The sequence below is a fragment of the Curtobacterium sp. BNK-1 genome (assembly GCF_048685235.1).
GTDB lineage: Bacteria > Pseudomonadota > Gammaproteobacteria > Enterobacterales > Enterobacteriaceae > Pantoea > Pantoea agglomerans.
The window spans coordinates 3,321,084-3,777,911 of the sequence record NZ_JBLQTJ010000001.1 but is presented as its reverse complement, the minus strand read 5'-3'; the positions used below and the strand labels follow the sequence as shown (position 1 = coordinate 3,777,911).

Here is a 456,828-nt window from a genome sequence, read left to right as displayed (position 1 = left end):
GCGCCCGCGGTATTCGCGGACTTCTTCGACAGTGGGCCAGTCATAGTGGCTGTCGTTGAGATCGTCCCAGCTCATCTCATCCACACCAATCGCCATCATCGCTTCGATACGATCGTCCAGACGCGCGTCGATAAGGCGTCCGGCCATCAGCTTATTAATGTAGAAGGTAGCGGTGTGGCCAAAATAGAAGATTAAAGGATGGCGCAGCGGAATGGCTTTGGTAAACCAGGCCTGGGAATCGGCCAGACAGGTAAACAGACTTTCATACTGTTCCCAGGTCTGGTGGAAATAGGCCAGCAATTCGGCACGTTTTTGTTCAATGTTATGGCCGGAGAGCAGTAGCGTTCGCGTCGGCGCAGGCAGATCGCGATGAGGTTGAGCAAGCGTCACAGGAAGCTCCAGATTGCTGAGTAAGTGAAACGGTAATTTACTATAGCAAATATGCATTTCTGCCCGATGACTTAACGCCGCCAGTGACGCAGCAGACGGCTTTTCATGCCGGTATCGAAACGCCAGATATGGTCGAAGATGCGCAGAATGCCTGGTTTCCCGTGGGCCGACATAGCCACGGCGTGAAAACGTTGCTGATTATTTCGCTGACGCGTTTTAATGGTCCCGATCACCTCTTCCGGCAGACGCTGGGCAATAAAATCGGAGACGATCACCGCATCGGCTTCCTGCCACAGGACGCCTTCCATTCGGGTCACAACGGAAGAGAGGCAGGCTGCCAGATCGGTGCCGCCGCGAAAGCGCTGACTGAGAAAGCGAATCGCCTGTTCCAGCCCGTCATCACCGGTCAGTTCATAGCCGATCACCTCATGCGCAAACAGCATGATGTAGCAGCGACGGCGATCGGCCAGCGCGACTTTCAGCAGCGCCAGACAAAACGCTTTGGCGCAGCGCTCATTGAAGCCACCCATCGAACCCGAGGTATCGACGCAGACGATGAAAGGCCCGCGTGGCTGCTCTTCATGCTGCTGGTGGCTGGCCGGACGCATCGTGACCTTTTCATGCCAGGCATCGCCCTGCAGCTTGTAGGTCAGCAGCCGTTTCTCTACCAGCCGCCGGTAAAACTCCAGCTCCAGTTCACTGATACTCAGCGCAGCTAACTCCGGCGGCAGCAGACGCAGCACGTCATCGCTCTGGTGAATGCCGCTGACCTCCTCCGGCACGGCCGCAGGTTCCTGCACCATATGGTGAAAGGCCTCCATAGGGGCATCCTGCGACGGCACCGATTTTGCCTCGCGGCTGCGACCCAGCTGCTGGGCCAGTTTCAGCAGCTCCGGCTGCTGCGCCAGAAAGTCGCCATATTGCAGCATCAGCTGATAGTCGCCAGGCTGCAGTGACGCTTTGCTCATGTCCCACAGCCGGCCAGCGGCGGCTTCGTCATCGTCGCCGAGAATCGGTGCCAGCTGACCGCTCAGCGCCATACGCTGCTGCAGTTCCGCCAGCAGGCGTTCGCGCTGCTGCTCCAGCAACGTCTGATTCAGCGTCAGGGTCTGTAAGGTCAGGCTCAGCCGCCAGCGCTGTAGAAAAAGCTGGTGCTGCGCGCTGCTGAGATGGCTGATATCGGTGTGCTGCAGCAGCCGGTTGGCTTCATCCAGAAAAGGGGAAGGCAGGCTTTCAAGCGCCTGAAGCGTGGCATTCAGCTGGTGGCTGAATTCACGATCGCTGAGGAGTTGTACCCGCTGGAACAGCTGAAACTCTTCGGCCAGCGTGGCCGGAACCGGCGTGGCTTTGAGCTCAGCGTTGATCTCCGCTCGCCAGCGTGGCACATCGCGTAACAGTGCTTTTTTCAGCCCGGGAAACTTTTCAAAAAACAGCGCCAGCTGTGGAGACGCCAGCAGGGCAATAATCAGCTCTTCAATCAGTTCGGTTTCACCCACGGAGAGCAGTGTGCTGAGCGTCTCCAGTGGGATCATTTACGCGCCTGTTTCAACTGTTCCGCCACATCCTGCAGGCTGGTTTCAACCCGCGCCAGCCAGTCATCACTGATAAACAGGCAGCGCTGATGCTGGCTGAACAGATGACGCTGCAACCGCAGTTCACTCTCCAGTGCATCCAGCGCTTCGGTGATCTCACCGGGCAGCGGCTCGCTGTTGCTGACGCCAGGCAGTGTCAGACGCGACGATTGCAGGCTGACATCACGGATAGCCAGGCAGTGCTGCGCATCCACCTGTAAATCCAGACTCTGCGCAAAGCCAATTCCATTGAGCTTGCCGCGAACCTCGCCCCCTTTCTGCAGCCACTGATTCAGTGCATCACGCGCGATAACCAGATGTGTCACCTGCATATCATGCAGCATCAGCGGCTTTTGCAGCATCAGCGTCAGTTGCTCATCAGTGAAGCTTTCCGGCAGATCGTAATGGGGTTTGCGACTGAACATGCCGCTGTGTTTTTCCAGGGTGATCGCCTGTGCGATGCTCTGTTGCTGCTGCAGAGCCATGCGACGCGCTTTTATCTGATGCAGTTTCAGCAGCATCGGCTGCTGCTGCCAGGCGTGCTGTGTCATCAGCTGATCGATTTCGCGCTCCAGCAGCTGCATGGACGCGACGTCGTGCCAGAGGCAATCTTTCAGCAGGATCAGGTCTATCGGCGCAATGGCGCTGCGGCCACTGTAAAAGGCGCTGGCCTGCAGCAGATGAATAGCTTTTTTCCAGCGACGATCGGAAATATAGGGCGCAGCGGGCTGGCTTTCCAGTTGCTGGCGCAGCTGATAAATCAGCTCGAACACCGCATCCGGGAGGCTGACCTGACTGATGCCGAGCTGCCACTGCGCATACTCCTCATCACTGATGCGCAGGGATTCCGCGACCGGATTGGTGTGCTCATCCTGCTGATGGGTCAGCATGCTGCGAAAGTTCTGCTTCTCATGCACATTATCCAGCCACAGGCGGATTAGCATCCGGTCATAGAGCGCTTCAAGGCCGCTGTCCGCTTCCGGCATTTCATTAGAGGCGGTGACCAGCAGACGCATCGGAATGGCCTCTTCGCTGTCGCCATTGCGGAAGCGGCGTTCGTTGATAGCGGTCAGCAGGGTATTCAGAATCGCCGGGCCGGCTTTCCAGATCTCATCCAGAAAAACAATCTCCGCGTCGGGCAGATAACCTTTAGTAAGGCGCTGATAGCGCCCTTCATCCTTCAGTGCCTGAATAGATAGCGGGCCAAACACCTCTTCCGGTGTGGAGAAACGGGTCATCAGATATTCAAAGGCGCGGGCGTGCTGAAAGGCATATTTCAGGCGGCGGGCAATCAGGCTCTTGGCGATGCCGGGCGGTCCCAGCAGGAATACGCTTTCACCGCTCAGCGCTGCCAGCAGGCAAAGGCGGATGGCATGATGTCGCTCATACAATCCTTTTTCTAACGCATTGCTAAGGCGAGAAATTCTTTCTGCCAAAAGATGGGGTTGAGCCATAATCACTTCAATGTCCTTACGATCGTCGGGCCGCCGCGCTTCAGCAAGCGCCTTACTCTATAGATCATCATGCGTGAAAGCGTTGATAGCTGTCAGCTTTTTTGTTTCATAAGGTTTGCCTGCTTTGAAAGCGGCGCTGATTAACGCTTTAATGCCTGAAACCACCCCGTTACCCTGGCAGACAGGCGAAGCGGGTATAGGAATTTTCGGCAAACCGTGCATACTGTGCGCTTTTTGATGGCCTGAGCGAGGGGTTGTTGCGCCTCTTAGACTCCAACAAAAGATAACTCTATGAGCTCGGATAATAAGCAGTCACTTCGCGGGTTAACGCTGGCCGCTATTGGTGTTGTTTACGGGGATATCGGCACCAGTCCGCTGTATACCTTGCGTGAATGTCTCTCCGGACAGTTCGGCTTCGGCGTTGAGCGGGAAGCGGTGTTTGGCTTTTTGTCGCTGATTTTCTGGCTGCTGGTGCTGGTGGTATCACTGAAGTACATCAGTTATGTGATGCGCGCCGACAATGCCGGTGAAGGCGGTATTCTGACACTGATGTCGCTGGCGGGCCGCCATACGGGTGCACGCGCCACGGCAGTGCTGGTGATCATGGGCCTGATTGGCGGCAGCTTCTTCTATGGGGAAGTGGTCATCACGCCGGCCATTTCGGTGATGTCAGCCATTGAAGGCCTGGAGATTGCCGCGCCGTCGCTGGATCCCTTTATTGTGCCGATGTCGATTGCGGTGCTGACGCTGCTGTTTGCGATTCAGAAACATGGTACCGGCATGGTGGGCAAACTCTTCGCGCCAGTGATGCTGGTGTGGTTCCTGGTGCTGGCGATCCTTGGGGTCAACGGCATCATGAAAAACCCGGAAGTGCTGCATGCGCTGAATCCCGCCTATGCGGTCGAGTTCTTCCTGCACTATAAATCTGTCTCATTCTTCGCGCTTGGCGCGGTGGTACTGGCGATTACCGGGGTTGAAGCGCTGTATGCCGATATGGGTCACTTCGGTAAAGTGCCGATCCGACTGGCCTGGTTCTCGGTGGTGCTGCCGTCGCTGGTCCTGAACTACTTTGGTCAGGGCGCGCTGTTACTCAGCGATCCCAAAGCGATTAAAAACCCTTTCTTCCTGCTGGCGCCGGACTGGGCGCTGATCCCGATGCTGATTCTGGCGACGCTGGCCACGGTGATTGCCTCGCAGGCGGTGATCTCCGGCGTCTTCTCGCTGACGCGTCAGGCGGTGCGACTGGGTTATCTGCCGGGGATGCGTATCATCCACACCTCTGAGCGCGAATCGGGCCAGATCTATATTCCGGTGATTAACTGGGTACTCTACTTCGCCGTGCTGATTGTGATTATCAGCTTTGAGCATTCAAGTAATCTGGCTGCGGCCTACGGTATCGCCGTCACCGGCACCATGGTGCTGACCGCGATGCTCTCCTGTACCGTGGCGGTTAAAAACTGGCACTGGAATAAGCTGGCGGTTGCCGTCATCCTGGTACTGATGCTCTGTATCGATGTGCCGCTGTTTACCGCCAACCTGGTGAAAATCTTCTCCGGTGGCTGGCTGCCGCTCTGTCTCGGCCTGGTGATGTTTATCATTATGACGACGTGGAAAAGCGAACGTTTCCGCCTGCTGCGCCGCATGCACGAGCATGGCAACTCTCTGGAGGCGATGATCGCGTCACTGGAGAAATCGCCGCCGGTTCGCGTGCCGGGCACCGCGGTCTATATGTCGCGTGCGCTGAATGTGATTCCGTTTGCCATGCTGCATAACCTTAAGCACAACAAAGTGTTGCATGAGCGGGTGGTGCTGCTGACGTTGCGGACGGAAGATGCGCCTTACGTGCATAACGTGCGTCGCGTGACGATTGAGCAGCTGTCGCCCACCTTCTGGCGGGTGGTGGCCAGCTACGGCTGGCGCGAAACGCCAAACGTCGAGGAGATTTTCCACCGCTGCGGGCTTGAAGGGCTCAACTGCCGCATGATGGAGACATCGTTCTTCATGTCGCATGAGTCGCTGATTATCGGCAAACGACCGTGGTATCTGCGCCTGCGTGGCAAACTCTTCCTGGCGCTGCAGCGCAATGCGCTCCGTGCGCCAGACCAGTTTGAGATCCCGCCAAACCGGGTGATTGAGCTGGGCACCCAGGTCGAGATTTAATCTGCAGCGCCCGCCTTACGGGGCGGGCGCTGACCAGCGCAGCATAACGCATAATCCGCCGCCCGAGCGCTGGCTGAAGCTGACCTGCATCCCGTGCAACTGGGCGATATTGCGGACTATCGATAATCCCAGTCCGCTTCCGCTTTTCTCCTGACCTGGCGGTCGCCAGAAACGTTCACCAAGCCGTTGCAGATCGGCTGCACTCAGACCTTCGCCGTTATCTTCTACCGACAGGCTATTCGCCTGAAGCCGCACATCAACTTCGCTGCCCGCTGGCGTATAGCGAATGGCATTATCCAGCAGATTACGCACCAGCAGTGACAGTAACAGCGGATGCCCCTGAATCTGCGGATCGGCGTCAGCATGCAGCCGCAGCGTGACACCCGTTTTATCCGCCAGCGGCAGCTGTGCAGCCAGCGTCTCCTGGACCGTGCGTTTCAGCGCCACCGTTTCGAAGGCGCTGCGTGCATCATCAGCTTCAACCCGTGAGAGCGTCAGCAGCTGATCCACCAGCCGGGTTGCGCGGATAATGCCGGCATCCAGCTGCTGCAGCGCATGGGTTCGCATCACTTCATCATCCGCAGTCAGCTGGATCACCTCGCTTTGCACCTGCAGCGCCGCCAGCGGACTGCGCAGCTCATGTGCGGCATCAGAGGTAAAGCGCCGTTCACGCTGCATCATTGCGCTGATGCGGCTGAACAGACCGTTGAGCGCGACCATCAGCGGTTGCACCTCTTTCGGCACGCGGTCTGCCTGCAGCGGCGTATCATCATCGGGCGCGCGCTGCGCCAGCTGCTGTGCCAGCGTCTTCAGTGGGCGCAGTTCAGACCAGACCAGACCGATCAGCAGCAGCAACATAAAGGGCAGCGCGATCAGCCAGGGCAGCATGCTGGCTTTCATCAGATCCCGCGTCATGTCGTCACGGTATTCGGACTCCTGACCCACCACCACCCGGAACTGCTGGTCGGGCGTAGTCAGCCAGACAAACCGCCAGCGATCGTCATCATTGGTGAGCTGGCCCTCATGAAATCCCTGATACTCCGCCTCAAACGGCAGGTAGCGGCCATTGTCACCATCATTCATCACCTGCCGGCCGTCACGCGTGAAGACGGCAAAGGCCAGGGCGTCGTCATCCTGATCGCCGCGATGGTGGCGCAGTATCTCTTTGGTTTTAGGCAGAGTGGCGTTGTCCAGCGAGGAGAAATCCAGCGTCAGCAGACGCTTGGCCAGCAGCATCTGCTGGGTATCGAAGAGCTCATCAAGGGTTTCACGTGTCTGATGCCAGGCACTCAGGCTGGCGCTGGCCCAGCAGATCCCGAGCAGCAGCACAAAACCGATACCCAGCCGCAGAAACAGGCTCATTGATCGCATGCAGCCGCTCCCAGGGTATAACCGACGCCGTGCAGCGTGCGGATAAACTGGCTGCCCAGTTTTTTACGCAGATGATGAATGTGAACCTCTACCGCATTGCTGGAGACATCGGCGTCCCAGTTGTAGAGCTTCTCTTCCAGCTGGCTGCGTGTCAGCACCCGGCCCGGGTTTCGCATAAACAGTTCCAGCAGCGCCAGTTCACGGCTTTTCAGCGCAATCGCCTCACCTTCGCGCATCACACTATGGCTGCCGGGGATCAGCACCACATTACCGTGCCGGAGTTCGGGCTGCAGCTGGCCATGACGGCGACGGATCAGCGCCTGTAAGCGAGCAGCCACTTCGGTTAAGGCAAAGGGTTTACACAGATAGTCGTCGGCTCCCAGCTGCAGGCCTTCGACCCGCTGATCGAGCGCATCGCGTGCGGTCAGTATCAGTACCGGTACATCTTTCCCCTGCTGTCGCCACTGCCGCAGAATATCGAGCCCATCCCGCTCGGGCAGTGAGAGATCCAGGATCACCGCATCCCAGGGCGCGGCCTCCAGCGCGTTAAACCCCGCCTCACCAGAGGTAAACCAGTCAACGCTGAAGCCCAGTTTACTCAGCCCCGCCTTGATACCGTCGCCAATTAAACGATCATCTTCAATCAGTAAAATACGCATCACGTCTCCCTGTTCCGATAGCGCTTTATACGAAGCAACTTCCTGCTTGTACAGCTGATTTCGGCGAAAATAGCTTATTTTTGCCTCTTAAGAAGCTGTTAAGAACTTTATGGTCAACTAAGCTCAACAAGACGAACCACATCATGGAAAAGAGGTGACAAAATGAAAAAGCACGCTGCAATTCTGGCCGTCGTTATGCTGGCTTCCGCCCCGGTTTTCGCTGCACAGCAGGGTGGATTTGTTGATCCCAGTGCGCCAGCCGCACAGACGCAGGCAGCAGCCGGTCAGGGTGGTTTCAGTGCCGATCACACCAGTGTGGTGACCGTAAAGCAGGCTGAAGAGATGAAAGATGACAGCTGGGTCACCGTGCGCGGTAAGCTGGAGAAACAGATCGGTAACGAAGATTATCTGTTCCGCGACCAGACCGGCACCATGAAAGTCGAAATCGACCACAAGCACTGGAACGGCCAGACTATCTCACCTAAAGACAACGTCGAGCTGACAGGTGAACTGGATAAAGATTTCAACAGCATTGAGATGGACGTTAAGCAGGTTAAGAAACTGCCTTAATCCTCTCCTCCGGGGCCGCGTTCGCGGCCCTTTTTCTGCCCCTCCCCCGACTTAATACAAATTTCTCCCCGCGTGAGCGAAACGTTTCGATAGCGATCACAGATTTCTTCTTTGCCGGTTGAGTTGATGGCGGCTTTTCATACACTCCTGACAGCGAAACGTTTCGCTGTGGAGTGAAAAGATGAAAAAAGGTCGCTTGTTAAACGCTGAACTCTCTCATGTGATTGCCCGCCTGGGACACACGGATACGCTGACGATTGCCGATGCAGGCTTGCCGATTCCGGCCGGACCGCAGCGCATCGATTTAGCGCTCACGCCGGGTACGCCCGATTTTATGCAGGTGGTTAATGCTGTCGCACTGGAGATGCAGGTAGAGAGCGCCCTGATCGCGGAAGAGATTAAGCAGCATAATCCGCAACTTCATAGCGCGCTTGTCGCCGTGCTCGAAGCCTTGCAACAGCACCAGGGGAATATCATCACCATCAGCTACACCAGTCATGAACAATTCAAACAACAAACGCAGCGTAGTCAGGCGGTCATTCGCAGCGGAGAGTGCTCTCCGTTTGCGAATGTCATCCTCAGCGCCGGTGTGACCTTCTGAGGCCGCTATGCAACTTTTACTGCAACTCGACGGCATTGAAAAATCCTTTCCGGGTGTGAAAGCCCTCAAGGGGGCGTCGCTGAATGTCCGGGCAGGACGCGTGATGGCGCTGGTGGGCGAGAACGGCGCAGGCAAGTCCACCATGATGAAAGTTCTGACCGGCATCTATCAATATGATGCCGGTACGCTGCGCTGGCTGGGCAAAGAGACCCGTTTCAGCGGGCCGAAAGCGTCTCAGGAAGCGGGTATTGGCATCATTCATCAGGAACTGAACCTGATCCCTCAATTAACCGTGGCGGAGAATATTTTTCTCGGCCGCGAATATGTCAGCCGTTTTGGCCGTATCCAGTGGCCGCGTATGTATGCCGAAGCTGATGCGCTGCTTAAACGGCTTAATCTGCGCTTCAGCAGCCACAAGCTGGTGGGGGATTTGTCGATTGGCGATCAGCAGATGGTCGAAATCGCCAAAGTCCTGAGCTTTGAGTCGCAGGTGATCATCATGGATGAGCCGACCGATGCGCTGACTGATACCGAAACGCTGTCGCTGTTCCGGGTGATCAACGAACTGAAAGCGCAGGGCTGCGGCATCGTCTATATCTCGCATCGCATGAAAGAGATCTTTGAGATCTGCGATGACGTCACGGTGTTCCGCGACGGTCAGTTTATTGCTGAACGCCCGGTCAGCGAGCTGACTGAAGAGAGCCTGATCGAGATGATGGTCGGCCGTAAGCTGGAAGATCAATATCCCCATATTGATCAGGCACCAGGCGACGTGCGGCTGAAAGTGGAAAACGTCAGCGGACCGGGCGTGGATAACGTCAGTTTCAGCCTGCGCAAAGGTGAAATCCTCGGCGTGTCTGGCTTGATGGGCGCGGGCCGTACCGAACTGATGAAGGTGCTTTACGGCGCCCTGCCGCGTCGCGAAGGCACACTGTGGCTCAATGGTCGGGAAGTGGTGACGCGCTCACCGCAGGATGGGCTGGCTAACGGCATCGTCTATATCTCCGAAGATCGTAAGCGCGATGGCCTGGTGCTGGGCATGTCAGTAAAAGAGAACATGTCGCTGACAGCGTTAGGCTATTTCAGTCACGGCAGCGGCACGCTGAAACATGCGGCAGAGCAGCTGGCCGTGGGCGACTTTATCCGGCTGTTTAACGTTAAAACGCCTTCAATGGAGCAGCCCATTGGTCTGCTTTCGGGCGGCAACCAGCAGAAAGTGGCGATTGCCCGCGGGCTGATGACCCGGCCTAACGTACTGATTCTGGATGAACCGACACGCGGTGTGGATGTCGGCGCGAAGAAAGAGATCTATCAACTGATTAACCAGTTTAAAGCCGAAGGGCTGAGCATCATTCTGGTCTCCTCGGAAATGCCGGAAGTGCTGGGCATGAGCGATCGGATTCTGGTGATGCATGAAGGCCGTATCAGCGGCGAATTTACCCGAGAAGAAGCCACTCAGGAGAGCCTGATGGCAGCCGCCGTAGGCAAGCAACACAGCGAGGATTTAGTGGTATGACGACCCAAACTTTACCTGCCAGCCGTCGCTGGTTTAGCAAAAGCTGGCTACTGGAACAGAAGTCGCTGATTGCGCTGATGGTGCTGATCGCTGTGGTGGCCAGCCAGAGCCCGAACTTCTTTACCGTGGCGAACCTGTTCAACATTCTGCAGCAGACCTCGGTTAACGCCATTATGGCGGTCGGGATGACGCTGGTGATCCTGACTTCTGGTATCGACCTCTCTGTAGGATCGCTGCTGGCCCTGACGGGCGCGGTGGGTGCATCGCTGGTGGGTATGGAGGTCAATGCCCTGGTCGCGGTGGCGGCGTCGCTGGCGCTGGGAGCGGCAATCGGTGCCCTGACCGGCACCATTGTGGCGCGCGGCAAAGTGCAGGCGTTTATCGCCACGCTGGTCATGATGCTGCTGCTGCGTGGTGTCACCATGGTCTACACCGATGGCAGTCCGGTAAACACGGGTTTTAATGCCAATGCCGATCTGCTGGGCTGGTTTGGTATTGGTCGTCCGCTGGGTATCCCTGCGCCGGTCTGGCTGATGGCGCTGGTCTTTATTGCTGCCTGGTACATGCTGCAGCACACCCGTCTGGGTCGCTATATCTATGCGCTTGGCGGTAATGAAGCGGCAACGCGTCTCTCCGGCATCAATGTGAATCGCGTCAAAATCATCGTCTATTCACTGAGTGGCATGCTGGCAGCGCTGGCAGGCACCATTGAAGTGGCGCGCCTTTCTTCGGCACAGCCGACAGCGGGTACCGGCTATGAGCTGGATGCGATTGCTGCGGTCGTGCTGGGCGGAACCAGCCTGGCAGGCGGTAAGGGCCGTATTTTCGGCACCCTGATTGGCGCGCTGATCCTCGGCTTCCTGAATAACGGCCTGAACCTGATGGGCGTCTCTTCGTACTACCAGATGATCGTTAAGGCGGTAGTAATCCTGCTGGCGGTGCTGGTAGATAATAAAAGCAGTAAATAACTCTGACCTTACACAGGATGACATGATGAAAAAGTTAACCGCACTGGCCGTGATCCTTGGCGCAACGCTCAGTACCAGCGCTATGGCCAAAGATACTATCGCGCTGGTGGTTTCAACCCTGAATAACCCGTTCTTTGTTTCGCTGAAAGAGGGCGCGCAGAAAGAAGCGGACAAGCTGGGCTACAACCTGGTGGTGCTGGATTCACAGAACAACCCGGCGAAAGAGCTGGCTAACGTGCAGGATCTGACGGTTCGCGGCACCAAACTGCTGCTGATCAACCCAACCGACTCTGATGCTGTGGGCAATGCGGTGAAGATGGCTAACCAGGCGAACATCCCGGTTATCACGCTGGATCGCGTTGCGGCACAGGGCACCGTTGTCAGCCACGTCGCCTCCGATAACCGTTTCGGCGGTAAAATGGCCGGCGACTTCATCGCCAAAAAAGTCGGCGAAAGCGCCAAAATTATTGAACTGCAGGGCATTGCCGGGACTTCTGCCGCCCGTGAGCGTGGCGAAGGCTTCAAACAGGCCGCTGATGCGCATAAATTCCAGATCCTCGCCAGCCAGCCTGCCGATTTTGACCGTACCAAAGGTCTGAACGTCATGCAGAACCTGCTTCAGGCACACCCGGACGTTCAGGCCGTATTCGCTCAGAACGACGAAATGGCACTGGGTGCACTGCGTGCGCTGCAGACCGCCGGTAAAACTGGTGTGATCGTCGTTGGTTTTGACGGTACTGCTGATGGCGTTAAAGCGGTAGAAGGTGGCAAACTGTCCGCGACCGTGGCACAGATGCCAGACAAAATTGGCATGATCGGCGTAGATACCGCTGATAAAGTGCTGAAGGGTGAAAAAGTGAAGGCGATCAATCCGGTCGACCTGAAGCTGGTCACTCAATAACTCAAAGAAAAGCAGGGCACTGCGCCACCCTCCTGGTGGCGCACTTATTCCGGACTCCCCTAATGAGCAAAAACGCAAAACTGGCCGTTCTTGGCAGCATTAACGCTGACCACATCCTTAATCTGGCGCACTTTCCTCGTCCCGGTGAAACGGTGATCGGGCAGAATTATCAGATTGCGTTTGGCGGTAAGGGTGCGAATCAGGCTGTCGCCGCCGGTCGTGCTGGTGCCGATATCGCATTTATCGCCTGTGTGGGCGCTGACGACATTGGTGAACGTGTTCGTCAGCAACTGGCCCAGGACAATATTGATACCACGCCGGTCGAAGTGGTCGAGGGTGAGTCAACCGGCGTGGCGATGATTTTCGTCAATGGTGACGGTGAGAACAACATCGGCATCTACTCCGGTGCAAACGCGGCGTTAACACCCGCCTGCGTGACGCGCCATCAGCAGATTATCGCCGACGCCGATGCACTATTAATGCAGCTGGAATCACCGCTGGAAAGTGTGCTGGCCGCCGCGACGCTTGCCCGACAGCATCAGACGCAGGTTATTCTCAATCCTGCACCCGCCACCCAGCTCTCAGATGAACTGCTGGCGTTGATCGACATTATTACCCCGAATGAAACCGAAGCCGAGAGTCTGACCGGCATTGCGGTCAGCAACGATGAAGATGCCGCCCGCGCTGCGGCAGTACTGCATGCGAAAGGTATCGGCACGGTTCTGATTACTCTGGGTCGCCGCGGTGTCTGGCTGAGCGAGCAGGGAGAAGGTCAGCGTATTGCTGGCTTCAGTGTTAAAGCTATCGACACCATCGCGGCGGGCGACACCTTTAATGGCGCTTTTATCACCGCGCGACTGGAGCAGAAAACGATGTATGACGCGGTGCGGTTTGCCCATGCCGCCGCTGCTATCGCCGTTACCCGCTCGGGTGCGCAGCCCTCCGTGCCGTGGCGCGCGGAGATCGATGAATTTTTGCAGCAGCAGGGCTAAGCATTTGAGCACCATGAAAGATGTCGCTCGCCTGGCGGGCGTCTCTACCTCCACTGTCTCGCACGTTATCAATAACAATCGCTTTGTTAGTGAAGGCGTGCGCGAAAAAGTTGAGCAGGCCATCCGCCATCTGAATTACGCCCCCTCTGCGCTGGCGCGCAGTCTGAAAATCAATCAGACGCACACGATCGGTATGCTTCTGACCACCAGTAGTAACCCATTTTATGCCGAAGTGGTGCGGGGTGTGGAGGAGAGCTGCTATCAGCGTGGCTACAGCCTGATTCTCTGTAACACGGCAGGTGATGAAGAGCGGATGAACCGCAGCCTGGAAACGCTGATGCAGAAGCGCGTCGACGGTTTATTGATTATGTGTACAGAAAGTCACCTGCCCTCGGCCGACATTCTGAACCGTTATCCCTCTATACCTGCCGTCATGATGGACTGGGCGCCGTTTGAAGGCCGTGGTGACATTATTCAGGATAACGCGCTGCTGGGCGGGGAGCTGGCGACTCAGCATCTTATCGACAGTGGTTATACCCGCATCGCCTGTATCGCCGGTCCACAGGATAAAACCCCGGCTCGTATGCGCCTGGAAGGTTATCGCAACGCCATGACAAAGAGTGGCCTGACGATTCTGCCCGGCTATGTGGTGAATGGTGACTTTGAATTCCAGGGAGGCTACAACGGGATGGTCGAACTGCTGGCGCTGGAAACGCCGCCGGAAGCGGTTTTCACCAGCAACGATGCCATGGCGGTGGGCGTTTATCACGCACTCTATCAGGCCGGCATGCAGGTTCCGCAGCAGATGGCGGTAATGGGATATGACGATATCGAACTGGCGCGCTATCTCACTCCGCCACTGAGTACCATTCATCAACCGAAAGATGCGCTGGGTGAACTGGCGATAGACACCCTGCTCCATCGTCTCAGCAATCCCGACGCCAGTCAGCAAACGCTGGTGCTGACGCCGGAACTGGTGGTGCGTGGATCGGTTTAGCGCTTTTTCTTTTTGTCGCGATTACTGATCAGATTACGGCCATCGCCGTTTTTCAGCAGCATAAAGGTCAGCGCCGACAGTACTGTTACCACGCCCATGGTCATAAACGTGGCGTGGAACTGTGAAATGGTGCTGGTTTCAAACTCCTGGTAGAAGCGCAGCACCGCGGCGCTGACGGCCACACCAAAACTGATCGCTAGCTGCTGAGTCACGGCCAGCACGCTGTTACCGCCGCTGGCGTTATCATCATTCAGATCGGCCAGGGTGATGGTATTCATGGCGGTAAACTGCGTAGACATGGCCATGCCGAGAATAAACAGCGGAAGTAAGAGCACAATGATGCTTTCAGCGGGCGACTGCAGAGAGAAGCTGGCGATCAGAATGCCAATAATGGCGGTAATGCCAACCAGCAGGCGGCGGTAACCCAGCCAGCGCAGCAGTTGCGTCACCGTCGACTTCGCCAGTATTGAACCAATGGCGATGGGTGCCATCATGCAGCCCGCGATAATCGCTGAATAGCCAAAGCCGACCTGCAACATGAGCGGCATCAAAAAGGGCACACAGCCGGTGCCAAGACGTGACGCGATGTTGCCACCGATGCCCACTGAGAACGTCCGGGTTTTAAACATCGGCAGATTGATCAGTGGCGAAGGGTGATTTCGGGCATGCACTATATAAAGAAGCAAAAGCACAATCCCGCTGAGTAATATCCCGCCCGCCAGCCAGGCGGAAACAATTCGTTCGCCAAACAGCTCAATCCCAATCGAGATCATCACCAGTCCGGCCCCGAACAATAAGAAGCCGAAAAAGTCGAAGCGGCGCTTAGGCGTGGTGAAGTCCGGCATATATTTGCGTGCGTAGATAATGCCGAGAATGCCAATCGGGATATTAATCAGGAAAATCCAGTGCCAGGTCGCGTAGGTCACCAGCACGCCGCCCAGCATTGGCCCCAGTATCGGGCCAACTAATCCCGGCATGGTGACAAAGTTGAGCACCGGCAACAGCTCACTGCGCGGATAGGCGCGTAACAGCGCCAGTCGCGCGACCGGCATCATCATTGCGCCACCGACGCCCTGTATGATGCGCGAGATGACCAGTACCTGGAGTGTGGGAGAAAGTGCACAAGCCAGCGAGCCCAGGGTGAACAGCGAAACGGCAACGATAAATACCTTGCGCGTGCCGTAGCGATCGGCGAGCCAGCCGCTGACCGGAATCAACATAGCGACAGTCAGGGTGTAACTGATGACGGCGGATTGCATGGCCAGAGGAGAACGGTCGAGGCTGGTGGCGATAGCGGGCAGGGCAGTATTCAGTATGGTGGCGTCGAGTGACTGCATGAAAAAGGCCATGGCAGCTATCCATGGCAAACCAGCCATGCTGCGCGCGGATTTTATCATTGAGTATCCTTCCTGGGGTTATCCTGCGAGAAGAAGCAAAATAATAGCACCCGCATTAAGCAACGGCAGGTCTCTTTACAACGTTTAATGGCGATTTTTGTGCGTTATTCCGTCATGAAACGTCTCTTTTTAAGCCGTTCGTTTAAAAAAGATGCGCTCAGCAAATTAATTCAAAGAAACGCTTGTCAGCCCGCGGAAACTCCCTATAATGCGCCTCCATCGACACGGAACACCGGCAACGGAAAACGGGTTGAGAGGCACAGGAGACTGCGCCGCCGGAGAAAAACTTCTGAAATAGAGGTTGACTCTGCAGGAGGAAAGCGTAATATACGCCACCTCGCGACAGGACGCTAACGCACTGTTCGCACTGCTCTTTAACAATTTATCAGACAATCTGTGTGGGCACTCGCAGGATTGATATCAGCGTCTCCGGACGTAAAAAATATCAAGCCTCACGAGTGAACACATAATGAAATTCATTATGACGTTTTACAGATGAGCACCGCTTAACTTGTTTAAGCAAATCAAACTTAAATTGAAGAGTTTGATCATGGCTCAGATTGAACGCTGGCGGCAGGCCTAACACATGCAAGTCGGACGGTAGCACAGAGGAGCTTGCTCCTTGGGTGACGAGTGGCGGACGGGTGAGTAATGTCTGGGGATCTGCCCGATAGAGGGGGATAACCACTGGAAACGGTGGCTAATACCGCATAACGTCGCAAGACCAAAGAGGGGGACCTTCGGGCCTCTCACTATCGGATGAACCCAGATGGGATTAGCTAGTAGGCGGGGTAATGGCCCACCTAGGCGACGATCCCTAGCTGGTCTGAGAGGATGACCAGCCACACTGGAACTGAGACACGGTCCAGACTCCTACGGGAGGCAGCAGTGGGGAATATTGCACAATGGGCGCAAGCCTGATGCAGCCATGCCGCGTGTATGAAGAAGGCCTTCGGGTTGTAAAGTACTTTCAGCGGGGAGGAAGGCGACGGGGTTAATAACCCTGTCGATTGACGTTACCCGCAGAAGAAGCACCGGCTAACTCCGTGCCAGCAGCCGCGGTAATACGGAGGGTGCAAGCGTTAATCGGAATTACTGGGCGTAAAGCGCACGCAGGCGGTCTGTTAAGTCAGATGTGAAATCCCCGGGCTTAACCTGGGAACTGCATTTGAAACTGGCAGGCTTGAGTCTTGTAGAGGGGGGTAGAATTCCAGGTGTAGCGGTGAAATGCGTAGAGATCTGGAGGAATACCGGTGGCGAAGGCGGCCCCCTGGACAAAGACTGACGCTCAGGTGCGAAAGCGTGGGGAGCAAACAGGATTAGATACCCTGGTAGTCCACGCCGTAAACGATGTCGACTTGGAGGTTGTTCCCTTGAGGAGTGGCTTCCGGAGCTAACGCGTTAAGTCGACCGCCTGGGGAGTACGGCCGCAAGGTTAAAACTCAAATGAATTGACGGGGGCCCGCACAAGCGGTGGAGCATGTGGTTTAATTCGATGCAACGCGAAGAACCTTACCTACTCTTGACATCCAGCGAACTTAGCAGAGATGCTTTGGTGCCTTCGGGAACGCTGAGACAGGTGCTGCATGGCTGTCGTCAGCTCGTGTTGTGAAATGTTGGGTTAAGTCCCGCAACGAGCGCAACCCTTATCCTTTGTTGCCAGCGATTCGGTCGGGAACTCAAAGGAGACTGCCGGTGATAAACCGGAGGAAGGTGGGGATGACGTCAAGTCATCATGGCCCTTACGAGTAGGGCTACACACGTGCTACAATGGCGCATACAAAGAGAAGCGACCTCGCGAGAGCAAGCGGACCTCACAAAGTGCGTCGTAGTCCGGATCGGAGTCTGCAACTCGACTCCGTGAAGTCGGAATCGCTAGTAATCGTGGATCAGAATGCCACGGTGAATACGTTCCCGGGCCTTGTACACACCGCCCGTCACACCATGGGAGTGGGTTGCAAAAGAAGTAGGTAGCTTAACCTTCGGGAGGGCGCTTACCACTTTGTGATTCATGACTGGGGTGAAGTCGTAACAAGGTAACCGTAGGGGAACCTGCGGTTGGATCACCTCCTTACCTGAAGATACCTTCCCGCGCAGTGTCCACACAGATTGTCTGATAAAAAAGTAATGAGCAGGACGGCTGCGAAGTCGTGACACCTTTGTGTCCCCTTCGTCTAGCGGTTAGGACTCCGCCCTTTCACGGCGGCAACAGGGGTTCGAATCCCCTAGGGGACGCCACCTGCTTGGTGACAGGTGAAAGGTGTCTCCATACAGTATCTCAAAACCGATTTGGTTGCGTAAGCAGCCGGGCCGCGTTTGAGATATTTGCTCTTTAACAATCCGGAACAAGCTGAAAATTGAAACGACGCAGCGCGTCATTCCTCCGTAATAAGGAATGACTTGGCGATGTGTTCGAGTCTCTCAAATGCTTGCAGCACGCAGCGTTGTAAAACGCCTGTGGGTTGTGAGGTTAAGCGACTAAGCGTACACGGTGGATGCCCAGGCAGTCAGAGGCGATGAAGGACGTGCTAATCTGCGTAAAGCGACGGTAAGGTGATATGAACCGCTACAGCCGTCGATGTCCGAATGGGGAAACCCGGTGCACTCTGTGCATCATTGCAGCATGAATACATAGTGCTGCAAGGCGAACCGGGGGAACTGAAACATCTAAGTACCCCGAGGAAAAGAAATCAACCGAGATTCCCCCAGTAGCGGCGAGCGAACGGGGAGCAGCCCAGAGCCTGAATCAGTTTGTGTGTTAGTGGAAGCGTCTGGAAAGTCGCAGGGTACAGGGTGATACTCCCGTACACAAAAACACACATGCTGTGAGCTCGATGAGTAAGGCGGGACACGTGGTATCCTGTCTGAATATGGGGGGACCATCCTCCAAGGCTAAATACTCCTGACTGACCGATAGTGAACCAGTACCGTGAGGGAAAGGCGAAAAGAACCCCGGCGAGGGGAGTGAAACAGAACCTGAAACCGTGTACGTACAAGCAGTGGGAGCCTTCTTTATGGGGGTGACTGCGTACCTTTTGTATAATGGGTCAGCGACTTATATTCTGTAGCAAGGTTAACCGTATAGGGGAGCCGCAGGGAAACCGAGTCTTAACTGGGCGTTAAGTTGCAGGGTATAGACCCGAAACCCGGTGATCTAGCCATGGGCAGGTTGAAGGTTGGGTAACACTAACTGGAGGACCGAACCGACTAATGTTGAAAAATTAGCGGATGACCTGTGGCTGGGGGTGAAAGGCCAATCAAACCGGGAGATAGCTGGTTCTCCCCGAAAGCTATTTAGGTAGCGCCTCGTGAACTCATCTTCGGGGGTAGAGCACTGTTTCGGCTAGGGGGCCATCCCGGCTTACCAACCCGATGCAAACTGCGAATACCGAAGAATGTTATCACGGGAGACACACGGCGGGTGCTAACGTCCGTCGTGAAGAGGGAAACAACCCAGACCGCCAGCTAAGGTCCCAAAGTCATGGTTAAGTGGGAAACGATGTGGGAAGGCACAGACAGCCAGGATGTTGGCTTAGAAGCAGCCATCATTTAAAGAAAGCGTAATAGCTCACTGGTCGAGTCGGCCTGCGCGGAAGATGTAACGGGGCTAAACCATGCACCGAAGCTGCGGCAGCGACGCTTAGGCGTTGTTGGGTAGGGGAGCGTTCTGTAAGCCGTCGAAGGTGTGCTGTGAGGCATGCTGGAGGTATCAGAAGTGCGAATGCTGACATAAGTAACGATAAAGCGGGTGAAAAGCCCGCTCGCCGGAAGACCAAGGGTTCCTGTTCAACGTTAATCGGAGCAGGGTGAGTCGACCCCTAAGGCGAGGCCGAAAGGCGTAGTCGATGGGAAACAGGTTAATATTCCTGTACTCGGTGTTACTGCGAAGGGGGGACGGAGAAGGCTATATCGGCCGGGCGACGGTTGTCCCGGTTTAAGCGTGTAGGCGGAGGGTCCAGGTAAATCCGGTCCCTTATTAACGCTGAGGCGTGACGACGAGGCACTACGGTGCTGAAGTGATAAATGCCCAGCTTCCAGGAAAAGCCTCTAAGCATCAGGTAACACAGAATCGTACCCCAAACCGACACAGGTGGTCAGGTAGAGAATACCAAGGCGCTTGAGAGAACTCGGGTGAAGGAACTAGGCAAAATGGTGCCGTAACTTCGGGAGAAGGCACGCTGGCGCGTAGGTGGAGGGACCTGCTCCCCGAGCCGAAGCCAGTCGAAGATACCAGCTGGCTGCAACTGTTTATTAAAAACACAGCACTGTGCAAACACGAAAGTGGACGTATACGGTGTGACGCCTGCCCGGTGCCGGAAGGTTAATTGATGGGGTTATCCGCAAGGAGAAGCTCTTGATCGAAGCCCCGGTAAACGGCGGCCGTAACTATAACGGTCCTAAGGTAGCGAAATTCCTTGTCGGGTAAGTTCCGACCTGCACGAATGGCGTAATGATGGCCAGGCTGTCTCCACCCGAGACTCAGTGAAATTGAACTCGCTGTGAAGATGCAGTGTACCCGCGGCAAGACGGAAAGACCCCGTGAACCTTTACTACAGCTTGACACTGAACATTGAGCCTTGATGTGTAGGATAGGTGGGAGGCTTTGAAGCGCGGACGCCAGTCTGCGTGGAGCCAACCTTGAAATACCACCCTTTAATGTTTGATGTTCTAACGTAGGCCCGTAATCCGGGCTGCGGACAGTGTCTGGTGGGTAGTTTGACTGGGGCGGTCTCCTCCTAAAGAGTAACGGAGGAGCACGAAGGTCAGCTAATCACGGTCGGACATCGTGAGGTTAGTGCAATGGCATAAGCTGGCTTGACTGCGAGAGTGACGGCTCGAGCAGGTGCGAAAGCAGGTCATAGTGATCCGGTGGTTCTGAATGGAAGGGCCATCGCTCAACGGATAAAAGGTACTCCGGGGATAACAGGCTGATACCGCCCAAGAGTTCATATCGACGGCGGTGTTTGGCACCTCGATGTCGGCTCATCACATCCTGGGGCTGAAGTAGGTCCCAAGGGTACGGCTGTTCGCCGTTTAAAGTGGTACGCGAGCTGGGTTTAGAACGTCGTGAGACAGTTCGGTCCCTATCTGCCGTGGGCGCTGGAGAATTGAGGGGGGTTGCTCCTAGTACGAGAGGACCGGAGTGAACGCACCACTGGTGTTCGGGTTGTCATGCCAATGGCATTGCCCGGTAGCTAAGTGCGGAAAAGATAAGTGCTGAAAGCATCTAAGCACGAAACTTGCCCCGAGATGAGTTCTCCCTGACTCCTTGAGAGTCCTGAAGGGACGTTGAAGACTACGACGTTGATAGGCCGGGTGTGTAAGCGCAGCGATGCGTTGAGCTAACCGGTACTAATGACCCGTGAGGCTTAACCTTACAACGCCAGAGGCGTTTTTGAGAGACAGGTTTTCAGCTTGTTAACCGGATACAGTTGTGTCCTGCGGACTGAAGTCCGAAGGATTTTGCGCTGAGGCAAGGCGGCAACCGGGCGATACGAAGGAGCATACTGAAGTATGTGACGGAGTAGCGCGAGGGCGGCCAACGCAGCATCAGCACAAAAGACACAGGACAGAGCACAAAGAATTTGCCTGGCGGCTTTAGCGCGGTGGTCCCACCTGACCCCATGCCGAACTCAGAAGTGAAACGCCGTAGCGCCGATGGTAGTGTGGGGTCTCCCCATGCGAGAGTAGGGAACTGCCAGGCATTAAATAAGTGAAGAAGCCCCGCACGAAAGTGCGGGGCTTTTTTACGTCTGCACTTTGCCACGTTAAGCTGAAAACTTGACCTGTAAGCCTGCTCCGGTAGCCTCCAGGTTCCTCCATTTCCTTTTTGAATTACCAGTAGCCTGATAAACACCGGAAACTATAATAATCATTAGATCAAAATATAAAATAAAGACTAGCAGATACAAAGTTTTTGAAATTTATAGCTTAATAAGTTACCAACTTATTAAGCTAATATGATAATAAATCTGCTAACAGGACTAACGCATAGCATTTAGAATGAATGGATTTTATTCTATTTACATTTTTTAGTGCTTGATTGAAACTAATTTCGACATTTAATTAAATGTCTCCGATGGATTTCTATTGAGCATTAACTAATTTAAGGAAGATTAAAATGAAAGAACTGACTGTTGCTGAAACAGAATTAGTATCAGGTGCCGCCTCTACTGGGATCTTAGACAGCATCGGTGGTGCAGTTATCGGAATGTTTGCTGGCGGAATGGGCGTTGCATGGGCGGGCTGGAACATCTCTGCTAATACTAATGGCGTAACCAGTGGAATCCTGGCTCCAGCACAGGGTGTTTTAGGCGGCCTGTTTGGTGGCATTTGGGGCGTTGTTTTTGGTCTGGTAGTCGGTGCTGCGGAAGGTACTGCTGATTCAATGGCACGCGCAGATTCAGTCTGGACAAATATTTTGAACGCTGGCTGATAATGCTCTGATCGTCCGGGGCATCACCTGCCATTTTAAATATCAGGCGTGCTGCCCCTTTTTTCTCTATCCCTGTCTGAAGCTATTTTACTGGTAATCAGTCATCCGATGTTGCAATGGCTGAGAATGCTCAGCGACTCTTATTCCACGAATAACTGTAGCCATCGTCATCCAGAGATAAAAAAGCTCTTTTTTTTGCAAAAATAAGGACGTCCCGTTAATTGTTACTATCGGGCTGGATCTTCTGCTACTAGACTTTACATTATGCTGGCTGACGACCATTTCCGTCCGGCATATTGCCGGCAGGATAGTCCCTAAGGTCATCAGGCGTATTCACATTCAGGAATAGCGATTCATCATCATCCAGCAGCACCGCATGTCCACCCTGATCGCGCAGGAACTGCATCAGGCGACGCTCACCAGCCTGCAGGTATTCACCGAGTGGCGTACGGAGATCGCGATGAATAAGCGCCAGAGTAGGATGATCCCGGGTTTGTGAGCGCACCCACACTGCGGGGGCATCGCCTCGTTGTTGCATCAGCCGCTCCACGAAGTTGAGCGGGATAGCGGGGGTGTCGCAGGCGCTGAATACCGCCCATTCCCCTTCAATCTCACGCAACCCACTGTAGATCCCGGCCAGCGGACCGGGATAATCCTCAAAGACGTCCTGCACCACGCGACATCCGCTTAACTGATAGCGATCAATATTACGATTCGCATTAATCATGACAATGTCGACTTGTGGCCTGAGCCGTTCAAGGACATGCTGATAAAGCGGCCTGCCATCCAGCTGTACTAGCCCTTTGTCCTGACCACCCATACGGCGGCCCTGACCACCGGCCAGAATGATACCGGTTAATATTGTCATGACTGTGCCCTCGCTGATGACGCACTGTGAAAGGAGAAATCTGAATGAAATGCCATCGTTTAAACGAGTTAATCGAGTTGCTGCAACCCGCCTGGCAAAAAGAGCCTGATCTTAATCTGGTCACATTTTTGCAGAAACTGGCTCAGGAATCTGGTTTCCGTGGCCCGTTAAGTGAATTAACCGATGATGTATTAATTTACCATCTCAAGATGCGTGACTCAGCCAGCGATGATGAGATCCCAGGCCTGAAAAAAGATTATGAAGTTGATTTCAAAACAGCACTGCTCCGCGCACGGGGTGTCATTAAACAGGACGAGTAGTGTTATCCTTGGCTGCTATTTGCAAGGGCAACTACAGGTAACATGATGAGCGACGCTGCTTTTAACTTCCAGACATTGAATCCCGACGTGTTGCTTGATGCGCTCTGGGAAACAGGAATTCGCGTCGAATCGGGTCTGACAGCCCTGAACAGCTACGAGAACAGGGTTTATCAATTCAGCGACGACGAAAAACGCCGCTATGTTGCGAAGTTTTATCGCCCACAGCGCTGGCGTGCCGAACAGATTGCTGAAGAACATCAGTACGCACTTGATCTGCTGGCTGACGAAGTGCCCATCGCGGCGCCACTGCGGTTAAAGGGTGAGACACTGCACAGTCACGCTGGCTTCTTCTTTGCCGTATTCCCCAGCCTGGGCGGACGGCAATATGAGACAGACAACGAAGATCAGATGGAGTGGGTAGGCCGCTTCCTGGGCCGCATTCATCAGACCGGGCGTAAAGCGCTGTTCAGGCATCGGCCTGCCATCGGTCTGGATGAATATCTGCATGAACCCCGGCAGGTGCTGGAGCACTCTCTGTTAGTGCCTGCATCGCTTAAAGTCGCACTGCTACAGGCTATCGATAAGCTGGGAAACACGCTGCAACAACAGTGGCACACCACGTGGCAGCCGCTACGATTACATGGCGACTGCCATCCGGGTAATATCCTGTGGCGTGACGGACCGCTGTTTGTCGATCTGGATGATGCCCGTAATGGCCCGGCCGTGCAGGATCTCTGGATGCTGATCAGCGGCGATCGTCAGGAACAGCGTATTCAATGGGATATACTGCTGGAGGCGTACAGTGAGTTCAGTGATTTTGATATTAATGAATTGTCACTGATTGAACCTTTACGCGCCATGCGCATGGTTTATTATCTGGCCTGGGTTGTCCGACGCTGGCAGGATCCCGCTTTTCCGCGTGCTTTCCCCTGGATGACAGATGAAGATTTCTGGCGCAGGCAAATTTCACTCTTTACCGAGCAGGAGAAGCTGTTGCAGGAACCTCCTCTGCAGCTGACACCGCAATATTAATGACGTAGTCAGGAGAATTTTTCACGATGAAAAAAATTTGGTTTGCACTGATGGGTTTAGTGCTGGCATTCAGCGCATCTGCTGCCCAGTTCACTGAAGGTAAACAATATGTGAGTCTGCCTAAACCTGTGGCCGGCGAACCTCAGGTGATGGAGTTCTTCTCCTTCTTCTGCCCGCACTGCTATCAGTTTGAACGTATTTATCACGTCAATGACGCGGTGAAAAAGAATCTGCCTGCTGACACTAAGATGGTGAAATACCACGTCGATTTTCTCGGTGGAGAGCTGGGGCCGGTCGTGACCCAGGCCTGGGCTGTCGCGATGGCGCTGGGCGTTGAAGATAAAGTGACAGCACCGATCTTCGATGGCATTCAGAAAACGCAGACCATCACCGATCCTGCCAGTCTGAAAGAGACCTTTGTCAAAGCGGCCGGTATCTCTGCGGCGGACTATGATGCAGCCTGGAACAGCTTCGCCGTAAAAGCGCTGGTTGCGCAGCAGCAAAAAGCCGCTGCTGATGTTGATCTGCGTGGTGTGCCTGCTATTTTCGTGAATGGCAAATACATGGTTAACAACGGCGGTCTTGATACCAGCTCTATGGATAATTTCGTCGCAGACTATGCGAACGTGGTTAAATTCCTGGTAAGCCAGAAGTAATCAGCCTCACACCCCCGTTAAACGCCAGCTCTGCTGGCGTTTTTTTTATGCCTTTGAACAACGGGCCAATTTTTGTCCATCTCCAGGGCATAAATTTAATATCCACACAAGGGATCGCGCTATTAAAAATAGCGATCGGGTCACGGAAATTAAATAAGCCAATGAAATTTATGGTTTTTATTCAAGTGTCGATTATTTATTTTCCTGAAAAACAGCGCGTTATAATTTTTACGCACAAAGTTATCCACAGAACGATCGTTGCGATCCTGTCCCCAAAAGCGTGAAAAACTCCAGACGTGGCACGCCTTAGTTCACCATTTCTGCCTGGTTGTGGCATCCTTATAGCCCAACTCATAGCAACGAAGACTACACAGACTTATGGCGCAAATAGCAGAAAATCCCCTGATTCTGGTCGATGGCTCATCCTATCTTTATCGCGCGTATCACGCGTTTCCGCCGCTGACCAACAGTGCAGGTGAACCCACTGGTGCCATGTACGGCGTGCTCAACATGCTGAAAAGCCTGCTGGCGCAATACAATCCGAGTCACGTTGCTGTGGTATTCGATGCCAAAGGCAAAACCTTCAGGGACGAGCTGTTTGAGCATTACAAATCTCACCGTCCCCCGATGCCTGACGAGCTCCGTGCACAAATTGAGCCGCTGCATGAGATGGTGCGGGCGATGGGGCTGCCGTTGCTGGCTGTGAGCGGCGTCGAGGCTGATGATGTCATCGGTACGCTGGCGCTGGAAGCGGAGAAAAAGGGTCTCTCAGTACTGATCAGCACCGGCGACAAAGATATGGCGCAGCTGGTCACGCCCGCCATCACGCTGATTAACACTATGAGCAACACCATTCTGGGACCAGAAGAGGTTGAGCAGAAATATGGTGTTCCACCCGCATTGATCATCGATTTCCTTGCCATGATGGGTGATAGCTCCGATAACATTCCTGGCGTGCCAGGCGTCGGTGAGAAAACGGCACAGGCGTTGCTGCAGGGGCTGGGCAGCATGCAGACGATCTATGACAATCTGGACAAAGTGGCCGATCTCGGCTTTCGTGGTGCCAAAACCATGGCGACCAAACTTGAGCAGAATCGTGATGTGGCGTTTCTCTCTTATCAGCTGGCGACCATTAAGACAGACGTTGAGCTGGCGCTGCCCTGTGAAGAGCTCACAGTCACTGAACCCGATACAGAGGCATTGCAGGCCCTGTTCAGTCGTTACGAGTTCAAACGCTGGCTGAGTGACCTGCAAGACGGTAAATGGCTGCAGGGTAAAAAGAGCACTACGCAGGCGCAAAAAGCGCAGGCCGATGAACCGGCCCCGGTGGCTGAAACCAGCAGCGTGTTACCGACCGAGGGTTATGTCACCATTCTGGATCAGGATCTCTTTGATAGCTGGCTGGAGAAGCTGAAAAACAGCGAAGTCTTTGCGTTTGATCTGGAGACCGACGCGCTGGATACCCTGAGCGCTAACATCGTCGGCATCAGCTTCGCGGTGGCGCCCGGTGAAGCCGCCTATCTGCCGGTTGCCCATGACTATCTTGATGCGCCTGATCAACTGGATCGCGCTACCGTTCTGGCACAGCTCAAGCCCTTGCTGGAAGATGAGAGCGCATGGAAAGTTGGCCAGAACCTGAAATACGATCGCGGCGTGCTGAAAAACTACGACATTGAACTGGCCGGTATCAAATTCGACACCATGCTTGAGTCCTATATCCTCAACAGCGTGGTGGGCAAACATGACATGGATAGCCTGGCCGCTCGCTGGCTTAACCATAAAACCGTGACCTTCCAGGAGATCGCCGGTAAAGGCAAAAATCAGCTGACGTTCAATCAAATCGCATTAGAGCAGGCATCCCATTACGCTGCAGAAGATGCAGATGTGACCCTGCAGCTGCATCTGAAGATGTGGCCAGAGCTGGAGAAAGAAGCGGGTCCGAAAAAAGTCTTCGAACAGATTGAGATGCCGTTACTGACGGTGATTTCGCGCATAGAGCGCAACGGTGTGCTGATCGATCAGTCTATTCTGGCGCAGCATTCGAAAGAGCTGACGGCCCGACTGGCTGAGCTTGAGTTGAAAGCGCATGAGCTGGCGGGGGAACCCTTCAACCTCTCATCCACCAAGCAGCTTCAGGTGATCCTGTTTGAAAAACAGGGCATCAAGCCCACAAAGAAAACACCAGGCGGCGCGCCGTCAACCAGCGAAGAGGTGTTAGCCGAGCTGGCACTTGATTATCCGTTACCCAAAGTGATTCTGGAGCATCGCGGCTTATCCAAACTTAAGTCTACTTATACGGATAAATTACCGCTGATGATCAATCCGATCAGTGGCAGGGTACATACCTCTTATCATCAGGCCGTCACCGCAACCGGACGCTTATCCTCTGCCGATCCGAATCTGCAAAACATTCCGGTGCGTAATGATGAAGGACGCCGAATCCGTCAGGCATTTGTTGCGGCCAAAGGCCATCGCATTGTGGCGGCAGACTATTCACAAATCGAACTGCGTATCATGGCGCATCTCTCTCAGGACAAAGGATTACTGGACGCTTTTGCCCAGGGCGAAGATATCCACCGCGCGACGGCATCCGAAGTGTTTGGCGTGGCGCTGGATAAGGTCAGCGGCGAACAGCGTCGCAGCGCCAAAGCGATCAACTTTGGTCTGATTTATGGCATGAGCGCCTTTGGCCTGTCGCGTCAGCTGAATATCGGTGCGGGTGAAGCGAAAAAGTATATGGATCTCTACTTTGAACGCTATCCGGGCGTCCTGCGCTATATGGAGAACACACGCCAGCTGGCGGCGAGTAAAGGCTATGTCGAAACGCTGGAAGGCCGTCGGCTGTGGCTGCCCGATATTAAATCCGGTAACGCCATTCGCCGGAAAGCCGCTGAACGTGCCGCGATCAATGCGCCGATGCAGGGAACGGCAGCGGATATCATCAAGCGGGCAATGATTGCCGTGGATAACTGGCTGGAACAGCAAAACGACAATGCCGTCAGAATGATCATGCAGGTTCACGATGAACTGGTGTTCGAAGTCAAAGCCGAGGCGGTTGAAGAGGCGAGCCAGAAAATCCGTGCGTTGATGGAAGGTAGCGTACAGCTCGACGTACCTTTACTGGTTGAAGTCGGTGTGGGTGACAACTGGGATGAAGCCCACTGATTCGATGCGTGTGGTCGGTTCTGAAGAACAGAACCGGCCCTGAATCAGGTATAAGAAAATCGTTTAGTTGACCGGTTTAGCGTGGTCAACGCTGGCACTGAGAGAAAACGCTTTTCTAACTGCTTATGGTCTAAACATTTTTTTCGTCATTAAACTACATCGCAACGCTATTTTTGTGACGTGCATGGTAAAAAAAGTCCTGTTTCATGTAAGTAAGCAACAAAAAAGCCTTTGTCACGCACAGAAAATCAGGTAAAGTTCGTCGCGTAGGGTACAGAGGTAAGATGTTCTATCTTTCAGACCTTTTACTTCACGTAATCGGATTTGGCTGAATTTAGCCGCCCCAGTCATTCTGTGACTGGGGCGTTTTTTATTGGGCTTTTTGTACCGTCAGCATCACCGGCACAAGGTTGCCACTCACTCTTCCGCGTCCTGATCTTCAACCGCAGGTTCAAGCGTATTAAACCAGCTGTCCAGCTTCTGACGAACCTTATCCACGCCGATTTTCTTCAGCGATGAGAAGAGCTCTACCTGCACATCACCAACAAATTCGAGTGCGGCTTCACGCACGACATTGAGCTGCGCTTTACGGGCACCTGAGGCCAGTTTGTCTGCTTTAGTGAGAAGCAACAGCACCGGAATGCCACTTTCCACTGACCACTGAATCATCTGCCGGTCGAGATCTTTCAGCGGATGACGGATATCCATCAGGATAACCAGTCCTTTCAGCGCCTGACGTTTTTGCAGATATTCACCTAACGCGCGCTGCCACTTCAGCTTCATCTCTTCCGGGACTTCGGCATAACCGTAACCGGGCAGGTCGACCAGACGCTTACCTTCTTTCACTTCAAACAGGTTAATCAGCTGCGTACGTCCCGGCGTTTTACTGGTACGCGCCAGACCCTTCTGATTGGTTAACGTATTCAGCGCACTCGATTTTCCCGCGTTCGAGCGGCCAGCGAAAGCCACCTCAATTCCGGTATCGGCAGGCAGATGGCGGATATCCGGCGCGCTCATGACAAAGTGGGTAACGTGGTAATTCAATTCAGACAAGGTGACACTCCAGAAAACGCATTAAGGCAATGCGGGCGATTATACGCGTTATGACGCGAAAGTGCTCAATCGCATCTCGGTAACAAACTTTGTAAGAGATTTGCCATTCACGGTGCGGGTTATTTCGCTTTTTACTTTAATTACTAAAAATAAAAAAATATGTAATTCAAACCCTTATCTTAAAACGTTCTTTTTTTGAACTAACTATTTTTGACACTGACTTGAGGCTTTTACCAGTTGGTCTACATTAGTGTGCAGTGCACGGCAGCACACATCAGGATGATGCGCTCAGGGATACCAGGAGGGTTATGAGCGATGGAATGGAACAGGGTCAGGGATGCGGCCAGACAGGGATAAGGAATAGCTCAGGAGTTGAGCAGGCGCGGGATTAACCGGGATGTTACGAGCCGAAAAGGATTTAAAACATGATTCCTTCTTATGAAGGTATGAAATAAGGCGACAGCTTGAGCTGTCGCCTTTTTTCTTTGTCTACTTTCTGCTAGATTTCGCCGCAATTCTATACTGAATAAAAAAAGCCGGGACCGAATACTATGAAGCAACCTGCACGAGCTGCTAACGGCAAACCTGCCGTCAAAGCCAAACGCAAATCGCGTGACGATATCAACCATGAAGCACGCGATCGCAAACGTGATAAAAAGCATCGCGGACATGCATCTGGCAGCCGTGCTAATCCGGCTGCGTCCGAAAACAATGGCGGACGTCAGGCGGACAGCGTGAAAGATCCGCGCATCGGGAGTAAAAAACCGGTGGCCCTGATCGCTGAAGGAAAAACCGCCGCCGTTAAACCAAAGAAAAGCGCAGAAAAACCGGCAGCAGAGAAGAAAGTGCGTCTGACACCAGAAGAAGAGCTGGCGAAGCTGGAAAATGACGAACGTCTGGATGCGCTGCTGGATCGGCTGGAAAATGGCGAAACGCTGTCGGCTGAAGATCAGGGCTGGCTGGATGCCTCGCTGGATCGTATCGACGAACTGATGGAGCAGTTAGGCATTGTGATGGATGATGCCGAAGATGAGCAGGCTGAAGAAGATATGTACCGTCTGCTGAAAGGCAACTAAGCAAATTTGATCGGCATGCGTTACCCGCATGCCGCGCTTAACAGGTAAACGACAATGTTTTGGCCTGGATCAATTTTCGCGCTGCTGGCGACATGTTATCTGCTGTGGTTATTGTTTAAACTACGACGCCTGTCGCGTCTGAAGCAACGTTTACGTCGGGTCTCATCCCGCTCACCTTTTATCTCCTCTTCTTCGCGACCTTCTCTCAGACGACGTCACCGGAAGGAGTGAGCATGCCATCGCAGCAGATTGAGTGGGATCAGGCGTTAATTGAAAAGTACAATTATGCCGGCCCGCGTTACACCTCCTATCCCACTGCGCTGGAGTTCAGCGAGCAGTACGCGGAAAACGACTTCCAGCGTGCCGTGGCGCGTTACCCCGATCGTCCGCTGTCGCTCTATGTCCATATTCCCTTCTGCCATCGTCTCTGCTACTTCTGCGGCTGCAATAAGATAGTGACGCGTCAGCGCCACAAAGCGGACCGCTATCTGGATGTGCTCGAACAGGAGATTATTCAGCGTGCGCCGCTGTTTCGTCAGCGTCAGGTCACGCAGCTTCACTGGGGCGGCGGCACGCCAACCTTCCTCGACAATGCGCAGATTTCCCGGCTGGTGGGTTTACTGAAGCAGCATTTCAGTGTGGCCGATGATGCCGAAATGTCGATTGAAGTGGATCCCCGGGAAATTGCGCTGGATGTGATTGATCACCTGCGATCGCTGGGATTTAATCGTCTGAGCATGGGGGTGCAGGACTTCAACAAATCGGTGCAGGAGCGGGTTAACCGGGTACAGGATGAAGAGATGATTTTCGGGCTGATGGCGCGTGCCCGTGAACAGGGGTTCAGCTCGACCAGCATTGACCTGATCTATGGTTTACCCCTGCAGACGCCCGCCAGCTTCGCCTGGACGCTGGAGCGGGTACTGGCGCTGAGCCCGGATCGTCTTAGCGTCTTTAACTATGCGCATTTGCCGGCGATGTTCGCGGCACAGCGTAAAATCAAAGAGGGTGAACTGCCATCGGCTCAGCAAAAGCTGGATATTTTACAGCAGACCATCGCAACTCTGACTCAGCAGGGCTACCAGTTCATTGGAATGGATCACTTTGCGAAGCCGCAGGATGAACTGGCTATCTCGCAGCGCAAAGGCCAGCTGCATCGCAATTTCCAGGGATACACGACGCAGGGCGACAGCGATTTGCTGGGGCTTGGCGTCTCTGCCATCAGCATGATTGGCGACAGTTATGCGCAGAACCAGAAAGACCTTAATACCTGGTACAATTGTGTGGAACAGCAGGGAAATGGCCTGTGGCGTGGCATCGCCTTAACCGACGATGATTGCCTGCGTCGGGACGTGATAAAAACGCTGATTTGTAACTTCTCGCTGAATTTTGCCGCGACAGAAGCGCAATGGGGCATTCGCTTCAGCGACTATTTTGCTGAGGACCTGGCGCTGCTGAAGCCGTTGATAGCCGATGGGCTGGTGGAACAAACCGCTACGGGGCTGGAGGTGACGGGAATTGGCCGGTTACTGATCCGCAATATTTGCATGTGCTTTGATCGCTATCTGCGTCAGAAAGCGCGTCAGCAGCAGTTCTCCCGCGTTATCTGAAGAAACGGGCTGGCAGACTACACCAGCCCGTACTGAACCGCTTATTCCATGCCCAGCTCTTTGAGCTTGCGCGTCAGCGTGTTTCGTCCCCAGCCCAGCAAACGTGCCGCTTCCTGTTTGTGGCCCTGCGTATGACGCAGCGCAGTGGTGAGCAGCGTGCGCTCCATCTCTGGCTGGGCTTCTGACAGCAGATTCTGATGACCGGAACGCAGAGCGCGATCGGCCCACTGTGCCAGCAGCGTTGCCCAGCTGTCAGGCAGCGACTGTACCGGATTCTCCGGCGTACTGGATTCAAACAGTTCTCCGGGCAGGTCCTGAATCAGGACTTCCTGACCCGCAGCCATCACGGTCAGCCAGCGACAGGTGTTCTCCAGCTGACGCACGTTACCTGACCAGTGCAGTCGGGTTAACGCTGTCTCGGTTTCCGGATGCAGAATCTTCGCTTCCACACCCAGCTCACGCGCCGCCACCTGCAGGAAATAACGCGCCAGACGCGGGATATCCTCACGACGCTCACGCAGCGGTGGCAGATGCACACGAATCACGTTCAGGCGGTGAAACAGATCCTCACGGAACTTGCCTTCCTGTACGCGTAATTCCAGATTCTGGTGGGTCGCCGCGATAATACGCACATCCACTTTGACCGGCGCATAGCCACCAACGCGATAGAACTGGCCATCGGCCAGCACGCGCAGCAGACGGGTCTGCACATCCAGCGGCATATCACCGATCTCATCCAGAAACAGCGTGCCGCCATCCGCCTGCTCAAAACGGCCCTGACGGATCTGGTTCGCCCCGGTAAAGGCGCCTTTTTCGTGACCAAACAGTTCTGATTCAATTAAATCTTTGGGGATCGCCGCCATGTTGAGCGCGATAAAGGGCGCTTTGGTGCGCGGGCTGTGGCGATGCAGCGCATGGGCCACCAGCTCTTTACCGGTACCGGACTCGCCGTTGATCAACACACTGATCGACGAGCGCGATAATCGTCCGATGATGCGGAACACATCCTGCATCGCGGGCGCTTCACCGATGATATCGGTGGTGGGTCCGCTGACCGGCTGATTACGTGGCTGCTGCTGCTCCTGATAGTGGCTGATAGCACGCTCGACCAGCGCAACCGCTTCATCGATATCGAACGGCTTAGGCAGGTAATCAAAGGCACCCTGCTGATAGGCGCTGACGGCAGCGTCCAGATCTGAATGCGCCGTCATTATGATGACCGGAAGCATCGGATGACGCTGTTTAATCTGTTTCAGCAGCGCCAGGCCATCCATACCGGGCATGCGAATGTCTGACAGTAAAACGTCCGGGGTCTTGGTTGAGAGGGCATCCAGCACCTCGCTTGCGCTGTCAAAAGTCGCACAGCTCAAACCGGCTCCAGTGAGCGCGCGTTCAAGCACCCAGCGGATGGAGCTATCGTCATCGACGATCCAGACTATCCCTCGTTGCATAGAAACCTCACTGGCGAATAGGCAGGTAAACCGAGAATTCGGTGTGTCCCGGCCAACTGTTAAATTCTATTTTTCCTGAATGTTGATCAATCAGGCTACGGGCGATGGAGAGGCCTAAACCGGTACCGCCTTCGCGTCCGCTGACCATCGGATAAAACAGCGTATCCTGCAGCTGGGCCGGAATGCCGGGGCCATCATCTTCAATATCAATACGTGCCACCAGCCGATAACGCGTGCCGTGCAGCGTCAGCTGGAAAGCCGTGCGGGTGCGGATAATAATGGTGCCGCCATCGTCGCCCAGCGCCTGAAGCGCATTGCGCACCACGTTAAGCAGCACCTGTTCAATCTGATCGGGATCGTGCGGCAGTTCCGGCAGGCTGGGATCATAATCCCGTACCAGCGAGACATTCTCCGGCAGCTCCATCGACACCAGATTAACCACCCGTTCGGCCACCTGATGAATGCTCTGCGTGATGTGCATGCCCGGCTGCTGCGGCCCCAGCAGACGATCAACCAGATTCCGCAACCGGTCGGCCTGTTCAATAATCACTTTGGTATATTCATTCAGCGAGGGATCGGGCAGGGCGCGGGATAAAAGCTGTGCCGCGCCGCGCAATCCTCCCAGCGGATTTTTAATCTCATGGGCCAGGCCGCGAACCAGATCGCGAGCGGCCACCTGCTGGGCGTGCTGTAACTGCTCCTGACTGAGACGACGCTGATTATCCATCGGCGCCATTTCCATCAGGATTAAGCCATCGGGTAACCGCTGGGCGGTCAGCGACATAATGTGCGCGCGACCATCTACCACCAGCGTAACCTCACTGTCAGTAAATCCCTGGCCAGCCTCAAGACTCTCGCGCATCACCTCGATATTCAGCGAAAAGTAGCCGGTTAATTCCGGTAACGGCGTGCCGAACAATTTGCGTGAGCTTTGCGCCAGTAATTGCTGCGCCGCCGGGTTGGCGTAATGAATAACCAGATCGTTATCCACCAACAAAATACTGTTGATTAACGCGTTGAGAATCTGCCCTGCATCGGGCAGAGAGCCAGTTGCCATACAACGTTCCTCTGCACTAAAGAGGTGCATTTTAGTCTTTAAGCCGAAAAGAGGGCGAATGAACGGTGAATTCGCGGAGAAAAAAGCCCATCCGAAGATGGGCTAAAAGTTTCCACGGCAACAAAAAACGTCTGACCAGTTAAACGCTGTAGTAGAGCTCGAACTCAACCGGGTGTGGCGTCATGCGAACGCGATCCATCTCTGCTTTACGCAGTTCGATGTAAGCATCGATCGATTCGTCAGTGAATACACCGCCGCGGGTCAGGAACTCGCGATCTTCGTTCAGTGCATTCAGCGCTTCTTCCAGAGAGCCTGCAACTTTTGGAATCTCAGCTTCTTCTTCCGGTGGCAGGTCATACAGGTTCTTGTCCATCGCATCGCCAGGATGGATTTTGTTGATGATGCCATCCAGGCCAGCCATCAGCAGTGCGGTGAACGCCAGGTATGGGTTAGCCGCTGGATCCGGGAAGCGCGCTTCGATACGACGCGCTTTCGGGCTGGCAACAACCGGGATACGGATTGAGGCTGAACGGTTACGGGCAGAGTAAGCCAGCATAACCGGTGCTTCGTAACCCGGGACCAGACGCTTGTAAGAGTTGGTGGTCGGGTTCGCCAGGGCGTTGATCGCTTTAGCGTGCTTGATGATACCGCCGATGTAGAACAGCGCCATTTCAGACAGGCCGCCGTACTTATCGCCGGCAAACAGGTTCTGGCCACCTTTGGAGAGTGACATATGGCAGTGCATGCCTGAACCGTTGTCGCCAAACATAGGCTTCGGCATAAAGGTCGCGGTTTTGCCGTAAGCGTGCGCAACGTTGTGAACCACATATTTGTAAATCTGAATTTCGTCCGCTTTTTTGGTCATGGTATTGAAGCGGGTTGCCACTTCGTTCTGACCCGCGGTCGCCACTTCGTGGTGATGCGCTTCAACAACCAGGCCCATCTGCTCCATGGTCAGACACATGGCAGAACGAATGTCCTGTGATGAGTCAACCGGTGGAACCGGGAAGTAGCCGCCTTTCAGACCTGGACGGTGACCTTTGTTACCGCCTTCGTACTCTTTACCGGTGTTCCATGCCGCTTCGATATCGTCGATAGCAACGTGTGAACCGGACGTCGATGAGCCGAAACGGATGTCATCGAACAGGAAGAATTCTGGTTCTGGTCCAAACAGTACGGTATCAGCGATGCCGGAAGAGCGCAGGAAATCTTCAGCGCGCTTAGCGATAGAGCGTGGATCGCGGTCGTAGCCCTGCATGGTGCCTGGCTCGAGGATGTCACAACGGATGATCAGCGTAGAATCTTCGAAGAAAGGATCCATGACCGCCGTGGTGGCGTCAGGCATCAGCACCATGTCTGATTCGTTAATGCCTTTCCAGCCGCCGATAGACGAACCATCGAACATTTTGCCTTCTTCGAAGAAGTCAGCGTTAACCTGGTGAGCAGGGATCGTAACGTGCTGTTCTTTACCTTTGGTATCGGTAAAACGCAGGTCAACAAACTTAACTTCATGCTCGTTCATCATCGAGAGAACGTGTTCAGCGGACATACTCAACTCTCCTGGAAATGGTCTTTCATTATCTACATGGCGAGGAAACGTCGTTTCCGGAATACGTTGCGGGAAAACAACTCCCTGACCAACCTCTTCCGGCACGCTCTTCAACCGACATCTGTCTGGCGTTTACGCTTGATTTAGATAAAGCGAATTCTGTGCCAACTTTTTTGATGATGCTTAAATCGCCTTGTGGTGCACCTTTTTGTCATAAAGCGGCTGCACCACGATCGTTTTATTGCACCACTGTGGTGCTTAACGGCCATCTGATGGCACTATTTTGGTGCATCAGACCAACTTAGTGCATTTTCTGCACCGGTAACAGGGCAAATTGGCCTCCATGCAATAAACTTTCAGTGAAAAGTGTGATCGTGTTCAGTCTTCCGCTTAATCAGTGTACAATAACGCGCTATTTCTAATGCCTGAGGCAAAGCTGTGATCGAAAATTTGCGTAACATCGCCATCATCGCGCACGTTGACCATGGAAAGACCACCCTGGTTGACAAACTGCTGCAACAATCCGGTACTTTTGATGCCCGTACCGAAGCAACAGAGCGCGTGATGGACTCCAATGATTTGGAGAAAGAGCGTGGGATTACCATCCTCGCAAAAAACACCGCCATTAAGTGGAATGACTACCGTATCAACATCGTTGATACCCCGGGACACGCCGACTTCGGTGGTGAAGTTGAGCGCGTCATGTCCATGGTGGACTCGGTGCTGCTGGTTGTAGATGCGATGGATGGCCCTATGCCGCAAACCCGCTTCGTGACCAAAAAAGCGTTCGCGCATGGTCTGAAGCCGATTGTGGTTATCAACAAAGTAGACCGCCCTGGTGCGCGTCCGGATTGGGTTGTTGATCAGGTCTTTGACCTGTTCGTTAACCTGGATGCTACTGATGAGCAGCTCGACTTCCCTATCATTTTCGCCTCTGCGCTGAATGGTATTGCTGGTCTTGAGCACACCGACATGGCTGACGATATGACCCCGCTGTATCAGGCGATCGTCGACCACGTTGCGCCTCCGCAGGTTGAGGCTGACGCCCCACTGCAGATGCAAATCTCTCAGCTGGACTACAACAACTACCTGGGCGTGATCGGCATTGGCCGTATCAAGCGCGGTAAAGTTAAGCCTAACCAGCAAGTCACTATCATCGATAGCGAAGGCAAAACCCGTAACGGTAAAGTCGGTAAAGTCCTGACTCACCTGGGTCTTGAGCGTATCGACAGCGACCTGGCAGAAGCGGGCGATATCATTGCTATCACCGGTCTGGGCGAGCTGAACATCTCTGACACCATCTGTGATCCACAGAACGTGCAGGCGCTGCCAGCACTGAGCGTCGATGAGCCAACAGTTACCATGTTCTTCAACGTCAACACCTCACCGTTCTGCGGTAAAGAAGGTAAGTACGTGACGTCACGTCAGATCCTTGAGCGTCTGAACAAAGAACTGGTTCACAACGTGGCACTGCGCGTTGAAGAAACCGAAGATGCTGACGCGTTCCGCGTATCAGGTCGTGGTGAGCTTCACCTGTCAGTTCTGATCGAAAACATGCGTCGTGAAGGTTTCGAACTGGCGGTATCCCGTCCGAAAGTTATCTTCCGCGAAATCGATGGCCGTAAACAGGAGCCATTCGAGAACGTTACGCTGGATATCGAAGAGAACAACCAGGGTTCAGTCATGCAAGCCATGGGTGAGCGTAAGGGCGATCTGAAAAACATGGATCCGGATGGCAAAGGCCGCGTACGTCTCGACTACGTGATCCCAAGCCGTGGCCTGATCGGCTTCCGTAACGAATTCATGACCATGACTTCCGGTACCGGTCTGCTCTACTCTACCTTCAGCCACTACGATGACATTCGTGCGGGCGAAGTGGGCCAGCGTCAGAACGGCGTACTGATCTCCAACGGTCAGGGTAAAGCAGTTGCGTTTGCACTGTTCAGCCTGCAGGACCGCGGTAAGCTGTTCCTGGGTCACGGTGCAGAAGTCTATGAAGGCCAGATCATCGGTATTCACAGCCGTTCTAACGACCTGACAGTTAACTGCCTGACCGGTAAGAAACTGACCAACATGCGTGCTTCAGGTACTGATGAAGCCACGACGCTGGTTCCGCCAATCAAGATGACCCTTGAGCAGGCGATCGAGTTCATCGATGATGACGAACTGGTAGAAGTTACACCACAGTCAGTGCGTATCCGTAAACGTCACCTGACTGAAAATGACCGTAAACGTGCATCACGTGGTCCTAAAGACGCATAATTGCGCCTTTAACTGATAAAGAGCCCCGCCTGCGGGGCTTTTTTTTTGCCTGAAATTCCTGCCTCTTCAGCCGGGCCAGCGATTATTTGTGGGATAGGTCGCGCTTTTTACCTGCCCGCTGCCGTTTACGCTTTTCTCTCCGCGAGTGCCTGTTCAGCCTGCCCTTTTGCCGCTAGAGTGAATACTCCAGGGAACAGAAGGAGACACACCATGCTGTATATCTTTGATTTGGGCAATGTGATTATCGATATCGACTTTAACCGCGTGCTGGGTGTCTGGAGTGACCTTAGTCGTGTGCCGCTGGCCTCGCTGCAAAGCCATTTCCAGATGGATGAGGCGTTTGAACAACACGAACGTGGCGAGATCAGCGATGAAGATTTCGCGCTGGCGCTATGTGAAAAGCTGGAAATCGCGCTGAGCTATGAACAGTTTGCCGCTGGCTGGCAGGCGGTATTCGTTGACGTGCGTCCGGAAATCCTGGCGCTGATGAACCGGCTGCGGCTGGAGGGCCATCGGGTGGTGATCCTCTCTAACACCAACAAACTGCATTGCGAATTCTGGCCAACACAGTATCCGGACGTGCAGCAGGCAGCCGACAAGCTCTATCTCTCCCAGGAGCTGGGCATGCGTAAACCGGAAGCCCGGATTTATCAGCATGTGCTGGACGCAGAAGGTGTGGCTGCCGATCAGGCGGTATTTTTTGACGATAATCCACAGAATATTGAGGCGGCCCGCGCCCTGGGTATTGAAAGTGTACTGGTTACTGACAGTAAAACGGTACCCAACTGGTTTGCAGGTCAACAGTAATTCATGATGTCACGTAAATTTCGTCCCGGGCTGCATGCGTTCTGGTTGTGGCTCAAACTGTTGTGGAAACGCATTGATGAGGATGGCATGACGACCCAGGCCGGTAATCTGGCTTATGTCTCATTGCTGGCGCTGGTGCCGCTGATTGCGGTGGTGTTTGCCCTGTTTGCGGCGTTTCCGGTCTTCTCTGATATCAGTGTGCAGTTGAAGCACTTTGTCTTTACCAATCTGATGCCGGCTGCAGGTAACACGCTGCAACGCTATCTTGAGCAGTTTGTGGCTAACGTAAACCGGATGACGGCGGTCGGAGCGGTCGGCCTGATTGTTACCGCCTTACTGCTGATGCATTCCGTCGATACCGCGTTAAACACCATCTGGCGCAGCAACAAGAAGCGGCCGATGGTCTATTCCTTTGCGGTCTACTGGATGATCCTGACACTAGGCCCGTTACTGGCCGGTGCCAGTCTGGCGATCAGCTCCTATCTGTTGTCGCTGCGCTGGATTAACGCGACAGGCGTCACCAGCCTGGTCGATCAGATGCTGCGTATTTTCCCGCTCCTGCTGTCGTGGCTCGCCTTCTGGTTGCTCTACAGCATCGTTCCTACCCAGCGAGTGCCGCCGCGCGATGCGCTGATTGGCGCGCTGGTTGCCGGTGCGCTGTTTGAGCTGGGCAAAAAGGGCTTTGCGCTCTATGTTACTATGTTCCCCTCTTATCAGCTGATCTACGGCGTACTGGCCGTGATCCCCATTCTGTTTCTCTGGGTCTACTGGACCTGGTGTATTGTGTTGTTAGGCGCTGAAATCACCGTTGCGTTAGCCGATTATCGGCAGTTAAAGCAGCAACACAAAGAGGAGCAACGCGAGGAAACATGATTGCATTGATTCAACGCGTACAGCGCGCCAGCGTCAGCGTCAATCAGGAAGTGGTCGGTGAAATCGATGCCGGTTTACTGGTTTTGCTGGGCGTGGAAAAGGGCGATGACAACGCGCGTGCGGAACGTCTCGCAGAACGCGTATTGGGCTATCGCATCTTTAGTGATGAGCAGGGCAAAATGAACCTGAGTGTTCGCCAGGCGGGCGGAAGCGTGCTGGTGGTGTCACAGTTTACGCTGGCCGCAGATACCCAAAAAGGGATGCGTCCCTCCTTTTCGGGTGGCGCCGAGCCCGCTGAAGCCGAGCGGCTGTATGAATATTTCAGCGACTGCTGTCGCAAGCAGGGCATCACCACGGCTAATGGCCGTTTTGCTGCGGATATGCAGGTCTCGCTGGTGAATGATGGTCCTGTGACGTTCTGGTTACAGGTGTGAGAACGTCAGCTGAGCGGCAGGGAACTGGCCACACATCCGAGCGGGAGAAACATTACATGTATCACCTTCGTGTGCCACAGACGGCGGAAGAGCTGGATATCTATTATCAGTTCCGCTGGGAGATGTTGCGTAAACCTCTGCGTCAGCCGCAGGGGTCGGAACGTGACGCCTGGGATGCGCTGGCGCATCATCAGATGGTGGTTGATGAGCAGGGAAATCCGGTCGCCATCGGCCGTCTCTATATTAATGCCGACAACGAGGCCGCTATCCGCTTCATGGCCGTTCATCCTTCGGTTCAGGGCAAGGGACTGGGTACTCTGGTGGCGATGACGCTGGAATCCGTGGCGCGTCAGGAAGGGGCTAAGCGGGTAACCTGCAGCGCCCGCGAAGATGCTGTCGCTTTCTTCGCTAAACTCGGCTACATCAATCAGGGCGAGATTACCGCGCCGCAGACGACGCCGGTTCGTCACTTTTTGATGATTAAACCGGTCGTCACGCTCGACGATATCCTGCATCGCGCCGACTGGTGCGGTCAGCTGCAACAGGCCTGGTATGATCATATCCCGCTCAGCGAAAAGATGGGCGTCCGTATTCTGCAGTTTACCGGGCAAAAATTTATCACCACCATGCCTGAAGCGGGCAACCAGAATCCACACCAGACGCTGTTCGCTGGCAGCCTGTTTTCGCTGGCAACGCTGACCGGCTGGGGGTTGATCTGGTTGCTGCTGCGCGAGCGTCATCTGGGTGGCACCATTATTCTGGCGGATGCGCACATTCGCTATAGCCACCCCATCAGCGGACGGCCTGGCGCGATTGCCGATCTGGGCTCATTAAGCGGCGATCTCGACCGCCTGGCGCGCGGGCGTAAAGCGCGTGTGCAGCTCGAAGTTGAGCTTTTTGGCAATGATGAGTGTGGCGCGGTGTTTGAAGGGGTCTATATCGTCCTGCCCGCCGATCCTGACGGGCCGCTGGAAGAGGGGGGGTCCGGCGCGCGTATCAACTAATCATCAGGGCCGCTTCAGCGGCCCTGATCTGTTGTTAACGTACCTCGCCAGCCTGCATGGTCTGCTGCAGTTGCTGACTGTCGGTTGTCACCGACAAACTGCCATTAACCGTCGGGCGCAGCGGCTGATTTGCTGTTAATGCACCGTTCAGCTGCAGCTGCATATTACTGTCACCGGTTAACGGCAACGCGGGCCATCCCCAGTTCTGCAACACATTCACCGGTACAGCACGACCTGTCAGTTGCAGCGTCAGCGGACGGGCTGGCTGCTGGCCTACGGTGGCCGTCCCTTCGAGCAGACCCTTATTACTGAACGCACTCAGCTCCGTAACCTGAATCTGCTGCTGGTCAGCGCTCAGCGCAATCGACGGATGACGCAGGTCGGTGCGATTAAAGGTTGATTCTGCCGCGTTCAGGCTGAGTTTACCCGACCAGATCCCCCACTGATGCTGCTGCGCCAGCAGCAGGTTTTCACCGGATCCATCCAGTGAGGTCAGCTGGAAGGGAAAAGCCGGATTGATGTCGATTATCAGGTTTCGGTTAGAGGTGAAGCGAGTCACCTCTACGCTATCCAGCCACGCTGGCAGTGTCGCCTGCCAGCGATCGCGCCAGTCCTGCGGCAGAGTGTATTCCAGTCCCGCCACCGCCAGGTTTTTCAGTGTCAGGCGTTTATCGCTACGCGACCAGTCACCGTCAGCCCGAATCACCCCATTCGCCCAGCGTGAACTGAACTGCGTCAGCGCCACGCCCTGCGGTGAGAAGTCCAGGTTAACGATGGGGTCATTTAGTTCGAATCCACCGTTGATAAAATTGCTGGCATTCAGCGCCAGCGAACCATCGTTACTCTGCCAGTCATCACCCTGCCAGTTAACGTTTCTCAGCGTCAGATCCAGATCCGTTACCGCCCAGTCAGGCCCCTGCAGGCGGGCATCGGTCATGTCGAGCCGCGTAATGGCGATCGAGGGGACAACCTGCAGGCTATGCAGGAAATCTTTCAGGCTACTGGTGGTCTGCAGACGGATGTCGTTCAGTCGCAGCTGATTAATTTTCCAGTTGCCCTGGGCATCGCGCTCACCGTTGCCGGTCATAGAGCCACGCGCCAGGTCGGCACCAATATTGTCAAAGCGCATCCGACCCTGGGCAACACTGCCCTGGATCAGTACGTTTTCACCCGGCACATTATTCAGTGTCATGCTGCCTGCGCTCATCTGGAAGCGGGCATCGCGACCCAGCATATCAAGGGCAGTGGGTTTCCACGGCAAAATGCCGCCATTAACCTGCTGAGCAAACAGCGGTAACGCGCTGTTGGGGCTGTCGATACGCATATTGTTGAGTTGCAGGCGATCGGCCTGAATCGGTAGCGCGCTGCCTGGCGCCAGATTGGCCAGATTCACTTCTCCGTCGCGCAGCTCAAGGCTGCTGAAATGCAGCGGATCGCTGAACTGAATCAGTGCCAGACCGAGATCGACCCGTTTCGCCACCAGAACTGCAGGCTGTCCATCGTGACCAAAGCTGAAGTCATCCAGAATGATGTGAGAGGGAGAGGAGAAATTGTGTTCAATTTTACTCAGGGAGAGATGCCATTCGGTTTTGTCACTCACCCAACGGCTAAACCAGCCTGCACCCCACTGTGTCTGCAACAGAACATAGATCACAACCAGGGTGAAAAGCAGCAGCAAAAGTAAGGTGAGGAAAAACTTTCCAATAAATTTCATAGCATCCTTCCCGAGTTAAATCCGGTGAGAGGTTGTTATGCCTGAATTACCGTTACAGCTCAACAGCCTGGATGTAAATCCGAATAATTAGCAGGCAGGCCGAAGCCTGCCTCTGGCCTTACTTCTCTGGCGGAAAAATCAGGTTGAGTACGATAGCGGTAATGCCGCCCGCCGCAATACCGGAAGAGAGCAGGGTTTTCAGCCAGTCAGGCGCAAACTGCAGGATCAGCGGCTGCTGGGAAACGCCCAGGCCCACCGCCAGCGACAGCGCAATAATCATGATGGCGCGGCGGTTAAGCGGCTCGCGTGACACAATGCGGACACCCGAAGCGGCGATGGTGCCGAACATCACAATGGTGGCGCCGCCGAGTACCTGTTCAGGGATCATCTGCACCAGTCCGCTGACCGCCGGGAACAGCCCCAGCACAATCAGCATCAGCGCGACAACAAAGCCGACGTAGCGGCTGGCAACACCGGTCAACTGGATCACGCCATTGTTCTGACCGAAGCAGGAGTTCGGGAAAGTATTAAACAGCGCGGAGACAAAGGAGTTGAGGCCATTCGCCAGCACGCCGCCTTTCAGGCGTTTCATATAGAGGGGCCCGCTGACCGGCTGCTCTGACACATCCGAGGTGGCGGTGATATCGCCGATAGTCTCCAGAGAGGTCACCATAAACACCAGCATCAGCGGGATGAGCAGATTCCAGTCGAAGCCCAGCCCGTAATAGAGCGGGGTCGGCACCACGATCAGCGGCTGATCGGTGGGGATGCCGGCGGCAGGCAGCATGCCCATCGCCCAGGCCAGCAGATAGCCCACCGCCATGGCAATGACCAGGGAGGCAACGCGCAGGTAGGGGTTCTTCTGCCGGTTAAGTAGCACGATCACCAGCAGCACAGCCCCTGCCAGCATCAGATTTTTCGGCGCACCAAAAGTATGGTCGTTAATCGCGCTGAAACCGCCGCCAATGGAGGTCAGCCCCACCTGAATCAGCGACAGGCCGATAATCATCACCACGATACCGGAAACCAGCGGCGTGATGATCCGGCGCGCCAGGTGCAATACGCGTGACAGCACCATTTCGGTACAGGAGGCGACCATCAGCGTACCAAACAGCGCCGCCATCATGGTGGGCACGTCAGCGCCGCCATTTTTTAGCGCCATGCCGCCCATAATCAAGGGCGTAACGAAGTTGAAGCTGGTGCCCTGAATCGACAGCAGGCCCGAACCCACCGGCCCCCATGTTTTGATTTGCAGCAGTGATGCCACACCCGATGCAAACAGCGACATGCTGATCACGTGCCGGGTATCCTCTGCGGGCAGCCCTAACGCCTGACAAATCAGAATCGCGGGGGTAATGACCGCGACAAACATCGCCAGCAGATGCTGACCGGCGGCAAACAGCGTTTGTGGCAGGGGAGGACGATCTTCAAGACGATAAATCAGTTCGCTTTGCGTGGCGGAAGGCTGTTCTGGCTGCGGATTAGTGGACATCTTCTGTTCTTCCCAAAAAATAATGTGGCGATTGTAATCATCCGCAGGCTAAAAGCAATCGTTTGCCCGACAGGGATAAAAAAGCCGAATCAGATGGGGATCATTCAGACGTTGGTATAACGGGTGTTCTCTGGCAGCCAGCGTTCAATCAATGCGCTGGCCTGTTCGGGATAGTGCTGGTGGATGTGGCGCGCCACACGCTGAACTTCGGGCACCATCGCCGCATCGCGCAGCAGGTCGGCCACTTTAAATTCGGCATTGCCGGTCTGACGCGTGCCCAGCAGTTCACCCGGCCCGCGAATCTCCAGATCGAACTGGGCAATGACGAAGCCGTCATTGCTGTCGCGTAGCACCTGTAAACGCTTCTGCGCCGTCTTGCTCAGCGGCGCTTTGTAGAGCAGTACACAGTGTGATGCCACGGCACCACGGCCCACACGGCCCCGCAGCTGATGCAGCTGCGCCAGCCCTAACCGCTCCGGGTTTTCGATGATCATCAGGCTGGCATTCGGCACGTCCACGCCGACCTCAATCACAGTCGTCGCCACCAGCAGCTGCAGTTCATTCGCTTTAAACGCCTGCATCACCGCCTGTTTTTCCGCAGGCTTCATCCGGCCATGCACCAGCCCGATGTTTAAGTCGGGCAGCGCCGTTTTCAGGGATTCCCAGCTGGCTTCTGCCGCCTGTGCTTCCAGCAATTCTGACTCTTCAATCAGGGTGCAGACCCAGTAGGCCTGACGCCCTTCGCGGCAGGCATGCTCAACCCGCGCCACAATCTCATCGCGTCGGGTATCGGGGATAGCCACGGTGGTCACCGGTGTACGTCCCGGCGGCAGCTCATCAATGGTGGAGGTATCGAGATCGGCATAAGCGGTCATCGCCAGGGTGCGCGGAATCGGTGTGGCGGTCATGATCAGCTGATGCGGATGGAAGCCCTGCTCCTCACCTTTCTCCCACAGCGCCAGTCGCTGGTGGACGCCGAACCGGTGCTGCTCATCAATAATGACCAGTGCCAGACCGTTGAACTGCACCTGCTCCTGAAACAGAGCATGTGTGCCCACCACCATCGCCACCTGACCGCTGGCTATCGCTTCCTGCTGTGCATGGCGGGCTTTGCCTTTCTGTTTTCCGGCCAGCCAGCCCACTTCAATGCCCAGCGGCGCAAACCACTGGCGGAAGTTACTGGCGTGCTGTTCAGCCAGCAGTTCGGTCGGCGCCATCAGAGCAACCTGCTTACCATGTGCGATCACGTTCAGCGCAGAGAGGGCGGCGACCAGTGTCTTACCCGAGCCGACGTCACCCTGCACCAGCCGCATCATCGGAAAGTCATTTGCCAGATCTTTCTCTATCTCCGCCACCACGCGTTTCTGCGCATTGGTCGGTGAAAAGGGCAGCGCAGCCAGCAGCTGGTCACTAAGGTTGTGCCGGGGAAGCATCGGTAAAGCGTAATAGCGCTGAGCACCGGCGCGTACCGCCAGCATGCTGAGGTTGTGTGCCAGCAGCTCTTCCAGAATCAATCTGCGTTGTGCCGGATGACGACCACTCTCCAGCTCGCTGAGTTTTAGATCGGGTGGGGGACGATGCAGCGTGCGGAGCGCATCTGGCAGGCTGATTAAACCGCCGCTCAGTTCCTGCGGCAGCAGTTCGGCAATCGGGCAGCTCTCCAGCAGCGTCAGTGCCTGATCGGTGAGATTACGCAGCGTGGCCTGCCGAATACCTTCGGTGGTGGGATAAACCGGCGTTAAGGTCTCTTCCAGCGTCACATTGCTCTGTTCGCCCTGGATCCGGTATTCGGGATGGATAATCTCAGCGCCACGCTGACCGCGTTTAATTTCACCATACGCGGTGACGCGCCGGCCCGGCGACAGGTTGTTCTTCATCCCGGCATTGAAATTAAAGAAGCGCATCGTCAGTACGCCGCTGCCATCGCTAATCTGGCACACCATCATCCGGCGGCGACCAAAGGTGATATCTGTGTGCAGCACTTCGCCTTCTACTGTGGCCCAGATACCGGGCAGCAGATCATCAATGGCATAGAGTTGGGTGCGATCTTCGTAGCGTAGCGGGAGATGAAGCAGGAGATCCTGAATGGTATGCAGGTCAATTTTGGCCAGCTTTGCCGCCTGGCTGGCACCGACGCCGGTCAGGGTACTGAGCGGGATGGCATCCAGCAGACGGCCTTTCATCTTCTTTTACCAGTCGATTGCATGGTTGCCCACCAGCTGGGATCGGCGTCGACTTCGCCCTGCGCATTGATGCGCGGATAGGGTAAACCTTTCTGTTTTGCGACCCGCGCCAGCACCGGGAATCCGCCTTCGAACAACAGACGTTGCTGCTCATCTTCGTCCAGCAGGCTGTAGTCGCGCAGGTACAGACCCGCGTTCTGCCGCTGCCGCTGTGCTTCATACAGGATCAGCGCGCAGGCGACCGAGACATTCAGCGACTGCACCATACCCACCATCGGAATCACAATCTGCCGATCGGCCAGCGCCAGCGCTTCTTCGGTGATGCCGGTTTTTTCCTGGCCCATCAGGATGCAGGTCGGAAGGGTATAATCGATCTCACGGAAATCCACGGCATCGGCAGAGAGATGGGTCGCTAAAACCTGCATCTTCTGTTGTTTGAGCTTTTTTACAGCATCGCCGATGGTGGGATGGGTGACCACTTTCACCCAACTGTTGCTTCCGGCAGATGCGGAAGCCTGAGTGCGCATCCGCTGGCTCGGCCAGACGGCGTGCACTTCGTGGATGCCGACGGCGTCCGCCGTGCGGATCACTGCGGAAACATTGTGCGGCTTATGCACCTGCTCCATACAGACCGTGAGATCGTGCTGGCGTAGTGCCAGCATCGCCTGAATCCGGGCAAATCGTTGATCGTTCATGCCTAATTACGGTTACGATGGACTTTGATCACATCCGGCATCACGCGAATTTTACGCATGATATTCGCCAGATGTACGCGATCACGTGCGGTCAGGCGGATAAAGGCGCTGTAAACGCGGCCATCACGCTCTTCGGTATTCAGGCTCTGAATATTGGAACCGGCCGTGTTGATTGCCGCCGTCAGGTTAGCCAGTGCGCCCTGATGGTTAAACATGTCGACTTTGATTTCCGCCACGAACTCCTGCTCGGTGACTTTATCCCACTCGACCGGCATGAATTTTTCGGGCTCTTTCTGGTAGCCGCGAATATTTCGACAGGATTCATGATGCACCACCAGCCCTTTGCCGGGACTGACATGGGCAACAATCGGGTCACCGGGAATCGGACGGCAGCATTTGGCGAAGGTAATCAACACGCCATCTGCACCTTTGATCGGCAGCTTACCGCGCTTGCTGTTGCTGCTGATGGCGTTGCTGTCAGCCTGCAACAGGTTCTTCGCCACCACCACGCTCATCGCATTGCCCAGACCGATTTCTGCCAGCAGATCGTCAAGCGAGGTCAGCTTCATACGATCCAGCTCCTGCCTGATATTCTCAGGCGGGATCTCAGCCAGTTTACGGCTGCCGCCCAGCGCATGGCTGAGCAGGCGGCGACCCAGATTGACGGAGTCTTCGCGCTTGAGGTTTTTCAGCAGCTGACGAATTTTTGCGCGGGCTTTGGAGCTGACGACAAAGTTGAGCCAGGCGGCGTTAGGACGGGCGCCTGGCGCGGTGATGATTTCAATCGTCTGACCGCTGGTCAGGGTTTGCGACAGCGGATAAGGCTGGCGGTCAACGCGTGCGCCAACGCAGGCATGGCCGATATCGGTGTGGACCGCATAAGCGAAATCCACCGGCGTCGCACCGGTTGGCAGCTCAACAATGCGGCCTTCAGGTGTAAAGACGTAGATCTCATCGGGAAAGAGATCGGACTTCACGCTTTCAATAAATTCAAACGAACTGCCCGCACTCTGTTGCAGCTCCAGCAGGCTTTGCAGCCAGCGCTGAGCGCGAATCTGTGCGGTGGTGCCACTTTCGCCCGCCTGTTTATAAGCCCAGTGCGCAGCGACCCCCATTTCCGCCATCTGATCCATATCCTCGGTGCGAATCTGTACTTCGACCGGCACGCCGTGCGGACCAATCATTGAGGTATGGAGCGATTGATAGCCGTTCGCTTTGGGGATGGCGATGTAATCTTTGACGCGGCCCGGACGCGGTTTATACAAACTGTGCATCTGGCCCAGAACGCGATAGCAGGTATCCAGATCTTTCACGATGACGCGAAAGGCATAGATATCCATGATCGAGTGAAAACGCTGCTCTTTCAGCGTCATTTTGCGGTAAATCGAGTAAAGATGCTTTTCACGCCCGCTGACGCGGCAGGGAATGCCCGCTTCCTGCAAACGGCCGTCGATCTCAGAAAGAATCTTCTGGATCATCTCTTTACGATTACCGCGCGCGGCTTTCACCACCTCTTTAATGACCCGATAACGGTTCGGATAGAGGGCCTCAAAACCGAGCTCTTCCAGCTCTGTTTTAAGATGATGAATACCCAGGCGGTGCGCCAGCGGACTGTAAATCTCTAACGTTTCCAGCGCGATGCGGCGACGTTTGTCCGGGCGTAATGCGCCGAGAGTACGCATATTGTGGGTGCGGTCAGCCAGCTTGATGAGAATGACGCGGATATCCTGCACCATCGCCATAATCATCTTGCGGAAGTTCTCTGCCTGCGCTTCTTTCTTGTCGCGGAATTTCAGCTTATCCAGCTTGGAAACGCCTTCGACCAGTTCCGCCACGCTTTTACCGAACAGTTGTTCCATGTCCTGGTAAGTGGCAGGCGTATCTTCGATCACGTCATGCAGCAGCGCGGCCATGAGAGTTTCATGGTCGAGCTTCATTTCCGCCAGAATACAGGCCACGGCAACCGGATGGGTGATATAAGGCTCACCGCTGGAGCGTGTCTGTCCCTCGTGGGCATCACGTGCGACAAGGTAGGCTTGCTGGAGGCGCTTGATCTGCTCCTCTGGCAAGTATTTTTCAATCAGTTGATTGAGACTTTCAAACAGATACAAGGGCGACCTGCAGGTGGCTGTTAACGACGACCTTCAGCGATAGCGGTAACGGCCTGTAACTCAGCGGCTTCCTGCTCTTGCTGTTCCTGACGATCACGCACATCTAAAATCTGATTGGTGACCAAACCTTCTTCGATTTCGCGCAGGGCGATAACGGTAGGTTTATCGTTCTCTTCCGGAACCAGTGGATCTTTGCCGCCTACCTGCATCTGACGTGCACGACGTGCAGCGACCAACACCAGGTCAAAACGATTACCAACTTTTTCTACTGCGTCCTGAACGGTTACGCGTGCCATAGGTGTGCTACTCCACAGATGAAGAAATGACTGCGCATCATACTGAAACTGTATTCAGACTGCCAACAGTTTGCTGATTAAAGCATCGTGACGCGCCTTCTGACGCGCCATACGCAGACGTTCTGCGCGAATAATGGTTTTCAGATCGGACAGCGCCAGATCGAAATCATCATTCACAATTAAATAGTCATACTCGGCGTAGTGGCTCATTTCCGCTACCGCCTGAGCCATGCGACGCGTGATCACCTCTTCGCTGTCCTGGCCACGACCGCGCAGACGGCGATCGAGCTCTTCTTTCGAAGGCGGTAAAACAAAGATGCTGCGTGCGCCAGGCATTTTGGTGCGAATTTGCTGCGCACCCTGCCAGTCGATGTCGAGAAACACGTCAACGCCGGTTGCCAGCACCTGCTCAATAGCATGGCGCGAGGTACCGTAATAGTTGTCGAAAACTTTGGCATGTTCGAGGAAAGCCTCTTCCGCGATCATCTGCTCAAATTCATGCTTCTCAACAAAAAAGTAATGTTCGCCATGGGTTTCACCCGGACGCATACCGCGCGTCGTGTGCGAAACAGAGACCTGCGTATCATACAACGGCTGGGTCTTTAACAGCGCCTGAATCAGGCTGGATTTACCTGCGCCGCTGGGAGCAGAAACAATATAGAGCGTGCCTTGAGCCATGGTTTTCTTGAATTGATTAAAAGCGGAGTCGATTTCCTGCACAGTATACACAGCTTCCCGCCGCCACGCAGCGTTTGCGCAGCGGCAACACCCAACTTTTGCGCATCTTCGCGCAAATCTCTGTCGGACGACTGTAATTATCCCCTGATTGCGACGGCATTCCTTCCATAGCTGAACATCACCTCTGGCTGACGCTGAAGCACTGGTATTGAATGCTGCAAAACGTCAGGAGAGAGATCATGAAAGGATTCGGCTGGCCGCTGTTTGCGGCTGCTCTGTGGATCGTCCTATGGCCTGCGCATAGCGCCCTTTGTCCGGTCTGGACTCCCACCCGGGCGACAGAAGAGATCCGTCGTCTGCAACAGCAGCTGCAGCACTGGGATGATGCTTACTATCGTCAGGGGCAGAGTCCGGTGGCTGATGCAGATTATGACAGTCTGCAGCAGCGACTGAATCACTGGCAGCACTGCTTTAACCCTCCGCAGCCCGCTTACGCACCGCAACTGCCGGGTGAGGGTGAGCACCTGCATCCGGTCGCCCACACGGGCGTAAAAAAGATGCGCGACAAGCTGGCCCTGGCTTACTGGATGCAGGGGCGGCACGATCTCTGGGTGCAGCCGAAAGTGGATGGCATTGCCGTTTCCCTGGTTTATCGCCACGGCAGACTGGTTTCACTGTTGAGTCGTGGTGATGGATTACGCGGTGAAGAGTGGCTGGCTAAAGCCGCCTGGATCCCTGCGATTCCGCTGCAGATCGAGACCGGACTTGAAGAGGTTGTGCTGCAGGGTGAGCTGTTTCTCTCGATGACCGGTCATCAGCAGGCAGTTGATGGCGGCAGGAATGCGCGCTCACAGGTCGCTGGCGCCATGATGAGCAAGCAGCGGGTTCCTCTGCTGGACTCGCTCGATATTTTTATCTGGGCCTGGCCAGATGGCCCCGCCACGATGAGGGAACGCCTTCAGCAACTCAGCCGATGGGGACTGGGCGTTGCCGCAAAATGGAGCCACAGCGTTAAAGACGAAGAGGAGGTTGCAGCGTGGCGGAAGCGCTGGTTTCATGCTGAGCTGCCCTTTGTCACTGACGGTGTCGTCGTTCATCAGAGCCTGCGACCTGCGGGCAAAAACTGGCTGCCTGGAGATGGAACATGGGCCGTTGCCTGGAAATATCAGCCTCCGGAAGTCAGCGCTGAAGTGCTCTCCGTCGATTTTCCAGTCGGCCGAACCGGGAAGATAGCCGCGGTACTTAATCTGCAGCCGGTACAGCTGGATGATAAGACGGTCAGGCGGGTCAATGTTGGATCGCTGCGTCGCTGGCAGGAGAGCGATATCGTGGCGGGAGATGTCATCACACTGAGTCTGGCAGGCCAGGGCATTCCCCGGCTGGAGCGGGTGATCTGGCGCGTGGCAGAGCGGCACTATCCTCAGCCTCCCGACGCGTCGCGCTACACGCCGCTGAGTTGTTACACCTTCAGCGCTGAATGCCAGAAGCAGCTACTGGCAAAATTACGCTGGCTCAGTCAGAAAACGGTACTGAATATTCCTGGCGTTGAGCGCAGCACCTGGCTGCACTTACTGGAAACCGGCAGTATGACGCACCTGTTCGGCTGGCTGACGTTAACACCGGAACAGATCGCCGCCGCAACGGGCCTCTCTCGGGAGCGGGCGGGTCAGCTCTGGCACCGTTTTAATCTCACCCGTCAGCAGCCGCTTCGTCGCTGGGTGGATGCCTTAGGTGTTTCACTGCCGCGGAAGGCCCTCAATGCGCTGCCCGATCAGCAGTGGGAGAGCTTAACGCAGCGGGATGTCAGGGACTGGCAAGCTTTACCGGGTGTCGGGGCGGCGCTGGCAAAGCGCCTGGTTACGCAGTTCCATGATGCCCGCCTGCAGACGCTGATCGCTTTTCTGAGACAGCAGGGAATTCCCGCATCCTCAATGCTCGGGATGGGGATAGTTGAAAATCGGCAAACCAAGACGGAAGCGCAGCGCCAGTAAACGGGCGAAGAATCCGAACAGCAGGGTAATGATAATCACCGCTTCATGCGCCAGTGTGGTTTTCAGCAGCAGGATATACATCCAGCCAGAGGCGAAAGCGATACCGGCGTAGAGTTCCTTCTGAAACACCAGCGGAATGCGATTACAGAACATGTCACGCAGTACGCCGCCAAAGACGCCGGTAATGACCGCACTTATCGCGGCAATAATCATGGCGTGTCCTGAATCGAGCGCAACCTGCGCGCCGATAATAGAAAAGACCACCAGTCCTAACGCATCGAGCACCAGAAACACTTTGCGCAGATGCGTCATCAGGGGTGCCAGGAAAGTGGTCACTACCGCCGCCGCTGCAACAATCATGATGTATTCGGGATGTTTCACCCAGCCCAGCGGATAGTGACCCAGCAGGATGTCGCGCACCGAACCGCCACCAATGGCGGTCACGGACGCGATAATGATGACACCGAACAGATCCATTTTGCGACGCCCCGCCGCCAGCGCACCCGTCATGGCTTCAGCAGTAATACCAATAATGTAGAGAACGGTCAGTAACATAGCAGACTCCAGTAAGACGGCGGCAAGACTACGGCATTGCTTGAGAGACGGCGCCGAAGATTTTCTGGCGATCGGCGTCCGGGATGAGCGCAGTTTATACCAGCCAGCGCTGGCGTCATCATAGAAAGACTTTTTTGCGAAGGGACTGCGGCAGGTGATTGAAAAAGTTGAGAGGAAACAACGTACAGAGGGTTTGCGCGTTCCGGCGTGGGGTTTTCCCACTCAGGGCGGGCGGTGAACTGACGACGATCGCCAGATAGCCGCTGGTCGAAAACCAGTTTATACAGGAGATAAAAAAGGGCTGGATGCTGCGGGAAAAGAATCGATCAGGTAAATATTGCGACAGACTAAATAAAAAGAAAAGGCGTGCTGGTTAACAGCACGCCAACGCATCGTTTCGGATGCTCAGAGCCCACCATACAGACTTATTTTATTATTTGTTTCTTGCACGAATTTTAGAAAATGCATTCAGGCTAAAACGGTATTCCGGCTGGAACCATGAACGACCGTAGTAGCAGTAAATCAGCATACGAATGGATGCCATCGCCAGGTAACCCCAGATCGCACACAATACTGAAGGGGTCAGCCAGACGGTAAATAAGGTGACGGCAAGTCCGGCTAATACCGAGGAGGTTTCAGCAAAAGCGATACGGGTATATTGTTTTTCGCGCTGTAATATCGCACGGTAATGCTGACCCTGTGGGATGATAATAAACACCACTGAGACCATCTGCAGCATTAATGCCAGTTCAGGCTGATCAAAAAGGCTGGTCAGCAGATGGCTGCCAGTAAATAACAGACCAAACACCGCGACCCCCATCAACATATTACCCCAGTAGATCGTGGAGAGGTCATTGATAGAGAGAATCGAGCGGCGGATCAGCGTATTTGAGAAGCCCCGATCGGCCAGAGTATCGATAGCCAGTAAAGCTATCACGGCGATCGCCAGCAGATTGAGCTCATTCGCCTGCAGAATCTGCGCCAGCAACGAGAGTTGTAATACGCCGATGCCAATAATTTTGATTGAAGAGAGCAGAGACCATTTTGCGCCATTCAGACTGCTTTCACGTATTGCCATAATATACTCGTTAGAGTCCATCGACTCTGTGAGAATTAAATAGTTGTGTAACGGCAAGGAGAGGTTGCTGTAACACCGTTAGTTAGTGCAATTTTTCCGGCCGAAGTCCTGAAAACGCTTTACAGGCTTGCCATGTTATTATGGATTCAATCAAATGATGCCTGGATAAAAAAGATATCCCTGGTAAAATCGCTGTTTCGTGTCATGGCGGAATTCCCTTCAGCGAATAAGAATTCCGCCAGATCACGAATAAATCCTGTTGTAGTTTTATATTCTCCTGCCAGCATCCTTGCGGCAATCTCAACGCATTCTTTTTCTGATAACAAAGGATACGTTGAGCGGTCCATGAATTTTTTCCTGCTTTATCATTATGGGTATTGCTGTGTGTGGAATGATTTATACATTGTTTTATTTAATTTAACACCATAAGAAAAGTCTGATTACGCGACCGCAGAAATAAATGGTTTCACTTTATGCATGATAAATATTAAATCCCCAGCAGATTGCTAATAAACGATTGTTAATGATTAATGTATGGGTCAGTCAGAAATTGTTTGTGCGGCAAACAAGGAGGCCCGAAATCAGAGGGGGGCGCCTGCCTTTCAGAGGATTTTGCCAGGATTTTTCCTGGCAGCGATGCTTAAGCAGGGTTGGTGATAAATGCGTAAGGATGATGAGTAATCAGATAAGCGCTTTATGATTTATCGTCGAAAGTTTTTCTATTTTTTTTCATTAACGGCCAGTGATAAATGCAGAGAAAAAGGCGCGCTAAGTCATTGATTTATTGTGTAAGAAGCTGGTTGAGTTTCTCAAGATCGTTGCTAACCCATTCAATATCCTGCTTAAATTTCTCATCTGAAGTAAATGGCTGGCGATAAACCGTTACCATCACCTCGGCGCCCTGTTCGTTTGCTATCACGCGCATCGGTACGTAGATCTCCTTTCCCGAGCCGCTATCAATCCAGTGATCCATTACCCCAAACGGATTATGTGGCGAGAACCGGATCTTCACATTGCCCAGGGGGCCTTTAGCACGCCAGCGATTGCCATCGGGTTCTAACGCACTGTGCGTCAGCCCGGAAGCCCACTTTGGGAAAAACTCTGGCTTCCAGATGGTTTCATAAAGATCTAACCAGTGACGTGGAATCGTCAGGCTCAGAGTGCGAGAGGAGAGCATGTAACCTCCGGTGAATAAGCTAAAAAGGCATTAAAGCATGGGGTCAGGCTTGTTAAAACGTTGTAACAGCAGAAGTGTGGTGTTGAAAGGGTTTCGTACAAATGGCAGACAACGGATGATGCTGTCTGCCACTGACTCAGATGAAATTGCCGCGCGCAGAAACCACATGATCTTCGCTATGGCCGTTAGCGTGCCGCAGAACAAAGCCGTCCGACTGCGCCATCACGGCACAACTGTGATTAGGGAAAATACGCAGCAGCGTGCCGACTTCAGGGCGGCGATCCTGATAAAGCAGAAAACCGTGCTCCTCAGATAATTTTGTCACTTCATAAGTCTGACCCGCTTCGTCGGCTGCCACACCAAAGCCGCTGGCATTGGTGCCGTGTGGCCCTTTATCCGAACTCAGCATTTTTGACCCGGCATCCACAATCGCGAAATGATCGTTCACCGCCACGACACGGGTAATGACGCTCATTGCCAGCTGATCGACGTGACTTAATCCGAGACGGCAGGCGGTAAGGTCCAGTAGTGCATAGTTTCCGGGCCGGATTTCATGAATGCAGGGTGCAACCTCTGCTGCCAGCGCCGTAGGCGTTGAACCTACAGAGAGAGGGCAGTCGGTAAAACCAGCCGCCTGCAGTTTTGCCTGTACTCGCTGCATCAATGCCGTTTCCTGCCGGGCGACATCCGCAATGGCCGTGGCATTCCCGGCACCATAAGCGTGGCCGGCATGTGATACTAATCCGGCAAAGCGTAACCCTTTGTCCTGCAGCGCCTGAGCAATCAGCACCGCTTCATCTGTATCAGGATTGACACCTATCCGATGTAATCCAACATCAACCTTAATCGCTACCGCCAGGTCGCATTCCGGTTGCTGCTGGCAGGCATCAGCAATAGCCGCCACGCCCTGCAGTCTGTCCGCAATCAGGGTGAGCTTTGCCTGATGAAGCACAGCGTGGCGCAGCAATTCAGCCACGCTTTGCGGTTGCACAATCGGGTAGGCTAATAGCAGATCACGAACACCGCCCTGAATAAAGCTGATGCCTTCGCTGGGCTTAGAGACGGTCACACCCTGTGCACCGGACGCGATCTGACGCTGCGCAATCCAGACGCTTTTATGCGTTTTGATATGGGGTCGCAACGCGACGCCTGCCGCACTGGCTTTGCGCTGCATATGCTGCAGGTTCTGCTCCAGGCGCTCTGCATCCACTTCAATATAGGGCGTAAGGCGATCATCAATCAGCGGACGCTGCCACTGCTGTGTATCGTTGATATCCATAAGATTGTCCGGCATTGACGAGGTAAGAGGATTCATCATTCCTTAATTATCTCTTTGATACCAGCCTGCCGGACGCAGACAGGTGTGCTGAACAGCAGAAACTGTAGAGGTAGCTATAACGGCAGAGGCAGTATAAGAGCATAGCAAACGAGAATGAGAGAGTGGACGTAAAGCAGATGTCGTTCAGCAGATTAAAACAACAAAGCAGGCACGAGGCCTGCTTTATCAGTTAACTCAGACGTAGAGCGACTTTTCACCCGGTGGCCGGGTTTTGAAGCGACGATGCAGCCAAAGGTACTGTTCGGGTGCGCGAAGGATCTGATTTTCGATCACTTTGTTCATATAAGCTGCAGCAGCAGCCTCGTCCGTATGAGGATAATTTTCCAGCATCGGTTCGATGATCAAATGGTAGCCATCATTTCCTGGATTACGAATCAGCATAATCGGCACCATCGCTGGCTTCGCCAGACGCGACAAAACAAAAGTCCCGTTAGTCGTGGCGGCTTTTTCCACCGCAAACAGCGGCGCAAAGGTGCTGCCTTTAGGGCCGTAATCCTGGTCAGGCGCAAACCAGACCGATTCACCCTGTTTCAGGGCATTAACCATACCGCGTAGATCACGACGGTCGATCATCGCTTTATTTGAGCGCATCCGCCCTTTGGTCTGCACATACTCCATCGCCTGGTTATTGTGTGGGCGATACATCGCCATCATTGGCTGACAGAGTCCGCTGATGCGGCCGCCCAGCTCCAGTGACATGAAATGCACACCAATCAGCATCACGCCTCGCTTTTCTTTCTGCGCGGCATGCAGGTTTTCCATTCCCGACACTTTAAACAGACGTCTTACCGCACGGTCAGACCAGAACCAGGCAACACCGGTTTCAGCCAGCGCCATCCCGAGCGACGCAAAATTGCCGGCAATCATATGTTCTGTTTTTTCTTCGCTGATGCCCGGAAAGCAGAGTTCGATGTTACGACGGGTAATACGCTCGCGGCGCTGCAGGAAATGGCGAGAGATTTTGCCGGCACCGGCACCGAGACGCATAAGAACAGGATAGGGGAGCTGGACCAGCAGCCAGAGTACGCCAAGGCCAAACCAGGTAAACCAATAACGCGGATGCAGCAGCGAACTGCTAAATTTTCCGGTGTTTTTCATTAACAACCTTCATGGGATAGAGGGATGCATCGCACAAAGAGCACTTCCATGAGTCTTAAGGCGGTACAGCTGTACTGATTTCGACCAACATTTTATCAAAAAGTGCCTTCAAAGAAAGGGAAACTCCGGCATCTACAGGATTGACCTGTTTCATGGAGAGGAGTTAATACCGGCTATAAAAGTACATTAATCATATAAAATCATTATTTTTCAACTGTTTAATCTAAGTCTGAAAGCAGCTTTAATTGTAAGTGAGGCCGTTTCAGGAACAGTCTGGAAATGATTATTTATTTATCTTTACCTGATTCTGATGCTGGCCGCGCTGAAAAAGCGATCAATTCGCGGAAGGAGCTAACTCTTTAAGTGCTGACAGCGCCTGAAAGGGGAACAAAGCGCCGCTGCGAGCGCTTTGTTGAGTGGATATTACTCGATCTTCTGGATATGAATGATGATTTTGAGTAAATCTTATAAAAATCAGCTTCTTATTTTGGTTTTTTATGACGATTTACTATTCTACTCATCAATCCAGTTTCCGATGAGCACAGCTACAAGCTCATCAGCTTACTGGCTTGATGGTTGTCGTAAATCTTTCACCTTTGACCAGTTCACCGGATGGTTTTCGATAGTAAGACTTTCCATCAAGACGGTAGTAAGTGTAACCATCCTTTGTCTTAGTGATTTCCATGATCCAGGTTGACTTGTCTATACAATTTTCTTCTGTTTTCATGTCGTCGAAGCATAATAAGTAATCAGTATCATGGTCTGGAAAAGCCCCTGAGTTCCTGGGAGCGAGCTTTTGATACTTCCCATCAAACTTCCAGATTGAAACATTGTAAGTTTCAGGGGAAGAGATGGTTTTAACTCCATTATTATCCCACCATTCGATTTTATCGCTATCAGTGAAAGGCATATTTTTAACTAATAATTCTTTATTAGCTTCAGGACCATGAATTGCAAGCACCTTTGGAGAACTAAAGAAGCTCACGTAAAACAATAGTAATATTGCCAATGCCACAATAAAAATAATAATCTTTTTAATTCGCATTAGTTTCTCCTGCTATTTATTTCAAACTCAGCTTTCATATTGGTTAAAAAAGGCTTAAAAGCAAAGTGTTCCCATCTTTGAAGGATAAACCATATACGAAAGGCTCTGATAAAATGAAATTTAGGATTCTGGATGTCAGTTTTATCGAGACCGAAATGATCCTGCCCTGTAAAAGTTATTTTTGCGATATAACCATTGTCAGTTATATCGAGCTGGTTTATCAGTATGTTTGTAGCATGAATATCATGTATCGACATACCTAATCCATTGAAACTGTCAGCCCAACGGTTAAACTTAGGAAGTATAGAATTGCCTATAGCTTGTGTTATTAAATCTTTATCTGTAAATGATAAGCTTTTTGTCCATCAACAATAATTTTATCTAATGAAGATTTGATTACTGTAAGTGGTGAGAGTGGCGATGTTTGACCACCTAATATTAGCGTCTTATATGCACTATCAAGAAAGGGACTGGAATAGCTTTTTCCGTTACCGTGATAAAGATGCTTTACGAGATTGTTGAATATTTGATGTTGCCCAGGGTAATATGCAGGCATAGAAAGACGAAGAAACTCATTGAAAAGAAGTTCAGCCATTTTCGTTCTGGATTTTCGACGGGTATCCTGAAAGGCGTTAAATATTGATACTTCCTTTCCAGTCCAGGGATTGACGACATTTGAAACATCATCCAGGTCTAAATCACTTCTTAGCTGTTTTTCAGTGAGATCTCCACACTTCATATCATCAGTGCTGTAATCGTTAAACTTGTGCTTCGTTTGAAAAATGGTGGCAGGAAACTTCAATGCTGGCATGATGACTTCCTTGTGATATTAATGTTTCATCCTGAAAAATAATGTAATTAATCGAATGCTAAATTATTTTAATATCGACATATCTGTAAAATCCAATGCTTCTTTGCTACAGCCCTGTTCATATAACTACCAGCCGCAGGTATTAAGCAGACTGATGTAATACTAAACGGCATGGTCGGAAAAGTGAAGGCGTGTAAGTCCCACCTTTCATTATGACCAATGTCTATCCCTGACCTCACAGGAAAAAATGTTACCCATATAACTGACCTGTTAAACCAGACTCAGGACTACACCATTCTGACTATTCATTTATAGCTGGTTAAGCAGACGAGTTCCCCACTTTACTCCCAAAATCATTGAACTTTGACAGTGGAATATGGGCATCATGGAAAAGTAAAAAAGCCCATTTAACATGGGCTTGTGGGATGTACTGTGCAGGTGTGGAAATTACTCGATGTTCTGAATCTGCTCGCGCATCTGCTCAATCAGCACCTTCAGTTCAATAGCTGACGTGGTGATTTCAGCGTTGATCGACTTCGAAGCCAGAGTGTTCGACTCACGATTGAACTCCTGCATCATAAAGTCGAGACGGCGGCCAACTGCTTCTTTCTTTTTCAGGATGTTGTAAGTCTCTTTAACGTGCGCATCCAGACGATCCAGCTCTTCAGAAACGTCAACACGCTGCGCCATCATCACCAGTTCCTGCTCAAGGCGATTATTTTCCAGCTGGACTTCAGCATCTTCCAGTTTGGCGACCAGCCGCTCACGCTGCCATTTGATCACCTCAGGCATCTGCGCGCGCACTTTGCTGACTTCCTGCGAGACGCCTTCCAGACGCTGCTCAATCATCGCTTTCAGGGCGGTACCTTCGCTTTCACGTGCCGCAATAAAGTCATCAAGCGCACCATCCAGTGCCTGCAACAACTGGGTGTTGATGGCATCCAGATCCTGTTCCTGCGCAGACATCACACCCGGCCAGCGCAGGATATCCAGCGGATTAATCGCGCCTTCGTCGCTCTGCATTTTTACCCAGTTGGCAGCCTGCACCAGCTGTTTCGCCAGCGTTTCGTTGAGCATCAGTTCGCCCTGTGCGCTGGGATCGGCATCATAACGGAGGTTGCACTCAATTTTACCGCGCGTCAGACGCTGGCGAATGCGCTCGCGGATAACCGGCTCCAGCCCACGAAACTGTTCCGGCAGGCGGATGTAGGTTTCCAGATAACGCTGGTTCACGGAACGCAGCTCCCAGGCGGCGCTGCCCCATTCGCCTTTGGCTTCGCTGCGGGCATAAGCGGTCATACTGCGGATCATAAGCGGTACTCATTTGCGGAAAGATGGGTGAAGTATAGCGAGGCGAGTCACGGCATAACAGGCATAAGCGTCGCACAGGAAAATAACGAACCATTTCCGCTTTCAGCGACAGCCACTTATGATGGCCGTTGACCCTTTGTGAGGATGACTGATCTATGTCTCGCGTTATTGCCCTTCCTGTTGTGATGGCTCTGCTGCTGGCAGGTTGCCAGGCACGCCACTCGCCGCCCACTAAACCGCAACCCATCTGTGCGGGTGGCGACATGATGATGCAGACCACGTTGTGGTTTGGACTGAGCAAGCCTGATGGCGGCAGGGTGAGTTCACTCGACTGGATGAACTTCGTGGATAATGAGGTCACGCCACGGTTTAAAGCGGGCCTGTCGGTCTATGATGCCAAAGGGCAATGGCTGGGCGAGAACGGTCAGCTGGCACGGGAGAACAGTAAGGCGTTGATGCTGATCCACGGGATCGACCCCGCCACCAACGTTGATATTGAGGCGTTACGTAGCCTCTATAAAAAACGGTTTGGTCAGGAGTCGGTTATGCGGGTGGATGCACCCGTCTGCGTCGGATTCTAAGGCGAAAGCGGGCGGCAGAATTGCCGCCCGTTGAATAATCAGATAAACAGACCGGCAAAGGCTGCGGAGAGCAGACTGACCAGCGTGGAGCCATAGACCAGCTTCCAGCCAAAACGGGAAACCACATTTCCCTGTTTCTCATTCAGGCCTTTTATTGCGCCCGCCACAATGCCGATAGAGGCAAAGTTAGCGAACGAGACCAGGAACACCGACAGAATACCCAGTCCACGCGCACTCATGCCTGCCGCGACTTTCTGCAGTTCAATCATCGCCACAAACTCATTCGCCACCAGTTTGGTTGCCATGATGCTGGCCGCCTGCAGGGCATCGGCTTTGGGAATGCCAATCAGCCAGGCCAGAGGATAGAACAGGTAGCCGAGCAGTTGCTGGAAGCTGTAGCCGAACACCGCCGCAAACAGCGCGTTGACGGCAGCAATCAGCGCAATAAAGCCAATCAGCATGGCCAGAATAATCATCGCGACTTTGAAGCCTGCCAGGATGTATTCGCCCAGCATCTCAAAGAAGCTCTGCTCTTCATGCAGTTTATCCAGCGCGATAGGCTGCTCATCCTGGCTTTTCATCGGGTTGATGATCGACAGGATAATAAAGGTGCTGAACATGTTAAGCAGCAGTGCCGCAACCACATACTTCGGTTCGATCATCGACATATAAGCACCGACAATCGACAGCGAAACGGTAGACATCGCGGTCGCCGCCATGGTGTAGAGCCGGCGTGGCGGGATATCACCCAGAATCCCTTTATAAGCGATGAAGTTTTCCGACTGCCCAAGAATCAGCGTGCTGACGGCGTTGAACGACTCCAGCTTGCCCATGCCGTTAATCTTCGACAGCAGCGTCCCGAAAATACGGATCAGCAGCGGCAGGATGCGCCAGTGCTGCAATATGCCGATCAGTGCCGAAATAAAGACAATCGGGCAGAGCACGCCAAGGAAGATAAATGCCAGCCCCTGTTTGCTCATTCCGCCAAACACGAACTCCGTGCCCTGTGCGGCAAAACCCAGCAGCGTTTCAAAGAAACCGGCGAACGAACCGACCAGCGCCAGACCCCCGGCAGAGTGAAGGAAGAACCAACCCAGCGCGGCTTCCACCACAATCAGTTGAACAATAAAGCGCAGACGAATCTGTTTACGGTCATGACTGACCAGCAGCGCAAGGGCAAAAATCACCACCAGCGCCAGCAGGAAATGAAGAATGGCGGCCATATGTCTTTTTTATCAGAGAGAAAGGAACGCGCATTTAGCCACAGCTGGCGGGGAATTTCATCTGATGCCTGCGTCAGACCAGCGTAAGAGACAGCGGACAAGGAAGTCCGTATAATGCGCAGCCAATCATTAGCAAGCCGGAGAATACCCATGCGTCCAGCAGGCCGTAGCGCACAACAGGTGCGTCCAGTCACATTGACCCGCAATTACACCAAACACGCAGAGGGTTCCGTTCTGGTGGAATTCGGCGAAACGAAAGTGCTTTGCACTGCCTCGGTAGACGAAGGGGTTCCGCGTTTCCTCAAAGGCCAGGGCCAGGGTTGGGTAACGGCCGAATATGGCATGCTGCCGCGTTCGACCCACAGCCGTATGGCGCGTGAAGCTGCAAAAGGCAAGCAGGGCGGACGTACGCTGGAGATTCAGCGTCTGATCGCCCGTTCACTGCGCGCCGCGGTTGATCTTAAAGCGCTGGGTGAATTTACCATTACGCTCGACTGTGACGTAATTCAGGCCGATGGCGGCACTCGCACCGCATCAATCACCGGAGCCTGTGTGGCGCTGGCTGATGCGCTGAACAAGCTGGTGGCCAGCGGCAAACTGAAAGCGAACCCGATGAAGGGCATGGTCGCGGCGATTTCAGTGGGCATCGTCAAAGGCGAAGCGCTGTGCGATCTGGAGTATGTTGAAGACTCAGCCGCAGAAACCGACATGAACGTCGTGATGCTGGAAGATGGCCGCATGATCGAGGTGCAGGGCACTGCCGAAGGCGAACCGTTCAGCCATGAAGAGTTGTTAACGCTACTGGCGCTGGCTCGGGGCGGAATTGAGGAATTAATTCAGGCGCAGAAAGCAGCGCTGGAAAATTGATGTAACAGGCGACCTCAGAGTCGCCTTTTCTTTATTTGAGGAGTGAGAAATGAAAGCCTGGCAGCGTCAGTTTATTGAATTTGCCCTGAACAAGCAGGTGCTGAAGTTCGGTGAGTTCACTTTGAAGTCCGGGCGTAAAAGCCCCTATTTCTTTAATGCTGGTCTGTTTAACAGCGGACGGGATTTAGCGCTGCTGGGACGCTTCTACGCGCAGGCGCTGGTAGATGGCGCTGTTGATTTTGATCTGCTGTTCGGCCCGGCCTATAAAGGCATTCCGATTGCCACCACCACGGCGGTGGCGCTGGCGGATCATCATGACCGCGATGTGCCTTACTGCTTTAACCGTAAAGAAGCGAAAGATCACGGCGAAGGTGGCCTGCTGGTTGGCAGTCCGCTGCAGGGCAAAGTGATGCTGGTGGACGATGTGATCACCGCAGGCACCGCGATTCGTGAGTCGATGGATATTATCGGTGCGCACAACGCCACTCTGGCAGGCGTGCTGGTCTCGCTTGATCGTCAGGAGCGTGGACGCGGAGAAATGTCGGCGATTCAGGAAGTGGAACGTGATTACGGCTGCAAAGTGACCGCGATTATAACGCTGGCAGACCTGATTGCCTGGCTGGAAGAGAAGCCTGAGATGGCCGATCATCTGGCCCAGGTACGTGCCTATCAGAAAGCGTACGGGATTTAACAGAGGCGGGCGCAATGCCCGCCTTCTTTTACGCTTTACGCCAGCTGGGCGGCAATCAGCGGCCAGCGAGCCTCAAAGTCTGCGGTAGGACTGAAACGAAACTCAGAACGGACATACCGTGACAGTAAACCCTCACAGAATGCCAGCAACTGACTTGCCAGCAGCGCCTCATCAGCCTGAAAGGCTTCGCCCTCGCGCATTTTCCGTTCCCGCATCACCTGTCGCAGCTGCACTTCAATCCGCTCAAACAGCTGATTGATGCGTCCCTGCAGTCGGTCCTGCTCAAACATCAATGCATGGCCGGTCAGAATGCGCGTCAGTCCCGGATTACGCTCACCAAATCCCAGAATCAGTTGCACGATCAGACGCAGACGCGTCATGGTCTCTTTTTCATCCTTGAGGATCAGATTGATGCGGGTAATCAGACTGTCTTCGATAAACTCAATCAGGCTATCGAACATTCGTGTTTTACTCGGGAAGTGACGATACAGCGCCGCTTCGGAAACGCCCACCGTGGCTGCCAGTTTGGCTGTGGTAATGCGCTGGCTGCCATCACCCGACTCCAGCATCTGCGCCAGCGCCTGCAAAATCTCTTCGCGACGATTCCGCTTCGCGACTTTTTTTTCTGCCATGACCTTAAAGACCCCTGAAATTCACCTAAAAACAGGCAACACCTACGCATCTGCCACAGGAACGCGTCCTGTGGCGATGAGGAAAAAATAACGGGCGTAAGTGAAAGTCGGTAATGCGGGTTACTGGCGACCGGAGTGGCCGAAGCCGCCTTCGCCGCGCAGGCTGGCGTCGAAATCTTCGACCAGGTTAAATTCCGCCTGCACCACTGGTACAAAGACCAGTTGTGCCATGCGATCGCCGGGCTGCAGCGAGAAGCTTTCCTGGCCGCGATTCCAGACCGAGACCATCAGCTGTCCCTGATAGTCGGAGTCAATCAGACCCACCAGGTTGCCCAGCACGATGCCATGTTTATGGCCAAGGCCTGAGCGCGGCAGGATCACCGCGGCCAGATCGGGGTCGGCAATATGAATTGCCAGGCCGGTCGGAACAAGCGTTGTGGTGCCTGGTGCGATGTCGAGAACATCATCAATGCAGGCGCGTAAATCTAACCCAGCGGAACCTGAAGTCGCGTAGGTCGGCAGTGGAAACTCTTTGCCGACGCGCGGATCCAGGATTTTAACGTCTATTTTTTTCATCATAACGGCTGACAATCTCGTCTATTAATTGTTGGCCAAGGAGTGACTTATCGCTGAGCGGTAAGCGTTTTTCTCCATCCTGCCAAAAAAGGTGAAGAGCATTGGTGTCGCTATTAAACCCCTGTCCGGCTTTAGCGACGTCGTTAGCGCAGATCAGATCCAGATTCTTGCGCACCCGTTTTTGCCGGGCGTATTCTTCCACATTCTGTGTTTCAGCAGCAAATCCAACGACGAATGGCCGGTTTTCCTGAAGTGCAGCGACGCCGGCAACAATATCGGGATTCTTTACCAGGTTCAGCGTGACGTTATCATCGCCGCCCTGTTTCTTGATTTTATCGGCCGCAATATCGGCTGCCCGGTAGTCTGCCACGGCTGCGCTTGCAATGAAAATATGTTGTTTATCTATCTCACTCATGACGGCGGCCTGCATCTCCAGCGCGCTGGTCACATCAATTCGCCGCACACCCGCTGGCGCAGACAGGGTGACCGGGCCGCTGACCAGCGTGACCTGTGCACCGCGTCTGGCGGCGGCGTCGGCAATGGCAAAGCCCATTTTGCCGGAGCTGTGGTTAGTGATGTAGCGCACCGGGTCCAGCGCCTCACGGGTAGGGCCGGCAGTAATCATAATGTTGAGATGTTGCAGATCGTTGACGGGCGAGGCCCACTGCACCGCATGGTCAACAATCACCAGCGGGTCGAGCATCCGGCCCGGCCCGACATCGCCGCAGGCCTGGCTGCCGCTGTCCGGTCCCCAAATCAGCACGCCACGCGCCTGCAGGCTCTGCAGGTTATGCTGGGTCACCGCCGCACGATACATCTGCTGATTCATAGCGGGCACCACTGCCACGGGTGAGGCCGTCGCTAACACGGCGGTCGTCACCAGATCGTTTGCCATACCGGCAGTAATACGGGCAATCAGGTCAGCAGTGGCCGGTGCCAGCACAATAAGATCGGCCCATTTTGCCAGTTCAATATGACCCATCGCCGCCTCCGCTGCCGGATCAAGCAGATCGTCAAATACCGGATAGCCGGAGACAGCCTGCAGGCTGAGCGGAGTAATAAATGCTTTCGCACCCTCTGTCATCATCACGCGGACATCAGCACCGCGATCGCGCAGGCGGCGCACCAGCTCAGGTGCTTTATAAGCAGCAATACCGCCGCTCACGCCAAGAAGAATTTTTTTGCCGGCTAATCCCATCATGATGTTGGCCTCACTAAGCTCTCTGCCGCTCGCGGCGGCGAATGCACGGACTTTATCACAAAAGCGCGGATGCGCCTTTTCACTGACTGCGTTTGCGAGCCGTCTCGTAGATTGCAGCTTCACTGATAGCTGCACTCTTCATGATGGGCCATGCTAAGGCTCATCTCAGGGAGAGCGGATATGAAAATAAAGGGACCACGGGAAAAACTCCGGAAGCTGGGTGCGCATGCCCTCAGCGATACCGAACTACTGGCCATTTTTCTCCGTACCGGATCGCCTGGACAGAACGTCCTGGAGCTGGCCGGACAGATGCTGGACGGTTTTGGCTCGCTTTATCAGCTCATGACGTCAGACAAAGCGGCATTCGGTGAAATCAAAGGGGTCGGCGATGCCAAGCTGGCACAGCTTCATGCGATTGCCGAACTGGCGAAGCGTTTTTTCGCCAGTAAGCTGGCCCGCGAAAGCGCAATGGAAAATCCACAAATCACGCGCCAGTATCTGCAAAGTCTGTTAGCCCATCAGGAGCGTGAGATCTTCATGGCACTGTTTCTGGATAATCAGCATCGGGTGCTGCGGGCACAAAATATGTTCTCTGGTTCCATTAACAGCGTGGAAGTTCACCCCCGCGAGATCGTCCGGGAAGCGCTGAAGCTCAATGCTGCCGCTCTGATACTGGCGCATAATCACCCGTCGGGCATGGCGGAGCCGAGCCGTGCAGACCGTGAAGTGACCCATAAAGTCAGCGAAGCCTGCCAGCTACTCGACATCCGTCTGCTCGATCATCTGGTGATTGGGCATGGCGAATATGTTTCCTTTGCCGAGCGGGGATGGCTCTGACAGGGGGGAATTTCACGCCAGGTGGCGGCTTTTTGCCCGATCATTCGGGATCTTTATCTGTTCGGGACTTGAGCACTTGGGCTGAGCGGCGTATACTACGCCACCTTTGAGAATCTCGGGTTTGGCGGTTAGGCCAGCTTAGCGGGTTCCATGGAATTCGCCTGGCGGGCTGCAAGCCTGACGAGGCGGCCCAAACCTAATTTTTAAAGCTCGAGCTGATTTGATTTTTGGAGATATTGACATGTCACGAGTCTGCCAGGTAACTGGAAAGCGTCCGGTGACGGGTAACAACCGTTCCCACGCAATGAACGCGACGAAACGCCGTTTCCTTCCGAACCTGCACTCACACCGTTTTTGGGTTGAGAGCGAGAAGCGCTTCGTTACTCTGCGTGTATCTGTTAAAGGTATGCGTATTATTGATAAAAAGGGCATTGATACGGTGTTAGCCGATATGCGTGCCCGTGGTGAGAAGTACTAAGGTACTAAGGAACTGAATCATGGCTAAAGGTATTCGTGAGAAGATCAAGCTGGTTTCCTCTGCTGGTACAGGTCACTTCTATACCACCACGAAGAACAAACGTACTAAACCAGAGAAGCTGGAACTGAAAAAGTTCGATCCGGTTGTACGTCAGCATGTGCTCTACAAAGAAGCTAAAATTAAGTAATTTTAGTGTTCTGCTAAAAACCCGGCTCCGGCCGGGTTTTTTGTTTGTGTAAAACGCTGAGGAGAGGGTATGCCAGAGTTGCCAGAGGTTGAAACCAGCCGTCGCGGTATCGAACCGCATTTGGTCGGTGAAACCATCCTTCACGCCGTGGTGCGTAATTCACGTTTGCGCTGGCCTGTTTCGCAGGAGATCCTGGCGCTAAGCGATCAGCCGGTGCTCAGTGTGCAGCGCCGGGCGAAATATCTGCTGCTGGAGCTGCCGCATGGCTGGATCATTATCCACCTTGGCATGTCCGGTAGCCTGCGCGTGCTGTCAGAAGAGCTGCCAGCGGCGAAGCATGACCATGTTGATCTGGTCATGAGCAACGGCAAAGTGCTGCGCTACACCGACCCGCGCCGCTTTGGTGCATGGCTCTGGAGCAGCGATCTGGCGGGCAGCAGCGTGCTGGCACATCTCGGGCCGGAGCCGCTTAGCGAGGAGTTTGACGGCGCTTACCTGTTTGAGAAGTCACGCGGCAAGCGGACGCTCATCAAGCAGTGGCTGATGGATAACAAAGTGGTGGTGGGCGTGGGCAACATTTACGCCAGCGAGTCACTGTTTACCGCCGGGATCATTCCCGATCGTGCTGCCGGCAGTCTGTCGCAGGCCGAAGCGGAACTGCTGGTCAATACCATCAAAGCGGTGCTGTTACGCTCCATTGAGCAGGGCGGAACCACACTGCGTGACTTCTTACAGAGCGACGGTAAACCCGGCTATTTTGCACAGCAGTTACAGGTTTATGGGCGGGCAGGCGAACCCTGCCGGGCATGCGGTACGCCGATTGTCAGCGGCAGACACGGGCAGCGCAGCACCTACTGGTGCCCGAACTGCCAGCATTAAGCCAGTTTAGCCAGCAATGCCTGATGCACCGGCGCGGGCAGGAAGGCGGTCACATCGCCGCCGTGACGCGCCACCTCTTTGACCAGCGAAGATGAGATAAACGAGAAGCCTTCAGAGGGCATCAGGAAAACACTCTCAAGCGTTGGCAGCAGATGACGATTCATCTGGGCCAGCTGCATTTCATATTCAAAGTCTGACACCGCACGCAAGCCACGAACCAGCACATTCGCCTGCTGGTCACGGGCAAAATTCGCCATCAGGTCGCTGAATCCGACCACCTCAACGTTGGGCAGATGGGCTATCACTTCACCAGCCAGCGCCACGCGCTCATCCAGACTAAACATCGGTTTTTTACTGGGGCTGGCGGCAACGGCCAGAATGACCTGATCAAACATCTGCGCTGCCCGCGTCACGATGTCGAGATGGCCGAGCGTCACAGGATCAAACGTTCCGGGATAGATGGCTTTCGTGATCATACTCGCCCTTTTGCCGAAGCATGATTCAGCGCCCAGAGGGCTGAATATTTATTGAAGGTATATTGCGCATTGACCACCGCCAGAATCCAGCCCTGTTTTCCGTCGAGAAAACCGGCACGCAGCAGCAGGGTTTTCATAAACGCGCCCAGCGTATGGCTGAACAGAGAAAACAGGCTGCAACGCTTACCGCGCCGATGGCGTTCCGTAGCCCAGGCTTCGGCATAAGCCAGCTGCTTGCGCTGAAAGGCGATTAAATCGCGGCAGGTCAGATGCTGCAGATCGCCGGGTAATGCCACCACCGGCGCGCCGTCACTTTGCAGTGATTCATGCACCAGATTGTCATTGTAGCGGAAGGTGCGTGGGTAGAGTCGCATGACGCGGTCAGGATACCAGCCGCTATGGCGCATAAAGCGGCCGAGAAACAGATTACTGCGGCCCAGGCTATAAACCGTACGGCTGGGTGGCGCGACCAGCACCTGCTCAATCGCGGCGCGCAGTTCAGGTGTCACGCGTTCATCCGCATCGATCATCAGAATCATGTCGCCGGTGGCATAGTGCTGCGCGCGCTGGCGCTGGATGCCATAGCCCTGCCAGTCATCATTGAGGTAGACCTTCGCCCCAGCCTGTGTGGCGATGTCGACACTGTTGTCATGGCTGCCTGAGTCCAGCACGATAATTTCATCGGCCCAGCTGACCGAGGCCAGGCAATCAGGCAGCAGTTCCGCTTCGTTTTTGGCGATCATCACCACGGAAAGACGTTGGCGTGCTGACATTAGTGGGCCCGTGGTGGCAGATGCGGTTCGAGTAACTGTAGCAGACGCTGTAGCGCACCCTGATTCTGGTGCAGCACGTCTACCGCATGACGTCCGTAATAACGGCGGTAATCATCATCCTGTAACAGGTTGGTGACCTCTTTTTCCAGCGAAATCACGTCGGTGACGGTGATCAGCCCCTGGCCTTCCTGCAACTTGCTGCAGATATCTTTGAAGTTCCAGATATGGGGTCCCATCAGAACCGGAAGCGCATGGGCAGCAGGCTCCAGCGGGTTGTGTCCACCCCGTTCAACCAGGCTGCCGCCGACAAAGGCCAGATCGGCAATGCCGTATAGCAGCATCAGTTCGCCCATTGAGTCTCCGATGACCACCTGCGTTGAGCCAGACGGGATCTCGCCGCTGCTGCGCAGGATAAAACTGAAGCCGCGTTCCTGCGTGAGTTCACGGGCATCGTTAAAACGCTCGGGATGGCGGGGCACCAGAATCAGCAGCAAATCCGGAAACGTCTGCAGCAGGCGGCGATGAGCATCCAGCACAATGGCCTCTTCACCTTCGTGCGTGCTGGTGGCGATCCACACCGGACGGCGCGGCGCCCACTGACGACGCAGCGTCACCGCTCTGGCGGCCAGTTCTGGCGTCACGGAAATATCAAACTTCAGGCTGCCGGTAATCGTTAGTTGAGAACGTTTCAGGCCCAGGCTCAGGAAGCGGTCGCCATCTTCCGCATTCTGCGCCGCGATAAGCGTGATGCTCTGCAACAGCCGGCGCATGAATTTACCCAGCTTGCGGTAGCCTTTGGCCGATCGGGCCGAGAGGCGGGCATTGGCGATCACCAGCGGAATATTACGCTGGTGCAGAATGCGGATAATATTCGGCCATAGCTCGGTTTCCATGATGATCACCAGGCGTGGGTTGACCGTATCCAGAAAACGATTAATCGAACCCGGCAGATCATAAGGCAGATAGACGTGATGCACATCTTTGCCAAATGCAGATTGCGCGCGTTCAGAGCCGGTAGGCGTCATGGTGGTGACGGTAATCGGCAGGGTCGGGTAACGATGACGCAGAGCGCGCACCAGCGGGATCGCAGCCAGGGTTTCACCCACAGAGACCGAGTGCAGCACAATGCCGTCGGGCTTAACTTTGCCGACACAATAGCCATAGCGTTCTGCCCAGCGTTTGCGATAGGCAGGCGCTTTACGACCGCGCAGCCACAGGCGCAGCCAAATCAGTGGCTGAATTAAGTAGAGCAATGCGGTGTAAAAGGTCGTCATAGTTACCGTTACAGCAAATTCGCGTCTAAAAGCAGATTAAAATCAGATGGCGGCATGTTATCAGAAACCCCGCATGCACTCATCCCACATTGTCAGTTGCTGCTCAGGACCTGCTGATAAAGCGAAGTCAGCGCCTGCGCCAGCCGTTGTGGACCATAAGGTTCAATTTTGCGCCGCGCCGCGTCACCCATTCGTGAATCGACGGAAAGCGCCGGTATTGCATTAACAGCCTGATTTAACCCGTTGATATCCAAAGCATCACAGACGAAGCCTTCCTGACCAGCGGTAATAAATTCTGCGCCACCGCAGCCAGTGCTGGTAATCACCGGTAAGCCGCAGGCCATCGCCTCCAGTACCACATTAGGAAAAGGATCGTAGAGGGTGGGCAGCAGCAGGCCATCAGCCGCGTGATAGAACGGCTGCACATCCTGCTGTACGCCGACAAAGCGCAGGCGGTCCAGACAGTTAAGCTGATTTGCCAGCTGCTGATACCGCTGCAGTTGCTTATCCTGACCCACCACAATCAGATAACGGTCGCTGGCAGCCAGCGCCTGTATCGCCGCTTTCAACCCCTTGCGTTCAAAGCCGGAGCCGACATAAATCAGTACGGTGGCCGCATCGGGCAGCGCCAGCTGCTGACGGGTGGCGCGACGTGCAGCTTCCGTGGCGGGCTGGAAACGGCTGGCATCGATAGCATTATGAATAACGTGGATTTTTCCGGCGTCGAGCGAGAAACAGCGCAGGATATCGCGCTTTACCATCTCAGAATTACAGATCACCGCTTTCAGCGTCGGAGAGTTAAACATCTCCGCTTCCGCCTGCAGGACATAGCGATGATAAGGGCTGAGCACAGCACTCAGTCGTTGCCACGATGAGACGATGCGGGCGCGCTGTTCCAGCCAGACGCGATGAACACCATCACCCGCGCGAAAAATATCACAGCCCGCGATGCGCTCGTGGCTTTGCACAATATCGAACTTTTCGCGCTCCCAGCAGGCGCGTGCTGCAAGGGCAAAACCGCGCTCACGGGATACCCGGCCCAGCTTTGCAGGATTACAGATATGCAGATGCCAGTCAGGATTGGGTGTGCCCTGCCAGCTGCGGGTAATGATGTTGAGATCGAGCTGCTCGCTGCCCAGCGCTTCCAGCGCGCGCGAGATAAAACGCTCGGCACCGCCATCCGGACGATATTTCTGCCGGACAATCGCCAGCCGTAACTTACTCATTCAGATAGCTCCTCGCTGCCGCGACCACATCCTTCACCGGAATGGCCGACAGATAACGCTGGTCTGTTTTGGTGTCGATGGAATCGGGTGAGGGCAGCGGGCCATAATCCCCCGCCCAGATGACATGATTATTGTCGCCCCATGGCCGCCAGTGCTGCAGCTTGGTCGGGCCAAACAGCGCAATACAGGGCGTTTCAAGTGCGGCGGCCATGTGCATTGGTGCAGAGTCGACACCAATAAACAGCCGGGCATGATCGATAAGCGCCGCCAGCTGCGGCAGAGTAAACTGACCGGCCAGCGAAACCACATCCGGCGACGCACACAGTGCCCGAATGCGGTTGATCATTGCCAGCTCCTGTTTGTCCGGCCCGGCGGTCAGCACCACTTTGCGGCCCGGCTGCGCCAGCTGATCGAGCGTGGCAGCAACGCTCTCCTCTTCCCAGCATTTAAAGCCCCAGCGTGAGGTCGGCTGCACCACAATATAGGGCGCGGTTACCTGGTGTTCTGCCAGTCGGGTCAGCACAATTTGCTGGTCAGCGTCGCTGTAGTGCATTGAGACACGTGCGCCGTCGCTGCTGATGCCGAGGGGTGCCAGCGCCGACATATTCTGCTCAACGGTATGCAGCTTGCTGTGATTGTGTGTGGAGACCAGCTGGTTGTGACACCATCGCCACAGGACGTTATCACGTTTTTTAAAAGCGAAACCGATACGTACTGGCGCCGCGGAGAGACGCGTAATCAGGGCAGCCCGCCACTGATCGGCCAGATTAATCACCAGATCATAATGGGCGGCACGTATGGCGCGAATTAATGCACGCTCATGGCCCAGCTTGCGCCAGGTGCCCTCCTGCTTCCATTTACGATCGATGACGTGCAAATGGCGGATAGCCGGATGCGCTTCCAGCATCGGACGCGTCTCCTGATAGAGCAACACGTCGATGCTGGCCTGCGGATAACGCTCATGAAGCGCATTGATGGCGGGCGTTGTGAGCAGCATGTCACCATGATGGCGCAGCTTAATCAGTAATATATTTTTTGGAGAGATGTTTGCTGGAGTCAGGCTGGCCATAAACAAGAGTTCTCAGAATTCAGTGAACCGATTGTAGGGCAAACCCTTTTTAGGATAAAGCCAGCCTCAAAGGTTATTTATCACGCCAGCGATAGAGCCGGGCCAGCCACAACAGCAACTGATACCACTGCTTAATTCCCCGGGCGTTGCGTAACATGCGCAGGTGTGTCCGGGTGGCGAACAGCTCGGCAATGATTGCCTGGCGTGCGCGGGCGTCAGGCTCACGTCTTACACTGTGGCAAACGCTGAGCGCTTCATGGGTCACCTGATAGTGAAACGACGGGTAGATCTTCACGCGGTCACGATAGCGGTCATTGAGCTCTTCCAGCAGTCGCGCAATCTTCATGTAGTGACGCTGATACTCTACGTTGCGCTCGCCGGTACGTTTGCGATTGCTGATTGAGGCGTCGTGCATATAGTAGCGATAGAGTACCGCTTCGGTATAACGCACGCGTTTTGCCAGCAGCATAAACTCGGTGGTCCAGGGAATATCCTGATGATGCAGGCCGGGTTCAAACTGCAACTGATGCTGCTCAATCAGTTCCCGGCGATAGATGCCCAGCCAGACCACATGCATATAACGATGGGTTTTTAGCGCGGTATTCAGCCAGTCGGCACCGCTCAGCACCGGCGTGCTGCGCAGGCGATCCAGCGGAATCAGCGGCTTTACCCGCTGGCTGTGTTTGAAAAACCACTCGGCGTTGCACTGTGCCGCATCCAGATTATCTGCCTCCGCCAGTGTCACCAGCGTCTGATACATATCGGGTTGCATGGTGTCATCCGCATCAGGGAAGGTGACATATTTCCCGCGGGCAATCGCCAGTCCGGCGTTGCGGGCGCGCGAGACGCCGCCATTTTCCTGATGTATCACACGAATGTGAGAATGCTGCTGTGCATACTGATCGGCGCGCTCGCCTGAGCCATCGGTTGAACCGTCATCGACGATAATGATCTCAAGCAGAGTCAGCGTCTGCGCCAGCAGTGACTGCATGAACTCATCAAACATGCTGCCCGCATTGTACATCGGGGTAATGATACTCAGCAGAGGAGAAGTACTCATGACAATATCTGCACCAGCATTGTATTCACTGCGAAAAGGCGTTGCCTCGTCATAAATCATTTCCAAATCAGCAGAGTGAAATCAGGGAGTTCACAATTATAAAACGATGTTGCATCCCTGCTTTACTAAAAACCACGCCCGACAATAATAATGCGCTATATGCGCTTTTTTTACGCAATGTGGTCGTGCAGGTAAACAGATTATTATGCTGGCTTGCTGTCAGCGTCGTTATTACAGAGGTCGTGGCAAACAGCCGGCGGGATAAGTGACGGGAAAGTCAGGCGCTGAAATAACAGCGCCCGCATCAATCTGATAAACCTGAGTGTGCTATTGCTCACTCTGTTTAAAAAACTTGAGACTGACATACTTCATCATCCAGCTCAGGCTTTCAGCATACTGTTTCTGATGCCATTTTACGCGGGCGAATCGCTTCATTTCTTTATAATGCTTTGGCGTATCAAGCGGTTGTGAAGCCCAGGGTGAGCGCTGGTAATAGCTGTAGTAGCGCTGGGAAAGATCGCTGCCAGCCCATGCATGCCAGGGTTTGCATTTACCGGTGTAGTGAATCATTACCGTCTCTTCAGGCACGCCCGTGTGATCCCAGACTTTATTGGCGATGATGTCGTAAATGTGGTTATAGCGGTCTGGCAGGATCAGGACCTCATCCTCCAGCACGATATTCAGCGCATCCTGATCGGGAAAACCAAACTCTGCGCCCCGCGTTACCAGCACGTCGGTAATGCGCACGGTGGTCTGCCTTTCGAGCCAGCGTGGAATATTAATCAGCATAAAGCCGGAGTTAAAATAGTGGTGATGCTTCAGCCCCAGCCTTGCGCACTGGTTATGTCGCGCCCGCGGTGTGTCATTACAGGCCGCCAGCGTGTAATCAGTGATATCCAGCGTGAACAGGGGAGAGTAGTCGCCCACCACCAGGGTGTCAGCATCAATATAGATCACCCGATCGCTGTAGCTCTCCACGGTTTCCGGGATCAGGAAACGGTAGTGGATACTTTTGGGATAGCGTCCGACCGCAGGCAGCTGATCAACCCAGGCACGGTTAAAGATATGCAGCGTGATCGCCAGACGATGGCCCGTGGCCAGTGAACGCAGTTTTTCCACATCCTCTTCGCAAAGCGAGTCTGAAAAAACATGGGCGTGGAAAGCGGTATCAGGATGATGGCTGAGAAGTGAAAACAACGTAATGCCCAGGCCACGCGCGTAGGCGTAGTTGATGCCAAACGCAACATGAACCGGATTATCATCCGTGTCAGCAAGCGTGTTAACCAGCAGCTGACTTTGCTGAACGGCCTCAGCAAGAGGGGTAATTGCCATTACGCTTCACTATTCCAGATTATGAGTAATAAACGTTTGTATTCTAGTCAGTTTATCGTGATCCAGCCCGAATAATTTTTCAGCAGGCTGATCAAACTGAAAACGGGTGGCAAAAACAAACGTCGACGCAGCAATATTATCCGGTCCGATAAACAAAACGTTATTGACCGGACGCTGTTCCCGGACTTCACACGGGCCATAAAGCATGATCACCGGTATCTGCTGCGCATCCGCAATATAAGCATTGCCAGAGTCAGAGGAGATGTAGAAATCCATCTGTGCAATGGCCCACGGAACCTCTTCCAGTTTTAGCTCACCAATCAGACTGACGATATTGTCTTTCGGGCCGGTCAGGCTCAGTAACTCATCCAGCCACGGCTGCTCAGCCGGTGGGCCAAACACATAAAAGGTGCAGGGCAGGTCAGCCAGCGACGCCATCAGCTGCTGCCAGATGCTGGCAGGAATGGTTTTAGCCCGGTTACCAGCAGAAATACTGATGCCAATTTTAATACCGCTGCGCGGATTAAGCAGCGCGGCGGGTGGCGCAGGCGGCTGCCAGAGCGGTGAGGTCGCATGCTTAGGGAAATCGGTGTAGCGGTAGTCACGATTAATCAGCTTCAGGTAGCTGTCGAGCGTTAAATCCGTTTTGGTGTGGTCGACAATTCCGCTGGCGCTGCGATAGAAGGTCTTATGGTAGGACTTACGCACATAGGTGCGCAGAAACTGCTTGTTCGGTGCGTTGCAGAGCGCGGCGAAAAACAGGTTCACGCTGTTTGGCTGCACCAGATAGACGTTGTCATAGCGGTTCATCAGAGTGAACGCGAGCTTCAGTTTGGCAAAAAAGCTGCGCTTCGCCTCTTCAATCAGGAAATAGCGGCTGACCGTGTCATCGTGACGCACCAGCGGCTCCACCGCTTTGCTGATAAGCAACTCAGACTGACCCAGCGCACGCAGCATCGGGGTGATATTAATAAAATCACCAATCTTCGCCGTCTGGATGATCAGGCTGCGTCCGGTTGGCCGGTAAAACAGCCGCATTATGGCCCGGAAAGGCAGCAACAGCAGGTAGATCAGCACATAGTTCATGGCATGTTTTCCGTAATAACGGCCCGCAGTTTCTCTGCCACCGTGTCAGCAGTCAGCTCCGCCAGATTATGATTCGGGGCGCTCAATGCCTGTTGGTTCTGCCCGTAACCGCCAATCAGTCCAGGATCGGTCGGACCATAAAGCGTGAGGTTGGGGCGATCCAGTGCCGCCGTCAGATGGCTCAATCCGGTATCCACTGAGACCACCGCGCGTGCGCCCGCCAGCTGTTGTGCTATCGCTTCCAGCGTCAGCTTAGGCAGCACATCGACATGCTCAAATCCTTCTGCAAGGCGCTGCGCACGCTGATGCTCATGTTCAGCACCCCAGGGCAATTTCACCCGCAACCCGCTGGGCTGCATCAGCTCAATCAGCTCTCGCCAGTGTGATTCCGGCCAATGCTTGTTGTCACGCGTTGTGGCATGCAGAAAGACCAGGTAATGATGTGCGTCAGCGGGCAGATGATGCAGGAAGTGTCCGGCAATGGCGTAGTCACCCTGACTTTGCGGCTTTTCATAGCCCAGGCTTTTGGCGAACAGTTCGCGCGTCCGCTCAACCGCGTGCTGTCGCTTACTAACCTCATGGCGGATGTCATACCACCAGCTGGCGAACGGCTCACGTGCGCTACGGCTGTCCTGCCCATGTTTCACCCCTTTCGATAAGCGGGTGACCAGCGCGGCACTTTTGATCAGGCCCTGTGCATCAATCACGATATCGTACTCACGTGACTGTAACGCGCGCTTAAACAGCACGCGCTCTTCACGCTGCTGACTGCCAAACCAGTGTTTGCGCCAGCGGCGAATCGCAACCGGTAACACCTTATCTACTGCGGGATGCCAGCCAGGGATCTGTGCGAAATTCTCTTCCACTACCCAGTCGAAACGGATGCCGGGAATGGCATGCATTGCATCGGTCAGTGCCGGGAGCGAATGCAGCACATCGCCCATTGATGAGGTTTTAACAATCAGGACGTGCATGGCACCTCCTGTGGCGCGAGCAGTTCGCTCAGCGTCTGATGTACACGTTCAGGCTGAATATCGATCAGGCTCTGGTGATAGCCCTGTTCGGCATCGCCTTTGCGCACTTTGTGATAGCCGGTAATCAGGCGAATAATTCGCGCCTGCTTTGCCAGCGGCGGCGTAAAGTCAGGGCTGCTTGGTCCATAGAGCGCCACCAGTGGACGATCCAGCGCCGCGGCGATATGCATCAGGCCGGAGTCGTTGCTGACCACGGCACGGCATTGCGCCAGCAGAATCACCGCCTGTTCCAGCTGAGTTTCACCTGCCAGATTACGGCAGTGGCCGCGAGCCTCTTCGGGCAGCGCCGCGATAATCTCTTCGCCGGTCGGGCGATCTTTGGCGGAGCCAAACAGCACGATCTGAAAGCCTTCAGCAATCAACTGGCGGGCCAGCGTGGCGTAGTGATAGTGCGGCCAGCGTTTGGCCGGACCAAATTCAGCGCCCGGACAAAAACCGATGACCGGACGGGTCGCGGCGAGCTGAAACTGTGCGGCCGTTTCAATTTTTTCCTGCTCTTCAACCTGCAGTTTTGGCCACAACAGCGGCTGGGGCAGCTGCGCCGCCGAAGCAACAGGTGTGTCGTAGCCCAGCGCAACGTAGCGCTCAACCATCAGTGGAAATGCGGCTTTATCCAGCACGCGCAAATCATTCAGCAGGCCATAGCGCATTTCACCGCGCCAGCCGACGCGGCGTTTTATTCCGGCAAAGAAGGGGACCAGCGCCGACTTGAAGGAGTTAGGCAGCACATAAGCGCGGTCGTAGTGACTGGCGCGCAGCACTTTGCCCAACCGGCGACGCTCACCGATTTCCAGCGCGCCATGCCCAAGTGGCATCGCCAGCGCCTGATTCACCTCCGGCATGCGTGACAACAACGGACGGCACCATGCAGGTGCCATCACGTCAATCACCGCATCGGGATGTTCGGCCTTGAGGGTGCGATAGAGACTTTGCGACATCATCATATCGCCGACCCACGACGGGCCGATTACCAGAATTTTCATCGCCGGAGCAGCTTCCTTTATGCGTTACGGTTCAGCCAGACCATATAGTCAGCGACGCCCTGCGCCACCGTTTTAAATGGCTTGTCGTAGCCGGCGGCACGCAGCTTAGTGAGATCGGCCTGAGTATAGGCCTGGTACCGTCCTTTGAGTTTTTCCGGGAACGGGATGTACTCGATCTGACCTTTCTGGTGGAACTTCAGTACTGCGTCAGCCACTTCCTGGAAGGACTCGGCGCGGCCTGTGCCACAGTTGTAAATCCCGGAGACGCCATTTTCCCAGCACCACAGGTTCACTTCCGCAACATCATCAACGTGGATGAAATCACGTTTAAAGCCGTCGCTGCCTTCAAACAGTTTAGGATTTTCATCGTTGCTGATCTGCGTGTTCAGATGGAAGGCAACGCTTGCCATGCTGCCCTTGTGGCCTTCACGCGGTCCATAGACGTTGAAATAGCGGAAGCCGCATACCGGCGAGTTCGCTTCCGGCAGCATCTGACGGACGTAATGGTCGAACAGCATCTTAGAGTAGCCATAAACATTAAGCGGCTGCTCATACTGACGCTCTTCAATGAAATTCTCGTTGCGTCCGCCGTAGGTCGCTGCGGAAGAGGCGTAGAGGAACGGGATCTCGCGCTCAAGACAGAAGTGCAGCAGCTCTTTGGAGTACTGATAGTTGTTCTCCATCATGTACTTGCCATCCCACTCGGTGGTGGAGGAGCAGGCGCCCTGATGGAACACCGCTTCGATCGGGCCTAAATCATCGCCCGCCATCACGCTCATCAGGAACTCTTCTTTGTCCATGTAATCGACGATATCCAGGTCGACTAAATTGGCAAACTTGGTGCCATCCTTCAGATTATCCACCACCAGAATGTCGGTGTGACCGCGATCGTTCAGCGCTTTGACGATGTTGCTGCCAATCATTCCTGCGCCGCCAGTTACGATAATCATGTTGTTACCTTCAACGTTGTGGGGTGAAACAGGAGGTTTCACACACGAATACCTCACATCATAACATTTCATCAGGGTGCAGACAGCCAGATGACTCTGTAACGCTTTGTGCGTACATCCTTGTGGCGTGAACTATGCTGCAAAAATGACATTCTGTTGGGCGATTTATCGTGAAGAAGCGGCCTGTTCAGTAAGATATGCCAGATTTTTGCCATCTGAGGAGAGCAATGATGCCTGCGCAATTTTATCAACAACTTCGTCAGCAACTTGATGATGCACGTCAGGAAGGACTGTTTAAACAGGAGCGGATCATCACCTCTGCCCAGCAGACGGAGATCGCGGTTGGCGATAACCCGGCGGTGATTAACTTCTGTGCCAATAACTACTTAGGTTTAGCGAACCATCCGGCGCTGATTCAGGCGGCGAAAGAGGGGATGGATTCGCATGGTTTTGGTATGGCGTCGGTGCGCTTTATTTGCGGCACGCAGGATAGTCATAAGCAGCTGGAAAAGCGGCTGGCAGACTTTCTCGGCATGGAGGATGCCATTCTTTACTCCTCCTGTTTCGATGCCAATGGCGGTCTGTTTGAAACCCTGCTCGATGCGCAGGATGCCGTCATCTCTGATGCACTGAACCACGCTTCCATTATCGATGGCGTCCGGCTGTGCAAAGCGCAGCGTTACCGCTATGCCAATAACGATATGGCGCAGCTGCGCGCCTGCTTGCAGGAAGCGCGCGATAAAGGCGCGCGTCATATTCTGATCGCCACCGATGGGGTCTTCTCAATGGATGGGGTGATTGCGAATCTGCCCGCTATCTGCGATCTGGCCGACGAGTTCTCTGCGCTGGTGATGGTGGATGATTCCCATGCGGTGGGCTTTGTCGGGAACGCCGGACGCGGAACCCATGAATATTGCGATGTGATGGGCCGGGTCGACATCATTACCGGCACGCTGGGTAAAGCGCTGGGTGGCGCCTCCGGTGGCTACACCGCCGCAAAAGCAGAAGTGGTGGAGTGGCTGCGCCAGCGTTCCCGTCCCTATCTGTTCTCTAACTCGCTGGCCCCGGCCATTGTTGCCGCCTCGCTGCGGGTGCTGGATCTGCTCAGTGAAGGCGACGGGCTGCGTCAGCGTCTGTGGGACAACGCCCGTTACTTCCGGGAGCAGATGACGGCGGCGGGCTTTACGCTGGCGGGAGCCGATCACGCCATTATCCCGGTGATGCTGGGTGAAGCCAGCGTCGCCCAGGAGTTCGCCCGCCTGCTGCAACAGGAAGGCATCTACGTTACCGGCTTCTTCTATCCGGTGGTGCCAAAAGGTCAGGCACGCATTCGCACCCAAATCTCTGCGGCGCATACCCAGCAACAGCTGGAACGTGCGGTGGCGGCCTTTACCCGTATCGGCAAACAACTGGGCGTTATCGCCTGAGGAGTCCGTCATGAAAGCACTCGCCAAACTCAAGAAGGAAACGGGCATCTGGATGGTGACCGATGCGCCGGTTCCGGAGCCGGGCCACAACGATTTGCTGATTAAGATTCGCAAAACCGCTATCTGCGGTACCGATGTCCATATCTACAACTGGGATGACTGGTCGCGCAAAACCATTCCGGTACCGATGATTGTCGGTCATGAATATGTGGGGGAAGTGGTTGCGATAGGACAGGAAGTGAAAGGCTTTACGATTGGCGATCGGGTCTCGGGCGAAGGGCACATTACCTGCGGACATTGCCGTAATTGCCGTGCCGGGCGAACGCATTTATGCCGTAACACAATGGGTGTAGGCGTTAACCGCCAGGGCTGCTTTGCGGAGTATCTGGTTATCCCGGCCTTCAATGCGTTCAAAATTCCCGACAACATTTCCGATGAGCTGGCGGCAATCTTTGATCCATTCGGCAACGCCGTGCATACCGCGCTATCGTTCGATCTGGTGGGTGAGGATGTGCTGATCTCCGGCGCGGGTCCTATCGGCATCATGGCCGCCGCGGTCTGTCGCCATGTCGGCGCACGCAACGTGGTGATCACGGACATCAATGAGTATCGTCTGGCACTGGCGCGCAAAATGGGCGTCACGCGCGCGGTCAATGTGGCGAATGAGGATCTGCGAGACGTGATGCACTCGCTGGGCATGACGGAGGGATTCGATGTCGGACTGGAGATGTCTGGTGCACCGCCTGCCTTCCGTTCATTGCTGGAGGTAATGAATCACGGAGGGCGGATTGCACTGCTGGGCATCCCGCCGGGTGAAATGGCGATCGACTGGAATCAGGTAATCTTCAAAGGGCTTTTTATCAAGGGCATTTATGGCCGGGAGATGTTTGAAACCTGGTATAAAATGGCGGCGCTGATCCAGTCCGGGCTTGATTTAACGCCGGTTATTACCCATCGCTATGGAATCGACGATTTCCAGCAGGGCTTTGATGAGATGCGTTCAGGACGATCGGGAAAGGTGATACTGAGCTGGGATTAAAACAACGGCCGCCAGGGCGGCCGCATGATTAGCTTTGTTTTTTCTCTTCATCGGTCAGGTAGCGCACTTTGCGCGTGTAGTCCTGGCCTTTAAAGTTCAGCGGCTGTTGCGGATCGGCGAGGTATTTTTGCCATTCCGACAGCGGAAAGCCGCCATGTGCGCCTACCACTTCAGGCGGGATCACCGCCGACTGACCGCCAATTTTCTTTGAGACCGGCCAGTTAGCCCATTCGCCCAGATTGACGGTTTTAATATCCAGCATGTCCAGCAACACCGCGAGCGGCAGCTGGTCAGTAGGCGGCTGGCTGTCGTTCATTAAATTCCAGGTATCATTAAACAGCGTCAGCCACAGCGGCGAAATGCGCTGCCAGACTTCACGGGTGGCAGCCAGGTAAGCCCCATTCACGTGATCCACCAGCCAGGGCCGGATACTGTGCGGGTAGTAGGCGGGGATCGCCTCTTCCGGCGCATCAGCCAGCTTGGCAATCATTTTCCCCTGACGAAAACTGGAATAGAGATGGCCGGGCTTCATCATGATCTCCGGCATCTTAAGCAGATTGAGGTCGGAATCGATCATCAGAATGCCGTCGCCTTTAGCCTGTAAGGGCGCCTGCAATTTAATCAAACGACTGCGATAGATCTGCTTGTAGCGATAACTCTCTTCCCGATGCGGGACATCCAGCGTAGCGACACGGGTTTTTACTGGCAGGCTGCCAAAGGCGTGAGCCGGCTGATCGCTGACAATTACGATCTCTTCAGCCCCTGTCGCAAAGCGCGCTGCAAAATCGGCACTGAGCAGGGCTTCTTCAATATAGTCGGCGCCGGTGCAGGGGATCACGACAGAAGTGACCGGTACAGTGCCCTGAACCTCTTTCTGCGAATAAGGCAGGTTATGACTCGCCCTGATATGGCGATAACGGGGATTTAAAAAATTAAGCATGAGGTTTCTTTTTCACGACGCTTTGCAAAATATTCTCGACGCCGCTGATATAAGTTTCAATAGCGTACTGTTCACGTACGCGTTTCGCTGCCGCATTGATCAGGCGTTGACGTAAATCCGCATCCTGCCACAGCGCGGTCAGATGCTGGGTCAGTTGCACCACGTTGCCATAGTCAAACAGCAGCCCGGTTTCGTCATGACTGATCAATTCGGCAGTACCGACCACGCGGGATCCCACTACGGCGGTATTCACCAGCATCGCTTCCAGCACAACCCTTGGTAATCCCTCACTGCGTGAGGCAAGAATAAACGCATCAAAGGCAGTGAGGTAATCCAGCGCGTTGTTCTGAAAGCCGGTAAAGACCACGTGCTGCTGGATGTTCTCTGCAGTAGCGAGTTGCAGCAGATGCTGAAGTTCCGGACCCGCTCCGACCACCACCATCTTCCAGTCGGCATCGGGATTAGCGCGTTTAAAACGGCCCAGCGCCTGCAGAATATGGTGATTAGATTTACGCAATATCAGCGAGCCAATCGTGCCGAACACAAAGGTCGAAGGGGAGAGTTTAAAGCGCTGGCGTACTTCAAGGCGGTCGGGCAGAGGCTGGTGGATGTCGATAGCGTTATTGACGGTAAAACAGCGTTCCGCGTCAACACCGTGGCTGCGCAGGGTGTTATTCACGCCCTGCGACACCGCAATGATCGCCTGGCAATCCTGATTAACCATGCTGACCAGCCGCGGTTCCAGAACCGGATCGATACGGCAGTGTTGCACTACCGCAACATCCAGGCTGCGCGCCGCCAGATAACCTTCCACATTGGTGCTGGGCTGGTTATTCATATAGAGCGTGTCAAACTTCCCCAGCTGCAGCAGTGAATTGATTTTGCTGGCATTGGGCATAATGCGCCAGTGTGTATCAATCTGATCGATGGCGCGCTTCTTGAGCTTTTTATTAAAAAACAGCAGTGCCCGCGCGACTTCTTTAACAAACTTTGCCCAGCGTGGCTGCCTGATTTGCGGAATAAAAAAGACCGGGATAGCCAGCGCATTCAGCGTGGCCTCAATGGTTTCGTCGTTGCCACGGCTGTAGTTGTGATAGAAGCAGCAGGTGATATCAAACTTTTGACGATCGATACGCTTCAACAGCTCCAGCATACTGTTGGTGCCGCCGCCCCACTCTCTGCCGTTATCCAGCAGCAGGATTTTTTGTTTAATAATCGTCATCCCTATCACTGTTCCCGCACAGCACGTTATCGCCCGACCCAGGATTATAGTAATTTCTGCGTATAAATGAACGCTAAGCTGAACACTTAGCATTCATAGCAAATTCAGAACAGATTTTTTAGCGTGTTAAACAGCGGGCTGTTATTCACACTTTCCGCTATTACCGTTAAGGCTCGGGTGGCAGGAACCGGCGCCAGCGGCTGTTTCGGTTTACACAGGTCTGCAGGCTGGAAGCGCGGTGTCACCGGTTTTGCCGGCGCCACAGGCGGCCGTGAGCCGCTGTGCAGTGATTCGTTCAGCAGCTGACTGGGACGAACCAGCGTAACGTCGGCTGGCAATGTGGGTAACATCTGCTGCAGCACCCGCACGGTGTTAGGGTGGGGATGACCAATGGCAATGGCGTAACCGTCGCGCTGCGCCAGTTTCACCGCCCGACTGAACTGCTGGCGGATGGCATTAATATCCTGGCTGTCATCCAGAAATACCCGGCGTTTTAATACCCTGACCTGGGTGCCCTGTGCGGCAGGAACAGCCTGACTGTTAGCGATGGTCATGCTATCCAGAAAGTAGAGATTGTAGTGGTTCAGCGCCTGCATCACTTTCTGCATGCCGGGCAGGCTGGAGGTCATCCTGCTGCCCATATGGTTGTTCAGACCTACGGCATAAGGCACGTTGTTAACCGCATTGCGCATGATGCGGGTAACTTCTTCGCTGCTCATCTCCGGCGTTAAGGTATCTTTTTCCAGCGGCTGCTTGCTCAGCGGCGCCATGGGCAGATGGATCAACACTTCGTGACCACTCTGGTGCGCTTTGGTGGCCATTTCACGGGCATGTGGCGCGTTGGGCAAAACCGCCACTGAAATGGCCTGCGGCATCTGCAGGACCTTGTTCTCTTCGGCAGGGCGATAGCCTACGTCATCGATGACAATGGCCAGTTTGCCCGCCTGCGCAGCGTAGCTGAACAGCAGGGCGCTCAACAGAACGGGGATTTTTCGAAGTTGCAGCAAAACCTATTTTCCTAACCACGGGAGTGGATTGACGGCCTGTCCCTGACGTCGGATTTCAAAATAGAGCGACGGAGTACCGCGGCCACCACTGGTGCCCACCAGTGCGATAGGCTGTCCTGCCTTCACCTGCGTACCCACGCTCACCAGCGCACTTTGGTTGTAGCCATACAGGCTCATATCGCCTTTACCATGTTCCAGCACGACCACCAGGCCGTAGCCCTGTAACCAGTCGGCCATCAGCACGCGGCCATCGGCGATAGCTTTCACCTCGGTACCTTCGCGCGCATCAATCACCAGTCCTTTCCAGCGCAGTTCACCCTGCAGCTGTTCACCAAAGCGATGTTCAATGCGTCCGCGTACCGGCCACAAGGCCTGCCCGCCCGCGCGACCGAGTCCACCGGTGCGCGCCACCAGTTCGCGTTCGCTCTGGGTCGGCTGATAGCTGGAGCCTTTGGCTTTCGCCTGCGCCTGACGCTGACGCACTTTTTCCGCCTCACGCGCTTCACGGGCGGCGCGCTCGCGCGCCTCGCGTTCCGCACGGGCGATCTTATCCTGCAGACGGCTTTCGTTCTGACGCATCTCGACCAGATCGGCCTGATCTTTTTCCAGCGCGCTTTCCAGTGTCGTCAGGGTTTTTTTCCGCGCTTCGCTCGCCTGTTGCAGCTTCTGCTGCTGGCCCTGCTGCTGCGCTAATAAGCCTTTCTGCTGCTGTTGCTTCTGCTCCAGCGTGGCGCGTTGCTGAGCTAAGTCCTGACGCGTCTGTTGCAGCGATTCGATACTTTTCTGGCGCGCCGCATTCAGATAGCCGAAATAGGCCAGAATACGCTCGCTGCGCTGACTCTCTTCACCGCCCATCAACAGCTGTACACCGTTGTGCTTACCCTGACGAAACGCCGCATCAAGCTGCTCTGAAAGCAGGTTTTCCTGTTGGGTTTGCTGTTTTTCAAGGCGGGCGATGGAGGTGGCAAGCTGTTTGATTTCATCATTCAGGGCGTTGAGGCTATTGCGGGTGTCACGCAACTGACGGCTCGCCTGAGCGATGATTTTTTCCTGGCTCTGCAACTGATCCAGTAATTTGCTGCGCTGCAACTTTTGCGCTTTAACGCTTTTCTCTTTTTCAGCGATGTTTTGCTGAATAGATTGCAGCTGAGATTTGCTGTCTTCTGCACTAACGGCGGCGGCAGGCAATAACAGTGCCCCCGCACAAAGCAGGCTAAGGGAGAGGCTGGACAAGTGTGTGAACAACGGCAGGTTATCGCCGTTGGGACGGGTCCTTGTGTGCGAAACGGTTGTTTTTCCCTTCATAGGCCAATGATTATTCCACGATGAACCGCCGCTTACCAGTGCTCCCCACTGGCATTTGCTTTTCCAGTTATGTCCACTTTCACAATGACATGGATTAAGCCTTACGCCATTTTTGCTATTCAGCCACTTTTTTTGGAAAATGAAGCACAAATCGATACTCTGGCCGCATAGCATCTGTACATGCGAAGTGGCGCAGGTATACTCAGAACCCTTGTTTTAGCTTATTAGCCCGGTCTGGAGTCGTTACCCCTCATGCAAGAAATTATGCAGTTTGCAAGCAATCACCCCATCCTGAGTCTGGCATGGGTCGTTTTACTCGTTCTGGTGATTGTGACTACCGTTAAAGGAATGTTCTCTAAGGTAAAAACGATCAGCCGCGGTGAAGCAACCCGCCTGATTAACAAAGAGGACGCGGTAGTTGTAGACGTGCGTTCGCGCGACGATTTCCGCAGAGGCCATATTTCAGGTGCGCTGAATGTCGCAGCCGCTGAGATTAAAAAAGGCAACATCGACGAACTGGCAAAGCATAAAGCGCAGCCCATAATTGTGGTGTGTGCAACCGGACAAAGCGCGGGTGATTCTGCTGCGCATCTCAGCGCGGCCGGCTTTGAGCGGGTTTCAGTGCTGAAAGATGGTATCAGTGGCTGGAGCGGCGAAAATCTGCCGTTAGTTCGCGGCAAATAATCTTACAGAGGTGCTGATCATGGCAAATGTTGAAATGTATACCAAGGCGACCTGTCCTTACTGCCATCGGGCGAAGGCGCTGTTAACGCAAAAAGGCGTATCGTTTCAGGAGATCCCCATTGATGGAGACATGGCGAAACGCGAAGAGATGATCAAGCGTAGCGGCCGCACCACCGTGCCTCAGATTTTTATTGATGCGCAGCACATTGGTGGCTGCGACGACTTATTCGCACTCGATAATCGCGAAGGTTTAGATCCCTTACTGCAGGCGTAATTTTACGCCGGACAATCTCATACATAGGATTTGGTCACATGTCAGAACATAACACCAACGAAATGCAATTCCAGATTCAGCGCGTATTCACCAAAGACATCTCTTTTGAAGCGCCAAATGCACCACAGGTTTTCCAGAAAGAGTGGGAACCGGACGTTAAACTGGATCTGGACACTGCATCTTCTCAGCTGGCTGACGAAGTTTACGAAGTGGTACTTCGTGTGACTGTAACCGCCACCGTGGGCGAAGAAACCGCTTTCCTGTGTGAAGTTCAGCAGGCCGGTATTTTCACCATCAGCGGTATCGAAGGAACGCAGATGGCACATTGCCTGGGCGCATACTGCCCGAACATCCTGTTCCCGTACGCACGCGAATGCATTACCAGTCTGGTATCACGTGGTACCTTCCCGCAGCTGAACCTGGCACCGGTTAACTTTGATGCGCTGTTCATGAACTACCTGCAGCAGCAGCAAGGTGAAGAAGGTGCTGAACCACATCAGGATGCCTGATGACAACTCACGCTTCGATTAGCGTCATCGGTGCCGGTTCATACGGCACCGCTTTGGCGATTACGCTGGCCCGCAACGGCCATCCGGTGCTGTTGTGGGGACATAACCCGGCGCATCTGGCGCAGCTTCAGAGTGACCGTTGCAACACCGCTTTCCTGCCTGATGTCCCTTTCCCCGACCATCTTTCTCTTGAACCTGATCTGACCAAAGCTATTGCTGCCAGCCGCGATTTATTGATCGTGGTGCCGAGTCATGTGTTTGGCGAGGTGCTGCAGCAGATCAAGCCTCATCTGCGGTCAGACTCGCGTATTGTCTGGGCGACCAAAGGGCTGGAAAAAGAGACCGGCCGTCTGCTGCAGGATGTGGCGCGGGAAATTGTCGGCGATGACATTCCGCTGGCTGTAATCTCCGGACCGACCTTTGCGAAAGAGCTGGCAGCCGGATTACCGACGGCTATCGCGCTGGCCGCAACGGATGCGCAGTTTGCTGAGGATCTGCAGCAGAAGCTGCACTGCGGTAAGAGCTTCCGCGTTTATAACAACCCTGACTTCATCGGCGTACAGCTGGGCGGCGCGGTAAAAAACGTGATTGCTATCGGTGCCGGGATCTCTGACGGGATTGGTTTTGGCGCGAATGCACGTACCGCACTGATCACCCGTGGTCTGGCTGAAATGAGCCGGCTGGGCGCCGCGCTGGGTGCCGATCCCACCACCTTTATGGGGATGGCGGGTCTGGGCGATCTGGTGCTGACCTGTACCGATAATCAGTCGCGTAACCGTCGTTTTGGCATGATGCTGGGCCAGGGCGAGGATGTAGATAGCGCGCAACGCATTATCGGACAAGTTGTAGAAGGTTACAGAAACACCAAAGAAGTCAAAGCATTGGCAGCCCGTTTTGGTGTGGAAATGCCGATCACCGAGCAGATTTATCAGGTGCTGTATTGCGAAAAGCCGGCGAGAGATGCAGCATTGAGTCTGCTGGGACGAACAAGGAAGGACGAAAACAGCACTGGCTAACGCAGGACGCGTAGCATCATCACCTGCAGCGCCCATTCAGGCGCTTTTTTTATCGGGAGAAAACAGCAATGTCGTCTGATGAGTTAGAACTGGTCTGGAATAATATCAAAGCAGAAGCGCGCGCCCTGGCTGATTGTGAGCCGATGCTGGCCAGCTTCTTCCACGCGACATTGCTCAAGCATGAAAATCTCGGTAGTGCACTGAGTTATATGCTGGCCAACAAGCTGGCTAACCCGATTATGCCCGCCATCGCCATTCGTGAAATCGTTGAAGAAGCCTACCGTGAAGATCCGTCGATGATTATGTCAGCGGCGTACGATATTCAGGCGGTGCGCCAGCGTGACCCGGCAGTCGATAAATACTCCACGCCGCTGCTCTACCTCAAAGGTTTTCACGCCTTACAGGCCTACCGCATTGGCCACTGGCTGTGGAATGAAGGCCGGCGCGCGCTGGCGGTTTATCTGCAGAATGAAATCTCCGTCTCCTTTGCCGTCGATATTCATCCCGCCGCCAACATCGGCCACGGCATCATGCTCGACCATGCCACAGGCATTGTGATTGGTGAAACCGCCGTGGTTGAGAATGATGTCTCGATCCTGCAATCGGTTACGCTGGGCGGAACCGGCAAAACCAGCGGCGATCGTCACCCGAAAATCCGTGAAGGGGTGATGATTGGTGCCGGTGCGAAAGTCCTGGGCAATATTGAAGTTGGCAAGGGAGCCAAAATCGGTGCCGGTTCCGTGGTGTTACAGCCCGTGCCGCCGCACACCACTGCAGCAGGCGTACCCGCGCGAATCGTTGGTAAGCCAGGCAGTGAAAAGCCGTCGATGGATATGGATCAGCACTTTAATGGCAGCCTGGCGGGTTTTCAGTTTGGCGACGGCATCTAGTCTTTAATCAGCGCGCCCGCATAATCAAGCTGGCGCCACGCTTCATAGACCACCACCGAGACGGCGTTCGACAAATTCATACTGCGGCTTTCCGCTTTCATCGGGATACGGATTTTCTGCTGAGCCGGTAACGCCGCTAAGATCTCAGCCGGAAGTCCACGGCTCTCCGGGCCAAACAGCAGATAATCGCCAGCCTGATACGCTACGGCACTGTGTGCGGGCGTACCTTTGGTCGTCAGCGCAAACAGACGCTCAGGCGACTCTGAGGCGATAAACGCCTGATAGTCGGCGTGGAATTTAATGGCAGTAAATTCGTGGTAATCCAGCCCGGCGCGGCGTAAACGCTTGTCATCCCAGGCAAAACCAAGCGGCTGAATCAGATGAAGCTGAAAGCCAGTATTGGCACACAGGCGGATGATATTGCCGGTATTCGGCGGAATTTCTGGTTCAAACAAGACAATGTTAAGCATAAGGCCCCCCGATGACAGGGGCCGAAGCATAACAAATTATTGACGAGCGGAGGAGTAGAGCGGCAACCAGAGGGTCAGACGCAGGCCGCCCAATGGGCTGTCATCCGCTTTAACCCAGCCGCGATGTTGCTGCACTGCCGTTTCAACAATCGCCAGGCCAAGACCGGTGCCGCCTGATTCGCGATCGCGTGCTTCATCGGTACGGTAGAAAGGCCGGAAAATCTGTTCACGATCTTCCGGACTCACGCCTGGACCATCGTCATCAACGTGTACCGTGATGCCGGAAATATCGACGGAGAAGCTGACGCTGATATGGGTGTGTGAATAGCGCAGCGCATTGCGTACGATATTTTCCAGCGCACTCTCCAGCGCATGGGGGTTACCATAAAGCGGCCACGGGCCAGGCGGATAGGGGATATCCATCTTCTTGCCCATCTGCTCCGCTTCGAAGCGGGCATCTTCCAGCACCCCATTCCACAACTGATTCGCCTTCATCGCTTCGCTGACCAGCGCATTTTTATGCTGGGTGCGCGACAGCACCAGCAGATCGTTAATCATGCCATCAAGACGCTGTGCTTCCATCTCAATGCGGCCCAGCTCTTTGCCTTCACCCTGGCGCCGACGCAGCAGCGCGGTAGCCAGTTGCAAGCGGGTGAGCGGGGTACGAAGCTCATGGCTGATATCTGATAACAGACGTTGCTGACCGGTCATCATCCGCTCCAGCGCACTGACCATCTGGTTAAAGCTGGAACCCGCCGCCAGAAACTCCTGTGGGCCCGATTCCAGTTCCGGATGCTGACGCAGGTTTCCGCTTGCGACTTCGTCGGCAGCATATTTCAGCTTACGTGCCGGACGAGCCAGGCTCCAGGCCAGCCAGAGCAGCAGCGGGGAGCTGATGAGCATGGTGACGATAAGCAGTAACAGGGGACGGTCAAACAGCAGATTCACGAAATCGAGCTGGGAACTGTTGGCGGGACGAATCATGTAAAGCTGGTAGTTATCTTCGCCATCCCGAACGGCGAAAGGCCCTACCAGCTCAACACGACCATATTTCTTCTTCTGCGGATGATCGGCATTGTCAGACTGGCCGATAAAATTGCGGATAACCTGCATTTCGTTATGTTGCGCGCCGATCACCCGACCTTCACTCGTCACTAACAGCAGCCGCTGACCCGGCGGTGCCCACTTTTCCACTGCCCGAAACAGACGACGCCACCACATCAGATCGTTAGGGGGATCCTGTGACAGCTCTGCTTCGACGTGTTGCTCAATCATGATGCCCTGCCGCTGTTCACTTTCCAGCAGCGAGGTCATCTGTCGTGAATCGAGCTTGGGCACCATTAGCACCAGCATCAACACCAGCGCCAGCGTCAACCAGAAGATGGCGAAGATACGGGTGGTCAGACTTCCAATCATGATGCCGAAACCATCAGATAGCCGCGGCCACGTAAGGTTTTGAACCAGGGATGGCCGTCACGGCGTTCAGGCAGCTTGCGACGCAGATTGGAGATATGCATATCAATAGCGCGGTCAAAAGGCGTCAGGCGTTTGCCCAGCACTTCCTGACTCAGGTGCTCACGCGACACCACCTGGCCCAGATGCTGCGCCAGCAGATAGAGCAGGGTGAACTCCGTGCCGGTCAAATCCAGCGTGACATCATCAAAACTGGCCTCCTGACGGCCGGGATTGAGACGCAGGCAGTCCACTTCCAGCGTGGGCGAGCTATTGTCGTGTTGCTGCTGCTGTTCACTCCAGTTTGAGCGCCGCAGAATAGCGCGGATACGCGCCACCAGTTCACGATCGTTAAACGGCTTAGGCAGATAGTCATCTGCGCCCAGTTCGAGGCCCAGTACGCGATCCAGCTCGCTGCCGCGCGCCGTTAGCATGATGACGGGGGTTTGATGTTGCTGACGCAGTTCTTTCAGGGTGTCGATACCGTTTTTCTTCGGCATCATGACATCCAGTAAAAGCAGATCAATTGAGTTATCGAGCAGGTTCAGCGCTTGTTCACCATCGCTGGCTACCACCACTTCAAACCCTTCCATTTCTAACAGTTCTTTTAAAAGCGAAGTTAATTCGCGATCGTCATCTACCAACAGGATTTTATTCATTTTTGTAGCCCTCCGCAGGCAAAATACCGTGTTCCTGGCGCACCTATCCATCGCTTTACGTAGTTTTACACCCCCTGACGGATGTTTGCAGCTGTCGCCGTACACTGGCTCTCGTTGAATCGCAAAACGGAACGAACTGGAGTACACGATGCGCAAATTAACCGCCGTCGTCCTTGCCTCAGCGATGGCTCTGAGTGTCGCCAGCGCAGGTGCTAAAGATGCGACGACGATTGACGAGATGCATCATGGCGGATTGCCGACAGGCAGTATGACGCAAAATCCGCAAAGCCACATGTTCGATGGCATCGAGCTGACTGAAGAGCAACGTCAGCAGATGCGAGACCTGATGCAACAGGCCCGACATGAGCGTCCGGTCGTCCATATTGACGATATCGCAGCACTACATGAGTTAGTGACTGCAGACCAGTTTAACGAAGCGGCCATCCGCGAGAAGGCGGAAGTGATCGCCAGAGTTCAGGTTGAACAGCAGGTCGAGATGGCGCGCGTACAGAATCAAATGTTCCAGCTGCTAACGCCAGCCCAGCAGTCGGCGTTACAGCAGAATTACCAGCGGCGACTTAATGAGCTGCGACAGTTTTCGAATTTGCAGTCAGCATCATCGCTGCAGGCAGTGAGTAGTACCAGCAGTAACCAGTAACATAGTATCCCTGTTTTCCTTGCCATAGACACATCCCTGTCTTCCCCCGCCATGATGGTGGGGGTTTTTTTTATCTTTTTTTCACTTTTTTTATTTTGACTGGAATCATCACCCCGCAATAAAACCCCTGTTTGATTAGCGCTTGTTGAGCTTTTATGGGTAAGCCTCACCGATTCCTTACTATTCAGGTCATGACTTAAATTTAAGCGTACCGGTAAGGGTTTTACCGCCTGTTAAATATTATAACTCACTGAAAGTGAATGAATTACAGGCAGGTATAGAAAGATTTAATTATATTTTTCAATGAGATAAATCCCCCGCGTTACGCTTGCCGGTTCAGGCACACCCTCTACACTTAATCCTGTCACTGCAGGGAAGTTAAGTGTCTTTGCGAAGTCTCAGGGAGCAGCAACCACATTATGTAGTCCTGAATGAATCTATTAACGGAGTAAGTTATGGCAGAGCATCGTGGTGGTTCAGGTAATTTCGCAGATAATCCGCAAAAAGCGTCTGAAGCCGGTAAGAAAGGCGGCCAGAGTAGCGGCGGCGGAAATTTCAAAAACGATCGTGAAAAAGCATCAGAAGCCGGGAAAAAAGGCGGCAAAAAGTAGTCGCCGCCCCTTTCTCAGCCCAGACCTGGGCCTGAATGTGGCCTGGTACTGATGTGTATGACACTTTGCCCCGACCTCCCACAGAGGCCGGGGCTTGTTTTTTTGTACCTGTCGCGCCTTCCCAAAAAAGCCTGATCCGCTGATCGACCCGCTAAGCAGTGCCCGCCTCCCGATGTTAAACTTGAGCCATTCATTCATTTTGGTGCGCATCTTCACTGATGCCGCACAGGGAACCTGGCATGCAACCCTCTTATGGCCGACTGGTAAAGCGTGCTGCGCTCGGCGCGACCATTCTTGCGTCTGTGCTGTTGCTCGTGAAAATTTTTGCCTGGTGGTACACCGGTTCGGTGAGTTTACTGGCCTCTCTGGTGGATTCACTGGTGGATATCGCCGCCTCGCTGACCAATCTGCTGGTGGTGCGTTATGCACTGCAGCCCGCTGACGAAGATCATACTTTCGGGCACGGCAAAGCGGAGTCGCTGGCAGCGCTGGCGCAAAGTATGTTTATTTCCGGGTCGGCGCTGTTTCTGTTTCTGACCGGCCTGCAGCATCTGGCGACGCCCAATGAGTTGCGGGCGCCCGGCGTCGGTATTGTAGTGACCGTGGTGGCGCTGAGCTCAACGCTGGTGCTGGTGGCCTTTCAGCGCTGGGTGGTTCGTAAAACCCGCAGCCAGGCGATCCGGGCTGACATGCTGCACTATCAGTCCGACGTCATCATGAATGGCGCTATTTTGATTGCGCTGGTGCTGAGCAGCTATGGCTTTGCCCGGGCGGATGCCCTGTTTGCGCTGGGCATTGGTATTTTTATTCTCTACAGCGCACTGCGTATGGGCTACGAGGCAGTTCAGTCATTGCTGGATCGCGCGTTACCGGAAGAGGAACGGCAGCAAATCCTGACGCTTGCGACAAACTGGCCGCAGGTGCAGGGCGTTCACGATCTGCGAACCCGTCAGTCCGGGCCGACCAAATTTATTCAGCTGCATCTGGAACTGGAAGATCAGCTGCCACTGGTGCAGGCGCATCGGGTAGCCGATCAGGTTGAGAAGGCGTTACGCAAAGAATTTCCCGGCTCAGACGTAATTATCCATCAGGATCCCTGTTCTGTGGTACCGTTCGAGAGAGAGGATTCTTTAGGTTTTTAACTTAAATGAATCAAATCGATACGGCAGGGATGACGTAACGCTAACATTGCTGCAAAAAATAGTGAAAAGTTGTCTGACCTGAATCAATTCAGCAGCAAGCCTTTGATATACTATCTGCCATCACGTGTCGCGCGAGTCGTAAAATGAGCTTCAGCAGCGATCGACAGGCAGGATTAACCCTTAGTTTTGAACAATCCAGAGGTTGTCATGATCAAAAAAATTGGTGTATTAACCAGCGGCGGTGACGCCCCAGGCATGAACGCAGCTATTCGTGGCGTGGTGCGTTCCGCGCTGAGTGAAGGACTGGAAGTTTTTGGGATCTATGACGGTTACCTGGGATTGTACGAAGATCGCATGATCAATCTTGATCGCTACAGCGTTTCCGACATGATTAACCGCGGCGGCACTTTCCTGGGCTCAGCACGCTTCCCTGAATTCCGTAATGAAGATGTGCGTCAGGTTGCCATTGAGAACATGAAAAAGCGCGGCATTGATGCGCTGGTTGTTATTGGTGGTGACGGTTCCTACATGGGGGCTAAGCGCCTGACTGAAATGGGCTTCCCGTGCATTGGTCTGCCAGGCACCATCGATAACGACGTTGCCGGAACGGATTACACTATCGGTTATTTCACTGCACTGGAAACCGTGGTTGAAGCGATTGACCGCCTGCGTGATACCTCTTCATCGCATCAGCGTATTTCGATTGTGGAAGTGATGGGTCGCTACTGTGGCGATCTGACACTGGCGGCCGCCATTGCGGGTGGCTGTGAGTTCATCGTACTGCCGGAGTTCCCGTATACCCGTGAAGAGCTGGTAGCGGAAATCAAAGCGGGCATCGCCAAAGGTAAAAAGCACGCTATCGTGGCGATTACCGAGCACATCTGCGATATCGACGATCTGGCGCGTTTCATCGAAACAGAAACCAAGCGTGAAACCCGTTCTACCGTTCTGGGCCACATTCAGCGTGGCGGTGCACCTTGTGCGTATGACCGTATTCTGGCCTCACGCATGGGGGCCTACTCCATTGAACTGCTGATGCAGGGTTACGGCGGCCGTTGCGTCGGTATTCAGAACGAGAAGATGGTGCATCACGACATCGTCGACGCCATTGAAAATATGAAGCGTCCGTTCAAACGCGACTGGCTCGACACCGCGAAAAAACTCTATTAATTCCTCTTCGGGGTGTGCGACCTGGCGCGCCCCGGCATCCCGCCTCTATATTCCCCATGGTTATAACAGCTTATTTTTAATTCTTTTAGCTCTGTATTGGTTTATGTCACGCTTAGCCCATAACGACATTGGGAGAGTGCGTAATGAACAAGTGGAGTATCGGCGTTACCCTGTTGCTGGCCTCAACCAGCGTTCTGGCGAAAGACATTCAGCTGTTAAACGTTTCCTACGATCCAACGCGTGAGCTGTACGAACAGTACAACAAAGCGTTCAGTGCGCACTACAAACAGGAAACCGGCGATAATGTCGTGGTCCGTCAGTCGCATGGCGGTTCCGGTAAGCAGGCGACCTCCGTGATTAACGGCATTCGGGCGGATGTGGTCACACTGGCGTTGCAATCGGATGTTGATGCCATTGCAGAACGCGGTCGTATTGATAAAAACTGGATTCAGCGTCTGCCGGACAACTCTGCGCCCTACACCTCGACCATTGTCTTCCTGGTTCGTAAAGATAATCCTAAAGGCATCCATGACTGGAGCGACCTGACGAAGCCAGGCGTATCTGTTATTACCCCTAACCCGAAAACGTCCGGCGGCGCACGCTGGAACTATCTGGCGGCCTGGGGCTGGGCGCTGGATCATAACAACGGCGATCAGGCTAAAGCGCTGGCTTACGTCAGAGCGCTGTTTAAAAACGTTGAAGTGCAGGATTCCGGCGCACGCGGCGCAACCAACACCTTCGTTGAGCGCGGGATTGGTGATGTGCTGATCGCCTGGGAAAATGAAGCCTATCTGGCGGTTAACAAGCTGGGCAAAGACAAGTTCGAGATTGTCACTCCGAGCGAATCGATTCTGGCGGAACCGACCGTGTCGGTGGTCGATAAAGTGGTAGATGAAAAGGGGACGCGTAAAGTCGCCGACGCTTATCTGAAATACCTCTACTCGCCAGAAGGCCAGACTATCGCTGCACAGAACTACTACCGTCCGCGTGATGCTGAAGTCGCGAAGAAATTCGCCAGCACCTTTGCGCCAGTGAAGCTGTTTACCATTCAGGACAAGTTTGGTGGCTGGACACAGGCTCAGAAAGCCCACTTCGCCGATGGCGGCAGCTATGACCAGGTCATGAAACCGTAATGCGCTGCGGTCAGCGCATCCCTGCGCTGACCGCTTATCCTCCACAACCACGCCTTTTCTCCTTCTCCGCCCAGCCGCTGGGTTATCTGCCAGAATTCCCCGTGACATTTTTTTCTCGCCAGGCGAGGATGCAGGCTGCTAAGCCATTCAGGAAGCGTTGTTATGCCGACACATCGTCGTGCAACCCGCCTGGTTGCGGTTCTGCTGGTACTGGTCATTTCGGGGATGCTGGCTGCCGCACTGCATTTCAAAAAGAACAGTGATGCGTTGTGGCAGATCGTCAGCGAGAAATGTCTGCCTCACCAGCAGAGTGGTGGAGAACCTGCGCCCTGTCAGCGCGTCGATCAGCGGCATCGCTATGCCATGCTGAAAGATATGCACGGGCCGTTGCAGTATCTGCTGCTCCCGCTCGACAGGATCACCGGCATCGAAAGCCCGCGGTTACTGCAATCCGCTACGCCCAACTACTTTGCCCTTGCCTGGGATGAGCGGACTCTGCTTGCGCAGCGACGCGGCTCACCTATTGACGATCGGGTCCTGTCACTGGCTATCAATTCACAGTATGGCCGCACGCAGAATCAGCTCCATATTCATATCTCCTGCCTGCGACCCGATGTGCGTCAGCAGCTTGATCAGCTGACGCCGCAGCTTAGCGGGCGGTGGCAGAGCATCACGCTGCGTAAGCACCGCTACTGGCTGCGTGCATTGACCCCGGACGAGCTGACCCGGCAGAGTGCGTTTATCCGACTGGCCGATGAGCGGCCAGAGGCACGCAGTGAGATGGGGAAATATGGGCTGGCACTGGCTGAATTAAGTGATGGACGACTGGTGCTGATGGCGATAGAGCGAAACTGGCTGCTGCTGAACAGCGGTTCGGCGGAGGAGGTACAGGATCACGCCTGTCAGCTGATAGCGCCCATAAAAAAGGCGGCTTAAGCCGCCTTTAATCGGTACGTTTACTGCTTAGGCGCTTTTTGCAGCCGCAGCAGCTTTAACGATCACAGCGAAAGCGTCCGCTTTCAGTGAGGCACCGCCAACCAGCGCGCCATCGATGTCAGGCTGGGTGAAGAGCTCAGCCGCATTTTTATCGTTAACTGAGCCGCCGTACTGGATGATGACCTGTTCTGCGATAGCCGCATCTTTCTTCGCGATATGGTCACGAATGAATTTGTGAACGGCCTGAGCCTGAGCAGGGGTGGCAGATTTGCCGGTACCGATGGCCCAGACTGGCTCATAAGCGATGACCGCATCTTTAAACGCTTCTGCGCCCTGACTTTCCAGAACGGCATCCAGCTGACGAGCGCAGACTTCTTCGGTTTTACCCGCTTCGTTTTCCGCTTCGGTTTCACCAATGCACAGCACCGGTACCAGGCCCACTGACTTCAGCACTGCGTATTTCTTCGCGATGAATTCGTCGCTCTCTTTGTGGTAAGTGCGGCGCTCTGAGTGACCGATAATGATATATTTCGCGCCGATATCTTTCAGCATCTCTGCGGAAACTTCACCGGTAAACGCACCAGACAGGTTAACGTCTACGTTCTGCGCACCCAGTGCGATGTGGCTACCGGAGATGGCGTGTTTTGCCTGCTCGAGATAGAGAGCTGGCGGTGCAATGGCGACGCCACAACCCTCAACGCCAGACAGTTCCTTGCGCAGACCGGCGATCAGTTCAGCTGTGATCTGCTTGCTGCCATTCAACTTCCAGTTACCCATAACCAGTGGATGTCGCATTCTATCCTCCGCATAAAGCGATACATGAAAAATCGCTGCCAGCTGGCAGCGTTGTCTGCCAGACAGTATAGAGATCAAATGTAGCGATGGCTTTGCTTTTCGTCATTTTCGGCCTCATCATCAGGGGCTGGCGAGCGCCAGTTTGACCGGCTCAATGGCGAAGGTCAGCCCCTTGTCGCCGTTGTCAGCCACCACAAAACGCAACGCGCCCTCGACCTGCGCAAAGTAGGGTAAATCCTTACCTTGCTTCAGCAAACCCTCCAGCTTTTTACGTCCCTCATCGGCGCTCAGTCCCGGTACAAAGAAGCGCAACATGGCGGTCATGTAGGCCAGCGCTTTTTGCTGTGAGGCGTTCTGATCCGGACCTGGCAACGGTAGCCAGGTAATCTGCAGCGTCTTAATTTTGCCGGTACCGGGCTCCAGCGCGGTAGACGCATAGAGGGTCTCGTTGATTTTGCTGGCGGCGCGCGTCAGGGTGCTTTTGTCGCCCCGATTATCAATGGCGCGATATTCCGGCAGCATCAGCGCCCCGTTGGCCTGATTATACTTTTCGCGGAACTGGCCGATAGTCATATCAAAGGTGGGGGCGCCCGCCAGCAGATAGGGGGCGGTGGGCAACGCATCGGCCCGATCCTGCGGTGGCGGATCGGCGGCAAAGACCGGAACCGTCAGCGCAAACGATAACAGCAGTGCGCCAGGCAAATTCTTCATTTTGTCGATCCTAACCCGTAAACTCAGGCGCAAATTAAAACGGTTTTTATCCGCGAGGTCAAAACCGCAGCGGTTCTCTTCTCTCTGGATGATAATGCATGACGTTACAACAATGGTGTTTTTCCTGGCGCGGCCGGCTGGGACGACGTGATTTCTGGATCTGGCAGGCGGTCTGGTTGCTGACAACAACCCTGTTATTCGCGTTAGCGGCTAACGACTGGCTTGATACTCAGATGGCGGCCTTTGGCGTGGTCTGCCTGCTGTGGCCCGCCAGCGCGGTTATCGTTAAACGGTTGCACGATCGTAATCGCCGCGGCTACTGGGGATTTCTGGTGATTGTTGCCTGGCTGCTGGTGGCAGGGAACTGGAGCATGCTGGACGGCATACTGCCCTGGCTGTTGGGTCGCGCCATTCCGTTTGTGTTACTGGCTGGCCTGCTGCTCGATCTCGGTCTCTTTCGCGGTACCCCCGGCGCTAACCGGTTTGGTACCGCGACTCAACCGGTGAGATACCGGCAAACGGCTCACCAGTAATGTTCGCTGGTGATATGGCCCGGCTTACGCTTCAGGTGCTTGCGCATCTCGCGCGTCTCTTTCAGTAATTGCTGGGTATCACGCACCATCTGCGGGTTGCCGCACAGCATCACATGGCTGCTGTCGGCATCCAGGCTTAACCCGGTGGCGCGCTCCAGCTCACCGTTTTCGATCAGCGCCGGGACCCGGCCAGTCAGCGAACCGGCGATCTCTTCGCGACTCACCACCGTCTGGATGTGCAGCTTGCCTTGATAATGTTGTTGCAGCTGCTGCATCAGCGGCAAAAAGCTCAGGTCGGCCGCATAGCGGGCAGCATGGACCAGCACGATGTTTTCAAAGCGATCCAGCCCTTCGCCCTGCTGTAGCATCGACAGGTAGGGGCCAATAGCGGTGCCGGTTGCCAGCATCCATAAGGTTTTGCACTCAGGGACCTCATCCAGCACAAAGAATCCTGCCGCTTCTTTAGTGACCATCACCTGATCGCCAGGCCGAAGTGCCTGCAGATGCGGACTCAGTTTGCCCTCTGGCACGGTGACCAGGTAAAACTCCAGCAGATCATCTTTCGGCGCATTGACGTAAGAGTAAGCGCGCTGTACCCGCTCACCGTCGATTTCCAGTGCCAGCTTGGCAAATTGCCCGGCGATAAAGGGATCGATGGGCGCTTTTACCCGGAGACTGAACAGCGCATCCGTCCAGTTTTTCACTTCCTTTACTTCAGCATTGACCCACTCAGCCATAATCACTCCCTGGTTGTTGATTATTCAGGCAGGTCACTATTTTCGCGGCTGCCCGGTGAGATTGCCAGCCTGCGCCGGGGCAAAGGCTCTAATCGACAAACTGTTACTTTGTCTTTACAGGCTGGCCCATAAACTTGACAGGCGCAAGCCGGGACCTTTTCGCTTACCTCTCGCTTTGTCATCTAATCCTGATATTTTGCCCGCCATAACAAGATGACTGGCGGGTGAACCGCTGTTTTAACCTCCTTTCACAGAAAGAAATTTTGCATAATCATGATGACTAAACTCGAAAATCGCCCGCTGCTGGTGATGCTCATTGTGCTGGTGGCAGTAGGGCAGATGGCACAGACTATCTACGTCCCGGCGATGTCGGTGATGGCGGATGCTCTGAATGTGCGGGATGGCGCGCTGCAGCGTGTGATGGCGGCCTATCTGATGACCTATGGCGGATCCCAGCTGATCTATGGCCCGCTGTCAGACAGCATCGGTCGTCGTCCGGTGATTCTGGCGGGCATGATGATCTTTATGATCGGCGCAATCACAGCACTGATGGCGACGTCGCTCGATATGCTGGTGTTCGGCAGCGCTGTTCAGGGACTGGGCACCGGCGTAGCTGGCGTGATGGCCCGCACCATGCCGCGCGATCTCTACGAGGGGCACGCACTGCGCCGCGCTAACAGCCTGCTTAATATGGGCATTCTGGTCAGCCCGCTGCTGGCGCCGGTGATTGGTGCACTGCTGACGCAGCTCTTTGGCTGGCACGCCTGCTTTGCCTTTCTGCTGCTGCTTTGTCTGGCGGTAACCGTTTCAATGGCACGCTGGCTGCCGGAGACCCGACCGCAGAGTGCGGAAATGACACCTTTCTTTAAACGCTACGCCCGCCTGCTCAGCGACGCGAATTTCGTTCGCTACATTGTGCTGCTGATTGGCGCGCTGGCCGGGATTGCGGTATTTGAGTCGAGCTGTGGCGTTCTGCTGGGCGGCGTGCTCGGCCTGCACAGCCTGACCGTCAGCATCCTGTTCATCCTGCCGATTCCGGCAGCGTTTTTTGGTGCCTGGTTTGCCGGTCGCGAGCAGGGTTCATGGCACAGTCTGATGTGGTGGGGCGTAAATAGCTGCCTGCTGGCGGGCATCCTGATGTGGATCCCGGCATGGTTCGGCGTGATGAATATCTGGACGCTGCTGGTCCCGGCTGCGCTGTTCTTCTTTGGGGCTGGCATGCTGTTCCCGCTGGCGACTTCAGGCGCGATGGAGCCTTATGCCTGGCTGGCGGGTAGCGCGGGCGCGCTGATTGGCGGGATGCAGAATCTGGGATCGGGCCTGGTGGCGTGGCTGTCAGCCATGATGCCGCAGCGCGATCAGTTCAGCCTTGGCATGCTGATGTTCTTCACGGCGCTGGTGATGCTGCTCTGCTGGTTGCCGCTCTCACGTCAGCCGGAGCGCGGCAACCAGCCGGTTACAGGATAAAGGGATGGAGCGCCGGATCTTTACGGTCGAGATAGTGAATCGACTGAATACGGCGGATGGTGCGTGATTTACCGCGAATCAGCAGGGTCTCGCTGGTGGCGATATTGCCCTGACGCGTAATGCCTTTCAGGAGTTCGCCACTGGTAATGCCGGTGGCGGCAAACACCACGTTGTCATTGCGTGCCATCTCATTCAGCGTCAGCTTTTTGCCCGCTTCAATCCCCATCTCTGCACAGCGCTGCAGCTCCTGTTCACCCAGCAGACGGTTTTCAGCGCTGTCGCCTTTCACGTGGTGACGCGCCAGCAACCGGCCCTGCATATCCCCATCCAGCGCGCGGATCACCGCCGCAGAGACCACGCCTTCCGGTGCGCCGCCGATGCCATACATCACATCGACTTCGCTGTCCGGCATGCAGGTCAGAATGGAGGCGGCGACATCGCCATCCGGGAAGGTAAACACCCGCACGCCCAGTTGCTGCAACTGACTGATCACTGCGTCATGACGCGGCTTTGCCAGAATCGATACGGTTAGCTGTGACAGCGGCTTATTCATCGCGATGGCGATGTTACGCAGGTTGGTTTCCAGCGGCAGGTCAAGATCGATCTCTCCACGCGCTGCGGGGCCAACAATCAGTTTTTCCATGTACATGTCGGGTGCGTGCAGAAAGCTGCCCTTATCGCCTACGGCCATCACCGCCAGCGCGTTAGCCTGGCCAAGCGCCGTCATGCGGGTGCCTTCAATCGGATCGACCGCAATGTCGACCGCATCGCCGCGGCCGGTACCGACTTTTTCACCGATATAGAGCATCGGAGCTTCGTCGATTTCGCCTTCACCGATCACAATCTGACCGTCGATTTCAATGGAGTTCAGGACATGACGCATGGCATGGACAGCCGCGCCGTCAGCCGCATTTTTGTCGCCGCGTCCTAACCAGTGATAGCCTGCCAGGGCGGCAGCTTCGGTTACGCGGGAAAATTCAATGGCAAGTTCTCGTTTCATGGCATCTACCTGACAAAAAACAGGCGGGCAGTGTAACACAGCGGGGCAGTGGAGCGGGGAAAAGGCCCGCGACAGCAAGGGTCGCGGGCATTGATATTACTCTTGTTCTTCCCACGCCTGGGCGCGGGCTACGGCTTTTTTCCAGCCAGCATAACGGAAGTTACGCTCGGTGGTTTCCAGGCTTGGACGGAATTCACGCTCAATAACTGCTTTAGAGCGGACTTCATCCAGATCCTGCCAGAAGCCGACAGCCAGACCTGCCAGATAAGCAGAACCCAGCGCGGTGACTTCACGCACTTCCGGACGCTCAACACGGGTGCCGAGGATGTCCGACTGGAACTGCATCAGGAAGTTGTTGGAAACCGCACCACCATCGACACGCAGCGCCTGCAGGCGGGTGTTGGCATCGTTCTGCATCGCTTCCAGCACGTCGCGCGTCTGATAAGCGATAGACTCCAGCGTCGCACGGATGATGTGGTTAGCATTAGCACCACGGGTCAGGCCGAAGATAGCACCACGGGCATACGGGTCCCAGTAAGGAGCGCCCAGGCCGGTGAAAGCAGGCACCATGTAAACGCCGTTGGTGTCTTTCACTTTCATCGCAAAGTATTCAGAGTCAGCAGCTTCACTGATCAGCTTCATCTCATCGCGCAGCCACTGAATAGAGGCGCCACCGATAAATACAGCCCCTTCCAGTGCATAGTTCACTTCACCGCGCGGGCCACAGGCGATAGTGGTCAGCAGACCGTGCGTTGAGGTTACCGCTTCAGTACCGGTGTTCATCAGCATAAAGCAGCCGGTGCCGTAGGTGTTTTTCGCCATGCCAGGCTGAACACAGAGCTGGCCATACAGCGCAGCCTGCTGGTCACCGGCAATACCAGCGATTGGAATACGTGTACCGCCTTTACCGCCGATGTTGGTCTGACCATAGACTTCAGAAGAGGACTTCACTTCTGGCAGCATTTCACGCGGAATATCCAGGATATCCAGCATACGCTGGTCCCACTCCAGCTTATGGATGTTAAACATCATGGTACGGGAGGCGTTGGTATAGTCGGTGATGTGCACCCGGCCCTGGGTCATTTTCCAGACCAGCCAGGTATCAACGGTACCAAACAGCAGCTCGCCACGTTTTGCACGCTCACGAGAGCCTTCAACGTGATCCAGGATCCACTTCACTTTGGTTCCGGAGAAGTAAGGGTTAATCACCAGACCGGTGGTGTGCTGGATATACTCTTCCAGACCCTCTTTCTTCAGTTTGTGACAGTAGTCGGCGGTGCGGGGATCCTGCCAGACGATGGCGTTGTAGATCGGCTTACCGGTCTCTTTTTCCCAGACGATAGCGGTTTCGCGCTGGTTGGTGATACCGATTGCCGCAATCTCATCAGAGCGGATGTCGGCATGTGCCAGCACTTCAACCAGCGTTGAGCTTTGTGAAGCCCAGATATCCATTGGATCATGTTCAACCCAGCCCGCTTTCGGGTAGATCTGGGTGAATTCGCGCTGCGATACCGCGACGATATTAGAGTCGTGGTCGAGAACGACGGCGCGGGAGCTGGTTGTGCCCTGATCGAGCGCGACAATATATTTTTTATCTGTGGTAGTCATAAATTCTGTCCTGATGATAAAAGGTGAAACTTACGCTTTACGCTGCTGAGCGCGTGCAACCGGTTTGTCTGCTGGAACGCTTGCAGGTTCCTGGGCGGTACCTGGCAGGTAGCGACCAATCAGTGTGCGATAACCTACTGCACCCAGGCAGGCACCGACCAGCGGGCCAAAAATCGGCACGAGGAAGTAAGGGATGTCACGACCACCGGTAAAGGCAACGTTACCCCAGCCTGCCAGCCATGCGAAGATCTTCGGTCCGAAATCACGAGCCGGGTTAAGGGCGAAGCCGGTCAGAGGACCCATGGAGCCACCGATAACCGCAACCAGCAGGCCAATCAGCAGTGGAGCCAGTGGGCCACGTGGAATGCCGTTGCCGTCATCCGTCAGACCCATAATGACCGCCATTAATACTGCAGTGATGACCATCTCAACCAGGAAGGCCTGGCCGACACCGATATGTGGATTAGGGTAGGTTGAGAAGATGCCTGCCAGGTCGAGACTTTCAACCGTGCCGCGCACCATCTGGTGGCTCTGCTCGTAATCAAAAAACAGGCTGTAGTAGAGACCGTATACCAGCGCCGCGGCACAAAAGGCACCGGCAATCTGCGATACGATATAAGGCAGAACTTTACGTCCTTCAAAATTAGCAAACAGGCAGAGTGCAACGGTGATTGCCGGGTTCAGGTGCGCGCCCGAAATGCCTGCGGTAAGGTAGGCGGCCATGGAAACGCCAAGACCCCAGATGATGCAGATTTCCCACTGACCGAAGGCGGCACCGGCGAGTTTCAGTGCAGCCACACAGCCTGCGCCAAAGAAAATAATCAAGCCTGTCCCCAGAAATTCGGCAATACACTGACCTTTGAGCGTGTTAGTTGTCTGACTCATAATAGTGGTTCCTGAAGCGAGGTTAAATTTTATCAGTTTTTGTTCTCATTCCATGAGGCACCCAGCTTTAATGTAGGGCTGGTGTGAATTTATCGTTAACGAACATAAACGAGAAATAGCGAAATCGTTTTTTGTGTACTGCGTCATAAAAATGCGCGTTTTCGCGTATTCTGGCTTTCCTTAGCCAATATTCGCGCCTGATGACGGGGATAGCGCACCCGTACCAGAAAGCCGTCGCAGTCAGCGCAGCGTAAATTCAGGGATTGGCTGAAAAGTGTTACAGACTACGCCCGCAGCGGCCGCGTTGCTGGACTTGCGGGGTGAGGCTACATACAATCGGGACAACGTTGCTGGCTTAAGCTGGCATCATCAACGCCTTGCAGGAATTTAGGAGAGGTCAGAAAGATGTCATTTGAAGTGTTTGAGAAACTGGAAGCGAAAGTACAGCAGGCGATTGATACCATCACCCTGTTGCAGATGGAAATCGAAGAGCTGAAAGAGCAGAACAACTCACTGCGTAACGATGCGCAACAAGTCGCGGGCAACCACGATGCGCTGATGCGTGAAAATCAGCACCTGAAAGAAGAGCAACACGTGTGGCAGGAACGTCTGCGTGCATTGCTGGGAAAAATGGAAGAGGTTTGAAGCCTCAGCTGATGTGAAAAACGGGTGCTCAGGCACCCGTTTTCATGTCTGGCCTATTCGAGGTCCAGCGCATCCTCTGACAGAATGATACCGGTGTTGTCTGCATAGAGATGGTCGCCGGAGAAGAAGGTGACGCCGCCGAAATTAACGCGCACATCGCTTTCGCCAATCCCTTCACCCGCAGCGCCTGCCGGAATCGCGGCAATCGCCTGAATGCCAATCTCCAGCTCTTCCAGCTCATCAACCTGGCGTACCGAACCGTAAATCACCAGACCTTCCCACTCGTTGGTTGCCGCCAGACGTGCCAGCTGCGCATCCACCAGTGCACGGCGCACTGAGCCGCCGCCATCAATCACCAGTACCCGACCCCGGCCATTCTCTTCCAGCAGATCGTAAAGTAAGCCGTTGTCTTCAAAGCATTTCACTGTGGTAATCTGACCACCGAATGAAGTGCGCCCACCAAAATTTGAAAAAAGCGGTTCAACAACATTCACTTCTTCATGGTAGATATCGCAGAGTTCAGATGTATCGTATTTCATAAGGGTTTCGTCTGTTTGCCACAGGAAGGGTAAGTATATCGCTATATGCAGATTGTTGGCAAAATCATCAGTATGAAAAAAGCATCGTTCGATCAAGAACATGCATAAAAAAGCCCAGCCGGGTGGGCTGGGCTTCTGAAAAGCGCTGAATCAGTGGATCAGAGAATGAAGCGGCTAAGGTCTTCGTCAGCCACCAGTTCATCCAGATGTTTACCGACATAGTCAGCATCGATGGTAACGGATTCACCATGACGATCGCTGGCGTCATACGAAATATCTTCCATCAGACGCTCCAGCACAGTATGCAGACGGCGCGCACCGATGTTTTCGGTGGTTTCGTTGACCTGCCATGCGGCTTCAGCGATCCGGCGAATACCCTCTTCGGTGAACTCAATGTTCACGCCCTCGGTATTCATCAGCGCTTTGTACTGCACGGTAATCGAGGCATTTGGCTCGGTCAGGATGCGCTGGAAATCGTTCACGGTCAGCGCCTGCAGCTCAACACGGATGGGCAGACGACCCTGCAGTTCCGGGATCAGATCGGATGGGCTGGCAACCTGGAACGCGCCTGAGGCGATAAACAGAATGTGGTCCGTTTTCACCATACCATGCTTGGTGGAGACGGTGCAGCCTTCCACCAGCGGCAGCAGGTCGCGCTGAACGCCTTCGCGTGAGACATCCGGGCCGCCGGCATTCTGGCCGCCGCGCTTACAGATTTTGTCGATCTCATCGATAAACACGATACCGTGCTGCTCAACGGCATCAATCGCGTCCTGCTTAAGCTCTTCCGGGTTAACCAGTTTGGCCGCTTCTTCTTCGATCAGCAGCTTCATCGCTTCTTTGATCTTCAGCTTGCGGGCTTTCTGCTTCTGGCCGCCGAGGTTCTGGAACATCGACTGCAGCTGGCTGGTCATCTCTTCCATGCCCGGAGGGGCCATGATTTCGACGCCAGGGCTGCTGGCGGCCAGGTCGATCTCAATCTCTTTATCGTCCAGCTGGCCTTCGCGCAGCTTCTTGCGGAACGACTGGCGTGCTGCAGAGGGTTCAGCGCTCTGCTCTGACTGGCCCCAGTTATTTTTTGCTGGTGGAATCAGCACATCAAGAATGCGCTCTTCCGCCATCTCTTCGGCACGATATTTGTTCTTTTCAATCGCCTGACTGCGCACCATCTTAATGGCCGAATCGGTCAGGTCACGAATGATAGAGTCCACTTCCTTACCGACATAACCGACTTCGGTAAATTTGGTCGCCTCTACTTTGATAAACGGCGCATTGGCCAGCTTAGCCAGACGACGCGCGATCTCGGTTTTACCGACACCGGTCGGACCGATCATCAGGATATTTTTAGGGGTCACTTCATGGCGCAGTTCTTCGTCGAGCTGCATGCGGCGCCAGCGGTTACGCAGTGCAATAGCCACGGCGCGCTTAGCGCTCTCCTGGCCGATGATAAAGCGGTTCAGTTCGCTGACGATTTCGCGAGGAGTCATCTCAGACATATTTATACCCTTACGACTTAGACGTTAATTCTTCGAAATTAACGTTGTGGTTAGTGTAGATGCAGATATCACCCGCGATATTCAGCGACTTTTCGACGATGTCGCGTGCGCCCATCTCGGTATTCTCCAGCAGCGCACGTGCCGCTGCCTGGGCGAAAGGCCCACCGGAGCCGATGGCGATCAGATCGTTTTCAGGCTGGATGACGTCACCGTTACCGCTGATGATCAGTGAAGCTGATTCATCTGCGACGGCCAGTAAGGCTTCAAGGCGACGCAGCATACGGTCAGTACGCCAGTCTTTAGCCAGTTCCACCGCAGCTTTCACCAGATGGCCCTGATGCATTTCCAGTTTACGTTCGAAAAGTTCAAACAGGGTGAAGGCGTCTGCGGTGCCGCCAGCAAATCCGGCAATCACTTTATCGTTGTATAAACGACGCACTTTTTTAACGTTGCCTTTCATCACGGTATTGCCGAGCGTAGCCTGGCCATCACCGCCAATCACTACCTGGCCGTTGCGTCGTACACTTACTATTGTTGTCACGGGCAGACCCCTTGTTGCAGTCGGAAAAGGACTCCGCGCACCGGGCGCGGAGTATCATGCAACAGATATGGGGCGGGTTTGACGGGTTTCAACCCCCGACGGAGAGCGGAATACAGCTGGAGTGTCCGGAACTGCGCAGGCGCTTCAGGGTGCTGTCAGCGGAGGCGCGGTCTTTATAAGGACCGATAACCACACGATTCCAGCCGCCACCGGTGGTAATACGGCTTTCAAATCCTTCAAAGGCTAAGCCAGCGCGCACCGATTCAGCCTGGTCAGTGCCCTTAAACGAACCACACTGCACCATCCAGCGCTGCGAAGAGGCTTTCTCCGCCGGTTTCGCTTTCGCGGTCTCCTGCGGTTTTGGCTGCACTTCCGGTTCACGCGTAACAGGAGCAGGCTGCGTCTGGCGCTGTACGTTTTGCTGCTGCTGCTGCTGCTGCTGCTGACGTTGCTGTTGTTGTAATTGCTGCTGTTGCTGGCGCTGTTGTTGTTGCTGCAACTGCTGCTGGCGTTGCTGTTGCTGCTGAGCCTGCAACTGCTGACGTTGCTGCTGAACCTGTTGCTGCTGCTGTTGTTGCTGAACCTGCTGCTGCTGACGTTGCAGTTGTTGCAACTGCTGCTGATGCTGCAGTGTCTGCTGACGTTGCGCCGGCGTCTGTTCGTTCCACGGCACTTCGTTGAGCTGCGTCGGCTGCTGACGCATATCCGCCTGCATCTGCTCAAGCAACTGGCGCTGCTCGTCGGTCAGCTGTGTCTGCGACTTCACTTCGCCACCCGAAGAGGGTTCGATAGGTGTCGGCACAGTGACCTGACGGTTTTCCAGCTCTTTAATATATTTCCAGCGCTCTTCGGGCTTCGGCGGCAGGCCATTGCCGTTGGCTTTATGATCCGTAATGACCGGCACGTCCTCTTTTTTGTGATGCGCCAGGAACCATAAACCACCGGCAAAGGTCACCAACACTGCGACCGCCAGTACAATCATCAATTTAGATGTTCCCGAACCGCCTTTGCTCTTCTTGCCACGGCTGGGGCTTTTTTTGCGACGCGTCCCTGTTGAACGCCCGCGGCCTACGTAATCTTTTTGTGCCACTCTCGTTCTTATACCCTTCAAAAATAGTGCCAGATGGGCGAAATGATGATTTTTACGCGCCCGGCAAGGAGTCCGCCATGTTACTTAAGGGTCGGAACTTTGACCAGCAGTGTTCGCCTTAAGAATCTACTGAAAAAATCAGACAAATACGCTTATTTTTCACGCTTTTTTGCTCGCGCCGTGCTGCCACGAATGGTTAAACCGGCATCCAGCAGCCGCGATCCGCTGATGACCCGTTTGCCATTTAACTCATCCAGCAGCAGAAGCATCGCTTCCCGGCCTATCTGGTAACGTGGCTGCGTGACCGTGGTCAACGGCGGCTCGCAGTAACGTGATAGCTCAATGTCATCGAATCCGACCACAGAGAGATCCTCCGGTATCCGCAGTCCGCAGCGCCGGGCCTGATTCATCGCCCCAAGTGCCATAATATCACTGTGACAGAAGAGCGCGCGCGGCGGTTGCGGCAGGGTCATCAGCTGATTCATGGCGGCAACGCCCGCTTCAAATGTGAAGTCACCGCGCACAATATAGGTGGGATCGACCGTCAGCCCGCTGCGACGCATCGCCTGGACATACCCCTGCAAACGATACTGGCAGAGCGGCATCTCTTCCGGCCCGGCGATACAGGCGATATGTGTGTGACCCAACTGCAGTAAATGATTTACCGCTTCAAATGCGGCGGTCAGGTTATCGATGTGGACAGTGGGCAGTGACATTTCCGGCGCAAACTCATTCGCCATTACCATCGGCGGCAAGTTGCGTTGCTCATCAATGCTGGCATCAAAAGGCAACTTTGAGCCGAGCAGCACCATGCCATCGATCTGTCGCGTCACCATCAGGTTGAGAAAAGTTCTCTCCTGCTGATTCTGATGCGCGCAGTCACCAATCAGCACCAGATAGCCCTCTTCGGCTGCCGTAACTTCAACGCCTCGGATGATTTCACTAAAGAAGGGATCGCAGATGTCAGGGACAATGACCAGGATGGTACGCGTCTCATTACGACGGGCGTTGCGCGTGGGGCCATGTGCCGCGTAGCCGACGGCGGCAACCGCCTGCTCGACTTTCTGGCGGGTGGCCGCAGAAACCTTCTCCGGATTCATCAGCGCACGCGATACGGTGGCGGTTGAGACGCCCGCATGTTCCGCAACATCTTTCATCGTGGCGGCGGGCGGTTGTTGATTCTGCTCCAACACATGCTCCTGACGCGTTATGGCGCGTTCAATTCTGTTTCTGCCTGACCTGAAGGCAAACCGGGCAACATTGTTAACGATTGCCCGGCTGGTTGTTACTTAATTTGCATAAAAATTGTGACTTATGCGACATTTTTCGATCTGGCTCGCAGTGTCAGCTTAAATCAGCTCTCGGTAGGGTCGATATCCAGCGTCCATTTCACTTTGCGCGCCGCGGGCAGTGTTGAAACCAGCGGCAACGAACTGCTCAGCAACTGTTGCAGACGCTGCCGGGAAGGATGCTGCAGCAGCAGTTGCCAGCGCCAGCGTCCACTGCGTTTTGGCTGCAGTGCAGGCAACGGACCCATAAACCACATCGCCTTATCGTTCAGCGGGCTTGCCTCCAGCAAATTACGGAGTTGTTGCAGGAATTCCGCTGCCTGCTGGTTATCCATATCTTCAGCGCGGAACAGCGCATGGCGGCTCCAGGGCGGCAGATGGACTGCCTGTCGCTCCAGCAATGCCTGCTGGGCGAACGCCGAATAGCCCTGGTGCAACAGCGTCTGCAGCAGCGGATGTTCCGGATGGTGAGTCTGCAGCAACACCTCGCCCTGTTTGCCGGCACGGCCAGCACGACCGGCGACCTGGGTGTAGAGCTGAGCAAAGCGTTCCGCCGCACGAAAATCGGCTGAGAACAGCGCACCATCGACATCCAGCAGCGACACCAGCGTAACATCGGGGAAGTGGTGGCCTTTGGCCAGCATCTGGGTGCCGACAAGGATTCTTGCACCGCCGCGATGGACGTCAGCCAGATGCTGCTCCAGCGCACCTTTGCGGCTGGTGGTATCACGATCGATTCGCGACACCGGCACGCCAGGGAAAAGTGTGCCGAGCTGCTGCTCCAGTTGCTCAGTCCCGACGCCTACCGGCAGCAAATGGGTTGAACCACACTGCGGGCATTGGTTAGGCAGCGGACGCTGGCTGTCGCAATGGTGGCAGCGTAGCTGGCGATGGTGCTGATGCAGCGTGTAGTAGCGGTCACAGCGGGTACACTCAGCAATCCAGCCGCAATCATGACAGAGCAGGGCGGGCGAAAAGCCGCGGCGGTTAAGAAACAGCAGCACCTGATTATCGGCCTGCAGATGCTGGCGCATTTTACCAATCAGGCCCGGTGCCAGACCGCCGATCAACTGCACGCCTTTTAAGTCGATAAGCTGTTGCAGTGCCGGTCTGGCATTGCCGGCGCGTTTTGTCAGGTCGAGCTGGCGATACTTGCCGCTGCGGACATTGTGCAGTGTCTCCAGAGCAGGGGTCGCCGATCCCATAACAATCGGGATATCCTCTTCATGTGCGCGGAAGACGGCCAGATCGCGCGCCTGATAGCGCCAGCCCTCCTGCTGTTTATAGGAGCTGTCATGCTCTTCATCGATAATAATTACGCCAGGACGGGCCAGTGGCGTAAACAGCGCCGATCGGGTGCCAATCACAATCGCCGTTTCGCCGCGCCGCGCACGTAACCAGACCGCCAGCCGCTCACTGTCATTTAATGCGGAGTGCAGCACATCAATCGGCGCATCAAAACGTTCGCGAAAACGGGCGATAGTTTGCGGGGTCAGGCCAATCTCCGGTACCAGCACCAGCGCCTGTTTACCGCGTGCCAGCACATTTTCCAGCACGCTGAGGTAAACCTCGGTTTTGCCTGAACCCGTGATGCCCGCCAGCAGCCAGGCTGCATAATGTTCATCATCTGCCCGAATCGCACCCACGGCCATCGCCTGATCGGTATTCAGCCGCAGACGTTCGCCTTTTACGGCATAAGTGGTACGCCAGTCGTGCATCTGCGGCTGATGCTCATGCAGTTCGCATAACCCTTTGGCGCGCAGCGCCTGCAGCGTCGCATCCGTGAGGTCATGTTCACTGACCTGATGACGATAGAGCGGTTGCTGCCGCAGTGCAGCCAGCGCCTGCTGCTGTTTCGGTGCCCGCTTTAAACTTTCCGGCGCAGTCGCCCGACCCTGCTCGGTGATTTCCCAGCGCCATAAGGGATTGTCCTGCGCCGCTTTGCCCTGACGCAGCAGTACCGGAATAGCGTGACTCAGTACCTCTCCCTGCGGCGAATGATAATAGCTGGCGGCCCAGTTAAGGATGCGCCACAGCGACGCTGGATAGAGGGATTCACTATCCAGCACCTCAATCACGCGCTTGAGTTGTGCTTCCGGCAGATCGCTGCTCTCACGAAAGGCGACCACAATCCCGATCATCCTGCGATTGCCAAAGGGCACACTCACGCGACCACCAATGACCGGCTGCGCGCCCTGTGGCGGCAGATAATCAAACAGGCGGGGCAAGGGGACGGGCAGGGCGACCTGGACTACGGGCATAACTCTCTCTTTCCGGCTCAATGATCGGGGAAGCTAGTGTACACGCTGACCCTGATGGCGGGTATCTCAGCAGATATTTGCAGCAATCGAAACTTACCTGTATAATATGCCGCCTTCGGTGAGAAATATCTGGCCGGAGTACACCCTATAATGTTCAATCGCGTGTGGTGCTGTGCAGGTTAAAGCCTGGCACGGAGAGCGACACGGCCTTCAATGAGGTTTCCCATGAAACAAGGTATTCACCCGAAATACGAAGCAGTTACTATCAAATGTACCTGCGGCAACGAGATCCACACCCGTTCAACACTGACTCACGAACTGAACCTGGACGTTTGTGGCAAATGCCACCCGTTCTATACCGGTAAGCAGCGTGAAGTGGCAACTGGTGGCCGTGTTGACCGCTTTAACAAGCGTTTCAGCGTGCCAGGCGCTAAAAAATAAGATTAAAAGGCACCTGAACCTGCGGGTTCGGCGGCAAGAAAAAACCCAGCTTCGGCTGGGTTTTTTTATGGCTGAAAGATCAATACTCCCAGGTATCCGGATCGACACCCATCTGGCGCATGATTGCTTTTGCTTCTTCCGGAATCTCATCACTACGCTCTTTGCGCAGGTCGACGTCATCCGGCAGCGGTTGGCCCGTAAAGGCATGTAAAAAGGCTTCGCAAAGCAGCTCGCTGTTGGTGGCGTGACGCAGGTTGTTCACCTGACGACGGGTACGCTCATCCGTTAAAATCTTCAGCACGCTCAATGGGATTGATACTGTGATCTTCTTGACCTGCTCGCTCTTCTTACCGTGCTCAGCGTACGGGCTGATATATTCGCCGTTCCATTCAGCCATGGGTTACCTTAATTAATAAACGTTAAATGTTAGGAAATCAGCGGATTATGCCTGATTTTTTCCTGCCTGACCCCTGATATGGCGGGTTTTCTTCGCTCACTGCCTCTGTCTGACAGAGGGGAACGCCAGGCGATGACGCATAATTTTAGCGGTTATTGCGGTTTTGCTCAATCTATACGCAAAGACATTTAGATGTCCAGATGTATTGACGTCTAATTAGAGGGTGATATCCTGTGGCCTACATTTTATTCACTCTTCAGGAACAATTCGCTCATGACGCGTAAACCGGCAACCATCGCAGTGCGCAGCGGTTTGAATGATGACGAGCAATATGGCTGCGTTGTCCCGCCAATCCACCTCTCTACCACCTATAACTTCCTGGATTTCAATGAGCCTCGTGCGCATGACTACTCCCGTCGTGGCAACCCCACTCGTGATGTCGTACAGCGTACGCTGGCAGAACTGGAAGGGGGAGCGGGCGCGGTATTAACCAATACCGGGATGTCGGCGATTCACCTGGTCACAACGGTGTTTCTGAAGCCTGGCGATCTGCTGGTCGCGCCACATGACTGTTATGGCGGCAGCTATCGGCTGTTTGACAGCCTGAGCAAGCGCGGCGCCTATCGGGTGAAATTTGTCGATCAGGGTGATCCGGTAGCGCTGCAGGCCGCTCTGGATGAAAACCCAAAACTGGTGCTGATTGAAAGCCCCAGCAATCCGCTGCTGCGCGTGGTAGATATCAGCGCGATTTGCGCCGCTGCGCGTGCCGCGGGTGCCATCAGCTTGGTGGACAACACCTTTATGAGTCCGGCGCTGCAGAATCCTCTGGCGCTGGGTGCGGACCTGGTGATCCACTCCTGTACCAAATACCTTAATGGTCACTCCGATGTCGTGGCGGGCGCGGTCATCGCCAAAGATCCGCAACTTGCTACCGACCTGGCCTGGTGGGCAAATAACATTGGTGTGACCGGTGCAGCGTTTGACAGTTATCTGCTGCTGCGCGGGATTCGTACGCTTTCACCGCGGATTGCAGCCGCACAACGCAACGCACTCGCGATTGTAGAGTATCTGAAGCAGCAGAAACTGGTGAAAAAGTTGTATCATCCTTCGCTGCCGGAAAACCCCGGACACGAACATGCCGTACGTCAGCAGCGCGGCTTTGGCGCCATGCTGAGTTTCGAGGTCGACGGTGATGAGGCGCTGCTGCGTCGCTTCCTGAAAGCACTGCAGCTATTTACGCTGGCGGAATCGCTGGGCGGAGTAGAGAGTCTGATCTCCCATACCGCCACCATGACGCACGCGGGGATGTCGGCAGAAGCACGCGCGGCAGCGGGCATTTCCGATACGCTGCTACGGGTTTCTGTCGGTATTGAAGATCACGAAGATTTAATTGCCGATCTGGATAATGCATTCCGGGTCGCAGCCGAGGGTTAAGCATGACGATTTCAGCAGGCGCGGGAACGCCGAACATCAGGCAGTTGCATAAGTTTGGCGGCAGCAGCCTGGCCGATGCGCGCTGCTATCAGCGCGTTGCCGGTATTATGGCGGACTACAGCCAGCCGGGCGACCTGATGGTGGTCTCTGCGGCAGGCTCAACCACCAACCAGCTGATTAGCTGGCTGAAGCTGAGCCAGAGCGATCGGCTCTCTGCGCATCAGGTGCAACAGGCTTTACGGCGCTACCAGAGCGAACTGATCAGTGCGCTGCTGCCTGCTGAGGTCGCAGAACCTTTAATCACCGCGTTTATCCGTGATCTCGAAAAGCTGGCCGCACTGCTGGATGCGCCGATCACCGATGCGGTCTATGCCGAAGTGGTCGGTCATGGTGAAGTCTGGTCGGCACGCCTGATGTCAGCGGTACTGAGCCAGCGTGACCTTCAGGCCTGCTGGCTGGATGCGCGTGAGTTTCTGCGCGCTGAACGTGCGGCACAACCGCAGGTAGATGAAGGGAAGTCCTGGCCACTGCTACAGACTCTACTGGCGCAGCATCCGCACAAGCGCATCGTGGTGACCGGATTTATCAGCCGCAACGACGCCGGTGAAACCGTCCTGCTTGGCCGCAACGGCTCCGACTATTCTGCCACGCAGATTGGCGCACTGGCGGGTGTCGGGCGGGTGACCATCTGGAGCGATGTGGCGGGTGTCTACAGTGCCGATCCCCGCAAAGTCTCTGATGCCTGTCTGTTGCCGCTGTTAAGGCTGGATGAAGCCAGCGAGCTGGCGCGCCTGGCTGCACCGGTTCTCCACACCCGTACTCTGCAGCCGGTTTCAGGCAGCGATATCGACCTGCAACTGCGCTGCAGTTATCAGCCGGAGCAGGGCTCAACCCGCATTGAGCGCGTGCTGGCCTCCGGGACGGGCGCGCGTATCGTCACCAGCCATGATGATGTTTGCCTGATTGAGATTCAGCTGCCAGAGCAGCATGACTTCGCCATCCTGCACAAAGAGATAGACCTGTTGCTGAAGCGCGCGCAGCTGCGTCCGCTGGCGTTTGGCGTTCATCCCGATCGTCAACTGCTGCAGCTCTGTTACACCGCTGAAGTGGTTAACAGCGCCTTTACGCTGCTACAGGATGCCGGTTTACCGGGCCATCTGCAGCTGCGCGACGGCCTGGCGCTGGTGGCGCTGGTTGGCGCAGGCGTTACCCGCAATCCGCTGCATACCCATCGCTTCTGGCAGCAGTTAAAGGATCAGCCAATTGAGTTCATCTGGCAGTCAGAAGAGCACATCAGCGTGGTCGCAGTGCTGCGCGTCGGCCCGACTCAGCATCTGATTCAGGGATTGCATCAGTCGCTGTTCCGGGCAGAAAAGCGCATCGGTCTGATGCTGTTTGGCAAAGGCAATATCGGTTCACGCTGGCTGGAGCTGTTTGCCCGCGATCAGGAAACGCTGTCAGCGCGTACCGGCTTTGAATTTGTGCTGGCGGGCGTCGCGGACAGCCGTCGCAGCCTGCTGAGCTATGAAGGGCTGGAAGCCAGCCGGGCACTCGCCTTCTTTGATGATGAAGCGGTAGAGCGCGATGAAGAGTCGCTGTTCCTGTGGATGCGTGCTCACCCGTTTGATGACCTGGTGGTGCTGGATGTCACTGCCAGCACACCGCTGGCGCAGCAGTATCTCGACTTCGCCAGTCACGGTTTTCACGTTATCAGCGCCAATAAAGTCGCGGGAGCGTCTGACAGTCAGACCTGGCGCCAGATCCGCGATGCCTTTACCAAAACCGGACGTCACTGGCTCTATAACGCCACCGTTGGCGCAGGTCTGCCGATCAACTATACGGTGCGCGATCTGCGCGACAGCGGCGATACCATCCTGGCGATCAGCGGGATCTTCTCCGGCACGCTGTCTTGGCTGTTCCTGCAGTTTGATGGCACGGTGCCCTTTACCGAGCTGGTGGATCAGGCGTGGCAGCAGGGTTTAACCGAGCCCGACCCGCGCGCCGATCTTTCGGGTCAGGATGTGATGCGCAAGCTGGTTATCCTGGCGCGTGAGGCAGGCTACAACATCGAGCCGGATCAGGTGCGGGTTGAATCGCTGGTGCCCAATAATTGTCAGCAGGGATCTGTCGACCACTTCTTTGAAAATGGCGAAGAGCTGAATGAGCAGATGCTGCAGCGGCTCGAAGCCGCGCAGGAGATGGACCTGGTGCTGCGTTACGTTGCCCGGTTTGATGCCAACGGCAAGGCGCGCGTGGGTGTTGAAGCGGTGCGTCCGGAACATCCGCTGGCCTCACTGCTGCCGTGCGACAACGTCTTTGCGATTGAGAGCCGCTGGTACCGCGATAATCCGCTGGTGATCCGCGGACCGGGCGCAGGCCGGGATGTCACCGCAGGCGCTATCCAGTCAGATATTAATCGCCTCGCACAACTGCTGTAACTCCTCCTCCTCAGGCGCTTCGGCGCCTGTTTTCAATGCGTTATCGCTTCCCTGTTGAATCGCCTTCATGTTGATTGAAAATTGATCACGACTGTTGACCATTTTTAAGTTGACGGCACAGTCAGATTACGTCATTTTGAACATCTGGACGTCTAAACGTGTAGATGTTCGCAGGCCGATTGTTAATCGATGAGGGTGCAGGATGAGTTTCTTTCATGCCAATCAGCGCGAAGCGCTAAACCAGAGCCTGGCTGAGCTGAACGGGCAAATTAATGTTTCATTTGAGTTCTTCCCGCCTCGTACCAGCGACATGGAAGAGACCCTGTGGACCTCTATCGATCGCCTGAGCAGTCTGAAACCGAAATTCGTTTCTGTGACCTACGGTGCGAACTCAGGTGAGCGTGATCGCACCCATAGCATTATCAAAGGCATTAAAGATCGCACCGGTCTGGAAGCCGCACCCCATCTGACCTGTGTCGATGCCACGCGCGATGAACTGCGCACCATCGCTCAGGATTACTGGAACAACGGCATCCGTCACATTGTGGCGCTGCGCGGCGATCTGCCTCCTGGCAGCGGTAAGCCAGAAATGTACGGCAGCGATCTGGTTTCGCTGCTGAAAGAGGTGGGTGATTTTGATATTTCGGTTGCGGCCTATCCGGAAGTCCATCCCGAAGCGAAAAGCGCCCAGGCCGATCTGATTAACCTGAAGCGAAAAATCGATGCAGGTGCCAACCGGGCTATTACCCAGTTTTTCTTCGACGTTGAAAGTTATCTGCGTTTCCGCGATCGCTGTGTCGCGACCGGCATTGACGTGGAAATTGTGCCGGGCATTCTGCCGGTCTCTAACTTTAAACAGCTGCAACGCTTTGCCACGCTGACCAATGTGCGCGTGCCGGGCTGGATGAGCGCGATGTTCGCCGGTCTGGATGATGATCCGGAAACGCGGAAAATGGTGGGAGCCAATATCGCGATGGATATGGTGAAAATCCTGTCACGCGAAGGGGTGAAGGATTTCCATTTCTACACGCTGAACCGTGCCGAAATGAGTTATGCCATTTGTCACACCCTGGGCGTGCGTCCTGCTGCTGCTGCGGCTTAACCGCTCTGCTTCAGCCAATAAAAAAGTCGGGAGAGTCCCGACTTTTTTTGTTTTTACTGCACCAACGTTAACCGGTATTGCGCATGCCTGCCGCGACACCAGCAATGGTCACCATCAGCGCCTGCTCAACGCGGGCATCCGGTTCATCGCCATTCGCTTCCCGCGCGCGCGAACGATGCAGCAGTTCGGCCTGGAGTACGTTGAGCGGATCGGTATAGACGTTACGCAGTGCAATTGACTCGGCAATCCACGGCTGATCGGCCATCAGGTGTGAGTCATTGGCAATGGTCAGTACCGCTTTGATATCCGCATCAAGCTGATCGCGCAGCTGTTTGCCCAGCGGCCAGAGTGATTTCTCGACCAGACGCTGATCGTAATATTCCGCCAGCCACAGGTCCGCTTTTGAGAATACCATCTCCAGCATACCCAGACGGGTAGAGAAGAATGGCCAGTCGCGGCACATCGCTTCCAGCTGATCCTGATGACCGGCGGCCATCGCCTGTTGCAGGGCCGCACCGGCACCCAGCCACGCAGGCAGCATCAGACGGTTCTGCGTCCAGGCGAAAATCCATGGAATCGCACGCAGCGACTCTACGCCGCCGGTAGGTCGGCGCTTGGCGGGACGTGAGCCCAGCGGTAATTTACCCAGCTCCTGCTCTGGTGTCGCTGAGCGGAAATAGGGCACGAAGTCAGCATTTTCACGCACATAACCGCGATACATCGCACAGGAGTCGGCGGAGAGCTGATCCATAATGTCGCGCCATTCGCGTTTTGGCTCCGGCGGCGGCATCAGGTTCGCTTCCAGAATTGCGCCGGTGTAGAGCGACAGGCTGGCGATGGTGACGGCGGGTAAACCATATTTAAAGCGGATCATCTCGCCCTGTTCGGTCACGCGCAGACCGCCGCGCAGGCTGCCTGGTGGTTGCGACAGCAGCGCTGCATGGGCGGGTGCGCCACCACGGCCAATGCTGCCGCCGCGTCCGTGGAACAGTGTCAGTGAAATCCCGGCCTTCTCACAGGTTTTAATCAGGGCATCCTGTGCCTGATATTGCGCCCAGCTGGCGGCCATCACACCGGCGTCTTTCGCCGAGTCAGAATAGCCAATCATCACCATCTGTTTGCCCTGAATTAAGCCGCGATACCAGTCGATGCTCAGCAGCTGGCTCATCACGTCATTGGCGTTATTCAGGTCATCAAGCGTTTCAAACAGCGGTGCAACCGGCATGGCATAGCCTATGCCTGCTTCTTTCAGCAGCAGATGCACGGCCAGCACGTCAGAAGGGGTTTTCGCCATGGAAATAACATAGGCGGCGATAGAACCCTGTGGCGCTTCAGCCGCGACGCGACAGGTCTCCAGCACTTCACGCGTTTCATCGCTGGGTTCCCAGCTGCGAGGAAGCAGCGGACGCTTGGAGTTCAGTTCACGGATCAGGAAGGCCTGCTTGTCCGCTTCGGACCAGCTTTCATAATCGCCGAGGCCCAGATAGCGGGTCACTTCAGCAATCGCTTCGGTGTGACGGGTACTCTCCTGACGCAGATCGATACGCACCAGCGGCACGCCGAAACATTTCACGCGGCGCAGCGTATCAAGCAACTGACCGTTGGCGATAATGCCCATGCCGCACTTTTGCAGTGACTGATAGATGGTAAACAGCGGATCCCACAGCTGATCGTTGGAGACCAGCAGATCGGCCGGGCGCGGCAGACGTTCACCTTTCAGGCGGCGTTCCAGGAATGACTGGGTAGTCATTAACTGGCTGCGCAGGCGTTTCAGGATCATACGATAAGGTTCAAGTGCTTCCGGATCGCCGCTGAGTTCCCGGATCTCTTCAGTGCACTCTGACATCGACAACTCAGAGATCAGTACGCCGATATCGCGCAGGAACAGGTCAGTGGCTTTCCAGCGACTCAGCTGCATAACGTGGCGGGTAATCGCCGCCGTAACGTTAGGGTTACCGTCGCGGTCGCCACCCATCCATGAGGTGAACTGAACCGGCACGAAATCGACCGGCAGCTTAATGCCGAACGCCTCTTCTACCTGCTCGTTCAGCTCACGCAGGAAAGCGGGTACGCCTTCCCACAGGCTGTTTTCCACCACGGCAAAGCCCCATTTGGCTTCGTCGATAGGGGTCGGACGATATTTGCGGATCTCATCGGTGTGCCACGCCTGTGCCACCAGCTGACGCAGACGGCGCATAATCTGGTTACGTTCGTAGTCGGAGACGTCGCTGTGATCGAGCTGTTTCAGGCAGCTGTTAACTTCGACCAGCTTGTGAATCAGCGTACGGCGGGTGATTTCAGTCGGGTGAGCCGTCAGCACCAGTTCCAGCGACAGCGACTCAATGGCCGCAAGGATGTCGCTTTCGCTGATATCTTTCTGCTGCTTCAGGGTATCAAAGGTCTTTTTCAGCAGTTCGGGATGGTTCTCACCCTCGCCACTTTGCGAGATGGTCTGATACTGCTCAGCCACGTTGGTGAGGTTCAGAAACTGGCTAAAAGCGCGTGCAACCGGCAGAAGCTCCTCATTGGAGAGGTTCTGCAGCGTATTGAGCAGTTCTTTACGATGAGTGTCATTTCCTGCACGGGATGACTTGGAGAGCTTACGGATGGTTTCCACCTGGTCGAGGATGTTCTCTCCCAGTGCATCCTTAATCGTATCCCCGAGCAGTTTGCCGAGCATACTGACATTACTTCGCATTGCGGAATATTGTTCGTTCATTGGACCCTGACACCCTTATCGTCTTGAAAAACTTCTACACCCGACCTTTCAGGCAGCAGAAAAATCAGCAACGCCATGTTCCCCCTAATCTACAGGGAACCGGCTCCGTTGCCGCCTGTCCACATTCTGAAACGCTCTGGATAATCACCCGGTGGGCATAACATCGTCTTTTATCTAGCCACGTAATGTTGCGTTCGTCAAATGCGTTAAAGTGTGCTGAAGATGTGGCTAAATAACGGAAATTCGTAGAATTTATCGGGAACAAAGCGGGATAAGTTATTCTTATTGCTAAATCCCGCAGAATGAAGGGGCATTTTACTGTTAATGCAGTGAAATGCCCCATTTGCTGTTAATCAGTGGCAAAAATGCTGCACAACTTGACTGATAAGCGCCCTTGTCGGCTTAATAAATGCAGTATCAATAAATTCGTCTGGCTGATGTGCCTGCTCAATCGACCCCGGGCCCAGTACCAGCGTTGGGCAGAGCTGCTGAATAAAAGGCGCTTCGGTGCAGTAGTTCACCACCTCAGTGGGTATACCCAGCAATTTCTCGACCACACTGACCAGTTCATGATCTGCCGGACATTCGTAGCCAGGAATCGGCGGATGCAGTTCAGCCACCGTGACACGGCCCGGCCAGCGCGCACTGACCGGTGCCAGCGCCTCGTTCAGTAGCCCATCGAGATCGTTCAGCGACAGACCCGGCAGCGGACGGATATCCATATGCAGTTCACAGCAGGCGCAGATACGGTTAGCGGCGTCACCGCCATGAATATGGCCGAAATTCATGGTGGGATAGGGGATGGCAAAGCCGTCATGGTGATAACGCTCCTGCAGCGTATTGCGCAGTTGCATCAGATGGGTGATCGACTCATGCATCAGTTCAATGGCGTTAACGCCACGTGCGGGATCGCTGGAGTGGCCCGATTTTCCCTCGATACGGATCACATTCGACAGGTGACCTTTGTGCGCACGCACCGGTTTAAGTGAGGTTGGTTCACCGATGATGGCGCAGTCGGGACGCAGCTGCGTCGATTCAGAAAAATATTTGGCGCCAGCCATGGTGGTCTCTTCATCGGCCGTAGCGAGGATATAGAGCGGCTTGCTCAGCGTGCTGACATCCACATCGCGCAGCGTATCGAGAATAAAGGCGAAGAAGCCTTTCATGTCTGCCGTGCCCAGGCCATAGAGCTTGTTGTCGTGCTCGGTCAGGGTAAAGGGATCGCGTGTCCAGCGGCCATCGTCAAAAGGAACGGTATCGGTATGACCTGCTAGCAGCAGGCCGCCCGCACCGCTTCCGGTACGCGCCAGCATATTAAATTTATTGCGGGTGCCGGGCACCGGCTGCACTTCAACGCTGAAGCCGAGGTCGCGGAACCAGCCGGCCAGCAAATTGATTAAAGTTTCATTACTCTGATCCAGTGCGGCATCGGTTGCGCTGATCGACGGTGTGGCGATTAACTGGCGGTACAGTTCAATAAAAGGCGGTAATTTTGTCTTCACTGTTGGCGGTCCTTGGGTTAGGATGTATCCATATTCATGCAGTAATAGTGAATAAAAATACATTAACGTCCTCTGCAAGGGAACCTTAAATCACTGCAGATGACAGGGCGGGTAACGGGGCAAGGCCGCGACCCGGAACGTGCGACTGTAAAAAGGGTTACAGCCTGATGTTGAATACGCTGATCGTTGGTGCCAGTGGTTATGCTGGTACAGAGCTTGCCACCTTCCTGAATCGCCATCCACATATCAACATAACCGCTTTGGCGGTTTCGGCGCAAAGCCCTGATGCCGGCAAGCGCCTCTCCGATCTCCATCCGCAGCTGAAAGGTGTGGTGGATTTGCCGCTGCAGCCGCTGAGCAGCGCGGCCGAGTGGGCAGACAAGGTGGATGTGGTGTTCCTGGCGACGGCCCACGAAGTCAGCCACGATCTGGCGCCGGAATTTCTCAAGGCTGGCTGTGTGGTGTTCGACCTGTCGGGTGCGTTCCGCGTGAATGACGCTGATTTTTATACCCGCTTTTATGGCTTCACCCATCAGCATGGCGACTGGCTGGACAAAGCCGTTTACGGCCTTGCCGAATATCAGCATGAGAAAATCCAGCAGGCGCAGCTGGTGGCTGTGCCAGGTTGTTACCCGACCGCTGCGCAGCTGGCGCTGAAGCCCCTGGTGGATGCCGGACTGTTAAACGAGGCGCAGTGGCCGGTAATCAACGCCACCAGCGGCGTGAGCGGTGCCGGACGTAAAGCCAATGTCGGCACCAGCTTCTGCGAAGTGAGCCTGCAGCCTTACGGCCTGTTCAATCATCGTCATCACCCGGAAATCGTCGCGCACCTTGGTACGCCGGTGATCTTCACTCCGCATCTGGGTAACTTCCCGCGCGGTATCCTGGCGACGATTACCTGCCGTCTGAAAGCGGGTGTCAGCCGTGAAGATATCGCCGCAGTTTTCCATCGCGCCTATGACAACAAGCCACTGGTGCGGCTCTACGAACAGGGCGTACCGGCGCTGAAAGCCGTTGTAGGTCTGCCTTACTGCGATATCGGTTTTGAAGTGCAGGGCGAGCATCTGATTGTCGTGGCAGCCGAAGATAATCTGCTGAAAGGCGCGGCATCGCAGGCGGTACAGTGCCTGAACATCCGGTTCGGCTTCCCTGAAACGCAGTCACTGATTTAACGGACAAATATACCATGACCAATCCATTGATTATCAAGCTGGGCGGTGTGTTGTTAGACAGCGAAGAAGCGCTGGCCCGCCTGTTTGAAGCGCTGCTGACCTACCGTAGCGCCCATCAGCGTCCGCTGATTATTGTCCACGGCGGCGGTTGCCTGGTGGATGAACTGATGAAAAAGCTGGCGCTGCCGGTGAAGAAGAAAAATGGCCTGCGTGTCACGCCAGCCGATCAGATCGACATTATTACCGGTGCGCTGGCGGGAACCGCGAATAAAACGCTGCTGGCCTGGGCAAAAAAATCGGGCATCAACGCGGTAGGCCTCTGCCTGGGCGATGCGGGCATCGTGAATGTCACACCGTTTGATGAAGAACTCGGCCACGTTGGCCACGCAATGCCGGGCGATCCGGCATTGCTGAACACCCTGCTGGCGGCCGGCTATATGCCGGTGGTGAGCTCAATTGGTATAACTGACAGCGGCGACCTGATGAACGTCAACGCTGACCAGGCGGCGACCGCACTGGCCTCGACGCTGGGCGCTGATCTGGTCCTGTTGTCAGACGTCAGTGGTATTCTCGACGGCAAAGGTCAGCGCATCGAAGAGATGACCGCCGACAAAGCTGAGCAGCTGATTACCCAGGGCATTATTACCGACGGCATGATTGTGAAAGTGCACGCTGCGCTTGATGCAGCGCGTACCCTGGGCCGCCCGGTGGATATTGCCAGCTGGCGTCACGCTGAGCGGCTGCCTGACCTGTTTAACGGCGTGTCGATTGGCACCCGGATTCTCGCTTAACGACTCTGATTCAAGGATTACGAAATGCAAACGCAAAACATCAAAAAAATCGTTCTGGCTTACTCCGGTGGTCTTGATACTTCGGCCATCATTCCATGGCTGAAAGAGAACTACGGCGGCTGTGAAGTCGTCGCTTTTGTCGCAGATATCGGTCAGGAGCGCGGCGATCTGGAAGGTGTAGAGAAGAAAGCCCTGCAGTCCGGCGCATCTGAATGCCACGTGGTTGACCTGCGTGAAGAGTTCATCAGCGACTATGTCTATCCGGTGCTGCAGACTGGCGCCCTCTATGAAGGCACTTATCTGCTGGGCACTTCAATGGCGCGTCCTATCATCGCTAAAGCACAGGTTGAGCTGGCGCTGAAAGTGGGTGCGGATGCGCTGTGTCACGGCGCTACCGGTAAAGGGAATGACCAGGTGCGTTTCGAAACCACCTACACCGCGCTGGCACCGCAGCTGAAAGTGGTGGCTCCGTGGCGTGAATGGAACCTGCGTTCACGTGAAGCGCTGCTGGACTACCTGAAAGAGCGCAACATTCCGACCACCGCGTCACTGGAGAAAATCTACAGCCGCGACGAAAACGCCTGGCACATCTCCACCGAAGGTGGCGTGCTGGAAAGCCCGGCCAATGCACCGAATAAAGATTGCTGGGTCTGGACTGTCGATCCGCTGGAAGCGCCTGACCAGCCTGAAGAAGTGACCGTGACCGTGGAAAAAGGTCGGGTTGTGGCGGTTAACGGTGAAAAACTGAGTCCGTTCCAGTGCCTGGAAAAACTTAACGTGCTGGGCGCAAAACATGGCGTCGGCCGTATCGATATCGTTGAAAACCGTCTGGTAGGGATTAAATCGCGCGGCTGCTACGAAACCCCTGGCGGCACCATCATGGTCAATGCGCTGCGTGCGGTTGAGCAGCTGGTGCTGGATCGCGATAGCTTCAAATGGCGTGAGCAGCTCGGCCACGAGATGTCCTATGTAGTTTATGACGGCCGCTGGTTCGCCCCGCTGCGTAAGTCGATTCAGGCCGCTGCCGAATCGCTGGCGGAAGGGGTTAACGGTGAAGTGGTACTGCAGCTCTACAAAGGCCAGGCGACAGCCACCCAGAAGCGTTCCGCGAACAGCCTCTACTCGGAAGAGTTCGCCACCTTTGGTGAAGATGAAGTGTACGATCACCGTCATGCGGGCGGCTTTATCCGTCTGTTCTCGCTCTCTTCGCGTATCCGCGCCCTGAACGAGCAGAAGAAGTAATTTTCAGGCGAGGTGCGCCTCGCCTCACAGTTTCATTTCAGGGGCGGCATTTATGCCGCCCCTTGTTTAACGATTCAGAGGAGTTTTCACATGGCACTTTGGGGTGGACGGTTTACTCAGGCAGCGGATCAACGTTTTAAACAGTTCAATGACTCGCTGCGCTTCGATTACCGCCTGGCAGAGCAGGACATTATTGGCTCTGTTGCCTGGTCCAAAGCGCTGGTGACGGTAAATGTCCTGACTCAGGATGAGCAGCAGCAGCTGGAAGCGGCCCTGAATACGTTACTGGATGAAGTCCGTGAGGATCCTGAGCAGATTCTGCAGAGCGACGCCGAAGATATCCACAGCTGGGTTGAAGGCCAGCTGATCGACAAGGTGGGCGCGCTGGGCAAAAAACTGCACACCGGACGTAGCCGTAACGATCAGGTCGCGACCGATCTCAAGCTGTGGTGCAAGGTGCAGATTGAGGCGCTGCTGGGTGCCACCCGTGATCTGCAGCAGGCGCTGGTGGTCACCGCTGAAGCCAATCAGGATGCGGTGATGCCGGGCTACACGCATCTGCAGCGTGCGCAGCCGGTGACGTTTGCGCACTGGTGCCTGGCCTACGTTGAAATGCTGGCGCGTGACGAGAGCCGTCTGCAGGATACGCTGAAGCGGCTCGATGTCAGCCCGCTGGGCTGTGGCGCACTGGCCGGTACCGCGTATGAGATCGATCGTCAGCAGCTGGCAGGCTGGCTGGGCTTTGCTTCTGCCACGCGCAACAGTCTGGATACCGTATCAGACCGCGATCACGTGCTGGAGCTGCTTTCTGACGCTGCCATCGGCATGGTGCATCTGTCGCGCTTCGCCGAAGATATGATCTTCTTCAATACCGGTGAAGCGGGCTTTATAGAACTGTCAGATAAAGTGACCTCCGGCTCATCGCTGATGCCGCAGAAGAAAAACCCGGATGCGCTGGAGCTGATTCGCGGCAAGTGTGGCCGGGTGCAGGGCGCGCTGACCGGCATGATGATGACGCTGAAAGGTCTGCCGCTGGCCTACAACAAAGATATGCAGGAAGACAAAGAGGGGGTGTTTGACGCGCTCGACACCTGGCTCGACTGTCTGCATATGTCAGTTCTGGTGCTGGATGGCCTGCAGGTTAAACGCCCGCGCTGCCAGGAAGCGGCTGAACAGGGTTACGCAAACTCCACTGAACTGGCTGACTATCTGGTCGCCAAAGGCGTGCCGTTCCGTGAAGCACACCATATCGTCGGGGAAGTAGTGGTTGCCGCCATCGGGCAGGGCGTGGCGCTGGAAGCGCTGTCGCTGGCACAGCTGCAGGAGTTCAGTGCGGTGATTGGCGAGGATGTCTATCCCATTCTGGCGCTGCAATCCTGTCTGGATAAGCGTAATGCGCAGGGCGGCGTCTCGCCACAGCAGGTTGCGCGTGCCATCGGTGACGCAAAGCAGCGTCTGGCGTAATTAACAGGTAAAAAAAAGCGGGCACATTAAATGCCCGCCAACCTCTAGCTTCAGAATTACTCATTTTTATAGGCACATCATCAAAGCGCCTGCTCTCCCGGCCGACGCTCAGATTCTCTTACGCTGACAGCAGATATTGCTGCAGATCCTCACTGCCGCCAATGTGACGACCTCCCATGAAGATCTGCGGTACCGTCGCCCGGCCTGAAACGGCGCGCAGACTCACGGTTGTTGCATCCTGTCCCAGCACGATCTCTTCGTACTGAATACCATGATCCATCAGCATCTGTTTTGCCTGGGTGCAGAAGGTGCAGCCAGGTTTAGTGAAGATTGAGACCGACTCCTGAGCTTTACACTCGGGCGCCAGATAGCGCAGCATGGTGTCGGCATCAGAGACCTCAAATGGGTCGCCTGGCTTGTTTGGCTCAACAAACATTTTCTCTACCACGCCGTTACGCACCAGCATCGAGTAGCGCCATGAACGTGGGCCAAAGCCGAGATCGGCTTTCTCAACCAGCATCTCCATGCCGCGGGTAAACTCGCCGTTGCCATCAGGAATAAAGGTAATGTTGTCTGCGCGCTGTTCTGCTTTCCAGGCGTTCATCACAAACGTGTCATTCACCGAGACGCACAGAATGCTGTCCACACCCTGCTGGGCAAACAGACCCGCTAATTCGTTGTAACGCGGCAGATGGCTGGAGGAGCAGGTCGGTGTGAATGCGCCCGGCAGTGAAAAAACGATGACCGTTTTGTCTTTAAACAGCGCTTCAGTGGTGACATCGACCCAGCGATCGCCCTGACGTGTGTGAAAAGTCACTGACGGAATAGCTTTACCTTCCTGACTTGCAAACATTTTTTTCTCCTGACATACCGCGTTCCATTTGATGTGCGCATTATTCCCAACCACCCTTGATAGGGCCAATCGTTCATTGCTATTCTATCTATCGCCACGGTCTATCGTGGCTTGGAGGGTAATAATGAATATTCGTGATCTTGAATATCTGGTTTCGCTTGCTGAACACCGTCATTTCCGCCGTGCCGCGGATGCGTGTCATGTCAGTCAGCCGACGTTAAGCGGGCAGATCCGTAAGCTGGAAGATGAGCTGGGTGTGATGCTGCTGGAGCGCACCAGCCGTAAAGTGCTGTTCACCCAGGCAGGTTTGCTGCTGGTGGATCAGGCGCGTACGGTGCTGCGTGAAGTGAAAGTGCTGAAAGAGATGGCCAGTCAGCAAGGGGAAGCGATGTCAGGTCCGCTGCATATCGGCCTCATCCCGACTACCGCGCCCTACTTATTGCCACAGATTATCCCGACGCTGCACCAGACATTCCCGAAACTGGAGATGTATCTGCACGAAGCGCAGACGCAGCAACTGCTGGCACAGCTCGATAGCGGCAAGCTGGACTGCGCGATTATCGCGCTGGTCAAAGAGAGCCAGGCCTTTATCGAAGTGCCGTTGTTTGATGAGCCGATGAAGCTGGCAGTCTATGCCGATCATCCCTGGTGCGATCGCGACCGGGTACCTATGTCCGATCTGGCAGGCGAGAAGCTGCTGATGCTGGAAGATGGGCACTGTCTGCGTGACCAGGCGATGGGGTTCTGCTTTGAGGCGGGCGCCGATGAAGATACCCATTTCCGCGCGACCAGTCTTGAGACGCTGCGCAATATGGTGGCGGCAGGCAGCGGGATTACGTTGCTACCGGCGCTGGCAGTCCCACCGGAGCGTATCCGCGATGGCGTCTGCTATCTCACCTGCTACAAACCGGTGCCACAGCGTACAATTGCGCTGGTCTATCGACCGGGTTCACCTCTGCGCAGCCGTTATGAACAGCTGGCAGAGGCGATTAAAACCCACATGCAGCACTATTTCGACGCCGCGTTAAAACAGGCGGTTTAAGCCGTTTAACGCCGCAACGCGATAGGCTTCGGCCATGGTCGGATAGTTAAAGGTGGTATTCACGAAGTACTCAATCGTGTTGCCACCGTTTTTCTGCTCCATGATTGCCTGACCGATGTGAATAATCTCGGCGGCACGTTCACCAAAGCAGTGAATTCCCAGAATCTCTTTGGTTTCCCGATGGAACAGAATCTTCAGGCTGCCAACGTTCATGCCAACGATCTGCGCTCGCGCCAGATGTTTGAACTGCGCGCGGCCTACCTCGTAAGGCACCTTCATTGCCGTCAGCTGCTGCTCGGTTTTACCCACGGAGCTGATTTCCGGAATGGTGTAAATCCCGGTTGGGATATCTTCAATCAGGTGCGCTGACGCTTCCCCTTTGATAATCGCCTGAGCGGCAATACGGCCCTGATCGTAGGCGGCTGAGGCCAGGCTTGGATAGCCAATGACGTCTCCGACGGCATAAATGTGCGGCTGAGCCGTCTGATACATGCTGTTCACTTTCAGCAGGCCACGACCATCCGCTTCCAGGCCCACATTTTCCAGCGACAGCGAATCGGTGTTGCCGGTACGGCCATTGGCGTAAAGCAGACAGTCGGCTTTCACTTTCTTACCCGACTTCAGATGCATGATGACGCCATCTTCCACCCCTTCGATCTTCTCAAACTCTTCGTTGTGACGAATCACCACGCCGCTGTTCCAGAAGTGGTAAGAGAGAGAGTCAGACATCTCCTGATCAAGAAACGCCAGCAGGCGATCGCGGGTGTTAATCAGGTCAACTTTGACGTTCAGGCCACGGAAAATCGACGCATATTCACAGCCAATCACGCCCGCGCCATAAATAATGACGTGGCCCGGTTCGTGGTGCAGATTGAGAATAGAGTCGGAGTCATAAACGCGTGGATGGGTAAAGTCGACATTGTCAGGATGGTAAGGTCGTGAACCACAGGCGATAACAAACTTCTCTGCCGTCAGCGTCTCACGCGTGCCATCCGGTTGCTCAATCTCAATGGTGTTGGCATCAACAAAATGCGCATCGCCCTGATAAAGTTCACAACGGTTACGCTCGTAGAAGCCCTGACGCATGGCTGTCTGCTGGCTGATCACGTTTTCAGTGTGATTGAGAATGTCGGCAAAAGAGGAGCGAAGCAGTCGGGTATGATCGCTGTAGAGCGGATTTTGGTTGAATTCAATAATGCGACTGACGGCGTGGCGAAGGGCTTTAGAAGGGATGGTGCCCCAGTGCGTACAACCGCCGCCGATGTTGTGGTAGCGTTCGATCACGGCGATGCGCGCTCCCTGTTTTACCAGCCCCATCGCCGCCCCTTCACCGCCGGGCCCTGAGCCAATCACAATGGCATCGTAATCGTAAGACTTTTGCATACCGATACGTCCTATTATTTATACATTTTTACAACGAGATTCTAACATCTCGTCGCGCACTTCTGAATTCTATCAGCGATTTTCATCACATTTTGACAAAGAGTGAGGTTCACAGGCGGTGACAAAGATTGCCAATCTGTACGCTGAAAATTTTGTTATAGTGCCTGCTTAACACCGCTAAAGGCAGAGAGAATGGGCGTCAGAGCGCAACAAAAAGAACGTACACGACGTACACTGATTGAAGCCGCCTTCAGTCAGCTCAGCGCCGAGCGCAGTTTTGCCAGTCTGAGTTTGCGGGAGGTTGCCCGTGAAGCAGGGATTGCACCTACCTCCTTTTATCGTCATTTCAAGGATGTTGATGAGCTTGGCCTGACGATGGTAGATGAAAGCGGGCTGATGTTGCGACAGCTGATGCGCCAGGCGCGCCAGCGTATTGCCAAAGGCGGCAGCATCATTAAAACGTCGGTGTCGACCTTTATGGAGTTTATCGGCAACAATCCCAACGCTTTCCGCCTGTTACTGCGTGAACGTTCCGGCACCTCTGCCGCTTTTCGTGCCGCCGTGGCGCGTGAAATTCAGCACTTTATCGCTGAACTGGCCGATTATCTTGAGGTCGAAAATCGCATGCCGCGCAGTTTTACCGAAGCGCAGGCTGAAGCGATGGTGACCATTGTTTTCAGCGCCGGTGCAGAAGCACTGGATGTTGATGCTGAGCAGCGACGTAAGCTTGAGGATCGGCTGGTGTTACAGCTGCGTATGATCGCCAAAGGCGCTTATTACTGGTACCGCCGGGAGCAAGAGCGACTGGCGGCCACCCTGGAAAAACCCGAAGAGCAATGAGTAAGGATCAGTCCATGACCCACCCAGGTACTCGCGATAAAAGCACACTGGTACTGGCTTTTATTACCGGCTTAGCAATTAACGGCTCGTTTTCTGTGCTGTTCAGCGCCTTTGTTCCATTTTCGATTTTTCCGCTGATTGCGCTGGGTCTGGCGGCCTGGTGTCTGCATCAGCGTTACCTCAACACTAATATGCCGGACGGTATGCCAGGACTGGCAGCGGCGTTTTTCCTGCTGGGGATTCTGGTTTATAGCGCGCTGGTGCGGGCAGAATACCCGGATATTGGCTCCAACTTCGTTCCCACCGTTCTGATGGTAGCGCTGGTGTTCTGGATTGCGACGCGTTTTAAGCGCAAGCGTAATCAGTAGTGATAAAAAAAACGGGAACCTCAGGGTTCCCGTTTTTGTTTACGCTTTACGTGTCAGCAGGACACCGCATTCCATATGGTGGGTATAGGGGAACTGATCAAACAGCGCCAGCCGCGTCACATCGTGCGTTTCCGCCAGCGTCTGCAGATTGTCGCTGAGGGTCTGCGGATTGCAGGAGATATAAAGGATGCGCGGATACGCCTGCACCATTTTCACCGTCTCTTCATCCAGTCCGCTGCGCGGCGGATCGACAAAAATCGTCTCGCATTCGTAGCTGGTCAGGTCAATTCCTTCCAGACGATTAAAGCTGCGCACGCCATTCATCGCCTGGGTAAACTCTTCCGCCGCCATACGAATGATCTGCACGTTATCAATCTGGTTCACGGCAATATTGTATTGTGCTGACGCAACAGAGGGCTTGGCGATCTCAGTCGCCAGAACGCGGCGGAAATTGCGTGCCAGCGCCAGCGAGAAGTTGCCATTACCGCAGTAGAGTTCCAGCAGGTCGCCCTGTGAATCCTGCGTCACATCCAGCGCCCACTCCAGCATCTGAATATTCATCGCCGCATTAGGCTGGGTAAAACTGTTTTCGACCTGACGATAGATAATCTCGCGACCCGCTACCGGCAGACACTCATCAACGTAGTCGCGATCCAGACAGATTTTGGTCTTGGTGGCGCGTCCAATCAGCTGCACATCCAGCCCTTCCGCGCGAAGCTGATCACGCAGCGCCGCGGCTGCCTGCTGCCACTCATCATCCAGTTTGCGGTGATAGAGCAGCGAAATCACAATCTGATTGCTCAGGGTCGAAAGATAGTCGATCTGGAACAGTTTATGACGCAGGGTACGGTTATCACAGATCGCGGCGATCATCTTTGGCATCAGCTGATTGATCAGCTGGCTGGCCGCCGGGAACTGATCAACACGGATCCGCTCGCGTGTCTGCTGATCAAAGATGATGTGATAGATATCATCGCCGTCGTGCCACAGGCGGAATTCGGCGCGCATCCGATAGTGGCTGACCGGTGAACGGAACACCTCCACGTCGGGCGCAGCAAACGGCGTCATCATCGTCTCTAAACGACTGACTTTTTCCGCCAGCTGTGCGTCATAGTCTTCAATGGGGAGATGTTCGGGTGTCATGATCAATCCTGATTAATAGCTTACCAGCGGGCGATTGTAGGCATTCACTTGCTGATGTCCAGTCCTGCAGCGAGAAGATGTTTGGCAGTCTGGACTTCCGTATCTCCACTCCGTAGACTGCAGACGCCGGCCTCAAGCCCGAGTTAATAGGGAATCCAGTGTGAATCTGGAGCTGACGCGCAGCGGTAAGGAATGTCGTGATGAGTGCAATTGCAGACACTGTCCTGTGGGATGGGAAGTCATCATCACTTATGGTTCCCAGCCCGAAGACCTGCCGGTGTAACGTCGCTACTCGTACAATCATCGCGTGCTATTGATTGTCGGCCTGCGGCATCCTGCTTCGTCTTATGGATGCGATAAAAAATGACAAAAAAAACTGCATCGCTGTTCGCTCTGAGCGCAACGGCGATTTCTCTCTGGGCGCAATACGGTTTTGCTCAGGGGAATGATGATACGCAAATAGTCACCGCCAACCGTTTTGCTGAACCTGTTTCAGGTGTGCTGGCACCCACCACCGTTGTCACACGTGATGAGATTGATCGCTGGCAGGCCAAAAGCCTGACGGATGTGATGCGCCGCCTGCCGGGTGTCGATGTCGCGCAAAGTGGCGGGTTAGGGCAGCAGAGTTCGCTGTTTATTCGGGGCACCGAATCGAGACATGTACTGATCCTGATTGATGGTATCCGGCTTAATCAGGCGGGCATCACCGGTTCGTCTGACCTCAGCCAGATCCCGCTGTCACTGGTGCAGCGCATCGAATATATTCGCGGTGCGCGTTCTGCAGTCTACGGTTCCGATGCGATTGGCGGCGTGGTGAATATCATTACGGGCCGATCGCAACCCGGCACCACGCTGACGGCGGGCGTCGGGTCAAACGGCTATCAATCCTACGACGGCTCAACCCAGCAGATGCTGGGCGATGCGACAAAGCTCACTCTGGCAGGCAACTACACCTATATCAAAGGGTATGACGTGGTGGCGGGTTATCCCAATGACTATGGCCCGGCGCAGCACGATCGCGACGGCTTCATGAGCAAAACCCTGTATGGCAACCTTGAGCATCAGTTCAGCGATGAACTCAGTGGTTTTGTGCGCGGCTACGGGTTTGATAACCGCACCGCCTACGACGGTTCATACACCTATGATAATAATTTCAATATTATCGGGCTGGCGGATACCCGCCAGCTCTACAGCCAGACCTGGGACACCGGGTTACGCTTCAATCGTGACTTCTACTCTACCCAGCTCATCGCCAGTTATGGCCATACCAAAGACATCAACTACGATCCGCGCAATGGCCGCTACGGTGCCGCGTCCACCTTTGATGATGTCACCCAGTACAATCTGCAGTGGGGCAACACCGTGCAGGTGGGGCAGGGGGCGATCAGCGCGGGTGTCGACTGGCAGAAAGAGACGACCGAGCCGGGCACGAACTATTTGTCAGATGGCTATGAGCAGCGTAATACCGGTCTCTACCTGACCGGCCAGCAGCAGTTTGGCAGCGTCACCCTTGAAGGTGCGGTACGCGGTGACGACAACAATCAGTTTGGCTGGCATAACACCTGGCAGACGGCGGCCTCATGGGAGTTTATCTCCGGCTACCGTGCGTTCGCCTCTTATGGCACCGCTTTTAAAGCACCTAATCTGTCGCAGGTTTACAGCCCGTTTTATGGCAATCGCGACCTCGATCCTGAAAAAAGTAAGCAGTGGGAAGGCGGCTTTGAAGGGCTGAGCGGACCGGTGAACTGGCGTGTTTCGGGCTATCGCAACGACATCGATAATCTGATTGATGCTGATCCGGCGACTTTCCGTTACTACAACATTAAGCAGGCCCGCATTAAAGGCGTTGAAGCGACCGCAGGATTCGACACCGGGCCGCTGGCGCATCAGCTCTCTTATGATTATGTCGACGCACGGGATGGCAGCACCGATCAGCCGCTCGTACGCCGGGCTAAGCAGCAGGTGAAATATCAGCTCGACTGGACGCTGTATGAGTTTGACTGGTCAGTTACCTACCATTATCTGGGTGACCGTTATGATACTGACTTTAACAGCTCTCCCAGCCGTCGCGTGAAGTTAGGTGGCGTCAGCCTGTGGGATCTCGCCGTCTCATATCCTGTCACTTCACAACTCACGGTTCGTGGTAGAATTGCCAACCTGTTCGATAAAGATTACGAGACAGTGTATGGCTATCAGACACCAGGACGAGAGTATTACCTCAGCGGCAGCTATAACTTCTGATTTGCGTCCCACCGTGCTGGTGTTTGATTCCGGCGTCGGTGGGCTTTCTGTCTATGATGAGGTCCGTCAGCTGTTGCCGGATCTTCATTATCTCTACGCCTTCGATAACGCTGGCTTCCCTTACGGTGAGAAAAGCGAGACTTTCATTGTGGATCGGGTGGTCGCTATCGTTGAGGCCATTACCCGCAGCTATCCTCTCTCGTTAGTGATCATCGCCTGTAATACGGCCAGCACCGTTTCATTGCCCGCTTTACGTAAACGTTTTGCCTTTCCTGTCGTGGGGGTGGTTCCGGCGATTAAACCGGCCGCGCGCCTGACGCGAAATGGTGTAGTGGGCTTGCTGGCGACGCGTGCCACGGTGCGCCGTCCTTATACCCATGAGCTGGTGTCGCAGTTTGCCGGTTCCTGCAAGATAGAGATGCTGGGATCAGCGGAGCTGGTTGAACTGGCAGAAGCGAAGCTCCATGGTGCGGAAGTTGCTCTGGATGAGGTGCGCCGTATTGTTCAGCCGTGGCTGCGGATGGCGGAACCACCGGACACGGTCGTTTTAGGCTGTACGCACTTTCCTTTACTGCGCGAAGAGTTGCAGCAGGTGTTACCGGAAGGGACGCGTCTGATTGATTCCGGTGCGGCAATTGCACGACGCACAGCCTGGCTGCTGGAGCATGAAGCACCTGAAGTGCATTCATCGCAGCAGAACGTTGCATTTTGTACGGAGCTGGATGGCGAAGCGGTACAATTATCACCCGTTTTACGGCGTTATGGCTTCCCGTTGCTGGAAAAACTGGCGCTTTAGCGGCTTTTAGCTGAAAAAATCAGCACTCGGAATTTTATTTGAAATTAGCACTTGTCACCCTCCGAGAACTCCCTATAATGCGCCTCCACTGACACGGCACAACGGCTTACGAAGCGCCGGGTTGAGTAGGTTCGAAATCATACGAACCAGTGAGTTAAGCGAAAATAAATGCTTGACTGACAATGCGGAAAGCGTAATATACGCAGCCCGCGCCGCAGTAAATCGCGGCATGCTCTTTAACAATTTATCAGACAATCTGTGTGGGCACTCGCAGGATTGATATCAGCGTCTCCGGACGTAAAAAATATCAAGCCTCACGAGTGAACACATAATGAAATTCATTATGACGTTTTACAGATGAGCACCGCTTAACTTGTTTAAGCAAATCAAACTTAAATTGAAGAGTTTGATCATGGCTCAGATTGAACGCTGGCGGCAGGCCTAACACATGCAAGTCGGACGGTAGCACAGAGAGCTTGCTCTCGGGTGACGAGTGGCGGACGGGTGAGTAATGTCTGGGGATCTGCCCGATAGAGGGGGATAACCACTGGAAACGGTGGCTAATACCGCATAACGTCGCAAGACCAAAGAGGGGGACCTTCGGGCCTCTCACTATCGGATGAACCCAGATGGGATTAGCTAGTAGGCGGGGTAATGGCCCACCTAGGCGACGATCCCTAGCTGGTCTGAGAGGATGACCAGCCACACTGGAACTGAGACACGGTCCAGACTCCTACGGGAGGCAGCAGTGGGGAATATTGCACAATGGGCGCAAGCCTGATGCAGCCATGCCGCGTGTATGAAGAAGGCCTTCGGGTTGTAAAGTACTTTCAGCGGGGAGGAAGGCGATGCGGTTAATAACCGCGTCGATTGACGTTACCCGCAGAAGAAGCACCGGCTAACTCCGTGCCAGCAGCCGCGGTAATACGGAGGGTGCAAGCGTTAATCGGAATTACTGGGCGTAAAGCGCACGCAGGCGGTCTGTTAAGTCAGATGTGAAATCCCCGGGCTTAACCTGGGAACTGCATTTGAAACTGGCAGGCTTGAGTCTTGTAGAGGGGGGTAGAATTCCAGGTGTAGCGGTGAAATGCGTAGAGATCTGGAGGAATACCGGTGGCGAAGGCGGCCCCCTGGACAAAGACTGACGCTCAGGTGCGAAAGCGTGGGGAGCAAACAGGATTAGATACCCTGGTAGTCCACGCCGTAAACGATGTCGACTTGGAGGTTGTTCCCTTGAGGAGTGGCTTCCGGAGCTAACGCGTTAAGTCGACCGCCTGGGGAGTACGGCCGCAAGGTTAAAACTCAAATGAATTGACGGGGGCCCGCACAAGCGGTGGAGCATGTGGTTTAATTCGATGCAACGCGAAGAACCTTACCTACTCTTGACATCCACGGAATTTGGCAGAGATGCCTTAGTGCCTTCGGGAACCGTGAGACAGGTGCTGCATGGCTGTCGTCAGCTCGTGTTGTGAAATGTTGGGTTAAGTCCCGCAACGAGCGCAACCCTTATCCTTTGTTGCCAGCGATTCGGTCGGGAACTCAAAGGAGACTGCCGGTGATAAACCGGAGGAAGGTGGGGATGACGTCAAGTCATCATGGCCCTTACGAGTAGGGCTACACACGTGCTACAATGGCGCATACAAAGAGAAGCGACCTCGCGAGAGCAAGCGGACCTCACAAAGTGCGTCGTAGTCCGGATCGGAGTCTGCAACTCGACTCCGTGAAGTCGGAATCGCTAGTAATCGTGGATCAGAATGCCACGGTGAATACGTTCCCGGGCCTTGTACACACCGCCCGTCACACCATGGGAGTGGGTTGCAAAAGAAGTAGGTAGCTTAACCTTCGGGAGGGCGCTTACCACTTTGTGATTCATGACTGGGGTGAAGTCGTAACAAGGTAACCGTAGGGGAACCTGCGGTTGGATCACCTCCTTACCTGAAGATACCTTCCCGCGCAGTGTCCACACAGATTGTCTGATAAAAAGTAACGAGCAGAAGAAACCTCTACAGGCTTGTAGCTCAGGTGGTTAGAGCGCACCCCTGATAAGGGTGAGGTCGGTGGTTCAAGTCCACTCAGGCCTACCAAATTCGCACTCACGCTGCGTTATGTCTCCGGCTCGCATAGTTCACTATGCTTCGCGGAAACATGCCTCGCCTGAGCACGAATTACATTTCTCACGAAGTGTACTCGGTTGAGTGGTAGTAGTGGTCTCTGCAGTAACTGTATGGGGCTATAGCTCAGCTGGGAGAGCGCCTGCCTTGCACGCAGGAGGTCAGCGGTTCGATCCCGCTTAGCTCCACCATACCGTTTATCTGTTTTTTTCTGAAATACCTCAGAGCATACCGGCGACGGTGTGCTGCGACGTATTATGCTCTTTAACAATCCGGAACAAGCTGAAAATTGAAACGACGCAGCGCGTCATTCCTCCGTAATAAGGAATGACTTGGCGATGTGTTCGAGTCTCTCAAATGCTTGCAGCACGCAGCGTTGTAAAACGCCTGTGGGTTGTGAGGTTAAGCGACTAAGCGTACACGGTGGATGCCCAGGCAGTCAGAGGCGATGAAGGACGTGCTAATCTGCGTAAAGCGACGGTAAGGTGATATGAACCGCTACAGCCGTCGATGTCCGAATGGGGAAACCCGGTGCACTCTGTGCATCATTGCAGCATGAATACATAGTGCTGCAAGGCGAACCGGGGGAACTGAAACATCTAAGTACCCCGAGGAAAAGAAATCAACCGAGATTCCCCCAGTAGCGGCGAGCGAACGGGGAGCAGCCCAGAGCCTGAATCAGTTTGTGTGTTAGTGGAAGCGTCTGGAAAGTCGCAGGGTACAGGGTGATACTCCCGTACACAAAAACACACATGCTGTGAGCTCGATGAGTAAGGCGGGACACGTGGTATCCTGTCTGAATATGGGGGGACCATCCTCCAAGGCTAAATACTCCTGACTGACCGATAGTGAACCAGTACCGTGAGGGAAAGGCGAAAAGAACCCCGGCGAGGGGAGTGAAACAGAACCTGAAACCGTGTACGTACAAGCAGTGGGAGCCTTCTTTATGGGGGTGACTGCGTACCTTTTGTATAATGGGTCAGCGACTTATATTCTGTAGCAAGGTTAACCGTATAGGGGAGCCGCAGGGAAACCGAGTCTTAACTGGGCGTTAAGTTGCAGGGTATAGACCCGAAACCCGGTGATCTAGCCATGGGCAGGTTGAAGGTTGGGTAACACTAACTGGAGGACCGAACCGACTAATGTTGAAAAATTAGCGGATGACCTGTGGCTGGGGGTGAAAGGCCAATCAAACCGGGAGATAGCTGGTTCTCCCCGAAAGCTATTTAGGTAGCGCCTCGTGAACTCATCTTCGGGGGTAGAGCACTGTTTCGGCTAGGGGGCCATCCCGGCTTACCAACCCGATGCAAACTGCGAATACCGAAGAATGTTATCACGGGAGACACACGGCGGGTGCTAACGTCCGTCGTGAAGAGGGAAACAACCCAGACCGCCAGCTAAGGTCCCAAAGTCATGGTTAAGTGGGAAACGATGTGGGAAGGCACAGACAGCCAGGATGTTGGCTTAGAAGCAGCCATCATTTAAAGAAAGCGTAATAGCTCACTGGTCGAGTCGGCCTGCGCGGAAGATGTAACGGGGCTAAACCATGCACCGAAGCTGCGGCAGCGACGCTTAGGCGTTGTTGGGTAGGGGAGCGTTCTGTAAGCCGTCGAAGGTGTGCTGTGAGGCATGCTGGAGGTATCAGAAGTGCGAATGCTGACATAAGTAACGATAAAGCGGGTGAAAAGCCCGCTCGCCGGAAGACCAAGGGTTCCTGTTCAACGTTAATCGGAGCAGGGTGAGTCGACCCCTAAGGCGAGGCCGAAAGGCGTAGTCGATGGGAAACAGGTTAATATTCCTGTACTCGGTGTTACTGCGAAGGGGGGACGGAGAAGGCTATATCGGCCGGGCGACGGTTGTCCCGGTTTAAGCGTGTAGGCGGAGGGTCCAGGTAAATCCGGTCCCTTATTAACGCTGAGGCGTGACGACGAGGCACTACGGTGCTGAAGTGATAAATGCCCAGCTTCCAGGAAAAGCCTCTAAGCATCAGGTAACACAGAATCGTACCCCAAACCGACACAGGTGGTCAGGTAGAGAATACCAAGGCGCTTGAGAGAACTCGGGTGAAGGAACTAGGCAAAATGGTGCCGTAACTTCGGGAGAAGGCACGCTGGCGCGTAGGTGGAGGGACCTGCTCCCCGAGCCGAAGCCAGTCGAAGATACCAGCTGGCTGCAACTGTTTATTAAAAACACAGCACTGTGCAAACACGAAAGTGGACGTATACGGTGTGACGCCTGCCCGGTGCCGGAAGGTTAATTGATGGGGTTATCCGCAAGGAGAAGCTCTTGATCGAAGCCCCGGTAAACGGCGGCCGTAACTATAACGGTCCTAAGGTAGCGAAATTCCTTGTCGGGTAAGTTCCGACCTGCACGAATGGCGTAATGATGGCCAGGCTGTCTCCACCCGAGACTCAGTGAAATTGAACTCGCTGTGAAGATGCAGTGTACCCGCGGCAAGACGGAAAGACCCCGTGAACCTTTACTACAGCTTGACACTGAACATTGAGCCTTGATGTGTAGGATAGGTGGGAGGCTTTGAAGCGCGGACGCCAGTCTGCGTGGAGCCAACCTTGAAATACCACCCTTTAATGTTTGATGTTCTAACGTAGGCCCGTAATCCGGGCTGCGGACAGTGTCTGGTGGGTAGTTTGACTGGGGCGGTCTCCTCCTAAAGAGTAACGGAGGAGCACGAAGGTCAGCTAATCACGGTCGGACATCGTGAGGTTAGTGCAATGGCATAAGCTGGCTTGACTGCGAGAGTGACGGCTCGAGCAGGTGCGAAAGCAGGTCATAGTGATCCGGTGGTTCTGAATGGAAGGGCCATCGCTCAACGGATAAAAGGTACTCCGGGGATAACAGGCTGATACCGCCCAAGAGTTCATATCGACGGCGGTGTTTGGCACCTCGATGTCGGCTCATCACATCCTGGGGCTGAAGTAGGTCCCAAGGGTACGGCTGTTCGCCGTTTAAAGTGGTACGCGAGCTGGGTTTAGAACGTCGTGAGACAGTTCGGTCCCTATCTGCCGTGGGCGCTGGAGAATTGAGGGGGGTTGCTCCTAGTACGAGAGGACCGGAGTGAACGCACCACTGGTGTTCGGGTTGTCATGCCAATGGCATTGCCCGGTAGCTAAGTGCGGAAAAGATAAGTGCTGAAAGCATCTAAGCACGAAACTTGCCCCGAGATGAGTTCTCCCTGACTCCTTGAGAGTCCTGAAGGGACGTTGAAGACTACGACGTTGATAGGCCGGGTGTGTAAGCGCAGCGATGCGTTGAGCTAACCGGTACTAATGACCCGTGAGGCTTAACCTTACAACGCCAGAGGCGTTTTTGAGAGACAGGTTTTCAGCTTGTTAACCGGATACAGTTGTGTCCTGCGGACTGAAGTCCGAAGGATTTTGCGCTGAGGCAAGGCGGCAACCGGGCGATACGAAGGAGCATACTGAAGTATGTGACGGAGTAGCGCGAGGGCGGCCAACGCAGCATCAGCACAAAAGACACAGGACAGAGCACAAAGAATTTGCCTGGCGGCTTTAGCGCGGTGGTCCCACCTGACCCCATGCCGAACTCAGAAGTGAAACGCCGTAGCGCCGATGGTAGTGTGGGGTCTCCCCATGCGAGAGTAGGGAACTGCCAGGCATCAAATTCGTTCCTTTTCCCCTGACAAGGAAAATAACAGGAACAGACGGCCATCAGCCAGTTGCTGACAGCTGTGAAAGAATCGGTGGAGCGGTAGTTCAGTTGGTTAGAATACCTGCCTGTCACGCAGGGGGTCGCGGGTTCGAGCCCCGTCCGTTCCGCCACCCTATTAGGGGCGTAGTTCAATTGGTAGAGCACCGGTCTCCAAAACCGGGTGTTGGGGGTTCGAGTCCCTCCGCCCCTGCCAGAAAACGATCCTTTGCTTCGGCAAAGGATTTTTTTTGCCTTTAAAAAAGCAAAAAAGAAAAACCAGCTAAATCTAACTGGCTTCTGATCTTCCCTGCCTACTGTCCTGCCTGCAAATTCAGCTATTTTGCCTGACCAGAATCGGGAATTTAAGCAACTGACGGATATGTGCCTGCTGATCGCTGTTCTGCAACCAGACAGCATAGAGCGGACGCACGGCGACGGGCGTATCCGGAATCACCATCAACTCACTGTACACACTCTGCCAAAAGTCCGGCAGAAATGCGCACGCTCCGGTGGTATGCAGCAGTTCACGGGTGACATGTGCCGACGTGGTGGTCAGTACCGGTACATCATCAGCTCCGGAGAGATAGCTCTGATGCTGATGAAAATCTGCTCCCCATTCCAGCTTGATATAATCATATTTTTCACGCTTCTCGCTCTGCCGGGCGCAGAAAAGCGCCAGTGAAATATGACCAATCTGCTGACTGGTTAACTCATCCATCTTAGGTGCTTCAGTGGTAATCAACAGATCCAGCTGGCGCTCATGGAGTTGCTTAACCAGCAGATGTCGTTGTGCCACGCGCGCTTCTAAGTGCAGGCTCTCCCGATTCTCGTAGAGCGTCTGTAGCCATGGCGTCAGATAAGCCTCCCATAGTGATGCACTGGCACCTATTGAAAGCTCATGATGCTGCTGAGTGTGAGAGACCTCCTTCTTCGCCATCATCCAGGTGCTCATCAGGCTTTCAGCATAGGGGAGCAGTCGCTCTCCGGCCGCCGTCAGACGTATGTTATTGCGATGCCGTGTAAAAAGGTTAACGCCAAGCTGATTCTCTAACTGACGGATGCGAAAACTGACAGCAGATTGCGTGAGGTAAAGTGCTTCTGCAGCACGCCCGAAATGGCGAGTTCTGCTCACTTCCAGGAAAGTTTTCAGTAATTCCGTATCCACAGCGTTCTCCCAAAAAATGTTTGTCGTATAGATTTAAATGTTTTGTTTTACACTCTGTCAAGCCTATCTAATACTCCGCGCCATTAACAGCACGGCATTAGAAAATCAGGAGCGTGTAACATGGCGGAAAGCTTCTCAACAGAGAATCGTTTCTTTGATAACAAACATTACCCGCGTGGTTTCTCACGCCACGGTGACTTTACTATTAAAGAAGCTCAGCTTCTTGAACGCCACGGTTTTGCCTTTAATGAGCTGGATTTATCAAAGCGTGAGCCTGCAACCGAAGAAGAACGTTTGTTTATTGAAGTGTGTCGTGGCGTGCGTGAGCCGCAAACGGAAGCTGAACGTGTATGGTCTAAGTATATGACCCGCATTAAGCGTCCTAAACGTTTCCATACGCTGTCTGGCGGTAAACCGCAGATGGACACCGTTGAAGACTTCACCGACAGCGACGATTAACAGAGAAGGGGCGAAAGCCCCTTTTTTATTGCAGGCTGTTATGCAGATGGATCATTAATCGATCTATCGTGCGATAGCTGACCGCTTCCTGCAGATGATGCCGGGTGATGTCTGTTTCCCCAGCCAGATCGGCCAGGGTACGCGCCACTTTTAAAATCCGCTGCCATGCCCGTACAGATAAACCCAGTTTCTCCAGCACTGACTCCAGCCACTCCGCATCCTCTTTAGCAGGCTGACACCAGCGCATAATCTCTGCATTGTTTAAATGCGCATTTATTTTTCCTGCACGGGTCAGCTGAATGTCACGTGCTGCGACCACCCGATGACGAACCTGCTCAGATGCTTCCGCTTTGGCGCGCTGACCGCTGAGCATGCCGCTGGGGAGTAGCGGCACCTCCAGCGAAAGATCAAAACGATCAAGAAAAGGGCCGGATAGCTTACTGAGATAACGCAGCACCTGCTGGGGTGAGCAGCGGTTATGCTGTCCCTGATAGTGTCCGGTTGGACTTGGATTCATCGCAGCAATCAGCTGAAACCGTGCCGGATAGGTAACTTTCGCCCGGGCGCGTGAAATAGCAATGACGCCCGACTCTAATGGTTCGCGCAGGGAGTCCAGCACCTTGCGATCAAATTCCGGTAATTCATCCAGAAACAGCACGCCGTTATGCGCCAGGGAGATCTCACCGGGCCGTGGCAGTGAGCCGCCGCCAATCAGAGCATAGAGAGAGGCGCTGTGGTGAGGTGACCTGAAAGGCCGGGTGCGCCACTGTCGATGCAGTGTATTGCTGTTCACCAGGCTGGCGATTGCCGCACACTCCAGTGCTTCCTGATCGCTTAAGGAGGGCATGATGCCGGGCAACCGGGTAGCGAGCATGGTTTTACCGGTGCCAGGGGGCCCGATCAGCAACAGGTTGTGCCCGCCAGCCGCAGTGATCTCCAGTGCTCTGCGTCCCTGTTCCTGACCAATGATATCAGCGAGATCGTCAGCAGGTGCATCGCCCTGATGCTCAGGATATTGGGCTGTCGGTAATGTGAGTTCATTGCGCAGAAAGGCGCACACTTCGCTGAGGTGAGAGGCAACCAGCGACGAGCCCTGACGGATTAGCCCGGCATCACACTGATTCTCAGCGGAGAGGACCAGCTGTCGTCCAGCCTGAATGGCTACCATGGCCGCGGGAATCGCGCCCTGTACACCGCACAGTGCACCGTCGAGTGCCAGCTCACCCAGAAACTCATAGTGTGTCAGCTTGTCGGCAGGAAGCTGCTCAGAGGCCACCAGAATGGCAATCGCCATGGGTAAGTCATACCGCCCGCCCTCTTTGGGTAAATCTGCGGGTGCCAGATTGATGGTGACGCGTTTTGCCGGGAAGGCAAAACCGCTGTTGATAATGGCGCTGCGTACCCGCTCACGCGCCTCTTTCACCGTGGTTTCAGGCAGCCCCACCAGCGTTAACGCAGGCAGTCCGTTACTGATGTGTGCCTCGATGGTCACCAGCGGGGCTTCCACTCCCAGCGCTGCCCGGGTCAGAACTTTTGACAGTGACATACTCGCTCCTTGTTACCGTCAGTCTGGTGACAGCATCAAAGGAAAGCCAGGGTATCATCAGCACTATTCGGGTCATTGCACAACCTATCAGAAGTTTTTTCACGACCTGTTAAAATGCTGCGTGTCTGCGCGCAAATTCACCAAAACATTATTACGTCAGTAAAGTGATGAATAATTATCATCATGTAATTATTTGTTGTATTACAAATTGATAGACCGCGATTTAGCGCCTGGTGCTAAAAAAACTCTGTAAAAAAAGTTGTGTCATGCCCCCTGACTATGATAACTCTGTAGGCATTACTTCGAACAAGCGAAAGAATTGAACAACACATGAAAGCCCTTCTACAAGTGATTAGCCTGGTCGTGATTAGCGTGGTGGTGGTTATTAACCTACCGTGCGGGGCAACGCTTGGAGAAAGAAAGGCTTAAAAATCAAGCCTCGAATCCGAAAAAACCCCCGCACCGAAAGGTCCGGGGGTTTTTTTTCGACCAGAGGAAATATCAGTAAATCCACAAGGAACAAACAATGAACAGTAGCATAAAATTCTGTTGTTCCGGTCAGGACACAGGAGAATAGCGATGACAGGTGCACAGTGGGTAGTTCAGGCTTTACGCGCGCAGGGTGTTGATACCGTATTCGGTTACCCTGGCGGCGCAATCATGCCGGTATACGACGCGCTCTACGACGGCGGCGTGGAACACCTACTGTGTCGTCACGAGCAGGGCGCTGTGATGGCGGCGATCGGTTATGCGCGCTCAACCGGCAAAACCGGCGTCTGTATCGCCACCTCTGGCCCTGGCGCGACCAACCTGATTACCGGCCTGGCAGATGCCATGATGGATTCGGTTCCGGTCGTGGCAGTAACCGGTCAGGTCACCTCGGCCTTCATCGGCACCGACGCCTTTCAGGAAATCGACGTACTGGGCTTATCGCTGGCCTGCACCAAACACAGCTTCCTGGTTGAATCGCTGGATGAGCTGCCCGCCATCATGGCAGAAGCCTTTGCGCTGGCGCAGTCAGGCCGTCCGGGTCCGGTACTGGTGGACATTCCTAAAGATATTCAGATTGCGCAGGGAGAACCTGCCCCGCATCTGGTTCCGGTAGAAGAGGGAAGCGCGCTGCCGCATCAGGCGATTCAGGAAGCACGCGCACTGATGGCGCAGGCCAGAAAACCAATGCTCTATGTTGGTGGAGGCGTTGGCCTGGCACAGGCTGTTCCGGCACTGCGCGCGCTGGCAGAAGAGACCGGCATCCCGGCAGTGGCCACCTTAAAGGGGCTGGGCAGCGTAAACCCCCACAGCGAGGTTTATCTCGGCATGCTGGGGATGCACGGTACTAAAGCTGCCAACCTGGCGGTGCAGAGTTGTGACTTACTGATTGCGGTTGGTGCCCGTTTCGATGACCGCGTGACCGGCAAGCTGGACACCTTTGCCCCCCATGCCAGCGTAATTCATCTCGATATCGATCCCGCTGAGTTAAACAAATTACGTCGTGCACACGTCTCTCTGCAGGGTGATCTCAACGAACTGCTGCCCGCCCTGAGTCAGCCTCTGCATATCAACGCCTGGCGCGATGAGATGAAAGCGCTTAAGGCCAGTCACCCATGGCGCTACGACCATCCGGGCGAAGCGATCTATGCACCGCTGTTGCTGAAGCAGCTTTCCGATCGCAAACCGGCCAATACCGTAGTGACCACCGACGTCGGTCAGCACCAGATGTGGACGGCGCAACACATGGCATTCAGCGCGCCAGAGAACTTCATCACCTCCAGCGGCTTAGGCACCATGGGCTTTGGTTTACCCGCCGCCATCGGTGCGCAGGTTGCACGCCCGGAAGATACGGTTATCTGTGTCTCGGGCGATGGCTCCATCATGATGAACATCCAGGAGCTGGGCACCATCAAGCGCGGCAAGCTGCCGGTCAAAATCGTGCTGCTGGATAACCAGCGTCTGGGCATGGTGCGTCAGTGGCAGCAGCTGTTTTTCGATGGCCGCTACAGTGAAACCAATCTGTCCGACAACCCCGACTTCCTCACGCTGGCCAGCGCTTTCAATATTCCCGGCCAGCGCATTACCCGTAAAGATCAGGTCGACGCCGCCCTTGATGCTCTGCTGAACAGCGAAGGTCCTTACTTCCTGCATGTTGCAATTGATGAGCATGAAAACGTCTGGCCACTGGTACCGCCGGGTGCCAGCAATGCAAACATGATGGAGAAAACTGTATGAACCAGCATCAATTGTCTATCGAAGCCCGTTTCCGCCCTGAAATATTGGAGCGCATTTTACGCGTAGTGCGTCACCGCGGTTTTCAGGTCTGTTCTATGAACATGGCCTCAGTCGCCAACGCAGAAAACATTAATATTGAAATGACCGTTGCCAGTCAGCGTTCCGTCGATTTACTGTCTTCGCAGTTAAGCAAATTGATCGACGTTGCATGCGTTCAGATTCAACAACAGACAACACAACAAATCCGCGCTTAGCCGCGAGAGGGAATAACAATGAGCACGAAGAAAGCAGACTTTATTTGGTTCAATGGCGAGATGGTTAAGTGGGAAGAGGCGAAGGTCAGCGTCATGTCCCACGCGTTGCACTACGGTACGTCGGTATTTGAAGGCGTGCGCTGCTACGACTCTCACAAAGGACCGGTTGTGTTCCGCCATCGCGAACACATGCAACGTCTGCACGACTCCGCCAAAATCTATCGCTTCCCGATTAAAAGCAGCGTTGATGAGCTGATGGAAGCGTGCCGCGAAGTCATCCGCGTGAACAAACTGAAAAGTGCTTATATCCGTCCGCTGGCCTTTGTCGGCGATGTGGGCCTGGGCGTGAACCCGCCAGACGGCTTCACCACCGACGTGATCATTGCGGCGTTCCCGTGGGGCGCATACCTGGGCGCTGAAGCCCTGGAGAATGGCATCGACGCCATGGTCTCCTCATGGAACCGCGTAGCACCGAACACCCTGCCAACCGCCGCTAAAGCGGGCGGTAACTACCTCTCCTCACTGCTGGTGGGCAGCGAAGCCCGTCGTCACGGCTATCAGGAAGGGATTGCGCTGGATACTAATGGCCTGATCTCAGAAGGTGCAGGCGAAAACCTGTTTGAAGTTAAAGATGGCGTGCTCTTTACCCCGCCATTTACCTCTTCAGCACTGCCGGGCATCACCCGCGATGCCATCATCACGCTGGCGCGCGATATGGGCATTGAAGTGCGTGAGCAGACCCTGTCGCGTGAATCTCTCTATCTGGCTGACGAAGTCTTTATGTCTGGCACCGCGGCAGAAATTACACCGGTGCGCAGTGTTGACCGCATTCAGGTTGGCGAAGGCAAACGTGGCCCGGTGACCAAACGCATCCAGGAGGCCTTCTTTGGCCTGTTCACCGGCGAAACCGAAGACAAATGGGGCTGGTTAGATCCGGTTAACCCATAATCAGATACAGCGCGGGCGTCATCTGACGTCCGCGAGCTTATTCTTACTGGAGTAAATAGAGTATGCCTAAGTACCGTTCCGCCACCACCACCCACGGCCGCAATATGGCGGGTGCCCGTGCCTTATGGCGCGCGACAGGAATGACCGACGACGATTTCGGCAAGCCGATTATCGCTGTGGTTAACTCATTCACCCAATTTGTGCCGGGCCACGTTCACCTGCGTGATCTTGGTAAACTTGTCGCCGAGCAGATCGAAGCGGCAGGCGGTGTGGCTAAAGAGTTCAACACCATTGCGGTGGATGACGGTATTGCCATGGGTCATGGCGGCATGCTGTATTCACTGCCGTCGCGTGAGCTGATTGCTGACTCGGTCGAGTACATGGTCAACGCCCACTGTGCTGACGCCATGGTCTGCATCTCTAACTGCGACAAAATCACCCCGGGTATGCTGATGGCGTCATTGCGCCTCAATATTCCGGTGATCTTCGTTTCAGGCGGACCGATGGAAGCGGGTAAAACCAAGCTTTCTGACCAGATCATCAAGCTGGATCTGGTAGATGCGATGATTCAGGGTGCCAACCCGAACGTCAGCGATGCCGACAGTGAGCAGATCGAACGCTCTGCCTGTCCGACCTGCGGCTCCTGCTCCGGTATGTTCACCGCCAACTCGATGAACTGCCTGACTGAAGCACTCGGTCTGTCGCAGCCTGGCAACGGTTCACTGCTGGCTACGCACGCCGATCGCAAAGAGCTGTTCATCAATGCCGGTAAGCGCATCGTAAGCCTGACCAAGCGCTATTACGAGCAGGATGATGTCAACATGCTGCCGCGTAACATCGCGAACAAGGCCGCTTTTGAGAACGCCATGATGCTGGATATCGCCATGGGTGGCTCCACCAACACCGTGCTCCACCTGCTGGCAGCCGCACAGGAAGGCGATATCGACTTTAATATCTCCGACATCGATCGCCTGTCACGCAAAGTGCCTCAGCTCTGTAAAGTGGCGCCAAGCACTCCGAAATACCATATGGAAGATGTGCATCGCGCGGGTGGCGTGTTCGCCATTCTCGGCGAGCTGGATCGTGCCGGCCTGTTCGACAGCAGCGCCCGTAATATCCTGCAGCAGACCATGCGTGAAACGCTGGATCAGTACGACATCATGCTGACCAAAGATCAGGCGGTAAAAGATATGTTCCGCGCGGGTCCGGCGGGTATTCGTACCACCCAGGCGTTCTCACAGAACTGCCGCTGGGACACGCTGGATGATGACCGTGCCGAAGGCTGTATCCGTACCCGTGAAAACGCTTACTCGCAGGATGGCGGTCTGGCCGTGCTCTACGGCAACATCGCGGAAGATGGCTGTATCGTAAAAACTGCAGGCGTAGACAAAGAGATCCTGACCTTCACCGGTCCGGCCAAAGTCTATGAAAGCCAGGATGACGCCGTTGAAGCGATTCTGGGCGGCAAAGTCGTTGCGGGCGATGTGGTCGTCATTCGCTACGAAGGTCCAAAAGGCGGGCCAGGCATGCAGGAGATGCTCTATCCGACCACTTATCTGAAATCGATGGGGCTGGGCAAAAGCTGCGCGCTGATCACCGATGGTCGTTTCTCTGGCGGTACGTCAGGCCTCTCTATCGGTCACGCCTCGCCTGAAGCAGCCAACGGCGGCACCATTGCGCTGGTCAAAGATGGCGACACCATCGAAATCGATATCCCTAACCGCGGTATCAAACTCGCCGTACCGGATAACGAACTGCACGCCCGTCGTGAAGAGCAGCAGGCACGTGGCGATGCGGCGTATACGCCGGTCAATCGTCAGCGTGAAGTCTCCTTTGCGCTGCGTGCCTACGCATTACTCGCGACCAGTGCTGACAAAGGCGCCGTCCGCGATAAGAGCAAGCTGGGAGGCTAACAATGGCCGAGTCTCAACCGCTACCCGAGGCGCCTTGTGGCGCCGAGTATTTGCGCGCAGTGTTGCGTTCACCGGTGTATGAAGTGGCACAGGTGACGCCGCTGCAGGTTATGGAAAAAATCTCATCGCGTCTCGGCAACACCATTCTGGTGAAGCGGGAAGATCGTCAGCCGGTGCACAGTTTCAAGGTGCGCGGTGCCTACGCGATGATTGCCGGTCTGAACGAAGAGCAGAAAGCGCGCGGCGTGGTGACGGCGTCAGCCGGTAACCATGCGCAGGGCGTGGCGCTCTCCGCCACTAAGCTGGGCATCAAGTCACTGATTGTGATGCCGCTGGCGACGGCAGACATCAAGGTTGATGCGGTGCGCGCATTTGGCGGTGAGGCTTTCCTGTTCGGGGCCAACTTTGACGAGGCGAAAGCCAAAGCGATAGAACTCTCTGAACAGCGCGGTTACACCTTCGTGCCGCCGTTTGACCATCCGGCCGTCATTGCCGGACAGGGCACGCTGGCGATGGAGCTGCTGCAACAGGATGCGCATCTCGACCGGGTCTTTGTCCCGGTTGGCGGTGGAGGTCTGGCAGCCGGCGTCGCGGTGCTGATCAAGCAGCTGATGCCGCAAATCAAAGTGATTGCGGTGGAGTCAGAAGATTCAGCCTGCCTGAAAGCAGCGCTGGAGGCGGGTCATCCGGTCGATCTGCCGCGCGTCGGGCTGTTTGCCGAAGGGGTGGCGGTGAAACGGATTGGCAGCGAAACCTTTCGGCTCTGTCAGGAATACATCGATGACATCATCACCGTCGACAGCGATGCCATTTGTGCCGCAATGAAAGATCTGTTTGAAGATGTCCGTGCTGTGGCGGAGCCCTCTGGCGCGCTGGCGCTGGCGGGCATGAAAAAGTATATCCAGCAGCACGGGATCAAAGGCGAGCGGCTGGCGCATGTGTTATCCGGGGCCAACGTCAATTTCCACGGCCTGCGCTACGTTTCTGAGCGCTGCGAGCTGGGCGAACAGCGTGAAGCGCTGCTGGCCGTAACGATCCCGGAACAGCAGGGCAGTTTCCTGCGTTTCTGCCAGACGCTGGGTGGACGGTCGATTACCGAGTTCAACTACCGCTACGCCGATGCGGACAAAGCCTGCATCTTTGTTGGCGTACGACTGACGCGCGGCGTAGAAGAGCGCAGCGAGATCATCAGCGAGCTCACCAGCGGCGGTTATCAGGTGGTCGATCTCTCGGATGATGAGATGGCGAAACTGCACGTGCGTTACATGGTGGGTGGACGTCCTTCTAAACCACTGCGTGAACGCCTCTTCAGCTTTGAATTCCCGGAGGCACCCGGCGCGTTGCTGAAGTTCCTGCAAACGCTGGGCACCCACTGGAATATCTCGCTGTTTCATTACCGCAGCCACGGCACCGATTATGGCCGTGTGCTGGCCGCTTTTGAACTTGGCAGCGATGAGCCACGCTTCGAAGAGCATCTCACCGATCTGGGTTACGACTTTCATGACGAAAGCCAGAACCCGGCATTCCGCTTCTTCCTGTCAGGCAACTGATTACAGCTGGCTCCAGAAAGCACTGATCAGCGGCTCTCCGAGCCGCTTTTTTTGCACGCAGATGCCGAGTTCGAACGGCGCAACTGAGTCAATATTCTCCAGTAGCAGCACGCGGTTACGCACCGGATCCGGGCTGTTTTCCAGCACCACATCCGGTAAAAGTGCAATACCGCAGCCCAGCGCCACCATCGAAACAATCGCCTCATGCCCCGAGACCGTGGCGTAAATCACCGGATTCGGGATGCGCTGGCGGCGGAACCAGAGATCGATACGTCGCCGTGCCGGTCCCTGTACCGGCAGGATAAACGGAATTTTTGACCAGTCGGGCTGCGGCTGTGTTGCCTGGGTACGAACGGCACAGGGCAGTGCAGGCGCGATCAGCACCAGCGGGATCAGCCCCAGTGGCATAAAATCAATGCTGGCGGGCAGCGTTTCAGGACGGCCGGCAATGGCCAGATCGGCATCGCCGGAGTGCACTTTTTCCACCGCATCCGCGGCATCGCCGGTATCCAGTTTGATTTCGACCTGCGGATGTTCAGCGCGAAAGCGGTCCAGGATGGGCGGCAGATGACTGTAGGCCGCCGTCACCGAACAGAACAGGCGCAGCTCGCCGCTGAGCGACGGACCGTTAAGATCCATCACATGGCGCAGTTGCTGATACTGCAACAGCGTCTGCTGGGCAAACTGGCGCAGCCGTTCGCCCGCTTCTGTCAGCGTCACGGTGCGGTTATCGCGCAGAAACAGCGCATGGCCGACATCTTCTTCAAGCCGCTGGATCTGGCGTGACAGCGTGGAAGGGCTGACGTGCATAGCACGCGCAGTGCGTCCGAAGTGGCAGCTTTCTGCCAGATGAAGAAACAGTTTCAGATCCCGTAAATCCATGTGCGCGTCGCCTCTGGGTGGTGTTGCATTTATTGCAATGTGACGTTGTTAATATATCAATTTAAGCAACAGAATTCCTGTCATATGATGGGGTCATTCGCGGCGCTGCATGACACGCCGTTCCTGAACAAAAAAAGCAAACACAACCTTACCGGAGTACCCATGGCTAACTATTTCAACACATTGAACCTGCGCAACCAGCTGGCGCAATTAGGCAAGTGCCGTTTCATGGCGCGCGATGAATTCGCGGATGGTGCCAGTTTCCTGAAAGGCAAAAAAGTCGTTATCGTTGGCTGTGGTGCGCAGGGCCTGAATCAGGGTCTGAACATGCGTGATTCCGGTCTGGATGTGGCCTATGCACTGCGTGCTGAAGCAATTGCGGAAAAACGCCCTTCATGGCGCAAAGCGACCGATAACGGTTTCAAAGTGGGCACCTACGAAGAACTGATCCCGCAGGCTGACCTGGTGGTAAACCTGACGCCAGACAAGCAGCACTCCGCTGTAGTTCAGGCTGTTCAGCCGCTGATGAAAGATGGCGCTGCGCTGGGCTACTCGCACGGTTTCAACATCGTTGAAGTGGGCGAAAGCATCCGCAAAGATATCACCGTGGTCATGGTGGCACCGAAGTGTCCGGGTACAGAAGTTCGTGAAGAGTACAAACGTGGCTTTGGTGTACCGACGCTGATCGCGGTTCACCCGGAAAACGATCCAAAAGGCGAAGGCATGGCGATTGCCAAAGCCTGGGCAGCAGCAACTGGCGGCGATCGTGCTGGCGTGCTGGAGTCCTCTTTCGTTGCTGAAGTGAAATCTGACCTGATGGGTGAGCAGACTATCCTGTGCGGCATGTTGCAGGCTGGTTCACTGCTCTGCTTCGACAAGCTGGTGGCTGAAGGCACTGACCCGGCTTACGCAGAAAAACTGATCCAGTTCGGCTGGGAAACCATCACCGAATCACTGAAGTTTGGCGGCATCACACTGATGATGGATCGCCTCTCTAACCCGGCTAAACTGCGCGCTTATGCGCTGTCAGAGCAGCTGAAAACCATCATGGCACCGCTGTTCCAGAAACATATGGATGACATCATCTCCGGCGAATTCTCTTCCGGCATGATGGCGGACTGGGCTAACGATGATAAAAACCTGCTGACCTGGCGTGAAGAGACCGGCCAGACCGCGTTCGAAACCGCCTCACAGTATGAAGGCAAAATCGAAGAGCAGGAGTACTACGACAAAGGTGTGGTGATGGTTGCGATGGTTAAAGCGGGCGTTGAGCTGGCGTTTGAAACCATGGTGGACGCCGGCATCATTGAAGAGTCTGCCTACTACGAATCACTGCATGAGCTGCCGCTGATCGCGAACACCATTGCCCGTAAGCGCCTGTATGAAATGAACGTGGTGATCTCCGATACCGCCGAATATGGTAACTACCTGTTCTCCTTCGCCGCGGTGCCGCTGCTGAAAGAGTTCATGACCACGCTGCAGCCAGGCGATCTGGGTAAAGCGGTTGAAGGCACGCAGGTTGATAACGCGCAGCTGCGTGACGTTAACGAAGCGGTTCGCCAGCACCCAATTGAAACCGTTGGCCGTAAGCTGCGTGGCTACATGACCGACATGAAGCGTATCGCTGTGGCGGGCTAATTATCGTCATCACAGTTTTCAGCAAAACAAACCCCGGCTTGCCGGGGTTTTTTGTTGGTGAACAACGGCTGGACGGTTCTCTGTGAGACCGTGCCTGCACAGGCAACACGGTCAGATCGGAAAGACGCAAAACCGCCATCCATGGCATGCTCGGCCCGCGCGATTACGCACCTCATCCCTGAGGTGCGCCCGTTTCCGGGCCAACGCTTTGCGTTGTTCAAAAACGCTCCCGGCGTTTTTGTCCCTGGCGCGGGACGCTTTCCTCTTCTGACCGTATTCCCTGTGCCCTTAAGCTTCTTTATTGCTGCCAGTATCAATACGCCTTTCAGCGAGGTCCGGTTTTTTCAAACAGAAAGCTAACCCGCTTAAGGCGTATGCTCCCTGAGCCTGTCGCCTGATATTGTTTAGCCCTTCAGAGCGGTTGTACTCTGTGAGCCTGCTCCATAAAAAAACCCGGCAGCCGCCGGGTTTTCACTGACCTTCATCCAGCCGGATTAAACGTCATACAGCGTCTGATTACGCGTCTCTTTACAGGCGAGTAATGCAATCAGCGTCAGCACGGCCATCGATGCCAGATAAAGTCCCACCGCCTGCAAACCATAATGCGCATTCAGCCAGGTCGCGATATAAGGCGCAACAGAGGCACCCAGAATCGATGAGAGGTTATAAGAGAACGATGCGCCGGTATAACGCACTTCCGTCGGAAACAGCTCCGGCAGCAGGGCGCCCATCGGACCAAAGGTCAGGCCCATAATGCTCAGACCCAGCAACAGAAACGCCATCACCAGCGCCTGCGATCCGGAACCGAGCATCGCCGGGAACAGGAACGAAAACGCGATAATCATCAGCGTAATGGTAATCATCGTCTTGCGGCGACCAAAACGGTCAGCCAGCAAACCGGCAATCGGCACCATCACTCCAAAGCCAATCACCGCCAGCATCAGCATCCACAACATACTATTACGCGGAATACCCAGACCGGCCGGTGCTGCCGTGGTGCCGTAGCTCATCGAATAGACGGTCATGATATAGAACAGCGTATAGGTCGCCAGCATGATAAAGGTGCCGAGAATGGTGGCAGTCAGATGCTTGCTCAGCAGCGCTGCAATGGGCACCCGAACCTGCTTCTTCTCTTTCTGTACTTTGGCAAACACCGGACTCTCATGCAGCGAAACGCGCACATACAGGCCAATCAGCACCAGCACGGCAGAGAGAATAAACGGCACGCGCCAGCCCCACTGCATAAACTGCTCGTCGGTCAGCAGCCACGAAAGCAGCAGAAAAGTGCCGTTAGCGAAGAAAAAGCCAATCGGCGCACCCAGCTGAGGGAAGGAACCGTAAAGCGCACGCTTCTTCGCCGGGGCATTTTCCGTCGCCAGCAGCGCCGCGCCACCCCATTCACCACCCAGTCCCAGTCCCTGACCAAAACGCGCCAGCGCCAGCAGCAGCGGAGCCATCACGCCGATGGTTTCATAGCCGGGCAGCAGACCAATCACCACGGTGGAGATCCCCATGGTCAGCAGCGAGGCAACCAGCGTGGCTTTGCGACCCACGCGATCGCCAAAGTGACCAAACACGGCGGAGCCAATCGGACGCGCGATAAAGGCGATAGCAAACGTGGCCAGCGACTGTAGCGTCGCGACCGTGGCATCACCCTGCGGGAAGAAAATGTGCGGGAAAACAATCACCGCAGCAGTGGCATAAATATAAAAGTCGAAGAACTCGATGGCCGTTCCGACCAGCGAGGCAATCACCACTTTACTGCGTGAGTTAACCGGCGTGGGATCCTGCTGTTTGTCGAGCGTGTCTGTGAGGGAGGCTTGCATAACTGTTTCTTATTTGTAAATACAGACAAAGAATCTTACGCATCTGCCAGAGCGCATTCAATGATGAAAACCCGCGCCGCGTCTGGCTTCAGCGGGCAAAAAGAGGATAATTTCTGAGGTGCGACGAATGTCGGGTGATACCGGGGTAATCCGGACGATATATGGCGGGATACTCTACGAAAGGGCTAAATAAAAGTGACCCCTCAGCTATTCATCCTGTTATCTGGTTAAAAAATAGCCGAGGGGTGATATTTTCCGCTGTTGTTAACGGATTACGATGATTTGTGTCGTGACGCGCTGCCCGCTTCAGGCATTTGTGGGTCGTCTTTATATTTGGCGGTGGCGATCCACGCCGCACAGAACAGCGTCAGACGGGCGAAGAAGTAGAAAAACGCCATCAGGCCAAGCACGGAACCAAAGGCCGCACCGGAAGGCGAGGTCGCCAGCTTCGGCAGCGTCAGCGTCATCACAAACTTGATCACCTCAAAACCGATTGCCGCCAGCAGAGTGCCGCGAAACAGCGCTTTCTTACGCGGCTTATGACGCGGCAGGATCCAGAAAATCCACAGGAACAGCAGATAGTTAGCCATAACGGAAATCGAGGTGGCAATAATGGTCAGGGCGGGCCGTAACCAGTCGATGCCATCCAGCCCCAGTGCGCTGACGATCATTGCCTGCGCCGAACCGGCTACCGAGGTCAGCGACAGCGTAATCACCAGCGCCAGCATCAGACCGGTCAGCGACAGGAAATCGCGAATATAACGCTTCCAGATCTTCTCTTTGTCATCCGGTTTGCGTTCCCACACGTCGCGCGACTGGGCACGAATCGCTTCGCGCAGGTTACCCATCCAGTTAAGACCGGAGTAGAGCGCCAGCAGTAAACCGGTAATACCCACGGTGGCACGCTGCTGAATGGCGGTATTTACCGTATTCTTCAGCGTGGTGGCCAGCGTCGGGTCGCTGATGCTGCTGACGATTTTGTTGATGATATCGGTCAGCAGATCCTGGTTCGATGCCAGCACAAAACCCACGGCGGCAAACGACACCATCAGAATGGGGATCAGCGATAAAAAAGAGAAATAGGTAATGGCCGCGCCAAACTGGCTGCCGAGCCGATCGTTAAAGCGGTCAAGGGCGCGAATAAAATGCGCCACTGCCGGGATCGCCTGAAACCAGGCGGCAAAACGCGACACGCGCACAATCGAATGATCAACCGTCTCGTTGCCGGTTTTAATATCGATAAGCGGCTTTTGCGGCTGCGTATCCTGCGGGTTTTCCTGCTTGTCTGTCATAGACCTTCACTGTCCTGTTTATCATTAAAATCAAAGTATAGCCGCTCAGGTGACGTACTCCTGTAACACCTGACTCAGCCACTCCATAAAAACCCGCACGCGACGTGCCACATTGCGCCGGTGCGGATAGAGCAGGTGGATCGGCATCGGTCTGGCGGGAAAGCGATGCAGCACTTCTACCAGCTCGCCTCTTTCCAGTAATGTCTGAATCCCGGCGGCAGGCACCTGAATAATGCCTAACCCCGCCAGACAGGCGGCGCGATAGGTTTCGGTGCTGTTCACGGTGACCACACCGCCGGTGTGAACATAGTGACACTGCCTGCCATCAAAATATTCAAAACCCGGTGAGGCCTGACCCAGTTGCTGGCTGTAATGCACCATCGCATGCTGCGACAGCTCTTCCAGCCGGATCGGCATGCCGAAACGCGAAAGGTAGCCAGGGCTGGCGCAGTTGATCAAGGTATGGGTACCAATTTTTCGCGCAATCAGGCCAGAATCTTTGAGCTCACCGACGCGGATTACGCAGTCAAACCCTTCCCGGATCACATCTACCTGACGATCGCTGCTACTCAGCTCAATCTCTACGCCGGGGTAGTGCTGCAAAAATTCCGGCAGCCGTGGCAGGATAAAACTGGTGGCCATGGCCACAGACATATCAATCCGGAGTTTACCGCTGAGCGAGGCAGGCTCGTGCTGGAACAGGCTGTCCATATCGTCAATCATCGACAATAAATCCAGACAGCGATCGTAATAGACCAACCCATCCTGGGTTAGTTGCACCCGGCGCGTGGTGCGATGCAGCAAACGTGTTGCCATTTGATTCTCCAGCGCCTGTATCTGCCGCGAAACGCTGCCTTTAGGGACACCTAAACTCTCTGCCGCGCGGGTAAAACTGCCCATTTCGGCTACCCGCACAAACACCTGCATTGCGTGAATTTTGTCCATGTTGTTCACCGATTGTTGTTTTTATTGAAACAGTGATGCGCATTTAACACTGTTTATAGATCAATAATTCGCGAATATCCTTAACCTGTGTTCAATTTTTCAACAGGTGCGAGAGATGAATCAGAAAGTGGCGTTAATTACCGGTGCAAACCGCGGTTTAGGCCGCAATGGCGCGTTAAAACTGGCGGCCAGGGGGACAGACATTATCCTGACTTACCGCAGCCATGCCGATGAGGCACAGACGGTGGTGAAGGAGATCGAGGCGCTGGGACGGCGTGCAGTGGCGCTGGCGCTGGACGTCGGCGAAACCGGTCAGTTCGATCGTTTTGTCGGCCAGGTGAAAGAGGCACTGCAACAGCAGTGGCAGCGTGAGCGCTTTGACTATTTAGTGAACAACGCCGGACACGGACACTACAAGCCGTTTACCGACACTACCGAGGCGGAATTTGATGCGCTGGTTAATGTGCATTTCAAAGGCCCTTACTTCCTGACCCAGAAGCTGCTGCCGCTGATCAACGACGGTGGCCGCATCCTGAATATCTCCAGCGGTCTGACCCGGCTGATCTATCCTGGCTCCTCGACCTATGCGTCAATGAAAGGGGCGATGGAGGTACTGACGCGCTATCAGGCGAAGGAGCTGGGCGAACGGCGCATTCGCGTCAATATACTGGCACCTGGCGCGATAGAGACCGACTTTGGCGGTGGCCGGGTACGCGATACCCCCGAGATTAACCATCAGATTGCCGGGCTCACGGCGCTGGGCCGGGTCGGACTGCCGGATGATATCGGCGATGCCATCAGCGCGATCCTCAGTGACGAAACCGGCTGGATCACCGCTCAGCGTATTGAAGCCTCAGGCGGGCAGGGGATTTAACCGCTGGTGGCGTCGCGGAAAGCACCCCGCGACGTCGCCGCCTTTTACAGCGTAATGGTGCCATCAATGACGGTTACGGTATTACCACCAATCCAGATGGTTTCACCATTAAAGGTTACGTTCACCCGACCGGCGCGCTGCAGGGCAGTACCCTGACGCACGCGATAGGAGGTGGTATGGCCTGCGGCTGCAAAATACCGCGCCAGACAGGCGTTGGCGCTCCCGGTCACCGGATCTTCGGTCAGGCTGCCATTTTCCACCAGCAGGCCACGCACTTCATACTGTTCATGCTCGCCCGAGGGCAAACGGCCAAAGGGCATCACGCCCGAGACACCCGCATGTTTAATCAGGCGCTGCAAATCGCTGACATTGGGCTGCAGCGCCAGCACGGCCTCGGCGCTGACCATCGGCACCAGCAGCCAGCGGATACCCATATCCACCACGGTCGGGCTTTGCGTCAGATCGAATGCATCGCTGTTTAAGGCGTTACCCATCAGCGCATCCTGCCATGGCATCAGGGTGGCAGCTGGCGCGGCAAAGGCCAGTCCGCCCGTCTCATTAATCTTCACCGTCACGTTACCGACGCCGCACTCCTGCACGATTTCACCCGGCGTACGGGTTGGCCAGCCCGCCTCCAGCAGCGCGTGTGCGGTGCCCAGCGTCGGGTGACCGGCAAACGGCAGTTCGCCTTCAACGGTAAAAATACGCACCCGGTAGTCCGCCTCTTCATGTTGTGGCGGCAGCACAAAGGTGGTTTCCGACAGGTTAGTCCAGCGGGCAATCGCCGCCAGCTGGCTGTCGCTCAACCCCTGAGCATCCATAATCACCGCCAGCGGATTGCCATTAAAGGCTGCTGAGGTAAACACATCGACTTGCTTAAACGCGACCTTCATGATGACTCCTTGCGATTGGGTTCAGTGCGGCCTTTTCTCTGCCGGATGATTGCTTATAACAGCTAACAGCGTTATCAATAAGTTAAAGATTTTACCGGAGACTGTGAATGCTAACGATCCTGGGACGCGCCTCCTCAATCAACGTGCGCAAAGTATTATGGCTGTGTGACGAGCTTGACCTTGATTACCTGCGCGAAGAGTGGGGCGATGGATTCCGCTCAACGCACCTGCCCGAATTTATGGCACTTAATCCCAATGCGATGGTGCCGGTACTGAAAGATGATGACTTTGTGATGTGGGAATCCAACGCCATCCTGCGCTATCTGGCGAACGCCTATGGCGGCGAGTGGCTCTATCCTCATCATCCGCAAACGCGTGCGCCTGTCGATCAGTGGATGGACTGGCAGTCCACTGAACTCAACACCTCATGGCGCTACGCATTTATGTCGCTGGTGCGAAATTCACCGGCTCATCAGGATCCACGTTTGCTGGCCGCGGCCAGCAAAGGCTGGGCACACACCATGAGCATTCTCAATCAGCAGCTGGAAAAAACCGGTCGTTACGTTGCCGGACGTAATTTCACGCTGGCAGACATTCCGATTGGTCTGGCGGTGAACCGCTGGTTTGAAACGCCGCTCGAACACCCTGATTATCCGGCGGTACGCACCTATTACGAACGCCTGACTGAACGCCACGGCTATACTGTCTGGGGCCGCAACGGTACACCCTGAGCCTCGCCGCAGGATACTCCCGCCAGTTCACAGGCGATTTCGCCCGCGCGTCTGATCGCCCAGCTGTAGCGCGCATCAAACGGATAGCAGCAGGAGAGGCGCAGTGCATGGTTGTAGCGCTCGCTCAGCGAATAGAGCGCGCCGGGCGTGACGCAAATCTGCTCCTGCAGCAGCCGATCAAACATCTCGGTGGTATTTACGCCGCCCGGTAACTCGACCCAGAAGACGAAGCCACCGCGCGGCAGCGTCGCGCGGGTGCCCTCCGGGAAGTAGCGGGCGATCAGTCCCCGCGCCTCATCCAGATTGGCCGCGTAGCGACGGCGCAGCGTGCGCAGATGGTGGTCATAACCGCCGGAAGCAAGAAACTCCGCCAGCGTTTCAGAGAGCAGGGCGGATTCTGCCATCGACGACACCGCTTTCAGTCGGGCAATCGCATCATGAAAACGGCCAGCGGCGGTCCAGCCAATACGGAAATCGGGCGCCACGGTTTTGGTGAAGCTGGTGCAGTAGATCACCCAGCCGTCGCGATCAAAGGCTTTTACCGCGGGCGAGAGCGGCCAGTCGAACTGTAACTCGTCATACAGCCCATCTTCTATCAGCGGAACGTGGTAAGTATTCACTAACTTCGCCAGCCGCTTCTTGTTCTCCAGCGACATGCCGCAGCCCAGCGGGTTCTGCGCGCTCGGCATCGCAATCAGCGCCTTAATTCGCTGCTCCTGAAGCAGCATCTCCAGCGCATCCAGCGACAGCCCATGCTGCGGATCGGTGGGGATTTCCAGCGCCTTAAGGCCCAGTGAAGCCAGCAGCGGGAAGAGGAAAAAGTAGGTTGGCGACTCCAGTCCGACGCAGTCGCCGGGCTGCGTGACCGCCCGCAGCGCCAGCTGAAGCGCCTCCATGCAGCCGTGGGTCAGGGTGATCTCATCGGCGGTGAGCGTCTGTCCGGCGTGCAGCGCCCGTCGCGCAATCTCCTCCCGTAAGCGCTCACTACCGGGCGGAAGCGCATAGCGCCCAATCATGTTCGGATGACGGCGCAGCAGTGAGGCGGTAATCCGGGCAATACGCGCCGCAGGAAACAGCTCGCTATCCTGGGGACAGGCCAGGGAAATATTGATGTAGTCGGGATGGTTCTGCGCCGCAAATACCTTATCGATCAGGTCGAGCTTGCTGCTGCTGGGGTCGCGTACCCGGGTTTTATGCTGACCATGACGGGTCACGGCGGGCAACACGCCGCGCACGTAATAGCCCGACTGGGGACGCGCCTCAATCAGCCCGCGATCTTCCAGCAACTGCCAGGCATTCAGTACCGTATTGACGCTGACCTGATGTGACTGGGCGACGCGGCGGATCGCCGGAAGACGTTTGCCGGGTTTCAGCGTGCCCTGATGGATAGCCTCAGCGAAGCTGTCTGCCAGCTGCTGATAGAGCGGCTGATCGGAAGTAGGAGCAAGGGACACAGTAGCCTCCGGATTGGATGGGTACAATTGCTGTTAACGGGAATTGTAACCATAACAATAGTGATTTTGTGTCACTGTTACCATCCCTTTTGCCGCCGTAGCATAGAACTCTGTCTGTTTTCAGGAGAGTCACCATGCTCGATCCCTCTTTCTTCAGTTACGTTACCGTCATGTCGATTACGCCAGGCCCGAACAATCTGCTGCTGGCGACCTCAGGCGTCAATTTCGGCATGCGCCGCACGCTGCCGATGGTGTTTGGCATACTGGTAGGTTGTGCGCTGCAAACGGTGATCGCCGGCGTCGCACTGGAGGTCTTACTGCACTGGATGGCGGCGATTCGCCTGCCGCTGACGCTGGCAAGCTGTGCCTATCTGTTGTGGCTCTCGTGGAAGATTTTCCGTGCGGCAGCACCTGAAGTGCGCAGCAAGCCGCAGCCCATGACGCTGCTGGGCGGAGCCTGTTTCCAGGCGATCAATCCCAAAGCCTGGCTGATGGCGACCAATGTGGCGCTGTTGTACAGCGCCAGCAGCGGCGTGCTGACGGTGATGATCGGCTTTATGCTGCTGAACCTGCCCTGCATTCTGATCTGGGCTGCGCTGGGCGATCGCCTGCGCAGCCATCTGCAGGTTGCCTGGAAGCGTCAGTTATTCAACAGCCTGATGGCGCTGTCGCTGGTGGCGACTACCATCTGGATGCTGACCGACGCCTTGCTGGCCGCTTAATCGGGTGCACCTGGTGCTGTGGCCGACGGCCATTTCCAGTTCTGCACCTCCGGCACATCTTCACCGTGTTCACGCACGTAGCGATGATGTTCAGCGATGCGCTCCTGCAGATCGTCCAGCAGCTCAGGATGCGCATCGGCCAGGCCCGGCACGCGCAGAATCGCCTCCTGCGCCAGATGATAGCGGTCAAGCTCGTTCAGCACCGTCATATCAAATGGCGTGGTGGTGGTTCCCTCTTCATTGAAGCCGCGCACATGGAAGTTGCGGTGGTTGGTACGCGAATAGGTCAGGCGATGTATCAGCGTCGGATAACCGTGGAAGGCGAAGATTACCGGTTTATCCTGGGTAAACAGCGCGTCGAATTCCGCATCAGATTTGCCATGCGGATGCTGATCCTGCGGCTGCAGCGCCAGCAGATCGACCACGTTCACCACGCGGATACGCAGTTCGGGCAGCATACCGCGCAGCAGATCCACCGCCGCCATCGTCTCCATGGTCGGCACATCACCGGCACAGGCCATCACCACATCCGGCTCCTCATGCTCTGAGGTGGTGCCCGCCCAGCGCCACTCGCCCATGCCCGCTTCACAATGGGTCACCGCACTCGCCATATCCAGCCACTGCGGCGCAGGCTGCTTGCCCGCCACAATCACATTGATGCGGTCCCAGGTGCGCAGGCAGTGATCGCCAACCCACAGCAGCGTATTGGCATCGGGCGGCAGATAGATGCGCACAATGTCCGCTTTTTTATTGGCAACGTGATCGATAAAGCCAGGATCCTGATGGCTGTAGCCATTGTGATCCTGTCGCCAGACGTGCGAAGAGAGCAGATAGTTCAGCGACGAGATCGGCTTACGCCAGCCCAGTTTACGCGACACTTTCAGCCACTTGGCGTGCTGGTTAAACATCGAATCGACGATGTGGATAAAAGCTTCATAACAGTTAAACAGCCCGTGGCGGCCGGTCAGCAGATAGCCCTCAAGCCAGCCCTGACACTGATGCTCACTGAGAATTTCCATCACCCGGCCATCACGCGCCAGCTGCTCATCGTAAGGCTCAGTACGTTCCAGCCAGGTACGGCTGGTCACGTCGAAGACCGGCGTCAGGCGGTTAGAGGCGGTTTCATCCGGGCCAAACAGGCGGAAATTATCGCGGTTGCGCTGGAACAGCACGCTGAGATAGCGGCCCAGATGCTCAGTGGCCTGCGCCATCTGTGCGCCTGGCTCGCTGACATCGCAGGCAAACTCCGCGAGTTCAGGCGCATCCAGCTCACGGCGCAACAGGCCGCCATTGGCATAAGGGGAAGACCCCATGCGTTTATCACCTTCCGGTGCCAGCGCCTGCAGTTCCGGCTTTAAGCGACCCTGTTCATCAAACAGGTCGTCTGGCTGATAACTCCGCATCCACGTCTCAAGGATCTGGCGATGACCTTCATCTTCACGACAGGCCGCGACCGGCACCTGATGCGCCCGCCAGAAATCTTCCACTTTCTTGCCGTCGACCGTTTTGGGGCCGGTCCAGCCTTTGGGGCTGCGCAGGATAATCATTGGCCAGCGCGGCACCCCGGTGGTGGCTTTACCCTGGCGCGCCTCGCGCTGATAAGCGGCGATTTTACTGAAGGCACTATCCAGCGCCTCCGCCATCAGCGGATGCATTTTTTCAGGCTCATGCCCGCAGACGAACAGCGGCTCATAGCCGTAGCCACTGAACAACTGGTGCAAATCTTCATCGCTGCTGCGACCCAGCAGCGTCGGGTTGGCGATTTTGTAGCCATTGAGGTGCAGAATCGGCAGGACCGCGCCGTCACGTTCAGGATTCAGGAATTTGATGCCGTGCCAGCTGGAGGCCAGTGGACCGGTCTCCGCTTCGCCGTCGCCAATCACGCAGGGTACAACCAGTTCGGGATTATCGAAGGCCGCGCCAAACGCATGGGAGAGCGAATAGCCCAGCTCACCGCCTTCATTAATCGAGCCAGGCGTTTCCGGTGCCGCGTGACTGGGAATGCCCCCCGGAAAGGAGAACTGTTTGAACAGACGCTGCATTCCCGCCGCATCCTGCGTAATGTGCGGATAAATCTCGCTGTAGCTGCCCTCAAGCCAGGTATTCGCCACCATGCCGGGGCCGCCATGTCCTGGTCCGCAGATGTAGATCATATCCAGGTTTTGCTTCCGGATAACGCGGTTGAGGTGGGCATAGATAAAATTCAGGCCTGGCGTTGTGCCCCAGTGACCCAGCAGACGCGGTTTAATGTGTTCAGGCCTGAGTGGCTCACGCAACAGCGGGTTATCCATCAGGTAAATTTGTCCGACGGAGAGGTAGTTCGCGGCCCGCCAGTAGCGGTCGAGCAGCGTGAATTCCGGTGAAGCAGGGGAGTAAGACATGCAGTTTCCTCCTGATCGTGCAGCTAAAAGATGCCTTAACCCTAATAGAGAATGCCCGGATCGACCAGGTAACCGACCAATAAAAAAGGCCCCGCAGTGCGGAGCCTTTTTATCAATGGCGCTGAATTATTTGCCGACGACGAACGCGGTTTCCCGTCCTTCATCGTTTGCTGCCATCGGGGTAACCGGCGAATAGTCGAGCTGCAGAATCCGGCTGGTTTCGGCTAACACTTTCTCTGTCAGCGCCACGTCACCGTTCAGCTTACGTCCCCAGGATGGGATCACCGCACGGATTTTGTTCTGCCATTCCGGCGAAGCCATCTGCTCAGGACAGACCTTGTGCAGCAGCTCCAGCATGATCGGTGCCGCCGTAGAGGCGCCAGGCGATGCACCCAGCAATGCTGAAATCGAGCCATCCTGTGAGGCGACCACTTCGGTGCCCAGACGTAACACGGCGCCCTCTTTCTCATCTTTCTTGATGATCTGCACACGCTGACCGGCAGTCACTAAGCGCCAGTCCTCCTGCTTCGCCTGCGGCACATAGGCGCGCAGGGCGTCCATCCTGTCGCGATCGCTTTGCAGCACCTGATCCATCAGGTATTTCACCAGATCAAAACTTTTCAGTCCCACTTTCACCATCGGCAGCATATTGCTGCTGTTCAGTGAGGTGAACATATCCATCAGCGAACCCTGCTTCAGGAACTTAGTCGAGAAGGTGGCGAACGGGCCAAACAGCAGCACCTGCTTGCCATCCAGCACGCGGGTGTCGACGTGCGGCACGGACATCGGCGGCGCACCGACGCTGGCTTTGCCATAGACCTTGGCCATGTGCTGCGCGACGACCTGCGGATTTTCCGTTACCAGGAATGAACCGCCCACCGGGAAACCAGCGTAACCGTTGGCTTCCGGGATGCCAGCCTTCTGCAACAGCGGTAACGCTGCGCCGCCAGCACCGATAAATATTCTACCCGCCGTCAGTGTGCGACGTGTGCCGCTGTTCAGACACTGCAGCGTCACCTGCCAGCGACCGTCGGCGAGCTGCTTCAGCTCACGCACTTCCTGGCGCAGACGCAGCTGGAAATTCGCTCTCTTCTCTAATGAGGCGATCAGCTGACGGGTGATTTCACCGAAGTTCACATCGGTGCCCATCTCCGTCCAGGTCGCGGCCACTTTCTGGCTGCGGTCACGGCCATTCATCACCAGCGGGATCCAGCGGGCAATCTGCTGCGGATCTTCGGAGTAGGCCATGCCACGGAACAGGGTACTTTTCTGCAGCGCCTTAAAGCGCTTGCGCAGGAAGTCGACATTGTCGTCACCCCAGACAAAGCTCATGTGCGGCGTGCTATGAATAAAGCTTTTAGGGTTGCGCAGGTTGCCTTTCTGAACCTGATAAGCCCAGAACTGGCGGGAAATCTGGAACGATTCGTTGATCGTTACCGCTTTAGAGATGTCGATGCTGCCATCCGCCTGCTGAGGCGTATAGTTCAGCTCTGCCAGCGCCGCATGACCGGTGCCCGCGTTATTCCAGCCGTTGGACGACTCTTCGGCCACGCTATCCAGCCGCTCCACCATTTCGATGGACCAGTCCGGCTCTAAATCCTGCAGCCACGCGCCGAGGGTGGCGCTCATCACACCTGCGCCAATCAGCAGCACGTCAACGTCTTTGCGCTCCTGCGCGGTAGTAGTGGTGTCCTTTGCCATGGCACTCATCGCGAGCGCAAGGTTTACAGCTGAATTGCACATGAGGCGACATCTCCTCTTCTGTTGACCTGAAGCCCAACAGTTTTGCAGGCGAAATAGTCACGCTTCTTACGAGCGCGTTGCGCTATTTCTCAAAGGTTAAGTCTCAGGTATAGGGTTAAAGCGGTAATAACGCGTTAACTGCACGTTATGCTTTGTCATCTGAATATAACATTCTCGCATCTGAATTAAACATTTGTTTATTTTTTAAATGCAGAAATGATTCAGCATAAGAATTAATCATCAGGGCCAGCGGCGTATTAGGGGTTTTTTAGTTTGAAGTCAGTGGGTTAACGGAAATGACATGTTGCTGAAAAGCCCCATGCTGGTGCAACGACGGAATGGATATGAACCGTGCGGAATTATTTAATCCGCTGAAATTTAGCGATTTATTATGCAGTAAGGAATAACGGGAATCGGGAGCAGAGCGCCTGAAAGGCCGCTTGTGTAAAAATAATGTTACATTTTTGTGAGTCCGAAAATGCGTGCACACCGGCGCACGCATCGGATTCACTTATGACAGACTGGCGCTGGCGGGCAACTTTTTCAGACTTATCGCCATGCGGTTGTAGGTGTTCATCAGACCAATCGCGATGTTCAGATCGACAATCTCTTTTTCACTGAAGTGCGCTTTCAGTGCGGTATAGCGGTCGTCTGGCGCACCCTGCTGAGCAATCAGGGTCAGGCATTCAGCCCAGTACAGGGCAGCCTTCTCTTTATCACTGAACAGCGTACCGGATTCCTGCCAGACCGAGGTCAGCACGATCTTATCCCAGCCCATGCCCGACTTATTCAGTGCTTTGGTATGTAAATCAATGCAGTAGGCACAGCCATTAATCTGCGATATGCGCAGGAACAGCAGTTCCAGTAAAGTGAGCGGCAGATCGGTTTGTGCCAGATAACTGTATACGCCGCCCAGTGCTTTCATGCCCGCCGGTGCTGCACTGTGAAAATCGATACGTTCGCTCATCTTATTGCCTCATTCAGGGTTGATAAGGCGATTTTCAGCCTTTCAATGGAGCAGATAAAGTGCCAAAAAATGAGAGTCTGACTGGTCCATCGCCGCTTTCCACGCTGACACTGCAGCGCGGCGCGTCACGTGGCCTCAGTGAACAACTGCGCCAGTTGATTGAACAGGCGATTGGTGAAGGACGTTTACAACCTGGCGCACGTCTGCCTTCCTGCCGCGATCTGGCGGCTCAGCTCGGCGTGGCGCGTGGCACCGTTCGCGCCAGTTATGACATGCTGGTTGATGGTCAGTTTCTGCAGGCCAGAGGCGCAGCGGGTACCTTCGTCAGCCCATTACCGCCGTTAAAACCGGTCAATGCCGAGGCTGAACGCCAGCTGCTGGAGGGTGCAGAGGAGTATGAAGCGCCACCGCTGACCTTCCAGATGGGCATTCCTGCCAGCGATGCATTCCCGGCCAAAGTCTGGCTGCGCATTCTGCAGCGTCAGACGCGCCTGCAGGTCAGCAGACCGGCCAGCTATCCCGATCCCCGCGGCAGCTTAGCGTTGCGGCAGGCGCTGGTGGCCTACCTGGCGGTGGCACGCGGCCTGCGCTGTCAGGCGGACCAGATTATTATTACCAGCGGCTATGCTGGCGCAATGGGACTGATTGGGCTGGCGATGAATTTTCAGGGTAAAACAGCATGGCTGGAAGATCCCGGATTCTGGGTGGCGCGTCGCGCGGTTGAAGCGCTGCGCGTCACGCCGGTTGCCGTGCCGGTTGATGCCGAAGGGTTGCAGGTTGAGGCCGGGATTGCCCGCGCGCCGGATGCCGCTTTTGCGCTGGTCACGCCGGGACAGCAGGCGCCGCTTGGTATGACGATGAGCCTGGCACGCCGGCATGCCCTGCTTAACTGGGCCAGCCGCGCGCAGCGCTGGATTATCGAAGATGACTATCTCGGCGAGCTTCAGCCCGGCAATCGCGCCGCGCCGGCACTGGCCGCGCTCGACAGCCAGGGGCGGGTGCTGCACATCGGCACGTTCAGCAAGACGCTGACGCCGCAACTGCGTCTCGGTTTTATGGTGGTGCCACCCGCGCTGACGGCCCGATTCGGTGAGGTCTGCGCGTTGCTTTCGCCTGCCTCCTCCGGATTGCTGCACAACGCGGTGGCGGAATTTCTGCGGGATGGCCACTTTATGCGGCATCTGCGGCGCATGAAGCGCGTCTATCATGAGCGGCTGGAGCAGATGATCGCGGCGCTGCATCCTCACTTTCCTGACCTGCAACGCGCCGGGCTGGCGGTGATTGTCCGTTTACCCGCCGGTTCACCGGATCAGGTGATTGCGCAGCAGGCGGTGGAGTGGGGCATGGCGCCGTCGCCGCTGTCGATCTGGTATCAGCAGGCGGATCAGCGCGGTGCGGGCCTGTTACTGGGGGCGGCCCATCTGCCACGTGAAGGTTATGCGCGCAGTGCCGAACGGCTTAAGGCGCTGGTCGATGCGCAGGCGGTCAGCCCCTGAACCAGCGACGCCAGACAAAACGGATAACAAAAAACTCCAGTGCGCCCAGCAGCAAAAACCAGACGCAAAACACCACCGTATAGAGCTGATTCAGGTCCTGCAAATGGAACATCTGCAACAGATGCTGCGCTACCGTCACGCTAAAGGCGGGCGCGGGCAGCAGCAGCGCCGAGAGAAAGCCCAGCAGTAAAATGCCACCAGGCACGATCAACGTTTCAAAAGGGTTATTCATAACCGGTATCCCATATTTATCAGCCCGGCATTTTCCGGTAAACGGCGACACGGTTCAATGGTGGCGCGCTGCTTCGTGCGCATCCGGCATGCTGCATGGCCAGACGAATGGTCAGAAAATGCTTTGCTACCATCGACTTAGCGCGAGTCATAGCGGATGATAAGAGTTATAGCCTTTGCTATACTTAAATCCCTGATTTTACTGTCTTTTTATCTTTGGGTTTGCATGGTAGACTGCGCCCACTTTTTCATAACTGAACACTTTGTGTGGTGAATTCAGCGTGAATTGCCGCTTTTTCGCCCCAGGTGAATAAATCATGACCTTTATTGCCACTTTAATTCTTGCGCTGGGCATGTCGATGGACGCGTTTGCTGCTGCTCTGGGCAAAGGTGCCACGTTGCATCGTCCCGGTTTTAAAGAAGCGCTGCGTACCGGTCTGATTTTCGGCTCAATTGAAGCGCTGACGCCGCTGATTGGCTGGGCGCTTGGCCTGGCCGCCAGCCGTTACATCATGGCGTGGGATCACTGGGTTGCCTTCATCCTGCTGGCGTTTCTGGGTGGCCGTATGATGATGGAAGGCTTCCGTCAGACTGCTGTCGCAGAGCCCTGTGAAGCCCCGCAAAGCCATGGCTTTATGGTACTGGCGACCACCGCGGTAGCGACCAGCCTGGATGCGCTGGCTGTTGGTGTGGGTCTGGCTTTCCTGCAGGTGAACATCATTACTACCGCGCTGACCATTGGTGCAGCCACTACGGTGATGGCGACGACTGGCGTATTAGTCGGGCGCTTTATCGGTCCGATCCTGGGCAAATGGGCGGAAGTGTTGGGTGGAGTAGTGCTGATTGCCGTCGGCTCCACCATTCTGTTGCAGCATCTCGGCTACACCGCGTAGGGCTTTTGCACATAAAACCGTCATTTTTGTGATCTGGTTCAAATTTATTTGCTGTTAAAACGCGCAGGAGCTATACTTTTTCGGTATATGTTCAACTAAATTTGAATCAGGTGTTCCATGAAACGTATTTTTAAACACGTGTTCCGCGCTTACGTTGAGACGTTCAAACACGTACCGCCGGGTGCCATGTACTAAGCACCCCGCAAGAAACCCTCGATAATCGCGGTCAGGGATCGACCTGTGATTATCACCTTTTCTGCTTTTTCTGCCTTTGCTTCTGCTGATTTAAACCCGCGTTTTGCACTTCGGGTGCATCCTGTTTGTTGCTACTCCTCTCCTTCTGATTTTCCCGTTATGCGTCACTTTGAGCCAGAAAAGACGTTGCTGCAGTGATCTAATCTGCCCGGGAGATTTCCGGATGCCAGACAAAATGGCGGCATACCTTAAACAGGAAACAAGCACTTTTAATGGGTCACGGGATTGCCTGTGCCGAAACAAAGATTCACGGTTAACCCTGATGATTCTTCCTGAATATTTCAGTAAACCATTCGATAAAGACCCGGACCTTAGGCGGAAGATAGCGTCGGTCAGGGTAGAGTATAGAAACCGGTTTCGTCACAGTCGCATAACCCGATAATACTTCCTTCAGCTGGCCTGTTTCGAGGCAGGGCTTTAATGCCGTATATAATGCGTGAAGCATGCCGAGGCCCGCCACGCCACAGGAAAGAAGGACGTCAGAATTGTTAACTCGTACGCTGCTTCCCGGATGCCGTGAAACAATTTCGCCATTCATGACAAATTTCCATTCCTGGATGTCCCGACTGTGTTCATTAAAAAAATAAATGGCTTTGTGATCTTTAAGGTCATCAGGCGTTAAAGGAGTGCCATATTTATCCAGATAAGAGGGTGCTGCACAGGTGACCATCTGCAGGCTGCCCATTCTGCGCGAAATAAAATTCGAATCAGCAAGCTCACCGAGACGAATAACACAGTCCACACCTTCTGTAATTAAATGGGTCAGGCGATCTGAAGCGGTTAAGACTATTTCAATTTCAGGATATAAAGCCTGAAACTCGCTTAATTGTGGGATCAGGATACTGTGTGCCAGCGCCAGTGGAACATCAATGCGCAGCTGGCCACGAGGTCGCTGATTTGAAGAGTAAGAAGCCATTATATCGCTGGCATCACTCAGCAGCGTTTTAGCCCGCTGATAAATTTCTTCCCCTTCAACGGTCACACTCAGACTGCGCGTGGTGCGGTGCAATAGCTTAACGCCAAGCTTGTCTTCCAGCTGTTGTACGGACTTACTGACCGCAGGGCGATGCAGCTGCAAGGCGTCAGCGGCCCGGGTGAAACTACGGAATTCAACGACGTGAACAAAAATATCCATCAATTCCAGCATGTTCGAGCGCATCATTTAACTCCGCAAAAAATATTCCTGCCGAAATAGTGTATTGCGGATTATATCTCATTCCGATTGTTTCTCCTGCAGTAACACTGAAGTCCTTTTACGTGGCTTTTTACGCCCGCCTGCTTTTTTTATCATCACCCTATTCGATGCATACACATGGGAAATGACAAAATGAAAGCATGGTTACTGAAAGATTTTGGCCTTGAAAACTTAAAGCTTGAAGAGGTGGAAACGCCTGTACCCGGTCCGGGTGAACTTCTGGTTAAAGTTGGCGCGGTGTCTCTGAACTTCAGGGATAAGGCAATAGTAGAGGGCTTCTATGAGCCTCATCTGGTTCCAAAGCCACTGATTCCTGTCTCGGATGCCACGGGCACCGTTGTTGCCACGGGACAGGGTGTATCCCGTTTTAGCACGGGTGATCGCGTTAACTCGCATCTCTATTCACGCTGGTTAGAGGGTGAACCTGCGGCCGATGAGCCAGCATGGTGTATTGGAATGCCGTTACCCGGCGGGCTGGCTGAGTACATGATCATTCATGAGGACAGCGCAGTTAAAGCGCCTGACAGCATGACCGATGAAGAAGCCTCTACACTTCCCATCGCTGCACTTACGGCATGGTACTCGCTAATGGATATCGGCAATCTGCAGCCCGGTCAGACCGTGCTCGTACAGGGAACCGGTGGCGTATCGGTCTTCGCTGCTCAGATAGCGCATGCCTATGGTGCACGTGTCATTGCCACCTCCAGTAACGATGCAAACCTTGAGCGCATCAAATCACTGGGAGCAGATGAAGGGATTAACTATAAAAAATACCCTGAGTGGGAAAGAAAAGTGCTTGAAATGACTGATGGTAAAGGCGCTGACGTAACGATAGATGTCGCCGGGGGCAATGGCATCAATCAGTCAATTGCTGCGACAAAAGTTGCCGGTACGATTGCTCAGGTAGGATTTCTGACCGGCCAGACAGCACAACTTGATTTGATGCCGTTAATTTTCCGTCAGACAAAAATCCGGGGTATTGCGGTTGCACCACGCTCCTCGTTTGATCGGATGAATCCGTTCCTCAATAAACATAATATTAAACCCGTCATTGAACAGGTTTACAGCTTTAATGAGGCGGTTGAAGCCTTCCGGCATCTCTCCCGTGGTGCATTTGGCAAAATCGTCATCAGAATTAGCGACTGATAACGAATTTTTATTCCTCAATTCTGGCAGTTTTTACTGACTGCCAGATACTTTTTAATCCCACTCTCACCGCGTTAAACCCCTTCTCAAAGCGTGCTTATATCCTTTCTGCACATCGTCAAAAGGGCCGCTTTTCGTATCACCACGACCGGCAGCGGTGAGTTACTTTTGCGGGTGGATAAGGGACAATTTTCGCCCGGCAAAAACGCTCCTGTCTTAAATCGCATCGGCCAAAAATTCAATAAATGTCCGTACTTTCGAATTGAGTGCCGAACGTTCGGTGACACAGGCATAGATATTCATCGGCAGGGACTCAATGGTGCTCTCGCCACTGTGACCTGACCAGGCCAAAGGCCTTAGCAGACCGCTGTCTATCAGTGGCTGAGCAACAAAACTTGCCAGACGGGCAATGCCGCCGCCGTTTACGGCTATTCTGGCGATGATATCAATATCATCGCTGATAAAACTGGGGTTGAGTTTTGCATTAACAGGCTGTCCGTTGACCATAAACGTCCATGGCAGAAACCGTCTGTCGGTGGGATAGCGGAAAACCAGGCAGGCGTGCTGGCTAAGTTCTCCAGGCGTCTGAGGCGTACCAGCGCGATCAAGGTAAGCGGGAGCCGCACAGAATATAAAGGGTAACGATGCAATTTTTCTGGCGATCAGTTGATCATTCAGCTGTGCTTCGATGCGGATACTGACATCGACGCCTTCCAGGCGATGATCGACGTTGCGATCGGTACTGATCAGTTCAATATCTATATCGGGGAAAGACGCTTTGAAAGCGGGCATAAGGGGAGCCAGAACGTACCGACCAAACGCGGCTGTTGTGGCGATACAAAGTGGGCCCTGCGGTTTGGTTTCATTCGCAGCAGCCTGCGAGGCGAGTTCGATATCCTGTGGGATGTGACGGACTTTCTCGAAATAGCGTTTACCGTTTTCCGTTAAGGTCATGCTGCGGGTGGTGCGCGATAGCAGTCGCACGCCCAGATGCGCTTCAAGACGGGAAAGACTCTGGCTGACTGCTGCCGGACTCATACCTTTAGCGCGTGCCGCCGCTGCAATACTGCCGTTTTCCACCACGCGGATAAAAGTGCTAATCAGCCCTAAAATGTCCATCGTATCCTCAACCGTTAATTCGTCACTTTTACTTAATAATGATTAAAGCATAACCGCTCTACAACCCCCCGCATAAGCTTGTTAAGTTAGCCGCAGTCTTATCTACTTTTGTTAAACAGGATATTCAGATGACTGATGCTGCAACAAAAAAAACCTTACGAACCCGCTTGCCGGTGCGCACGACACCTTACATATTTGCGCTTTATATGGCGATCATCATGGCGTTCCTGATGAGTCTGGTCATCACGTTAGCCGAATTCGGAATGGGGCCTCATTACATGACAAATGTGATGAATGCTTACCGGGTCGCCATGCCAGCGGCTTTCTTTTGCATACTGGTTGTCCGTCCTGTTGTTATCCGGCTCGTAGGATTGACCGTTCACGGTCACTGAGAAAGTCAGCATGCCCAAAATGGGCGGACAGGTAGGGTTTAGCCCGCTTCTCGCTCATCGCGGCAGGCTGCTTCTGCACCAGAATGGAGGCGGGTGGCAAACCTCCAGCATTTCAGATGCGGGGTGAGGGCGGGCAGGTCGTCCGGATACTGACCGGTATCAGGATGAAAGATACCGAAAGCCGGGCGTACGATATGCAGCAGGTAAAGCTCACAGATGAAGAGGGCGATGACAGCGCTTCACTGGCCGTGCGGAAATTTTTAAGCGATGTGACCTTACTGGCTCTGTTTATTGTTAAGCATCAACGTTAAATCGGCACCGTCATTATGACAGGATTAGCCTGCTCCTCTTCGCACACAGCGGAGCCTGAAGCACTTCCTGAGCAGTCAAAATAAAACAGCCATTCAGACATCTGAGCGTTTAAATGGTTAAAATAAATAAACATATACATTGCTAAATTATTATCGCTATGTCTTAATGCGTCATCGGTTTGGAACACAGACCTTATGAAAGCAGTTTTAGTAAAGTAGTCCTCAGTTCAAGTGTTATCCACAGATATCCTTCTTCGAGAGCCTCCTCCTAAGTGCCCAATAAGTAAATCTCTAACTACAGGCCATCTTCGCCGCTCTTAGTGGCTAATCGATTAAGGAAATATCTATGTCTAACAAAATGACTGGTTTAGTAAAATGGTTTAATTCAGATAAAGGTTTTGGCTTTATCACTCCCGATGATGGCAGCAAAGATGTATTCGTACATTTCTCTGCTATCCAGGGTGATAACTACAAAACGCTTGATGAAGGTCAGAAAGTCTCCTTCACCATTGAAAATGGCGCCAAAGGCCCTGCAGCTGGCAACGTCACAGCGCAGTAAGCCGCGCTCATTATCAGCGACGCTTACAATAGCGATGAAGACATAAGTCTGAGCAGATAAGATCTGCTGATAATAAAAGAAACCCGCCCAGTGCGGGTTTTTTATTGCCTGAAATTCGCATCATCTCTGGTCCGTTGACCTGCTCCGCGTTTATCAGGCTACCCCGATGTTAATCCTCTCTTCATAAACCCTGCTCGTGATGAAATGTGACGTTAAGCCATCGGGCAAAAGCCATAACGCGCTTTTTGAAATCAGCGATGCTCCCCTGAGGCGTATTACTGATTGCCAGCAAGTCATCCATTTCTTTTGCTAACGCTGGATATCGGACATTGAATGTAAAGCGATACTCCTCGGGTGTTTCAGTCATTGCCTTCCCGCTTACACCAGATAGATCTCCCGCCAGAGTTTATCACCCGCAACGCCAGCGTCTTCTTATGCGAAACCCCATACTTTTTCACACCATCGCGCGGATAACCCGCCTGCTATCTGATCCCGACCTACACTGAATTATTCTCCCCAAACCAGGAGCAGCGGATGATCCAGAAGCATCGACGAAAACAGGCAGCGATTGTGGCAGGTGTTGGATTGGGTGTGGCGGCCACGTTATGGGGCATGAAACGCTGGCGGCAGCTTAAGGAGACGCCGCCGGTGTCGCCGAACAGTCATCACGCCGGTCTGGCCGGTTATTATCAGCAGATTGGTGACTGGCGCATGTTTACCCGCGTTACGCCCAATGAGGCTCAGGGACTGCCGGTCGTGTTAATCCACGGTCTGGTGATGTCGGGCCGGGCGATGGAGCCACTGGCGCTGGCGCTGGGGCGCGACTATCACGTGCTGGTGCCGGATCTGCCCGGTTTTGGCGCCAGCACACTGCCCCCTTCTGCGCCGATCATGTCGGTGGATCAGCTGGCGGATGCGCTGTGGCTGTGGTTACAGCATAACGGTTTCCAGCGCGCTATCTGGGTCGGCAATTCGTTTGGCTGCCAGATTCTGGCCGCGCTGGCGGTGAAACACCCACAGGCTGTGGCGGGACTGGTGCTGCAGGGGCCGACGGTCGATCGTCATGCCCGCAGTCTGCCGCGTCAGCTCTGGCGCGACTGGCGTAATGGCCGCCTGGAATCCCGTCGTCCACCGGGGCCACTGGCCCGAATCGATTACGCCAAAGCGGGCCTGCGTCGCGCCTTCGGTACCCTGCGCGCCATGATGCGCGACCGCATTGAGCATCGCCTTACTTACATTAACGCACCCACGTTGCTGCTGCGGGGCTCGCGCGATCCCGTCTGTCCGGCCCGCTGGCTGGATGAACTCGCCGCCCTGATGCCGCGCAGCGAAAGACTGACATTACGCGACGGGACGCACACTTTGCACTACGTCTACCCGTGGAGTTTCTGTCACGCCATCCGCCCGTTCCTGGCACGTATCCAGCAGGAGGATCAACATGAGTAAACCACCAAGAGGGATTGCCCGCTTTGACTCTGCTGCCGCCATGCTGCTTGCGCTGGCCAATGCGCTGCACGACCGCCCCTTTGCCAGCCCCAGCCAGTCACCGACGCTGGATCGCCTGTTGCCCTCACTGAACCGGCTGCCGACCGGGCTGCGTGAGTGGGGCTATGCGCTGGGCGGCATGGCAGAAGGCATCAGCCTGCGTCAGGCGGGTGAACTGGATGTGGAAGGGATCGCCGAATGGATGGTGAGTGAATACCCGCAACAGGATTATCCGGCGGCCTTTATCGGTTCATCGAACGGTGCACTGGTGCATCTGGCGGCGGCGATGGGTGTGCCCTGGTTGCCCCAGACTTTTCTTTGCCCGGTGCGGGCCGCGAATAACGATCCCGATGATGCACAGACCAGCTTTGAGCAGGGCAAAGAGATTGCTGCCGCGCTGCTGGCTGCCTGGCCACGGCTGGCGGTGCACCATATGCAGGACCCGAATCAGGATCGGTTGATGCTCGATCAGATGCGCTACTTCCGGCTAAAACTGCGCGAACTGCCGCTGGCCTTCAACGAATTCCTGATGGGAAGTCTGCCCGCCGGATCAACGCTGTTTATCAATCATTGTACCCGACAGTGGCCGGTAACCCGCACCAGCGACCGCTCGTTTTTCCAGTTTGGTGCGCTCGGCGGCGCAACCGAAAAAGAGTACTTACAGGGCGGCCCGCGGGTAGCGGAATATCTGGCACGCTATGGCATCGATCGCGAGCGCTGGACGCCGCCGGCCATTACTGACCACGTGCCGGAAGCGGAGTGGGGACTGGATGGTTATCTGATTTCGCCGCTGAAAAAACTGGCGGAGGCGCAGAACTGGAAGCTGATGGAGATTCGTTATGAAGATCCGGAGGCGATGAGCTATGTGGTGGCAGAGATCTACCGCGACTGGTATCTGGCGGCGGGAATTTTACCGACCCGGCTGACGGTGGACAGCTTCCTGCTGATGGACCCGTGGTGCAGCATGCATCAGCACGCCATCCCGTTCTGGCTGGTCTTTTGCACCGAGCCTTCGGCCGCGGCCCTGCAACGCTTCCTGGAAAAACAGCCGCCGTTCCGCAACATCGACATGATGCTCTTTTCCCACGGCACCGACAGCATCGGGCTGGCGGAGATTGACCGCTGGCGGGCGCTGCTCTCCCATGCACGTGATGAAGGCGTATTGATTGGCGTGGATGAAGAACGTTTCCCGCGTGATTTCGCGACGTTTGCCCGTTTCGACTCGGCGCTGCGTGAACGGGCGCCGCTGTTGCCACCTCCACCCGCGCTGAGCGCGGAGAAGGTGATGACGGGTATTCAGCGTTATGGTGCGAAATATGGGGTCACCCTGACGGCGCTGACGTAGCAGTCGCGCCGTCAGTCGTGATTATTCGCCGTCGGTGATCGGCTGGCGCACCAGCAGCAGGTAGGCGAGTGCGCCAACCAGCGTCACGCAGGCACAAATCATCAGCGCCATGCTGAACGATTTGGTGGTGTCGAGCACCCAGCCAGTGATGACCGGCGCGAACGAGGCGAAGATAAAGCTGGCGAAGTTCTGGATGCTGCCGACAGACGCTGTCATACGGGCGGTGACGTTGGCGTGGATCAATCCCCAGCACGACGTTCCGGCGAAGTGGATACAGAACAGCGCCATCCCAATCAGCGTTACGGCGCTGGTGGTGTCGGTCGCGCGGGTCACCACGGCGGTAAAGCCGGCGGACAGCAGCATCCCGCTGACGATGCAGACTTTGCGGGTTTTCACCGCGTTAAAGCCGCGACGTACCAGCGAGTCGACCACATAGCCATTCAGCAGCATGCCCGCCGCACCGAACAGGAACGGAATCGCTGCCAGCAGGCCGGTACTTTTAAGATCGAGATGATAGGTCGACTGCAGATAGCCCGGCAGCCACGCGATATAGAGCCAGGCGGTGTAGTTGATGCCGCTGAAGCCAATCATCATTCCCCACATGGTGCGCTGCTTAAACAGGCCGCGCCACTCTTTGAAGCTGATCGGCTCTTTACGCGAGGCGACGCTGCCCGCCTGCAGATAGTGGATCTCTTCAGCGCTCAGGGTGTTGTTGTCGCGGTCGCGGTAGATCATATACCAACCGATAGCGAGGAACATGCCGAGGATACCGATCGTGACAAACATGCCACGCCAGCCCATCACCAGCATCATCGCCGCCAGAATCGGCGGAGCCACCGACAGTCCAATCATCGAAGCCGCATTGAACATTCCCATCGGCATGCCGCGATCTTTAATGTTGAACCAGTCGTTGATTACCTTCACGCCGCACGGGTTCATCGGCGCTTCGCCAATGCCGAGGCCGATGCGCACCAGGATGAACTGGGTAAAGTTATGCACCAGGCCAGAGGCGGCCTGGAACAGCGACCAGATAAACATGCCAATGCCGAGCATAATGCGCGGCCCTTTACGATCCAGCAGCGCGCCGCATGGCAGTTGCGCCAGGCCATAAGCCAGCGAAAAGGCGGAGAGCAGGAAGCCGATTTCGGTGGCGCTCAGCCCCATCTCCTCGCGGATGGTCATATTCGCGACCGACAGCGAGCTGCGATCCAGATAGTTGATGATGGCGGCGAACAGCAACAGCAGCATCGCCGTGATCTGAATCTTGCGGATACGCGGTGAACGCACCACGTCGCTGCGCATCGGCACGAAATCCTGGTCTGATGGCGTGTCGCCAGCTGCGCTGTCGCGGCCGGTTACTGAAGTCTTTTCCATTGCACTCTCCCGAAACTGGGTACTTATCGTTATGGTGAGAAGGGGTCTGCGCGCAGCGGCAAAAGGCCGCCGTGACGTTGCAGTCGAGACTAAGAGCAAAGGGTTAAGGATGTTGCAAAGATGTTTCTGAATCGTGCGGGAGCTAATGCTTTGTGGTTTTTAATCGGTTTTTAATTGTACTGACCGATTGAGCGCACCATCGAGGTTTTAGCAGTCGCCAGATGGTTATGTAATGCACAGAGGGCGTCGACATCCTGACGGCCAATCAGCGCGGTCAGAATCGCCATATGCTCCTCCAGCGCCACAATATTTCGCTGCTTGAGGTCGCTCTCGTCCCACTGATAATGCGAATGAAAGATCACCGAGATAATCTCCAGCGACTGATTGAAAAATGGGTTGTTGGCGGCGGATAAAATCAGCGAATGCATCTGACGATCCAGTGCGGCAAAGTGGCGATAGTTGCTGGCGATGGTATCGCGCATCGATCGGTGACGATCCAGCAGATCCCGCGCCTGAACCCAGCGCTCGTCCCCTGCGGGCAGATTCAGGAAGCGGCTCAGGGCGTGGGTTTCCAGCATCTCGCGCAGTTCAAACAGCTTCTCGGCGTAATCCTGGGTGAATTTTTTCATCCGCCACTGGCCGCGTCTGACCGGCTCCAGCAGGTCATAGCGCATAAAGCGCAGCAGGAATTCGCGCACCACCACCGGACTGACTTTCACCTGCTGCGCCAGTTGCAGCTCGCTGAAGGTATCGCCGGGCACCAGCTGCCGCTGATTAATCATATTAAAAAACATCTGCTCAAAGTGGCTGGCCTGCTGCTCAATCGGCGGCGTTAACGCGCTAAAACCGTCATCTTCGCGCGGATCGCGCACGATAACCCAGGTTTGATCCACCTTATCCAGCACGCCGCACTGATGCAGATAGTGCAGGGTGTGGCGCACCGTAGTCCGGCTGATATTAAACATTTCCGCCAGTGCCGCCTGGGGCGGCAGCGGTGAACGAATATGGTGCTGAGCGATGCTTTCCAGCATCTGGTTGATGACGTTCTGGCGCAAATTCTGGCTGCGGCTCATCTCACTCTCCGGTTTTTTATGCATTAAAAACCATTCAAAGCCCAAAAAAATCGCGGTGCTTCACACTTCCCGCAAACGAACACCGCAGCGCGTGCAGGATTCGCCATAACTGCCTGCAGGACAACCGGAGAATCACCATGACAACAATGAAAGCACTGGTCATCGCTGAACCACGTAAGATGGTATGGACCACCCGCGATATCCCCACGCCCGCCGCTGGCGAGGTAGTGATTAAAATCCTCACCGCGGGAATCTGCGGCACCGACATCCACGCCTGGTCCGGTAATCAGCCATTCTTCAGCTATCCACGGGTGCTGGGCCATGAAATCTGTGCCGAAGTCGTGGTGCCGGGAAGTGATGTGGAGGGCTTTCAGCCGGGCCAGCGGGTAGCGTTAATGCCCTACATCTCCTGCCTGCGCTGTGACGCCTGCCAGAGCGGCAAGACCAACTGCTGTGAGCAGATCTCAGTGATTGGTGTGCATCAGGATGGCGGGTTCTGCGACTACTTAAGCGTGCCAGTCAGCACGCTGCTGGCGGTGGATGATGTCGCGCCGGAAGCGGCTGCGCTGATTGAGCCGTTTGCCATCAGCGCCCATGCGGTGCGTCGTGCCGCAATTGTGGCGGATGAGCAGGTGCTGGTGGTGGGTGCCGGACCGATTGGGCTGGGTGTTGCCGCTATCGCCGCCGCCAGCGGCGCGCAGGTGGTGGTCGCGGATACCAGCGAATTTCGTCGCCAGCATGTTGCTGACCAGCTCGGCCTGGCGGCACTGAATCCGGCTGATGAAGCGTTTTACAGCGCGCTGCGCGAGCAGTTTGGTGGCCGTCTGGCGCTGAAGGTGATCGACGCCACCGGCAGCCCGGCGGCGATGAACAATGCGGTCAACCTGATGCGACACGGCGGCACTATCGTTTATGTCGGCCTGCACAAAGGCGATCTGGTGATCCCGGACAGTGAATTCCATAAAAAAGAGACCACCCTGATGGGCAGCCGCAACGCCACCCGTGAAGATTTCGATCGGGTGCGTGCGCTGATGGCCAGCGGCCAGCTGCGCGCCGAAATGATGCTGAATCACCATCTGGCCTTCTCCATGCTGGATGAAACCTTTGAGGCGCAAATCATCAACAACCGCGAGCTGATCAAAGGCGTGATTCATTTCGACCGGTAACGCGGCCAGTCGGTTCGCGTGGTTCAGGGCGCGGTGAGAGTCTGAAAGAAGTGCGCCCGCACCGCGTCAGCATCCACGCCAAGTGCGATACGCTGGGCGGTCAGGCCGTTAAAGGGATCCTGGCGGGATGCCAGCGCGCTCAGCTTACGCACCGTCTGACCGCAGGCGATGCCCTCCGTGATCACCCGCAGCGGGCTTTCGGTCAGGGTAAACGCCTGTGGCAGAGTGAGCCACGCCACCGCCAGGGTGTCATGCAGCGCCATTCCCTCGAATCCCTCTTTCTCCAGACTGTAAGCCAGGTAAGGGCGACAGATCGCACTCAGCACCGGCTGATTCAGACGCTGAACCTCATCGCCGCTGATCAGCACCTTGTGCGTGACATCCAGCGGGATCACCACCACGCTCAGTGCCGAGGCGAGCACCTGATCGGCAGCATGCGGATCTTTCCAGATATTAAATTCGCTGAAGGGCGTCACGTTGCCACTGTGCCCGTCGGTGCCAAATGCGCCGCCCATGATCACCAGCTCCTTCACCAGCGGAATAATATCCGGTGCCTGATTAATGGCCGTGGCGATATTGGTCAGCGGACCAATCGCCACCAGGGTGATTTGATGCGGCTGCGCCCGCACGCTGTCGATAATAAATTGCACCGCGCCCGGCGCCTGATCGCTGCAGGCATTATCAAACGCATCGCCCAGCCCATCTTCACCGTGCAGTCTGGCGGGCGCAGAGGGTGGCAGCGCCAGCGGTCGTGAACAGCCGCGATAGACCTCCGCGTTAATCGCCATTTTCCCGCAAAACAGTCGGGCGTTTTTCACCGCCTGACCCACTGCCACGTTGCCGAAGACCGTGGTAATCCCCAGCAGATGCTGCGTCCGCGCCGCATAGGCCAGCGCAAAGGCGTCATCCACGCCGATATCGGTATCAAAAATCAGGGTACGCATAGGGTCTCCGCAACAGGCTGTAAACCATCAGCATTACTCCGTCTGTGGCGTGCGCGTCAAGGTTTTCAGCCGCCATGACCTCACTGTTGCCAGCCTGAAACGGGCGTCGTATTATCACCGGCTCAAGGTGATGGCGTGCCACCTTTCCCAACCGCCGGTGGGCTTTACACCGGCTGATGACGCCTGACACTCAATCCTTTCGCGGGAGCTGAGGTGTCAGGCGCAGTTTATCTCTGCCTTTCCCCCTCAGCCCGGCGTCAATCTGCAATCAGGAGCAAGACATGTTGAAACCGTTATTGGCTGTGATGATCGGCGGCTCTGCCGGCTGTGTACTGCGCTGGCTCTTTGCGATGCGCTTTAATGCGCTCTTTCCCAATCTGCCGCCGGGCACGCTGCTGGTGAATCTGATCGGCGGTCTGGTGATCGGCGGCGCGATGGCCTGGTTTGTTCGCCATCCCGACATCGACCCGATCTGGAAACTGCTGATCGTCACCGGACTGTGCGGCGGGCTGACCACCTTCTCCTCTTTTACGGCGGAATTAATGGGGTTGCTACAATCAGGGAACTATCTCTGGGCGATGACCAGCGCACTGGTGCATGTGATCGGTTCGCTGCTGATGGCGTTTGCCGGTTTCGCACTGGTCACGATGCTGGGCTGATCCGGCTAAGCGGCGCTTGTCATACTCCTTAAGAGGTAGATACTGTTTCAGGTTTTACGCCCGACCATCCCGCATGAACGGGCGCAGAAGCTGAACGTCACCGATTATTCCGGACGATTAAGGAGCCGAGCAATGCGAACTAACCCCACATTCCTTAACCTGGTGCTGTTAAACGGTGAACCCGGCCAGAAGCTCCAGGCGGCGCATGACGCCGGTTTCGATCAGGTGGAGATCTGGCGCGAGGATGTCGAGGCGTGCGAGGGCGGCGCGGCGGCACTGGCTGAGATCGCTGCCCGGCAGGGACCTGGCTTTACCAATCTCCAGGTGCTGCGCGATTTCACCGGGGCACCCAGCGCGTTGCGCGGACAGAAGCGCGAAGAGCTGCGCCAGTTTATTCAGATTGCCCAGGCGCTGGGCTGCGACACCATTCAGGCGCCGGCCAGCACCCGCGAGGATTGCTGCGCCGACCAGATTGATGATGACCTGCGCTGGATGGCCTCTGAAGCTGCGCGCTACAACATGCGCATTATGTATGAGCCGATGGCCTGGTGCAGCGTGGATAACACCCTGCCGCTGGCGTGGCAGCGATTGCAGCGGCTCGATCAGCCCAATATCGGGCTGGTGGTCGATCTGTTTCATATCTGCGCACTGGGCGGCGATGCCTCACAGCTGGACGGTATCCCTGCCGATCGCATCTATGAAGTGCAGCTGTGTGATATGGCCGCCATGCCTGCGCAGGATAAGCAGAGCCTGATGGCGATGGCAAAGCATCAGCGTCTGCTGCCCGGCGATGGCATTATCGACATTGAACGCTTTGTCGATAAGCTCAAAAGCGCGGGCTATCAGGGGCCGGTGGGAATTGAAGTCTTTAATGATGCGCTGAAACGCCTGCCGCCTGACGTGGGTGCACGTCATGCCTGGCAGGCATTAAAGCGCTGCTGGGGTTAATCCTGTAAGCACTGCCCGATAAACGCGGCGGCGTGCATGGCACCCTGAGCGGAGATGGTGTGGCCGGTGGCAGGTTCAAATCGCGCTTCTACCGGCACCAATGCGGCTCTGAGTCGTGCTGCGGCAGATTCGCTCTCCTGCCACGGGATCACCTCATCGGCCTGGCCGTGGATCAGCAGCGCGGGCAGATGAGGCTGTGGCGTCAGTTCACCGTCAACCGCCAGACGACCCGAAAAGGCGACCACGCCCGCCAGCGGATAACGGCCAGATGCCAGCGCATCCAGCGCCATGATCGACCCCTGTGAAAAGCCGACCAGCACCACATCCTGCCAGCGGTCGGCGAAGCCGTGCTGTGCGATAACGTCGCTGAGGGTCGCGTCAAACGCCGCCCGCGCGGCCCGTACCCGACCTGGCCGGTTCTCTGGCGTCACCTCCTCCAGGCTGAACCACTGCCAGCCAAAACCGGCGGTAAAACGTTCGGGCGCATTGGGTGAGGCAAAAATCACATCCGGCAACAGCGTCGCCCAGTGACGGCCAATCGGTGCCAGATCGTCGCCGTTACTGCCTACGCCATGCAGAAAAATTACCAGTGCTTTTGCCATTATTGCTCCTTTAAAGACCGTACTCACTCAGATCCGGGCCTGCCGGAACGATCCCGTTCGGGTTCAGTGCCTTGATCGAGTAGTAACCCTGTTTGATATGATCGATGCTGACCGTCTCACGCACGCCGGAGACTGACAGCATGCTCTTAAGATAGCGATTCAGCAGCGTATAGTCGCGTATCCGGCGCAGGTTGCATTTGAACAGGCCATGATAGGCGACGTCAAAGCGAATCAGGGTGACGAACAGGCGAATATCGGTTTCAGTCAGCCGTTCACCCAGCAGGAAGGTGCGTCCATCGCTGAGCAGGGCTTCCAGTTCGTCGAGCTGGCTGAAGACGTCGTTAAAGGCCTGCTGATAGCTGATTGATGTCGTCGCGAACCCGGCGCGGTAAACGCCGTTATTCAGACGCGGATAGAGACTCTCATTCAGCGCATCAATCTCCGGGCGCAGCGCGGCGGGATAGAGGTCGATGCGGTTATCGGCCAGATCGCCAAAGCCGCTGTTAAACATACGCACAATGTCAGCGGACTCGTTGCTGACAATGGTGCCGGTTTTCTTGTCCCACAAGACCGGCACGGTGGCCCGGCCCGTGTAATCGGGCGCGACGCGGGTATAGATTTCATGCAGGTACTGCGCGTTATTCAGCGGGTCCTGCTGTGCGCCGGGAAAATTGCCAAAGCGCCAGCCCTGGGCACCGAGCTGCGGTTCAACCACCGTCACGCTAATCAGCGACTCCAGCCCTTTGAGCTTGCGGGCAATTAACGCGCGCGACGCCCACGGACAGATCAGCGCCACATAAAGATGGTAGCGATCCGCTTCTGCCGCAAATTCAGTGGAACCATCGCTGCTGATAAAATGCCGGAAACCGGACGTCTGACGGACAAATCCACCCTGTTTATCGGTCGACTGCACCGGGTGCCAGTCACTACTCCATTTGCCTTCTACTAACATCGCGCGACTCCTCTGTAATGTGAGAAGCAGCTTAACTGATGACTAAACGGCTGATAATCCGGTCATAAAGACAATCATTTCTTCCATTCTGGAAGAAATTACGCGGGCGGAAAACGGGTAAAGTGACTCACCAGGAAGTCGATAAGCAGGCGCGCCCGGTGTGCCAGATGACGGGCGGGCGGATAAACCGCAAACAGGCCAAGCGGTGGCGTATCGAAATTCTCCAGCAGCCGGACAATCTCACCGCGTTGCAGCGCGGGAGCCGCGATAAAACCGGGCAGCCGCGCAATGCCCAGTCCGGCAATCGCGGCCTGCAGGCAGGCTTCGGTGTTGGCGAAGCGCAGACGCCCGCGGACCGGTACGGTGACAATCTCGCTGCTGCCGTCGCCGCCGGCAAACGGCCAGTGCCAGGGATCGCGAAAATTGGTGTCGATGATGCACTGATGCTGCGGCATCTCGCGCCAGTGCTGCGGCGTGCCAAACTGCTCAAGATAGACCGGCGAGGCGGCGATGCGCACATGCACCTCACCCAGCTTGCGCGCGACCAGGCTGCTGTCGCTGAGGGTGCCGATACGGATCGCCATATCAAAGCCTTCATCGACGATGTTGACGGACCGGTCTGAAAAGCTGACATCCAGTTCAATCAGCGGATAGCGCCGGGCAAACGCCACCAGCACCTCAGACAACACCACAGTACCAAAGGAGCCGGGGGCGCTGATTTTCAGCCTGCCGGTGGGCGTGGTGGCGCTTTCACGCACGCTGGCATCCAGCGTCTCAAACGCATCAAGCAGATTTTTGACCCGCTCATAATAGCTGCGCCCGACATCGGTGGGCGACAGGGCGCGCGTGCTGCGCTTAAACAGCTGGACGCCGAGCCGCTGCTCCAGCTTTGAAACCAGCTTGGAAGCCTGACTGCTGCTGGTGCCGAGACGTAACGCCGCCGCAGAAAAGCTGCCGGTTTCCAGCACCGTGACAAACATCCGGTCACAATCGAGTCGATCCATGGCGGTGTCCTGTGGAGATAAAGTCGCAGTATAGAAGCTGCGGCCATGCGATGCAGCCTTCACTTTGCGTGCCTTAACCCTTTCGCTGACGCGGAAAACCTGCTTGACTGACTCTCTGCCCGACGTTCTCTGGAGTAATTCATGTCGCTGATTCACCTGACGTCACTGGCGGAGATCCCGGCCGCCGAGTGGGATGCGCTGTTGCCTGATGACCAGCCCTTTTTGCGCCACGCCTTTCTGCTCACGTTAGAACAGAGCGGCAGCGTGCGGTTAGAGGCGGGCTGGCAGCCCGATCATCTGCTGTGGCGGGAGGAGGGCGTGACCCGCGCCGCGCTGCCAGGCTACCGCAAACGCCATTCACAGGGCGAGTACGTCTTTGATCACGCCTGGGCGGATGCCAGCCAGCGCGCCGGGATCCGCTACTACCCGAAATGGCTGGGCGCGATCCCCTTCAGCCCGGTCAGCGGCGCGCGCCTGCTGGGCGAAACCGCTGCCGCTGCGCAATTGCTGTCGGCCCTGCCTGAGAGCCTGTTACAGCAGGGCTTAAGCGGGGCACATATCAACTTTACCGATGCGCAGGCTAACCAGTTGCTGGCCGATCAGCCCGACTGGCTCTCCCGGCTCGGCTGTCAGTATCACTGGCATAACCGTGGCTACCGCGATTTTCAGGATTTCCTGGATTCGCTGATGTCGCGCAAGCGCAAACAGCTGCGTAAAGAGCGTGAGCAGGTGATGCAGAGCGGCTTTGAGTTTGACCGCTACCTGGGCTGTCAGCTGCGCGAAGATCAGTGGGATTTTGTCTACACCTGTTACGCCAACACCTATGCGGTGCGCGGGCAGCGTCCCTATCTGACGCGTGACTTTTTCAGCCTGCTGGCGGAACGCATGCCGCAGAATATTGTGGTGGTGATCGCCCGTTTACAGCAGCAACCGGCCGCGATGGCGTTTTATCTGCGGGACAGCAACGCGCTCTATGGCCGCTACTGGGGCTGTCTGGCGGAGTTTGACCGGCTGCACTTCGAAACCTGTTTCTATCAGGGAATGGATTTAGCTCTTGATGAGGGGCTGACGCGGTTTGATGCCGGCGCGCAGGGCGAGCATAAGCTGGTGCGCGGCTTCGAGCCGCAGATTACCCACTCCTGGCACTATCTGCTGCATCCCGGCCTGCGCGATGCCGTGGCAGATTTTCTGGTGCAGGAGCGGGAAGGCGTGCGCGGCTGGGCAGAAGAAGCCCGCGACGCCTTACCCTATCGACGCGGCGATTAATCGATGCCGACAAAACCGCCGGTCTGATGCTGCCACAAGCGGGCATAGAGGCCGTTTTGCGCCAGCAGCTCGTGATGGCTGCCCATCTCGGCAATGCCGCCTTTATCCAGCACCACCAGCCGATCCATCTTCGCGATGGTCGACAGGCGGTGCGCGATGGCGATAACGGTTTTGCCCTGCATCAGTGACTCCAGGCTCTCCTGAATCGCCGCTTCCACTTCGGAGTCGAGCGCCGAGGTGGCCTCATCCATGATCAGAACCGGCGCATCCTTCAGCAGCACGCGGGCTATCGCCACACGCTGACGCTGACCGCCCGACAGTTTCACGCCGCGCTCGCCCACGTGCGCGTCCAGCCCGGTGCGGCCCAGTGAGTCGGAGAGCAGCGGGATAAACTCATCGGCGCGGGCGCGGTGAATCGCAAGCTGCAGCTCCTCTTCGCTGGCGTCGGGACGACCATAAAGCAGGTTTTCACGGATTGAGCGGTGCAGCAGCGAGGTGTCCTGCGTAATCATACCAATCTGGCTGCGCAGGCTCTCCTGCGTCACGGCGGCGATATCCTGATCGTCGATCACAATCCGCCCCGCGTTCAGGTCATAGAGGCGCAGCAGCAGGTTCACCAGCGTCGATTTACCGGCACCCGAGGGACCAATCAGCCCAATCTTCTCACCAGGTTTGATGTCGAGGTTAAAACCGTTAATCACCTGACGGCCACCGCCATAATCGAAGCGCACATCCTCAAAACGGATGTTGCCGCGCGTCACCTTAAGCTGCTTCGCCTGCGGCGCATCCTGCACGCTCAGCGGCTGCGCGATGGTTTTCAGGCCATCCTGTACCGTACCAATATTTTCGAAAATGCCATTGACCACCCACATGATCCAGCCGGACATATTCACCAGGCGGATGACCAGACCGGTCGCCAGCGCAATCGCCCCGACGCTAATCAGCGACTGGCTCCATAACCACAGCGCCAGCCCGGAGGTCGAGACAATCAGCAGGCCGTTCAGCGCCGACAGGGTCAGATCCATGCTGGTGACCATGCGACCGGCGTTCTGGGTTTTTTCGGTCTGCTCCTGAATCGCCTCACGCGCATACTGCCGTTCCAGATCGCTGTGAGCGAACAGCTTGATGGTGGCGATGTTGGTATAACCATCGACAATGGTGCCCATCAGCTTAGATCGCGACTCTGAGGAGACCACCGAACGCGCTTTAACGCGCGGCACAAAGAAACGCAGCGAGGCGCTGTAGGCCACCATCCACAGAATCAGCGGGATCATCAGCCGCCAGTCGGCACCGGCAAACAGCACCAGTGAAGTCACCGCGTAGATCAGCACGTGCCAGATGGCATCCACCAGCTGCACCGCGGAATCGCGCAGTGAACTGCCGGTCAGCATAATGCGCTGGGCGATGCGACCCGCGAAATCGTTCTGGAAGAAATTGAGGCTCTGGCGCAGCACGTAGTTGTGATTCTGCCAGCGGATCATGCTGGTCATGCTCGGGCTGATGCTTTGATGCACCAGCATGTCGTGCAGGGCGATAAAAATCGGCCGCAGAATCAGCGCCACCGCCCCCATCCACAGCAGTATCGGCCAGTTATCCCGAAACAGGCTGGCGGGCGTGGAGTGATTGACCATATCGATAATGCGGCTCAGATAGCTGAACAGCGACACTTCAATCAGGGCTGACGCCAGTCCCACTACCAGCAGTGCCGCGAAACTCGGCCAGACCTGCCGCAGATAGTAGAGGTAAAACGACCAGACCGTTGAGGGGGGCGAGTCGGTGGGCGCGTCATGAAAAATATTGATAAAACGCTCAAAACGGCGATACAACATAGCGATACTCTTTCCGTCCGGTAAAGAGCTACAGCTTAGTGCATGAACCCCGTTCGGCTAAAAGGAGAAAATATGGAAATCATTATTCGGGCACGGGAACCGCAGGATGCCGCCGCCTATCAGCGACTCTACAGTCATCCCGATGTCTATCCCTGGACGCTGCAGCTGCCGTTTCCCAGCGTTGCCACCTGGGAGAAAAAAATCGCCAGAATGGATGCTGAGGGGTTTATCGCCTTTGTCGCGGAGATCGAGGGCGTGCTGGCCGGTGAGCTGACGCTGTTTGTGGATAACAAGCCGCGCACCCGCCACTGCATCAGCTTTGGGCTGGGTGTGCATCCCGATTACGCCGGTCGCGGCGTCGGTGAGCGCCTGATCCGCACCGCGCTCGACTATTCCCGTAACTGGCTGGGGATTACGCGTATGGAGCTGGAGGTGTTTCACGACAACGAACGGGCGCTGCGGCTCTATGAGCGGCTGGGCTTTGAGCGTGAAGGGGTGATGCGGCAGGCTGCCCTGCGCGACGGTCAGCTGCGCGATGTGGTGATGATGGCGAAACTGCTGCACGAGAAGTGATAACCGGAGCGGCAGCGCTGCCGCTCCGCTTTTCATTACGGATTTTTATTGCTGTATTGCTGCATGTTCTGCTGCGTCACCAGTTCAAACGGGATCCACTGGTGGGAATCGACTTTTTTCCCTTTGATCATCTGCTGCGCCACCTCGACCGATTTTTTGCCCTGACCCACGGCATCCTGGAACACGGTGACGGCCAGTTTGCCGCTTGCCAGGGCTTTCAGGCCATCCGGCGTGGCATCAATGCCGCCCACCAGAATGGTTTTCTTCGGTTTCGCCTGGGCAATCGCCATGGTTGCGCCAATCGCCATTTCGTCGTTGTTGGCGGCGACAATATCGATCTCTTCCCCGTTCGACAGCCAGTTGAGCATTAAATCCATGCCCTCATTACGCGAATAGTTTGCGGTCTGCTTCAGCACTACTTTCATGTCGGGATACTTTGCCACCACCTGCTCCACATCTTTGGTGCGCTGCAGCGCACCCGCATCGCTGAGGTTACCGATGATAATAGCGACCCTGCCACGATAACCCGCCTGCTTCGCCAGCGCTTCCATCTGCAACGTGCCCGATTCGCGTTCGTCAGAGCCGACAAACACCACGCCCGGCGGCAGGGTTTTATCGCCCGGTGTGCGGTTAACGTAGACCAGCGGAATGTGAGCCTGCTGCGCCAGTCTGGTCAGGGCAGGGGTGCTGGCGGAGTCGACCGGATCGACGATAATCGCGTCCACCCCGGAACTGATAAAACTCTGCACCTGATCGGTCTGACGGCCCACGTCGCCGCGTGCATCTTCGAACTGCGCATCCAGCTGACGCGCTTTGGCCTCTTTCTCGATCGACTGGCGGATAATGGTCAGAAAGTTCTGGTCGAAATAGGCCATTGAGACGCCAATTTTCTCTGCCAGCGCCGACGTGGAAAGAGAGAGCAGACAGAGTATTGCCCATGCACGTTTTTTCATTGCAGACTCCCGAGGTTAACTGAGTGGAATAGATTTTTCATTTATTATAAAAATGGACAAAGATTATCATTTGCAGCTTATGAACAGTCGCCGGGTTTGACAACCGGCCCTTTTCACTCTTGCTAGCGCCGCCACACTTTGCCGTAAAATCGCCGCGTCATAGCTGCCAGCGCCGATGAAATCCTCGACGTGGCGCACACTCTGCGGCAGGCAGCCGCGGCTTTTTGCGCTTTTGTGCAGCATCGCACTGGCCTTTGTGGTGGTTGTCAGAAAACCGTTGAATCGGGCCTGACGATCTCAACATCCGCACAATGATCCATCGTTAGCCTCCTATCTATATTTCCTTAAGCGGGAAATCTCAGCGTTATTCCTGAAAAAAACCTCGTGGCGCAACCTGCCGCTTTTTAAGGAATTCAGCTCATGCTTAAAGACCAAATGACTCACCGGACGTCTCATGTGCGCATCTGGATCCTCTGCCTGATCCTCTTTCTGTCGGTCGTGGCTTATGCCGACCGTTCGATCCTCTCGATCTCCGGATCGGCGATCAAAGAGGAGTTCGGCCTGTCAGCGATCCAGCTGGGATTGATCCTCTCTGCCTTCAGCTGGGCCTACGTTATCGGTCAGATCCCCGGCGGACTGTTTCTTGACCGCTTCGGGGCTAAAAAAGTGTATGGCGTCACGCTGGCGCTCTGGTCAGTCTCGACGCTGGCGATGGGATTCGTTGGCGAGTTCTCCAGCGGCATGACCGGCGCGCTGATGCTGATGTTTGGTCTGCGCTTTATGCTGGGATTGATCGAGGCACCCAGCTTTCCCGCCAATGCGCGCGTGGTGATTATGTGGTTCCCTGGCGCAGAGCGGGGACGGGCTTCATCGCTGTTCAGCTCGGCGCAATATTTTGCCGTCGCCATTTTCTCGCCGTTGTCAGGCTGGCTGGTGTCGCGCTTTGGCTGGGAGTGGCCGTTCTTTGTGCTGGGCGGCATCGGCCTGCTGGCGGTGTTTGTCTGGGCTGCCTGGATGCGCGAGCCGCGCAATCACCCTGGCGTGTCAGAGAGTGAACTGCGCCACATCGTCGACGGTGGTGCGCTGGTGGATATCGACTCGGCGCAGACGCTGAAAGCGCGGCCACCGGTCAGTAAAGCGATGTTCAGAAAGCTGCTCACTAATCGCATGCTCTGGTGCGCCTATCTCGGTCAGTACTGCATCATCGCGCTCAGCTACTTCTTTATTACCTGGTTTCCGATCTATCTGGTGCAGGCGCGCGGCATGAACATCATGGAGGCGGGCTTCGCCACCGTTGCTCCGGCGCTGTTTGGTTTTCTGGGCGGGATCAGCGGCGGCTACCTGTCAGACAAATTAATCGCCCGGGGCTGGAGCGTCTCCTGGGCGCGTAAAACGCCCTATATCGTCGGCATGCTGATGGCGTCCAGTCTGGTGCTGGCGGCGATCATTCCGGGCAATAGCGGCATTATCGCCATTATGTCCTTCGCCTTTTTCGGTAAAGGTATAGCGGCCGGTGCAGGCACCTGGACGGTGATCAGCGACACCGCACCCAAAGAGGCGGTGGGCCTGGCCGGCTCCATTTTTAACGGCATCGGCAATATTGCCGGTTTCACCACGCCGCTACTGTTCGGCATCATCGTCGGTCTGACCGGCAGCTACAGCATCGGGCTGGCGTTTGTGGCGGCACACTGTGTGGTAGCGGCCCTGTTGTTCCTGCTGGTGATGGGGCCGATTGAACGCGTCGGTGAAGAGAGCGATCGCCCGGCATCCTATAACAATCAGGAGAAAGAAGATGGCATTAAAGCAATGTAAGGTGCTGATCAGAGGGAAATTCCTGCCGCCGCAGCTGATAGAGAACATTGAAAAGACGTTCACCGCGTTCCGGCTGTGGGAGGCGGAAGATGAGGCAGCCTTTCTGGCTGAGCAGGGCGCAGATATCGACATGCTGGTCACCAGCGGCAACGCGGTGATGGGCGCACCGGCCGCGCTGATCGCCGCGCTGCCAAACCTGAAAGCGATCTGCAGTAACGGCGTCGGTTATGACAGCATTGATACGGAAGCCGCCCGGTCGCGCGGCATTGTGGTGACCAACACGCCGGAGGTGCTCAATGATTGCGTCGCCGATCTGGGGATGGCGCTGCTGCTGGATGTGGCGCGCCGCATCAGCGAGGCCGATCGCTTCACACGCGCCGGTCACTGGACGCAGGGCCGCTTTCCGCTGAGCAGCAAAATCGGTGGCAAGGTGTGCGGTATCGTCGGGCTGGGCAATATCGGTCAGGCGGTGGCAAGGCGCGCGCAGGCGTTTGATATGGCGATTCACTATTACAACCCGCGTTCACGCCCCGATGTGCCCTACACCCGTCATGAGAGCCTGGTGGCGCTGGCGCAGCAGGCCGATTTCCTGGTGCTGACCCTGCCGGGCGGTGCCGCGACGCGCCACATTATCAATGCGGAAGTGCTGCAGGCGCTGGGACCACAGGGCTATCTGATTAACATTGCGCGCGGCAGCGTGGTGGATCAGCAGGCGCTGGTGGATGCGCTGGAAACCGGGCAGATCGCCGGTGCCGGGCTGGATGTGTTTGAACAGGAGCCGCAGGTGCCTGACGCACTGCGCCAGCGCGACAATGTGGTGATCACGCCGCATATCGCCAGCAGCACCCGCGAAACCATGGCGGCGATGGCTGACCTGGTCTTTGAGAATATGCTGGCGTTTGCCCGTGGTGAGCCGGTGCTGACCCGGGTAGTGTAACCACAGCGGCGCCTTAACCCCCTGCTGAAACGGGGGCGAGGCAGGACGCCTCTCCTCTGACCACTCACCAGACCCTCACCTTCGCACAAAACAGCCTGAAGAAAATTTGTCCGGCTGCCGATATCACCTTACCACCCGCTGATATTAAAGAGTGATAGCGTGATAAAGCTGATTACCATTGATGAATTGCGCCCAGGGATGTTTATCCACAAGCTGGAGGTCTGGTGGATAAAAGACCAGCGCATTCATAATGAGATGCTGATCACCGATCCCCGACAAATCGCCATGCTTCGCACTGAAGGGATCCGCCAGCTCTGGATCGACCTCGATCGATCGGTGCAGGCGCCGATCGCCTCCACGGTCGCGAAGAGAACCATTGGCCGCACCCCGTTTTTCCAGGAACTGGATCAGGCACAGCAGATCTTTTTGCAGGGCAAACCGAAAGTGCTGGCGATGTTCAACGAAGCGCGGCTGGGTAACGGCCTGAAGCTCGATTATATGATGGATCTGGTGGATGAAATCGCCGGATCGATCACGCGTGAACCCTCCGCCATGCTAAGCGTGGCGCGACTGAAAAATCATGATGACTACACCTACCTGCACTCCATGGCGGTCTGCGGGCTGATGATTGCGCTGGGTAAAAAACTCGGGCTGGATGAGCAGGAACTGCGTCGGGTGGGCATGGGCGGTTTACTGCATGATGTCGGCAAAGCGGCCGTGCCGCTGGCGATCCTGAACAAAGCGGGCAAGCTGACTGAAGAGGAGTTCAGGGTGATGCGTGAGCATCCGGTGGTCGGTGCGCAGATGCTGATAGAAGCCGACGCCGATGACGATCTGCTCGATATCACCCTGCATCATCATGAAAAATATGATGGCAGCGGCTATCCGCACCGCCTGAAAGGCGAGGCGATTTCGCTCTACGCCCGCATGGCGGCGGTGTGCGATGTCTATGATGCCGTCACTTCGACCCGCTCCTATCGCAACGGCTGGACACCCGCCGAGGCGATGCACCAGATGCTGAGCTGGCGCGGCCATTTCGACCCTGGCTTGCTGCACACCTTCGTACGGACCATCGGCATCTATCCGGTGGGATCGCTGGTGCGTCTGGCCTCCGGCCGGGTGGCGCTGGTGGTGAAAGCGGGCGAAAAATCGCTGATGCGTCCCTGCGTGCATGTCTTCTGGTCGCTGCACGCCCAGCGTGAAGTGAAACCGGAAGAGCTCGACCTTGGCGACAGCTTCTGCACCGACAGCATTGTGGGCGCAGAGGACAGCACGCTGTGGGGTAACGTCGATCTCAATCGTATCTGGGCGCTGGAAGTCGCCTGATTTTTCGCCATTTTTACACTATTTTTACGCCCGCCCGCTGCATTTTAACCCCTTCTTTATACGCCTCCGCGCAAGCTAAGCCATAAATCCAATCCTCTGGAGGTTCCTGTGAGCGTGGGCGTAATAACCGGCATTGTGCTGGTGGTGTTGTTACTGGGCTATCTGATCTATGCCCTGTTAAATGCGGAGGCCTTCTGATGGCGGCCAATGCTTTTTTACTCATCGCATTCTATCTGCTGCTGCTGATGGTGCTGGCGCAGCCGCTCGGACGGGGTCTGGCGTCGTTAGTGGCTGACAAGCCGGTGTTTGCCCGCCTGGAAGCGCCGCTGTGGCGACTGCTGGGCGCGCAACAATCGGACATGCGCTGGCCGCACTACCTGCTGGCGATTCTGCTGTTTAATGCGCTGGGTTTCGTGGTGCTGCTGGTAATATTGCTGATGCAGGGCGCGCTGCCGCTGAATCCGCAGCAGCTGCCTGGCCTGAGCTGGCATCTGGCGCTGAACACTGCCGTGAGCTTCGTCACCAACACCAACTGGCAATCCTACAGCGGCGAAAGCACCCTGAGTTATTTCAGTCAGATGGTGGGCCTGACGGTGCAGAATTTCCTCTCAGCCGCGACCGGTATCGCCGTGGCATTTGCGCTGATCCGTGGCTTTGCTAATCGCAGCTCTGCGACCCTGGGTAACGCCTGGCGCGACCTGACGCGCATCACGCTTTATGTCTTACTGCCCCTCAGCCTGCTGATGGCGCTGTTCTTTGTCAGCCAGGGCAGCATCCAGAACTTCGCGCCTTATCACAGTTTCTCCACGCTGGAAGGCGTGCAGCAGACGCTGTCGATGGGACCGGTAGCGTCGCAGGAAGCGATCAAAATGCTGGGCACCAACGGTGGCGGCTTCTTTAACGCCAACTCCTCCCATCCATTTGAAAACCCGACGGTGCTGACTAACCTGGTGCAGATGCTGAGCATCTTCCTGATCCCGGCGGCGCTCTGCTTCGCGTTTGGCGAAAGCGTGCGTGACCGTCGTCAGGGCCACATGCTGCTGTGGGCGATGACGCTGATGTTTGTGGCGGCGGTATCGGTCGTCATGTGGGCCGAACTGCAGGGCAACCCGCACTTCCTCCAGCTGGGTGCTGACAGCGCCATCAACATGGAAGGTAAAGAGACGCGCTTTGGCATTCTTAACAGCAGCCTGTTCGCGGTTATCACCACTGCCGCCTCCTGCGGTGCGGTGAATGCCATGCACGACTCCTTTACTGCGCTGGGTGGCATGGTGCCGATGTGGCTGATGCAACTGGGCGAAGTGGTGTTTGGCGGCGTCGGTGCCGGTCTCTACGGCATGCTGCTGTTTGTGCTGCTGGCGGTGTTTATCGCCGGGCTGATGATCGGTCGTACCCCGGAATTCCTCGGTAAAAAAATCGACGTCTGGGAGATGAAAATGACCGCGCTGGCGATTCTGGTCACACCGGCGCTGGTGCTGATCGGTACCGCACTGGCGATGATGACCGACGCCGGACGCAGTGCCATGGCCAATCCCGGCATTCACGGCTTCAGCGAAGTGCTCTACGCGGTCTCCTCGGCGGCTAACAACAACGGCAGCGCCTTTGCCGGACTGAGTGCTAACACGCCGTTCTGGAACCTGCTACTGGCTGCCTGCATGCTGCTGGGCCGCTTCGGCATCATCATTCCGGTGATGGCGATTGCCGGTGCGATGGCGGTGAAAAAAGTGCAGCCGGTGGGTAACGGCACGCTGCCAACCCACGGTCCGCTGTTTATCGGACTGCTGATCGGCACGGTGCTGCTGGTGGGTGCACTGACCTTTATTCCTGCTCTGGCGCTGGGCCCGGTGGCTGAGCATCTGCAACTTGTTCAGGGACAATCCTCATGAGTCGTCAACAACAGGCGTTATTTGACGCAGCATTGCTGCGTACCTCGGCCTGGGATGCAGTGAAAAAGCTCGATCCCCGGGTGCAGTTCCGTAACCCGGTGATGTTTGTCGTCTGGCTCGGCAGCATTCTGACCTCGCTGCTGGCGCTGGCGATGCTGACCGGCCGGATCAGCGGCAGCGCCAGCTTTACCGGGGCGATCGCGGTCTGGCTCTGGTTCACCGTGCTGTTTGCCAACCTGGCGGAGGCGCTGGCAGAAGGGCGCAGTAAGGCCCAGGCCAGCAGCCTGAAAGGGGTGAAAAAGACCAGCTTTGCCAAAAAACTCTCAGCGGCGCGCTATGGCGCCGAGTGGCAGCAGGTCAGTGCCGATGAGCTGCGCAAAGGCGATGCCGTGCTGGTGGAAGCGGGCGACATCATCCCCTGCGACGGTGAAGTGATGGAGGGCGGTGCCTCTGTGGATGAGAGCGCTATTACCGGTGAGTCCGCACCGGTGATCCGCGAGTCGGGCGGTGACTTCGCCTCCGTCACCGGCGGGACCCGCATTCTCTCTGACTGGCTGGTGATCACCTGTAGCGCCAACCCGGGCGAAACCTTCCTTGACCGGATGATCGCCATGGTGGAAGGTGCGAAACGCCGCAAAACCCCGAATGAGATTGCCCTGACCATCCTGCTGGTGTCACTGACCATCGTGTTCCTGCTGGCGACCGTGACACTCTGGCCGTTCTCGGCATGGGGCGGAACGCCGGTCAGCATCACGGTGCTGGTGGCGCTGCTGGTCTGTCTGATCCCGACCACCATCGGCGGCTTACTGTCGGCGATTGGCGTGGCGGGGATGAGCCGGATGCTGGGTGCTAACGTCATTGCGACCAGCGGGCGTGCGGTGGAAGCCGCGGGCGATGTGGATGTGCTGATGCTGGACAAAACCGGCACCATCACGCTGGGTAACCGTCAGGCGACCCAGTTCCTGCCCGCGCCGGGCGTCAGCGAAGAGCAACTGGCCGACGCCGCACAGCTCGCCTCGCTGGCCGATGAGACGCCGGAAGGGCGCAGCATCGTGGTGCTGGCGAAACAGCGATTTAATCTGCGTGAGCGCGATCTCAGCAGCATGGGTGCCAGCTTTATTCCGTTCTCTGCGCAGACCCGCATGAGCGGCGTGAACGTGCAGGAGCGACTGATCCGTAAAGGCGCGGTCGATGCGGTACGGCGCCACATCGAAGCGAACCATGGTCGTTTCCCGGCCGAGGTCAATGCGCAGGTGGAAGAGGTGGCACGCAGTGGCGGCACGCCGCTGGTGGTGTCAGAGGGCGCGAACGTGCTGGGCGTGGTGGCGCTGAAAGATATCGTCAAAGGCGGCATCAAAGAGCGCTTTGCCGAACTGCGCAAAATGGGTATCAAAACGGTGATGATCACCGGCGATAACCCGCTGACGGCCGCAGCGATTGCCGCGGAAGCGGGCGTGGATGACTTCCTGTCAGAGGCCACGCCGGAAGCCAAGCTGGCGCTGATCCGCCAGTATCAGGCGGAAGGGCGTTTAGTGGCGATGACCGGCGACGGCACCAACGATGCGCCAGCACTGGCGCAGGCGGATGTGGCGGTAGCGATGAACTCCGGTACCCAGGCGGCGAAAGAGGCGGGCAACATGGTCGATCTCGACTCGAACCCGACCAAGCTGCTTGAAGTGGTGCACATTGGTAAACAGATGCTGATGACACGCGGTTCACTGACTACCTTCAGTATCGCCAACGACGTGGCGAAATACTTCGCCATCATTCCGGCGGCGTTTGCGGCGACCTATCCGCAGCTCAACATGCTTAACGTGATGCACCTTCACTCGCCAGCCAGTGCGATTCTGTCGGCGGTGATCTTTAACGCTCTGGTGATTGTCTTCCTGATCCCGCTGGCCCTGAAAGGCGTCAGCTACCGCCCACTGAGCGCTGCTGCGCTGCTGCGCCGCAACCTGCTGATTTACGGTCTGGGTGGCCTGCTGGTGCCGTTTGTCGGCATCAAAGCGATCGATCTGCTGTTAGTGTTTTCAGGCATGGCCTGAGGAGAGAAAAATGAGTCAGTTACGTCCGGCAATTTTACTGTTGTTGCTGCTTACGCTTGTTACCGGCGTGGTTTATCCTTTGCTCACCACCGGTCTGGCGCAGTGGCTGTTTCCGTCCCAGTCCAGCGGCTCGCTGCTGGAGGAGGATGGCGTGGCGCGCGGGTCGGCGCTGATTGGCCAGAACTTTACCCAGCTCAACTATTTCTGGGGCCGCCCTTCAGCCAGTGGTGATAAACCTTATAATCCGCTGGCCTCAGGGGGCAGCAATCTGGCCGCCAGCAACCCGGCGCTGGACAAAGCGGTAGCCGATCGCGTCGCTGCGCTGCGGGCCGCGAATCCGCAGGCACCTGCCGCCGTCCCGGTTGAACTGGTCACCGCGTCAGCCAGCGGGCTGGATCCGGATATTTCGCCACAGGCCGCCCTTTGGCAGGCACCGCGTATCGCCGCCAGCCGCCAGTTGCCGTTGCCGCAGGTCGAGGCGCTGATAGATAAGATGACGCATCGTCCGCTGCTGCCATTCCTCGGCACACCGACCCTCAACGTGTTGCAGCTGAATATGGCGCTCAACGAACTGTAATGGTGTTAAGAGCCTATCCCATTAGGCTATTTTATTTGTCAGTCTGAACCTGGGCAGTGCTCACACAGGCTGCTTTAGCAACCTGAACGCCCGTCAGGGCGGCCCTGAAGGGGCGAGCGCAGCGAGTCATCCTCACGTACTACGTGTACGCTCCGGTTGTTCCGCGCTGTCCGTGTCCAGACTGTCTGCAACAATTACGCCTACTGGCATAGGCTCTAAGGAAGCGATGAACCACGAACCCCAGCGTCCCGATCCCGACGCGCTGCTGCAGGCTAACCGCGAGACTCATCGCGGGCAGCTGAAAATTTACTTTGGAGCCTGTGCGGGCGTGGGTAAAACCTACGCCATGCTGCAGGAGGCACAGCGGCTGCGCGCGCAGGGTCTGGATGTCTTAATCGGCGTGGTAGAGACCCATGACCGGCCGGAAACCGCGCAGCTGCTGACAGGGTTAACTCTGCTGCCGCGTCGCGCAACCGGCCGCTCGCGTCATGCGGAGTTTGATCTCGATGCCGCGCTGGCTCGCCATCCGGCGGTGATCCTGATGGATGAGCTGGCGCACACCAACGTGCAGGGCTCGCGCCATCCCAAGCGCTGGCAGGATATTGAGGAGCTGCTGGAAGCGGGCATCGATGTACTGACCACCGTCAACGTACAGCATCTTGAGAGCCTCAATGATGTGGTAGGCGGCGTCACCGGCATTCAGGTGCGCGAAACCGTGCCCGATCCCTTTTTCGACAGCGCCGACGAAGTGGTGCTGGTCGATCTGCCGCCCGACGATCTGCGGCAGCGGCTGAAAGAGGGCAAAGTCTATATTGGCGACCGCGCGGAACGCGCCATCGAAAACTTTTTCCGCAAAGGTAACCTGTTCGCCCTGCGTGAGCTGGCCCTGCGCCGTACCGCCGATCGGGTGGATGATCAGATGCGCGCCTGGCGCGATCAGCAGGGACGGGAGCGCGTCTGGCACACCCGCGACGCCATTCTGCTCTGCATTGGCGACGACAGCGGCAGTGAAAAGCTGGTGCGCACCGCCGCCCGACTGGCGGCGCGGCTTGGCAGTGAATGGCACGCGGTCTATGTCGAAACGCCCCGGCTGCACCGGCTGCCGGAAGCGCGGCGACGGGCGATTCTCCGTACGTTACAGCTGGCGCAGGAGCTGGGCGCGGAAACCGCGACCCTCTCTGAACCCGATGAAGCCGAAGCGGTACTGGGTTACGCCCGCGCACACAATCTGGGCAAAATTGTCACCGGTCGTCGCCCGCTGCGGCGCTGGCGGCGTGACAGCTTTGCCGAACGGCTCGGCCAGCTGGGGCCGGATCTCGATCTGCTGGTGGTGGCGCTGGATGAGCCGCTGAAGGATGCGCCGCATCCGCTGCCGGATGGCCGCGTCACCAGCGAAAAATGGCGTATTCAGCTGCGCGGCGTAATGATGGCGCTGGTGCTCTGTATCCTTGTAACCGCCGCCGGGCAGTCGGTGCTGATCGGTTTCGATCCCGCCAACTGCGTGATGATCTATCTGCTGGCGGTGGTGATCGTGGCGCTACGCTATGGCCGCTGGCCGTCGGTGATCGCCACGGTGATGAATATCGTCGCCTTTGACCTCTTCTTTGTTGCCCCCACCGGCACGGTGGCGGTCTCCGATCTGCAATATCTGGTGACCTTTGGCGTGATGCTGGCGGTGGGCGTAATCGTCGGCAATCTCACGGCAGGCGTGCGTTATCAGGCGCGGGTGGCGCGCTACCGCGAGCAGCGGGCGCGCCAGCTCTATGAGATGGCGAAATCGCTGGGCAGTGCGTTAACGCCGCAGGATATCGCCGCCACCAGCCAGCGGGTGCTGGATGCCACGTTACAGGCGCGCTGCCTGCTGCTGCTGCCTGATGAGCAGGGCGAACTGCAACCGGTGGGCGATGCGTTACCGGCCAGCGAGCCGGATCGCGCGATTGCTAAATGGAGTTACAGCAAAGGCCAGCCTGCGGGTGCGGGTACTGATACCTTACCGGCGGTGCCTTATCAGATCCTGCCGCTGAAAAGTGGCGCGCACTGCCGGGGTTTGCTGGTGGTGGAGCCGCAGAACCTGCGTCAGCTGATGATCCCCGAGCAGCAGCGGCTGGTGGAAACCTTTACGGTGCTGATTGCTAACGCACTGGAACGGATGGCGCTGTCGCATAGCGAGGCGGCGTCCCGGCTCTCGGCGGAGCGTGAACAGCTGCGCAATGCGCTGCTGTCGGCGCTGTCCCACGACCTGCGCACCCCACTGACCGTGCTGTTTGGTCAGGCGGAAATGCTGATGCTTGACCTGGCCAGCGACAACTCAAAATATGTGCCGCAGGCCAGTCAGATCCGCGAGCAGACGCTGAGCACCATCCGGCTGGTGAGCAACATGCTGGATATGGCGCGCATTCAGTCGGGCGGCCTCAACCTGCGTGAGGAGTGGCTGGCGCTGGAAGAGGTGGTCGGCGGGGCGCTGAGCAGCATGGCACCATCACTGAAAGGGCATGAGGTCCGGCTCGATCTGCCGGACGACATCGTGCTGATCAAAGGCGACAGCACGCTGCTGGAGCGGGTCTTCACCAACCTGATTGAGAACAGTCTGAAGTATGCCGGTAACAGCGCACCACGCGGCATTCGCGCCTGGCGTGCGGCGTCACGGCTGGAGATCTCGGTCTGGGATAGCGGACCGGGCATTGCCGAAGACGATTTAAGCCGGATATTCGATAAATTCTGGCGGGGCGACAAAGAGTCGGCGGTGCCGGGCGTCGGGCTGGGTCTGGCAATCTGTAAAACCATTATCGAGAGCCACGGTGGTCAGATCTGGGCAGAGAACAGGGCCGAAGGCGGCGCGGCATTTCGTCTCTCGCTGCCGCTGCCGCCGGTCCCTGAAATTTCTGACGAAGGGCTGAAATAACTTCACAGTTGATCGGTTATACTCCCGGACCTGTTTGATTATTCGTGGGATTGTATGGAACGTTTTACCGAAAACCTGATGTATGCATCGCGCTGGTTGCTGGCCCCGGTTTACATTGGACTTTCGCTGGGATTGCTGGCGCTGACCATTAAATTTTTCCAGGAAATTTTCCACCTGCTGCCCAACATTTTCAGCATTGCGGAAAACGATCTGATCCTGCTGCTGCTGTCGCTGGTGGATATGACGCTGGTTGGCGGCCTGCTGGTGATGGTGATGCTGTCGGGTTATGAGAACTTCATCTCTAAGCTCGATATCGACGAAGATAAAGAGAAGCTGAGCTGGCTGGGCAAGATGGACTCCGGCTCGCTGAAAAACAAAGTCGCCGCCTCCATTGTCGCCATCTCCTCGATTCACCTGCTGCGGGTGTTTATGGAAGCGCGCAACGTCGAAAACGACAAGCTGATGTGGTACGTGATTATCCACCTGACCTTTGTGCTCTCCGCCTTTGTGATGGGCTGGCTGGATCAGATGTCGCGCAGCGATAAAAAACCGAAGTAACCTCTCTGGCGGCCCGCTGAGGCGGGCGCCTGCTTTACCCTTTCCGCTCTGCTCCCCCTGAACGACCCGCTGGCTGTGAGGCCGGACGCGTGCCCGCCAGCTGCGGCATCACCTCTTTGATCATGGCAAAAAAGTGTTGCAGCCTGGCCGGGTAGTAACTCGCCCAGGGATAGGTCAGCCACACCGGCAGCGGCGGTGCCTGCCACGCAGGCATCAGCTGAACCAGGCCGCCATCCGCCAGATCTTCCTGCACCGCCCAGGACGAGACGATCGCGGCTCCCATCCCAGCCAGTGCCGCTTTGCGCACCGCATATAAACTGTCGCTGCTCAGCCGGGGCGTAATCGCCAGGTTCACCGGCTGGCCATCGTCAATCTTCTGCAACGCCACTTCGTTACGGTAAAAACTGGTCAGTGCCAGCCACGGCAGGTCGCGCAGCTGTTCAACCCGCTCTATCGGCGGCTGCTGCGCCAGCAGGTGCGGGGCGGCCACCACAATACGTGGCACTTCTGCCAGCAGTATCGCCACCACCGAAGGATCGGTTGGCGCACCGACCTGAATGGCGCAGTCCACATTCTCTGCCATAAAGTCGGGCGTGCGGTCATTCAGCATCCACTCAATATTGAGCCGGGGGTAGCGGTGCAGATAGTCCACCAGCGGGGCGATCAGCTGATCCTGACCAAAGGCGTGTGGGGCGCGAACCCGCAGCGTACCGACCGGGTCATCGCTGGCCCCGGTCAGCTCATCTTCCAGCGCATGCCAGGTCGCCAGCAGCTGCCGCGCCTGGGCGTAGCAGCGCTCGCCATCATCGGTAAGCTTCAGCGCATGGGTGGTGCGCAGGATAAGCTTGAGGCCCAGCCGCTGCTCCAGGCTCTGCAGTCGTCGGCTGACGGTGGGTTGTGTCGTGCCGAGCTGCGCGGCGGCGGCGGATAAGCTGCCGCTCTCCACAATACGGATAAAAGTCTGCATCAGATCGATGCGATCACTGCTGTTAGGATTGTTCATACGCACCATGTATAACGGTTTTGCCTGATGTCAGTCTACCGCGTATAACCGCAATGCGCTTTAATGGCAGGACGAAATGATGAGGATTACAGCATGTCAGCCATACAGACCCAGACTCAAAATGAACCGCTCTCTGCGCCGCTGGTGTTTACCCTGGCCGCCGGTGCCGGACTCAGCGTCGCGTCGATCTACTACAGCCAGCCGATGCTGGATATCATCAGCAAGCAGTTTAACGCTGGCATCGGCGCGGTCGGCATGGTGCCGATGCTGACCCAGGCCGGCTATGCGCTGGGCATCCTGCTGCTGGCTCCGCTGGGCGATCGTCATGACCGGCGCACCATTATCTTTATCAAAGGCTTAATGCTGGTGGCGGCGCTGCTGCTGTGTGGTTTTTCCGGTGGACTCAGCGCGCTGCTGATTGCCAGTTTTATCACCGGCCTGACCGCCACCGTGGCGCAGGATATTGTGCCCGCTTCGGCGGCGCTGGCGCCGGAACGCAGTCGGGGTAAAACAGTCGGCACGGTGATGACCGGGCTGCTGGTGGGCATCCTGCTGTCGCGGGTGGTCAGCGGGGTGGTGGCAGAGTATTTCGGCTGGCGCACCATGTATATGATTGCTGCGCTGGCGGTGCTGCTGATAACGCTGACGCTGTGGCGGGTACTGCCGCGTTTCGCGCCAGGCACCTCGGTGAGCTATCCGCGCCTGTTGCTGTCGCTGGTGCACCTGTGGCGTCACCATCAGACGCTGCGTCGTGCCGCACTGGCTCAGGGGCTGCTGTCAGTGGGTTTTAGCGCCTTCTGGTCGACGCTGGCGTTAATGCTCAGCGACCGCTTTCATCTGGACAGTGCCGTGGCCGGGGCATTTGGTTTAGCCGGTGCGGCGGGTGCCATGGCGGCACCGCTGGCGGGCAGTTTTGCTGACCGCATCGGTCCGGCAAGGGTCACGCAGGCTGGCGCCGCGCTGGTAACGATCTCCTTTGCCCTGATGTTTCTGCTGCCGCTGCTGCCAATGCCAGCCCAGCTGGCGCTGATTGTCCTCTGCACCATCGGCTTCGATTTAGGGGTGCAGGCCACGCTGGTGGCGCATCAGACGCTGGTCTATGGCCTGGCGCCTGAAGCGCGCAGTCGCCTGAATGCGCTGCTGTTTACCGTGGTGTTTATCGGTATGGCCACCGGTGCGGCGCTGGGAAGTCTGGCACTGGCACACTGGGGCTGGAATGGCGTGGTTGCGCTCTCGACCTTAGCCGGTGCCGCCGCGCTGGCGGTTCGCTTCGCCAGTCGACACCTGAAAAACTGACACCTCGCCCGTCAAAAAATGTGCCAGGCTTATTCATAAACCCGAAATAATCTGGAGTGTTATGAACTTTTTAGCCTGGACAGCAGCGACGGGCGGCCTCTTGCTGCTGATGTCGCTGGCTTCCGGTTGGATTCACCGGGGGCCAGTCACCTCATTTGGTCTGTTCCTTATCGCGGGCATGCTGTGCGGCCCGTGGGGATTTGATGTTATCCACATCGATATTGTTACCCATTCCGAAGCCGTGGCGCACATCACTGAAATCACCATGGCTGCCTCGCTGTTCATCACCGGCCTCAAGCTGCGTCAGCCGCTGCAAAATAACTGCTGGCACACCGGGCTGAAACTGGCTTTTCCCGCCATGCTGCTGACCGTGGCCGCGATGACCCTGCTGTCGCACTTCCTGGTGGGATTAGACTGGCCGATTGCACTGGCGTTTGGTGCCATTGTCGCGCCAACCGATCCGGTGCTGGCGAGCTTAATCTCGGTCAACGATGCGCAGGATGATGACTCGCTGCGCGTGGCGATCTCCAGCGAAGCGGGTATGAATGATGGTTCCGCGCTGCCGTTGCTGATGCTGGCGCTGCTGCTGTTTAATGGCGAAAGCCTGAGCGTGGCGATGCTGGGGCACTGGGGTGCGGTCGAGGTGCTCTGGGCAATTGGCGGCGGTCTGATCATCGGTTTTGTGCTGGGGCAGTTGATTGGCCTGCTGGCGACCCGACTACGCAATGCCAATGGCGATGTGGCGCCCAATGATTTCCTGGCGCTGGCGCTGATTGCGCTGAGTTATTCACTGGTGGAGTGGCTGGGTGCCTCCGGCTTCCTGGCTGCCTTCGCCGCCGGGCTGGGATTACGCCGTGCTGAGATGGGCGTATTCCGTCGCCATCAGCCGGACGATCTCTCTGACGACGAGCGCGTGCTGCCCTCTGAAGCACTGGTGAACCCTAACAAACGCCTGGCGCATCAGGGCGACAACAATATGGTGAAGTCGATAGGGTTTGTGGTAGGCGACGCCCTCTCTTTTGGCGATACTATTGAACGTTTACTGGCGGCTGGCATGATGGTGGTGCTGGGCGTCACACTGGCGCAGCACTGGAACATCTACGGCGTGCTGATCGGCTTGGTGCTGTTTGTGGTGGTGCGGCCACTGGCCGTCTGGCTGGTGACGCTGCGCGCCGGACTGCCGCTGGGGCAGCGTCTGCTGATTGGCTGGCTGGGCATCCGCGGGATTGGCAGTCTGAACTACATCGCCTATGCCTGGACGCACGGTATGGAAGGCCCGCAGATGGAAATTATGACTAACATGGCGTTAACGCTGGTGGTCTGCAGCGTGGTGGTCCACGGCACCACCGTGACGCCGCTGCTGAACTGGCGTCAGAAACGCCTTGAAGCCCTTCAGCGCAAGGTTTAACCCGAACCAACAGGAGTTAAGAATGAAAGTAACTCAGATAGTGTTGCTGAGCATGCTCGCCACCGGCAGCGCGCTGGCGGCGGACGAGGCTGACACTGAGCAGAATGTTTATGCCAGTCAGCTGTGCCACATTGTCAGCGGCGAGAAAAAGGTCGCCAGCGCGGATCAATATGTCGACCAGATGAAATCGACCGTGGCGCGCAGTCAGTCGTCATCGGCGATGAATCAGCCCGAGTTTGATGAAGAGTCCGCGCGTGAAGTGGCCAGTGCCTGGCTGCAGCTGGGTGATGATGAGCGTGCCAAACTGCGCGTTAACGAACAGCAGTGTGAGCAGGCCGTGATGGCGCAGTTCCAGCAGGAAGATTAACCGCATCGGATTAAATAAAAACGCGCCTGCCGGGCTAATACTGATCAGTTAAGATTAAATTTGTAAAGGCTGTCACGGTCAAACGTGGCAGCTTTTTTTCCGGGCGAGCGAGCCGCAGTGCGGGCCAGCGCACCTCTGCTGCTGCCGGGCCGTCCTCGCGCCGCTCACGCGGTACCTTCGGCTTTGACGTCGTGCCGACGAACCGTTCGGGGATCGGCCCTCCCTGGCCGGCCCCGACCTGTCCACGCTTCCCGGCGTGGACTTCTGGCCCACCGTCACGCCTCAGCGCTGCGGATAGCCCTTTCAGCAGCAGAGGCGCTCAGGCCTCCACTCTCGTGCCCTTTCTGTCAACATGCACTTAAGCTTCAGAGCAGCCCGGCACCAGACTGCGTTATCACCTGTCGCTTAACTGATCAGCATTACGCCTGCCGGGCGCGTTTTTTTATGGCTTTTCAGGGGCCATTGCGTACATAATCGCCAGCCATGGCACCCGACTTGCATCTGTTGATTCTACTGCAGCCTGCCGCAACGGTTTGCTCACTCTTCTGGTATCACATAACAGGCATTATGATTACGCGTCGACGCTTTATTCTCGGCACGGGAGCGCTCGGGCTCTCCATGACCACTGGCAAAATATTTGCCCGCGATGACATTATTCCCCTCTGGCCGGACGATCCGCCCGGCGGCGGCGGCCCATCGGGCCAGTTGCATATTAACAGCACCGGTTCCTGGTCAAATATCGTCAGCCCGGCGATTCAGCGCTTTAAACCTGAAAATCCCAATGGCGAAGCGGTATTAATTGCAGCGGGTGGCGGTTATCGCTGGATCGGCATGGGACGCGAAGCCTGGCCGGTCGCGCGCTGGCTCAATGCCAATGGCTATACCGCCTATGTGCTCAGCTACCGGCTGCCGCATGAGAAGTGGCAGGCGGGGCGGCTGGCACCGCTGCAGGATGCGCAGCGTGCCATCCGGCTGGTGCGATCCTTTGAGCGCAAGGTGCATGTGCTGGGCTTCTCGGCAGGTGGGCATCTGCTGGGGCTGGCGGCGGCGCGTCCGGACTTTGAATCCTATCCGGCCATCGATCCGCTGGATGAAGTGGTGCCCAAAGTCGACAGCGTGGGTCTGATCTATCCGGTCATCACCCTGGAAGCGCCTTATCAGCACACCAATACCCATCTGATGATGGTCGGCAAAAATGCCACGCCGCAGGATGAGGCGAACTGGTCAGTGCAGAACTACGTAACCCGGCAATATCCGCCGACGTTTCTGGCGCAGGCCGAGGACGATCACACCTCAAATCCGTTTAACACCGAGCTGATGCGCGACACCTGTCGCCGTAATCGTGTGCCGGTTGAGCTGATTCAGATCAGCAAAGGCGGGCATGGCTTTGGCCTTGGCAAGGCGGGCACGCCAGCGGCGTTATGGGATCAGGCTTATGTTCGCTGGCTGGATCGCGTGAGCTGAGTTGCACTGGCGCGGTGCGCGACTGCACCGGGGGATCCGTTCTCACCCTGCCTGGCGCAAGGTCACCAGATCGAAGGTGACCCTTTGTCCCGGTCCCGGTTAATGCTGCGCCCTCTGCCATCTTAAATCTCCCAATCCAGAGCCAGACCCAGCCCCTCAATATTGATATCAGTGGACTATGCTGACAGGTCAGGGCGCATTAATAACTCATTCTTATTTATCACGTTAACGAGGGAGAACGGAGCTAAGGGGCACTCACGCTTATTTCTGACTCTGTATACAATAAGATGACAATCTCTTGCCGTTAGTAGGGTACAAAATAGCTAAATAAGGACGCTTTGATAATTATCTTAATAAACAAACGGATCTGATTAATTCCCGGGCAAAGAACATTCCTATCTCATATCTTTTGCTTCTGTTTTTCCGCCATTACTTTGCTTTTTCCACCGATATATTGCCAGTTGATACAGATCAAAAATTGGCCAGAAATATCAGATCTTATGGATTATAAAAAAACTAATGAAAGCGTTGAAGCGGGCGTGTTCGGATGACGCAATCGTCTTTCAATCCAAAGCGATTCTTCTTTTAAGCTTTATTTTGGCTGATTCTGCTACAGATGGTCGTAATAAAAACCGTAAGTTTTGAACTAAAATAAAAATCCCACTTTATTGTCTTCGTTAACGTTAGATGATTTCATAACGGCTACGCATAAGATGAGGCAAATCAGACAGCAATCCATCCTGGTCAGTTTATCGGTGGTTTCTGATTTAACTAAGAAATATTTAAGTTTTTCTTGTCGGCGATGATAAGCAACAACATCTTATTGCATTCTGTCGGATGAGTATTAAGGTCAGTCTGCTTCTCCGCCAGAACAGACTTATTTATTATTACTTTTATTAACGATGTGGCGAGGTGGATAGTCAGGATTTTAACACACAACAAAGCGTTATATGCATGACGATCATCGAGGCATCGCTATTACAGACCAGGAACAATGGAAAGGCGTGGCCAGGGCTGATTAAAAAGTAATGTACAAATAATGAAGGGATGTTTTTTAAATACCTGAATAAAAGTTATTATCTTGTTTTCATCATTGTTCTGGAGAACCTCATGCTACCGGGTAATGAAGTAAATTTTATTGGCTATCTTATTGAAGGGAACGTGGTTTATTTACACAAGACAAAGCGACTAATTTGTTTGAATGGGTATGGTGAAGATATCATCCTGAGAAAAACCATGGCGCACGTATTAGAGTATCTTTTTGAAAATGCCACTATTGATGTTGTCACGGATTCGGAACTTATGGAGAACGTCTGGGATAAACATGGACTGAGTTCTTCTACGCAGCGGGTCTGGCAGGTTATGTCTAATTTAAAGTCGAAGCTCTTTTTTCTGGGTTTAAGTGATGATGTGATCCTGAGAGTTTCGAAGAAAGGCTATCTCCTCAAAGGCGACAGCGTGGAGAGGTTATTTAGCAGTCGTATCACTTCAAACATTCATTAAACATAGAGATAAATTCACTAACGATAATCCTGTGGAAATGGAGGCCGGGACTGTGAATATAATCGGTAGTCATTAAATAATTTCATATATAAATGGATTTAATTACTGTCGGTTCGGTTTTTCCGCTGTTAATCAGCCTGGCTCTTGCTGGGTGTTAAAAATATGAAGAGAAACGCAGGTTTTACATTTCGCGTCAGCGGGCGCATTAATTTTCGTTGAGCGCAGTTGCAGGAAAAAACTGGCCCTGATGACCAGTTTTTCGCAATAGTATTCTGTTCGGGGAATTAACGCATCGTCACAAACTCTTCCGCTGCGGTTGGGTGGATCGCGACAGTGTTATCGAAGTCTTTCTTGGTGGCACCCATTTTCAGTGCCACGGCGAAGCCCTGCAGCATCTCATCCATGCCGAATCCGATACCGTGAATGCCGACAATCTTCTCATCTGCACCCACACAGACCAGCTTCATGCGACACGGCTGACGATGCTGGGTTACCGCAGTGTACATGGCGGTAAATGACGATTTATAAACCTTCACCTGATCATCACCATACTGTTCCCGTGCCTGCGGCTCGGTCAGTCCCACGGTACCAATCGGCGGATGACTGAACACCACCGTCGGAATATTGCTGTAATCCAGATGCTCGTCCGGTTTGTTGTTAAACAGACGCTCAGAGAGACGACGGCCCGCCGCGACCGCAACCGGCGTCAGCTCAACCGCACCGGTGTTGTCGCCCACGGCGTAGATGCCTGACACACTGGTGTTCTGGAATTTATCGACTTTGATATAGCCCTTATCGTCCAGTGCGACGCCAGCGGCGTCAATATTCAGGGTATCGTTGGCGGGCTCACGGCCAATCGCCCAGACCAGACAATCCACGGTATATTCGCTGCCGTTTTCCAGCTGCAGCGTCAGACTGCCATCGCCGTTTTTAATCACAGCTTTTGGAATAGATTCGGTGTGCAGCGCCGGGCCTTCGCTGTTCATCACTTCGACCAGCGTTTCGGTAAGCAGCGGATCGAAGCTGCGCAGCGGCGCGTGTTTACGGACGAACAGGTGCGTTTCCGATCCCAGCGCGTTAACCACGCCAGCCAGCTCAACCGCAATGTAGCCTGCGCCGATGACCGCAGTGCGTTTTGGCAGCGCGTCCAGCTCAAAGAAACCGTCGGAATCAATGCCGTACTCTGCACCCGGTATAGAAGGGTGGACCGGACGACCGCCGGTGGCGATCAGAATATGGTTAGCCGTGATAATCTCGCCGTTGACTTCAACACTGTGCGCATCGACAAAGCGGGCAAAGCCTTTGATCACTTCAACTTTGTTTTTACCCAGCACGTTGTCATAGGAGTTGTGGATGCGATCGATGTAGGCGCTGCGGTTTTTCACCAGTGTGGCCCAGTCGAAGCGATTCACGGTGGTGTCGAAGCCATAATCCGGTCCGTAGAGATGGATCGCTTCGGCGATTTGCGCGGCATGCCACATGATTTTCTTCGGCACGCAGCCCACGTTCACGCAGGTGCCGCCCAGCTCTTTCGCTTCAATCAGGGCACATTTCTGGCCATACATAGCCGCACGGTTAATTGAGGCGATGCCGCCACTGCCGCCGCCAATGGCGAGATAGTCGAAATGTCGGGTCATTGAAGTATCCATCCGGTTGCATAAAAAATTGGGGTTGAGTGTAACGCTGCGGGTCGAAATGACGCAAAGTTTGCGCCTATGATTGTAATAGGGTTCTGTTTTTTCACTCGCTTACAGGGAAGCATACCATGCACCTTACTTTTCTCGGCACCGGCGGCGGTGCTCCCAGCCTGCAACGTAATGTCACGTCTATTGCTTTTACCCGTGCGCTGAGTGGTGAAACCTGGCTGTTCGACTGCGGGGAAGGCACACAATTACAGTTTATGCGCTCCAGCCTCAAACCGGGCAAGCTGGATAAGATTTTTATCACCCATCTGCATGGCGATCATATTTTCGGGCTGCCGGGATTACTCACCAGCCGGTCAATGGCCGGGCTGACCACACCGATGACGGTCTATGGCCCCAGGGGATTAAAAACCTTTGTTGATACGGCGCTGTCGATCAGCGGCTCCTACACCGACTACCCGCTGACCATCGTTGAGATTGAGGCGGGCTGGACGCTGGACGACGGTGAGTTTCGTATCAGCGCCTGGCCGCTGAGCCATCCGGTGGAGTGTTTTGGCTATCGCATTGAACAGCATGATAAACCCGGCCTGCTGGATGCTGCGCGGCTGAAAGCGGAAGGGGTGCCACGCGGCCCGTGGTTTCAGCAGCTGAAGCAGGGTGAATGCGTGACGCTGGAAGATGGGCGGGTAATCAACGGTGCTGACTATCTTGGCCCCGCGACACCCGGCAAAACGCTGGCCATCTTTGGCGATACGGCACCTACTGAGGTCGCGCTGCAACTGGCGGCTAATGTTGACCTGATGGTGCATGAAACCACGCTGGAGGCCGCGATGGTAGAAAAAGCCAACGGGCGCGGGCACTCCACCACACTGCAGGCCGCCGAAGTGGCAAAACGCGCCGGGGCAAAACGGCTGATCGCCACCCATTTCAGTTCACGCTATCTGGCAAAAGACATGAACCGCCTGCTGGCGGAGTGCCAGACGATTTTTCCCTGCACCGAGCTGGCCTGGGATCTGGCGGTTTTTAACCTCTAATGATGCAGTGCGGGATAAGTGAAAAACAGCAGATGGGTCAGGTTTAGGCCAAAATGCAGGGCGGTCGCCAGCCATAAGCGGCCGCTCCAGTGCCACGCCAGCCCATATAACAGCCCGGCCAGGGTGGCGAAGATCACCAGCAACAGGCCGCCGCTCAGATGCACCAGACCAAACAGCAGCGCGCTTAGTAACAGCGCCGGGATGCCGCCCACTACCTGCTTTAATCGCTGCTGCAGATAGCCACGAAACAGGGCCTCTTCCGCCAGCGAAACAAAGAACAGGTTGGCGAGCATAAATGGGCCCAGCCATTCCGGCGTATGTTGCTCAAACGCTAATCCGCCCAATAATACCGCGCAGTACAGCAGCAGCGGAATGGCCGCGATCAGCGCCAGTGCAGCGGGTAGCCGATAGCGTGGTGGCGTGGCAGGCGCGCGAAACAGCGTCGGCAGGCAGGCCAGCAGTACAAAAGGAATAAGCGCTTTATCAAAGTTAAACCCGAAGCTGAAAGGCACGCTGTGCGGTCCGGCCTGCACATCCTCTGCCTTAAGGGGATTATTAAAGCCTGGAAAAAGATGGAGGAGCAACCCGATGGCGATCAGCACCAGCAGCGCTTCGGTCACTATTTGTCGTCGATGATGGTCACGGTCATAAATACGGAGTGCCACCACAGCGGCGGTGCCGGTAAACAGCAGCAGCACCGGCCACGCTAACACGTCCTGATAAAAACCCAGCAGTGTGGTGAGCGCCAGTAATAATAATGCCAGCCGTCGGGCCGGTTGCAGCGCGGCCAGCGCGCCAGCCAGTATGATCCACATGGTAAAGACCTGGTACAACGCCGCCGCACCGGTAGTGAGCGGCGTAGAAGACAAAGAGAGTTATTCGGGTACGATCTGGTTAACCGCGTAGTGGCCGGTACCCGTCGGAACCAGTTTCTGGTGCAGCCACGGCAGCAGGGTATTCATCTGCTGGGCCAGCTTCCACGGCGGGTTAATCACGATCATGCCGGAGGCGGTCATGCCGCGCTGATCGCTGTCCGGACGGGCCGCCAGTTCGATTTGCAGAATATTGCGAATGCCGGTCGCTTCCAGGTCGCGCAGCATATGTTTGATCTGCTGGCGTAAAACCACCGGATACCACAACGCAAAGACGCCGGTGCCAAAACGTTTATGGCCTTCCTGAATCCCTTTCACCACTGCCTGGTAGTCGCTTTTCATCTCATACGGCGGATCGATCAGCACCAGACCGCGACGTGACGGCGGTGGCAGTTTCGATTTTAACTGCTGATAACCGTCGGCACGATCGACGCGGGCACGGTTGTCTTTGCTGAATTCGTTACGCAGCAGCGGATAGTCGCTGGAGTGCAACTCAGTGAGTTGCAGTTTGTCATCTTCACGCAGCAGATGGCGGGCAATTAGCGGCGAACCCGGATAGTAGCGCAGCGTGCCGCTGCGGTTCAGCGCACGAATCGCATCAAAATAGGGTTGCAGCAATTCCGGCGCATCGGGCTGCTGCCAGATACGTGAGATGCCTTCCAGATATTCACCGGTACGCTCGGCGTGCTCGCCGCTAAGCTGATAACGGCCTGCGCCCGCATGGGTATCCAGGTAGAAAAACGGTTTCTCTTTCTCTTTCAGCGCCGTGATGATCAGGCTCAGAACGGTGTGCTTCAGCACGTCGGCGTGGTTGCCAGCATGGAAGCTATGGCGATAACTCAGCATTGTTTATCCTGTTGAATGTATAAGGTTTTAATTGATGGAAAATCAATTTATACCAATTATTACCTCACGTATTACCCACAGAACGACGCACAGCAACCGACGCAGGAAAAGCATGAGAATCCGCGATTATATCAGGGATGACCTGTTGATGGGCCAGAAGCGTGATAACAAATCGGGATTACCGCGAGCCGCTCAGGGCGGGGCGTGTGGTTCCCGGCACGCAGTCACGGAAAGCGACCGCAAATCCTCCCCGACGCGCCAGCCAGCATTACGTGCATGAGATAAAAGCGTGCATCTTCCGTGCTGCTATTCGCGCGTTTCTTCCCCACCTCATCCTGGCTGCCATTGATTTTCGCTACACTAAGCCGCATGTTACTTAGATTGCGTTGCGCGACCCGCTGCGCCCCATACATCTATAAAGGACTGCGCTATGACCAATCCGCTACTGACATCTTTTACGCTACCCCCTTTTTCTGCCATTAAGCCTGAACATGTGGTGCCTGCCGTGACGGAAGTGCTGAGCCACTGTCGCGCAGAAGTCGAAAAAGTCGTGGCGCAGGGTGCGCCGTATACCTGGGATAATCTGGTTCAGCCGCTGGCGGAAACCGACGATCGCCTGAGCCGTATCTTCTCACCGGTCAGCCACCTTAATGCGGTGAAAAACAGCCCGGAGCTGCGTGAAGCCTATGAGCAGACGCTGCCGCTGCTCTCTGAATACAGCACCTGGGTTGGTCAGCATGAAGGGCTCTATCAGGCGTATCGCAACCTGAAAGAGGGCGATCAGTACGCTGCACTGGATCTGGCGCAGAAGAAAGCGGTCGATAATGCCCTGCGTGATTTCGAACTCTCCGGCATCGGCCTGCCAAAAGATAAACAGCAGCGCTACGGCGAAATCGCCGCGCGCCTCTCTGAGCTGGGTTCGGCTTACAGCAACAATGTGCTCGATGCCACCATGGGCTGGAGCAAGCTGATTACCGATGAAAGCGAGCTGGCCGGTATGCCGGAAAGCGCGCTGGCGGCGGCTAAAGCACAGGCTGAAGCCAAAGAGCAGGAAGGCTGGCTGCTGACGCTGGATATCCCAAGTTATCTGCCGGTCATGACCTACTGCGACAACGCTGCGCTGCGTGAAGAGATGTATCGCGCCTATGCGACGCGCGCCTCCGATCAGGGTCCGAACGCCGGTAAGTGGGATAACGGCCCAATCATGGCGGAAGAGCTGGCGCTGCGTCACGAGCTGGCACAGCTGCTGGGCTTCGACTCCTACGCCGATAAATCGCTGGCGACCAAAATGGCGCAAAGCCCGTCCCAGGTAATCGACTTCCTTAATGACCTCGCGGAACGCGCCCGTCCGCAGGGTGAAAAAGAGCTGGAGCAGCTGCGCGCCTTTGCCCGTAAAGAGCACGGCGTGACCGAGCTTAATCCGTGGGATCTCACCTATTACGGTGAAAAGCAGAAGCAGCATCTCTACACCATCAGCGATGAGCAACTGCGCCCTTACTTCCCGGAAGAGCGTGCGGTCGCCGGTCTGTTTGAAGTGGTGAAACGCATTTACGGCATCACGGCGAAGCAGCGTAACGACGTTGAGGTTTACCATCCTGACGTGAAGTTCTTCGATCTGTTCGATGAAACCGGCGAACTGCGCGGCAGCTTCTATCTCGATCTCTACGCCCGCGAACATAAACGTGGCGGTGCCTGGATGGATGACTGCGTCGGCCAGATGCGTAAAGCCGATGGCAGCCTGCAGAAGCCGGTTGCCTACCTGACCTGTAACTTTAACCGTCCGGTGAAAGGCAAACCTGCGCTGTTCACCCATGATGAAGTGATCACCCTGTTCCATGAGTTTGGTCACGGCCTGCATCACATGCTGACCCGTATCGAAGCGCCTGGCGTCTCCGGTATCAGCGGTGTGCCATGGGATGCAGTCGAACTGCCAAGCCAGTTCATGGAGAACTGGTGCTGGGAACCGGATGCGCTGGCCTTTATCTCGGGCCACTTTGAAACCGGCGAACCGCTGCCGAAAGAGCTGCTGGATAAAATGCTGGCGGCGAAGAACTATCAGGCTGCGCTGTTTATCCTGCGTCAGCTGGAGTTCGGCCTGTTCGATTTCCGTCTGCATACCGAGTTTAATCCGGAGAAAGGCGCACAGATTCTGGAAACCCTGCGCGAAGTGAAAAGCCGCGTAGCAGTGGTTCCGGGTCCGGAATGGGGCCGTTTCCCGCACGCTTTCAGCCACATCTTTGCGGGTGGCTATGCGGCGGGTTACTACAGCTATCTGTGGGCAGACGTGCTGGCGGCGGATGCTTACTCCCGCTTCGAGGAAGAGGGCATCTTCAACCGTGAAACCGGTCAGTCATTCCTGGATAACATCCTGACGCGTGGCGGTTCTGAAGAGCCGATGGAACTGTTCAAACGCTTCCGTGGCCGTGAACCGAAGCTCGATGCGATGCTGGAACATTACGGCATTCAGGGATAAGTCGGTTCGTGAAAATCTGTTTGCTCGATGAATCAGGCGCCGGAGACGGCGCCTTATCACGTTTAGCGCAGCGCTGGCAGCTGGAGCACGATGAAGACGCACTGCTGGCGCTGGTGCAGACCCCGACGCACCTTGAACTGCGCAAGCGTGATGAGCCAAAGCTGGGCGGCATTTTTGTTGATTTCGTCACTGGCGCGATGGCCCATCGCCGTCGCTTCGGCGGTGGACGCGGCGAAGCCGTCGCCAAAGCGGTCGGCATCAAAGGCGGTTATCTGCCGGATGTGGTCGATGCCACCGCCGGGCTGGGACGTGATGCATTTGTGCTGGCGGCGCTGGGCTGCCGGGTGCGAATGCTGGAGCGCCATCCTGTTGTCGCTGCGCTGCTGGAAGATGGATTGCAGCGCGGGTATCAGGATGCGGAAATTGGCCCCTGGCTGCGCGATCGTCTGACGCTGATTCATGCGGCCAGCGCGCAGGCGCTGGGAGATATCACGCCGCCGCCGGATGTGGTCTATCTCGATCCGATGTATCCCCATCGCCAGAAAAGTGCGCTGGTGAAAAAGGAGATGCGGGTGTTTCAGTCGCTGGTGGGGCCGGATGAAGATGCTGACGCATTACTGGAACCCGCTCGCCGGCTGGCGAAGAAACGCATCGTGGTTAAACGGCCAGACTACGCCCCGCCGCTGGCGGGTATTGTGACGCAGGCGGCCGTGGTGACCAAAAGCCATCGCTTTGATATTTACCCACCGCTTTAAAGCATAAAAAAGCCGGCTCTGCGCCGGCTTTAATCATTTATACGGCGAAATTACGCCTCGTCTTCATCGCGCAGCGGCACAATCAGCATGTCGATATGCACGGTGTTGATCAGCTGACGGGCTGAGGACATCAGCTTGCTCCAGAAATCCTGATGATGACCACATACTACAAGGTCAACGTCATATTTTCTGATCGCGTCAACCAGTACCTGGCCGAGGTCGCCACTGCCGCTCAGCGTCTCACTGATCGGGTAGCCCGCCGCATCTGACAACCCTTTCAGCGCCGCATGCGTCTCTTCAGAGATACGCTTCTGCATGTCCCCTAAGTTGACATCAATCAGGCCGGTGTAGAGGTCGGAGTAATTGACATCAACGTGAATCAGGGAAATTCTGGCATCGTACGGACGAGCCAGTGAGACGGCCTTATCCACCAGCAACTGGCTTTCGGGAGAAAGGTCTACTGCAATCAGGATATGTTTATAAGCCATGATAAAACTCCTTTCACGAGGTTAAGGATGGCATCCGGTGTTCCTGCCGCGTCACAGCTTAGCGAAATCCCTTGCGCGAGCGGGCGATGAGCGCCACCAAAGTGTCTACCTGCATTGCAGGTGATGATGTTGTTATGTCCTCAGTATAGCCTTCTCCCACTGTAAATGCTGCCGTTGCCGCCTGGCTTATGAATAAGATCAAGGCTATGCCAGATTTACTCGCGCTGAACGAAAATCATCGTTGGAAAAAATGTAAAGATTTCTCCTACACTGAAAAAAGGCGGTCCGATTCGCAACCGCTCAGGGGGTCGAAAAACTTTCGCAGTCCGGTGATTCAGTGGCTGGTTATTTCTGCAGGTGGACTCAGTGTCTGACGCTGGGCCTGTTGCTGCGATTCCAGCCGGGAGGGGGAGAATATGATCAGCACTATTGCGCTTTTTTGGGCGCTTTGCGTGGTGTGTATCGTGAATATGGCGCGCTATTTTTCATCCCTGCGCGCTCTGCTGGCGGTCTTACGCGGTTGTGATCCGCTGCTGTATCAGTATGTCGATGGGGCGGGTTTTTTCACCTCTCATGGCCAGCCGAGCAAGCAGGTGCGGCTGGTCACTTATATCTGGGCAAAGCGCTATCTCGATCATCATGACGATGAGTTTATCCGGCGCTGCGAGCGGGTGCGGGGGCAGTTTATGCTGACCAGTGCGCTGTGCGGACTGGTGGTCATCAGTCTGGTGGCGCTGGCGATCTGGCATTAAAAAAGGGCGACCTGCGTCGCCCTTTTTTTTGCTGGCATCACACCAGTTTTAAGGCAATCCAGTAGAGCGAACCTGACAGCAGAATACAGACCGGCAGGGTGAAGATCCACGCCATGGCGATGTTCTTGATGGTCCGGCTCTGCAGCCCGCCACCGTCGACCAGCATGGTACCGGCAACCGATGAAGAGAGGATATGCGTGGTGGAGACGGGCATGCCGGTATAGCTGGCGACACCAATCGACAGCGCTGCTGTCACCTGTGCTGACATTCCCTGCGCATAGGTCATGCCTTTTTTACCAATCTTCTCACCAATGGTGGTAGCAACACGACGCCAGCCAATCATGGTGCCGATGCCCAGCGCCAGCGCGACGGCCACAATAATCCAGATAGGCGCATACTCGATGGTGCCAAGCAGGTCGCTTTTCAGCTTATTGAGGAAGCGTTTGTCATCTGGCGAGGTTTCCTGCAGACGAGCCGCTTTATCGGCGGTATCGGAGATACACAGCAGCAGACGACGCATCTGACCGCGCTGATCAACCGTCAGCTGATCGTAGCTCTGCAGGTTATTCAGCAACACCTGCGCACCCTGTACCGCCTGTAATGCGCGCGCGCTGTCACAGTGGAACTCCTGCGGGCTGGTTGCTGGCACTTCTTCCGGCGTTGGCAGCTTAGGCGGTGCCATCTGGATGATATGGGTCAGCGAGGCGTTATGCTGCTGATAATACTGCTCCAGGTGATTGACTGCATCGCGGGTTCGCGTGATGTCGTAACCGGAGGCATTCATATTCACCACGAAACCGGCAGGTGCCACGCCAATCAGGACCAGCATGATCAGGCCGATCCCTTTCTGACCGTCATTCGCACCGTGGGAGTAACTCACGCCAATTGCCGAAACAATCAGGGCGATACGGGTCCAGAACGGCGGTTTTTTCTTGCCGTCGATCTTCTCACGGTCAGCAGGCGTCATATGAATACGCGCACGCTTTTTGGTATTGCTCCAGTAGCGACGCAGTATAAAGATTAAGCCGCCCGCCATCACCAGGCCGACAATCGGCGACAGGATCAGAGAAAGGAAGATGTTCAGCACTTTCGGGATGTTGAGCGCATCAACCACCGAGGTTCCGCTCATCAGGGCGTTGGTCAGACCGATACCGATAATGGCGCCGATCAGCGTATGGGAGCTGGAGGCTGGCAGACCGAGATACCAGGTGCCGAGGTTCCAGATAATCGCCGCCAGTAGCATAGAAAACACCATGGCGAGACCGTGAGCCGATCCAACGTTTAACAACAGATCGGTGGGAAGCATATGAACAATAGCGTAAGCGACACTCAATCCACCGAGCAGCACGCCAAGGAAGTTAAATACACCCGCCATGACCACAGCAAGCTGGGCACGCATGGCACGCGTATAGATGACCGTCGCAACTGCGTTGGCCGTGTCGTGGAAACCGTTGATCGCTTCGTAAAACAATACAAACAGCAGGGCAAGAACCAATAACAGGCTAGTACTGAGGTCTAGACCAGCAAACAGATGTAGCATAAACGTTACGCCATTTTTGGAGGACATGAACGCGGCGCATTATCCGCGACAACGTGCTGTATGGGAAAGGAAAATATAGCGCTAATTTAACCTTTCGATGTAAGGCGTAAGGGTAACTCAGAGAAAAAGGGTTAGATATTAGACAGATACAATATGACACATTTGCGGCATTTTTTTGACGCTGGCGTCTCAGTGAGCAGATCACTACAATCTGCGCCTTTCCAGTTAAGTGAGCGAGTCGTAGTGGAACAGTTTGACGTTATCATCATTGGTGCCGGTGCCGCAGGGCTGTTCTGCGCCGCCCAGGCCGGGCAGCGGGGACGCCGCGTGTTACTGCTGGATAACGGCAAAAAGCCGGGACGTAAAATTCTGATGTCTGGCGGTGGCCGCTGCAACTTCACTAATCTCTACACCGAACCGGCGGCGTATCTGTCGCACAATCCTCATTTCTGTAAATCGGCGCTGGCGCGTTATACCCAGTGGGATTTTATCGATCTGGTTAATCGCCACGGCATCGCCTGGCACGAGAAAACCCTGGGCCAGCTCTTCTGCGACGACTCCGCCCAGCAGATTGTCGATCTGCTGCTGGCCGAATGTGACAAGGGCAATGTCACCCTGCGGCTGCGCAGTGAAGTGCTCAGCGTGGCGCGCGATGAAAGCTGCTATACCCTGCAACTTAACGGCAGCACGGTTCAGGCGGAGAAGCTGGTCATCGCCAGCGGCGGTCTGTCGATGCCAGGCCTGGGCGCCACGCCGTTTGGCTATAAAATAGCGGAGCAGTTCGGGCTGAGCGTCTTCCCGACGCGGGCGGCGCTGGTGCCCTTTACCCTGCACAAACCGCTGCTGGAGCAGTTGCAGACGCTGTCAGGCGTCGCGCTGGAGACCACTATCGATGCGCAGGATGGCACCCGCTTCAAAGAGGCGATGCTGTTTACCCACCGCGGTCTTTCCGGCCCGGCGGTGTTACAAATCTCCAGCTACTGGCTACCCGGAGAATTCGTCACTATCGATCTGTCGCCTGCCACGCCGCTTGAGGCGTTTCTGACGGCGCAGCGTGAAGCACACCCGAATCTCAGCCTGAAGAACAGCCTGGCGAAAATCCTGCCGAAGCGTCTGGTGGAAGTATTACAGGCGCTGAAGGTGGTGCCGGATATCACTCTGAAGCAACTTAACAGCAAACAGCAAACCGAGCTGGCGCAGACGCTGCACGCCTGGCGCATTCAGCCAAACGGTACCGAGGGATATCGAACTGCTGAAGTGACACTGGGCGGCGTGGATACCACACAGCTCTCCTCGAAAACGATGGAGGCGCGTGCGGTGCCGGGACTTTACTTTATTGGTGAAGTGGCTGATGTCACCGGCTGGCTGGGCGGCTATAACTTCCAGTGGGCGTGGAGTTCCGCCTGGGCCTGCGCCCAGGCGTTGTAAGGCGCTTACCAGCGCTGATGCACGTGAGGCGCGATCTTCTCTTGGTAGATCTGCTTCAGCGCCGCCATGGTATCTGCAGAGAGCGCACCGACATCGCTGGCGCGGGCATTGGCTTCAGCCTGTTCGCGGTTTTTCGCGCCAGGGATCACCACGCTGACATCTTCGTTCATCAGGATCCAGCGCAGGGCAAACATCGCCATGGTGGTGCCGCCAGTGACAAAGCGGCGAATCTCTTCAACTGCCTCCAGCGCCACTTCATAAGGCACGCCGGAAAAGGTCTCGCCCTTATCGAACGCTTCGCCATTACGGTTAAAGGTGCGGTGGTCGTCAGCGGCAAACACACTGTCGGCACGCATTTTGCCGGTCAGCAGGCCCGACGCCAGCGGCACACGGGCGATGATCGCCACATCACGGCGTTTCGCTTCACGCAGCAGCAGTTCAGCCGGACGCTGGCGGAAAATGTTGTAGATCAGCTGAATTGACGAGACGTTTGGAAACTCCAGCGCCTTCAGACCTTCTTCAACTTTCTCAACGGAGACACCGTAGTGACGGATTTTTCCGGCAGCGACCATCTCATCCATCACCGCAAAGACGTCCGGGTTGTAGTAGACCTCGGTCGGCGGGCAATGCAGCTGCACTAAATCCAGCGTGTCGGTTTGCAGGTTCTCGCGTGAACGGTCAATAAAGGCGTTGAGGTTTTCAGCATTGTAACCTTCAGCCACATGTGGCGAGAGGCGACGCCCCAGCTTGGTGGCGACAAACGGACGTTCACCGCCGCGCTGATTCAGCACCTCTGCGATGATTTTTTCGGAACGGCCATCGCCATAGACATCGGCGGTATCAATAAAGGTAATGCCCGCATCCAGCGCAGCATTCAGCGCGGCTTTGGCATCCTCCATGCTCACTTCCCCCCAGGTTCCGCCAATGGCCCATGCGCCAAAGCCAATTTCGGAGACGCGCTGACCGGTACGGCCCAGTGTTCGTAGTTTCATGCAAACATTCCTCGATGCGTTTCAGACAGGGTGACAGAAAGCGGCTAACCAATGAGCTTAGCGCTTCCTGGCAGAGAGGCGATGTGACGTCGTTGCAGACCTGCACGGTAAAAATACGATGCTGCTACGCCATGCTGCTGGTTACGTTGAAGATTTCAGCGGAAAACGGCATGGGCAAGGTGACTACCGCTTCGCTAATTAATTGATTTTAAGAAATTTCACCCGAAATTAAACAGGCGAGAGTGTGGATTCGGTCACATACTTCAATTTTAAGGCCAACAAGTGGATCGCTATGTTTAAATTTGTTAAGTCGGTCTTTGCCAGTCCGGATAAGTTTCTGCAGATCATGACCCGTCAGGATATCAACGACTCGATCGCTGAAGGTGAGCGCATCATTATTGATGAAAACGGCAATATCTCGGTCAACACGCTGAGCGAGGAAGTCCATGAAGATTTTGCCCGCCACGTGAATACGTTAAAGGGAGTGTGAGGTGGGTACCGCAATATTTATGGTGTTGATGGTCAGTGGTTACTGGTACACCAGCCGTGATTTGAACAGCCGCTTTAAAATCCGTCGTTCGTCGGGCTGGGATGTCTATTTCCTGGTCGCGCTTTACGGTTGTATTTTCGTCCTGCAGGGTGTGTTTGCGACCGGTATCATCTGGCTGGTGCTGCTCTGTATCTCCGGCATCGCCAACGCCGTCCAGATGATCCCCGGCGTCCACCTGAAGTGGCAGGTGGAGTTTATGAACTGGAGTTTCCTGGGCATCCAGGCTCCCGTGGTGATCATGCTCACCTTTGCCATTCTTCTCTGCCTTTACCGCTCAAACTGGGCAGGCAGTGCACGACTGAACGTCTCCGGTCGTAAAGACCTCTATCAGCAGCTGTCACGCTCTAATGGTGTGGAGCAACTGTTATTTCAGTGCATGGAAGAGGGCGAACTGGCGTGGATTACAATGAAGTCGCGCCGCATTTACATCGGCATGATCCATGCTTCGACTTTTGAATATGAGAGCACCAAAAATATCGTGCTGATCCCGATGCTGAGCGGATATCGCGACAGCAAGACGCTGAAGCTGGCGGTGGAACATAACTACAGCAAGTGGTACGCCGAGCACGACATCACGCTCGACTCGAAACCCAAAGATGCGATGTCGTTCCGTAAAGTGATCATGGTTGACCAGATTGAGAGTCTGTCGCTGTTCGACCCGGCCAGTGCGGCTGCGCTTTCGATGGGACATCCGCAGGAAGTGGAGAAGAGCCAGGGTAATGACGATGCGGACAGCCCGGACGATAAAAGCCGGGATGCCGCGGGTTAATTGAGCCAGGACAGCATCCTGGCTCCTGGCTATCAACAATATTGCTTAGCTGCATCCCTTAACAGATCTGTGAAGTTGTAGATATCGTTGAGTGATGTAATCGGATGGCGAGTCTCTTTTTTCTCGCCATCAAACATCCCGATATATAGCTGACTGCGATTGAAGTGAAGTCGACAAATTGGCTTACGATTGTTGTCATCGATTAAAATACCAAGATAACTTTGAGTATCCCGGAAAGTGATACGCTGAGGTTCAATAACTTTTCGGATTATTGATTTTATGATGTGAAACCCTTCTATCTCCATTTCTGTAGTGACAATCATGCCGCTTTCAGCCTCGTTCTTGTCACTGCTGCTTTTTGCCGAATCCTCGTTATTAGGTTGTGGCGAAACCATCGCTCCACCGCTGATCGCGGATTTGAGTCTTTCATTCACCTGATCATTTAGCCACTGAGTAGCAGCTTTTTTAGTCAGTACAGAGAATTGCTCTCTGACTTTCTGCGTGAGTATGCCGTCATATACACGTGAGGCAAAAAGTTTAACGAAGTCTTCATCGGGTTCACTGAACTGACTGGAAATCATCTTCTTTATCTGGCTGATAAATTTAAGTTCACCAGCTGCACTGACAATCGAATCAACATCAAAAGCACTTTTGGTGAGCTTAACCAGCTCTGGAACCACGTGTTCATCAATATCCAGCAAATCCAGTTCTAAAAATGGCTTTTCATCCATTTTGTTCGGCGCATCCAGATCGGTAAAAAATTTATAGAGCTGGCCATTTGTTAAAATGGAAATTCGCGCGTTAGTCACATGGAAGTAACGGAAGAGTTGCGAAGCGTGTTTAACATTTAACGGTTCGCCAATCTTTTTGCATTCAATCAGGATCTGAATCTCTCCGCCTTTAGAAATGGCGTAATCAATCTTCTCACCTTTTTTTGTGCCGACATCACAAATGAATTCAGGTATGACTTCAGTCGGGTCAAATACATCATATCCCAGTATCTGACTGATGAAGGGCATAACAAACGCGCTTTTAGTGGCTTCTTCTGTCTGAATAATTGCTGCTTGCTGCTGAATCTTAGCGGAAAGACCATTGAGGTTATTGAAAATATCCATAGCTCACCCTGTTTTTAGTTCTTCTTAGCCATAGTGTTTAACTTCATTAGCTGAGGTAATGAAGCTTCCGGAATGCAAGAGGTCGTTTTTTATATTTTTACGATGCCAATCAATTGGTTAATTGATTGGCACCATTTTGAATTGTTCCTTCAATTCAGGATAAAGTAAGAAAAAATTATCAGAAAAAAAGGTAATTGGCTATTTCGTGATCGTTTAGAAAGGTTTTTTTTCAAAAAAATTCACTTTAAAAGGCTGATTTTGAATTTTAACCAGCCACATCACGTATTCGCCAGACAACGCTGACTCGGTTATCAGGCGATCACTCCCCTGAATATGGCCCACCTCACACCATATTTTCCGCCGTAAACAGCCGAAAGGCCACTTTGCCCGCCTGATAGACATCCGGCTGATAGCCGGTTTCGAGATGACTCAGCATCAGATCAATCGCTAAACGGGCATGCTGCTGAGCATGCTGATCCAGGGTAAAGGCCACTTCATCGTTCAGCAGTAGCTGGCGGGTGACATCATAAAGCTCATGGGTGATGTAGGTGCATTTACCCAGCAACTGGTGGGCGCGCAGGGTGTCGCTGACATCACTATTCCCCATCCCGGTGTTATAGACCCCTGCAATCGCCTGCGACGGACGCAGATGGCGAGCCAGTTCACTGCGAATGGTTTCCCGCTGATCCTGACCCGACAGCACTTCACGCAGATGACGCTGCGGCGCGCGCTGCTCCATGGCCTCACGAAATCCCGCGATGCGCTGACGATGGGCGCGGTAATCAAAACGGCCACTGACCATCAGAATGTCGCCGGGCTGATTCACTGTCTTACTCATCAGCAGTCCGGCTGTGCGTCCCGCCTGATACTGGTCGATACCAACATGACACAAGCGGTCGGCATCGGGCAGATCGGTGACGATGGTGATCACCGGCACATTGCGGCTGCGGCACAGCGCCAGTGCCCGATAGATGGGCGGCGAGTCATGCGCAAAAACAATGATGCCGTCGCGGGTGCTGCTGCGGGCGATAATGCTTTGCGCCAGCTGCTCAGGCTGCGCTTCGGCCACCAGGGTTTTGTGTAGTTTCACGCGGCGATAGCCAAGCTGACTGGCGACCTCGCTGAAATGGGTGGTGAGCTGCTGAAAAAAGGATGAGCCGTTATTGCTGAGGAACACCTCAATCTGCCACGGATGCTGGTACTCCTCTGGCAGCAGACGCTTCAGCCCCACTTCGCGTGCGGCTTTCAGGACTTTACGGCTGGTCTCCAGGGAGACGCCGCCGCGCTCATTCAGCACCCGATCGACCGTCGCAATCCCGACGCCTGCCATTTTTGCCACCACCTCTAAGGTGAGCTTTTTCATTCAGACTCCATGCGAAAATGGCAAATTGACTACTGCCTGTCAGACTGTTTATCTCTTCTAACCGGTTAAAAGTAAAAGATAAAGCGATTTAATGATGGAAAACCATCAACAGCGCTACGCCGTGGGGTTTTACCTGCAGTGCGGTCGTCTGGCTAAAAAGCACAACTGGCCGCTGCCTGGGCAGATTTACCGTTAAGCTTGTGACGAGACAATCAACGAGGAATGAATATGGCTCAGCAAAAAGAGGTTCTGATTATTGGTGCTTCACGCGGTATCGGTCTGGCGGTGGCGCAGGCCTTTGCCGATGAGGGCTGGCAGGTCACGGCCACGCATCGTAGTGGCATCCCGGAGCAGGGTAACCGGCCAGACATTCACTGGCATTCGCTGGATATGACTCACTCATCAGCGGTTCAACAGTTTGCCAGTCAGCTCAGTGGCAAGTCGTTCGATGCGATTCTGATTAACGCCGGAATTTCCGGGCCTGCGCACCAGAAAGTGTCGCAGAGTGACGATCAGGCGCTGGCGCAGCTGTTCCTGACCAATGCGATAGCCCCTGTTCGCAGCGCAGAGATCCTGTTGCCGCTGCTGAAACAGGAAGGCGTGCTGGCGCTGACCTCATCTCAGCTCGGCAGCCTGAATGAAAATCCGGAGGCGCAGATGCCGATTTACTCGGCCAGCAAAGCCGCACTGAATATGCTGAGCCGCACGCTGACTCCGGCAGTGGAAGCGCAGAGCGGGACGCTGCTGACGCTGCATCCCGGCTGGGTGAAAACGGATATGGGCGGCGAGAGTGCGCCCCTGACGGCAGAAGAGAGTGCCGCCGGTATCGTCCAGCAGCTGATCCAGTGGCGCGGTCGCGGTGGTCATCACTATGTCGATTACGCCGGCCAGCAACTGCAGTGGTAGGCTGAAGCGGGGCGGTTACGCCCCGATGTCACGCAGCGCTTTACCCTTCATCAGATTGCGTTCAATGTGCTCCAGCGTCACATGTTTGGTCTCCGGCACCAGCATCAGCGTCAGCACGATAAACACCAGGTTGAGTGCGCCGTAGAACCAGAAGGTGTTGGCATTACCCAGCTGATCCAGCATGGTCAGGAAGGTGGCGCCAACAATCATATTGCCGACCCAGTTAGTGGTGGTGGAGGCGGTAATGCCGAAATCACGCCCTTTCAGTGGCTGAATCTCTGAACAGAGCAGCCAGATCACCGGTCCGGCCGCCATCGCAAAGCCGACGATAAACATCAGCAGCATCGCGACAGCAAAGTATTTGCGGAAATCTGTTTCAACGCCGATGTGCAATAGCGTTCCCAGCACGCCCATGCCAACCGCCATCACCAGAAAACTGGTGGTGAGCATCGGCTTGCGACCCCAGCGATCGACAAAGAAGATCGCAATCAGCGTGGCCAGCATATTGACCAGCCCGACAATCACCGTGCCCCACATCTGCTCACTGGTGCTGGAGAAGCCGGCGATGTTGAAGATTTTAGGCGCGTAATACATCACCACATTCATGCCGGTAAACTGCTGCATAACCTGTAGCAGCATACCCAGCCACACCGCGCGGCGGAAATTGCCATTAGAACGGAACAGCGACCAGCCGCGCTGCTTCACCTGCAGGCTTTCCCGGATCTCTTCCAGCTCCTCCCGGGCCTGTTCGCTGCTGTTACGCAGCCGATCCAGCACCCGCTGCGCCTCGTTAAAGCGTCCGTGCGCCGCCAGCCAGCGCGGACTGTTGGGCAGAAACAGCACGCCGATAAACAGGATCACCGCCGGAATGGCGATCACGCCGAGCATCCCGCGCCAGTTACCGCTGTAGCTGAACGCGGTGTCGGAGAGATAGGCCACGACAATGCCGGTGGTCAGCATCAGCTGGTACATCGAAATCATTGAGCCACGAATACGTTCAGGCGCAATCTCCGCCAGATAGAGTGGCGCGGTGTAAGAGGCGATCCCAACCGCCAGACCCAGCATCACGCGGGCACAGACCAGCGACTCCACATCCGGTGAGAAGGCTGACCAAAGCGAGCCAATGACAAACAGCGTCGCCCCCGCCAGCATACTTTTCTTGCGTCCCAGCTTTGATGACATCCAGCCCGCCGCCAGTGCGCCCAGCGCCGCGCCAAACATCATCGAACTCACTACCCACTCCTGCTGATGGTTAGTGATCTGCAAATCCTTCGCCAGAAACGGCAAGGCACCTGCAATGACGCCGATATCCAGACCAAACAGCAGGCCGGACAGCGCAGCCATAAAACAGACGAACCAGGTAAAGCGGTTCTGTTGATTTCCCGATTTTTTTGCCGCGACCATGCGAGTCTCCTTGCGGGGGGTCAGTGTCAAGATTGTTAATGTTATGTAAACATAGTCGATGCCAGTGTGGGGGCGATCACACTTCCGGCTATCACCGGTGCCACACAGCATTGCTGCGATAAGAAAGCATCAGAGATCAGCGGGTTGGTTCAGGAGAGGGAAACCGCGGCCGGGGCACGATTACGCAAAACAGGGCGCGTCAGGTCAGGTTTTGCAACTGCCCGCCTGCGGCATTACACTGCCGCTTTACTGCTATTGATTGAAGGTGCTTATGTCTGAACCTTTCCAGCGTCAGCCGCTGCCTCTGCCGGGCGGCCATAAAAAAGTCCTGCTGCACTCCTGTTGCGCACCCTGCTCGGGTGAGGTGATGGAAGCGATGCTGGCATCCGGCATTGAATACACGATCTATTTCTACAACCCGAATATTCATCCGCTCAAAGAGTATGAGCTGCGTAAAGAGGAGAATATTCGCTTTGCCGAAAAATTTGGTGTGCCGTTTATTGATGCGGACTATGACCGGGATAACTGGTTTGAGCGGGCGCGCGGCCTGGAGTGGTCACCGGAACGGGGTGAACGCTGCACCATGTGCTTTGATATGCGCTTTGAACGTACGGCACTCTATGCCCATGAGAACGGCTTTCCGGTGATGACCAGTTGCCTGGGTATTTCGCGCTGGAAAGATATGAAGCAGATTAACAGCTGCGGAGTCCGCGCAGCGGCGGCGTATCCGGATCTGATGTACTGGGATTTTAACTGGCGTAAAGGTGGTGGGTCATCGCGCATGATTGAAATCAGCAAGCGCGAGAGTTTCTATCAGCAGGAATATTGTGGCTGTGTCTATTCACTGCGCGACACCAATCGTCATCGCGTCACCCAGGGACGTGAGCGTATTCAGATTGGTGTGCAATATTATCAGCCGGATGAATCCTGATTAACCTATTTCGCGGAAAGCGTCTGATGGCGCATATCCACGCGCTGAGCGCGTAACAGGCCGGACTGTTACGCCACAGCTCTGCTTTATCCTTTCCGCCCGACCGTAACTGCACAGCGCACAGGGATCATCAACGTCGGCCAGCTGCTGCTTTGCCTCGTCCTTCATCAGACGTTTACGGCAGACGCTCGGCGTGCAACCCATAATCTGCTTAAAAGATCGGGTAAAGGATTGCTGGCTTTCAAAATGGTATTTCAGCGCCAGGCTGATGATGGGCGTGCGGCTGTTTTTTAAATCATGAACACTGGCGTTAAGCTTTTTCTTACGAATATATCGCGCCAGGGTGTCATTATGATAACGGGCAAAAAGTTTCTGTAAATACCACTTAGAGTAACCCGCCTTTTCTGCAATATCATCAACGCTTAAACGCTGATCCAGATTATTATTAATCCACTCAGTGATAGAGACGATCACGCTTTCGTTATATTTATTTTCGTTCATAGAACCCCCTGTTTGATTTAAGAAGATTCTAAAATATTTATCTTAATGTGCTTATTCTTTGCGTAAAGATTTTTCAGGATTTTAATCGTTATCTCTGAAGATATTCATTTGAGGGGGTGTTATTAATAAAAAAGATGAATTGTGATTAATCTGTTGGTAATTGTAGGTGAATGAATAAGTGGTTCCGCGGGACAATAATCAAAATGAGCCGTGAGTCCGCAGCCAGACTCACGGTTTACCTTGCCGGAATCTCTGTAATCACGGCTATAGCACGGCACATCAATAGATTTTTGGCTGCGACATGCCAGGCTTACGGCTCACCTTTAACCTGGAGAACCCCCCGGATGAGCCCGACATACGCGCTGAAAAAACCGCTTGCCGCCTTGCTCACCTCGCTGGCGTTATTTGCTCATGCACCTGCCAGTGCCGCTGGTGTGTATGGCGAACAGCTGGAAGGATTTCAATACCCCTATCCGTTGCAGCATTTTGATTTTAAATCCCAGCAGCAATCGCTGAGTATGGGCTATATGGATGTGAAACCGGCGCAACGGGCCAACGGCGAAACCGTGGTGCTGATGCACGGTAAAAACTTCTGTGGCGCGACCTGGGAAGAGACCATTCGCGCACTCAGTCAGCAGGGATATCGCGTTATCGCGCCCGACCAGATTGGCTTCTGCAGCTCGACCAAACCAGCCAGTTACCAGTACAGTTTTCAGCAGCTGGCAGATAACACCCATCAGTTGCTCACCCGGCTGGGTGTGAAGAAGGCGGTGATTATGGGTCACTCCACTGGCGGGATGCTGGCAACACGTTATGCGCTGATGTACCCGGAACAGACACAGAAGCTGGTGCTGGTTAACCCGATCGGGCTGGAGGACTGGAAAGCCAAAGGCGCACCGTGGCGATCCGTGGATCAGTGGTATCAGCGCGAACTCAAACTCAGCGCAGAGGGCATTAAGAAGTATGAGCAGCAGACCTACTATGTCGGTCGCTGGAAACCCGAATATGACAAGTGGGTTGATATGCTGGCCGGACTCAACAGTGGGCCAGGGCACCAGAAGGTGGCGTGGAACTCCGCCTTAATCTACGACATGATCTTCACTCAGCCCGTATTTTATGAATTCGGCGATCTGAAAGTGCCCACCACGCTGATGATCGGCACCTCAGACACGACTGCCATCGGCAGTGATATCGCTCCGGCAGAGGTGAAAGCCCGGCTGGGTGATTACGCGGTACTGGGGAAAGAGGTCGCAAAACGCATTCCGGGGGCGCGCTTAATCGAATTCCCCGGTATGGGACACGCGCCGCAAATGGAAGAGCCGGCAAAATTTAACCAGACGCTGCTCGACGATCTGGCGCGTCCCTGAACCGTCAGGCGCTGCGGCGCCTGACCTTAGATCGCCACGCGTTTCTGCTTTTTACTGAGGTACATCTGCTCATCGCTGTCGTGCAGCAACTGCTCCAGCGATTGCGGATGCGCCGCGTCAAACTCCACGACGCCGGACGAGAATTGCAGGCGGTAACGGCGGTTCAGACTGACTGATTGCTGTTGCAGATAACGGTCAAACTGCAGGAGCAGCGCTTCGCTCTGCTGCTGCTGCAGACCATTAAACAGCACCACAAACTCATCGCCGCCCAGACGGGCAAACAGATCCGAATGCTTAAACACCACTTTCATCGCATCGGCAAAGTCCATCAGCGCGCGGTCGCCTTCGCGGTGGCCCAGCGAGTCATTAATCTGCTTAAATTTGTCGAGATCGAGAAAGGTCAGGCAGGCGGGCCGGTTTTTCAGCCGGCACTCGTTCAGCACCATCTGTCCCAGCGTCATAAAGCCGCGACGATTGGTGATCTGCGTCAGTTCATCACAGGTGGCAGTCTGAAAGGCGACCAGTTCCGCTTCGGCCATGGCGGCCAGGTCGCGCATCGTGGCCTGATCCTCTTCATTAAACTGACGCGGTTCACGACCAATGATACAGAGGGTACCCATTTTAGCGCCGCCCGGTGCCCGCAGCGGACAGCCGGCATAAAAGCGGATATGCGGTTCGCCGGTAACCAGCGGATTATCATAAAAACGTTCATCTTCTGCGGCATCTTCAACGATCATAATCTCATCCTGCAGGATGGCATGACCGCAAAAGGAGATGTCGCGGGGAGATCCTGCGGGTTCATAGCCCTGAGCGGATTTAAACCACTGATGATCAGCTTCCAGCAGGCTGACTAACGCGATAGGAACGTCATACAGGCGGCGCGCCAGACGGGTTAAACGATCAAATCGTTCTTCCGCTGGTGTGTTCATTATGTTCAGCGCACGCAACTGCGATAAACGTTGTGCCTCGTCGGCAGCGATTTCAGGTGCTTTCATCACAGAGCCCTTTATTTTTTTAGCTCAAGCCAGGTTCTGGTGTTTGCCTTACGGCGAAGAAGAAGAGCGTGACATAGCCATCACGCTCTTTATAAGGAGGGGATCAGAGCACTTTTTGTTCGGCGAGATCAAGGGCGAAATAGCTGAAAATAAGGTCTGCACCGGCACGTTTAATCGCACCCAGGCTTTCCAGCACCACATTGCGTTCATCAATGGCACCGGCCTGAGCGGCAAATTTGATCATCGCGTATTCACCACTCACCTGATAAGCCGCCAGCGGCAATTCGGTACGTTCACGGATATCGCGCAGGATATCCAGATAAGCACCTGCCGGTTTCACCATCAGTGAATCCGCGCCCTGTGCCGCGTCGAGCAGCGATTCACGGATCGCTTCACGGCGGTTCATCGGATTCATCTGGTAGGTTTTACGGTCGCCTTTTAGCGCCGTTCCGGCCGCTTCACGGAACGGGCCGTAAAACGAGGAGGCGAATTTGGTGGAGTAAGACATGATGGCGGTCTGAGTGAAGCCCGCCGCGTCCAGTGCCCGGCGAATCGCCTCAACCTGACCATCCATCGCCGCTGACGGGGCGATGAAATCCGCACCGGCTGCGGCGGCAACGACGGCCTGCTTACCCAGGTTTTCCAGGGTAGCATCGTTATCGACGCCGTGATCACACAACACGCCACAGTGGCCGTGGCTGGTGTATTCACAGAAGCAGGTGTCAGACATCACGATCATTTCTGGCACGGTATCTTTGCAGATGCGGGACATACGTGCCACCAGACCGTTCTCGTTCCAGGCATCGCTGCCGGTGGCATCGGTGTGGTGCGAAATACCGAAGGTCATCACCGAGCGGATACCCGCTTTGGCGATGCGCTCAATTTCATAGGCGAGACGTTTTTCCGGAATACGCATCACGCCAGGCATCGCCTGAATCGCTTTGTAATCGTCGACTTCTTCTTCAACAAAGATGGGCAGAGCCAGATCGTTCAGGCTCAGTGAGGACTCCTGGAACATTTCACGCATTGAGGCGCTGGCGCGCAATCTTCTTGGGCGCTGGATAAGGGAATAATCAGACATTTTCATTCTTACGCAGGTGAAAAAAGTGACAACAGTTTACTCCCTTTGCCCGCGAGGGATGAAGGTTTGTGTGCGGTCAGGAGAGGGGAAAAGAACTCTCCCGCCGGGCGGCGGGAGAGCAGAACGATTACTCGTTGATATCCGGATGCTGCTGCACCAGGTTTTTACGTTTCGCTTCCAGACGGGAGATCTCTTCGTCGATATCTTCGATTTTGTGCTCGATGTTATCGTGATGTTCCTGCAGGATTTCGCGCGCTTCTTCCATATCAGAAGCCGCCGGTGTCGCGCCTTTCAGGGGCTTGTTGGCAGTTTCTTTCATGTACAGACCGGTAATCAGACCAATCACTGCCACCACCATCAGATAGTAGGCTGGCATGTAGAGGTTATTGGTCGTTTCTACCAGCCAGGCAGCCAGCGTTGGCGTCAGACCGGCAACCAGTACCGAGATGTTAAACGCACTCGCCAGCGCACTGTAGCGGATGTGCGTCGGGAACATCGCAGGCAGTGAAGAGGCCATTACGCCAGTAAAGGCGTTGAGGATCACCGCCAGCAGCAGCAGACCACCAAAAATCAGCCCCAGTACGCCACTGTTGATCATCATAAAGGCAGGAATCGCGAAGATCATCAGGGCGATACTGCCGATGATGACAAACGGACGACGGCCGAAACGGTCACTCATCATGCCGATCATTGGCTGGACAAACAGCATACCGATCATGATGGCGATGATAATCATCACACCGTGGTCTTCGCTGTAGTGCAGGTTATGTGACAGGTAGCTCGGCATGTACGTCAGCAACATGTAGTAGGTGACGTTAGTGGCGATAACCAGACCGACACAGGAGAGCAGGCTGCGCCAGTGTTTGGTCGCAATCTCTTTAAACGATACCTGTGGACCATCCTGCAGGCCTTCGCGGTCGCCCTGTTCCAGTTTGTCTACGTGCTGCTGGAATGCCGGGGTCTCTTCCAGCGCATGACGCAGGTAAAGACCGATAATTCCCAGCGGCAGCGCGACGAAGAACGGCAGACGCCAGCCCCACTCAAGGAAACTCTCTTCTCCGATAATGGAGGAAATCAGCACCACCAGGCCCGCACCGAGCACGAAGCCCGCAATCGAACCAAAGTCGAGCCAGCTTCCCATAAAGCCGCGTTTACGGTCAGGCGAATATTCGGCCACAAAGATTGAGGCACCGGTATATTCACCGCCCACCGAGAAGCCCTGAGCCATCTTCGCTAACAGCAGCAGAATAGGTGCCCAGATGCCGATGGAGGCGTAGGACGGTATCAGGCCGATACAGAAAGTACTGACCGACATGATGATGATGGTGATGGAGAGGATTTTCTGACGACCATATTTGTCGCCCAGCATACCGAAGAACAGTCCACCCAGCGGGCGAATCAGGAAAGGAACAGAGAAAGTGGCGAGCGCCGCAATCATCTGAACGCCTGGTGAAACGTCCGGGAAAAAGACCTTACCCAGCGCATAGGCCACAAAGCCGTAAACACCGAAGTCGAACCACTCCATCGCGTTGCCCAGAGAGGCCGCGGTGATGGCTTTACGTAAACGGGTATCATCGATGATAGTCACATCATCGATCCCAATTGGTTTTACACGCTTCCTACGCAATTTCATAGAATTACCCTGTATTGGAACACGAAAGTCCTCAACGGCGCGAGCCGGGTGTGAGTCGTTCAGACCGCTGCGTTGAGAAATTTAAGCATAGCCGTAAATAAGCACTGTTTATGCGCCGGCAGACACAATAATTACTGTTGTGATTATTGCGAACAGCGACAGAGTATACCGTTTTTGTGTGATATCTGTCATGTTTGGGCTACATCCGGCCTGTTTTTACAACAAATAGAGCTGTTTGCAACCGCAAAAAAATTATCACTGAGCGTGACGACCGCCGTTTTTTTCAGCAAAACAGGGTCAAAGAGGGGGAAGTTACGAGGCATGCTGGCACCGGAAGCGGTTATCCGCTTTGCATCACAGGGCGGAGAGCAGAAAGATGAGTGAATGTGGCTCGACTGGCGGTTCAGCTGCCATCTGCTCTGGTTCAGACGTCGGGTTCCTGCCGGGTCTGAAGAGCCAGCTCCCGTTCAATCGGCTGTTCGCCCCGATCGGTCAGCCAGGCAACCAGCGCCGTGTTGTCCATCGGGCGGGCATAATAATAGCCCTGGATAAAGACCACGCCGCGCCGTTGCAGATAGCTGAACTGTAACGCGGTCTCAACGCCTTCTCCCAGCACTTCCAGCTCAAGCTCATGGCTGAGCTGGATAATGGCGTCCAGCACCGGCGTTCTGCCTTCCAGGGATTCAATCGCGTTGATAAAGCCGCGATCGATTTTCAGATAATCTATCGTGAAGGTCTGTAAATAGCTCAGCGAACAGTGACCGGTCCCAAAATCATCAATCGCGACCTTCATTCCGCAACCACGTAACTGCTCCAGCTTGCGAGCCACCTCAGCGCCATCTTTGATCAGGCTGCGTTCGGTCAGCTCCAGGGTAATCAGGAACTGCTTATCTTTGATCCGTTCGGCAAACTGCAGCATATCGTCGACAAAGTCAGGATGCTGCAGATGATCCGCCGCCACGTTAATGGCCAGGTGGAAATGGGGCTCAACCTGCCACGCCTGCACATCCTCTGCAATTAAATCGAGCAGATGGCGGGTCAGCGGCACAATCATGCCTTCCGCTTCTGCTGCGCCGATAAAAATATCTGGCCGCACGCCTTTACCGTCGGGCGTTGTCCAGCGCAGCAGGGCTTCAGCGCCGCTGCAGCGTTGCAGCCGGTTGTCGTAGACCGGCTGATAGTGCGCCCTGAACTGGCCGCTGGTGATGGCCCGGCGAATCTCATCGCGCCATGAAATACGCCGTTTCAGCCAGTTCGCCATCAGCATCATCAGCAGAATAGAGAAGATAGCGGCCATCGGCATGATGATAAACATCACCTGACGCCAGGCCGAGATCAGTTCAGAGGGTGAGGCAATGAGGGTGACAGAGAGCGGATAGCGATGGGAGATAGCCTGATAAATCATGGGTTCAAACCAGCTGGACGCGGCGATGTGCGGATCGCCAAACGAGATCGGCGCGCCGCCGCTGAACGTCATGCTGAAATGATAGAGATGGCTGCTGCTGATCGCGCGCATAAAATCGATCAGATACTGGCCATCAATCACTGCCCAGAATCCCTCGCCATCGGGCAGATCGCGCATAAAAATCACGGCCGGACGATTCGGTACGCCCGATGTCCCGGCAATGGACAGACTCCACCAGGCTTTTCCGGTAACCGGCGCGTCGCGCATGATCATCTCTTTCAGCAGGCCTGGGCGTGAACCATACACCGACGAGCAGGCGATGTGATCCTGCTCCATTTTACCGATCGCACGAAAATAGGGGTTTAGCGAGCCAATGCGCTGCAACTGGTTTTCAATCTGGCTGCAGGGCTGATGATGAAACTGGCGCAGCACGGTAATCATATCCCAGGCGCTGTCGCTCATTCTCTCAGCCTGAGATAACAGCGTATTCGCCGCGGTGACCTGCTGCTGATGCACGGTGTGGCGCGCATCCAGGGCGGTAAAAAAAATGCCAATAATCAGAGGCAGCACGCCGGAAATAATAATCACCAGCCTGGCGTAGTCGCGTTTTCGTTTCAGTAGCGGCACCGCTGAATCCTCTGAGTATTATTGGTGTTATGCGGAGGTGCTGATCAGTGGCGCAGCATAGCATCTCTCCGGGCGGTGCAGATTAGCGTTTTTGCGATCAGGAGAACTGACTAAGGTCAATTATCGACCAGACATTGCATTTTTTGACAGGTTGTTTGGTTTTCGTTGCGATGCAGCAAAACAATCAGGTGAAAACGGGAGGCAGGCAGGGTAAAAGGCCGATCCGCCGCAGTGGCCAGGAGAGACCCTGGCCCGTCACAGGGCGGGCGCAGGGCAGGACGTTTTACTTAATCGGCAAAATAGATCTGTTTCAGCGCTACTTCAACGCCGCGCAGTTCGGCAAGGCCTTTCAGGCGGCCAATGGCGGAATAACCGGGATTGGTGCGCTTATGCAGGTCGTCCAGCATCTGATGGCCGTGATCGGGACGCATGGGAATCGCCCGCAGGTTGCCCGCCCGACGGCGGCGCTGCTCTTCCGCCAGAATAACCTTGATCACGCCGACCATATCGACGTCGCCCGCCAGATGCGCTGCTTCATGGAAGCTGGCCGGGTTTGCCTCGCGTTTCGTGGCGCGCAGATGGATAAAATTAATGCGGTCGGCATAGGTTTCCGCCATCTCAACCAGCGCATTGTCGGCACGCACGCCATAGGAGCCGGTACAGAAACAGAAACCGTTGTGCAGACTGTCCACGGTTTCTTTCAGCCACTGCATATCTTCCTGGGTAGAAATAATGCGTGGCAGGCCCAGAATAGGACGTGGTGGGTCATCCGGATGCACCGCCAGTTTAACGCCCGTTTCCTCCGCAACCGGCACAATGGCGCGCAGGAAGGTCGCCATATGCTCGCGCAGTTTCGCTTTGTCGATGCCGTCATACTGCGTCAGCTGCGCCTGAAACTGCTCCAGGGTGTAACCCTCTTCGGCGCCAGGCAGACCGGCGATAATATTGCGCACCAGGGTGCTTTTCTCTTCTGCGCTCATGGCGGCAAAGCGCTGAGCGGCGGCCTGCTGCTCGGCTGGGCTGTAATCCTGTTCCGCTCCCGGACGCTGCAACAGATAAAGCTCGAAGGCCGCGAAAGCGTCGGCGTCGAAGCGCAGCGCTTTTGCGCCATCCGGCAGCGTCCAGGCGAGGTCGGTTCGCGTCCAGTCCAGCACCGGCATGAAGTTGTAGCAGACGGTATCAATGCCGCAGGCGGCCAGATTGCGTATCGACTGCTGATAATTGGCGATATAACGAAGGTAGTCACCACGCTGGGTTTTAATCGCCTCATGGACCGGGATACTCTCCACCACCGACCAGACCAGACCTTTTTCCGCCAGCAGTGCCTGACGCGCTTTAATCTCCTCAACCGGCCACACCTCGCCGTTAGGGATATGGTGCAGCGCCGTCACAATGCCGGTCGCGCCCGCCTGACGCGCATCATCCAGTGAGACCGGGTCATTGGGGCCGTACCATCGCCATGTATGTTCCATTTTTACTCCTCAACTGTGATGTGGCCCAGTGGTCAGGCCGCTGGGCCAAGAGTATGATAGTGGAAAAAACAGGGCCGTGATCCGGATCGCAGCATGACAAACTGCATCGGTGAAGAGATCGCTTTTAAGTGCAATCAGAGGAGAGGGTGATGACGCTGCCAGTAATAAAAACCGAGCGCCTGTACCGTCAGATCGCCAACGTCATCATGGCCGGTATCACGCGCGGTGACTTTGTGGCAGGAGGGTTGCTGCCACCGGAGCGTGAGCTGGCAAAACAGCTGGGTGTCAGTCGTTCATCAGTGCGTGAAGCATTGATTGCGCTGGAGATGACCGGCTGGGTCGATATCCGCACTGGCAACGGCGTTTACGTCGCCCAGCCGTTGCCGCAGGCTGCGGTTCCGCAGGAGAGCGAAACCTGCAGTCTGCAGGATCTGTTGCAGGCGCGTGAAGCCTTTGAAGGGATGCTGGCAGGATTTGCCGCACGTAACGGCACCACCGTTCAGCGTGCAGCACTGCTGGCGCTGACCGCTGAACTGCAGCAGTACAATGAAAACGACGCGGCCTTTCTGGAGCAGGACAAGCGCTTCCATCTGCTGATCAGTGAGATGAGCGGCAATGATGTATTACGCGACCTGCTGGAGCAGTTATGGAACCGGCGCCACAGCCCGCATGTGCAGCGACTGGAGCGCCATTATGCCGATAACAGCTTCGCGCAGGAGATGAACGCTGACCATCAGCAGATCGCCAATGCGATTGTGGCGGGCGATGAAGCAGCAGCCCGTCAGGCGATGGAGAGCCATCTCCAGCACGTGCAGCAGCGGCTACTTGGTTAATGCCCGTGCCCGCTTAGGTCGTCCGGTGCCCAGCATAATCGCCAGACGGCTGCCGCCTGGCGTGGTTTCCATCAGAATTTTAGTAATGCTGGTAAGCGGCACCGAGAGCAGCATGCCGACCGGACCGAGCAGCCAGCCCCAGAACACCAGCGACAGAAACACCACCAGTGTCGATAAGCCAAGACCGCGCCCCATCAGGCGCGGCTCCAGCATATTGCCAAACACCATATGAATTGCGGTAAACAGCGCCGCCACCATCGCGGCATCAAACAGGCTGTTCAGTAACAACGCCTGCAGGAAGGGCGGGATACCGGCGATAATCGGGCCGATATTGGGAATAAAGTTGAGGATAAACGCCACGACACCCCATAACAGCGCAAACTTCACATCCAGCAGATAGAGACTCAGCCAGACCGCGATGCCGGTTATCAGACTCACCAGGGTTTTCAGCGCCAGATAGTGCGTGACGCCTTTCAGCGCTTTATGCAATCCGGCGATGCGAATTTTCGGATTCACCAGCGCGTTGCGCATTTTATAGGGCAGGTGATGGACCTCAAACAGCATAAAGACCACGGTCAGCACCAGCAGCACGGTATTGGTCATCGCGCCGGAAAAGCCGCTCAGCGCCACGGTAGCCAGGTTCATCATGGTATTAGGATCGAAACGCTGTACCAGCGCATCGGTTGAAATATTAAGATGAAAGCCCGCCGCCAGATGTTGCAGTACCGTCATTTTCTGCTCCATGGTGGCGCGCAGTTGCGGATAGAGATCGGAAAACTCGCTCATTGAGCTGGCAATAATGGCACCCAGCAGCACGAGAGCGCAGAAGATCACCGTGATCACCAGCCCAATCGCCAGTCCACGGCGGAAGCCACGCCGCATCAGCATTGTCACCAGTGGATTCAGCACAATGGCAAAGAACGCCGCCAGCAGCAGCGGAACCAGAATATCGGACGCTGCCCGAACCCCGGCGAGGATAATGACCAGCATCGCCAGTTTTATCAGAATATTTTGTCCGATCTTTTCCCGTTGCAGCTCGCTCATTCTCTCTCTCATAACGTAATTTGGCTGTTGAAAGTGTAGCTGAAACAAAATTAACAATCTGATTTATCAGAGAAACGGTAAAGCGCGGTGGCAGGTGGGTGATGTAATCAGCGCCACAGCACTCAGCTATCGCGGCAGAGCAGCAACTCCCCATTGTGCCGGTTTTAACCCGCCTTTCTGCTGCACGTCCGGGCAGGGGCAGCCGCCCGATAGCCGTGTCATTAAGATGCGCCAGTGGCGAAAGCGGGTATAGTTAAAGGATAAACCTTATCATTCAGCCAAATACGAGCGCGAGGACTCATGCCTGAACAGCCTGCCGCGGAACCGAACACCCCATCCGGAAACCTGCACATCTCTCTGCTGATCCTCTCTATCGTGGCCTACAACTTTGCCAGCTATCTCACTATCGGTCTGCCGCTGGCGGTATTGCCAGGATGGGTGCATGACCAGCTGGGCTTCAGCGCATTCTGGGCGGGCCTGGTAATCAGCCTGCAATATGTGGCGACGCTGCTGAGCCGCCCACACGCCGGACGCTATGCCGATCTCTGGGGGCCAAAGAAAGTGGTGGTGACCGGCCTGGTTGGCTGTCTGATCAGCGGGTTATGTATTTTGCTGGCGGCGCTCATCGAATCACCGCTGTTAAGCCTGACGCTACTCTGCGTGGGCCGCTTGATTCTGGGCGTGGGTCAGAGTTTTACCGGCACCGGCACCTCGTTGTGGGGTGTGGCGCGGGTGGGTTCGCTGCACATTGGCCGGGTTATCTCCTGGAACGGCATTGTCACTTATGGCGCGATGGCGATTGGTGCGCCGCTCGGCGTGGTGATATTCCGGGCGGGTGGCCTGCTGTGGCTGTCGCTGGTCATTGTTGCTATCTGCGTGGTAGGCATCGTCTGCGCGGTGCCGCGTCCGGCCGTAAAAGCCAGCCGGGCCAGACCCTTGCCGTTTCGTGCGGTGCTGGGGAAAATCGCCGGTTTTGGTGCGATTCTGGCGATGGGTTCGGCGGGTTTCGGTGTCATCGCCACCTTTATTACCCTGTTCTATCAGGATAAAGGCTGGGAAGGGGCCGCCTTTGCGCTCTCCCTGTTCAGCGGCGCTTTCGTCGGCGCGCGCCTGCTGTTCCCGAATGCGATTAACCGCCACGGCGGTCTGCGGGTCGCCAGCATCTGCCTGGCGGTTGAAGCCGCCGGACTGTTTCTGGTGGCCGCAGCGGGTGATCCCTGGATGGCAAAAGCGGGCGCATTTCTGACCGGTGCCGGGTTCTCGCTGGTATTCCCGGCGCTGGGCGTGGTGGCGGTAAAAGTGGTGCCGCAGCAGAATCAGGGCAGCGCGCTGGCGACCTACACCGCCTTTATGGATCTGTCGCTGGGGATAACCGGGCCACTTGCCGGATTCATCATGACTTATGCGGGTGTCTCACGCGTCTACCTGCTCACGGCGCTGCTGGTCTGCGTCGCTTTTTTCTGCACGCTGCGCATGCAGCGGCGTCAGGCGGTGTTGCCGGCAGCAGACGATTCTTCAGGATAAAAAAAATGGCCCAGCAGCTGGCCAGAACGTCTTTTCAGACACAGATAAACCGATTAATGGTGCGCGCAAAGCGCAGAACAGGATTCAGGCTTGCAGCAGTTCAATACTGTTGCGGATCTGGCGTTCAACCTCCGCAGGGGTCCAGTTGCTGAGCTGACTGGAGAAAGGCTCAAAGGCATAAACGCCCTTATAGCCAAGCATCTCCAGCCGCTTCACCTGCACCACGCTCTTCATTACATCGTTATCACTCAGCATGATGCGTTCTTCATCGGTCAGTTCGGCGGTCGGACGGCGATCTTCCACGCCCGAAAGGTGCACCAGACCGATCTGGTTAACATGAATGCCGGCTGGAAACTCCTGCTCAGCCTGCTCATAGAGATGATGGTGAAAGGTATCCAGCAATAACTTAAAGGGCACGTCCGCCGCGGCGATCAATTGCTGCGTTTGTACCGCCGAACGCAGCGAGCTGACCGGAAAACCCAGCGGCTCCACCAGACCCTGAATGCCATAGTGGGCAAAGCGCGGGGCCAGCTGCTGCATCGCCGCCTGGGTTTGCTGAGGCGACACGGCTATCCCCTCATTCAGCGGACACATGACCAGCGCCTTTGCACCAATCTGTTGTGCTGTCTGTAACAGTGCTTCGGCCCGGGCCAGTAGCGCGTCATCAATGCGGTTAAACGGATAGAGCGCATTAATGGTGATGATATCAATATGATACCTGTCGGTCAGAGCGCGCAGCTGATCGGTGCTGAGATCGTCAGTGACGCTGCCGCCCGGCATGTCATTACGCAGTTCAACCTTGCTCAGCCCCAGACGCTGAACCAGCTGAAAAAATGCCTCCAGCGAGAGCCGGGGCGCAATTTTGCGGTTGATACAGAAACGGGTTGGATCGATGGCCATGCACTGACTCCGGGACAGGAGGATGATGCGACCAAAGAGAACATTTATTTCATTAATAGTGAATAATGAAACACAAATTATTAGATCAGCCTCGCATTAATTTCATATTCCGTTTCAGCCCGATGCATAAAGGCTGGATCAACTTCGCAGTAAAACGCCCAAACCACTCCCCGGCTATTACCCTGCTACGCTAAGGCTGGCCGCTATTAGTGGCCTCCCGTCATCGTGATGCCGCGAGAGACTAAGTGGCGGGAAAAATGCGATCTGTGCCGCTAAAATCAAATTTTCCAAAAAGAACCATTTGAAAAATTTGTTCCACTGTAATAGCTTCATAGCACGCTTTCAGGTTTGCCTGGTCAGGCAGTGTGGCAGGTCGCATAGTCCGTCTGCAGGGAACTTAACCATCTAAAGAGGCAACATCATGACAATCATAGGTAACTTTATTGGCGGTAAAACCACTTTCAGCGCCAGCAACGAAACCATTCCTGTTTACGATCCGGCAACCGGCAAAGTGGTACGTGAACTGACGCAAAGTACCGCTGATGAAGTGGCCCAGGCGATTGGTGTCGCGCATGACGCTTTTGCCGCCTGGTCGAAAACCTCGCCGCTGCGTCGCGCCCGCGTTCTGTTCAACTTTAAAGCCCTGATGGAGCAGCACCGTGATGAGCTGGCGGCGCTGATTGTCTCTGAGCACGGCAAAGTCTGGTCTGATGCGCTGGGTGAACTGACGCGTGGCATCGAAGTGATTGAGTTTGCCTGCGGGATCCCCCATCTGCTCAAAGGCGAATATTCCCCGAACGTCGGCAGCGGTGTTGACAGCTACTCGCTGATGCAACCGGTCGGCGTCGTGGCGGGCATTACGCCGTTTAACTTCCCGGCGATGGTGCCGCTGTGGATGTTCCCGATAGCCCTGGCCTGCGGTAACACCTTTGTGCTGAAGCCACCGGCGCTGGATCCTTCTGCGGCAGTGCGTATGGCTGAACTGCTGACCGAAGCGGGCCTGCCCGATGGCGTATTTAACGTCGTACACAGTTCCAATGAAGATGCTGAGCAGCTCTATAAAGATCCGCGTATTGCCGCGGTGAGCTTCGTCGGTTCTTCTGGCGTGGCTGAGCATATCTATAAAACCGCCAGCGCCCACGGCAAGCGGGTACAGGCGTTTGGCGCGGCGAAAAACCACGCTATCGTTATGCCGGATGCCGACCTGGATGCCACCGTCAACGCCATTATGGGCGGTGCGTTTGGCTCTGCTGGTGAACGCTGCATGGCGCTGCCGGTTGTGGTCGCCGTGGGCGATGATACCGCCGACAAGCTGATCGCCCGTCTGACTCCGCTGGTGAACGCGCTGCGTATCGGCCCTGGCATTAATCAGGGCGCTGATGAAAATGAGATGGGACCGGTCGTTTCAGCGGCGCACCAGAAGAAAGTGCTGGGCTACATCGACAAAGGCGAGCAGGAAGGCGCGAAGCTGGTGGTCGATGGTCGTAACGTGCAGGTTGCAGGTCACGCCGAAGGTTACTACGTCGGCGGCACGCTGTTTGATCATGTCACCTCTGAGATGGTGATCTGGCGTGAAGAGATTTTCGGGCCGGTGCTGAGCATCATGCGCGCGCCGGACTACGACAGTGCGCTGCAACTGGTTAACAGCCATGAATTCGGCAACGGCAGCGCGATTTTCACCAGCAACGGTCACACCGCACGTGAGTTTGTGCAGAACGTTGAAGCGGGTATGGTCGGTGTCAACGTGCCGGTTCCGGTGCCGATGGCATTCCACAGCTTCGGCGGCTGGAAGCGTTCAGTGTTTGGCGCGCTCAATGTTCATGGACCGGATGGCGTGCGTTTCTATACCCGCATGAAAACGGCCACCGTACGCTGGCCATCCGGTCAGCAGACCGTGTCTGAATTCAGTATGCCAACCTTAGGCTGATTCATTTCAACGCTGATCCCGGTGCGCGACCGGCAGGATAATCTGCCGGTCGCTTTGTTCGCTGGCACCGCGCCCGCGAGCCCACCGCAGCGTCAATCGTGACAGAGAGGAGTATCAGGATGTCTTTACTGTCGAAAGCACAAGCCCCTGACGCGCAGGGTCGTATTCAGCATGTGACGCCTGAGCGCGCCGGCTGGCGTTATGTGGGATTTGATGCCTATTTGCTGAAGAAAGGGGAAACCCTGCGCCTCAGTAGTGGTGACAAAGAGCTGTGTCTGGTGCTGGTGGCCGGGCTGGCCTCGGTAAAAACCCGCCATGCTGATTTTCCCGGTATCGGTCAGCGCATGTCGCCTTTTGAGCGCGTACCGCCTTATTCTGTTTATGTGCCGCATGATGATGAAGTAGAGGTTTACGCTGACAGCGATCTTGAGCTGGCGGTCTGTAATGCGCCCGGTCAGGGGAATCTGCCTGCGCGCCTGATTGCACCAGCCGATGTCGGCGTTGAGCATCGCGGAAAAGGGCGCAACCAGCGCCTGGTTCACAATATCCTGCCTGACAATGAACCGGCTGATAGCCTGCTGGTGGTGGAAGTCTATACCAACGAGGGCGATACCAGCTCTTATCCCAGCCACAAGCACGACCAGGAGGAGAGTGAAAACGAAACCTACCTGGAAGAGACCTACTATCACCGTTTCGATCCGGAACCTGGCTTTGCCATGCAGCGCGTCTACACCGACGACCGTTCCCTTGATGTCTGTATGGCACCTTATAATCGCGACGTGGTGATGGTACCGCGCGGCTATCATCCGGTAGCGACGCTGGCGGGATACAATAACTACTATCTGAACGTGATGGCGGGGCCGGTGCGGCTGTGGAAATTTACCTGGGAGAAAGATCACGCCTGGGTGAACAGCGACAGCTATCCGCGGAAAGCGTAAGTCTTCGCTGAAAAATAAACAGCAATCACGGTTTATAAGCCGCGTTCATATCAGTAAAAAGGGCAGCCTGTCGCGCTGCCCTTTTTTGTGTGTGGAACTCAGCTGGTCTTTGCGTTGTTCAGTGCCAGCGAAACCGCCAGCGTCTGTGCCAGGCAGAGTGAAGCGACCTGCGAACGGAAGCCATCGACCTGCGCTTCACGTACTACAAAGCAGACATCGCTGAAGGCGGCCAGCGGACTGACCTGACTGTCGGTAATGGCAATCTGATGCGCACCGCGTTTGGCACCCATTTCAACCACCTCGACCGCTTCACGTGCATAAGGCGAGTAGCTGATCGCAATCACCACATCTTTCGGGTTTACCAGGCTGAGCTGCTCGGTAAACATCCCGCCCAGGCCATCAATCAGGAAAGCGCGGCGCTCCAGATGACGCAGCGCGTAGACCAGGTAGGAGGCGACGCTGAAAGAGCGGCGCAGGCCGATGACATAGATATTCTCAGCCTCATTCAGCAGTTTCACCGCTTTGTTCAGCTGCTCAGGATTAACCTGCATCGCCAGCTGCTGCAGCGCCTGGCTGTTAACCATGGTAAAGACGTTGAGGATTTCCGCCGGACTTTCAGGCGCACTGGCGCTGTCGTCCGTTGAGGTCTGGCGAAACAGGCGAGCGCGCTCGGTATAGTTGACCGTCTCCTCCATCAGATGCTGACGAAAAACCTGTTTCATTTCGTTGAAGCCGCTGAAGCCAAAAGCATTCGCAAAGCGGATCAGCGTCGACGGTGGCACATCGGCCTGTTGAGCAATCGAGGCGACGGTATCGAAAGCAATACTGTTACTGTTATCAAGGATGTAGCGCGCAACCTGTTTAAGACGCTTGCTCAGCGTTTCGTAGCGGCGACGAATATCGTCCTGCAAGAGAGAAAGTTGGGTGGGATTATTGTTCATCACTTCTGCCCGTATAATTAGAATAATGGCTGCATAATGAGCGCTATAGTATCAGATGGATGGAAAATTTCATTTCTTTGCGTCAACGACGCGGTTTATTTCATGGCTTTATGAAATGGTTCACAGATTAGCCTCAGCGCCCGAGGCGCGCCTCTGCACAGGTTATAACAGGATGAAAACCGGCGTGGAAAGTCAGTGAGGAGAAGAGGGATGCGAGTAAAAACGCCATCCCGGGTGTGATGGCGTGAGATTGTTGAAAAGTGTGCCCCTTCCAGCTGTAAGACTGTGCAGGCTCAGGTAACACGGTCAGATCGGAAAGTCGCTAAAGCCATCCCTGGCCGCTCGGCCCGCACCGTCCCTGGCGCGGGACGCTTTCCTCCTCTGACCGTGTTACCTGCGCATTGAGCTTATTCGTTGCGGCAACATTCACCCTGCTTTGAATGAGTCAGCAGTCTGAGGCTATCCTGGTTGAGACAGCCTCTGGCAGAGCAGGAAATCAGGCGCGGGCAGCGCGCCAGTACTCAATCAGTCGCAGATAGTTGCCTTTAACCGTCTCAATCAGCGCCTGATCGTCCAGCTCCCCCTGTAACCACTGGCGGGAAGGCTGACCAAAGATAGTGCGGCCTACCGCAAAACCTTTCACCCAAGGTGCTTTGGCCGCCGCGGCGAAGCCCGCTTTAAGCTTCTCTTCGGGCGCATCCAGACCGAGTAACAGAATGCCGCGACAGTGGGGATCCTGCTGCTCAATCAGACCGCTGATCGCCTGCCAGCTTTCCGCCGACAGCGGTGGCAGTTTCCACCAGTCAGGCTGGATGCCCAGACTGTAGAAATGGCTCAACATATCAAAGTAATACGTTTCATTCTTATCCGGGTTGTTGTCAGGCAGAATCACTTCCAGCAGCAGCTCATGACCGCTTTTGTTACAGCCGTTCCAGACGTCGAGCACCAGCTCATCCTGCTCTTTACGCAGTTCAGCACTGTCATGCGGATGATAGAAGACCAGACATTTCACCACGTGTTCGGCAGGCCAGTCGATCAGCTGCGAGCCGATGTTGCCATGCTCCAGGCGCAACGGACGCGAGCTCGGCAGCTCAATCGGGCGGCCAATCCACCAGTTCTTACCGGTAATGGCGTTCAGCGCCTTCTGACCGTAGGTCGTATCCGCCAGAATCCCGCTTTTATTCTCTAATCCTGCCTCTCTGGCAGCCTGCTGAGCGGCTTCCAGCAGCAGCAGTTTCAGCTCCGGAATGCGGCTCTCGTCCACGCCCGCTTCCTGCGCCATATCCGCCAGCTGTTTGCGGTGGTCGAAGGCGAAGACATTCAGCTCCGGCCACTGCTGCTTGCGGGTAGTCACGCGGTGCAGATGGTTCAGACGGCTGTCGAGATCGGGACGTTTCACCTCTTTGTCGCGACTCAGGAAATCATCCAGCTCCGCTTTGGTTGGCATGGCGGGCGCACAACCGTGGCGTGATACCACCAGCGCTCCGCAGGCGTTGGCGTAACGGCACGCCTGAGTCCAGCCCTCATCATTCAGCCAGCCGCGCAGCAGGCCAGACATAAAGGCATCGCCCGCGCCCAGCACGTTGAGAACCTCGACGCGAACGCCCGTGTGCAGTTCAGTCTGTTCCCAGCTATCCGGGATCTCGCCTTCAAACACCACGCAACCCAACGGACCGCGTTTGCAGACCAGCGTCGCCTGACTCGCCTGACGCACGTTTTTCAACGCGGTCAGGGTGTCGGTGCTGCCACCGGCAATATGAAACTCCTCTTCGGTGCCGACGATCAAATCGAAATAGTGCACCACTTCCTGTAACTGCTGCGTGACCTGTGACGACTCAATGAAACGCGTTTCACCGTCGCCCAGAGAGGTCAGTCCCCACAACACCGGACGATAATCGATATCCAGCGCCGTGCGCAGGCCGTTGCGGCGGGCAATATCCAGCGCTTTCAGCACTGCTTCGCGGGTCTGAGGATGGGATAAGTGGGTGCCGGTAACCGCCACCGCGCGCGCAGAGGTAATAAAGGCTTCGTCGATATCGTCCGGAACCAGACCCATATCGGCGCAGTTATCGCGGTAGAAAATCAGCGGAAAAGTCTCTTCATCTTTGATGCCGAGGATCACCAGTCCGGTCAGACGCTGCGGATCGGTGATTAGCGCATCGGTGTTACAGCCTACGCGCTGCAACTCTTCACGCAGAAAGCGACCATTATGCTCATCTCCCACCCGCGCCAGCATCGCCGATTTCAGCCCCTGAATCGCGGTGCCATAGGCGACATTGCCCGAGGAGCCGCCCAGATATTTAGCAAAGGAGGTGACATCTTCCAGTCGCGCCCCGATTTGCTGGCCATAAAAATCAACGGCGATGCGCCCGATACAAATCACATCAAGCGGTTTCTGTTGTGTACTCATACCTGTGGTTTCCTTCTGTGATTAGCAGCGCTGGCGGGCGTAAAGACCGACACCAGTTACGCTCTGCTTCCGGGTCTGTAGGTGTCTGACTGGCTATGAAGGGAGTATGAGGAATAAAAATTCCATATTCAATACGAAATGAAATATCCATCGCAATTTTGTGAACCAGGTAAAACTCCTGATTGCCGCCCGCCTGCGCGAACTCTGCCAGCGTGATGTGCGGTATGTCAGGGTTGTGAAGGGGATCGCAGGAATCCGCACGCCAGTCAGGCAAGCTGCTGCATTGAAATGAATTTTTTCATCAGGCACCACTCTCTGTTAAACGTTCCAGATTTCCCCACTGCAATCGCCCGCCAGACCTGTTGCCGTCATTAAATTTGATCTCACTCGCAAAATGAAATGTTTCTTCTGTAATCGTGTTTTATGAAAAATATATTTGTTTATAATCGCCTCACGTTTCAGTTATTCAGGTCGCCTTTTCCGCCGATGACAACGCCTGGCGTTCTGTCGCGGAAGTCGGGGTCCACCAGCATGTAAGGAAGAATATGGGCACTATCAGACTGACCACGGCACAGGCGCTGGTTAAATTTCTTGATAATCAATTCATTGATGTCGATGGCGTTGAGACGAAGTTCGTAAAAGGCATCTTCGCCATTTTCGGACATGGCAACGTGCTGGGGCTGGGCCAGGCGCTGGAACAGGATAGCGGCGATCTGGTGGTCTACCAGGGCCGTAATGAGCAGGGCATGGCTCATGCTGCCACCGGCTTTGCGCGCCAGTCGCTGCGCCGCCAGATTATCGCCTGCAGTTCGTCTGTGGGGCCTGGTGCGGCCAATATGATCACCGCCGCGGCGACCGCGACCGCCAACCGCATTCCTCTGCTGCTGCTGCCAGGCGACGTCTTCGCCACCCGCCAGCCCGATCCGGTGCTGCAACAGATTGAGCAGAGCTACGATCTCAGCATCAGCACCAACGACGCCTTCCGCGCCGTCAGCAAATACTGGGATCGCGTCAGCCGCCCGGAACAGCTGATGTCCGCCTGTATCAACGCCATGCGCGTACTGACCGATCCGGCAGAAACCGGCGCGGTCACGCTGTCGTTGCCGCAGGATGTGCAGGGCGAAGCCTGGGATTACCCTGACTACTTCTTCCAGAAACGGGTGCACCGTCTGGATCGCCGCCTGCCAGTGGCGGCGCAGCTGGCAGATGCCCTGACGCTGATTAACCGTAAGCGCAAGCCGATGATTATCTGCGGCGGCGGAGTGAAGTACTCCGAAGCGGGCGAGGCGCTGCGGCAGTTTGCCGAGCGCTATCAGATTCCCTTTGCGGAGACGCAGGCGGGCAAAGGCACGCTGGTCTCTGACCATCCGCTGAATGTCGGCGGCGTGGGCGAAACCGGCTGTCTGGCGGCTAACCTGCTGGCGAAAGAGGCCGATTTAGTGATCGGCATCGGCACCCGCTACACCGACTTCACCACCGCGTCGAAATGGATTTTCCAGCATCCCGATGTCAGCTTCCTGAACATCAACGTCAGTAACTTTGACAGCTACAAGCTCGATGGCGTGCAGCTGCTGGCCGATGCCCGCGAAGGGCTGACCGCGCTCACCGCCGGTCTGGCCTCGCAGCACTACAGCAACGACTGGGGCAACCAGATTGAGCAGGCGCAGAGCCAGCTGCTGAAAGAGACGCAGCGTGTCTACCAGGTGGAATATCACGATGGCGACTTTGTGCCGGAGATTGCGGATCATCTCGACCGTAAAGCAGTGTTCGCTGAGTTTAACCGCCTGACCCAGTCGCTACTGACGCAAAGCAGCGTGCTCGGCACCTTAAATGAGCAACTGCCGAAAGACGCAGTGGTAGTGGCAGCGGCGGGCAGTCTGCCGGGCGACCTGCAGCGCGTCTGGCGCACCAAAGATTACAACGCCTACCACGTTGAATATGGCTACTCCTGCATGGGTTATGAAGTGAATGCCGCGCTGGGTGTGAAGCTGGCGCAGCCGCAGCGCGAGGTCTATGCGCTGGTCGGTGATGGCTCCTTTATGATGCTGCATTCAGAGCTGGTCACCTCGATTCAGGAAGGGGCGAAGATCAACGTAGTGCTGCTGGATAACATGACCAACGGCTGCATCAATAACCTGCAGATGGAACACGGCATGGACAGCTTTACCACCGAGTTCCGGTTCCGTAATGCGGAAGGCGGCAAGCTGGACGGCGGCTTTATCCCGGTCGATTTTGCCGCTATCGCCGCCGGTTATGGCTGCAAAACCTATCGTGTGACCACGCTGGAGCAGCTCAAGGCGGCGCTGGAAGATGCCCGCACCCAGACGGTTTCCACCCTTATCGACATCAAAGTGCTGCCAAAAACCATGATCCACAAATATTTCAGCTGGTGGCACGTCGGCGTGGCGCAGGCCTCGAAGACCGAACGTTCTCAGGCGGTGGCGGACAAGCTCAACAGCCATCTGGATCAGGCGCGAAAATATTAATTTCAGGGCCGTGCCGCGGCCCGTTTTGCTCTTCTCCGTACGAACCCTACACAGGTGTAATTATGACTTTGAAACTTGGCGTCATCGGTACAGGTGCAATTGGTCAGGAACATATTCGTCGCTGCAGCCATGTGCTGCAGGGTGCACAGGTGGTTGCCGTCTCTGACATTAATGTCGAAGGCGCGCGTGCCGCACTGCAACGCCTGAATATTGAGGCGGAGGTATTCGAAAATGGACACGACGTGATTCAGTCTCCGGATGTTGATGCGGTGCTGGTCACCTCATGGGATCCGACCCATGAAGAGTTCACCTTAGCGGCGATTGCCGCCGGTAAACCGGTGTTCTGTGAGAAGCCGCTGGCGATGAGCGCTGAGGGCTGCCGCCGGGTCGTGGATGCAGAGATTCAGGCGGGTAAACGCCTGGTGCAGGTCGGCTTTATGCGTCCTTACGATGCGGGCTACCGTGCACTGAAAAAAGTGATCACCGATGGCGATATCGGTGAGCCGCTGATGCTGCACTGCGCGCACCGCAACCCGACCGTGCCGGAGAACTACACCACGCCGATGGCGATCACCAACACCCTGATCCACGAGCTGGATGTGCTGCGCTGGCTGACAAACGATGACTATAAAACGGTGCAGGTGGTCTTCCCGCGCGTCACCTCGAAGTCACACAGTCAGCTGAAAGATCCGCAGATCGTGCTGTTTGAAACCCAGAAAGGGGTTCGCATTGACGTCGAGATCTTCGTTAACTGCGCTTACGGCTATGACATCCAGTGTGAAGTGGTGGGCGAAGAGGGGATTGCGCGCCTGCCAGAGCCCTCTTCGGTGCAGCTGCGCAAAGAGGCCCGGCTGTCGAACACCATTCTGGTGGACTGGAAAGATCGCTTTATCGAGGCGTATGACGTTGAGCTGCAGGCGTTTATCAACGACATCAAAGCGGGCCAGTTGACCGGTCCTTCTGCCTGGGATGGCTTTGCCGCCTCAGTCGCCGCCGATGCCTGCATTAAAGCGCAGAACAGTGGTGCGATTGAGCCGGTAGAGATGCCGCCGCGTCCTGCTTTCTATAACTGATTTAGCTGTCTATGCGGCATGGCCGCTCTCCGCCTGGGAATAAGATAATGAACAAAGAGAATGTAAAACTGGCGATCGCCCCGATCGGCTGGACCAACGATGACATGCCGGATCTCGGCAGTGAGAATACCTTCCAGCAAACCGTCAGTGAGATGGCGCTGGCTGGCTTTACCGGCAGCGAAGTGGGCAGCAAATATCCCCGCGATCCGGCGATCCTGAAACCGATGCTCGACATTCGCGGCATCGAGATCTGCAACGCCTGGTTCAGCACCTTTTTCGCCAACGGCGACAAACAGAAAACTATCGAACAGTTCATTGAGCATATGAACTTCCTGCATGCGATGGGCGCGCGGGTGATTGGCTGTTCCGAGCAGAGCAAAAGTATTCAGGGCACCGGGCTTGCGGTGTTTGAAGAGAAAGCCATTTTCAGCGATGAAGAGTGGCAGTTAACCGCGGAAGGCTACAACGAACTTGCCCGCATCGCGGCGGAGAAGGGGATGCGCGTGACGCTGCATCACCACATGGGCACCGGTATTCAGACCACTGAAGAGATTGACCGGTTTATGGAGATGACCGACGAGCAGGTCGGTTTGCTCTATGACACCGGCCACGTCTACTACTCCGAAGGCTCCCAGAAGAAGATGCTGGCGGTACTGGAGAAATATCTGCCGCGCATCTTCCACGTTCATCTTAAGGATGTGCGTGATGAGGTGGTCGCCGAGGTGCGTGAGAACCATCTCTCGTTCCTGGAAGGAGTGAAAAAGGGCACCTTTACCGTACCGGGTGATGGCGTGATCGACTTCAGACCGGTGTTCAAAATCCTGGATGATTACGGCTATAAAGGCTGGATGGTGGTTGAAGCGGAGCAGGATCCGGCACTGGCCAATCCGTTTGAATATGCGGTGAAAGCGCGGAAATATATTCGCGAGAATGCAGGTTTATAAAAAGCCCTTCTGAACGAAGGCTGGCTTCCCCGTGCAGGGAAGCCAGCCTTTTGTTTTACTTCAGCGTAATGCTTTTCACGATGTTGTCAGCATCGCTCTGCGCCTGCTGCTGATTATCACCTGGCAGCGTAATCTGCAGCGTCACCAGTTTGCCATCCACTTTCGCCAGAACCACTGAAGACCATGAGGTCTGGTTGTTGGCAGAAATCACCGTATCCAGCTGCTGCGCGGGCTGATCTTTCAGCGTCACAGATTTGTTCGACACCACCTGCAACTGCGGATCGCGATTACGCTGCTGCTGTTCCATACGCTGCGACAGCACATCCAGACCATCATTGGTCGGGTCACCGGCAATCACAATAATGGCGCGGGCACCGGTTTCATCCGCATAAACGTGCATGTTAGTGGTCTGCGAACCCAGTTTACCGCTTTTATCGGACATGCCTGGTGGCAGCGAGAAGCTCAGTTTGCCATCCATCAGCGTGACGGTTTGCGCCGACTGACTGGCGCTGACGCCGTTGTCATTCGCCGCTTCATCTTTCTTCTGGTCACAGGCTGCTAAGCCGAGTACCAGTAAACCCATTCCTACATATTTCACCAGGTTGCGCATCAGAATCCCTTTTTAAGTTTCCAGTCAGGCATTAATACAACAGGAATCAGGTTGCAAACGCAACCTGATGATTGTCAGAAGATCTTAGCGGATAGTAGTGGAAACCGTATGGGCGCTTAGCCGAAATTGACCTGGCGGGCGGTCTGGCGTTCAGCCAGACGCTTCAGCGCCGCGTTGAGCAGCACGCCGTAGGCGGGCAGGAAGAAGACCATGCAGATCAGCACTTTGAAGCTGTAATCCACCAGGGCAATCTCAACCCAGTGCTGCGCCATAAACGCATCGGGGCTTTTATAGAAGGCGATAAAGAAGAAGGCCAGCGTATCGCTGATATTCCCCAGGAACATGGCGCAGCCCGGCGCAATCCACCACTGTGGCAGGCGACGCAGACGGTTGAACACGTGAACGTCGAGGATCTGACCCAGCGCGTAAGCCATAAAGCTGGCGCAGGCGATACGGGCAACAAACAGATTCATCACTTCCAGTGCCTGCCAGCCCTGCCATTCACCCTGATAGAACAGCGCCGAGACACTGTAAGAGATAAACAGCGCCGGGATCATCACGGCCAGAATAATGCGTCGGGCCAGCGGTGCGCCAAAAATACGCACGGTGAGGTCGGTCGCCAGGAAGATAAACGGGAAGCTGAATGCACCCCAGGTGGTGTGGAAGCCAAACACTGAAATAGGCAACTGAACCAGATAGTTACTGGAAGTGATCACCAGCAGGTGAAACAGCGATAACCAGAAAAGCGCATGCATGCGCTGACGCGAAGAAAATGCGAGCATATTCAACCTTTTTAATGTTGGGGTGAGGGAACCCATTGCGGGACGCCGTTCGGGCAGCGCCTGGCAGTTTTATGAGCAAAAAGCGGCGGCATCTTACCGCGTTGTGCTTTTTATGCAATGGTTAATTTTAGCGCAATCGTTATCGCCTTGCTTCACCGCCAGCACGCGCTAGAATGAGCGCCCCTTACCTGAACCGAGTTGATTATGAGCGATGCTTTTTCCTCTGCCGACCATCAGCTGGATGCCCGTGGCCTGCGTTGCCCGGAGCCGGTGATGATGGTGCGCAAAACCGTACGCAGCCTGCAGGATGGCGAGACGTTGCTGATCATCGCCGATGATCCGGCCACCACGCGCGATATTCCCGGCTTCTGCCGCTTTATGGAACATGGCTTGCTGGCGCAGCAAACCGACACGCTGCCCTATCAGTTTCTGATCCGCAAAGGCATGGCGGGTTAACGACAGCCGTACAGGCCGCCGTTAACCTCACTCTTCAGATCAGAAGTCGCCTGCTCAGGCGCGGCGACGCAGTAACCGCAGCGCGTTGGCGGTGACCAGCGCGGTCGCACCCGAATCCGCTAGCACCGCCAGCCAGAGTCCGGTCAGACCCAGCAGGGTTGTGACCAGGACAATCGCCTTCAGCCCCAGCGCAATACCGATATTCTGGCGGATGATACGCCGTGTCCGGCGTGCCAGCGCAATCATCGGAGCCAGATTGCTGAGCTGATTACGCGTCAGGGCAGCATCGGCCGCTTCCAGTGCCACATCGGTGCCGCTGCCCATCGCAATGCCCAGCGTTGCCGCTTTCATTGCTGGCGCGTCGTTAATGCCATCCCCGACCATCGCCAGCGGCTGTTGCTGACTCAGTTCGCGGATCGCCGCGACTTTATCGGCGGGCAGCAGACTGGCGCGATAATCAATATCCAGCTGGCGGGCAATGGTCGCCGCAGCGCGCGGATTGTCGCCGGTCAGCATCAGGCTCTCAATACCCAGCTTTTTCAGCGCCTTTAACGCCTCAACGGCGTCGTCGCGCAGCTGATCGCGCAGAGCCAGCGCACCCAGCGCTTCGCCATCGCGCATCAGCACCACCAGGGTTTCACCTTCAGCTTCCTGTTGCGCTATCTGCGCATTTTGCTGCGGCGTCAGATCGGGTGCATGGCCGGGCGTCAGCAGCTGAATCTGCTGGCCAGCGACTTTCGCGCTGATGCCGCGTCCCGCCTGCACCTGCTGATCCTGCGCGTCAGGAATCACCAGATCACGCGCCTGCGCGGCCGCCACGATAGCGCTGGCCAGCGGATGGGTGGCACCCTGTTCCGCAGCGGCGCTCAGCGCCAGCATCTCTGACTCGCTGGCCGTGCCAAAGCGCAGGATCTGCGTCAGCTGCGGCTTGCCCAGCGTCAGAGTACCGGTTTTATCAAACGCCATTCTGCGCACCGAACTCAGCCGCTCCAGCGCCGCACCGCCTTTGATCAGTGCGCCCTGTCGCGCCGCCGCAGCCAGCCCGGAGGTAATGGCGGCAGGCGTGGAGATCACCAGTGCACAGGGGCAGCCAATCAACAACAGTGTCAGCCCTTTGTAGATCCACGGCTGCCAGTCGCCTGCGCCGAGCAGTGGCGGCACCACCATCACCAGCAGCGAGAGCAGCATGACCAGCGGCGTGTAAATACGGCTGAACTGGTCGATAAAGCGTTCGACCGGCGCACGATGCGTTTCCGCTTCTTCAATCAGCTGCAGGATACGGTCGATCGCGCTTTCACCCGGCTTCGACACCACTTCCAGCATCACCAGGCGATCAACGCTGGTAGCACCGGCGAGGATTTTTTCGCCGCTGGCCCGCGTTACCGGCAGTGATTCACCGGTCAGCGCGCTCTCATCGAAACTGGCAAGCGGACTGATTAAGCTGCCATCGACCGGCAAGCGGCTGCCCGCCGCGACTTCAATCACATCGCCGGGTTGCAGCGCTGCGAGCGGTACCTCAGTACGTTTGCCCTGTTCAAGGCGGATCGCCGATTCAGGCCGCAACGCCATCAGGCTGGTAACGCCGCTGCGCGCCCTGGAAGCGGCATAGCTTTCCAGCTGTTCGCCCAGCTGAAACAGCACCAGCACCATCGCGGCTTCAGCGTGTGCGCCAATAATCAGTGCGCCAGCTGACGCCAGCGTCATTAATGTCTCAATAGTAAAAGGCGATCCGCTGCGCAGACGCTGCCAGGCGCCGCGCGCCACCGGGACCAGGCCGACCAGCGTGGTCAGCACAAACAGCCGATCGCCCCAGGCGGGCGCGAACTGGCTGAGAATGCTGCTGGCAAGCACCAGCAGCGCCAGCAAAATCAGCATCCGGTTATGCTGCCAGCCCGGCGTAGCGGGGGGTGTGGCCGACGTGGCTGATGGGGTTGCGAGCTGGAACCCGGCTTTTTTCACCGCCTGTTCAACGGCGTTTTGTACGTCCTGGTCAGCGTTGACCACCAGTTTCTCGCTGCTGAACAAGACACGGGCATCGGTCACGCCACTTACCTGACGGACAGCGGTTTCAATGGTGCGGGCACACGACGGGCAATCCATCCCGCTGACCTGCCAGCTAAAGGGATAACTGTCGGCACCTCGCCGGTCGCTTTCCTCAGCGGTGTCGGCGTCGTTGCCAGGGCTGCAGTGACTGTCACAGCAACAGCCTGCCGTCTCGGCAGGGACAGGCGTCGCGGCGTGAATAGAAAGGGAGAGGGGGCGGGCCTGGCGAACCTGGCACAGCGGTTTTGCTGCGGCGTGACTGGCACGGGGTTTGCCGCAGCCACAGGCGTGATGTTGATGCATATGACCTCAAGAGTGTAAGAATAGTGGGATGAGCAACGCAGCCCATCCTTTATCCTACACTCTGGAGTGAACTCCAGAGTCAAGGCTATTTTTTCAGACGACCCACAACGAGCGCACGATCATAAAGTGACCGGCGAAGTAGCAGGCGGCGACAATCGCGCTGTCGGCGGTAAAGCGGCGGCGATAGTGTGAGATAAACCAGACGGCGTTTGCCAGCAGCAGCAGAGCGGCACCCACCATGATCGAGAAGCTGTAATCGGTCGGGCGGAAGAAGTACTGCTCGGTCGCTATCCAGGTCATCACCAGCGTCATGCCGATAAAGGTGCAGACAGGCCAGCGCAGATCTTCCAGTCGGCTCCAGATGACGCCAATCAGGGCGGCACCGATGATGAGCAGCGTCAGCGGAATTGGCCAGAAGAAGGTCATGGTCATGCTGGCGGCGAAGCAGAGGGTATAAAGCAGGTGCGACAGGAAGAAAGCCCCGATGGCATAGAGCATCTGCTGACGTGGCAGCAGCGTTAACGCATCACCGACCAGCGTCGCGACCAGACCGGCCAGAATCAGGTAGTCCGTAGTCTGCAGCACCGGTGCCTGCCAGGCCAGCCCGACAAGCAGCAGCAGCGTGACCGGCTTAAATAACCAGCGTTGCCATTGCGGGCCGCGATAGGTGGCGTCGACATAGAGCCAGCCGGAGAAAAGTACAGCGAGGAAAGACCAGAGCATTGTTTCTCCCTTTTTTGTTCAAAATGGTGAAAGATCCCAAAATATCCCTTCCAGTTTAGGTTAAGCCTCTGAGATGTGACAATCAGGCAACTCTGGTTGTATGCTTTGCCGCCTGATTAATCATCCTGCAGGCACAAGAACGCTATGAGCAAACCGCCGCTAATCTTTATCATCGTTCTGGCGATTATCGCCGTGCTGGCGACCCGTCAGTTCATTAAGCAACGCCGGGAAGTGGCGGTGAATGACGCTTCACCCGAGCGTTCTCTGCAGGTTGAGGTCAAAACCAAACGTGAATTTCCTGCACCCAATCGCCGTTCGCGGCAGCGGGAAGTGATCGCCGGGGAAGAGATGCGCTACGAGGTGCTGTTTCACCCGCTGAACGGTGCCAGCGACATCAAAGTGCAGCTTAAAGAGGCGGAATATCATCAGCTGGACAAGGGCGCCAGAGGTGAACTGAAGATGCAGGGCACGCGCTTTATCAGCTTCACACCCCGGCAGTAACCGGCGGGCAGTGCGCCCGCCCGGAATTATTTCTTGCGTGGGAAGTTTTTCTTCTGCCAGGCGACCAGTTCGAACACCCCGAACAGAAACACTTTGGCCTGGGTGACGCGGTCAATCGGCGGCGCATCTTTGGTCTGCGTGGTGCGCAGTAACACCAGCTGCAGGCCATGCATCAGGATCATGAAAATCAGCGCAACGTTGATAAAATAAGTCAGCGGTTTCGGGTAGGGATGAACCAGGTTAGCCAGTAAAAATCCCCACACGCATAGCATCAACAGACGCCCCAAATTAAGTAACATCCTGCGTCTCCTGTTGACGTTGATACAAACGATAAGCCACTTGTCCGGCTATTTTCTCGCGATAAAGATCCCACTCCGGCGGCACCGGCGGTGCGCCATTTTCCACTTCACTTTCGACGTAAATCAGCGCCTGATCGGCCAGCCAGTGATTCTGCTCCAGCAGCTGTAACGTCTGTTCCAGCAATCCCTGACGAAACGGCGGATCGATAAACACCACATCAAAGGGTTCACCTGGCTGTGCCAGCCAGTTTAACGCATTGGTCTGAATCACGGTGCCATTACTGGCGCGCAACGTCTGCAGATTTTTTGTCAGCTGCTGCGCCACCGGCCGTTCCAGCTCGAGCAGCGTCGCCGATCCCGCGTAACGCGACAGGGCTTCCAGTCCTAATGCGCCGCTACCGGCAAAGCAGTCGAGGCAGCGCGCCTCTGGCAGCACCGGGGCCAGCCAGTTAAACAGCGTCTCACGTACCCGATCGGTGGTCGGGCGCAGTCCGGCGCTGTCCGGCACCGGCAGTTTGCGTCCGCGCCACTGGCCGCCAATGATGCGAATCTGCCCGGCACCGCCTGTACTGCGGGGGTTTTTATTCATCTTGCTCACAACTCGTCATAATTTGTTGCGTAGTTTAACGGGCGAATCGGTGAGAAGAAACGTTAAAAAAGGGTGCTGTGGTGAGCTGGCTGGAAAGTGTTAGACTACTGAGTTGCTGAAGTCATGCATTATTCTGCGGTTTACGCCGGTCTGGCGCTGACCAACTTTCATTGATTTACCCCTGGAAACCACGCGCGACCGGGACAAAGCCATCGAGGAGTGTCGTCACACAATGGCAAAAGAGAAAAAACGTGGCTTTTTTTCCTGGCTGGGATTTGGCAAAGAGGAAGAGAAACAACCTGTAGCGGAGGAGCAGACACAAGAGGTCGCAGAACCCGCACAGCAGCAGGCAGAACAGGACGCCCCGGCATTAAGCCAGGCTGAAGCGCAAGCGGAAGAGACTGTCGTTATCACCGAAACGGTGGCCGGGCAGCAGCGTGAGGCGGAAGTCACCGCGGCAGCGCCGCATGAGCCAGCACCCATGGTGCTGGATGAAGCTGCGCCGATTGAGGCCGATCCTGAAGCGCTACTGGAAATCGCCGCACCTGAACATGACGCGACGCCGGTTATCGACGCCGACGACGTGGTAAAGCCAGTCGTTGATGCTGAACCCGCGGATGCGCCGTTAAGCGAAGAAGAGCTGACCGCCCTGGCGCTGGGCGACGCCCCGATCGTTGAAACCCCGGACAGCGAAGCGGACGCGCCATTAAGCGAAGAAGAGCTGACCGCGCTGGCGCTGGATGACGCCGGGATCGTTGAAACCCCGCACAGCGAAGCCGAAGCGCCGTTAAGCGATGAAGCGCTGACGCCGGACGAGGCTGCGATCGTTGAAACCCCGGACAGTGAAGCGGAAGCACCGCTCACCGAAGAAGAGCTGACCGCACTGGCACTGGGCGAAGCCGAAGTCACCGACGCGGAACCGGCAGAGACATTATCCGATACCGTCAGCGATCTCCCGCTGGCCGCCGCGCCACTCATCGTGCAGGAGCAGGAGCGTCCCAGCAAAGAGGGCTTCTTTGCCCGCCTGAAGCGCAGCCTGGTGAAAACCCGTCAGAACCTCGGTTCCGGTTTTGTCAGCCTGTTCCGTGGCAAAAAGATTGATGATGAGCTGTTTGACGAGCTGGAAGAGCAGCTGCTGATTGCGGATGTGGGGGTGGATACCACTCGCCGCATCATCACGCATCTGACCCAGCAGGCAAACCGCAAGCAGCTGCGTGATGCGGAAGCGCTCTACGGTCTGCTGAAAGCGGAGATGGCCTCGATTCTGGCGAAAGTGGATGCGCCACTGGACGTCTCAGGCAAAACGCCGTTTGTGATCCTGATGGTTGGCGTCAATGGTGTAGGTAAAACCACCACCATCGGTAAACTGGCGCGCCAGTATCAGGCTGAAGGCAAATCTGTGATGTTAGCGGCTGGTGATACCTTCCGCGCCGCGGCTGTTGAACAGCTGCAGGTGTGGGGCCAGCGCAATAACATTCCGGTGATTGCTCAGCACACCGGTGCAGATTCCGCTTCGGTGATCTTCGATGCTATTCAGGCGGCGAAATCCCGTGGCGTTGACGTGCTGATTGCCGATACCGCGGGTCGTCTGCAGAACAAATCGCACCTGATGGAAGAGCTGAAAAAAATCACCCGCGTGATGAAAAAACTGGATGATTCAGCGCCACACGAAGTGATGCTGACGCTGGATGCCAGCACCGGACAGAATGCGGTCAGCCAGGCCCGACTGTTTAATGAAGCCGTTGGCGTGACCGGGATTGCGCTCACCAAGCTGGATGGCACCGCTAAAGGCGGCGTGATCTTCTCGGTGGCCGATCAGTTCGGTATTCCGATTCGCTACATTGGCGTCGGTGAAGGCATTGAAGATTTACGGCCGTTTAAGGCGGAAGATTTTATTGAGGCACTGTTTGCCCGAGAGGACTAATTAGGATGATTCGCTTTGAAGAGGTCAGTAAGGCATATCTCGGCGGACGTCAGGCGCTGCAGGGGGTAGATTTCCGTCTGCGTCCCGGCGAAATGGCGTTTCTGACCGGCCACTCCGGTGCCGGTAAAAGTACCTTGCTGAAGCTGATTTGTGGCATTGAGCGCCCGAGTGCCGGAAAAATCTGGTTCAGCGGCCATGACATTTCCCGCCTGCGTAACAGCGAGGTGCCTTTCCTGCGTCGTCAGATCGGCATGATTTTCCAGGATCACCACCTGCTGATGGATCGTTCGGTTTATGAAAATGTGGCGATCCCGCTGATTATCTCCGGTGCCAGCGGCGAAGACATTCGTCGTCGCGTTTCGGCGGCACTGGATAAAGTGGGTCTGCTCGACAAAGCGAAAAGTTATCCGATTCAGCTTTCTGGCGGTGAACAGCAGCGTGTGGGCATCGCCCGTGCGGTGGTGAACAAGCCCGCCGTGCTGCTGGCCGATGAACCGACCGGTAACCTTGACGACGCGCTGTCAGAAGATATTCTGCGCCTGTTCGAAGAGTTTAACCGCGTCGGCGTCACCGTCCTGATGGCGACGCATGACAGCGGTCTGATTGCCCGACGCAACTACCGGATGATGACGCTGAATCAGGGACGTCTGCACGGAGGCCACGATGGTCAATAAACGCATTAAACGTCCGGCTGCGCCGAAAGCGAAGCAGCAGTCGAAGAGCAAAGCGCTGAAAGGCGGCTGGCAGGAGCAGTGGCGCTATGCGCTGCGCGGCACGCTTTCTGATATGTGGCGTCAGCCGCTGGCCACCCTGCTGACGGTGATGGTCATCGCCATTTCACTGACGCTGCCCAGCGTCTGCTACATGGTATGGAAAAACGTCAGCCAGGCGGCAACGCAGTGGTATCCGGCGCCGCAGTTAACCGTTTATCTCTCCAAAACGCTGGATGACACGGCGGCAGAAAACGTGGTGGCGCAGCTCAAGCAGGTCGAAGGCGTGGATAACGTCAACTACCTGACGCGGGAAGAGGCGCTGAACGAGTTCCGCAACTGGTCAGGCTTTGGCGGCGCAATGGATATGCTGGAGCAGAATCCGCTGCCTGCGGTGGCCATCATCACACCTAAGCTCAATTTCCAGAACTCAGACACCATGCAAAGCCTGCGCGATCGGGTAACTAAAGTGCAGGGCGTGGATGAAGTGCGGATGGATGATAGCTGGTTTGCGCGGCTGGCGGCGCTGACCGGGCTGGTGGGGCAGATCGCCTCAATGATTGGCGTGCTGATGATCGTGGCAGTGTTCCTGGTGATCGGTAACAGCGTCCGGCTTAGCATCTTTGCCCGACGCGACACCATTAACGTGCAGAAGCTGATTGGTGCCACTGACGGCTTTATCCTGCGTCCGTTCCTCTATGGCGGGGCGCTGCTGGGCTTCAGCGGGGCAGTGCTGTCGCTGCTGCTGTCGGAAGTGCTGGTGCTGCGTCTGCAGTCCGTTGTTGCCAGTGTAGCAACCGTATTTGGTACCACCTTCTCGCTGGAAGGCTTCTCGTGGGATGAGGCGCTGCTGCTGTTACTGATTGCGGCGATCATCGGCTGGGTGGCTGCGTGGCTGGCAACGGTACAACATTTACGTCGATTTACGCCGCAGTAAACGCCTGCAACATTTTTTTGTTATAATGGTCCTCTGCTACCGATGGTGGGTGCAGAGGATATTTCCCCTCTTCCTTTCCTGTCATCTGTGTGTAAAATATTCACCGCTATAATTGAACTTGTGGATAACTTTACCACTCTAAGTAGCACAGATTGCTTTCGGATTTCGCGCGACGTTGACGTAATGTATCGTCTGCGCAGGGAAATGTGCGGCAATTCCACTGAATTTGTGAGGGTTTGAATGACCAAAGAAATGCAAACTTTAGCTATTGCTCCTCTTGGCAACCTGGAGTCTTACGTCCGGGCTGCGAATACCTGGCCGATGCTCTCGGCAGAAGAGGAAAAAGCGTTGGCTGAACGGCTGCATTACCAGGGCGATCTGGATGCGGCAAAGACGCTGATCCTGTCTCACCTACGCTTTGTAGTTCATATCGCTCGTAATTACTCCGGCTACGGTCTGCCACAGGCTGACCTGGTCCAGGAAGGCAATATCGGCCTGATGAAAGCGGTACGTCGCTTCAACCCAGAAGTGGGCGTGCGTCTGGTTTCGTTTGCCGTGCACTGGATTAAAGCGGAGATTCACGAATACGTGCTGCGTAACTGGCGTATCGTGAAAGTCGCGACCACCAAAGCACAGCGTAAGCTGTTCTTTAACCTGCGTAAAACCAAGCAGCGTCTGGGCTGGTTCAATCAGGATGAAGTCGAGATGGTTGCGCGTGAGCTGGGCGTAAGCAGCAAAGATGTGCGTGAAATGGAATCGCGTATGGCCGCGCAGGATATGACCTTTGATATGTCTGCCGACGACGAGAGCAGCGAAGGCCGATCTATGGCACCCGTGCTTTATCTTCAGGATAAAACCTCTGACTTTGCTGACGGCATTGAAGAGGATAACTGGGATGCGCATGCGGCTGACAAGCTGAGCTATGCGATGGAAGGTCTGGATGAGCGTAGTCAGCACATCATTCGCGCCCGCTGGCTGGACGAAGACAATAAAACCACGCTGCAGGAGCTGGCCGATCAGTACGGCGTGTCAGCCGAACGTGTCCGGCAGCTGGAGAAGAACGCCATGAAGAAACTGCGTATGGCGATCGAAGCGTAACGCACTTCGACATCTTAAGGGGCGACTTTATGTCGCCCTTTTTGTTTTTCTGCGCCTGACTATTCTACCGCCATTATCCAGCCATCACTCTGCGCTCTGAAGCCACACGCCTGCATAAAGGCTGCCCGCACCTGCTGATCGTCACTGCCATCATCGGCAATCCACCAGTCCGCTATCGACCCATTCTGCCTGATCGTCTCCTCCAGTAAATATTGCCCCACTCCGCGTCGGCGCGTGACATCGCGCACCGACAGCCGGTGAATTTTGCCGTGGATCCCGGCGATTTCCAGCTGCAAACCCGCCAGTAGCCGGTCGTTAAAACGGGCAGCATAGAGACGATGGCGCTCATCCAGCTGCTGCTCCAGTTGTTCAATCTCCAGATCCGGCCAGACTTTGCCAAGATCGATGCGGTCCTGCGCGGTCAGCGTGGTTAAACGCTGGATAGTGAGCTTCATAACAAAAACCTCTGTAACAGGGGAAAGTGCAGCGAAAATGTACAACCAGAGTGCTACCACATTTTCATCAATAAAACAGGTCAAAAGATGGTCGGGATGCCAGGATGATAGTTGTAAACAGGGAGAGCGTGCGATCAATCCAGCATAACGCGCTGGCAAAGCGGTGAAAAACCGGCCGTTGCCTCCAGTGTATTATGCTGTTTCACTCAGTCAATTCTGAATATGTCAGTTGATTTACAGAAGAAACTTCCTGTTTAATAACCTGAAAAATAAAGCCTTATTAATAAAAAATGTCAGAAAAGTACGCTAACTCATTCATGCTTAATCAGTTTTCGACTTTATCTGACAGCACAAACACTCACAACATACACGACAAAACAAATGGGGTAGTCAGGATGAAAATGAAAGGTCGCGCATTACTGGCGGGATGTGTAGCACTGGCGATGAGCCATGCGGCGCTGGCTGAAGATATCAAAGTGGCGATTGTCGGCGCAATGTCTGGCCCGGTGGCGCAGTACGGCGACATGCAGTTCGCCGGTGCGACTCAGGCGATTGAAGATATCAACGCCAAAGGCGGTGTTAACGGCAACAAACTGGTTGCGGTGAAATATGACGACGCCTGTGACCCGAAACAGGCGGTTGCGGTAGCGAACAAGGTGATTAACGACGGCATCCGCTACGTGATCGGCCATCTCTGCTCTTCATCCACCCAGCCCGCTTCTGACATCTATGAAGATGAAGGCGTGCTGATGATTACCCCGGCGGCGACCGCCCCTGACCTGACTTCCCGCGGCTATAAACTGATTATGCGCACCACCGGTCTCGACTCCGATCAGGGGCCGACCGCCGCGAAATATGTGATGAGCGAGCTTAAACCGCAGCGCATCGCCGTAGTGCATGACAAACAGCAGTATGGCGAAGGCCTGGCGCGCTCCGTACAGGAGAGCCTGAAAAAGCAGGGCGCCAATATCGTGATGTTTGAAGGTATCACCGCTGGCGATAAAGATTTCTCTACGCTGGTCGCGCGCTTCAAGAAAGAGAACGTCGATTTCGTCTATTTCGGCGGTTACTACCCGGAAATGGGCCAGATCGTGCGTCAGGCACGTGCTGCGGGCCTGAAAACCCAGTTTATGGGACCGGAAGGCGTGGGTAACGCCTCGCTGTCGAACATCGCCGGTGCCGCTTCTGAAGGCATGCTGGTGACCCTGCCAAAACGTTACGATCAGGTTGAAACCAACAAACCGATCGTGGAAGCGCTGAAAGCGAAGAAACTGGATCCGACCGGACCGTTCGTCTGGACCACCTATGCCGCACTGCAGTCGCTGGCAACCGGCATGGAGCGCAGCAAGAGCGCTGAGCCGGACGCTATCGTGAAAAACCTCAAGGAAGGTGCCGCGGTGCCAACCGTGATGGGCAACCTGAACTGGGATGAGAAGGGTGACCTTAAGGGCTTTGAATTCGGCGTCTTTAAATGGCATGCCGATGGCACCTCGACTGCTGTGAAGTAAACCAGGCTGTTTTGTGGTGAACGGGAGGCCGGTTAACCGGTTTCCCCTGACCAGCGACACGAACGCCTGGTGCTGGTCTGCCAGGCGTTTTTTGTACCCCGATCGCCCATGATCGGTTAAGTAAGGGTCAAGGTATGTCCGAGCAGTTTCTCTATTTTATTCAGCAGATGTTTAACGGTGTGACCCTGGGCAGCACCTACGCGCTGATCGCCATCGGTTACACCATGGTTTACGGCATTATCGGCATGATCAACTTCGCCCACGGCGAGGTCTACATGATCGGTAGCTATGTCTCCTTTATCGTGATTGCCGCCCTGATGATGATGGGCATCGACACCACCTGGCTGATGATTGCGGCCGGCTTTGTGATGGCGGTAATTATCTCCAGCGCCTACGGCTGGAGCATTGAGCGCGTCGCCTACCGGCCTGTGCGCTCGTCCAAGCGCCTGATTGCGCTGATCTCCGCCATCGGGATGTCGATATTCCTGCAAAACTACGTCAGCCTGACGCAGGGTTCACGTGACCTGGCGCTGCCGAGTCTGATTACCGGACAGTGGACGGTAGGCGAGAGCAACGGCTTTGCCGCTACCATCTCCACCATGCAGATAGTGATCTGGGTGGTGACGTTCCTGGCGATGCTGGCGCTGACCACCTTTATCCGCTATTCACGCATGGGCCGCGCCTGCCGCGCCTGCGCAGAAGACCTGAAAATGGCCAGCCTGCTGGGGATAAACACGGACCGCGTGATCTCGCTGACCTTTGTTATCGGTGCCGCGATGGCCGCGGTGGCGGGCGTATTGCTGGGACAGTTCTACGGTTCAATCAACCCCTTCATCGGCTTTATGGCAGGCATGAAGGCGTTCACCGCCGCCGTGCTGGGCGGGATTGGCAGTATTCCGGGCGCGATGATTGGCGGCCTGGTGCTGGGCATCGCCGAGGCGCTGACCTCGGCCTATCTCAGTACGGAATATAAAGATGTGGTCTCGTTTGCCCTGCTGATTGTGGTGCTGCTGGTAATGCCGACCGGGATTCTGGGCCGCCCGGAGGTCGAAAAAGTATGAAGACTTCCTTTATCAATGCCCTGATCTCCTCGGTGATGCTGCTGGTACTCGCCACCTTCTTTATGGGGCTGCGCCTGAATCTGGACGGCACTAATCTGGTGGTGCAGAACGCCGGTAGCGTGCGCTGGAACTGGATCGCCACAGGCTGTGCGGTGGTGTTTGTGTTTCAGCTGCTGCGTCCGGTATGGCAAAGCGGCCTGAAGAAAATTTCCGGTCCGGCGCTGGTGTTACCGGGTCTGGATGGCTCGACGCCGAAGCAGAAACTGGTGATGGCGGTGCTGATTATCGCCGCCGTTGCCTGGCCATTCCTGGTGTCACGCGGCACCGTCGATATCGCCACCATGACGCTGATCTACGTGATGCTCGGTCTGGGCTTAAACGTGGTGGTCGGCCTCTCTGGCCTGCTGGTGCTGGGTTATGGCGGCTTTTACGCCATCGGTGCCTACACCTTTGCGCTGCTGAACCACTATTACGGTCTCGGCTTCTGGCAGTGCCTGCCGCTCTCCGGCATAGTTGCCGCGCTGTTTGGTCTGTTGCTGGGCTTCCCGGTGCTGCGACTGCGCGGCGACTATCTGGCGATAGTGACGCTGGGCTTCGGTGAGATCGTGCGTATTCTGCTGCTGAACAATACCGCCCTGACCGGCGGGCCGAACGGCATCAGCCAGATCCCGAAACCGACGCTGTTTGGTCTGGAGTTTGGCCGTACGCCGCGGGAAGGCGGCTGGGATACCTTCCATAACTTCTTTGGTCTGAAGTACGATCCCAGCGACCGCATTATCTTCCTCTACCTGGTGGCGCTGCTGCTGGTGGTGCTGACGCTGTTTGTGATCAACCGGCTGCTGCGGATGCCGCTGGGCCGAGCCTGGGAAGCCCTGCGTGAGGATGAGATTGCCTGTCGTTCACTGGGCCTCAGCCCGACCCGCATCAAGCTGACCGCCTTTACCATCAGTGCCGCGTTTGCCGGTTTTGCCGGCAGCCTGTTCGCGGCACGTCAGGGCTTTGTCAGCCCGGAATCCTTTACCTTTGTCGAATCCGCCTTTGTGCTGGCGATTGTGGTTCTGGGCGGGATGGGTTCGCAGTTTGCGGTGATTCTGGCCGCCATCCTGCTGGTGGTGTCACGCGAGCTGATGCGCGATCTCAATGAGTACAGCATGCTGGTGCTGGGTGGCCTGATGGTGCTGATGATGATCTGGCGTCCGCAGGGCCTGTTGCCGATGAAGCGTCCGCATCTGAAGCTCAGAACCGGTAAACAAGGAGAGCAGGCATGATTCAGCCTTTATTAGCCGTTGAAGGCCTGATGATGCGCTTCGGCGGTCTGTTAGCCGTGAACAATGTGGCGCTGGAGCTGCGTCCGCAGGAGATCGTTTCGCTGATTGGCCCCAATGGTGCCGGTAAAACCACCGTGTTCAACTGCCTGACCGGCTTTTACAAGCCAACCGGCGGGACGATCACATTGCGTGAGCAGCATCTGGAAGGGTTGCCGGGCCAGAAGATTGCGCGGATGGGCATCGTGCGGACGTTCCAGCACGTGCGTCTGTTCCGTGAGATGACGGTCATTGAGAACCTGCTGGTGGCGCAGCATCAGCATCTGAAAAGCGGCGTATTTTCCGGTCTGCTGAAAACCCCGGCGTTTCGCCGCAGTGAGAGCGAGGCGCTGGATCGTGCGGCGACCTGGCTGGAGCGGGTGGGGCTGCTGGATCTGGCTAACCGTCAGGCAGGCAATCTGGCCTATGGTCAGCAGCGTCGGCTGGAGATTGCGCGCTGTATGGTGACGCGCCCGGAAATCCTGATGCTGGATGAACCGGCAGCGGGCCTTAACCCCAAAGAGACCCATGAGCTGGATGCGCTGATTGCGGAACTGCGTGGCGAACACAAGGTGTCGGTGCTGCTGATTGAACATGATATGAAGCTGGTGATGGGGATTTCTGACCGTATTTATGTGGTCAATCAGGGAACGCCGCTGGCTAACGGAACGCCGGAAGAGATTCGTAATAACCCGGATGTCATTCGTGCCTATTTAGGAGAGGCCTGAGATGGCAAATGCGATGTTAACCATTGAGAACGTCAGCGCCCACTACGGCAAAATTCAGGCGCTGCACAACGTCAGTCTCTATATCAATCAGGGCGAAATCGTCACCCTGATTGGCGCTAACGGTGCCGGAAAAACCACGCTGCTGGGTACGCTGTGCGGCGAGCCGCGCGCGACGCAGGGCACCATTACCTTTGATGGCAAAACCATCACCGACTGGCAAACCTCGCGCATTATGCGTGAAGCGATCGCCATCGTGCCGGAAGGCCGGCGCGTCTTTTCGCGCATGACGGTAGAAGAGAACCTGGCGATGGGGGGCTTTTTTGCCAGCCGTCCGGACTATCTGACACGTATCAAGCGCGTTTATGAACTCTTCCCGCGTCTGGAGGAGCGTAAAATCCAGCGCGCCGGGACGATGTCGGGCGGCGAACAGCAGATGCTGGCGATTGGCCGTGCGCTGATGAGCCAGCCGCGCCTGCTGTTGCTGGACGAACCGTCGCTGGGACTGGCACCGATCATTATTCAGCAGATCTTCGACACCATTGAGCAGCTGCGCAGCGAGGGGATGACGATTTTCCTGGTGGAGCAGAATGCGAATCAGGCGCTGAAGCTGGCGGATCGGGGCTATGTGCTGGAGAACGGGCATGTGGTGCTCGAAGACACAGGTTCAGCTCTCCTTTCCAACGAAGCCGTCCGCAGTGCTTACTTAGGTGCCTGATGGGGCACGGCCTGGCTTACTTGCCATTTCGACACCGGGCAGTGCTCGTAATCCTCACGTATATATATACGCTCCGGTTACTGCGCGCTTTGGTACACAGGCCTGGCTTACTGGTCAGGTTGTGGTTGGGCAGTGCTCGCCATCCTCACGTACTACGTGTACGCTCCGGTGGCTGCGCGCTGTCCGCCCGCAACCTGCCTGCGCCGCCGACGGCCTTGAGCATCGGTGTGGGTGTTGCCGCCAACGGCCTTTTGAAATTGGTGAGGGGTGTATCGCCATCAGTCTTTAAGTTTGGTGAAGTGAAAACCCGCTGCGGGCTTTTTTACTGCCCAGCCGCTCTGCAAATTATGTAACCAAAACCTGGCAGCAGTGACGCGTTACCGCTGCGCTGCCAGCCTCCTCTTTTGCGCATACCGGTCTGTCACCCGGCTGTCATCTTTCTGTTATTAATCCTTCATTTCCCCGTGTCATGTTACTTCGCGAAACAGAAATCCGTGATTTCACGCGTATTTACCTGCACAGGAAAATTCTATGTCCGTCGTTACCTTTCGTCGTAGCCTGATGAGCGTGCTGCTCGGTCTGACGCTCAGCAGCCATGCCATGGCCGCCACTGAGATCCCTTTCTGGCACTCTATGGAAGGCGAGCTAGGCAAAGAAGTGGATTCGCTGGCACAGCGTTTTAACCAGACGCATCCCGATTACAAAATTGTTCCGACCTACAAAGGTAACTACGAGCAGAGCCTGGCAGCAGGGATTGCGGCAGTGCGCAGTGGCAAAGCCCCTGCGGTGCTGCAGGTTTATGAAGTCGGTACGGCGACCATGATGGCCTCGCAGGCGATTGTGCCGGTGCATCAGGTCTTCAAAGACGCCGGTATCCCCTTTGATGAAAAGCAGTTCGTGCCAACGGTGGCGGGCTACTACAGCGACAGCAAAGGTCAGCTGATCTCTCAGCCGTTCAACAGCTCGACGCCAGTGCTCTACTACAACAAAGACGCCTTTAAAAAAGCGGGTCTGAACCCGGATCAGCCACCAAAAACCTGGCAGGAGCTGGCGACGGATGCCGCCGCACTGCGCAAATCGGGCATGAGCTGTGGCTACGCCAGCGGCTGGCAGGGCTGGATCCAGATTGAAAACTTCAGCGCCTGGCACGCTCTGCCGGTAGCGACCAAAAACAACGGGTTTGACGGACTCGACGCCGTGCTGGAGTTCAACAAGCCGGTACTGGTTCGTCATATCGAGCTGCTGGAAGCGATGAACAAGAAAGGGGACTTCACCTATTTTGGCCGCAAAGATGAGTCCACCGCCAAGTTCTACAACGGCGACTGCGGCATCACCACCGCCTCATCCGGTTCGCTGGCTGATATCCGTCATTACGCCAAATTCAACTTCGGTGTTGGCATGATGCCGTATGACGAGACCGTGCCGAATGCGCCGCAGAACGCCCTGATCGGCGGTGCCAGCCTGTGGGTGATGAAAGGCAAAGATGCGACAACCTACAAAGGCGTGGCTGAGTTTATGCAGTTCCTCGCTAAACCGGAAATCGCCGCGGAATGGCACCAGAAAACCGGCTATCTGCCGATTACCACCGCCGCCTACGAGCTGACTAAACAGCAGGGCTTCTACGATAAGAATCCGGGTGCGGATATCGCTACCCGTCAGATGATGAACAAGCCGCCACTGCCGTTCACTAAAGGCATGCGTCTGGGCAACATGCCGCAGATTCGTACCGTGATCGACGAAGAGCTGGAAAGCGTCTGGACCGGCAAGCAGTCGCCGCAGAACGCGATGGATAACGCAGTGAAACGCGGTAACGAGTTGCTGCGCCGCTTCCAGCAGCAGGTGAAGTAATCTCTCCTTGCGGGCCAGCTCAGGCTGGCCCCTCTCTCTGACGCCAGGTGCACCATGTCTTCATCTCGTCCGGTCTTTCGCACCAGTCTGTTGCCCTATCTTCTGGTGCTGCCGCAACTGCTGATTACCGCCATCTTCTTTCTCTGGCCTGCCGGTGAAGCGCTGTGGTACTCGCTGCAAAGCCTCGATCCCTTTGGCATCTCCAGCAGCTTTGTCGGGCTGGAAAACTTCAGACGCCTGTTTGCCGATCCTTACTATCTGGATTCGTTCTGGACCACCATAAAATTCAGCGGCATGGTCACGGTGTTCGGCATGGTCTTCTCGCTGCTGCTGGCGGCGCTGGTGGATTATGTGGTGCGGCTGCGCCGTCTCTATCAGACGCTGTTGCTGCTGCCCTACGCCGTTGCGCCTGTCGTGGCCGCGGTACTGTGGATGTTCCTGTTTAATCCGGGCCTGGGCCTGTTCAGCTATCTGCTGAACCACATCGGCTACAACTGGAACTATGCGCAAAACAGCGGTCAGGCGATGTTCCTGATTGTGCTGGCATCAATCTGGCAGCAGATGAGCTACAACTTCCTGTTCTTCTTCGCTGCGCTGCAATCGATCCCCAAATCGCTGGTGGAAGCCGCCGCCATTGACGGTGCCGGACCGGTGCGTCGCTTCTTCAACCTCTCGCTGCCACTAATTACGCCGGTCAGCTTCTTCCTGCTGGTGGTGAATCTGATCTACGCCTTCTTCGATACCTTCCCGGTGATCGATGCCGCCACCGGCGGCGGGCCGGTGCAGGCGACCACCACGCTGATCTACAAAATCTATCGCGAAGGCTTTACCGGTCTGGATCTCTCCTCGTCCGCTGCGCAGTCGGTGGTGCTGATGCTGCTGGTCATCGGGCTGACGGTGCTCCAGTTCCGCTTTGTTGAACGTAAGGTGCAATACCAATGATTGAGAATCGACGCGGGCTGGATCTCTTCAGCCACATCGTGCTGGTGCTGGGCGTGCTCACCATCCTGTTTCCGCTCTATGTCGCCTTTGTGGCGGCGACGCTGGATAACGAAGCGGTCTATCAGGTGCCGATGACGCTGGTGCCCGGCACGCACCTGTGGGAGAACATCTCGCGCATCTGGACACATGGCGTCAACGGCAACGGGCCGGCGTTTGGCCTGATGCTGCTCAACAGCATGATCATGGCGCTGGGCATCACCTTCGGCAAAATCACGGTGTCGATGCTGTCGGCGTTTGCGCTGGTCTGGTTTCGTTTTCCGCTGCGCACGCTCTTTTTCTGGCTGATCTTCATCACCCTGATGCTGCCGGTTGAAGTGCGTATCTTCCCGACGGTGCAGGTGATTGCCGATCTCAACCTGCTCGACAGCTACAGCGGATTAACCCTGCCGCTGATGGCCTCAGCAACCGCCACTTTCCTGTTCCGCCAGTTCTTTATGTCGCTGCCGGATGAGCTGGTGGAGGCGGCACGCATCGACGGGGCCAGCGCGATGCGCTTCTTTATCGACATTGTTCTGCCGCTGTCGAAAACCAATCTGGCGGCGCTGTTTGTGATCACCTTTATTTACGGCTGGAACCAGTACCTCTGGCCGCTGCTGATCATTAATGACGCCAGCCTCGGCACGGCGGTGGCGGGGATTAAAAGCATGATCTCCTCCAGCGGATCGCCGACCCAGTGGAATGAAGTGATGGCGGCAATGTTATTAACCCTGATCCCACCGCTGGTGGTGGTGTTAGTCATGCAGCGTGCCTTTGTGCGCGGTCTGGTTGAGAGTGAGAAATAAGATGGCAGGCGTAACCCTTCAGGCAGTAACTAAATCCTACGATGGCAAAAATCAGATCATTCAGCCGCTGAATGTCACCATCAATGACGGCGAATTTATGGTGATGGTCGGACCATCCGGCTGCGGTAAATCGACCCTGCTGCGCATGGTGGCCGGACTGGAGCGCGTCAGCTCCGGCGATATCTATATCGACGACCGGCGCGTTACTCAGGAAGAGCCAAAAGATCGCGGGATTGCAATGGTGTTCCAGAACTACGCGCTCTATCCCCATATGTCAGTGGAAGAGAACATGGCCTATGGCCTGAAAATCCGTGGCATGGGCAAAGAGCAGGTCCGCCAGCGGGTGCTCGACGCGGCGCGCAGTCTGGAGCTGGATCATCTGCTGATGCGTCGGCCTCGCGAACTCTCCGGCGGACAGCGCCAGCGCGTGGCGATGGGCCGCGCGATCGTGCGTGAACCGGCAGTTTTTCTGTTTGATGAGCCGCTCTCCAACCTTGATGCCCGTCTGCGGGTGCAGATGCGGCTGGAACTGCAGCAGCTGCATCGCCGCTTACAGACCACCAGCCTCTATGTCACCCACGATCAGGTGGAGGCGATGACGCTGGCGCAGCGGGTGATGGTGATGAACAAAGGGGTGGTCGAGCAGCTTGGCACGCCGGTCGAGGTGTATGAGCGTCCCGCCAGCCAGTTCGTTGCCTCGTTTATTGGCGCGCCCGCCATGAATCTGCTGAAAGGGCAGTTCAGCAGCGATGGATCACGCTTTGACCTCGACGCCTCGCACGCTCTGCCGCTCAGCGACAGTAAAGCGAAATGGGCTAACCGGCCGGTGGTGCTGGGTATCCGGCCAGAGCACATCCGGCTCAGTAGCCGCGAGCAGGGCGGCGTGCCGCTGCGGGTCGATACGCTGGAGATGCTGGGGGCTGATAATCTGGCACATGGCCGCATCGGTGACACGCCACTGGTGGTACGCTTAGCCCACAGTGAACGCCCGCAGCCAGGCAGTACGCTGTGGCTGCATCTGCCGTCAGATGCGTTACACTTCTTCGATTCAACCCATGGAAAGCGTCTGGAATGAGCACACAACACTGGCCCTATCCCCACATCGTCGCCCATCGCGGCGGCGGTAAACTGGCACCGGAAAATACGCTGGCGGCGATCGACACTGGCGCGAAATATGGTCATCAGATGATTGAATTTGATGCCAAATTATCGGCCGATGCGCAGATCTTCCTGCTGCATGACGACACGCTCGATCGCACCAGCAACGGCTGGGGCGTGGCGGGTCAGCTGCCGTGGGAGAAGCTGTCGCAGCTTGATGCGGGCAGCTGGTTTGGCAACGCGTTTACCGGTGAAAAGCTGGCGCGGCTCGATCAGGTGGCGGCACGCTGCCGTCAGCATCAGATGATGGCGAACATCGAAATCAAACCGACCACCGGCAGCGATGCTGAAACCGGACGCGCCGTGGCACAGGCTGCCGCGATACTGTGGCAGGATCAGGTCGCACCGTTGCTCTCTTCGTTCTCTTTTGAGGCGCTGGAAGCCGCGATGAAGGCAGAGCCGCAGTTGCCGCGTGGCCTGCTGTCGCACAGCTGGGACCCGCAGTGGCAGGAGAAAACAGCTGCGCTGGCGTGCGTCTCAATTCACCTTAATCATAAGGTGCTGACCGCTGAGCGGGTCACCGAACTGAAAGCCGCAGGCCTGAAGATTCTGGTTTATACCGTGAACAGCCCGGATCGGGCGCGGGAATTGCTGAAATGGGGCGTCGATGCCATCTGTACTGATGCCATCGACATCATCGGCCCCGATTTTCATTAGTTCTGGTTTAGATTCTGATTCTGATTCTGCTGGCCCGGCTGCGTGGTAATCACCCGCTGCTGGGCGCTGTTCCGCTGCTCCTGCATTTTACGCTGCGTGTCCTGCGTCTGACGCTGCTGATCCTGGCGCAGCTTCAGCTGTTGCTGCTGCTGTTGGGTCTGCATCTGCGACTGCATCCGCTGCTGGCTGGGGTTATAGCCAGGTTTATTCGGATCGTTAGTGCTGTTCAGCGTGTTCGCCTGACTGGCGAAAGGCAGCAGAGCGGCCAGAATAATCATCCACTTTTTCATCACTCCTCCTTCCTTAAAGCGACAGGGTTTTGGGTGCACAACGGCGTACACCGATATCAGGGTCGTAGCCATAAGTTTACCCGATATCACAGACCTTACTTTCCGATCTATTCCTGATTTGACTTAACCCCGGTTATTTTGCTGTATTTGTAGGCACTTGCAGAAATGATAAAAAAATGTAAATAACAATATGGGATGGTGGCAGGATGAAAATGCAGCAAACAGTGCGTCAGCTTAGCTGGTCGCTGGTGATGAGTTTCACCGTAGTGGCAGGCGCTAACGCCGCGCCAACGCAGGCTCCTCCGGTCTCCTACGGTGTGGACAGTGACACTTTTCACCCGGTAAAAGCGCAGCACGGCATGGTAGCGTCAGTGGATGCGATGGCGACACAGGTTGGCGTGGAGATCCTGCGTCAGGGCGGCAATGCGGTGGATGCCGCGGTGGCGGTGGGCTTTGCGCTGGCCGTGACCCATCCGCAGGCGGGCAACCTCGGCGGCGGCGGTTTTATGCTGCTGCGCACTGCCTCTGGCCGCGCCACGGCTATCGATTTCCGTGAGATGGCACCGGGACACGCGTCGCGTGACATGTTCCTGGATAAGCAGGGCAACGCCGACAGCAAGCTCTCGCTGACATCACATCTCGCCTCCGGCACGCCGGGCACCGTGGCCGGACTGGCGCTGGCTGCGCAGAAATATGGCACTCTGCCGCTGAGCACGCTGCTGGCACCGGCGATCAAACTGGCGCGTGACGGTATTCCGGTCAACGACGCGCTGGCGGACGATCTGAAAACCTACGGCAAAGAAGTGCTGATCACCCATCCCAACAGCAAAGCGATCTTCTACAAACCGGACGGTACGCCGTGGCAGAAGGGCGATAGGCTGGTGCAGAAAAACCTGGCTCACAGCCTGCAACTGATTGCCCGTCAGGGGCCGGATGCTTTTTATAAAGGTGAAATCGCGGATGAGATCGCCGGAGAGATGGCGCAGCATGGCGGGCTGATCAACAAAGCTGACCTGGCGGCCTATCGTGCGGTCGAGCGTAAGCCAATTAGTGGGACATACCGTGGCTATGAAGTCTTCTCAATGCCGCCGCCGTCATCCGGTGGCATCCACATCGTGCAGATTCTGAATATCCTGGAGAACTTCGATCTGGCGAAGATGGGCTTTGGCAGTGCTGATGCCATGCAGGTGATGGCAGAAGCGGAGAAATATGCCTACGCGGACCGTTCGGAATATCTCGGCGATCCCGATTTCGTGAAGGTGCCGTGGCAGGCGCTGACCAGTAAAGCCTATGCCAAAACCCTGGCGCAGCAGATCGATGTGGCGAAGGCGCGGCCCTCCAGCGAGATCAAACCGGGCAAGCTCGAACCTTATGAAAGCAATCAGACTACCCATTTCTCGGTGGTGGATAAGCAGGGGAATGCGGTCGCGGTGACTTATACGCTTAACACCTATTTCGGCAGCGGAATTGTGGCGGGCAACAGCGGCATCCTGATGAATAACGAGATGGATGACTTCTCAGCCAAGCCAGGCACGCCCAATGTCTACGGACTGGTCGGCGGGGAAGCGAATGCGGTGCAACCGGCGAAACGTCCGTTGTCATCGATGTCGCCGACCATCGTCGCCAAAGGGGGCAAAACCTGGCTGGTGACGGGTAGTCCTGGCGGCAGCCGCATTATCACCACGGTGTTGCAGATGGTGGTTAACAGCATCGATTTCGGGATGAACGTGGCGGAAGCCACCAATGCGCCGCGCTTCCATCATCAGTGGCTGCCGGATCAGCTGCGAGTGGAGAAGGGCTTCAGCCCCGATACGCTGCGTCTGCTGGAAACCAAAGGTCAGCATGTGAAGGTACTTCCGTCGATGGGCAGTACGCAGAGCATCATGATTGGGCCGGATGGCATGCTCTATGGCGCTTCCGATCCGCGCAGCATTGATGATTTGAGTGCGGGTTATTGATATCTGATAGCCAGGACGGGGTTGAGTGGCTGTGAGATCGAGCCTGCTCAGGGAACACGGTCAGATCGGAAAGACGCAAAAGCGTCATCCCTGACTGCTCGGCCCGCGCTATTACGCGCCTCATCCCTGAAGTGCGCCCGTAGCCGGGCCAACGCTTTGCGTTGTTCAAAAACGCTCCCGGCGTTTTTGTCCCTGGCGCGGGACGCTTTCCTCTTCTGCCCGTGTTCCCTGCGCGTTAGGCTAATAAGTTGCTGCCAGGTTCGTTAACTTTTGGGTTTGTCATCGGTCTGGAGGGCATTGAAAAGTGCCCTTTTTCACACACGTCAGGCTTTAACCCGCGCCATATAATGCGCGTCGATCAGTTCACCGTGCCGCATTGCGAAGCCTTTAGCCGTTCCCTCAATCTCAAAACCGAAACGCTGATAAAGGGCGATAGCCGGGCCATTATCGACGAACACGGTCAGTTCCATTCGGCTCACCTGTAGCCAGTTGTCGCACAACGCGACCATTTCACGCATGAGTGCGGTTCCGACGCCACGCTGACGATAGCGTTCATCCACGCCCATACCCAGTGAGGCCACATGACGCCGTCTGGCGCGCTCTTCCACATGCAGCGCACACTGACCGACGACGACATCATCGATACAGGCCACCAACAGGTGCGCATGGGGCTGAGGCGTCGCGAGACGGGTATGCCACATCTGGAGTGATGAGTGGGGCAAATGAAGTGTGCTGGCCTGGGTATCTGGCTGACCGTAGATCCTGTGCAGTGCAGCAGCATCTTCAGGCGTGACGTGGCGGACAACTATTTCACTCATGGTTTCTCCTTTAGCCCATTAAAACCCTTTAAACATCAAGGTATTCACCGCGTTAATCAGGGTAAAAAATGTGAAAATGACTTTACAGACGCGAATGATAATGATTATTATTGTCATGCGTTCTCGGGAGGTCGCCCGACAGCCTGAGAAAGCACGACATTGCTCACATTGCTTCCAGTATTATTTAGCCAGCTTATCCGCTGGCTTTTTTTTTGCCTGCCCTTCTTCAGTGCTTTTCAGTCACTGCTCAATGTTCATTCAACTATTTTGAACAGAGGCGTGAAGTTTTTCAGCTATCAATCAGACCGCCTCAGGGACAGACTATAAAAAACATTGAGGAGATTTGAACATGATTTATGTACGCAAAGCTGAAGAACGCGGTCACGCAAACCATGGCTGGCTGGATAGCTGGCACACTTTCTCTTTCGCCAGCTATCACGATGCGAACTTTATGGGTTTCTCCGCGCTGCGGGTCATCAATGAAGATGTGATTGATGGCGGCCAGGGGTTTGGTACCCATCCTCACAAAGATATGGAAATCCTGACCTACGTGCTCTCCGGTACGGTTGAGCATCAGGACAGCATGGGCAACAAAGAGCAGATCCCGGCAGGGGAGTTTCAGATTATGAGCGCCGGCACCGGCGTACGTCACTCTGAGTACAACGCCAGCGAAAGCGAGCCGCTGCACCTTTATCAGATCTGGATCATTCCTGAGCGTACCGGTATCGAACCACGCTACGATCAGCGCCGCTTCCCGGATGTGCAGGGACGTCAGCTGGTGTTAAGCCCGGATGCCCGTGAAGGATCGCTGAAAGTCTTTCAGGACATGACCTTATCGCGCTGGGTAATGGCTGCCGGCGAACAGGACAATGTCGCGATTGATGCGGGACGTCGTATCTGGATTCAGGTGGTGAAAGGTGATGTTACCGTTAACGGCAACGCGATCACCACCAGCGATGCTCTGGCTATCTGGGACGAAAGCGCGCTGACCATTGAAGCCAGCTCGGCTGCAGAAGTCCTGCTGTTTGATCTGCCACCGGTCTAAGCAGATAACGGGCGCGCATCGTCGCGCCCGGTTGGCAATTTTGTGACAGAAAAGTGATAGACTCATCGTACTTTAGCTTTAAGGGCGATCCCAGGCGCTACGATGAAGAAGAAAAGACCGGTATTACAGGACGTTGCCGATCGCGTCGGCATTACTAAAATGACCGTCAGCCGTTACCTGCGTAATCCAGAGCAGGTCTCCGTTGCCCTGCGGGATAAGATTGCGGTGGCACTGGATGAGCTGGGTTATATCCCCAATCGCGCCCCCGATATGCTTTCTAACGCCACCAGCCGCGCCATTGGCGTACTGCTGCCGTCACTCACAAACCAGGTTTTTGCTGACGTATTGCGCGGCATCGAAGCCGTCACCGACGAAGCCAACTATCAGACGCTGGTCGCCCACTTTGGTTACAACCCGCAAAAAGAGGAGCTGCAACTGCGCTCGCTGCTGGGCTGGAACATTGATGGGGTTATCCTCACCGAACGCACCCATACACCAGGCACGCTGCGCATGCTGGAAGTGGCCGGTATCCCGGTGATTGAGGTGATGGACAGCGTCACGCCCTGCCTGGATATGGCGGTAGGCTTTGATAACGTTGAAGCGGCCCGGCAGATGACGCAGGCAATCCTCAGCAAAGGTCATCGTCATACCGTCTACCTCGGCGCACGCCTGGATGAACGTACGCTGCAGAAGCAGCGCGGTTACGAAATCGCGATGCGCGAAGCGGGGCTGACGCCACGCAGTGTGATGATGGAAGATGCCTCTTCATTCAGCGCCGGTTGTGATCTGCTGCGTGAGGCGCAGCGCCTTTACCCCGAAACAGATAGCCTGTTCTGTACCAATGACGATCTGGCGGTCGGCGCGATGTTTGAGTGCCAGCGCCAGGGATTGCAGGTGCCCTCTCAGATGGCGATAGCCGGTTTCCACGGCCATGACATCAGTCAGGTTGTCACGCCACAACTGGCAACAGTGCTGACGCCACGCGACCGCATGGGGCGCGAAGCCGCGGCGCTGCTGCTGGCGCGCATTGCCGGAGAAACCAGCACCTGCCAGCCGCTGGATGTCGGTTTTGAGATCAGTGAAGGTGGCAGCATCTGATTGTGGCGTTTTTATGAGTCAGCTCACACTTTCATGCATTTCCTGGTAAAAAGGTTGCCAGGCTGTTAAGCGGCCAGGAGAATGAGAAACGACATTGTTATCGGTAACATTGGCAAATTCTCACCTGCCGGAGCAGAAAAATGACAACGCAATCCCCGTCGCATCACGTTTTTATCCTGATGGGCGTTTCAGGCAGCGGAAAGTCTGCCGTCGCCAATCAGGTCTCTCACCAGCTGAATACAGCCTTTCTTGACGGTGATTTTCTCCACCCCCGCGCCAACATCCTGAAGATGGCCGATGGTCATCCGCTGGATGACAACGATCGCCAGCCGTGGTTACAGGCACTGAACGACGCCGCGTTTGCTATGCAGCGCACCCAGGCGATTTCCGTGATTGTCTGTTCAGCCCTGAAGAAAAGTTATCGCGACATCCTGCGTCAGGGAAATGACAATCTGCGTTTCGTCTACCTGAAGGGCGATTTCGACACCATCGAAGCCCGCCTGAAAGCGCGTAAAGGCCACTTCTTCAAGCCGCAGATGCTGGTAACGCAGTTTGCGACGCTGGAAGAGCCAGGGCGGGACGAGCCGGATGTACTGGTGGTGGATATCGCGCATTCACTGGACGATGTGGTGGCGGCTACGGTTGCGACTATCCAGGACGCTATCAGCCAGGGTTAGAGATGAATACCGCAACACTCGTTTTAACCGCAGCAGGCTCCGTGCTGCTGCTGCTTTTCCTGGTGATGAAGGCCCGTATGCACGCCTTCGTCGCATTGATGTTAGTGTCCATCGGTGCCGGGCTGTTCTCCGGCATGCCACTGAATCAGATCGCTGAAACCATGCAGAAGGGGATGGGCGGCACGCTCGGCTTCCTCGCGATTGTGGTCGCGCTGGGCGCGATGTTCGGCAAAATCCTGCATGAAACCGGCGCAGTTGATCAGATCGCCATCCGGATGCTGAAAACCTTTGGTCAGAGCCGTGCCCATTATGCGATGGGCATTGCCGGTCTGATCTGCGCGCTGCCGCTCTTTTTTGAGGTGGCAGTCGTGCTGTTGATCAGCATCGCTTTTGCGGTGGCACGGCGTACCGGCGGCAATCTGGTGAAGCTGGTGATCCCGCTGTTTGCTGGTGTGGCCGCAGCGGCGGCGTTTCTGCTGCCCGGACCGGCCCCGATGCTGCTGGCCTCGCAGATGCACGCAGACTTTGGCTGGATGATCCTGCTGGGTCTCTGTGCGGCGATCCCGGGCATGCTGATTGCCGGGCCACTGTTTGGCAACTTCATTGGCAACCACGTCTCGTTCAGCGCGCCGCCGGAAGATCATCAACCGGATGTCGATGAGAGCAAGCTGCCGTCGTTTGGCTTCAGCCTCTCACTGATTCTGTTTCCGCTGGTGCTGGTTGGCCTGAAAACCATCGGCGCACGCTTCACGACCGAAGGCACCACCCTGTATGAGTGGCTGGAATTTATCGGCCATCCTTTCACCGCAATCCTGCTGGCGCTGCTGGTGGCGATTTATGGCCTGGCTTACCGTCAGGGTATGGATAAAGAGCGGGTAATGCAGGTGTGCGGCAGTGCGCTGCAACCGGCCGGGATTATCCTGCTGGTGATTGGCGCGGGCGGCGTGTTTAAGCAGGTGCTGGTGGACTCCGGCGTGGGTCCGGTGCTGGGCAATGCGCTGACCGGCGCAGGACTGCCGATTGCGCTGGCCTGCTTTATCCTGTCAGGTGCGGTGCGGGTGATTCAGGGATCGGCAACGGTCGCCTGTCTGACCACGGTAGGCTTAATCATGCCGGTGATTGAACCGCTGCACTACAGCGGCGCTCAGTTGGCGGCGCTGTCGATCTGCATCGGCGGTGGCTCAATCATTATCAGCCATGTGAACGATGCCGGTTTCTGGCTGTTTGGTCGCTTCACCGGGGCCAGCGAAGCGGAAACGCTGAAGACCTGGACACTGATGGAAACCATTCTCGGTACCGTTGGTGCGGTGGTCGGAATGATCGCCTTCACACTACTCTCTTAATCATGTCGGTTCTGCGCTTCCCTGGCTTCATGGGAAGCGCAGACACTCTCCTACAGCTTCAGATAAGCCCGAATGCCGTCCAGGAACATCTGTGTGGCCAGCATAATCAGTATTAATCCCATCAGCCGCTCCAGCGCATTCACGCCTTTATCGCCCAGCAGCCGCAGGAACAGACCTGACATCAGCAGAATACCCACCGTCACGCCCCAGGCGATCAGCAGCGCGCCGACCAGGTGCGACATCTGATGCGGATATTGATGCGACAGCAGCATCAGCGTCGCCAGCAGCGATGGCCCGGCCACCAGTGGGATCGCCAGCGGCACCAGGAAGGGCTCTTCACCCGCCGGTAAACCAGAACTGCTGCTTTCCGCCGACGGGAAAATCATTTTGATGGCGATAAGAAACAGGATAATCCCGCCGGAAATCGACACCGTTTCAGTACGCAGATTCAAAAATGCCAGGATGCGTTCGCCGGTAAACAGGAACAGCAGCATGATGATCAGGGCAATCAACATTTCACGGATCAGCACCACTCGCCGCCGTTTCGGCTCCAGATGCTTTAAAACCGACATAAAAATCGGCAGATTGCCCAGCGGATCCATAATTAACAACAATAATATTGTCGCTGAAATCATTTCAGTCATCGGTTTTACGCCATGTTGTTCACGAAAAAGCGGAGTTATTAGTTACGCTGCTGAAAAAGTTAGCGTAATCGAATTAATTCACTTGCTACCCGGCCTGCATTTTGTAGAGTGAAGGGACACAGGTAAATCTTATTATTACGCAGAGCGGCGTGAAAATAGCACGCCGCTCTCTCCTCTGAAATGAAAAGCAGGTGTAACTGCCTTAGACGGACACGACATGAAGAATGTAGGTTTTGTTGGTTGGCGCGGTATGGTCGGCTCTGTGCTGATGTCCCGCATGAGTGAAGAGCGTGATTTTGATGCAATCAATCCGGTCTTCTTCTCGACGTCGCAGCATGGTCAGGCGGCACCCGCATTTGCGGGCAAACAGCAGGGCACACTGCAGGATGCGTTTGATATTGAGGCGCTGCGGGCGCTGGATATCATTATTACCTGCCAGGGCGGCGACTACACCAGTGACGTCTATCCAAAGCTGCGCGCCAGCGGCTGGCAGGGATACTGGATTGATGCGGCCTCCACGCTGCGCATGAAAGATGATGCCATCATCATCCTCGATCCGGTCAACCATGCGGTGATTCGCCAGGGCATCGACAGTGGGATCAAAACCTTTGTCGGCGGTAACTGTACCGTCAGCCTGATGCTGATGTCGCTGGGCGGCCTGTTTGCTCAGGACCTGGTGGAGTGGGCTTCGGTTGCCACCTATCAGGCGGCCTCTGGCGGCGGCGCGCGCCACATGCGTGAACTGCTGACCCAGATGGGCATGCTGCACGATCACGTTGCGCCTGCGCTGCAGAACCCGGCCTCCGCCATCCTCGACATCGAGCGTAGCGTGACCGACTTCACCCGTTCCGGTACCCTGCCGACCGATAACTTCGGCGTGCCGCTGGCGGGCAGCCTGATTCCGTGGATCGACAAACAGCTGGAAAACGGTCAGAGCCGCGAAGAGTGGAAAGGCCAGGCGGAGACCAACAAGATCCTCGCCACCCGTAACGTCATCCCCGTTGATGGATTGTGCGTGCGCGTCGGGGCACTGCGCTGCCACAGCCAGGCCTTTACGCTGAAGCTGAAACGCGACCTGCCGCTGGCTGAAATTGAGCAGCTGCTGGCCTCTCACAATGAGTGGGTCAAAGTGGTGCCGAATGACCGCGAACTGACGATGCGTGAACTGACGCCCGCCGCTGTCACCGGTACGCTGACCACGCCGGTTGGCCGGTTGCGTAAACTGAATATGGGGCCGGAATATCTCTCTGCCTTCACAGTGGGCGACCAGCTGTTATGGGGCGCAGCCGAACCGCTACGTCGCATGCTGCGGTTGTTAACCAGCTAAACAGAAAACATCGCCAAAGGCCGGATTTATCCGGCCTTTTTTGTTTTTGTCGTACACGAAACAATCTGCCGTTTCGCTTACTCAGTGATCAACTTCCCTTTTTTGCCGGTCGGTAAAGATTATTTTGCTTTAGTCCATGGCAAGTGCCGTGACCAAGCTATGATTTAACCATGATGTGCCACAGGTAACTCTTGTGCTTTCCGGATTAAATGGTTGTGGTACACGGCAAAAACACTTTTCCCACGGAATGGCCTGACTTCTTTGTCGTTGTACGTATGGCTCAATGAAGAGCAGCGCAGGTGAACCGCGACAGGCTGTGTCGCGTTCATTTCGGCTGCCAATTATCACAGGAAGAAAGTCATGTCAGAGCTTCCCGATCGCGATGCGATCAATGCCCTGTTTGCGGGTAATTATGCCGACCCTTTTTCGTTACTAGGGATGCACCGAACTCAGCAAGGCCTTGAAGTCAGGGCATTGCTCCCCGAAGCGCTTGAAGTGTGGGTCATTGAAACCTCCACCGGGCGCAAACTGGCTCAGCTGGTGTGTGAAGATGCACGTGGCTTCTTCAGTGGCGTTATTCCACGCCGCAAAAACCCGTTCCGCTATCAGCTGGCGGTGAACTGGCACGGCCAGCAAAACCTGGTAGACGATGCCTATCGCTTTGGTCCGCTGCTGCAGGAGATGGATCTGTGGCTGCTGGCAGAAGGGACGCACCTGCGCCCTTATGAGACGCTGGGCGCGCACGGTGACGTCATCGATGGCGTCTTCGGCACCCGCTTCTGCGTATGGGCACCCAACGCCCGTCGCGTGTCAGTGGTTGGCGATTTCAACTTCTGGGATGGCCGCCGTCATCCGATGCGTCTGCGTCAGGAGCTGGGCATCTGGGAGCTGTTTGTACCGGGCGCGGTCAATGGCCAGCTCTATAAGTATGAAATCATCGACGCCAATGGCGAACTGCGCATCAAAGCGGACCCGTACGCGTTTGAGGCGCAGATGCGTCCGCAAACTGCGTCGATGATCTGTGGTCTGCCAGAGCCTGTTGAGATGAAAGCGGAGCGCAAGGCGGCCAACGCCTTTGACGCGCCGATCTCCATCTATGAAGTGCATCTGGGCTCCTGGCGTCGTCACACCGACAACAACTTCTGGCTGAGCTACAAAGAGCTGGCTGAACAGCTGGTGCCCTACGTCAAAGAGATGGGCTTTACCCATATCGAACTGCTGCCGATCAACGAACATCCCTTTGATGGCAGCTGGGGCTATCAGCCGCTGGGCATGTATGCGCCGACCCGACGTTTTGGTACCCGTGACGAGTTCCGCGCCTTCATTGACGCCGCCCATGAGGCGGGCCTCAACGTGCTGCTCGACTGGGTGCCGGGCCACTTCCCCAGCGACGATTTCGGTCTGGCAAGGTACGACGGCACCGAGCTCTATGAGCACAGCGACCCGCGTGAAGGCTTTCACCAGGACTGGAATACCCTGATCTACAACTTTGGTCGCCGGGAAGTGAGCAACTACCTGTCGGGCAATGCGCTCTACTGGACGGAGCGCTTTGGCATTGATGGCCTGCGTGTGGATGCGGTGGCATCGATGATCTACCGCGACTACAGCCGCAGCGAAGGGGAATGGGTGCCGAATCAGTATGGCGGCCGTGAAAACCTGGAAGCGATTGAGTTTCTGCGTCACACCAACCGTACGCTCGGCACCGTGGCATCCGGTTCGGTGACCATGGCCGAAGAGTCGACAGACTACCCTGGCGTGACGCGTCCCACCGAAGACGGCGGGCTGGGCTTCTGGTTCAAATGGAATCTGGGCTGGATGCACGACACCCTCGACTACATGAAGGTCGATCCCATCTACCGTAAGCACCATCACGATCTGATGAGCTTCGGCATGATGTACAACTACACCGAAAACTTTGTGCTGCCGCTGTCGCATGACGAAGTGGTGCACGGTAAGCGCTCGATTCTCGATCGTATGCCGGGCGATGCATGGCAGAAGTTCGCCAACCTGCGTGCTTACTACGGCTGGATGTGGGGCTTCCCCGGCAAGAAACTGCTGTTTATGGGCAATGAATTTGCCCAGGGTCGCGAGTGGAACCACGACGTCAGCCTTGACTGGCATCTGCTGGAAGGGGACGACAACTGGCACCACGGCGTTCACCGTCTGGTGCGCGATCTCAACCACACCTATCAGTACTACACGCCGCTGCATCAGCTCGACTTCGATCCGGCAGGCTTTGAGTGGCTGGTGGTAAACGATGCGGAACACTCCGTCTTCGCCTTTGTCCGTCGTGACCGTGAAGGCAACGAAGTGATCGTGGTCAGTAACTTTACGCCGGTGCCGCGTCCGGGCTATCGCTTTGGCGTTAACCAGCCTGGCTACTGGCGTGAAGTGCTGAATACCGATCAGCATGAGTATCACGGCAGCGACGTGCGCAACCATCGGGTGCATACCGATGAGCAGGAGAGCCACGGGCGACCGCAGTCGCTGAGTCTCAATCTGCCGCCGCTGGCAACGGTATGGCTGGTGCGGGAGGCTGAATGACCATCACTGCCGGAGATCCCGAACCGCTGGGTGCCAGTTACGATGGCAAAGGCGTTAACTTCACCCTGTTCTCACAGCATGCCGGGCGCGTAGAGCTCTGCCTGTTTGATGAGCAGGGTGCAGAACAGCGTCTTGACCTGCCTGGCCGCAGCGGGGATATCTGGCATGGTTATGTTCCGGCGTTGAAGCCAGGACAGCGCTACGGCTACCGGGTGCATGGTCCCTGGGCCCCGCAGCAGGGACACCGTTTTAATCCGGCGAAGCTGCTGGTTGATCCCTGCGCCCGCGCGGTTGAGGGCGATGTACCGGATGACCCGCTGTTTCATGGCGGCGAGGCGCAGCCCGAGCCGCATGACAACGCGGCGATTGCGCCGAAGTCACGGGTAGTCGCGGAGGATTTTGACTGGCAGGACGACGTCGCACCGGGTATTCCCTGGGGTAACACGGTGATTTACGAAGCCCACGTGCGCGGCCTGACGCAGCAGCATCCGGAAATTCCGGAAACGCTGCGCGGGACTTACGCGGCGCTCGGTCATCCTGTTATGGTGAATTACCTGCGCAGTCTGGGGATTACTACCCTTGAGCTGCTGCCGGTGGCGCACTTCGCCAGCGAGCCGCGACTGCTGCAGCTCGGTCTTAGCAACTACTGGGGCTATAACCCCTTTGCGCTCTGGGCGGTGGATCCCCGTTACGCCTCCGGTCAGCCCGGCGTGACGCCGTTGCAGGAGTTTCAGCAGGCGGTCAAAAACCTGCACGCCGCGGGTATCGAAGTGCTGCTGGATGTGGTGTTCAACCACACCGCTGAACTGGATGAGATTGGCCCGACAATCTCCATGCGCGGCATCGACAACGCCAGCTACTACTGGCTCGATGAGCAGGGCGATTATCAGAACTGGACCGGCTGCGGCAACACGCTGAATATCCATCATCCGCAGGTGATGACGTGGGCTTTAGAGGCGCTGCGCTACTGGGTGCGGGTCTGCCACGTCGACGGCTTCCGCTTTGACCTCGCGCCAGTGCTGGGCCGCACACCGGATTACCAGCGTGATGCGCCATTTTTTGAGGCGATACGCGCCTGTCCGCTGCTCTCTCAGGTCAAGCTGATTGCTGAACCCTGGGATATCGGCCCTGACGGCTATCAGGTTGGTCGTTTTCCGCCGCCGTTTGCCGAATGGAACGATCAGTTTCGCGACACCGCGCGTCGTTACTGGCTGCACGGCGACATAAGCAACGGCGAGTTCGTCCGCCGCTTTGCCGCCTCCAGCGATCTCTACCAGCATGATGACCGGTCGCCACACGCCACGGTTAACCTGATCACCGCCCACGACGGCTTTACGCTGTGGGATGTGGTGAGCTTCGAACGTAAACACAACGAAGCGAACGGGGAAGATAACCGTGATGGTCACGGCGATAACTACAGCCACAACCACGGCAAAGAGGGGCTGAACGTCAGCTTCGACGTGATTGAACGTCGCCGTCGCAGCGTGCGGGCACTGCTGACGACGCTGCTGCTGTCACAGGGCACGCCGATGCTGCTGGCAGGCGATGAGCGCGGCCACACCCAGCGCGGCAATAACAACGCTTACTGTCAGGACAACGCTCTGAGCTGGCTTGACTGGCAGGCGGATGAGAAGGGATTAGTCGGATTCACCGCTGCACTGATCGAGCTGCGCCAGCGCATTCCGGCGCTGACCGCAGATCGCTGGTGGCAGGACGGTGACGGCAATGTGCAGTGGCTCAATGCCGGTGGCCAGCCACTGCAACACGATGAATGGGCACAGGGGATGCACAGATTGCAGATCCTGCTGTCCGGCCGCTGGTTAATAACAATAAACGCCACGGATACGGTGAATGACATCGTGTTACCAGACGGAGAATGGCGCGCCCTTCCTCCTTTCGCCGGGGACGACAACCCCATCCTGCTAACTGTCTGGCATGGTCCCGCACACGGTGTGTGCGTGTTCCAAAAGCAATCATAAGGAGTCAGACATGGTTAAGTTAGATAGAACAGATCACCTGATGCTGGCCCGCCAGCTCCCTACACAGACGGTTGCTCTGATCCTCGCCGGCGGACGCGGCACGCGCCTGGTCGATTTAACGGCCAAACGTGCCAAACCGGCGGTGCATTTCGGCGGCAAGTTCCGCATTATCGACTTTGCCCTCTCCAACTGCGTCAACTCCGGTATCCGACGGATTGGCGTGATTACTCAGTATCAGTCTCATACCCTGACTCAGCACATCCAGCGTGGCTGGTCGATCTTCAATGAAGAGATGAATGAGTTTGTCGATTTGCTGCCAGCGCAGCAGCGATTTTCGACCGAACAGTGGTATCGCGGGACGGCCGATGCCGTGACGCAAAACCTTGATGTGATTCGCCGCTATCAGGCGCAGTACATCGTGATCCTTGCCGGGGACCACATTTATAAGATGGATTATTCACGCATGCTGCTGGATCACGTGGTCAACGAGGCGAAATGTACCATCGCCTGTTTACCGGTGCCGGTGCATGAAGCCACTGCGTTTGGCGTGATGGCGGTGGACGAAGAGAACATGGTGATCGACTTCGTGGAGAAACCCGCGAAACCGCCCACCATGCCGGGTGATGACACCCAGGCGCTCGCCAGCATGGGGATCTACGTTTTCAACGCAGACTATCTCTATGAACTGCTGGAAGAGGATCTGCAGACGCCAGGCTCTAACCACGACTTCGGCAAAGATATCCTGCCGAAAATCGTGGCAAGCGGCGAAGGCTATGCGCACTCCTTTGCGCTCTCCTGCGTACAGAACGATGACAATGCGCCGCCTTACTGGCGCGATGTCGGGACGCTGGAAGCCTACTGGCGCGCCAATCTCGACCTGGCATCGGTGATGCCTGAACTCGATATGTATGACGTCACCTGGCCGATTCGTACCCACATGGAGCCGCTGCCGCCGGCCAAATTTGTTCAGGATCGTTCCGGCAGTCACGGGATGACTATGAACTCGCTGGTCTCGGGGGGCTGCATCATCTCCGGTTCAGTGGTGGTCAATTCGGTGCTGTTCCCGCGGGTACGCGTTAACTCTTTTTGCAATATAGATTCAACTGTACTGCTGCCTGATGTGGTAGTGGGCCGATCGTGTCGTCTGCGTCGCTGCGTCATTGATCGTGCCTGCGAGTTACCGGAAGGCATGGTCATTGGCGAAAACCCGGATGAAGACAGTCGCCGGTTTCACCGTTCGGATGAAGGCATCGTACTGGTAACCCGCGCCATGCTGGCCAGGCTGGCCAAAGCGGGGCTGTAAGCGATAAGCGAAACTTACGCAATCGGCACGCGGAGCGTGTCGGATAACTTAATGAGGTCGAGGATGCAGGTTTTACATGTCTGTTCGGAACTTTTCCCGCTGCTAAAAACGGGCGGACTGGCTGATGTAGTCGGGGCATTACCTCAGGCACAAATTGCGGGCGGCACGGATACGCGGGTACTACTGCCCGCTTTTCCCGCATTGCGCAAAGGCATACCTGATCTCCAGGTCGTGACAGAGCGAGAAACATTTGCCGGTCATGTACGTCTGCTATTTGGTGAATTTAACGGTGTGGGCATCTACTTGATTGATGCTCCCGGCCTCTACGATCGTCCGGGTAGTCCTTACCATGACGAATCGCAGTTTGCGTATGTCGACAACTATCTGCGCTTTGCGCTGCTGGGCTGGGTTGGCTGTGAACTGGCGTGCGGCATGGACGCGATGTGGCGTCCCGATATTGTGCATGCCCATGACTGGCACGCAGGCCTGACCTGCGCCTATCTGGAAGCGCGTGGTCGTCCGGCTAAATCGGTCTTCACCGTGCACAACCTGGCGTATCAGGGGCTGTTCATGGCGCACCACATGGAAGAGATTGGCCTGCCATGGTCGTTCTTTAACATGCACGGGCTGGAGTTTTTCGGTCAGATCTCCTTCCTGAAAGCGGGACTTTTTTACGCCGACCATATCACGGCGGTCAGCCCGACTTACGCCCATGAAATTACCTCTGCCGAATATGCTTACGGCATGGAAACCCTGCTGGCACAGCGGATGCGTGAAGGCCGTCTTAGCGGCATTCTCAACGGCGTTGATCCCTCTATCTGGGATCCGGCGCACGATCTGCTGCTCAGCGCGCGTTATAACCGCGACACGCTGGAAGCGAAAGCGGAGAACAAACGCCAGCTGCAAGTGGCGATGGGTCTGAAGGTGGATGATAAAGCGCCGGTGTTCTGCGTGATCAGCCGTCTGACCAAACAGAAAGGGCTGGACCTGGTGCTGGAGGCGCTGCCCGGCTTGCTGGCGCAGGGCGGTCAACTGGTGCTGCTGGGCCAGGGCGATGCTGAACTGCAGCAGGGCTTCCTGGCGGCGGCAGCAGAGCATCCGGGCAGCGTCGGCGTGCAGATCGGCTATCACGAAGCGTTCTCACACCGCATTGTCGGCGGCGCAGACGTGATTGTGGTGCCGAGTCGCTTTGAGCCCTGCGGTCTGACACAACTTTATGGCCTCAAGTATGGTACGTTGCCGTTAGTGCGCCGCACCGGCGGGCTGGCCGATACCGTGAATGACAGCTCACTGGAGAATCTGGCCGACGGCATCGCCAGTGGATTCAGTTTTGAAGATGCCAACGCCTGGTCACTGCTTCGGGCTATCCGCCGCGCGTTTGTGTTGTGGTCCCGTCCTTCGCTCTGGCGCTATGTTCAGCGCCAGGCAATGGCGATGGACTTTAGCTGGCAGGTGGCAGCACAAGCCTACCGTGATCTCTACCAACGTTTGATGTAACGGATTGGGAAAACTGGATATGAATGCACCTTTCACTTACGCCTCACCAACGTTGACGGTTGATGCCTTAAAGCATTCGATTGCCTATAAATTGATGTTTACCATCGGCAAAGATCCCTCTATCGCCAATAAGCATGAGTGGCTTAACGCCTCACTGCTGGCGGTGCGCGACCGGATGGTGGAGCGCTGGCTGCGTTCCAGCCGTGCTCAGCTGTCGCAGGATGTCCGGCAGGTCTATTACCTGTCGATGGAGTTCCTGATGGGCCGCACGCTGGGCAATGCGCTGCTGGCGATGGGGATTTATGACGATCTCAACCAGGCGCTGGATGAGATGGGTCTGGATCTGGCCGAGCTGATGGAAGAGGAGAACGATCCGGGGCTGGGCAACGGTGGTCTGGGTCGCCTGGCGGCCTGTTTCCTCGACTCGCTGGCGACGCTGGGCATGCCGGGCCGTGGCTATGGCATCCGGTATGACTACGGCATGTTCAAACAGAACATTGTGGAAGGTGAGCAGAAAGAGTCGCCGGATTACTGGCTTGAATATGGTAATCCGTGGGAATTCCAGCGTTTCAATACCCGTTACAAAGTGCGCTTTGGTGGCCGCGTCCAGCACGAAGGCGCGAAAGTGCGCTGGCTGGAGACCGAAGAGATCCTGGCGATGGCCTATGACCAGATCATTCCGGGCTTTGACACCGACGCTACCAACACCTTACGGCTGTGGGGCGCGCAGGCCAGCAACGAAATCAACCTCGGCAAGTTCAACCAGGGCGACTACTTTGCGGCGGTGGAAGATAAAAACCACTCCGAGAACGTGTCGCGCGTGCTCTATCCGGATGATTCGACCTACTCAGGCCGCGAGCTGCGCCTGCGTCAGGAATATTTCCTGGTCTCCGCGACGGTGCAGGACATTCTGAATCGTCACTGGCGGATGCATCAGACCTGGGACAACCTGGCGGATAAAATCGCTATTCACCTGAATGATACCCATCCGGTGCTGGCGATCCCCGAACTGATGCGTCTGCTGATCGACGATCATAAATTCAGCTGGGACAACGCTTTTGACGTCTGCTGTCAGGTCTTCTCCTACACCAACCATACGCTGATGACCGAAGCGCTGGAAACCTGGCCGGTTGATATGATCGGCAAGATCCTGCCGCGTCACCTCAGCATTATTTTTGAAATTAACGACTTCTTCCTTAAGACCATTCAGGATCACTATCCCGATGACCTGGATCTGCTGTCGCGCATTTCGATCATCGACGAAAACGATGGCCGCCGGATACGCATGGGCTGGCTGGCGGTGGTGGTCAGCCACAAAGTAAACGGTGTTTCGGAGCTGCACTCCAACCTGATGGTACAGTCGCTGTTTGCCGATTTCTCCCGCCTGTTCCCTGGTCGCTTCTGTAACAAAACCAATGGCGTCACTCCGCGCCGCTGGCTGGCGCTGGCGAACCCGGCGCTGTCAGAGGTGCTGGATGAGGAGATTGGCCGCAACTGGCGCACCGATCTCAGCCAGCTGGGCGAGTTGAAGGCGCAGATCGACTATCCGGCGTTTATTGAAAAAGTGGCGGTCGCCAAGTATCAGAACAAGCGTCGGCTGGCCGACTGGGTGGCGAAGAATCTGGACGTGGTGCTCGACCCGAACGCGCTGTTTGATGTGCAGATCAAGCGCATTCACGAGTACAAACGCCAGTTGCTCAACGTGCTGCATGTGATCACCCGATACAACCGTATCAAGGCCGATCCGCAGGCGGATTGGGTGCCACGCGTCAATATCTTTGCCGGTAAAGCGGCGTCGGCCTATTACGTTGCCAAGCACATCATTCATCTGATCAACGATGTCGCCAATGTGATCAACAACGATCCTCAGGTGAAGAACAAACTGAAGGTGGTCTTCATCCCGAACTACAGCGTGAGCCTGGCGCAGATCATTATTCCGGCGGCCGATCTCTCTGAGCAGATCTCTACCGCAGGGACAGAGGCGTCCGGCACCAGTAATATGAAGTTTGCGCTGAATGGCGCGCTGACCATCGGTACGCTGGATGGGGCCAACGTTGAAATGCTGGATCACGTCGGTGAAGAGAACATCTTCATTTTCGGTAATACCACGCCGCAGGTCGAAGCCCTGCGTAAAGGGGGCTATAACCCGCGTGACTATTATGAAAAGGATGAAGAGCTGCATCAGGTGCTGACTCAGATTGCTTCCGGTCTGTTCAGTCCGCAGGATCCGGGCCGCTACCGCAATCTGTTCGATTCACTGGTCAACTTCGGCGATCACTACCAATTGCTGGCGGATTATCGCAGCTATGTGGATACCCAGGATAAAGTGGATGCGCTCTACCGTAAACCGGATGAGTGGCAACGCCGCGCGGCTAAAAACATCGCCGGAATGGGCTACTTCTCGTCGGACCGTACGATTCAGGAGTACGCTGATGAGATCTGGAATATCTCGCCAGTAAGGTTGTAAGGCGCGTGCAGTCAGGTTTCTGACTTTCTTTGCGGCCGAGGGATCGGCCGCACTCTCCTGTGCTCTCTTTGCTCACCGTCTATCCCGCTCCTCTTTCAGAAGGTTCAGCCTCTTATCGCCTCTGCGTCCGTAAGTGCCTCTTGTGCGAGCCAGATCATTACACCCTGGCTGAGAATCGCTACTATGCGGGAAAGCAAAATGACCCTACAGGCAACAGCAGCAATGAGTGACAACATCAACCAGGAAATTACCTTCCGTAAACTCAGCGTCTTCATGATGTTTATGAGCAAGGGCAATATCGCCCGTACGGCGGAAGCGCTGGCGCTGAGCAGCGTCAGCGTGCATCGCGCACTGCATACGCTGGAAGAGGGCATCGACTGCCCGCTGTTTATCCACAAGGGCCGCAACCTGGTGCCGCTACCTGCCGCCTGGACGCTGCTGGACTACTGTCGCGATGTGACCACCCTGATGGGCAAAGGCATTGAAGAGGCGCGCAAAGTCGCAGGCATCGGCGGAGGGCGTCTGCGACTTGGCACGCTCTACTCCCTGACGCTGGAGACCATTCCCCGGCTGATCATGGGCATGAAGCTGCGTCGGCCCACGCTGGAGCTTGATCTGACCATGGGTTCCAATCAAATGCTGCTGAATATGCTGGAAGATGACGCGCTGGATGCGATTCTGATCGCCACCGATGACGGCGAACTCAGCGACGCGCATTTTGATGTGATTCCGCTGTTTGAGGACAGGATCTTTCTGGCCACACCGGCCGGTGAGACGCGGGACGGAGCCGGTCCGGTGGATCTGCGTGATTATGCCGACCGTGATTTTGTCTCGCTGGCTGAGGGGTTTGCCACCTATGCCGGTTCGCAGGAGGCGTTCCAGATAGCCGGATTTGAACCGCGCATGGTCACCCAGGTGAATGACATCTTTTCGATGATAAGCCTGGTGCAGGCGGGCGTCGGCCTGGCACTGATCCCGGGACGGATGAAGAAGGTGTATGAAAACAACATTCAGCTGCTGACGCTCGCTGAGCCTTACCAGATGCGTCAGCAGATCTCGATTGTCTACTCACATCGCCGCGAACGGGATAATGACCTGCTGGCACTGGCGGCAGAAGGGCGGATGTACGCCCGCAGCCTTACTGACTCAGCCGTTTAACCAGATGGAGTGCAACCTCAACGCTGTTGCGCTCCAGACAAATCGCGTCGCCCTGCCAGCCCGCCTGAAGCGTCAGGCCGGTCAGCACATTGCCAGGCGGCATCTCAATCGCCAGTCGGGCATCGCGCTGATTGGCTGAAACCATCGCATCATTCCACTGCACCGTACGCGCCATATTAAAGGCAAGATCGTCGGCAATCTTCTCCGGCTCCCAAATCACGCGTCCGGTTGAACCGCTGAGGTAAGCGCAATGGGGACGGGAAAGGCTGACGGACCCGAACGCGCGCGCCAGTTCTGCGGCGGGCTTATCCAGCAGCGCGCAGTGCGACGGCACGCTCACCGCGAGTTTAATCGCTTTGCTGGCACCGGCATCCAGCGCTTTCTGCGCGACTACCGCCATATCCTCGTCGCGGCCAGCAATCACAATCTGCGTTTCCGCATTCAGGTTGGCGATATAGGTGTTGCTGCCGGGCAGCAGTTTTTCCAGACGACTCAGCGTCAGGCCGGTGATGGCGGTCAGGCCATATCCCTCCGGATAAGCCTGCTCCATCAGATCGCCGCGCAGTGCCACCAGCCGCAAAGCATCACTGAAATCCAGCGCGCCGGAAATCACCGCAGCAGGAAACGCGCCAATCGACAGACCGCTGACGATATCGGGTTTCACCCCACGGCGAATCAGCTCGCGCGCCCAGGCGACACCGCAAATCAGCAGACTGAGCTGCACGGCGCGCGTGTGGCGCAGTGCATCGGCACTGTCGAGCTGGTCAGTCTCGTCGCCCAGCACTGCACGCACGCTGTTTAACAGGGCGTCGCCGTCGGGAAGGTGCTGTAACATCCCGGCACGCTGAGTGCCCTGGCCGGGAAAGGTAAAGAGTATTTTCATTGTAGCTCCCTGCTCCAGGGTGAAGCGGTCAGTATCGGCCCGGTAACGGTTTTAACCAGCGCGCGGCCTTCACGCAGCCACTCGCTGAGGGCAAACGCGCCGGACGGCGTTTCTACCTGCGTATCGACCCGGCAGGCCAGCGTGTCGGTTTGCGCCTGCCAGCGTTGCAGCGCATCGCGCGCCAGCGGCTCTGGCGCGCGAATAACTAAATCAAGATCGCTGGCGGCATGCAGCGTGGGTTGCTGTGTTGCCAGTGCGTAACCGGTACTGCCGGTAATACCCCAGCGCCACGGCCAGTCGTGCTCACTGAGGGCAATCGCCGCGCCGACCGGCGCATAAGCGGTAAACGGCGAGGCAAGCAACTGCGCACGCGCCGCCAGCATCTCCGGTGTGACAACGCGAACGATATCCGCTGTATTGACCCATCCGGCGGCGCGCTGTTCGCGGCGCTCGCCGCGCACACCCACCGGTATCAGCCCGGTTTCGCTCCGGTCGCGCCGCACCACGACCGGAAGGCCGGGATGCCAGAACTGACTGACCCAGCTCTCACTGATGGCGGCTAAGGCGTTGCCGTCTCGCAGCCAGAGCAGATCGTGGGGGCGCGGTACAGAGCTCATATTACATTCCTGATGTCAGCGTAATGAACAGCGGTAATGACAAAATACAGAGAATAGAGCTGAGCAGCAGCACAGCCTCTGCATCCGGCGACTGCACGCCAAAGCGGTTGCCAAACACCACCCCGAAGAAACCGGCGGAGAGCGCAATCATCAGAATGGCGGTAGTGGCCACCGGACCGCTGAGACCCAATGCCAGCACCAGACCCCAGGCGATAAAGGGCTGAATCAGCAGTTTAGTTACCGTGCCGACGCCTACCACCGCGTTGAGTTTCAGTTTGCGTGCCGACAGGATGACACCGGTCAGGAAGAGTGCAGCGGCGGTAGCAGCCAGACCCAGCGGTTTGATGGCAGCCAGCACCAGATCAGGCATTTTAACGCCCAGCGCTGATAACACCACGCCAATCAACGGTCCCAGTACGATCGGTTTTTTCACTGAACGCCACATCAGAATTGGCAGCATGGTCAGGGTTGAACCGTGTTCGGTGCCGTCGGCAAACGCTTTTTCACGTTCCAGAATCAGCAGGCAAAGCGGTGTAAGCAGCACTGAACCACAGGCGATGGAGACCGCTACCGAGAGCGAGGTGGCGCCATTTTCACCCAGCACGCTGGCCAGAATGGGCAAGCCCAGCGCGGCGTAATTTGGCAGCGCCACCGTCAGTGTTAACACAGCCGCATCCTGCGGTGACTTTTTGAAAACTTTTGTAGCCGCGAAATAGACAGCCCCATAGGTAATCCACATTGCGCCGGTAATAACCACAATCAGCGGCCATTGCGCCACGATGCCCGGCCAGGGCGTTTGTACCGTGGCACTGAACAGCGCGGCGGGCAGTGCAAAATCCATGACGAAAATATTCAGCAGAGAGACGTCTTTGTTGTTGACCATTCCAGCCTTACCGGCCCAGAAACCCAGAAGCATGATGACAAAAATCGGAGCAAGGGCATGAACAATTATATAAATCATAAATCACCTGTATTTAAGAAAGAATTTTCTGTTAACAGCGATGTTTATAATTCTGAACACGGCCACTGCCCCGGGGCGCACTTAGCAATGCGCCCCGTCAGACCGGTTTCGGCAGGTTTATTTTTTTATTTAATTACCAGGTTGCGCGCATCCGCTCGCGAACCAGGGAGGAGCTGTGGCGATTGGATGCGCCCAGCCGGTTTTTCAGGCTGGGATCCTGACGCGCATCGCTAATGGCTTTCTGCAAGGCGATCTCGACCATCGCCACATCGGCGTCAGAAGGTGCATCGGGATTGGGCACGTTCAGCAGATCGGAGAGCAGACCCAGCGTGGCGAAGTTATTCACGTCATAGGCCATCGGCGGAATGGTCGCCGCCAGTTTCTCCAGCGCCTCCACCGAACGCAGCGTGATACGCGCGGCGGACTCTTTACCCATGGCGTGCACCAGCACACCCTGATCGTTGAGCGCAATCAGGCGGTTGGCCTGATAACCGTGCGCCAGAAAGGCGCCAGACATCGCTTTGCCAACAATCAGCCCAATCACCGGATGACCCGCAAGGCGTGCTTTGGCATAAGCGCCTGCAGCCCCGGCCAGCGCCTGATGAATACCGAACGCCTCTTCGCGACGGCCATAGGCCTGACTCGGTACGTCGATCACCGCCACAATCGGGCGTTTTACGTCGCTGTTCTTGTCCTCTTCCAGCGTTTCATTCACCACTTTCGCCAGCGTCCAGCCTTCCAGCAGACCGACTTCGCCCCTCGCGGCACGCGGATAGTGGTTTTGTGCATCGGGCACCACGGCGATAAAGCGCACGCTTTCACCATTAAGTTCACCGTCCGCCACCTGGACAGAGGCACACAGGCCGCTGAGGCGCTGCGCATCAGGTGCAAGTTTTTCCAGCCAGATTGCACCGCGGCTGTTTGTCTGGGTCATTATTTATCCTCCCGGGCGAAAAGCTGTTTAATCTGCGCCGTGTCCGCCTGCTGACGGGTGTCGAACTGCGTCAGACGTGGCAGGAAATCGGCATATTTATCGCTGCGGTGCTGCGCCGGAACGCCTTTGGCGATGAAGTCATTCATCGCACTTTTAACCGCATTGACGCCATCACCGACCAGCGCATCGACCAGGCCGCTGGCGTAGCGGATTTCACCGCCGGTCATGCTCCAGATAAACGGACGATCGCGCGAGTCATACTCTTCAATGCCCGCTTCCTGCTCAATCACCTGTGGACCGTTCAGCCCCAGGCGCGCTTCACGCGTCACAATCAGGTAGCTGCACAGCGCAGCGGCGATGGACATCCCGCCAAAGCAGCCGACGGTACCGGCAATAATGCCGATAACCGGGGTATAGCGGCGCAGATCGACAATCGCGGCATGAATATCGGCAATCGCCGCCAGCCCCAGATTTGCTTCCTGTAAACGCACGCCGCCGGTTTCCAGGCAGAGCACCGCCTGAGTGGGTATTCCATTGCGGTTGTCTTCGGCTGCCAGTTCCAGCGCCGCCGCCATTTTGGCACCGGAGACTTCGCCCATGCTGCCACCCTGGAAGGTGCCTTCAATGGCGATAACGACCGCAGGCTGCCCGTTCAGCGTGCCGCGTGCCACCACCATGCCGTCATCTGACTGCGGCACCACACCCTGCGGGGCCAGCCACGGCGACATGATGCCTTCGAAAGGATCCAGCAGTTCGCGATAGCTGCCGTCGTCCAGCAGTGCACGGGCGCGCTCACGGGCGCGTAATTCAATAAAACTGGCATCGTTACGCATGGCTCACCTCCTCAAAAACCTGTTCAATACGGATACGCGCCACGCCGGGTGTCGCGCCGAAATCGTGAATAATCAGCTTTCCGGCAGGCAGACCGTTGGTTAAATTCAGGCGGTCAAACAGCGCCTTCCAGCGGGCGTCGCTGTTATCCAGTGAGGTGGTGATATCAATGCTAAGCGTTTGTCCTTCAGTTGCGGTGTACAGCACTTCCATATCACCGGAACCAACGACCCCTGCCAGAGCTTTACCGCTGAGTGAGCGGTTAGCAGGTAAAGATAATGTGATGTGTTCCATAATGGCCTCTAGAAATAAGAATGTTCAGGTGAACAGACCCGATCAATAAACAGCGTCGCGGCCAGCAAATCGGCGGCCCCGCCAGGCGAAGCGTTTAGCGACAGCATGCGCTGGTCGAGCTGCGCCAGCGCCTTCTGACCGCCTGCTGTGCGACAGCCGCCAGACAGCAGCACGGCGCGTGCTCCCTGCTGCATCGCTTTCAGTCCGGTCATACCGGCCCGTGACAGCACGCAGGTATCGCTGAGCGAGGTCATGATCGCCATCAGCGCATCAAGGCGGGCTTCATTTTCACTGGCACCCGTTGCACGACTGGTCATCAGTTGTGGCAGCGCCAGCTTCATCACGTGAGGAAACGCCTGTTGCGCCTCTTCGCGTGCGCCGGGCACCTGATAGCGATGCGTCGCTTTTAACCCTTTGCTGAACAGTTTTGGCGCGGCGCGGTCGGGCAGGCTGGCCAGCGCGGCTGCGGTGCGGGTCAGCTGGTCGGCACTGGCCGCGCCACCGTGCATGGCTGCAGCACTGACCAGCAGTCCCAGCGCCCAGATCGCACCCCGATGGGTGTTGACGCCGCCGGTTGCCGCCATCATCTGCTGTTCACCGTCACGGCCCAGCCGACCCACCGTTTCACGCAGGGCAATATCAGCAGGACGCAGCCAGCTGTGACGGGCCAGCGCCAGAAAGGTCGGCACAAGGCTGTGAGCGGAACGCTCCATCAGCGCCAGCGTCAGATCCTGATGCGCGCCGTTCCCCCGACTGTCTACCAGACCCGGCTTGGGGCTTAGCCGCGCTTCATCGGTCAGACAATCGCGCGCAATCGTCGCCAGCTGGCTGGCCTGCGCCTCGGTTTGAGTCTGCGACAGAAGTTTCATTACCAGCTCCGGAATTTTGCCGGTGGGTTATAAAGACCACCCGACCATTCCACCAGGTCAGAGACGCTGCTGGCGGCGAGCAGTGAGCGGGTCGCATCTGAACGACGAATGCCCATATCTTCCGGATAGACCACTTTGCCGCTTTTACGCAGAGCCGCCACGCGTGCCGCATCGACGCCAAGGCCGATATCGGTGATGCCGGCTACCGCAGCGACCATCGCACGGCGCTCTTCAAGGCTTTCCGCGCGATAGAGATAGGCAATACCCTCTTCGGTCAGCACGTGGGTGACGTCATCGCCATAGATCATCACGGGTGCCAGCGGCATACCGGTCGATTTCGCCACTTCAACGGCATCAAGCGTTTCAACAAAGGTCGGTTTGGCACCGGCCTGGAAGGTTTCCACCATCTGAACCACCAGTTTTTTACCGCGCTGCATCGGGTCCGGTTCGGTGATCATATTGAGCCATGCAGGCGTAGCATGACGTCGGCCGTGCGGATCGTGGCCCATGTTAGGCGCACCGCCGAAACCGGAAAGGCGACCGCGGGTCACGGTTGAGGAGTTTGCCAGGCCATCGACCTGCAGGGTGGCACCGATAAACATATCCACCGCATACTGACCTGCCAGCTGACAGAAGGCGCGGTTAGAGCGCATAGAGCCGTCGCTGCCGGTGAAGAAGATATCGGGACGGGCGCGAATGTACTCTTCCATGCCCAGTTCGCCACCGAAGCAGTGCACGCTTTCAACCCAGCCGCTCTCAATCGCCGGGATCAGCGTCGGATGCGGGTTAAGGGTCCAGTGCTTACAGATTTTGCCTTTCAGGCCGAGTTGTTCGCCGTAGGTAGGCAGCAGCAGTTCGATCGCGGCGGTGTTAAAACCGATACCGTGGTTAAGTGACTGCACCTGATGTTCGGCGTAAATGCCTTTAATCGCCATCATCGCCATCAGGATATGTTCCTGTTTAATCAGGCGCGGATCGCGGGTAAACAGCGGTTCGATAAAGAAAGGTTTATCGGCTACGACGATGTAATCGATCCAGGAGCCGGGAATATCGACGCGGGGCAGGTCGGTCTCGTCATCGACCAGCTCATTTACCTGGGCAATCACGATACCGTCACGGAACGCGGCGGCTTCCACCAGGGCAGGCGTATCTTCAGTACTCGGGCCGGTGTAAAGGTTGCCTTTGCGGTCAGCTTTATAACCGGCAATCAGCGCGACGTTTGGACTCAGATCGACATAAAGGCGGGAATAGAGTTCGATATAGGTGTGGATTGCGCCTATTTCCAGCTGACCATCTTCTAACAACTGAGAAATACGCAGACTTTGCGGACCGGAAAAAGAGAAGTCGAGTTTACGCGCAATGCCTTTTTCGAAAATATCCAGATGCTCACTGCGACCCACGCTCGGCATAATCATATGCAGGTCGTGTACTATCGCCGGATTAACCTCAGCCAGGGTACATGATAAAAAATCGGCCTGCTTCTGGTTATTCCCTTCCAGTACCACCCGGTCGCCCGGTGCAATCAGTTTTTCAAATGCTTCTACAGCTCTTTCAGTAGGAATGACTTTGCCATCAACAGGGAAGGATGCCAGACGACGCGCTTTTTCACTGCGGCGCGTGTTCCATTCCCGGGCAGGCGTTTGGCCTGTGTTCATTTCAACCTCCTGATTAAAATAACGGTTGTTTCGTTTTTACTGAGGAAAGTTTGTGCTTTCTGATGACGTCGTTCAATTAAGCAAAAAGCCTGAACGTTATATTTACAGTAACAATAGGATGTGAACGTTTTGATATGCGAAGCAGAAAGAGTTGAGTTTAGGCGCTGACCAAAAATGTGATCGCATAAACGGATTTCTGTATAAAAAATGGTTTGAGCCTGGCATTTTTAATAAAAAGTTCGTCGTACAAAAATAAACTCTGCTGCACGCTGAAAAGCGCAACCTGTTGGATCAGCACCCGGATTCACCGACCCGCTATCGCAGACATAAAAAAAGCAGGCCGAAGCCTGCTTTCTGATTCTTTAGTTAGTTACTGTCCGTTTATGATGCCAGCGACAGGGCGGGTTTAGCTTTCGCTGCCAGCCACTCGGTGACTCGCGCCTGCTGCTCTTTGGTCAGCCACATGCCCTGTTTGGTACGACGCCAGATAGCATCATCCAGCTCACGAACCCACTCATGCTGCACCAGGTAGCGTAATTCTGCTTCGTAAAACTCGTGACCGAAGTTCTCGCCCAGATCGTCCAGGCTTTTCGCGCCAGCCAGCAGGGTTTCAGTGCTGCTGCCGTAGGTGCGCGAGAAGTGGCGCGCCATATTTTCACTGATAAACGGATAGCGACGACGCAGGCTGGCCGCATAATCTTCACGGGTGCCGGAGATATTTCCGCCTGGCAACACGCAGTTCTTCGTCCATGCCGGGCCCGCGTTCGGGTAGTACTTCGCCAGTTTCTCCAGCGCATGTTCTGCCAGCTTACGGTAGGTGGTCAGCTTGCCGCCAAACACCGACAGCAGCGGAGCCTGACCATTATCGTCGCGCACATCCAGGGTGTAATCACGGGTTATAGCCTGTGGCGAATCGGATTCGTCATCACACAGCGGACGGACACCGGAATAGGACCAGACGATATCGTCAGCGGTCAGCTGCTTTTTAAAGTGTCCGTTGAACACTTTCAGCAGATAGTCGGTCTCGCTGTCATCAATATTGACGTTTTTCGGATCGCCTTTGTACTCGACGTCGGTGGTACCGATGATAGAGAACTCATCCATCCACGGGATGACAAACACGATGCGGTTATCTTCGTTCTGCAGAATGTAAGCCTGCTTTTCGGTATGGACGCGTGGCACCACGATGTGGCTGCCCTTGATCAGGCGAATACCGTAAGGCGATTTCAGCTTCAGGCTGTCGTCGAACAGCTGTTTGACCCACGGGCCGGCAGCATTGACCAGGCCTTTCGCCTGCCAGGTAAAGGTTTTACCGCTGTCGACATCTTCCGCTTCGACCTTCCACAGGCCGCCTTCACGCCAGGCACGGGTCACGCGGGTGCGGGTACGGACTTCGCCGCCACGCTTCACGACTTCCTGTGCGTTCAGTACCACCATGCGGGCATCATCGACCCAGCAGTCAGAATATTCGAATCCGCGCGTAATTTCCGGCTTCAGGGCCGAATCCGCGCCAAATCGCAAACTTTTACTGCCTGGCAGACTGGTACGCTTGCCAAGATGGTCATACATAAACAGGCCGGTACGGATCATCCACGCCGGACGCAGATGCGGACGATGCGGCAGACGGAAGCGCATCGGGAACGCCAGATGCGGAGCCATTTTCAGCAGCACTTCACGCTCGGCCAGTGCTTCACTGACCAGACGGAATTCGTAATGTTCAAGGTAGCGCAAGCCGCCGTGAATCAGTTTTGAACTGGCAGAGGAGGTCGCGCAAGCCAGATCCCGCGCCTCCAGCATTAACACCGACAGTCCGCGTCCTGCAGCGTCTGCTGCAATGCCGGCACCGTTGATGCCGCCGCCGATCACGATCAGGTCTTTGGTTTCCACGTCATCTCCTCCGATGTTCGGAATAGTTCACTAATGTTCGTTTTCGAGCATAATCATAATCGCAAACCAACATTGACGCCAGCTTTTAACCAGGTAAAAACATTTTTGCGTGATATAGCTAACATTCTGCCCACCAAAAAAACCGATAGCCGTAACGATTGTCAGGTTATCGGCGTGGATTCTCGGGTTACACTACGCGCTATTGTGACGCTGTTATGAGAGATCCCATGGAAACGTTCGAATGTATTGATGTGCAGCAGGCGCAGGCGCGTCTGGCGCAGGGTGCGCTGCTGGTAGATATCCGCGATCCGCAAAGTTATGCCCTGGGTCATGCGGCGGGTGCGTTGCATCTGACCAACAGCAACCTCAGCGATTTTGTCAGCGGCGCCGATCACAGCCTGCCGGTGCTGGTGATGTGCTATCACGGCAACAGCAGCAAAAGCGCGGCACAATATCTGCTGGGACAGGGCTTCAGCGCGGCGTACAGCATTGATGGCGGCTTTGATGCCTGGCGTGCTGCCTTTCCTCAGCAGGTTGCCCTCGGCAGCGAATAGATTGCCGCTCGTCACATGGAGAGTTACTGATGCGCATTACCCAATTTAATCAGCCCCGCATGGCGCAGGCCTTTGTTGACTACATGGCGACGCGGGGCATCACGCTGCGTATTGAGCATGAAAATCACTACGTCATCATGCTGGATGATGAGAGCAAGATTTCACTGGTCGAAAACGAACTTCAGCAGTTTTTGCACGACCCTAACCATCCGCGTTATCAGGCCGCCAGCTGGCACAGCGGAAAAACTGACAGTGGCCTGCGCTATGAGCGCAGCAATATCTGGGCGAATATCCGTGAGCGTGCCGGTCCGCTGACCATGACGCTGATGGTGCTCTGTATCGCGATATTTATTCTGATGCAGGTCATGGGCGATCGCACCGTGATGGCCTGGCTCTCCTGGCCGGATGCCGATCAGCATCTTCAGGTCTGGCGCTGGTTCAGCCATGCGCTGCTGCACTTTTCACTGCTGCACATTCTGTTTAATCTGATGTGGTGGTGGTATCTGGGCGGCGCGGTTGAGAAGCGACTTGGCAGCGGCAAACTCTTTGTCATCCTGCTGATTTCGGCTCTGCTCAGCGGCTGGCTGCAGGCGAAGTTCAGCGGCATCTGGTTTGGTGGCCTGTCGGGCGTGGTCTATGCCCTGATGGGTTACTGCTGGCTGCGCGGGGAGCGCGATCCCGACAGTGGCGTCTATCTTGAACGGGGATTGATCGGTTTTGCGCTGGTCTGGCTGGTGATTGGCTGGTTTGGCGTCTTTGGTCTGGCTATTGCCAACGCGGCGCACGTCGCCGGTCTGGTGGTCGGACTGGCGATGGCGCTGGTGGATACGCGTAAAGTCACGCGTCGTTAGACAGGATTATGCGGGTTAACAGGAGAGGAACGTGAAGCAGACGCAACGTCATGACGCGATTATCGATTTAGTCCGTCGTCAGGGATATGTCAGTACTGAGGAGCTGGTGGATCATTTTGAGGTCAGCCCGCAAACCATTCGTCGCGATCTCAACGATCTGGCCGATCAGAACAAAATTCAGCGTCACCACGGCGGCGCGGCGCTTCCCTCCAGCTCTGAGAATACCGCCTGGCACGACCGTAAAATGATGTGGTCAGCGGAAAAAGCGCGGATTGCCCAGCGCGTGGCCAGCCAGATCCCGGATGGTGCCACGCTGTTTATCGATATCGGCACCACGCCGGAAGCGGTGGCGCATGCGCTGCTCAACCACAGCGATTTGCGCGTGGTCACCAATAACCTTAACGTCGCCATGCTGCTGATGGATAAACCCGATTTCCGGGTCATTATCGCGGGTGGTGAAGTGCGGACCCGCGATGGCGCGGTAATGGGTGAAGCGACGCTCGACTTTATTTCTCAGTTCCGGCTCGACTACGGCATTCTGGGGATCAGCGGCATCGATATGGATGGTTCGCTGCTGGAGTTTGACTATCACGAAGTCCGCACCAAGCGTGCCATCATTGAAAATTCACGCTGCGTGATGCTGGTGGTGGATCACTCGAAGTTTGGCCGTAACGCCATGGTCAACCTCGGCAACATGAGTCTGCTTGACTACCTCTACACGGACAAAACGCCGCCTGCCAGCGTAATGAAGGTGATTGAGCAGCATGAGGTTCACCTCGAACTCTGCTGATTCCTGCCACGCCAGCCTCCCGGCTGGCGTTTTTCTTTGATTGCTGTCGCTTTTTTCCTCACTCCCGTCTTTACTTAACGGTTGCTGGCACCCGGTTGCCAGCCCGTGCGCTTTCTATTTTTGCTTCACCTCATTGCGTAACAGAAGGGAGTGATATGCCGCAGCAAAAATTTAATAAAGCCCGTTTTAATGCCGCCTTTACCCGCCAGTGGCAACAGTTAAGTCTCCGTTCCGTCCAGCAGATGACCCCGCACCAGGCGTGGCAGGCGGTCAGCGCGGCGCTGGCGGAGCTACTGGACGCACAACCGGCACCGCGTCCGGCTGTGCAGCAGCGTCACGTTAATTACCTCTCGATGGAGTTTCTGATTGGCCGTCTGACCGGCAACAACCTGCTCAATCTTGGCTGGTATAACGACGTCAAAGCGGCGCTGGCTGAGCACGAGTTCGATTTAACGGAACTGCTGGAGCAGGAGGTCGACCCGGCGCTGGGTAACGGCGGGCTGGGACGACTGGCCGCCTGCTACATGGATTCGATGGCAACGGTGGGGCAGTCCGCCACCGGCCACGGACTGAACTACCAGTACGGCCTGTTCCGCCAGTCTTTCGATGATGGCCAGCAGATTGAAGCGCCCGATGACTGGCAGCGTGAGCGCTATCCCTGGTTCCGCCACAACGCGGCGCTGGATGTGGAAGTCGCGATGGGTGGCCGGGTAGAAAAGCAGGAAAACGGCGGCGTACGCTGGCTGCCCGATTTTACGCTGCGCGGTGAGGCCTGGGATTTGCCGGTGACCGGCTACCGCAACGGCGTGACGCTGCCGCTGCGTCTGTGGCAGGCAGTGAGTGCGCATCCTTTTGATCTCACGGCGTTTAATGACGGCAATTTTCTGCAGGCGGAGCAGCCGGGCATCGAGGCGGCAAAACTGACCAAAGTGCTCTATCCCAATGACAACCATCAGGCCGGCAAGCGGCTGCGCCTGATGCAGCAATATTTCCAGTGCGCCTGTGCGGTGGCGGATATCCTGCGTCGTCACCATCTGGCGGGACGCAGTATTCACAGCCTGCCTGACTTCGAAGTGATTCAGCTTAACGATACACATCCCACCATCGCCATCCCGGAGATGCTGCGCGTGCTGCTGGATGAGCATCAGCTGAGCTGGGATGAGGCGTGGCAGATCACCAGCCGGTTGTTTGCCTACACCAACCACACGCTGATGCCGGAGGCGCTGGAGCGCTGGGATGAGAAGCTGATGCGCAGTCTGCTGCCGCGCCATATGCTGATCATCAAAGAGATCAACCAGCGGCTGAAAAAGCAGGTGAAGCAACGCTGGCCGGATGACAAAGCGATGTGGCACAAGCTGGCGGTGGTCGCTGACGGTCAGGTGCGGATGGCGAATCTCTGCGTCGTCAGCGGCTTTGCGGTCAACGGCGTGGCGGCGCTGCACTCAAGCCTGGTGGTCAGCGATCTTTTCCCGGAATATCACCAGCTCTGGCCGCAGAAATTCCACAACGTCACCAACGGCATCACGCCGCGCCGCTGGCTGAAGCAGTGTAATCCGGCGCTGGCCGGGCTGATTGATGAGACGCTGAAAACCGAGTGGGCCAATAACCTTGAGGCGTTAAGCGGTCTGGAGGCCTATGCCGACGATCAGGCGTTTCGTCAGCGCTATCGCAGCATCAAACAGCAGAACAAAGCGCAGCTTACGGAGTATATCGCCCGCCACACGGGGATTATCGTGAACCCGGCCGCGCTGTTCGATGTGCAGATCAAACGGCTGCATGAGTACAAGCGCCAGCACCTCAGCCTGCTGCATATCCTCTACTGCTATCAGAAAATCTGTCATAACCCGGAGGATGTCACCTTTACGCCACGGGTGTTCCTGTTCGGTGCCAAAGCCGCGCCGGGTTATTACCTCGCCAAAAATATCATTTACGCCATTAACAAGGTGGCGGAGGTGGTGAACAACGATCCACGCGTCGGTGACCGACTTAAAGTGGTGTTTATCCCGGACTACCGCATCACCGTGGCCGAACTGATGATCCCGGCGGCCGATCTCTCAGAGCAGATCTCCACCGCCGGATATGAAGCTTCCGGCACCGGCAACATGAAGCTGGCACTGAACGGTGCGCTGACGATTGGCACGCTGGATGGCGCCAATGTCGAGATTGCCGAACAGGTGGGTGAGGAGAATATCTTTATCTTTGGTCACACCGTGGATGAGGTCAAAGCGCTCAAGGCGAAAGGCTATAACCCGAAAAAGGTGCGTAAGCAGAACAAGCCGCTGGACGATCTACTGAAATCGCTGGAGAAGGGCAAATTCAGCAACGGGGATAAACATGCGTTTGACCTGATGCTGGAGAGCCTGACGAAACATGGCGATCCCTGGCTGGTGCTGGCCGATTTCCAGGCCTACATCGAGGCGCAGCAACGGGTGGAAGCCCTGTGGCGCGACCCGGAAGGCTGGACCCGCGCCGCCATCCTCAATACGGCACGAACCGGCATGTTCAGTTCGGACCGGTCAATTCGTGACTATCAGCAACGTATCTGGCAGGCACCGCGCTAAGGAGCAGCAATGAAGCAACATTCACTCGGTCAGGCCGCCCGTGCCGCGGGAATTTCACTGGACTACATCAACGTCAATGGCGAGAAAGAGGCGATCAGCGATGAGACCCTGCAGGCGCTGCTGGCGGTGATGGATGATCCGCAGGACGCAAAAAAATCGCCGCTGCCGCCGGTCGCGGTGTTCAGCGGCAGTGGCAAGCGACAGCTGACGCCACAGGGCAGCGGCGTTTACCGCTGGCAGTTGCAGACTGAAAACGGCAAACAGCACAGCGGCGAGTTAACCGCCAGTGAGCCTTTTACACTGCCTGGCCCGCTGGCGCAGGGGTACCACCAGCTCACACTCAGTAAGGGCAAAAAAAGCTGGCAGACGCGGATTATCGTCGCGCCGCGCCGCTGCTATCTGCCTCCGGCGCTGGAGGCGGGGGAAAAACGCTGGGGTGCGCTGGTGCAGCTCTACACCGTGCGTTCTGAACAGAACTGGGGCATCGGCGACTTCGGCGATCTCGACCAGCTGCTGGTGCAACTGGCTGAACGCGGTGGCGATTTCGTCGGGCTGAATCCGCTGCATGCGCTCTATCCCGCCAGCGCCGGTTTCGCCAGTCCGTACAGCCCGTCGTCGCGCCGCTGGCTGAACGTAATCTATATCGACGTCAGTCAGGTGGCCGATTTTCAGCAAAGCGCGGCGGCACAGAAGTGGTGGAAAAGCGCCAGAACCCGGAAGGCGCTGACCAAAGCGCGTGAGGCGGAGCTGGTTGACTACGAGGCCGTAATGGCGCTTAAGCTCGCTGCGCTGCGGCACGCCTGGGCACACTTTCAGACGCGAGACAGCCAGAGCGAAGAGCATCAATCCTGGGCGGCCTTTGTGCATGAAGGCGGCGACAGCCTGCGTTATCAGGCCGCCTACGACGGCATACAGCTGGAGCGGCGGGCAGACAAGGCGCAGCAGGGCGGCTGGCCTGCGTGGCCGGAAGGGTGGCGCAACAGCCAGTTGCCGGAGGTGCAGCAGTGGTGTGCACAGCATGAAGAGGAGATCGCCTTCTGGCAATGGCTGCAATGGCTGGCGCAGCAGCAGTTCTCTGGCTGCTGGACGCACAGTCAGGCGCTGGGCATGAGCGTCGGACTCTATCGTGACCTGGCAGTGGGCGTGGCGGAAGGCAGCGCGGAAACCTGGCACGACCCGGAGCTTTACCGCCTCAAGGCCTCGGTAGGTGCGCCGCCTGACCGTCTCGGTCCGCTGGGACAAAACTGGGGCTTACCGCCGATGGATCCGCATGTAATGAAGGCGCGCGGCTACCAGCCATTTATCGACATGCTGCGCGCCAACATGCGCGACTGCGGCGCGCTGCGCATCGACCATGTGATGTCACTGCTGCGTCTGTGGTGGGTGCCTGCCGGGGAGACGGCGGATAAAGGCGCCTATGTGGCCTATCCGGTCAACGATCTGCTGGCTATCCTGGCGCTGGAGAGCCACCGGCTGCGCTGCATGGTGATTGGTGAAGACCTTGGCACTGTGCCCCAGGAGATTGTCAGCCTGCTGCGTAAAAGTGGCGTCTTTTCATGGAAGGTGCTCTGGTTTGAGCAGGAGAAGGATGAGCGCTATCGCGCGCCGCAGGACTATCCGCGCCAGTCTATCGCCAGCGCCAGCACGCACGATCTGCCTACGCTGACCGGCTTCTGGGAGCAGGGCGACCTGGCGCTGGGGGAGAAGATTGGCCTCTATCCTGGCGATGCGGTGAAAGCGTTACATCAGCAGCGCGCCGCGCAGAAGCAGGCGCTGCTGGATGCGCTGCATCAGGCGGGTGCCTTACCGGCACGCAGCCAGAAGAAGGCAGAGAGGCTCACCATGACGCCTGCGCTGAATCGGGCAATACATCGCTTCCTGGCGGATACCGACAGTGCGCTGCTTGGCCTGCAGCCTGAGGACTGGCTTGGCATGACCACGCCGGTCAACGTCCCGGGCACGGTGGAGCAGTACCCTAACTGGCGACGCAAGCTGAGCAAAACGCTGGAGGAGATCTTTGCGGACAAAGAAGTGAATGCACTGCTGAAGGTGGTCAGCCAGCAGCGTCAGTCAGGACAGAAAGGGCAATAACAGAAGCGCGGCAGCCAGGCTGCCGTTTCTGACCGATGATAAAACTTGATCAGAATAAATCTGGCAGCAACTGCTCAACTCAACACGCAGGGAGCGCGGGCAGAGGAGGAAAGCGTCCCGCGTCAGGGATGGCGCGGGCCGAGCGTGTCAGGGATGACGGATTTTGCGTCTTTCCGATCTGACCGCGTTCCCTGAGCAGGCTCGATCTCTCAGCGGAGAGGGCAGATTCTGACTGCAAACCCCGCTTATTCATCAGTAGAACGAGTGTTCACCGCGCTGATGCTCAGTAATATCCCGCACGCCTTTGAGTTCCGGGAAGGCGGCCAGCAGCTCTTTCTCGATACCATCTTTCAGGGTCACGTCGATCATCGAACAGCCGTTACAGCCGCCGCCAAACTGCAGAATGGCGTAGCCCTCATCGGTGATCTCCATCAGCGACACGCGACCGCCATGGCCGGCCAGCTGTGGGTTGATCTGCGCCTGAAGCAGATACTCAACGCGCTCAACCATTGGCGCATCATCAGAGACTTTACGCATTTTGGCATTCGGCGCTTTCAGCGTCAGCTGTGAACCAAGATTGTCGGTAACGAAGTCAATTTCAGCATCTTCCAGATACGGCTTGCTCAGTTCATCAACGTAAGCAGAGAGCTTTTCGAACTTCAGTTCGGTGTCAGTAGCTTCAACGGCATCGGGCGGACAGTAAGAGACGCCACACTCGGCTGTTGGCGTACCCGGGTTAATCACGAATACGCGAATCTGGGTGCCATCTTCTTGTTTGGATAGCAGTTTAGAAAAATGTTCCTGGGCAGAGTCAGTAATTCGGATCATGTCGATTGCTCAATAGTTGACTAATTTAGTTGGTTATAATACGCCCATCAAAGACGCTCTACAAGGTACGGCACAGGCACCAGACCTGCACGCTGGCGGCACCCTGGGCCATTAACAGGCGGCTGATTTCATCTACCGTACTGCCGGTGGTAATGACGTCATCCAGCAGAGCGATATGGCGTCCCTGCACCACCATTTCAAGGCAGAAAGCACCCCGTAAGTTGGTGCGGCGCTGGCGGGCGCTGAGCTGATGCTGTAATGCGCCCCCGCGTTTGCGGGAAAGACCTTCGCGCCATTCACATCCCAGCCAGTGCGCCAGCGGTGCGGCCAGCAATACCGTCTGATTAAAGCCACGCTGCCAGCGTCGTCGCCGATACAGCGGAACCGGCAGCAGCAGATCGGGACGCGGCACACTGCCACGCCGGTAAACATTAAGCCAGCTTAGCAAAAGCAGCCGCGCCAGCATCACCCTGAGTGCGGTTATGTGAGAAAATTTAAGCTGGTTAACCCACTGGCTGAACGGCGGACAATAGTCATTGACGCAGACCAGCGCCTGCCAGGCGGGCGGTTTAAGCTGGCAGCGGCCGCAGGCGACCTTTGGTGAACCTGCCGGCAATCCGCAGCGTGGACAGAGCAGCGGTAACGGCGGTAATCCGCGCAGACATAAGCTGCAGATGCCGTGCCGGGCTATCCGCAACGGCATCCGGCATAGCCAACACAGGGCGGGCATTGCTAGCATAGCGACCTCCTTATCATTTTCGGGATAGTAACTGATGACGTCGCTCTACTGGCACACCTGCGGAGAAGGAAAACGCGATCTTGTGCTGCTGCACGGATGGGGACTGAATGCCGAAGTCTGGCAAAGCATCATTCCGCGACTCAGCGCGCACTATCGCCTGCATCTGGTCGATCTGCCCGGCTATGGCCGCAGCCAGCATTTCGGTGCGCTGACGCTGGAGCAGATGGCAGCGCAATTGCTGCCTGCGCTGCCACCGCAGTCGATTGTGGTGGGCTGGTCGCTGGGCGGACTGGTGGCGACGCAGCTGGCGCTGAGTGCGCCAGAAAAACTGGCTGCATTGATCACCGTTGCCTCGTCGCCCTGTTTCACCGCCACAGAGAGCTGGCCCGGCATTAAACCGGAGACGCTGCAGAACTTTCAGCAGATGCTCAGCAACGATTTCCAGCGCACGGTGGAGCGCTTTCTGGCGCTGCAGACGCTGGGTACCGAAACGGCTCGCGCCGATGCGCGGCAGCTGAAAGAGGTGGTGCTGTCGCAGCCGATGCCGGAGGTGGCGGTGCTGGATGGCGGGCTGGAGATTCTGCGCCAGGTCGATCTGCGCGACGCGTTACCGCAAATTACGCTGCCGTTCCTGCGACTCTATGGCGCGTTAGATGGACTGGTGCCGCGCCGGATTGCGGCGGAGATAGATGAAATGTTGCCAGCATCGCCCTCAGTGGTTATCGAAAAAGCCGCACATGCGCCTTTTATTTCCCATCCTGAGCGCTTTTGCCAGCATATTGTTAATTTTATCAGTAATCTGCCGTGATAATGACGCTTTGAACTGGCAAAATCGCAGACAGCAGCAATACTTCTCTCTGTGAGCGAGGCCGTTGCAATTTTATGTGATTAGTCATGGAAATGACTATGCCGTTCCATACTGCCTTACGCGTTTAGCGGCTGCTTACATCTCACAATGGATCATGAATGAGGGTAAACATAATGAAGGTTTTTAAATGGGTTGTGGCTTCAATGATGATGGGCGCGATTTCATTTTCTGCGATGGCAGCGAAAGAAGTCACCAAAGAAGAAGTTAAGACAATGAACCTGCAGAAGATCGGCACCGTTAACACCACGGCGGAAACCACCTCGCCAATGGATGCTAAAAAAGTGCTGTCGCAGCTCGCTGACGAAAAAGGCGGTAAATATTACCTGGTGATCGCCGGTCGCGAACACGGCAAATTCAGCGCAACGGCTGAAGTCTACAAGTAATTAACGTAGCCACATGAACTGCCAGGCATCCAGCTTAACCGGCTGGGTGCCATCAATTTTCTCTCCGCTCACCACATCCTGCAACGTATGCGCCACCGGTAATTGCGTCTCCACTGACCGTCCACTGAGATTAAACACGCACAGCAGCCCGTCGCCGCTTTCTGGCTGATGACGTCTGAGCACCAGCACGGCGTTTTCGCTCTCATAAAGCGTCATCGGATTATCCGGGTGAAACGCAGGCTGACGACGACGCAGCTGAATCAGTTGCCCGAGCCGGGTATAGACCTGCTGGCGCAGCCAGTTACCGCCCGCCAGATCTCCCTCAATCTGCTGTAAATCATACTTCTGCCGATTAATCGCCCGGTTGTGTCCGGCGGCGCGCACGCCATCGTAATGGTTACGACCACCCAGAATGCTCTGGATATAGATGGCAGGCACGCCGGGAAAGACCAGCAGAATCGCATGGGCCAGCAAAAAACGTTTCAGCCGCGTGGCGTCATCGTCATCTTCACGGTTGAGCGCATCCAGATAGGTGACGTTGATTTCATAGGGGCTGGTGGTGCCGTCAGGGTTGTTTTTATAGGAGACCAGCGCGCCTTCCAGCGCCAGATCGCGCACCAGCGCCACAATCTCCACTTCAGACAAAATGCCGCGCGCCGGATTAAGGCCGATGCCGTCGTGTGACGCCAGAAAGTTGAAAAAGGTGGTGTCGTTGCTGCTGAGATCCAGAGCGCTCGCCCACTGCCGCAGTGCGCGCGCCGAGCCGGTGTGAATCGCATGCAGTACCAGCGGCGGCAGTGAAAACTGATAGACCATCTGCGCCTCATCGTGCCCGTTGCCCAGATAGCTGATGTTGTCCTGATGCGGCACGTTAGTCTCGGTGATAATCACCGTGCCAGGCGCAACCTGGTCGGCAATAGCGCGAAACAGCTTCACCAGCTGATGGGTCTTTTCCAGATGAATACAGCGCGTGCCGGGCGTTTTCCACATGTAGCCGACCGCATCGAGACGCACATAGTCAGCGCCGCGTTTCAGGTAGTCGAGCAGCACATTGACCATGCGCAGCAGCACCTCAGGATTGGCAAAGTTGAGGTCGATCTGGTCGGCGCTGAAGGTGGTCCAGATAAAGCGGGTTTCGCCATCCGCCATTTTAAACGGCGTCAGCAGCGGCGAGGTGCGCGGACGCGTCACGGCGCTGAGATCGGTGGCGGGCGGCATACTGATAAAGAAATCGTCCCAGCCGGGATCCTGCGCCAGGAAGTGGCTGAACCAGGCGCTGTGTGCCGACATATGGTTGCAGACAAAATCGAACATCAGCCGGGTTTCCTGATGCAGCCGCGCAATGTCCTGCCAGTCGCCGCACAGCGGATCGACCTGATGGTAATCAATCACCGAAAAGCCGTCATCGGAAGACCAGGGGAAAAAGGGCAGCAGGTGAACCAGCGGAAACGTGGATTGCAGGTGCTGCTGATAGAACCGGGAAAAGGTGCTGAGCGTGGGTTTATCGGCTTCGCGAAACTGATCGGCATAGGTGATCAGCACCACATCCTGCTCATCCCAGTGTGCCTTGCGCGGCAGCTTAATGGCCTCGCGGGCGGTGGCGATGTCAGCCAGCAGGCGCGCAAAGGTCGCCTCCGGAAATGTGCCAGCATAAATCTTATCAATCAGATCGGTGATCGTTTCCATCGTGAATTGGGTGCCACAGCAGGTGTTGTTTTTATGACAGGCGTCTTTTTAGCGTAGCGCGATGGCGGGGATTTTCAACCGGGGAGAAGGGTGTGAAGAGGGGGCCAGGCAGTGGCCCCCTGAAAAGCTTAGCGTTTTTTACCGAAAGCCGCAGCCAGCGCATCACCCATCGCACTGTTACCTGCTGACGAGCTGACCGGACGCGGACGACCTTTCGCGGTGTTCTGACGTTTCTCCTCGCGCGGAGCAGCGTTTTTCGCGCCACCACGGGCATTGCCTTCGCCTGGCTGCTCATCAAGACGCATGGTCAGGGCAATACGCTTGCGCTGGAGATCGACCTCCATCACTTTCACTTTGACGATATCGCCCGCTTTCACCACCTGATGCGGATCTTCCACGAAGCGATCGGAGAGCGAAGAGATATGCACCAGGCCATCCTGATGCACGCCGATATCCACAAATGCACCGAAGTTGGTCACGTTAGTGACGGCACCTTCGAGGATCATGCCCGGCGTCAGATCGTTCAGCGTCTCTACGCCTTCAGCGAACTGTGCAGTTTTAAACTCAGGACGCGGATCGCGGCCCGGCTTCTCAAGCTCTTTCATGATGTCGGTGACGGTCGGCAGACCAAAACGTTCATCAATGAAATCGCGGGCGCTGAGATTACGCAGGCTGCCTGCGTTGCCCATCAGATCGCTCAGTGCCTGCTCGGTAGCGGCCAGGATGCGCTCCACCACTGGGTAGGCTTCCGGATGCACAGTTGAGGCATCCAGCGGGTTATCGCCATGGTTGATGCGCAGGAAGCCCGCACACTGCTCAAAGGCTTTTGGCCCAAGGCGGCTCACTTTCAGCAACTGCTGACGGTTCTGGAAGCGGCCATGCTCATCACGCCAGCCGACAATGTTCTGCGCCATCATGCGCGTCAGGCCCGCCACGCGGGTCAGCAGCGGCACCGAGGCGGTGTTGAGGTCAACGCCGACGGCATTCACGCAATCTTCTACTACGGCGTCGAGTTTCTTCGCCAGCTGGCTCTGACTGACGTCATGCTGATACTGACCCACACCGATCGATTTCGGGTCGATTTTCACCAGCTCAGCCAGCGGATCCTGCAAACGTCGGGCAATCGACACCGCGCCGCGCAGCGAAACATCGAGATCCGGGAACTCCAGCGCCGCCAGTTCTGAGGCCGAATAGACAGATGCGCCAGCTTCACTGACAATCACTTTTTGCGCCGTGACCTGCGGGAACTGCTGCTGCAGATCCAGGAAGAAGCGCTCAGTTTCACGTGAAGCGGTGCCGTTGCCAATCGCCACCAGCTCAACCTGATGCTTAATGCAGAGTGCGGCTACGGCGGCTGCGGCTTTCGCGGTCTGGCCGGTATGCGGATAGACGGTATCGGTCGCGACGACCTTGCCGGTGGCATCGACCACCGCCACTTTGACGCCGGTGCGCAGGCCCGGATCCAGCCCCATGGTGGCGCGCATACCGGCGGGAGCGGCCATCAGCAGATCGTGCAGGTTGCGGGCAAAGACGTTAATCGCTTCATCTTCTGCGCGTTCGCGCACCGTGCCCATCAGCTCCGTTTCCAGATGCAGCATCACCTTGATGCGCCACGTCCAGCTCACCACCGCTTTACGCCAGCTGTCGGCAGGAGCGTTATTCAGGCGCAGGTTCAGGTGCTCAGCAATCAGCGTTTCGCCGTGGCTTTCACGCGGTGCTTCATCAAACTGTGGATCGGCATTCAGCGACAGTTGCAGCACGCCTTCGTTGCGGCCACGCAGCATCGCCAGCGCACGGTGCGACGGCACGCCGCTCAGCGCTTCATGGTGATCAAAGTAGTCGCGGAACTTCGCGCCCGCTTCCTCTTTGCCTTCCACCACGCGTGACACCAGATGGGCATTTTTCCACAGGTAATTACGCACCTTCGCCAGCAGCGCGGCATCTTCAGCGAAACGCTCCATCAGAATGTAGCGGGCACCATCCAGCGCGGCACGGACGTCGGCGACGCCTTTGTCGGCATCGACATACTGTTCGGCAAGCTGCTCAGGAATGTGAGACGGCTCCTGCCACAGCGTCTCCGCCAGCGGCTCCAGACCCGCTTCGATAGCGATCTGTCCACGCGTCCGGCGTTTCTGTTTGTAGGGCAGGTAGAGATCTTCAAGCTCGGTTTTGCTGAGGGTGGTGTTGATCGCGCGGGCGAGGTCGTCAGTGAGTTTCCCCTGATCGTCAATCGACTTCAGAATCGACTGGCGTCGCTCTTCAAGTTCACGCAGATAGCTGAGGCGGGTTTCCAGCTGGCGCAACTGGGTATCATCCAGCCCGCCGGTGACCTCTTTACGATAGCGTGCGATAAACGGCACGGTATTCCCTTCATCCAGCAGGCGAACAGCGGCGTCAACTTGCTCTGGACGCGCCTTGAGCTCACTGGCAATTATCTGGCTCAGAACTTTCATCATCAGGATTGTCTTGCTTTCCGGGTTGAGAAATAGCCGACAGTTATACGGATTGATGGTTAAAATTGCCAGAGACGCGGGCGGCTTTCAGCGATAATCTGAAGGGTTATTGCGGGTAGTCAATCGCGTTGATATACCACAGCGCCGGCCCCACTGGCGTCTCGACGGTGGCAGCATCGCCGACCTCTTTTTTCAGCAGCGCCCGCGCCATGGGCGAGTCGATGGAGATGTAATCTTTGCGGCCAAAAATCTCATCGTAGCCCACAATGCGGAAGCGTTTGAGGTCGCCTTCATCGTTTTCAATTTCCACCCAGGCGCCAAAGAAGACTTTGCCATCCTGCTGGGGTGAATAGTCAACGATACGCAGCTGTTCAAGACTTTTGGTCAGATAGCGAACGCGACGGTCGATTTCACGCAGCCGTTTTTTGTTGTACTGATAATCGGCATTTTCACTGCGATCGCCAAGACTGGCAGCCCAGGTGACTTTTTTTGTCACTTCCGGTCGCTCTTCACGCCAGAGATAGTCGAGTTCTGCTTTCAGCTTATCGAAGCCTTCGCGGGTAATGAGTCGGGTTTTCATGCTATACCGGCCAGAGAGATCCAAAGAAGAACAGTGTAAGACAAAGGGGGCGCGGCAAAAAAGGGCGGGGAAAGGGTTTTTAAAGGCTAAAAACCCACGTTGACTTCCCCGGCGGCGAAAGGGTTGGTGCTGAACAACAATCTGAAGCCAGTAATCTGAAGCTGTAAAAGAAGTCGTGATACTTATTTACCGGCGTGAGTCGCCGTGGTGGTCGATGTACCGGTGCTGTGACCGTCACCGCCGCCGCCGCCCATGGTGGCCAGCGCAACGCCCAGCAGGGCTGCGACTGCGCCAACACCGATGGCGTTAGAGTTACCTTGTGCTGTGGTGGTTGCCGCTGCGCCAGCTGCTTCACCGGTGGCTGTGGCAGCATAAGCTGGAGTGACGCTGCTTAATGCCAGCGCGCTCAGCAGTAAAATTGTTTTTTTCATTGTGTGTAATCCCCGTTGAGACATCGAATGTTGCCTGAGCAGTCTGGTTGAAAACGGAGAAGGCGAAAAGTTGGCTTTACTGATTGATTTAACGGACTTTAATTTCAACTGGCCTTGCTGGTGGCACCGCTGAAACTAATCCGAGAGGAGAGTGGGGCGTTACGCAGGTTTGCTAGAATATTATGCTGCCTGACTGCTGTTGAGGTAGATTATCTGGAGCTTATCCACAGTGATGGCTGATCATTAAGTCAAATTGTCTGCTAACTTGCTGAATTCGTTCATCGAATAAAAACTGGCCCGCTTCTGACACCAGCGATTCAGAGAAACAGAGCCGTTTTTTCAGATTTGCCGTAACAGGGGCCGGGCAGCGCCAGACGCGTTAAAACTGACCCGAAATCGCCTTAAATCAAATATAAGCTCCTGTTTAATATGCTTTGTAACAATTTTGGCTAGAATATAAACCATTAATGACTGTCACTATAAGGCATCTTTTTTTAACAATGTTGGCTCAGGCAATAGCGCCTTTGGGAGTTGAAAATGCAAGAGAACTACAAAATTCTGGTCGTCGATGATGATATGCGTCTGCGTGCACTGCTTGAACGCTATCTCACCGAGCAGGGCTTTCAGGTGCGCAGTGTCGCTAATGCCGAGCAGATGGATCGTCTGTTAACCCGTGAATCCTTTCATCTGATGGTGCTCGACCTGATGTTGCCAGGCGAGGATGGCCTCTCTATCTGCCGTCGTCTGCGCAGTCAGAGCAACCCGATGCCGATTATTATGGTGACCGCCAAGGGCGAAGAGGTGGATCGTATCGTGGGGCTGGAGATCGGCGCTGACGACTATATTCCTAAACCCTTTAACCCGCGTGAGCTGCTGGCGCGTATCCGTGCGGTGCTGCGCCGTCAGGCCAATGAACTGCCAGGCGCGCCTTCGCAGGAAGAGGCGATCATCGCCTTTGGTAAGTTCAAACTTAACCTCGGCACCCGCGAGATGTTCCGTGAAGATGAGCCGATGCCGCTGACCAGCGGTGAGTTTGCGGTGCTGAAAGCACTGGTCAGCCATCCGCGTGAGCCGCTGTCTCGCGATAAGCTGATGAACCTGGCGCGTGGCCGTGAATACAGCGCCATGGAACGTTCGATTGACGTCCAGATCTCCCGCCTGCGTCGCATGGTGGAAGAGGATCCTGCGCATCCGCGTTATATCCAGACCGTCTGGGGTCTGGGCTACGTCTTTGTGCCGGACGGCAGTAAAGCATGAAGCGACTGCGCTTCTCGCCTCGCAGTTCGTTTGCCCGCACCCTGCTGCTGATCGTTACCCTGCTGTTTGTCAGCCTGGTAACGACCTATCTGGTGGTGCTGAACTTCGCCATTCTTCCCAGCCTGCAACAGTTCAATAAGGTGCTCGCTTACGAAGTTCGTATGCTGATGACCGACCGGTTGCAGCTGGAAGATGGCACGCAGCTGGAAGTGCCACCGGCGTTTCGCCGGGAAATCTACCGCGAACTGGGGATCTCGCTCTACACCAATGCAGCAGCAGAGGAGAGCGGATTGCGATGGGCGCAGCACTATGAATTCCTGAGCGAGCAGATGGGCCAGCAGCTTGGCGGTCCCACCGATGTGCGGGTTGAGGTTAACAAAAACTCGCCCGTCGTCTGGCTGAAAACCTGGCTGTCGCCCGATATCTGGGTGCGGGTGCCGCTGACTGAGATTCATCAGGGCGACTTCTCGCCGCTGTTCCGCTACACCCTGGCGATTATGCTGCTGGCGATTGGCGGTGCCTGGCTGTTTATCCGCATCCAGAACCGCCCGCTGGTAGATCTGGAGCACGCCGCTCTGCAGGTCGGGCGCGGGATTATTCCGCCGCCGCTGCGCGAGTATGGCGCGTCAGAAGTGCGATCGGTGACCCGCGCCTTTAACCAGATGGCGGCCGGGGTGAAGCAGCTGGCGGATGACCGCACGCTGTTAATGGCGGGCGTCAGCCACGATTTGCGAACGCCGCTGACCCGTATTCGTCTCGCCACCGAGATGATGAGCGAGCAGGATGGCTACCTGGCCGAATCGATTAATAAAGATATCGAAGAGTGCAACGCCATTATCGAACAGTTCATCGACTACCTGCGTACCGGTCAGGAGATGCAGACTGAGCGCGCCGACCTTAACAGTGTGCTGGGCGAAGTGGTGGCCGCTGAAAGCGGCTATGAACGTGAGATCGAAAATGCGGTGATGCCGGAAGAGTTAATGCTGGATATCAACCCGCTGTCGATTAAACGGGCACTGGCTAACCTGGTGGTCAATGCCGCGCGATACGGTAATGGCTGGATCAGGGTCAGCAGCGGACGGGAACTGCATCGTGCCTGGTTCCAGGTGGAAGATGATGGACCTGGCATCAAGCCGGATCAGCTGGCGCATCTGTTCCAGCCCTTTGTGCGCGGTGACAGCGCCCGCAGCACCAGCGGAACCGGTCTGGGCCTGGCGATCGTGCAGCGTATCATCGATGCTCATCAGGGCTCGCTGGAGATTGGCGAGAGCGAACGCGGCGGTTTACGCATTCGTGCCTGGTTGCCGTTAGTGGAAAGCATGGCGCTGAGCCACAACAACGGCAGCAACAGCGTGTCGGGATGATAAAAACGGCGCGGCAGTTTCATTGCCGCGCCGCTTCTTTTAGCGTTGCGGGCCAGCTTTCACCAGCGCAGCACCTGCGGCGTTATCCGTGTACTTGTCGAAGTTATCAATAAAGCGCTGCGCCAGACCTTCGGCGGCGGCGGTCCACTTCTCCTCACTCTCCCAGCTACGACGCGGATCGAGCGTATCACTATCCAGTTCGCCCAGCGTAACCGGCATCTGCAGATTAAAGATCGGCAGCGTTTCCATCGGCGCATCATCCAGCTCACCCGCCAGAATGGCATTGATAATGGCGCGGGTATTCTTCAGTGAGATGCGTTTGCCGCTGCCGTTCCAGCCGGTATTGACCAGATAAGCCTGCGCACCGGACGCCTCCATCCGTTTCACCAGCACTTCCGCATACTGCGTCGGATGCAGCATCAGGAACGCCGCGCCGAAACAGGCGGAGAAGGTGGGGGTCGGCTCAGTGACGCCACGCTCGGTCCCCGCCAGCTTGGCGGTGAAACCTGACAGGAAATGATACTGCGTCTGCTCCGGCGTCAGACGTGAAACCGGCGGCAGCACGCCAAACGCATCGGCGGTCAGGAAAATCACTTTCTTCGCGTGGCCCGCTTTTGAGACCGGCTGCACGATATTGTCGATGTGATTGATCGGATAGGAGACGCGGGTGTTTTCGGTTTTGCTGCCGTCGTCGTAATCGACGCTGCCATCTTCGCGAACCACCACATTTTCCAGCAGCGCATTGCGGCGAATGGCGCGGTAAATCTCCGGCTCAGCCTGCTCAGAGAGGTTGATGGTTTTGGCGTAGCAGCCGCCCTCGAAGTTAAACACGCCATCATCGTCCCAGCCGTGCTCATCGTCACCGATCAGCTGGCGGTCAGGATCGGTAGAGAGTGTGGTTTTGCCGGTGCCCGAGAGGCCAAAGAAGACCGCCACATCGCCCGCTTTACCCACATTTGCTGAGCAGTGCATTGAGGCGATGCCTTTCAGCGGCAGCAGGTAGTTCATGATGGCGAACAGTCCTTTCTTCATCTCGCCGCCGTACCAGGTTCCGCCAATCAGCTGCATGCGTTCAGTCAGATTAAAGGCGACAAAGTTTTCAGAGTGAAGACCCTGCGCCTGCCAGTCTGGATTGGTGCATTTGGCGCCGTTCATCACCACAAAGTCGGGAGTGAATTCGGCCAGTTCAGCGTCGTCAGGCTGGATGAACATGTTCTTCACGAAGTGTGCCTGCCAGGCCACTTCGGTGACAAAACGTACGCTCAGACGGGAATCGGCATTGGCACCACAGAACGCATCCACCACAAACAGGCGCTTGCCGGAAAGCTGGCGGGTGACGCAGCTTTTCAGCGCGTTCCAGGTCTCCTGCGACAGGGGCTGATTGTCGTTTTTGCCGGTGCCCTGGTCGTTCCACCACAGGGTATCGCGCGTGGTGTCGTCACGCACAATGTACTTATCCTTTGGCGATCGCCCGGTGAAAATCCCGGTGTCTACTGCAATCGCGCCGCTCTGCGTCAGGGTGCCACGAGCAAAACCTTCGAGGTCCGGGCGCGTCTCTTCCTGAAAAAGCGTGTCGTAATCAGGGTTGTAAACCACTTCCGTGGTATCCACGATGCCCAAAGCGGCAAGGTCTTGCGAGGTCAGGCCGTTAACGCGCATTTTACTGCTCCTTAAATCGGTGTCTGTTCTGCAAAGCAGAGATAGGTTGGGATCGTGCCACCGGCTGTTGTATCGGGTGCGGCAAATCACTGACAGTCGACTGCGCTTCGTCACGACAGCCTGCAAAGATCACCGGGCAATTCAGGGCATCTGCCTCTGACTTCCGGGCGTTTGCACGATCGCGCGCAGTTTACTCTTCTGCGTTAAGGGAAAAAGGGCAGTGATCTAAAAATGCGACTCAGGGCGCGTTAAGGCTATGTTTCGAACGTTTAAAAGATGTTATGAAAGTAAAAAAAGATAATTTGTCTGAAAAATTATGGGGATAGGCATGGGCGGCGGGGAAGGGGCGGCAGAAGCCGCCCGATAAATCAGTGAAGCTGGTTATTATTCTCAAGGGAGTGGCTGCGAATACCGGCGATATCGACGGCGTCAAACACGTAGTTTGAGCCGCAATAGTCGCAGTGCATGTCGATTTTGCCATCTTCCGCGATGATCTCATCAACCTCTTCCTGCGGCAGCGTGGTCAGTACTTCGCCACAGCGCTCACGCGAGCAGGTGCATTTGTAGATCACCGGCTGCGGATCGTAGAGGGTGACCTCTTCCTGATGGTAGAGACGCCACAGCGCTTCATTCGCAGGCAGATCGATCAGCTCTTCCGTTTTAATGGTTTCGGTCAGCGTTGCCAGATGGTCGAAAACCTCTTTCTCCGTATCCTGCGCCGGCATCACCTGCAGCAGAATACCCGCGGCGCCTTTGTCGCTGGTGCGGATAAACAGCCGCGTTGGCAACTGCTCTGAGCGCATGAAGTAATCTTCCAGGCACTCCGCCAGAGTTTCACCTTCCAGTCCCACCACTCCCTGATAACGTTCGCCCTTTTCAGGGGAAATGGTGATCACCAGATAGCCATTGCCCACCATGCTTTTCAGGGTACTGTCGTCCGGGATGTCGCCTTTGATACGCGCTACGCCGCGCAGTTCCTGGTTGTTGTTACCATTGATCACCGCCAGCGACAGCGGGCCGTCACCCTGCAATTGCACGGTGATTTCGCCATCAAACTTCAGCGTGGCAGTCAGCAGGCTGGTGGCGACCAGCATCTCACCCAGCAGCGTTTTAACCGGTGCCGGATAGTCATGGTTCTTTACGGTTTCACGCCAGGTGTCAGAGACGTTCACCAGCTCGCCGCGCACGGCGGCATTTTCAAACAGATAACGGTGCAGTTGATCCTGGGCTGACATATTTTTTCTCTCACTGGTACGGGGCGATGGCGCGTCAGCTAAGACGGCGTTATTCATCGCCCGATAATTTAAACTTCATCAAATCGCGACGCTCTTTTTTGTCAGGTCGCCGATCGGGATGGGGCATAGTCAGCGCATTCATTTTGCGCGCCTGCGCCATTTTTTCGCGTTTTTCAATGCTGGCATCGGTTTCGCGATAGAGCTGCTGGGCCTCGCTGGCGGGACGGCGCTGAGCGCTGATGTCCGCCACCACCACGGTGCGTTCATCGTTGCCCTGACGCAGTGTCAGTTCCGCATTCAGCTCTACCACCTTGCCGGGTTTGCTGCGCTGGCCGTTGTAATGCACTTTGCCGCCTTCAATCATCTCCCGCGCAATCGCCCGGGTTTTGTAAAAGCGCGCGGCCCACAGCCACTTGTCGAGGCGTACCTCTTCGCTGCTTTTCTCTTTCTTCATTGCTGCTCCTGACTCAGATCAGCGTCCGGTAGTCGCCGGTAGCGCGATGACGCTGAAAGATTTGCTCAGGACGACCCGAATCGGGGTTCTTTACGCCTAAGCACTCGCCGATGCCCCATGACGCCGCAGCATCCAGAATCACTTCGCTATCATCGATAAACAGCGTGCGCGGCGCAGAAATGCCGGTGTGCTGTTGTACCGCCTGCCATAAACGTTGGTCTTCTTTCGGATACCCAAAGGTATGGGTGGAAAGTAATAAATCAAGGTGCGGCGCTAAACCTGTCTGCGCCAGTTTGACGTCCAGATTGTAAGGATGCGCGTTGGTCAGCAGGATTGTGGACTTGCCCGCGCGGTGCAGAGCCTGCAAAAAAGGCAGCGTATCGTCACGCAGCGCAATGCGGCTGCGCATCGCCCAGGTCATGGCACGGATGTCCAGCGCCAGCGCTTCTGCCCAGTAATCCAGACAATACCAGTTTAGCGTATGGGCGACGGCCTGATACTTTTCCTCGATGATCGCTTCGGCTTCCGCCCGGGTGATGCCGCGTTGCTGACTGAGTTGTTCAGGCACATGCTCCAGCCAGAAGTGGCGATCAAACGCCAAATCCAGCAGCGTGCCATCCATGTCGAGCAGCACGGTATCAATCTCAGACCAGTTGAGCATGCGGATGTTTCACCCTGTAAAAAAACCGGGCGACAGGGTAGCACAGAAGGGCAGGGCTCAGAATATCGGGCGCACGCTCTGCAAAGTGCCGAGGTTATGATTGAAGCACTTGTCGTAATAGTGCTGGATATCGATCATGCGCTGGCGATTAAGGTGCATACGGCGCAGCGCCAGTAACCCATTGATCACACCGCAGGTTAACAGCACCAGCAGCAGCAATACGGTGCCGAGATAGCGCCACTGCGCCATGGCATCCGGTTCATTGTGCAGCACAATGTGACGCGTGCCGTTGGCATCCGTTGAAATGCTGGTGATGATGCCGCTGGCGCTGAAAGGCGTATGCAGCAGCATGGCGGAGATACGTTGCAGTTCGCGCCACTGAGAGGGCGGATCGAGGTCAAACAGCGACACGGTTGGCTGAGGCTGATTCACCAGCTGGCGACCCTCGTCGCTGACGATCAGGAACCCCCCTGGCGGCGGGCTGTTAAGATTTTCTGCCGCACGACGGGTTTCGCGGAAAAAGAAGGTCGAGGTGGCGGTATTGACCAGGTTTTCCAGGGCTTCGGCACTGACCGGCCGCAGCAGCACATTCATGCCGTTTAGCTGGCCGGAATCTGCGCGACGCATCAGCGCTTCCCAGTCTTTGGCATTGCCCAGGTTCACCAGCGCATTTTTCAGGCGCATACAATCCTGTGGTTGATTACAGAGATCCTGCGTTTTCATCACCAGATCGGAGAAGTCATCCAGCAGGATCATGCCGGACTTCTGAATCGCGGAGGCCAGCTGCGGATTCAGTTTAGGATCGGTATTGGTTTCCGGATGCAGCTGCTTTGTGGTGGTCTCCAGCAGAGCAGCGGCTTTATCAATAATGTCCGATTGTGGCTGCGGCAACGGCGTGGCGTTATTCCAGTAGACCGCCGAGCAGTCGAACGGCATGAAGGCGTAACTTCGGTTGCTCTGATAGTTGTCCGGCACCGAACACATGCCGGTACCGCTCACTTTGAGGTTGTCGCCAATATTCAGGGGCACGCTGCTGAGTTTATCGACGCTGCTGACCTCCAGGCTGTCAGTGCCCCTGGCCCAGGCCAGACTGAGTTTGATCGGCATGCCGAGCGGGATCCAGGTGACCAGCATGGTCAGCACCATCAGTGAACCGCAGGCCAGCACCACGTTTTTCCGCCAGCGCTGAATAGGGAAGTTTTTGACTTCATCCTGCAGCGACAGGAAGCGACCCTGACGCACCACCTGACGGTTAAGGTAGATCTCCACATCCGTCACCTGTCCGAGATCGTGCGCGACATAAGGCTGCCAGTGTGGTGGATAGGCGAGGTCAATAATCCCCAGTGTGATATTGCTCTGCTCCTGGTTCGATTCGCTGAACAGGCCCCAGCGCTTTGGCGCGCCGCGCAGGCAGTGTATGTCACGCAGGCCGCGCTCACCCGGAATGCGGTAGAGCAGCCACAGGCTGGCGGCAATCATGACTGCACCCGTCAGCACCAGCCAGATCATCAGCGTTGCGGGGACTAACAGGCTGAAGAAGAAGAGTAAGAAGGCAAGAGAGATGATCACCGCTTCACGCGTGCCATCTGGCCGCGACAGACGATACTCTTCAGGTGTCTCTTTGCGCACCTGCAGCAGTTCGACGTTTTCCGTTTCCGCTTTGCGGATAGAGGCGTTGGTCGACACCGGACGCATCAGCGTCGGCAGCGATTGCTGATCCACGGCGTAATCCACCAGCGAGTGGCCGTTCAGCGAGATCACCAGCGGAATAGATTGGGTGCGGATTAACTCAACGTAGTTTTCGTCGGCGATGTACTGTTCCCACAGCGGCGGCAGATGAACTTCAACTTCATCAAGGTAGTAGCGCCATTTATGGGGATCGTCCGTAGAGAGTCCGTAGCGGGTAATCGCACGGGTAACGGGGTAGACATTGTTGCTTTGTGCCGTCAGCGTCAGACGTTCGGACGCGCTGCGCTTATCGGTCGTCACCGTGGTACGGGGCTGCTTTTCCAGCGCGGCGACATACTTATCAACCGCCTCACGCTCCTGAGCAGAGAGTTTACGGCAGGGCGGACTGATAAATGGCAGAGGTTTCGCCAACGGCGGACGATGCCGCATAGCGTACCAGAACCCAATGCCTGCCAGGATTGAACAGGTCAGCACTATGGCCAGGATCATCAAGATTGTGCTCATGCTCTGCTCAATTCAGCCAAAATGCTGCCTTCACTTTAAACTTTCGCTTTCGGTTATGCTCACTATAAAAGAGGCATTCCGGAAGATTATATAACCCTGAGGAGTCAGACACCCGATGAAATAGTGCCAGCGTATATCTGATTAGCATTTGTTAAACCCTGCCTTGTCCGAATGGTAACCGGCTCAGACTGGATTAAATATCGGTATTATCTGAAACTTATCGCAGCATATTGACTAATGCAAATTTAGTCTTAACTGATAACCAAAGGCTGTTATTCAATCGATGTAATCTGTGTAACGATAACGTGATTGTCTGACTGTCGCACAATTGCCTGTGGTTAGGTATGCTAATTCGCTCCAGATAGCCGGCGCAAAATAATTTGAGGCTGATATGAAAATTCCAAAAAAACCTGACATCCTCAATATCACCGCCGTGGCACGTTCACGGTTATTCACCATTGAATCGGTCGATCTGACTTTCAGCAATGGTGCGCATCGCGTTTATGAGCGGATGAAGCCCTCAGAGCGTGAAGCGGTGATGATTGTGCCGATTATTGATGACCATCTGATCCTGATTCAGGAGTATGCCGTCGGACTGGAAACCTATGAGCTTGGTTTCCCCAAGGGGCTGATCGATTCAGGTGAAACCGTGAATGAAGCGGCAGTTCGCGAACTGAAAGAAGAGGTCGGTTTTGGTGCCGAACAGCTGACAACGCTGGGCAAACTCACCATGGCGCCCTCCTACTTTTCCAGCAAAATGAACATTGTGGTGGCGGAAGGTCTCTACGCTGAAAAGCTGGAAGGCGATGAGCCGGAGCCGCTGATTGTCCACCGCTGGCCGCTGAGCGATATGATGTCGCTGCTGGATGAACCCGATTTCCGCGAGGCACGTAATGTCAGTGCGCTGTTTATGGCGCGCGAATGGCTGGTGAAGCAGGGACGGCTGAGTTACTGAATATCATCTGTGACTGAATAAAAAAGGCCGACTGACGTCGGCCTTTTTTACAGTGCGGTTTCGTGGGTCACATCAGAACAGCTCGTGACTCTCACCGTTATCCATAATGGTGGTACCCACATCATGAACCGAATATTCGGTTGGCTGGGTGCCATTGATGAAGTACTCCTGACGGGTGTTACCCCCTCCATTTGCCAGCTTGCCGGTGCTGCGATCGATCGTCACCGTGACCACGCCATCCGGCGGTGTTAACGGCTGCACCGGTACGCCATCCAGCGCACTCTTCATGTACTCATCCCATGCCGGTTGTGCGCTCTTCGCACCGCCTTCATAGCCCGAAATCTGATCGGGAATGGCGCCGGAGAGCGTGCTGCGGCCCAGATTGCGGCGCGCATCATCAAAGCCGATCCAGACTGAGGTGACCACGCCAGGGCCGTAACCCGAGAACCAGGCATCTTTCGAGCTGTTAGTGGTACCGGTTTTACCGCCGATATCATTACGCTTAAGGTCACGCCCGGCACGCCAGCCTGTTCCCATCCAGCCCGGTTCGCCAAAGATGTTACTGTTCAGCGCGCTCTTGATCAGGAAGGTGAGCGGGGTGTTGATCACGTGCGGTGCATATTGCTGCTCACCCTGTTGTGCCTGAGCGGGAACCTGCTCCAGTTCAGGCTGAGGAACGGCCTGATTCTGGTTGTTATTTGAGGCAGCAACGTTCTCGACGCTCTCTTCATTCAGGGCCAGCGCTTTTTTGGTCTCGCCATAGATCACCGGCAGATTGCACTGCGGGCAGGCGATCTTCGGTTTCTCTTCAAATACGAGGCCGCCCTGTTCGTTCTCAATCCGGGTGATGAAGTAAGGATCGACCAGGAAGCCGCCATTCGCCATCACGGAGTAGCCGCGCACCACCTGTAACGGGGTAAACGAGGCCGCACCTAATGCCAGCGATTCGGTATGAACAATGTTCTGAGCCGGGAAACCAAAGCGCTGCAGATACTCAGCAGCGTAATCCACGCCCATCGCACGCATCGCACGCACCATCACCACGTTTTTCGACTGGCCTAAACCCTGACGCAGACGAATCGGACCATCGTAAGTTGGCGGTGAGTTCTTGGGACGCCAGTCAGCACCCGCACCCGCATCCCAGCGTGAAATCGGCACATCGTTAAGGATTGAGGCGAGCGTCAGCCCGCGATCCATTGCGGCGGTATAGAGGAAAGGCTTGATGTTAGAGCCGACCTGACGCAGCGCCTGGGTCGCACGGTTAAACATGCTCTGGTTAAAGGCAAAGCCGCCTACCAGCGCGCGCACCGCACCATCATTCGGATCCAGCGAGACCAGCGCCGAGTTCACATCCGGCACCTGGCCCAGCCACCACTCATCACCCACTTTGCGCACCCAGATCTGCTGGCCGGCCTGCAATACCTGCGTCACGCTTTTCGGCGTCGGGCCCTGCACGGTGTCAGACTTATAAGGACGCGCCCAGCGCACACCCGCTAATGCCAGCGACACATTGCTGCCATCTTTCAGCATCACCGTCGCTTCATCGCTGCGCGCTTCCGTTACTACTGCCGGATTGAGCGGACCATAGACCGGCAGCGTCTTCAGCGCTTTCTCAATTTTCGTCTGATCCCAGGCCGGTTCACCCACTTTCCACAGCACGCTGGTCGGGCCGCGATAGCCATGACGCATATCGTAGGCCATGACGTTATTGCGAACTGAGGTCTGCGCGGCTTCCTGCAGGCGACGGGTCACGGTGGTGTAGACCTTGTAACCGTCGGTGTAGGCATTCTCACCGTAGCGTTTCACCATCTCCTGACGCACCATCTCGCTGAGATAGGGGGCAGAGAAAGCGATTTCCGGACCGTGATACTTCGCGACCAGCGGCGTATTACGCGCCTCGTCATACTGCTGCTGCGTGATGTAATGCTGATCCAGCATACGCGCCAGCACCACGTTGCGGCGCGACAGGGCACGACTCGGCGAGTAAAGCGGGTTAAAGGTGGAAGGGGCTTTCGGCAGACCGGCAATCATCGCCATCTCACTCAGCGACAGCTGGTCAACCGGCTTACCAAAATAGACCTGTGAGGCTGCGCCAACGCCATAAGCACGGTAGCCGAGGTAGATCTTATTCAGGTAGAGCTCAAGGATTTCATCTTTGTTCAGCAACTGCTCAATGCGGATCGCCAGGAACGCTTCCTTTATTTTACGCATCAGGGTGCGTTCCGGACTCAGGAAGAAGTTACGGGCCAGCTGCTGAGTGATAGTACTGGCACCCTGTGAGGCGTGACCGGAGACCAGCGCAACGCTGGCCGCACGGAAAATACCCACCGGATCAACACCATGGTGCTCATAAAAACGGCTATCTTCGGTCGCAATAAACGCTTTCACCATCACAGGTGGCACTTGCTGCAGAGTCAAAGGAATACGGCGCATTTCGCCATACTGGGCGATCAGATCGCCATCGGCGCTGTAAACCTGCATAGGGGTTTGCAGACGCACATCTTTCAGTGTGTTTACGTCGGGCAGCTGCGGCTCTATGTATTTGTATAAACCATAAATCGAGCCAGCTCCCAACAGGATGCAACACACTGCAAGGATCAATAAATACTTTACGAACTTCACCTGGAATTTCCCATCTGTTGTCGTTTGAGCAGTTTATAAACAACCGCGCGGTAGTATAAAGGCAAGCCAGACGCTTTGATATGTCCATTTTCCCGGACGATAAGGAGATCGCGCGTATGGCTTTTCATACCTGGCAAATTGGGCTGGATATTCAGAATAGGCAGATTTGCGCCCTGGCCCTCCAGCCTCGTCGTGATGGCTGGCAGCTACGCCACTGGTGGCAGCAGCGGCTGCCGCAAGATACGTTAAGAAACGGCGTGCTGCAATCTTCGCCTGAATTACTGGCGGCCTTAACGACCTGGCGTCAGCGGTTACCACGCCGTTATTCGCTGCGGGTCGGATTGCCTGCCCAGCTGGTGCTGCAGCGCCAGCTCCCCCTTCCTGCGCAGTCGCTGAAGGAGCCCGCGCTGGGGCACTACGTGCAGGCGGCCGCGCGCCGTCTCTTTCCGCTGGAGCCCGCTGCGCTGGCGCTGGATTACCGGCCGGATGTGCAGAGCGGGCAGCTCTGCGTCACGGCAGCGCGGCTGGAGATTATCGACCAGTGGGCGGCACCCCTGTTGCAGGCAGGTTTAAAACCGCAGGTGTTCGAACTGACCACCGAGGCGCTGAAGCGGTTAGCCCGGCAGGCAGCGCTGCAGGACGATGCGGTACTGGTTCTGCAGCAGGATAACCGCTGGCTCTGGAGCGATGCGCACACCGCTGCTGACACAGGCGAAGCCACCACGCTGGAGGCACTGCAACGGCAGGCCTTTCCCGGGGCGCGTTCTGTCGCCTGGTGTACTGCAGAGCAGGCGCCGTTGCCTGCAGACGTTAGCGCGTTTTCCCCTTTTGATCTGTTTCGTTATAAGCAGCCACCTTTGCCGGAGAATCCGGGCGCTTTTGCGCTGGCGGCCGGGCTGGCGCTGCGCGACGGAGATGAGTGATGGTCGCGGTTAATCTGCTGCCCTGGCGGCAGCGCCGTCGGCAACAGCAGCGGCGACAGAGCCTGGTCGTGCTGTCACTGGCGACTGGCGCCCTGTTACTGGTGGTGATGCAGCAAACCTGGCGGATCCAGCAGACGCGTCAGCAGGTGGCGCAGGCGAGCAGGACGCAGCAGCAGGCGCTGGAAAGCCTGGGGCAGCAGTTAGCGCAACAGAAGCAGTTACTGGAGCAGCTCGCGGTCGTGCAAAAACAGCAGGCGAAGCATCGCCAGCAGGCTGCACAACTGGCCGCCTGGCAGCAGTTCTGGCTCGATTTACCCGCGTTGCTGCCCGACACCGCCTGGCTGACCCGGCTGGAGAAGCGCGACAACCATCTGACACTGGAGGGGCAGGCACAGGATATGGCGGCAGTCCGACAGTTCCGCCAGCAATTAACCACTGTGGCCCTGTTTGGTCTGGTGAAGCAGGGCGGGGTTAAGCGTCAGGCTGATGGCCATTATCGGTTTTCACTGCGGGCAGAGATGCAGGAGGTGAACAGTGAGTGAATGGTGGGAGCGCTGGTGGCAGATGGCCGCTATTGCGCGCTATGGCATGCTCGCCGCGCTCTTATCCGGTCTGCTGCTGCTCTCGTGGATCCTGTGGTTACGGCCACAGCAGCAGGCGCTCATTGCTGAACAGCAGACGCTGTTGCAGTTGACCCGCACTCTGCAGCTGCGCCAGCACCAGTGGCGTCAGAACCCTGATAATGCACAGTTGCAGGCGCAGCTGCAGTCGATGCAGATCGCGAGATCAGCATCTGCATCGGGCCGAGCAGTGGAAGAGATCCTGGCGGCACGCCGTAGCCAGCTGGAAGAGTGGCAGCCGGACGCCCCCTCACGCATGCTGACGCTGCATCTGCAGTGGCCGGCGTTCCAGTCGCTTTTTGCCGAGCTGGCCCAGGCCTCCGCACCGTTTCCGGTGCATTTCCAGCTGCTGGCGCAGCCGCAGTACCTGGTGGCTCAACTCTGGCTGGAACCTGACGATGCGCCATAGTCTGCTGATTTTACTGTTGTGCTGTGGCGGCGTACTGGCGCGCGATCCGTTCCGGCCTGTAGCCGGTTCCGTCTGTGAGGCGTCAGTGGAACCGCTCACCGGCTGGCGTCTGCAGGGGATTATTGGCCGGGAGGCGCATTTCCATGCCTGGCTGCTGACCCCGCAGGGAGAGAGTATTACGGCCCGCACCGGCAAGCCATTTCCATTCGCACCCTGGCAACTGGCGGATATGACCCGCCGCAGCCTCACCTTAGCGGTGGCGAATAGCTGCAACGCACAACAGACCGTATTTTATTTAAAAGGACGTTCGCATGATAAGGATAACCACTCTGCTGCTGCTACTAAGCTGCCTGCTGCCGGTTTACGCCGCTGATGAGGAGCCTCTCAGTCTGACTTTTGATAACGCTCCGGTAGAGCGTATTTTGCAGGCGCTGGCTGACTATCAGCAGATCAATCTGATGATTGCGCCAGAGGTTGAAGGTTCGTTATCGCTGCGGCTGGATAACCTGCCCTGGCATCAGGCGCTCGACCTGGTGGCGCGCATGGCAAAGCTGACGCTGGTTGAACAGGATAATGTCTTGCTGGTCTATCCGGAAAGCTGGCAGCAGGCTCAGCAGCAGGCACGTGAGGCTGAGCAGCAGTCGCAGTTGCAGCAGGTTCCTTTGCAACAGCGCGCTGTGATATTGCGTTATGCCAGCGCCAGCGAGGTGTATGCCAGCCTGCTGAGTGAGCGTCAGTCGCTGATGACACCACGCGGTAGCGTGACGGTCGACAAACGCACCAACGCATTGTTACTGCGCGATAGTGCGGCGGCTTTAAAAGAGACGGAGCGCTGGATACGGGCGCTGGATCTGCCACTGGAACAGATTGAACTGTCAGCCCACATCGTCACTATCAGCGAGGAGCATCTGCAGGAGCTGGGCGTGAAGTGGGGATTGCAGGCGGGGGACGCCGCCGTAACAGATATCCTGCATCATCCCCGGCTGGATGTTCCGCTGGCGGTGAGTTCACCCGGCATCAGCGTGGGTATGGCGCTGGCGCGCATCGGGGGGCAGCTTCTGGATCTGGAGTTAAGTGCGCTGGAGCAGGAGAACCAGATTGAAATTATCGCCAGTCCGCGCCTCTTTACCTCACATCAGCAGACCGCTTCGATTAAGCAGGGCACAGAAATTCCTTATGAAGTGTCGGCAGGAAACAGCGGTGCCACCAGTATTGAGTTTAAAGAAGCGGTACTGGGTATGGAGGTGACACCGACGATTTCCGGCAATGGCCGCATCCAGCTGAAGATCCATATCAGTCAGAATATGCCGGGTCGCAGCATCAGAACCGGCGATAGCGACATATTATCCATCGATAAACAGGAAATTGAGACTCAGGTCACGGTCAGTGACGGGCAAACACTGGCGTTAGGCGGTATCTTTCAGCAGCAGCGCACCCGCGGACAGAATCAGGTGCCGCTACTGGGAAATGTGCCGCTGATTGGCGGGTTGTTTCGCCAGCAATCTGATCAGCGCAAAAAAAGAGAGCTGGTGATCTTCATTACGCCGCGATTGGTCAGGGAAGCAGCGCTTACGGCTGGATAAAACGGAAAATGCGTCCCTTAAGGCCATCTGCGTTGACGCAGGAGAGGAATTAGCTTACAAGGTTTAGCGATTTTCAATACGGTGTAACCGTCTATGCTGGGTAAATCCCGGCAAACAGATCAGAAAACTCCTCTGTACGCAGCGTTGTAAAGACGCAGCGCTGGCGCGTTACAGTTTCGCGAACACAGGCCAATTCAGAAATGGATGTGCTGAAGGCAATATAATCGGTTGCCAAACAGCCTTGAGTGTTGAGATAATTTTTCATCTGACTCTTGCTAACGCTCATGAGGTCTCAGTTCCTGTCCCGCCAGCAAATGCTGAACGCGGGGTATCATTAACGAATTCTTAGTAATACCGACAAAATGGCAGAGAAACGCAATATCTTTCTGGTTGGGCCGATGGGTGCCGGCAAAAGCACTATTGGCCGTCAGTTGGCTCAGCAACTCAACATGGAGTTCTTCGATTCCGATCAGGAAATTGAGCGACGCACCGGAGCGGATGTGGGCTGGGTTTTTGATGTCGAAGGCGAAGCTGGCTTTCGCGATCGCGAAGAAAAAATCATTAACGAACTGACCGAGAAGCAAGGCATCGTCCTGGCGACAGGCGGTGGTTCCGTCAAATCCCGGGAAACGCGTAATCGTCTCTCCGCCCGCGGTGTTGTGGTTTATCTTGAAACCACCATCGAGAAGCAACTGGCGCGCACCCAACGTGACAAAAAACGTCCGTTGCTGCAGGTGGATTCACCGCCGCGTGAAGTGCTCGAAGCGCTGGCTGGCGAACGTAACCCGCTCTACGAAGAGATCGCCGATGTAACCATTCGCACAGATGATCAGAGTGCGAAAGTGGTGGCGAATCAGATTATCCACATGTTGGAAAAAAGTTGATCCAACGTTCGAAGGCTCCTTAACAGGTATCGGGCATCATGGAGAAGATCACCGTCTCACTGGGGGAACGCAGTTACCCCATCACTATCGCTGCCGGACTGTTTAACGATCCGGCTTCTTTTTGGCCGCTAACCGCGGGCGAAAACGCCATGGTGGTGACAAACCAGACGCTGGCTCCGCTTTATCTTGACCAGCTGACGGCGCTGCTGACGGCGGCAGGTGTAAAAGTGGATCAGGTGATCTTACCCGACGGCGAGCAATATAAGACGCTGGCCGTGATGGATCAGGTTTTTACCGCGCTCCTGCAAAAGCCGCACGGTCGTGATACGACGCTTATCGCCTTAGGCGGCGGCGTCATTGGCGATCTTACCGGTTTTGCTGCGGCCAGTTATCAGCGTGGCGTACGCTTTATTCAGGTACCGACCACCTTACTGTCGCAGGTCGACTCTTCGGTTGGCGGCAAAACGGCCGTTAACCATCCGCTGGGCAAAAACATGATCGGCGCGTTTTATCAACCCGCGTCGGTGGTGATTGATACTGCCTGTCTGCAGACGTTGCCCGCGCGCGAACTGGCGTCGGGTCTGGCGGAAGTGATTAAGTACGGCATCATCCTCGACGGTGCGTTTTTCCAGTGGCTGGAGCAGAATCTTGATGCCCTGCTGGCGCTGGATGAACAGGCGCTGGCGTACTGCATTCGTCGCTGCTGTGAACTGAAAGCCGAAGTCGTGGCCGCCGATGAACGTGAAAACGGTCAGCGGGCGTTGCTGAATCTGGGCCATACTTTTGGTCATGCGATTGAAGCACACATGGGCTATGGCAACTGGCTGCACGGTGAAGCGATTGCAGCGGGCATGGTGATGGCGGCACGCACGGCTGAACGCCTGGGGCAGTTCCAGGCACAGGAGACGGACCGCATTATTGCTCTGTTCCTGCGTGCCGGTTTGCCGGTAAATGGGCCGGAGGCGATGAGTGCGGAGATGTATCTGCCGCACATGATGCGCGATAAAAAAGTTCTGGCGGGCGAATTGCGGCTGGTACTCCCGCTGTCGATTGGCCGCTCTGAAGTGCGTGGTGGCGTGGCACATGATATGGTGCTGGCTGCAATTAATGATTGTCAGCAATCCTGAGATTAAGCAGTTGAGTGGTGACGCGGCGCGCAGGGTGCGCAGTGCGGAATGCCGCTTTACGGAGGAGGCAAAATGGATGAGTTTAAACCGGAAGATGAGTTAAAACCTGACGCCAGCGATCGCCGTCCCTCGCGCCCTCGTAAGTCGTCTCCCGCAGCCAAAATACCGGTTTCGCGCCAGCGCATCATGATGGGTGTCGGGATCCTGGTTCTGCTGTTACTGGTACTGGGTATTGGTTCGGCGCTGAATGGCCCGGATGAGAAAAAACCTGCGACTGCGGGCAATACGCCTGCCGCTGGCGGCGGTTCCGGCAGTGAGAAGAATATCGACCTGGCCGGCTCCTCTTCCATGTCAGGTGGACAGACGACGCCAACCGGCGGGCAGACCACGCCAGCTACCAGCGAAAATAACGCGGCGACCAGCGGTAATGCTGCGTCTGACCCGCAGCGCGACGTCTCAATGCCGCCTGTGGCTTCAACGCCTACGCAGGCCGCCCCTGTTGACACGCCAGCAAATCAGCAGCGTGTCACGCTGCCGGGCGATCTGAACAGCGCGCTGAGTAATCAGCAGCAGCAGGTCGACAGTGCCGCGATGGGCACGCAGGGTGGCAGTTCACTGCCAACGGCGCCTGCCACGGTCAGCGGCAATGCCGGAACGGCTGCGAATCCGGTTACGGCCCCAGCAGGCCGTCAGACGCCAAACAAATCAAACGCTTCTGCCCGTCCGGCGCACGATTCATCGCATAAAACTGCTTCGAAGCCTGCAACCCGTGACAGCAAAACACATACCACGCCAGCACGTACGCCAGCCCCTTCTGCTCCGGCCACTGCGGCGGCAGGCAGCAGTTCAGCCAGCAAATCATTACCAGGCGGCAGCTATACCCTGCAGCTGAGCGGTGCATCGAAGGCGGAAAGCCTGAATGCCTGGGCTAAGCAGCAGAATCTGAGTGGGTATCACGTCTACAAAACCACCCGTAACGGTCAGTCGTGGTACGTGCTGGTGAGTGGTTCCTATGCCACACCGGCTGATGCCAAACGCGCGGTAGCCTCACTGCCTGCCGAAGTGCGTGCGAAGAACCCGTGGGTTAAACCAGTAAGCCAGGTGAAGAAAGAAGCCAGCCAATAGCGGATGTGGGGCCAGTTTCTGGCCCCGTTTTAAGCGCAGATCTGCTGTCGGTCCAGCCACAGCCTCACAATAAGATGTAATAACCACGACAGCATGAAAAAAAATCGCGCTTTCCTGAAATGGGCAGGGGGAAAATTTCCCTTAGTAGAAGAGATCCATCGCCATCTGCCGCAAGGCGACTGTCTGGTAGAACCCTTTGTTGGCGCGGGTTCGGTGTTTCTGAACACTGAATTTGATCGCTACCATCTGGCTGATATCAACAGTGACCTGATTAATCTCTATAACATTGTTAAAACGCGCACGGCGGATTTCATCCGTGACGCGCAGCTGCTGTTTACGCCGGAAAGTAACAACGAGATCTGTTATTACCAGCGTCGCACCGAATTTAACACCAGCACCGACGCCTACCTGCGCGCGCTGTTGTTCCTCTATCTGAACCGTCACTGTTACAACGGCCTCTGTCGCTATAACCTGCGTGGCGAGTTCAACGTGCCGTTTGGCCGCTATCGCAAACCCTACTTTCCTGAAGCAGAACTGTTATGGTTTGCCGAGCGTGCGCAAAAAGCGACGTTTGTCTGTGAATCGTACGATGTTACCCTGACCAATGCCGGTAAAGGCTCGGTAGTCTATTGCGATCCGCCTTATGCGCCGCTGTCGGCAACGGCCAATTTCACGGCTTATCACACCAACAGCTTCAGCCTGCGTGAGCAGGAGAACCTGGCGGCGTTAGCGGCAAAGCTGGCTTCGTCGGAGAACCGGATACCGGTACTGATTTCTAACCACGACACTGCACTGACGCGTTTATGGTATCAGGATGCAGAGTTACATGTGGTCAAAGCCCGGCGTTCTATCAGCCGAAGCATAACGGGTCGCACCAAGGTCGACGAACTGCTGGCACTTTATAGCTAGTCTGTTTCGTCCGCGACCAACGCATTACGCCAGCCTGCGTGCTGGCGCACAACAGTGGGAGAATCGGATGAAACAATATTTGCTGGCCCCTTCAATCCTTTCGGCGGACTTTGCTCGCCTGGGCGAAGACACAGCCAAAGCGCTGGCGGCCGGAGGTGACGTGGTTCACTTCGACGTGATGGACAACCACTACGTGCCTAATCTGACCATGGGTCCGATGGTGCTGAAAGCACTGCGCGACTATGGCATCACTGCCCCCATCGATGTGCATCTGATGGTGAAGCCGGTAGATGCGCTAATCCCTGATTTCGCCAAAGCGGGTGCCACCTACATCACCTTTCATCCCGAAGCCAGCGAACACGTTGACCGCACCCTGCAAATCATCAAAGAGCATGGCTGCAAAGCGGGTCTGGTGTTTAACCCGGCGACCCCGCTGAGCTACCTCGATTACGTCATGGATAAGCTGGATATCATTCTGCTGATGTCAGTGAACCCTGGCTTTGGCGGTCAGTCATTTATTCCTGGCACACTGGATAAACTGCGTGAAGCGCGCAGGCTTATCGATCAGAGCGGTTACAGCATTCGCCTTGAAGTGGATGGCGGCGTGAAGATCGACAACATTGGCCAGATCGCTGCCGCCGGTGCCGACATGTTTGTCGCCGGTTCCGCGATCTTCGGTCACCCTGACTATAAAAAAGTGATCGATGATATGCGCAACGAACTGGAGAAGGCCAATGGCTCATTTCACTGATATTCGTGCGCTGGCGTTTGATCTTGATGGGACACTGGTGGATAGCGCACCCGGCCTGGCCGATGCGATTGACCGCACGCTGAATGACCTCCGTCTGCCGCAGGCGGGCCTTGAGCGTGTCTCAACCTGGATTGGCAACGGCGCGGATATCATGATGGCCCGCGCGCTGACCTTCGCGCTGGGCCGTGAGCCGCAGCCGGAAGAGCAGCGTGATGCGCGGGCACTGTTTGACCGGCATTATGCCGATACCGTGGATGCGGGCAGTACGCTGTTTCCACAGGTAAAGCAGACGCTGGCCGCATTAAAGGCTGCCGGGCTGCCGATGGCGATAGTCACCAACAAGCCGACGCCGTTTGTGGCACCGCTGCTGGAGTCGCTTGGCATTGCTGATGCGTTTTCGCTGATTATCGGTGGCGACGATGTGCCGGTTAAAAAACCGCATCCTGCGGCAATTTTTATGGTGCTGGGCACCTTTGGTGTGTTGCCGAATCAGTTGCTGTTTGTCGGCGACTCACGCAATGATATCCAGGCGGCACAGGCGGCGGGCGTACCCAATATCGGCATGACCTTTGGCTATAACTATGGCGAGCCGATTGCCACCAGCCAGCCCGATTTAACCCTCGACTCTTTCGACGAACTTTTGCCCGCTCTGGGGCTGTAAATATCAGGACATAAGTATGAAACCCATCGTTTTCAGCGGCGCACAGCCGTCCGGCGAACTGACCATTGGCAACTATATGGGAGCGCTGCGTCAGTGGGTGCAGATGCAGGATGATTTCCACTGCATTTATTGCATCGTTGATCTGCACGCTATCACCGTGCGTCAGGATCCTGTTGCACTGCGTAAAGCGACGCTGGACACGCTGGCGCTCTATCTGGCCTGTGGTATCGACCCGCAAAAAAGCACCATCTTTGTTCAGTCGCATGTGCCAGAGCACACGCAGCTGAGCTGGATCCTGAATTGCTATGCCTACTTCGGTGAACTGAGCCGCATGACGCAGTTCAAGGATAAATCAGCGCGTTACGAAGAGAACATTAACGCCGGTCTGTTCGACTATCCGGTGCTGATGGCGGCTGACATTCTGCTCTATCAGACCCATCAGGTGCCGGTGGGTGAAGATCAGAAGCAGCATCTGGAGCTGAGCCGCGATATCGCGCATCGCTTCAATGCGATCTACGGCGATATCTTCAAAGTACCAGAGCCGTTGATTCCGAAGTCTGGCGCGCGCGTGATGTCGCTGCTGGAACCGACGAAGAAGATGTCCAAGTCTGACGATAACCGCAATAACGTGATCGGCCTGCTGGAAGATCCGAAAGCGGTCGTGAAGAAGATTAAACGCGCCGTCACCGATTCTGAAGAGCCGCCAGTGGTGCGCTACGATATCAAAGAGAAAGCGGGCGTCTCTAACCTGCTGGATATTCTGTCGGGCGTGACCGGTAAAACTATCGCCGAGCTGGAGCAGGAGTTCGAAGGCAAGATGTATGGTCACCTGAAGGGCGCAGTAGCCGATGCTGTGTCGGGTATGCTCTCTGAGCTGCAGGAGCGTTATCACAGCTTCCGCAACGATGAAGCACTGCTGGAGCAGGTGATGCGTGATGGCGCGGCCAAAGCACGCGCACAGGCGCAGGAAACGCTGAAGAAGGTGTATCAGGCGGTAGGCTTTGTCGCGATGCCGTAATGGCTGAGCAGACAACCAGGACGGCGGGCATTGTGCCCGCCGTTTTTATTTGCCGGACTCAGAACCAGCGCAGGCTGTCACGCAGACTTACCACGCTGCCGATGATCATCAGGCCGGGACTGGTCACCTGACCGGCTAACGCCTCCAGCTCGCTCAGTGTCCCGGTGACCACGCGTTGACGCGTAGTGGTGCCGTTTTCCACCAGCGCCACCGGCATATCGCTGCGCATACCGTGCTTTATCAACTGCTGCTGAATCTCTCCGGCCTGCGTGAGCCCCATATAAAAGACCAGCGTCTGCTGTTCCGCCGCCAGCGTCTGCCAGGCGAGCGAGCCCTCTTTCTGCAGATGTCCGGTAACCAGTCTGACGCTCTGCGCATGATCGCGGTGGGTCAGGGGAATACCGCTGTAGGCCGCACAGCCCGATGCGGCGGTGATCCCCGGCACCACGCTGAACGGAATCTGCCGCTGCGCCAGCGCTTCCAGCTCTTCACCGCCGCGACCAAAGATAAAGGGATCGCCGCCTTTCAGCCGCACTACACGTTTTCCCCGCTGCGCCTGTTCGCAGAGCAGCTGGTTAATCTCATCCTGCGGCACGCAGTGATGTCCGGCGCGTTTACCGACAAAGATGCGTTCAGCATCGCGGCGCACCAGATTCAGGATCTCATCGGAAACCAGCCGGTCATAGACGATGACATCTGCCTGCTGGATCAGCTGTAAGCCTTTCAGAGTCAGTAATCCGGCATCACCCGGACCGGCACCGACCAGCGCCACTTCACCCTGTTGGCGAAGGTCAGCGTTAAAGAGCTGGTCGGTAATCTGCTCCGCGCGTTCACTGTCGCCGTTGGCCAGCGTCTGGGCCAGCCGCTGGCTGTTAAAGAAGCGTTCCCAGAAGTGGCGGCGGGCACTGACAGAGCTGAACTGCTGTTTCACCCGCGCGCGCAGAGTGCCTGCCAGCTGAGCCAGCTGGCCAAGGTGTTGCGGCAGCATCGCCTCCAGCTTCTCCCGCAACAGCCGCGCCAGTACCGGCGCGCGTCCACCGGAAGAGACGGCGACCATCAGCGGGGAACGATCGATAATCGACGGCATAATGGCGCTGGCCTGCTGCGGCGCATCCACCAGATTGCAGAAGATCTGCTGTTTTTCGGCGGCTTCAGCCACCTGCTGATTAACCGCATCATCGCTGGTCGCGGCGACCACCAGCCAGCAGCCGGTGAGCCAGTGCGGATCAAACGCCCCTGGCAGCAGCGTGATGGTTTCCTGCTGCGCCCATTGCCGGAAGGCGGGGGAGAAATCAAGGGCACCGACCAGCAGTTCGGCGCCGGCCTCCAGCAGCAGGCGGGCTTTCCGCTCAGCCACGTCACCTGCGCCGACCAGCAGGCAGCGTCGGCCCTGCAGGCGGCAGAATAAGGGGAAGTAGTCCATCAGACGTCCTTAAAAAAGCCCGCGGAGGCGGGCTGTTGACGGGAGTTACAGGCAGACGTCAACCTGTCCGGCATTGACCCGCACCGGCCAGGCCGCCACGGAGCGCGTTTCATCCTCCATGCAGTAGCCATCGCTAAGACGGAAACGCTGCTTTTTCAGCGGGCTGGCAACCCAGAGCGCATCCTGATGTTCAGCAATAATGCCGCGTGACAGCACGCTGGCATCGGCAAAGGGGTCGATATTGCTGATGGCATAGAGCTGCTCATCGTTGCGGGGACGGAAGATAGCAACCTGCTGGCCTTTGACCAGCGCGCAGACGCCCGTGGCGGGCAGGATCTGCGTCAGCGGGCACACCGGATTCCACTGGCTCATGATTCGGTCTCCTCAATCAGGGTCACGGCAATGCGTTCATCGGCGCGTGCCGGGCGGTGCTGGTCGCGCTCCGCGACCCGCTGCACGCCAGGATCGCGCTGCGGCGAGTTGATAAAGTGGGCAAAGCGCGTCAGGTGATCCTTATCTTCCAGCGTCGCTTTCCATTCGCAGCTGACGCTGGCGCGCAGTGCGGCCAGCTGCTGCTCCATCTGGCCGTTGAGGCCAAGTTTGTCATCCACAATCACCTTACGCAGATAGTCGATGCCGCCTTCCAGACTCTCCAGCCACAGTGAGGTGCGCTGCAGTTTGTCGGCGGTGCGGATATAGAACATCATGAAACGGTCGAGATAGGTGACCAGCGTCTGCTGATCGAGATCGGCCGCCAGCAGATCGCCATGGCGCGGTTTCATGCCGCCGTTGCCGCAGACGTAGAGGTTCCACCCTTTTTCCGTCGCGATAATGCCGACATCTTTGCCCTGTGCTTCCGCACATTCGCGGGTGCAGCCAGAGACGCCAAACTTCATCTTGTGCGGCGTACGGATGCCTTTGTAGCGGTTCTCCAGCATCACGCCGAAGCCGAGGCTGTCACCCACGCCATAACGGCACCAGGCGCTGCCAACGCAGGTTTTCGCCATCCGCAGCGCCTTGGCGTAGGCCTGGCCGGTTTCAAATCCGGCGTCGATCAGCTGTGACCAGATGGCGGGCAGATCGTCTTTCTGCGCGCCAAACAGACCGATGCGCTGAGAGCCGGTAATTTTGGTGTAGAGCTGATAGCGTTCGGCGATCTCGCCAATTACTTTCAGTCCCTGGGGCGTGATTTCACCGCCAGGCGAGCGCGGGATCACCGAGTAGGTGCCATCTTTCTGGATGTTGCCAAGATAGAGGTCGTTGCTGTCCTGTAACGGCGCGTGCTGGGGCTTGAGCACATACTCATTCCAGCAGGAGGCGAGCAGTGAGCCAACCACCGGCTTGCACACTTCACAGCCGTAACCCTGACCATAGCGGGCCAGCAGTTCGTCAAAGGTTTTAATCTCCTCTACCTGAATCAGGTGATAAAGCTCCTGACGTGACCAGGCGAAGTGGGCGCAAAGATGGTTATTGACCTCAATGCCCTGACGGCTGAGTTCACTGTTGAGAACCTGGGTGATCAGTGGGATACAGCCGCCGCAACCGGTGCCGGCACGGGTGCTGCTTTTCAGTGCTGCCACGGTATGACAGCCACCCTGAACCGCCTTAATGATGTCGCCTTTACTGACGTCAAAGCAGGAGCAGATTTGTGCGGTATCAGGCAGAGAATCGACGCCGATGGCCGGTTTATCCCCGCTGCCGGCTGGCAGAATCAGTGCTTCCGGATTAGCAGGCAGCGGAATACCATTCAGCACCAGCTGCAGCAGGTTGCCATAGTCGCTGGTGTCGCCCACCAGGACGGCACCCAGCAGGGTTTTCTGATCTTCGCTGATAATCAGGCGCTTGTAGATCGATTTGCTCTCATCCAGCCAGACCACGCTGCGAGCGCCTGGCGTGGTGCCGCGCGCATCGCCAATGCCGCCAACATCAACACCCAGCAGCTTCAGTTTGGCGCTCATGTCCGCGCCGGTAAACGCATTGTCGCGGCCCAGCAGATGGTCGCTGGCGACCTGGGCCATTTTGTATCCCGGCGCCACCAGGCCATAGACGCGATTCTGCCAGGCAGCGCACTCACCGATGGCGTAGATAGTGGGATCGCTGGTCCGGCACTGGTCATCAATGGCGATGCCGCCGCGCGGCCCCAGTGCTAATCCACACTGCTTCGCCAGTTTGTCCTGCGGGCGAATGCCGGTGGAGAAGACGATGAAATCGACCTCCAGCGCGCTGCCATCAGCAAACTGCAGCGTTTTGCCGCCGTGCTCGTGATGCACAATCTGTTGGGTGTTTTTACCGGTGTGGACCCGCACGCCCATCTGCTCAATCTTGCGACGTAGCTGCTCACCGCCTTGCTGATCTAACTGCTCCGCCATCAGCACCGGCGCAAATTCAATAACGTGGGTTTCAATGCCCAGATTTTTCAGTGCGCCCGCCGCTTCCAGCCCCAGCAGGCCGCCGCCAATCACCGCACCGCATTTACTGCGGCGCGAACAGGCTTCGATGGCGTTGAGATCTTCGATGGTGCGATAGACAAAGCAGTCGCTGCCTTCGGCACCGTTAATTGGCGGGATCCACGGATAAGAGCCGGTGGCAAAAATCAGCGTATCGTAATGCACCGCGCGACCGGTACTGGAGTGGATGAGCTTCTCATCACGGTTAATGGTGATGGCGCGTTCACCCAGCAGCAGATTGACCTGATGTTTGTCGTAATAGCCTTCACGAACCAGCGACAATTCTTCAGCGGTGTGATGGGAAAACCAGGCGGACAGGTGGACACGATCATAGGCGACGCGGGGTTCTTCACAAAAGACGGTCAGCGAAAACTGGTCAGGTTCCGCTTTCTCTAGTAATTCTTCTATGAAGCGGTGGCCGACCATGCCGTTACCGATAACGACGACATTGTGCTTGCTCATTTTTGCCTCAAATTTGCGATATCTGCGGCTACAATAGCGCGCCGTTTCCGGCACTTATTGATATACATCAACCACGACGCCATATACCCATTAAGAGGTATATGGTTGATTTGAAATAATTTTTTCTGGTTCGGATAACCCGCTGATTATTCGGGCTTGCGGCGGGTCACCTGAATCGTGTTAGTTTTAAAACACAAAACCGGAAAAGGAGTCGGCAATGATGTCACCTAAGTGGATCAATAACGTGCGTTTACCCTGGCGGGATGGGTTATGGCAGATCGCCATCGCCGATGGCAAAATTGCCCGGCTCTCAGCCCAGCCGCAGCACGCTTCACCGGCGGATGAATCGCTGGACGGTGAGGGTGGCTTAGCCTGCGCGCCTTTTATTGAGCCGCATATTCATCTGGATACCACCCAGACCGCTGGCGAACCCGCGTGGAACCAGTCCGGGACGCTGTTTGAAGGCATTGAGCGCTGGGCTGAACGCAAAGCCATGCTCAGTCATGAAGATGTTAAGCGGCGGGCGATGCAGACGCTGAAGTGGCAGATTGCCAACGGCATTCAGTTTGTCCGTACTCATGTTGACGTTTCTGACCCGTCACTGACGGCGCTTAAAGCGATGCTGGAGCTAAAGGCGGAGATGGCGCCGTGGATCACTATCCAGATTGTTGCTTTTCCCCAGGAGGGTATTCTCTCTTATCCCAACGGTGAAGCATTGCTGGAGGAGGCATTGCGGCTGGGCGCGGATGTGGTCGGCGCGATCCCGCATTACGAATTCACCCGTGAATATGGCGTTGAGTCGCTGCATAAAACCTTTGCGCTGGCTAACCGCTACGATCGGCTGATCGATGTTCACTGCGATGAGATCGATGATGAACAGTCGCGCTTTGTGGAAACCGTGGCGGCGCTGGCGCATCGCGATGGCAACGGCGCGCGCGTGACGGCCAGTCATACCACCGCGATGCACTCTTACAATGGCGCGTATACCTCACGACTGTTTCGACTGCTTAAGCTGTCAGGCATTAATTTTGTCGCGAATCCGCTGGTCAATATTCACCTGCAGGGCCGCTTTGATACCTACCCTAAGCGGCGCGGCATTACGCGGGTGAAAGAGATGCTGGAGGCGGAGATTAACGTCTGTTTCGGCCACGACGATGTGTTCGATCCCTGGTATCCGCTGGGTACCGCCAGCATGCTGCAGGTGCTGCATATGGGCTTACACGTCTGTCAGTTGATGGGCTATGAGCAGATTGATGCGGGTCTGGATCTGATTACGCATAACAGCGCGAAGACGCTGCAGCTGTCAGGCTATGGCATTCAGACCGGCAACGATGCCAGCCTGATTATTCTGCCGGCAGAGAGTGGTTTTGATGCAGTAAGAAGACAGGTTCCGGTGCGCTATTCACTGCGTCGCGGCACTGTGGTGGCAGAGACAAAGCCCGCAGAAAGCGAGATTTACTGGCGGGAGCGGGAGCGGATAGACTTCCGGCGTTAAACAGCAGGGCGGCGATCAATCGCCGCCCTGAATGATTAATGCGTAACGTGACCGTGCGAGCGATGTTTAGTGACCAGCCCCAGCAGGACACACATCACAAACACCACCGCGTAGAGGCCGTTGGCGGTGGCCAGCGCCGTGTGCACGCCGCTCTTCTCAACAATCGGCGCGGTCACCACGAAGGTCAGCATGGTGCCAACGGTGCCGCAGGTCAGAATAAAGTTCACCAGTTTCGGTGACGCCACTTTGGTCTGCAGCGAGCCGAGCGTGATGATGGTGGTGTAAATTGCGCTCGAGCTGAAGCCCAACACCATAATGATCCACTTCAGCATGCTGGCATCCTGGCTGCTGACGAACCAGTACATCAGCACGGTAGCCAGTCCCGCCAGCACCATCAGAATGCGTTGCAGATCGAAGAAGCGCAGCAGGAAGCTGAAGGCCCACATCCCCACCATATAAGCGGTCCAGAAGCTGCCCACCAGTTGTCCGGCATCATTAATATTCATGCCCATGACTTTGGTGGCATATTCCGGCACCCAGGAGATAAAGCCAAGCTGGCCCAGAATGTAGCAGAGCGCCGCCACTGCCAGCAGCAGCACGCCCACACCCCATTTTTCTTTCTCAACTGTCGGGCTGTTTTCGGGCTTACGCAGCACCGGGAACTCGACAAACAGCGTCATGATGAAGATCGCGACGTAGATAAAGCCGATGCAGACGTAGACCCAGTACCACGGCAGCTGACGCGCCAGCAGAATCCCCGCCAGCACCGGAAACAGCGTGCCCGCCATGCTGAAGAAGGAGTCGGTAAACAGCAGGCGCGAACCGCGCTGGCGGCCTTCATACATATGGGTGATCAGGAAGGTGCCGATCGACATAGTAATGCCGCTGACCACGCCCAGCACAAACATACAGAGCGAGAAGACGGTCAGATCGCGGCTGGTCATCAACCCGATTATCGCCAGTACCATCAGGACGAAGCCGAAAATCAGCTGACGCTTCAGTGGCACAATCACCATCAGCCAGGCGTTCAGGAAAACCGCCGCCAGGATGCCGCTGTTGAGGAAGGTGAAGGTATTACTCATGCTGGAGATGGGGATCTGGAAATCTTTTGCGATATCGCCCATTACCATGCCGGTAACAATCACCAGCGCGCCGGTAAGCGCGTAGGAGAAGAAGCTTATCCAGGTGAGGCCAATACGATTACGGTTTGTCATGTTCTGAACCTGTTGAGAACCGGGTGCCAAAAAGTGTCAGAAAGTGTAAACGGAACCGTGATCTTAATAAACAACCAGTGAAACCAGAGATCCATATTTCATGTGTTGTGTGATTTTAATCACGTAATTGCCGGGGTTTAACGTTTGCTCCCCTCATTTGCTGCCACAGCGTAAATATAGGTAAAACGCTGGCTCCTGGAATAGAGTCTCTTTACAATCAATCACGTTTTTGTGCCCGCTCTCCCAGGTAAGGAATCTTTCATGTTTAAACGTACTTTAACAGCGGCCATCACCCTGTTAGCGCTCTCTTCCGTTTCCGCCCAGGCGCTGGCTGCAAAAGGTGACACCCACGTTCTGCTCACCACCTCCGCCGGCAATATCGAACTCGAACTGAATAACCAGAAAGCGCCGGTTTCTGTGAAAAACTTCGTTGATTACGTCAACAACGGTTTTTACAACAACACCATTTTTCACCGCGTGATCCCGGGCTTTATGGTGCAGGGTGGGGGCTTCACTACGGACATGCAGCAGAAGCAGACCAACGCGCCAATCAAGAATGAAGCGGATAATGGCCTGCGTAACCTGCGCGGCACGATTTCCATGGCGCGTACCGCCGATAAAGACAGTGCGACCAGCCAGTTCTTCCTCAACGTCGCGGATAATGCATTCCTCGATCACGGACAGCGCGATTTTGGCTATGCCGTATTTGGTAAGATTGTGAAAGGTCAGGATGTGGTTGAAAAAATTTCTCAGGTACCGACCAAAGATGTGGGTCCTTACCAGAATGTTCCATCCAAACCGGTAGTTATCCTCTCCGCCAAAGTCCTGCCTTAAGTCCGTTCGTCGCCATCTGCGGATGGCGACCGCCTGCCGCATCCGGCAAAGCCAGAATTTGCTCTTATACTTAGGGCAAAAACCTGAGCAGGAGGCGGCATGGCGAACAAACTCACCGAAAAACAGAAGGTCACCCTGTGGCGACAGCGGCGTAGCGCCAGCTATCAGGCCAGCTGTCGGCTGGAAGGCTTCTCGCCAAATGAAACCAGCGTAAACAGCGATGATGCGGCCGCACGTCTGGCGTCACTGAGGAGGCAATATGGACTCTAATACCGCCGTCAGCCAGGATCCCTACCTGTGGCAGCATGACAATGTGCTGAAAAACCTGCCCGATATTCACGATGCCGCGCAGCTACGTAAGGCGGAGCTGAGTTTTAGTGCGGCGCGTGCCGCCACGCTGGAGCTGGGCCCCCGTAATCCTGGACTGCCTTACCTGCGCCAGATCCACCGTACGCTGTTTCAGGACGTCTACAGCTGGGCTGGTGAACTGCGCACTATCGATATCTGGCGCGATGAGACGCCGTTCTGTCATTTCGAATATATCGAAAAGGAAGGTAACGCCCTGATGGCCGCGCTGGAGGAGGAGAAGGGACTCGTTGACCTGCCACGTGACGCGTTTATTGAGCGTGTTGCCCACTACTACTGCGAAATCAATATGTTGCATCCTTTCCGCCACGGCAACGGTCGGGCGCAGCGGATTTTCTTTGAACAGCTGGCGCTGCATGCCGGTTATCTGCTCTCCTGGGAAGAGACTGACGCTGAAAGCTGGAAAGCGGCGAATCAGGCTGGTGTGGCCGGAGACCTGACTCTGCTGGAGCAGGTATTCGCGAAAGTGGTGAGCGAGGCGGCTTAACCGCGTAGAATAGCGGCGCGGGTAATTATTCTGGACTGGCCATGCTGCTGCTTATCGACAATTACGACTCCTTTACCTGGAATCTTTATCAATATTTCTGCGAGCTGGGCGCGCAGGTTCAGGTAGTGCGCAATGATGCCATCACGCTGGAGCAGATGGCGGCGTTACCGCTGACTCATCTGGTGATCTCCCCTGGTCCCTGCACGCCGTCGGAGTCAGGCATTTCGCTGGCGGCGATCCGGCATTTCGCCGGTCAGCTGCCGGTGCTGGGCGTCTGTCTGGGCCATCAGGCAATTGCGCAGGCGTATGGCGCGCAGGTCGTGCGTGCGCGTCAGGTGATGCACGGCAAAACCTCTGCGATTCAGCACACCGGACAGGGCGTGTTCCGCACTCTGAATAATCCACTGACAGTGACCCGCTACCATTCGCTGATTGTACAGCGCGACTCTCTGCCAGATGCCTTCGAGGTGACTGCCTGGACGGTGCGTGACGGCGAGCCTGACGAAATTATGGGATTCCGTCATAAAACCCTGGCGCTGGAAGGCGTGCAGTTCCATCCCGAAAGCATTCTCAGCGAGCAGGGACATCAGCTGCTGCGCAATTTCCTTGAGCAATAAGTTGCCTTTGAGTGATTTTTTATGCATATTTTGTGATTATTATTTCAAAGTTGCACATCAATCATCTAAATGGGGTCATCAATGGCAGCCGAAAAAATTGCGGTCACGCGGGAGACGTTCGATAACGTTATTTTGCCTGTTTATGCACCTGCGCAGTTCGTGCCGGTAAAAGGCAAGGGCAGTCGTGTATGGGATCAGCAGGGCAAAGAGTATATCGATTTCTCAGGTGGTATCGCCGTCACCGCACTTGGACACTGCCATCCTGCGCTGGTGGAGACGCTGAAAAGTCAGGGCGAGACGCTGTGGCACACCAGCAACGTCTTCACCAACGAACCGGCGCTGCGTCTTGCCAGTAAGTTAATTCAGGCGACCTTTGCCGAGCGGGTCTTCTTCGCTAACTCCGGGGCCGAAGCCAACGAGGCCGCCTTTAAGCTGGCGCGCTACTACGCCTGCAAACGTCACAGCCCATTCAAAAGTAAGATTATCGCCTTTCATAACGCCTTTCATGGCCGGACGCTGTTTACCGTCACGGTCGGCGGACAGCCAAAATATTCTGATGGGTTCGGGCCTAAACCGGCGGATATCGTTCATGTGCCGTTCAATGATCTGAACGCAGTAAAAGCGGTGATTGACGATCACACCTGCGCCATTGTGGTTGAACCGATTCAGGGGGAGGGTGGCGTCGTGCCCGCAACGCAGGAGTTTATGCAGGGACTGCGTGAGCTTTGCGATCAGCATCAGGCGCTGCTGGTGCTGGATGAAGTGCAGAGCGGCATGGGGCGCAGCGGCAAGCTGTTCGCCTATGAGCATTATGGCATCCAGCCCGATATTCTGACCTCAGCCAAAGCGCTGGGCGGCGGTTTCCCGGTCAGCGCCATGCTGACCACTAACGAGATCGCCTCGACCATGGCGCCGGGCGTGCATGGCACCACCTATGGCGGCAATCCACTCGCCTGCGCCATCGCCGAAACCGCGCTAGATATTATCAATACGCCGGAGGTGCTGGCAGGCGTTGAGACACGTCGTCAGCACTTTGTCACGGCGCTGCAGGCCATCGATGCGAAGTATGATCTCTTCAGCGATATTCGTGGCAAGGGTCTGCTGATTGGCGCGGCGCTTAAACCGCAGCATGCCGGTAAAGCACGCGACATCCTGAATGCCGCGGCCGCAGAAGGCGTGATGGTGCTGGTTGCCGGCACTGACGTGATGCGTTTTGCCCCGTCACTGATCATTGAGCCTGCCGACATCGAAGAGGGCATGAGCCGCTTCGCCACGGCCGTCGGCAACGTGCTCAACGGCTAGCTTAGTTTTTACGTAAGCGTCTGATCAGCCAGCGGCCATGTTGCGGCCGCTGGTTCCACGCCAGCGATGAAATGGTGTACATCACGCTCAGATGATCGAGAATGCGCCGCACATGCTGCTCCACCACCGTGATCGGTCCCTCACTGATGTTCTCCAGCTCATCCAGCAGGTTAACCTGTGAGCTTTCACCATCATATTCCAGCCGCTGCTGACACCGCTGCAGCGCGATTTCACAGGATTGCAGGTAACGCTCAGCCAGCGAGGCAGTGAGCATGGTGTGCTCACGCGCCAGAATCGTCATGGCGTTGATATGCTCGACGATAAACTGACTGTGCGTGACCCAAAGCCGCATATCACTCAGATAGCGGGAGTTGAACGCGGGTTCCTGCATCGCCTGATTCAGTGAGTTAAACAGCGCATTGTGTGCCTGATTGACCTTCACGCGCTGATAAGCCAGTTTCTCTGGTGACTGTTCGTCACCCAGCAACAGCCGCAGCGCATCCTGATAAGTTTCCAGTGCGTCATGGGCGTTCTGCCGCAGTAAGCCGCTCTGCCACTGCGGCCACAGCCAGAGCATCCCGCCAAAGGCGATCAGACAACCCATCAGCGTATCCATGAGTCGCGGCAGCAGAAACTGCGCGCCATTCAGCGACAGCAACTGCAGCGAGTAAACCGCCGTGACCGTAAAGCCAATCATCGACCAGCCATAAAACTGGCGGGTAAAGCGATAGCTGATAAAGGTAATCGCCAGCATGATCAGCAGCACCAGCGACTCCGGCACCGCCATGCGCAGCGTGGCGGCCGCGATCACCAGACCGGCAAAAGTGCCCAGCGCCCGGTGCTGAATGCGGACACGGGTAGCGCTGTAGCCGTTCTGGCTGACGAACATGATGGTCATCAGGATCCAGTAGGGTTTGGGGATGTTGAAGAACAGCGCCAGCGCGCTGCCCAGCATCAGCATCACCGCAAAGCGGCCGGCAGTGCGCAGGGCCGATGAACGTAAAGAGAGATAACTGCGCAGCGCCGGTAACAGCGGCAGACGGCGCTGGCGGTCAGCCATCAGATCGCGCTGATAAAGGGGTTTCTGGGTGCGCAGAACCCGCGCAATACGGTTGAAGTGGTAAAGGCAGAAGTTACCCACCGGATTGTCGGGATGCTGGTGGGCGATTTTCTCCAGCGCGCCGAGCTGTTTATCCATCGCAAAGCGATCGGGTAGCTGGTGATAGAGAATGTTATCCGCCAGCACCCGCAACCGGGCCGAGATGGTTTTGGCATTCCAGCGGATCACCGCTTCGGCGTGGCTCTGTTCGACCAGCTTCTGCACCTCTTCCGGCCGATGCAGGCTGACCGAGATATGTTCCTGCAGATCCAGCGCCACCTGAAAGGCGCGCGTCAGCCGTTTATGGCTGTGATCGCGGCTTGCCGACAGCATATGCATCTGCTGATAACAGGTGTTAATCAGATCGACCACTTTCTGCTGACGAGCCAGCAGCGGCGGCAGCGCCTTTTCCGGATCGGTCAGCTGCGTCAGCAGGGTATATTTTGCGTCGCAGTAGTTAGCCAGCTCGCGATAGATCAGGCTCAGGCTTTCGCGCATTGGCTGCTCTTTCCACAGCCAGAACCAGAACCAGTTAAAGAGCCCGTACCATAGCGTGCCGCCGATATAGAGCAGCGGGGGAACATAGATTGGCATGCGGCCAATCAGGCTCAGGGTAAAGATGGCGGCAATCAGGGTGCCGGGCAGCAGACGACCATGCAGCGGGCTGATCTCCCCGGTAACGCCGAGCAATAAGGGCATGGCAAACAGAATCAGCGGCAGCGGAATAGCATGCAGGGTGAGCCACTGCATCAGAAAGCTGCCGAGGGCAAACAGGCTGCCGCCAACAATCAGGCGTTTGAAGAAGCGTTTATGCGGGGTATCCAGACCGGCGATGTTGCAGCAGGCGGGCACTAATGAGAACAGCAGACCTTTTTGCAGGTCGCCAGCCAGCCAGCCCAGCGCCACCGGCAGACAGAGCACCAGCGTTTGCCGCAAGGCGTAGTTAACTTCAGGATGGTAAATAATTCGACGCCACATCGGCCCAACACAAACAATAACGGCGTGATGTTGCCATCACGCCGTGGGTGACAGGAATTAGCGGGTGCCGTAAACGACGATGGTTTTGCCGTGTGCGGAGATCAGGTTCTGATCTTCCAGCATCTTCAAAATACGGCCCACGGTTTCACGTGAACAACCAACAATCTGGCCAATTTCCTGACGAGTGATTTTAATTTGCATGCCGTCGGGATGCGTCATGGCATCTGGCTGCTTCGCCAGGTTGAGCAGGGTCTGTGCAATGCGTCCGGTTACGTCGAGGAAAGCGAGGTTACCCACTTTTTCAGACGTCACCTGCAGGCGACGCGCCATCTGCGATGAGAGTCGCATCAGGATGTCAGGGTTAACCTGGATCAACTGACGGAATTTCTTGTAAGAAATTTCCGCCACTTCGCACGCGCTTTTCGCACGTACCCAGGCGCTGCGCTCCTGGCCTTCTTCGAACAGGCCAAGTTCACCAATAAAATCGCCCTGATTCAGGTAGGAAAGAATCATCTCTTTGCCTTCTTCATCTTTAATCAGAACCGCAACGGAACCTTTCACGATGTAGTAAAGCGTTTCTGCTTTTTCACCTTGGTGAATCAGCGTACTTTTGGATGGATACTTGTGAATATGGCAATGGGACAGGAACCATTCGAGTGTAGGGTCTGTTTGCGGTTTGCCGAGAACCATTCGCTATTATCCTCTGTTGTAATCGTGCCCAAAATACAGGGGGCAGTTTTCCCTGTCAGGCGGTGAAAGCTTCAAGCGTTTCCATTTCAGGAAATTATTCGGGCCGCATCAGGCGCAGTGCGCATCATCCTTCCCGGCTTCGTCATCGGGTGACGAAAAATATTTTCAGCACTGTTTGTAGCACAGCTTTTGCCGACTGTCTTCTGTTGTCTCGCTTCAGCTACGGGCGGATTTCTCTGGATTGCTGTTTACCAGGCGAAAGCGTACTCTGGCGACAAAACAGCGTATTCCGGAGCAAAAATCATGCAGGCAAGAGTGAAATGGGTAGAAGGGCTGACATTCCTCGGAGAATCCTCATCCGGCCATCAGATACTGATGGATGGAAATTCGGGTGATAAAGCGCCCAGCCCAATGGAGATGGTGCTGATGGCGGCGGGCGGATGCAGCGCGATTGACGTGGTATCAATTCTGCAAAAAGGCCGAAACGATGTGGCTGATTGTGAAGTAAAACTGACCTCAGAACGTCGTGAAGAGGCGCCGCGAATCTTTACGCACATCAACCTGCATTTTATCGTGAGTGGTAAAGCCCTCCAGGATAAAGCGGTATCACGCGCCGTGGATCTTTCTGCTGAAAAATATTGCTCTGTGGCCATCATGCTGGGTAAAGGCGTCAACATTACCCATAGCTATGAAGTGATCGAACTTTAGTACCAGCAGGGATCTTTTAAGGTCGCGGGCAAAATCTGTCGTGCTCTGCTGTCAGACTGTGCCTGCGCTGGGAACCGGGTCAGATCGGAAAGTCGCTTAAGCCAATCCCTGGCCGCTCGGCCCGCGCCGTCCCTGGCGCGGGACGCTTTCCTCTTCTGACCCGGTTCCCAGCGTGTTGAACTTATCTATTGCTGCCAGATTCTTTCTGCCCAGGCGTTGTCTGTAGCGACCTTCCTGAAACCGGATGCGGTTGCCGGACGTGAAGCGAAGGGAGCATATACCTGTAGCAAAGCATCGCGGGCCAGGGATGGCCCGCGCTGAGCCTGCCAGGGATGGCGGTTTTGCGTCTTTGCGAAAGGTTTATGCTCCCTGAAGCCTGCTCAGCGGTAAGTCTTTAGCCGCAGGAAAGCCAGTTTTACCATCTTTATGAAAGACATCTGCTCTCAGAGCGGTTTTTGCTGGCCTCTTACTCTATTCGCTTGCCTTCCATCAGCCGCTTCACCAGCGGACCCATGATCAACTCCATCGCCAGACCCATTTTGCCGCCAGGCACCACCAGCGTATTGATGTGCGAGATAAACGAGCCCTGCAGCATCGCCAGCAGATAGGGGAGGTCGATATCTTCCAGCGCCTGGAAGTGGATCACCACAAAGCTCTCATCCAGTGACGGAATAGCGCGGGCAGCGAACGGGTTTGAGGTATCGACCGTCGGGACGCGCTGAAAGTTGAGGTGAGTGCGTGAGAACTGTGGTGTGATGAAGTTGATGTAATCTTCCATCGAACGCACCACCGAATCCATGACCGCTTCACGTGAATGGCCGCGCTCGCCGGTGTCGCGCACCAGCTTCTGAATCCACTCCAGGTTCACAATCGGCACCACGCCAACCAGCAGATCAACCTGTTCTGCTACGTTGTGCTGCGCCGTTACCACGCCGCCGTGCAGCCCTTCGTAGAAGAGAATATCGGTGTTCTGCGGCAGCGGTTGCCACGGCGTAAAGGTGCCGGGCACCTGATTCCACGGCACTGCTTCATCATAGGTGTGCAGATATTTACGCGACTGGCCCTGTCCGCTCTGACCATACTCTTTAAAGCTCTGCTCCAGCAGGCCAAAGTCATTGGCTTCCGGGCCGAAGTAGCTGACATGACGTCCTAAATCGCGCGCCTTACGAATCGCCATATCCATTTCAGGGCGGGTAAAGCGGTGAAAACTGTCACCTTCCAGCTCCGCCGCATGAAGATCGAGCTGCTGAAAGATTTTGCGAAACGCCACGCTGGTGGTGGTGGTCCCTGCGCCGCTGGAACCAGTCACCGCGATAATGGGATGACGTGCAGACATAGAAAAGCTCCCTGTGAGGTCGGGCAATAGGCATTGTTAACACGAAATGCCGTTGGGTGCATCAGCCACGAAATTCTTTGCGCGGCATGATATTGACCGATTCGTGCAGTTCCGACCACACCAGTACCACTTCACCCGTTTCCAGCTGACGTCGCACATCGGCCACCTTGTCGATCAGGCTGCGTTCCTGCTCGCCATAGTCCGTGCCTTCGCGCAGCACAAAGGTTTCAATCAGATTTTCAAGGGTCTCAGGTGAGACCTGTTGCCAGGGAATAATCACGAGATCAGTTATCCAGAAAAGGGGCGATCCACTGGGGGATACGCTGTTCCAGCCACATTTCAGGCTGGCGTAATGTCCCACCAACAAAACCTACATGGCCGCCGTGTGGTGTCAGTTGATAAGTAATAGTGGCAGATAATTGGCTGCTGTGCGGGATCACCTCATCACTCATAAAAGGATCATCTTTGGCGTGAATGATCAGCAGCGGTTTCTCTGCGTGCTTCAGCCAGGGCATGGCGCTGGCACGATGATAGTAATCGGCCGCATCCAGAAAACCGTGGGCGCGGGCGGTAATGGCATCATCAAAATCGCGCAGTCGACGTAGCGCTTTCAGCTGCGCCAGATTGACCGGCAGCGTATCCGGCCAGGCGTGCAGTTTGCGGCGGGCATTTTTCTTGAGCTGCGCCAGCAAATAGTATTGATAGACGCGTGAGAAGCCGCGTTCCAGTTTTACGCTACAGGGCTCCAGCAGCAGCGGAGCGGAGACAATGACGCCCGCGTCTACCTCAGCGGCTGCGCCCTGCTGGCCCAGCAGGCAGCCCAGCATGTTACCGCCCAGCGAGAAACCCACCGCGGCGGTGGGTACGCGGCCCCAGCGGGTGCGCAGCCAGTGCAGAAAAAAGCGGGCATCTTCGGTTTCGCCAGAGTGATAGATACGGTTGAGCCGATTCGGTTCGCCGCTGCAGCCGCGAAAATGCATCACCACCGCCAGCCAGCCGCGCGCGCGGCAGATCGCCATCAGTCCATGAATATAGGGGCTATGAAAACTGCCCTCCAGCCCATGAAACAGCACCACGCGCGGTTTATGCTGCGCGAACTGCGGATCTTCACTCCAGGCGAGATCGACAAAGTCGCCATCCGGCAGGTCGAGACGTTGCCAGTGGGGATCGCCCGCGATACGACGACGTAGCAGGCGCGGCAGCAGGGTCTGCAGGTGCGCATTACGCAGACTCTCAGGAGGCGTGAAGTGCTCGTTTTCCGGTCCGGTAAATTTCATGTGGTAAAAGCTTGTCTGTTCCATATCACACTGTTAGCTTCGATAAGTTTTTTCTTGCAGGGTAAGGAGTACCCGATTGCCATGGAACTGAGTCTTTTCTTATCAATGTTGGGATTTCTTTGGGTCGCGGCCATTACGCCCGGGCCTAATAATATGTTACTCACCGCCTCGGGCGCTAATTTTGGCTTTATGCGCACCATTCCGCTGATGATTGGCATCATGATCGGAATGCAGGTGATGCTGCTGATGGTGGCCTTTGGCGTCGGCGGGCTGATCCTGCTCTATCCTTCGCTGCACCTGGTGCTGAAAATCGCCGGTAGCCTCTATCTGCTCTGGCTGGCATGGAAAATCGCTACTGCCAGTTATGAGAAGCTGGAAACCGATCAGGCGCCGGATGCGCCGATGCCCTTCTGGCAGGGCGGATTGTTGCAGTTGATCAATCCCAAGGCCTGGCTGATGGCGCTGGGCGCGGTCGCCAGCTTCAGCCTGGCCGGTGACGCATATCGCCATTCAGTGATGGCGATAAGCATCGGCATGTTTCTGGTTAATCTGGTATCGGGTGTTATCTGGATGGGATTTGGTGCGATGATCGGCCGCATTCTGCGCAGCCGTCGCGCCTGGAAAATTTTTAACCTCGCCATGGGGCTGCTGACCGCCGCCTGCGTGCTGTTAATCTGGCACTAAATTAGCTGGATGCGCGTTCAACGCGCGTCCAGGGCAGCACCTCGCGGATGACTGGCGCATTAGGATTGCGGATCTTCTGCAGCAGCAATTGCACGCTACGCGCGCCCAGCTGGTTCATCGGCTGCTCGATGGTCGTCAGCGGCGGATTCAGGCTGCGGGTAAACGACACGCCATCAAACCCGACCACCGCCAGATCTTCCGGCACGCGCAAACCCGCTTCCAGCGCCGCATGCACCACGCCTACCGCCAGCACATCTGAAACCGCAAACACCGCATCCGGCGGTTCCGGCAGCGCCATCAACTCCCTCAGCCCCTGACTGCCCGCCTCACAGGAGATTTCGTAAGTGTAGGAGACGCCGGACCACGCATACCCCAGCTCCTCAATCGCCTGCCGGTAGCCCTTTTCACGATGATGTGAGTAAAGGTAACGCATGTCGCCATTGATCAGCCCGATGCGTTTACGCCCTTTACCGGCAAGGTAATGGACGGTGTCGCGCGCGGCTTCAAGGTGATCAATGCTGACCGAGGAGGCGGGAATATCCGGATCAAATTCGCAGCACTGCACCCAGGGCGCCCCGGCAATGAGCGCCTGCAAATCCTGTAAACCGGAGGCCGCATCCATCGTAATTACGCCATCCACCACTTTTCCGGTCAGCAGGGAGAGATAAGCGGCTTCACGCTGGAGCTGCGAGGCGGAGTTACAGAGCAGGATGTGATAGCCGTGCAGTTCCGCTTCGGCCTCGATGCCCTGAACCACGCGTGAACAGAAGGGATTGGTGATATCCGAGATCAGCACCAGCAGCATGTTGCTTTGCGACGTACGCAGCTGACGCGCCAGTAAGTTGGGCTGATAGTCGCAGGCAGAGATTGCCGCCAGAACTTTCTCACGCGTATCGGGCTTCACGCCGGGATGCGCGTTGAGAACCCGCGATACCGTGGCTTTGGAGACGCCAGCCAGCTGAGCGACTTTCTCGATCGACATCGGATTCAGAAACCTTAACAGGCAATAATTGGGAACGCATATGAATAGCACAGGGACAATGTGAGCGCCTGACATTTTTGCTTACTTTAGCTATTTTCAGCATTTGCGATTTTTGACTTAGTTTTGCAGATAGTGATCTAAGAACTTATTTCTATTAGGGATAATTTTTAATTCCTTTATGAAACTATAGCGCGCAGAGACACTGCCTCCACTATAAAAACGGTGGGGTAGTGATCATGGCAGCAACACGTTTAACTTTTTTAGCCGCAGCGCTGGCGCTGCTGGCGTTTCGGGCTGATGCGGTCAATGTCACCGTGGCTTACCAGACCTCGGCTGAGCCGGCGAAAGTGGCGCAGGCTGACAACAGCTTTGCGAAAGAGAGCGGGGCCAGCGTTGACTGGCGCAAGTTTGACAGCGGCGCCGGGGTATTACGTGCGATGGCGTCCGGTGACGTCCAGATTGGCAATATCGGTTCCAGCCCGTTAGCGGTCGCGGCGGCGCAGAAGCTGCCGATTGAAGCCTTTTTACTCGCCTCTCAGCTGGGCAACTCTGAAGCGCTGGTGGTGAAGAAGAACATCACCACGCCCAAAGATTTAATTGGCAAGCGCATCGCGGTGCCGTTCATCTCTACCACCCACTACAGCCTGCTGGCTGCGCTGAAACACTGGGGCATCAAACCATCACAGGTACAGCTGGTCAATCTGCAGCCGCCAGCAATTATCGCGGCCTGGCAGCGTGGCGACATTGATGGCGCTTACGTCTGGGCACCGGCGGTTAATGAGCTGGAAAAAGAGGGCAAGGTGTTAACCGACTCTGCGGAAGTGGGAAGCTGGGGATCGCCGACGCTGGATGTCTGGGTGGTACGCAAAGATTTTGCTCAGCAGCATCCGGAGATCGTGACTGCTTTTGCCCGCAGCGCGCTTGACGCGCAGCAGGCCTACCTGAACAGCCCCGACAGCTGGCTGAAACAGTCCGATAACCTCAGCAAACTCTCTCGCCTTAGCGGTGTGCCGGAAGCACAGGTGCCCGGTCTGGTGAAGGGCAATACCTACCTCACGGCGCAGCAGCAGGTTGAGCAACTGGGCAAACCGGTCAATAAAGCGATCGTCGATACCGCGCAGTTTCTGAAAGCGCAGGGCCGGGTGCCGCAGGCGGATAACGACTACAGCAGCTATGTGACCTCCCGTTTCGTCGAGCCATTAGTTAAACCTTAAGGAGGCACTATGCTGCGCATCGCTCACCTTAATGCCCGTTATGCCGGACAGCCGGTGTTGCAGGATATCAATCTGCAGCTGGATAGCCATGAACTGCTGGTGGTGCTCGGCCCCTCCGGCTGCGGCAAAACCACACTGCTCAATCTGGTTGCCGGTTTCCTGCCGGTGGAGTCGGGCAGCATCACGCTGGATAACCAGCCGGTGACCGGGCCTGGTGCGGAGCGCGGCGTGGTGTTTCAGCATGAAGGATTACTGCCGTGGCGCAATGTGCTGGATAACGTCGCCTTTGGCCTGCAGCTGGCGGGGATGTCGCGCCCGGATCGCGACGCGATTGCCCGCCGGTTAATCAGGCAGGTGGGGCTGGAGGGCGCGGAAAAGCGCGCCATCTGGCAGTTGTCCGGCGGTCAGCGTCAGCGGGTGGGCATTGCGCGCGCGCTGGCTACCGATCCACAACTGCTATTGCTGGATGAGCCTTTCGGCGCACTGGATGCCTTTACCCGCGAGCAGATGCAAACCCTGCTGCTGACGCTGTGGCGCGACAGCGGTAAACAGGTTCTGCTGATTACGCACGACATAGAAGAGGCTATTTTCCTGGCCAGCGAACTGATTCTGCTGTCGCCAGGACCGGGCCGCATCGTTGAGCGGCTGCGTCCTGGCTTTGGTCAGCGCTTTGCCGCAGGGGAGTCGTGCCGCAGCATCAAATCCGATCCGCAGTTTATCGCCCAGCGCGAGTATGTGCTGAGCCGGGTCTTTGATCAGCGGGAGGCGTTTGCATGAGTGCACTCATCAATGACAAGTCTCTGCCGGTGCGCCGTCGTTTGTGCTGGCCGTTTTCAACCGCCTTTACGCTGAGCATGCTGAGTCTCTCTCTGCTGTTGCTGCTCTGGTGGGGCGTGACCGCGCTGGGCCTGATTGCCCCGCTGTTCCTGCCGTCGCCGCAGCAGGTGTTAAGCAAGCTGCTGCTGATTGCCAGCGCGCAGGGCTTTATGGATGCCACGCTGTGGCAGCATCTGGCCGCCAGCTTGACACGAATGCTGATTGCGCTGACTGCCGCTGCCGCCATCGGCATTCCTGTAGGGATCCTGATGGGCCTCAGCCCGGTCGCTCGCGGGTTGCTCGATCCTCTGATTGAACTCTATCGCCCGATTCCGCCACTCGCCTATCTGCCATTGATGGTGATCTGGTTCGGCATTGGTGAGACCTCGAAAATCCTGCTGATCTATCTGGCGATTTTCGCGCCGGTGACGCTTTCCACCCTGGCCGGTGTGCGTAACACGCAGCAGGTCCGACTGCGTGCGGCGCGCTCGCTGGGGGCTAACCGCTGGCAACTGCTGCGCTGGGTGATTCTGCCAGGCGCGTTGCCGGAGATCCTCACCGGTCTGCGCATCGGTCTGGGGGTTGGCTGGTCAACGCTGGTGGCCGCTGAGCTGATTGCCGCCACGCGGGGTCTGGGTTTTATGGTGCAGTCAGCAGGAGAATTCCTCGCCACCGATGTGGTGCTGGCGGGTATCGCGGTAATCGCCTTTATTGCTTTTAGCTTAGAACTCGGGCTCCGCGCGTTGCAGCGCCGTCTGACGCCCTGGAGTGGAGAACAATCATGAACGAACGTCTCAGTTTTACCCCGCTTGGCCCGTACATTGGCGCGCAGGTCTCAAACCTGGATGTGTCTCGCCCACTGAGTGATGCTCAGTTTGAGCAGCTTTATCATGGCCTGCTGCGTCATCAGGTGCTGTTTCTGCGTGACCAGAAAATAACGCCGGAACAGCACCGCGCGCTGGCAATCCGCTTTGGCGATCTGCACATCCATCCGGTCTATCCGCATGCGGAAGGCGTCGAGGAGATTATCGTGCTGGATACCCATCAGGATAATCCGCCAGATAATGACAACTGGCATACCGATGTCACCTTTATTGATACGCCGCCAGCGATCGCCTTGCTGGCCTCGAAGGTGTTACCGGAGTCGGGGGGTGACACGCTCTGGACCAGCGGCATTGCGGCTTACGAAGCGCTCTCTGAACCCTTTAAGCAGCTGCTGGCAGGTCTCCATGCCGAGCATGATTTCAAAAAGTCATTCCAGGAGTATAAGTACCGCAAAACCGAGGACGAGCATCAGCGCTGGCAGCAGGCGGTAGAAAAACATCCGCCAGTGCAGCATCCGGTCATCCGCACCCATCCGGTCAGCGGCAAAAAAGCGCTGTTTGTGAATGAGGGCTTTACCACGCGGATCGTCGATTTAAGCGAGAAAGAGAGTGATGCGGTGCTGGGCTTTCTGTTTGCGCACGCCACCAAACCGGAGTTTCAGGTGCGCTGGCGCTGGCAGCCAGACGATCTGGCTATCTGGGATAATCGGGTCACGCAGCATTATGCCAATGCTGATTACTATCCTGCCCGGCGCATTATGCAGCGGGCAACGGTGCTGGGCGATAAACCCCGTTAAAAGAGAATCTCCCCGCTCGCGGGGAGATTTTTTTATGAGGCCATAATCTGTTCGAGCTGTTCCTGCGCTTCCAGCCACGCCATCTCCACCTCTTCCAGCGCAGATTTGCTCTCCGCCTGACGCTGCAGCGCGGTGGTCAGGTCCGCTTTACGGCTCTGTTCATAGATAGCGCTGTCTGAGAGCTGAGCTTCGGCTTCGGCCAGCTGGCTCTGCCATTTGCTCATCTGCTTTTCCAGCTTCTCTATCTCTTTGCGCAGCGGCTGCGTCTGGGTGCGCAGTTCAGCATCACGACGCTTCTGGTCTTTACGCGCCTGGGCACTGTTGCCGTTATCCTGCTTCGGCGCGGCATCCTGTTGCGCCTGCTGCTTCTGCAGATCGCTCAGCCACTTCTGATAATCTTCGAGATCGCCTTCAAACACATCCACTTTGCCATCATGCACCAGATAGAGATCGTCGGTGGTCGCGCGCAGCAGATGTCGGTCGTGCGATACCACGACCAGCGCACCTTCGAAGTCGATCAACGCTTCGGTCAGCGCCTGGCGCATATCGAGATCGAGATGGTTGGTGGGTTCATCCAGCAGCAGCAGGTTAGGGCGCTGCCAGACAATCAGCGCCAGCACCAGTCGCGCTTTCTCTCCGCCGGAGAAGCGCTCAGTGATTTCAGTGACTTTATCGCCGCGGAAATCGAAGCCGCCCAGATAGTCGCGCAGCTGCTGTTCCAGCACCTCAGGCGCAATACGCGACAGATGCTGCAGCGGTGACTCATCGGCTCGCAGATACTCCAGCTGATGCTGGGCGAAGTAACCGAGCTTGATCCCTTTCGCCAGACCCATCTTGCCGTCCATCGCCTCCAGCTCACCCGCCAGCAGCTTAATCAGGGTCGATTTACCGGCACCGTTACGTCCCAGCAGGCCGATGCGCGAGCCGGGGACCAGGTTGAGCTTGATGGCGTCGAGAATAATACGATCGCCATAACCCGCCGTGACCTTCTCCATCTTCATCAGTGGATTAGGCAGGTTCTCCGGCTTGCGGAAAGTGAAGCTGAATGGGTTATCGACATGGGCGGGCGCAATCATTTCCATGCGCTCCAGCATCTTGATGCGGCTCTGCGCCTGCTTCGCCTTGGTGGCCTGAGCGCGGAAGCGATCAATGTAGCTGTGCAGGTGCGCCACTTTCTCCTGCTGGCTCTCATACAGTGACTGCTGCTGAGCCAGTTTGGCGACGCGCTGCCGCTCAAAGGAGCTGTAGTTGCCGGTATATTCGAACATCGACTCCTGTTCGATATGAATAATTTTGTCGATGACGGGATCGAGGAAATCACGATCGTGCGAGATCAGGATCAGCGTGCCTTCATAACTCTTCAGCCAGCGCTCCAGCCAGATCACCGCATCGAGATCGAGGTGGTTGGTCGGTTCATCCAGCAGCAGCAGATCGGAACGGCAAATCAGCGCCTGTGCCAGGTTGAGGCGCATGCGCCAGCCACCCGAGAAGTCGCTGACCGGGCGTTGCAACTGTTCCTGACTGAAGCCCAGACCATGCAGCAGGCTTGAGGCGCGCGCATGGATGCTCCACGCCTGCACCGCGTCCAGCTTGCCATGCAGCAGTGCGATGGCATTGCCATCGTCACGCAGATTGGCGTCCGCCAGTTCTGCTTCAAGCTGGCGAAACTGGCGATCGCCATCAATCACGTACTCCAGCGCGGCTTTATCCAGCGCAGGGGTTTCCTGATTCACCCAGGCCAGCGCCCAGTGAGTGGGGAAAGTGACGGTACCGGCATCGCTGGTGATTTCACCTTTTAACAGCGACAGCAGCGTGGATTTTCCACAGCCGTTTTTACCCACCAGCCCGACCTTCTGGCCGGGATTAATGGTGGCGGTGGCATTATCGAGCAGGACGCGGATGCCGCGGCGAATTTGTAAGGCTGAGAAGACAATCATGTAAGCGCCGTATCGTCAGAATATGTTAATTTACTGGCAACATAATGAGATTTTGCTGCGTCGTGCATGGTAGCGGAAAACCGCACCAATGACGACGCTTTGGAGGGAAAGGATGTCGCAGCCACCCAGGGTTTTGCTGCTTTATGCTCATCCGGAATCACAGGATTCGATCGCCAATCGGATTCTGCTGCAGCCGGCTCAGGAACTGGAACACGTTACCGTGCACGATCTGTACGCAACCTATCCGGATTTTTTTATCGATATTCACCATGAACAACAGCTGCTGCGTGAACATGATGTCATCATTTTTCAGCATCCGCTCTATACCTATAGCTGTCCGGCGCTGCTGAAAGAGTGGCTGGACAGAGTTCTGTCGCGCGGTTTCGCCAATGGCGTGGATGGCAATGCGCTGGAAGGAAAGTACTGGCGCAGCGTCGTCACCACCGGAGAACCGGAAAGTGCCTTCAGACATCAGGGTCTGAACCGCTATTCGCTCAATGACATTATGCGTCCTTTTGAGCTGACCGCGCAGATGTGCCGTATGCACTGGATGCCGCCGATGATCGTCTACTGGGCGCGTCGTCAGAGTCCTGAATTAATGAAAAATTACGCCCGCGCCTATGGCGACTGGCTGGCGGCACCGCTGCCGAATGGAGGGGTATAGATGGAAGGGCAAACGCTGCTGACCGCCGGGGTGATTTATCTGGTCGCGGCGGTATTGATTGTACCGGTGGCGGCTCGCCTCGGTATTGGTGCAGTTCTGGGCTATCTGGTGGCGGGTATCGCTATCGGCCCGTGGGGATTAGGCTTTATCAGCGACGTCGACGAGATTCTGCACTTCTCTGAGCTCGGCGTGGTGTTCCTGATGTTTATTATCGGGCTGGAGCTGAACCCGGCAAAGCTGTGGGCGCTGCGCCGCTCCATTTTTGGCGTCGGCGCGGCGCAGGTGATCTTCTCAGCGGCGATTCTGGGCGGCTTATTGTGGCTGACCAACTTTAGCTGGCAGGCGGCGATCATTGGCGGCATTGGTCTGGCGATGTCCTCGACCGCCATGGCCCTGCAGCTGATGATGGATAAAGGCATGAATCGCAGCGAAGCGGGGCAACTGGGCTTTTCGGTGTTGCTGTTTCAGGATATCGCGGTGATCCCAGCCCTGGCGCTGATCCCGCTGCTGGCCGGAACCGACAGCGGTCATATCGACTGGATGAAGGTCGGCATGAAAGTACTGGCGTTTGCCGGCATGCTGGTAGGCGGACGCTATCTGCTGCGGCCTATCTTCCGTTACATCGCTGCGTCGGGCGTGCGCGAAGTCTTTACCGCCGCTTCGCTGCTGCTGGTGCTGGGCTCGGCGCTGTTTATGGATGCGCTGGGTCTGTCGATGGCGCTGGGGACCTTTATTGCCGGGATCCTGCTGGCGGAGAGCGAGTACCGGCATGAGCTGGAAGTCGCCATCGACCCGTTTAAAGGTTTACTGCTGGGCCTGTTCTTTATTTCGGTTGGCATGGCGCTCAACCTCGGTGTGCTCTATACCCATATTGTGACCATCCTGCTGGGTGTCGTGACGCTGGTGGCGGTGAAAACGCTGGTGCTCTATCTGCTGGCGCGCATTTATGGCTTGCGCAGCTCTGAGCGGCAGCAGTTTGCTGGCGTGCTGAGTCAGGGGGGCGAGTTCGCCTTTGTGCTCTTTTCAGCGGCCTCCTCGGCAAAGCTGTTCTCTGGCGATCAACTGCCGATGCTGCTGGTGACGGTGACCCTGTCGATGATGACCACACCGCTGCTGATGAAGGGAATCGATCGTCTGCTGGCACGCCGCTTCAATGAGCCGGATGACGAGGCAGAGAAACACTTTGTCGAAGACGATCAGCCGCAGGTGATTGTGGTGGGCTTTGGTCGCTTCGGGCAGGTGGTGGGTCGTTTGCTGATGGCGAATAACAAACGCATCACCGTGCTTGAGCGCGACATCAGTGCAGTCAGTCTGATGCGGAAATATGGCTATAAGGTCTATTACGGCGATGCTACTGAACTGGAGTTGCTGCGGGCAGCCGGTGCGGCCAGCGCTCAGGCGATTGTGATCACCTGTAACGAGCCCGAAGATGTGATGACGATTGTACATCTGTGCCAGCAGCATTTTCCGCAGTTGCAGATTCAGGCGCGCGCCCGGGGCCGTGTAGAAGCGCATGAACTGCTTCAGGCGGGCGTCACGCAGTTCTCGCGTGAGACCTTCTCCAGTGCGCTGGAGCTGGGACGTAAAACGCTGATGACGCTGGGGATGCATCCGCATCAGGCGCACCGCGCCCAGCAGTATTTCCGCCATCTTGATATGCGGATGCTGCGCGAGCTGATGCCCAATCTCTCTGAAAGCGCGCAGGCTTCGCGCGTCCGTGAAGCGCGGCGTGAACTGGAAGATATCTTCCAGCGCGAAATGCAGCGCGAAAAGCGGCAGATCGACGGCTGGGACGATGATGAATAACCTCTTTAAACAGGCAGAAGCTAATGCGTAAACGTTTTATTGCTGGTGCGACATGCCCGCACTGCCAGGAGAAGGACACGCTGGCAATGTGGCGTGAAAATAATGTCGATGTGGTGGAGTGCGTGAAGTGTGGTCACCAGATGCGTGAGGCCGATAAGCAGGCGCGCGATCAGGTTCGCACTAATGAGCAGGTTATCGGTATTTTTCATCCTGAGTAGCGGAATGGCGCAGCTTTTTTTACGCCTGGACTTACAGCGGGATTGAATTCCGTTACAATTGTCGCCATTAACGCTGTAGTCGCAAGAGAAAGTGAAAACCCTCTTGTACTCAGCCCCGAACCTTTCTGGTTGGTGTTATTGCACGAAAGAATAGACCAATGAGACGGGATCTCAGCTCTCAACGGTTAGGAGATATCATGAAAGTAGCAAAAGACCTGGTGGTAAGCCTGGCCTATCAGGTACGTACAGAAGACGGCGTGTTAGTTGACGAGTCACCGGTGAGTGCACCGTTAGACTACCTGCACGGTCATGGTTCCCTGATTTCTGGTCTGGAAAATGCGCTGGAAAACCACATTGCCGGCGACAAGTTTGACGTGCATATCCCGGCAAACGATGCCTACGGTCAGTATGACGATAACCTGGTGCAGCGCGTTCCTAAAGACGTCTTCATGGGCGTTGACGAACTGCAGGTTGGCATGCGCTTCCTGGCAGAAACCGATCAGGGCCCGGTACCGGTAGAAATCACCGAAGTGGAAGATGATCACGTCGTGGTTGATGGTAACCACATGCTGGCGGGTCAGAACCTGAACTTCAACGTTGAAGTGGTTGCTATCCGCGAAGCCACGCCGGAAGAACTGGCTCATGGCCACGTTCACGGTGCAGATGGCCATCATCATGACCACGATCACGGCCATGATCACGACCATGATCACGACCATGATCAGGGTAAAGGCGGTTGTGGCACTGGCGGCTGCGGCTGCAGCCACTAAGTCTCAACAGACCTTTCAAGGCCACCCTCGGGTGGCCTTTCTTTTGGCACGTATTCTGGTTCTGCCCGGGTAAGCCGGGGCCAGATAGCCCGCGATCAGTAATGCGGTGGTGGCGTCTCTTCAGATTGTGAGGCGACGATCGATGGCGCATTCGCTTTGAGCTTGTCGGTTAAAATGCGCATCTGCTCACGCATCTTATTCATCTCCAGCTCATGCTGAACGACCGCGCTGTTCAGCTGATCGATAGTCATCTCCTGAAAGGCCAGTTTGCTCTCCAGCGTCTCCAGACGCTGTTCCCACTCAGATTGTTGCATGACCTGTTCCTCTGTTAAGGTGCGACTCGGGGCGTGATTCTACGATCTGAATGCCAGGAATCACCTGTTTTTTTCACGCCCGGAGGCGTTGCGCTTGAAAAAAGGCAGCGCGGCATCATCTCTGATGAAACTTCCCGATGTTATAAAGGTCGGAGGTTAACCGGGTAATTACATTGTGGGAGTGTTCGACACTGCCACGTAAAGTTATAGTGTGGACCCTGAAGTCCGCAATGTTTCCCGAGGTTAGACGCTTCGGTTTTGGAGAATGGATGAAATCACTGTTTAAAGTCACATTGTTAGCTACCACCATGGCTGTTGCGCTGAATGCTCCGCTGGCAATGGCGGCAGATACCGCTGCGGCGCCACAGGCTGCACCAGCCGCCGCGCCACAGTCTACGCCTCAGGCACCGAAAAATGCTGCCTTCAAAGATGAAGACCAGCAGTCTGCCTACGCGCTGGGTGCTTCGCTGGGTCGCTACATGGACAACTCCCTGAAGGAGCAGGAAAAACTGGGCATCAAACTGGATAAGCAGCAGCTGATCGCTGGTGTTCAGGATGCATTTGGTGGCAAGAGCAAACTCTCTGATGAAGAGATTGAGCAGACGCTGCAATCCTTTGAAGGCCGCGTGAAAGGCGCAGCCTCAGCGAAAATGGAAAAAGATGCGAAAGAGAACTCTGAAAAGGGCGAAGCTTACGCAACCAAATTTGCTAAAGAGAGCGGCGTGAAGAAAACCGAAAGCGGCCTGCTGTATAAAGTTGAGAAAGAGGGTACCGGCGATGCACCTAAAGACAGCGATACTGTAGTGGTAAACTACAAAGGTACGCTGATTGACGGTACTGAATTCGACAACTCTTATACCCGTGGCGAGCCACTCTCATTCCGTCTTGATGGTGTCATCCCGGGCTGGACTGAAGGTCTGAAGCACGTGAAGAAAGGCGGTAAGATCAAGCTGGTGATCCCACCAAATCTGGCTTACGGCAAAAATGGCGTTCCGGGCATCCCGGCTAACTCCACCCTGGTGTTTGATGTCGAGCTGCTTGATATCAAACCCGCGCCAAAGGCAGATGAAAAAGCACAGGCTCCTGCGCCTGCTGCTGCAGAAAAAGCGCAGTAATCTGCTGACCGCCGCCTCCGGGCGGCGGTTTCATTTCGGCTTCACGACAAACCTCTGGCATAAGCCGACGACATTTGCCAGACTAATGCCTGCCTAATTATCCCAATATTGAGTCTGCCCATAAGCCGCTGTGACAGGCTCCAGCCATTCAGGGTGATACTCTTCAATGTCTAATCCATTCAATCCGGGTGAACTGAGCGACTTCGATCTTCTGGAGCAGCGCCCGTTCGAACAAAGTGATTACGATATTCTGAAATCGTACGAGGCTGTCGTGGATGGCCTGGCGATGTTGATCGGTTCGCATTGTGAAATTGTCCTGCATTCGCTTGAAGATCTTAAGTGTTCGGCCGTGCGTATCGCTAATGGTGAACACACCGGACGTAAAGTCGGTTCGCCTATTACCGATCTAGCCCTGCGTATGCTGCATGATATGCATGGCGCGGATAGTAATGTCTCCCGTGCCTACTTCACACGTGCCAAAAGCGGCGTGCTGATGAAATCAGTCACGATTGCGATTCGTAACCGTCAGCAGCGGGTCATTGGCTTGCTCTGCATCAACATGAACCTTGATGTGCCGTTCTCACAGATCATGTCGACCTTTATGCCGCCCGAGATGCAGCAGGTTGACTCCAACGTCAACTTCGCCAGTTCGGTAGACGATCTGGTGATGCAGACGCTGGAGTTCACCATTGAAGAGGTGAGTGCTGACCGTAATGTATCGAACAACGCCAAGAATCGTCAGATTGTGCTGAACCTGTATGAGAAGGGGATCTTCGACATCAAGGATGCCATCAACCAGGTGGCCGATCGGCTGAATATTTCCAAACACACCGTCTATCTCTACATCCGTCAGTTTAAAAATGGCGACTTCCAGGGGCAGGAGCGGTAATGCGTTACACCCTGCTGGTCACCGGACCGGCTTACGGTACGCAACAGGCGACCAGTGCCTGGCTGTTTGCCCGCGCACTGCTGACGGCAGGCCATCAGCTTGACAGCGTTTTCTTCTATCGCGAAGGGGTGCTGAACGCTAACCAACTGACGTCGCCCGCCAGTGATGAGTTTGATCTGGTGCGCGCATGGCAGACATTGCATCAGGAGCAGGGTGTGGCACTGAATATTTGTGTGGCGGCCGCGCTGCGTCGTGGCGTCAGCGACCAGCAGGAAGCGGCACGACTCCAGCTGGCGGGCAGTAACCTGCAGCCGGGCTTTACCCTGAGCGGGCTGGGCGCGCTGGCGGAAGCGGCGCTGAGCTGTGAACGCATGGTGCAGTTCTGATGAATCGGGTCGCGTTTGTCTTTACCCGGGCGCCGCACGGCAGCAGCGCAGGACGTGAGGGGCTGGATGCCGCGCTGGCCACGGGCGCGCTCAGTGAGGATATCGGCCTGTTTTTTATCGGTGATGGCGTGCTGCAGCTTAATCTGCACCAGCAACCTGAGACGATTAAGAGCCGTCACTATGCCGCGACCTTTGGCGTGCTGGCACTATATGAGATTGAACACTGCTATCTCTGCCGGACATCGCTGATAGCGCGTGGATTAGAGGTTGACGCTGACTGGTTGCTGGATGTTACGCTACTGGACGCGCCGGCACTGCGACAGACGCTGGCCAGCTACGATCGCATTCTTACTTTTTAAGAGACGTTAATGCTGCATACGTTACTGCACTCACCGGCACACTGTGACCTTGAGAGCCTGCTTTTAATGGCGGGTGCGGGTGATGACCTGCTGCTGTTGCAGGATGGCGTGCTGGCCGCTTTAGCTGGCAGCCACGCATTGATGCGACTGTCAGAGAGCGAAGCGACGCTCTGGGTGCTGGACGAAGATGTCCAGGCTCGCGGTCTCGCTGGACAAATTTCGACCCGTGTGCAGTCAGTAGACTATACTGGGTTTGTCACGCTAACGATCAGGCATCAGCAACAAATGGTCTGGTAATCGGCTAAAACCTGGTTATTTCTTGACACCCCTTTGACTCAGCCCTAAAATTCTGCCTCCTCGTAATTCTACGAGGCGATTTATTACGTGTTTACGAAGCAAAAGCAAATCCAGGAGCTATTTAATGGCAACAGTTAACCAGCTGGTTCGCAAACCACGCGTCCGCAAAGTTGCAAAGAGCAACGTGCCGGCGCTGGAAGCTTGCCCGCAAAAACGTGGCGTTTGTACTCGTGTGTACACCACCACTCCTAAGAAACCAAACTCCGCACTGCGTAAAGTCTGCCGTGTGCGTTTGACCAACGGTTTTGAAGTTACCTCCTACATTGGTGGTGAAGGTCATAACCTGCAGGAACACTCCGTGATCCTGATCCGTGGCGGTCGTGTAAAAGACCTGCCAGGTGTGCGTTACCACACCGTTCGTGGCGCGCTTGACTGCTCAGGTGTTAAAGACCGTAAGCAGGCTCGCTCCAAGTACGGCGTGAAGAAGCCAAAGGCTTAATGGTTCTCCGTTAAGTAAGGCCAAACGTTTTAAATTAAATGTCAAAATAAACTCATAGAGTTTTGGACAATCCTGAATTAACAACGGAGTATTTCCATGCCACGTCGTCGCGTCATTGGTCAGCGTAAAATTCTGCCAGATCCTAAGTTCGGATCAGAGCTGCTGGCCAAATTTGTAAATATCCTGATGGTAGATGGTAAAAAATCTACTGCAGAATCAATCGTTTATACCGCGCTTGAGACCCTGGCTCAGCGTTCAGGTAAAAACGCGCTGGAATCTTTTGAAGTAGCTCTGGAAAACGTGCGTCCGACTGTCGAAGTTAAGTCACGTCGCGTTGGTGGTTCTACTTATCAGGTACCAGTAGAAGTCCGTCCGGTTCGTCGTAATGCTCTGGCAATGCGCTGGATCGTAGATGCTGCTCGTAAACGCGGTGATAAATCAATGGCTCTTCGCCTGGCGAACGAACTTTCTGATGCTGCAGAGAACAAAGGTACAGCAGTTAAGAAACGTGAAGACGTTCACCGCATGGCAGAAGCCAACAAGGCGTTCGCACACTACCGTTGGTAATCACCACGTAGTTGTTAAACCAGCGGGCGCTCAATCAGCCAACCCGCTGGGGTCGACTTACCTTGAACGTCCGAGAATCAGAGGAATCAAATGGCTCGTAAAACACCCATTGCCCGCTACCGTAATATCGGTATCAGTGCGCACATCGACGCCGGTAAGACTACCACTACCGAACGCGTTCTGTTCTACACCGGTGTAAACCACAAAATCGGTGAAGTACATGACGGCGCAGCAACCATGGACTGGATGGAGCAGGAACAGGAACGTGGTATTACCATCACCTCCGCTGCGACCACCTGTTACTGGTCTGGTATGGCCAAGCAGTTTGAACCACACCACGTAAACATTATCGACACCCCAGGACACGTTGACTTCACCATCGAAGTTGAGCGTTCTATGCGTGTGCTTGATGGCGCGGTAATGGTTTACTGTGCAGTTGGTGGCGTTCAGCCACAGTCTGAGACCGTATGGCGTCAGGCTAACAAATATAAAGTTCCACGCATTGCGTTCGTTAACAAAATGGACCGCATGGGTGCTAACTTCCTGAAAGTTGTTAAACAGATGGAAGTTCGTCTGGGCGCAACTCCAGTTCCTCTGCAGCTGGCTATCGGCGCAGAAGAGAAATTCACCGGTGTTGTTGACCTGGTGAAAATGAAAGCAATCAACTGGAACGACGCAGACCAGGGTGTAACCTTCGTCTACGAAGATATCCCAGCTGATATGCAGGAACTGGCTGAAGAATGGCATGCGAAGCTGGTTGAAGCCGCTGCTGAAGGCTCTGATGAGCTGATGGAGAAATTCTTCGGTGGTGAAGAACTGACTGAAGAAGAGATCAAAACATCTCTGCGTAAGCGTGTTCTGAACAACGAAATTATCCTGGTAACCTGTGGTTCTGCATTTAAGAACAAAGGTGTTCAGGCGATGCTGGATGCAGTTGTTGAATATCTGCCAGCACCGACTGACGTTACCGCGATCAACGGTATGCTGGACGACGGTAAAGACACGCCGGCTGTTCGTCACTCTGATGACAACGAGCCGTTTGCTGCACTGGCGTTCAAAATCGCTACCGACCCGTTCGTGGGTAACTTAACCTTCTTCCGCGTTTACTCTGGTGTTGTTAACACGGGTGACACCGTGTTCAACCCGGTTAAGTCAAACCGTGAGCGTCTGGGCCGTATCGTTCAGATGCACGCTAACAAGCGTGAAGAGATTAAAGAAGTTCGTGCGGGTGATATCGCAGCTGCGATTGGCCTGAAAGATGTGACCACTGGTGACACCCTGTGTGACCCAGATAACGTCATCATCCTTGAGCGCATGGAGTTCCCGGAGCCGGTAATCTCTATCGCCGTTGAGCCAAAAACCAAAGCTGACCAGGAAAAAATGGGTCTGGCTCTGGGCCGTCTGGCAAAAGAAGACCCATCATTCCGCGTATGGACTGATGAAGAATCTAACCAGACCATCATCGCCGGTATGGGTGAATTGCACCTCGACATCATCGTTGACCGTATGAAGCGTGAGTTCAACGTTGAAGCAAACGTGGGTAAACCACAGGTTGCTTACCGTGAAGCGATTCGCAACAAAGTTACCGATGTTGAAGGTAAACACGCCAAGCAGTCTGGTGGTCGTGGTCAGTATGGCCATGTTGTTATCGACATGTACCCACTGGAGCCAGGTTCGAACCCGAAAGGCTACGAATTTGTCAACGACATCAAAGGTGGTGTGATTCCTGGTGAATACATCCCTGCGGTTGACAAAGGTATCCAGGAGCAGCTGAAATCAGGCCCTCTGGCTGGTTACCCGGTTGTGGATCTGGGCGTGCGTCTGCACTTCGGTTCTTACCACGATGTCGACTCCTCAGAACTGGCGTTTAAACTGGCCGCGTCTCTTGCCTTCAAACAAGGCTTTAAACAAGCGACACCTGTTCTGCTTGAGCCTATCATGAAGGTTGAAGTTGAAACGCCAGAAGAGAACACGGGTGATGTCATCGGTGACCTTAGCCGTCGTCGTGGTATGCTCAAAGGGCAGGAATCTAACGCTACTGGCGTTCAGATTCACGCTGAAGTTCCGTTGTCTGAGATGTTCGGATACGCAACTCAGCTGCGTTCTCTGACCAAAGGTCGTGCTTCTTACTCCATGGAGTTCCTGAAGTATGACGATGCGCCAAACAACGTAGCGCAGGCCGTTATTGAAGCTCGTAGCAAATAAGCTACGGTTTAAATTTGAACTGATGCCTTCACCCAGATGGTGAAGGCACAACGTAAGGAATTATCGCCATGGCGAAAGAGCAATTTCAGCGTAACAAACTGCACGTAAACGTGGGCACCATCGGTCACGTCGACCACGGTAAAACCACCCTGACTGCAGCTATCACCACCGTACTGTCTAAAACTTACGGCGGCCAGGCTCGTGCATTCGATCAGATCGATAACGCACCAGAAGAGAAAGCACGTGGTATCACCATCAACACTTCACACGTTGAGTATGAAACCCCGACTCGCCACTATGCGCACGTTGACTGCCCAGGCCACGCCGACTATGTGAAAAACATGATCACCGGTGCTGCGCAGATGGACGGCGCGATCCTGGTTGTTGCTGCGACTGATGGCCCAATGCCACAGACCCGTGAGCACATCCTGCTGGGTCGTCAGGTTGGCGTTCCTTACATCATCGTGTTCCTGAACAAGTGTGACATGGTTGATGATGAAGAGCTGCTGGAACTGGTAGAGATGGAAGTTCGTGACCTGCTGTCAGCATATGACTTCCCAGGCGACGACACTCCAATCGTTCGTGGTTCTGCTCTGAAAGCGCTGGAAGGCAACCCAGAGTGGGAAGCGAAAATCATCGAACTGGCTGAGCATCTGGACAACTACATCCCAGAGCCACAGCGTGCGATCGACATGCCGTTCCTGCTGCCAATCGAAGACGTATTCTCAATCTCTGGCCGTGGTACCGTTGTTACCGGTCGTGTTGAGCGCGGCATCGTTAAAGTCGGCGACGAAGTTGAAATCGTGGGTATCAAAGATACTGTGAAATCAACCTGTACCGGTGTTGAGATGTTCCGTAAGCTGCTGGATCAGGGTCAGGCAGGCGAAAACTGTGGTGTTCTGCTGCGCGGTATCAAGCGTGAAGACATCCAGCGTGGCCAGGTTCTGGCTAAGCCAGGCTCAATCAAGCCGCACACCCAGTTCGAGTCAGAAGTTTACGTTCTGTCTAAAGACGAAGGTGGTCGCCATACTCCGTTCTTCAAAGGCTATCGTCCACAGTTCTACTTCCGTACAACTGACGTAACCGGCTCAGTAGAGCTGCCAGAAGGCGTTGAAATGGTAATGCCAGGCGACAACATCAAAATGGTTGTTACCCTGATCCACCCAATCGCAATGGACGAAGGTCTGCGCTTCGCAATCCGCGAAGGCGGCCGTACCGTTGGCGCGGGTGTTGTTGCTAAAGTTATCGCTTAATTGTGATATCTGCTGTGGCTGTGTAAATGGCCACTGCAACACAGTAAAAAGAGCACTTCGGTGCTCTTTTTTTTTGCTCTGAAAACGCCATAACCCTGCAAAGGGTGGGTTTGAAATAAAAACGATTCGCATTTACACTGTGTACAGAAAATGTACCCGAGTGATGAATCAATGTACGTCTGCCTGTGTAATGCCATCAGTGATAAAACCCTTCGTGAAGTCGTGCGTCGCTATCAGCCCAAATCTATTCAGCAACTGCGCCAGCTTGTGCCAGTCGGCAAGCAATGCGGCAAATGTATTCGTGCTGCGCGTGAAATTATGGATGAAGAGATGCAGCATGCACCACTCTACAAAGAGATAGCCTGACCGACGATCGGTGCGTGAATACCCACAATATCTGTCGCGTTTTTTTGACTTCTTTTTAACCGCATCTACGCTCTAATAAACCAGACGCGGAGGGTTAACAATGAAGGGCGATATCAAAGTTATCAGTCATCTCAACAAACTGCTTGGAAATGAACTGGTTGCTATCAATCAGTACTTTCTTCATGCGCGCATGTTCAAAAACTGGGGTCTGACGCGCCTCAATGATGTGGAATACCATGAATCAATCGATGAGATGAAACATGCCGATAAATATATTGAGCGTATTCTTTTCCTTGAAGGGATCCCAAATCTTCAGGATCTAGGACGGCTCCGTATCGGTGAAGATGTTGAAGAGATGCTGAGTTCAGACCTGAATCTGGAGCTGGAGGGCGCGAAAGACCTTCGTGAAGCTATCTCCTATGCTGACAAAGTGCATGACTATGTCAGCCGTGACATGATGATTGAAATCCTGGCTGATGAGGAACATCACATCGACTGGATTGAGACGGAACTTGAGTTAATCCAGAAGATGGGCATCCAGAACTATCTGCAGGCTCAAATCAAACAAGAGTGAATCGGGTCTGCAGTACTATCGCTACCCAGCCCGCAATGGCCAGGAAAGGGCCAAACGGCAGCGGGCTGTCCCCCTGAATAAAACCCCGCAGTTGCAGCATCACGATCGACGTCAGCGCCATAACGGTGGCACCCAGCGCAATCCAGGGTAATGCCTGCCAGCCACAGCAGGCACCTAACGCTGCGAAGAGCTTGATATCGCCATAACCTAATCCCTCGTACCCCCGCATCTGCCGATAGCTCCAGGCGAGCAGCCACAACGCACAGTAGCCCGCCACAGCACCCCATATCGCCGTTGTTTCGGTTCCGGACAGCGTGGCATGAAGTAATCCGGACCAGAGCAGCAGATAATTGAGCGGATCAGGTATACAGAAGTGGCGGCGATCGATGGCAGCCATGAGCAGCAAGAGGCCGGAGGCCGTAATAATAAAAATAGCCTCCGCAGAGTGGTCAAAACTCTGCAGCACCAGCAGGCACAGAAGGGCAAACAGCCATTCAATGACAACGCTTTCTGCGCCGAACGCGCGATGACAGAAGCGACACCGCCCTTTTAAGCCAGGCCAGCTGACTAACGGCAGCGCATCTCGCCACAGCAGGCGCTGCTGGCAATGATTACAGTGCGAACCCGGAAAGCAGAGTAGGGCAAACCATTGAGCGGGTGAGAGGGCGGGGGTGAAGCGCTGGCTGGTCAGCGAAAGAAAGCTTCCCAATGCACCTCCGCCTGCGAGTGCAGCAATGTGAGTTATCAGAGTGGGCGACATGATTATGCTCCAGACGAAAGGTTAGATGCACTCTCGTGGGCAACGGGTTCTGTGTCACCTATGAATGAAGAAGGGCGGAAACAGACTCACAACTGAATAACTGATTTATCAGCGATACGGCAGTGCAATGCGACGCACGCTTCACGAACCGGCCACAATTTAATGGGTAAAACCTCAACACGGGTTGCTTCCTGAACAGATTTACGTATAATGCGCGGGCCTGCAGATATTGCAGGCGCGATTCGAGCAGAATCGCAGACGGCTGAAATTTAGGCCGCCTGACAATACTCCCAATTGTGGAGTCATATGCTGAACGATTACACTCTCCCATCAATCGTAATGGGCTCGAGTAGTAATTTTTTTCGTCTATAAAAAGTTTGGAGCTCTGGTCTCATGCAGAACCAAAGAATCCGTATCCGTCTTAAAGCGTTTGATCATCGTCTGATCGATCAATCAACCGCGGAAATCGTTGAGACCGCCAAGCGCACTGGTGCGCAGGTTCGTGGTCCAATCCCGCTGCCAACCCGCAAAGAGCGTTTTACTGTTCTGATCTCTCCGCACGTTAACAAAGATGCGCGTGATCAGTACGAAATCCGCACTCACAAGCGTCTGGTAGACATCGTTGAGCCAACTGAAAAAACCGTTGATGCTCTGATGCGTCTGGATCTGGCTGCCGGTGTTGACGTGCAGATCAGCCTGGGTTAATCAGGTCATCGAGCGATTGAGAGGTTGAAACAATGATTGGTTTAGTCGGTAAAAAAGTGGGCATGACCCGCATCTTCACTGAAGATGGCGTTTCTATCCCCGTCACCGTAATCGAAGTTGAAGCGAACCGCGTTACTCAGGTCAAAGGCCTGGAAAACGATGGTTACCAGGCAATTCAGGTTACCACCGGTGCTAAAAAAGCAAACCGTGTGACCAAACCTGAAGCTGGTCATTTTGCTAAAGCTGGCGTTGAAGCTGGCCGTGGCCTGTGGGAATTCCGCACCGCTGAAGGTGAAGAATACTCTGTAGGTCAGAGCATCAGCGTTGAGATTTTCGCTGAAGTTAAGAAAGTTGACGTAACCGGTACCTCTAAAGGTAAAGGTTTCGCCGGTACCGTTAAGCGCTGGAACTTCCGTACCCAGGACGCTACTCACGGTAACTCCTTGTCTCACCGCGTTCCGGGTTCTATCGGTCAGAACCAGACTCCGGGCAAAGTGTTCAAAGGCAAGAAAATGGCAGGTCAGCTGGGTAATGAGCGCGTAACCGTTCAGAGTCTGGACGTAGTACGTGTTGACGCTGAGCGCAACCTGCTGCTGGTTAAAGGTGCAGTTCCCGGTGCTACCGGTAGCGACCTGATCGTTAAACCAGCTGTGAAGGCGTAAGGGGATAGCAATGGAATTAGTATTGAAAGACGCGCAGAGCGCGCTGACTGTTTCCGAAACTACCTTCGGTCGTGATTTCAACGAAGCGCTGGTTCACCAGGTTGTTGTTGCTTACGCATCTGGCGCCCGCCAGGGTACTCGCGCGCAGAAAACTCGCGCCGAAGTAACCGGTTCAGGCAAAAAGCCATGGCGTCAAAAAGGCACCGGCCGTGCACGTGCAGGTTCTGTAAAGAGCCCAATCTGGCGTTCAGGTGGTGTGACCTTTGCTGCGAAGCCGCAGGACCACAGTCAAAAAGTTAACAAAAAGATGTACCGCGGCGCGCTGAAAAGCATCCTGTCCGAACTGGTACGTCAAGATCGTCTGATCGTTGTCGAATCATTTGCTGTAGAAGCACCGAAAACCAAGCTGCTGGTACAGAAACTGAAAGACATGGCTCTGGAAGACGTGCTGATCATCACCGGTGAACTGGATGAGAATCTGTTCCTGGCTGCGCGCAACCTGTACAAGGTTGACGTACGTGATGCATCCGGTATCGACCCAGTTAGCCTGATCGCCTTCGACAAAGTCGTTATGACTGCTGATGCAGTTAAGCAAGTTGAGGAGATGCTGGCATGATCCGTGAAGAACGTCTGCTGAAAGTACTGCGCGCGCCGCACGTATCTGAAAAAGCATCTAGCGCGATGGAAAAAACCAATACCATCGTTCTCAAAGTTGCTAATGACGCGACCAAAGCAGAGATCGTTGCTGCTGTTGAGAAACTGTTCGAAGTAGAAGTTAAAGACGTAAACACCCTGGTAGTTAAGGGCAAAGTTAAGCGTCAAGGACAGCGTATCGGTCGTCGTAGCGACTGGAAAAAAGCTTACGTCACCCTGAAAGAAGGCCAGAATCTGGACTTCGCTGGCGGCGCTGAGTAAGTCGGAGGAGAAAGACAATGGCAGTTGTTAAATGTAAACCGACATCTCCGGGTCGTCGCCATGTAGTTAAAGTGGTAAACGCGGAGCTGCACAAGGGCAAACCATTTGCCCCGCTGGTAGAAAAAAACAGCAAATCCGGTGGCCGTAACAACAATGGTCGTATCACTACCCGTCATATCGGTGGTGGTCACAAGCAGGCTTATCGTATTGTTGACTTCAAACGCAACAAAGACGGTATCCCGGCAGTTGTTGAACGTCTTGAGTACGATCCGAACCGCTCTGCGAACATCGCACTGGTTCTGTACAAAGACGGCGAGCGCCGTTACATCCTGGCCCCTAAAGGCCTGAAAGCCGGCGACCAGATCCAATCTGGCGTTGATGCTGCGATTAAAGCAGGTAACACTCTGCCGATGCGTAACATCCCGGTGGGTTCAACCGTGCATAACGTAGAAATGAAACCAGGCAAAGGCGGTCAGATTGCTCGCTCAGCCGGTGCTTACGTGCAGATCGTTGCGCGTGAAGGTTCTTACGTTACCCTGCGTCTGCGTTCAGGTGAAATGCGTAAAGTCGAGTCTGACTGCCGCGCAACACTGGGCGAAGTCGGCAACGCTGAGCATATGCTGCGCGTTCTGGGTAAAGCTGGTGCAGCCCGTTGGCGTGGTGTTCGTCCTACCGTTCGTGGTACCGCGATGAACCCAGTTGATCACCCGCACGGTGGTGGTGAAGGTCGTAACTTTGGTAAGCACCCGGTAACTCCGTGGGGCGTTCAGACCAAAGGTAAGAAGACCCGTAGCAACAAGCGTACCGATAAGTTTATCGTACGTCGCCGTAGCAAATAATATTAGAGGATAAGCCATGCCACGTTCTCTCAAGAAAGGTCCTTTTATTGACCTGCACTTGCTGAAGAAGGTAGAGAAAGCGGTGGAAAGCGGTGACAAGAAGCCTTTGCGCACTTGGTCCCGTCGTTCAACGATCTTTCCTAACATGATCGGTTTGACCATCGCTGTCCATAATGGTCGTCAGCACGTTCCTGTCTTTGTTTCCGACGAAATGGTTGGTCACAAACTGGGTGAATTCGCGCCGACACGTACTTATCGCGGTCACGCGGCTGATAAAAAAGCCAAGAAGAAATAAGTAGGAGGAAGAGATGGAAACTTTAGCTCAACATCGCCACGCTCGTTCTTCTGCTCAGAAGGTTCGCCTTGTTGCTGACCTGATTCGCGGTAAGAAAGTGTCGCAGGCACTGGACATTTTGACCTACACCAATAAGAAAGCGGCTGTACTGGTCAAAAAAGTTCTGGAATCTGCCATTGCTAACGCCGAACACAACGATGGCGCTGATATCGACGATCTGAAAATCACGAAAATTTTCGTTGATGAAGGTCCGACCATGAAACGCATTATGCCGCGTGCCAAAGGTCGTGCAGATCGCATCCTGAAGCGCACCAGCCACATTACTGTGGTTGTGTCCGATCGCTGAGACTCTGGAGACTAGCAATGGGTCAGAAAGTACATCCTAATGGTATTCGCCTGGGTATTGTAAAACCATGGAACTCTACCTGGTTTGCGAACACCAAAGAATTCGCTGACAACCTGGACAGCGATTTTAAAGTACGTCAGTTTTTGACTAAAGAACTGGCTAAAGCATCTGTCTCTCGTATCGTTATCGAGCGTCCAGCGAAGAGCATCCGTGTGACTATTCACACCGCTCGTCCGGGCATCGTTATCGGTAAGAAAGGCGAAGATGTAGAAAAACTGCGCACGGTCGTCGCGAATATCGCTGGCGTTCCTGCACAGATTAATATCGCCGAAGTCCGCAAGCCGGAACTGGACGCGAAACTGGTAGCTGACAGCATCACTTCACAGCTGGAGCGTCGTGTGATGTTCCGTCGTGCTATGAAGCGTGCAGTTCAGAACGCCATGCGTCTTGGCGCGAAGGGTATTAAAGTCGAAGTTAGCGGCCGTCTGGGTGGCGCCGAGATCGCACGTACCGAATGGTATCGTGAAGGTCGCGTGCCATTGCACACACTGCGTGCTGACATTGACTACAACACCTCTGAAGCGCACACCACTTATGGTGTAATCGGCGTTAAGGTATGGATCTTCAAAGGTGAGATCCTGGGTGGTATGGCTGCTGTTGAACAACCGGAACCGGCTGCTCAACCTAAAAAGCAGCAGCGTAAAGGCCGTAAGTAAGGAGAGTCGCTGATGTTACAACCAAAGCGTACGAAATTCCGTAAAGTGCACAAAGGCCGTAACCGCGGTCTGGCTGCGGGTACGGATGTCAGCTTCGGTACTTTCGGTCTGAAAGCTGTTGGCCGTGGTCGTCTGACTGCTCGTCAGATCGAAGCAGCACGTCGTGCTATGACCCGTGCAGTTAAGCGTCAAGGTAAGATCTGGATCCGAGTATTCCCGGACAAACCGATCACCGAGAAGCCGCTGGAAGTGCGTATGGGTAAAGGTAAGGGTAACGTAGAGTATTGGGTTGCCCTGATCCAGCCTGGTAAAGTCCTGTATGAAATGGACGGCGTACCAGAAGAGCTGGCCCGTGAAGCATTCAAGCTGGCAGCAGCAAAACTGCCTATCAAAACCACCTTTGTAACTAAGACGGTGATGTAATGAAAGCAACTGAGCTGCGTGAAAAAAGCGTTGAAGAGCTGAACACTGAGCTGCTTAATCTGCTGCGTGAGCAATTTAACCTGCGCATGCAGGCAGCATCTGGCCAACTGCAGCAGACTCATCTGCTGAAACAGGTTCGCCGTGATGTTGCACGCGTTAAGACTTTACTGACTGAGAAGGCGGGTTCGTAATGACCGATAAAATCCGTACTCTGCAGGGTCGTGTAGTAAGTGACAAAATGCAGAAATCTGCAGTTGTTGCTATCGAACGTTTCGTGAAACACCCGATCTACGGCAAATTCATTAAACGTACGACCAAGCTGCACATCCATGACGAGAACAATGAATGTGGAATTGGTGACGTGGTAGAAATCCGCGAATGCCGTCCACTGTCCAAGACTAAATCCTGGACCCTGGTTCGCGTAATCGAGAAAGCTGTTCTGTAATAAGAATCGTTTTTTCTGAGGAAACCCTCTGCTTCGGCAGGGGGTTTTTTTTTGCCTGCGATTCGGGCTTGATCCATTTGTGCCCGTGGCAATACGGATTTGATGGTGCTCACAAATTCAGGGATTTGCAGGGATTAAGCTGCCTCTCTTCAGGCGAGGTGGCCTGAAAGCGCCAGGCTATAAACGCCGGGGTTATCATAACTGTACAAGGAAATGTGCCGTGAAAATGGAGAGTCATGACCGCTTACGCCGGTCACTGTTAAAATTGCCACTGTTAGCTGCGTTACCTGCGATTAGCTCTGCCAAAAGCTTGCCGCTATTATCGGGTAACACACAACCACTACCCACAGGCAATAGCATGGAACGAACTCTGTTACTGAAGAATGCTGAATGTGTGGTCTGCATGGATGCTGACCGTCGGGAAATAGGTAACGCTTCTATTCTGATAAAAGGAAATAAGATCGTTGCAGTCGGGGAAGCACGCTCGTTACCCGATAGCGCGGATGAGATCATCGATCTGCGAGGACACATTGTCATCCCTGGCCTGATCAATACGCATCACCACATGTATCAGAGCCTGACCCGCGCTATTCCTGCAGTGCAAAACGGCGAGCTCTTTAACTGGCTGACCCACCTCTATCCACTGTGGCAGAATCTGACGCCTGAGATGATTCATATCTCAACACAGATCTCCATGGCCGAGTTAATGCTCTCCGGCTGCACCACCACCAGTGACCATCTCTACGTCTACCCGAATGGCTGTAAGCTTGACGACAGTATTGAGGCTGCAGCCTTAATGGGCATGCGTTTCCATGCGAGCCGGGGCAGCATGAGCGTCGGTAAGTCCCTGGGTGGCTTACCACCCGATGCACTGGTAGAGGATGAAGCCGCCATTCTTAAAGATACGCAGCGTGTGATTGAGCGCTACCATGATGACAGCCACGGTTCGATGTTACGCATCGTGGTTGCGCCATGTTCGCCGTTTTCAGTCAGCCGTGAGCTGATGAAGCAATCCGCAGCGATGGCACGCAGCTTCAATGTCTCTATGCATACCCATCTGGCGGAGAACGACAGCGATATCCGTTATAGCCGTGAAAAATTCAATATGACGCCAGCACAGTATGTTGAAGACCTCGGCTGGGTAGGACCGGATGTCTGGCATGCACACTGCGTCAAACTGGATCAGCATGGCATAGAACTCTTTGCACGTACCGGTACCGGGGTCGCGCACTGTCCCTGCTCGAACATGCGTCTCGGTTCCGGTATTGCGCCGATACGCCATATGTGTGATGCCGGCGTACACGTGGGTATGGGTGTGGATGGCTCAGCCTCCAATGACAGCTCAGACATGATGGCCGAGGTTCGTCAGGCGATGCTGCTGCAACGCGTTGGCTTCGGCCCGGATGCGATGACGGCACGTCAGGCACTGGAACTGGCGACGCTGGGTGGAGCAAAGGTGCTAAACCGCGATGATGTGGGCACCATTGCGCCGGGCATGATGGCCGATCTGGCCATTTTTGACCTGAATCGAATTGGACTTGCCGGGGCAGGGCACGATCCTGTCGCCGCCCTGGTGTTCTGTAATCCGGGACAGGTTGCCTATAGCATCATTAACGGAAAAGTCCGGGTACGGGACGGACAAGTGGCCGGAATTGAACTGCCAGCCGTGTTGCGTCAGCATAACAAACTGGCCAGGAAACTGGCTGGTTGAGTCAGAAGGGCACTTTATTTGGGAGGCGACGAAAAATAAGGCAGATTACATTTGCTACTGTTCGCACTATTCCCTAGAATACGCCCTCCCTGTCATCAGGGGAAATCAGCGGCTCGATTGAGAGCCGTTTATTTTTTCTACCCATCTGTGAGAACCGGTGTTACAATGCCGCGCCCTCAATTATGGGGCTTTCTAACGACCTGAGGTTTAGGTCCCGAAGTAGTAGTTGACATTAGCGGAGCACTAAAATGATCCAAGAACAGACTATGCTGAACGTCGCCGACAACTCCGGTGCACGTCGCGTAATGTGTATCAAGGTTCTGGGTGGCTCGCACCGTCGCTACGCAGGCGTCGGTGACATCATCAAAGTTACCATCAAGGAAGCAATTCCGCGTGGTAAAGTCAAAAAAGGTGATGTCCTGAAGGCGGTAGTGGTGCGCACCAGGAAGGGTGTTCGTCGCCCGGACGGTTCTGTCATTCGCTTCGATGGTAATGCATGCGTTATTCTGAACAATAACAGTGAGCAGCCTATCGGTACGCGTATTTTTGGGCCGGTAACTCGTGAACTTCGTACTGAAAAGTTCATGAAAATTATCTCTCTGGCACCAGAAGTACTCTAAGGAGCGAACAATGGCAGCTAAAATCCGTCGTAACGACGAAGTTATCGTGTTAACCGGTAAAGATAAAGGTAAGCGCGGTAAAGTTAAGAATGTCCTGTCTTCTGGTAAGGTCATCGTTGAAGGTATCAACCTGGTGAAGAAACATCAGAAGCCGGTTCCGGCTCTGAACCAACCAGGTGGCATCGTTGAAAAAGAAGCTGCTATTCAGGTTTCTAACGTTGCACTGTTCAACGCGGCAACTGGTAAGGCTGACCGTGTAGGCTTTAGATTCGAAGACGGCAAAAAAGTCCGTTTCTTCAAGTCTAACAGCGAAACTATCAAGTAATTTGGAGTAGTACGATGGCGAAACTGCATGATTACTACAAAGACGAAGTAGTCCAGAAACTCATGACAGAGTTTGGCTACAATTCTGTCATGCAAGTCCCTCGGGTCGAGAAGATCACCCTGAACATGGGTGTTGGTGAAGCGATCGCTGACAAGAAACTGCTGGATAACGCAGCAGCTGACCTGGCAGCAATCTCCGGTCAAAAACCGCTGGTCACCAAAGCACGCAAATCAGTTGCAGGCTTCAAAATCCGTCAGGGCTATCCGATCGGCTGTAAAGTAACTCTGCGTGGCGAGCGCATGTGGGAGTTCTTTGAGCGTCTGGTCACCATTGCTGTTCCACGTATCCGTGACTTCCGTGGCTTGTCCGCTAAGTCATTCGATGGTCGTGGCAACTACAGCATGGGTGTACGTGAGCAGATCATCTTCCCAGAAATCGACTACGACAAAGTCGATCGCGTTCGTGGTTTGGATATCACCATTACCACTACTGCGAAATCTGATGATGAAGGCCGTGCTCTGCTGGCTGCCTTTGACTTCCCGTTCCGTAAGTAAGGTAGGGTTACTTAATGGCTAAGCAATCTATGAAAGCACGCGAAGTTAAGCGTGCAAAATTAGCAGACAAATTCTTCGCTAAACGCGCTGAACTGAAAGCGATCATCTCTGATGTGAACGCTTCCGACGAAGATCGTTGGGATGCTGTTCTGAAGCTGCAGAGTCTGCCGCGTGATTCCAGCCCTTCGCGTCAGCGTAACCGCTGCCGTCAAACAGGTCGTCCGCACGGTTTCCTGCGGAAGTTTGGGTTGAGCCGTATCAAGGTCCGCGAAGCCGCCATGCGCGGTGAAATCCCGGGCCTGAAAAAGGCTAGCTGGTAATTGTCACCAATTGAATCACGGGAGTAACACAGATGAGCATGCAAGATCCGATCGCGGATATGCTGACCCGTATCCGTAACGGTCAGGCCGCAAACAAAGTTGCGGTCACCATGCCTTCCTCCAAGCTGAAATTGGCAATTGCCAACGTTCTGAAGGAAGAAGGATATATTGAAGATTTCAAAATCGAAGGCGACATCAAGCTGGAACTGGAACTTACTCTCAAGTATTTCCAGGGCAAAGCTGTTGTAGAAAGCATTCAGCGAGTAAGCCGTCCTGGTCTGCGCATCTATAAGAAAAAAGATGAGCTGCCAAAGGTAATGGCTGGTATGGGCATCGCTGTAGTTTCTACATCTAAAGGTGTCATGACTGATCGTGCAGCGCGCCAGGCAGGTCTTGGTGGCGAAATTATCTGCTACGTAGCGTAATCGGAGGATACATATGTCTCGTGTTGCTAAAGCACCTGTCGTTGTTCCTGCCGGCGTAGAGGTAAAACTCAACGGTCAGGTAATTTCGATTAAAGGTAAAAACGGCGAGCTGACTCGTACTATCAATGATGCTGTTGAAGTTAAGCATGCTGACAACGCTCTGACTTTCGCTCCGCGCGAAGGTTTCGTTGACGGCTGGGCGCAGGCGGGTACTTCTCGCGCGCTGCTGAACGCAATGGTAATCGGTGTTACCGAAGGCTTCACTAAGAAGCTGCAGCTGGTTGGTGTAGGTTATCGTGCAGCCGTTAAAGGCGACGTGGTTAACCTGTCTCTGGGCTTTTCTCATCCAGTCGATCACCAGCTGCCCGCGGGTATCACTGCAGAATGTCCAACTCAGACTGAGATCGTGCTGAAAGGCGCTGATAAACAGCTGATTGGTCAGGTTGCAGCGGACTTGCGCGCCTACCGTCGTCCTGAGCCTTATAAAGGCAAGGGTGTCCGTTACGCCGACGAAGTCGTGCGTACCAAAGAGGCTAAGAAGAAGTAAGGTAACACTATGGATAAGAAATCTGCTCGTATCCGTCGTGCGACCCGTGCACGTCGCAAGCTCAAAGAGCTGGGTGCTACTCGCCTGGTGGTACATCGTACCCCGCGTCATATTTACGCACAGGTAATCGCCCCGAACGGTTCCGAAGTTCTGGTCGCTGCTTCTACTGTAGAAAAAGCTATCACTGAACAACTGAAGTATACCGGTAATAAAGAAGCCGCAGCTGCAGTAGGTAAAGCTATCGCAGAACGCGCAATCGAAAAAGGCATCACTGGTGTTTCTTTCGACCGTTCCGGTTTCCAATATCATGGTCGCGTCCAGGCACTGGCAGATGCTGCCCGTGAAGCTGGCCTTCAGTTCTAAGGTAGAGGTCTAAGATGGCACACATCGAGAAACAAGCTGGCGAACTGCAGGAAAAACTGATCGCGGTAAACCGTGTTTCTAAAACTGTTAAAGGTGGTCGTATCTTCTCCTTCACAGCACTGACTGTGGTAGGCGATGGTAATGGTCGCGTAGGTTTTGGTTACGGTAAAGCGCGTGAAGTTCCAGCAGCGATCCAGAAAGCGATGGAGAAAGCCCGTCGCAACATGGTTAACGTCGCGCTGACCAACGGCACCCTGCAGCACCCAGTTAAAGGTGCACACACGGGTTCCCGCGTGTTCATGCAGCCGGCTTCAGAAGGTACCGGTATTATTGCCGGTGGTGCAATGCGCGCCGTTCTGGAAGTCGCTGGAGTTCATAACGTACTGGCAAAAGCCTATGGTTCTACTAACCCGATTAACGTGGTTCGTGCAACTATCGACGGCCTGGGCAATATGAAATCTCCGGAAATGGTCGCTGCTAAGCGTGGTAAATCCGTTGAAGAAATTCTGGGGTAATCACGATGGCTAAGACTATTAAAATCACTCAAACCCGTAGTTCAATCGGCCGCTTGCCTAAGCATAAAGCCACTCTGGTTGGCCTGGGTCTGCGTCGTATTGGCCACACCGTTGAGCGTGAAGACACGCCTGCAGTACGCGGTATGGTTAACGCGGTTTCCTATATGGTTAAAGTGGAGGAGTAAGAGATGCGTTTAAATACTCTGTCTCCGGCCGAAGGGTCTAAGCACGCTACCAAGCGTCTGGGTCGTGGTATCGGTTCTGGCCTCGGAAAAACCGGTGGTCGTGGTCACAAAGGTCAGAACTCACGTTCTGGCGGTGGCGTACGTCGCGGTTTCGAAGGTGGTCAGATGCCTCTGTACCGTCGTCTGCCGAAGTTCGGTTTCACCTCTCGCAAAGCAATGATCACCACAGAGATTCGTCTGTCTGATCTGGCGAAAGTTGAAGGCGGTATCGTCGACCTGAACGCGCTGAAAGCAGCCAACATTGTCGGTGTTCAGATTGAATTCGTTAAAGTAATTCTGTCTGGTGAAGTTTCTACACCGGTAACGGTTCGCGGTCTGCGTGTCACCAAAGGTGCACGTGCTGCAATCGAAGCTGCTGGCGGTAAAATCGAGGAATAAGTAGCAGATGGCTAAACAACCGGGATTAGATTTTCAAAGTGCCAAGGGTGGCTTTGGTGAGCTGAAACGCAGACTGCTGTTTGTAATCGGCGCACTCATTGTCTTCCGTATTGGCTCTTTTATTCCAATCCCTGGTATTGATGCCACTGTACTTGCCAAACTGCTTGAGCAACAGCGTGGCACCATCATTGAAATGTTTAACATGTTCTCTGGTGGTGCTCTGAGCCGTGCTTCTATTTTCGCACTGGGCATCATGCCGTATATTTCGGCATCGATTATCATCCAGTTATTAACGGTGGTTCATCCAGCGTTAGCGGAAATTAAGAAAGAAGGGGAGGCTGGCCGTCGTAAGATTAGCCAGTACACCCGATACGGTACGTTGGTATTGGCCATATTTCAGTCGATCGGTATTGCTACCGGTCTGCCGAATATGCCAGGGATGCAAGGCCTGGTAATGAATCCAGGCTTTGCTTTCTACTTTACCGCTGTTGTAAGTCTGGTCTCAGGAACGATGTTCCTGATGTGGCTGGGCGAACAGATTACTGAACGTGGTATCGGTAACGGTATTTCGATCATTATCTTCGCAGGTATCGTTGCGGGTCTCCCGCCGGCCATTGGCCATACCATCGAGCAAGCGCGGCAAGGCGACCTGCACTTCCTTCTGTTGCTGTTGGTTGCAGTACTCGTATTCGCAGTGACCTTCTTTGTTATCTTTGTTGAACGTGGTCAACGCCGCATTGTGGTGAACTACGCAAAACGTCAGCAGGGTCGTCGCGTTTACGCTGCACAGAGCACACATTTACCGTTGAAAGTGAACATGGCAGGCGTCATTCCAGCCATCTTTGCTTCCAGCATTATTCTGTTCCCGGCAACGATTGCATCGTGGTTTGGGGGCGGTACCGGTTGGAACTGGCTGACAACAATTTCGCTGTATTTGCAGCCAGGACAGCCGCTTTATGTGCTACTCTATGCGACTGCAATCATCTTCTTCTGTTTCTTCTATACGGCGTTGGTTTTCAACCCACGTGAAACAGCAGATAACCTGAAGAAGTCTGGTGCATTCGTACCGGGAATTCGTCCGGGAGAGCAAACGGCGAAGTATATTGATAAAGTAATGACGCGATTGACCTTAATCGGCGCTCTCTACATTACGTTTATCTGCCTTATCCCGGAGTTCATGCGTGATGCGATGAAGGTCCCCTTCTACTTTGGCGGTACTTCACTGCTTATCGTAGTTGTCGTCATCATGGACTTTATGGCTCAAGTGCAAACTCTGATGATGTCAAGTCAGTACGAGTCGGCACTGAAGAAAGCTAACCTGAAAGGCTACGGCCGTTAATTCAGTTGGTTGAGAAGTTACGGAGAGTAAAAATGAAAGTTCGTGCTTCCGTCAAGAGATTATGTCGTAACTGCAAAATCATTCGTCGCGACGGTGTCGTCCGTGTGATCTGCAGCGCCGAGCCAAAGCATAAACAGCGCCAAGGCTGATTTTGTCACATATTTTTCTTGCAAAGTCGGGTTGAGCTGGCTAGATTAGCCAGCCAATCTTTTGTATGTCAGTGCGTTTCCATTTGAGTATCCTGAAAACGGGCTTTTCAGCATGGGACGTGCTTGTTTAATTATAGGAGTGCATAGTGGCCCGTATAGCAGGCATTAACATTCCTGATCAAAAACATACCGTTATCGCATTAACTTCGATCTTCGGTATCGGTAAAACTCGTTCTAAAGCCATCTGCGCTTCAACGGGTATTGCTGAAAATGTTAAGATCAGTGAGCTGTCTGAAGAACAAATTGATCAGCTGCGTGATGCAGTTGCGAAATTCGTTGTAGAAGGTGATCTGCGCCGTGAAATCACCCTGAGCATCAAGCGTCTTATGGACCTTGGTTGCTACCGTGGTTTGCGCCATCGTCGTGGTCTTCCGGTTCGCGGTCAGCGTACTAAGACCAACGCACGTACCCGTAAGGGTCCGCGTAAACCGATCAAGAAATAATCGGGGTGAGTAAATAATGGCAAAGGCACCAGTTCGTGCACGTAAGCGTGTAAGAAAACAAGTCTCAGATGGCGTGGCTCATGTCCATGCTTCTTTTAACAACACCATCGTTACCATTACTGATCGTCAGGGTAACGCACTGGGTTGGGCAACCGCCGGTGGTTCCGGTTTCCGCGGTTCACGTAAATCCACTCCGTTTGCTGCTCAGGTCGCTGCAGAGCGCTGTGCAGAAGCGGTAAAAGATTACGGAATTAAGAACCTGGAAGTTATGGTAAAGGGTCCGGGTCCAGGTCGCGAATCTACGATTCGTGCTTTGAACGCCGCTGGTTTCCGCATCACTAATATTACTGATGTGACTCCGATCCCTCATAACGGTTGTCGTCCGCCGAAAAAACGTCGCGTATAACGCCCGTTTTTTTAGGATAGTTGGAGAAAGAAAATGGCAAGATATTTGGGTCCTAAGCTCAAGCTGAGCCGTCGTGAGGGCACTGACTTATTCCTTAAGTCTGGCGTTCGCGCGATTGATTCCAAGTGTAAGATTGAACAAGCCCCTGGTCAGCATGGTGCGCGTAAACCGCGTCTGTCTGATTACGGCGGTCAGTTACGTGAAAAGCAAAAAGTTCGTCGTATCTACGGCGTGCTGGAGCGTCAGTTCCGTAACTATTATAAAGAAGCAGCTCGTCTGAAAGGCAACACCGGTGAAAACCTGTTGGCTCTGCTGGAAGGTCGTCTGGACAACGTAGTTTATCGTATGGGCTTTGGTGCCACTCGTGCAGAAGCACGTCAGCTGGTTAGCCATAAGTCTGTTCTGGTAAATGGCCGCGTTGTTAACATCGCTTCTTATCAGGTATCTCCGAATGATGTCGTTAGCATCCGTGAGAAAGCCAAAAAGCAATCTCGCGTGAAGGCCGCTCTGGAGCTGGCTGAGCAGCGTGAAAAGCCAACCTGGCTGGAAGTTGATGCGACTAAGATGGAAGGTGTGTTCAAGCGTATTCCTGAACGTACTGATCTGTCTGCGGACATTAACGAACACCTGATCGTCGAGCTTTACTCCAAGTAAGGCTTAGTACCAAAGAGAGGACACAATGCAGGGTTCTGTGACAGAGTTTCTAAAACCGCGCCTGGTAGATATCGAGCAAGTGAGTTCGACGCACGCCAAGGTGACCCTTGAGCCTTTAGAGCGTGGCTTTGGCCATACTCTTGGTAACGCACTGCGCCGTATTCTGCTTTCATCCATGCCGGGTTGCGCGGTGACCGAGGTTGAAATTGATGGTGTACTTCATGAGTACAGCACCAAAGAGGGAGTACAGGAAGATATCCTGGAAATCCTGCTCAACCTGAAAGGGCTGGCGGTAAGAGTTCAGGGGAAAGATGAAGTTATTCTGACCTTGAATAAATCTGGCATTGGCCCTGTGACTGCAGCCGACATTACCCATGATGGTGATGTCGAAATCGTCAAGCCTCAGCATGTCATTTGCCATCTGACCGATGAGAACGCTGCTATCAGCATGCGTATCAAAGTTCAGCGTGGTCGTGGCTATGTGCCGGCTTCTGCCCGAATTCATTCGGAAGAAGATGAGCGCCCAATCGGCCGCCTGTTAGTTGACGCTTGCTACAGCCCTGTAGACCGTATCGCCTACAATGTTGAAGCAGCGCGTGTAGAGCAGCGCACCGACCTGGACAAGCTGGTCATCGAAATGGAAACCAACGGCACAATCGATCCTGAAGAGGCGATTCGTCGTGCGGCAACCATTCTGGCAGAACAACTTGAAGCTTTCGTTGACTTACGTGATGTACGTCAGCCGGAAGTTAAAGAAGAGAAACCAGAATTCGATCCGATCCTGCTGCGCCCTGTTGACGATCTGGAATTGACTGTCCGCTCTGCTAACTGCCTTAAGGCAGAAGCTATCCACTACATCGGTGATCTGGTACAGCGTACCGAGGTTGAGCTGCTTAAAACGCCTAACCTTGGTAAAAAATCTCTTACCGAGATTAAAGATGTGCTGGCTTCGCGTGGTCTTTCTCTGGGCATGCGCCTCGAGAACTGGCCGCCAGCAAGCATTGCTGATGAATAATCAGATCACAGGTTAAGGTTTCACTGAGAAGGATAAGGTCATGCGCCATCGTAAGAGTGGTCGTCAACTGAACCGCAACAGCAGCCATCGTCAGGCTATGTTCCGCAACATGGCCGGTTCTCTGGTTCGTCATGAGATCATCAAAACGACTCTGCCGAAAGCCAAAGAACTGCGTCGCGTAGTTGAGCCGCTGATTACTCTTGCCAAGACCGACAGCGTAGCTAATCGTCGTCTGGCATTCGCCCGTACTCGTGATAACGAGATCGTGGCAAAACTGTTTAATGAGCTGGGCCCGCGTTTCGCGAGCCGTGCCGGTGGTTACACTCGTATTCTGAAGTGTGGCTTCCGTGCTGGTGACAACGCTCCGATGGCTTACATCGAGCTGGTTGATCGTCCAGAAGCTCAAGCAGAAGCAGCCGCAGAGTAATCTGTAGCAACGTAAAAAACCCGCTTCGGCGGGTTTTTTATTGCCTGAAATTTACTACCTTAGAACTTACTCTTTTCATGTTCAAAGGAGCTAACTATGTGGCTGGTTGATGAACTTGCTGAACAGCACATCAAAGCGGCGCTGGAAAAAGGCGAGCTGAGTAATCTTCCCGGCTCTGGTAAGCCGCTGCAGCTGGATGATGACAGTCATGTTCCGCCTGAGCTAAGAGCGGGCTACCGTTTACTGAAAAATGCGGGCTTTCTGCCGCCGGAGCTTGAGCTCAGACGTGAAGCCATGGAAGTTAACGATCTTATTCGCAACCTCGATCCTGCGGATCAAAATTATCAGGATCATTGCCATCGGCTTCAGGTGCTGGAGCTAAGATTACGCCAGGCGGGTATCAGTACCGATTTTCTCCATGGCAGTTATTCCACTGCTATTCAGCATCGTTTCCGCGAGGAGGAGTAAATGTTTCGCATCGGTCAGTTAGCTAAGCTTGCGGAGGTGACGCCAGACACTATCCGTTTTTATGAAAAGCAGCAGATGATGGATCATGATGGTCGGACGGAAGGTGGTTTTCGCCTTTACAGCGAGGGCGATCTTCAGCGTCTGAAATTTATTCGTTATGGTCGTAAACTGGGTTTCAGTCTGGAAGCGATCAGAGAGCTACTTTCGATCCGGGTTGATCCTGCGCACCACACCTGTCAGGAATCAAAAGCGATCGTTGAAAAACGGCTGAGCGAAGTTGCTCAGATGATCGCAGAATTAGAAACGATGCAGCGTTCTCTGCGACACCTTTCCGATGCCTGTTGTGGTGACAGTCACAGTAGCATTTCGTGCTCAATTCTTGAGGCGCTGGAGCGGGGAGAGGCTTCGAGCAAATAAGCATATTGTTATTTTGCTGCAAAGGAATAGAGTATCAGACCATCTCAACAGGAGGCGTCATGAGTAAATATCAGCACACCAAAGGGCAAATCCGCGATAACGCGATTCAGGCTCTGTTACACGACCCGCTATTTCGGCAACGCATCGAGCAGAAGCAAAAGGGTAAAGGTAGTTTTAAGCGGAAAGAGAAACATGGCAAGGGGACTGGATGGGAGGGCAGTGATAAGAAAGCGTCTTATCACTGCCCTTCTGCTTTTACGGTTAATAAAACCGCCTGTGCGGCGGCTTATTAACTAGACCCGGGTATTCTGCTGTTTCAGCAGATCGCGGATTTCAGTCAGCAGAACTTCTTCGTTTGACGGTTTAGTAACTGGCTTCTCTACTTCTTTTTTCTTGTACAGACGATTCATTAACTTGATCGCCATAAAGATTGCGAAAGCGATGATGACGAAATCGAAGATGGTCTGAAGGAAGATACCGTACTGCATTACAACGGCTGGAGCATCACCAACTGCAGGCTTAAGTACCCAGGCGAATGATTTAAAATCGACACCACCAATCAGTAAGCCTAAAGGCGGCATAATGATGTTGGCGACTAACGATGAAACAATTTTACCGAATGCAGCACCGATGATGACACCGACGGCTAAATCCATCACATTGCCGCGCATTGCGAAATCGCGAAACTCTTTGATTAAACTCATACTTATCTCCTTGCCCAAGCCAATGCCATAAAGTCTAACAAACCCTACTGGTTTTGCCATCAACACAGCGAATTAAGCGGCAGTTTTGCGTTCCTTGTGTTCTGTTCGCCTATAAACGCGGCATTTACAGGAAAAATGGACTCGGCTGGAAGAGACGTTCCACATCTGATACAAACTTCTTGTCGGTCAGGAACATGATGACATGATCACCTTGTTCAATTCGCAAGTTATCATTGGCAATCATCACATCGTCTCCACGAACCACTGCGCCAATAATGGTGCCTGGCGGTAGTTTGATATCATCAATGGAGCGGCCGACCACGCGTGAAGTTGATTCGTCTCCGTGGGCTATCGCTTCGATCGCTTCTGCAATACCGCGTCGTAGCGATGAAACGCCCACGATATCCGCTTTGCGCACATGACCAAGCAGGGCAGAAATCGTGGCCTGCTGAGGTGAAATAGCGATATCGATAACGCTGCCTTGTACCAGATCGACGTAGGCGCGGCGCTGAATCAGCACCATAACCTTCTTCGCCCCCATCTTTTTTGCCAGCATGGCTGACATAATATTGGCTTCATCATCGTTGGTGACGGCGATAAAGAGATCAACCTGATCAACATGTTCTTCAGCGAGAAGTTCCTGATCTGACGCATCGCCATAAAAGACGACTGTGTCGTGAAGATGCTCTGCCAGTTCTGCTGCGCGCTGGGGGTTACGTTCAATCAGCTTCACGCTGTAATTTTTCTCAAGTTTTTGTGCCAGACCGAAACCGATGTTACCGCCACCTACCAGCATAATCCGTTTATAAGGTTTCTCCAGCCGCTGCATTTCACTCATTACCGCACGAATGTTCTGACTGGCTGCAATGAAAAAGACTTCATCACCCGCTTCTACGATGGTTGAACCCTGCGGGCGAATGGGGCGATCCTGACGAAATATAGCGGCTACGCGAGTATCAATGTGTGGCATATGCTCACGCATGATCGACAGCGGATTTCCTACCAGTGGCCCGCCATAATAAGCTTTCACCACGGCGAGGCTGACTTTGCCTTCAGCAAAGTTAACGACCTGCAATGCGCCAGGGTACTGGATTAAACGATAGATATTGTCGATCACCAGCTGTTCAGGCGAGATCAGGTGATCGATAGGCACCGCTTCAGGAATAAATAACTTGTCCGCATCACGCAGATAGTCGGCTGCGCGAATACGGGCGATGCGATTCGGCGTATTGAAAAGCGAATAAGCAATCTGACAGGCAATCATGTTGGTTTCATCGGAGTTGGTTACGGCAACCAGCATGTCGGCATCTTCTGCACCCGCCTCACGTAAAATGCGTGGATGAGAACCATGACCCTGCACGACGCGAAGATCGAACTTATCCTGCAGGTGACGCAGGCGTGAAGAGTCGGTATCAACCACCGTGATATCGTTGTTTTCACCCACCAGATTTTCTGCCAGGGTTCCGCCAACCTGTCCTGCGCCCAGAATGATTATTTTCATCGCTTATCAATACTCATTTCAGTTTGTACCCGATTTTTTTATCAGCTTAGCGTAGAAGAAACCATCTCCGCCCTCGGCTTCCGGGAATACCTGTAAGCCGTTCGCGGTCGCATCTCTGAGGGGCTCTGCCTGCGCATCATGCTGGCGCTGCAGGAAAGCATCTATCTGCTGATGATTCTCTTCAGGCAGGATGGAACAGGTGGCATAAATCAGTGTACCGCCAGGTTTCAGGTGCAGCCAGATAGCATCAAGAATTTCACCCTGAAGCTTTGCCAGCTCGGCGATATCCCGATCGCGACGCAGCCACTTAATATCAGGATGGCGTCGGATCACACCGGTAGCAGAGCAGGGCGCATCCAGCAGAATACGGTCAAACTGACGATCGCCGCACCACTGTTGCGGCGTTCGTCCATCACCCTGTTTCACGTCTGCTTTCATACCCAGTCGTTGCAGATTCTCATTTACGCGTTTAAGACGCTGCGCATCCACGTCGACGGCCATAACTTCGGCCTGAGGCGCGATTTCAAGGATATGGGTCGTTTTACCGCCGGGCGCAGCGCATAAATCCAGAATCTGTTCGCCGTTTTGGGGCTCAAGCAGCAAGGCACAGCGCTGAGCAGATAAATCCTGCACGGTAACCCAACCCTGATCAAAGCCTGGTAGCTGGCTGACCGGGGCAGGGGCGTCAAGCCGCAGCGCATCCGGCACATCGACAGCAGGCTGTGCATTCCTGCCGCTTTCGGCCAGCATTGCCAGCCACGTGTCACGATCGTGGTGCTGGCGATTAACCCGCAGCCACATCGGCGGACGCAGATTATTTGCTTCGACAATCTGTTGCCATTGTTCCGGCCAGGCATGCTGTAAACGCTTTAGCAGCCATCCGGGATGCAGATAGCGTTGCGGGCCATCCTGAACAGTGGCGAGCAGCTCTTCCCGCTGACGCTGAAACTGGCGTAATACGCCATTTAATAAGCCTTTCATACTGGTGCGCTTCAGTACTTCGGCGCCCGCGACGGTTTCTGCCAGTGCGGCATGGGCAGGCACACGGGTATATTCCAGCTGATAAAGCCCGACCATGATCAGATAGTGCAGAACCCGCTGTTTGCCGGTAAGTGGACGCTCCATCAGTTTGCCAATCAGCGCTTCCAGCTGCGGTAATGTGCGCAATACGCCAAAACAGATCTCCTGCACTAATGCGCTATCTTTGTCAGAGAGCTTTTTCTGGGCGGCTGGCAGTGCCGTATTCAGGGATTCGCCCTTGTCGACCACACGCTCAATAAGTTGAGCCGAGAGGCTACGCAGGTTGATAGATTTAGTCATAGGGTTTTGTCATCAAACAAAAGGCCCGGTGAGGGACCGGGCCTGAGAGTCAGTCCAGAAGGGTTCCAGGTTCAAACCATTCCCGGCGCGAGTTGAGAAGATCCTGAGCCGACATCGGTTTTTTACCGGCGGGCTGCAACTGGAGCAGGTTCAGTACGCCCTGAGCCGTTGCCACCTGGATGCCATGCTTGTCAGCATGGATAATTTCACCAGGCGCACGATCGCAGTGGGGCAGAACGCTTGCCTGCCAGACTTTAACCGGCTGATCTTCAATGGTGAAAAAGCTCATCGGCCACGGGTTAAAAGCGCGAATACAACGCTCAAGCTGTTCTGCAGAGAGTGTCCAGTCAAGACGTGCCTCCTCTTTACTGAGTTTCTCAGCATAGTTGGCCAGCGTTTCATCCTGTTTTTCAGGTGAAGCCTGCTGAGTGGTCAGTAATGTCAGCGTATCCAGCAGCCCCTGTGGGCCAAGCTGTGCCAGCTTGTCATACAGCGTGGCACTGGTATCCTGGGCAGTAATCGGACAGGCCAGCTTATGCAGCATATCGCCGGTATCCAGTCCCACGTCCATCTGCATGATGGTCACGCCGGTTTCGCTGTCGCCAGCCCAGAGCGCACGTTGAATAGGCGCAGCTCCGCGCCAGCGTGGCAGCAGTGAGCCATGGACATTGATGCATCCCAGACGTGGCATATCAAGCACGGCCTTGGGCAGAATTAATCCGTAGGCTACAACCACCATCACATCGGCCTTGAGGTCAGCAACCAGTTGCTGATTTTCTTCAGGTCGCAGTGACTTAGGCTGATAAACCGGAATGTCATGTGCCATCGCCAGCGTTTTGACCGGGCCTGGCGTTAATTTGTTACCGCGACCAGCAGGACGGTCGGGTTGGGTGAATACGGCGATAACCTGATGTTCAGAAGCAAGCAGCGCGTCAAGATGACGCGCTGCAAAGTCAGGTGTGCCAGCAAAGATGATTTTTAGCGGGGCAGACACGTTTATCCCTTATTAAGATCTCAGGAAGCCTGCGCGTTCTGACGCGCCAGTTTCTCTAATTTATTTTTGATCCGTTGCCGCTTTAAAGGCGACAGATAATCGATAAACAGTTTGCCTTCCAGATGATCGATCTCATGCTGGATACAGATGGCCAGTAACTCGCTGGCTTCCAGTTCGAAACTTTTACCCTCGCGATCCAGTGCACGGACCTTTACCCGCTCGGCACGCGGAACAAATGCGCGCTGTTCCGGAATAGAGAGGCAGCCCTCTTCAATGCCGGTTTCACCGCTTTTTTCCAGCAGCTCAGGGTTAATCAGCACTAAACGCTCTTCACGACTTTCAGAGACGTCAATCACGATAATGCGCTGATGAATATCGACCTGCGTAGCCGCAAGACCGATACCTTCTTCGGCATACATCGTCTCGAACATATCATCAACGATACGCTGAATGTCTGCGTTAACTTCTTTAACGGGCGCAGCAACTTTGCGAAGACGCTCGTCAGGGAAATGTAATACCTGCAAAACTGACATAAATATCCAGATCTGTATTCGGTTAAGAAAAGATTACTACCTTATATTGTAGACTTTTCGAGGCCTGATTGACAGCATTCTGCGGCAGGAAGCAAGGGCGATCAGGGAGCTGAAGATGGACAAAATAGCGCAGTCTGTACGGCTGGCCGCCGTCACTGGAATGACAGGAAAACGCTGGGTTGATGTGGCGCAGCAAATAGGTGCCGGACAGGCAGACAGGGAGCAGCTTATCCGGCTTGGCTTAGATGAGAGCCAGTGCCAGCAATATGATGATTATAATGAAAAAAATCTTACAGAAGTCTATTCCTGGCTGGCTCAGAGCCCGGCTCACCATCTGGTGACTGCTCTGGACGCGGCCTATCCTGCCCGTCTTAAAGAAACCAACCGCTTTCCGCCGCTGCTCTATATTGATGGCGATCCTGCGCTTATCAGCACACCACAGTTAGCGGTGGTGGGCAGCCGAAACTGTTCACACTATGGCCGCTACTGGTGCGACTGGTTTACCCAGCACTTAAGCCTCAGCGGTCTGACCATTACCAGCGGACTGGCAAGGGGTATTGATGGTGTTGCGCATCAGGCAGCACTCAACGTAGGCGGTAAAACGGTGGCCGTGTTAGGTAGTGGTTTGCAGCGGCTCTATCCCAGCAATCATGCCCATCTTGCCGCAGAGATCGTTGAACAGGGTGGTGCGGTAGTTTCTGAGTTTCCGCTGACGACCCTGCCGCATCCGCTTAATTTTCCGCGCCGTAATCGTATTATCAGCGGCCTGAGCCATGGGGTGCTGGTGGTAGAAGCCTCGCTGAAGAGTGGTTCCCTGGTAACGGCGCGGTATGGGCTGGAGCAAAATCGTAATGTCTATGCCTTACCTGGCGCGCTCGGTAACCCGTTAAGCGAAGGCGTAAACTGGCTGATTCAGCAGGGGGCGCTGCTGGTGGCCCATCCCCATAACATCGTGGAAGATCTGGCAAGTGCACTTAACTGGCTGCCGATGACACCGGCCGGTGAAATTTATTCTGAGGTGAGTGACGATGCTCCATTGCCATTTGCTGATGTGTTGGCTAACGTAGGTGATGATGTTACACCTGTTGACGTTGTCGCTGAACGTGCCGGCCAATCTGTGCCAGTTATCTCAGCTCAGTTGCTGGAACTGGAGTTAGCAGGATGGATCGCAGCTGTACCCGGCGGCTATGTCCGATTGAGGAGGGCATGCCATGTTCGACGTACTGATGTATTTGTTTGAGACATATATCCACAACGAAGCAGAAATGGGTGTTGATCAGGACAGATTGACAGACGACCTGACGGATGCCGGGTTCCATCGTGAAGATATTTACAGTGCGCTGAACTGGTTAGAAAGATTGGCTGACTATCAGGAAGGACTGGTTGCGCCAATTTTACTGACAAATGATCCGCTCTCCATGCGTATTTATACCGATGAAGAGAGCAAACGTTTAGATGCTGACAGCCGTGGTTTCCTGCTGTTCCTGGAGCAGATTCAGGTGCTGAACCTGGAAACGCGTGAAATGGTCATCGAACGCATTATGGCGCTGGATACCTCTGAGTTTGACCTGGAGGATCTCAAATGGGTGGTACTGATGGTGTTGTTCAACATTCCCGGATGTGAAAATGCCTATCAGCAGATGGAAGAACTGCTATTCGACGCCAATGAAGGTATGCTGCATTAAATTTCCTTTCATGCATTGATCGCTATGAGTAAAGCTGCACTCTTCACCGTGCGTAAACAGGATCCCTGCCCCGCTTGCGGGGCTGAACTGGTTATCCGCTCCGGTAAACACGGTCCTTTTCTGGGCTGCGCGAACTACCCGGCATGCGACTACATTCGACCCTTAAAGGGTCAGGCCGATGGTCATGTGGTCAAAGTGCTGGAAGGCCACGCCTGTCCCGAATGCGGTGCGGATAAAGTGTTGCGGCAGGGGCGATTTGGCATGTTCATTGGCTGTAGCCTCTATCCGGAATGCGGATACACCGAAACCATCGACAAACCGGATGAAACCTCGCTGGCCTGTCCACAGTGCCATGAAGGCCGGTTAGTGCAGCGGCGCTCCCGTTACGGCAAAACGTTTCACTCCTGCGACCGCTATCCAGCCTGCCAGTTTGTTGTGAATCTGACACCCGTTGCCGGAATCTGTCCTTATTGCCAGTATCCGCTATTAGTTGAAAAAAAGACGGCCCAAGGGATCAAACGCTTTTGCGCCAGTAAAAGTTGTGGCAAAGCCATTGCTGAAGAGAATTCATAGACCATGGAAAATCAACACCTCGCCGATTCACTTGAAACCTGCTTAGAGCAGCTGAATCGACAGGCGGTCATCGCCTATCCTACTGAAGCCGTATTTGGTCTGGGCTGTGACCCTGACAGTGAATCTGCCGTCATGGCTTTACTGGCGCTGAAACAGCGTCCGGTAGAAAAGGGGCTTATCCTGATTGCGGCTGATTACACCCAGCTGGAACCTTACATCTCCGCTCGGGAACTGTCTGTGATCCAGCGTGAGCGGATGTTTGCATGCTGGCCCGGCCCGGTGACCTTTGTCGTACCCGTTCCGCCACAAACGCCTCGCTGGCTTACCGGACAGTTTGATTCACTGGCCATTCGCGTCAGTGATCATCCTGATGTGCAGGCCCTTTGCCGCGCATTTGGTAAACCGCTGGTCTCAACCAGTGCAAATCTGTCAGGCCTGCCTCCCTGCCGAACGGCTGAAGAAGTGAAGCAGCAGTTTGGTGAGCAGTTCCCGGTTCTGTCGGGAAAAACAGGTGGGCGGCTCAATCCCTCTGAAATCCGCGATGTCATCAGCGGCGAACTTATACGTCAGGGCTAATTCATGGATCAATTCGCCGTTTTCGGTAATCCGATCAACCACAGTAAATCTCCGCTGATCCATCAGGCTTTTGCTGAACAGACGGGCGTTGAACATCGCTATGGTCGGATTTGTGCCCCGATTGATGGTTTTCCTCAGGCGCTCTCTGCCTTTTTCGAACAGGGAGGTCGTGGTGCCAACGTGACGTTACCTTTTAAACAGCAGGCATGGGAATTTGCCGATCAGCTCAGCGAACGTGCAGCCCTGTCCGGCGCGGTAAACACGGTGAAAAAACTCAGCGATGGGCAGATCCTGGGTGACAACACGGATGGTATCGGGCTGTTAAGCGATCTTGAACGGCTGAAGATGATCAACGCTGGTGACAAGGTTTTGCTGGTGGGGGCGGGCGGTGCTGCACGTGGGGTCATTCTGCCGCTTCTCTCAGCAGGCGTGACACTCACTGTTGTTAACCGTACCGCCGCGCGGGCGGAAGAGCTGGCTGGCCTGTTTGCAGCGAGCGGCACTATCCGCGCATGTGGTTTTGAGCAGCTGACAGATCAGCACTTTGATCTGATCATTAATGCGACCTCAAGCGGCGTGAATGGCGAAACCCCTCCTTTACCTGCAGCAGTCATTCATGCTGATGTGCGCTGTTATGACATGTTTTATCAAATCGGGCTGACGCCTTTCCTGCGCTGGTGTCAGGCGCAGGGTACGGCTCATCTGGCAGATGGTTTGGGCATGCTGGTGGGGCAGGCTGCTCATGCCTTCTATCTGTGGCACGGTGTGATGCCGGAAATCGCGCCGGTGATTACCCAGCTTAAACAAGCCATGCAGCCATGAATCAGGCGATACAGTTTCCTGATGATGAAACCTATAATGCTGAACTGAACGCGGTCTGTTTCCCGGTGCTGGTCAACGGCATGCGGCTGACCTGTGCAATCAGCGGGAAGTCGCTGGCTTCACGTTTTGGTGAAGGGGAGGCGATGGCGCTGTTTCAGCACCATCGCTGGGATCTGGAAGATGAGGCCGAAGCGGCTATCCGTCAGGATAATATTGATGCTCAGGGCTGGATCTGGTTATCTCCCGCCAGGTAATCCTCTTTCCAGGCGACATAATTATTAGCGGAATAGCGTAAACCTTCCTTCTCATTGTCATTCAGCGGCCTGATCTGCCTGACCGGACTACCCAGATAGAGATAGCCGCTCTCCAGTCTTTTACCTGGCGGCACCAGACTTCCGGCACCAATCATCACCTCTTCTTCTACTATTACGCCATCAAGCAGAATCGATCCCATTCCGACCAGCACGCGATCGCCAATGGTACAGCCGTGCAACATCGCTTTATGCCCGACCGTGACATCCTCGCCAATAATAAGAGGGAAGCCTTGCGGGTTAGACGCTGATTTATGCGTAACGTGCAGAACGCTGCCGTCCTGTACATTAGTACGGGCACCAATGCGGACCTGATTCACATCACCCCTGATCGCAACCAGCGGCCAGATGCTCACGTCGTCCCCCATTATGACATCACCGACCACAACACTGCTTGGATCGACCATAACGCGCTGGCCAGTTTGCGGGAAAAGGTCTTTATATGGACGTAGGGCGGAAGCCATCATGTTCTCCTTTGTTCTGTTTTCAATGCAGCCTGATGCGATTTCAGGCAGCTGACAAGCCAATTCTGGCCTGGATCGCTGGCGATCTCATCAATCTGGATCATTTATAACCGTTCAGATAAAAGATCCAAAAAAAGGGTTGTGCTCTGAAACGGGATCCCTATAATGCGCCTCCATCGACACGGAACACCGGCAACGGGAAGCGGGTTGAGAGGCACAGGAGACTGCGCCGCCGGAGAAAAACTTCTGAAATAGAGGTTGACTCTGCAGGAGGAAAGCGTAATATACGCCACCTCGCGACAGGACGCTAACGCACTGTTCGCACTGCTCTTTAACAATTTATCAGACAATCTGTGTGGGCACTCGCAGGATTGATATCAGCGTCTCCGGACGTAAAAAAATATCAAGCCTCACGAGTGAACACATAATGAAATTCATTATGACGTTTTACAGATGAGCACCGCTTAACTTGTTTAAGCAAATCAAACTTAAATTGAAGAGTTTGATCATGGCTCAGATTGAACGCTGGCGGCAGGCCTAACACATGCAAGTCGGACGGTAGCACAGAGAGCTTGCTCTCGGGTGACGAGTGGCGGACGGGTGAGTAATGTCTGGGGATCTGCCCGATAGAGGGGGATAACCACTGGAAACGGTGGCTAATACCGCATAACGTCGCAAGACCAAAGAGGGGGACCTTCGGGCCTCTCACTATCGGATGAACCCAGATGGGATTAGCTAGTAGGCGGGGTAATGGCCCACCTAGGCGACGATCCCTAGCTGGTCTGAGAGGATGACCAGCCACACTGGAACTGAGACACGGTCCAGACTCCTACGGGAGGCAGCAGTGGGGAATATTGCACAATGGGCGCAAGCCTGATGCAGCCATGCCGCGTGTATGAAGAAGGCCTTCGGGTTGTAAAGTACTTTCAGCGGGGAGGAAGGCGATGGGGTTAATAACCGCGTCGATTGACGTTACCCGCAGAAGAAGCACCGGCTAACTCCGTGCCAGCAGCCGCGGTAATACGGAGGGTGCAAGCGTTAATCGGAATTACTGGGCGTAAAGCGCACGCAGGCGGTCTGTTAAGTCAGATGTGAAATCCCCGGGCTTAACCTGGGAACTGCATTTGAAACTGGCAGGCTTGAGTCTTGTAGAGGGGGGTAGAATTCCAGGTGTAGCGGTGAAATGCGTAGAGATCTGGAGGAATACCGGTGGCGAAGGCGGCCCCCTGGACAAAGACTGACGCTCAGGTGCGAAAGCGTGGGGAGCAAACAGGATTAGATACCCTGGTAGTCCACGCCGTAAACGATGTCGACTTGGAGGTTGTTCCCTTGAGGAGTGGCTTCCGGAGCTAACGCGTTAAGTCGACCGCCTGGGGAGTACGGCCGCAAGGTTAAAACTCAAATGAATTGACGGGGGCCCGCACAAGCGGTGGAGCATGTGGTTTAATTCGATGCAACGCGAAGAACCTTACCTACTCTTGACATCCACGGAATTTGGCAGAGATGCCTTAGTGCCTTCGGGAACCGTGAGACAGGTGCTGCATGGCTGTCGTCAGCTCGTGTTGTGAAATGTTGGGTTAAGTCCCGCAACGAGCGCAACCCTTATCCTTTGTTGCCAGCGATTCGGTCGGGAACTCAAAGGAGACTGCCGGTGATAAACCGGAGGAAGGTGGGGATGACGTCAAGTCATCATGGCCCTTACGAGTAGGGCTACACACGTGCTACAATGGCGCATACAAAGAGAAGCGACCTCGCGAGAGCAAGCGGACCTCACAAAGTGCGTCGTAGTCCGGATCGGAGTCTGCAACTCGACTCCGTGAAGTCGGAATCGCTAGTAATCGTGGATCAGAATGCCACGGTGAATACGTTCCCGGGCCTTGTACACACCGCCCGTCACACCATGGGAGTGGGTTGCAAAAGAAGTAGGTAGCTTAACCTTCGGGAGGGCGCTTACCACTTTGTGATTCATGACTGGGGTGAAGTCGTAACAAGGTAACCGTAGGGGAACCTGCGGTTGGATCACCTCCTTACCTGAAGATACCTTCCCGCGCAGTGTCCACACAGATTGTCTGATAAAAAGTAATGAGCAGGACGGCTGCGAAGTCGTGACACTTTTGTGTCCCCTTCGTCTAGCGGTTAGGACTCCGCCCTTTCACGGCGGCAACAGGGGTTCGAATCCCCTAGGGGACGCCACCTGCTTGGTGACAGGTGAAAGGTGTCTCCATACAGTATCTCAAAACCGATTTGGTTGCGTAAGCAGCCGGGCCGCGTTTGAGATATTTGCTCTTTAACAATCCGGAACAAGCTGAAAATTGAAACGACGCAGCGCGTCATTCCTCCGTAATAAGGAATGACTCAGCGATGCGTTCGAGTCTCTCAAATGCTTGCAGCACGCAGCGTTGTAAAACGCCTGTGGGTTGTGAGGTTAAGCGACTAAGCGTACACGGTGGATGCCCAGGCAGTCAGAGGCGATGAAGGACGTGCTAATCTGCGTAAAGCGACGGTAAGGTGATATGAACCGCTACAGCCGTCGATGTCCGAATGGGGAAACCCGGTGCACTCTGTGCATCATTGCAGCATGAATACATAGTGCTGCAAGGCGAACCGGGGGAACTGAAACATCTAAGTACCCCGAGGAAAAGAAATCAACCGAGATTCCCCCAGTAGCGGCGAGCGAACGGGGAGCAGCCCAGAGCCTGAATCAGTTTGTGTGTTAGTGGAAGCGTCTGGAAAGTCGCAGGGTACAGGGTGATACTCCCGTACACAAAAGCACACAAGCTGTGAGCTCGATGAGTAAGGCGGGACACGTGGTATCCTGTCTGAATATGGGGGGACCATCCTCCAAGGCTAAATACTCCTGACTGACCGATAGTGAACCAGTACCGTGAGGGAAAGGCGAAAAGAACCCCGGCGAGGGGAGTGAAACAGAACCTGAAACCGTGTACGTACAAGCAGTGGGAGCCTTCTTTATGGGGGTGACTGCGTACCTTTTGTATAATGGGTCAGCGACTTATATTCTGTAGCAAGGTTAACCGTATAGGGGAGCCGCAGGGAAACCGAGTCTTAACTGGGCGTTAAGTTGCAGGGTATAGACCCGAAACCCGGTGATCTAGCCATGGGCAGGTTGAAGGTTGGGTAACACTAACTGGAGGACCGAACCGACTAATGTTGAAAAATTAGCGGATGACCTGTGGCTGGGGGTGAAAGGCCAATCAAACCGGGAGATAGCTGGTTCTCCCCGAAAGCTATTTAGGTAGCGCCTCGTGAACTCATCTTCGGGGGTAGAGCACTGTTTCGGCTAGGGGGCCATCCCGGCTTACCAACCCGATGCAAACTGCGAATACCGAAGAATGTTATCACGGGAGACACACGGCGGGTGCTAACGTCCGTCGTGAAGAGGGAAACAACCCAGACCGCCAGCTAAGGTCCCAAAGTCATGGTTAAGTGGGAAACGATGTGGGAAGGCACAGACAGCCAGGATGTTGGCTTAGAAGCAGCCATCATTTAAAGAAAGCGTAATAGCTCACTGGTCGAGTCGGCCTGCGCGGAAGATGTAACGGGGCTAAACCATGCACCGAAGCTGCGGCAGCGACGCTTAGGCGTTGTTGGGTAGGGGAGCGTTCTGTAAGCCGTCGAAGGTGTGCTGTGAGGCATGCTGGAGGTATCAGAAGTGCGAATGCTGACATAAGTAACGATAAAGCGGGTGAAAAGCCCGCTCGCCGGAAGACCAAGGGTTCCTGTTCAACGTTAATCGGAGCAGGGTGAGTCGACCCCTAAGGCGAGGCCGAAAGGCGTAGTCGATGGGAAACAGGTTAATATTCCTGTACTCGGTGTTACTGCGAAGGGGGGACGGAGAAGGCTATATCGGCCGGGCGACGGTTGTCCCGGTTTAAGCGTGTAGGCGGAGGGTCCAGGTAAATCCGGTCCCTTATTAACGCTGAGGCGTGACGACGAGGCACTACGGTGCTGAAGTGATAAATGCCCAGCTTCCAGGAAAAGCCTCTAAGCATCAGGTAACACAGAATCGTACCCCAAACCGACACAGGTGGTCAGGTAGAGAATACCAAGGCGCTTGAGAGAACTCGGGTGAAGGAACTAGGCAAAATGGTGCCGTAACTTCGGGAGAAGGCACGCTGGCGCGTAGGTGGAGGGATTTACTCCCCGAGCCGAAGCCAGTCGAAGATACCAGCTGGCTGCAACTGTTTATTAAAAACACAGCACTGTGCAAACACGAAAGTGGACGTATACGGTGTGACGCCTGCCCGGTGCCGGAAGGTTAATTGATGGGGTTATCCGTAAGGAGAAGCTCTTGATCGAAGCCCCGGTAAACGGCGGCCGTAACTATAACGGTCCTAAGGTAGCGAAATTCCTTGTCGGGTAAGTTCCGACCTGCACGAATGGCGTAATGATGGCCAGGCTGTCTCCACCCGAGACTCAGTGAAATTGAACTCGCTGTGAAGATGCAGTGTACCCGCGGCAAGACGGAAAGACCCCGTGAACCTTTACTACAGCTTGACACTGAACATTGAGCCTTGATGTGTAGGATAGGTGGGAGGCTTTGAAGCGCGGACGCCAGTCTGCGTGGAGCCAACCTTGAAATACCACCCTTTAATGTTTGATGTTCTAACGTAGGCCCGTGATCCGGGCTGCGGACAGTGTCTGGTGGGTAGTTTGACTGGGGCGGTCTCCTCCTAAAGAGTAACGGAGGAGCACGAAGGTCAGCTAATCACGGTCGGACATCGTGAGGTTAGTGCAATGGCATAAGCTGGCTTGACTGCGAGAGTGACGGCTCGAGCAGGTGCGAAAGCAGGTCATAGTGATCCGGTGGTTCTGAATGGAAGGGCCATCGCTCAACGGATAAAAGGTACTCCGGGGATAACAGGCTGATACCGCCCAAGAGTTCATATCGACGGCGGTGTTTGGCACCTCGATGTCGGCTCATCACATCCTGGGGCTGAAGTAGGTCCCAAGGGTACGGCTGTTCGCCGTTTAAAGTGGTACGCGAGCTGGGTTTAGAACGTCGTGAGACAGTTCGGTCCCTATCTGCCGTGGGCGCTGGAGAATTGAGGGGGGTTGCTCCTAGTACGAGAGGACCGGAGTGAACGCACCACTGGTGTTCGGGTTGTCATGCCAATGGCATTGCCCGGTAGCTAAGTGCGGAAAAGATAAGTGCTGAAAGCATCTAAGCACGAAACTTGCCCCGAGATGAGTTCTCCCTGACTCCTTGAGAGTCCTGAAGGGACGTTGAAGACTACGACGTTGATAGGCCGGGTGTGTAAGCGCAGCGATGCGTTGAGCTAACCGGTACTAATGACCCGTGAGGCTTAACCTTACAACGCCAGAGGCGTTTTTGAGAGACAGGTTTTCAGCTTGTTAACCGGATACAGTTGTGTCCTGCGGACTGAAGTCCGAAGGATTTTGCGCTGAGGCAAGGCGGCAACCGGGCGATACGAAGGAGCATACTGAAGTATGTGACGGAGTAGCGCGAGGGCGGCCAACGCAGCATCAGCACAAAAGACACAGGACAGAGCACAAAGAATTTGCCTGGCGGCTTTAGCGCGGTGGTCCCACCTGACCCCATGCCGAACTCAGAAGTGAAACGCCGTAGCGCCGATGGTAGTGTGGGGTCTCCCCATGCGAGAGTAGGGAACTGCCAGGCATCAAATTTAGTGTGCTGATATGGCTCAGTTGGTAGAGCGCACCCTTGGTAAGGGTGAGGTCCCCAGTTCGACTCTGGGTATCAGCACCAGTTAAGACACGAGTTCGGTAAATAAAAGAATTTGCCTGGCGGCTGTAGCGCGGTGGTCCCACCTGACCCCATGCCGAACTCAGAAGTGAAACGCCGTAGCGCCGATGGTAGTGTGGGGTCTCCCCATGCGAGAGTAGGGAACTGCCAGGCATCAAATAAGAGAGAGCCCTTTGCGTATGCGAAGGGCTTTTTTCGTTGTGGCAAACCGCGATAAAACTCCCTCTTCACAGCGTATCTGTCTGTCTATTCATAACAGCAACAGGTCAGTAAGCATATTAAAGCGGCTGTTCAGGCCATAAAAAAACCCGGCACCAGGCCGGGTAATGAGATAACTGAACGTCTGATCAGTGAATAACCTGCGATAAAAACGCCCGGGTACGCTCCGATTTTGGATTCGCAAAAAACTCCTGCGGTGGCGCGACTTCGACGATCTCTCCCCGATCCATAAAGATCACCCGGTCAGCCACCGTTCGGGCAAAGCCCATCTCATGGGTGACGCACAGCATGGTCATCCCATCCTCCGCCAGACCAATCATCGTATCCAGCACCTCTTTAACCATCTCAGGATCCAGCGCTGACGTGGGCTCATCAAACAGCATAATTTTGGGCTTCATACAGAGTGAGCGGGCGATGGCGACACGCTGCTGCTGTCCGCCAGAAAGCTGGCCCGGAAACTTATGTGCATGCTCGGCAATACGTACGCGTTGCAGATAGTGCATGGCCAGCTCATCAGCTTCCTTCTTTGGAATCTTTCTTACCCAGGAAGGTGCCAGCGTGCAGTTTTGCAGTACGGTCAGATGTGGAAAGAGATTGAAGTGCTGGAAGACCATACCGACTTCGGTGCGCACGCGCTCAATGTTACGAACGTCATCATTAAGATGGATACCGTCAACAACAATGCGGCCCTGCTGATGCTCTTCCAGATGGTTGATACAGCGGATCGTCGTCGATTTGCCGGAGCCGGAAGGTCCGCACAGTACGATGCGTTCACGGGGTTTAACCTGCAGGTTGATGTCTTTCAGTACATGGAATTGCCCGTACCATTTATTCACGTTCTCAAGCGAGATCATCAACGCGTCGGAAGAGTGTGTCATAGAGTCAGTCATGTAAAACCTCAGTGCGATGTACGCCCGGTGTGAAAGCGCTTTTCCAGATACTGGCTGTAGCGCGACATGCTAAAACAGAAGATCCAATAGACCAGTGCAGCAAAGACATAACCTTCGGTCGACATCCCCAGCCAGGTCGGATCGACCGTTGCCTGCTGGACGCTGCTGAACAGATCGAAAAGACCAATGATGATGACCAGGCTGGTATCTTTAAACAGTGCGATGATAGTATTGACCAGGCCGGGAATAGTGAGCTTCAGCGCCTGGGGCAGAATAACCAGCATCTGCGTCTTCCAGTAGCCCAGCGCCAGAGATTCGGCTGCTTCGTACTGACCTTTCGGCAGTGCCTGCAGGCCACCGCGAACCACCTCTGCCACATAGGCGGACTGGAACAGAATGACGCCGACCAGCGCGCGCACCAGCTTGTCGATGTTAGTGCCTTCAGACATAAACAGCGGCAGCATCACGGATGACATAAACAGTACGGTAATCAGCGGCACGCCGCGCCAGAACTCAATAAAGATAATCGACAGCGTGCGCACGACCGGCATGCGTGAGCGACGGCCCAGTGCAAGCAAAATACCCAGCGGCAGCGCACCGGCAATACCCACCGACGCAATAATCAGCGTCAGCGTTAATCCGCCCCATTGACGTGTTTCGACACGTTCCAGCCCCAGATAGCCGCCATACAGCAGAAACCAGACAATCACCGGATAGATGACAGCCCAGGCAGCAATGTAGCGTCCACGATACGGCAGGCTCTTCAGGAACATCGGCACAATCGACAGCAGGCCGATCACCAGCGCCAGGTTAATACGCCAGCGCAACTCATGCGGGTAAAGCCCATACATGAACTGGCCGAAACGAGCATGGATAAAGACCCAACAGGCACCCTCTTTGGTGCAATCGGCGCGCGTGGTGCCGATCCAGTTTGCCTGAAAGACCAGCCAGTTCAGCGCGGGTGGAATGACGTGCCAGATAACCCAGATGCAAAACAGCGTCAGTAGCGTATTAAACCAGCTGGAAAACAGGTTTTTACGAGCCCAAAACCAGGCGCGACTGACCAGAGTCGTCGGGACGGGGGGCGTTTCATGCGTAGTCACAGACATAGTTATCCCGTTCTCTTAACGCTCAACCAGCGCAATTTTGCGGTTGTAGAAGTTCATAAGCATTGATATCAGCAGGCTGATAATCAGGTAAACGCCCATCGTGATAGCAATCGTCTCGATGGCCTGACCGGTCTGATTCAGTACCGATCCGGCGAACAGCGACACCATATCGGGATAACCGATAGCGGCGGCGAGTGAGGAGTTCTTCACGATGTTCAGATACTGGCTGGTTAGTGGCGGAATAATGACGCGCATGGCCTGCGGAATAATCACCTGGCGCAGCGTAACCGGATTAGGCAGCCCCAGCGACCGCGCTGCTTCATGCTGACCATAGGGGACCGACTGGATCCCGGAGCGGATCACTTCAGCAATAAACGACGACGTATAAATCGACAGTGCCAGCGTCAGGGCTGCCAGCTCCGGTATCATCACCGAGCCGCCACGGAAATTGAAACCGCGCAGTTGTGGCACATCCCAGTGCGTGGCTGGGCCAAACCCAAGGTGTGCAAGCAAAGGAAAGAGAATCAGCATCGCAACGGCAGCGGGCCATGTGCGACGTAACTGACCGGATTTCAGCTGATGTTTACGGTTAAAGCGGTACAGGCCATAGCTCACAGCCGCGGCCAGAAGCAGTGCAATAACAAACGGCCAGCTGCCTGCTGCATAGGTCGGCCATGGAACGTAGAGTCCGCGATTACTGACATATGCCAGGTCAAAAGCATTCAGCGCCTGACGTGGGCCCGGTAGATTGCGTAAGACTGCAAAGTACCAGAAGAAGATTTGCAGCAGGGGTGGGATATTACGGAAGGTTTCGATATAGATATTCGAGAGTTTCCGCAGCAGCCAGTTGTCAGAAAGGCGGGCAAGACCGACCGCGAATCCGAGAATCGAAGCGAAAACAATACAGAGTGCAGAGACCAGCAGCGTGTTGGTTAATCCGACCAGAAACACGCGCGCGTAGGTATCTCCCTCAGTGTACTCAATCAGATGCTGAACGATGCCGAAACCGGCAGTGCGCTCAAGAAATCCAAACCCCGATGTAATACCGCGATTAGCAAGGTTAATAATGGTGTTATGCACCAGATAACCCACCACACCAAGCACCGCGACGACGGCGATGAGCTGATAAATCCAGGCGCGAACCGTGGGATTACCAAATGAAAAATCCCTTTTCACGGTTGGGCGTTGTGACATGTTGAAACCTCAGTAACGAAAGCTGGGGTAGGGCACCACAGAATAGGGTGCCCGATTAGTGAGGTCTGTTAACGTACCGGTGGTGCGTACTGAATACCGCCCTGGTTCCACAACGCATTCTGACCACGTGCAATCTTCAGTGCGCTGTCTTTACCGACGTTACGGTCAAAGCTTTCCTGATAGTTACCCACCTGCTTGACGATGTTGTAGGCCCACTTGTTATCCAGCTTCAGATCCTTACCAAAATCACCTTCGGCGCCCAGGAAGTGTGCCATGTCTGGTGTGGTTGGCTTGGCCGTCATCTGATCAACGTTCTTCGAGGAGATGCCCATCTCCTCCGCATTCAGCATGGCGTAGAGCGACCACTTCACGATGGTGAACCAGTCATCATCACCACGACGCACCAACGGCCCCAGCGGCTCTTTGGAGATCACTTCGGGCAGAACAATAAATTCGTCCGGTTTGCCCAGCTTAATGCGTAATGCGTAAAGCTGAGACTGGTCAGATGCCAGCGTATCGCAACGTCCGCTATCCAGCGCTTTAGCCGATTCATCAGAGCGGTCAAAGGTCACAGGCGTATATTGCATTTTGTTGGCTTTAAAGAAGTCCGCTACGTTCAGCTCGGTGTCGGTTCCCGCCTGAATACAGACAGTGGCACCATCCAGCTCTTTCGCACTTTTCAGGCCGGCCTTCTGGTGAGTCAGGAAGCCGATACCGTCGTAATAGTTCACGCCCGCAAACAGGAAGCCCATGCCGCCATCGCGCGATGAGGTCCAGGTGGTATTACGTGAAAGCACATCCACCTCGCCGGACTGCAGAGCGGTAAAACGCTCTTTCGCGGTCAGCGGGGTATATTTCACTTTGGTCGCATCACCAAACACAGCGGCAGCCGTCGCACGACACACATCCACATCGATACCGGTAAACTTGCCGCCAGCATCTGCATAGGAGAAGCCCGGCAAGCCGTCACTGATACCACATTGAACAAAACCTTTTTTCTTTATCGCATCCAGTGTGGTGCCTGCGTGTGCTTGCTGAGCAACGGCAACCAGCGAGGCAGCAGCGATCAGCGTAGAGAGCATCATCTTTTTCATAAAGCATCCTGTGTGGCGGGATCATGTTGTTATGTTTGCGCACTTTAGTGTGCGTTTTTCCTGTCTGTGGCGGTCAGCCATCCACGACTCTGCAAAGCTGATGCCAGGTTTGCAGGTTCCTGAATTCGTATGAAAGAACGGTTAATAATCGGAAGCACTTAGAAAGTTCCGCTAATATGGCGCACCAAAAGGAAGCAATGCGAGTCGACCCGATCACATTTAGTGCAAATAGTTTCACTATGTGGGAGCAGTGTGAGCATTCACTCAGGCAGAAATGTATGAAGAGATTGCGTTGCTTTTTAATGCGCAGAAAGTCACATACCCAGCAGTGGCGGGGATGTGAAGCGAGGTGAGGGTCAGGCAGGCACTAAGTCAAATCACAGCAGGCAAAAGCGAGAGGGTGAAATATCACGCCAGCGATTGCAACTACAGTTACCATATTACCGGAAACTGTTTCACTATCATTACCGTGGCTTTGTGCGTCGACGCACAAATAAAAACGCCAGCCCGAAGGCTGGCGTGATTTACAGACAGAACTAAAAATCAGTTCATGCCGTATTTTTTCAATTTCTTACGCAGCGTACCGCGGTTGATACCCATCATCAGGGCAGCACGGGTCTGATTGCCACGGGTATACTGCATCACCATGTCCAACAGAGGCTGCTCGACTTCAGCCAAAACCAGCTCATACAGGTCGCTCACATCCTGACCATTCAGTTGAGCAAAATAGTTCTTCAGTGCCTGTTTAACCGAATCACGCAAAGGTTTTTGAGTTACCTGATCCTGTGAGTTAACGGTTGAAACGGTCAGTACGTCAGAATTTACGCGTTGTTCGAACATAGTTCTTTCAGCTCTTTATTTCGTTACGCAAGATTTTCGAAGTATGCCTCCAACGCCTCCAGCTGTTCGCTGGCATCCTCAATGGCGTTGAATGTGCGCCGAAACTGGTCATTCGGGGCGTGCTCCTGCAGGTACCAGGAGACGTGCTTTCGCGCTATACGGTATCCCTTGCCTGAACCGTAAAAGTCGTGCAGCTCACGTATATGCGAAACAAGCAAGCGCTTGACCTCTGCCATCGGCAGCGGGGCAAGCAACTCCCCAGTGTCCAGATAATGCTGGATTTCCCGGAAGATCCACGGTCTTCCCTGAGCAGCACGTCCTATCATCAGAGCATCGGCCCCTGTATAGTCGAGCACCGCTCTGGCTTTATGCGGGTCAGTTATGTCTCCATTCGCGATAATCGGAATGGAGACACTCTGCTTAACTGTCCGAATGCTGTCATATTCAGCTTCTCCGTTGAACAGGCAGGCACGAGTGCGACCATGTATCGTCAGAGCCTGTATACCGCAGCGTTCAGCCAATTGGGCAATCGCGACACAGTTCCTGTTTTCAGGATCCCAGCCAGTACGAATTTTCAGCGTAACCGGCACATTCACTGCATTAACCACTGCGGAGAGAATTGACTCCACCACGGTGGGATATTGCAGCAAGGCTGAACCCGCCATTTTGCGGTTAACCTTCTTGGCAGGGCATCCCATATTAATGTCGATGACCTGTGCACCAGCCTCAACATTAATGCGTGCAGCTTGCGCCATTTCACTGGGATCGCAACCGGCAATTTGCACGGCGCGAATGCCTGGCTCATCGCTGTGAACCATACGTAATCGAGATTTGTCGCTAGCCCAGACTTCCGGGTTTGAAGACAACATCTCAGAAACTGCCATGCCCGCACCCATTTCGTGACACAGCGCCCTGAACGGCCTGTCGGTAATACCGGCCATCGGTGCTGCAATCAGTCGATTTCTCAGCTGGAGGTTTCCAATACGCATGAAGTCAGAATGGCCATACTGTGTCTGCAAGGCGGCGTATATTACGCATTTTTGCAGGAAGATGAAAGGCCAAACTTTGAACAATCAGCAAGAAAGATCAATGAAATCCGGGTCATGATCGATGCGCATATTTATTAAGCTTAAATATCAATGACTTAATAATTTATGCTGAAATTGTGAGCAAAAATTTTTCCAGAAAAGTACGTCAATTCGCCAGATAAAAAACGTCACATGCCGTGATTAACGATACAAGCATCCATTTCAAATCGGGAAAGCCCGCAACTTACGCTACGGGCTGGCTGAATGTTCTGTTAAGGCACTTTGTTCCGGGCAGCGCGATATCAGAGGCGGCAGACAGGCGCCATATTCAGGATTTAATCCCGGTAATCCGGCACCACTCCTCTTTAACCGCAACCGGGTCGAGCGTGAACTCGCTGACATACGCTTCGCAGACGCTCTCTGCCTGGCTCTCTAACACGCCCGAGAGGCCCAGATGACCGCCAGACTTCGGCAGTACGCTGATCAGCGGGGCCAGTTCACGTAGCGGGCCGGCCAGGATATTGGCCACCACCACATCAGCCTGCAGATTTTCGGGTTGCTGGTGGGGCAGATAGAGCGACAGGCGATCAGAGACGCCGTTGCGCTCAGCATTATCCCGGCTGGCCTGAATAGCCTGCGGATCGATATCAATCCCGATCGCCTGAGCCGCGCCCAGCTTCAGTGCGGCGATCGCCAGGATCCCCGAACCACAGCCGAAATCGATCACCGTTTTGCCCACCAGATCCAGCCCGTCAAGCCAGGTAAGGCAGAGTGAGGTGGTCGGATGCGTGCCGGTCCCAAACGCCAGGCCGGGATCGAGCATCACGTTGACGGCATCAGGATCCGGCACATCACGCCAGCTCGGACAGATCCAGAGCCGCTCACCGAAGCGCATCGGATGGAAGTTTTCCATCCATTCGCGCTCCCAGTCTTTATCTTCGATCTGCTCGATCCGGTGACGAAAACCGGCGCCCAGCAACGGATGCTGCGCCAGTTCGGCGGTAATCGCGGCCATATCAGTTTCTGCATCGAACAGGCCGATAACATCGGTATCGCCCCACAGGCGGGTTTCACCTGGCAGCGGCTCATACACCGGCGTGTCGTTGGTATCCTGAAAGGTCACTGAAACCGCACCGATGTCCATCAGCGCATCGCTCAGCGTTTCCGCGTGTTCACCTGAGCTATTAATTTTGATTTGAATCCACGGCATAACGTCTCTCTTTCCGTCAATGTTGCGGCGCGTCGACCGTTTGCGGCGCGCGTCCAAACAGGTTGCCCACTAAAAATGCCAGCAGGCTTAAAAGCAGTGAGGGCACAATGGGATGAAAACCCAGAATCTGCAGGTTCAGGCTCGCCAGAAAAGCGTAGCAGCCTCCACCCACCACCATGCCGGTGATGGCGCCTGCGGCATTAGCGCGTTCCCAGTAGAGACCCAGTACCAGCGGCCAGAGGAAAACCGCCTCAAGGCCGCCAAAGGCCAGCAGGTTGAGCCAGATAATCATATCGGGTGGATTCCAGGCCGCAATCAGCAGCAGGAGACCCAGTGCGAACGTAATGGTGCCAGATAACAGCCGCAGCCGCGTCTCATTTTCCATCTGCTGTGGGGCAACACGCAGATAGAGATCTTTGATCAGCGTAGCCGAAGCCTGTAACAGCTGGGCATTAATGGTCGACATAATGGCGGCCATGGGGGCTGCCAGAAACAGTCCGGCAGCTAACGGTGGCAGCACAGTGATCATCAGGGTGGGTATAACACTATCCGGCACGGTCAGATTCGGCAGTATCGCCCGGCCCAGCGCACCGGCCAGATGCATTCCCAGCATCAGGATCACCACCACAATGGTACCCAGAATAATGGCCCGATGGACTGCCTTGCTGTCTTTATAAGAGATGCAGCGCACCGCAGTATGCGGCAAGCCAATCACCCCAAAGCAGACCAGCACGACAAATGAACTGAGGAAGGTCGGCGTTATAATCTCACCCGGTCCCTGCGGCGACAGCAGAGCGGGATCAATGTCATGTAGTTTCTGCACGGCCGTGCTCAGGCCGCCAGCCTGATGAATCACCGCGAACAGCAGCAGAAATGTGCCAATCAGCATCACGATGCCCTGCATGGCGTCATTGAGAACGCTGGCACGGAACCCGCCAAAAGCGGTGTAGAGCGCAATAGTGCCGCCAAAAATCAGCAGACCCGTGTCATACGGGATGCCTGCGGCGGTTTCGAGCAGCCGCGCGCCGCCAATAAACTGCACCGTCATGGCACCGATAAAGGCAACCAGCAGGCTCAGACTCGCCAGCCAGATCAGCAGCGGGCTCTGATAGCGGGCGTAGAGCATGTCATTCAGCGTCACCGCATTATGCTTGCGCGCCAGGATGGCAAACTTTTTCCCCAGCACACCCAGCGAGAGCCAGACGGCGGGCACCTGCACCATCGCCAGCAATACCCATCCCAGCCCATATTTGTAGGCGGCACCGGGACCACCAATAAACGAGCTGGCGCTGATATAGGTGGTGGTGAGCGTCATCGCCAGCACAAATCCGCCCATGGAGCGGCTGCCAAGGAAATATTCAGTGAGGAAGCTACCCTCGCGCCTTTTGCGCACGGCAAACACCGACAGCGCGGCAATCAACACCAGATAAATCAGTAACGGCAGGATAATTTCACTGTTCATTTGTGTCCTCCAGCGGCATGTCGCGGAAAATTAACCGCACCATCATCCAGCACAGGAATATGAACAACAGGGGAGCAAACAGGCAGGAGAGTTCAAACCAGCGCGGCAGGCCGGTGATACCAATTTCACTGCCACCCAGCCAGGCAGAAAGCCCCCAGGCAGCGAGCCAGAGCAGGGTGAGGTAGAGCGACCAGCGCGCCTCTTTATGTGCCTGTATAAAACGAGCATCCATGATTCAACCTTAACGCCAGCGGCAAAAGAAAAAGGCCGGATTAACCGGCCTCTGACTGACTCAGCGTTGCGTTTACTTCTCGTGCAAGCCGAGTTTTTTCTCCAGATAGTGGATATTGGTTCCACCGTGCTGGAAGTTTTCGTCGGACATGATTTTCATCTGCAGTTCAACGTTGGTTTTGATACCGTCGATGATCAGTTCCGCCAGCGCATTCTTCATGCGGGCGATAGCCACGTCGCGCGTTTCGCCATAAGTGATCAGCTTACCGATCATGGAGTCGTAATACGGCGGTACGGTGTAGCCTGAGTAAATATGCGACTCCCAGCGCACGCCAAAACCGCCTGGCGCATGGAAGCGGGTGATTTTACCCGGACTTGGCAGGAAGGTGACCGGATCTTCAGCGTTAATACGGCACTCGACCGCATGTCCGCGAATAACCACTTCGTCCTGTTTGATCGACAGTGGCTGACCCGCAGCAATGCGCAGCTGCTCTTTGATCAGATCCACACCAGTGATCATCTCGGTCACCGGATGTTCCACCTGAATACGGGTGTTCATCTCAATGAAGTAGAACTCACCGTTTTCGTACAGAAACTCGAAGGTACCTGCGCCACGATAGCCAATCTCAATACAGGCTTTGGCACAACGATTGCCGATAAAGCTGCGCTGTTCTTCAGTAATACCTGGGCCTGGCGCTTCTTCAACCACTTTCTGGTGACGACGCTGCATAGAGCAGTCACGTTCGCCCAGATAGATCGCGTTGCCCTGGCCGTCAGCCAGAACCTGAATCTCGATGTGGCGCGGATTCTCCAGATACTTCTCCATGTAAACCATGTCGTTGCTGAAAGCCGCTTTGGCTTCCGCTTTCGTCATGTTGATGGATTGTTCCAGATCTTTGTCGCTGCGCACAACGCGCATACCACGACCGCCGCCGCCGCCAGAGGCTTTGATGATGACCGGATAACCGATGCGCTTCGCAAAGGCACGGTTTTTTTCCATATCATCGGTCAGCGAACCGTCAGAACCGGGTACGGTTGGGACGCCTGCTTTCTTCATCGCATTAATCGCAGAGACTTTGTCGCCCATCAGGCGAATGGTGTCTGCTTTCGGACCGATAAAGATAAAGCCGGAGCGCTCAACCTGCTCAGCAAAATCGGCATTCTCAGAGAGGAAGCCGTAGCCAGGGTGAATCGCCACCGCGCCGGTGATCTCTGCAGCAGAGATCAGCGCCGGGATGTTGAGGTAACTTTTAACTGACTGCGCCGGGCCGATGCAGACGGTTTCGTCTGCCAGCAGCACGTGCTTCAGGTCACGATCCGCGCTTGAGTGTACCGCAACAGTCTTGATGCCCAGTTCTTTACAGGCACGCAGAATGCGCAGCGCAATCTCACCACGGTTAGCAATAACAATTTTATCCAGCATGATCTGCCCCGTTACTCGATGATAACCAGTGGCTCGTCAAATTCGACCGGCTGACCGCTTTCAACCAGGATCGCTTTCACTACACCTGATTTGTCAGCTTCGATCTGGTTCATCATTTTCATGGCTTCGACGATGCACAAGGTATCGCCGGCATTCACTTTCTGGCCGACTTCCACAAAGGCTTTCGCATCCGGGCTCGGCGTACGGTAGAAGGTCCCTACCATTGGTGAACGCACGATGTGACCGCTGATTTCAGCCGGTGCCGCTTCGGCAACCGCTGCAACAGGAGCAACAGCTGTTGCCAGAGCAGGCTGTTGAACCGGCGCAGCGTAAGTCTGCTGCATCATCGGGTAACCCACGTTTGCAGGTGCACGGCTGATGCGAACGGACTCTTCACCTTCAGAAATTTCCAGCTCTGAAATGCCAGACTCTTCAACCAGTTCGATCAGTTTTTTAATTTTACGAATATCCATGAGTGGGGTTCCGTACTCAGTTTGATTAATTAGTTTGAGACAGGCGTTTTACTGCCGTTTGTAAAGCCCATGTGTAGCCGTCAGCGCCAAGCCCACAGATCACGCCAGCAGAGACATCAGAAAGATAGGAGTGATGGCGGAAGGGCTCGCGGGCATGCACGTTGGAGAGATGAACCTCGATAAACGGTATTTCTACCGCCAGCAGGGCATCACGTAGTGCGACACTGGTATGGGTAAACGCGGCAGGATTAATAATGATGTAATCCACATTGCCTTTGGCCTCATGAATGCGATCAATCAGCTGAAATTCAGCATTGGTTTGCAGGTGGCTCAATTCCACATTCAACTGGTCTGCCTGACGTGTCAAATCGTCAACGATCTGACGCAGCGTGGTATGACCATACTTCTCAGGTTCACGCGTTCCCAACAGGTTCAGGTTGGGCCCGTTTAAAAGCAGAATATGTAATTTATGCGCCATCGTGCTGCCATCTCCCGCAATCATTGAGGCATCGCGTAAAATACCTTGCGAATCTTCATTTGTCACCTTTGAGAATGAAAAAGAAGACCCGACGAGCAATAAAGCCGGGCATTATATCCGTTTCGTGTCATTTCGCAGCAAAATACTGGTCTTATCTGCGAAGATGATCGGATGTGGCCTGCGGGCCACATCTTTTATCAGAAAAGTGCAGAGGAAAACAACGGGTGAAGCGCTAGCGAGGCCACCATTTGAGAAATTTTTTGTAACGCCAGGCTAACAGTATTGCAGCAAGTAGTGCGTAGATAAGTGGCTGGGGTGACACGGTTTTCACTGACCAGATATAGTGAATCGGCACCAGAATGGCCACCAGATAGACCGCGTTGTGCAGGGTTTGCCAGCGCTTACCGAGCTTGCGCTGAGCGCGCTGAAACGACGTCAGCGCCAGGGCCAGTAATATCAGCCAGCTGATAATCCCCAGTGTCAGATAGGGACGGGAAATCAGCTCGCTGCCCAGCAGACGCAGATTGTCAGCGCCCAGCTCCAGCAGGTAATAGCTCAGCAGATGGAGAGAAGCCCAGACAAACGTCCAGACGCCAAGCAGACGCCGGGTGCGGATTAACAGCGGTTGCCTGCCATAACGTGCCAGCGGTGAGACCAGCAGCGTACCCAGCAGCAGTTTCAGCGCCATGCGGCCGGTAAAATGCTGAATATCTTTTGCCGGATCCGCACTCAGGCCGCCCTGCATCGCGGCAAGAACCAGATAAACCAACGGCAACAGGGCCGCCAGATGCAGAATCACCTTAAGCCAGGTGATCTGTTTTATCGACAGGCGTACCACCTAGTAATTCCCCCGTAAATCCAGGCCACGATAGAGCGACGCAACCTGTTCGGCATAGCCGTTAAACAGCAGCGTTGGCTGACGTTCGACCTTCAGACTTCCGCCCGGGCCAATAAATCGCTCAGTGGCCTGCGACCAGCGTGGATGATTAACATGCGGATTCACATTGGCATAAAAACCATATTCATCTGCGGCGATCTGGTTCCAGGTCGTTGGTGGCTGATTTGCGGTCAGGGTGATTTTGACAATCGACTTAATGCCCTTAAAACCATATTTCCACGGCACCGTCAGGCGAATCGGCGCGCCATTCTGCGGCGGCAGCGCTTTGCCATAGACGCCGGTAGTCAGAATGGTCAGCGGATGCATGGCTTCATCCAGACGTAAACCTTCGACATAGGGATAATTGAGTCCGCCGCCAATAAAGCGATCTTTCTGACCTGGCATCTGCTCAGGATCGTACAGCGTCTGGAAGGCGACAAAACGCGCTTTGCTGGTGGGTTCCGCCAGAGAGATAAGCTTATTCAGCTCAAAGCCTATCCAGGGCACCACCATCGACCAGGCCTCCACGCAGCGCATGCGATAGATTCGCTGCTCCATGGCAAACCGTTTAAAGATGTCATCCATATCCAGGGTCACGGGCTTAGCCACTTCGCCATCAATGGTCAGTTTCCAGGGCTCTGTTTTCAGCGTACCGGCATTGGCGGCCGGATCGGCCTTATCCAGCCCGAACTCATAGAAGTTGTTATAGCCGGAAACTTTATCCGCAGGCGTTAAGGTCAGATCGGCCTGATATTGTGCTGGTTTGGTAAAGTCCAGCGGCCGGCCTGCTGGCGCGGGTGGGCGATCGTTGCCTTTGAACCAGCTGAGAATATCGGCTTGCGCCACGCCCGGCATACCCATCGCCGCTGCGCTCAGTCCCAGCGTTTTCAGCACCTGGCGGCGCTTCATGTTAAAAATGCTTTCCGGCGTTACGTCGGCTTCGGTCAGACGGGGTGTGCGTTTCATGGTGCCTTCTCCAGACAGGATGTCATTAACCAGCATGATGACTATTACTGATATCAGCCAGTTTCGCCCTGAAAATGTGAAATTTCCTGGCTGGCCGGTACGATGAGAATGCACCGAAAAGTGCCAGGATCAACGTCAGCGATGATATCCCGACGATATACTTCGGCTTCATACGTCCCGGCGCTGTCGGCAACGGCAAATTATGCTATTTTTGCTCGCGTTTTCGTCAGGCTGACGGTACAAGGTTGGGTGATCCGGTTATCACCGCAGTAATACAGGCACAGGGATGCGATTAACCACAAAATTATCTGCGTTTATTACCTTTTTAAGCCTGCTGGCCATGTCGTTGATGCTGGCAGGCTGTGCATTCAGTGTTTTCTGGTTCAGTCATCAGCGGGTTGAACATCGGGCGCAGATACTGGCGACCGAAGTGGATCAGGCGATGTTCACCCAGACGCCGGCAGAGCTGCATGTCTGGCTCACGCGTATGATGCCGATAATGAATGCCGAGCAGATTTCTCTTCACAACGGCAGGCAGACTTTCCTTACCCTCTCCCGACACGAAAACCAGATGCTGGAAGACGAGCCTAATCGTTTTATCCAGGTCGATGTGCCTTTGATGCACCAGACGGGGTTAGAGCTGCGGGTCGTCACCCTTGATCCTGCCAAAACCTGGCTGCGCTCCATTACCGGCACCTCTACGCTGGGCATCCTGTTTACCGTCATGCTGGTGATGAGTCTGGTGCTGCTGCTGATGCATCGCTGGCTCAGTCGGCAGTGGCGCGGTATGGAGCATCTTGAAGTACGGGCAGAGGCGATTATCAGCGGTGAGCGCGGTGTAATGCCGAAACGCGGTGCGGATGAGTGGCCACCGAGAGCGAGCCGCGCACTGGATGTGTTGCTGGCGGATCTGCAGGAGGCGGGCGAGCAGCGTCTGCGTATCGACACGCTGATCCGCACCTTTGCTGCGCAGGATGGACGCACCGGTCTCAACAACCGGCTGTTCTTTGATAACCAGCTCGCCACCCTGCTGGAGGATCAGGAAGCAGTCGGCACCCATGGTGTGGTGATGATGGTGCGCCTGCCCGATCTGGACACGCTGAAGGATTCGCTGGAGCCGGGGCTGGTTGAGGAGTACCTCTTCAATTTCGTCAACATGCTTTCCACCTTTGTGCTGCGCTATCCTGGCGCCCTGCTGGCACGCTATTTCCGCAGTGATTTTGCCGTGCTACTGCCGCATCGCAGTCTCAAAGAGGCAAACAGTATTGCGGATCAGCTGATCAATGCTGTTGATTCTCTGCCGCCGATGCGGCTGGTTAATCGTGATGATCTCATTCATATCGGTATCAGCGCCTGGCACAGCGGGCAGACTGTGCCGCAGGTGATGGAAAATGCCGAAATGGCTACCCGACGTGCGGCACTGCTGGGCGGCAACAACTGGACCAATGGTGCCGGAAATCCGCAGGACGCCGGGCGGGGTAGTGTGCGCTGGCGAACCCTGCTGGAGAACACGCTTAGCCGTGGCGGCCCGCGGCTCTATCATAAACCCACCGTCAATATTGAGGGTAAGGTACAGCACCGGGTGATGCTGACCCGCATCTTCGACGGCGATAAAGAAGTGCTGGCCGCAGAATATATGCCCCTTGTACAGCAGCTCGGCATGGCTGATGGCTGGGATCGCCAGTTAATGACCCGCATTGCGGCACTCTCTGAACTCTGGCCAGAAGAGACGCTGGTGATCCCGGTGACGATTACCTCGCTTCTGCAGCGCTCTTTTATCCTCTGGCTGCAGAACATGCTGCTGCAGTGCCCGAAAGCGCAAAGAAAACGATTTTTATTTGAACTTGCCGAGGCAGATGTTTGTCAACACATCAATCGTTTAACGCCAGTTTTCCGCGCACTTAAGGCTTTTGGCTGTCGGGTTGCGGTAAATCAGGCGGGTTTAACCGTGGTAAGCAGCGCCTATATACGACAGCTGCCGCTGGAACTGATCAAGCTTGATGCCGGTCTGGTACGCAATATTGAGCGCCGGACTGAAAATCAGCTGTTTGTGCAGAGTCTGCTGGAAGTCTGTAAATGTACGGGCATTCAGGTGTTTGCTACCGGTGTCCGCACTAAGGCGGAGTGGCAAACTTTAGTCGCGTTGGGCGTAGCAGGTGGGCAGGGCGACTTTTTTGCTCCCTCGCTTCCGGTTAACAGTAACGTGAAGAAGTATTCACAACGTTACCGTATTTAATGAATTGCGGTCGTACTGACGGAAATTTACGGTTTTTTTTAATGTTTATCCGCGTCTGAACCTCTGAACTTACTGCCGGAAATGTTAGATTTTATGTCGGACAGGGCGAGGGGAAATAGCGTGAAATGCAGTGCTGATGGCGTCTGGTCGCCATTCTGCTGTTGTGGATCGCCAGTTCAGATGACTTAAACGCAATCAGGCGTCTTTTTTCACCGAAGCAGAACGTTTTTGCGCCTTGTGGCAGCTTCGTGTGGTTGGTAAAGTAAGCGGATTTTATTTTCCGCCCCCAGCTTGCAGGATTACCCCTTAGTATGTTTAAAAAATTTCGTGGCATGTTTTCCAACGACTTGTCCATTGACCTGGGTACCGCGAATACCCTGATTTACGTGAAAGGACAGGGCATCGTACTGAACGAGCCCTCCGTCGTCGCTATTCGACAGGATCGTGCCGGTTCACCGAAAAGTGTTGCGGCCGTGGGTCATGAGGCCAAACAGATGCTTGGCCGTACGCCAGGCAATATCGCAGCGATTCGTCCGATGAAAGATGGCGTTATCGCTGACTTCTTCGTGACCGAAAAGATGCTGCAACACTTCATCAAGCAGGTTCACAGCAACAGTTTTATGCGTCCCAGCCCGCGTGTGCTGGTCTGCGTACCCGTCGGGGCAACACAGGTTGAACGCCGCGCGATTCGTGAATCCGCTCAGGGCGCAGGCGCGCGTGAAGTGTTTCTGATTGAAGAGCCGATGGCTGCAGCAATTGGTGCGGGTCTGCCCGTTTCAGAAGCGACTGGCTCAATGGTGGTGGATATTGGTGGCGGTACCACAGAAGTTGCGGTGATCTCGCTGAACGGTGTGGTCTACTCCTCGTCAGTGCGTATTGGTGGCGATCGTTTCGATGAAGCTATTATTAATTATGTGCGTCGTAACTACGGTTCACTGATCGGCGAAGCGACCGCAGAACGTATTAAGCATGAGATCGGTTCAGCCTATCCGGGTGATGAAGTCCGTGAGATCGAAGTGCGTGGTCGTAACCTGGCAGAAGGTGTACCGCGCGGCTTTACACTGAACTCTAATGAAATTCTGGAAGCGCTGCAGGAGCCATTAACCGGCATCGTTAGCGCGGTGATGGTTGCCCTTGAGCAGTGTCCGCCTGAGCTGGCTTCAGATATTTCGGAGCGCGGCATGGTGCTGACCGGCGGTGGTGCGTTACTGCGCAACCTGGATCGTCTGCTGATGGAAGAGACGGGCATTCCGGTTGTGGTTGCTGAGGATCCACTGACCTGTGTGGCTCGCGGTGGCGGCAAAGCGCTGGAAATGATCGACATGCATGGCGGCGATTTGTTCAGCGAAGAATAATTGCCTCAACCGGCTAAGAACGCAATGATCATGCGAGGGAGTGGCATGTGAACCGGCGCAATCTGTGCCGGTGCAGTGCGTTCAGCCCAGGGAAGCACGGTGTTACGCCGTCGCTTCCTCTCCTGTTGTCGAGGATCACGCAGATTATATGAAGCCGATTTTTAGCAGGGGACCTTCCCTGCAGTTGCGTCTATTCCTGGCGGTTATCGTGGCGATTGCCATTATCATTGCCGACAGCCGTGTGGGTTCTTTCACCCAAATACGCAACTATCTGGATACGTCGGTCAGTCCGTTTTACTTCCTGGCCAATGGGCCACGTCAGCTGCTGGATGGCGTGTCAGAGTCGCTGGCGTCGCGTCAGCAACTCGAGCAGGAAAACAAAGCGTTACGTCGTGAGCTCTTCCTGAAAAACAGTAACCTGCTAATGCTGGGGCAATATAAGCAGGAAAACGCACGCCTGCGTGAACTGCTGGGTTCACCGCTGCGTCAGGATGAGCAAAAGATGGTGACACAGGTCATCTCCACCGGCACCGATCCTTACACCGACCAGGTGGTAATCGACAAAGGCAGCGTCAACGGCGTCTATGAAGGCCAGCCGGTCATCAGTGATAAAGGGGTAGTCGGTCAGGTCATCGCTGTCGGACAACTCACCAGCCGTGTTCTGCTGATCTGTGATGCGTCACATGCCCTGCCGATTCAGGTGCTGCGTAATGATATTCGTGTCATTGCCGCAGGTAACGGTTGTACTGAAGATCTTCAGCTTGAGCATCTGCCGGGTAATACGGACATTCGGGTCGGCGATGTACTGGTGACTTCAGGTATCGGTGGCCGATTCCCTGAAGGCTATCCGGTGGGTGTGGTTTCTTCGGTAAAAGTGGATACCCAACGCGCCTATACGGTGATTCAGGCGCATCCGACCGCGGGTCTGCAGCGTCTGCGTTACCTGCTGCTGCTGTGGGGCGCCGATCGCAATGGTGATATGCCGCTGCCGCAGGATGAAGTTCATCGCGTTGCGAACGAGCGTCTGATGCAGATGATGCCGCAGGTCTTACCGCCTGCGGGAGAAATGGGCCCGCCTGCGCCTGCCGTACAGATGGGACCGCCTGCACCTTCAGCTACCAGCAGCAGTGGACAAAGCAACTCCTCGCGTTCACGCGGGGGGCAGCCTTGAGTCGATATCGCAGCCAGGGACGTTGGGTCATCTGGCTCTCCTTCCTGGTTGCGCTTGTCCTGCAGATCATGCCCTGGCCGGATGAAATTTATATGTTCCGGCCCTCATGGCTGCTGTTGATCCTTATCTATTGGGTGCTCGCACTGCCGCATCGGGTCAATGTCGGTAGCGGATTTGTGCTGGGTGCCATCATGGATCTGATTGCGGGTTCCACACTCGGCGTGCGTGCGCTGGCGCTCAGTATCATCGCCTACCTGATTGCCTTTAAGTTCCAGTTATTCCGCAACTTAGCGTTGTGGCAGCAAGCGTTAATGGTTATGGTGCTGTCGCTGGCGATGGATGTGATTGTCTTCTGGGCTGAATTCCTGGTAATCAACGTTTCATTCCGACCTGAAATTTTCTGGAGCAGTGTCGTCGACGGTATTCTCTGGCCCTGGCTATTCTTATTAATGAGAAAAATTCGTCGTCAGTTCGCTGTTCAATAAGGAAATTTATGGTAACCCTCTATCTTGCTTCCGGTTCACCGCGTCGTCGTGAGCTGTTAACTCAACTTGGTCTGACATTCGAGCGCATCGTGACTGGCGTTGAAGAGCAGCGTCAGCCGAACGAAGCGGCGGAAATCTATGTCCGCCGTCTGGCAAATGATAAAGCGCAGGCGGGTGTCAAACTGGCCGCGCAGGATCTGCCGGTGCTGGGCGCGGATACGATTGTGGTGCTGAATGGCGAAGTGCTGGAAAAGCCGCGCGATGCCGCTGATGCCCGCGCGATGCTGTGCAAACTCTCTGGTCATACACATCAGGTGATGACGGCGGTAGCGCTGGCCGATAGTCAGCAGGCGCTGGATTGCGTCGTAATCACTGATGTGACATTCCGCACCTTAACCGCCACCGACATCGACGACTATATCGCGACCGGCGAGCCAATGGATAAAGCGGGTGCATACGGTATTCAGGGCAGGGGAGGAAACTTTGTCCGCAAAATTAATGGAAGCTACCATGCAGTGGTCGGATTACCCTTGGTTGAGACAGGGGAGTTGATCAGCCATTTCGAGTCACTGCGTGCCGTAAGGGGTCAACATGACGGCTGAATTACTGGTAAACGTCACGCCTTCTGAAACACGTGTTGCCTATATTGACGGCGGCATACTGCAGGAAATTCACATTGAGCGTGAGGCGCGGCGCGGCATCGTTGGCAATATTTATAAAGGCCGTGTAAGCCGTGTTCTGCCCGGCATGCAGGCCGCTTTTGTTGATATCGGTCTGGAGAAAGCGGCCTTTCTGCATGCCTCAGATATCATGCCGCATACTGAATGTGTGGCGGGCGACGAAAAGAAAAACTTTATCGTGCGGGATATCGCCGAGCTGGTGCGGCAGGGACAGGATCTGGTGGTTCAGGTCGTCAAAGATCCGCTTGGCACCAAAGGTGCCCGGCTGACCACTGACATCACGCTGCCTTCGCGTTACCTGGTCTTTATGCCAGGCGCATCGCATGTGGGTGTCTCTCAGCGTATTGAGAGCGAGAAAGAGCGCGATCGGCTTAAAGCGGTCGTGGCTGACTACTGCGACGATCTGGGCGGCTTTATTATCCGTACCGCCGCAGAAGGCATCGGGGAAGAGGAGCTGGCGCAGGACGCGGCTTTTCTCAAACGACTCTGGACCAAAGTCAGCGAGCGTAAAAAGCGCAATCAGACCCGCTGCCTGCTCTACGGTGAGCTGGCTCTGGCCCAGCGTATTCTGCGTGATTTTGCGGGCGCGGCGCTGGATCGCATCCGGGTCGACTCCCGCCTGACCTGCGATATGCTGGTGGAATTTACCGGTGAATATATCCCGGAAATGGCCGGTAAGCTGGAGCTCTACAACGGTAAACAGCCTATTTTCGACCTGTTTGACGTCGAAAATGAGATTCAGCGCTCGCTGGATCGCAAAGTTGAACTAAAGTCAGGCGGATATCTGATCATCGATCAGACCGAAGCGATGACCACCATCGATATCAACACCGGTGCGTTTGTCGGCCATCGTAACCTTGATGAGACGATCTTTAATACCAATGTTGAAGCTACTCAGGCGATCGCGCGCCAGCTGCGACTGCGTAATCTTGGTGGCATCATCATTATCGACTTCATCGATATGAGCAACGAAGACCATCGCCGCCGGGTACTGCATTCGCTGGAAAGCGCGCTCAGTAAAGATCGGGTTAAAACCGGTATTAATGGTTTCTCGGCGCTGGGTCTGGTGGAGATGACGCGTAAGCGTACCCGCGAAAGCATTGAGCACGTTTTGTGCCAGGATTGCCCGGTCTGCAAAGGGCGCGGCACGCTGAAAACCGTTGAAACGGTCTGCTATGAAATCATGCGTGAGATTGTCCGGGTTCATCACGCTTATGATTCTGACCGCTTTCTGGTCTATGTTTCACCGACGGTGGGTGAGGCGTTAAAAACCGACGAGTCTCATGCACTGGCTGAAGTCGAAATCTTTGTCGGCAAGCAGGTTAAAGTTCATGTCGAAGCGCTCTACACTCAGGAGCAGTTCGACGTGGTGATGATGTAACGCCAGCCCGGTCACCGGTTTCTTCGGATATCGGGCTGAAAAATCGCCCTTGTTTGAGATAAAATGCGCGTTTTAACGCTTTTATCGGGAGACGGTCGGGTATGAGAACCAACTATCCGTCGTTTACGGAACACAAGGAGAGGCGTGAGTGAGGCAGTTGCCGAGGATTTTGTTACTGCTGGTCGCGGCAATCATCGTGATTGTCGCGCTGCTGGTCAGCGGATTGCGTCTGGTGATGCCGCATCTCGACAGCTATCGCAGCAACCTTCTGCAATACATCTCCGACAGCAGCGGCGTGCCGGTCAACGCCAGCCAGTTACAGGGTAAATGGGAGAATTTTGGCCCAACCCTGCAGGTTCGCGATCTTAGCGTCGATCTGCATGAGAACGGCAAACTCACTATCAAACGTATTAATCTGGCTCTCGACGTCTGGCAGTCCCTGCTGCACTGGCGGTGGCAGTTTCGCGATCTGACCTTCTGGCAGTTGCACCTCGATACTAATCGCCCGCTGCTGGATAACGACAAAGAGAAAAACAGCTTCCGTCCGGCGCAGATAAACGAACTCTTCCTGCGTCAGTTTGACCACTTTGACCTGCGTGACAGCACCATCCGTTTCCGCACCCCTTCCGGTCAGCATGCTGAGCTGGCGATCCCGCGACTCACCTGGGTCAATGAAGATAACCGCCACCGGGCCGAAGGCGAAGTCAGTCTGTCGAGCTTCACCGGCCAGCACGGCGTGGTCCAGGTGCGGCTTGATCTTAACGACAGCAACGGTTTACTCAATGATGGCCGCATCTGGATGCAGGCCGACGACGTCGACATGCGCCCGTGGCTGGGCCGTTGGGTGCGTGACAATACCCGGCTGGATAGCGCACGATTTAGCCTGGCGGCCTGGGTTAACCTGCGCGATGGCGACATCTACGCCGGTGATCTGCTGCTGCGCAAGGGCGGAGCCAGCTGGCAGGGCGAGACCGGACGACACCGCATTGAGGTCGATGGGCTGACCGCGCATCTGTCACGTTTCCAGAATGGCTGGGTGGTCAATGTGCCACAAACCCGGCTCAGCACCGACGGCCACGCCTGGCCCGCCGGTCACTTCTCTCTGTTATGGCGTCCTGAAGATAAGCAGATGCTGGGGCCGGATGGTCAGCCGGAAGTGCGCGTTCGCGCCACACAGCTGGTGCTGAGTCATATTGCGCCGATCGTTCCGCTGTTTGCGCCGCTCTCTCCGGCACTGTTTGAAAACTGGCAGACGTTGCAGCCACAGGGCACCATCGATGGCCTGGCGCTGGATATTCCGTTACAGCAGCCTGAAAAAACCCGCGTACAGGTGAAGTGGCGTGATTTCAGCTGGCAGCACTGGAAACTGTTGCCGGGCATCAGCCATTTAAGCGGTGAAGCGCGCGGCAGCCTGAGCAATGGTCAGGTCAGTGTGGATATGGGGGCGGCGACCGTTCCCTATGGCGACATGTTCCAGGCTCCGTTAGAGATTAAGCGGGTGACCGGTGCGCTGCGCTGGCTGAATGATGATCATGGCCTCACGCTGGCGGGCGAAAATCTTGACCTGGAAGCACGCTCGCTCTGGGCGCGCGGCGACTTCAGCTACCAGCAGAACAGCGGCGGTGAGCCTCGTCTGGATATTCTGGCCGGTATCCGGCTTACCGATGCGGGCGATGCCTGGCGCTACTTCCCGGTGCCGCTATTGGGTAACAGCCTGACGCATTATCTGAGTGGGGCAGTGAAGGGTGGCAAGGTGGACAACGCCACACTGCTGTTTGCCGGTAATCCGGCGCTGTTCCCGTTCAAGCATAATGATGGCATGTTCCAGGTCTGGGTGCCGCTTCGCCAGGCAACCTATGCGTTTCAGCCCAAATGGCCAGCGTTGAGCAATCTCGATATCGACCTTAACTTCCTGAATGACGGCCTCTGGATGAAAGCGCCGGTGGCGAAACTGGGCGAGGTGGACGCGCGCAACGTCACTGCGGTCATCCCCGACTACCTGAAAGAAAAACTGATCATTGAGGGTGATATCAGTGGTGAAGGCCAGCAAATCGCGGACTATTTCGGGCAGACTCCGCTGAAACCTTCACTGGGTGCCGCGCTGGAACAGCTGGAAATCAAAGGCCGCGTCGGCGGCCACCTGAATCTGGATATTCCGCTGGATGGTGAGCAGGTTCATGCCCGTGGCAATGTGGACCTGAACAATAATTCGCTGTTTATCAAACCGTTAAAAACCACCATTAACAATCTCTCCGGGCGCTTCCGTTACGACAACGGCAATCTGGCCAGTGAGGATCTGCGTGCGAACTGGTTTGGTCAGCCGATGGGCGTGCGTTTCAGCACTAAAGAGAATCCGGACGACTTTGGCGTGAACGTCAAACTTCAGGGCGACTGGCAGCCCGCTAAAATCAGCCAGCTTCCTGCAGCCGTCAGCAAGCAGCTGGGCGGAAATCTGCCGTGGCAGGGCGACGTTAATATTACGCTGCCCCATCATGGCGGTGCGCGTTATGACGTGACGCTGAACGGTAATGCAAAAGAAGTAAGTAGTCACTTACCTGCACCGCTCGATAAGAAAGCCGGTGAGGCGATGCCAGTCGCAATCAAGGCCAGTGGCGACCTGCACCATTTCGATCTCAGTGGCAGCGTCGATGCAAACCATCGCTTTAACAGCCGCTGGTTGCTGGAGCCGACGCTGCGCGTCGATCGTGGCATCTGGCTGAATGATGCGCAGAAAACACCTGCTCTGCCCGATCATCCCGGCATGGTACTGAACCTGCCCGCGCTGGATGGCGAGGCCTGGGTGGCGATGATGGCCGCAGGGGGAGCATCCGGGGGCAGCGAGTCAGACGGCGGCCTCAAAACGGGTGGCGTCACGCTGCCCGGCAATATCACGCTTCGTAGCCCGGCGGTCACCCTGGCCGGGCAGCAATGGCATGAGGTTGAAGCGACACTGGCTCAGAGTGCGGGCGGCAAGGGCCAGGTCGGCATCAGGGCTAAAGAGCTGCGTGGTGCGCTGGCAATGGCACCGAAAGCACCGTGGCAGGTGAATCTGGATTACCTTTACTACAATCCGCAGTGGGATAACGGTGAAGGCAAAGGCGGCAAAGCGCCACCTCAAAAAGCCACAAACATTAACTTCAGCCAGTGGCCCGCGTTACAGTTGCGCTGTAAAGAGTGCTGGGTGCTGGGTCAGAAATATGGTCAGGTCTCCGCGATGCTGCAACCCCGCGGAGATACGTTAGCGCTTACTAACGGAAAGGTGGATACTGGCAGTTCACAGCTGAAAATCAATGGGGAATGGGTTAACCGCCCGGACGACCAGCGCACTTCGCTGAAGGGCACGCTGAAAGGCCCGAATATTAATAATGCGACCAACTGGTTTGGCGTCAACACGCCGCTGCGCGATGCGCCATTTGATATTGCGTATGACCTGCACTGGCGCTCTGCGCCCTGGCAGCCCTCGGCAGAGACGCTGAGCGGTACCCTGAAGACCCACTTTGGCAAAGGCCAGATCGCCGATGTGAATACCGGTGCCGCCGGGAAAATTCTGCGACTGGTGAGCTTTGATGCGCTACTGCGCAAGCTGCGCTTCGACTTCAGCGACACCTTCACCAATTCTTTCTACTTCGACTCGATTAACGGCACCGCCTGGATCGAAAACGGCATGATGCGCACCGATAATCTGCTGGTGGATGGCCTGGAAGCGGACATTGCGATGCAGGGTAATCTCGACTTGGTGAAGCGTCAGATCGACATGGAAGCGGTGGTTGCGCCGGAAATATCCGCCTCGGTTGGTGTGGCGACAGCTTTTGCCATCAATCCGGTAATTGGCGCGGCGGTGTTTGCCGCCAGTAAAGTTCTGGGACCCCTGTGGAACAAGATATCGCTGCTGCGTTATCACATCAGTGGCCCGCTGGATAAACCGGAAATCAATGAAGTGCTGCGTAAACCGCGTGAAACTGACAACAAGTGAATTTGACGCCGTACCGGAATTACCGCAGGCTATGATTATCTGAGCACATAATGAGTGAGAAACGATGACTCTGAACCTGGTAAGTGAGCAGTTACTGACTGCTAACGGCATTAATCAGCAGGACCTATTTTCCCTGTTAGGGCAGCTTTCAGAACGTCGTCTGGATTATGCCGATCTCTATTTTCAGTCCAGCTTTCACGAATCCTGGGTGCTGGAAGACAAAATCATTAAAGATGGCTCCTACCATATCGATCAGGGTGTGGGCGTGCGTGCGGTCAGCGGGGAGAAAACCGGCTTCGCCTATGCAGACCAGATCACGCTGAATGCACTGCGTCTCTCCTCTGAAGCCGCACGCAGCATCGTACGCGAACAGGGAAATGGCAAGGCACACACGCTTTCTGCCGTGATGAACCGTTCGCTCTATCAGGCTATCGATCCGCTGAGCAGCCTGACACGTGAAGACAAAATTGCCCTGCTGCATCGCGTTGATAAAGTGGCTCGTGCGGCTGATCCGCGCGTACAGGAAGTCAATGCCAGCCTGACCGGCGTTTACGAGCAGGTATTGGTAGCCGCGACTGACGGCACGCTGGCGGCAGATGTCCGTCCGCTGGTTCGCCTCTCTATTAGTGTCCAGGTGGAAGATCAGGGCAAACGTGAACGCGGCGCAAGCGGCGGCGGTGCGCGTACCGGTTATGCGTTTTTCCTGGCAGATGAAGATGGCGAAGTCCGCGCTGACGCCTGGGCGCGTGAAGCGGTGCGTATGGCGCTGGTGAATCTCTCCGCCGTGGCCGCACCTGCTGGTGCGTTGCCAGTGGTACTGGGTGCGGGTTGGCCGGGCGTGCTGCTGCATGAAGCGGTCGGTCACGGTCTGGAAGGCGACTTCAATCGCCGTGGCACCTCGGTGTTCAGCGGTAAAATTGGTCAGCAGGTTGCGTCTGACCTCTGTACCGTGGTGGATGACGGCACCCTTGAAGGGCTGCGCGGTTCACTGGCAGTAGATGATGAGGGCGTTCCCGGTCAGTACAACATGCTGATTGAGAATGGTGTACTGAAAGGCTATATGCAGGACAAGCTGAATGCGCGACTGATGGGGGTTAGCCCTACCGGTAACGGACGTCGTGAATCCTACGCGCATCTGCCGATGCCGCGCATGACCAACACCTATATGCTGGCTGGCAAGTCATCGCCGCAGGATATTATTGAAAGCGTTGAGTATGGCCTCTATGCGCCGAACTTTGGTGGCGGTCAGGTGGATATCACCTCCGGCAAATTTGTCTTCTCAACCTCAGAGGCTTATCTGATTGAGAACGGCAAAATCACCAAACCGGTTAAAGGCGCAACGCTGATTGGTTCCGGCATCGAAGCGATGCAGCAGATCTCGATGGTAGGTAATGACCTGGCGCTGGATAAAGGCGTCGGCGTCTGTGGTAAAGAGGGGCAGAGCCTGCCGGTCGGTGTCGGTCAGCCGACCCTGAAGCTGGATAAACTGACCATCGGCGGCACCGCCTGATGTGACCCCAACAACCTGCCGCCTGGCGGGTTGTCAGAATGCTGACAAATCCATAGCCGGATGAACCTGGCAGCAATGCAATAGCTGAAAGCGCAGGGAACACGGGCAGAGGAGGAAAGCGTCCCGCGCCACGGATGGCGCGGGCCGAGCGTGTCAGGGATGACGGATTTTGCGTCTTTCCGATCTGACCGTGTTCCCTTCGCTGGCTGGGTCTTACAGCTGGTCGGGACAGATGTTGTCAACAATCTATTGTTAGCTTTTACGATGCTGCTGATACTGCTCAGCCACCTGTTCAAAATAGCCGGTCAGATAATCGATACAGACCTGCACCTTAAGCGGTAACTTATCCTTCTCGGTATAGAGCGCGTAGACCGGGCGCGGATCGGACTGATACTGCGGAAACAGAATATCGATCTCGCCTGCGGTGATCTCATCAATCACCCACATCATTGGCACATAGGCGATGCCATTGCCCGACTTAAGCCAGCGAATCAGCGTCAGGGAATCATTGGTCACAAAACGTCCCTGCGGAGCCAGGCGTGTCACTAATCCTTCCGGTGCAATCAGTTCGAAATTGTTGTCGGGCCGTACGCTATATTCCAGCCAGGAAAAATTATCGATATCACCCGGCTTCTCCGGCGTACCATGCTGCGCCAGATAGCTTTTTGCGGCGCACACCACCATCGGCATCGCACCCAGGCGACGCGAAAATAAGCTGGAATCTTTTAACGCTCCCACCCGAATCACCAGATCCAGACCATCCGCGATCAGATCCGGGGCCGGAACGCCGGTGACCAGATTCACACTCAGCCCCGGATATTCCCGCAGCATATCGCTGGTCATGCCGGCTAACACGTTCTGCGCCATGGTAGAGGAGCTGCCAATTCGCAGTACGCCAATGGGCGTATTGTTAAAAGCGTAAAGCTGTTCATGCACCTGCGTCGCTTCGGCCAGCATACGGCGGCAGCCCTGATAATAGATTTTGCCCGCTTCGGTCAGCCCGATACTGCGGGTACTGCGATTCAGCAGTTTAACCTGCAATGCATCTTCCAGTTTCGCGACGATCTGGCTGATTGATGAGACGCTCAGATGAAGCTGACGCGCCGCAGCGGTAAACGAACCCAGTTCGACCACTTTAGCGAAGACAGACATGCCTTTCAGTCGTTCCATTATTTACTCTGACTTAAAAGTGATTTAGATCACATTCTGTAGAAAACTTATAGTCAGGCGCGTTATTATAAGCGCGCCGGGGTATTTCCCGGTGATTCTTCATTGCCTGATACCCTTCGATGATACGCTATTATTAAGCCAGCTGCGGTTCGGATAACGCTTCCAGAGGGTTTTCCTGCGACATCTGAAGAGGCATGAGTATCCCGGCAAGGTCGAACTAAGGATTTGTGATGAGTGTGCTTCCGGTATTTGTCATGTTTGGGCTCTCTTTTCCGCCCATTTTCATCGAACTTATTATTTCACTGATGCTGTTCTGGTTAGTGAAACGCGTGCTTACGCCGAGCGGTATCTACGATCTTGTCTGGCATCCGGCACTTTTTAATACAGCGCTTTACTGCTGTGTGTTTTACCTTGTCTCCCGTTTATTAGTCTGAGGTTTAAGTGAAAGCACTCATAAGAAAAATCGCGCGCTACGCGATTACTATCCTGCTGGTCATCATCGCAGTGGTCATTATTTTCCGTGCCTGGGTCTTCTATACCGAATCGCCCTGGACCCGTGATGCGCGTTTCGCCGCTGACGTGGTGGCGATCTCCCCTGACGTCACCGGCCTGATTACCGAGGTTCCGGTACACGACAACCAGCTGGTGAAGAAGGGCGATACGCTGTTTGTGGTTGACCGGCCGCGCTATCAAAAAGCGCTCGATCAGGCGCAGGCGGATGTTGAATATTATCAGGCACTGGTCAGTGAGAAACGTCGCGAAGCCGGGCGCCGTAACCAGCTGGGCACCTCCGCCATGTCGCGCGAGGCTATCGAGCAATCCAATAACGATCTGCAAACCAGCGAGCACCAGCTGGCGAAATCGGTGGCGACACGCGATCTGGCGAAGATTGACCTTGAGCGCACCACGGTGAAAGCGCCATCCGATGGCTGGGTCACCAACCTGAATGTCTACCAGGGTGAGTTTATTACCCGTGGTTCGGTTGCCGTGGCGCTGGTTCAGCAGCACTCCTTCTATGTACTGGCTTACCTGGAAGAGACCAAACTGCACGGCGTGGAGAAGGGCTTCCGCGCAGAAGTGACCCCACTTGGCAGCAACATCGTGTTGCGTGGCACCGTAGACAGTGTGGCGGCTGGCGTCACCAACAGCAGCAGCTCGGTCGACAGCAAAGGCATGGCCACAGTAGATTCCAATCTGGAGTGGGTCCGTCTGGCGCAGCGTGTGCCGGTGCGCATCCGGCTTGATCAGCAGCCCGGCAATCGCTTCCCGGCGGGCACGACAGCGACAGTGGTGATCACCGGTCAGGCCGATCGTCAGCCTGAACAGGTTTCACCGATGGTCCGACTGTTTAATCGCCTGCGTGAGTTTGGTTAAGAGGGCGATATGATCGAGTTCCTGCGGTTCCCGGTAAAGCTCACCTTTGCGCTGGTGTTAGCGCTGATGGTGGGTTTTCACTTTAACCTTGAAACGCCGCGCTGGGCGGTGATGACCGCCGGTATCGTGGCTGGCGGTACCGCGTTTGCGGCGGGGGGTGACCCCTATTCCGGGGCGCTGCGCTATCGCGGCGTTTTGCGTATTATCGGGACATTTATTGGCTGTATCGCCGCGCTGACCATCATGATTGCCACCGTGCGTGCACCGGTCGTGATGCTGCTGCTGTGCTGCATCTGGGCAGGACTCTGCGTCTGGCTCTCTTCGCTGATCAAGGTAGAAAACTCTTACGCGCTCGGACTGGCGGGCTACACCGCGCTGATTATTGTGGTGACGGCTAATGCCAGCGGCGGTCTGACGCTGGTGCCACAATATGCGGTAGAGCGCTGCAGTGAAATCGTACTCGGCATTCTGTGTGCCATTCTGGCCGACATGATTTTCTCACCCCGTTCGATTAAAAAAGTGATCGACGCTGAGGTCGATTCGCTGCTGGTGGCACACTATAACCTGCTGCAACTCTGCGTCGCTCACGGTGATAAAGAAGAGGTCGATAAAGCCTGGAGCGCGCTGGTACGGCGCACCACGGCGCTGAACAGCATGCGTAGCCAGCTGATGATGGAGTCCTCACGCTGGAAGAACAGCAACCGCCGTTTGCAGATGCTCAATACGCTGTCACTGACGCTGATTACACAGGCAGCCGAAACCTTTCTGATCCAGAATTCCCGTCCTGATTACATTCCGCCCCAGTATCGCCTGATGGTCGAAAAACCAGCCTCGACCGTTGAAGAGGTGCATAAGCGGATGAAAGTAATGCGGCGGGTGATTGGTGCCAGCGGCAAATCAACGCCGGTCACGCTGGCCAGCTGGGTAGGCACTGCTACCGAATATCTGCTGCTGCTGAAAGGGATCAAAAGTAATAGCCGGATCACCTCGCTGGAAGAGGAGATTCTGCAGCGCGAAGTGGTGATCCAGGCGCGTTCCGCTGAAACGCATCATGCGATGATCAATGGTATCCGTACCTTTGTGGCGACCGCGCTGGGTTCGCTGTTCTGGCTCTATACCGGCTGGACCTCTGGCAGTGGCTGCATGGTCATGCTGGCTGTCATCACCGCACTGGCGATGCGTATGCCCAACCCGCTGATGATGGCAAAGGACTTTCTCTACGGCATGACGGTCGCGGTTCCGCTGGGCGCGCTCTACTTTATGTATGTTCTCCCGGCGACGCAGCAGAGCGCACTGCTGCTCTGCATCGCAATCGGCCTGCTCGGTTTTATCGGTGGTATCTTCATTCAGCGGCGTCAGCTCGGCACGCTGGGGGCATTGATTGGCACCCTTAATGTTCTGGTGCTGGATAATCCGATGGAATTCCACATTAACGTCTTTCTCGATAACGTTCTGGGCCAGGTCATCGGCTGCTTCGTGGCGATGATGGTGATCCTGCTGATTCGTGATAAATCAAAAGCGCGTACCGGCCGCAAGCTGCTGAACCGCTTTATGTATGCGGCTGTCTCTGCCATGACGACCAATCAGGCGCGCCGGCGTGAAAACCATCTGCCAGCGCTCTATCAGCAACTGTTTCTGCTGCTCAACCTGTTTCCGGGCGATATCAACAAATATCGCATCGCCCTGACGCTGATCATCGGTCATCAGCGGTTACGCGACGCAGAAGTGCCGGTGAATGCCGATCTCTCTGCTTATCACCGGCAGTTGCGTTACACCGCTGACCGGGTGATCTCCGCCAGCAGCGATGACAAGCGGCGTTACTACTTTGAACGTCTGCTGAAAGAGCTGGATGTCTATCAGGAAAAACTGGCCCATTACGAGGCTCCCGCCAGCGTAACGGAACCGGTAAAACGACTGGCTATGATGCTGGATAAGTACCAGAACACGCTCATCCAAATCTGAATCTGGCCGCTGTGACCTGCAGCGGCCTGCGCAATCCCCACCCATCACAAAATCTGTCGCTTTTGCCAACTATACTCTCCAGACGGAAGAGCAAAACTGACAGGAGCGAATCAATGAAATCACTGCAAGAGAGCGAACTGTTCCGGACCGGCTATTTAGCGGACGGCCAGTGGCATCAGGCGGCTTCTACCTTTGACGTGACCAATCCGGCGACCGGTGAGGTGATTGCACAGGTGGCGAAAGCGGGTAAAGCTGAAACGGAACAGGCTATCGCCGCAGCGGAGCGCGCATTTCCCGCCTGGCGGGCGCAGACTGCAAAAGCGCGCGCTGAAATTCTCACTCGCTGGTACCAGCTGATCATTGAGAACAAGCGCTGGCTGGGACAGCTGATGACGACCGAACAGGGCAAGCCCCTGAAAGAGGCGGAAGGGGAAGTAGAATACGCCGCCAGTTTTATTCAGTGGTTCGCCGAGCAGGCGAAACGGACCAATGGTGAGATTATTCCGCCAGCTAAACCCGGCTCCCGTATTCTGGCAACCCGCGAACCGATTGGCGTTGTGGCCGCCATTACGCCGTGGAATTTCCCGATGGCGATGCTGACCCGCAAACTGGGGCCAGCTCTGGCTGCCGGCTGCACCGGCATTATCAAACCTGCCAATAACACGCCACTCTCCGCCTTTGCCCTGCTGGCGCTGGCGAAGGAGGCAGGCGTGCCTGATGGTGTACTGAATGCGGTAGCCGGTGATACCCATGCTATCAGCGATGCCATCATGGCCAGCAAAGCGGTGCGTAAAATCTCGTTCACCGGCTCCACCCAGGTGGGCAAGCTGCTGATGCGCAATGCTGCCGAAACCATGAAAAAAGTGTCGATGGAGCTGGGGGGTAATGCCCCCTATATCGTGTTTGACGATGCCGATATTGATGCCGCCGTGCAGGGCGCTATTGCCAACAAATTCCGTAATGCGGGCCAGGTGTGCGTCAGCGTAAACCGCTTCTACATTCACAATGCTATCTATGATCGTTTTACTCAGCAGCTGGCTACCGAAGTGAACAAGCTGAAGGTGGGCAACGGCATGGAAGAGGGCGTGATTGTCGGGCCATTAATTGAGGCATCGGCGGTGGAAAAGGTTGAGCAGCACGTCAATGATGCGGTAGCAAAAGGTGGCAAATTACTGGCGGGTGGCGAGCGACATGCGCTGGGTGGCAACTTCTGGCAGCCCACTGTGATTACTGAGGCGCACGAAGGGATGCAGCTCGCGCAGGAGGAGACCTTTGGTCCGGTGGCTGCCTGTTTCCGCTTTGATGATGAAGATGACGTCATCCGTCGTGCTAACGATACGCCGTTCGGCCTTGCCGCATACTTTTACACCCAGAATCTGCAGCGGGTATTCCGTGTTTCAGCCGCGCTGGAAAGCGGCATGATCGGCATTAATGAATGTGCCGTATCAACCGAGCTGGCGCCGTTTGGTGGTGTGAAAGAGTCGGGGCTGGGCCGCGAAGGTTCGGTACTCGGCATGGAAGAGTATCTGGAGGTCAAAGCGCTGCACCTGGGCGGTTTGAGCTAGCGGACAGTAACGGGCGGCGCAGGTCGCCCGCAGACGGAGCATGGGAGCCGTCAGCATGAAAATCGAGCGTTTTGATTTTAATGAAATTGTCGATCAGGCCCATTTCTTCCGCCAGTTCAGCGAGCGATTTGCGCTGGAGGAGCGCCGCATCTGCGATCTGGATGGATTATGGGATGTGGTGACGGGCGATCTGTTACCGCTGCCGCTGGAGATTGAATTTGTTAATCTGGGCAGGGGACAGCGACGGCGTTATGGCGCGCTGATTCTGTTATTTGATGAAGCGGAAGAGGAGCTGGAAGGTCAGCTTCACTTTAATGTCAGATAAAACGTCAGATGAAAAAAGGCCCCGGCGAGCGGGGCCAAAGGGTTCGTCATACATCTGACGAGGAATTACTTATAAAGCTGTGCGGTGATGTGATAGTTATCGCCGGTGCGCGCCTCAATAACTTTATAGGCGCTGGCACCCTGTTCATCCGCTTTCTGAGAAAGCTCAGCGCGGTAATCCATTGGCGATCCCGCGGTTCCACTGATGGTTACGGTGCCCGCAGGCTGCAGGTTCTGCGTCTGATCGCCGGTGACCAGCTGTGCGGCTGATGCGCCGAACGCCATAACGGAAAGCAGACTGACTGTAGCGATGGTTGTTTTGATATTCATGATTATCTCCTCAATACATTCAACAACCTGCGGTTACTCGTAAAGGCGGGTCGTCGATATCTTCTGACGCCCTTCAGGCGTCATCACGGTTAATTATTTATAAAGCTCAGCGGTGACATGCCAGGTGTTATCCTGGTTGTTTTCGATGATGCGATAGTGGCTTGCGCCCTGGGCATCCGCTTTCTCTGACAGCACCTGACGGATATGCGTCTGGTCGCCATTTCGTCCACCAATGCTGATGGTCTGATTCATTGGCTGCAGGCCCTGTGCCTGTTCATTGGACACCAGGCTGGCGGCGTTGGCACCTACTGAGAACATGGATGCCAGACTCAGTGCAGCGATAGCTAATTTCATTTTCATGGTCAACTCTCCTGAAATTTCTGCTTCAGCTCTCCGGAGCGCAAAAGGGCGCGTCAGACAGAGAGCAGATGGCATTATCGGTTACGCCTTAGTTATACAGTGCGGCGGTAGCGTGATAGTTGCCGTTGTTGTATGCCTCAATCACGCGATAGGCTTTTGCGCCCTGCTGATCGGCTTTGTCGCTGAGTTTCTGTTTGATATCCATCGGCGAACCCGCCACGCCGCTGACACTGATGGTGCCGACAGCCTGCAGATTCTGTGCCTGTGACGCATCAATAGATTCTGCTGCCACAGCACCAAATGAGAGGGCGGAGAGAATGCTCAGGGTGGCAATGGTAGTTTTTACGTTCATAGATTTTTCCTCGTCGTCTATTTTTATCTTTTTATTTAGTGTGATTTGCATCACGAAAAGAAGTATAGAACTAATAACGTCAGAAATTAATACCCCGCTAATAATGTTTTTTTGTGATTCTTTATCCTTATGGCTACTTTTAATAACTTAACGTTATAAAAAAAGGATGAAAAGTAACCTTTAAGCCACTTTTAATTGCAAAAACAGTGAGATAGATCACTTTAACTTTTAGTGCGAAAGTCGGGGGTGTATCGGGCTGGAGTTTGATCTGGATCCGGGCAATGGTGCCGGTTCAGTGATGTAAAGCAGTGTAAAATAGCGCATAAAGTGAAGCAGAGTTATCGATCTGACCAACAGCCGGGCGTGTAAAAGCAGGCTTATTACTTATCCAGAGCGGGTAACTGTCGTGGAAAGGGGTGAGCAGAGAGAACGAACTGACGAACTGACGAACTGACGCATGATGGCCGGTCGTCAGTCCGCGATCAGAGTTCCTGTTCAAACAGGGTGAGGATGGCACCGTGCAGCTGCTTAACGGTGAAGTCACGCGCGCGGGTAATAAAGATTGTGTCATCACCCGCGATGGTACCCAGAATCCCGTGCGACTTACCCAGTGAATCCAGCATACGTGCAATCAGCTGTGCTGCGCCGGGACTGGTATGAATCACTACCAGGGCATCGTTGTAGTCGATATCCAGTACCAGGTTTTTTAACGGGCTGGTGGTGGTCGGCACACCCAGCTCAGCGGGCAGGCAATAGACCATCTCCATCCTGGCATTCCGGGTGCGCACTGCGCCAAACTTGGTCAGCATCCGCGAGACTTTGGACTGATTGATATTTTCAAAGCCCTCGTCCTGAAGCGCCTGAACAATTTCGCCCTGGGAACTGAATTTTTCTTCTTTTAATAAGGCTTTGAAAGCCTTAACCAGATCGTCTTGTTTCGATGGGTTTCGCATAGGTTACCAATAAATAGAGAGAATAACCGCGCATCCGCCCGCGGCAGAGTGGTGATTATGCATTTATATGCATTTTTATGCAATCGTTCGATTGATGAGCAGCGTCCGGGCGGCTGGCGGGCGGCGATAATAGCAAATAAATCCGCTCAGACCAAAACACGCGTCACAGCCCCGGAAGGCGAAGGTTGCAAAGTTGTTATATTATTGGTGGTGTAGTAACAGAAAACGCACGTAGCCGTTCTCTGTCTGACGACGGCAAAGTTGTCGGTCATTCAGGTGCAATGATAAGTAACTTTTGAATCCGGAGATTAAGTGTGAAAACACGTAGAATTAACAACGGATATTTATCATCGCCTGAGCAGTTGATTAAGGTCTGACACAGATAGAATTTCGGCCCATCTCTGCCCCACCTTAATAAGGAGTTAAGAATGAAAGTTGCCGTTCTCGGTGCCGCTGGCGGCATAGGCCAGGCGCTCGCACTTCTGCTCAAAACCCAGCTTCCCGCAGGTTCAGAACTCTCGCTGTATGACATCGCGCCGGTTACGCCGGGTGTTGCCGTTGATCTCAGCCATATTCCTACCGCAGTGGCTATTCAGGGATTCAGTGGAGAAGACGCCACGCCTGCCTTACAGGGTGCCGATGTGGTACTGATTTCCGCGGGTGTCGCACGTAAGCCCGGTATGGATCGCGCCGACCTGTTTAACGTTAACGCAGGTATCGTCCGTAATCTGATCGAACAGGTTGCCACAACGGCACCTAAAGCGTTGATTGGTGTCATCACCAATCCGGTCAATACCACCGTGGCCATTGCGGCAGAAGTGCTGAAAAAGCACGGTGTTTACGACAAAAATCGGCTGTTCGGCGTGACCACGCTGGATATCATTCGCGCCAATACTTTTGTGGCTGCATTGAAAGGCAAGCAGCCTGACCAGGTGGAAGTCCCGGTCATTGGTGGCCACTCTGGCGTAACCATTCTGCCGCTGCTGTCGCAGGTTAAAGGCGTCAGCTTCAGCGATCAGGAAGTGGCTGATCTGACCAAACGCATCCAGAACGCCGGCACCGAAGTGGTGGAAGCCAAAGCGGGTGGCGGCTCGGCCACGCTGTCGATGGGTCAGGCAGCTGCACGTTTCGGTTTGTCACTGGTACGCGCGCTGAAGGGTGAAGCTAATGTGGTGGAGTGTGCTTACGTAGAAGGCGAGGGTGAACATGCGCGCTTCTTCTCCCAGCCGCTGCTGCTGGGTAAAAACGGTGTGGCTGAACGCAGGCCGATTGGTACCCTCAGCGCTTACGAACAGCAGGCGCTGTCAGGCATGCTGGATACGCTGAAGAAAGATATCGCCCAGGGCGAAGAGTTCGTTAAGCAGTAACTGACGGCTCAGACTTGCAATAACGCCCGGCTTTGCCGGGCGTTTTGCATTACAGTCCGCCAGACTTATAGGCGCGGGCAGCGGGTGTACCGTTGCTGGCAGGCAGCTTCTTACCCAGGGTTTCCATACGCATCTGGAACGGCGGGAACGGCATCTCAATACCGTGCTGATCAAATCCGCTGAGAATCAACTGATGCAGTTCGTGACGAAGCGGCATACGGTGTCCCATCTCAGCAGCATGCACACGAAGTTCAAATAACTGAATGCCCTGCTGCAGATCGACCAGGAAGGCTTCCGGTTGCGGCGTGTCCAGGACATAGCTGCAGCGCTCAGCCGCCTGGATCAGAATGGTGGTCACCTGTTCACTGCTGACTTTCGCCGGAGCCGGAATGGTGAGCACCACGCGCGTCACGGAATCGGACAGCGACCAGTTAATAAACTGCTCGGTGATAAAGGCCTTGTTCGGCACGATGATCTCTTTGCGGTCCCAGTCGGTAATAGTGGTCGCGCGGGTATTAATTCGCGTGATACTGCCGGTCAGATCGCGGATCGTCACGGTATCGCCGATACGAATCGGCTTTTCGAACAGGATAATCAGACCTGAGATAAAGTTGGCAAAAATCTCCTGCAAACCAAACCCCAGTCCCACACCCAGCGCGGCAACCAGCCACTGCAGCTTTGACCACTCAATACCAATCATTGAGAAACCAATCAGCCCGCCAATCAACAGCAGCAGATATTTGGTCAGTGTGGTGATGGCGTAACCCGTACCTGGCGTCAGATTAAGATGCTGCAACAGCGCCAGCTCAAGCAGCGCGGGCATATTGCGCACCAGCTGGGTGGTGATAATAAACACCAGAATGGCGATCAGCACCGACCCCAGGGTGATGGGCTGAATCGACTCTACGCCCTGCACTGAGGTACTGACGTCCCACAGCTGAATATTCTCCAGGAAGCCAAAGGCCGAATGGATTTCTGACCACAGCACAATCACGGAGACCAGGGCGATAAGCATCAGGATAGAGCGTACCAGCCGCAGCGACTGCGCACTGATCGCATCCAGGTCAATTACCGGCTCTTCAATTTCAATCGCATCAGTGTTCAGAGAGCCTTGCTCCTTCTCCTCTTCACTGCGCGCACGGTTAGCCAGCATATCGGCACGACGCTGACGGGCGCGATCAAAGCCAAGACGGCGACGCTGAATCAGCATCCAGCGCCGGATAATGTGATAGATAACCAGCAGCAGGAACCAGATGGCGACAGAGGTTTCCAGTCGCGCCAGCAGCGCCTGCGCGGTAGCCAGATAACCCACAGCGGAGGCGAGGGCAGCCATCAGCGGCATGGCGATCATCAGGTTCCACAGCATCCGGTTCACCATGTTCTCGCCATTTCCCTCTTTATCGAGATAGAGCGGAATCCCGGAACGCTTCAGGCTGACGGTGACAATGCTGATTGCCCCGCAGATCAGGATGAAACAGAGACGACCCAGCGACGAGGAGAACTGCCGATCTTCCAGATTACCAAAGGCGATCAGCAACATAATCAGCGGCACAATTAATCCGATGCTCAGCGAGTAGTAGCGCATGGCACGCGCCACCCGGTTTTGCGGCCAGCGGAAATGCACAATGAACAGGCCGTTAGGACGGGCAAAGGCAGCGCTGATCATAAACGCCCACAGCAGCGGCAGCGTGGCGGTAATGCCATCACCAATCGCTACGGCGATAGGGTAGGGCCAGGCGTTCTGCAGGCCATAACCCAGTGCACCCCATAATACCGGCAGCGGCAGCGCCACCAGGATCGACCAGAACAGGGTACGGATAGTCAGACGGAAACGATCCTGCGTGACCTTGCCGACTTTGCTGGCGGAACGGTCAAGGAAAGCATTGAAGTGGCGGCGCGAACTGATGCTGAAGCCGACCAGCAGCAACGCACCAATAATCGGCAGCACCGAGTTGCGGCTGGTAAACATCATCGCCATCGCTTTGCCGAGCTGACCCAGCGTATCCAGCGACAGCAGACGGGAAAGATCTTTGGCCAGATCCAGCGGATAACTCAAACCAATCGGGTTAACGTCGGCGGTCCAGAACAGATAGCGGTGCGTCGCCTCTTTGACTTCCGTCAGCGCATCCTGCAACTGCGTGTTGCCAACCTTGAGCTTGGTGATCTCCAGAATCAGCGTGTCACAGCCGGAGATCAGCGAATTGAGCAGTTCCCTCTGAGTGCGTAGCTGCGCATCAAGAATACGCTTCTGGTCTGCGGTGAAGGGCTGACCATCGGTCTGCCGTCCCTTGCGCAGCGCCTCCTGGCGCTCCAGCAGATCTTCATAATTGAGACGCTGCACGCGAAGCTGTGCCATCTCATTATCAATCTGCTGCGACTTGGGCATCTCCGGCAGACGCGCGACCTGCGCCCGTAGCGCTTCGCCCAGCAGATTAGAGGCACCCAGCCACTGCGACTGTTCACGCAGGGTAGAGAGCGCCTGACGGACCTGAATAATCTGGTTGGTGGCCAGTCGCTGCTGCGACGCCACCAGATCCATGCGCTGCGCCTGCTGATTCAGGGCAACCGAGAGTTCGCGGTTAACCCGAAACTGATCGCTGATCTCTGGCGGAAGATCGCCACTGTTTTCTGCCAGTTGCTCGGTGCGGGCCAGCGCGACTTCGGCTTCACGTTGCCGCTGATCGTTGAGCTGGTTGCGCAGCGCCTGAAGATAGTTATCGAGCTGAGTTGCTTTGCGCTGGTGGGCTTCAGCCCGCATCCGCGCCAGTTCCTGACGGTTGTTGGCAGAGAGCTGTGCCAGCTCAAGTTCATCGACCAGCGCTTTATTCGCGGCGCTTTCCGCCTGGCGAGCCGCCAGCTGCAGCTGCCCCTGTGGCGAACTGCTGCTGACGCTCTGCAAACGGCGTTCACTCTCCGTCATCGCCCGGCGTGCTTCAGTCTGCTGCTGCGGCAGTTGCGACAGCGAATCACTGATTTCCCGCGCCCGATCCTGCTCCTGCCGTGCCTGACGCCCCTCTTCCAGCAGCTGGCTGCTGACCTGCAGGATCTCCTGATCCAGCTCGGCGCTGCTCATGTTGTTGCGCACGGTTTTCCCGCTGTCACTCAGCGCGGCGATCTGCTGACGCAGTTCGCGCGCCAGACGCGGAAAATCATCAATAACCTGCTGATATTGCGCCGCGCGCTCCAGCGATTCATCGCGTTCAGAGAGAAAGTTTAAGGCGGCTTCAATCGTCTGGATCTGTTCAGCCTGCGAGGGTGAACTTTTGGCCGATTTTATCTCTTCCAGCTGCTGTTTGAGCTGGCTGGCGTCAGGAAGGCTGGCCGCGAAGGCCGGGCTGCTGAGCCACAGGCTCAGCAGCAGGAGGAGAATCGAACGCACAGAGGACACTCAATTTAATCGACGATGACGTCGGAAATGTCTGTCGCGACCGGCAGCGCAATCGCCAGCGGTTGACCCAGACGGGTTTTGCTTTCTGCTTCCAGGCTTTCAGCCAGTTTGACGCGGCCAGGTGCGAACAGATTGATGACGGTAGAGCCAAGCTTGAAGCGGCCCATTTCCTGGCCTTTCAACAGCACCACGGCGCTTTCATCATCCGCTGCCGGATAGTGCCAGCGCTTGATCACGCCTTCACGCGGTGGCGTGATGGTGCCAGCCCAGACGGTTTCGATGCTGCCGACAATGGTGGCACCCACCAGGATCTGCACCATCGGCCCGATATCGGTTTCGAAGTAGCAGATGACGCGCTCGTTACGGGCGAACAGGTTGGGAATATTACGCGCGGTCAGCGGGTTGACGGAGTAGAGGTCGCCAGGCACATAAATCATCTCACGCAGGATGCCGTTGCACGGCATATGGACGCGGTGATAATCGCGGGGCGCCAGATAGGTGGTGACGAACTCGCCATCAACAAATTGGGCTGCCATCCGCTCATCACCCGCCAGCAGGGCGTCGATGGTGTAGTGATGACCCTTAGCCTGGAAAATCTGATCGCCATCAATGTGGCCGAGCTGGCTGATAGCGCCATCCGCGGGCAGGGCGATGAGATTGGCATCGGCATCCACCGGACGCGCATCGTCTTTCAGCGGACGAACGAAAAAGTCATTAAAGGTGCGATAGCTGGCGGTATCGGGCTTACGCGCTTCCGCCATGTCGACTTTGTAAAACCAGACAAAGATGTCAATGACCAGTTTGGTCAACCAACCACCGCGGCGACTGGCGCCCCAACCGGCAAGTTCAGTCAGCCATTTCTTCGGGAGAATATGATTCAAGCCGAGTTTTAAACGATCAAACACCTTAGCCTCCTGGCTATTTTATGACGTTGTAAAAAAGGGGGCGGATTGTAGCAGCGCCCCGTTCAGATGGCGACTATACCCGAATTCCGGCACGCTGCACGGTCTGGACGCGCGACTGGAATGCACCTCGCAAAATGCTCCGGCTTATCCGTTCAGACGCGGTTATACCGATTAACTTTCACCATCAGGGAAATTTTTACGCGTTTTTACCTGCGCCATGCTCTCCAGGATACGGTGGTAGTTATCAAAACGGGACCTGTTGATTTTGCCCTGTTCGACCGCTTCGCGAATGGCACAGCCGGGATCGCTGCCGTGTTTACAATCGCGGAATTTGCAATCGCCAAGGAATGCGCGGAATTCGACAAATCCGCGGGTAATTTGTTCCGGCTCAAGATGCCATAAACCGAACTCACGCACGCCAGGTGAATCGATCACATCGCCGCCGTCCGGGAAGTGATAAAGGCGCGATGCGGTGGTGGTGTGCTGGCCTAAGCCTGAGCCATCCGAAACCTCGTTAGTCAGAATAGCGACCTGCTCTTCTTTGTCGAAGCCGAGCAGGGCATTCAGCAGACTCGATTTGCCGACGCCAGACTGACCGGCAAAGATACTGATGCGGTCGGTCAGCGCCGCTTTCAGGTCGTCCATGCCGTTTTTCGCCCGGCTGGAGACCATCACCACGCGATAGCCAATATTGCGATAGATATCCATCTGCTTATCGACAAAGGCGCGCGCCTTGTCATCCAGCAGATCGGTTTTGTTCAGTACCAGCAACGGTTCAATGTCCAGCGTTTCGCTGGCAACCAGATAGCGGTCGATGATGTTTAACGACAGTTCAGGCAGGATTGCGGAGACGACGATGATCTGGTCGATATTCGCCGCCATCGGCTTCACGCCGTCGTAAAAATCGGGGCGGGTTAATACGCTGGTGCGCTCATGCACCGCTTCAACAATACCTTTGTTGCCGCTGGTTGCCGGACGCCACAGCACCCGGTCGCCGGTAACCAGCGAACGAATGGTTCGGCGGATATTGCAGCGGTGGGCGACGCCTGCGCTATCCTCAACATCAGCGTGCATGCCAAAACGGCTGACAACGACCCCATCTGCAGCTTCACCAAACAGGTTGTCATCCGCTTCCGGACGCTCTCTGCGTTGGTTGAGACGGCGATCGTGGTTAGCGCTTACGCGGCGTTGTTGGCCCTTCGACAGTTTATTTTTACTCACTCACCCTCACAGCGTTAGCCAGATTTCGCCCGGCTGGGCAAAACGTCTATGATACACCTTATTCATCGTAAATGACGACTACAGCAACCGCAGGAAACAGCATGGCTACTGGAAATGAACAGAATCTGATCTGGATTGATCTTGAGATGACCGGACTTGATCCGACGCACGATCGCATTATTGAAATTGCGACCCTGGTGACTGACGCCAACCTGAACATTCTGGCGGAAGGGCCGGTCATGGCCGTTCATCAGTCTGATGCGCAGCTGGCGCTGATGGATGAGTGGAATGTCCGCACCCACACCAACAGCGGTCTGGTTGCGCGGGTGAAGGAGAGTCAGATTGACGATCGCGCAGCAGAGCTGGCGACCATTGAGTTCCTGAAACAGTGGGTTCCGGCGAACACCTCGCCTATCTGCGGCAACAGCATCGGGCAGGATCGTCGTTTCCTGTTTAAGTACATGCCTGAGCTGGAAGCGTACTTCCACTATCGTTATCTGGATGTCAGTACCCTGAAAGAGCTGGCTCGTCGCTGGAAACCCGATATCCTTCCTGGCTTCAAAAAAGGGGGGACGCACCAGGCTCTGGATGATATCCGTGAGTCCGTGGCGGAGCTGGCGTACTACCGCGAACACTTTTTGCAGCTTTAATCGGCGACGGGTGCGCATGAAATCACCAGGTTGCTGATTTAATCAGCAAACGCGCGGAAAGCGAAAATTTTTGCTTTCAGACGCTTGCAGCAGCAACGATTTCTCGTATAATGCGCACCCCGTACCGGTGAAGAATTTATTAACGGTACAAGGCGCGGGAATAGCTCAGTTGGTAGAGCACGACCTTGCCAAGGTCGGGGTCGCGAGTTCGAGTCTCGTTTCCCGCTCCAGTTTTAAAATGTAAGCAGTACCCTCTTTGCGGGAATAGCTCAGTTGGTAGAGCACGACCTTGCCAAGGTCGGGGTCGCGAGTTCGAGTCTCGTTTCCCGCTCCAGTTTTTTTAGTAGTGCCCTTCTATGCGGGAATAGCTCAGTTGGTAGAGCACGACCTTGCCAAGGTCGGGGTCGCGAGTTCGAGTCTCGTTTCCCGCTCCAGATT

At 55.5% G+C, this 456,828-nt stretch carries 428 protein-coding genes, 10 tRNA genes, 10 rRNA genes, 1 pseudogene and 2 riboswitches (1 of these 451 cut by a window edge); of the genes and pseudogenes, 266 read left to right on the top strand and 183 right to left on the bottom strand.

The annotated features are described in order from the left end of the window. From ovoA to ravA, 3 genes are all read right to left on the bottom strand, one after another. On the bottom strand, positions 1 to 390 hold the 5' portion of the coding sequence (gene ovoA, locus ACMGGP_RS17895; protein WP_064690423.1) for a 5-histidylcysteine sulfoxide synthase. It extends 1,749 nt beyond the left edge of the window; 390 of the gene's 2,139 nt are visible here — the first part of the coding sequence; it begins with the start codon at positions 388 to 390; its stop codon lies beyond the left edge, outside the window. Between the two features lie 71 nt (positions 391 to 461). Continuing rightward, a complete protein-coding gene (gene viaA, locus ACMGGP_RS17890) occupies positions 462 to 1,922 on the bottom strand; it encodes an ATPase RavA stimulator ViaA (protein ID WP_010672185.1) in 1,461 nt (486 codons plus the stop codon). Next, a complete protein-coding gene (gene ravA, locus ACMGGP_RS17885; RefSeq protein ID WP_498798675.1) occupies positions 1,919 to 3,415 on the bottom strand; it encodes an ATPase RavA in 1,497 nt (498 codons plus the stop codon). The genes viaA and ravA overlap by 4 nt, the downstream gene beginning before the upstream one ends. 291 nt (positions 3,416 to 3,706) lie before the next feature. Between ravA and kup the strand changes: the two genes are divergently transcribed. After that, positions 3,707 to 5,575, top strand: a complete 1,869-nt coding sequence (gene kup, locus ACMGGP_RS17880) for a low affinity potassium transporter Kup (RefSeq protein ID WP_136197172.1) — start codon at positions 3,707 to 3,709, stop codon at positions 5,573 to 5,575. A 15-nt stretch (positions 5,576 to 5,590) separates the two neighbouring features. On the opposite strand, the gene qseC is transcribed toward kup, so the two are convergent. Beyond that, positions 5,591 to 6,946 carry a quorum sensing histidine kinase QseC gene (qseC, locus tag ACMGGP_RS17875; RefSeq protein WP_122457444.1) on the bottom strand — a complete coding sequence of 452 codons (1,356 nt, stop codon included), beginning with the start codon at positions 6,944 to 6,946 and terminating at the stop codon, positions 5,591 to 5,593. Next, positions 6,934 to 7,605, bottom strand: a complete 672-nt coding sequence (gene qseB, locus ACMGGP_RS17870; protein ID WP_187494890.1) for a quorum sensing response regulator transcription factor QseB — start codon at positions 7,603 to 7,605, stop codon at positions 6,934 to 6,936. Before qseB ends, qseC begins: the two co-directional genes overlap by 13 nt. A 162-nt stretch (positions 7,606 to 7,767) precedes the next feature. Here qseB and ACMGGP_RS17865 point away from each other — a divergent pair, with 162 nt between their 5' ends. The 7 genes from ACMGGP_RS17865 to rbsR all read left to right on the top strand — a co-directional run bounded on the left by ACMGGP_RS17865 (position 7,768) and on the right by rbsR (position 14,150). Then, positions 7,768 to 8,175, top strand: coding sequence for a YgiW/YdeI family stress tolerance OB fold protein (locus ACMGGP_RS17865; RefSeq protein ID WP_010258845.1), 408 nt, complete (start codon positions 7,768 to 7,770; stop codon positions 8,173 to 8,175). A gap of 181 nt (positions 8,176 to 8,356) precedes the next feature. Next, complete coding sequence (rbsD, locus tag ACMGGP_RS17860) at positions 8,357 to 8,776, top strand: D-ribose pyranase (RefSeq protein ID WP_003849483.1); 420 nt, start codon at positions 8,357 to 8,359, stop codon at positions 8,774 to 8,776. A gap of 7 nt (positions 8,777 to 8,783) precedes the next feature. Further along, on the top strand, positions 8,784 to 10,292 hold the full coding sequence (gene rbsA / locus ACMGGP_RS17855) for a ribose ABC transporter ATP-binding protein RbsA (RefSeq protein WP_033768394.1): 1,509 nt from the start codon (positions 8,784 to 8,786) through the stop codon (positions 10,290 to 10,292). Then, complete coding sequence (rbsC, locus tag ACMGGP_RS17850; protein ID WP_010258841.1) at positions 10,289 to 11,260, top strand: ribose ABC transporter permease; 972 nt, start codon at positions 10,289 to 10,291, stop codon at positions 11,258 to 11,260. The genes rbsA and rbsC overlap by 4 nt, the downstream gene beginning before the upstream one ends. Positions 11,261 to 11,282: 22 nt before the next feature. Next, complete coding sequence (rbsB, locus tag ACMGGP_RS17845; RefSeq protein ID WP_498798674.1) at positions 11,283 to 12,161, top strand: ribose ABC transporter substrate-binding protein RbsB; 879 nt, start codon at positions 11,283 to 11,285, stop codon at positions 12,159 to 12,161. 62 nt (positions 12,162 to 12,223) lie between these two features. Next, positions 12,224 to 13,153, top strand: coding sequence for a ribokinase (rbsK, locus tag ACMGGP_RS17840; protein ID WP_060681381.1), 930 nt, complete (start codon positions 12,224 to 12,226; stop codon positions 13,151 to 13,153). Between the two features lie 13 nt (positions 13,154 to 13,166). Continuing rightward, the gene (gene rbsR / locus ACMGGP_RS17835) at positions 13,167 to 14,150 is read left to right on the top strand and encodes a ribose operon transcriptional repressor RbsR (RefSeq protein ID WP_033773177.1); all 984 of its coding nucleotides are present in this window, start codon (positions 13,167 to 13,169) and stop codon (positions 14,148 to 14,150) included. Here rbsR and mdtD read toward each other — a convergent pair. Next, positions 14,147 to 15,547 carry a multidrug transporter subunit MdtD gene (gene mdtD / locus ACMGGP_RS17830; protein WP_010258829.1) on the bottom strand — a complete coding sequence of 467 codons (1,401 nt, stop codon included), beginning with the start codon at positions 15,545 to 15,547 and terminating at the stop codon, positions 14,147 to 14,149. The genes rbsR and mdtD overlap by 4 nt on opposite strands. Positions 15,548 to 16,079: 532 nt before the next feature. Between mdtD and ACMGGP_RS17825 the strand changes: the two genes are divergently transcribed. The 5 genes from ACMGGP_RS17825 (at position 16,080) to ACMGGP_RS17805 (ending at position 21,983) form a co-directional block, all read left to right on the top strand. Continuing rightward, positions 16,080 to 17,621 (top strand): 16S ribosomal RNA (locus ACMGGP_RS17825). Positions 17,622 to 17,710: 89 nt separating this feature from the next. Continuing rightward, positions 17,711 to 17,785 (top strand) — tRNA-Glu (locus ACMGGP_RS17820). 230 nt (positions 17,786 to 18,015) lie between these two features. After that, positions 18,016 to 20,924 (top strand): 23S ribosomal RNA (locus ACMGGP_RS17815). A gap of 211 nt (positions 20,925 to 21,135) precedes the next feature. Further along, positions 21,136 to 21,251 (top strand): 5S ribosomal RNA (gene rrf / locus ACMGGP_RS17810). The 16S, 23S and 5S rRNA genes sit together here with 1 tRNA gene alongside, the layout of an rRNA operon. A gap of 417 nt (positions 21,252 to 21,668) precedes the next feature. Then, complete coding sequence (locus ACMGGP_RS17805; protein WP_010672113.1) at positions 21,669 to 21,983, top strand: hypothetical protein; 315 nt, start codon at positions 21,669 to 21,671, stop codon at positions 21,981 to 21,983. A 262-nt stretch (positions 21,984 to 22,245) separates the two neighbouring features. Here ACMGGP_RS17805 and mobA read toward each other — a convergent pair whose 3' ends face one another. Then, the gene (mobA, locus tag ACMGGP_RS17800; RefSeq protein WP_163850195.1) at positions 22,246 to 22,851 is read right to left on the bottom strand and encodes a molybdenum cofactor guanylyltransferase MobA; all 606 of its coding nucleotides are present in this window, start codon (positions 22,849 to 22,851) and stop codon (positions 22,246 to 22,248) included. Positions 22,852 to 22,895: 44 nt separating this feature from the next. Between mobA and ACMGGP_RS17795 the strand changes: the two genes are divergently transcribed. From ACMGGP_RS17795 to spfP, 5 genes are all read left to right on the top strand, one after another. Beyond that, a complete protein-coding gene (locus ACMGGP_RS17795) occupies positions 22,896 to 23,171 on the top strand; it encodes a YihD family protein (protein WP_033759287.1) in 276 nt (91 codons plus the stop codon). A gap of 42 nt (positions 23,172 to 23,213) precedes the next feature. Beyond that, on the top strand, positions 23,214 to 24,203 hold the full coding sequence (locus tag ACMGGP_RS17790) for a serine/threonine protein kinase (protein WP_498798673.1): 990 nt from the start codon (positions 23,214 to 23,216) through the stop codon (positions 24,201 to 24,203). Between the two features lie 26 nt (positions 24,204 to 24,229). Beyond that, positions 24,230 to 24,859: a thiol:disulfide interchange protein DsbA gene (dsbA, locus tag ACMGGP_RS17785; RefSeq protein WP_010672112.1), complete on the top strand. Its 630-nt coding sequence runs from the start codon at positions 24,230 to 24,232 to the stop codon at positions 24,857 to 24,859. 378 nt (positions 24,860 to 25,237) lie between these two features. Beyond that, on the top strand, positions 25,238 to 28,024 hold the full coding sequence (gene polA, locus ACMGGP_RS17780; protein ID WP_033766527.1) for a DNA polymerase I: 2,787 nt from the start codon (positions 25,238 to 25,240) through the stop codon (positions 28,022 to 28,024). A gap of 284 nt (positions 28,025 to 28,308) precedes the next feature. Further along, a complete protein-coding gene (gene spfP, locus ACMGGP_RS17775) occupies positions 28,309 to 28,356 on the top strand; it encodes a small protein SpfP (protein WP_071892919.1) in 48 nt (15 codons plus the stop codon). Positions 28,357 to 28,441: 85 nt separating this feature from the next. Here the strand turns inward: spfP and yihA are convergent, their stop codons facing one another. Beyond that, positions 28,442 to 29,077: a ribosome biogenesis GTP-binding protein YihA/YsxC gene (gene yihA, locus ACMGGP_RS17770; protein WP_010258448.1), complete on the bottom strand. Its 636-nt coding sequence runs from the start codon at positions 29,075 to 29,077 to the stop codon at positions 28,442 to 28,444. A gap of 551 nt (positions 29,078 to 29,628) precedes the next feature. On the opposite strand from yihA, the gene yihI reads away from it, so the two are divergent. Then, the gene (gene yihI, locus ACMGGP_RS17765) at positions 29,629 to 30,153 is read left to right on the top strand and encodes a Der GTPase-activating protein YihI (RefSeq protein WP_010258445.1); all 525 of its coding nucleotides are present in this window, start codon (positions 29,629 to 29,631) and stop codon (positions 30,151 to 30,153) included. A 233-nt stretch (positions 30,154 to 30,386) separates the two neighbouring features. Next, positions 30,387 to 31,760, top strand: coding sequence for an oxygen-independent coproporphyrinogen III oxidase (gene hemN, locus ACMGGP_RS17760; RefSeq protein ID WP_498798672.1), 1,374 nt, complete (start codon positions 30,387 to 30,389; stop codon positions 31,758 to 31,760). Between the two features lie 41 nt (positions 31,761 to 31,801). Here hemN and glnG read toward each other — a convergent pair whose 3' ends face one another. The 3 genes from glnG to glnA form a co-directional block, all read right to left on the bottom strand. After that, positions 31,802 to 33,211: a nitrogen regulation protein NR(I) gene (gene glnG / locus ACMGGP_RS17755; protein ID WP_010258440.1), complete on the bottom strand. Its 1,410-nt coding sequence runs from the start codon at positions 33,209 to 33,211 to the stop codon at positions 31,802 to 31,804. A gap of 7 nt (positions 33,212 to 33,218) precedes the next feature. Further along, a complete protein-coding gene (gene glnL / locus ACMGGP_RS17750) occupies positions 33,219 to 34,268 on the bottom strand; it encodes a nitrogen regulation protein NR(II) (RefSeq protein WP_008926971.1) in 1,050 nt (349 codons plus the stop codon). Positions 34,269 to 34,407: 139 nt separating this feature from the next. Beyond that, on the bottom strand, positions 34,408 to 35,823 hold the full coding sequence (glnA, locus tag ACMGGP_RS17745; protein WP_498798671.1) for a glutamate--ammonia ligase: 1,416 nt from the start codon (positions 35,821 to 35,823) through the stop codon (positions 34,408 to 34,410). A gap of 432 nt (positions 35,824 to 36,255) precedes the next feature. On the opposite strand from glnA, the gene typA reads away from it, so the two are divergent. The 5 genes from typA (at position 36,256) to fabY (ending at position 41,197) form a co-directional block, all read left to right on the top strand. After that, complete coding sequence (gene typA / locus ACMGGP_RS17740; RefSeq protein ID WP_010258429.1) at positions 36,256 to 38,079, top strand: ribosome-dependent GTPase TypA; 1,824 nt, start codon at positions 36,256 to 36,258, stop codon at positions 38,077 to 38,079. A 210-nt stretch (positions 38,080 to 38,289) separates the two neighbouring features. Continuing rightward, positions 38,290 to 38,886: a glucose-1-phosphatase gene (gene yihX, locus ACMGGP_RS17735; RefSeq protein WP_010258428.1), complete on the top strand. Its 597-nt coding sequence runs from the start codon at positions 38,290 to 38,292 to the stop codon at positions 38,884 to 38,886. Positions 38,887 to 38,889: 3 nt separating this feature from the next. After that, positions 38,890 to 39,759, top strand: coding sequence for a virulence factor BrkB family protein (locus ACMGGP_RS17730; RefSeq protein ID WP_010672108.1), 870 nt, complete (start codon positions 38,890 to 38,892; stop codon positions 39,757 to 39,759). After that, positions 39,756 to 40,193 (top strand): D-aminoacyl-tRNA deacylase, encoded by a 438-nt coding sequence (gene dtd / locus ACMGGP_RS17725; RefSeq protein WP_022624890.1) that lies wholly within the window; start codon positions 39,756 to 39,758, stop codon positions 40,191 to 40,193. The genes ACMGGP_RS17730 and dtd overlap by 4 nt, the downstream gene beginning before the upstream one ends. Before the next feature lie 56 nt (positions 40,194 to 40,249). After that, the gene (fabY, locus tag ACMGGP_RS17720; RefSeq protein ID WP_010258423.1) at positions 40,250 to 41,197 is read left to right on the top strand and encodes a fatty acid biosynthesis protein FabY; all 948 of its coding nucleotides are present in this window, start codon (positions 40,250 to 40,252) and stop codon (positions 41,195 to 41,197) included. A gap of 34 nt (positions 41,198 to 41,231) precedes the next feature. On the opposite strand, the gene ACMGGP_RS17715 is transcribed toward fabY, so the two are convergent. From ACMGGP_RS17715 to gmk, 7 genes are all read right to left on the bottom strand, one after another. Then, a complete protein-coding gene (locus tag ACMGGP_RS17715; RefSeq protein ID WP_022624891.1) occupies positions 41,232 to 42,911 on the bottom strand; it encodes an AsmA family protein in 1,680 nt (559 codons plus the stop codon). Between the two features lie 118 nt (positions 42,912 to 43,029). Then, positions 43,030 to 44,403, bottom strand: coding sequence for a nucleobase:cation symporter-2 family protein (locus tag ACMGGP_RS17710; RefSeq protein ID WP_498798670.1), 1,374 nt, complete (start codon positions 44,401 to 44,403; stop codon positions 43,030 to 43,032). 104 nt (positions 44,404 to 44,507) lie between these two features. Beyond that, positions 44,508 to 46,586, bottom strand: coding sequence for an ATP-dependent DNA helicase RecG (gene recG / locus ACMGGP_RS17705; RefSeq protein ID WP_022624892.1), 2,079 nt, complete (start codon positions 46,584 to 46,586; stop codon positions 44,508 to 44,510). Then, the gene (gene trmH, locus ACMGGP_RS17700) at positions 46,583 to 47,281 is read right to left on the bottom strand and encodes a tRNA (guanosine(18)-2'-O)-methyltransferase TrmH (RefSeq protein ID WP_010258414.1); all 699 of its coding nucleotides are present in this window, start codon (positions 47,279 to 47,281) and stop codon (positions 46,583 to 46,585) included. The genes recG and trmH overlap by 4 nt, the downstream gene beginning before the upstream one ends. Before the next feature lie 2 nt (positions 47,282 to 47,283). Further along, positions 47,284 to 49,392 carry a bifunctional GTP diphosphokinase/guanosine-3',5'-bis pyrophosphate 3'-pyrophosphohydrolase gene (gene spoT, locus ACMGGP_RS17695; RefSeq protein ID WP_010258411.1) on the bottom strand — a complete coding sequence of 703 codons (2,109 nt, stop codon included), beginning with the start codon at positions 49,390 to 49,392 and terminating at the stop codon, positions 47,284 to 47,286. 20 nt (positions 49,393 to 49,412) lie between these two features. After that, positions 49,413 to 49,688 carry a DNA-directed RNA polymerase subunit omega gene (rpoZ, locus tag ACMGGP_RS17690; protein WP_003851346.1) on the bottom strand — a complete coding sequence of 92 codons (276 nt, stop codon included), beginning with the start codon at positions 49,686 to 49,688 and terminating at the stop codon, positions 49,413 to 49,415. Between the two features lie 54 nt (positions 49,689 to 49,742). Continuing rightward, positions 49,743 to 50,366 carry a guanylate kinase gene (gene gmk, locus ACMGGP_RS17685; protein ID WP_010258405.1) on the bottom strand — a complete coding sequence of 208 codons (624 nt, stop codon included), beginning with the start codon at positions 50,364 to 50,366 and terminating at the stop codon, positions 49,743 to 49,745. Positions 50,367 to 50,605: 239 nt separating this feature from the next. Here gmk and ligB point away from each other — a divergent pair, with 239 nt between their 5' ends. After that, positions 50,606 to 52,357 carry an NAD-dependent DNA ligase LigB gene (gene ligB, locus ACMGGP_RS17680; RefSeq protein ID WP_422458289.1) on the top strand — a complete coding sequence of 584 codons (1,752 nt, stop codon included), beginning with the start codon at positions 50,606 to 50,608 and terminating at the stop codon, positions 52,355 to 52,357. Here the strand turns inward: ligB and ACMGGP_RS17675 are convergent. From ACMGGP_RS17675 to ACMGGP_RS17635, 9 genes and pseudogenes are all read right to left on the bottom strand, one after another. Continuing rightward, the gene (locus ACMGGP_RS17675) at positions 52,295 to 52,912 is read right to left on the bottom strand and encodes a trimeric intracellular cation channel family protein (protein WP_010258398.1); all 618 of its coding nucleotides are present in this window, start codon (positions 52,910 to 52,912) and stop codon (positions 52,295 to 52,297) included. The two genes, ligB and ACMGGP_RS17675, sit on opposite strands and share 63 nt — an antisense overlap. Positions 52,913 to 53,345: 433 nt before the next feature. Next, positions 53,346 to 53,990 (bottom strand): oligosaccharide flippase family protein, encoded by a 645-nt coding sequence (locus ACMGGP_RS17670; protein ID WP_010258395.1) that lies wholly within the window; start codon positions 53,988 to 53,990, stop codon positions 53,346 to 53,348. 146 nt (positions 53,991 to 54,136) lie between these two features. Continuing rightward, complete coding sequence (locus ACMGGP_RS17665) at positions 54,137 to 54,337, bottom strand: hypothetical protein (RefSeq protein ID WP_010258393.1); 201 nt, start codon at positions 54,335 to 54,337, stop codon at positions 54,137 to 54,139. A 434-nt stretch (positions 54,338 to 54,771) separates the two neighbouring features. Further along, entirely contained in the window at positions 54,772 to 55,167 is a 396-nt protein-coding gene (locus ACMGGP_RS17660; protein ID WP_422431896.1) for a hypothetical protein, read from the bottom strand. A 136-nt stretch (positions 55,168 to 55,303) separates the two neighbouring features. After that, positions 55,304 to 56,485, bottom strand: coding sequence for an alanine racemase (locus ACMGGP_RS17655; protein ID WP_498798669.1), 1,182 nt, complete (start codon positions 56,483 to 56,485; stop codon positions 55,304 to 55,306). Positions 56,486 to 56,680: 195 nt separating this feature from the next. Further along, a complete protein-coding gene (gene lpxP / locus ACMGGP_RS17650) occupies positions 56,681 to 57,604 on the bottom strand; it encodes a kdo(2)-lipid IV(A) palmitoleoyltransferase (RefSeq protein WP_010258386.1) in 924 nt (307 codons plus the stop codon). A gap of 556 nt (positions 57,605 to 58,160) precedes the next feature. Continuing rightward, positions 58,161 to 58,649 carry a DUF943 family protein gene (locus ACMGGP_RS17645; RefSeq protein WP_045139500.1) on the bottom strand — a complete coding sequence of 163 codons (489 nt, stop codon included), beginning with the start codon at positions 58,647 to 58,649 and terminating at the stop codon, positions 58,161 to 58,163. Further along, positions 58,649 to 59,460, bottom strand: a pseudogene (locus tag ACMGGP_RS17640) (DUF3289 family protein). The gene ACMGGP_RS17645 and the pseudogene ACMGGP_RS17640 overlap by 1 nt, the downstream one beginning before the upstream one ends. Before the next feature lie 447 nt (positions 59,461 to 59,907). Then, positions 59,908 to 60,771, bottom strand: coding sequence for a YicC/YloC family endoribonuclease (locus tag ACMGGP_RS17635; RefSeq protein ID WP_010258384.1), 864 nt, complete (start codon positions 60,769 to 60,771; stop codon positions 59,908 to 59,910). 155 nt (positions 60,772 to 60,926) lie between these two features. Here ACMGGP_RS17635 and ACMGGP_RS17630 point away from each other — a divergent pair, with 155 nt between their 5' ends. Continuing rightward, positions 60,927 to 61,352 carry a DUF3574 domain-containing protein gene (locus ACMGGP_RS17630; protein ID WP_010672099.1) on the top strand — a complete coding sequence of 142 codons (426 nt, stop codon included), beginning with the start codon at positions 60,927 to 60,929 and terminating at the stop codon, positions 61,350 to 61,352. Positions 61,353 to 61,390: 38 nt separating this feature from the next. Here ACMGGP_RS17630 and ACMGGP_RS17625 read toward each other — a convergent pair whose 3' ends face one another. Continuing rightward, a complete protein-coding gene (locus ACMGGP_RS17625; protein ID WP_010672098.1) occupies positions 61,391 to 62,575 on the bottom strand; it encodes a NupC/NupG family nucleoside CNT transporter in 1,185 nt (394 codons plus the stop codon). Between the two features lie 150 nt (positions 62,576 to 62,725). Here ACMGGP_RS17625 and rph point away from each other — a divergent pair, with 150 nt between their 5' ends. Beyond that, positions 62,726 to 63,442 carry a ribonuclease PH gene (gene rph / locus ACMGGP_RS17620; protein ID WP_010258378.1) on the top strand — a complete coding sequence of 239 codons (717 nt, stop codon included), beginning with the start codon at positions 62,726 to 62,728 and terminating at the stop codon, positions 63,440 to 63,442. A gap of 49 nt (positions 63,443 to 63,491) precedes the next feature. Then, on the top strand, positions 63,492 to 64,133 hold the full coding sequence (gene pyrE / locus ACMGGP_RS17615; protein WP_031591887.1) for an orotate phosphoribosyltransferase: 642 nt from the start codon (positions 63,492 to 63,494) through the stop codon (positions 64,131 to 64,133). 35 nt (positions 64,134 to 64,168) lie between these two features. Here the strand turns inward: pyrE and slmA are convergent, their stop codons facing one another. The 3 genes from slmA to coaBC form a co-directional block, all read right to left on the bottom strand. Continuing rightward, positions 64,169 to 64,765: a nucleoid occlusion factor SlmA gene (gene slmA / locus ACMGGP_RS17610; RefSeq protein ID WP_010258372.1), complete on the bottom strand. Its 597-nt coding sequence runs from the start codon at positions 64,763 to 64,765 to the stop codon at positions 64,169 to 64,171. Positions 64,766 to 64,885: 120 nt separating this feature from the next. Next, a complete protein-coding gene (gene dut / locus ACMGGP_RS17605) occupies positions 64,886 to 65,344 on the bottom strand; it encodes a dUTP diphosphatase (protein WP_022624903.1) in 459 nt (152 codons plus the stop codon). Beyond that, the gene (coaBC, locus tag ACMGGP_RS17600; protein WP_031591883.1) at positions 65,322 to 66,542 is read right to left on the bottom strand and encodes a bifunctional phosphopantothenoylcysteine decarboxylase/phosphopantothenate--cysteine ligase CoaBC; all 1,221 of its coding nucleotides are present in this window, start codon (positions 66,540 to 66,542) and stop codon (positions 65,322 to 65,324) included. Before coaBC ends, dut begins: the two co-directional genes overlap by 23 nt. Positions 66,543 to 66,722: 180 nt before the next feature. Here coaBC and radC point away from each other — a divergent pair, with 180 nt between their 5' ends. The 4 genes from radC (at position 66,723) to mutM (ending at position 68,923) form a co-directional block, all read left to right on the top strand. After that, entirely contained in the window at positions 66,723 to 67,379 is a 657-nt protein-coding gene (gene radC / locus ACMGGP_RS17595; protein ID WP_010258361.1) for a RadC family protein, read from the top strand. Between the two features lie 241 nt (positions 67,380 to 67,620). Continuing rightward, positions 67,621 to 67,857, top strand: coding sequence for a 50S ribosomal protein L28 (gene rpmB / locus ACMGGP_RS17590; protein WP_006121249.1), 237 nt, complete (start codon positions 67,621 to 67,623; stop codon positions 67,855 to 67,857). 19 nt (positions 67,858 to 67,876) lie between these two features. Continuing rightward, positions 67,877 to 68,044, top strand: a complete 168-nt coding sequence (gene rpmG / locus ACMGGP_RS17585) for a 50S ribosomal protein L33 (protein ID WP_003024094.1) — start codon at positions 67,877 to 67,879, stop codon at positions 68,042 to 68,044. A 69-nt stretch (positions 68,045 to 68,113) separates the two neighbouring features. Next, positions 68,114 to 68,923, top strand: coding sequence for a bifunctional DNA-formamidopyrimidine glycosylase/DNA-(apurinic or apyrimidinic site) lyase (mutM, locus tag ACMGGP_RS17580; protein ID WP_031591878.1), 810 nt, complete (start codon positions 68,114 to 68,116; stop codon positions 68,921 to 68,923). Here mutM and coaD read toward each other — a convergent pair. The 11 genes from coaD to rfaD form a co-directional block, all read right to left on the bottom strand. Continuing rightward, complete coding sequence (gene coaD / locus ACMGGP_RS17575) at positions 68,920 to 69,399, bottom strand: pantetheine-phosphate adenylyltransferase (RefSeq protein ID WP_010258279.1); 480 nt, start codon at positions 69,397 to 69,399, stop codon at positions 68,920 to 68,922. The genes mutM and coaD overlap by 4 nt on opposite strands. Next, positions 69,396 to 70,172, bottom strand: a complete 777-nt coding sequence (locus ACMGGP_RS17570) for a glycosyltransferase family 2 protein (RefSeq protein WP_045139504.1) — start codon at positions 70,170 to 70,172, stop codon at positions 69,396 to 69,398. The genes coaD and ACMGGP_RS17570 overlap by 4 nt, the downstream gene beginning before the upstream one ends. Continuing rightward, positions 70,172 to 71,446: a lipid IV(A) 3-deoxy-D-manno-octulosonic acid transferase gene (waaA, locus tag ACMGGP_RS17565; RefSeq protein ID WP_010258275.1), complete on the bottom strand. Its 1,275-nt coding sequence runs from the start codon at positions 71,444 to 71,446 to the stop codon at positions 70,172 to 70,174. The genes ACMGGP_RS17570 and waaA overlap by 1 nt, the downstream gene beginning before the upstream one ends. A gap of 92 nt (positions 71,447 to 71,538) precedes the next feature. After that, on the bottom strand, positions 71,539 to 72,672 hold the full coding sequence (locus ACMGGP_RS17560) for a glycosyltransferase family 4 protein (RefSeq protein ID WP_022624906.1): 1,134 nt from the start codon (positions 72,670 to 72,672) through the stop codon (positions 71,539 to 71,541). Beyond that, complete coding sequence (rfaQ, locus tag ACMGGP_RS17555) at positions 72,665 to 73,741, bottom strand: putative lipopolysaccharide heptosyltransferase III (protein WP_129063193.1); 1,077 nt, start codon at positions 73,739 to 73,741, stop codon at positions 72,665 to 72,667. Before rfaQ ends, ACMGGP_RS17560 begins: the two co-directional genes overlap by 8 nt. 73 nt (positions 73,742 to 73,814) lie before the next feature. Next, positions 73,815 to 74,801, bottom strand: a complete 987-nt coding sequence (locus ACMGGP_RS17550; RefSeq protein ID WP_191914759.1) for a glycosyltransferase — start codon at positions 74,799 to 74,801, stop codon at positions 73,815 to 73,817. A 327-nt stretch (positions 74,802 to 75,128) separates the two neighbouring features. After that, a complete protein-coding gene (locus ACMGGP_RS17545) occupies positions 75,129 to 76,133 on the bottom strand; it encodes a glycosyltransferase family 8 protein (protein WP_425037684.1) in 1,005 nt (334 codons plus the stop codon). Positions 76,134 to 76,142: 9 nt separating this feature from the next. Beyond that, positions 76,143 to 77,219, bottom strand: a complete 1,077-nt coding sequence (locus ACMGGP_RS17540; protein ID WP_022624909.1) for a glycosyltransferase family 9 protein — start codon at positions 77,217 to 77,219, stop codon at positions 76,143 to 76,145. Beyond that, positions 77,216 to 78,193 carry a lipopolysaccharide heptosyltransferase RfaC gene (gene rfaC, locus ACMGGP_RS17535; protein WP_010672086.1) on the bottom strand — a complete coding sequence of 326 codons (978 nt, stop codon included), beginning with the start codon at positions 78,191 to 78,193 and terminating at the stop codon, positions 77,216 to 77,218. The genes ACMGGP_RS17540 and rfaC overlap by 4 nt, the downstream gene beginning before the upstream one ends. Continuing rightward, positions 78,181 to 79,236 carry an ADP-heptose--LPS heptosyltransferase RfaF gene (rfaF, locus tag ACMGGP_RS17530; RefSeq protein WP_010258260.1) on the bottom strand — a complete coding sequence of 352 codons (1,056 nt, stop codon included), beginning with the start codon at positions 79,234 to 79,236 and terminating at the stop codon, positions 78,181 to 78,183. The genes rfaC and rfaF overlap by 13 nt, the downstream gene beginning before the upstream one ends. Positions 79,237 to 79,253: 17 nt before the next feature. Continuing rightward, a complete protein-coding gene (gene rfaD / locus ACMGGP_RS17525) occupies positions 79,254 to 80,186 on the bottom strand; it encodes an ADP-glyceromanno-heptose 6-epimerase (RefSeq protein WP_010258257.1) in 933 nt (310 codons plus the stop codon). 230 nt (positions 80,187 to 80,416) lie between these two features. Between rfaD and ACMGGP_RS17520 the strand changes: the two genes are divergently transcribed. Beyond that, positions 80,417 to 81,613 carry a glycine C-acetyltransferase gene (locus ACMGGP_RS17520; protein ID WP_010672085.1) on the top strand — a complete coding sequence of 399 codons (1,197 nt, stop codon included), beginning with the start codon at positions 80,417 to 80,419 and terminating at the stop codon, positions 81,611 to 81,613. Positions 81,614 to 81,623: 10 nt separating this feature from the next. Then, the gene (tdh, locus tag ACMGGP_RS17515; protein WP_031591867.1) at positions 81,624 to 82,652 is read left to right on the top strand and encodes an L-threonine 3-dehydrogenase; all 1,029 of its coding nucleotides are present in this window, start codon (positions 81,624 to 81,626) and stop codon (positions 82,650 to 82,652) included. 28 nt (positions 82,653 to 82,680) lie between these two features. Here the strand turns inward: tdh and ACMGGP_RS17510 are convergent, their stop codons facing one another. The 4 genes from ACMGGP_RS17510 to envC form a co-directional block, all read right to left on the bottom strand. Then, positions 82,681 to 83,592: a hypothetical protein gene (locus ACMGGP_RS17510; RefSeq protein ID WP_022624911.1), complete on the bottom strand. Its 912-nt coding sequence runs from the start codon at positions 83,590 to 83,592 to the stop codon at positions 82,681 to 82,683. After that, positions 83,585 to 84,814 (bottom strand): glycosyltransferase, encoded by a 1,230-nt coding sequence (locus ACMGGP_RS17505; protein WP_010258244.1) that lies wholly within the window; start codon positions 84,812 to 84,814, stop codon positions 83,585 to 83,587. Before ACMGGP_RS17505 ends, ACMGGP_RS17510 begins: the two co-directional genes overlap by 8 nt. A gap of 104 nt (positions 84,815 to 84,918) precedes the next feature. Next, positions 84,919 to 85,821 (bottom strand): divergent polysaccharide deacetylase family protein, encoded by a 903-nt coding sequence (locus ACMGGP_RS17500; RefSeq protein WP_052271778.1) that lies wholly within the window; start codon positions 85,819 to 85,821, stop codon positions 84,919 to 84,921. 3 nt (positions 85,822 to 85,824) lie between these two features. Then, positions 85,825 to 87,126, bottom strand: a complete 1,302-nt coding sequence (envC, locus tag ACMGGP_RS17495) for a murein hydrolase activator EnvC (protein WP_029519509.1) — start codon at positions 87,124 to 87,126, stop codon at positions 85,825 to 85,827. Positions 87,127 to 87,378: 252 nt separating this feature from the next. Here envC and ACMGGP_RS17490 point away from each other — a divergent pair, with 252 nt between their 5' ends. The 5 genes from ACMGGP_RS17490 to cysE all read left to right on the top strand — a co-directional run bounded on the left by ACMGGP_RS17490 (position 87,379) and on the right by cysE (position 90,499). Beyond that, complete coding sequence (locus ACMGGP_RS17490; RefSeq protein ID WP_010258234.1) at positions 87,379 to 87,810, top strand: rhodanese-like domain-containing protein; 432 nt, start codon at positions 87,379 to 87,381, stop codon at positions 87,808 to 87,810. 19 nt (positions 87,811 to 87,829) lie between these two features. After that, a complete protein-coding gene (gene grxC / locus ACMGGP_RS17485) occupies positions 87,830 to 88,084 on the top strand; it encodes a glutaredoxin 3 (protein WP_008926942.1) in 255 nt (84 codons plus the stop codon). Positions 88,085 to 88,122: 38 nt separating this feature from the next. Next, positions 88,123 to 88,593, top strand: a complete 471-nt coding sequence (secB, locus tag ACMGGP_RS17480; RefSeq protein WP_010258229.1) for a protein-export chaperone SecB — start codon at positions 88,123 to 88,125, stop codon at positions 88,591 to 88,593. Next, entirely contained in the window at positions 88,593 to 89,609 is a 1,017-nt protein-coding gene (gene gpsA / locus ACMGGP_RS17475) for an NAD(P)H-dependent glycerol-3-phosphate dehydrogenase (protein WP_010258227.1), read from the top strand. The genes secB and gpsA overlap by 1 nt, the downstream gene beginning before the upstream one ends. Before the next feature lie 68 nt (positions 89,610 to 89,677). Further along, on the top strand, positions 89,678 to 90,499 hold the full coding sequence (gene cysE, locus ACMGGP_RS17470) for a serine O-acetyltransferase (protein WP_010258225.1): 822 nt from the start codon (positions 89,678 to 89,680) through the stop codon (positions 90,497 to 90,499). Here the strand turns inward: cysE and trmL are convergent. Genes trmL through cpxR form a run of 3 tightly spaced genes read right to left on the bottom strand, consistent with a single transcriptional unit; the run spans position 90,496 to position 93,080 of the window. Further along, complete coding sequence (gene trmL, locus ACMGGP_RS17465; protein ID WP_010258223.1) at positions 90,496 to 90,969, bottom strand: tRNA (uridine(34)/cytosine(34)/5-carboxymethylaminomethyluridine(34)-2'-O)-methyltransferase TrmL; 474 nt, start codon at positions 90,967 to 90,969, stop codon at positions 90,496 to 90,498. The two genes, cysE and trmL, sit on opposite strands and share 4 nt — an antisense overlap. A gap of 36 nt (positions 90,970 to 91,005) precedes the next feature. Next, complete coding sequence (cpxA, locus tag ACMGGP_RS17460; RefSeq protein WP_010258221.1) at positions 91,006 to 92,385, bottom strand: envelope stress sensor histidine kinase CpxA; 1,380 nt, start codon at positions 92,383 to 92,385, stop codon at positions 91,006 to 91,008. Continuing rightward, positions 92,382 to 93,080: an envelope stress response regulator transcription factor CpxR gene (cpxR, locus tag ACMGGP_RS17455; protein ID WP_009088062.1), complete on the bottom strand. Its 699-nt coding sequence runs from the start codon at positions 93,078 to 93,080 to the stop codon at positions 92,382 to 92,384. Before cpxR ends, cpxA begins: the two co-directional genes overlap by 4 nt. Before the next feature lie 148 nt (positions 93,081 to 93,228). On the opposite strand from cpxR, the gene cpxP reads away from it, so the two are divergent. From cpxP to ACMGGP_RS17425, 6 genes are all read left to right on the top strand, one after another. Continuing rightward, a complete protein-coding gene (gene cpxP / locus ACMGGP_RS17450) occupies positions 93,229 to 93,738 on the top strand; it encodes a cell-envelope stress modulator CpxP (RefSeq protein ID WP_010258214.1) in 510 nt (169 codons plus the stop codon). Between the two features lie 455 nt (positions 93,739 to 94,193). Next, positions 94,194 to 94,349 carry a con-10 family general stress protein gene (locus ACMGGP_RS17445; protein WP_010258211.1) on the top strand — a complete coding sequence of 52 codons (156 nt, stop codon included), beginning with the start codon at positions 94,194 to 94,196 and terminating at the stop codon, positions 94,347 to 94,349. A gap of 239 nt (positions 94,350 to 94,588) precedes the next feature. Next, positions 94,589 to 95,491 carry a CDF family cation-efflux transporter FieF gene (gene fieF, locus ACMGGP_RS17440; RefSeq protein ID WP_010672078.1) on the top strand — a complete coding sequence of 301 codons (903 nt, stop codon included), beginning with the start codon at positions 94,589 to 94,591 and terminating at the stop codon, positions 95,489 to 95,491. Between the two features lie 207 nt (positions 95,492 to 95,698). Then, positions 95,699 to 96,661 (top strand): 6-phosphofructokinase, encoded by a 963-nt coding sequence (gene pfkA, locus ACMGGP_RS17435; RefSeq protein WP_003851263.1) that lies wholly within the window; start codon positions 95,699 to 95,701, stop codon positions 96,659 to 96,661. 143 nt (positions 96,662 to 96,804) lie between these two features. Next, the gene (locus ACMGGP_RS17430) at positions 96,805 to 97,794 is read left to right on the top strand and encodes a sulfate ABC transporter substrate-binding protein (protein ID WP_010258203.1); all 990 of its coding nucleotides are present in this window, start codon (positions 96,805 to 96,807) and stop codon (positions 97,792 to 97,794) included. 162 nt (positions 97,795 to 97,956) lie between these two features. Continuing rightward, complete coding sequence (locus ACMGGP_RS17425) at positions 97,957 to 98,730, top strand: CDP-diacylglycerol diphosphatase (protein ID WP_256844872.1); 774 nt, start codon at positions 97,957 to 97,959, stop codon at positions 98,728 to 98,730. Between the two features lie 27 nt (positions 98,731 to 98,757). Here ACMGGP_RS17425 and tpiA read toward each other — a convergent pair whose 3' ends face one another. Together tpiA and ACMGGP_RS17415 are read right to left on the bottom strand one after the other, a co-directional pair. Then, a complete protein-coding gene (gene tpiA / locus ACMGGP_RS17420) occupies positions 98,758 to 99,525 on the bottom strand; it encodes a triose-phosphate isomerase (protein ID WP_033759211.1) in 768 nt (255 codons plus the stop codon). A 120-nt stretch (positions 99,526 to 99,645) separates the two neighbouring features. Continuing rightward, on the bottom strand, positions 99,646 to 100,236 hold the full coding sequence (locus ACMGGP_RS17415; RefSeq protein ID WP_033773144.1) for a DUF1454 family protein: 591 nt from the start codon (positions 100,234 to 100,236) through the stop codon (positions 99,646 to 99,648). A gap of 98 nt (positions 100,237 to 100,334) precedes the next feature. On the opposite strand from ACMGGP_RS17415, the gene ACMGGP_RS17410 reads away from it, so the two are divergent. Next, on the top strand, positions 100,335 to 100,769 hold the full coding sequence (locus ACMGGP_RS17410) for a DUF805 domain-containing protein (protein ID WP_010258192.1): 435 nt from the start codon (positions 100,335 to 100,337) through the stop codon (positions 100,767 to 100,769). Here ACMGGP_RS17410 and fpr read toward each other — a convergent pair. Next, positions 100,760 to 101,506, bottom strand: coding sequence for a ferredoxin--NADP(+) reductase (fpr, locus tag ACMGGP_RS17405; protein WP_010258190.1), 747 nt, complete (start codon positions 101,504 to 101,506; stop codon positions 100,760 to 100,762). The genes ACMGGP_RS17410 and fpr overlap by 10 nt on opposite strands. A gap of 273 nt (positions 101,507 to 101,779) precedes the next feature. Here fpr and emrD point away from each other — a divergent pair, with 273 nt between their 5' ends. Continuing rightward, the gene (emrD, locus tag ACMGGP_RS17400) at positions 101,780 to 102,973 is read left to right on the top strand and encodes a multidrug efflux MFS transporter EmrD (protein ID WP_159227300.1); all 1,194 of its coding nucleotides are present in this window, start codon (positions 101,780 to 101,782) and stop codon (positions 102,971 to 102,973) included. On the opposite strand, the gene glpX is transcribed toward emrD, so the two are convergent. The 3 genes from glpX to ACMGGP_RS17385 form a co-directional block, all read right to left on the bottom strand. Beyond that, entirely contained in the window at positions 102,963 to 103,973 is a 1,011-nt protein-coding gene (glpX, locus tag ACMGGP_RS17395; protein WP_022624919.1) for a class II fructose-bisphosphatase, read from the bottom strand. The two genes, emrD and glpX, sit on opposite strands and share 11 nt — an antisense overlap. Before the next feature lie 96 nt (positions 103,974 to 104,069). After that, positions 104,070 to 105,581, bottom strand: coding sequence for a glycerol kinase GlpK (gene glpK, locus ACMGGP_RS17390; RefSeq protein ID WP_010672072.1), 1,512 nt, complete (start codon positions 105,579 to 105,581; stop codon positions 104,070 to 104,072). Positions 105,582 to 105,611: 30 nt separating this feature from the next. After that, positions 105,612 to 106,466, bottom strand: coding sequence for an MIP/aquaporin family protein (locus tag ACMGGP_RS17385; protein WP_010258182.1), 855 nt, complete (start codon positions 106,464 to 106,466; stop codon positions 105,612 to 105,614). 405 nt (positions 106,467 to 106,871) lie between these two features. On the opposite strand from ACMGGP_RS17385, the gene zapB reads away from it, so the two are divergent. Beyond that, positions 106,872 to 107,111, top strand: coding sequence for a cell division protein ZapB (gene zapB, locus ACMGGP_RS17380; protein ID WP_003851242.1), 240 nt, complete (start codon positions 106,872 to 106,874; stop codon positions 107,109 to 107,111). 53 nt (positions 107,112 to 107,164) lie between these two features. Here zapB and rraA read toward each other — a convergent pair whose 3' ends face one another. The 6 genes from rraA to priA all read right to left on the bottom strand — a co-directional run bounded on the left by rraA (position 107,165) and on the right by priA (position 114,327). After that, positions 107,165 to 107,650 carry a ribonuclease E activity regulator RraA gene (gene rraA, locus ACMGGP_RS17375; RefSeq protein ID WP_009088032.1) on the bottom strand — a complete coding sequence of 162 codons (486 nt, stop codon included), beginning with the start codon at positions 107,648 to 107,650 and terminating at the stop codon, positions 107,165 to 107,167. A gap of 158 nt (positions 107,651 to 107,808) precedes the next feature. Next, positions 107,809 to 109,146 carry an ATP-dependent protease ATPase subunit HslU gene (gene hslU, locus ACMGGP_RS17370; protein ID WP_010258177.1) on the bottom strand — a complete coding sequence of 446 codons (1,338 nt, stop codon included), beginning with the start codon at positions 109,144 to 109,146 and terminating at the stop codon, positions 107,809 to 107,811. A 10-nt stretch (positions 109,147 to 109,156) separates the two neighbouring features. Next, the gene (gene hslV, locus ACMGGP_RS17365) at positions 109,157 to 109,687 is read right to left on the bottom strand and encodes an ATP-dependent protease subunit HslV (RefSeq protein WP_010258174.1); all 531 of its coding nucleotides are present in this window, start codon (positions 109,685 to 109,687) and stop codon (positions 109,157 to 109,159) included. An 88-nt stretch (positions 109,688 to 109,775) separates the two neighbouring features. Further along, the gene (gene ftsN, locus ACMGGP_RS17360) at positions 109,776 to 110,777 is read right to left on the bottom strand and encodes a cell division protein FtsN (RefSeq protein WP_045139512.1); all 1,002 of its coding nucleotides are present in this window, start codon (positions 110,775 to 110,777) and stop codon (positions 109,776 to 109,778) included. A gap of 152 nt (positions 110,778 to 110,929) precedes the next feature. Next, the gene (gene cytR, locus ACMGGP_RS17355; RefSeq protein ID WP_010672069.1) at positions 110,930 to 111,967 is read right to left on the bottom strand and encodes a DNA-binding transcriptional regulator CytR; all 1,038 of its coding nucleotides are present in this window, start codon (positions 111,965 to 111,967) and stop codon (positions 110,930 to 110,932) included. A 164-nt stretch (positions 111,968 to 112,131) separates the two neighbouring features. Continuing rightward, positions 112,132 to 114,327 (bottom strand): primosomal protein N', encoded by a 2,196-nt coding sequence (gene priA, locus ACMGGP_RS17350; RefSeq protein ID WP_010258167.1) that lies wholly within the window; start codon positions 114,325 to 114,327, stop codon positions 112,132 to 112,134. A gap of 225 nt (positions 114,328 to 114,552) precedes the next feature. Between priA and rpmE the strand changes: the two genes are divergently transcribed. Next, positions 114,553 to 114,768, top strand: a complete 216-nt coding sequence (gene rpmE, locus ACMGGP_RS17345; protein WP_003851227.1) for a 50S ribosomal protein L31 — start codon at positions 114,553 to 114,555, stop codon at positions 114,766 to 114,768. A gap of 79 nt (positions 114,769 to 114,847) precedes the next feature. On the opposite strand, the gene metJ is transcribed toward rpmE, so the two are convergent. Next, positions 114,848 to 115,165 (bottom strand): met regulon transcriptional regulator MetJ, encoded by a 318-nt coding sequence (metJ, locus tag ACMGGP_RS17340; RefSeq protein ID WP_009088019.1) that lies wholly within the window; start codon positions 115,163 to 115,165, stop codon positions 114,848 to 114,850. 273 nt (positions 115,166 to 115,438) lie between these two features. Here metJ and metB point away from each other — a divergent pair, with 273 nt between their 5' ends. From metB to metF, 3 genes are all read left to right on the top strand, one after another. Then, complete coding sequence (gene metB / locus ACMGGP_RS17335) at positions 115,439 to 116,599, top strand: cystathionine gamma-synthase (RefSeq protein WP_498798668.1); 1,161 nt, start codon at positions 115,439 to 115,441, stop codon at positions 116,597 to 116,599. 2 nt (positions 116,600 to 116,601) lie between these two features. Further along, complete coding sequence (locus tag ACMGGP_RS17330; protein WP_031591841.1) at positions 116,602 to 119,037, top strand: bifunctional aspartate kinase/homoserine dehydrogenase II; 2,436 nt, start codon at positions 116,602 to 116,604, stop codon at positions 119,035 to 119,037. A 202-nt stretch (positions 119,038 to 119,239) separates the two neighbouring features. Beyond that, entirely contained in the window at positions 119,240 to 120,139 is a 900-nt protein-coding gene (gene metF, locus ACMGGP_RS17325) for a methylenetetrahydrofolate reductase (RefSeq protein ID WP_010258148.1), read from the top strand. A gap of 67 nt (positions 120,140 to 120,206) precedes the next feature. On the opposite strand, the gene ppc is transcribed toward metF, so the two are convergent. Further along, positions 120,207 to 122,858 (bottom strand): phosphoenolpyruvate carboxylase, encoded by a 2,652-nt coding sequence (ppc, locus tag ACMGGP_RS17320; protein WP_022624923.1) that lies wholly within the window; start codon positions 122,856 to 122,858, stop codon positions 120,207 to 120,209. Between the two features lie 353 nt (positions 122,859 to 123,211). Next, positions 123,212 to 124,360, bottom strand: a complete 1,149-nt coding sequence (gene argE, locus ACMGGP_RS17315) for an acetylornithine deacetylase (RefSeq protein ID WP_031292638.1) — start codon at positions 124,358 to 124,360, stop codon at positions 123,212 to 123,214. Positions 124,361 to 124,527: 167 nt separating this feature from the next. On the opposite strand from argE, the gene argC reads away from it, so the two are divergent. From argC to argH, 4 genes are all read left to right on the top strand, one after another. Beyond that, entirely contained in the window at positions 124,528 to 125,532 is a 1,005-nt protein-coding gene (argC, locus tag ACMGGP_RS17310) for an N-acetyl-gamma-glutamyl-phosphate reductase (RefSeq protein ID WP_010672063.1), read from the top strand. Between the two features lie 14 nt (positions 125,533 to 125,546). After that, positions 125,547 to 126,323, top strand: a complete 777-nt coding sequence (gene argB / locus ACMGGP_RS17305; protein ID WP_010258140.1) for an acetylglutamate kinase — start codon at positions 125,547 to 125,549, stop codon at positions 126,321 to 126,323. Between the two features lie 24 nt (positions 126,324 to 126,347). Further along, complete coding sequence (locus ACMGGP_RS17300; protein WP_061901939.1) at positions 126,348 to 127,565, top strand: argininosuccinate synthase; 1,218 nt, start codon at positions 126,348 to 126,350, stop codon at positions 127,563 to 127,565. Positions 127,566 to 127,655: 90 nt separating this feature from the next. Further along, on the top strand, positions 127,656 to 129,029 hold the full coding sequence (gene argH / locus ACMGGP_RS17295; protein ID WP_498798667.1) for an argininosuccinate lyase: 1,374 nt from the start codon (positions 127,656 to 127,658) through the stop codon (positions 129,027 to 129,029). A gap of 118 nt (positions 129,030 to 129,147) precedes the next feature. Here argH and ACMGGP_RS17290 read toward each other — a convergent pair whose 3' ends face one another. Then, positions 129,148 to 129,882: a glutathione peroxidase gene (locus ACMGGP_RS17290; protein WP_010672060.1), complete on the bottom strand. Its 735-nt coding sequence runs from the start codon at positions 129,880 to 129,882 to the stop codon at positions 129,148 to 129,150. 124 nt (positions 129,883 to 130,006) lie between these two features. On the opposite strand from ACMGGP_RS17290, the gene oxyR reads away from it, so the two are divergent. Beyond that, complete coding sequence (oxyR, locus tag ACMGGP_RS17285; protein ID WP_010258132.1) at positions 130,007 to 130,924, top strand: DNA-binding transcriptional regulator OxyR; 918 nt, start codon at positions 130,007 to 130,009, stop codon at positions 130,922 to 130,924. Here the strand turns inward: oxyR and sthA are convergent. Continuing rightward, positions 130,907 to 132,307: a Si-specific NAD(P)(+) transhydrogenase gene (sthA, locus tag ACMGGP_RS17280; protein WP_010258130.1), complete on the bottom strand. Its 1,401-nt coding sequence runs from the start codon at positions 132,305 to 132,307 to the stop codon at positions 130,907 to 130,909. The genes oxyR and sthA overlap by 18 nt on opposite strands. A 192-nt stretch (positions 132,308 to 132,499) precedes the next feature. Between sthA and fabR the strand changes: the two genes are divergently transcribed. Continuing rightward, positions 132,500 to 133,147 (top strand): HTH-type transcriptional repressor FabR, encoded by a 648-nt coding sequence (gene fabR, locus ACMGGP_RS17275; RefSeq protein ID WP_010258128.1) that lies wholly within the window; start codon positions 132,500 to 132,502, stop codon positions 133,145 to 133,147. Positions 133,148 to 133,161: 14 nt separating this feature from the next. Further along, complete coding sequence (locus tag ACMGGP_RS17270; protein WP_010258126.1) at positions 133,162 to 133,515, top strand: YijD family membrane protein; 354 nt, start codon at positions 133,162 to 133,164, stop codon at positions 133,513 to 133,515. Positions 133,516 to 133,554: 39 nt separating this feature from the next. Here the strand turns inward: ACMGGP_RS17270 and trmA are convergent, their stop codons facing one another. Next, a complete protein-coding gene (trmA, locus tag ACMGGP_RS17265) occupies positions 133,555 to 134,658 on the bottom strand; it encodes a tRNA (uridine(54)-C5)-methyltransferase TrmA (protein WP_163850166.1) in 1,104 nt (367 codons plus the stop codon). A 110-nt stretch (positions 134,659 to 134,768) separates the two neighbouring features. Next, positions 134,769 to 134,951, top strand: a riboswitch (cobalamin riboswitch). 70 nt (positions 134,952 to 135,021) lie between these two features. Here trmA and btuB point away from each other — a divergent pair. The 9 genes from btuB to ACMGGP_RS17220 all read left to right on the top strand — a co-directional run bounded on the left by btuB (position 135,022) and on the right by ACMGGP_RS17220 (position 143,689). Continuing rightward, complete coding sequence (gene btuB, locus ACMGGP_RS17260) at positions 135,022 to 136,899, top strand: TonB-dependent vitamin B12 receptor BtuB (RefSeq protein ID WP_498798666.1); 1,878 nt, start codon at positions 135,022 to 135,024, stop codon at positions 136,897 to 136,899. Next, positions 136,844 to 137,695, top strand: a complete 852-nt coding sequence (murI, locus tag ACMGGP_RS17255) for a glutamate racemase (RefSeq protein ID WP_498798665.1) — start codon at positions 136,844 to 136,846, stop codon at positions 137,693 to 137,695. The genes btuB and murI overlap by 56 nt, the downstream gene beginning before the upstream one ends. 394 nt (positions 137,696 to 138,089) lie before the next feature. Beyond that, positions 138,090 to 139,629, top strand: a 16S ribosomal RNA gene (locus tag ACMGGP_RS17250). A 73-nt stretch (positions 139,630 to 139,702) separates the two neighbouring features. Beyond that, a tRNA-Ile gene (locus tag ACMGGP_RS17245) sits at positions 139,703 to 139,779 on the top strand. Positions 139,780 to 139,921: 142 nt separating this feature from the next. After that, a tRNA-Ala gene (locus tag ACMGGP_RS17240) sits at positions 139,922 to 139,997 on the top strand. A gap of 209 nt (positions 139,998 to 140,206) precedes the next feature. Next, positions 140,207 to 143,115 (top strand): 23S ribosomal RNA (locus ACMGGP_RS17235). 211 nt (positions 143,116 to 143,326) lie between these two features. Beyond that, positions 143,327 to 143,442 (top strand): 5S ribosomal RNA (gene rrf / locus ACMGGP_RS17230). 87 nt (positions 143,443 to 143,529) lie between these two features. Continuing rightward, positions 143,530 to 143,606: transfer RNA gene (locus ACMGGP_RS17225), tRNA-Asp, on the top strand. A 7-nt stretch (positions 143,607 to 143,613) separates the two neighbouring features. After that, positions 143,614 to 143,689: transfer RNA gene (locus ACMGGP_RS17220), tRNA-Trp, on the top strand. 117 nt (positions 143,690 to 143,806) lie between these two features. Here the strand turns inward: ACMGGP_RS17220 and hdfR are convergent. Then, positions 143,807 to 144,640, bottom strand: a complete 834-nt coding sequence (gene hdfR / locus ACMGGP_RS17215) for an HTH-type transcriptional regulator HdfR (RefSeq protein ID WP_010253571.1) — start codon at positions 144,638 to 144,640, stop codon at positions 143,807 to 143,809. A gap of 120 nt (positions 144,641 to 144,760) precedes the next feature. Between hdfR and ACMGGP_RS17210 the strand changes: the two genes are divergently transcribed. After that, positions 144,761 to 145,099 (top strand): MaoP family protein, encoded by a 339-nt coding sequence (locus ACMGGP_RS17210; protein ID WP_010253568.1) that lies wholly within the window; start codon positions 144,761 to 144,763, stop codon positions 145,097 to 145,099. A 25-nt stretch (positions 145,100 to 145,124) separates the two neighbouring features. Here the strand turns inward: ACMGGP_RS17210 and ACMGGP_RS17205 are convergent, their stop codons facing one another. Further along, positions 145,125 to 146,645 (bottom strand): YifB family Mg chelatase-like AAA ATPase, encoded by a 1,521-nt coding sequence (locus tag ACMGGP_RS17205; RefSeq protein ID WP_022623953.1) that lies wholly within the window; start codon positions 146,643 to 146,645, stop codon positions 145,125 to 145,127. Between the two features lie 330 nt (positions 146,646 to 146,975). Between ACMGGP_RS17205 and ilvL the strand changes: the two genes are divergently transcribed. From ilvL to ilvA, 6 genes are all read left to right on the top strand, one after another. Further along, complete coding sequence (ilvL, locus tag ACMGGP_RS17200) at positions 146,976 to 147,074, top strand: ilv operon leader peptide (RefSeq protein WP_072101316.1); 99 nt, start codon at positions 146,976 to 146,978, stop codon at positions 147,072 to 147,074. 150 nt (positions 147,075 to 147,224) lie between these two features. Continuing rightward, positions 147,225 to 148,871: an acetolactate synthase 2 catalytic subunit gene (gene ilvG, locus ACMGGP_RS17195; RefSeq protein WP_132499620.1), complete on the top strand. Its 1,647-nt coding sequence runs from the start codon at positions 147,225 to 147,227 to the stop codon at positions 148,869 to 148,871. Continuing rightward, the gene (gene ilvM / locus ACMGGP_RS17190) at positions 148,868 to 149,125 is read left to right on the top strand and encodes an acetolactate synthase 2 small subunit (RefSeq protein ID WP_008926359.1); all 258 of its coding nucleotides are present in this window, start codon (positions 148,868 to 148,870) and stop codon (positions 149,123 to 149,125) included. The genes ilvG and ilvM overlap by 4 nt, the downstream gene beginning before the upstream one ends. A gap of 18 nt (positions 149,126 to 149,143) precedes the next feature. After that, a complete protein-coding gene (locus ACMGGP_RS17185; protein ID WP_010253558.1) occupies positions 149,144 to 150,073 on the top strand; it encodes a branched-chain amino acid transaminase in 930 nt (309 codons plus the stop codon). Positions 150,074 to 150,135: 62 nt separating this feature from the next. Further along, positions 150,136 to 151,986 (top strand): dihydroxy-acid dehydratase, encoded by a 1,851-nt coding sequence (gene ilvD / locus ACMGGP_RS17180; protein WP_010253556.1) that lies wholly within the window; start codon positions 150,136 to 150,138, stop codon positions 151,984 to 151,986. 2 nt (positions 151,987 to 151,988) lie between these two features. Further along, the gene (ilvA, locus tag ACMGGP_RS17175; protein ID WP_010253553.1) at positions 151,989 to 153,536 is read left to right on the top strand and encodes a threonine ammonia-lyase, biosynthetic; all 1,548 of its coding nucleotides are present in this window, start codon (positions 151,989 to 151,991) and stop codon (positions 153,534 to 153,536) included. Here ilvA and ilvY read toward each other — a convergent pair whose 3' ends face one another. Next, positions 153,537 to 154,418 (bottom strand): HTH-type transcriptional activator IlvY, encoded by an 882-nt coding sequence (gene ilvY / locus ACMGGP_RS17170; RefSeq protein ID WP_008926355.1) that lies wholly within the window; start codon positions 154,416 to 154,418, stop codon positions 153,537 to 153,539. It abuts the gene before it with no gap. A 162-nt stretch (positions 154,419 to 154,580) separates the two neighbouring features. Here ilvY and ilvC point away from each other — a divergent pair, with 162 nt between their 5' ends. After that, positions 154,581 to 156,056 carry a ketol-acid reductoisomerase gene (gene ilvC / locus ACMGGP_RS17165; protein WP_010253551.1) on the top strand — a complete coding sequence of 492 codons (1,476 nt, stop codon included), beginning with the start codon at positions 154,581 to 154,583 and terminating at the stop codon, positions 156,054 to 156,056. 494 nt (positions 156,057 to 156,550) lie between these two features. Here the strand turns inward: ilvC and ACMGGP_RS17160 are convergent, their stop codons facing one another. From ACMGGP_RS17160 to ACMGGP_RS17150, 3 genes are all read right to left on the bottom strand, one after another. Beyond that, on the bottom strand, positions 156,551 to 157,882 hold the full coding sequence (locus ACMGGP_RS17160; RefSeq protein WP_010671462.1) for an MFS transporter: 1,332 nt from the start codon (positions 157,880 to 157,882) through the stop codon (positions 156,551 to 156,553). A gap of 272 nt (positions 157,883 to 158,154) precedes the next feature. Then, positions 158,155 to 159,174: an inner membrane protein YhjD gene (yhjD, locus tag ACMGGP_RS17155; protein ID WP_010671463.1), complete on the bottom strand. Its 1,020-nt coding sequence runs from the start codon at positions 159,172 to 159,174 to the stop codon at positions 158,155 to 158,157. A 45-nt stretch (positions 159,175 to 159,219) separates the two neighbouring features. Next, positions 159,220 to 160,119 carry a LysR family transcriptional regulator gene (locus ACMGGP_RS17150; protein ID WP_010253546.1) on the bottom strand — a complete coding sequence of 300 codons (900 nt, stop codon included), beginning with the start codon at positions 160,117 to 160,119 and terminating at the stop codon, positions 159,220 to 159,222. 115 nt (positions 160,120 to 160,234) lie between these two features. Here ACMGGP_RS17150 and ACMGGP_RS17145 point away from each other — a divergent pair, with 115 nt between their 5' ends. Further along, entirely contained in the window at positions 160,235 to 160,993 is a 759-nt protein-coding gene (locus tag ACMGGP_RS17145; protein ID WP_010671464.1) for an SDR family NAD(P)-dependent oxidoreductase, read from the top strand. A 44-nt stretch (positions 160,994 to 161,037) separates the two neighbouring features. On the opposite strand, the gene ACMGGP_RS17140 is transcribed toward ACMGGP_RS17145, so the two are convergent. Beyond that, the gene (locus tag ACMGGP_RS17140; protein ID WP_010253539.1) at positions 161,038 to 161,886 is read right to left on the bottom strand and encodes a PhzF family phenazine biosynthesis protein; all 849 of its coding nucleotides are present in this window, start codon (positions 161,884 to 161,886) and stop codon (positions 161,038 to 161,040) included. A 107-nt stretch (positions 161,887 to 161,993) separates the two neighbouring features. Between ACMGGP_RS17140 and ACMGGP_RS17135 the strand changes: the two genes are divergently transcribed. Further along, the gene (locus tag ACMGGP_RS17135) at positions 161,994 to 162,617 is read left to right on the top strand and encodes a glutathione S-transferase family protein (protein ID WP_498798664.1); all 624 of its coding nucleotides are present in this window, start codon (positions 161,994 to 161,996) and stop codon (positions 162,615 to 162,617) included. Here ACMGGP_RS17135 and ACMGGP_RS17130 read toward each other — a convergent pair. Next, positions 162,584 to 164,071, bottom strand: coding sequence for an aminotransferase-like domain-containing protein (locus ACMGGP_RS17130; protein ID WP_022623956.1), 1,488 nt, complete (start codon positions 164,069 to 164,071; stop codon positions 162,584 to 162,586). The genes ACMGGP_RS17135 and ACMGGP_RS17130 overlap by 34 nt on opposite strands. Before the next feature lie 134 nt (positions 164,072 to 164,205). On the opposite strand from ACMGGP_RS17130, the gene ACMGGP_RS17125 reads away from it, so the two are divergent. Beyond that, entirely contained in the window at positions 164,206 to 164,793 is a 588-nt protein-coding gene (locus tag ACMGGP_RS17125; protein WP_498798663.1) for a LysE family translocator, read from the top strand. On the opposite strand, the gene ACMGGP_RS17120 is transcribed toward ACMGGP_RS17125, so the two are convergent. From ACMGGP_RS17120 to ACMGGP_RS17110, 3 genes are all read right to left on the bottom strand, one after another. Next, positions 164,790 to 167,174: a phosphoketolase family protein gene (locus ACMGGP_RS17120; RefSeq protein ID WP_498798662.1), complete on the bottom strand. Its 2,385-nt coding sequence runs from the start codon at positions 167,172 to 167,174 to the stop codon at positions 164,790 to 164,792. The two genes, ACMGGP_RS17125 and ACMGGP_RS17120, sit on opposite strands and share 4 nt — an antisense overlap. 126 nt (positions 167,175 to 167,300) lie before the next feature. After that, positions 167,301 to 168,917, bottom strand: coding sequence for a malate dehydrogenase (quinone) (gene mqo / locus ACMGGP_RS17115; RefSeq protein WP_022623958.1), 1,617 nt, complete (start codon positions 168,915 to 168,917; stop codon positions 167,301 to 167,303). A 511-nt stretch (positions 168,918 to 169,428) separates the two neighbouring features. After that, complete coding sequence (locus ACMGGP_RS17110; RefSeq protein WP_062759584.1) at positions 169,429 to 169,884, bottom strand: carboxymuconolactone decarboxylase family protein; 456 nt, start codon at positions 169,882 to 169,884, stop codon at positions 169,429 to 169,431. Between the two features lie 59 nt (positions 169,885 to 169,943). Between ACMGGP_RS17110 and pdxR the strand changes: the two genes are divergently transcribed. Then, on the top strand, positions 169,944 to 171,380 hold the full coding sequence (pdxR, locus tag ACMGGP_RS17105) for a MocR-like pyridoxine biosynthesis transcription factor PdxR (RefSeq protein WP_425031980.1): 1,437 nt from the start codon (positions 169,944 to 169,946) through the stop codon (positions 171,378 to 171,380). Here pdxR and ACMGGP_RS17100 read toward each other — a convergent pair. Beyond that, positions 171,370 to 171,612, bottom strand: coding sequence for a DUF1158 domain-containing protein (locus ACMGGP_RS17100; protein WP_010253517.1), 243 nt, complete (start codon positions 171,610 to 171,612; stop codon positions 171,370 to 171,372). The two genes, pdxR and ACMGGP_RS17100, sit on opposite strands and share 11 nt — an antisense overlap. 316 nt (positions 171,613 to 171,928) lie before the next feature. Here ACMGGP_RS17100 and mntP point away from each other — a divergent pair, with 316 nt between their 5' ends. The 3 genes from mntP to ACMGGP_RS17085 all read left to right on the top strand — a co-directional run bounded on the left by mntP (position 171,929) and on the right by ACMGGP_RS17085 (position 172,897). Beyond that, the gene (mntP, locus tag ACMGGP_RS17095) at positions 171,929 to 172,504 is read left to right on the top strand and encodes a manganese efflux pump MntP (protein ID WP_010253515.1); all 576 of its coding nucleotides are present in this window, start codon (positions 171,929 to 171,931) and stop codon (positions 172,502 to 172,504) included. A 117-nt stretch (positions 172,505 to 172,621) separates the two neighbouring features. Then, positions 172,622 to 172,699, top strand: a complete 78-nt coding sequence (gene azuC / locus ACMGGP_RS17090; protein ID WP_111534772.1) for a stress response protein AzuC — start codon at positions 172,622 to 172,624, stop codon at positions 172,697 to 172,699. 45 nt (positions 172,700 to 172,744) lie between these two features. Beyond that, positions 172,745 to 172,897 (top strand): hypothetical protein, encoded by a 153-nt coding sequence (locus ACMGGP_RS17085; protein WP_305820201.1) that lies wholly within the window; start codon positions 172,745 to 172,747, stop codon positions 172,895 to 172,897. A gap of 115 nt (positions 172,898 to 173,012) precedes the next feature. Here the strand turns inward: ACMGGP_RS17085 and ACMGGP_RS17080 are convergent, their stop codons facing one another. Continuing rightward, positions 173,013 to 173,921 carry a LysR family transcriptional regulator gene (locus ACMGGP_RS17080; RefSeq protein WP_022623961.1) on the bottom strand — a complete coding sequence of 303 codons (909 nt, stop codon included), beginning with the start codon at positions 173,919 to 173,921 and terminating at the stop codon, positions 173,013 to 173,015. A gap of 165 nt (positions 173,922 to 174,086) precedes the next feature. Between ACMGGP_RS17080 and ACMGGP_RS17075 the strand changes: the two genes are divergently transcribed. Beyond that, on the top strand, positions 174,087 to 175,100 hold the full coding sequence (locus ACMGGP_RS17075) for a zinc-dependent alcohol dehydrogenase family protein (protein ID WP_022623962.1): 1,014 nt from the start codon (positions 174,087 to 174,089) through the stop codon (positions 175,098 to 175,100). Positions 175,101 to 175,316: 216 nt separating this feature from the next. On the opposite strand, the gene ACMGGP_RS17070 is transcribed toward ACMGGP_RS17075, so the two are convergent. After that, complete coding sequence (locus ACMGGP_RS17070) at positions 175,317 to 176,219, bottom strand: LysR family transcriptional regulator (protein ID WP_311973569.1); 903 nt, start codon at positions 176,217 to 176,219, stop codon at positions 175,317 to 175,319. A gap of 128 nt (positions 176,220 to 176,347) precedes the next feature. Here ACMGGP_RS17070 and ACMGGP_RS17065 point away from each other — a divergent pair, with 128 nt between their 5' ends. The 3 genes from ACMGGP_RS17065 to cspE all read left to right on the top strand — a co-directional run bounded on the left by ACMGGP_RS17065 (position 176,348) and on the right by cspE (position 177,481). Continuing rightward, positions 176,348 to 176,611, top strand: a complete 264-nt coding sequence (locus tag ACMGGP_RS17065) for a DUF2798 domain-containing protein (RefSeq protein WP_010253502.1) — start codon at positions 176,348 to 176,350, stop codon at positions 176,609 to 176,611. Between the two features lie 164 nt (positions 176,612 to 176,775). Next, positions 176,776 to 176,922 carry a hypothetical protein gene (locus ACMGGP_RS17060; RefSeq protein WP_498798661.1) on the top strand — a complete coding sequence of 49 codons (147 nt, stop codon included), beginning with the start codon at positions 176,776 to 176,778 and terminating at the stop codon, positions 176,920 to 176,922. Between the two features lie 346 nt (positions 176,923 to 177,268). Next, entirely contained in the window at positions 177,269 to 177,481 is a 213-nt protein-coding gene (cspE, locus tag ACMGGP_RS17055; protein WP_010671477.1) for a transcription antiterminator/RNA stability regulator CspE, read from the top strand. A gap of 181 nt (positions 177,482 to 177,662) precedes the next feature. On the opposite strand, the gene ACMGGP_RS17050 is transcribed toward cspE, so the two are convergent. Further along, the gene (locus ACMGGP_RS17050) at positions 177,663 to 177,848 is read right to left on the bottom strand and encodes a hypothetical protein (protein WP_174819601.1); all 186 of its coding nucleotides are present in this window, start codon (positions 177,846 to 177,848) and stop codon (positions 177,663 to 177,665) included. 167 nt (positions 177,849 to 178,015) lie between these two features. Here ACMGGP_RS17050 and ACMGGP_RS17045 point away from each other — a divergent pair, with 167 nt between their 5' ends. Continuing rightward, on the top strand, positions 178,016 to 178,927 hold the full coding sequence (locus ACMGGP_RS17045; RefSeq protein ID WP_033766570.1) for an alpha/beta fold hydrolase: 912 nt from the start codon (positions 178,016 to 178,018) through the stop codon (positions 178,925 to 178,927). Further along, positions 178,920 to 180,311 carry a hypothetical protein gene (locus tag ACMGGP_RS17040; protein WP_052270746.1) on the top strand — a complete coding sequence of 464 codons (1,392 nt, stop codon included), beginning with the start codon at positions 178,920 to 178,922 and terminating at the stop codon, positions 180,309 to 180,311. Before ACMGGP_RS17045 ends, ACMGGP_RS17040 begins: the two co-directional genes overlap by 8 nt. Positions 180,312 to 180,332: 21 nt before the next feature. On the opposite strand, the gene ACMGGP_RS17035 is transcribed toward ACMGGP_RS17040, so the two are convergent. Both ACMGGP_RS17035 and ACMGGP_RS17030 read right to left on the bottom strand, forming a co-directional pair. Then, positions 180,333 to 181,685: an MFS transporter gene (locus ACMGGP_RS17035; protein WP_010671480.1), complete on the bottom strand. Its 1,353-nt coding sequence runs from the start codon at positions 181,683 to 181,685 to the stop codon at positions 180,333 to 180,335. A 170-nt stretch (positions 181,686 to 181,855) separates the two neighbouring features. Then, on the bottom strand, positions 181,856 to 182,782 hold the full coding sequence (locus ACMGGP_RS17030) for a GntR family transcriptional regulator (protein WP_498798660.1): 927 nt from the start codon (positions 182,780 to 182,782) through the stop codon (positions 181,856 to 181,858). 113 nt (positions 182,783 to 182,895) lie between these two features. Between ACMGGP_RS17030 and ACMGGP_RS17025 the strand changes: the two genes are divergently transcribed. Next, a complete protein-coding gene (locus ACMGGP_RS17025; RefSeq protein ID WP_498798659.1) occupies positions 182,896 to 183,924 on the top strand; it encodes a zinc-binding alcohol dehydrogenase family protein in 1,029 nt (342 codons plus the stop codon). Positions 183,925 to 183,947: 23 nt separating this feature from the next. On the opposite strand, the gene ACMGGP_RS17020 is transcribed toward ACMGGP_RS17025, so the two are convergent. Then, positions 183,948 to 184,868, bottom strand: coding sequence for a nucleoside hydrolase (locus ACMGGP_RS17020; RefSeq protein WP_187492277.1), 921 nt, complete (start codon positions 184,866 to 184,868; stop codon positions 183,948 to 183,950). 117 nt (positions 184,869 to 184,985) lie between these two features. After that, positions 184,986 to 185,061: riboswitch (Fluoride riboswitch) on the top strand. Between the two features lie 88 nt (positions 185,062 to 185,149). Between ACMGGP_RS17020 and crcB the strand changes: the two genes are divergently transcribed. Further along, entirely contained in the window at positions 185,150 to 185,527 is a 378-nt protein-coding gene (gene crcB, locus ACMGGP_RS17015) for a fluoride efflux transporter CrcB (RefSeq protein WP_031593044.1), read from the top strand. A gap of 132 nt (positions 185,528 to 185,659) precedes the next feature. Further along, positions 185,660 to 186,475 carry a sugar phosphate isomerase/epimerase family protein gene (locus ACMGGP_RS17010; RefSeq protein ID WP_187511611.1) on the top strand — a complete coding sequence of 272 codons (816 nt, stop codon included), beginning with the start codon at positions 185,660 to 185,662 and terminating at the stop codon, positions 186,473 to 186,475. Here ACMGGP_RS17010 and ACMGGP_RS17005 read toward each other — a convergent pair. The 3 genes from ACMGGP_RS17005 to ACMGGP_RS16995 form a co-directional block, all read right to left on the bottom strand. Beyond that, entirely contained in the window at positions 186,472 to 187,077 is a 606-nt protein-coding gene (locus ACMGGP_RS17005; protein WP_033773107.1) for an alpha/beta hydrolase, read from the bottom strand. The genes ACMGGP_RS17010 and ACMGGP_RS17005 overlap by 4 nt on opposite strands. A 10-nt stretch (positions 187,078 to 187,087) precedes the next feature. Beyond that, positions 187,088 to 188,029: a glutathione S-transferase family protein gene (locus tag ACMGGP_RS17000; protein ID WP_122889834.1), complete on the bottom strand. Its 942-nt coding sequence runs from the start codon at positions 188,027 to 188,029 to the stop codon at positions 187,088 to 187,090. A 98-nt stretch (positions 188,030 to 188,127) separates the two neighbouring features. Beyond that, on the bottom strand, positions 188,128 to 189,033 hold the full coding sequence (locus tag ACMGGP_RS16995) for a LysR family transcriptional regulator (RefSeq protein WP_341576463.1): 906 nt from the start codon (positions 189,031 to 189,033) through the stop codon (positions 188,128 to 188,130). Positions 189,034 to 189,174: 141 nt separating this feature from the next. Between ACMGGP_RS16995 and ACMGGP_RS16990 the strand changes: the two genes are divergently transcribed. Further along, positions 189,175 to 190,299 carry a GNAT family N-acetyltransferase gene (locus ACMGGP_RS16990; RefSeq protein ID WP_311978235.1) on the top strand — a complete coding sequence of 375 codons (1,125 nt, stop codon included), beginning with the start codon at positions 189,175 to 189,177 and terminating at the stop codon, positions 190,297 to 190,299. On the opposite strand, the gene ACMGGP_RS16985 is transcribed toward ACMGGP_RS16990, so the two are convergent. Beyond that, positions 190,296 to 192,128, bottom strand: a complete 1,833-nt coding sequence (locus ACMGGP_RS16985) for an ABC transporter ATP-binding protein (protein ID WP_033759129.1) — start codon at positions 192,126 to 192,128, stop codon at positions 190,296 to 190,298. The genes ACMGGP_RS16990 and ACMGGP_RS16985 overlap by 4 nt on opposite strands. Positions 192,129 to 192,200: 72 nt before the next feature. Between ACMGGP_RS16985 and ACMGGP_RS16980 the strand changes: the two genes are divergently transcribed. Then, complete coding sequence (locus tag ACMGGP_RS16980) at positions 192,201 to 192,701, top strand: GNAT family N-acetyltransferase (protein WP_010253457.1); 501 nt, start codon at positions 192,201 to 192,203, stop codon at positions 192,699 to 192,701. Positions 192,702 to 192,736: 35 nt separating this feature from the next. Here the strand turns inward: ACMGGP_RS16980 and ACMGGP_RS16975 are convergent, their stop codons facing one another. Continuing rightward, the gene (locus ACMGGP_RS16975; RefSeq protein WP_033759128.1) at positions 192,737 to 193,654 is read right to left on the bottom strand and encodes a sugar ABC transporter substrate-binding protein; all 918 of its coding nucleotides are present in this window, start codon (positions 193,652 to 193,654) and stop codon (positions 192,737 to 192,739) included. Between the two features lie 420 nt (positions 193,655 to 194,074). On the opposite strand from ACMGGP_RS16975, the gene ACMGGP_RS16970 reads away from it, so the two are divergent. The 9 genes from ACMGGP_RS16970 to ACMGGP_RS16930 all read left to right on the top strand — a co-directional run bounded on the left by ACMGGP_RS16970 (position 194,075) and on the right by ACMGGP_RS16930 (position 205,697). Next, entirely contained in the window at positions 194,075 to 195,466 is a 1,392-nt protein-coding gene (locus ACMGGP_RS16970; RefSeq protein WP_062759571.1) for an MFS transporter, read from the top strand. Continuing rightward, the gene (locus tag ACMGGP_RS16965; protein WP_022623978.1) at positions 195,447 to 196,403 is read left to right on the top strand and encodes a 2-hydroxyacid dehydrogenase; all 957 of its coding nucleotides are present in this window, start codon (positions 195,447 to 195,449) and stop codon (positions 196,401 to 196,403) included. Before ACMGGP_RS16970 ends, ACMGGP_RS16965 begins: the two co-directional genes overlap by 20 nt. Positions 196,404 to 196,562: 159 nt before the next feature. Next, on the top strand, positions 196,563 to 197,729 hold the full coding sequence (locus tag ACMGGP_RS16960; protein WP_010253446.1) for an HD-GYP domain-containing protein: 1,167 nt from the start codon (positions 196,563 to 196,565) through the stop codon (positions 197,727 to 197,729). Between the two features lie 108 nt (positions 197,730 to 197,837). Next, positions 197,838 to 197,927: a K(+)-transporting ATPase subunit F gene (kdpF, locus tag ACMGGP_RS16955; RefSeq protein ID WP_010253443.1), complete on the top strand. Its 90-nt coding sequence runs from the start codon at positions 197,838 to 197,840 to the stop codon at positions 197,925 to 197,927. Beyond that, on the top strand, positions 197,927 to 199,615 hold the full coding sequence (gene kdpA, locus ACMGGP_RS16950; protein ID WP_498798658.1) for a potassium-transporting ATPase subunit KdpA: 1,689 nt from the start codon (positions 197,927 to 197,929) through the stop codon (positions 199,613 to 199,615). The genes kdpF and kdpA overlap by 1 nt, the downstream gene beginning before the upstream one ends. Further along, the gene (kdpB, locus tag ACMGGP_RS16945) at positions 199,612 to 201,660 is read left to right on the top strand and encodes a potassium-transporting ATPase subunit KdpB (protein ID WP_498798657.1); all 2,049 of its coding nucleotides are present in this window, start codon (positions 199,612 to 199,614) and stop codon (positions 201,658 to 201,660) included. Before kdpA ends, kdpB begins: the two co-directional genes overlap by 4 nt. Before the next feature lie 10 nt (positions 201,661 to 201,670). Next, entirely contained in the window at positions 201,671 to 202,237 is a 567-nt protein-coding gene (gene kdpC, locus ACMGGP_RS16940; protein ID WP_346553703.1) for a potassium-transporting ATPase subunit KdpC, read from the top strand. 226 nt (positions 202,238 to 202,463) lie between these two features. Next, the gene (kdpD, locus tag ACMGGP_RS16935; protein WP_010671497.1) at positions 202,464 to 205,139 is read left to right on the top strand and encodes a two-component system sensor histidine kinase KdpD; all 2,676 of its coding nucleotides are present in this window, start codon (positions 202,464 to 202,466) and stop codon (positions 205,137 to 205,139) included. 54 nt (positions 205,140 to 205,193) lie between these two features. Next, positions 205,194 to 205,697 carry a TIGR00645 family protein gene (locus ACMGGP_RS16930; RefSeq protein WP_010253431.1) on the top strand — a complete coding sequence of 168 codons (504 nt, stop codon included), beginning with the start codon at positions 205,194 to 205,196 and terminating at the stop codon, positions 205,695 to 205,697. Between the two features lie 34 nt (positions 205,698 to 205,731). On the opposite strand, the gene ACMGGP_RS16925 is transcribed toward ACMGGP_RS16930, so the two are convergent. Further along, positions 205,732 to 206,700, bottom strand: coding sequence for a LysR family transcriptional regulator (locus tag ACMGGP_RS16925; RefSeq protein ID WP_062759567.1), 969 nt, complete (start codon positions 206,698 to 206,700; stop codon positions 205,732 to 205,734). A 93-nt stretch (positions 206,701 to 206,793) separates the two neighbouring features. Here ACMGGP_RS16925 and ACMGGP_RS16920 point away from each other — a divergent pair, with 93 nt between their 5' ends. From ACMGGP_RS16920 to ACMGGP_RS16900, 5 genes are all read left to right on the top strand, one after another. Beyond that, positions 206,794 to 207,996 carry an MFS transporter gene (locus tag ACMGGP_RS16920; protein ID WP_010253427.1) on the top strand — a complete coding sequence of 401 codons (1,203 nt, stop codon included), beginning with the start codon at positions 206,794 to 206,796 and terminating at the stop codon, positions 207,994 to 207,996. A gap of 61 nt (positions 207,997 to 208,057) precedes the next feature. Beyond that, a complete protein-coding gene (locus ACMGGP_RS16915) occupies positions 208,058 to 209,404 on the top strand; it encodes a cation:proton antiporter (RefSeq protein ID WP_201499933.1) in 1,347 nt (448 codons plus the stop codon). Positions 209,405 to 209,426: 22 nt separating this feature from the next. Continuing rightward, positions 209,427 to 209,771, top strand: coding sequence for a hypothetical protein (locus tag ACMGGP_RS16910; RefSeq protein ID WP_022623982.1), 345 nt, complete (start codon positions 209,427 to 209,429; stop codon positions 209,769 to 209,771). 567 nt (positions 209,772 to 210,338) lie between these two features. Next, on the top strand, positions 210,339 to 211,235 hold the full coding sequence (locus tag ACMGGP_RS16905) for an alpha/beta hydrolase (RefSeq protein ID WP_022623984.1): 897 nt from the start codon (positions 210,339 to 210,341) through the stop codon (positions 211,233 to 211,235). Positions 211,236 to 212,345: 1,110 nt separating this feature from the next. Beyond that, complete coding sequence (locus tag ACMGGP_RS16900) at positions 212,346 to 212,738, top strand: winged helix-turn-helix domain-containing protein (RefSeq protein ID WP_244641247.1); 393 nt, start codon at positions 212,346 to 212,348, stop codon at positions 212,736 to 212,738. Positions 212,739 to 213,022: 284 nt separating this feature from the next. Here ACMGGP_RS16900 and gorA read toward each other — a convergent pair whose 3' ends face one another. Further along, complete coding sequence (gorA, locus tag ACMGGP_RS16895) at positions 213,023 to 214,375, bottom strand: glutathione-disulfide reductase (protein WP_033767995.1); 1,353 nt, start codon at positions 214,373 to 214,375, stop codon at positions 213,023 to 213,025. 128 nt (positions 214,376 to 214,503) lie between these two features. Here gorA and rnz point away from each other — a divergent pair, with 128 nt between their 5' ends. After that, positions 214,504 to 215,415 carry a ribonuclease Z gene (gene rnz, locus ACMGGP_RS16890; protein WP_061901959.1) on the top strand — a complete coding sequence of 304 codons (912 nt, stop codon included), beginning with the start codon at positions 214,504 to 214,506 and terminating at the stop codon, positions 215,413 to 215,415. Here the strand turns inward: rnz and ACMGGP_RS16885 are convergent. Together ACMGGP_RS16885 and ACMGGP_RS16880 are read right to left on the bottom strand one after the other, a co-directional pair. Then, positions 215,412 to 216,284 (bottom strand): CPBP family intramembrane glutamic endopeptidase, encoded by an 873-nt coding sequence (locus tag ACMGGP_RS16885; RefSeq protein ID WP_498798656.1) that lies wholly within the window; start codon positions 216,282 to 216,284, stop codon positions 215,412 to 215,414. The two genes, rnz and ACMGGP_RS16885, sit on opposite strands and share 4 nt — an antisense overlap. 6 nt (positions 216,285 to 216,290) lie before the next feature. After that, on the bottom strand, positions 216,291 to 217,133 hold the full coding sequence (locus tag ACMGGP_RS16880) for a 23S rRNA (adenine(2030)-N(6))-methyltransferase RlmJ (RefSeq protein ID WP_008926315.1): 843 nt from the start codon (positions 217,131 to 217,133) through the stop codon (positions 216,291 to 216,293). A gap of 112 nt (positions 217,134 to 217,245) precedes the next feature. Between ACMGGP_RS16880 and ACMGGP_RS16875 the strand changes: the two genes are divergently transcribed. The 3 genes from ACMGGP_RS16875 to rsmJ all read left to right on the top strand — a co-directional run bounded on the left by ACMGGP_RS16875 (position 217,246) and on the right by rsmJ (position 220,361). Continuing rightward, positions 217,246 to 217,413 (top strand): hypothetical protein, encoded by a 168-nt coding sequence (locus ACMGGP_RS16875; RefSeq protein WP_156311573.1) that lies wholly within the window; start codon positions 217,246 to 217,248, stop codon positions 217,411 to 217,413. A 150-nt stretch (positions 217,414 to 217,563) separates the two neighbouring features. After that, on the top strand, positions 217,564 to 219,606 hold the full coding sequence (prlC, locus tag ACMGGP_RS16870) for an oligopeptidase A (protein ID WP_010253402.1): 2,043 nt from the start codon (positions 217,564 to 217,566) through the stop codon (positions 219,604 to 219,606). Between the two features lie 8 nt (positions 219,607 to 219,614). Further along, positions 219,615 to 220,361 (top strand): 16S rRNA (guanine(1516)-N(2))-methyltransferase RsmJ, encoded by a 747-nt coding sequence (rsmJ, locus tag ACMGGP_RS16865; RefSeq protein WP_010253398.1) that lies wholly within the window; start codon positions 219,615 to 219,617, stop codon positions 220,359 to 220,361. A 50-nt stretch (positions 220,362 to 220,411) separates the two neighbouring features. On the opposite strand, the gene uspA is transcribed toward rsmJ, so the two are convergent. Then, entirely contained in the window at positions 220,412 to 220,849 is a 438-nt protein-coding gene (gene uspA / locus ACMGGP_RS16860) for a universal stress protein UspA (RefSeq protein WP_010253396.1), read from the bottom strand. A 416-nt stretch (positions 220,850 to 221,265) separates the two neighbouring features. On the opposite strand from uspA, the gene uspB reads away from it, so the two are divergent. Beyond that, positions 221,266 to 221,601, top strand: coding sequence for a universal stress protein UspB (uspB, locus tag ACMGGP_RS16855; protein WP_010253393.1), 336 nt, complete (start codon positions 221,266 to 221,268; stop codon positions 221,599 to 221,601). A 37-nt stretch (positions 221,602 to 221,638) separates the two neighbouring features. Here uspB and pitA read toward each other — a convergent pair whose 3' ends face one another. Beyond that, positions 221,639 to 223,168: an inorganic phosphate transporter PitA gene (gene pitA / locus ACMGGP_RS16850; protein WP_029519451.1), complete on the bottom strand. Its 1,530-nt coding sequence runs from the start codon at positions 223,166 to 223,168 to the stop codon at positions 221,639 to 221,641. Positions 223,169 to 223,333: 165 nt separating this feature from the next. Here pitA and ACMGGP_RS16845 point away from each other — a divergent pair, with 165 nt between their 5' ends. Next, entirely contained in the window at positions 223,334 to 224,569 is a 1,236-nt protein-coding gene (locus ACMGGP_RS16845; protein ID WP_498798655.1) for a BaiN/RdsA family NAD(P)/FAD-dependent oxidoreductase, read from the top strand. Positions 224,570 to 224,574: 5 nt separating this feature from the next. Here ACMGGP_RS16845 and ACMGGP_RS16840 read toward each other — a convergent pair whose 3' ends face one another. After that, positions 224,575 to 225,561: an aldo/keto reductase gene (locus tag ACMGGP_RS16840; RefSeq protein ID WP_192073264.1), complete on the bottom strand. Its 987-nt coding sequence runs from the start codon at positions 225,559 to 225,561 to the stop codon at positions 224,575 to 224,577. Between the two features lie 292 nt (positions 225,562 to 225,853). Between ACMGGP_RS16840 and ACMGGP_RS16835 the strand changes: the two genes are divergently transcribed. Further along, positions 225,854 to 226,051 carry a hypothetical protein gene (locus tag ACMGGP_RS16835; protein ID WP_010253388.1) on the top strand — a complete coding sequence of 66 codons (198 nt, stop codon included), beginning with the start codon at positions 225,854 to 225,856 and terminating at the stop codon, positions 226,049 to 226,051. A 1-nt stretch (position 226,052) separates the two neighbouring features. Then, positions 226,053 to 226,880, top strand: coding sequence for a hypothetical protein (locus ACMGGP_RS16830; RefSeq protein ID WP_010253387.1), 828 nt, complete (start codon positions 226,053 to 226,055; stop codon positions 226,878 to 226,880). A 32-nt stretch (positions 226,881 to 226,912) separates the two neighbouring features. On the opposite strand, the gene ACMGGP_RS16825 is transcribed toward ACMGGP_RS16830, so the two are convergent. Together ACMGGP_RS16825 and ACMGGP_RS16820 are read right to left on the bottom strand one after the other, a co-directional pair. Continuing rightward, positions 226,913 to 227,995, bottom strand: coding sequence for a type I restriction endonuclease (locus ACMGGP_RS16825; RefSeq protein ID WP_010671510.1), 1,083 nt, complete (start codon positions 227,993 to 227,995; stop codon positions 226,913 to 226,915). Between the two features lie 343 nt (positions 227,996 to 228,338). Then, the gene (locus ACMGGP_RS16820) at positions 228,339 to 229,358 is read right to left on the bottom strand and encodes a LacI family DNA-binding transcriptional regulator (RefSeq protein ID WP_498798654.1); all 1,020 of its coding nucleotides are present in this window, start codon (positions 229,356 to 229,358) and stop codon (positions 228,339 to 228,341) included. A 228-nt stretch (positions 229,359 to 229,586) separates the two neighbouring features. On the opposite strand from ACMGGP_RS16820, the gene ACMGGP_RS16815 reads away from it, so the two are divergent. Further along, positions 229,587 to 230,264 carry an SDR family oxidoreductase gene (locus tag ACMGGP_RS16815; RefSeq protein ID WP_033780951.1) on the top strand — a complete coding sequence of 226 codons (678 nt, stop codon included), beginning with the start codon at positions 229,587 to 229,589 and terminating at the stop codon, positions 230,262 to 230,264. A 15-nt stretch (positions 230,265 to 230,279) separates the two neighbouring features. Here the strand turns inward: ACMGGP_RS16815 and ACMGGP_RS16810 are convergent, their stop codons facing one another. Next, positions 230,280 to 231,668: a sugar porter family MFS transporter gene (locus ACMGGP_RS16810; RefSeq protein ID WP_010253379.1), complete on the bottom strand. Its 1,389-nt coding sequence runs from the start codon at positions 231,666 to 231,668 to the stop codon at positions 230,280 to 230,282. A 271-nt stretch (positions 231,669 to 231,939) separates the two neighbouring features. Here ACMGGP_RS16810 and ACMGGP_RS16805 point away from each other — a divergent pair, with 271 nt between their 5' ends. Then, positions 231,940 to 232,599 carry an epoxyqueuosine reductase QueH gene (locus tag ACMGGP_RS16805; RefSeq protein ID WP_022623997.1) on the top strand — a complete coding sequence of 220 codons (660 nt, stop codon included), beginning with the start codon at positions 231,940 to 231,942 and terminating at the stop codon, positions 232,597 to 232,599. Here the strand turns inward: ACMGGP_RS16805 and ACMGGP_RS16800 are convergent, their stop codons facing one another. Then, positions 232,600 to 233,100: a helix-turn-helix domain-containing protein gene (locus ACMGGP_RS16800; RefSeq protein ID WP_498798653.1), complete on the bottom strand. Its 501-nt coding sequence runs from the start codon at positions 233,098 to 233,100 to the stop codon at positions 232,600 to 232,602. It lies immediately after the preceding gene. A 344-nt stretch (positions 233,101 to 233,444) separates the two neighbouring features. On the opposite strand from ACMGGP_RS16800, the gene ACMGGP_RS16795 reads away from it, so the two are divergent. Further along, a complete protein-coding gene (locus ACMGGP_RS16795; RefSeq protein ID WP_010253371.1) occupies positions 233,445 to 234,467 on the top strand; it encodes an alpha/beta fold hydrolase in 1,023 nt (340 codons plus the stop codon). A 26-nt stretch (positions 234,468 to 234,493) separates the two neighbouring features. Here ACMGGP_RS16795 and ACMGGP_RS16790 read toward each other — a convergent pair whose 3' ends face one another. The 5 genes from ACMGGP_RS16790 to uxuA all read right to left on the bottom strand — a co-directional run bounded on the left by ACMGGP_RS16790 (position 234,494) and on the right by uxuA (position 241,680). Next, positions 234,494 to 235,462, bottom strand: coding sequence for a GGDEF domain-containing protein (locus tag ACMGGP_RS16790; RefSeq protein ID WP_010671514.1), 969 nt, complete (start codon positions 235,460 to 235,462; stop codon positions 234,494 to 234,496). A gap of 103 nt (positions 235,463 to 235,565) precedes the next feature. After that, positions 235,566 to 236,543, bottom strand: a complete 978-nt coding sequence (gene hemB, locus ACMGGP_RS16785; protein ID WP_010671515.1) for a porphobilinogen synthase — start codon at positions 236,541 to 236,543, stop codon at positions 235,566 to 235,568. 127 nt (positions 236,544 to 236,670) lie between these two features. Beyond that, positions 236,671 to 238,176 carry a glycine betaine/L-proline transporter ProP gene (proP, locus tag ACMGGP_RS16780; protein WP_010253365.1) on the bottom strand — a complete coding sequence of 502 codons (1,506 nt, stop codon included), beginning with the start codon at positions 238,174 to 238,176 and terminating at the stop codon, positions 236,671 to 236,673. Positions 238,177 to 238,600: 424 nt separating this feature from the next. Next, on the bottom strand, positions 238,601 to 240,208 hold the full coding sequence (locus ACMGGP_RS16775; RefSeq protein ID WP_010253363.1) for an EAL domain-containing protein: 1,608 nt from the start codon (positions 240,206 to 240,208) through the stop codon (positions 238,601 to 238,603). Between the two features lie 287 nt (positions 240,209 to 240,495). Beyond that, complete coding sequence (uxuA, locus tag ACMGGP_RS16770; RefSeq protein WP_033768013.1) at positions 240,496 to 241,680, bottom strand: mannonate dehydratase; 1,185 nt, start codon at positions 241,678 to 241,680, stop codon at positions 240,496 to 240,498. A 149-nt stretch (positions 241,681 to 241,829) separates the two neighbouring features. Here uxuA and ACMGGP_RS16765 point away from each other — a divergent pair, with 149 nt between their 5' ends. Next, positions 241,830 to 242,513 (top strand): FadR/GntR family transcriptional regulator, encoded by a 684-nt coding sequence (locus tag ACMGGP_RS16765; protein WP_010253357.1) that lies wholly within the window; start codon positions 241,830 to 241,832, stop codon positions 242,511 to 242,513. On the opposite strand, the gene ACMGGP_RS16760 is transcribed toward ACMGGP_RS16765, so the two are convergent. Continuing rightward, positions 242,502 to 243,557, bottom strand: a complete 1,056-nt coding sequence (locus tag ACMGGP_RS16760; RefSeq protein ID WP_010253354.1) for an AI-2E family transporter — start codon at positions 243,555 to 243,557, stop codon at positions 242,502 to 242,504. The genes ACMGGP_RS16765 and ACMGGP_RS16760 overlap by 12 nt on opposite strands. A 300-nt stretch (positions 243,558 to 243,857) precedes the next feature. Between ACMGGP_RS16760 and ACMGGP_RS16755 the strand changes: the two genes are divergently transcribed. Further along, a complete protein-coding gene (locus ACMGGP_RS16755) occupies positions 243,858 to 245,081 on the top strand; it encodes an MFS transporter (protein ID WP_033785697.1) in 1,224 nt (407 codons plus the stop codon). Between the two features lie 84 nt (positions 245,082 to 245,165). On the opposite strand, the gene ACMGGP_RS16750 is transcribed toward ACMGGP_RS16755, so the two are convergent. After that, the gene (locus ACMGGP_RS16750) at positions 245,166 to 245,981 is read right to left on the bottom strand and encodes a TIM barrel protein (protein WP_010671519.1); all 816 of its coding nucleotides are present in this window, start codon (positions 245,979 to 245,981) and stop codon (positions 245,166 to 245,168) included. 421 nt (positions 245,982 to 246,402) lie between these two features. On the opposite strand from ACMGGP_RS16750, the gene ACMGGP_RS16745 reads away from it, so the two are divergent. Continuing rightward, the gene (locus ACMGGP_RS16745) at positions 246,403 to 247,908 is read left to right on the top strand and encodes a CoA-acylating methylmalonate-semialdehyde dehydrogenase (protein ID WP_010253344.1); all 1,506 of its coding nucleotides are present in this window, start codon (positions 246,403 to 246,405) and stop codon (positions 247,906 to 247,908) included. Between the two features lie 119 nt (positions 247,909 to 248,027). After that, positions 248,028 to 248,846, top strand: coding sequence for a 5-deoxy-glucuronate isomerase (gene iolB, locus ACMGGP_RS16740; RefSeq protein WP_010671521.1), 819 nt, complete (start codon positions 248,028 to 248,030; stop codon positions 248,844 to 248,846). A 98-nt stretch (positions 248,847 to 248,944) separates the two neighbouring features. On the opposite strand, the gene ACMGGP_RS16735 is transcribed toward iolB, so the two are convergent. Together ACMGGP_RS16735 and ACMGGP_RS16730 are read right to left on the bottom strand one after the other, a co-directional pair. Then, positions 248,945 to 249,787, bottom strand: a complete 843-nt coding sequence (locus ACMGGP_RS16735) for a MurR/RpiR family transcriptional regulator (protein WP_010253340.1) — start codon at positions 249,785 to 249,787, stop codon at positions 248,945 to 248,947. 496 nt (positions 249,788 to 250,283) lie between these two features. Further along, positions 250,284 to 252,197 (bottom strand): bifunctional 5-dehydro-2-deoxygluconokinase/5-dehydro-2-deoxyphosphogluconate aldolase, encoded by a 1,914-nt coding sequence (locus ACMGGP_RS16730; protein ID WP_033773070.1) that lies wholly within the window; start codon positions 252,195 to 252,197, stop codon positions 250,284 to 250,286. A gap of 545 nt (positions 252,198 to 252,742) precedes the next feature. Here ACMGGP_RS16730 and iolD point away from each other — a divergent pair. The 3 genes from iolD (at position 252,743) to iolE (ending at position 256,700) form a co-directional block, all read left to right on the top strand. After that, entirely contained in the window at positions 252,743 to 254,683 is a 1,941-nt protein-coding gene (gene iolD / locus ACMGGP_RS16725) for a 3D-(3,5/4)-trihydroxycyclohexane-1,2-dione acylhydrolase (decyclizing) (RefSeq protein ID WP_033768026.1), read from the top strand. Between the two features lie 62 nt (positions 254,684 to 254,745). Then, a complete protein-coding gene (gene iolG / locus ACMGGP_RS16720; protein ID WP_010253336.1) occupies positions 254,746 to 255,756 on the top strand; it encodes a bifunctional inositol 2-dehydrogenase/D-chiro-inositol 1-dehydrogenase in 1,011 nt (336 codons plus the stop codon). A gap of 47 nt (positions 255,757 to 255,803) precedes the next feature. Then, positions 255,804 to 256,700: a myo-inosose-2 dehydratase gene (gene iolE, locus ACMGGP_RS16715; RefSeq protein WP_498798652.1), complete on the top strand. Its 897-nt coding sequence runs from the start codon at positions 255,804 to 255,806 to the stop codon at positions 256,698 to 256,700. Between the two features lie 55 nt (positions 256,701 to 256,755). Here the strand turns inward: iolE and ACMGGP_RS16710 are convergent, their stop codons facing one another. Together ACMGGP_RS16710 and ACMGGP_RS16705 are read right to left on the bottom strand one after the other, a co-directional pair. Beyond that, entirely contained in the window at positions 256,756 to 257,310 is a 555-nt protein-coding gene (locus ACMGGP_RS16710) for a DcrB family lipoprotein (RefSeq protein ID WP_010253333.1), read from the bottom strand. 116 nt (positions 257,311 to 257,426) lie between these two features. Beyond that, positions 257,427 to 258,092 carry a 7-cyano-7-deazaguanine/7-aminomethyl-7-deazaguanine transporter gene (locus ACMGGP_RS16705; RefSeq protein ID WP_010253331.1) on the bottom strand — a complete coding sequence of 222 codons (666 nt, stop codon included), beginning with the start codon at positions 258,090 to 258,092 and terminating at the stop codon, positions 257,427 to 257,429. A 204-nt stretch (positions 258,093 to 258,296) separates the two neighbouring features. Between ACMGGP_RS16705 and tusA the strand changes: the two genes are divergently transcribed. After that, complete coding sequence (tusA, locus tag ACMGGP_RS16700) at positions 258,297 to 258,548, top strand: sulfurtransferase TusA (RefSeq protein ID WP_010253330.1); 252 nt, start codon at positions 258,297 to 258,299, stop codon at positions 258,546 to 258,548. Positions 258,549 to 258,602: 54 nt separating this feature from the next. Here the strand turns inward: tusA and ACMGGP_RS16695 are convergent, their stop codons facing one another. Together ACMGGP_RS16695 and ACMGGP_RS16690 are read right to left on the bottom strand one after the other, a co-directional pair. Further along, on the bottom strand, positions 258,603 to 260,894 hold the full coding sequence (locus ACMGGP_RS16695; RefSeq protein ID WP_498798651.1) for a zinc/cadmium/mercury/lead-transporting ATPase: 2,292 nt from the start codon (positions 260,892 to 260,894) through the stop codon (positions 258,603 to 258,605). A 93-nt stretch (positions 260,895 to 260,987) separates the two neighbouring features. Further along, positions 260,988 to 261,617 carry a lysoplasmalogenase gene (locus tag ACMGGP_RS16690; RefSeq protein WP_498798650.1) on the bottom strand — a complete coding sequence of 210 codons (630 nt, stop codon included), beginning with the start codon at positions 261,615 to 261,617 and terminating at the stop codon, positions 260,988 to 260,990. 144 nt (positions 261,618 to 261,761) lie between these two features. On the opposite strand from ACMGGP_RS16690, the gene ACMGGP_RS16685 reads away from it, so the two are divergent. After that, positions 261,762 to 262,118, top strand: coding sequence for a DUF2500 domain-containing protein (locus ACMGGP_RS16685; protein WP_033759060.1), 357 nt, complete (start codon positions 261,762 to 261,764; stop codon positions 262,116 to 262,118). A 26-nt stretch (positions 262,119 to 262,144) separates the two neighbouring features. Here ACMGGP_RS16685 and ACMGGP_RS16680 read toward each other — a convergent pair whose 3' ends face one another. Together ACMGGP_RS16680 and rsmD are read right to left on the bottom strand one after the other, a co-directional pair. Further along, the gene (locus ACMGGP_RS16680; RefSeq protein WP_003852192.1) at positions 262,145 to 262,417 is read right to left on the bottom strand and encodes a DUF1145 family protein; all 273 of its coding nucleotides are present in this window, start codon (positions 262,415 to 262,417) and stop codon (positions 262,145 to 262,147) included. After that, entirely contained in the window at positions 262,407 to 263,006 is a 600-nt protein-coding gene (gene rsmD / locus ACMGGP_RS16675) for a 16S rRNA (guanine(966)-N(2))-methyltransferase (protein WP_010671526.1), read from the bottom strand. The genes ACMGGP_RS16680 and rsmD overlap by 11 nt, the downstream gene beginning before the upstream one ends. A 232-nt stretch (positions 263,007 to 263,238) precedes the next feature. On the opposite strand from rsmD, the gene ftsY reads away from it, so the two are divergent. The 4 genes from ftsY (at position 263,239) to rpoH (ending at position 267,675) form a co-directional block, all read left to right on the top strand. Then, positions 263,239 to 264,930, top strand: a complete 1,692-nt coding sequence (ftsY, locus tag ACMGGP_RS16670; protein WP_498798649.1) for a signal recognition particle-docking protein FtsY — start codon at positions 263,239 to 263,241, stop codon at positions 264,928 to 264,930. Positions 264,931 to 264,935: 5 nt separating this feature from the next. Then, the gene (ftsE, locus tag ACMGGP_RS16665) at positions 264,936 to 265,604 is read left to right on the top strand and encodes a cell division ATP-binding protein FtsE (protein WP_010253318.1); all 669 of its coding nucleotides are present in this window, start codon (positions 264,936 to 264,938) and stop codon (positions 265,602 to 265,604) included. After that, positions 265,594 to 266,577 (top strand): permease-like cell division protein FtsX, encoded by a 984-nt coding sequence (gene ftsX, locus ACMGGP_RS16660; RefSeq protein ID WP_010253316.1) that lies wholly within the window; start codon positions 265,594 to 265,596, stop codon positions 266,575 to 266,577. Before ftsE ends, ftsX begins: the two co-directional genes overlap by 11 nt. Positions 266,578 to 266,829: 252 nt before the next feature. Then, positions 266,830 to 267,675, top strand: a complete 846-nt coding sequence (gene rpoH, locus ACMGGP_RS16655) for an RNA polymerase sigma factor RpoH (RefSeq protein WP_498798648.1) — start codon at positions 266,830 to 266,832, stop codon at positions 267,673 to 267,675. Positions 267,676 to 267,734: 59 nt separating this feature from the next. On the opposite strand, the gene panM is transcribed toward rpoH, so the two are convergent. Continuing rightward, entirely contained in the window at positions 267,735 to 268,130 is a 396-nt protein-coding gene (panM, locus tag ACMGGP_RS16650; protein ID WP_033759053.1) for an aspartate 1-decarboxylase autocleavage activator PanM, read from the bottom strand. A gap of 401 nt (positions 268,131 to 268,531) precedes the next feature. Here panM and ACMGGP_RS16645 point away from each other — a divergent pair, with 401 nt between their 5' ends. From ACMGGP_RS16645 to ugpQ, 10 genes are all read left to right on the top strand, one after another. Next, positions 268,532 to 269,638: a branched-chain amino acid ABC transporter substrate-binding protein gene (locus ACMGGP_RS16645; RefSeq protein ID WP_498798647.1), complete on the top strand. Its 1,107-nt coding sequence runs from the start codon at positions 268,532 to 268,534 to the stop codon at positions 269,636 to 269,638. A 134-nt stretch (positions 269,639 to 269,772) separates the two neighbouring features. Then, the gene (gene livH / locus ACMGGP_RS16640) at positions 269,773 to 270,699 is read left to right on the top strand and encodes a high-affinity branched-chain amino acid ABC transporter permease LivH (protein WP_009087789.1); all 927 of its coding nucleotides are present in this window, start codon (positions 269,773 to 269,775) and stop codon (positions 270,697 to 270,699) included. After that, positions 270,696 to 271,967 (top strand): high-affinity branched-chain amino acid ABC transporter permease LivM, encoded by a 1,272-nt coding sequence (locus tag ACMGGP_RS16635; RefSeq protein WP_249655017.1) that lies wholly within the window; start codon positions 270,696 to 270,698, stop codon positions 271,965 to 271,967. Before livH ends, ACMGGP_RS16635 begins: the two co-directional genes overlap by 4 nt. Beyond that, on the top strand, positions 271,964 to 272,731 hold the full coding sequence (livG, locus tag ACMGGP_RS16630) for a high-affinity branched-chain amino acid ABC transporter ATP-binding protein LivG (RefSeq protein WP_010253302.1): 768 nt from the start codon (positions 271,964 to 271,966) through the stop codon (positions 272,729 to 272,731). The genes ACMGGP_RS16635 and livG overlap by 4 nt, the downstream gene beginning before the upstream one ends. Before the next feature lies 1 nt (position 272,732). Next, a complete protein-coding gene (gene livF / locus ACMGGP_RS16625; protein ID WP_029519452.1) occupies positions 272,733 to 273,446 on the top strand; it encodes a high-affinity branched-chain amino acid ABC transporter ATP-binding protein LivF in 714 nt (237 codons plus the stop codon). A gap of 531 nt (positions 273,447 to 273,977) precedes the next feature. Beyond that, positions 273,978 to 275,294, top strand: coding sequence for a sn-glycerol-3-phosphate ABC transporter substrate-binding protein UgpB (gene ugpB / locus ACMGGP_RS16620; protein ID WP_010253297.1), 1,317 nt, complete (start codon positions 273,978 to 273,980; stop codon positions 275,292 to 275,294). A 54-nt stretch (positions 275,295 to 275,348) separates the two neighbouring features. Further along, positions 275,349 to 276,236, top strand: coding sequence for a sn-glycerol-3-phosphate ABC transporter permease UgpA (ugpA, locus tag ACMGGP_RS16615; RefSeq protein WP_010253295.1), 888 nt, complete (start codon positions 275,349 to 275,351; stop codon positions 276,234 to 276,236). Next, entirely contained in the window at positions 276,233 to 277,078 is an 846-nt protein-coding gene (gene ugpE / locus ACMGGP_RS16610; RefSeq protein ID WP_010671530.1) for a sn-glycerol-3-phosphate ABC transporter permease UgpE, read from the top strand. Before ugpA ends, ugpE begins: the two co-directional genes overlap by 4 nt. 1 nt (position 277,079) lies before the next feature. Beyond that, positions 277,080 to 278,153 carry a sn-glycerol-3-phosphate import ATP-binding protein UgpC gene (locus tag ACMGGP_RS16605; RefSeq protein ID WP_010253289.1) on the top strand — a complete coding sequence of 358 codons (1,074 nt, stop codon included), beginning with the start codon at positions 277,080 to 277,082 and terminating at the stop codon, positions 278,151 to 278,153. After that, positions 278,150 to 278,893 (top strand): glycerophosphodiester phosphodiesterase, encoded by a 744-nt coding sequence (gene ugpQ / locus ACMGGP_RS16600; RefSeq protein ID WP_010671531.1) that lies wholly within the window; start codon positions 278,150 to 278,152, stop codon positions 278,891 to 278,893. The genes ACMGGP_RS16605 and ugpQ overlap by 4 nt, the downstream gene beginning before the upstream one ends. On the opposite strand, the gene ACMGGP_RS16595 is transcribed toward ugpQ, so the two are convergent. Further along, positions 278,890 to 279,183 carry a DUF2756 domain-containing protein gene (locus ACMGGP_RS16595; RefSeq protein ID WP_010253283.1) on the bottom strand — a complete coding sequence of 98 codons (294 nt, stop codon included), beginning with the start codon at positions 279,181 to 279,183 and terminating at the stop codon, positions 278,890 to 278,892. The genes ugpQ and ACMGGP_RS16595 overlap by 4 nt on opposite strands. 212 nt (positions 279,184 to 279,395) lie before the next feature. Here ACMGGP_RS16595 and ggt point away from each other — a divergent pair, with 212 nt between their 5' ends. Further along, positions 279,396 to 281,141: a gamma-glutamyltransferase gene (gene ggt, locus ACMGGP_RS16590; protein ID WP_022624016.1), complete on the top strand. Its 1,746-nt coding sequence runs from the start codon at positions 279,396 to 279,398 to the stop codon at positions 281,139 to 281,141. A gap of 323 nt (positions 281,142 to 281,464) precedes the next feature. On the opposite strand, the gene ACMGGP_RS16585 is transcribed toward ggt, so the two are convergent. After that, the gene (locus ACMGGP_RS16585) at positions 281,465 to 281,959 is read right to left on the bottom strand and encodes a GNAT family N-acetyltransferase (RefSeq protein ID WP_033768045.1); all 495 of its coding nucleotides are present in this window, start codon (positions 281,957 to 281,959) and stop codon (positions 281,465 to 281,467) included. A 349-nt stretch (positions 281,960 to 282,308) separates the two neighbouring features. Here ACMGGP_RS16585 and ACMGGP_RS16580 point away from each other — a divergent pair, with 349 nt between their 5' ends. From ACMGGP_RS16580 to gntU, 4 genes are all read left to right on the top strand, one after another. Continuing rightward, positions 282,309 to 283,004, top strand: coding sequence for a pirin family protein (locus ACMGGP_RS16580; RefSeq protein WP_010671535.1), 696 nt, complete (start codon positions 282,309 to 282,311; stop codon positions 283,002 to 283,004). Positions 283,005 to 283,106: 102 nt separating this feature from the next. After that, positions 283,107 to 284,102 carry a gluconate operon transcriptional repressor GntR gene (gene gntR, locus ACMGGP_RS16575; RefSeq protein ID WP_010253274.1) on the top strand — a complete coding sequence of 332 codons (996 nt, stop codon included), beginning with the start codon at positions 283,107 to 283,109 and terminating at the stop codon, positions 284,100 to 284,102. A gap of 140 nt (positions 284,103 to 284,242) precedes the next feature. Then, the gene (gntK, locus tag ACMGGP_RS16570) at positions 284,243 to 284,779 is read left to right on the top strand and encodes a gluconokinase (protein WP_033759042.1); all 537 of its coding nucleotides are present in this window, start codon (positions 284,243 to 284,245) and stop codon (positions 284,777 to 284,779) included. A gap of 2 nt (positions 284,780 to 284,781) precedes the next feature. Next, a complete protein-coding gene (gene gntU, locus ACMGGP_RS16565; RefSeq protein ID WP_010253270.1) occupies positions 284,782 to 286,122 on the top strand; it encodes a gluconate transporter in 1,341 nt (446 codons plus the stop codon). Positions 286,123 to 286,172: 50 nt separating this feature from the next. Here the strand turns inward: gntU and ACMGGP_RS16560 are convergent, their stop codons facing one another. Beyond that, the gene (locus ACMGGP_RS16560) at positions 286,173 to 286,766 is read right to left on the bottom strand and encodes a YhgN family NAAT transporter (protein WP_003853054.1); all 594 of its coding nucleotides are present in this window, start codon (positions 286,764 to 286,766) and stop codon (positions 286,173 to 286,175) included. Between the two features lie 217 nt (positions 286,767 to 286,983). On the opposite strand from ACMGGP_RS16560, the gene asd (ACMGGP_RS16555) reads away from it, so the two are divergent. The 7 genes from asd (ACMGGP_RS16555) (at position 286,984) to ACMGGP_RS16525 (ending at position 299,041) form a co-directional block, all read left to right on the top strand. Beyond that, on the top strand, positions 286,984 to 288,093 hold the full coding sequence (gene asd / locus ACMGGP_RS16555) for an aspartate-semialdehyde dehydrogenase (RefSeq protein WP_010671542.1): 1,110 nt from the start codon (positions 286,984 to 286,986) through the stop codon (positions 288,091 to 288,093). Between the two features lie 360 nt (positions 288,094 to 288,453). Then, positions 288,454 to 290,637: a 1,4-alpha-glucan branching enzyme gene (gene glgB / locus ACMGGP_RS16550; RefSeq protein ID WP_010253252.1), complete on the top strand. Its 2,184-nt coding sequence runs from the start codon at positions 288,454 to 288,456 to the stop codon at positions 290,635 to 290,637. Continuing rightward, on the top strand, positions 290,634 to 292,616 hold the full coding sequence (gene glgX, locus ACMGGP_RS16545) for a glycogen debranching protein GlgX (RefSeq protein WP_498798646.1): 1,983 nt from the start codon (positions 290,634 to 290,636) through the stop codon (positions 292,614 to 292,616). Before glgB ends, glgX begins: the two co-directional genes overlap by 4 nt. A gap of 10 nt (positions 292,617 to 292,626) precedes the next feature. Continuing rightward, entirely contained in the window at positions 292,627 to 293,919 is a 1,293-nt protein-coding gene (gene glgC / locus ACMGGP_RS16540) for a glucose-1-phosphate adenylyltransferase (RefSeq protein WP_010253246.1), read from the top strand. A 63-nt stretch (positions 293,920 to 293,982) separates the two neighbouring features. Beyond that, positions 293,983 to 295,416, top strand: coding sequence for a glycogen synthase GlgA (gene glgA / locus ACMGGP_RS16535; protein ID WP_010253243.1), 1,434 nt, complete (start codon positions 293,983 to 293,985; stop codon positions 295,414 to 295,416). A gap of 19 nt (positions 295,417 to 295,435) precedes the next feature. Continuing rightward, positions 295,436 to 297,883, top strand: coding sequence for a glycogen phosphorylase (gene glgP, locus ACMGGP_RS16530; protein WP_010253240.1), 2,448 nt, complete (start codon positions 295,436 to 295,438; stop codon positions 297,881 to 297,883). Positions 297,884 to 298,081: 198 nt separating this feature from the next. Beyond that, complete coding sequence (locus ACMGGP_RS16525; protein WP_498798645.1) at positions 298,082 to 299,041, top strand: LysR family transcriptional regulator; 960 nt, start codon at positions 298,082 to 298,084, stop codon at positions 299,039 to 299,041. Here the strand turns inward: ACMGGP_RS16525 and mdcH are convergent. From mdcH to glpD, 9 genes are all read right to left on the bottom strand, one after another. Further along, a complete protein-coding gene (mdcH, locus tag ACMGGP_RS16520; protein WP_010253234.1) occupies positions 299,022 to 299,924 on the bottom strand; it encodes a malonate decarboxylase subunit epsilon in 903 nt (300 codons plus the stop codon). The two genes, ACMGGP_RS16525 and mdcH, sit on opposite strands and share 20 nt — an antisense overlap. Next, the gene (locus ACMGGP_RS16515) at positions 299,921 to 300,541 is read right to left on the bottom strand and encodes a malonate decarboxylase holo-ACP synthase (protein ID WP_010253231.1); all 621 of its coding nucleotides are present in this window, start codon (positions 300,539 to 300,541) and stop codon (positions 299,921 to 299,923) included. The genes mdcH and ACMGGP_RS16515 overlap by 4 nt, the downstream gene beginning before the upstream one ends. Before the next feature lies 1 nt (position 300,542). Continuing rightward, complete coding sequence (locus ACMGGP_RS16510; protein ID WP_498798644.1) at positions 300,543 to 301,502, bottom strand: AEC family transporter; 960 nt, start codon at positions 301,500 to 301,502, stop codon at positions 300,543 to 300,545. A gap of 133 nt (positions 301,503 to 301,635) precedes the next feature. Further along, the gene (mdcE, locus tag ACMGGP_RS16505) at positions 301,636 to 302,436 is read right to left on the bottom strand and encodes a biotin-independent malonate decarboxylase subunit gamma (protein ID WP_163640460.1); all 801 of its coding nucleotides are present in this window, start codon (positions 302,434 to 302,436) and stop codon (positions 301,636 to 301,638) included. Further along, complete coding sequence (locus ACMGGP_RS16500; protein WP_010253223.1) at positions 302,436 to 303,269, bottom strand: biotin-independent malonate decarboxylase subunit beta; 834 nt, start codon at positions 303,267 to 303,269, stop codon at positions 302,436 to 302,438. Before ACMGGP_RS16500 ends, mdcE begins: the two co-directional genes overlap by 1 nt. After that, a complete protein-coding gene (gene mdcC / locus ACMGGP_RS16495) occupies positions 303,262 to 303,561 on the bottom strand; it encodes a malonate decarboxylase acyl carrier protein (RefSeq protein WP_010253220.1) in 300 nt (99 codons plus the stop codon). Before mdcC ends, ACMGGP_RS16500 begins: the two co-directional genes overlap by 8 nt. 8 nt (positions 303,562 to 303,569) lie before the next feature. Beyond that, positions 303,570 to 304,430, bottom strand: coding sequence for a triphosphoribosyl-dephospho-CoA synthase (locus tag ACMGGP_RS16490; protein WP_045139556.1), 861 nt, complete (start codon positions 304,428 to 304,430; stop codon positions 303,570 to 303,572). Next, positions 304,430 to 306,085, bottom strand: a complete 1,656-nt coding sequence (gene mdcA, locus ACMGGP_RS16485; protein WP_132499648.1) for a malonate decarboxylase subunit alpha — start codon at positions 306,083 to 306,085, stop codon at positions 304,430 to 304,432. The genes ACMGGP_RS16490 and mdcA overlap by 1 nt, the downstream gene beginning before the upstream one ends. A 381-nt stretch (positions 306,086 to 306,466) precedes the next feature. Next, positions 306,467 to 307,972 carry a glycerol-3-phosphate dehydrogenase gene (gene glpD / locus ACMGGP_RS16480; RefSeq protein WP_010671548.1) on the bottom strand — a complete coding sequence of 502 codons (1,506 nt, stop codon included), beginning with the start codon at positions 307,970 to 307,972 and terminating at the stop codon, positions 306,467 to 306,469. A gap of 227 nt (positions 307,973 to 308,199) precedes the next feature. Here glpD and glpE point away from each other — a divergent pair, with 227 nt between their 5' ends. From glpE to malQ, 5 genes are all read left to right on the top strand, one after another. Continuing rightward, complete coding sequence (gene glpE, locus ACMGGP_RS16475) at positions 308,200 to 308,526, top strand: thiosulfate sulfurtransferase GlpE (protein WP_010253207.1); 327 nt, start codon at positions 308,200 to 308,202, stop codon at positions 308,524 to 308,526. 29 nt (positions 308,527 to 308,555) lie between these two features. Next, entirely contained in the window at positions 308,556 to 309,377 is an 822-nt protein-coding gene (gene glpG, locus ACMGGP_RS16470; RefSeq protein ID WP_010671549.1) for a rhomboid family intramembrane serine protease GlpG, read from the top strand. 31 nt (positions 309,378 to 309,408) lie between these two features. Then, positions 309,409 to 310,167: a DeoR/GlpR family transcriptional regulator gene (locus ACMGGP_RS16465; protein ID WP_010253201.1), complete on the top strand. Its 759-nt coding sequence runs from the start codon at positions 309,409 to 309,411 to the stop codon at positions 310,165 to 310,167. A 155-nt stretch (positions 310,168 to 310,322) separates the two neighbouring features. Further along, positions 310,323 to 312,728, top strand: coding sequence for a maltodextrin phosphorylase (malP, locus tag ACMGGP_RS16460; protein ID WP_498798643.1), 2,406 nt, complete (start codon positions 310,323 to 310,325; stop codon positions 312,726 to 312,728). A gap of 9 nt (positions 312,729 to 312,737) precedes the next feature. Further along, on the top strand, positions 312,738 to 314,819 hold the full coding sequence (gene malQ, locus ACMGGP_RS16455) for a 4-alpha-glucanotransferase (RefSeq protein WP_498798642.1): 2,082 nt from the start codon (positions 312,738 to 312,740) through the stop codon (positions 314,817 to 314,819). 252 nt (positions 314,820 to 315,071) lie between these two features. Here malQ and nfuA read toward each other — a convergent pair whose 3' ends face one another. Both nfuA and gntX read right to left on the bottom strand, forming a co-directional pair. Then, on the bottom strand, positions 315,072 to 315,647 hold the full coding sequence (gene nfuA, locus ACMGGP_RS16450) for a Fe-S biogenesis protein NfuA (RefSeq protein WP_010253194.1): 576 nt from the start codon (positions 315,645 to 315,647) through the stop codon (positions 315,072 to 315,074). A gap of 58 nt (positions 315,648 to 315,705) precedes the next feature. Further along, positions 315,706 to 316,386: a DNA utilization protein GntX gene (gene gntX, locus ACMGGP_RS16445; RefSeq protein ID WP_124890378.1), complete on the bottom strand. Its 681-nt coding sequence runs from the start codon at positions 316,384 to 316,386 to the stop codon at positions 315,706 to 315,708. A gap of 34 nt (positions 316,387 to 316,420) precedes the next feature. Between gntX and bioH the strand changes: the two genes are divergently transcribed. Continuing rightward, the gene (gene bioH / locus ACMGGP_RS16440) at positions 316,421 to 317,194 is read left to right on the top strand and encodes a pimeloyl-ACP methyl ester esterase BioH (protein WP_033768069.1); all 774 of its coding nucleotides are present in this window, start codon (positions 316,421 to 316,423) and stop codon (positions 317,192 to 317,194) included. Between the two features lie 173 nt (positions 317,195 to 317,367). Beyond that, complete coding sequence (locus tag ACMGGP_RS16435; protein ID WP_010253187.1) at positions 317,368 to 317,637, top strand: YdgH/BhsA/McbA-like domain containing protein; 270 nt, start codon at positions 317,368 to 317,370, stop codon at positions 317,635 to 317,637. Here the strand turns inward: ACMGGP_RS16435 and ACMGGP_RS16430 are convergent, their stop codons facing one another. The 4 genes from ACMGGP_RS16430 to yjbE all read right to left on the bottom strand — a co-directional run bounded on the left by ACMGGP_RS16430 (position 317,638) and on the right by yjbE (position 322,787). Beyond that, positions 317,638 to 319,323, bottom strand: a complete 1,686-nt coding sequence (locus ACMGGP_RS16430) for an alpha-amylase family glycosyl hydrolase (RefSeq protein ID WP_010253185.1) — start codon at positions 319,321 to 319,323, stop codon at positions 317,638 to 317,640. A gap of 128 nt (positions 319,324 to 319,451) precedes the next feature. Further along, complete coding sequence (locus tag ACMGGP_RS16425) at positions 319,452 to 321,779, bottom strand: Tex family protein (protein ID WP_061704348.1); 2,328 nt, start codon at positions 321,777 to 321,779, stop codon at positions 319,452 to 319,454. A gap of 103 nt (positions 321,780 to 321,882) precedes the next feature. Further along, positions 321,883 to 322,356: a transcription elongation factor GreB gene (greB, locus tag ACMGGP_RS16420; protein ID WP_010253180.1), complete on the bottom strand. Its 474-nt coding sequence runs from the start codon at positions 322,354 to 322,356 to the stop codon at positions 321,883 to 321,885. A 182-nt stretch (positions 322,357 to 322,538) separates the two neighbouring features. Continuing rightward, positions 322,539 to 322,787, bottom strand: coding sequence for an exopolysaccharide production protein YjbE (yjbE, locus tag ACMGGP_RS16415; protein ID WP_010253177.1), 249 nt, complete (start codon positions 322,785 to 322,787; stop codon positions 322,539 to 322,541). Positions 322,788 to 323,324: 537 nt separating this feature from the next. Here yjbE and ompR point away from each other — a divergent pair. Both ompR and envZ read left to right on the top strand, forming a co-directional pair. Next, on the top strand, positions 323,325 to 324,044 hold the full coding sequence (ompR, locus tag ACMGGP_RS16410) for an osmolarity response regulator transcription factor OmpR (RefSeq protein WP_003853014.1): 720 nt from the start codon (positions 323,325 to 323,327) through the stop codon (positions 324,042 to 324,044). Then, entirely contained in the window at positions 324,041 to 325,408 is a 1,368-nt protein-coding gene (gene envZ / locus ACMGGP_RS16405) for a two-component system sensor histidine kinase EnvZ (protein WP_010253168.1), read from the top strand. Before ompR ends, envZ begins: the two co-directional genes overlap by 4 nt. A 39-nt stretch (positions 325,409 to 325,447) precedes the next feature. Here envZ and pckA read toward each other — a convergent pair whose 3' ends face one another. The 5 genes from pckA to ACMGGP_RS16380 all read right to left on the bottom strand — a co-directional run bounded on the left by pckA (position 325,448) and on the right by ACMGGP_RS16380 (position 331,610). Beyond that, positions 325,448 to 327,067: a phosphoenolpyruvate carboxykinase (ATP) gene (gene pckA, locus ACMGGP_RS16400; protein WP_010253165.1), complete on the bottom strand. Its 1,620-nt coding sequence runs from the start codon at positions 327,065 to 327,067 to the stop codon at positions 325,448 to 325,450. 368 nt (positions 327,068 to 327,435) lie between these two features. Continuing rightward, positions 327,436 to 328,302 (bottom strand): Hsp33 family molecular chaperone HslO, encoded by an 867-nt coding sequence (hslO, locus tag ACMGGP_RS16395; protein ID WP_010671560.1) that lies wholly within the window; start codon positions 328,300 to 328,302, stop codon positions 327,436 to 327,438. 49 nt (positions 328,303 to 328,351) lie between these two features. Then, positions 328,352 to 328,756 (bottom strand): ribosome-associated heat shock protein Hsp15, encoded by a 405-nt coding sequence (gene hslR / locus ACMGGP_RS16390; protein ID WP_010253159.1) that lies wholly within the window; start codon positions 328,754 to 328,756, stop codon positions 328,352 to 328,354. Positions 328,757 to 328,769: 13 nt separating this feature from the next. Further along, complete coding sequence (gene yrfG, locus ACMGGP_RS16385; RefSeq protein ID WP_498798641.1) at positions 328,770 to 329,417, bottom strand: GMP/IMP nucleotidase; 648 nt, start codon at positions 329,415 to 329,417, stop codon at positions 328,770 to 328,772. Positions 329,418 to 329,474: 57 nt separating this feature from the next. Further along, positions 329,475 to 331,610 (bottom strand): intracellular growth attenuator family protein, encoded by a 2,136-nt coding sequence (locus tag ACMGGP_RS16380; RefSeq protein ID WP_033773015.1) that lies wholly within the window; start codon positions 331,608 to 331,610, stop codon positions 329,475 to 329,477. A gap of 391 nt (positions 331,611 to 332,001) precedes the next feature. Between ACMGGP_RS16380 and nudE the strand changes: the two genes are divergently transcribed. Continuing rightward, positions 332,002 to 332,565, top strand: a complete 564-nt coding sequence (gene nudE, locus ACMGGP_RS16375; protein ID WP_010671562.1) for an ADP compounds hydrolase NudE — start codon at positions 332,002 to 332,004, stop codon at positions 332,563 to 332,565. Positions 332,566 to 332,637: 72 nt separating this feature from the next. Here nudE and mrcA read toward each other — a convergent pair whose 3' ends face one another. Then, positions 332,638 to 335,187, bottom strand: coding sequence for a peptidoglycan glycosyltransferase/peptidoglycan DD-transpeptidase MrcA (mrcA, locus tag ACMGGP_RS16370; protein WP_022624040.1), 2,550 nt, complete (start codon positions 335,185 to 335,187; stop codon positions 332,638 to 332,640). 116 nt (positions 335,188 to 335,303) lie between these two features. Here mrcA and pilM point away from each other — a divergent pair, with 116 nt between their 5' ends. Genes pilM through hofQ form a run of 5 tightly spaced genes read left to right on the top strand, consistent with a single transcriptional unit; the run spans position 335,304 to position 338,722 of the window. Next, positions 335,304 to 336,110: a type IV pilus biogenesis protein PilM gene (gene pilM / locus ACMGGP_RS16365; RefSeq protein WP_498798640.1), complete on the top strand. Its 807-nt coding sequence runs from the start codon at positions 335,304 to 335,306 to the stop codon at positions 336,108 to 336,110. Further along, positions 336,110 to 336,652 carry a PilN domain-containing protein gene (locus ACMGGP_RS16360; protein ID WP_010253142.1) on the top strand — a complete coding sequence of 181 codons (543 nt, stop codon included), beginning with the start codon at positions 336,110 to 336,112 and terminating at the stop codon, positions 336,650 to 336,652. The genes pilM and ACMGGP_RS16360 overlap by 1 nt, the downstream gene beginning before the upstream one ends. Further along, positions 336,645 to 337,139, top strand: coding sequence for a HofO family protein (locus ACMGGP_RS16355; RefSeq protein WP_498798639.1), 495 nt, complete (start codon positions 336,645 to 336,647; stop codon positions 337,137 to 337,139). Before ACMGGP_RS16360 ends, ACMGGP_RS16355 begins: the two co-directional genes overlap by 8 nt. Then, on the top strand, positions 337,129 to 337,512 hold the full coding sequence (locus ACMGGP_RS16350; protein WP_062759602.1) for a HofP DNA utilization family protein: 384 nt from the start codon (positions 337,129 to 337,131) through the stop codon (positions 337,510 to 337,512). The genes ACMGGP_RS16355 and ACMGGP_RS16350 overlap by 11 nt, the downstream gene beginning before the upstream one ends. Further along, positions 337,451 to 338,722, top strand: a complete 1,272-nt coding sequence (gene hofQ, locus ACMGGP_RS16345; protein ID WP_074399338.1) for a DNA uptake porin HofQ — start codon at positions 337,451 to 337,453, stop codon at positions 338,720 to 338,722. Before ACMGGP_RS16350 ends, hofQ begins: the two co-directional genes overlap by 62 nt. Positions 338,723 to 338,813: 91 nt before the next feature. Here hofQ and ACMGGP_RS16340 read toward each other — a convergent pair whose 3' ends face one another. Beyond that, positions 338,814 to 338,987 (bottom strand): hypothetical protein, encoded by a 174-nt coding sequence (locus tag ACMGGP_RS16340; RefSeq protein ID WP_223265993.1) that lies wholly within the window; start codon positions 338,985 to 338,987, stop codon positions 338,814 to 338,816. A 97-nt stretch (positions 338,988 to 339,084) separates the two neighbouring features. Here ACMGGP_RS16340 and aroK point away from each other — a divergent pair, with 97 nt between their 5' ends. The 7 genes from aroK to trpS all read left to right on the top strand — a co-directional run bounded on the left by aroK (position 339,085) and on the right by trpS (position 345,197). After that, the gene (gene aroK, locus ACMGGP_RS16335; protein ID WP_003852989.1) at positions 339,085 to 339,606 is read left to right on the top strand and encodes a shikimate kinase AroK; all 522 of its coding nucleotides are present in this window, start codon (positions 339,085 to 339,087) and stop codon (positions 339,604 to 339,606) included. Between the two features lie 38 nt (positions 339,607 to 339,644). Then, entirely contained in the window at positions 339,645 to 340,733 is a 1,089-nt protein-coding gene (gene aroB / locus ACMGGP_RS16330) for a 3-dehydroquinate synthase (protein ID WP_187495012.1), read from the top strand. A 72-nt stretch (positions 340,734 to 340,805) separates the two neighbouring features. After that, on the top strand, positions 340,806 to 341,858 hold the full coding sequence (locus ACMGGP_RS16325; RefSeq protein ID WP_045139564.1) for an SPOR domain-containing protein: 1,053 nt from the start codon (positions 340,806 to 340,808) through the stop codon (positions 341,856 to 341,858). Between the two features lie 93 nt (positions 341,859 to 341,951). Further along, positions 341,952 to 342,767, top strand: a complete 816-nt coding sequence (dam, locus tag ACMGGP_RS16320; protein WP_022624047.1) for an adenine-specific DNA-methyltransferase — start codon at positions 341,952 to 341,954, stop codon at positions 342,765 to 342,767. A 67-nt stretch (positions 342,768 to 342,834) separates the two neighbouring features. Continuing rightward, positions 342,835 to 343,518: a ribulose-phosphate 3-epimerase gene (rpe, locus tag ACMGGP_RS16315; RefSeq protein ID WP_498798638.1), complete on the top strand. Its 684-nt coding sequence runs from the start codon at positions 342,835 to 342,837 to the stop codon at positions 343,516 to 343,518. Continuing rightward, positions 343,502 to 344,179 carry a phosphoglycolate phosphatase gene (locus ACMGGP_RS16310; protein ID WP_050680353.1) on the top strand — a complete coding sequence of 226 codons (678 nt, stop codon included), beginning with the start codon at positions 343,502 to 343,504 and terminating at the stop codon, positions 344,177 to 344,179. Before rpe ends, ACMGGP_RS16310 begins: the two co-directional genes overlap by 17 nt. 16 nt (positions 344,180 to 344,195) lie before the next feature. Further along, a complete protein-coding gene (gene trpS / locus ACMGGP_RS16305) occupies positions 344,196 to 345,197 on the top strand; it encodes a tryptophan--tRNA ligase (protein WP_010253111.1) in 1,002 nt (333 codons plus the stop codon). 58 nt (positions 345,198 to 345,255) lie between these two features. On the opposite strand, the gene cysG is transcribed toward trpS, so the two are convergent. The 3 genes from cysG to nirB are packed head-to-tail and all read right to left on the bottom strand — an operon-like array spanning position 345,256 to position 349,529. Further along, positions 345,256 to 346,620 (bottom strand): siroheme synthase CysG, encoded by a 1,365-nt coding sequence (gene cysG, locus ACMGGP_RS16300; protein WP_498798637.1) that lies wholly within the window; start codon positions 346,618 to 346,620, stop codon positions 345,256 to 345,258. A 45-nt stretch (positions 346,621 to 346,665) separates the two neighbouring features. Next, on the bottom strand, positions 346,666 to 346,992 hold the full coding sequence (gene nirD, locus ACMGGP_RS16295; RefSeq protein ID WP_498798636.1) for a nitrite reductase small subunit NirD: 327 nt from the start codon (positions 346,990 to 346,992) through the stop codon (positions 346,666 to 346,668). Then, positions 346,989 to 349,529, bottom strand: a complete 2,541-nt coding sequence (nirB, locus tag ACMGGP_RS16290; RefSeq protein WP_498798635.1) for a nitrite reductase large subunit NirB — start codon at positions 349,527 to 349,529, stop codon at positions 346,989 to 346,991. The genes nirD and nirB overlap by 4 nt, the downstream gene beginning before the upstream one ends. A gap of 217 nt (positions 349,530 to 349,746) precedes the next feature. Here nirB and ACMGGP_RS16285 point away from each other — a divergent pair, with 217 nt between their 5' ends. After that, positions 349,747 to 351,024 carry a cytosine deaminase gene (locus ACMGGP_RS16285; protein WP_029519456.1) on the top strand — a complete coding sequence of 426 codons (1,278 nt, stop codon included), beginning with the start codon at positions 349,747 to 349,749 and terminating at the stop codon, positions 351,022 to 351,024. Positions 351,025 to 351,059: 35 nt separating this feature from the next. On the opposite strand, the gene tsgA is transcribed toward ACMGGP_RS16285, so the two are convergent. After that, complete coding sequence (gene tsgA / locus ACMGGP_RS16280; RefSeq protein ID WP_031593897.1) at positions 351,060 to 352,238, bottom strand: MFS transporter TsgA; 1,179 nt, start codon at positions 352,236 to 352,238, stop codon at positions 351,060 to 351,062. 261 nt (positions 352,239 to 352,499) lie between these two features. On the opposite strand from tsgA, the gene ppiA reads away from it, so the two are divergent. The 5 genes from ppiA to argD all read left to right on the top strand — a co-directional run bounded on the left by ppiA (position 352,500) and on the right by argD (position 355,844). Then, positions 352,500 to 353,072 (top strand): peptidylprolyl isomerase A, encoded by a 573-nt coding sequence (gene ppiA / locus ACMGGP_RS16275; RefSeq protein ID WP_003852970.1) that lies wholly within the window; start codon positions 352,500 to 352,502, stop codon positions 353,070 to 353,072. A gap of 99 nt (positions 353,073 to 353,171) precedes the next feature. Continuing rightward, on the top strand, positions 353,172 to 353,342 hold the full coding sequence (locus ACMGGP_RS16270) for a YhfG family protein (protein WP_010253095.1): 171 nt from the start codon (positions 353,172 to 353,174) through the stop codon (positions 353,340 to 353,342). Beyond that, positions 353,332 to 353,925 (top strand): putative adenosine monophosphate-protein transferase Fic, encoded by a 594-nt coding sequence (locus ACMGGP_RS16265; protein ID WP_010253092.1) that lies wholly within the window; start codon positions 353,332 to 353,334, stop codon positions 353,923 to 353,925. The genes ACMGGP_RS16270 and ACMGGP_RS16265 overlap by 11 nt, the downstream gene beginning before the upstream one ends. Positions 353,926 to 353,966: 41 nt before the next feature. Then, entirely contained in the window at positions 353,967 to 354,542 is a 576-nt protein-coding gene (locus ACMGGP_RS16260; RefSeq protein ID WP_033758980.1) for an aminodeoxychorismate/anthranilate synthase component II, read from the top strand. A gap of 81 nt (positions 354,543 to 354,623) precedes the next feature. After that, positions 354,624 to 355,844 carry a bifunctional acetylornithine/succinyldiaminopimelate transaminase gene (gene argD / locus ACMGGP_RS16255; protein ID WP_022624054.1) on the top strand — a complete coding sequence of 407 codons (1,221 nt, stop codon included), beginning with the start codon at positions 354,624 to 354,626 and terminating at the stop codon, positions 355,842 to 355,844. Position 355,845: 1 nt separating this feature from the next. Here the strand turns inward: argD and ACMGGP_RS16250 are convergent, their stop codons facing one another. Both ACMGGP_RS16250 and crp read right to left on the bottom strand, forming a co-directional pair. Beyond that, on the bottom strand, positions 355,846 to 357,921 hold the full coding sequence (locus tag ACMGGP_RS16250; RefSeq protein WP_064691046.1) for a YccS/YhfK family putative transporter: 2,076 nt from the start codon (positions 357,919 to 357,921) through the stop codon (positions 355,846 to 355,848). A gap of 57 nt (positions 357,922 to 357,978) precedes the next feature. Continuing rightward, positions 357,979 to 358,611 (bottom strand): cAMP-activated global transcriptional regulator CRP, encoded by a 633-nt coding sequence (gene crp, locus ACMGGP_RS16245; RefSeq protein ID WP_003852956.1) that lies wholly within the window; start codon positions 358,609 to 358,611, stop codon positions 357,979 to 357,981. 303 nt (positions 358,612 to 358,914) lie between these two features. Here crp and ACMGGP_RS16240 point away from each other — a divergent pair, with 303 nt between their 5' ends. Further along, positions 358,915 to 359,319 (top strand): OsmC family protein, encoded by a 405-nt coding sequence (locus ACMGGP_RS16240; protein ID WP_010253071.1) that lies wholly within the window; start codon positions 358,915 to 358,917, stop codon positions 359,317 to 359,319. A 466-nt stretch (positions 359,320 to 359,785) separates the two neighbouring features. On the opposite strand, the gene ACMGGP_RS16235 is transcribed toward ACMGGP_RS16240, so the two are convergent. The 3 genes from ACMGGP_RS16235 to ACMGGP_RS16225 all read right to left on the bottom strand — a co-directional run bounded on the left by ACMGGP_RS16235 (position 359,786) and on the right by ACMGGP_RS16225 (position 361,932). After that, complete coding sequence (locus ACMGGP_RS16235) at positions 359,786 to 360,655, bottom strand: phosphoribulokinase (protein ID WP_010253068.1); 870 nt, start codon at positions 360,653 to 360,655, stop codon at positions 359,786 to 359,788. A gap of 61 nt (positions 360,656 to 360,716) precedes the next feature. Further along, positions 360,717 to 360,935, bottom strand: a complete 219-nt coding sequence (locus tag ACMGGP_RS16230) for a YheU family protein (RefSeq protein ID WP_010253066.1) — start codon at positions 360,933 to 360,935, stop codon at positions 360,717 to 360,719. Between the two features lie 4 nt (positions 360,936 to 360,939). Then, entirely contained in the window at positions 360,940 to 361,932 is a 993-nt protein-coding gene (locus ACMGGP_RS16225) for a hydrolase (protein ID WP_498798634.1), read from the bottom strand. 81 nt (positions 361,933 to 362,013) lie between these two features. Here ACMGGP_RS16225 and ACMGGP_RS16220 point away from each other — a divergent pair, with 81 nt between their 5' ends. Continuing rightward, on the top strand, positions 362,014 to 362,616 hold the full coding sequence (locus ACMGGP_RS16220; RefSeq protein WP_010671578.1) for a LysE family translocator: 603 nt from the start codon (positions 362,014 to 362,016) through the stop codon (positions 362,614 to 362,616). 1 nt (position 362,617) lies between these two features. On the opposite strand, the gene ACMGGP_RS16215 is transcribed toward ACMGGP_RS16220, so the two are convergent. After that, complete coding sequence (locus ACMGGP_RS16215; RefSeq protein WP_010253055.1) at positions 362,618 to 363,598, bottom strand: LacI family DNA-binding transcriptional regulator; 981 nt, start codon at positions 363,596 to 363,598, stop codon at positions 362,618 to 362,620. Between the two features lie 236 nt (positions 363,599 to 363,834). Between ACMGGP_RS16215 and tauA the strand changes: the two genes are divergently transcribed. Genes tauA through tauD form a run of 4 tightly spaced genes read left to right on the top strand, consistent with a single transcriptional unit; the run spans position 363,835 to position 367,249 of the window. Further along, positions 363,835 to 364,812, top strand: coding sequence for a taurine ABC transporter substrate-binding protein (tauA, locus tag ACMGGP_RS16210; protein ID WP_010253052.1), 978 nt, complete (start codon positions 363,835 to 363,837; stop codon positions 364,810 to 364,812). Between the two features lie 9 nt (positions 364,813 to 364,821). Beyond that, positions 364,822 to 365,589 carry a taurine ABC transporter ATP-binding subunit gene (tauB, locus tag ACMGGP_RS16205; protein ID WP_154210766.1) on the top strand — a complete coding sequence of 256 codons (768 nt, stop codon included), beginning with the start codon at positions 364,822 to 364,824 and terminating at the stop codon, positions 365,587 to 365,589. Then, complete coding sequence (gene tauC / locus ACMGGP_RS16200; protein ID WP_429323661.1) at positions 365,586 to 366,413, top strand: taurine ABC transporter permease TauC; 828 nt, start codon at positions 365,586 to 365,588, stop codon at positions 366,411 to 366,413. The genes tauB and tauC overlap by 4 nt, the downstream gene beginning before the upstream one ends. Then, complete coding sequence (gene tauD, locus ACMGGP_RS16195; RefSeq protein ID WP_033772975.1) at positions 366,410 to 367,249, top strand: taurine dioxygenase; 840 nt, start codon at positions 366,410 to 366,412, stop codon at positions 367,247 to 367,249. Before tauC ends, tauD begins: the two co-directional genes overlap by 4 nt. 32 nt (positions 367,250 to 367,281) lie before the next feature. Here tauD and ACMGGP_RS16190 read toward each other — a convergent pair whose 3' ends face one another. Next, a complete protein-coding gene (locus tag ACMGGP_RS16190) occupies positions 367,282 to 369,186 on the bottom strand; it encodes an ABC transporter ATP-binding protein (RefSeq protein ID WP_010671582.1) in 1,905 nt (634 codons plus the stop codon). Positions 369,187 to 369,298: 112 nt separating this feature from the next. Between ACMGGP_RS16190 and kefG the strand changes: the two genes are divergently transcribed. The 4 genes from kefG (at position 369,299) to slyD (ending at position 372,644) form a co-directional block, all read left to right on the top strand. Next, on the top strand, positions 369,299 to 369,850 hold the full coding sequence (gene kefG / locus ACMGGP_RS16185; protein WP_301250326.1) for a glutathione-regulated potassium-efflux system ancillary protein KefG: 552 nt from the start codon (positions 369,299 to 369,301) through the stop codon (positions 369,848 to 369,850). Next, positions 369,851 to 371,656, top strand: coding sequence for a glutathione-regulated potassium-efflux system protein KefB (gene kefB, locus ACMGGP_RS16180; protein ID WP_010253035.1), 1,806 nt, complete (start codon positions 369,851 to 369,853; stop codon positions 371,654 to 371,656). A gap of 23 nt (positions 371,657 to 371,679) precedes the next feature. Further along, a complete protein-coding gene (locus ACMGGP_RS16175) occupies positions 371,680 to 371,874 on the top strand; it encodes a YheV family putative zinc ribbon protein (protein WP_010253033.1) in 195 nt (64 codons plus the stop codon). Positions 371,875 to 372,071: 197 nt separating this feature from the next. Next, complete coding sequence (gene slyD, locus ACMGGP_RS16170) at positions 372,072 to 372,644, top strand: peptidylprolyl isomerase (RefSeq protein WP_163793758.1); 573 nt, start codon at positions 372,072 to 372,074, stop codon at positions 372,642 to 372,644. Positions 372,645 to 372,739: 95 nt separating this feature from the next. Here the strand turns inward: slyD and ACMGGP_RS16165 are convergent, their stop codons facing one another. Then, positions 372,740 to 372,958, bottom strand: a complete 219-nt coding sequence (locus tag ACMGGP_RS16165; protein ID WP_010253031.1) for a SlyX family protein — start codon at positions 372,956 to 372,958, stop codon at positions 372,740 to 372,742. 269 nt (positions 372,959 to 373,227) lie between these two features. Between ACMGGP_RS16165 and fkpA the strand changes: the two genes are divergently transcribed. The 11 genes from fkpA (at position 373,228) to bfr (ending at position 381,468) form a co-directional block, all read left to right on the top strand. Further along, positions 373,228 to 374,073 (top strand): FKBP-type peptidyl-prolyl cis-trans isomerase, encoded by an 846-nt coding sequence (gene fkpA / locus ACMGGP_RS16160; RefSeq protein ID WP_498798633.1) that lies wholly within the window; start codon positions 373,228 to 373,230, stop codon positions 374,071 to 374,073. Between the two features lie 166 nt (positions 374,074 to 374,239). Next, positions 374,240 to 374,962, top strand: coding sequence for a helix-turn-helix transcriptional regulator (locus ACMGGP_RS16155; RefSeq protein ID WP_010253029.1), 723 nt, complete (start codon positions 374,240 to 374,242; stop codon positions 374,960 to 374,962). After that, positions 374,962 to 375,348 carry a sulfurtransferase complex subunit TusD gene (tusD, locus tag ACMGGP_RS16150; RefSeq protein WP_010253028.1) on the top strand — a complete coding sequence of 129 codons (387 nt, stop codon included), beginning with the start codon at positions 374,962 to 374,964 and terminating at the stop codon, positions 375,346 to 375,348. Before ACMGGP_RS16155 ends, tusD begins: the two co-directional genes overlap by 1 nt. Next, entirely contained in the window at positions 375,348 to 375,707 is a 360-nt protein-coding gene (gene tusC / locus ACMGGP_RS16145) for a sulfurtransferase complex subunit TusC (RefSeq protein WP_498798632.1), read from the top strand. Before tusD ends, tusC begins: the two co-directional genes overlap by 1 nt. Positions 375,708 to 375,716: 9 nt before the next feature. Then, positions 375,717 to 376,004 carry a sulfurtransferase complex subunit TusB gene (gene tusB, locus ACMGGP_RS16140; protein WP_010253026.1) on the top strand — a complete coding sequence of 96 codons (288 nt, stop codon included), beginning with the start codon at positions 375,717 to 375,719 and terminating at the stop codon, positions 376,002 to 376,004. Between the two features lie 124 nt (positions 376,005 to 376,128). Beyond that, positions 376,129 to 376,503: a 30S ribosomal protein S12 gene (gene rpsL / locus ACMGGP_RS16135; RefSeq protein ID WP_003852912.1), complete on the top strand. Its 375-nt coding sequence runs from the start codon at positions 376,129 to 376,131 to the stop codon at positions 376,501 to 376,503. A 96-nt stretch (positions 376,504 to 376,599) separates the two neighbouring features. Continuing rightward, positions 376,600 to 377,070 (top strand): 30S ribosomal protein S7, encoded by a 471-nt coding sequence (gene rpsG, locus ACMGGP_RS16130; protein ID WP_003852909.1) that lies wholly within the window; start codon positions 376,600 to 376,602, stop codon positions 377,068 to 377,070. Between the two features lie 90 nt (positions 377,071 to 377,160). After that, on the top strand, positions 377,161 to 379,275 hold the full coding sequence (fusA, locus tag ACMGGP_RS16125; protein ID WP_010253020.1) for an elongation factor G: 2,115 nt from the start codon (positions 377,161 to 377,163) through the stop codon (positions 379,273 to 379,275). Between the two features lie 68 nt (positions 379,276 to 379,343). After that, entirely contained in the window at positions 379,344 to 380,528 is a 1,185-nt protein-coding gene (tuf, locus tag ACMGGP_RS16120; protein WP_010253018.1) for an elongation factor Tu, read from the top strand. Between the two features lie 150 nt (positions 380,529 to 380,678). Then, positions 380,679 to 380,894, top strand: coding sequence for a bacterioferritin-associated ferredoxin (bfd, locus tag ACMGGP_RS16115; protein ID WP_498798631.1), 216 nt, complete (start codon positions 380,679 to 380,681; stop codon positions 380,892 to 380,894). Positions 380,895 to 380,994: 100 nt separating this feature from the next. Continuing rightward, on the top strand, positions 380,995 to 381,468 hold the full coding sequence (bfr, locus tag ACMGGP_RS16110; protein WP_010253012.1) for a bacterioferritin: 474 nt from the start codon (positions 380,995 to 380,997) through the stop codon (positions 381,466 to 381,468). On the opposite strand, the gene ACMGGP_RS16105 is transcribed toward bfr, so the two are convergent. After that, positions 381,455 to 382,228, bottom strand: a complete 774-nt coding sequence (locus tag ACMGGP_RS16105; protein ID WP_022625140.1) for a prepilin peptidase — start codon at positions 382,226 to 382,228, stop codon at positions 381,455 to 381,457. The two genes, bfr and ACMGGP_RS16105, sit on opposite strands and share 14 nt — an antisense overlap. Before the next feature lie 393 nt (positions 382,229 to 382,621). On the opposite strand from ACMGGP_RS16105, the gene rpsJ reads away from it, so the two are divergent. The 32 genes from rpsJ to ACMGGP_RS15945 all read left to right on the top strand — a co-directional run bounded on the left by rpsJ (position 382,622) and on the right by ACMGGP_RS15945 (position 399,248). Then, complete coding sequence (gene rpsJ, locus ACMGGP_RS16100; protein WP_001181005.1) at positions 382,622 to 382,933, top strand: 30S ribosomal protein S10; 312 nt, start codon at positions 382,622 to 382,624, stop codon at positions 382,931 to 382,933. A gap of 32 nt (positions 382,934 to 382,965) precedes the next feature. After that, entirely contained in the window at positions 382,966 to 383,595 is a 630-nt protein-coding gene (rplC, locus tag ACMGGP_RS16095) for a 50S ribosomal protein L3 (protein WP_003850712.1), read from the top strand. A 10-nt stretch (positions 383,596 to 383,605) separates the two neighbouring features. Beyond that, complete coding sequence (gene rplD / locus ACMGGP_RS16090; RefSeq protein WP_003850711.1) at positions 383,606 to 384,211, top strand: 50S ribosomal protein L4; 606 nt, start codon at positions 383,606 to 383,608, stop codon at positions 384,209 to 384,211. After that, positions 384,208 to 384,510: a 50S ribosomal protein L23 gene (rplW, locus tag ACMGGP_RS16085; protein ID WP_003850708.1), complete on the top strand. Its 303-nt coding sequence runs from the start codon at positions 384,208 to 384,210 to the stop codon at positions 384,508 to 384,510. The genes rplD and rplW overlap by 4 nt, the downstream gene beginning before the upstream one ends. Before the next feature lie 17 nt (positions 384,511 to 384,527). Then, positions 384,528 to 385,349 (top strand): 50S ribosomal protein L2, encoded by an 822-nt coding sequence (gene rplB / locus ACMGGP_RS16080; RefSeq protein ID WP_008927137.1) that lies wholly within the window; start codon positions 384,528 to 384,530, stop codon positions 385,347 to 385,349. Positions 385,350 to 385,365: 16 nt separating this feature from the next. Further along, entirely contained in the window at positions 385,366 to 385,644 is a 279-nt protein-coding gene (rpsS, locus tag ACMGGP_RS16075) for a 30S ribosomal protein S19 (protein WP_001138115.1), read from the top strand. 13 nt (positions 385,645 to 385,657) lie between these two features. After that, the gene (gene rplV / locus ACMGGP_RS16070; RefSeq protein WP_008927136.1) at positions 385,658 to 385,990 is read left to right on the top strand and encodes a 50S ribosomal protein L22; all 333 of its coding nucleotides are present in this window, start codon (positions 385,658 to 385,660) and stop codon (positions 385,988 to 385,990) included. A gap of 17 nt (positions 385,991 to 386,007) precedes the next feature. Next, positions 386,008 to 386,706: a 30S ribosomal protein S3 gene (gene rpsC, locus ACMGGP_RS16065; protein ID WP_009087585.1), complete on the top strand. Its 699-nt coding sequence runs from the start codon at positions 386,008 to 386,010 to the stop codon at positions 386,704 to 386,706. 12 nt (positions 386,707 to 386,718) lie between these two features. Further along, positions 386,719 to 387,129: a 50S ribosomal protein L16 gene (rplP, locus tag ACMGGP_RS16060; RefSeq protein ID WP_008927134.1), complete on the top strand. Its 411-nt coding sequence runs from the start codon at positions 386,719 to 386,721 to the stop codon at positions 387,127 to 387,129. Next, complete coding sequence (gene rpmC / locus ACMGGP_RS16055) at positions 387,129 to 387,320, top strand: 50S ribosomal protein L29 (RefSeq protein WP_003850146.1); 192 nt, start codon at positions 387,129 to 387,131, stop codon at positions 387,318 to 387,320. Before rplP ends, rpmC begins: the two co-directional genes overlap by 1 nt. Continuing rightward, a complete protein-coding gene (gene rpsQ, locus ACMGGP_RS16050) occupies positions 387,320 to 387,574 on the top strand; it encodes a 30S ribosomal protein S17 (protein WP_003850147.1) in 255 nt (84 codons plus the stop codon). The genes rpmC and rpsQ overlap by 1 nt, the downstream gene beginning before the upstream one ends. A 358-nt stretch (positions 387,575 to 387,932) precedes the next feature. Continuing rightward, a complete protein-coding gene (locus ACMGGP_RS16045; RefSeq protein WP_498798630.1) occupies positions 387,933 to 389,285 on the top strand; it encodes an 8-oxoguanine deaminase in 1,353 nt (450 codons plus the stop codon). Between the two features lie 248 nt (positions 389,286 to 389,533). Beyond that, a complete protein-coding gene (gene rplN, locus ACMGGP_RS16040; protein WP_006120590.1) occupies positions 389,534 to 389,905 on the top strand; it encodes a 50S ribosomal protein L14 in 372 nt (123 codons plus the stop codon). A gap of 10 nt (positions 389,906 to 389,915) precedes the next feature. After that, on the top strand, positions 389,916 to 390,230 hold the full coding sequence (gene rplX, locus ACMGGP_RS16035; RefSeq protein WP_003850150.1) for a 50S ribosomal protein L24: 315 nt from the start codon (positions 389,916 to 389,918) through the stop codon (positions 390,228 to 390,230). A gap of 14 nt (positions 390,231 to 390,244) precedes the next feature. Further along, positions 390,245 to 390,784: a 50S ribosomal protein L5 gene (gene rplE / locus ACMGGP_RS16030; RefSeq protein WP_003850155.1), complete on the top strand. Its 540-nt coding sequence runs from the start codon at positions 390,245 to 390,247 to the stop codon at positions 390,782 to 390,784. Positions 390,785 to 390,798: 14 nt separating this feature from the next. Continuing rightward, on the top strand, positions 390,799 to 391,104 hold the full coding sequence (gene rpsN / locus ACMGGP_RS16025) for a 30S ribosomal protein S14 (protein WP_008927132.1): 306 nt from the start codon (positions 390,799 to 390,801) through the stop codon (positions 391,102 to 391,104). A 32-nt stretch (positions 391,105 to 391,136) separates the two neighbouring features. Continuing rightward, the gene (rpsH, locus tag ACMGGP_RS16020) at positions 391,137 to 391,529 is read left to right on the top strand and encodes a 30S ribosomal protein S8 (RefSeq protein WP_003850158.1); all 393 of its coding nucleotides are present in this window, start codon (positions 391,137 to 391,139) and stop codon (positions 391,527 to 391,529) included. A 13-nt stretch (positions 391,530 to 391,542) separates the two neighbouring features. Further along, positions 391,543 to 392,076: a 50S ribosomal protein L6 gene (gene rplF, locus ACMGGP_RS16015; RefSeq protein WP_003850161.1), complete on the top strand. Its 534-nt coding sequence runs from the start codon at positions 391,543 to 391,545 to the stop codon at positions 392,074 to 392,076. A gap of 9 nt (positions 392,077 to 392,085) precedes the next feature. Further along, positions 392,086 to 392,439, top strand: coding sequence for a 50S ribosomal protein L18 (rplR, locus tag ACMGGP_RS16010; protein ID WP_003850163.1), 354 nt, complete (start codon positions 392,086 to 392,088; stop codon positions 392,437 to 392,439). A 14-nt stretch (positions 392,440 to 392,453) separates the two neighbouring features. Continuing rightward, positions 392,454 to 392,954, top strand: a complete 501-nt coding sequence (gene rpsE, locus ACMGGP_RS16005; RefSeq protein WP_003850164.1) for a 30S ribosomal protein S5 — start codon at positions 392,454 to 392,456, stop codon at positions 392,952 to 392,954. A 5-nt stretch (positions 392,955 to 392,959) separates the two neighbouring features. Beyond that, entirely contained in the window at positions 392,960 to 393,139 is a 180-nt protein-coding gene (rpmD, locus tag ACMGGP_RS16000) for a 50S ribosomal protein L30 (protein ID WP_003850166.1), read from the top strand. Between the two features lie 3 nt (positions 393,140 to 393,142). Next, positions 393,143 to 393,577, top strand: a complete 435-nt coding sequence (rplO, locus tag ACMGGP_RS15995; RefSeq protein ID WP_003850168.1) for a 50S ribosomal protein L15 — start codon at positions 393,143 to 393,145, stop codon at positions 393,575 to 393,577. A gap of 7 nt (positions 393,578 to 393,584) precedes the next feature. Further along, positions 393,585 to 394,916 carry a preprotein translocase subunit SecY gene (secY, locus tag ACMGGP_RS15990; RefSeq protein WP_003850175.1) on the top strand — a complete coding sequence of 444 codons (1,332 nt, stop codon included), beginning with the start codon at positions 393,585 to 393,587 and terminating at the stop codon, positions 394,914 to 394,916. Between the two features lie 32 nt (positions 394,917 to 394,948). Further along, the gene (gene rpmJ / locus ACMGGP_RS15985) at positions 394,949 to 395,065 is read left to right on the top strand and encodes a 50S ribosomal protein L36 (protein ID WP_010252805.1); all 117 of its coding nucleotides are present in this window, start codon (positions 394,949 to 394,951) and stop codon (positions 395,063 to 395,065) included. 146 nt (positions 395,066 to 395,211) lie between these two features. Then, positions 395,212 to 395,568, top strand: coding sequence for a 30S ribosomal protein S13 (gene rpsM / locus ACMGGP_RS15980; protein ID WP_003850176.1), 357 nt, complete (start codon positions 395,212 to 395,214; stop codon positions 395,566 to 395,568). 16 nt (positions 395,569 to 395,584) lie between these two features. Further along, a complete protein-coding gene (gene rpsK / locus ACMGGP_RS15975; protein ID WP_004160563.1) occupies positions 395,585 to 395,974 on the top strand; it encodes a 30S ribosomal protein S11 in 390 nt (129 codons plus the stop codon). 33 nt (positions 395,975 to 396,007) lie between these two features. Next, positions 396,008 to 396,628 carry a 30S ribosomal protein S4 gene (rpsD, locus tag ACMGGP_RS15970; protein ID WP_008927131.1) on the top strand — a complete coding sequence of 207 codons (621 nt, stop codon included), beginning with the start codon at positions 396,008 to 396,010 and terminating at the stop codon, positions 396,626 to 396,628. Between the two features lie 25 nt (positions 396,629 to 396,653). Then, entirely contained in the window at positions 396,654 to 397,643 is a 990-nt protein-coding gene (locus ACMGGP_RS15965) for a DNA-directed RNA polymerase subunit alpha (RefSeq protein ID WP_003850179.1), read from the top strand. A 40-nt stretch (positions 397,644 to 397,683) separates the two neighbouring features. Further along, entirely contained in the window at positions 397,684 to 398,070 is a 387-nt protein-coding gene (gene rplQ / locus ACMGGP_RS15960; RefSeq protein ID WP_003850180.1) for a 50S ribosomal protein L17, read from the top strand. 96 nt (positions 398,071 to 398,166) lie between these two features. Beyond that, the gene (locus tag ACMGGP_RS15955; protein WP_010252768.1) at positions 398,167 to 398,538 is read left to right on the top strand and encodes a DnaJ family domain-containing protein; all 372 of its coding nucleotides are present in this window, start codon (positions 398,167 to 398,169) and stop codon (positions 398,536 to 398,538) included. Next, positions 398,539 to 398,955, top strand: coding sequence for a Zn(2+)-responsive transcriptional regulator (zntR, locus tag ACMGGP_RS15950; protein WP_010252765.1), 417 nt, complete (start codon positions 398,539 to 398,541; stop codon positions 398,953 to 398,955). Between the two features lie 59 nt (positions 398,956 to 399,014). Next, on the top strand, positions 399,015 to 399,248 hold the full coding sequence (locus ACMGGP_RS15945) for an alternative ribosome-rescue factor A (protein ID WP_498798629.1): 234 nt from the start codon (positions 399,015 to 399,017) through the stop codon (positions 399,246 to 399,248). On the opposite strand, the gene mscL is transcribed toward ACMGGP_RS15945, so the two are convergent. The 5 genes from mscL to def all read right to left on the bottom strand — a co-directional run bounded on the left by mscL (position 399,249) and on the right by def (position 404,007). Next, a complete protein-coding gene (gene mscL / locus ACMGGP_RS15940; RefSeq protein WP_010252759.1) occupies positions 399,249 to 399,659 on the bottom strand; it encodes a large-conductance mechanosensitive channel protein MscL in 411 nt (136 codons plus the stop codon). It abuts the gene before it with no gap. A 124-nt stretch (positions 399,660 to 399,783) separates the two neighbouring features. Continuing rightward, positions 399,784 to 401,160 (bottom strand): Trk system potassium transporter TrkA, encoded by a 1,377-nt coding sequence (gene trkA, locus ACMGGP_RS15935; protein ID WP_010252756.1) that lies wholly within the window; start codon positions 401,158 to 401,160, stop codon positions 399,784 to 399,786. Between the two features lie 18 nt (positions 401,161 to 401,178). Continuing rightward, entirely contained in the window at positions 401,179 to 402,480 is a 1,302-nt protein-coding gene (gene rsmB, locus ACMGGP_RS15930; protein WP_498798628.1) for a 16S rRNA (cytosine(967)-C(5))-methyltransferase RsmB, read from the bottom strand. Between the two features lie 49 nt (positions 402,481 to 402,529). Next, positions 402,530 to 403,474, bottom strand: a complete 945-nt coding sequence (gene fmt, locus ACMGGP_RS15925) for a methionyl-tRNA formyltransferase (RefSeq protein ID WP_010252750.1) — start codon at positions 403,472 to 403,474, stop codon at positions 402,530 to 402,532. Positions 403,475 to 403,494: 20 nt separating this feature from the next. After that, complete coding sequence (gene def / locus ACMGGP_RS15920; RefSeq protein WP_010252747.1) at positions 403,495 to 404,007, bottom strand: peptide deformylase; 513 nt, start codon at positions 404,005 to 404,007, stop codon at positions 403,495 to 403,497. A 115-nt stretch (positions 404,008 to 404,122) separates the two neighbouring features. Between def and dprA the strand changes: the two genes are divergently transcribed. The 6 genes from dprA to ACMGGP_RS15890 are packed head-to-tail and all read left to right on the top strand — an operon-like array spanning position 404,123 to position 407,917. Further along, entirely contained in the window at positions 404,123 to 405,247 is a 1,125-nt protein-coding gene (dprA, locus tag ACMGGP_RS15915) for a DNA-protecting protein DprA (RefSeq protein WP_158131345.1), read from the top strand. Beyond that, positions 405,219 to 405,692 carry a DUF494 family protein Smg gene (gene smg / locus ACMGGP_RS15910; protein ID WP_010252741.1) on the top strand — a complete coding sequence of 158 codons (474 nt, stop codon included), beginning with the start codon at positions 405,219 to 405,221 and terminating at the stop codon, positions 405,690 to 405,692. Before dprA ends, smg begins: the two co-directional genes overlap by 29 nt. A gap of 24 nt (positions 405,693 to 405,716) precedes the next feature. Continuing rightward, a complete protein-coding gene (locus ACMGGP_RS15905; RefSeq protein ID WP_010252738.1) occupies positions 405,717 to 406,265 on the top strand; it encodes a DNA topoisomerase family protein in 549 nt (182 codons plus the stop codon). Between the two features lie 3 nt (positions 406,266 to 406,268). Further along, positions 406,269 to 406,841: an L-threonylcarbamoyladenylate synthase type 1 TsaC gene (gene tsaC, locus ACMGGP_RS15900; RefSeq protein ID WP_010252735.1), complete on the top strand. Its 573-nt coding sequence runs from the start codon at positions 406,269 to 406,271 to the stop codon at positions 406,839 to 406,841. 3 nt (positions 406,842 to 406,844) lie between these two features. Beyond that, positions 406,845 to 407,663, top strand: coding sequence for a shikimate dehydrogenase (gene aroE, locus ACMGGP_RS15895; protein WP_122890140.1), 819 nt, complete (start codon positions 406,845 to 406,847; stop codon positions 407,661 to 407,663). Continuing rightward, positions 407,660 to 407,917, top strand: a complete 258-nt coding sequence (locus tag ACMGGP_RS15890) for a DUF1488 family protein (RefSeq protein ID WP_033772956.1) — start codon at positions 407,660 to 407,662, stop codon at positions 407,915 to 407,917. Before aroE ends, ACMGGP_RS15890 begins: the two co-directional genes overlap by 4 nt. Here the strand turns inward: ACMGGP_RS15890 and ACMGGP_RS15885 are convergent. After that, complete coding sequence (locus ACMGGP_RS15885) at positions 407,884 to 408,441, bottom strand: gamma carbonic anhydrase family protein (RefSeq protein ID WP_498798627.1); 558 nt, start codon at positions 408,439 to 408,441, stop codon at positions 407,884 to 407,886. The genes ACMGGP_RS15890 and ACMGGP_RS15885 overlap by 34 nt on opposite strands. A 487-nt stretch (positions 408,442 to 408,928) precedes the next feature. Here ACMGGP_RS15885 and ACMGGP_RS15880 point away from each other — a divergent pair. The 6 genes from ACMGGP_RS15880 to rrf (ACMGGP_RS15855) all read left to right on the top strand — a co-directional run bounded on the left by ACMGGP_RS15880 (position 408,929) and on the right by rrf (ACMGGP_RS15855) (position 414,337). Continuing rightward, positions 408,929 to 410,468: ribosomal RNA gene (locus ACMGGP_RS15880) — 16S ribosomal RNA — on the top strand. 88 nt (positions 410,469 to 410,556) lie between these two features. Continuing rightward, positions 410,557 to 410,631, top strand: a tRNA-Glu gene (locus tag ACMGGP_RS15875). Positions 410,632 to 410,861: 230 nt separating this feature from the next. Next, positions 410,862 to 413,770: ribosomal RNA gene (locus ACMGGP_RS15870) — 23S ribosomal RNA — on the top strand. 211 nt (positions 413,771 to 413,981) lie between these two features. Continuing rightward, positions 413,982 to 414,097 (top strand): 5S ribosomal RNA (gene rrf / locus ACMGGP_RS15865). A gap of 14 nt (positions 414,098 to 414,111) precedes the next feature. After that, positions 414,112 to 414,187: transfer RNA gene (locus tag ACMGGP_RS15860), tRNA-Thr, on the top strand. 34 nt (positions 414,188 to 414,221) lie between these two features. Beyond that, a 5S ribosomal RNA gene (gene rrf, locus ACMGGP_RS15855) occupies positions 414,222 to 414,337 on the top strand. A 194-nt stretch (positions 414,338 to 414,531) separates the two neighbouring features. Here the strand turns inward: rrf (ACMGGP_RS15855) and ACMGGP_RS15850 are convergent. The 14 genes from ACMGGP_RS15850 to msrP all read right to left on the bottom strand — a co-directional run bounded on the left by ACMGGP_RS15850 (position 414,532) and on the right by msrP (position 427,678). Continuing rightward, positions 414,532 to 415,281 (bottom strand): amino acid ABC transporter ATP-binding protein, encoded by a 750-nt coding sequence (locus ACMGGP_RS15850; RefSeq protein WP_498798626.1) that lies wholly within the window; start codon positions 415,279 to 415,281, stop codon positions 414,532 to 414,534. Positions 415,282 to 415,301: 20 nt separating this feature from the next. Then, a complete protein-coding gene (locus ACMGGP_RS15845; protein WP_010255980.1) occupies positions 415,302 to 416,402 on the bottom strand; it encodes an amino acid ABC transporter permease in 1,101 nt (366 codons plus the stop codon). 15 nt (positions 416,403 to 416,417) lie between these two features. Next, positions 416,418 to 417,596, bottom strand: a complete 1,179-nt coding sequence (locus tag ACMGGP_RS15840; protein WP_498798625.1) for an amino acid ABC transporter permease — start codon at positions 417,594 to 417,596, stop codon at positions 416,418 to 416,420. A 68-nt stretch (positions 417,597 to 417,664) separates the two neighbouring features. Beyond that, on the bottom strand, positions 417,665 to 418,690 hold the full coding sequence (locus ACMGGP_RS15835; protein WP_010255984.1) for an amino acid ABC transporter substrate-binding protein: 1,026 nt from the start codon (positions 418,688 to 418,690) through the stop codon (positions 417,665 to 417,667). Between the two features lie 543 nt (positions 418,691 to 419,233). Further along, complete coding sequence (gene fis, locus ACMGGP_RS15830) at positions 419,234 to 419,530, bottom strand: DNA-binding transcriptional regulator Fis (protein ID WP_003855228.1); 297 nt, start codon at positions 419,528 to 419,530, stop codon at positions 419,234 to 419,236. Positions 419,531 to 419,553: 23 nt separating this feature from the next. Continuing rightward, positions 419,554 to 420,603: a tRNA dihydrouridine synthase DusB gene (gene dusB / locus ACMGGP_RS15825; RefSeq protein ID WP_022623947.1), complete on the bottom strand. Its 1,050-nt coding sequence runs from the start codon at positions 420,601 to 420,603 to the stop codon at positions 419,554 to 419,556. A gap of 283 nt (positions 420,604 to 420,886) precedes the next feature. Further along, positions 420,887 to 421,768 carry a 50S ribosomal protein L11 methyltransferase gene (gene prmA, locus ACMGGP_RS15820; RefSeq protein ID WP_010699821.1) on the bottom strand — a complete coding sequence of 294 codons (882 nt, stop codon included), beginning with the start codon at positions 421,766 to 421,768 and terminating at the stop codon, positions 420,887 to 420,889. Positions 421,769 to 421,784: 16 nt separating this feature from the next. Beyond that, complete coding sequence (gene panF / locus ACMGGP_RS15815) at positions 421,785 to 423,230, bottom strand: sodium/pantothenate symporter (RefSeq protein WP_010256003.1); 1,446 nt, start codon at positions 423,228 to 423,230, stop codon at positions 421,785 to 421,787. Further along, on the bottom strand, positions 423,220 to 423,462 hold the full coding sequence (locus ACMGGP_RS15810) for a YhdT family protein (RefSeq protein WP_010256005.1): 243 nt from the start codon (positions 423,460 to 423,462) through the stop codon (positions 423,220 to 423,222). The genes panF and ACMGGP_RS15810 overlap by 11 nt, the downstream gene beginning before the upstream one ends. Positions 423,463 to 423,534: 72 nt before the next feature. Next, on the bottom strand, positions 423,535 to 424,884 hold the full coding sequence (gene accC / locus ACMGGP_RS15805; protein ID WP_010256007.1) for an acetyl-CoA carboxylase biotin carboxylase subunit: 1,350 nt from the start codon (positions 424,882 to 424,884) through the stop codon (positions 423,535 to 423,537). 11 nt (positions 424,885 to 424,895) lie between these two features. Next, positions 424,896 to 425,357 (bottom strand): acetyl-CoA carboxylase biotin carboxyl carrier protein, encoded by a 462-nt coding sequence (gene accB / locus ACMGGP_RS15800; protein ID WP_010256009.1) that lies wholly within the window; start codon positions 425,355 to 425,357, stop codon positions 424,896 to 424,898. 25 nt (positions 425,358 to 425,382) lie between these two features. Continuing rightward, entirely contained in the window at positions 425,383 to 425,859 is a 477-nt protein-coding gene (aroQ, locus tag ACMGGP_RS15795) for a type II 3-dehydroquinate dehydratase (protein ID WP_022623946.1), read from the bottom strand. A 208-nt stretch (positions 425,860 to 426,067) separates the two neighbouring features. Then, positions 426,068 to 426,673 carry a protein-methionine-sulfoxide reductase heme-binding subunit MsrQ gene (gene msrQ, locus ACMGGP_RS15790; RefSeq protein ID WP_010699820.1) on the bottom strand — a complete coding sequence of 202 codons (606 nt, stop codon included), beginning with the start codon at positions 426,671 to 426,673 and terminating at the stop codon, positions 426,068 to 426,070. Continuing rightward, positions 426,674 to 427,678 (bottom strand): protein-methionine-sulfoxide reductase catalytic subunit MsrP, encoded by a 1,005-nt coding sequence (gene msrP / locus ACMGGP_RS15785; RefSeq protein WP_033787988.1) that lies wholly within the window; start codon positions 427,676 to 427,678, stop codon positions 426,674 to 426,676. A 286-nt stretch (positions 427,679 to 427,964) separates the two neighbouring features. On the opposite strand from msrP, the gene csrD reads away from it, so the two are divergent. The 8 genes from csrD (at position 427,965) to tldD (ending at position 440,469) form a co-directional block, all read left to right on the top strand. Then, complete coding sequence (gene csrD / locus ACMGGP_RS15780; RefSeq protein WP_010256019.1) at positions 427,965 to 429,914, top strand: RNase E specificity factor CsrD; 1,950 nt, start codon at positions 427,965 to 427,967, stop codon at positions 429,912 to 429,914. A 311-nt stretch (positions 429,915 to 430,225) separates the two neighbouring features. Next, complete coding sequence (gene mreB / locus ACMGGP_RS15775; protein WP_004385136.1) at positions 430,226 to 431,269, top strand: rod shape-determining protein MreB; 1,044 nt, start codon at positions 430,226 to 430,228, stop codon at positions 431,267 to 431,269. A gap of 148 nt (positions 431,270 to 431,417) precedes the next feature. Further along, on the top strand, positions 431,418 to 432,440 hold the full coding sequence (mreC, locus tag ACMGGP_RS15770) for a rod shape-determining protein MreC (protein ID WP_010256043.1): 1,023 nt from the start codon (positions 431,418 to 431,420) through the stop codon (positions 432,438 to 432,440). Beyond that, on the top strand, positions 432,437 to 432,925 hold the full coding sequence (mreD, locus tag ACMGGP_RS15765; protein WP_010256045.1) for a rod shape-determining protein MreD: 489 nt from the start codon (positions 432,437 to 432,439) through the stop codon (positions 432,923 to 432,925). The genes mreC and mreD overlap by 4 nt, the downstream gene beginning before the upstream one ends. Positions 432,926 to 432,933: 8 nt before the next feature. After that, positions 432,934 to 433,527 carry a Maf family protein gene (locus tag ACMGGP_RS15760; RefSeq protein WP_124890364.1) on the top strand — a complete coding sequence of 198 codons (594 nt, stop codon included), beginning with the start codon at positions 432,934 to 432,936 and terminating at the stop codon, positions 433,525 to 433,527. After that, positions 433,517 to 434,986 (top strand): ribonuclease G, encoded by a 1,470-nt coding sequence (gene rng, locus ACMGGP_RS15755; protein WP_003855268.1) that lies wholly within the window; start codon positions 433,517 to 433,519, stop codon positions 434,984 to 434,986. The genes ACMGGP_RS15760 and rng overlap by 11 nt, the downstream gene beginning before the upstream one ends. A gap of 148 nt (positions 434,987 to 435,134) precedes the next feature. Continuing rightward, positions 435,135 to 438,959 (top strand): AsmA2 domain-containing protein YhdP, encoded by a 3,825-nt coding sequence (yhdP, locus tag ACMGGP_RS15750; protein WP_498798624.1) that lies wholly within the window; start codon positions 435,135 to 435,137, stop codon positions 438,957 to 438,959. A 64-nt stretch (positions 438,960 to 439,023) separates the two neighbouring features. Then, complete coding sequence (gene tldD, locus ACMGGP_RS15745; protein ID WP_010699816.1) at positions 439,024 to 440,469, top strand: metalloprotease TldD; 1,446 nt, start codon at positions 439,024 to 439,026, stop codon at positions 440,467 to 440,469. A gap of 252 nt (positions 440,470 to 440,721) precedes the next feature. On the opposite strand, the gene aaeR is transcribed toward tldD, so the two are convergent. Beyond that, on the bottom strand, positions 440,722 to 441,639 hold the full coding sequence (gene aaeR / locus ACMGGP_RS15740; protein WP_010256055.1) for an HTH-type transcriptional activator AaeR: 918 nt from the start codon (positions 441,637 to 441,639) through the stop codon (positions 440,722 to 440,724). 230 nt (positions 441,640 to 441,869) lie between these two features. Here aaeR and aaeX point away from each other — a divergent pair, with 230 nt between their 5' ends. From aaeX to ACMGGP_RS15715, 5 genes are all read left to right on the top strand, one after another. Beyond that, positions 441,870 to 442,073, top strand: coding sequence for a p-hydroxybenzoic acid efflux pump operon protein AaeX (aaeX, locus tag ACMGGP_RS15735; protein WP_010256058.1), 204 nt, complete (start codon positions 441,870 to 441,872; stop codon positions 442,071 to 442,073). Between the two features lie 7 nt (positions 442,074 to 442,080). Further along, on the top strand, positions 442,081 to 443,013 hold the full coding sequence (gene aaeA / locus ACMGGP_RS15730) for a p-hydroxybenzoic acid efflux pump subunit AaeA (RefSeq protein WP_010256061.1): 933 nt from the start codon (positions 442,081 to 442,083) through the stop codon (positions 443,011 to 443,013). A gap of 9 nt (positions 443,014 to 443,022) precedes the next feature. Continuing rightward, positions 443,023 to 444,975, top strand: a complete 1,953-nt coding sequence (aaeB, locus tag ACMGGP_RS15725; RefSeq protein WP_010256064.1) for a p-hydroxybenzoic acid efflux pump subunit AaeB — start codon at positions 443,023 to 443,025, stop codon at positions 444,973 to 444,975. 113 nt (positions 444,976 to 445,088) lie between these two features. Further along, positions 445,089 to 446,540, top strand: coding sequence for an NAD-dependent succinate-semialdehyde dehydrogenase (locus tag ACMGGP_RS15720; RefSeq protein WP_010699815.1), 1,452 nt, complete (start codon positions 445,089 to 445,091; stop codon positions 446,538 to 446,540). 55 nt (positions 446,541 to 446,595) lie between these two features. Further along, positions 446,596 to 446,865 (top strand): barstar family protein, encoded by a 270-nt coding sequence (locus ACMGGP_RS15715; RefSeq protein ID WP_010256069.1) that lies wholly within the window; start codon positions 446,596 to 446,598, stop codon positions 446,863 to 446,865. Between the two features lie 65 nt (positions 446,866 to 446,930). Here ACMGGP_RS15715 and yhcN (ACMGGP_RS15710) read toward each other — a convergent pair whose 3' ends face one another. The 4 genes from yhcN (ACMGGP_RS15710) to argR form a co-directional block, all read right to left on the bottom strand. Next, positions 446,931 to 447,194 carry a peroxide/acid stress response protein YhcN gene (gene yhcN / locus ACMGGP_RS15710; protein WP_010256072.1) on the bottom strand — a complete coding sequence of 88 codons (264 nt, stop codon included), beginning with the start codon at positions 447,192 to 447,194 and terminating at the stop codon, positions 446,931 to 446,933. A 93-nt stretch (positions 447,195 to 447,287) separates the two neighbouring features. Then, positions 447,288 to 447,554, bottom strand: coding sequence for a YdgH/BhsA/McbA-like domain containing protein (locus ACMGGP_RS15705; protein ID WP_064690029.1), 267 nt, complete (start codon positions 447,552 to 447,554; stop codon positions 447,288 to 447,290). An 88-nt stretch (positions 447,555 to 447,642) separates the two neighbouring features. After that, positions 447,643 to 447,906, bottom strand: coding sequence for a peroxide/acid stress response protein YhcN (gene yhcN / locus ACMGGP_RS15700; protein ID WP_022623941.1), 264 nt, complete (start codon positions 447,904 to 447,906; stop codon positions 447,643 to 447,645). 482 nt (positions 447,907 to 448,388) lie between these two features. Beyond that, positions 448,389 to 448,859: a transcriptional regulator ArgR gene (gene argR / locus ACMGGP_RS15695; RefSeq protein ID WP_010256080.1), complete on the bottom strand. Its 471-nt coding sequence runs from the start codon at positions 448,857 to 448,859 to the stop codon at positions 448,389 to 448,391. A gap of 428 nt (positions 448,860 to 449,287) precedes the next feature. Between argR and mdh the strand changes: the two genes are divergently transcribed. Further along, positions 449,288 to 450,226, top strand: a complete 939-nt coding sequence (mdh, locus tag ACMGGP_RS15690; protein WP_010699812.1) for a malate dehydrogenase — start codon at positions 449,288 to 449,290, stop codon at positions 450,224 to 450,226. Positions 450,227 to 450,275: 49 nt separating this feature from the next. On the opposite strand, the gene mscM is transcribed toward mdh, so the two are convergent. The 3 genes from mscM to rsgA all read right to left on the bottom strand — a co-directional run bounded on the left by mscM (position 450,276) and on the right by rsgA (position 455,740). Then, a complete protein-coding gene (gene mscM / locus ACMGGP_RS15685; protein WP_132500101.1) occupies positions 450,276 to 453,605 on the bottom strand; it encodes a miniconductance mechanosensitive channel MscM in 3,330 nt (1,109 codons plus the stop codon). Between the two features lie 14 nt (positions 453,606 to 453,619). Then, complete coding sequence (gene asd / locus ACMGGP_RS15680; protein WP_010256089.1) at positions 453,620 to 454,519, bottom strand: archaetidylserine decarboxylase; 900 nt, start codon at positions 454,517 to 454,519, stop codon at positions 453,620 to 453,622. Positions 454,520 to 454,690: 171 nt separating this feature from the next. Further along, positions 454,691 to 455,740 (bottom strand): small ribosomal subunit biogenesis GTPase RsgA, encoded by a 1,050-nt coding sequence (gene rsgA / locus ACMGGP_RS15675; RefSeq protein WP_010256092.1) that lies wholly within the window; start codon positions 455,738 to 455,740, stop codon positions 454,691 to 454,693. Positions 455,741 to 455,841: 101 nt separating this feature from the next. On the opposite strand from rsgA, the gene orn reads away from it, so the two are divergent. From orn to ACMGGP_RS15655, 4 genes are all read left to right on the top strand, one after another. Beyond that, on the top strand, positions 455,842 to 456,390 hold the full coding sequence (gene orn / locus ACMGGP_RS15670) for an oligoribonuclease (protein WP_010256094.1): 549 nt from the start codon (positions 455,842 to 455,844) through the stop codon (positions 456,388 to 456,390). A gap of 154 nt (positions 456,391 to 456,544) precedes the next feature. Then, positions 456,545 to 456,620: transfer RNA gene (locus tag ACMGGP_RS15665), tRNA-Gly, on the top strand. 28 nt (positions 456,621 to 456,648) lie between these two features. After that, positions 456,649 to 456,724: transfer RNA gene (locus ACMGGP_RS15660), tRNA-Gly, on the top strand. A 24-nt stretch (positions 456,725 to 456,748) separates the two neighbouring features. After that, a tRNA-Gly gene (locus ACMGGP_RS15655) sits at positions 456,749 to 456,824 on the top strand. The last annotated feature ends 4 nt before the right edge of the window (positions 456,825 to 456,828 follow it).

Coding starts and splice junctions, on each gene's coding strand:
- viaA (WP_010672185.1), bottom strand. CDS start 1,922: ATGATCCCACTGGAGACGCTCAGCACACTGCTCTCCGTGGGTGAAACC.
- ravA (WP_498798675.1), bottom strand. CDS start 3,415: ATGGCTCAACCCCATCTTTTGGCAGAAAGAATTTCTCGCCTTAGCAAT.
- kup (WP_136197172.1), top strand. CDS start 3,707: ATGAGCTCGGATAATAAGCAGTCACTTCGCGGGTTAACGCTGGCCGCT.
- qseC (WP_122457444.1), bottom strand. CDS start 6,946: ATGCGATCAATGAGCCTGTTTCTGCGGCTGGGTATCGGTTTTGTGCTG.
- qseB (WP_187494890.1), bottom strand. CDS start 7,605: ATGCGTATTTTACTGATTGAAGATGATCGTTTAATTGGCGACGGTATC.
- ACMGGP_RS17865 (WP_010258845.1), top strand. CDS start 7,768: ATGAAAAAGCACGCTGCAATTCTGGCCGTCGTTATGCTGGCTTCCGCC.
- rbsD (WP_003849483.1), top strand. CDS start 8,357: ATGAAAAAAGGTCGCTTGTTAAACGCTGAACTCTCTCATGTGATTGCC.
- rbsA (WP_033768394.1), top strand. CDS start 8,784: ATGCAACTTTTACTGCAACTCGACGGCATTGAAAAATCCTTTCCGGGT.
- rbsC (WP_010258841.1), top strand. CDS start 10,289: ATGACGACCCAAACTTTACCTGCCAGCCGTCGCTGGTTTAGCAAAAGC.
- rbsB (WP_498798674.1), top strand. CDS start 11,283: ATGATGAAAAAGTTAACCGCACTGGCCGTGATCCTTGGCGCAACGCTC.
- rbsK (WP_060681381.1), top strand. CDS start 12,224: ATGAGCAAAAACGCAAAACTGGCCGTTCTTGGCAGCATTAACGCTGAC.
- rbsR (WP_033773177.1), top strand. CDS start 13,167: ATGAAAGATGTCGCTCGCCTGGCGGGCGTCTCTACCTCCACTGTCTCG.
- mdtD (WP_010258829.1), bottom strand. CDS start 15,547: ATGATAAAATCCGCGCGCAGCATGGCTGGTTTGCCATGGATAGCTGCC.
- ACMGGP_RS17805 (WP_010672113.1), top strand. CDS start 21,669: ATGAAAGAACTGACTGTTGCTGAAACAGAATTAGTATCAGGTGCCGCC.
- mobA (WP_163850195.1), bottom strand. CDS start 22,851: ATGACAATATTAACCGGTATCATTCTGGCCGGTGGTCAGGGCCGCCGT.
- ACMGGP_RS17795 (WP_033759287.1), top strand. CDS start 22,896: ATGAAATGCCATCGTTTAAACGAGTTAATCGAGTTGCTGCAACCCGCC.
- ACMGGP_RS17790 (WP_498798673.1), top strand. CDS start 23,214: ATGATGAGCGACGCTGCTTTTAACTTCCAGACATTGAATCCCGACGTG.
- dsbA (WP_010672112.1), top strand. CDS start 24,230: ATGAAAAAAATTTGGTTTGCACTGATGGGTTTAGTGCTGGCATTCAGC.
- polA (WP_033766527.1), top strand. CDS start 25,238: ATGGCGCAAATAGCAGAAAATCCCCTGATTCTGGTCGATGGCTCATCC.
- yihI (WP_010258445.1), top strand. CDS start 29,629: ATGAAGCAACCTGCACGAGCTGCTAACGGCAAACCTGCCGTCAAAGCC.
- hemN (WP_498798672.1), top strand. CDS start 30,387: ATGCCATCGCAGCAGATTGAGTGGGATCAGGCGTTAATTGAAAAGTAC.
- glnG (WP_010258440.1), bottom strand. CDS start 33,211: ATGCAACGAGGGATAGTCTGGATCGTCGATGACGATAGCTCCATCCGC.
- glnL (WP_008926971.1), bottom strand. CDS start 34,268: ATGGCAACTGGCTCTCTGCCCGATGCAGGGCAGATTCTCAACGCGTTA.
- yihX (WP_010258428.1), top strand. CDS start 38,290: ATGCTGTATATCTTTGATTTGGGCAATGTGATTATCGATATCGACTTT.
- ACMGGP_RS17730 (WP_010672108.1), top strand. CDS start 38,890: ATGATGTCACGTAAATTTCGTCCCGGGCTGCATGCGTTCTGGTTGTGG.
- dtd (WP_022624890.1), top strand. CDS start 39,756: ATGATTGCATTGATTCAACGCGTACAGCGCGCCAGCGTCAGCGTCAAT.
- fabY (WP_010258423.1), top strand. CDS start 40,250: ATGTATCACCTTCGTGTGCCACAGACGGCGGAAGAGCTGGATATCTAT.
- ACMGGP_RS17715 (WP_022624891.1), bottom strand. CDS start 42,911: ATGAAATTTATTGGAAAGTTTTTCCTCACCTTACTTTTGCTGCTGCTT.
- ACMGGP_RS17710 (WP_498798670.1), bottom strand. CDS start 44,403: ATGTCCACTAATCCGCAGCCAGAACAGCCTTCCGCCACGCAAAGCGAA.
- recG (WP_022624892.1), bottom strand. CDS start 46,586: ATGAAAGGCCGTCTGCTGGATGCCATCCCGCTCAGTACCCTGACCGGC.
- trmH (WP_010258414.1), bottom strand. CDS start 47,281: ATGAACGATCAACGATTTGCCCGGATTCAGGCGATGCTGGCACTACGC.
- rpoZ (WP_003851346.1), bottom strand. CDS start 49,688: ATGGCACGCGTAACCGTTCAGGACGCAGTAGAAAAAGTTGGTAATCGT.
- gmk (WP_010258405.1), bottom strand. CDS start 50,366: ATGGCTCAAGGCACGCTCTATATTGTTTCTGCTCCCAGCGGCGCAGGT.
- ligB (WP_422458289.1), top strand. CDS start 50,606: ATGAAAGGATTCGGCTGGCCGCTGTTTGCGGCTGCTCTGTGGATCGTC.
- ACMGGP_RS17675 (WP_010258398.1), bottom strand. CDS start 52,912: ATGTTACTGACCGTTCTCTACATTATTGGTATTACTGCTGAAGCCATG.
- ACMGGP_RS17670 (WP_010258395.1), bottom strand. CDS start 53,990: ATGGCAATACGTGAAAGCAGTCTGAATGGCGCAAAATGGTCTCTGCTC.
- ACMGGP_RS17665 (WP_010258393.1), bottom strand. CDS start 54,337: ATGGACCGCTCAACGTATCCTTTGTTATCAGAAAAAGAATGCGTTGAG.
- ACMGGP_RS17660 (WP_422431896.1), bottom strand. CDS start 55,167: ATGCTCTCCTCTCGCACTCTGAGCCTGACGATTCCACGTCACTGGTTA.
- ACMGGP_RS17655 (WP_498798669.1), bottom strand. CDS start 56,485: ATGATGAATCCTCTTACCTCGTCAATGCCGGACAATCTTATGGATATC.
- lpxP (WP_010258386.1), bottom strand. CDS start 57,604: ATGAAAAACACCGGAAAATTTAGCAGTTCGCTGCTGCATCCGCGTTAT.
- ACMGGP_RS17645 (WP_045139500.1), bottom strand. CDS start 58,649: ATGCGAATTAAAAAGATTATTATTTTTATTGTGGCATTGGCAATATTA.
- ACMGGP_RS17635 (WP_010258384.1), bottom strand. CDS start 60,771: ATGATCCGCAGTATGACCGCTTATGCCCGCAGCGAAGCCAAAGGCGAA.
- ACMGGP_RS17630 (WP_010672099.1), top strand. CDS start 60,927: ATGTCTCGCGTTATTGCCCTTCCTGTTGTGATGGCTCTGCTGCTGGCA.
- ACMGGP_RS17625 (WP_010672098.1), bottom strand. CDS start 62,575: ATGGCCGCCATTCTTCATTTCCTGCTGGCGCTGGTGGTGATTTTTGCC.
- rph (WP_010258378.1), top strand. CDS start 62,726: ATGCGTCCAGCAGGCCGTAGCGCACAACAGGTGCGTCCAGTCACATTG.
- pyrE (WP_031591887.1), top strand. CDS start 63,492: ATGAAAGCCTGGCAGCGTCAGTTTATTGAATTTGCCCTGAACAAGCAG.
- slmA (WP_010258372.1), bottom strand. CDS start 64,765: ATGGCAGAAAAAAAAGTCGCGAAGCGGAATCGTCGCGAAGAGATTTTG.
- dut (WP_022624903.1), bottom strand. CDS start 65,344: ATGATGAAAAAAATAGACGTTAAAATCCTGGATCCGCGCGTCGGCAAA.
- coaBC (WP_031591883.1), bottom strand. CDS start 66,542: ATGATGGGATTAGCCGGCAAAAAAATTCTTCTTGGCGTGAGCGGCGGT.
- radC (WP_010258361.1), top strand. CDS start 66,723: ATGAAAATAAAGGGACCACGGGAAAAACTCCGGAAGCTGGGTGCGCAT.
- rpmB (WP_006121249.1), top strand. CDS start 67,621: ATGTCACGAGTCTGCCAGGTAACTGGAAAGCGTCCGGTGACGGGTAAC.
- rpmG (WP_003024094.1), top strand. CDS start 67,877: ATGGCTAAAGGTATTCGTGAGAAGATCAAGCTGGTTTCCTCTGCTGGT.
- mutM (WP_031591878.1), top strand. CDS start 68,114: ATGCCAGAGTTGCCAGAGGTTGAAACCAGCCGTCGCGGTATCGAACCG.
- coaD (WP_010258279.1), bottom strand. CDS start 69,399: ATGATCACGAAAGCCATCTATCCCGGAACGTTTGATCCTGTGACGCTC.
- ACMGGP_RS17570 (WP_045139504.1), bottom strand. CDS start 70,172: ATGTCAGCACGCCAACGTCTTTCCGTGGTGATGATCGCCAAAAACGAA.
- waaA (WP_010258275.1), bottom strand. CDS start 71,446: ATGACGACCTTTTACACCGCATTGCTCTACTTAATTCAGCCACTGATT.
- ACMGGP_RS17560 (WP_022624906.1), bottom strand. CDS start 72,672: ATGAGTAAGTTACGGCTGGCGATTGTCCGGCAGAAATATCGTCCGGAT.
- rfaQ (WP_129063193.1), bottom strand. CDS start 73,741: ATGGCCAGCCTGACTCCAGCAAACATCTCTCCAAAAAATATATTACTG.
- ACMGGP_RS17550 (WP_191914759.1), bottom strand. CDS start 74,801: ATGAGTACTTCTCCTCTGCTGAGTATCATTACCCCGATGTACAATGCG.
- ACMGGP_RS17545 (WP_425037684.1), bottom strand. CDS start 76,133: ATGGCAATTACCCCTCTTGCTGAGGCCGTTCAGCAAAGTCAGCTGCTG.
- ACMGGP_RS17540 (WP_022624909.1), bottom strand. CDS start 77,219: ATGAACTATGTGCTGATCTACCTGCTGTTGCTGCCTTTCCGGGCCATA.
- rfaC (WP_010672086.1), bottom strand. CDS start 78,193: ATGCACGTCCTGATTGTTAAAACCTCATCAATGGGCGATGTGCTGCAT.
- rfaF (WP_010258260.1), bottom strand. CDS start 79,236: ATGAAAATTCTGGTAATCGGCCCGTCGTGGGTCGGCGATATGATGATG.
- rfaD (WP_010258257.1), bottom strand. CDS start 80,186: ATGATTATCGTAACTGGCGGCGCAGGAATGATTGGCAGCAACATCGTC.
- ACMGGP_RS17520 (WP_010672085.1), top strand. CDS start 80,417: ATGCCTGCGCAATTTTATCAACAACTTCGTCAGCAACTTGATGATGCA.
- tdh (WP_031591867.1), top strand. CDS start 81,624: ATGAAAGCACTCGCCAAACTCAAGAAGGAAACGGGCATCTGGATGGTG.
- ACMGGP_RS17510 (WP_022624911.1), bottom strand. CDS start 83,592: ATGCTTAATTTTTTAAATCCCCGTTATCGCCATATCAGGGCGAGTCAT.
- ACMGGP_RS17505 (WP_010258244.1), bottom strand. CDS start 84,814: ATGACGATTATTAAACAAAAAATCCTGCTGCTGGATAACGGCAGAGAG.
- envC (WP_029519509.1), bottom strand. CDS start 87,126: ATGAAGGGAAAAACAACCGTTTCGCACACAAGGACCCGTCCCAACGGC.
- ACMGGP_RS17490 (WP_010258234.1), top strand. CDS start 87,379: ATGCAAGAAATTATGCAGTTTGCAAGCAATCACCCCATCCTGAGTCTG.
- grxC (WP_008926942.1), top strand. CDS start 87,830: ATGGCAAATGTTGAAATGTATACCAAGGCGACCTGTCCTTACTGCCAT.
- secB (WP_010258229.1), top strand. CDS start 88,123: ATGTCAGAACATAACACCAACGAAATGCAATTCCAGATTCAGCGCGTA.
- gpsA (WP_010258227.1), top strand. CDS start 88,593: ATGACAACTCACGCTTCGATTAGCGTCATCGGTGCCGGTTCATACGGC.
- cysE (WP_010258225.1), top strand. CDS start 89,678: ATGTCGTCTGATGAGTTAGAACTGGTCTGGAATAATATCAAAGCAGAA.
- trmL (WP_010258223.1), bottom strand. CDS start 90,969: ATGCTTAACATTGTCTTGTTTGAACCAGAAATTCCGCCGAATACCGGC.
- cpxA (WP_010258221.1), bottom strand. CDS start 92,385: ATGATTGGAAGTCTGACCACCCGTATCTTCGCCATCTTCTGGTTGACG.
- cpxR (WP_009088062.1), bottom strand. CDS start 93,080: ATGAATAAAATCCTGTTGGTAGATGACGATCGCGAATTAACTTCGCTT.
- cpxP (WP_010258214.1), top strand. CDS start 93,229: ATGCGCAAATTAACCGCCGTCGTCCTTGCCTCAGCGATGGCTCTGAGT.
- ACMGGP_RS17445 (WP_010258211.1), top strand. CDS start 94,194: ATGGCAGAGCATCGTGGTGGTTCAGGTAATTTCGCAGATAATCCGCAA.
- fieF (WP_010672078.1), top strand. CDS start 94,589: ATGCAACCCTCTTATGGCCGACTGGTAAAGCGTGCTGCGCTCGGCGCG.
- pfkA (WP_003851263.1), top strand. CDS start 95,699: ATGATCAAAAAAATTGGTGTATTAACCAGCGGCGGTGACGCCCCAGGC.
- ACMGGP_RS17430 (WP_010258203.1), top strand. CDS start 96,805: ATGAACAAGTGGAGTATCGGCGTTACCCTGTTGCTGGCCTCAACCAGC.
- ACMGGP_RS17425 (WP_256844872.1), top strand. CDS start 97,957: ATGCCGACACATCGTCGTGCAACCCGCCTGGTTGCGGTTCTGCTGGTA.
- tpiA (WP_033759211.1), bottom strand. CDS start 99,525: ATGCGACATCCACTGGTTATGGGTAACTGGAAGTTGAATGGCAGCAAG.
- ACMGGP_RS17415 (WP_033773144.1), bottom strand. CDS start 100,236: ATGAAGAATTTGCCTGGCGCACTGCTGTTATCGTTTGCGCTGACGGTT.
- ACMGGP_RS17410 (WP_010258192.1), top strand. CDS start 100,335: ATGACGTTACAACAATGGTGTTTTTCCTGGCGCGGCCGGCTGGGACGA.
- fpr (WP_010258190.1), bottom strand. CDS start 101,506: ATGGCTGAGTGGGTCAATGCTGAAGTAAAGGAAGTGAAAAACTGGACG.
- emrD (WP_159227300.1), top strand. CDS start 101,780: ATGATGACTAAACTCGAAAATCGCCCGCTGCTGGTGATGCTCATTGTG.
- glpX (WP_022624919.1), bottom strand. CDS start 103,973: ATGAAACGAGAACTTGCCATTGAATTTTCCCGCGTAACCGAAGCTGCC.
- glpK (WP_010672072.1), bottom strand. CDS start 105,581: ATGACTACCACAGATAAAAAATATATTGTCGCGCTCGATCAGGGCACA.
- ACMGGP_RS17385 (WP_010258182.1), bottom strand. CDS start 106,466: ATGAGTCAGACAACTAACACGCTCAAAGGTCAGTGTATTGCCGAATTT.
- zapB (WP_003851242.1), top strand. CDS start 106,872: ATGTCATTTGAAGTGTTTGAGAAACTGGAAGCGAAAGTACAGCAGGCG.
- rraA (WP_009088032.1), bottom strand. CDS start 107,650: ATGAAATACGATACATCTGAACTCTGCGATATCTACCATGAAGAAGTG.
- hslU (WP_010258177.1), bottom strand. CDS start 109,146: ATGTCTGAGATGACTCCTCGCGAAATCGTCAGCGAACTGAACCGCTTT.
- priA (WP_010258167.1), bottom strand. CDS start 114,327: ATGCCCGTAGTCCAGGTCGCCCTGCCCGTCCCCTTGCCCCGCCTGTTT.
- rpmE (WP_003851227.1), top strand. CDS start 114,553: ATGAAACAAGGTATTCACCCGAAATACGAAGCAGTTACTATCAAATGT.
- metJ (WP_009088019.1), bottom strand. CDS start 115,165: ATGGCTGAATGGAACGGCGAATATATCAGCCCGTACGCTGAGCACGGT.
- metB (WP_498798668.1), top strand. CDS start 115,439: ATGACGCGTAAACCGGCAACCATCGCAGTGCGCAGCGGTTTGAATGAT.
- ACMGGP_RS17330 (WP_031591841.1), top strand. CDS start 116,602: ATGACGATTTCAGCAGGCGCGGGAACGCCGAACATCAGGCAGTTGCAT.
- metF (WP_010258148.1), top strand. CDS start 119,240: ATGAGTTTCTTTCATGCCAATCAGCGCGAAGCGCTAAACCAGAGCCTG.
- ppc (WP_022624923.1), bottom strand. CDS start 122,858: ATGAACGAACAATATTCCGCAATGCGAAGTAATGTCAGTATGCTCGGC.
- argC (WP_010672063.1), top strand. CDS start 124,528: ATGTTGAATACGCTGATCGTTGGTGCCAGTGGTTATGCTGGTACAGAG.
- argB (WP_010258140.1), top strand. CDS start 125,547: ATGACCAATCCATTGATTATCAAGCTGGGCGGTGTGTTGTTAGACAGC.
- ACMGGP_RS17300 (WP_061901939.1), top strand. CDS start 126,348: ATGCAAACGCAAAACATCAAAAAAATCGTTCTGGCTTACTCCGGTGGT.
- argH (WP_498798667.1), top strand. CDS start 127,656: ATGGCACTTTGGGGTGGACGGTTTACTCAGGCAGCGGATCAACGTTTT.
- ACMGGP_RS17290 (WP_010672060.1), bottom strand. CDS start 129,882: ATGTTTGCAAGTCAGGAAGGTAAAGCTATTCCGTCAGTGACTTTTCAC.
- oxyR (WP_010258132.1), top strand. CDS start 130,007: ATGAATATTCGTGATCTTGAATATCTGGTTTCGCTTGCTGAACACCGT.
- sthA (WP_010258130.1), bottom strand. CDS start 132,307: ATGCAAAAGTCTTACGATTACGATGCCATTGTGATTGGCTCAGGGCCC.
- fabR (WP_010258128.1), top strand. CDS start 132,500: ATGGGCGTCAGAGCGCAACAAAAAGAACGTACACGACGTACACTGATT.
- ACMGGP_RS17270 (WP_010258126.1), top strand. CDS start 133,162: ATGACCCACCCAGGTACTCGCGATAAAAGCACACTGGTACTGGCTTTT.
- trmA (WP_163850166.1), bottom strand. CDS start 134,658: ATGACACCCGAACATCTCCCCATTGAAGACTATGACGCACAGCTGGCG.
- btuB (WP_498798666.1), top strand. CDS start 135,022: ATGACAAAAAAAACTGCATCGCTGTTCGCTCTGAGCGCAACGGCGATT.
- murI (WP_498798665.1), top strand. CDS start 136,844: ATGGCTATCAGACACCAGGACGAGAGTATTACCTCAGCGGCAGCTATA.
- ACMGGP_RS17210 (WP_010253568.1), top strand. CDS start 144,761: ATGGCGGAAAGCTTCTCAACAGAGAATCGTTTCTTTGATAACAAACAT.
- ACMGGP_RS17205 (WP_022623953.1), bottom strand. CDS start 146,645: ATGTCACTGTCAAAAGTTCTGACCCGGGCAGCGCTGGGAGTGGAAGCC.
- ilvL (WP_072101316.1), top strand. CDS start 146,976: ATGAAAGCCCTTCTACAAGTGATTAGCCTGGTCGTGATTAGCGTGGTG.
- ilvG (WP_132499620.1), top strand. CDS start 147,225: ATGACAGGTGCACAGTGGGTAGTTCAGGCTTTACGCGCGCAGGGTGTT.
- ilvM (WP_008926359.1), top strand. CDS start 148,868: ATGAACCAGCATCAATTGTCTATCGAAGCCCGTTTCCGCCCTGAAATA.
- ACMGGP_RS17185 (WP_010253558.1), top strand. CDS start 149,144: ATGAGCACGAAGAAAGCAGACTTTATTTGGTTCAATGGCGAGATGGTT.
- ilvD (WP_010253556.1), top strand. CDS start 150,136: ATGCCTAAGTACCGTTCCGCCACCACCACCCACGGCCGCAATATGGCG.
- ilvA (WP_010253553.1), top strand. CDS start 151,989: ATGGCCGAGTCTCAACCGCTACCCGAGGCGCCTTGTGGCGCCGAGTAT.
- ilvY (WP_008926355.1), bottom strand. CDS start 154,418: ATGGATTTACGGGATCTGAAACTGTTTCTTCATCTGGCAGAAAGCTGC.
- ilvC (WP_010253551.1), top strand. CDS start 154,581: ATGGCTAACTATTTCAACACATTGAACCTGCGCAACCAGCTGGCGCAA.
- ACMGGP_RS17160 (WP_010671462.1), bottom strand. CDS start 157,882: ATGCAAGCCTCCCTCACAGACACGCTCGACAAACAGCAGGATCCCACG.
- yhjD (WP_010671463.1), bottom strand. CDS start 159,174: ATGACAGACAAGCAGGAAAACCCGCAGGATACGCAGCCGCAAAAGCCG.
- ACMGGP_RS17150 (WP_010253546.1), bottom strand. CDS start 160,119: ATGGACAAAATTCACGCAATGCAGGTGTTTGTGCGGGTAGCCGAAATG.
- ACMGGP_RS17145 (WP_010671464.1), top strand. CDS start 160,235: ATGAATCAGAAAGTGGCGTTAATTACCGGTGCAAACCGCGGTTTAGGC.
- ACMGGP_RS17140 (WP_010253539.1), bottom strand. CDS start 161,886: ATGAAGGTCGCGTTTAAGCAAGTCGATGTGTTTACCTCAGCAGCCTTT.
- ACMGGP_RS17135 (WP_498798664.1), top strand. CDS start 161,994: ATGCTAACGATCCTGGGACGCGCCTCCTCAATCAACGTGCGCAAAGTA.
- ACMGGP_RS17125 (WP_498798663.1), top strand. CDS start 164,206: ATGCTCGATCCCTCTTTCTTCAGTTACGTTACCGTCATGTCGATTACG.
- ACMGGP_RS17120 (WP_498798662.1), bottom strand. CDS start 167,174: ATGTCTTACTCCCCTGCTTCACCGGAATTCACGCTGCTCGACCGCTAC.
- mqo (WP_022623958.1), bottom strand. CDS start 168,917: ATGTGCAATTCAGCTGTAAACCTTGCGCTCGCGATGAGTGCCATGGCA.
- ACMGGP_RS17110 (WP_062759584.1), bottom strand. CDS start 169,884: ATGAGCGAACGTATCGATTTTCACAGTGCAGCACCGGCGGGCATGAAA.
- ACMGGP_RS17100 (WP_010253517.1), bottom strand. CDS start 171,612: ATGAATAACCCTTTTGAAACGTTGATCGTGCCTGGTGGCATTTTACTG.
- mntP (WP_010253515.1), top strand. CDS start 171,929: ATGACCTTTATTGCCACTTTAATTCTTGCGCTGGGCATGTCGATGGAC.
- azuC (WP_111534772.1), top strand. CDS start 172,622: ATGAAACGTATTTTTAAACACGTGTTCCGCGCTTACGTTGAGACGTTC.
- ACMGGP_RS17080 (WP_022623961.1), bottom strand. CDS start 173,921: ATGATGCGCTCGAACATGCTGGAATTGATGGATATTTTTGTTCACGTC.
- ACMGGP_RS17075 (WP_022623962.1), top strand. CDS start 174,087: ATGAAAGCATGGTTACTGAAAGATTTTGGCCTTGAAAACTTAAAGCTT.
- ACMGGP_RS17070 (WP_311973569.1), bottom strand. CDS start 176,219: ATGGACATTTTAGGGCTGATTAGCACTTTTATCCGCGTGGTGGAAAAC.
- ACMGGP_RS17065 (WP_010253502.1), top strand. CDS start 176,348: ATGACTGATGCTGCAACAAAAAAAACCTTACGAACCCGCTTGCCGGTG.
- ACMGGP_RS17060 (WP_498798661.1), top strand. CDS start 176,776: ATGAAAGATACCGAAAGCCGGGCGTACGATATGCAGCAGGTAAAGCTC.
- cspE (WP_010671477.1), top strand. CDS start 177,269: ATGTCTAACAAAATGACTGGTTTAGTAAAATGGTTTAATTCAGATAAA.
- ACMGGP_RS17050 (WP_174819601.1), bottom strand. CDS start 177,848: ATGACTGAAACACCCGAGGAGTATCGCTTTACATTCAATGTCCGATAT.
- ACMGGP_RS17045 (WP_033766570.1), top strand. CDS start 178,016: ATGATCCAGAAGCATCGACGAAAACAGGCAGCGATTGTGGCAGGTGTT.
- ACMGGP_RS17040 (WP_052270746.1), top strand. CDS start 178,920: ATGAGTAAACCACCAAGAGGGATTGCCCGCTTTGACTCTGCTGCCGCC.
- ACMGGP_RS17035 (WP_010671480.1), bottom strand. CDS start 181,685: ATGGAAAAGACTTCAGTAACCGGCCGCGACAGCGCAGCTGGCGACACG.
- ACMGGP_RS17030 (WP_498798660.1), bottom strand. CDS start 182,782: ATGCATAAAAAACCGGAGAGTGAGATGAGCCGCAGCCAGAATTTGCGC.
- ACMGGP_RS17025 (WP_498798659.1), top strand. CDS start 182,896: ATGACAACAATGAAAGCACTGGTCATCGCTGAACCACGTAAGATGGTA.
- ACMGGP_RS17020 (WP_187492277.1), bottom strand. CDS start 184,868: ATGCGTACCCTGATTTTTGATACCGATATCGGCGTGGATGACGCCTTT.
- crcB (WP_031593044.1), top strand. CDS start 185,150: ATGTTGAAACCGTTATTGGCTGTGATGATCGGCGGCTCTGCCGGCTGT.
- ACMGGP_RS17010 (WP_187511611.1), top strand. CDS start 185,660: ATGCGAACTAACCCCACATTCCTTAACCTGGTGCTGTTAAACGGTGAA.
- ACMGGP_RS17005 (WP_033773107.1), bottom strand. CDS start 187,077: ATGGCAAAAGCACTGGTAATTTTTCTGCATGGCGTAGGCAGTAACGGC.
- ACMGGP_RS17000 (WP_122889834.1), bottom strand. CDS start 188,029: ATGTTAGTAGAAGGCAAATGGAGTAGTGACTGGCACCCGGTGCAGTCG.
- ACMGGP_RS16995 (WP_341576463.1), bottom strand. CDS start 189,033: ATGGATCGACTCGATTGTGACCGGATGTTTGTCACGGTGCTGGAAACC.
- ACMGGP_RS16990 (WP_311978235.1), top strand. CDS start 189,175: ATGTCGCTGATTCACCTGACGTCACTGGCGGAGATCCCGGCCGCCGAG.
- ACMGGP_RS16985 (WP_033759129.1), bottom strand. CDS start 192,128: ATGTTGTATCGCCGTTTTGAGCGTTTTATCAATATTTTTCATGACGCG.
- ACMGGP_RS16980 (WP_010253457.1), top strand. CDS start 192,201: ATGGAAATCATTATTCGGGCACGGGAACCGCAGGATGCCGCCGCCTAT.
- ACMGGP_RS16975 (WP_033759128.1), bottom strand. CDS start 193,654: ATGAAAAAACGTGCATGGGCAATACTCTGTCTGCTCTCTCTTTCCACG.
- ACMGGP_RS16970 (WP_062759571.1), top strand. CDS start 194,075: ATGCTTAAAGACCAAATGACTCACCGGACGTCTCATGTGCGCATCTGG.
- ACMGGP_RS16965 (WP_022623978.1), top strand. CDS start 195,447: ATGGCATTAAAGCAATGTAAGGTGCTGATCAGAGGGAAATTCCTGCCG.
- kdpA (WP_498798658.1), top strand. CDS start 197,927: ATGGCGGCCAATGCTTTTTTACTCATCGCATTCTATCTGCTGCTGCTG.
- kdpB (WP_498798657.1), top strand. CDS start 199,612: ATGAGTCGTCAACAACAGGCGTTATTTGACGCAGCATTGCTGCGTACC.
- kdpC (WP_346553703.1), top strand. CDS start 201,671: ATGAGTCAGTTACGTCCGGCAATTTTACTGTTGTTGCTGCTTACGCTT.
- kdpD (WP_010671497.1), top strand. CDS start 202,464: ATGAACCACGAACCCCAGCGTCCCGATCCCGACGCGCTGCTGCAGGCT.
- ACMGGP_RS16930 (WP_010253431.1), top strand. CDS start 205,194: ATGGAACGTTTTACCGAAAACCTGATGTATGCATCGCGCTGGTTGCTG.
- ACMGGP_RS16925 (WP_062759567.1), bottom strand. CDS start 206,700: ATGAACAATCCTAACAGCAGTGATCGCATCGATCTGATGCAGACTTTT.
- ACMGGP_RS16920 (WP_010253427.1), top strand. CDS start 206,794: ATGTCAGCCATACAGACCCAGACTCAAAATGAACCGCTCTCTGCGCCG.
- ACMGGP_RS16915 (WP_201499933.1), top strand. CDS start 208,058: ATGAACTTTTTAGCCTGGACAGCAGCGACGGGCGGCCTCTTGCTGCTG.
- ACMGGP_RS16910 (WP_022623982.1), top strand. CDS start 209,427: ATGAAAGTAACTCAGATAGTGTTGCTGAGCATGCTCGCCACCGGCAGC.
- ACMGGP_RS16905 (WP_022623984.1), top strand. CDS start 210,339: ATGATTACGCGTCGACGCTTTATTCTCGGCACGGGAGCGCTCGGGCTC.
- ACMGGP_RS16900 (WP_244641247.1), top strand. CDS start 212,346: ATGCTACCGGGTAATGAAGTAAATTTTATTGGCTATCTTATTGAAGGG.
- gorA (WP_033767995.1), bottom strand. CDS start 214,375: ATGACCCGACATTTCGACTATCTCGCCATTGGCGGCGGCAGTGGCGGC.
- rnz (WP_061901959.1), top strand. CDS start 214,504: ATGCACCTTACTTTTCTCGGCACCGGCGGCGGTGCTCCCAGCCTGCAA.
- ACMGGP_RS16880 (WP_008926315.1), bottom strand. CDS start 217,133: ATGCTGAGTTATCGCCATAGCTTCCATGCTGGCAACCACGCCGACGTG.
- ACMGGP_RS16875 (WP_156311573.1), top strand. CDS start 217,246: ATGAGAATCCGCGATTATATCAGGGATGACCTGTTGATGGGCCAGAAG.
- prlC (WP_010253402.1), top strand. CDS start 217,564: ATGACCAATCCGCTACTGACATCTTTTACGCTACCCCCTTTTTCTGCC.
- uspA (WP_010253396.1), bottom strand. CDS start 220,849: ATGGCTTATAAACATATCCTGATTGCAGTAGACCTTTCTCCCGAAAGC.
- uspB (WP_010253393.1), top strand. CDS start 221,266: ATGATCAGCACTATTGCGCTTTTTTGGGCGCTTTGCGTGGTGTGTATC.
- pitA (WP_029519451.1), bottom strand. CDS start 223,168: ATGTCCTCCAAAAATGGCGTAACGTTTATGCTACATCTGTTTGCTGGT.
- ACMGGP_RS16840 (WP_192073264.1), bottom strand. CDS start 225,561: ATGAAACTACGAACACTGGGCCGTACCGGTCAGCGCGTCTCCGAAATT.
- ACMGGP_RS16835 (WP_010253388.1), top strand. CDS start 225,854: ATGTTTAAATTTGTTAAGTCGGTCTTTGCCAGTCCGGATAAGTTTCTG.
- ACMGGP_RS16825 (WP_010671510.1), bottom strand. CDS start 227,995: ATGGATATTTTCAATAACCTCAATGGTCTTTCCGCTAAGATTCAGCAG.
- ACMGGP_RS16820 (WP_498798654.1), bottom strand. CDS start 229,358: ATGAAAAAGCTCACCTTAGAGGTGGTGGCAAAAATGGCAGGCGTCGGG.
- ACMGGP_RS16815 (WP_033780951.1), top strand. CDS start 229,587: ATGGCTCAGCAAAAAGAGGTTCTGATTATTGGTGCTTCACGCGGTATC.
- ACMGGP_RS16810 (WP_010253379.1), bottom strand. CDS start 231,668: ATGGTCGCGGCAAAAAAATCGGGAAATCAACAGAACCGCTTTACCTGG.
- ACMGGP_RS16805 (WP_022623997.1), top strand. CDS start 231,940: ATGTCTGAACCTTTCCAGCGTCAGCCGCTGCCTCTGCCGGGCGGCCAT.
- ACMGGP_RS16800 (WP_498798653.1), bottom strand. CDS start 233,100: ATGAACGAAAATAAATATAACGAAAGCGTGATCGTCTCTATCACTGAG.
- ACMGGP_RS16795 (WP_010253371.1), top strand. CDS start 233,445: ATGAGCCCGACATACGCGCTGAAAAAACCGCTTGCCGCCTTGCTCACC.
- ACMGGP_RS16790 (WP_010671514.1), bottom strand. CDS start 235,462: ATGAAAGCACCTGAAATCGCTGCCGACGAGGCACAACGTTTATCGCAG.
- hemB (WP_010671515.1), bottom strand. CDS start 236,543: ATGTCTGATTATTCCCTTATCCAGCGCCCAAGAAGATTGCGCGCCAGC.
- proP (WP_010253365.1), bottom strand. CDS start 238,176: ATGAAATTGCGTAGGAAGCGTGTAAAACCAATTGGGATCGATGATGTG.
- uxuA (WP_033768013.1), bottom strand. CDS start 241,680: ATGGAACATACATGGCGATGGTACGGCCCCAATGACCCGGTCTCACTG.
- ACMGGP_RS16765 (WP_010253357.1), top strand. CDS start 241,830: ATGACGCTGCCAGTAATAAAAACCGAGCGCCTGTACCGTCAGATCGCC.
- ACMGGP_RS16760 (WP_010253354.1), bottom strand. CDS start 243,557: ATGAGCGAGCTGCAACGGGAAAAGATCGGACAAAATATTCTGATAAAA.
- ACMGGP_RS16755 (WP_033785697.1), top strand. CDS start 243,858: ATGCCTGAACAGCCTGCCGCGGAACCGAACACCCCATCCGGAAACCTG.
- ACMGGP_RS16750 (WP_010671519.1), bottom strand. CDS start 245,981: ATGGCCATCGATCCAACCCGTTTCTGTATCAACCGCAAAATTGCGCCC.
- ACMGGP_RS16745 (WP_010253344.1), top strand. CDS start 246,403: ATGACAATCATAGGTAACTTTATTGGCGGTAAAACCACTTTCAGCGCC.
- iolB (WP_010671521.1), top strand. CDS start 248,028: ATGTCTTTACTGTCGAAAGCACAAGCCCCTGACGCGCAGGGTCGTATT.
- ACMGGP_RS16735 (WP_010253340.1), bottom strand. CDS start 249,787: ATGAACAATAATCCCACCCAACTTTCTCTCTTGCAGGACGATATTCGT.
- ACMGGP_RS16730 (WP_033773070.1), bottom strand. CDS start 252,197: ATGAGTACACAACAGAAACCGCTTGATGTGATTTGTATCGGGCGCATC.
- iolD (WP_033768026.1), top strand. CDS start 252,743: ATGGGCACTATCAGACTGACCACGGCACAGGCGCTGGTTAAATTTCTT.
- iolG (WP_010253336.1), top strand. CDS start 254,746: ATGACTTTGAAACTTGGCGTCATCGGTACAGGTGCAATTGGTCAGGAA.
- iolE (WP_498798652.1), top strand. CDS start 255,804: ATGAACAAAGAGAATGTAAAACTGGCGATCGCCCCGATCGGCTGGACC.
- ACMGGP_RS16710 (WP_010253333.1), bottom strand. CDS start 257,310: ATGCGCAACCTGGTGAAATATGTAGGAATGGGTTTACTGGTACTCGGC.
- ACMGGP_RS16705 (WP_010253331.1), bottom strand. CDS start 258,092: ATGCTCGCATTTTCTTCGCGTCAGCGCATGCATGCGCTTTTCTGGTTA.
- tusA (WP_010253330.1), top strand. CDS start 258,297: ATGAGCGATGCTTTTTCCTCTGCCGACCATCAGCTGGATGCCCGTGGC.
- ACMGGP_RS16695 (WP_498798651.1), bottom strand. CDS start 260,894: ATGCATCAACATCACGCCTGTGGCTGCGGCAAACCCCGTGCCAGTCAC.
- ACMGGP_RS16690 (WP_498798650.1), bottom strand. CDS start 261,617: ATGCTCTGGTCTTTCCTCGCTGTACTTTTCTCCGGCTGGCTCTATGTC.
- ACMGGP_RS16685 (WP_033759060.1), top strand. CDS start 261,762: ATGAGCAAACCGCCGCTAATCTTTATCATCGTTCTGGCGATTATCGCC.
- ACMGGP_RS16680 (WP_003852192.1), bottom strand. CDS start 262,417: ATGTTACTTAATTTGGGGCGTCTGTTGATGCTATGCGTGTGGGGATTT.
- rsmD (WP_010671526.1), bottom strand. CDS start 263,006: ATGAATAAAAACCCCCGCAGTACAGGCGGTGCCGGGCAGATTCGCATC.
- ftsY (WP_498798649.1), top strand. CDS start 263,239: ATGGCAAAAGAGAAAAAACGTGGCTTTTTTTCCTGGCTGGGATTTGGC.
- ftsE (WP_010253318.1), top strand. CDS start 264,936: ATGATTCGCTTTGAAGAGGTCAGTAAGGCATATCTCGGCGGACGTCAG.
- ftsX (WP_010253316.1), top strand. CDS start 265,594: ATGGTCAATAAACGCATTAAACGTCCGGCTGCGCCGAAAGCGAAGCAG.
- rpoH (WP_498798648.1), top strand. CDS start 266,830: ATGCAAACTTTAGCTATTGCTCCTCTTGGCAACCTGGAGTCTTACGTC.
- panM (WP_033759053.1), bottom strand. CDS start 268,130: ATGAAGCTCACTATCCAGCGTTTAACCACGCTGACCGCGCAGGACCGC.
- ACMGGP_RS16645 (WP_498798647.1), top strand. CDS start 268,532: ATGAAAGGTCGCGCATTACTGGCGGGATGTGTAGCACTGGCGATGAGC.
- livH (WP_009087789.1), top strand. CDS start 269,773: ATGTCCGAGCAGTTTCTCTATTTTATTCAGCAGATGTTTAACGGTGTG.
- ACMGGP_RS16635 (WP_249655017.1), top strand. CDS start 270,696: ATGAAGACTTCCTTTATCAATGCCCTGATCTCCTCGGTGATGCTGCTG.
- livG (WP_010253302.1), top strand. CDS start 271,964: ATGATTCAGCCTTTATTAGCCGTTGAAGGCCTGATGATGCGCTTCGGC.
- livF (WP_029519452.1), top strand. CDS start 272,733: ATGGCAAATGCGATGTTAACCATTGAGAACGTCAGCGCCCACTACGGC.
- ugpB (WP_010253297.1), top strand. CDS start 273,978: ATGTCCGTCGTTACCTTTCGTCGTAGCCTGATGAGCGTGCTGCTCGGT.
- ugpA (WP_010253295.1), top strand. CDS start 275,349: ATGTCTTCATCTCGTCCGGTCTTTCGCACCAGTCTGTTGCCCTATCTT.
- ugpE (WP_010671530.1), top strand. CDS start 276,233: ATGATTGAGAATCGACGCGGGCTGGATCTCTTCAGCCACATCGTGCTG.
- ACMGGP_RS16605 (WP_010253289.1), top strand. CDS start 277,080: ATGGCAGGCGTAACCCTTCAGGCAGTAACTAAATCCTACGATGGCAAA.
- ugpQ (WP_010671531.1), top strand. CDS start 278,150: ATGAGCACACAACACTGGCCCTATCCCCACATCGTCGCCCATCGCGGC.
- ACMGGP_RS16595 (WP_010253283.1), bottom strand. CDS start 279,183: ATGAAAAAGTGGATGATTATTCTGGCCGCTCTGCTGCCTTTCGCCAGT.
- ggt (WP_022624016.1), top strand. CDS start 279,396: ATGCAGCAAACAGTGCGTCAGCTTAGCTGGTCGCTGGTGATGAGTTTC.
- ACMGGP_RS16585 (WP_033768045.1), bottom strand. CDS start 281,959: ATGAGTGAAATAGTTGTCCGCCACGTCACGCCTGAAGATGCTGCTGCA.
- ACMGGP_RS16580 (WP_010671535.1), top strand. CDS start 282,309: ATGATTTATGTACGCAAAGCTGAAGAACGCGGTCACGCAAACCATGGC.
- gntR (WP_010253274.1), top strand. CDS start 283,107: ATGAAGAAGAAAAGACCGGTATTACAGGACGTTGCCGATCGCGTCGGC.
- gntK (WP_033759042.1), top strand. CDS start 284,243: ATGACAACGCAATCCCCGTCGCATCACGTTTTTATCCTGATGGGCGTT.
- gntU (WP_010253270.1), top strand. CDS start 284,782: ATGAATACCGCAACACTCGTTTTAACCGCAGCAGGCTCCGTGCTGCTG.
- ACMGGP_RS16560 (WP_003853054.1), bottom strand. CDS start 286,766: ATGACTGAAATGATTTCAGCGACAATATTATTGTTGTTAATTATGGAT.
- asd (WP_010671542.1), top strand. CDS start 286,984: ATGAAGAATGTAGGTTTTGTTGGTTGGCGCGGTATGGTCGGCTCTGTG.
- glgB (WP_010253252.1), top strand. CDS start 288,454: ATGTCAGAGCTTCCCGATCGCGATGCGATCAATGCCCTGTTTGCGGGT.
- glgX (WP_498798646.1), top strand. CDS start 290,634: ATGACCATCACTGCCGGAGATCCCGAACCGCTGGGTGCCAGTTACGAT.
- glgC (WP_010253246.1), top strand. CDS start 292,627: ATGGTTAAGTTAGATAGAACAGATCACCTGATGCTGGCCCGCCAGCTC.
- glgA (WP_010253243.1), top strand. CDS start 293,983: ATGCAGGTTTTACATGTCTGTTCGGAACTTTTCCCGCTGCTAAAAACG.
- glgP (WP_010253240.1), top strand. CDS start 295,436: ATGAATGCACCTTTCACTTACGCCTCACCAACGTTGACGGTTGATGCC.
- ACMGGP_RS16525 (WP_498798645.1), top strand. CDS start 298,082: ATGACCCTACAGGCAACAGCAGCAATGAGTGACAACATCAACCAGGAA.
- mdcH (WP_010253234.1), bottom strand. CDS start 299,924: ATGAAAATACTCTTTACCTTTCCCGGCCAGGGCACTCAGCGTGCCGGG.
- ACMGGP_RS16515 (WP_010253231.1), bottom strand. CDS start 300,541: ATGAGCTCTGTACCGCGCCCCCACGATCTGCTCTGGCTGCGAGACGGC.
- ACMGGP_RS16510 (WP_498798644.1), bottom strand. CDS start 301,502: ATGATTTATATAATTGTTCATGCCCTTGCTCCGATTTTTGTCATCATG.
- mdcE (WP_163640460.1), bottom strand. CDS start 302,436: ATGACCCAGACAAACAGCCGCGGTGCAATCTGGCTGGAAAAACTTGCA.
- ACMGGP_RS16500 (WP_010253223.1), bottom strand. CDS start 303,269: ATGCGTAACGATGCCAGTTTTATTGAATTACGCGCCCGTGAGCGCGCC.
- mdcC (WP_010253220.1), bottom strand. CDS start 303,561: ATGGAACACATCACATTATCTTTACCTGCTAACCGCTCACTCAGCGGT.
- ACMGGP_RS16490 (WP_045139556.1), bottom strand. CDS start 304,430: ATGAAACTTCTGTCGCAGACTCAAACCGAGGCGCAGGCCAGCCAGCTG.
- mdcA (WP_132499648.1), bottom strand. CDS start 306,085: ATGAACACAGGCCAAACGCCTGCCCGGGAATGGAACACGCGCCGCAGT.
- glpE (WP_010253207.1), top strand. CDS start 308,200: ATGGAAACGTTCGAATGTATTGATGTGCAGCAGGCGCAGGCGCGTCTG.
- glpG (WP_010671549.1), top strand. CDS start 308,556: ATGCGCATTACCCAATTTAATCAGCCCCGCATGGCGCAGGCCTTTGTT.
- malP (WP_498798643.1), top strand. CDS start 310,323: ATGCCGCAGCAAAAATTTAATAAAGCCCGTTTTAATGCCGCCTTTACC.
- malQ (WP_498798642.1), top strand. CDS start 312,738: ATGAAGCAACATTCACTCGGTCAGGCCGCCCGTGCCGCGGGAATTTCA.
- nfuA (WP_010253194.1), bottom strand. CDS start 315,647: ATGATCCGAATTACTGACTCTGCCCAGGAACATTTTTCTAAACTGCTA.
- gntX (WP_124890378.1), bottom strand. CDS start 316,386: ATGCTAGCAATGCCCGCCCTGTGTTGGCTATGCCGGATGCCGTTGCGG.
- bioH (WP_033768069.1), top strand. CDS start 316,421: ATGACGTCGCTCTACTGGCACACCTGCGGAGAAGGAAAACGCGATCTT.
- ACMGGP_RS16435 (WP_010253187.1), top strand. CDS start 317,368: ATGAAGGTTTTTAAATGGGTTGTGGCTTCAATGATGATGGGCGCGATT.
- ACMGGP_RS16430 (WP_010253185.1), bottom strand. CDS start 319,323: ATGGAAACGATCACCGATCTGATTGATAAGATTTATGCTGGCACATTT.
- ACMGGP_RS16425 (WP_061704348.1), bottom strand. CDS start 321,779: ATGATGAAAGTTCTGAGCCAGATAATTGCCAGTGAGCTCAAGGCGCGT.
- greB (WP_010253180.1), bottom strand. CDS start 322,356: ATGAAAACCCGACTCATTACCCGCGAAGGCTTCGATAAGCTGAAAGCA.
- yjbE (WP_010253177.1), bottom strand. CDS start 322,787: ATGAAAAAAACAATTTTACTGCTGAGCGCGCTGGCATTAAGCAGCGTC.
- ompR (WP_003853014.1), top strand. CDS start 323,325: ATGCAAGAGAACTACAAAATTCTGGTCGTCGATGATGATATGCGTCTG.
- envZ (WP_010253168.1), top strand. CDS start 324,041: ATGAAGCGACTGCGCTTCTCGCCTCGCAGTTCGTTTGCCCGCACCCTG.
- pckA (WP_010253165.1), bottom strand. CDS start 327,067: ATGCGCGTTAACGGCCTGACCTCGCAAGACCTTGCCGCTTTGGGCATC.
- hslO (WP_010671560.1), bottom strand. CDS start 328,302: ATGTCAGCCCAGGATCAACTGCACCGTTATCTGTTTGAAAATGCCGCC.
- hslR (WP_010253159.1), bottom strand. CDS start 328,756: ATGAAGAAAGAGAAAAGCAGCGAAGAGGTACGCCTCGACAAGTGGCTG.
- yrfG (WP_498798641.1), bottom strand. CDS start 329,417: ATGCTCAACTGGTCTGAGATTGATACCGTGCTGCTCGACATGGATGGC.
- ACMGGP_RS16380 (WP_033773015.1), bottom strand. CDS start 331,610: ATGAGCACAATCTTGATGATCCTGGCCATAGTGCTGACCTGTTCAATC.
- nudE (WP_010671562.1), top strand. CDS start 332,002: ATGAAAATTCCAAAAAAACCTGACATCCTCAATATCACCGCCGTGGCA.
- pilM (WP_498798640.1), top strand. CDS start 335,304: ATGGCTTTTCATACCTGGCAAATTGGGCTGGATATTCAGAATAGGCAG.
- ACMGGP_RS16360 (WP_010253142.1), top strand. CDS start 336,110: ATGGTCGCGGTTAATCTGCTGCCCTGGCGGCAGCGCCGTCGGCAACAG.
- ACMGGP_RS16350 (WP_062759602.1), top strand. CDS start 337,129: ATGCGCCATAGTCTGCTGATTTTACTGTTGTGCTGTGGCGGCGTACTG.
- hofQ (WP_074399338.1), top strand. CDS start 337,451: ATGATAAGGATAACCACTCTGCTGCTGCTACTAAGCTGCCTGCTGCCG.
- ACMGGP_RS16340 (WP_223265993.1), bottom strand. CDS start 338,987: ATGAAAAATTATCTCAACACTCAAGGCTGTTTGGCAACCGATTATATT.
- aroK (WP_003852989.1), top strand. CDS start 339,085: ATGGCAGAGAAACGCAATATCTTTCTGGTTGGGCCGATGGGTGCCGGC.
- aroB (WP_187495012.1), top strand. CDS start 339,645: ATGGAGAAGATCACCGTCTCACTGGGGGAACGCAGTTACCCCATCACT.
- ACMGGP_RS16325 (WP_045139564.1), top strand. CDS start 340,806: ATGGATGAGTTTAAACCGGAAGATGAGTTAAAACCTGACGCCAGCGAT.
- dam (WP_022624047.1), top strand. CDS start 341,952: ATGAAAAAAAATCGCGCTTTCCTGAAATGGGCAGGGGGAAAATTTCCC.
- rpe (WP_498798638.1), top strand. CDS start 342,835: ATGAAACAATATTTGCTGGCCCCTTCAATCCTTTCGGCGGACTTTGCT.
- ACMGGP_RS16310 (WP_050680353.1), top strand. CDS start 343,502: ATGGCTCATTTCACTGATATTCGTGCGCTGGCGTTTGATCTTGATGGG.
- trpS (WP_010253111.1), top strand. CDS start 344,196: ATGAAACCCATCGTTTTCAGCGGCGCACAGCCGTCCGGCGAACTGACC.
- cysG (WP_498798637.1), bottom strand. CDS start 346,620: ATGGACTACTTCCCCTTATTCTGCCGCCTGCAGGGCCGACGCTGCCTG.
- nirD (WP_498798636.1), bottom strand. CDS start 346,992: ATGAGCCAGTGGAATCCGGTGTGCCCGCTGACGCAGATCCTGCCCGCC.
- nirB (WP_498798635.1), bottom strand. CDS start 349,529: ATGAGCAAGCACAATGTCGTCGTTATCGGTAACGGCATGGTCGGCCAC.
- ACMGGP_RS16285 (WP_029519456.1), top strand. CDS start 349,747: ATGATGTCACCTAAGTGGATCAATAACGTGCGTTTACCCTGGCGGGAT.
- tsgA (WP_031593897.1), bottom strand. CDS start 352,238: ATGACAAACCGTAATCGTATTGGCCTCACCTGGATAAGCTTCTTCTCC.
- ppiA (WP_003852970.1), top strand. CDS start 352,500: ATGTTTAAACGTACTTTAACAGCGGCCATCACCCTGTTAGCGCTCTCT.
- ACMGGP_RS16270 (WP_010253095.1), top strand. CDS start 353,172: ATGGCGAACAAACTCACCGAAAAACAGAAGGTCACCCTGTGGCGACAG.
- ACMGGP_RS16265 (WP_010253092.1), top strand. CDS start 353,332: ATGGACTCTAATACCGCCGTCAGCCAGGATCCCTACCTGTGGCAGCAT.
- ACMGGP_RS16260 (WP_033758980.1), top strand. CDS start 353,967: ATGCTGCTGCTTATCGACAATTACGACTCCTTTACCTGGAATCTTTAT.
- argD (WP_022624054.1), top strand. CDS start 354,624: ATGGCAGCCGAAAAAATTGCGGTCACGCGGGAGACGTTCGATAACGTT.
- ACMGGP_RS16250 (WP_064691046.1), bottom strand. CDS start 357,921: ATGTGGCGTCGAATTATTTACCATCCTGAAGTTAACTACGCCTTGCGG.
- crp (WP_003852956.1), bottom strand. CDS start 358,611: ATGGTTCTCGGCAAACCGCAAACAGACCCTACACTCGAATGGTTCCTG.
- ACMGGP_RS16240 (WP_010253071.1), top strand. CDS start 358,915: ATGCAGGCAAGAGTGAAATGGGTAGAAGGGCTGACATTCCTCGGAGAA.
- ACMGGP_RS16235 (WP_010253068.1), bottom strand. CDS start 360,655: ATGTCTGCACGTCATCCCATTATCGCGGTGACTGGTTCCAGCGGCGCA.
- ACMGGP_RS16225 (WP_498798634.1), bottom strand. CDS start 361,932: ATGAAATTTACCGGACCGGAAAACGAGCACTTCACGCCTCCTGAGAGT.
- ACMGGP_RS16220 (WP_010671578.1), top strand. CDS start 362,014: ATGGAACTGAGTCTTTTCTTATCAATGTTGGGATTTCTTTGGGTCGCG.
- ACMGGP_RS16215 (WP_010253055.1), bottom strand. CDS start 363,598: ATGTCGATCGAGAAAGTCGCTCAGCTGGCTGGCGTCTCCAAAGCCACG.
- tauA (WP_010253052.1), top strand. CDS start 363,835: ATGGCAGCAACACGTTTAACTTTTTTAGCCGCAGCGCTGGCGCTGCTG.
- tauB (WP_154210766.1), top strand. CDS start 364,822: ATGCTGCGCATCGCTCACCTTAATGCCCGTTATGCCGGACAGCCGGTG.
- tauC (WP_429323661.1), top strand. CDS start 365,586: ATGAGTGCACTCATCAATGACAAGTCTCTGCCGGTGCGCCGTCGTTTG.
- tauD (WP_033772975.1), top strand. CDS start 366,410: ATGAACGAACGTCTCAGTTTTACCCCGCTTGGCCCGTACATTGGCGCG.
- ACMGGP_RS16190 (WP_010671582.1), bottom strand. CDS start 369,186: ATGATTGTCTTCTCAGCCTTACAAATTCGCCGCGGCATCCGCGTCCTG.
- kefG (WP_301250326.1), top strand. CDS start 369,299: ATGTCGCAGCCACCCAGGGTTTTGCTGCTTTATGCTCATCCGGAATCA.
- kefB (WP_010253035.1), top strand. CDS start 369,851: ATGGAAGGGCAAACGCTGCTGACCGCCGGGGTGATTTATCTGGTCGCG.
- ACMGGP_RS16175 (WP_010253033.1), top strand. CDS start 371,680: ATGCGTAAACGTTTTATTGCTGGTGCGACATGCCCGCACTGCCAGGAG.
- slyD (WP_163793758.1), top strand. CDS start 372,072: ATGAAAGTAGCAAAAGACCTGGTGGTAAGCCTGGCCTATCAGGTACGT.
- ACMGGP_RS16165 (WP_010253031.1), bottom strand. CDS start 372,958: ATGCAACAATCTGAGTGGGAACAGCGTCTGGAGACGCTGGAGAGCAAA.
- fkpA (WP_498798633.1), top strand. CDS start 373,228: ATGAAATCACTGTTTAAAGTCACATTGTTAGCTACCACCATGGCTGTT.
- ACMGGP_RS16155 (WP_010253029.1), top strand. CDS start 374,240: ATGTCTAATCCATTCAATCCGGGTGAACTGAGCGACTTCGATCTTCTG.
- tusD (WP_010253028.1), top strand. CDS start 374,962: ATGCGTTACACCCTGCTGGTCACCGGACCGGCTTACGGTACGCAACAG.
- tusC (WP_498798632.1), top strand. CDS start 375,348: ATGAATCGGGTCGCGTTTGTCTTTACCCGGGCGCCGCACGGCAGCAGC.
- tusB (WP_010253026.1), top strand. CDS start 375,717: ATGCTGCATACGTTACTGCACTCACCGGCACACTGTGACCTTGAGAGC.
- rpsL (WP_003852912.1), top strand. CDS start 376,129: ATGGCAACAGTTAACCAGCTGGTTCGCAAACCACGCGTCCGCAAAGTT.
- rpsG (WP_003852909.1), top strand. CDS start 376,600: ATGCCACGTCGTCGCGTCATTGGTCAGCGTAAAATTCTGCCAGATCCT.
- fusA (WP_010253020.1), top strand. CDS start 377,161: ATGGCTCGTAAAACACCCATTGCCCGCTACCGTAATATCGGTATCAGT.
- tuf (WP_010253018.1), top strand. CDS start 379,344: ATGGCGAAAGAGCAATTTCAGCGTAACAAACTGCACGTAAACGTGGGC.
- bfd (WP_498798631.1), top strand. CDS start 380,679: ATGTACCCGAGTGATGAATCAATGTACGTCTGCCTGTGTAATGCCATC.
- bfr (WP_010253012.1), top strand. CDS start 380,995: ATGAAGGGCGATATCAAAGTTATCAGTCATCTCAACAAACTGCTTGGA.
- ACMGGP_RS16105 (WP_022625140.1), bottom strand. CDS start 382,228: ATGTCGCCCACTCTGATAACTCACATTGCTGCACTCGCAGGCGGAGGT.
- rpsJ (WP_001181005.1), top strand. CDS start 382,622: ATGCAGAACCAAAGAATCCGTATCCGTCTTAAAGCGTTTGATCATCGT.
- rplC (WP_003850712.1), top strand. CDS start 382,966: ATGATTGGTTTAGTCGGTAAAAAAGTGGGCATGACCCGCATCTTCACT.
- rplD (WP_003850711.1), top strand. CDS start 383,606: ATGGAATTAGTATTGAAAGACGCGCAGAGCGCGCTGACTGTTTCCGAA.
- rplW (WP_003850708.1), top strand. CDS start 384,208: ATGATCCGTGAAGAACGTCTGCTGAAAGTACTGCGCGCGCCGCACGTA.
- rplB (WP_008927137.1), top strand. CDS start 384,528: ATGGCAGTTGTTAAATGTAAACCGACATCTCCGGGTCGTCGCCATGTA.
- rpsS (WP_001138115.1), top strand. CDS start 385,366: ATGCCACGTTCTCTCAAGAAAGGTCCTTTTATTGACCTGCACTTGCTG.
- rplV (WP_008927136.1), top strand. CDS start 385,658: ATGGAAACTTTAGCTCAACATCGCCACGCTCGTTCTTCTGCTCAGAAG.
- rpsC (WP_009087585.1), top strand. CDS start 386,008: ATGGGTCAGAAAGTACATCCTAATGGTATTCGCCTGGGTATTGTAAAA.
- rplP (WP_008927134.1), top strand. CDS start 386,719: ATGTTACAACCAAAGCGTACGAAATTCCGTAAAGTGCACAAAGGCCGT.
- rpmC (WP_003850146.1), top strand. CDS start 387,129: ATGAAAGCAACTGAGCTGCGTGAAAAAAGCGTTGAAGAGCTGAACACT.
- rpsQ (WP_003850147.1), top strand. CDS start 387,320: ATGACCGATAAAATCCGTACTCTGCAGGGTCGTGTAGTAAGTGACAAA.
- ACMGGP_RS16045 (WP_498798630.1), top strand. CDS start 387,933: ATGGAACGAACTCTGTTACTGAAGAATGCTGAATGTGTGGTCTGCATG.
- rplN (WP_006120590.1), top strand. CDS start 389,534: ATGATCCAAGAACAGACTATGCTGAACGTCGCCGACAACTCCGGTGCA.
- rplX (WP_003850150.1), top strand. CDS start 389,916: ATGGCAGCTAAAATCCGTCGTAACGACGAAGTTATCGTGTTAACCGGT.
- rplE (WP_003850155.1), top strand. CDS start 390,245: ATGGCGAAACTGCATGATTACTACAAAGACGAAGTAGTCCAGAAACTC.
- rpsN (WP_008927132.1), top strand. CDS start 390,799: ATGGCTAAGCAATCTATGAAAGCACGCGAAGTTAAGCGTGCAAAATTA.
- rpsH (WP_003850158.1), top strand. CDS start 391,137: ATGAGCATGCAAGATCCGATCGCGGATATGCTGACCCGTATCCGTAAC.
- rplF (WP_003850161.1), top strand. CDS start 391,543: ATGTCTCGTGTTGCTAAAGCACCTGTCGTTGTTCCTGCCGGCGTAGAG.
- rplR (WP_003850163.1), top strand. CDS start 392,086: ATGGATAAGAAATCTGCTCGTATCCGTCGTGCGACCCGTGCACGTCGC.
- rpsE (WP_003850164.1), top strand. CDS start 392,454: ATGGCACACATCGAGAAACAAGCTGGCGAACTGCAGGAAAAACTGATC.
- rpmD (WP_003850166.1), top strand. CDS start 392,960: ATGGCTAAGACTATTAAAATCACTCAAACCCGTAGTTCAATCGGCCGC.
- rplO (WP_003850168.1), top strand. CDS start 393,143: ATGCGTTTAAATACTCTGTCTCCGGCCGAAGGGTCTAAGCACGCTACC.
- secY (WP_003850175.1), top strand. CDS start 393,585: ATGGCTAAACAACCGGGATTAGATTTTCAAAGTGCCAAGGGTGGCTTT.
- rpmJ (WP_010252805.1), top strand. CDS start 394,949: ATGAAAGTTCGTGCTTCCGTCAAGAGATTATGTCGTAACTGCAAAATC.
- rpsK (WP_004160563.1), top strand. CDS start 395,585: ATGGCAAAGGCACCAGTTCGTGCACGTAAGCGTGTAAGAAAACAAGTC.
- rpsD (WP_008927131.1), top strand. CDS start 396,008: ATGGCAAGATATTTGGGTCCTAAGCTCAAGCTGAGCCGTCGTGAGGGC.
- ACMGGP_RS15965 (WP_003850179.1), top strand. CDS start 396,654: ATGCAGGGTTCTGTGACAGAGTTTCTAAAACCGCGCCTGGTAGATATC.
- rplQ (WP_003850180.1), top strand. CDS start 397,684: ATGCGCCATCGTAAGAGTGGTCGTCAACTGAACCGCAACAGCAGCCAT.
- ACMGGP_RS15955 (WP_010252768.1), top strand. CDS start 398,167: ATGTGGCTGGTTGATGAACTTGCTGAACAGCACATCAAAGCGGCGCTG.
- zntR (WP_010252765.1), top strand. CDS start 398,539: ATGTTTCGCATCGGTCAGTTAGCTAAGCTTGCGGAGGTGACGCCAGAC.
- ACMGGP_RS15945 (WP_498798629.1), top strand. CDS start 399,015: ATGAGTAAATATCAGCACACCAAAGGGCAAATCCGCGATAACGCGATT.
- mscL (WP_010252759.1), bottom strand. CDS start 399,659: ATGAGTTTAATCAAAGAGTTTCGCGATTTCGCAATGCGCGGCAATGTG.
- trkA (WP_010252756.1), bottom strand. CDS start 401,160: ATGAAAATAATCATTCTGGGCGCAGGACAGGTTGGCGGAACCCTGGCA.
- rsmB (WP_498798628.1), bottom strand. CDS start 402,480: ATGACTAAATCTATCAACCTGCGTAGCCTCTCGGCTCAACTTATTGAG.
- def (WP_010252747.1), bottom strand. CDS start 404,007: ATGTCAGTTTTGCAGGTATTACATTTCCCTGACGAGCGTCTTCGCAAA.
- dprA (WP_158131345.1), top strand. CDS start 404,123: ATGGACAAAATAGCGCAGTCTGTACGGCTGGCCGCCGTCACTGGAATG.
- smg (WP_010252741.1), top strand. CDS start 405,219: ATGTTCGACGTACTGATGTATTTGTTTGAGACATATATCCACAACGAA.
- ACMGGP_RS15905 (WP_010252738.1), top strand. CDS start 405,717: ATGAGTAAAGCTGCACTCTTCACCGTGCGTAAACAGGATCCCTGCCCC.
- tsaC (WP_010252735.1), top strand. CDS start 406,269: ATGGAAAATCAACACCTCGCCGATTCACTTGAAACCTGCTTAGAGCAG.
- aroE (WP_122890140.1), top strand. CDS start 406,845: ATGGATCAATTCGCCGTTTTCGGTAATCCGATCAACCACAGTAAATCT.
- ACMGGP_RS15890 (WP_033772956.1), top strand. CDS start 407,660: ATGAATCAGGCGATACAGTTTCCTGATGATGAAACCTATAATGCTGAA.
- ACMGGP_RS15885 (WP_498798627.1), bottom strand. CDS start 408,441: ATGATGGCTTCCGCCCTACGTCCATATAAAGACCTTTTCCCGCAAACT.
- ACMGGP_RS15850 (WP_498798626.1), bottom strand. CDS start 415,281: ATGACACACTCTTCCGACGCGTTGATGATCTCGCTTGAGAACGTGAAT.
- ACMGGP_RS15845 (WP_010255980.1), bottom strand. CDS start 416,402: ATGTCTGTGACTACGCATGAAACGCCCCCCGTCCCGACGACTCTGGTC.
- ACMGGP_RS15840 (WP_498798625.1), bottom strand. CDS start 417,596: ATGTCACAACGCCCAACCGTGAAAAGGGATTTTTCATTTGGTAATCCC.
- ACMGGP_RS15835 (WP_010255984.1), bottom strand. CDS start 418,690: ATGAAAAAGATGATGCTCTCTACGCTGATCGCTGCTGCCTCGCTGGTT.
- fis (WP_003855228.1), bottom strand. CDS start 419,530: ATGTTCGAACAACGCGTAAATTCTGACGTACTGACCGTTTCAACCGTT.
- prmA (WP_010699821.1), bottom strand. CDS start 421,768: ATGCCGTGGATTCAAATCAAAATTAATAGCTCAGGTGAACACGCGGAA.
- panF (WP_010256003.1), bottom strand. CDS start 423,230: ATGAACAGTGAAATTATCCTGCCGTTACTGATTTATCTGGTGTTGATT.
- ACMGGP_RS15810 (WP_010256005.1), bottom strand. CDS start 423,462: ATGGATGCTCGTTTTATACAGGCACATAAAGAGGCGCGCTGGTCGCTC.
- accC (WP_010256007.1), bottom strand. CDS start 424,884: ATGCTGGATAAAATTGTTATTGCTAACCGTGGTGAGATTGCGCTGCGC.
- accB (WP_010256009.1), bottom strand. CDS start 425,357: ATGGATATTCGTAAAATTAAAAAACTGATCGAACTGGTTGAAGAGTCT.
- aroQ (WP_022623946.1), bottom strand. CDS start 425,859: ATGATTGCGGGAGATGGCAGCACGATGGCGCATAAATTACATATTCTG.
- msrP (WP_033787988.1), bottom strand. CDS start 427,678: ATGAAACGCACACCCCGTCTGACCGAAGCCGACGTAACGCCGGAAAGC.
- csrD (WP_010256019.1), top strand. CDS start 427,965: ATGCGATTAACCACAAAATTATCTGCGTTTATTACCTTTTTAAGCCTG.
- mreB (WP_004385136.1), top strand. CDS start 430,226: ATGTTTAAAAAATTTCGTGGCATGTTTTCCAACGACTTGTCCATTGAC.
- mreC (WP_010256043.1), top strand. CDS start 431,418: ATGAAGCCGATTTTTAGCAGGGGACCTTCCCTGCAGTTGCGTCTATTC.
- ACMGGP_RS15760 (WP_124890364.1), top strand. CDS start 432,934: ATGGTAACCCTCTATCTTGCTTCCGGTTCACCGCGTCGTCGTGAGCTG.
- rng (WP_003855268.1), top strand. CDS start 433,517: ATGACGGCTGAATTACTGGTAAACGTCACGCCTTCTGAAACACGTGTT.
- tldD (WP_010699816.1), top strand. CDS start 439,024: ATGACTCTGAACCTGGTAAGTGAGCAGTTACTGACTGCTAACGGCATT.
- aaeR (WP_010256055.1), bottom strand. CDS start 441,639: ATGGAACGACTGAAAGGCATGTCTGTCTTCGCTAAAGTGGTCGAACTG.
- aaeX (WP_010256058.1), top strand. CDS start 441,870: ATGAGTGTGCTTCCGGTATTTGTCATGTTTGGGCTCTCTTTTCCGCCC.
- aaeB (WP_010256064.1), top strand. CDS start 443,023: ATGATCGAGTTCCTGCGGTTCCCGGTAAAGCTCACCTTTGCGCTGGTG.
- ACMGGP_RS15720 (WP_010699815.1), top strand. CDS start 445,089: ATGAAATCACTGCAAGAGAGCGAACTGTTCCGGACCGGCTATTTAGCG.
- ACMGGP_RS15715 (WP_010256069.1), top strand. CDS start 446,596: ATGAAAATCGAGCGTTTTGATTTTAATGAAATTGTCGATCAGGCCCAT.
- yhcN (WP_010256072.1), bottom strand. CDS start 447,194: ATGAATATCAAAACAACCATCGCTACAGTCAGTCTGCTTTCCGTTATG.
- ACMGGP_RS15705 (WP_064690029.1), bottom strand. CDS start 447,554: ATGAAAATGAAATTAGCTATCGCTGCACTGAGTCTGGCATCCATGTTC.
- yhcN (WP_022623941.1), bottom strand. CDS start 447,906: ATGAACGTAAAAACTACCATTGCCACCCTGAGCATTCTCTCCGCCCTC.
- argR (WP_010256080.1), bottom strand. CDS start 448,859: ATGCGAAACCCATCGAAACAAGACGATCTGGTTAAGGCTTTCAAAGCC.
- mdh (WP_010699812.1), top strand. CDS start 449,288: ATGAAAGTTGCCGTTCTCGGTGCCGCTGGCGGCATAGGCCAGGCGCTC.
- orn (WP_010256094.1), top strand. CDS start 455,842: ATGGCTACTGGAAATGAACAGAATCTGATCTGGATTGATCTTGAGATG.